We start from the raw sequence: 416,148 nt of genomic DNA, 5'->3' as shown, positions 1-416,148 counted from the left end.
TACCGGCAGTTTTCTGGATGTTCACCCGCCACTCATCCCGTATTGGTTGCCCTGCCGGTGTTCATGCCCAACCAATCCGCCAACCCCCCTCGGCCCCGGCCGCCAACGCCGGACCAGCCACCGGTCGGCCACGATGTAGTTGACGATGAGGAAGCCCACCCCGACCACGGGATAGAGGGTCGGATCAAAACCGGTGTCCGCGGGCAACAGGACCGGAATACCCGTCAGACCCATGATGACGACGAGATAGGGCGCCCACCACACGGTGAGCACGGGAAGGATGATGTCGATGGCGGCGATCAGGAACCCCACCGCGATCCACCGGCAGATCCCCGTGAGCAGATGGTCATCCGGGTTCGCGATCAACAGTGACGGCAAGGACGCGGCCGCGGCCACGACCGGATGGAGCAACGCCAGTCGTGTCCGTTCCCGCAGCCAGGTCCGGCGGCGACCGTTGAAGGCCATCCACCGGTCCGGCCGCTCGTCGGAGGTGAGCCCCGTCATGACCGTCACCAGGGGCAGGATCGTCCAGTTCACCCGGATGTCGGTGAGACCGATGATGACCGCGGCGACGGCCGTGAGTCCCCAGCCGATGAGGTTCCGCTGAACGACGTTTCCGGCGATGACCGCCCGGCACGCCCGGCGCGGGCCACCACCGCTGATCGCCGGATCTCCCGACCTCGGCGTCGCCGTCCGGGGCGCCACCGGCCAGGTCCGCGAGTTCAGGACCTGGATGACGACGGCCACCACCCAGAACACGATGCTCACCAGAACGACGCCCTCGCCGCGCATGAGCCAGTTGAGCAGGGCACAGGCGGAGAGGATGACCGCGTAGAGCCCCACCCGGAGAAGATGGTGGCGACGCCAGGTCGCGTGGTCGAGGTTGAAGGCCCGGTAGGTGTCCGCGTCACCGGTGGACGCCAGAAGCACCGCACCGAATGCCGCAGCGACCCACGCGGTCCACGCGTACGGCCGATATTCCGTGAAGAGGTACCCGTAGAGACCTGCGGCGGAGACCAGGGTCGCCAGGGCAGGCGGGACCCAGGGGTTCGCGTGGCAGAGGATCGCGGTCGATGAACCACCCGTTGTCTTCACGGTCAACGCACCCTTCCTCATCGTCGATTACCGGAGAACCGCTCATGGAACGTCGCTCCGTTCAGGTCGGTGGTTCCGGCGAGCCGCGGGGAGATCACGAACAGCAGGATGAGCGTCCAGATCGTGAGTCCCGCCAGAGCTCCGGATACGACCCGGACGTCCGTCGCGGCCGTCGCGAAGGCGACGGGGTACACGGCCACCAGGCTCGCGTACCACCAGGCGTTCCGGCCGACGGCCCACGGTGCGAGCACCATCCCGCCGACGGCGAGGAGTCCGACGGCGAGGAAGACGGGGATCCCCTCGTGGAAGGAGATAGTGCCCCGGAACGCCACGGCCCACGCGGCGGTCCAGACCAGGAGCGCCACCGGAAGGTTGAGCAGTGTCGTGACGTTCCAGTCGCGGACGAAGTCCCGTCGCGGCCAGCCGTACGCCCGCCATGCCCTCGCGGCCAGGGGAGCCAGGGACGCCATGCTCCCAGAGAAGGAGAGCACCATGATCGTGACGAAGACCAGGTCATCGGCCTCCCGGAAATCGCCCCACGGCAGGAGGCGGATCATCAGAAGGTAGACCAGTACCCCGACCCAGACGATCACCGTGAAGCGGAGGACCGGGTCGCGGATGACCTGGGCCGTGGGGGAGGAGCCGATCAGCGTTCCACGGCTCATCCCGAGGTCCGCCGTCAACCACCACGGTTTCCCGTCGTCGGCCCGGGACCGGGACTCCGGCATCGACCGCCCCCGCCAGACCTGCACGAGAAACGCCGCGGCGAGAATGACCCCGACGGGGACGAGAGCGCGCGGGGGAAGAAAGCCGGGTACGACGACCACGAGGGCCACGACGAGGGCGGTGATCAGGGTGAACACCGCCGAGCGCACGATGTGGTGTCTTCTCCAGGCCGCCCCGGTGAGATTCATTGCCCGGTAGCCGTCGGCCGGGGTGCGCAGCCACACGAGTGCACCGGAGAGAAGGACGAGTCCGATGTAGAGGACGTTCCACCGGTCGCCGTCCTCGACGAACATCATCAGCACACCGGTGAGCAGCACGTAGTCGGCGAGGATGAAGGCGAGGATGAGTCCTGCGCGGCGCCAGTCGCCGAGTGTCAGCATCAGTCGGCGGTCCACACCGCCGCCCGGGGTCACGCGGGAAGTCATCCGGCATCACCCGCCAGGGCGGTGACCGCGTCCTCGAGGTCTGCGGCCCGGACACGGACACCGAGTTCGCGTGCCCTCGCCCACAGGGAGTCGACGGCGTCTGCGGTGGCGCCCCGCAGGTCGAGAATCACCCGCTCCTGCCCGGTGAGTTTCTCGCGGGCGAGGACGGTCCCGGTGGATCCGAGCGCCTCGACGAGCGCGTCGATGCGGAACGCCGGCCCGGTCGCGGAGAGCACGCTCTCATTGAGGTCGGCGACCTCGGCGGTGAAGAGCAGAGAGCGTGAACCGATGACGATGACGGAGTCGATGACGGCCGCTGCGTCGTCGAGCTGGTGGGTGGAGAGGAGCACCGTTCGGGGATGTCGCTCCACATCGGCCCGGAGCTCGGTGTAGAGCACCCTGCGACGCTCGATGTCGAGCCCCAGATAGGGCTCGTCGAGGAGGGTGACGGGACAGCGGGCCGCAAGCCCTATGACGGCCTGGAGCATGGACTTCTGTCCGGTCGAGTACTCCGAATACTTCTTGTCCAGATCGAGGTCGAACAGTTCGGCGAGCTCGAGTGCGCGCGCCATGTCGAAGGTGGCCCAGCGTGCCTCCCCGATCTCCAGGAGCCTGCGCCCCCTCCAGTTCCCCGGCAGCGGCACGTCGGCTCCCATGAGCACGACCCGGTCCATCACCTCGGCGTTGTCGAAGGGCGGGGCGTTGAACACCGTGAGTCTGCCGCCGTTCGTCTCGTGCTGGCCGGCGATGGCACGCAGCAGCGTGGTCTTGCCCGATCCGTTGGGCCCGACGAGCGCGTGGATTCCGACGTCCGGGACGGCGACACTCAGGTCCGTGAGCACGGGCGTCTTCCCGTATCCGATGGTGACGTCGTCCGCGTTGATGACTGCGTTGTCGTTGTGGTTCATGAGTAGAGTCCTCGGCTTTCCGCGACCTGGTCGGTGAGGGTGTGCAGTTCTTCCCGGGTCATCCCGAGTTTGACGGCCTCGTCGATGAGCGGGGCCAGGAAACCGGCGGCGAACGCCTCCCGACGACGCCGGAGAATCGTCTCCCTGGCCGCGGCTGTGACGAACATGCCGATTCCGCGCTGTTTCTCGAGCACCCCGGTATCCACGAGCAGGGTGAGGCCTTTGCGGGCCGTGGCCGGGTTGATGTTGTGGAACGCCGCGAGTTCGTTGGTCGACGGCGCCCGCTCGCCGGCGACGAGGGAGCCGTCGACGATGGAGTCCTCGACCAGTGCGGCGATCTGCCGGAACAGCGGCAGGGTCGTTTCCTCCATGGCCCGCTCTCCGTTCTCGCTCCGTACAGATCAGTTAGTTGGTTGATTACTTGTGTAACTAACCATAGAGCCGGCTCCGACGTTCCGCAACGACGGGCCGAATCAGACGGATACGGGGGTGCAATCACCACCCGACCACCCCCCGAACGGGTGAGTGGCACCGCCCGGGGACATCCGGATGTCCATCGAACCCCGGCCTGCGCTGCCGAGACACGGAAACGCAGCTGAGAAGCCCCGGGTCCCTCATTCCGAACATCGACGCAACCACGCCGTTTCAGGCATGCTGGACACCAGTGACTAAACGGATTTAGCAAGACAATGAACGGAAATTAGGAGCCATGCTTGAACGCACACAGGTCTTCGTCGATACGTCCTACCTGCTCGCGAGCTTTTACAACTCGTGGGAAACCGGGGCACGCGCCCAGTTGGAGATAGATCTTCCCGAGGTCGTCGCCGTCCTCGGGACGATGATCCAGAACCAGCTGGGGCAACCGATCCAACGACAGATGTGGTACGACGGGATCCCCGATTCCGGCCCCCACCGGTACCAGCGGGCCCTCCGCACCTGCGACGGGGTACAACTCCGCGCCGGACAACTCATCGAGTGGGGTGAACGCCGTACCCAGAAGGCCGTCGACACCCGCCTGGTCGCCGACATGGTGCTCACCGGACTCCGGGGCCAGTGCTCCGACATCGTCCTCGTCTCCGGTGACGCCGACATGCTCCCCGGCGTCCAGGAGGCCACCGCAGCGGGTCTCCGGGTCCATCTCTACGGATTCGGCTGGGACTCCATGTCCTCGGCACTGCGCTACGCCTGCGATTCCACCACCATCCTCGACCCCCGCGAGGACTTCGCGGAATGCATGCAACTCCAGGTCCTCGAGGGGCCCCTCCCACCGGTCGTGAGGACGAAACCGATCGGGGACGCCGAACCCATCGAGGAAACAGGCCCCACCTGTGTCCCGAATCCGGGGGAGACACCGCAGTCGTCGCCCGAGCGCGCGGAGCAGGACGAACAGGCCGGTGGACCCCACCACCGGCCCACCCCCGGCACCATCGGCCACAGACCCACCAGGGGATCCGGGGACAACCAGGTCGATGTGCCCGACCCACCGACCGAGGACCGGGGCCCCGGCACAACCGCCGTACGACAGACGGCCTCACCGTCGACGCACGCGGGCACCGGCCACCCCGGGAGGCCCGGCACCGGAGCTCTCCGCGCACCGACCGCCACCACGGCCGCCACACCGCCACCGACGCCTCCCGTACCTCCGGGAAAGACACCGGACACCTCGGCCTCCGGTGGCACCGAAGACACCGATGACCCCGTGGTCCGGACGGAATCCCCGGACGCCACCGACGCCTCCGCCTCCGTCCCGGAAAAGGTGGCGAAACCGCGTCCCACCCCGAACCCGTCCATGATGGCGCCGCGCCGGAAACTCCGTTCCCGGTACGTGCCCCTACCGAGCGAGGTCTGGGCCTCCGACGGTTCCCAGACCCCTTTCGACGTCGGACAGCAGTACGCCAGCTGGTGGTTCGACAACGCGGCGACGGGGGAGCAGCGGACCAACGCCCATCAACTGTGCGGAGGTGGTCTCCCCCCGGAGATCGACCGTCCACTCCTCCAGTTCGCCTGCGAGACACTGCACGAGTACACCCTCACGGAATCCCAGCGGGTCAACCTGCGGGACGGGTTCCATTCCGGCATCCGGGGTGTGCTGCTCCACGTCTCCCGCCGCTGAGCGACCGCGACGCGGACGACGGTGCCCGCCCGTCCGGATCTGATCCGACCGGGCGGCCACCGCTTCTTCACCGGTCAGCCGGGTTACCGGGCCCCTCGGTGATCTCGGGCTTCTTCATCTCGGCCCGGATCTGCTCCAGCCGGGCCGCGGCCTTCATGTCGAGGCCGGTGTCCCGGATCTCCGTCATCCGCGCGGCGACGGAGTTCTCCAGCAGTTCCTGGGATCCCAGGGCGTCGGCGTAACGACGTTCGATCTTGGCCCGGACGGCATCCAGGGTGGGCACGGAGGAGTCCGGTTCCGCGACACCGTCCATCGATCCGGTGGACTCGTTGACGGTCTCCTGCATCGAAGTCTGGTCGACCTGGGTACGCAGTTTCTGGATCTGATCCAGCTGGTCCCGCAGCCGCGCCTCCGATTCACGGACCTGGACTTCAGCCTTTTCAGCCGCCTTCACCGCCTGCCCGTGCAGCGCCGTGGTCTCCTCGATCTGGGTCTCCACCGCCACCAACCGGGTCGAGAGAACCTCCGCGCCGGCCATCAGGTCCGCCGCCCGTGCGGACTCACCGGACGCCGAGGCCGCGTCCGCGGCCCGGAGGGAGGCACGCGCCTGATTCTCCAGATTCTCCTTGTCCGCGAGCAGACGGTTGAGCTTCATCTCCAGCTGGCTACGGGTCCCGATGACCGAGGCCGCCTGACTCCTGATGTTCTCGTGCTGTTCCCTGGCCGCCTCAGCGGCCTGCCGGATCTGCACCTTCGGGTCGGCGTTGTCTTCGATCTTCCTGTCCAGGGACGCCATGAGGTACTTCCATCCCTTCGCGAATGTGTTGGCCATGATCTGCTCTCGACTCTCTTCCCTGGGACCGTGGGGCGTCGCCGCGTCACAGCGGCTTTTGACACCCCCAGTCTAGCCGCGTCAACCACCCCCGCTCCCCGTGTCGCGCCAAGAAAGCACGAAAACCCCTCCCTCAGGATGCCTGGGCACCCCGGGAGGGGGTCGGAAAGGGGTGGCCGGTCCGTCACTCAGACTGCTGTTCCTTGGCCATCTCGCTCCGGACCTGCTCCATGTCGAGTTCACTGACCTGCGTGTAGAGGTCCTCCAGAGCGGCGGCCGACATCGCACCGGACTCCCGGAACACGAGGATTCCGTCACGGAAGATCATCAGCGTGGGAATCGACTGGATCTGCAGGGCGGCCGCCAGACCCTGATTCGCCTCACTGTCGAGTTTGGCGAACACGGCCTCGGGATGCGCCTCGGAGACCTTCTCGAAGGTCGGGGCGAACCGGACGCAGGGGCCACACCAGGATGCCCAGACGTCGACGAGAACTATTCCGCCCTTGGTGACGGTCTCTTCGAATGTGGCTTCAGTTACATCAATCGTGGCCATGGAATATTCACTCCGGATTCTCTGGTTAAGTACAGTGCACCCCGCTCAACACCGGAACCTCAGGCGGTATTCCCGCCACTGTTGCGGGCAACCGGACGAACTGGGGTAGTTTGTGCGGGTGGAACCACACCGCACCGTCACGGTACCCGAAGGGCACGTGGGCCGGAACAGGTCGACCAGTCCCGGGGGACGCCAACCGGCGGATGTGACGGCGACGCGAAAGGACAGGACTGACAATGACCAAGAACTACCGCGTAGAGGGAATGACCTGCGAGCACTGCAGCAATGCCGTGGTCGAGGAGGTGTCGACCGTCCCGGGCGCCCAGGGCGTCGACGTCGACCTCGACAAGGGCGTGGTCACGGTGAGCGGACACGGTTTCACCGATGACGCCGTCTCCACCGCGATCGAAGAGGCCGGTTACAAGGTCGTCGACTGACCGTCCTTCTCCCGGTTTTCCTCTGATGGTGACGCCGCCCCGCTGTTCCGACGGCCGGGCGGCGTCATCTTTCCCCGGATCTCACGGAACCGCCACAGCGGTTCCCCCTCGAACAGGAGCACCCATGAACAATCCGACCGGATCCACCGGTCCCACCGACCCCGTCGGCACCGTCCACACAGATCTCTCCGTCACCGGGATGACGTGCACCTCCTGTTCGGGACGGGTCGAGCGCAAACTCAACCGTCTCGACGGTGTCACCGCGACGGTGAACTTCGCGACGGAGACCGCCTCCGTGGATTTCGATCCGACGCTGCACTCCCCGGAGGATCTGGTCGCGGTCGTGGAGCGGACCGGGTACGGAGCGACCGTCGTGTCCTCCGCCGGATCGGACACGAACGGGGAGGAGGGCACGACCCCTTCACCGGATACGGCGGACGCGGCGAGAACGGAGGAGATCGCCGATCTGCGACGTCGACTGATCGTCTCCGCCGTGTGCGGCCTTCCGGTCATGCTGCTGTCGATGGTCCCCTCCGTCCAGTTCGACCACTGGCAGTGGGTCGCGCTCGCGCTGACGGTCCCCGTCTTCTTCTGGGGTGGATGGCCGTTCCACCGTGCCGCGGTCACGAACCTGCGGCACGGCGCATTCACGATGGACACCCTCGTCAGCATGGGGACCACAGCGGCACTGGTGTGGTCGATCGTGGCCCTCACCGTGGGCGACGCAGGTCGACCCGGGATGACGATGCACTTCCACTTCCTGGCCGACAGTGGTTCAGCTCTGAGTGAGATCTACCTGGACACCGCCGCGATGGTCATCGTGTTCCTCCTTCTGGGGCGCTGGTTCGAGGCCCGTGCGAAGGGACGCTCGTCACAGGCGTTGCGTGCGCTGCTCACTCTCGGGGCGAAGGAGGCCACCGTCCTCGTCGACGGCCGGGAACAGCGGATACCGGTGGACCGGCTGACCGTCGGCGACGAGTTCATCGTCCGCCCCGGGGAGACGGTCGCCACCGACGGGGTGATCGTCTCGGGAAGGAGTTCCGTCGATGAGTCGATGCTGACGGGGGAGTCGGTACCGGTGGACGTCACCCCGGGCGACACGGTGACGGGTGCGACCGTGAACAGTTCCGGTCGGTTGGTGGTGCGGGCGACGCGTGTCGGGGGAGAGACGACCCTCGCACGGATCGGGCGGATGGTCACCGACGCACAGTCGCGCAAGGCCCCCGTGCAGCGCCTCGTGGACCGCGTCTCCCAGGTGTTCGTGCCCGTCGTGATGGCCGTGTCCCTGGTGACACTGGGCGCGCATCTTCTCCTCGGTTCGACGACGGCTGAGGCCTTCACCGCTGCGGTGGCTGTTCTCATCATCGCCTGCCCCTGCGCCCTCGGACTCGCGACCCCCACGGCACTGCTCGTGGGTACCGGTCGGGGCGCCCAGATGGGGCTCCTCATCAAGGGACCGGAGGTACTCGAATCCACCCGACGGGTGGACACGATCGTCCTGGACAAGACCGGGACGGTCACCACCGGCCAGATGACGCTGTCGGGTGTCACGACCACGGGAGCCATCGACCGTGCGGAGGCACTGCGCCTGGCCGGCGCGGTGGAGCAGGGTAGTGAGCATCCGGTCGGACGGGCCATCGTGGCCGCCGCAGCGGACCAGGCCACCGGGAGTGGGGGAGCGCTGCCGGAGTTCACCGATTTCACCTCCCATGCGGGCAGTGGCGTCGGTGCGGTCGTCGACGGACGGTCGATCGCGGTACTCCGCCCCGACACCGGACTTCCCGGGATACTCGCGAAGACCGTGGAAGATGCACAGTCCGACGGCGCGACCCCGGTGGTTCTGCACATCGACGACTCACCGGTCGCGGTCCTCACCGTCCGCGACCGTGTCCGGGAAACCTCTGCCGAGGCGATCAGGTCACTGAAGAACCTCGGGCTGACCCCGGTGCTGCTCACCGGAGACAACCGGGGTGCCGCGACAGTGGTCGCCCGTGAGGTGGGGATCGACCCGGACAATGTCCTCGCCGGGGTCCTCCCGGAGGGCAAGGTCGCCGAGGTGCGGCGTCTCCAGGGCGAGGGCAGGAGTGTGGCGATGGCCGGTGACGGCGTCAATGACGCGGCGGCCCTCGCACAGGCCGATCTCGGGCTGTCCATGGGAACCGGTACGGATGTCGCCATCGAGGCCGGTGACATCACACTCATGCGGGACGGTCTCGAAGGGGTCTCCGACGCCATCCGACTGTCCCGGGCGACGCTGAGAACGATCCACGGCAACCTGTTCTGGGCGTTCGGCTACAACGTCATCCTGATCCCGGTGGCTGCTCTGGGGTGGCTCAACCCGATGCTCGCGGGGGCGGCGATGGCACTGTCCTCCGTGTTCGTCGTCACCAACTCCCTCCGTCTGCGTGGTTTCCGCTGACCGGCGGACACACACCACACACCGCCGCAACGACAGGTGGGGACGGTGACCACGGGTCACCGTCCCCACCTTCTTCATGCCGCCCGTACCCTCACCCCATACCGCGGGCCAGGTCCCGGAAGCGGGAGTAGTGCAGCTGGTGCGCCACGGCGACGGTACCGATCGGACCACCACGGTGCTTCGCCATGATGATGTCGGCCTCACCGGCGCGGGGATCCTCCTTGTCCTGCGAATCCGGCCGATAGAGCAGCATCACCATGTCCGCGTCCTGCTCCAGGGAACCGGATTCACGGAGGTCGGCCAACTGGGGTTTCTTGTCGGTCCGGGACTCCGGTCCACGGTTCAGCTGCGAGATCGCGACGAGGGGGACGTCGAGTTCCTTGGCCAGGAGCTTCAGCTGCCGGGAAAACTCACTGACCTCCTGCTGACGGGATTCGACCTTCTTGCCCGAACTCATGAGCTGGAGGTAGTCCACGACGATGAGTTGCAGATCGTGTTTCTGTTTCAGCTGGCGGGCCTTGGACCGGATCTCCATCATCGTCAGATTCGCGGAATCATCGATGAACAGGGGGGCGTCAGCGATCTTGCCGACCCGTTCCGCCATCCGCTGCCACTGTTCCGTGGTCATCTTCCCCGAACGCATGTCCGTCAGCTTGATCTCCGTCTCCGCCGACAGCATGCGCATCACGATCTCGGACTTCGACATCTCGAGTGAGAAGATCACCGACGCCTTTCCGTGCTTCACCGAACAAGAGCGCATGAAATCCAGGGCGAGGGTCGACTTTCCGACACCGGGTCGGGCGGCGACGATGATCATCTGTCCCCCGTGCAGACCGTTGGTCAGCTCATCGAGATCGACGAATCCTGTCGGGATGCCCGCGGCCAGGCCACCGTGGGTGGCCAGTGCCTCGAGCTCCTCCATCGTCGGCTCGAGGACATCCGCCAGCACCGCGTAGTCCGTGGTGGTCTTCCGCTGCGCGATGGCGAAGACCTCCTGCTGCGCCAGATCGAGCACCGTGTCCGCTTCGGCGGTCTCCGTCCCCTCGTAACCCAGCTGGACGACCTTGGTGCCCGCATCGACGAGACGGCGCAGCAGTGCCTTCTCCGCGACGATCTCCGCGTAGTAGCGGGCGTTGGCCGCCGTGGGGACGGAGGAGATCAGGGTGTGCAGATAAGGCGCCCCACCGACCCGATCCAGATCCCCCTGACGGTCCAGGCGACCGGAAACGATGATCGGGTCCACCTCCTTCTGTTCACTGAACAGATCCAGGATCACCGAATAGATGATCTGGTGGGCGGGACGGTAGAAGTCCTCCGGGGTGAGTTCCTCGACGATGTCCGTGACCGCCCCCGTCGACAGGAGCATGGCGCCGAGGACACTGCGCTCCGCCTCCAGATGGTGCGGTGGGACACGGCCGAACTTCTTCTCGGCCTCCTCCCCGGATTCGGACCGGAACCTGGACCGCCCCCGGGGGGCCCGGTCGAAGGGAACAAAGTCCGCGCCGCCCCCGTCGTCGACGGGTTCCTCCGGGGGGACGTAGTCGTCGTCGAAGCTGGTGTCACTGAAACCGGAGGTCACTGCGGTGCACCTTTCACTGTCTGGAGGATCTGTTGTTGCTGCGGTGCCGTACGTACCGACCGAACAGGGGGCCGGTCCCGACTGTGATTCGGCCCGCCACCGGTGAGCCGGTCCACGCCACCACGTGTCAGGCCCACAGTACCGGTTGCGGTAAAACGGTTATTTTCGTGTGTCCCGTAACGGGTTGGTTCAGTACCGTCCCGGCTGTCGCGGACACCGGCCGGCGGGGCGGTCCGGCGCCCGCACCCCGGCGTGGTTTCCGGCCCCGTCCCCGGCGCTCCGACAGGCACGTTGTCCACAGGGCCTGTGCACAAGTTCCGGGAGATCCCGGATCTGCGCTGGGGATTCCCCACACGGCCTGTGGACAACTTGTGGACAACGTTGCTAAATTTCGCTTAATTTCAGATGAAGACGCAGGTCAAGTGCCATAAATAGGCTGTTGACAACTCTTCCTTTTTCGTGGATAACCAGCTCTCACCAGCTGGTTTGACATGAGCCAGGTCCGGGGGTTAGCCCGATTCCGGCCGGTCAGCGAGGTGTGTTGCATCTCTGACGCACACGGCTATCCACAATGCGGTGCCGGTATCCGGACGACGGTGGCGGGCCGTGCAGGGAACCGTTGTCCCGCCAGGCGACGATCTCCCCGCATCTCCCACGGTCACGCGACACGGCGAGAAGACGGAAGCACCACCCGGCGGCGCGACCGTCACAGACAAAGACCACGGCCCCCGTCCTCTCTCCCGGACACAGATGGTGTGTCGGTGGGGGAGAAGGCGGAGGCCGTGGCTGCTGTTGTCGTTGGGCCGGCACTTCGTGCCGGCCGCCGTCCGGCCGCCTTTCTTAGGCGGAGACGACCTCAAAGTTGATCGGCGCGGTGACGTCACCGTGCAGCTTCACGTCGACCTGGTAGGAGCCGGTCGCCTTGACCGTGCCCTTCGCCAGCTTGACGTTGTGCTTGTCCAGGGTGGGGCCGCCGGCTTTCTTCACTGCATCGACGATGTCGTCTGCGGTGACGGAGCCGAAGAGCTTGCCCTTGTCGGAGGTGCGCACGGCGATGGAGACGCCGGTGAGCTGCTCGAGCTGAGCCTTGACCTCGCGAGCGTGGTCGGTATCGCGGATCTCGCGGGCCTTCTGGGCGCGCTGGATGTCCTGGATCTGCTTTTCCGCGTTGCGGGTCGCAACGATGGCGTAGCCACGCGGAAGCAGGAAGTTACGTCCGTAGCCGGCCTTGACCTCGACGATGTCCCCGGGGACACCGAGATTGTCAACGGCGGCGGTGAGGATCAGCTTCATGATCCCTGCCTTTCGTTCTGCTTCCCACCGAACCGGGCACCACCTGCGTGGAGCTCCGGGGAGCGGGAATTATGTGGATGATTGATGCTGGGACGCACCCCGTATTCGCTCTGTGACCGTGAGGCCAGGATCAGAACGGGGGCTCGTCATCGGTTGAACCACCGAAACCGCCGGATTGCGGCGCACTGTTCCACGGGTCATTGTCAGGGGCGCGGTTGGCGTTGCCGCCACCGAAACCACCGGTGTTCTGGCCGCCGCCGAAACCACCGCCGGCGTTGCCGCCGCCGTAGTTTCCGCCACCGGTGTTGCCACCGAAGTTTCCGCCACCGGCACTGCCGCCACCCCTGGGGGTGCGCGCGACCTGCGCCGTCGCATACTTCAGGGAAGGTCCGACATCGTCGACCTCCACCTCGAAGACACTGCGCTTCTCACCCTCACGGGTTTCGTAGGAGCGCTGACGGAGCCGACCGGTGACCATGACGCGCATTCCCTTGCTCAGGGACTCCGCGACATTCTCAGCTGCCTGACGCCAGACGTTGCAGGTCAGGAACAGGGCTTCACCATCGACCCACTGCTTCGACTCAGCATCGAAACGGCGGGGGGTCGAGGCGATACGGAAATTGGCCACGGCCGCCCCCGAAGGGGTGAACCGGAGCTCCGGGTCGGCGACGAGGTTGCCGACCACCGTAATGTTTGTGTCTCCCTGTGCCATGTCCTTGAACGACCTTCCTTTGTGACTCGTGTACTGGGGGTTCACCGCCCACCACTGGTGGTGGGACTGCGTGCGGGAAAAGAGTTTTCCCTACCAGTGTCCCTGCTTAACGGTCAGCCCGCAGCACCTTGGTGCGCAGGATGCTGTCATTCAGGTTCAGCAGACGGTCGAGTTCCTGCACGGTCGCCGGCTCACAGGTGAGCTCGATGACGGTGTAGATGCCCTCTTCCTTCTTGTTGATCGGGTACTGCAGGCGACGCTTGCCCCAGATGTCAACCTTCTCCACGGTGCCGTTTTCCTTGCGGACGACTTCGAGGAACTTGTCCAGGGACGGGGCGACAGTGCGCTCGTCCTGGGAGGGGTCGAGAATGATCATGAGTTCGTATTGACGCACGGACCTCATCACCTCCTGTGGTCTAGTGTTTTGGATCGGCCGCACCCTTGTGATGCGGCAGGAGGGTTCGTTGCGTCAGCAACCCCACCAGCCTACACCAGCAGCATGGGCACCGCGAAGCCGACGCAGAACGATCCTTTCCCGGGGTCAGCGTCCGCCGCCTGCTCCCGGCAGCATCTCAGCCCGCTCCCGACCCCGCGAACAGTGTCGCCCAGAACACCGCGATCACGGTCGGAATCACGGTGATGAAGAAGATCGCGACGGAAAACAGGGTCCAGGTCAGTTTCGGGCTGCGTCGGTAGCTGAAGCTCGCGTAGGAACCCCCGAATAACAGGAAACCGATGAAGACACTCGTCATGGTGACGATGACCGCGGTGTTATCCACGGTTGGATCTCCCCTTCGCGCTGACGCTGCCAGACACCGCCGCCGTCGCATCCGCCGGCTCCTCCGACACAGTGGTCGATCCGGTGACGGACCCGATGTCACCGTCCGGGATGAAGTCACCGGCCAACGGGTCCACACCATCGTGCGCGGTGAGCACCGGATCGACACTCCGCCCCCGCATCTGTCGGACCACGAGGACCACCAGCGCGATGACGAGGGCGCCACGGACGAGAACCACGACACCGTGAAGTCCCGCCGGCGCCCCGAGTGCATCCTCCCCGGCCATGAACCACATCCTGACCGGCCAGAGAAGCGCCTCGGAGAGCATCCAGGCGATGACGATCCGCCACTTCGGCAACGCCAGCACGATCAGTGGCACCAGCCACAGTGAATGCTGGGGACTCCAGACCTTGTTGACCAGCAGGAACACGGCGACAATCAGGAACACGATCTCCGCCACACGGGGGGTTCGGCGGGTGCGGACGGCGAAGACCCCGATGAGGATGCAGGCAACGACGAACAGCACACCGGACACGGTGTTCAGAACCGTCGGGGGGCCACCGTGGTCCCAGCCGGACCACCCTGTCGAACGCTGCACGACCGAGTAGACGGTGTCCCAGTCCGCGGCCCGGTTCACACCGACCCGGAGAAACTCCCGCCAACCGTCCGGGAAGATGAGAATGACCGGGAGATTCACCACGAGCCAGGTGACCACTGCGGTACCCGTCATGGTGAGGAACGGGCGGAACCGGTGATGACGGACGGCGAGCACCAGATATCCTCCGAGAAGGAACAGGGGCCAGAGTTTCACCGCCACACCGAGACCGATGAGGATTCCTGCGGCGACGGGTTTCCTCCGTGCCGCAGCGAGGAGCGCACCGACCGCTGCGGCGACGGCGAGTATGTCGTAGTCGGTGAAGGCGTGGACGGCGATCAGGGGTGACGCCGCGACCAGGAGGGTGTCCCAGACCCGGTTGCCGGTGAGCGACACCATCGACCGCACGACCAGGATCCAGAAAAGTGCCAGTACCGCTGCCGTGAGACTGAAGTAGACCGCCGCGGCGGGAACCGGCAGCCCCGTGGCGGCAACCAGTGGGGCGACAGACCTGGCCACCAGCGCGGTGACCCACTGGAGGAGGCTGGCCAGTACGGGGTACTGCGTGTACCGCCGGGACCCGTCGGAGTCCGTCCAGGAATGCGCGTAGGGCGCATGGCCTTCACTGAGTCCGGTGTTGCCGTAGAGGGGGACGATGTCGGTGTAGCAGGCGGAGAGGAACTGACGGCTTCCGGACCAGTCGATGGTGAAGACGCCGTCGTCACCTGCGGTTCCGCTGATGCAGTTCGCCTTGGAGAGCCAGCCGAGGGCCAGGAAGACCAGTCCGACACAGATCAGGACCCGGAGCGGGGTGAACAACCGTGCGGTGCCCGGCGCGGTGAAGCGCCCCATCGGACCGCCGAGGAACGCCGTGAAATCCCGGGCGAGTGGCTCATCGTGGGCGGGTTGGATCCGTGCCGTGTCACGCCGCGTGCCTGTCGACGATCTGGTGCTCCGGTGTTCACTCATGGTTCTGGTACCTGGTGTCCTGGTCGATGTTCGGGTTCGGGGTCTGCTTCATTCTCGCTCACCGGGGCATCACCGCCAACCGGAGACACCCGGTCCGCCACATGTGGCGGACCGGGTGTCCGGGTCAGTTGAAGATGTTCGGGATGCTGATGCCGGGGAGGATCTCGACCTGTTCCGGCGGGGGCGGCGGGGCTGGGACTCCCGGAACCTCCGGCACCCCTCCCTCGATTGCACCTTCCTCCTCACCCGGTTCGGCCTCAGGATTCTCCGTCTCCGGGCCCTCTTCAACGGGCCGGGAGGTGGAACCCGGTGCGGGTGGCACGTACTGCGGGGCAGGTGCGTTGTTGAATCCGAGGGGTTGGGGGGCCGGGAAAGACTCGAACGGTTTCCCCTCGAGGGCCTGGTCCATCGTGGACTTCCAGATCTGTGCGGGAAGTCCGGAGCCGTACATGTTGCCGCCCCAGTAGTTGAGCAGCGGCGTGTTGTCGACGGTGCCGACCCACACCGCGGTCGCGAGTTGGGGGGTGGAGCCGATCATCCAGGCATCCTTGTTGAAACCGGTGTCACCCAGCTGGGTGGTGCCCGTCTTGGATGCGGACTCGCGTCCTCCGGCGAGCTGGTTCTGGTTGGACCAGGCGGCGATGGGGGCCATGGCGCTCATCAGGTTGTTGGCGACGTTGGCGGAGACCCGGCGTTGACCTGTCGTGGGTGTGTGTTCGTAGAGGATCTCGTTGTCCGCCGTGGTGACCTTCTCCACGAAGTAGGGCTCATGCCAGACACCCTCGTTGGAGAGTGTCGCCAGCGCGATGGCCTGGTCGAAGGGGCGGGACTCGTACTGCCCGAGGATGATTCCCTCGTAGGGCTGTCCACCGTTTTCCGTGAGGGTGCTGGGGTAACCGGGCAGCGAGCGGGCCATACCCAGGGCGTGGGCCATGTCGGCGACGTCCTGGGATCCGTTCTCGAGGTCCTGTTCGAGGCGGATGAAGCTGGTGTTGTGGCTGCGCTTCAGGGCCTCCGCGATGGTGCAGTAGCCGCAACCGTTGCCGCCGACGTTGGTGACGGTGACGTTGCCGGTCGTGACCGGTGCGGAGGAGTACATGGTGGCGAGCGGGATGCCCTGCTGGAGGGCGGCCGCGAGTCCGTAGATCTTGAAGGTCGAACCGGTCTGGATCGGGGCGTTGGCGTAGTCCCAGCCGGCGGCGTCATCTCCGCCGTAGTATGCGCGGACGGCACCGTTGGAGGGTTCGATGGAGACGACCGCGGAACGCAGTTTCTCGTCCTCCCCCTGGAAGATCCGGGACACGCTGTCTACCGCGGCGTTCTGGTTCCGGATGTCGATGGTGGTGGTGATCCGGAGACCCCGCGTGTCGAGGTCCTCCTGAGTTATCCCGATCTGTTCGAGTTCGGCGACAACCTGGTTCTTGATCAGACCGTTGGCCCCGGTGGCCTCGACATAGGCCTGGTTGAGGGCGGGGTCGACGACCTCGGGGTAGACGGCGGCGTCCCGTTCCGCCTGGGACAGGTACCCGGTCGCCACCATTCCGTCCAGGACATAGTTCCAGCGCTGTTCGGCTTCCGTCCGGTTCGTCCAGGGATCGAGCTGGCTGGGCCGCTGGATGGAGGCGGCGAGGACGGCGGATTCGGCGGGGACGAGTTCGGCGAGGGGCTTGCCGAAGTAGGCCTCCGAGGCGGCCGCCACACCGTAGGAGTTGCGTCCGAAGTAGATGGTGTTCAGGTAGGCCTCGAGAACGTCGTTCTTGGACCATTCATTGGCCATCTTGGCGCTGATGACGAGTTCCTTGAGCTTGCGTTCATAGGAACGTTCATTGCCGACCACGGCGTTCTTCACGTACTGCTGTGTGATGGTCGATCCACCACCGGCGGAGTCATCACCGGTGATCTGCCCCTTGACGGCCCGGGCGAACCCGGTGACGGAGAATCCGGGGTTGGTGTAGAACTCACGGTCCTCTGCGGCGAGCACCGCTCCGCGAAGCGACTCGGGTATCTGGTCCAGATTGACCTGCTCGCGGTTGCCTTCCGGCGGAACGATCCGGGCGAGTTCGGTGGTGGAATCCGACGCGTAGATGTTGGAGACCTGTTTGTTCACCAGCTCCTCGGGCTCCGGCACATCGGCCGTGACGTAGGCGGCGACCGCCACGCCCACCGGAACGACGATGAAAAGGACGAACGCGACCGCCAGGGACCAGAGGATCCAACGGCGACGCCGGGGGGCGTGCAGTTTCTCCACCTCATCCCCGTCGTTGTTGTCGTACCGGTTGTTTCTTGTCACCTTTGTGTCCACTCCATCGGATTGTCTCTGTCGGTTTCACGTGCCACGGGCAACGGTCGGTTCACGGTCCGACCTCCCGGGCGCTGAGCAGGTGGTTCCAGTGGCAGTCGGGACAGACCTCGACGGTGTGCACCGTGAACTCCCGGCCTGCGTCAGCGAAACGCTCTATCTCCTCCACGCTACGGGCGCTAGAGGACATCTTCCCTAATGAGTCGCCAAATATCCACAGAACGACGCGGAGATCATCACCGTCACAAATGGGACAGTGCCGTTCGATCCGCCGCCCGTGGAACCGGGAGGCCGCCAACAGGCGGAAATCCCCGTCACACACCGTGTCCCGGGCCACCTTTCCGGCCCGCCAGTCCGCCAGGAGACGACGACGCGCCCACTGGTGACTGACCTCTCCGGAATACCTGACCACCAGGCCAGTCTATCCACGTCCGTCCGAGGTACGACGGGGAACCCGCCGCGCCACTGAACCGGCCCCGACTCCCCGGAAATCCGACGTCGGCGACGAAGGCTACTTTTGTTAATGAATTAACTTTTAGCGCACACTAAGGCCCGGGACCAGCACGGACAGGTCTTTTGCGGGGACACCGCAGCGTAGGGCGGTTAAATCCGGGTTGCACAGCCGTCACAACATGCAGTTAAGATTGAAATATGACTGCTGCAACCCCGATGGATATCGCCGCCCAGATCCGACCGGCAATGACCAAGCTCTACGTGACCTACTTCCGCATGGCAGAGCAGTCCGATCTGACTGGCCCGCAGCTGACGATTCTGACGCGACTCGCCGAACACGGGGCCTCACGGATCAGTGAGGTCGCACGCCAGGAGGGAATCAGAATGCCCACCGCCTCCAACGCCCTGCACCAGCTGGAGCACCGGGGCATGGTGGAACGTATCCGTGACACGAGCGACCGTCGTGGTGTCCGTGTCCAGCTCACCGAGCTCGGCCGGACCGAGCTCAAGCGCGTCGGGGATGAGCGCACCACCTACCTCGCGGAGATGCTGTCGTCCCTGAGCCCGGAGAAGCTCGAGATCGCCGAACAGATCATCCCCGTCATCACGGAGTTGGCGGAACGCTACTCAGCCAACCAGAAGAACGCCTGACCCTCCACGACCCCCGGCCCCCTCGACACGGTTGCCGCAGCTGTGACACCCCGCACCACCGTGTCATCATGGCACCGTCACCACAGCCCGCCGACAGGAACCGAGACAACGTATGCCGACGAACGCCGCACCGGGGGAGAACCCGCCGATCCGCGTTCTCGTCGCGTGGCGTCCCGATGACTCGGGAGCCGAAGCGGTGGAGTTCGCCGCGTGGCTGGCCCGGACCACGCCTGTCCGGGTCAGGGCCGTCACCGTTTTCACCCGCCCCTGGCCCTCATCCTCACTGAGCCGACTCGGCGGAAAATACAAGAAATGGCGCAAGAAGGAGGCCGCCGCCTGTGAATCCCGGGTCCGCAGGGCACTGACCTCCGCAGGCCTCCCCGACTCAATGTGGGACGAGACGGTGTCCGTCTTCGCGGACGGCCCCTCGGAGACGGCGCTACTGACGCAGGCAGCCGATGACTTCGACGCCGATGTCGTTCTCCTCGGATCCCACGGATCCGCCCCGAAACGGCGTTTCATGGCCGGTTCCACCGCCGACGCACTGCTGCACTCATCACCCCGTCCCCTGGGGCTCACACCCCGCGCACCGAAACTCTCCCGCCACGGGGTTACCCGAATCAACTGCGCGTTCATCGACTCCGAGAACGACCGCAGTTTCCTCAACGACGCCGCCGATCTCGCCTCCCGCTGGGCTGTACCGCTGCGCATCGTGTCCTTCGCACCGCAGGGGATCGCCGATTCCCCGGTGAAGAGCACGACCGACCTGGAGTCGGAGATCCTCGTCGAATGGCGTGAGCACACCCTCGCGGTACTGGACCAGGCGCGGGACGCCGCCCTCGACAGGCATCCGGAGATCAGCGTCGACACGGAGATCGGATCCGGCTGGGGATGGTCGGGAGCCGTCGAGTCGGTGAAGTGGAAGAAGGGGGACCTGCTCTATCTCGGATCCGCCCTCATGGGTTCACTCGAACGGGTGTTCATCGGATCGAGCACGAACGAGATCCTCCGCCACTCCCGGGTACCGGCGATCATCCAACCGGCACATGGGCAGTGACACCACCCGTGGCGCCACTGGAGGGACGAGCCACACCGACAGGGACTATCGTCGGAGGTGACCGAGCAGACGACCCGGAAAGATGGGTACACCAGTGAGCGACACCGCACCCGGAGACCGGGCCGAGGACAACGCCAGCCGACGCATCCACGTCGATCCGGTCCTGGACCAGGCCCCGCGACGGGGCTCCTCCGATCTGGACTACGAGGCTGATCCACTGCTTCGGCTCGAACGCAACAACACGTCGACCCGGCAGGCGATCATCTACGGTTTCACGGTCCCGGTACTGACCTTTCTCACGGCGTTCGTCGTGGCGACGATCTCACGCACGCAGGGGGGACCGCTGTGTGACGCGGGGACAGCGGACTGGATCTGCACACGCACCCACGAGATCCTCTTCCCGGTGATCCCGGGAATCGTCGCGACCGGCGGAACCCTCGGTGCCGCCTGGATCACCTACCGGCGTTGGGCACGCTACGAACGCTGGCGACCGTGGCTCGCGGCACTCTGGCCGCTGATGCTCTTCACCCTCGGGTGGATCACCAGTGTCGGCACCATGGCCGTCATCGGATCGTCCTGACGGACTACTCCGATTCGAGTGCGATCTCGAATTCGAGTAGCTCGGCCCCCGTCGCCACCGGCTGCTTCTTCTCGCCGGCGTGCGCCTTACGGGCGTCACCGTCACGCCAGGCGACGTAGGACTCCTCATCCGCCCACCGGGTGACCACGAAGTAGCGGTCCTCACCAGCGACCGGGCGCAACAGCTGGAACCCCTCGAATCCGGGGGAACTGTCGACCGTGTGTTTCCGCGTCTCGAAGCGCTTCTCCAGCTCGGGCCCCTGACCGTCGGGAACGGTGATTGCGTTGATCTTGACGATGCTCATGTTCCCCAACCTACTCCCGAACCGGACCACACCGCAGCGGGGGAAGTGGAGATGCAGCCCACTCGCCGATCAGACGTCGACGGACACCGTGGACCGACACCCCGTGCAGTACGACCCCGCCTCCGTGCCGGCGCAGCCGTCACAGATGAGGACCTGGCGCCGGCACTGACCTTTGGCGCAGTTGCGGTAGGTGTTCGTTCCCTCGGCGCAGTGGATGCACCGGCCGATCTGCACGAAGTTGTGGTCCGTCGCGTCCCCGAACTCCATGTGCATGCGCCGGTCGAAGACGTAGAGCGAACCTTCCCAGAGACCGTCATTCCCGTAGGTCTCCCCGTACCGGACGATACCTCCGTCGATCTGATAGACCTCCCGGAAACCCCTCTTCCTCAGCAACGCACTGAGCACCTCGCAGCGCACGCCACCGGTGCAGTAGGTCACCACCGGACGATCCTTGAGGTCGTCGTACTTGCCGGACTCTATCTCGTCGATGAAGTCGTGGGTCGTCTCGACATCCGGAACGACCGCGTCCCGGAACCGACCGATACCGGCCTCCATCGCATTACGTCCGTCGAAGAACACGACCTCGTCACCGCGGGTGTCGACGAGTTCGTTGACCTCCTCCGGTTTCAGGTGCACGCCCCCACCGACGACACCGTTGTCGTCGACGTCGATGTCCCCCGGCACGCCGAAGGCGACGAGTTCCTCACGGACCTTCACACTCAGTCTCGGGAAATCGGCGGCGGACCCCTCGGAGAACTTGAACTCCATGTCCCGGAAGCCCGGATAGGCGCGGGTCGCCCGGATATACCGTTTGACCGACGGGAGCTCACCGCCGACCGTACCGTTGATACCGTGCCGGGAGATCAGGATCCGACCGGTCAGTCCCAGCGACTCACAGAGGGTGCGCTGCCACAGCATCACCGCCGTAGGGTCGGTGATCGGGGTGAAACGGTAGTAGAGGAGAATCTTGCTGATGGCCACGGTGGGGAAGTCTAGTCGGGTGTCCGCGCCCCCACCCACGCACCCCGACCCGATCCCGCGGGAAGCGGGACCCGCACCCCTGCGCATTTTTCCGCCCATGGGTTAGCCTGTGCTTACCCCGGGTCATCCGGGTCAACACCTCCGCCGACGAGAAAGGCCCCGACCACCATGTCATGGAAGAACACCCTCTACCTGACGGGCATGAAGGTCATGTCGACGGTGATGCGCCGTACCATGGCGATGCCGCCCGACCCGAGGATCCGTGAGGAACTCATCCGGGCCACGGTCACATCCACCGCATCGCCGGCGGCGCGGCTCAGACGGATCACGCTCGCCGCACCGGAGTTCAGGGGACTCACCGGCGCCGGCCCCGACGAATACGTCGCACTCATCATGCCGCAGCCGGGGAAACATCTGGTCATGCCCGACCCCACGGTCCTCAACCCACGTGCGGCCCTCGCCGCCCTCGACGAGGACATCCGGCCCTCGATGCGCTACTACACAATCCGGGAACTGCGGCCCGACGCCGGCGAAATGGTCATCGACATCGTCACCCACGGGGATTCCGGGCCCGGTTCACTCTGGGCGTGCACCGTGACCGGAGGGGAGGAGGTCGGGGTCCGGTTCCTCTCCGCCGCCTACCGGTTACCGGAGGGACCCCAACTTCTCATCGCCGATGAGACCGCCGTTCCCGCACTGTCGGCGATCATCGAGTCACTCGACAGGGAGGCGCGGGCACGGACCCACGCGATCATCTTCGCGGAATCCGACGACCTCCTGGACCCCGGACTGGACGGTGTCGTGGCCGGAATCGCCTCGTGCACCCGACTCCGTGAACCTATCGAGGACGCCCCGCAGGCGGGAATCTCGGCCATCGACGCACTCCCCGTCGACGTTGACGCACTCAGTTACGCGTGGATTTGCGGAGAACAATCCATCGCCACGTCACTGCGCCGTCATCTGACGAAGAGCCGGGGGATGGACCGGAAGAAGATCTTCTTCTCCGGGTACTGGCGCCTGGGTAAGGAACGCGGGTGATTCGGTAGGGTCGGCGTATGGACTCTCTGCTGCCCCCCATGGTGGTCCTGATCGCCGGTGCGGTGCTCGCGGGGTACCGGTGCCTGCTCGAGTACCGGACCCCGTCCACGCATCCGATGCTGCCGACCGCGCCCCGTCTCCGGGCCGTCCTGTGGCTCAGCGCGACGGCCTTCTTCACACTCTTACTGTGGATGCTGGCCCGGAGGCTGATCGTCTTCGCCGTCATCGTGACGCTGTGCGCCCTGATCGTCTCTGCGTGTTCGCGGATCAGCGCACCCGAAGAAAAAATGGGTGACACAGACAATTTGATCCCGTCATCTTTAAACACCCCATGATGGGTAGATTCAATTTTTTGAAAAGGCACTTCTGACAGATGATCCCGTCCGGACGCCGCCACACCCGAACCGCCTGACGACCACCCGAACAGAGAAACAGGAACCGATGCCCGAAGGTCATGTGATCCACCGCCTCGCCGAGCGCCTCACCACCACGTTCGACGACCGGGAACTCGAATTCTCCTCACCCCAGGGCCGCTTCAGCACGGAGGCCTCACACCTCGACGGACACCGCATCACCCTCGCGGAAGCCTGGGGGAAACAACTGTTCATCGATGTGGAACACGATCATCCCGAACACATCATCCACATCCACCTCGGACTCATCGGTGGACTGGGTTTCACCCCGTACGCGGCTCCGACCGGCCAGGTGAGGCTCCGGATCACCGACCGGATCACCGCAGCGGATCTCCGGGGCCCCCAGTGGTGCCGCCTCATCACCGACGCCGAGCGTGACGCAGCCGTCGCGAAGCTTGGTGCTGACCCACTACGCCCCGACGCCGACCCCGACCCGATCTGGACCCGGGTGCACAGGTCCGGAAAATCCATCGGGGCCCTGATGATGGACCAGAAACTCTTCGCGGGTGTCGGCAACATCTACCGGGCCGAGGTGCTCTTCCGGCTCGGCCTCGACCCCCGGACACCGGGCCAGGCCCTGGACAGGAGCGACTTCGACGCCATCTGGGACGAGCTGGTCACACTCATGGCCGATGGTGTCCGGGCCGGCCGGATCGACACGGTGCGACCGGAACACACACCCGAGGCCATGCACCGCGAACCCCGCGAGGACGACCACGGGGGAGAGGTCTACGTCTACCGACGTGCGGCACAGCCCTGCCACATCTGCACGACCCCCGTGGAGACCACCGTCCTGGAGGGACGGAACCTCTTCTGGTGCCCCCGCTGCCAGGGCGGGAACTGAACGGGAACACCCCGATTCTGCCCCCGAACGAACCGTGGAGGGGTCCAGGTAACCCCGTCACATCACCCCCGAGCCGTGGTTTTTCCGGAGAGCCCTGTCCCCCGACGGATACATATGATCTAATGCACCCTACTCTCCGGGGGTATTCTCCCTCACAATCCGCCATACGGCCGTGCCCCGGGCACAACCGCACCGGAAAGAAAAGGCCTCCACCATGAACGCACTCGTCCTCGCACTCATCGGCGTCGCCATAATGCTCGGCGGATACTTCCTCTACTCCAAATACCTGGGGTCACGGATCTACAGACTGAACGCCTCCTTCCGCACCCCCGCACACACCCTGGAGGACGGCGTCGACTACGTCCCCACCAACCGGTACGTGCTCTGGGGACACCACTTCACCTCCGTGGCCGGAGCCGCCCCCATCGTCGGCCCCGCCATCGCCGTGATCTGGGGATGGGTACCCGCATTCCTGTGGGTCACCATCGGAACCGTCTTCATCGCCGGAATGCACGATTTCGGTGCGCTCTGGGCGTCCGCGCGACATCGCGGCCAGAGCATCGGAACCCTCTCGGGGACGTACATCGGAAGAAACGGACGCAATCTCTTCCTCGTCATCATCTTCCTCCTGCTGCTGATGGTCAACGCCGCCTTCGCCGTGGTCATCGCGAAACTCCTCGTCAGCACGCCGACCTCCGTCATCCCCACCTGGGGGGCGGTCATCGTCGCGCTCCTCATCGGCCAGGCCATCTACCGCCTGAAATGGAACCTGCCGCTGGTCTCCCTCGTCGGCGTCGTCACCCTCTACGCACTGATGCTCGTCGGCGACTCACTCCCCGTCACCCTTCCCGAGACCATCCTCGGCCTGAACCCGAACGGTTTCTGGATCGTCGTCCTCTTCCTCTACGCCGGCGTCGCCTCCCTGCTCCCGGTGTGGGTGCTCCTCCAGCCGCGTGACTACATCAACGGTCTCCAGCTGTTCGTCGGTCTCATCATCCTCTACGGATCCGTCGCACTCTCCCTTCCCACCCTCGTCGCCCCCACCTTCAACACACAACTGCCCGAAGGGACCCCCTCGATGGTCCCGCTCCTCTTCGTGACCATCGCCTGCGGCGCGATCTCGGGTTTCCACGGCCTGGTGTCCTCCGGTACCTCGTCCAAGCAGATCGACAAGGAGACCGACGAACGCTTCGTGGGGTACTTCGGTGCCGTCGGCGAGGGTCTCCTCGCGCTCGGAGCGATCATCGCGACCTGCGCCGGATACCAGACGGTTACCCAGTGGCGCGAGGTCTACTCCGCCTTCGGCAAGGGCGGTGTCGGCGCCTTCGTCGAGGGCGGCTCCGGCATCATCCACGCCGGACTCGGCCTACCCTCCTCCCTGTCCGCGACGATCCTCGCCACCATGGCGGTGCTCTTCGCGGCCACCACCATGGACACCGGTGTCCGGCTCCAGCGTCTCGTCGTCCAGGAGATCGGTGGACACCTCGGTGTGAAACTGTCGAACATCACGGCCACCGTCACCGTCCTGGTCGTGGCCCTCGCGCTGACCTTCTCCTCCGGCGGCGACGGCTCCGGGGGCCTGGTGATCTGGCCACTGTTCGGTACGACGAATCAACTCATGGCGGCCCTCACACTCTGCATCATCTGCATCATCCTGATCCGGCTGCGCCGCCCCTACAGGATGGTGCTCATACCCATGGTGTTCGTCATGGCGGTGTCCGTGTGGGCGCTGGTCATCCAGCTCGGGACGTTCTACGGCTCCGGGAACTGGATGCTGCTCACCCTCGACGTCATCATCCTCGTCGCCGCGGTCTGGATCATCGTCGCCTCCGTCAGCGCCATGCGCGACGCCATGGCTTCACCTGCGATCACCGACGCCGAGTTCGACAAAGCCACCGCGGTCACCGACGGCGTCGACACGCACGCACGGGTGCAGTGACGTGGTGTGGTTCGATGACCTGCGCGGCAGGCTCCGTGCGGTCTCCGACGGACTGGCGGAGTTCTACGCCGGCCCGTACCGGGCCTCACTTCGACGGGCCGCACGGGACGAGGACGACCTGTTCATGATGCTCGTCATGGGCGAGGCACTCGGCGTCCCCAATCCAGCGAGTCACCACACCCTCGAACTCCTGCCCGTCATGTACGACCGGTTCCACGACTGGCACCGCCGCATGGGTATGGAACGCTCGCCGGTCGAGGGCCTGTCGTGCTGCTAGAACTGATCACCTCCCGCCGCGTCGTGTTCTTCGGCGGGAAGGGTGGTGTGGGCAAGACCACCCTCGCGTCCACCACCGCAGCAGCACTCGCCCGGCGCGGACGCCGGGTACTGCTGGTGTCGACCGACCCGGCGCACAATCTAGGGCACCTGTGGGACACCTGCATCGGTGACCGCGTGACCGCCCTGGACCCGGGCCTGGAGGCGGTCGAGATCGACCCGGACGCCACCGTCACCGCACATCTCGTCGGGGTCGAGCAGACCATGCACGAGATGATGCCCCGGCACCTCCACACCGAGGTGTCCCGGCACCTGAGGCTCTCCGCCGGATCTCCCGGCACCCACGAGGCGGCGATCCTCGAGCGAATCGCCCGGATCGTGGATGGATCGGTGGGGGAGTACGACCACGTGATCGTCGACACCGCACCCTCCGGACACACGTCCCGCCTGATGGCACTACCCGAGGTGATGTCCGCGTGGACCGACGGTTTGCTGGGCCGACGGGCCAGGGCCGAGAAACTCGCCGACGCGGCGGAGGCGTTGGGTGCCCCCTCCCGTCGGGACCGGGATCTCCTCGGTGCACGTGGTGCGACCGGCACCTCCACGGACCCGGTGCGTCGCCGCAATGAACGCCTGCGGTCGATCCTGGAGGAACGGAGGGATCTGTTCCGGCGGTTCCGACGTATCCTGACCGATCCGGAGCTCTGCACGTTCATCATCGTGCTGACCGCCGAGCGCATGCCGGTGCTGGAGACGGTGGAACTCCACTCCGAACTGTCCGTGACGGGCGTGTCGGTGGCCGCGTGCGTGGTCAACCGACGTTCACCCCGGGACCAGGGTGATTTCCTCGCGGCCCGAGCCGAACTCGAGGAGGGCTTTGTGAGTTCCCTGCGTGACCGCCTGCCGGATGTCCCCGTGATCCAGCTCCCGCTGCTGCCCGGGGAAGCGACCTCGCGGGAGGTTCTGTACGAACTGGGCGAGAGGCTCCGTTAACCGGAGGGAGGAGGCCCGGAAGGAACACGCCCACCGTGGATACGGGGCGTCACCTGACAGTTTTCCGTGAATTCCCGCCGACCTCTTGGAAGTTAGGCAAGGGTCCGCTAATTTAGTCGAAGTTAGTGATTCCTCTCACTGTTATCTGGTGTCATCCCTTCACCGGACCGACCGGAGAACCCGGCCCGTTCGGTTCCCGGACAGTGAACCCGACCAGCCGCCCCTGATCCGTTCCCCTCCACAGGGCGGGTCTGACCCCAGAACGGACCCACCGTGATCATCGTCCCACGTGACATCGACTGGATGCTCGACTTCACCGCCGGCCCCACCTTCCATGGTGCGATGCAGTTGTTCGCCACCGGCCGGGATCCACTCGAGAACTGGCCGGTACTGGACCGGGATGAGCTCGCGGAGATGCCCGCCCGCCTGGAACGCGGCGACGCGGCGCTCACCCTGGCCACGACAGGTCACCATGTGCCGGTGACCTGCCTCGAGGAGGCACTGCTGCATCTGTGGGCCGTCGATGAGTTGCTCACCACGGATCCGGGTTCCGGGGTGCCCGCGCTGCACGCACCCCGGACGCACTGTGCACTGGAACAGCTCCGGGTCTTCTGTCTCACACTGTCCGGCGTCCTGTTCGAGCAGCGTCTCCTGTTCTGGTTGATCTTCAACGACGAGGGCAGCATGGACTACCGCATCAACGGCCGGACCTACATCATGGGGCGTGGGGAACTCGGCGTCCCGTGGGATGTCGCCGTCGATGATCAGCTTCCCCACCAGTTCGGCGAGCTGTTCGACTCCCTGGTCCCGTGCAGGGACGCCGTTCGGTGGGACCCGTGCCTGAGTTTCTATCCGGTGGGGAAACTGGATCTGTTCTTCACCGGCAGCCCGACGTCGCAGCCGTGGTTGACGGATACGGCGAGCACCTTCCTCACCAGATTGGCGGATCCCCGTGTGTGGCCGACCGTGACGGATCTGACCCGGTGCGACCCGTACTTCTTCTTCGCCGCCTACCGCAGCCATGCGCGGTGCGGGACGGTGGACGGTACGCCGCTGACCGTCGCCCTCGAGGTCATCGAACAGCGTGTACCCGACCACGGTCCGGAGGAACTGTACCTGCGGCGGCTGATGGAGTACCTGGTGCACGCGATCGACAACGAGTGGACGTTCGAGTCCCTCCTCGACGGCGGTGAGTGACACCGCCGCGTGACGGATCGGGCGGCCCCGGGGTGGGTGGGTTCCGCTCCGGGGCTCGTGTCATTCCCGACCCGGATCGTCTACTTCACCACGAGGTTGACCAGGCGGCCGGGAACGACGATCTCCTTCACCACGGTCTTACCGTCGATGTGGCCCGCGACGTTGGATTCGGCTTTCGCGGCGGCGATGGCGTCCTCCTCCGAGGCATCCACGGCGACGGTGACCCGGCCCCGGACCTTCCCGTTGACCTGGACGGGAAGCTCCACGGAGTCATCGGTGAGCCACTTCTCATCGAAGGTCGGGAAAGCCGTGTAGGTGATCGTCTCCGTGTACCCGAGTCGCCGCCAGAGCTCCTCTGCGATGTGCGGGGCGATGGGGGCCACCATCTGCGTCAACGGCTCCACTGCGGCACGCGGGGCACCCGCGGGGTACGCCTTGGTGAGATGGTTGACGTACTCGATGAGCTTGGCCACCACGGTGTTGTCCCGTAGTTCGGAGTAGTCCTCGCGCACCCCTGCGACGGTGCGGTGCAGGGCCCGGTTGTCGTCGTCGGTGAGTTCGGCATCGGTCACGACGACCTCACCGGTGTTCTCGTCGACGGCGAGACGCCACAGGCGCTGGAGGAACCGGTGTGCACCGATGACGTCCTTCGTGGCCCATGGCCGGGAGGCGTCGAGGGGACCCATGGCCATCTCATAGACACGCAACGTGTCCGCACCGTAGTTGTCGCAGATCTCGTCGGGGGAGACCGAGTTCTTCAGTGACTTACCCATCTTGCCGTACTCACGGTTCACCCGTCGGCCGTCGTGGAGGAACTCGCCGTCGACCTCCTCGACCTCGGCGGCGGGTACGTAAACGCCACGGTCATCGGTGAAGGCGTACGCCTGGATGTAACCCTGGTTGAACAGATGCCGGTAGGGCTCGACCGAGCTGACGTGACCGAGATCGAAGAGCACCTTGTGCCAGAACCGGGAGTACAGCAGGTGCAGCACGGCGTGCTCCACACCACCGACGTAGAGGTCGACGCCACCCGGATCGTCGGCGCCGTGCTCCGCGGGACGCGGCCCGGTCCAGTATGCCTCGTTCTCCGGGGCGCAGAACGCCCCGGAATTCGTCGGGTCGATGTACCGAAGCTGGTACCAGGACGATCCGGCCCACTGGGGCATGACATTGGTGTCACGGGTGTAGGTCTTCGGCCCGTCACCGAGATCGAGTTCGACCTCGACCCAGTCGCCGGCCTTCGCGAGCGGCGGCTGAGGTTCGCTGTCCGCGTCCTCCGGATCGAAAGAGACGGGACGGTAGTCGTCGACCTCGGGCAGCTCGACGGGCAGCATCGACTCGGGGAGTGCATGGGCGACACCGTCCGCGTCGTAGACCACGGGGAAGGGCTCACCCCAGTAGCGCTGCCGGGCGAAGAGCCAGTCGCGCAGTTTGTACTGGATGGTTCCCCGTCCAGTGCCCTTCTTCTCGAGCCAGGCGATGGTCGTCGCCTTCGCGTCGGCGAGTCCGAGACCGTTGATGTCCAGGCCGTCATCGTTCGCGGAGTTCACGGCGGTGCCTTCACCGGTGAAGGCGGCTTCGGTGATGTCACCACCGGAGACAACCTCGAGGACCGGGAGCCCGAAGACGGTCGCGAACTCGTGGTCGCGGTCATCGTGGCCCGGGACCGCCATGATCGCGCCGGTGCCGTATCCGGTGAGCACATAATCAGCGATGAACACCGGGACCTGTGAACCGTTGACCGGGTTCGTGGCGTAGGCACCGGTGAACACACCGGTCTTCTCCTTGTTCTCCTGACGCTCGAGGTCCGATTTCGCGGCGATGTCGGAACGGTACGTGGCGACAGCCTCGGCGGGGGAGGACTGACCGTACGTCCAGCGTGCGTCGATGCCCTCATAGGAACCGGTTCCCTCGGCGACGAGAACATCGACGAGTTCATGCTCAGGTGCGAGAACGACGTAGGTCGCACCGAACAGTGTGTCGGGGCGGGTGGTGAACACGTCGATGGCGTGACCGTCGGCGTCGAAGGTGACCTCGGCGCCACGGGAGCGTCCGATCCAGTTACGCTGCATGGACTTGACCTTCTCGGGCCAGTCCAGGAGGTCGAGGTCGTCGATGAGTCGATCTGAGTAGGCGGTGATCCGCATCATCCACTGGGAGAGGTTCTTGCGGAAGACGGGGAAGTTGCCGCGTTCGGATTTACCGTCGGCGGTGACCTCCTCATTCGCCAACACGGTACCGAGCCCGGGGCACCAGTTGACGGTGGAGTTCGAGCGGTAGACCAGACGGTAGGCGTCGACGACCTCCGCCCGCTGCACACGGTCGAGCGTGGTGAAGTCGGTGGTGCCGAACTTCTCCGACAGTTCAGCGGGCACGGGCAGCTCACCGGATTCGAGCAGGGGAGTGAGTTCGGCGATGGGGCGGGCCTTGCGCCGTGCGGGATCGAAGAAGGAGTTGAAGATCTGGAGGAAGATCCACTGCGTCCAGCGGTAGTAGTCCGTGTCGGTGGTCGCGATCACACGGCGACGGTCGTGGCCGAGGCCGAGGCGGCCGAGCTGACGTTCCATGTTGTCGATGGATTCCTGCGTCTTGATCCGGGGATGCGTTCCCGTCTGGATCGCGTACTGCTCGGCGGGCAGACCGAAGGCGTCGTATCCGAGCGTGTGCAGCACATTCTTACCGAGCATACGGTTGTAGCGACCGTAGACGTCCGTGGCGATGTACCCGAGGGGATGTCCGACGTGCAGCCCCGCCCCGGAGGGGAAGGGGAACATGTCCTGCACGAAGAGCTTGTCCTCCGGCAGCTCCGTACCGTCCGCCGGGGCGAGGTCGCCGACCGGGTTCGGCGCGTTGAAGGTGCCGTGTTCACGCCAGTGGTTCTGCCAGGTGCGCTCAATGCCGCCCGCCAGCTCCGCGGTGTAACGGTGTGCGGGAGTCTCGCTCGGTGTAGTCATAGGGCACAGTCTATAACCGCACCGCGCGTCGATCAGCACGGGCCGTCGTCCGGTCGCACGCCGGTGCCCGCGAGGCGGTCAGCAACGGGGGAGTGCTGAGGCCAGCATCGTGGGGATGAGCACCGTGTCAGGTATCCCGTGCCGGAGGTTGAGGGGATCCGCGCACCGTACCTGGTGTTTCAGCTGAGCCCCGGTGACGGCCCAGGAACCGGATCCGGGTGGCGGGCCCGCAGGGCCCGGTGCCTGTGGAGCGGGGGAGTCGACGACGGCGGTGTGGACGTCCCGGGTGAGCTGATCCGGGGGGCCGTACGTGCGGGCGGCGGCGGTCCATCCGTTCCCGTAGGTCGCGGTCGCGTTGATCGTGCCGTCATCGGACCAACCGAACTTCGTGGCCCGGGAACCGGGGAGCGTCGCGGTGCCGTAGTTCTGGTGGTAGCCGTCCGCGGCCACGGGAGCCGCGGTCGCCATGGCGTCGATGATCAGGGCGGCCGTCGGATCGTCACGCACCGCGGTGAGGAACCGGACGACGTCGTCCGTGGTCGTGACACCGGATCCCCAGTCGGGGCCGGCGTGGGTCCGGTGGAGACCGAAACGGTTGATGGTGTCAGCGATCGCGGTCGGATGTTTCGCGGACAGCCGTGAGGCGGTCAGATCGTCGGACGTCCGGATCATGTGGGTCACGGCGTCACGGTCCACGGGGTCTCCGGCCGCGAGAACGCCGTACGCCAGATAGAGCTTCGCCAGCGAGAGCGCGGGTCCGGGGCGGTCGCCCCGGACGCTGAACACCGTGCCGTCGATGTTCCGCACACTGATCTCGGTCCGGTCCGGCACCGTCCACGGATTGAGTGTGAGTGCACCGGCGGTCGGGGCCGCGAGGGCGGTACCCGCCACCGCGAGCAGCGAAGCTAATAGTGTTCGAGTCTTGATCACCGGCACATGATAGGTCGGTGGAGCGGTGATCCGGGAAACCGGTCGGGGGTGTTTCACGTGAAACACCCCCGGAACGCCGACGCCCGTCCTGGTGCCACAGGGGCTCCGGACGGGCGAAGAGGAACGCGGGCGTACGCCCGGTCGGCTAGATCCTGGAGTCGAGCTCCTCGTCCTCCTCGATGATGTCGACCTCGTAGCCGAGGGTCTCCTGCTGCTCGGAACGGGAGATCTGTCCCTTGGCGAGCTTGTTCACGACCATGGCGATCGCTCCGTCTCCGGTGACGTTGCAGGCGGTACCGAAGGAGTCGATGGCTATGTAGGCGGCGATCATCAGCGCGACCTGTTCATCGTTGAAACCGAGCATGGAGGCGAGCAGGCCGGTCGCCGCCATGATCGCTCCACCGGGGACACCCGGCGCGGCGACCATCGTGATGCCGAGCATCAGGATGAAGCCGATCGCCATCGGGAAGGTCAGCTGCATGTCGTTCATGTACATGATCGCGAAGGCGAACAGGGAGATCTTCAGCATGGAGCCCGACAGGTGCGTGGTGGCGCACAAGGGGACGGTGAAACCGGCGACCGTCGGTGCGACACCGTTGCGCTTCGTGCACGCGTAGGTGACCGGAATGGTCGCGGCGGATGAGGAGGTGCCGAGGGCGGTGCCGTATGCGGGCAGCATGTTGAGGAAGGCCCGGACCGGATTCCGGCCGGCCGCGGCGCCGGCGATGGCGAACTGGATGACCAGGAGGATGAACGTCATCAGGATCGCGATGATCAGCACGGTCCCGAAGGACGTCAGGGTGGAGGTCAGGTTGCCGTTCATGCCCATCGAGAGGAACAGGCCGAAGATGAAGATGGGCAGCAGCGGGATGATGAACCGGGAGATGACACGCATGATGACACGTTCGAGATCCCTCACCGTGTGGTACAACGTGTCACTTTTCACTGCGGTCATCGCCACACCGAGAGTGAAGGACAGCAGAAGAGCCGTCATCACACCGAACGGAGCCGGCATCTCGATGCTGAAGTAGCTGCTCAACGCCCCTTCCCCGACATCCACCGCATCAACCATCGGCTGGTGCCGGAGCAGGGACGGGTACAGGAGCGACGAAGCACCGAACGCGAGCAGCCCCGCGAAGACCGTGGACCCGTAGGCGATCCCGGTGGTCACAGCGAGCCATTTGCCCGCCCCTCGCCCCAGTCCCGCGATGGCGGGGGTGATCAGGGCGAAGATCAGCACCGGGATGAAGAAGCCGAGGAAGTTCCCGAACAGCTCGTTGAAGGTCACGAAGACGCGGGCGAGCGAATCCGGGAAGAAGAAGCTGCAGATGATGCCGAGAATGATCGCGACGATGATCTTGAACAGCAGTGAGGAAGACAGTCTTTTCAGGTCCATGTGTTCTACCTAGGTCGGTGGGTGTTCCGCCGCACCGTCCCCCCGGGGTATCACGGGGAGCCGGGACGGATCTGGGGGATCCGACGCCGGTCACCTCCCGGAACGGTGGAACCGGCCGGGGAGGTACAGGCGTGGGCTGAGTCGGAGGTGTGGGAAGTCATATCTGTTCCACAGTTTCTCGACATCTTTCACTCACGATACGGGATCAGCCCCGGCGCACACCAGCGATGTTCCCGTGGCGGGCCGCACACCCGACCGGCCGACGGCGAGCGGTGAGCTGCCGGAAGGGCGGGTACGACCGCACCGGTGGAACGGGTTTAGACTGAAACCATGATCGCGATCTCCGTCGTCCTGTTCCTTCTCGCCCTGATCCTGCTCATCACGGGTGTTCTCGGATGGGCCGGAAAACTCCCCGGGAATCCGGTCCTGGGTATCCACGTCGCCGAGGTCCGGAAGTCCGAGGACGTCTGGGTGCTCGCGCACCGGGCGGCCGGACCACTGTGGATCGCAGGTGGCGTACTCATGTTCGTGGGCGCCGTCATCGGTGTCAGTGCCTCGGGCTGGATGTGGCTCCTGCCCGTCGTGGCCGTCGTCGCGGCACTCGTCTTCACCGGTGCGGGTGCCGGTCTCGGAGCCAGGGTCGCCGCCGCCGCGGATGTCGCGGCCAACCGGAACGCGGAGGCCGGTGGCGGATGTTCCTCCGGCGGTGGATGCTGCGGCGGAGACGGCGCGGACACCCGGGAGGACACCCCGACGGTGGATCTGGATGCCGTCCGCCGGGCGGCCAGCCAGGCCGACGGGAACTAGTCCACCCGTGGCGACCCCCGGTTTCATCCTCGAACTACGCAGGAGAATCGGTCACGCCCCGCTCTGGTTGCCGGGTGTGACGGCGGTGGTCCTCCGTCCACACCCTGCCGACTCCGGAGCGGATGAGGTGCTGCTCGTGCGGCGCGTGGACACGGGTGCGTGGACGCCGGTCACCGGTATCGCCGACCCCGGGGAGCAGCCCGACGTCACCGCGGTCCGTGAGATCGCGGAGGAAACCGGCCTCGTGGCGGAGGTTGAGCGGGTGCTGTGGGTTCAGGCCGTCGGTCCCGTGACCTACCCCAACGGGGATGTCGCCTCCTACATGGACACCGCCGTTCTGTGTCGGCCCGTGGGTGCCACCGCACACGTCCACGCCGCCGATGACGAGAACAGTGAGGTCGCCTGGTTCCCGGTCGATCAGCTGCCGGAAATGCCGGAACGTTTCAGACGGACGATCGCCGTCGCCCTCACCGGCGGCCCCACCCGGATCGGCACCCCCTCCACATAGTTCAGTCCAGCGTGTACCATTCCGTGGATGAGCCATACTGAAGCCCACGAACAGGCACTCGTCCGCCTCGGCCGGGCCCTCGCCGACCCGACCCGCTGCCGACTGCTCCTCGCGATCCTGCACGGAAACCACTATCCCGCCCAGCTCGCCGAACAGCTCGGGCTGTCCCGGGCGAACGTCTCGAACCACCTCGCCTGCCTGCGGGACTGCGGACTCGTCCGCACCCACCCCGAGGGACGGAAGGTCCGCTACGCTCTCGCCGGGCCGGAACTCGCGGACACCCTCCGCAACATGACCCGCATCGTGCTCACCGTGTGTGACGATCCGGGAACCTGCCTCAACGAGACCCCGGCGGAGGCGAACCGATGAGCGACGCATGCTGCGGTGGTGGTGCCACCGCACCGGACCGACCGACCGAGGGGCTGCTCGCCGCCCGTGACGAACCGGGAACACCGTGGTGGCGGGACACCACCCTCCTGGTGCCGCTGCTGTCCGGAGTGTTCCTGCTGCTCGGACACCTCCTGCACCCGCTCCTCTTCTGGGTCGCGCTGATCCTGGGTGGCTCGACGTTCATCCCGCAGTCCGTGCGCAGATTCCTCACCGGCTCCGGTGGCGGACGACTGGGCATAGGCCTCCTCATGACCGTCAGCGCCGTCGGATCAGTGGCTCTCGGCTACGTCGGTGAGGCGGCAGCCCTGGCGTTCCTGTTCTCCATCGCCGAGGCACTGGAGGAGAAGGCCATGGCGAAGGCCAGGGCGGGGCTCCGCAGCCTCGTCAGCCTCATCCCCGAGACCGTGACCGTTCGCCGGGGCACCACCCCGGAGACGATCGGCATCACCGAACTCATCATCGGCGACACGGTGATCGTCCGCCCGGGGGAGCGGGTGCCCACCGACGGCACCGTGTCCCGGGGGGAGGGCGCCCTGGACACCTCCGCCGTCACCGGTGAATCCATCCCGGTGAACGTCGGGCCGGGGGACACGGCTCCCGCGGGATCCATCGCGATCGGCTCACCACTGGAGATCCACGCCGACGCACCCGGAACCGACAACTCCCTGACCACGATCGTCACCCTCGTCACCCGGGCGCAGGCGGAGAAGGGTGCCCGGGCACGAATGGCCGACCGGGTCGCACGGCCCCTGGTTCCCGGCGTCCTGATCGCCGCGACCGCCGTCGCGGCCATCGGTTCCCTGTTCGGCGACCCGTCCGTGTGGATCGAACGCGCGCTGATCGTCCTGGTCGCCGCATCACCCTGCGCACTGGCGATCGCCGTACCCGTCACCGTCATCTCCGCCATCGGGGCGGCCAGCCGTTTCGGCGTGATCATCAAGTCGGGTGCCGCCTTCGAACGATTCGGCGCCGTCGACCGCATCGCCTTCGACAAGACCGGCACGCTGACCCGCAACACCCCGACCGTCGTCTGCACGGAAGGTCCCGACGAAACACTCACTCTCGCCGCCGCGGTCGAACGGCACAGCACCCACCCGTTGGCCGGAGCGATCCTGCGGGCCACCGAGGACCGGGACATCCCGGAGGCCCTGGACGTCGAGGAGATGGCCGGGCACGGGATGCGGGCCAGGGTGTCGGGGCGTCGGGTCACCGTGGGCAGCCCCCGCTTCGTCGATCCGGGGGAGATGGCACCCCGTGTCGACGAACTCGAGTCCGGGGGCGCGACCGTCGTGGTCGTCCGTGCGGACGACACATCCGTGGGGATCATCGGAATCATCGATCCCCTCCGCCCCGAGGCCGCCGAGACGGTGGAGACCCTCCGGGACATGGGGCTCGCCGTCACGATGCTCACCGGCGACAACAGCCGGACCGCCGCGGCACTGGCGGATGACGCGGGCATCACGGATGTGCGGGCCGAACTCCTGCCACAGGACAAGGCACGGGCGGTCACGGGACGGGGCTGGGCGATGGTGGGCGACGGAATCAATGACGCCCCCGCCCTGGCGTCGGCCGACATCGGCGTCGCGATGGGGGCGACGGGAACGGATGCGGCCATCGAATCCGCGGACATCGCCTTCACCGGACACAGCCTGACACTGCTGCCGGACGCCATCCGCCACGCGCGTCGGGGTCACTCGATCATGAACCAGAACATCGCGCTGGCCCTCGCGGTCATCATCATCCTCCCGCCGCTCGCGCTCACCGGCGTCCTGGGACTGTCCGCGATCGTGTTCATCCACGAAGCCGCCGAGATCATCATCATCGCGAACGGCCTACGTGCCGCAGCCACCCGGCGCGCGGCCTGTGTGCCCGGGAAGATCCCCGCACCGCCCGACACCCCAGCACGACGAACCGGCGCCGCGACCGACGCGGATCCGCAGGACGACCGGGAGGTTTTCCGCCGCGGCACCTCCTCCTGAAGATTCCTCCGACCTGAACCACCCCACTTTTCCATGACGATGTGCTCCATCTCATAGACGAATCACAAAGCCTTCACTTGTGCTGATGCTGAGGTATGCCTAGCCTTGTTCTGACCCACCCGGGGCGGCAGGAGCACCGACGACCAGTTTCTGGGGTGCCCAGCTGCCATCCGGGCCCGTCTCAACCCGTACAAGGGAGCCACAGATTCCATGAACCACACCCTCAGTTCACGACGAGTCGGAAAGCGCGCCATCGCAGCAATGCTCTCCGCGTCGTTGCTCACCACCGGCGTCACCGCGATTGTCCCCGCCGCCACTGCGGCAGCAGCCGAGAACGAATCCGGACAGAAGTCCTCGGTCACCGGCGACAAACCGCGTCACAACGGAAAAACCTTCGGCGGCACCCTCACCGCCGACGCCACCGTCGAGGCGGGCGGCCTGCTCACCGTTCACGGTTCGGGCTTCGGACAACGTCCCGAGGACGGCTCCTTCGGAGTCAAGATCAATGACGGCGGAGTGAAGCTGCCCGAGGGGCAGACCGGTGCCGACGTCACCGATGTCGACTCCGCGGGAACCGGAACGCTCAAAACCCCGTTCCTCCCGGACGAAAAGGGTGAATTCACCTTCAAGGTCAGGGTCCCCGGGAATCTCGAGCCCGGTGCCTACTGGGTGCGTGTCCTCGGTAGCCCTGCGGACGGTGGGCCCGCCGTATCGACGTTCGCCTGGTTCGATGTCGTGGAGGCGACCGACGGTGGGAACGGCGACGGAACCGGGGATTCCGACGGGAACGGAGACGGTTCCGAGACACCGCGCACCTCGGTGACCGGCGACACCCCGCGTGGCGGTGGCAAGACCGTCGGCGACGGATACGTCAAGGTCCGAACGGACGTTGCCCCGGGGAACGTGATCACCGTCTACGGCTCAGGCTTCAAGCAGCGTCCGGACGGCGGACGTCTCGTCGTGAAGATCAACGATGGTGCCGTGCCGATCGGTGACCAGGGCGGTCGTGGTCTCAGCGAGGTCACGCGCGGCGCGGGTATTTTAACCGGCGACCAGCTGCCGAACGCCGAAGGCTTCTTCCAGTTCGATCTCGTCGTCCCGGAGGACCTCGTCCCCGGTGACTACTGGATCCGGATCCTCGGGAACGCCAACGACGGCGGCGAATCCGTCTCCAACCTCACGTGGTTCACCGTCACCGAGGCCGCGGAGCCCACCAGGAACGCGAAGGTCACCGCCGAGCGGGGCGAGACGTCCAGCCGCAGCGGATCCGTCTACATCCCGGTCACCGCCAGCGGTTTCGCCCCGGAGACCGAGGTGTCCGTCACCGTCGACGGTGCCGCAGCGAAGTGGTCCCTCGGCCACCACAGGACCGGCGACACCATCACCACGGACTCCGAGGGAACCGCCGAGGGCGAGATCGTGGTCGAGCCCGGTGCCGCCGCCGGGGTAAGCCACACCGTCGTTCTCAGTGCCGGCGATGTCCGCGCGGAGACCACCGTCAGCGTGGATCCCGCCGTCAAGCTCACCGTCGCCGGCAACGACAAGCTCTCGAACTCGGCCCTCGACTCGAAGGCGGACGTCATCGTCATCGGTCTGCCCGAGAATGCGACGGTCGACTTCGTCGGGGTCGGGGACCGAAACCTCCTCACCGACGGTCAGCAGGGCGTCTCCGGTGCGGACTCCCGCACCGTGATCCCGAATGTCGCCATTCCGGGGGACGCCGCACTGCTCGGCCAGAAGATCCGGATCGCCTACACCGTCGACGGTCACGAAGGCACCTTCGAGACCGATGTCACCATCACCCCGGACAACAAGCTGTACGGTACGGACAAGTACACCGTGCAGGAGGCGGAACTTCCCGCCGGCGTGTACCAGAGCCGCTACAGCGCCAAGGAGAACGCGCTCTTCGTCACCCGGACCGATTTCAGCGCGGACGGCAAGGTCTCGGGGCTGATGAAGGTCAATCCGGACACCCTCGAGGTCACCAAAGAGATTCAGCCCGCCACCGATGACATCGACGGCCGCGTATTCGGAGTGGGCGTCGATGACAAGCGCGGTCTGGTCTGGACGACCAACACCCTGGGCAACTCGGTGGCGGTTTACCGCGCATCGGATCTGAGCCTGGTGAAGCAGTTCCCCGCAGACATCATCAACCACGCCCGCGCCGTCGTCGTGGACCAGTCGACCGGCAAGGCGTACGCGTCCTCTCCGGTCTCGGAGACGGACTCCATCGCCATCTTCGACGGTGACACCCTGAAGCACGAAGGCTCCCTGTCCACCCCAGGCTTCGGAAACGCCATGGGTCTGCAGCTCAACCAGGAGACGGGTGACCTCTACTCGGTGTCGCTGCGCGCCCCGAAGGCTGTCAAGGTGAATGTCCGCACCGGTGCATCCACCGTCTACGAACTACCCGCTGACATGGTCTCCCGTGGATCGTCGGTCGCCGTCGATCCCGCGACCGACACCCTCTACGTCGCCAGCCAGGGCACGAACAACGTTCTCGCCTACGACATGAAGAACCAGAAGGTGCTGGCCGACATCAAGACCGGTGCCCAGGCACTCGCGGTCGTCTACGACCCCGCGACGAAGAAGGTCTACGCGGTGAACCGTACCGCCGGTACCCTCACGGTGATCGACCCGGCCACGAACAAGAAGATCGCCAACCTCGACGCCGGTTCGCTGCCGAACGACGTCACGTTCGACAACGAGGGACACATCTTCGTCATCGGGAAGGCGAGCCGTGGAGGCACCTCTGAGATGGACAGCATCCACCGTTACACTCCTGATGCTGGCGAGACCCCGGATCCCGGCACCACGAGCTCCGGTTCGGGTTCCGTCCTCGGACTCCTCGGACTCCTCGGTGGCATCGGTGGTCTGACCGCACTGTTCGGCTACCTCGTCAAGATCGGGGTCATCCCGGCACACGTTCTGCCGCAGCCCCTGCGGGATCTGCTCCACATCTGATCACCACCTGAATCATCCGGCCGAGTGCCGCCCCACTGACATCACTGTCCCGGGACGGTACCCGGCCGAGATCAGGTTCCAGTCCCGACCCCATACGCGGGGTCGTGGCCGGAGAGCTGGCGCCCTTCTTCGGGAAAAGGCCCCGGCATCCCCGGTCACCCGACACACACGGCGTACCCAAGGAGCCAAACACCATGCACCGACGACGTTTCCTGACCGGTTCCGCCCTCATCCTCGCCTCCGTCCTCGGGCTCGGCGCCTGTTCCGGTTCCCCCGACCCCGGCCCCACCGCCGAAACGGTCGAAACCCGGACAATCACGGACATCGAGGGAACCGATGTCGACGTTCCGGTGTCACCTCAACGCGTTGTCGCGCTGTCCGAGCCGACCCTCGACGGGCTGCTGGCACTCGGGATCACGCCCGTCGGAGCGGTCGCCGGGCGTGGCCAGAACGACATCGCGGGCTACCTGCGGGAACAGGCGGGAGACATTCCGCTCCTGGGAAACGTCGCGCAACCGAACTTCGAGGCCGTCGGAGCCGCAAACCCCGACCTGATCCTCGTCGACGGCACCAGCATCAACAACAATCCGCCCGTCATCGAAGCCCTCCGCGCCATCGCACCCGTCGTCTACACCGGATACGCGGGCGGCGACTGGCGCATCAACTTCCGGAACACCGCCAATGCACTGAACATGGTCGACCGGGGCGAGAAGGTCATCGCCGACTACGACGCCCATGTGGCGGACGTGTCCGCGCAACTCGACGCCTACCGTGACTCCACCTTCTCCATCGTCCGGTGGCAGGGAAACTCCGCGTCCCTGATCCTCAAGGAACTGCCCGCGGGAATCGCCCTGAACGATCTCGGGCTGAAGAGGCCACCGAACCAGGACCACCGTGGGCGCGGGCACTCGGAACCCGTGTCCCTGGAGAATCTGCGGGACATCGACGCCGACTACATCTTCTTCGGAACACTCGGCGGCTCCAGCGTCAACAATCCCGGCGCCGGAGGGAAAACAAACCTCGACGGGGCCCGGGACGCACTCGAACAGGCGGAGACCGTCCCGGGTTTCACCGACCTCGAGGCGTACCGGAACGGCACCATCATCCCCGTGGCGGGTGATCTGTGGACCTCCACCGGAGGGCCCCTCCTGATGAACCGCATCCTCGACGACGTCGCCGATCTCGCCCAGTAGAACCCCACCGCCCCCACCACCGGAGACCACACCGTGCACACAGCCAAGACCCACCGGATCCACGGCGCCACCGCCCTCATCCTGACCTCCTTCCTCACGGCACAGACCCTCAGTCTTCCGGCACCCGCCACCGCGGACACCCCGGCCGGTGTGCAGACGCAGGCCGATGGGACACAACTGTTCACCGGCGAATCGAATGACGGGGCCCGGGCCACCGTCCCCTACGTCGTCGAAGCGGGCCAGAACGTGGAGCTGAATGGTTCAGGATGGCACACGGTCGATGGTTCCGCCGGATCCACCGTCGTGGTCAAGCTCTACTACACCCTGGCGGACGGCGAATCGGGCATCTACCCACGCACCGGGGATGCGGTGGTCAACCATCCACGGAACGGGAATCCGGACCCCACGATCTGGGCCGTCTTCACCGCCGGCGACGACGGATCCTTCCACACGAACCTCGACCTGCCCACCGAACTGACCCCCGGACAGAAGTTCAACGTCGCGGTCACCAGCGGACTCGCCGGAGCGGACGACATCCAACGGTCCGTCGTTCTCGGGCCGCTCGCCGTCGGCGGGGAAGAGTGGGTGGAACCGGCGAATCCGGATGCGATCACCTGCGTGCCCTCGACACCGAAACCGACGGTGACGGTCGCCCCGAAACCCAACCCCGACGGCACGCTCACGATCAGCGGAACCGGCTTCTGCCACTCGACCGACGGAGGCTCACGACTGTCCATCAAGATCGACGACGGACGGTTCAAACACGTCCCGGGCCACCAGGTCCATGACAACGCGACGATCTGGGCGATGCACGACGCCGATCCGCGAACCGGTGACTTCGCCGTCGACATCGTCCTGCCGGACGGCACCGACCGGGGCCGGTACGGATCCGACCCCATCTTCGAACCGGGGTCACACCACATCCGGATCCTCACCGGAACCCTGAAGGACGGTGACCCGATCAGGTCGATTCCCCGCCGGGGCGACGACACCACCACCTTCACCGTCGGCGAATACCGGCCGAGTGGTGTCCCCGAGCCCCTCGACTACGAGGCGACCCTCACGACCGCCAATCAGAAGGGTGTGTCCTTCACCGAGACACCGTCCCTGGTCACCGTGACCCTCCCCGACTCGGAACCGGGGGACTGGGTGTTCGCGAGCACCTACATCGACGACAGCTCCGTCCGGCTGCCCTGGGATGACAACTGGTACACGGTCGGCGAGGACCACCGCATCAGCCTGCCGCTGGGTGAACCGGACGATCTCCCGGCCGGACCACTCAAGCTCGTCCTCCAGTCGGGCAACGCGGGGGAGTACAGCGATCTCGTCGGGTGGAACTGGATCACCCTCCGGAAATCGGACACCACGGAGCCCGGCGATCCCCCGGACCCGGTGAATCCAGAGGATGTGCCCCGGGACCTGATCTTCGCGGTCGCACCACTGATCGGGGCGGTCGGGGGACTCAACGGGAAGCTCGGCGAGATCTACCGGATCCTCAACAGGCTGCAGCCGGAGACCGCGACGACAAAAGACCCCGGCACCACCCCCGGCGCGCGCGGGAAAGCCACCGATTCGCCCGGGGACTCCGGTACCACGCGAGGCGGCGGCACCCCCGGTGCACAGGGCACCGAACAGGAGACCGTGGTCACCGTCATCAAGCGTCGACACGGTACCTCCGGAACGACCGGAACCGGATCCGGGAACCGTACCTCCCGGTCGGGACGGAACACGGTCGTCGAGCTGCCCCGGCCCGACGGCGAACCGGCTCCTCCGGTACTCAACGCGGCGAACCTCACGTCCCGCCGCATCGGACCGGTCACCTCCTCGCTCAACGGTGATCTCATGACGCTGGCCGCCGGTGGACATGAACCGGGGGAGTGGGTCTACCTGTTCAGCTACAGTCCCAAACCCACCGGCATCGGCTGGGCCCGGCTCGATGATCTCTCCCAGGTCGCACTCGACATCTCCGCTCTGGGTACCGGAGAGCACCGTATCGCGCTGACGGATTCCTCCGGCGAGCTCATCGGCTGGGCACCCGTCCCAGGTACCGGACACCGTTCCCCGGAGTCTGTGCCCGCACCCGTGGACGAGGAAACCGCCCCGACGGCGCAGGCGGGCGGGACCGGCACCACGGGGGTCGCGCAACCCCTGATGTCGGGAACGGACTGGGCCCTCATTCTCGGGGCGATCGCCCTCGTCCAACTTCTCGTGCTCGGAGCCGTCCTCCGACACCGACGCAGACAGCACTGACCGTCAGCCAATCCAGTACCGCCCGTAGGAGCCCAACCATGAAGAACCCCATTCACCGCATCACCGCCGCAGGTGGAACTGCGGCGCTCGCCGCCCTCACCAGCCTCCCCACGGCAGGTGCCGTCCCACCGGGCGGTCCCGGTCCCGACACCCCGGGAACCAGTTCATCGGTGTCCCCGGGCACGGTCGCACCCTGTGAGACGGTGACGTACTCGGTCGAGGGTTTCCCCGCCGGAGAGACACTCAACATCAAACTCGATGACGGATCGGGGTACTCCGACCAGTCCGTGCACGGAACAGGTGTGATCGCCACCCAGCGCATCAGTTCGGACGGAAGCGCCTACGGATCGGTGCTCCTGCCCTGCGACATCGACGACGGTGAACACTGGCTGCGCTTCCTCTCCAGCAGAGAACTCACCGATTCGGACGGCAACTATGTCGGGATCGAGGGATACACGAGCCACAGCACCTACTTCACCGTCGTCTCAGGTGGCGGTGATACCGGTGGCACCGGGGGCGGAGACACGGGTACCGGGGGCGGAGGCGGAAACTTCCTGGACACGTTCCTCAAGGAAGACTCCGGGACGAACAAGGCGAACGACGACAACGGTGGCGACGGCACGCAATCCGGCACCGGGGACCGGAGCGGCGGAGGATCTCCCGCCGCCGACCGGGGTGGAACGGCAGGGGGCGGCCCGCGGACCGTCACCACGGTGATCGACGAGCCCGCTCCCGGTGGAGGCTCCGGGCAGGGGGCCCGGCGGGAGGAAAACCACGCAAACGGACGCCCCGCGGATTCCGGGAAGGCCGGGAAGAGCATCGAACGCTCCACCCTCGCCGCCAGGGCGGGAGCCGCGCAGTCCGGGGGCACACGTCCATCATCAGCGGTCACCGACACCGACGGTGCAGCGGAATCCGGTTCCGATGACATTCAGCCGGCCTCCGTGGCCGCGGAGTCGAACCGTGCCCCGATGGTCGGGCTCCTCGTCGGCGGGGCGATTCTCATCGTGGGGCTGGCCGGTGTGGCCGCCTACCTCTACACCCACCGCACCCGTCCCGACGCCAACCGGTAGCGATGTACCGGACCCGGCGACGAACCGGATTCATCACCGCGATGATCCTCCTCGTCCTCCTCAGCACAGCCTCACTGCTCATCGGTTCCAACCCGATTCCCACGGGAGATGTCCTTCAGCTGCTCATCCATCCGGACGCCTCCTTCGAATCCACGGTGATCCACGCGCAGCGCGTACCCCGCACCCTGCTCGTCATCGTCGTCGCCACCGCGCTGGGTACAGCGGGGGCACTGATGCAGTCACTGACCCGGAACCCCCTGGCCGATCCGGGCATTCTCGGCGTCAACGCCGGTGCCTCCCTCGCGGTCGTCCTGGCCGTCGCCGTCGCGGGAATCACCAGCATCTGGTTCTACCTGTGGTTCGCCTTCATCGGTGCCGCGCTCGCGGCCGTCGTCGTCTACATCCTCGGCGGGGTCGGACGGACCGGACCCACCCCCGTCCGACTCGCGCTCGCCGGGGTGGCCGTGACGATGGCCGTGTCCTCCATCGTCCAGGTGGTCATCCTCTCCGACCGGAACGCCTTCAACGAGTTCCGCTTCTGGGCGACCGGATCAGTCGAGGGGAGGGGGTGGCCGGTTCTGATGTGTGTTGCGGGATTCATCGCCCTCGGGACCGTTCTCGCATTCGTCTCCGCACCGGCGCTCAACGCCCTCGCTCTCGGGGATGAGCAGGGTCGTTCACTCGGGGTCCGGGTGGCCCGGCTCCGTACCACGGTGATGATCGCGGTCACCCTCCTCGCCGGCGCGGCGACAGCGGCGGTCGGCCCGATCATGTTCATCGGCCTCGGGGTCCCGTACATCGGACGGTACATCTGCGGACCTGATCAACGATGGGCGTTGCCGTTCTCCGCGCTCGCCGCCCCGGTCGTCCTTCTCACCGCCGACATCCTCGCCCGTGTGGTCATCGCGCCGCAGGAGATCCAGACCGGGATCGTCACGACGATCATCGGCGGCCCGTTCTTCATCGCCATCGTCCGTCGACGACGAATCGAGGCCCTGTGAGTTTCCACCGCCGTTTCCTGCTGATCCGCACCGGTTCCTGGACCTTCCGGGTGGAACGCCGCACCCTGGCGGTCACCGGACTGCTCGGTGCCGTCATCACGGGCATGGTCATCTTCGCACTGATGCTCGGGGACTACCCACTGGGACCGGGCGACGTCATCGCCTCACTTCTCGGAACCGGAGATGATCCGCTCGCACAGTTCTTCGTCCGCGACCTGCGGGCCCCCAGGGTCGTCACCGCACTTCTCATCGGTGCCGCACTCGGCACATCCGGGGCGATCTTCCAGACACTCACCGGAAACCCCCTCGGCAGCCCCGACATCACCGGCTTCACCGTCGGCGCCGCGACGGGTGCCCTGCTCCAGATCATCGTGTTCGGCGGCGGCCCCCTGGCCATCGGCCTGGGAGCCCTGTTCGGCGGATTCGCCACCGGGACCCTCGTGTACCTGCTGTCCCGGAGCAACGGGATCACCGGAACCAGATTCGTCCTCATCGGCATCGGTGTCGCCGCGATCCTCCAGGGTGTCAACGGACTGCTCATCGTCCGCGCGTCACTGACCGCCGCGCAGACCGCCGCACAGTGGCTCGCCGGATCCTTCAACGCCACCACCTGGGGGGAGACCCTCACCCTCACCGTGATCCTGATGATCCTCATTCCGTGCGCTCTCGCACTGTCCAGACCACTCGGCGTGATGCTCACCGGCCCGGATCTCGCGGTCGGGCTCGGGGTCCCCGTGGACACCCGACGCATCCAGCTGATCGTCCTCGGCGTCGCACTGGTGGCCGTCACTGTCGCCGTCGCCGGGCCCATCGCGTTCATCGCACTCGCCGCACCCCAACTCGCCCGCAGACTGACCCGGACCAGCGGACCGGGCCTCGGCACCGCTGCACTGATGGGCGGATTCCTCGTGCTCACCTCGGATGTCATCTCCCAGCGACTGTTCGCCCCGACCCAACTACCCGTCGGTGTGGTCACCGGATCCCTCGGCGGCGTCTACCTGATCTGGCTGCTCGCCCATGAATGGCGGAAGGACCACCACGCATGACCACACCGGACACGACCGCCACCCGTCTCCGCGCCCACGACATCACCGTCGGGTACGGGAAGACGACCATCCTGGAGAACCTCTCCATCGACATTCCCACCGGAGAGTTCACCGTCATCGTCGGACCCAACGCATGCGGCAAATCGACGCTCCTGCGTGCACTGGCCAGAATGCTGCCCACCGGTACCGGATCGGTCACCCTCGATGAGGTGCCGCTCGCCTCCCTCGCGCCCAAGGATGTGGCGAAGCAGCTCAGCCTGCTGCCCCAGGCCCCGCACGCACCCGACGGGATCATCGTCGAGGATCTGATAGCCCGGGGCCGGTACCCGCACCAGGGGATCCTGCGGCAGTGGTCGGCCGCCGACCGGGAAGCCGTCGACCAAGCGATGAAACGAGCCAACGTCACCGACCTCAAGGACCGCTTCGTCTCCGAACTGTCCGGCGGACAACGCCAACGGGTCTGGATCGCCCTGGTCCTCGCCCAACAAACACCCATCGTCCTGCTCGACGAACCCACCACCTACCTCGACATCACACACCAGGTCGACGTCCTCAACCTCGCCCGCGACCTCCAACGCGACGGAGTCACCGTCGTCGCGGTCCTCCACGAACTCACCCTCGCCTTCCGCTACGCCACAAACCTCATCATGATGAAAGAGGGGCGCATCGTCGGGACAGGACCGGTCACCGAACTGGTCACCGCCGACCTCATCGCAGACGTCTACGGCCTCGACTGCGACCTGATCACCGACCCACACTCCGGACGCCCCATCGTCGTCCCCCTCGACAGAAACTGAAGCGGGTGGGATGTTTCACGTGAAACATCCCACCCGCTTGTGACTTCTGTACCATTCGGTACCATTCAGATTTTGTCTGATTCAGGCGCTATTCAGCGTCCTTCAGGTCGTTCTCCACACGACGGTGCGCCTCCCAGATGCGCTCCGGCAGGCCCTCGAAGCGGGACAGGTGCTCGGCACGGGAGTCCATCTCCTTCAGCCACAGTTCACGATCGATCGTGAGAACCGCCTCGAGATCGTCACGGTCGCCGGTGAAACCGGTGAGGTCCAGCTCGTCGATCTTCGGGATCAGTCCGACAGGGGTCTCGATTCCCTCGACCTTTCCGTCCTTGTAGTCGAGCAGCCAGAGCAGTGCTCGCAGGTTGTCGCGGTATCCGGGCCACATGTAGCGACCGTCCTCGCCCCGCTGGAACCAGTTGACGTGCGCGAACACCGGCAGTGCACTGTCGCCGCCGACCTCCTTGGCCTTGTCGAAGATGTCCAGCCAGTGCTGCGCGTAGCGGCCCTCCGGGTAGGCCATGAACGGGCGCATGGACATCGGGTCGTAACGCAGCTGTCCGGCCTTGCCCTCCGCTGCCGCGGTGGCCTCCGCCCCGAGGGTGAGTCCGTCGTAGACCCCTTCCGCGGGATCGCGGAAGGCGCGGATCAGCGGCTCACGGTCACGGACACGGCCGCCGAAGATCACGGCATCGACCGGCACACCACCGGGAACCTCGTAGTTGGGGGCGACGTTGGGGACGTTGGCGAGTGTGGTGGTGAAACGGGAGTTGGGGTGCGCCCACTCGTCACCCTTCGCGTCCGAACGCTGACGCTCGACGGGACGGTCGGCGATCGGCTCACCCCTCCAGTCCAACCATCCGTCCAGGTCCTCCGGGTGATCGGGGGTCATGCCCTCCCACCACACCTGGTGGGTCTTCGTGTTGTAGGCGACGTTGGTGAACAGCGTTCCGGTGCCTTCACCGATGGCGTCGATCGCGGTCGGGTTGGTGTTGCGGTTGGTGTTGGGGGCGACGCCGAAGGCACCGAACTCCGGGTTCATGCCGTAGAGCCGGCCGTCGACGCCCACGCGCAGCCACACGATGTCGTCGCCGTAGAAGAACACCTCGTAGCGGTCCCCGAGGCCGTCCGGGGGAAGCATCATGGCGAGGTTCGTCTTGCCGGAGGCGGACGGGAATCCGCCGCAGATGTAGCGGTGTTCGCCGGTCACCTTGTCGTGGATGCCGATGAGCATGAACTGCTCGGCGAGGAATTCCCCGGAGGCCCAGCCGTCGTAGCAGGCCTGACGCAGACCGTGCGCGATCTTTCCGAGGAGAGCGTTTCCGCCGTACGAGGAGCCGTAGTGGAGGATGGTGCGCTCGTCGGCGACCGTCGCGAAGCAGCGCTGGTCGTCTTCCGTACCCTGGCCGAGATTCTCCAGGTCACCGGTGACGTGAACGGCACGGACGAAGTGGTCCGGATCCTCGAGGTCACCGAGGTAGTCGATCCCGACCCGGGCCATCCGGATCATGTGCAGGCAGACGGTCCGGTTGTCGGTGAGCTCGACGCCGGCGGCCCACGGGGCGAAGGGAGAGTCCTTCGGACTCATCAGGTAGGGGAGGACGTACATCGTCCTGCCCCGGTAGGCACCGGCCATCTTCGTCTTCTGCTCGGCGGTGATCTCCGAGGCGTCACGCCAGTTGTTGTACTCTCCCCGGTCCGCGGGATCGTGGGTCGCCACCACGGTCTTCTCTTCCGTGCGGGCGGTGTCCTTGTGGTAGCTGCGGGAGTAGTAGCGGCCCTCGCCGGCCGGCTGGATCTCGTCATCCGCCAACGCGGAATCGATCAGTCTCTGGTCATCAGCGGCCGAGATGACCTCGACGGAATCGGGTTCCAGGATCACCGCCCATTCGTTGACGAAATCGATGATGTGCCGATTGTCGACGCCCGCTTCCTTCAGCACTGTCGTGTAGTCGGTTGTTGCCACAGCGGTCACCTTTCTCCTGGGATGGCGGGGGAGGTGCATCGGGGGCCCAGAACGGACACCCACGGGAGTTCGTACCTCCGTATTTCGTTTTTAGTCTATCAGTGTCATCTGAAACTGAACACCGTTTTTACGTCACCGACTTTATTCCGTCCCATGGTTGTACACGTCGGATACACGTACCACATCGAATGCCGACATCCTCCGTGCAGCCCCGCCCCGTCGGGGGAGAGGAGGCACACACCACACCTTTCAAGGGGTGATACACCGGCCAGGTATGTTTGCACCCCCATCGACGTCCGGTGCTAGACTGTGTCGCATGTCCCTCATCTCCACACCCTCCCGCACCCAGTGGTGGTGGCACGCTGACAACGCGAGCCACGGAATGTAGGCGACGGTATTTTCACCGTCAGAATCTGACACCCAGGGCTCGCCCGCTTGAACCACAAGCAGCGAGCCTTTCTTCATGCCGGTAGCCACCGGAAGCCCCCTGAAGAAGGAACCCCGGGGCAACGCGGACGACTCTCCCGCCCCCGACGACAAAGGAAGGCCATTCGAGGTGACCGACACCGACTCAACGACCGGCGACGCAACGACATCACCCCCCGCCATCGATGCCACGATCCACAGGATCTCCGTTCGCTACCACGAAAACGCCTCAAATCTGTTCGCTTTCCTCGGCGGCACCTCCGTCGACGATGCGGTCCTTCTCGAAAGCGCCGACATCAGCTCCAAGCAGGGACTCACCTCGGTCGCGATTCTCCGCGGATCTGTCCGCGTCACCTGCCACGGAGACGGGGTCTGCGCCGAACCCCTCACGGAATCCGGAATGTTTCACGTGAAACGTCTCCGGGAGACACTGGCCGACCGTCTGGTCGGGGAGTCGGCGTCCGACGGGGGAGAGGGGAAGGTTTCATTCCGGTTCCCCCCGGGAACGGAAGTCGATGAACGCCGCAGACTGACCCAGATCTCCACCGTCGAGCCGCTGCGACGGCTCCAGCGGGATCCCGGATACAGTGATCGGGCCGGATCACTGCCCTTCATCGCCGGGGGATTCGCCTTCGACTACATCGACACCTTCGAGGACCTGCCGGAGGTCGCACCCGGGGAGAACACCTACCCCGACTACCAGTTCCTCGTCGCGGAGATCCTCCTCACGATCGACCACCAGTCCCGAACAGCGGAACTCGTCGGTGTCAGTGTCGGAGAGGAAGAGACGGAACGGCTCGGAGAGGAACTCGCACGACTGGCCGAGGCCATCGAGGCGGCCGAGCCCGACCACGCGGACGCGTACATCCCCACCGCCCACCACACCGACACACTCACCATCACGACCGACACCGACGATGCCACGGTCCGGGAACAGGTGAAACAGCTCCAGAAGAACATCGAGGTGGGTGACATCTACCAGGTGGTCCCGGCGCGCAGTTTCCTCGCCCCCTGCCCGGACGCCTTCGCCGCCTACCGTGCGCTCCGCGCCACCAATCCGAGTCCCTACATGTTCTATGTCAGGGGACTGGCGGCGGGTGACTCCTACGAGCTCTTCGGTGCCTCACCGGAGTCCAATCTCAAGTTCACCGCCGGCACGCGCCAGGTCGAGCTGTACCCCATCGCCGGAACCCGCCCCCGCGGCCTCAACCCGGACGGCACCATCAACGACGAACTCGACATCCGGGCCGAACTGGAACTCCGCACGGACGCCAAGGAGATCTCGGAACACACCATGCTCGTCGATCTCGCCCGCAACGACCTCGCACGGGTCGCCGTACCCGCGACCCGCCGGGTCGCGGACCTTCTCCAGGTGGACAGGTACAGCCGGGTGATGCACCTCGTGAGTCGGGTGACCGCCGAACTGGACCCCGAACTCGATCCCCTCGACGCCTACCGTGCCTGCATGAACATGGGGACCCTGACGGGTGCCCCCAAACTCCGGGCCATGGAACTGCTCAGGAATGTGGAGGGTAAGCGACGTGGCTCCTACGGCGGTGCCGTCGGGTACCTCAAGGGGAACGGTGACATGGACACCTGCATCGTCATCCGCTCCGCCTTCGTCCGTGACGGCCGCGCCGTCGTCCAGGCCGGAGCCGGGGTGGTGCGCGACAGCAAACCCCAGGCCGAAGCCGATGAATCACTGCACAAGGCGTTCGCCGTACTCAACGCCATCGCTCTCGCCGCCGACGCGAATCTGGAGGTCATCCGGTGACTGGTCCACGCCCCCACATCGTCCTCATCGACAACCAGGACTCCTTCGTCTACAACCTCGTCGACGCCTTCGCCGTCGCGGGATTCAACTGCACCGTCTTCCGGAACACCGTCCCCGTCCAGACCGTCATCGACGCTGATCCCGACCTCATCTGCCTGTCACCCGGACCCGGCCACCCCCGTGACGCCGGAACCATGATGGAACTGATCGGCACCACCCTGGGCCGCATCCCGATACTGGGGATCTGCCTCGGTTTCCAGGCCCTCCTCGATCACCACGGCGGCAGAGTCGAACCCTGCGGACCGGTCCACGGCACATCGGATCTGATGACACTGACGGACGAGGGGACCGCGAGCCCGGTGTTCCGGGGACTGACGGTCGACGCCGGACCGGATCTCCCCGGAGTCACCGGTCGTAAGGTACCCATCGCCAGATACCACTCGCTCGGCTGCACCGCCATCCCGGAGGGCATGGTGTCTCTCGCCACCTGTGACTCGGAGATCGGACAGGTCACCATGGCCGCCCGTACCACCGACGGAACAGCCCTCGGACTGCAGTTCCACCCCGAGTCGGTGCTCAGCCCCTCCGGACCGCACATTCTCACCCGCAGCGTCGAAACGCTGCTCACCCACACCCGCGAAGGATCCACCGATGACGCACACTGATCCGCACACTCTCCTCACCGCCTACCTGGACAACGGGAACCCCACGGTCGAGGAAGCCCGTGCCGTCTTCAACCCCCTCACGACCGGCTCCTACTCGACCGTCCAGGTTGCCGCACTCCTCGCGACACTACGGACCCGGGGCGAAACGGCCTCCGACATCGCCGGCGCCGCACAGGCCTTCATCAACGCGGCCCGCCCCTTCCCCGTCGAGGGGGAGGGCGTGACGGATTCCTGTGGCACGGGTGGTGACGGCGCGAACACCATCAACATCTCCACCGCCGCAGCACTCGTCGCGGCAGCCGGGGGAGTGACGATGGTCAAGCACGGCAACCGTTCCGTCAGCTCCAGATCAGGGTCCGCCGATGTCCTCGAGGCCCTGAACATCCCCCTGGACCTGGATCCGACACGCGCGGAACGACAGGTTCGGGCGTCCAACTTCACGTTCCTCTTCGCACCGGCCTACCATCCGGCGATCGCCCACGTCATGCCGGTCCGCAAGGAACTGAAGGTTCCGACGATCTTCAACATTCTCGGCCCACTGCTCAATCCGGCGAAGCCGCACCTCCAGCTGATGGGGATCGCCCGACCTGAACTCGGCCCCGCGATCATCGAGGTCATGCGCGAACTGGGGCGCACCCGGGCACTCGTCGTGCACGGATCCGGCACCGATGAGATCGCCGTTCACGGCCCCACCACCGTCTGGGAGCTACGCGACGGTTCCGTCACCGACTACGAACTGACCCCGGAGGATCTCGGGGTCGGCACCCACTCCCTGGACGACCTCGCCGGCGGGAACGGGGCTGAGAACGCGGAACACATCCGGGCCACCTTCGCCGGAACCGGCCCCGACGCCCATCTCGACGCGATCGCCGTCAACGCAGGTGCCCTGTTCTACCTCAACGGTGACTGCGACACCATCGCCGCCGGAGCGACGAAAGCGAAGCAGCTGCTCGCGGACAAGACCGTGGAAACCTGGCTCGCGACCCACGAGGAGGCTGACTATGCCTGACGCCCATTCGATGCCGACGGTCCTCGAGGGGATCGTCACCGCCCGGAAGGGCCACCTCGACGACATCCGCCGCCGCATCAGCCACGTGGACCCGGAGGCACTGCCCCGCTCAACCCGAAGCCTCTTCGCCAGCCTCGGCGGGGATCTGCCCGACCGGGGCAGGGGAGCGAACCGCTTCATCATGGAGTGCAAGTCCGCCTCGCCCTCACTCGGGCTCATCCGTGAGCACTACCAGCCCGGTGACATCGCGCGGGTCTACTCCCGCTACGCCTCGGGCATCTCCGTCCTCTGTGAGCCCGACAGGTTCGGCGGCGACTACGACCACCTCGCCACCGTGGCGATGTCCACGCACCTGCCGGTCCTGTGCAAGGACTTCATCGTCGACGAGGTACAGGTCCATGCCGCCCGCTACTTCGGCGCCGACGCCGTCCTCCTCATGCTGTCGGTCCTCGACGACGAGACCTACACACGTCTCGCGCAGGAGGCGCACCGGCTGGCCCTCGACATCCTCACCGAGGTCGTCGACGAGGACGAGATGAACCGTGCGCGCTATCTCGGGGCGAGGATCATCGGTATCAACCACCGCAATCTCCATGACCTCAGCATCGATCTGGATCGCTCCGCCCACCTTGCGCCCCTCGCCCCGGACAACGCGGTCCTGGTGGCCGAATCAGGGATCCGGAACAACGCGACGATCCGTCGCATCGGGTCACCCGTGAACGGCTTCCTCGTCGGCTCGCAGCTCACCGGGGAACCCGACATCGACGCCGCAGCGCGGGAGCTCGTCTACGGGCCGAACAAGGTGTGCGGGTTGAGGACACCGGGTGCCGCACAGGCCGCCCGCGCCGCCGGTGCCGTCTACGGTGGACTCATCTTCGAGGCGGCGTCCCCGCGTGCGGTCGACATCCGTACAGCGGAGTCGATAATCGCCGCGGAACCCGGGCTGCGCTACGTCGCGGTCAGCCGGCGCTCCTCCGGTTACGGCGAGCTCTGCGTCGACGGAGTGGCGGCGGTTCAGGTCCACTGCCCCCTCGGCACCATCGACGAGGAGGGTGAACTGATCCGACGCATCCGGACCGAGATCCCGGACCACGTGGAACTCTGGCGGGCAGTCCCGATGACGAGTCCCGGAGCCGCCGAGACCGTCTCCGCACTCGCCGAGGGAGAACCACTCGTCGACAGGTTCGTCCTGGACTCCGGTTCGGGCGGCACGGGCACCGCGTTCGACTGGTCCACGATCCCGGAGAACGTGAAGCAGCGGTCGTTCCTCGCCGGGGGAATCGGGGTCGCTAACCTGCGTGACGCCCTCCGTGTGGACTGCGCGGGTCTGGACCTCAATTCCGGTCTCGAGTACGGACCGGACGCGGGCCCCTGGTCCGGACACAAGGACACCGGACACATCGCACGCACCTTCGCCACAATTCGCACCTTCAACAATGAACAGGCGGTAGAGAAATGACCCCACCCGAACATGATTCGACGACTCCGGACACGTCCGGCGGCGCGACCATTCTGCCCGCCTACTTCGGCCAGTTCGGTGGACAGTACGTACCCGAGCTGCTGATCCCCGCACTCGACCAGTTGGAGAAGGCGTTCGTCGACGCGATGGACGATCCCGGGTTCCGCACGGAACTCGCCGACTACCTCCGCGACTACCTCGGTCGCCCCACCCCGCTCACCGAATGCTCGAATCTGCCGTTGCCTGGCAGGGGACGTGGCCGGGCCCGCATCTTCCTCAAGCGCGAGGATCTCGTCCACGGCGGAGCCCACAAGACCAACCAGGTCATCGGCCAGGCACTCCTGGCGAAGCGGATGGGCAAGACCCGCATCATCGCGGAGACCGGCGCCGGCCAGCACGGCACCGCCACAGCGCTCGCGTGCGCGCTTCTCGATCTCGAGTGCGTCATCTACATGGGTGCCGAGGACGTCCAGCGCCAGCAACCCAACGTCTACCGGATGGAACTGATGGGCGCGAAGGTCGTCCCCGTGACCTCAGGGGCGGGCACACTCAAGGACGCCGTCAACGAGGCTCTGCGCGACTGGACGGCCACGTTCCACGAGTCGCACTACCTCCTCGGCACCGCCGCCGGACCGCACCCCTTCCCGACGATCGTCCGCGAATTCCACCGGATCATCTCGACCGAGGCCAAGGCGCAGATGCTCGAACGGACCGGCGGGCTGCCGGACGTGGTGACGGCCTGCGTCGGCGGAGGATCCAACGCCATCGGCATGTTCGCCGATTTCATCGACGAGGAGTCCGTTGAGCTCGTCGGAGTGGAGCCGGCGGGGGAGGGGCTGGATTCGGGACGTCACGGCGCACCCATCCACGCCGGGAAGATCGGCATCCTCCACGGTGCCCGCTCCTATCTGATGAGGACCGCGGACGGCCAGGTCGAGGAGAGCTACTCCATCTCCGCCGGACTGGACTATCCCGGCGTCGGTCCCCAGCACGCGTACCTGCACGAATCCGGCCGGGCAACGTACGTCGGCATCACCGATGCGGAGGCACTGGAGGCGTTCCAGCTGCTCAGCCGTTACGAGGGGATCATTCCCGCTCTCGAGTCCGCGCACGCGCTGGCCTACGCACTCAAGCGTGCCGCAGCGGCCGAGGAGGACGGCCGGGAGATCACCATCCTCGTCTCACTTTCCGGGCGAGGTGACAAGGACGTCGATCACGTCCGCCGCACCCTCGCCGATCACCCCGAACTCGTCATGGAGGACAACCGATGAGCCGCTATCCCGCACTGTTCGAGCGTCTCGACGCCGCCGGGGAGGGGGCGTTCGTTCCCTTCGTCATGCTCGGCGACCCCGACGCGGAGACCTCCTTCGAGATCGTCCGTGCCCTCGTCGAGGGTGGAGCGGACGCCCTCGAGCTGGGTGTGCCGTTCTCCGACCCGGTCGCGGACGGCCCCACGATCCAGGCCGCCCACATCCGGGCGCTGGACGCCGGTGTGGACGTGGACACCTCGTTCTCGATCATCCGCCGGATCCGCGACACCTGGCCGGAGCTTCCCATCGGTCTGCTCATCTACGGCAACGTCCCCTTCGCCCGGGGGAGTGGGGAGTTCTACGCCTCCGTGTCGGAGGCCGGTGCCGACTCGGTGCTCATCCCGGATGTTCCCGTCCGAGAGGGCGCGGCCTTCTCCGCGGCCGCTGAGGAAGCCGGTGTCGACCAGATCTTCATCGCCCCACCCCACGCCTCGGAGCGGACACTGGCCGGCGTCGCGGCCCACTCCCGCGGCTACATCTACGCGGTCTCCCGTGTCGGTGTCACCGGAGCGGAGAATGCCTCCAGCACCGACGGGCTCGCCGACGTGGTCGCGAACCTGCGGCGCTTCGGTGGGGCTCCCGCCCTGCTCGGGTTCGGGATCTCCACCCCCGATCACGTCCGGGCGGCCATTGACGCCGGTGCCGCCGGCGCGATCTGCGGTTCCGCGATCACGCGGATCATCGAACGACACTGTTCCGGCGCTTCCCCGGCGACCCGTACCGTCGACGATCTCCCGGCTCTCCTCGGGGAGCTGCGTGATTTCACGGCCGGCATGAAAGCCGCGACTCGGCGATAGCCCCGGGACCGAAGGCCCCATGTTTCACGTGAAACATGGGGCCTTCGCGTGTCCGCCACCGACACGGAACAGTATCTTGTGTGATATCAGCTTCATCACAGTTTCTGTGGGCGCTTGACCGTGACGTAGCGTCACGGTGTTCCATTGAGGCATGAGGGTGAAGGAGCTAGCCGAATACACCGACACAACAGTGCGGACAATCCGCTACTACCACCAGATAGGCCTGCTCCCCGTACCCGAAGGGGCTGGCATCCGGGACTACGGCCTCGAACATCTCATCAGGGTAGAGAGGATACGTCACCTGCGCAGATCGGGTCTGTCGCTCACGTCAATCCAGAGCCTCATCGCGGATGACGGTATCGATGTGGCACGGGAACTCCAGGCCACGGAAGATGCCATCAACCAGCAGATAGCGACTCTGGAGAACCAACGGGACCGCCTCCGGGATCTCCGCTCAGGACTGTCTGGCCGGTGCCTCGGGGAAACACCGGAATCCCAGTTCGACCTGATTCCTCCGCTGCCGAACCAGCTCGACGACATCTGCGACCGCCTGACGGAAGGAGTGGACGATGACCGTTTCATCGCACTCATCCGAAAAAAGAAGCAACTCACCCAGCTTTTCCTCCCTCGCAGTGTCATACCCAGCGAGCTGTTCGACTGGGCGGCACAAATTGATGAATCCTCGTTGGTTACGTTTCGCGCGGATATCGACCGGTTCACGCGGATCAACGAACTCGCTCCCGCGGAGATCACCGCAGCGGCCCACACCGCCGCTGATCACTTCATCGACCTCCTGCAAAAGACCGGCACCAGTCTGATCATCAACGCCATTTCTCGGTACCTCCGTGCACTTCGGAGCACGCCGATACGTCAGCTCATCTTCCTCGCCTTTCCAGACCCGGTCGAAGCACGGTACGTGGAGGCGCAGATCGATCGTCTGTGCACCCGGATCACAGACATCACCCCGTCCCACCCCGACTGCACTGACACCCCACACACACACCTCAGACCCGCTCGATAGACAAGGGAGTTTCACGTGAAACCACTGCTCTGTGACAGCCTCTCCAAAACGTTCGGCACCGTTCGTGCCCTCGACGGACTCACCCTGGAGGTGGGGGAGGGGAGCGTTCACGGTTTCCTCGGGCCCAATGGTGCGGGAAAGTCGACCACCATCAGGATTCTGCTCGGTCTCCTGCACCCTGACCGCGGAACAGTTCAGGTCCTCGGGAGCGATCCACGATCCAGTCCGGAGGTGCTGCGTCGCGTGGCCTACGTCCCCGCCGAGGTGACCCTGTGGCCGCAGCTCACCGGAGCGGAGACCATCCACTTCCTCGCCAAGCTACGGGGCGGGAACGTGAACGAGAAACGACGTGCGGAGTTGATCGAGGCTTTCCAGCTTGACGTCAACCGCCGGAACCGGGACTACTCCACGGGTAACCGGCGGAAGGTGCTCCTCATCGCCGCTCTATCAGCGGACGCCGATCTGCTGATCCTCGATGAACCCACATCCGGGCTTGATCCACTGATGGAGCAGGTTTTCGAGGAGCAGATCATCCGTGAGGCGAAGAGAGGGGCGACTGTACTGCTCAGTAGTCACATCATGAGCGAAGTGGAGAAGCTCTGCGATTCCGTCACAGTGATTAAATCGGGGAGGGTGGTACTGAGAGGACAAGTCGACGATCTGAAACAGATTTCGGCCCACCATGTCTCCGCTCACTTCGACGGGGGAGTACCCGAGCACTTCCGTTCCCTCTCAGCTGTGTCCGTGGACGGCTCCCGGCTGACGGCGACCATCGACCGGGAGGAGAGCACGGACCTTCTCCGCCGGATCATCGAGAGCGGCGGCCACGACATCACGAGCACGCCGGCGTCACTGGAGGACATCTTCCTCGACCACTACGCGGAGGAGCGATGATCACCGAGACACTGTCCCTGACAAGATTCAACCTCCGGCTCCGTCGCCGCTTTCTTCTGCTGTGGATCGTTCCACTCCTGGCACTGATCGGTGCCCTGCCTTCCGGATACGACACCCAGTACCCGGATCCCGCCTCCAGGAAGCTCGCCGCCGATGCTTTCCGGGGCAACGCCATCGTCGAGGCGATGTACGGTCAGGCACCCGGGGATGGCTCCCTCGGTCAACTGGTCACACTGGAGGGCGGAGCGCTTCTCACGTTGCTCGCCGGAGTGATGACGGTGCTCCTCGTGACCGGTCTCTTTCGCGGGCCGGAACAGGCCGGAACAGGTGAATTGATCCGGACCATGGGCTTCCGTCCGGGGTCAGTGCCCGCAGCCGCTCTGGCCACCGCGACGATCGCCGGGCTACTCCTCGGCACGGGGACCAGCGCCGTGATGATCGCCGCGAACTCCGCGGTCGGAGATCTTCCCCCGGAGGGCTCCCTGGTTCTCGGCGTAACCGTCCTCCTGACCGTCCTCGGAACAGCGTTTCTGACGGCAGCGTGCACCCTCTTCGTCCGGGACCCCGCAAACATCCGGCGGGCGGCCTTCGGCGTCCTCGCCGGACAGTTCATCATCCGCGCATTGGCGGACAGTCGGGATCTCCCACAGCTCAACTGGATCAGCCCGCTGGGTTGGCGCGCGATAGCATCGCCCTATGACTCGAACAACTGGCCGGCCCTCACGATTCTCGGAATTCTGTGCCTCGCCTGTTGCCTCGGTCTGGTGACGGTGGAGAAACACCGGGAGTTCGGGATGGCACTGGTCACCATCGGGAATCCCGGGCACGGATCCACACGCCATCTGAATGGACCGGGGGAACTTCGCCGGATACTCGACCGTGGTGCGAGGATCGGTTGGCTGATTCCCGTCGTGGTACTGGCCGTGGTCCTGAGTTCCCTCCTCCAGACCGTGATCGACGTGACCACCATCGACGGGCGGCAGACCCCACTGGCCGAGAGAATATTCGGGGACGGTGGGATCGTTCCGTCGTTCTTCGCCTACTGCGCCACCGAGATCGGGATTCTGACGGCGGCGGCCGGTGTCCAGACGGCGCTCCACCTCAGGGCAGAGGAGAACCAGCGCACAGTGGACCTGATCCGCTCGTGCGGTGTCGCCCGAAGTGCGCCGTACAGATCCGTCGCCCGGTCGAGCTGGACGACGGTGCTCCTCCTCGTGGTGGCGGGGACGGTCGCAGGTCTGCTCGGAGCCGTCCCGGAGGCCGCTGACGTGGGGGAGACCACCGCGGCCATCACCGTGAGTTTCCTCGCACAGATCGGTCCTGCGGCGGCCCTGACGGGAATCGCGCTTCTCCTGGTTGGCGCGAGTCCCAGATTCGGGATGCTCGCCTGGCTGCCCCTCATCTTCGGTGCACTGGTCTGGATCTTCGGTTCCCTGTACGACCCGCCGGGCTGGGTCATCGATCTCTCGGTGTTCAATCACACGCCGACCAGCACCGACATCTCCGAAACCGGCTGGAAAACGGGCGTGATGGTGATCATCGGCCTCGCGTGCACGATCGCGGGTACCGGAGCGGCGACCAGGCGGGAGGTCCACTGACCCGGGTGGTGTCAACCGGCCACGGCTGGTGGGTACGGACTCTGCGGGGGACACCCTCGACCCCACCGGGAAAGAGGCGAGCCTAACCGTCTGTGACACACCTCTTCCGATGGGAGATACTGGCACCATGAGCCACCACGGTGCATCTCCGGACACCCACCCTTCCTGCAGCCGTCGGATGTTCCTTCTCGGAACCGCGACAACATTCGCCGGTGCTGTTCTCGCCGCGTGTGGAGGGAAGGAGACGCCCGCATCCGTTGAGGCACAGGATGTGCCGGTGGGAAGTGCGGTCGTCGTGGGCAACTTCATCATCGCGCAGCCGACATCGGGGGTTTTCCACGCCTATTCAACGGTGTGCCCCCACCAGGGCGCGAAGGTCGACATCGTCGAGGGCGCGACGGTCCGCTGCCCCAAGCACAACTCGGTCTTCGACATCGAGGATGGGTCCGTCATCGAGGGGCCCGCACGGGATCCGCTCCACCCCGCGGACCTCTCCGCGGAAGGAACCACCCTCACCGCCTCCTAGGCGCGGCCGATGTTTCACGTGGAAATCGACGCCAGGATCACCCCGCACAACGCTGAGGGCCCCGGGTACCTGACCCGGGGCCCTCAGCGTTGTGTCACCTACTCCGCGATGTCCGCGACCGCAGCTTCCCCCGGCCGTGCCGGCCACCAGATCCGCTCGCCGATGAGCTCGAAGAGTGCGGGGACAACGAGAGTCCGGACCAGGAAGGTGTCGAGCAGGATCCCGAAGCCGACGATGATACCGACCTGGGTGAGGGTGATGAGGGGGAGTACCCCGAGTACCGCGAATACCGCAGCCAGAACGATCCCCGCCGAGGTGATCACCCCACCGGTGAGCCCCACCGCCCTCACCATTCCGCGCCGCACATTGCGCCCGACACTCTCCTCTCTGGCACGGAGCACGAGAAACACCGTGTAGTCGATCCCGAGCGCCACCAGGAACAGGATGGAGTAGAGGGGCGCCGCCACGTCCAGACCAGGGAAACCGAAGACGTGATCGGACATCCAGGCCCCCACACCGAGGGCGGAGGTGGTGGACAGTGCTGCCGCGGCGAGCAGCAGCAGGGGAGCGAGGAGCGCCCGCAGCACCACGACCAGCACGAGAAACACCACCAGCAGGATCAGTGGCACACAGACGCGGAGATCCCTCAGGGTCGCGTCCCGAGCGTCCAGATCACGCGCCGCGGCACCCCCCACCACAGCCCCGGGATCCGCTGCGCGGGCGATGTCACGGGTCTCGTGGATCAACCGGAAGGACCGGGGTGAGGAGGGTTCCGCGTCCGGTAGAACCGTGAGGCGGGCGAGCACCCCGTCGGTGCTCTTCACCGGAGGACCGAGAACGGTGAGGTCGGGGTGTGCGTTGATCTCACCACGGATCCCGGATACCGCGTCCGCGTCCGCGATGACGACGAGCGGTGCGGACGCACCCGCCGGAGCGTTGTCGGCGAGGGTGCGCTGCCCTGCGACAGCCTCCGAGTCCGTCCGGAACTGTTCGGTGGCGGACAATCCGATCCGGGTACCGGCGAGCCCCGTACCCATGCAGATGAGGAGCAGTACCATCACGGCGAGTACCGCTCCCGGTCGTCGGGCCACTGCGGCGGCGACCCGACCGAAGACTCCGTCGTCCGTCTCCGGTTGGCCGTCGGCCCGGGGGATCTTCGGCCAGAACAGCCCCCGACCACACACCGCCAACGCCGCGGGCAGAGGAACCAGGGCGAAGAGCAGGGCGAGCAGCAGACCGATCGCACTGGAGATTCCGAGGCTCCGAAACGCCGGTACCGTCGCCGCGGTCAGGGTCAGCAGGGCGAGCACGACCGTCAGGTTCGAGGACAGGATGGCCGGGGTCGCACCCCGCAGAGCACACCCCAGGGCCTGCCGGTGGCACGACTGTCTCCTCAACTCCTCCCGGTACCTGCTCACCAGCAGCAGCGCGTAGTTCGTCCCGGCACCGAACACCAGCACCGAGGTGATTCCGGCGGTGGAGCCGTCGTTGGCGAACCATCCCGTCGTCGAGGAGAGCCAGGCGGTGACGGAGGCGGCGGCCCGGTCCGCCAGCGCCACGATGACCAGGGGGACGAGCCAGAGAACGGGGGAGCGGTACGTGAGGATGAGCAGCACCGCGACCACCACGGCGGTGACCGCGAGAAGTGTGACGTTGGCCCCCGAAAACGCCGCTGCGGTGTCCGCCGCGAATCCCGCGGGTCCGGTCACCTCGACCCGGACACCCGGAGGGAGGCCCTCCCGGGCCGAAGCCCGCAGTTCGGTCACGACGCCGTTGAGCTCCAAACCGTCCAGGTCGGCGGGGAGGAGGACCGTCGCCTGCGCGGCCCGTTCCGACAGCGGCACCGTCGGTCCCGCACGTCGCGGCATCCACCCATCGGACAGCTCCGTGTCCGTCAGCCGTTCCACCGATCCGTCGATTGTGTTCAACTCGTCGGAGTCCAGCGTGCCACCGGTGGAATACACCAGCACGGCGGGCAGATTGTCACCTCCCGGGAAGCGGTCCTGGAGTTGTCCGGCGTGGGCGGACTCGGCCGTGTCCGGAAGACCCCGGGGCGCACCGCCGGGATCTCCGGCGCCGGCGGCCAGGAACTGCAGGCCCACGAAAAGCAGCAGGAAGGCCACGATGGTGGCCCATCCCACGGCTTTCCGTATGACGAAGGGTGGACCTCCCGGTCCAGGTTCCGCGCGGTGTCCCGCCTTTCGGTCCGGGGATACCGGGTGGACCGGATGAGTGGGGTTCATGCGTCCATGTTTCCACAGGAGAGCACCGGGGTGGGGAGAGGAACGTCCGCCCCGCCGCCGCGGCTCCGGCGCTCCGCCTAGACTGTCCCCATGCCCAGTCGTATCAGGCGCATGCGGATCGACCCGCTGATCGTCCTCATTCTCCTCGCCGTTCTCCTCGCTCTGGTTCTACCCGTCCGGGGTGAGGCGGCGGCGGTGTTCTCGGTGGCGACGAAGCTCGCGATCGCGCTTCTGTTCTTCGTCTACGGTGCGCGCCTTTCACCCGGCGAGGCTCTCGCCGGTCTCCGGCACTGGCGACTGCACGTCACCATCCTGGCCTTCACCTATGTCGCTTTCCCGCTGATCGGTGTGGCACTCACGCCTTTCGGGAACCTGTTTCCGACGGGCCTGTTCCTCGGGATCGTGTATCTGACGCTGGTTCCGTCCACCGTCCAGTCCTCGGTCGCGTTCACCTCGATAGCCCGGGGAAACGTCGCCGGGGCCATCATCAGTGCCTCGGCGTCGAATCTGCTCGGCGTGGTCCTCACACCGGTGCTGGTGATGCTCCTGATGAGCCGGGGCGGTCACGTCCACGTCAGTGGTCAGGTGTTCCTCGACATCGCGGTTCAACTGCTCCTGCCGTTCTTCCTGGGGCAGCTCGCACGGCCGTGGGTCACATCGATCGTGTCCCATTCCGCGGCGAAGATCATCGACCGCGGTTCCATCACCATGGTGGTCTATTCGGCGTTCTCCGCGGGCATGGTGGAGGGAATCTGGTCCCGGGTCACACCGCTGGATCTGCTGATCCTGGTGGTGTTCTCCGTCGGACTCGTCGCGTTCATGCTGTGGCTCACCCGGTTCGGCGCACAGCATCTGGGGTTCAACAGGGCCGACACGCTCGCCATTCAGTTCTGCGGGACGAAGAAGTCCCTCGCCACGGGATTGCCGATGGCGGCAGTCATCTTCGGGACCGGGGAACTCGGCCTGCTCATCCTGCCGTTGATGATCTTCCACCAGGTGCAGTTGATGATGTGTGCCGCCCTGGCGTCACACCACGCCGCGCAGAAACCGGACGCGGGGTCCTCCCCGGGGATGGTCGACGACGTCTGAACCACCTCCGGTGGTTTCACGTGAAACATCGACGGGTCGGGGCACTGTTCCGGCCCGTCAGTTGTCTCTCGGGTCAACGGGGAAGGTGGCGAAGGCGGGGAGAGGTGCCGCCTGACGACGCATGACGTCGCTCCAGAGATCCGCCGGACCCGGTGCCAGAATGTCGCCGGGGAGAGCGGGGGCGATGTACCAGTCTCCCCGTTCAATCTCCTCGTGGAGCTGGCCCGGTCCCCACTCCGCGTATCCGGCGAACAACCTGACGCCGTCAACCTGTGACGCGAGCTCCGCGGGGTCCGCTGCACCGTTGACGTAGACGATGCGGTTGGCGCAACGGGTCAACCGGGGGGTGTCGGCCGGGTCCACACCGTTCTTCATCACGCCGACACAGAGCACGGTGTCCCGGGCCAACGGCCCACCGACGTACAACGCCTTCGGTTTCGCCGTGATCCCGAGCCACTCGGGCATGACCTCGTCGACGGACAGTTCACTGCGGGCGACGAGATTGACGCCGAAGGTTCCGGCGTCACCGTGCTCGATGATGAGCACCACGCTCCGCGTGAACTCACCCGCCACGAGACCGGGAGCCGCGACGAGAAGCATGCCGGGCGCGGGATCGGTGCGCTCCAGAGCGTTGAAGAGCCGGTCCCCGAAAAGCTCACTCATTGTCTCGGTCCTCCGTCGTGTCCGGGGTTGCCGGAAGCCCCTTCTCCCTGTTCCACCAGGCGAGAAGTGCCTCCACCGCTTCATCGTGCTCGAGGGGGCCGCGTTCCAGGCGCAGCTCCTTCAGGAATGACCAGGCCTGACCGACCTCGGGGCCCGGAGAGATGTCGAGCAGCCGCATGATCTCGTTGCCGTCCAGGTCGGGCCGGACCCGGGCGAGGTCCTCCTTCTCCCCGATCTCCGCGATCCGTTCCTCGAGATGGTCGTAGGTGCGGGCGAGACGCTCCGCTTTGCGCCGGTTACGGGTGGTCACATCCGCCCGGACGAGTTTGTGCAGTCGCGGAAGCTGGTCACCGGCGTCGGTGACGTAACGGCGAACGGCGGAATCGGTCCAGCTGCTCTCCCCGTACCCGTGGAACCGCATGTGGAGAAAGACGAGCTGGTTAACCTCGTTGATGATGTGTTTCGGATATTTCAGGGTGCGGAGACGTCGGCGGGCGAGTTTCGCGCCCACCACCTCATGCTGGTGGAAGGTGACGGCGCCGTCCCCGTTGAAGGCCCGGGTGTCGGGCTTTCCGATGTCGTGCAGTAGAGCGGCCCACCGGAGAACGAGGTCCGGACCGTCTTCCTCCTTCTCCATCACCTGACGGAGCACCTGGAGGGAGTGGGCGTAGACGTCCTTGTGTTGACGGTGCTCATCCTGGGTGAGACGGAGTGCCGGGATCTCCGGGAAGATGACGTCGGCGATCCCGGTGTCGACCATCAGGTCGATGCCGAGCCACGGAACGGTGCCCAGCATCATCTTGTCGAGTTCCGCCCGGACCCGCTCCACGGTGATGCGGCCGATCTGCCCGGACATCGCCGACATCGCCGCGTGCACCCGCTCAGAGGGCCGGAAGTCCAGTTGGGCCACGAACCGGGCGGCACGCAGCATCCGCAGGGGATCATCATTGAAACTCTGTTCCGGGGTCGCCGGGGTGTCGAGGACCCCCTGTGCGAGGTCGGCGAGACCACCGACGGGGTCATGGAACCGGAAGGATCCGTCAGCAGACAGCTCGACGGCCATCGCATTGACCTTGAAGTCGCGTCGGATCAGATCCCCGTCGAGTGTGTCACCGTAGATGACCTCGGGGTTGCGGCTCTGCCCGTCATAGGTGTCGGACCGGAATGTGGTGATCTCGATCTGCTGCCCGTCCTTCTCGGCGGAGAGGGTCCCGAAATCGATGCCGGTGTCCCACACGATGTCGGCGTAACCGTCCAGGATCGCCCGGACCAGGTCCGGGCGGGCGGGGGTGGTGAAGTCGAGATCGGTGCCGAGTCGCCCGAGCAGTGCGTCACGGACGGAGCCCCCGACAAGGTAGAGGGGTGCGCCGTGTTCCGCGAAACGTTGCGCCAGAGGCAGCAGCACGGGGGCCAGGCCGGCGATGGCCTTCTCCGCCCGGGCGAGCGCGGACACCGCACCGGTACCGGTACCGGGATGCGGGCGGGAGTGTCCAGTTGCTTCCTCGTTTTTCACCCGGCCGAGTCTACCCGTCGGCGGGACACCCCCGACACCGTACCGCCGGAGGGTGACGGAGGGACCGGATCGAACCACCGGTGGACCGTGGGGATGCAGGTCGCGGTGGGTCGGAGTACCACGCCGGTGTCCGGCGGGTTACGATCATGGGATATGAGCGACAGCGAGCGGCAGCAGGCCGAGAAGCAGCCCGGACGTCGCCGGCGCGGCCGTCGGCGACGTCGCTCGCACGGCCGCACCGGCCAGAATGACACGACCGGCACGGCCGCCGGATCAGACAATTCCGGTGGCCGGGCCGGAGGCACCCCGAAAGCCGCACCGGGATCCGGTGGGGCCGGGTCGGCGGCGGCATCAGGCCCGTCCGACGCCTCAGGTGACACGGGCCCGACCGGTTCCGGCCGCCGACGCCCACGTCGGCGGCGACGTGGGCGGGGCAGGAAGGCGAACACCGTTCAGACGAAGGGGACGGAATCGGACTCCCGCGACCCCGGTTCCGGTGCGCAGAAATCCGGACAGAGGACGACGGCGTCCCCCGTGGAGAAGTCCACCACCAGGACCGGGGATACGGCGGACCGGGGGAGTGGACGGCGGCGTGACGGCGGTGCCCGTAACCGTAAGGGAGGTCGGCGTTCCCGTCCGGGTTCGCCGCAGCGTGCACACACCCAGCGCCCCCGGATGCAGACCAATGACGAGACCTCGGCGGGCGGACTCGTCGTGTCTGGTCTCGCCGAGGCCGTGCAGGATGACGGTTCCGTGGATCTGCGGAGGATCTATGTCGCGTTGATCGGTCGCCTGGACCGTCGCGGCAGACTTCTCTGGTCGATGCCCAAGGGGCACGTGGAACCGGGTGAGGGGCGTGCGGCGACGGCTGAACGTGAGGTGTGGGAGGAAACCGGCATCTCCGGTGAGGTGTTCGCCGAGCTCGGTGTCATCGACTACTGGTTCGTGTCCGACGGGGTGCGGATCCACAAGACGGTGCACCACCATCTCCTCCGCTACCTGGACGGGGATCTCAACGACGAGGATCCCGAGGTGACGGAGGTGACCTGGGTTCCCGCCAGCGAACTCATCGAACGTCTCGCCTACGCCGATGAGCGTAAGTTGGCGCGTTGCGCCCACGACATGCTCCCGGACCTCGCACGACGGGAAAAGTCGGAGGGGAGAGGGACCCCCCGGTGACGATTCTGTCCGAATTTCCCCGTTCCCCGGCGTCGGGTCCCGCCGTGGGACGCCCGGGACACAGGCGTGTCCGACGGGTGCGTGCCCTGACCGGGGCGGTCCTCGCCGCCGCACTCGTCACCGCAGCTCCCGTGGGACCTTCCGGTCCTCTTCCGGTAGCCGGTGCGCAGATTCACCGGGAGCACCCGTTGGTCGCCGGTCCCGCGGACGGGTGGAGGAATCCCTCCATCCGTGAGAACGATGCGACCAGTGGGGTGGAGGTGAGACTGACCGCTCCCGTCGGGGCCGTGGAACTGGGTTCACGGCAGCTGGTCGGTGTGACCGTCGTGAACCACTCCGAGGAAGTGGTGGATGAACTGTCACTCCGCATCCAGCGTGCCGCCGGTGTACCGGACACGGCGGCCGCGAGGGTCGCGCTGACGGATGACCAGTCCGCCTACGGGTACACCGGCCCCTTCACCGATGTACCCGGTCCGCTCCGGCCCGGTGAACAGGTCACGGTATCCCTGCCCGTGGACACGGACCCGACGTCGGCGGGAGGTCTGGACATCGCTGCACCCGGTGTGTATCCCGTGATGGTGAACCTGAACGGCCGGCCGGGTACCGGCATCGTCAGCTATCTGACGTCGGAGCGTTTCCTCCTGTCGGTCACCGGCCCCGAGACGGGACGACCGCACACCCCCGCCCCCGAGGGGGACCGGGTGGAGGTCCCCGGGGTGACGATGCTGTGGCCGCTCACCGCCCGTACCGGTCTCGTGGCGGGGGAGACTGGGGAGGCGCCGTTACGGGCCCCCCTCCTCCTCGAGGACGACGACCTCGCCGAACAACTGGAGGAGGGTGGCAGGCTCGACCAACTCCTCGACGCCTACGTCGACGCCACCTCCGGGGAGGCGGGTACCGCGCTCCGGGACGCGACATGTCTGGCGCTCGATCCCCAACTCATCGAGGTCGTCGACCGGATGCGGGACGGCTACACGGTGACCACGGAACGTCCGAGCCCGGTGGCCGGGACACCACGTCTCCGGGACAGTTGGCGTGCGGACTCGGATTCCCCGCGGCCGGAACAGGCGGGCTCCGGCACGGTCGCCGCCGCCAACTGGCTGGAACGGCTGCGGACGGCTGCGGAGCAGGGCTGTACCGTCGCCCTGCCGTGGGCCGGGGCGGACATCAACGCGGTCACCCGGACAGGCAACCAGTGGCTGATCCGCGAGGCTCTGACCCGGGGTACGTCCGTTGTCGCGGAGGTACTGGGCACGGAACCCGAACGGAATCTGGTGATTCCGTTGTCCGGGTACGTCACCGGATCGACGACCGACTGGCTGCCGCTCGCCGACACCACCACCGAAACCGGTGTCGACGATCCGGAATCGGCCTGGGAGGCGCTCCAACGGGAGGGTCTCCCCACCGTCCGGCGGCCCACGGACACCGCCGCGCTCGAGGATCCGACCATGCCCGATCCGTACCCCCGGGAACCTCTGCCGACGCCGGCGAACGGAGTCCGGGTTCTCGTGACTGACAACAGTGTGTGGGACGCTCCCGTCCGGGGTCGATTCGCGGGGCTCGGGCCCGGGGTGACCGGGGTGACGTATCAGGGTTCACTGGCGGCCACCCTCGCGGCGACGGGCCCGGAACCGTTGACCGTCGGCTACAGCAACCCGGAGACACGGCACGATCCGAACCTGGACTCCGGTCCGGCCAGGCTCACGACCGGGATCACGGCGATCCGCCTCGCCGTCGATGCCGCACGCACGACGGCACCCTCCGGGGAAGGTGCCCCCGGAGCTGAGGAGGGGCAGTCCGTCACACCACCGGAACCGGTCATCATCGTCCCACCCGTCGCCCCGGCCTCACCGTCGGACAGTGCGGCTCTGCTCGGTACCGTGGCGGATCTGCTCAGCTCCGGACGGGCCAGACCCCTGTCCCTGCATGAGGCGACGACACCGGACCCGGACACCCGGACGGTACTGGACCGGTCCGTGCCGCCCGGGACCGGGGACACGGGATCACGCCGGTTCGGGGCCCCCTTCCCGGATCCGTCGGTGCCGTCCGACCGGGAGATCCTCGCCGCGGCACAGCAGTCGAACTACATGAACGATCTCACCCAGCTGATGGTGAATGATCCGGGTATCGCACTCACCCGCTATGAGTTCATGCGTCCGCTCATGCTCGATCTGTTGCGCGGTCTCACCGTCATCGGGCGACGGAACGCGGAGGGGTACGCGGCGGCGACGGAGCGTGCCGACCATCTGTTCACGCTGAACCGGGAGATGCTGGAGAAACTCCAGTCCTCCGTCGCCCTTCTCCCCCCGGGGTACGTCTACACCAGGGTGTCCCAGTCCTCACCGCTGCTGATCGTCGCACGGAACGGTCTGCCGCTGCCCGTCGACGGCCGTATCAGCTACCAGGGGCCCCCCGGCAGTGTCGTGCATGTACCGGAACAGCTCTGGATTCCCGCCAAGGGTTCCATCATGACCCAGATGACCGCTGATCTCCCGACCCGACCCGACCAGGTGACCCTGGTGCTCCGTCTGTCCGGTTCACAGGGATCGGTGGTCAGTGATCCGGTCGAGATCACCGTGCAGACCCAGGGCCCGCTGATCGGCCTCCTCGGTCGCCTGCTCATCGGGCTGCTGGTCATCACACTCATCGTCCGCCTCATCCGGACCAGGATCGTGCGGCGCCTCAGGGGCACGGGGGACTGAGGGACGGCGGTCCCCGCACCGGTGGTTTCACGTGGAACCCGCGGTGCGCCGCGCCCTGCGACGACCGTTTACCTCGTTCCACACGATCCTGTTAGACAATGGGGATTGTGAATTCAGCTGATCCCGACCAATCCGACCGCGACGTACCCGGCGGAGGATCCGGTCACGGAGCCCCGAGAGGCCAACGTGAACGGATCATCCCGCCGTCCCCACCCGCCCCGGTACCCGTCAGTCGGCCGGTCACCTCCACCCGCCAACCCGTGGTGGATCTGTCCCGGCTGACCCTGGCACCCGCTGCCGTGAACAGTGGGATGGACATCGGACGGCCCCTCGTCGACACCCGGACCGTGACGGACCGCCACCCCGACGCCGACGCCGTATCCAGGCCGGAGCGCAGGGCAACCGACTCCGAGGTCGTGCGCTCCACCGGATCCATGGCGGTCGCCACACTCATCAGCCGTATCACGGGTTTCCTCCGGAACGCCGCGATCGGTGCGACGATGGGCACGGCGGTCGGGTCCGCGTTCAACACGGCCAACACCCTGCCGAACCTCATCACCGAGATCGTCCTCGGCGCGGTGCTGACCTCCCTCGTCGTTCCGGTCCTCGTCCGTGCGGAGAAGGAGGACCCGGACAACGGTGCCGCCTTCATCCGGAGACTGTTCACCCTCTCGGTGACCCTGCTGACGGTGGTGACGGTGATCTCCGTCGGCACAGCCGGACTGCTCGCGACACTGACACTGGGGAGGGACGGCGAGGTCAACCTGTCCCAGGCCTCCGCGTTCGCCTACCTGCTGCTGCCGCAGATCTTCTTCTACGGCATCTTCTCCCTGTTCATGGCGATCCTGAACACCAAGGGGGTGTTCAAACCCGGGGCATGGGCGCCGGTGGCCAACAACGTCGTCGTTCTGGTCGTGCTGGCACTGTACTGGATGCTTCCCGGTGGCCTGGCACCGGACGAACAGGTGTCCCTGACCGACCCGCACGTGCTGCTGCTCGGACTCGGGACCACCCTCGGCGTCGTCATTCAGGCGATGATCATGGTCAAACCGCTCCGAGACGCGGGCATCGATCTCCGTCCCCTGTGGGGCATCGACGACCGGTTGAAGCAGTTCGGTGGCATGGCGATGGCGATCATCGTGTACGTCGCGATCTCCCAGGCGGGCTACATCGTCGTCACCCGCATCGCGTCCGCCTCGAGCGACTCCGCCCCGTTGATCTACCAGCAGGCGTGGCTCCTGCTCCAGGTCCCCTACGGCATCATCGGTGTCACCCTGCTCACCGCGATCATGCCCCGGCTGAGCCGGAACGCCGCCGACGGTGACGACGCCGCCGTGGTCAATGACCTCACTCTCGCGACGAAGCTGACGTTCGTCGCGATGATCCCCGTGATCGTCTTCTTCACGGCGTTCGGCACACAGATCGCCAACGCCCTGTTCGCCTACGGGCTGTTCAGCCGCGACTCGGCGAACATCCTCGGCTGGACACTGAGCTTCTCCGCGTTCACGCTCCTCCCGTACGCACTGGTGCTCCTGCACCTGCGGGTCTTCTACGCGAGGGAACAGGCGTGGACGCCGACCTTCATCATCGCCGGCATCACCGGGACGAAGGTCCTGTTGAGTCTCCTGGCGCCCCTCGTGGCGACCTCCCCGTCCAGGGTGGTCATCCTCCTCGGCGCCGCCAACGGCTTCGGTTTCGCGGCGGGTGCGGTCATCGGCGCCTTCCTGCTGCGCCGCAAGCTGGGTTCCCTCAACGGCCTGTCGATCCTCCGGTCGAGCATGTGGGCGCTCGGTTCCTCCGCCGTCGGCGCCCTCGTCGCCCTCGCCCTCGACACCGCACTGGTCCACCTCGCGGCCGCGCTCTTCGACGCCCTGGGCAGCATCGGTTTCTTCCTCCGCTGCGGGGTGGCCGGTGTCATCTTCCTCATCACCACCGGTCTCGTCCTGTCTCGCTCCGGACTGCCCGAGGTCCGCTCGATGGGGGGTCTGCTGGGGCGGGTCCCGGTACTGCGACGCTTCATCACCGCCAGCGCACGGAACGGGGAGGGGGTCGACAAGGCGACCCCCGAGGAGATCTCCTCGCAGATCATCACCGTCGAACCCTTCAATGCCTCGCCGGTTCCGCCGCCGATGTCCGCAGGCGTGGTCCGGGGACCACGCCTGGTTCCCGGTGCACCCGTGTCCGACGGCCGTTTCCGGCTGCTGGCCGACCACGGAAGTGTGCCCGGGGCACGGTTCTGGCAGGCGCGTGAGATCGCGACCGGTCGAGAGGTCGCGCTCGTGTTCGTCGACACCACGGGACAGGTTCCCGCCGCACCCGTCAGCCCCGTCGAATCCGCCGCGACGGCCCGGGAGATCGCCCGCCGGACCCGCCTGCTCGGTCGTCTCGGGGCCACCGGCATCGCCCGGGGAATCTCCGTGTCGTCCTACCGGTCGGGGTGCCTCGTCGTCGCCGACTGGGTGCCCGGTTCCTCACTCGTCACCGTCGCGGAAGGAGAGGTCGAACCCCGGGCCGCGGCACTCGCGGTGAGCTACCTCGCCGATGCGGCGGCCGCCGCCCACGCCGAAAACCAGCCGCTGGGCCTGGAACACCGCTCCCGCATCCGCATCGACACCTCGGGGCGCGCGATACTCGCGTTCCCCGCGGTACTACCGGACGCGACCGTCGAGGAGGACCTGGACAGCATCGGTGCGGGACTCGCTCTCCTCGTCGGGGAAGACGGTCCCGGGGCCATCACCGAACTCTCCGGGGAGGCCCGGATCGCGGGTCGTTCGGGGGCCAGTGACGCCGGGCAACCCACCGCCGCGGATCTCGCCGTCCGTCTCCGGGAGGTCGGGCTGTCCGACGATGAGGAATCCACACCCCGCGTCATGGTGGAGGACGAACGGACACCGAAACCGGCCAGCACCCCGGGCTTCGGCAGCGCCGAGTACTCCGGTCGGATGATCGCAGCCATCGCGGCGCTCTCGGTCACGCTGGTCGTCGTCATAGCGGTGGCGGCCCTGTATCTGGCGAGTGTGTTCGGTGGTGGTCGGGCCGAGTCACCCGTCAACAGTGATTCCATAGCCTCCGCCCCCTCCGTCGCCCGGACCCCCGACAAACCCGGCGCCGTCACCGAGATCCCGCTGGCGTCAGCCGTCGAGTGGGAACCGGGGGAGGTGGCGCCGGGCACCGAGGACAATCCGGAACTCGCCCCCCTGGCGATTGACGGCGACCCCTCCACCGGTTGGCGGACGGACCGCTACCTCCAGCAGTTCGCCGCACCTCCGGCGGGGCTGAAGACCGGCGTCGGACTCCTCGTGGACCTCGCGGAACCCGCCAGGATCACGGAGGTCACGGTCACCGCCGAACGACCCGGCACGGGCATCCGGATCTACGGTGTCCCGGACGGCCCACTCGTCTCATTCGACCGGGCCGTGGAGCTGGGGGAGACCCACCTGTCCGGTGGCCGTGGCACCGTCACCACGGAGGTCCCCTCCACGGACGGTCCGGTCTTCACCCGCATTCTGGTCTGGGTCTGGGAACTCCCGATGCCGGACGCCGCCGACATCTCCGGGATTTCGGTGCAGGGTACTCCGGTCCAGTCCACCCGGATCAATGATCCGGGACAGGGACGGTAGCCGGTCACCACCCCCGTATCAGCACGATCGCTACCCCCGGGAGGAAATTTTCCACCCTGAACCTATCGCTTGTGAAGCTTTCGGTGGATACTGGTTTCCCACCGCCGGTACACGGGTCACCGGATCCATCGCACCACCTCTGACGTACCGCCCAGCGGTGTATCACCGATGATCAGGGGAGTGGAGCCATGGGAAGCAACGGCACCGGGGACGTCCCGGCCCCCCACCCGTCGTCCCCGTCCGCTCCGGACGGTGGACCGTCACCACGCCGGAGTGGGCCACCCGCACCCGGTTCCATCTCGGGTTCAACGCAACGCCCGCTTCCCCGTCGCCGGACCAGGCCCCGGGTCCGTTCACACCACAACGCCGATGACGCCCATCTCGTCGACGCCTACATCGACGGTGATGACACCGCGTTCGCGGAAATCGTCCGCCGACACCGTCTCCGTCTCTGGCGTGTCGCCCGCCGGTACGCCCGTTCCGATGACGAGGCGGACGACATCGTCCAGGACGCGCTTCTCCGGGCCAGCCGTCATCTCGCGAAGTTCCGCGGGGACGCCGCCCTGACGACGTGGCTGCACCGCCTGGTGGTCAATTCCGGGTACGACCATCTCGGCACCCGGTTCCGTCGCAATGAATCGACGACACTCGACGCCTCCGACATCGCCCAACGCCTGCTGGGCACCGAGGAACCCTTCGATCAGGTTGATCTGGAGATCACCCTCCGTGACGCCGTCGAACGACTCCCCGAGGATCAGCGGCAGGCCATCCTCCTCGTCGATCTGGCGGATCTGCCCCTGGAGGAGGTCGCGACCATCCTGGAGGTACGGCCGGGCACGGTGAAATCCCGGCGTGCCCGCGCCCGGGCGACACTGAAGGCACTGCTCACGGAAGTGGAACACTGAGTCCTGAGGGGAGGGGCGTGCGGACGGGAGGGGCACGCCTACAATCGACGCCGGTACTGCCCTTCAACTTCACGAGGATCCCCATGACGAACACCCCACCAGTCCATGACGTCATCATCGTCGGTTCCGGCCCCGCCGGCTACACCGCCGCGATCTACGCCGCCCGGGCGGAACTCAGGCCCCTCGTCTTCGAGGGCGTCGAGTACGGTGGCTCCCTGATGACGACGACTGAGGTGGAGAACTACCCCGGGTTCGCCGAGGGGATCATGGGACCGGAACTGATGGAGCAGATGCGGACCCAGGCGGAACGCTTCGGTGCGGATCTGCGCCAGGACCTCGTGGACCGGATGGAACTCGCCGGTGACGTCAAGAAGGTCTGGGTGGGTGACGAGGAGTTCTCCGCCCGGACGGTGATCCTCGCCATGGGGGCCGCACCCCGGTACCTCGGGGTACCCGGTGAACAGGATCTCCTGGGACGTGGTGTGAGCTCCTGTGCGACCTGCGACGGTTTCTTCTTCCGGGACCAGGACATCGCCGTCATCGGCGGCGGGGACTCCGCCATGGAGGAGGCGCTGTTCCTCACCCGCTTCGCCAGTTCCGTGACGATCGTCCACCGTCGGGAGGAGTTCCGCGCGTCGGCGATCATGGAGGAGCGGGCACGGGCCAACGACAAGATCCGTTTCCTCACCAACAAGGTGGTCACCCGGGTCGAGGGGGAGCAGAAGGTCACCGGCCTCGCGCTCGCCGACACCGTCAGCGGGGAGACGTCGCGGCTCGATGTGACCGCGATGTTCGTCGCCATCGGCCTCGACCCCCGTTCGGAGATGGTCACCGGACAGGTCGACCGCGATCCCGCCGGATACGTCACCGTGGAACAGCCCTCGAGCAGGACCAGCCTTCCCGGCGTGTTCGCCTGCGGTGATCTCGTCGACAGCCACTACCAGCAGGCGGTCACGGCGGCCGGTTCCGGTTGCCGGGCCGCGATCGACGCCGAACACTTCCTCACCACGATCACCACCGACTGAGTCCCTCACGCCGGACCGCCCGGAGCCCGGTTCGGCGTATTCTCGGGGTATCCATTGACCGGGGAACACGGTTCCGCACCTGTTCCAGACATCACCATCACACCGGAGAACAACACATGAGCAGTCCCGTCAACGTCACCGACAGCAACTTCGAGGAACTCGTCCTCGGCGCCGATAAACCGGTCCTGGTCGACTTCTGGGCGGAGTGGTGCGGGCCGTGCCGCAAACTTGCTCCGATCCTCGACCAGGTGGCTGAGGAGATGGGTGACAGGGCCATCGTCGCGAAGGTCGATGTCGAGGCCGAACGCGGCCTGGGTGCCAGGTATCAGATCATGTCAATCCCCACCCTGATGTTCTTCAGCGGGGGAAAGAAGGTGGCCGAGTTCAGCGGACCCCGGCCCAGGAACCAGATCGTGTCCCAGCTGGAGGGCATGATTTAACTGGTAATCTGACCTGAAGTACCGGCAGCATCATTAGTCGGATCTGTGGGAACGGTGCGTACGGGGACCTCCCTGACCGTTTCCACGGGAGATCTGAGAACGTAGGACGAAGGACGAAGATATCGTGGCAGAAAAACTGCGGGTGGGCGACAGGAGCCCCCGTGTCGCAGAGGTGCGTTCCACCCTGGCCCGACTCGGCCTGATCCAGGGCTACGCAGGAGATGTCGGCGGAAAGGACTCCGGACGTTTCGAGGAGAAGGACACCCTCTACGACGAGGATCTGGCCCGGGCCGTCCGGGAGTTCCAGCAGACCCGGGGAATCATCGCCTCCGGTGAGATCGGTGAGTCGACGCTCCGCGAGCTCCGCGAGGCGACGTACACGCTCGGTGCCCGGGTGCTGTCCTTCTACCCGAACAACGTCCTCGTCGGCGATGATGTGAACCAGCTCCAGCGGCAACTGCTCGAACTGGGCTTCTACACCGACCGGATCGACGGACATTACGGGCAGGCGACGTATGCCGCCGTCGCGAACTACCAGTTGAACTACGGTCTGGAGAGCGACGGCATCTGTGGCCCGAAGACCATCCGGGCGTTGAGCTACCTCGGTCGCCGGATCACCGGTGGGTCGCCCAACGCCATCCTCGAACGTGAGCAGGTCCGCCTCGCGGGGCCCCAGCTCACAGGTAAGCGCGTCGTCATTGACCCGGGTCTCGGCGGCGCGAACAGGGGTCGTACCGTCCGCGGACGGTACGGTGACATCACCGAAGAGGAGATCCTGTGGGATCTCGCGACGCGTCTCGAGGGGCGGATGGTCGCCACGGGCATGGAGACGATCATCTCCCGGCCCCGGATGGATGATCCGAGCCATGACCAGCGCGCCAACATCGCCAACGCCTTCGGTGCCGATCTGATGCTCTGTCTGCAACTCGATCACTACCCCAACGAGAAGGCCTCCGGCTGTGCGTCGTTCTACTTCGGATCACAGCACGGTTCCTCTTCACTGATGGGGGAGAAGCTCTCGGGCCTGATTCAACGTGAGGTCAGTGCCCGGACCGAGTTGATCAACTGCGGGAACCATGCCCGTACCTGGGATCTGCTGCGCCTCAGTGAAATGACGTGCGTGGAGTTCGTGGGAGGTTACCTCTCCAGTCCCCACGATGTCTCGATCCTCACCGACGCCTCCCAGCGGGACGCCATCGCCGAGTCCATCGTTGTCGCGGTCAAGCGGCTGTACCTGATGGACCGGGACGATCAGCCGACGGGCACCTACAAGTTCAGTGAGATCCTCGAGTCGGAGCTGCTGTAGTCGCGGGTGTTCCCCGGCTCACTGCCGGGACGTCACCCGTGCCACCGGTCATCCCGGTGTCGTCACCAGCGGGAGTTCCGCGGCCTCCTCGCTCCACACGAGATCCTGTCCGGGCAGCGACAGCCTGAGCCGTGGCAGAAGGTCATGGTCGGCGACCACCGCGAAACCGGCGGCCTCCAGTACACCGATGTCCGGGAGACCTATCTCGGATGCCCGGGCCGCGATGGCGACCGCGTCCATGTCCGCGTCCCCGGATGGATTCCGCGGGCCACGGTCCCGCCGGGCGGCCGTCGCTCCGGGGTTCCGCAGGGCGAAGGCCTCCACCGCGCGTGCACCCCGCCGGGTGAGATCCAGGATGACCGCATTGATGAGCACCGACTCGACACCCAGTTCACCGAAGCGCCGTTCGATGAACAGGGACGTGAGCAGTTGTGCATCGGGGGAGACCGGCGCCGTCGGCAACTGAACCACGCCCGAGGCATGCTCCGGGGCACAGAACAGCACGGTCGCGATCGCCTCCGCGTCCCCGGCCGTTCCGATGCTGTACCCGCACCCACCCTGTTCAAGGAGAACCCGGTTGATCCAGGCCTCCTTCTCCAGTGTCGCTGAACCTGCGTCGACGACCTCCGCGGCGGTCGCGGGGTCCAGTTCCCAGAAGACGCTCTCCCGGGCGGCCGGATGCATGCGGGAGACGGTGTCCGGTGTCACCGCGTACAGCGAGGGAATCATGCCGGGCCCCGATCTCTTCCGGAGTGGGTGTTACCTGTTACCGGCCCGGAGAAGTCCCATGATCCGTTCGAGATCCTCCCGGTCGCCGAACTCGACCATGATCTTCCCCTTACGTTTCCCGACGCTCACGGTCACCCGGGTGTCCAGGCGATCGGCGAGGCTGTCCGCGGCGAGGGTCGCGAACTCGGGTGGAGCGGCTTTTTCCCTCGTTTTCCGCTCGGGAACCGTGTCTCCACGGTTCAACAGGGTGACAGCCTCCTCCGTGGCCCGGACCGAGAGCCCCTCGGCGACGATCCGGTCGGCGAGGGATGCCTGCGCCTCGGCGCCGGTCCGCAGACCGAGGAGGGCACGGGCGTGTCCGGCTGAGAGAACACCCGCGGCGACCTTCCGCTGGACGGGAACCGGCAGAGCCAGCAACCGGATCATGTTGGTGATGACGGGACGGGAACGGCCGATCCGGTCAGCGAGCTGCGCCTGCGTCACCCCGAACTCCTCGAGGAGCTGCTGGTAGGCCGCCGCCTCCTCCAGCGGGTTGAGCTGTACGCGGTGGATGTTCTCGAGGAGGGCGTCACGGAGCATCGATCCGTCGTCGGTGTCCCGGACGATGGCCGGGATCTCGGTCAGTCCCGCCCGGGTGGCCGCACGCCACCGACGCTCACCCATGATGATCTCCCAGCCTCCGTCATCCGGTGCCCTCCGGACGACGATCGGCTGCATGAGCCCGAACTCACGGATCGAATGAACGAGTTCCCCGAGAGCCTCCTCGTCGAAGACGGTCCGCGGCTGGTGCGGGTTGGGCATGATCTGCGTGACGGGAAGCTCGCGGTAGACGGCACCGACGGAGGATCCGCTGTCCGGCGTCGCGGAGGCGGCGGTGGGTGCCTTGCCGCGCTTTCCCGTGGACGGTCCCCCGGGCCGCGCACCCTCTGCACCGGTCTTTCCGGTACCCGTACCCTGGCTACGCTGCTCACCCATGAGGATGCTCGCCGCACCGTCACCGAGCCGGGGACGGGCCGGCGAGGCCCCGTCCGGGATGAGAGCGGCCAGGCCGCGCCCCAGGCCGCCACGGCGACTGTCACCCTTGCGGGATTGTTGTGACATGGTGTGTTCGGACCCTTTCTTCTGGAGGAGGGGATTTCGTTCCGTGTGTCGCTCAGTCACCGTCCACCTCCGTCTCCGTCATCCGGACGCTGCGTGTCATGACCGGTTCCGGCCCCCGGGGCCACTCCGACGGCCCCGGATTCCGCGGTGACCGGGTAGTCGCCGCGTGTCGCTATCTCCTTCGCGGCATCAAGGTAGGCCATCGCACCACGGGAACCTGGATCGTAGGCGAGCACGGTCTGCCCGTAGCCCGGAGCCTCGGACACCTTCACGGACCTCGGTATCACCGATCTCAGCACGACATCACCGAAGTGCGAACGGACCTCCTCGGTCACCTGTTCGGCGAGCTTCGTCCTGGCGTCGTACATGGTGAGCATGATCGTCGAGATGTGCAGCTCCCGGTTGAGGTAGTCACGGATCATGGTGATGTTGTTGAGGAGCTGTCCCACCCCCTCGAGAGCGTAGTACTCGCACTGAATGGGGATGAGCACCTCACGCGCAGCGGTCATCGCGTTGATCGTGAGCAACCCGAGTGACGGGGGACAGTCGATGAAGACATAGTCGAACCCCTGCCCGACGATGAACTCCTCGTTCAGCGCATCCGCGAGACGGTACTCACGACGAACCATCGAGACCAGCTCGATCTCGGATCCGGCGAGATCGATCGTCGCCGGAATGCACTTGAGGTTCTCGTGCGCGGTCGACGTCTGCATCGCTTCGAGGGGACCGCACTCACCGAGCAGGACCTCGTAGCTCGACAACACACCCTCGCCACGGTGCTCGGCACCGAGAGCGGTGGACGCGTTCCCCTGGGGGTCCAGATCGACGACCAGCACGTTCAGGCCACAGAGGGCGAGACCGGCCGCGAGGTTCACGGAGGTGGTGGTTTTACCGACCCCACCCTTCTGGTTCGCGACGGTGAAGATCCTGGGGCGTTCAGGCCGGGGCAGTGAAAAGGCGTTCGGGGTCTTCACCCTGGCGGCACGTTTCGCTGCGGCCGCTATCGGTGTGTCGTCCCAGAAATTGTCGTCCATGGACGTGGTTTCCCCTTTTCATCGCCGGAATTGGCAGGTCATGAACACAGAAAGCCTGATCCGGTGCACCGGTTCAGGCGGTGTGTACCCGGGCCGTTGAATCCTCGACCCGTACCGCCGTCAGTTCAACACTAGTGTCTCACGGATGACTCATCCACCGGGACGTCCCCGCCCGCCCCGGTGGATCGCGGGCTACCGGCGGCGGGGAATCACGATGACGGTCGCCGGCTCGTCGACGAGGTCCTCACCGGCGGTGATGATCCGTGCCCGTCCACCTCCGGCTCGGTGGATCTCCCGGGAATCCCGGTCCAGTTCCTCACGCACGGACGTCCCCTTGAGTGCCATCATCTCGCCGCCCCGGGCGACCAACGGGAGTGACCATCCGGCCAACCTACCGAGGGGTGCGACGGCCCGGGAGGTGACCACCCGGAACCGGCCGACCTGTTCCCGGACCACCTTGTCCTCGGCGCGTCCCCGGACAACGGTGACATTGTCCAGCCCGAGTTCACCGACCACCTCGGAAAGATACGTCGACCGCTTCAGCAGCGGTTCGATGAGGGTGATGTCGAGATCCGGCCGGGCGAGTGCGAGCGGAATCCCGGGCAGTCCCGCACCGGAACCGATGTCCGCCACCCTGACACCGTCCTCCCGGGGGATGACCTCACCCAGGACCGCACAGTTCAGGATGTGCCGGTCCCAGAGCCGGGGAATCTCACGGGGACCGATGAAACCACGGACCGCGCCGTCCGTGGCCAATGAGCGGTGGTAGGCGACCGCCTTCTCCAGGTTCCCGCCGAAGATCGCCGCCGCAGCGGGGGACGGGGGAGCGGCCAGTTCTTCCGGATCAATCTCTGGTGGTTTCACGTGAAACATCTTTCCATGCGACGGACGGTCCGCACAGTCCGACGAAACCACGGAAGGAGACCGACACTCCCGGAGAGCCGAAAAGGGCCCACAGGGGAAGATCCTGTGGGCCCTCTCGGGTCGGGAAGTGGTCACCTACTTCCGCTTCCCGCCGTTCTTCTTCGGGGAACGGGTACCGGAGTCCCCGCCGTCGACGGGATTCCCAGTCTCTCCGGCCGCCGCGTCGGTTTTCCCGTCACCGCCGGCAACCTGGTCGATGCTCAGGTTGCCCTGCTTCGCGGCACGACGCTTCTTCTTCGGGGCCTTCTTGGGGTTCTCCGGGCGAACGCCGGGCTTCGGTGCGGTGGCCCGCTTCGCCTCCTTCTTCGCCTCTTCCTCGGCCTCTTCCTCGCGGTCGAGCTTCGCGAAGATCCAGCGCTGCTGGAAGAAGGTCCAGAGGTTGTTGGCCCCCATGTAGCACAGGAGACCGATGTGCCAGAAGATACCGGTGAACACGATGATGGCCGGGAAGAACCAGACCATCATCTTGTTCATCATCTCCATCTGGGACTGCATCTGAGCACTCGCCATGCTCTTCTGCTTTCCACTGGCGATACGTTCACGCTGCCGGGTGATGGACATCTTCGCGTTGAAGTGGGTGGCCACCGCGGTGAGGATGATCAACGGCACCGCGACGAGGACGATGTTCATCCGGGTGAAATCGACGGGCTGGAAAGCCTCGTACATGTCGCCGGGCATCTTGATGTAGGACGAGATCGGCACACCGAACAGGCGTGCGTCCAGGAAGGACTGTACGTCCGTGGGGGAGAAGATGTAGTTGGCGAGCTGCCTGTTCTCCTCGATCGACAGACCCAGCTGTCCGGGACCGGAACCCGTCCGGTTGAAGGAACGGAGAACATGGAACAGTCCGATGAACACCGGCATCTGGACGAGGACCGGAAGGCAACCTGCGATCGGGTTGACGCCGGCCTCCTTGTTGATGCGCCGGGTCTCCTCCATGATCTTGGTCTGGTCGCCCTTCCAGCGTTCCTTGACCTCGGCGAGCTGGGGTTGCAACGCCTGCATCTTCATCGAGGACCGCATCTGGTTGAGCATGGGCTTGACCAGGAGGACACGGATGGTGAAGGTCAGGAACACGATGGCCAGAACCCAGGAGATGCCGGATCCGGACCCGAAGGGGACACTGAAGACCTTGTGCCAGAACCAGAGGATGGCCGAAATGGGCCAGTAGACGAAATCAAGCACTTTTGAGTCAGGACTCCTTGGTGGTGGTGAGTGTGCAGTACGGACAGCCGGGATGATCCTCCGGTCGTCGGAGCTGAGGCGCAGGATCATAACCACCCGGATGCCAGGGTCCACACTTGGACAACCGCACAAGCGTGAGCACGATGCCGGTGACCGCACCCCGCGCTGAGATGACCCGGAGAGCATAGGCGCTGCAGGTCGGCTCGAAACGGCAGGTGGACCCCATCTTAAGGGGTGATATGTAGTTTTGGTAGAAACGCACGCCCGCCAGAAGCAGTCGGGCCGGCCGGCTTCCGTCCGGTCCGGAGCCGGTGGGCACCGACGGGGCTCCGCACCGGGGGCATGGTCCGGACCTCTCAGTCACGGGTCTTGTCCCGGATCTTTCCCAGGGCCCTGCTGATGTCCCGGTGAAGGTCACGTCCGCTGGCGTCCGCGGCACGCGGTAGGGCCCGGATGACGACATCGCAGTCGGTGCCGATCTCCTCGACCAGTGCGGCGCAGACATGCCGAAGCCGTCGGGAGACACGGTGACGGATCACCGCGTTCCCGACGGCCTTTGAAACGATGAGACCGAACCGGGGGCCACCACTACGGGCGACGCCGGGTTCGGCCTGCACGCGACGCAGGTGCAGGATGACCGTTTTCGAGCCCGTTCGACGTCCACCCCTGATCGCCCGACTGAAATCGGAGGGAGAGGAAAGTCGATGCTCTCTGGGTAACACCCGCGAACCTGCGAACTCCGACCGCTGATTAAGCGGTCAGGGAAGCACGGCCCTTGCGACGGCGAGCCGACACGATTGCGCGCCCTGCACGGGTACGCATACGGGTACGGAAGCCGTGCACGCGTGCGCGACGACGGTTGTTCGGCTGGAACGTCCGCTTGCCCTTTGCCACGGTGAACACTCCTCAAATTAACGGGTGATCCACAAACCCGGCCGTTCGACGTACCCGGATCCGGGGAACATGACCGTATCCACGCGTCGAGACACGCGGAACACGGGTGAACTTCCTCTTCGCCGGGCACCGAGAAACGCGGTGCCGGTTGTGCATCTCACCCTACGGTGGATGATTTTTCTGCTGCCCGGTTCGCAGTTGACGTCGTCGCGTGGTAGCGACGGCCGTTACGGCGAATCCCGGAACACAACGCAACGATGGTTCGGAGAGCGGATCAGCCGGAACGCGGCGACAGGGATCACGGACGGATCCCTGCTGTCAGTTCTGCGGCCGTCCGGCCGTCCGGCCGGTGCTGCGTGATACGCACCAGGCCAGATCGGACACACATGTCCACTCTGGGTGATGCGTTGAGACTAGGCCAGATTACGTGCAGGTTGATGGTTCGACAAATCGACACGCCGCGGAAGAAGACTGATCCTGAAATGACATTTCTGTCATTATCCCCCGGTACACCTGCTGCTCCCGACGCGTTTTCGCGGGCAGTCACCCCTGCGGCGACCACGGGTGCCCTGACCGGGGGGATGTCACCGGATGATCCGCCTAGACACCCGTCCGCGCGGACGGGTAACAATGGAGCAGCCGTGAAACCACAGTCTGTGGATGACTCCAGCTGTGAATAACTCTCAACCTGAACTTGAAGCTATTCGCTTTTTTGAGAAAAACAGCAGGTCAAAGAGTCGGGATAGTCGATTCAAATTATCCACAGGGTATCCGGTAACCTGTGGAGAACGAAAGTCATGCACTGTTGTCCACAGGTGTGGATAACTCTGTGGAACATGCTGGACACAGACCACATCAGGATGTGGACGAACCGGTGGAGAATGACATTTCCCCATCCACCGTCGACGTGGCCGGTCCGTCGGGAACGACGGAACCGACAACTGCGTTCCCCTGTTCCCGGTCCCTGTGTCCCATGTTTCATGTTTCGCCGGGCAGTGCACGATTCCGGGGTCAGGAACAGACCGCAGCCGACAGACAGAAGGATGACCGTGACGGATACTTCGCCCCAGCAGATCTGGGAACAGGTGGTGACCAAACTCACTGACCTGGCCGGAAAACCCGGAACCGGAATCCCCGTGCTCAGTCGGATGCAGTCCGCCAATCTCCAGCTCGTTCGGATCGTCGCACTCGTACCCGGTTTCGCCGTCCTCACGACCCCTCACCTGATAGCGAAGAACATGATCGAGAAGGATCTCGGTGAGCCGATCAAGTTGATCCTCTCCGACATCCTCGGCAGTCCACACGGAATCGCCGTCTCCGTCGCACCGGAGAATCCGGGGGAGCGGGAGACGGGTGGACCCCGCCCCCCGGAGACGACGACCTCCGCACCGGTTCATCCGGTCACCGGACACGGGGAGTCCGGGACGGATCCCGCCCCGGACACCGGACGGAACCGGTTCACCCCGGACGACCGCATCGGTGGACCCGGGCATCCGGACGATTTTCCGACCCTCTTCTCCACCGCACATTCGCGTGAGGGGGAGGACCCGCGCAACGAGCACCGCTCCGATGCACCCACCTCCCGGGAATCCGACCACTCCTCCGTGGACGGATGGCGTGCCACGGTGGCCCGGGCGACGGAACACTCCCGGAGTCAACCCCACCGTGACAGTGGCCAACGGATCGTCCGGGAGAAGGCGGCGAAGAACCCCAACAGGGCGGCCTCACTGAATGAGAGGTACACCTTCGACACCTTCGTCACGGGTTCGTCGAACCGTTTCGCCCAGGCCGCCGCCATCGCGGTCGCGGAATCTCCGGCACAGGCGTTCAATCCCCTGTTCATCTGGGGCGGATCCGGTCTGGGTAAGACCCACCTGCTTCACGCGGCGGGCCACTATTCCCAGGAACTTCAACCTGACCTCAGGGTTCTCTACGTGTCCAGCGAGGAATTCACCAACGACTACATCAACTCCGTGCGCGATGACAGGCAGGAGTCCTTCAAACGCCGATACCGGAATCTCGATGTACTCATGGTCGATGACATCCAGTTCCTCGAGGGCAAGGAAGGTACGCAGGAGGAGTTCTTCCACACCTTCAACGCACTCCACCAGGCCGACAAGCAGATCATCCTGTCCTCGGACCGACCCCCACGTCAGCTGACGACACTGACCGACAGGCTCCGGACACGGTTCGAGGGTGGACTGATCACCGATGTCCAACCTCCGGACCTCGAGACCCGCATAGCGATCCTGGAGAAGAAGGCCGGCCTGGAGGGCACCGTGGTCTCGCGGGACGTCCTCGAACTGATCGCCTCCCGATATGAATCATCGATCAGGGAGCTGGAGGGTGCACTGATCCGTGTCACCGCCTTCTCCTCCCTGAACGGAACGAGCATCGACATGGCGACGGCGATGTCGGCGTTGTCGGACATCATGCCCGAGGCCGCCGACATAGAGATCACCGCGACCACGATCATCGAGGTCACGGCCGAGTACTTCAACATCAGCGTCAAGGAACTCTGCGGTACGGGGAAGGCCCGACCGATCGCCCGCGCCCGACAGTTGGCCATGTACCTCTGCCGGGAACTCACCGACCTCTCACTCCCGAAGATCGGTGCGAGTTTCGGGGGCAAGGATCACACGACGGTGATGTACGCGGACCGGAAGATCCGCAAGGAGATGACCGAGAAGCACGACACCTACGATCAGATCCAGGAGCTGACACGGATCATCAAGACCCGGGGCCGCTCCTGACGCGTGCACCGCATTCCTCCGTGCGAAAAAAGGGAGACACCTTTCACCGGGTGTCTCCCTTTTTTCGGGCGTCTGTACCGGTCATCCCCCACCGGAAGTTGTCCACAGACGTTATCCACACCTGTGTAATTCCACTTTTGTAATTCGGTGATGCTGGACACATTCAAGGACAGACACGGACAGTGCGCCCTCCGGTGGACAACCGACGGAAAACTGTTGATGAACGGACACCGACGGGGGATGGAGTGTGGATGAATCGGGATGCCTGAAATTCATCCACAACCGGCGCAAGTTATCCACAGAATTCCCACAGTGACGCCCACATCCCGAATCGCCGCGCGGACCACAGTCGATGCGCCCGAATCCACAGTTTGCACAGGACTTACTGTTACTCCCGTCTTTTCCCTTGGTAGATCTAAAGAAGAAAGAGGGGGTGTGGGAAAACTCCGTGTCCGACGGTGCCCTCCGGTCGAACGACAACGGAGGAGACCGCCCGACACGGAGGGAAGCCTGTAATTTCAGGTTTCCCGTGACCCGCTCGCCGGGTACGTTGGTTTGTAATCACATGAAGCGGTGTCCCGGGCCGGTCGAACCCGGTCGGTGACAACGCTCCGGCATCCACTGGTGCCGTTCCGGTCATTCACCGGAGCATGTCCGTCTGTCGCGTCGCAGTGTTCGACCACGTCTTGAGGAGCTTCAACGAGCATGGAGTCACAATCGGTGTCATTCCGGGTGTCCAAGGATGACCTGGCCGGAGCTGTCGCCTGGGTGGCGCGCAGTCTCCCGAGCAAACCCACGCAACCGGTTCTCCGTGGCATGCTCATCACCGCCGACGATGAAGGCCTGGAGCTCGCCGGGTACGACTACGAGGTGTCCACCCAGGTCCGTGTCCCCGCGGAGGTCACCGAGACGGGACGCGTGGCCGTCGCCGGAAAACTCATCGCGGACATCACCGCGACCCTGCCGAACAAACCGGTGGAAATCGAGCTCAAGGGTTCAACCGTGCAGGTGAAGTGTGGTTCCTCCCGTTTCGAGCTACCGAGTATCCCGCTCGATGACTACCCCCAGCTCCCGGCGCTCCCGGAGACCACGGGAACGATCAACCCCAGGTTGTTCACCGAGGCCGTGACCCAGGTCGCGACCGCGGCGGGCAGGGATGACACCCTGCCGATGCTCACGGGTGTGCACATGGAGATCAACGGGCCGGAACTCCTCCTCGTCGCAACCGACCGTTTCCGCATGGCGGTCCGCACACTGGAATGGAATTCCGCCGACGCCACGGCAGAGGCGAAACTGCTCATTCCGGCGAAGACGCTCCTGGACAACGCCCGGACCCTCGACGGGGCGAACGACGACATCGAGATCGCCGTCGGTGCCGGTGCGGAGATCGGCAGTGAGGGTCTGTTCGGTGTCCACGCCGACGCCCGTCGTACGACGACCCGGTTGCTGGACGCCCAGTTCCCCAACTTCCGACCGCTTCTGCCGAAGAATCACAAGGCACTCGCGAGTGTCGAGATAGCACCGCTCATCGACGCGATTCGTCGTGTGGCTCTCGTCGCGGACCGGAACGCGCAGATCCGGATGGAGTTCTCCGAGGGACAGGTGATTCTCTCCGCCGGGGGCTCAGATGCCGGTCACGCGGAGGAGATTCTCCCGTGCGCCTTCACCGGAGCGCCGCTGCTGACCGCCTTCAACGCCGGTTACCTGAAGGACGGTCTCGCGGTCGTCCGTACCGAACGGGTCGTCTTCGGGTTCACGGATCCGTCGCGTCCGGCGATCCTGATTCCGGAGCCGGCCGAGCTGCCGGAAGCTGACGAGGACGGAACTTTCGTCACCCCGGAGACCGATTTCACGTATCTCCTGATGCCGGTGCGGCTTCCGGGTTAAACTCCACCGGAACAGTCGACGACCGTCGTGTGGATCGGGTGAAGGGGTGAAAGGCGAAGAGTGCACATCCGGACCCTCACGCTGCGTGATTTCCGCTCCTGGCCGAACCTTTCCCTTGACCTGCGACCCGGTGTCACGGTTCTCGTCGGGCGAAACGGACACGGTAAGACGAATATCGTCGAGGCCGTCGGTTATCTGGCTCATCTCGGATCCCACCGCGTGTCCACCGACGGCCCGCTCGTCCGGTCGGGAGCCGCTGACGCCAGGGTCTCTGCGGTCGCCGTCAACGGGGGCCGCGAACTCGCCGCACACCTGCTGATAAAACCGCGCGGCGGAAATCTCGCGCAGTTGAACCGGACCCGCCTGGAATCGCCGCGGGGACTTCTCGGGGTGGTGAAGACCGTGCTCTTCGCACCCGAGGACATCGCCCTGGTGAGGGGTGAACCCTCGGAACGGCGACGCTATCTCGATGAGGTGCTGGCGACACGGTATCCCCGTATCGCGGGTGTCAGGGCCGACTACGACAAGGTCCTGAAGCAACGCAATGCCCTGCTGCGTTCGGCGTCCGGTGCACTCCGCCGTGGTTACGAGAGCCAGGACGGGGCGGCGGCGCTGACGACTCTCGATGTGTGGGACGGTCAACTCGCTTCCCTCGGAGGTCAACTCACCGCCGCGAGGACCGCGTTGGTCGCTGAACTGTCGGAGCATGTCACGACCGCGTACGGGATCATCGCCCCGGAATCCAGGCCGCCTCACCTCAACTACCGCAGCAGTGTGACCACGGCACCGGTGGACTGCGGTGATCCCGAGGTTCTGGAGGCCGCCATGCTGACGGATCTCGCGCACAACCGGACCCGCGAAATTGAGCGGGGCATGTCACTCATCGGACCTCACCGGGATGATCTGGAACTGATGCTGGGGGACGAGCCCGCACGGGGGTTCGCCAGCCACGGGGAAACGTGGTCGTATGCCCTGGCACTCCGTCTCGGGGTGTTCTCGTTGTTCCGGGAGGACGGGACTGATCCGATACTGATACTCGACGATGTCTTCGCGGAACTGGACGCCGCCCGCCGGGAGGCGCTGACCCAGATCGCGATGACCGCCGAACAGGTGTTCATCACGGCAGCCGTCGACGGTGATCTGCCCGTGAATCTCGATACCTCCGACGCCCGGATCCACCGGGTGTCCATGGTCACCGATGATTCGGGGAGGTACTCGGTCCTGTCGGAGCAGGAGGACACCGGTCATGAGGGTGGGGTGGGGTCATGACATCTCCCGGGGAACGGGCGGATTCGGTCACCGCCGCGTATGAGCACATCCGTGCGGTCGCGAAAAGGAGGGGGACCCGGATCCCCGATGCGGGACGTGTGACACGGGGTGTCGTCCGGGGGAAACCGGAAACCGGTGCCCGGGTGGGACGGGTGGGGCGTCCCACGGGACCTGACGGTCGTGCCCTGCGACGTCCGGACACCACGGAATCGGTGGGTTCCGTGCTGGGCGATGAGATCAGGCGTCGGGGTTGGGGACGTCCCATGGCCGGTGGTTGGGTGAAGGCCAACTGGGAGATGCTGGTCGGGGAGCAGATCGCGCAGCACAGCCGGGTCCAGATGTTGAAGGACAAACAGCTGTTCATCTCGTGTGACTCGACTGCGTGGGCGACGAACCTGCGCCTCATGCAGCGTAAGATCCTGCAGGTCATCGCGGAGAAGGTCGGACCTGACGTGGTCGCGGAGCTGAAGATCTTCGGCCCGACCCAACCCAGTTGGCGGAAGGGGCCCCTCCACGTGAAGGGGAGAGGCCCGAGGGACACGTACGGGTGAGTGGAAGTGAGTTCCACCACATTCTGTTCCGACCTGGGCATTCGTGTTTTTTGCGGTGTGTGGGGCCGTCTGACGCGTGCAAAGCCGTGTTCGGTAGGTACCCCTGACCGTGTAGGATAAAAAGGTCCAGATTCAAACTCAGCGAGGAGCCCAGGACACCGTGGCAGACACCGTGGCAGCAACCGAACACCACTACGACGCTTCATCCATCACGATCCTCGAGGGTCTGGAAGCGGTTCGTAAGCGGCCCGGCATGTACATCGGTTCAACCGGTGAACGCGGCCTCCACCACCTGGTGTGGGAGGTCGTCGACAACTCGGTCGATGAGGCGATGGCCGGTTACGCGACCCGCGTCGATGTCACGCTCCTCGCCGACGGCGGTGTCCAGGTCGTCGACAACGGCCGCGGCATCCCCGTCGAGATGCATCCCACCGGTATGCCGACCGTCCAGGTCGTCATGACGCAGCTGCACGCCGGCGGTAAGTTCGACTCCGAGTCCTACGCGGTGTCCGGTGGTCTGCACGGTGTCGGTATCTCCGTCGTCAACGCCCTGTCCACACGGGTCGAGGCGGACATCAAACGTGAGGGACACCACTGGTTCCAGAACTTCAATCAGGCTGTTCCCGAGGAACTCCAGAAGGGCGGACGCGCCCGTGGCACCGGTACGACGGTCCGTTTCTGGCCTGATGCGGAGATCTTCGAGACCACCGAGTTCAAGTTCGAGACCATCGCCCGTCGTCTCCAGGAGATGGCGTTCCTGAACAAGGGACTCACCATCACCCTCACCGACCAACGGGTCACGGAGGAGCAGGCCGAGCTCGACGAGATCGCGGAGAAGGGCGTCGACGAGGCTGAACCGCTGACCGGCGATTCCTTCGACGAGGCCGAGATCGCCGCCGAGGAGGCGGAGGCCGCCGAAGCGGAGGCCACCGGCAGGAAGGCGAAGAAGAAGGTCAAGACCCGGACGTACCACTACCCGGAGGGCCTGAAGGACTACGTCAATGCACTGAACAAGACGAAGACCGCGATCCACCCGACGATCGTCGCTTTCGAGGCCAAAGCCGAGGAGCACGAGGTCGAGATCGCGATGCAGTGGAACAGCGGTTACCAGCAGAACGTCCACACCTTCGCCAACACCATCAACACCTTCGAGGGGGGTTCCCACGAGGAGGGGTTCCGGGCTGCACTGACGAGCCTGCTGAACCGCTACGCCCGTGAGCACAAGCTGCTGAAGGACAAGGAGCCGAATCTCGCCGGCGAGGACTGCCGCGAGGGGCTGGCGGCCGTGGTCTCCGTCCGTGTCGCTGATCCGCAGTTCGAGGGCCAGACGAAAACCAAGCTCGGTAACACCGAGGTCAAGGGCTTCGTGCAGCGTATGGTCAACGAGAACGTCACGCACTGGTTGGAGGCGAACCCCGCCGAAGCCAAGGCCATCGTCAACAAGGCGGTGTCCTCCGCCCACGCGCGTCTCGCGGCCCGCAAGGCCCGTGAACTGGTGCGCCGGAAGTCCAGTACGGACATGGGCGGACTTCCCGGAAAGCTCGCGGACTGCCGCTCCAAGGATCCCCGCAAGTCCGAGCTCTACATCGTGGAGGGTGACTCCGCCGGTGGTTCCGCGAAGAGCGGTCGGGAGTCGATGTTCCAGGCGATCCTGCCGCTGCGCGGCAAGATCCTCAACGTGGAGAAGGCCCGACTGGACAAGGTGCTGAAGAACAATGAGGTCCAGGCGATCATCACCGCGCTCGGTACCGGCATCCACGACGAATTCGACATCTCGAAGCTCCGCTACCACAAGATCGTGCTGATGGCCGACGCCGACGTCGACGGTCAGCACATCTCGACACTGCTGCTGACCCTGCTGTTCCGTTTCATGCCGGATCTGATCCGGGACGGTTACGTCTTCCTCGCTCAGCCCCCGCTGTACAAGCTGAAGTGGTCGAAGGGTGGCCCGACGTTCGCGTACACCGACGAACAGCGCGACCGCCAGCTCGAGGAGGGACTCGCCGCCGGCAAGAAGATCAACAAGGACGACGGCATCCAGCGCTACAAGGGTCTCGGTGAGATGGACGCCAAGGAGCTGTGGGAGACCACCATGGATCCCTCCGTCCGTACCCTGCGCAAGGTCACGATGGATGACGCCCAGGCCGCCGACGAACTGTTCTCCATCCTCATGGGTGACGACGTCGTCGCACGCCGGTCCTTCATCACCCGCAACGCCAAGGACGTCCGCTTCCTCGACGTCTAGGCACCTGTCCCTCGGATCCGAACCGGGTCCGTGGCGGGGGAGCAGCTGAAGAGCACCGCCCCGGAGAGATCCGGGGCGGTGCTCTTCTTCATGTCCGGTGGCCGGATCAGTTCATGATGACCTGTGGGACGCCGAGCCCCTTCAGGCCCTGGACACCGAATTCGATGCCGTAACCCGATTCCTTGATCCCACCGAAGGGAACCCGTGGATCGATGGCGCCGTGGTTGTTGATCCAGACCGTTCCGGCCTGAATCCGCCGGGCGACCTCGCGGGCCGCCTCCGGATCGGAGGACCACACCGAGCCACCGAGGCCGACGGGTGAGTCATTGGCCATGCGCACGGCCTCATCGACATCGGAGTAGCGGATGACCGGCAGAGCCGGACCGAACTGTTCGGTGGTGACCAGTTCGTTGTCCGGATCAATGTCGGCGACGATCGTGGTGGGGTAGAAGTTGCCGGGCTGATCCGGATCAGGATCACCACCGAGGACGATCCGTGCGCCGCTGGCCCGGGCGGCCTCGACGAGTCCGGCGACGATGTCGTACTGCGCCCTGTTCTGCAACGGGCCGAGCACGTTGTTCTCGTCCAGTCCGACACCCATCGGCATCTTCTGCGCCACGGCGGCCAGATTTTCCACGACAGCGTCGTAGATGTCCTCGTGGACGTAGAGCCGCTTCAACGCGGCACACGTCTGGCCGGTGTTGATGAAGGCACCCCAGAACAGTCCCTCGGCGATTGCGGCGGGATCGGCGTCCGGGAGAACGATACCGGCGTCATTGCCGCCGAGTTCGAGTGTCAGACGTGCGAGGTTGTCCGCGGCGGAACGCATGATCGCCTTGCCCGTGGGGGTGGAACCGGTGAACATGATCTTGTCGATGTCCGGATGGCCGCTGAGCGCTGCCCCGACCTCGCCGTCACCGGTGACGACACGGAAAACATCATCCGGGAGGACGGAGTTCACGACATGCGCCAGCGCCAGGACGGACAGGGGCGTGTTCTCGGAGGGCTTCATGACGACGGTGTTGCCCATCCGGAGAGCGGGGGCGAACTGCCAGACGGCGATCATCATGGGCCAGTTCCACGGGCCGATGGCACCCACGACGCCGATCGGCCGGTACTCCAGCACCGCGTGCTTCTCACCGTCATCGACGATCACCTCGGGCTCGAGCGGCAGCGCAGCGGTGGTCCGGAGCCACCCGACGCAGCCGCCGACCTCGAAACGGGCGTTGGGGCCGTTCAACGGTTTGCCCTGTTCCCGGGAGAGCAGTACCGCGAGTTCCTCGGCGTGCTTCTCCACCGCGTCGGCGGCGGCGTTGAGGAGTTCGCAGCGCTTTTCGTCGCCCAGGTCGGCCCACCCGGGCTGTGCCGCTCTGGCGGCGGACACCGCGCTCTCCAGGGCGTCGACGTCCCCCACAGGCGCGTGAGCTATGAGTTCCCCGGTGGCGGGGTCATGGACGGGGGTACCCGATTCGACGGAGATGGTGGACAACAGATCAGCTGCACTCATAGGCTCGCTCTCCTTATGGTTGGTATCATAACTTCACTACAGTGTGAGCCACAACACTACTATGGTGTTGTCCGAGAGTGCGGATGAATTGTCCGGGAGCGCCGGAATAGGTCCGGTCGGGCCGGTGGGTGGCTGTCCCGACGACCCCGCGTCCGGCCATCCGCCACCGTGTGGAATCCGCTGCACCGGATCCGCAGATCCACGCCACCTACGAGGGAGGACAGGGTAGTCACCGTGACACGCAGGCGAGAGTGGCGGGACAGGTCGGTACCCCAGGAGTACACGTACGCGGAGTGGTGCGAGATCGCCAGCAGCTCCTTCAGCCCGTTGCGTGTCACGACGTCAACCCCGGACACGTTCCGGGTGACGGTCCAGGCGGTGCAGGTCGGGGACGTGGGGATCATGGATCTGCGCTCACCCGCACACGGTGTCGATCTGGACGACAGCCACATCGACGTGCGCCAGGAACCGTGGTGCAAGCTCTGCCTCCAGATCTCGGGCCAACTCATCGTCCGGCAGGACGGGAGAGTCGCGGACACCCGGCCGGGTGATCTCGTTTTCTACGAGACGAGCAGACCCTTCACCCTGGAGTACACGTCCCATCAACGAAGTCTGATGTGGCATTTCCCGCAGAGTCTGCTGATGTCGAGCCGGGTGAACACCACGATCCGGACGGCCACCGTCCTCCGCGGAGACTCCGATCTGGGGCAGCTGGCCATTCCCGGCCTCCGCAGCTACGCCGACCGCCTCCCCGCCCTGGGATCCATGGACGACGCCTATGCGACCGAGATGGTGCACGCGAACCTCTCCGGCGTTCTGGCGGCGATGTCACTGCTCGGAAAGGAGGTGGACGGGACGGCGACGGCGTCGACGAACGCACTGTTCTCCGCCGCCACCGCCTACATCGAGGATCATCTGGGTGATCCCGCCCTGTCACCCGCGATGATCGCCGACAATCTCTTCGTGTCGGTCCGGCAGCTGCACGCCCGTTTCCGTGCCGAATCCACGACGGTGGGAACCTACATCCGGGGTCGCCGCCTGGAGGAGATCCGGCACGCGCTCCTGGAACCACGGAACGCAAACCTGAGCGTCGCGATGCTCGGTGCCCGCGTCGGATTCCATGACGCCTCGCACCTGAGCAAGGCCTTCAAGGCGAGGTACGGGGTGTCGCCGTCGACCTACCGGCGTAGTCGGGGACTGCCCCTCGGAAACAACCGTTGACGGTGGTGCGGTTCCGGATGTGTCGAGGGATCAGTCGGCGGTGCGGGTTCCCCTGAGTTCCCGGATCACCGCCCGGGCCTGTGAGATACCTGATTCGAGGGCGCCGTCGACGACGACACCGCGCCAGCCGTTCGCCCAGTCGGCACCGGCGAAATAGAGCCGGGAGTCCGGGGCGAGGAAGTGGCTCCAACCATCGATGAACTGGCCTTTTCTCAGTGTCGCCCATGCCTGGCCGCTGTACTTGTCGGCGACCCAGTCGTGTCCGGTGCAGCCGATGACCTCGAGATCGAGGTTCCAGACGTCCAGGATCCGGCGGGCGGAGTCGGGATCCTCGAGATCGATGGCCGTGTGATCGGGGCCGAAGCCGACGAGGATGGTCGCGTCGTCATCGGTGAAGTACTCACTGCGCATCACCGTCACCGGGCCGGGGGAGGGAGCGTAGCAGAGGATGCTGTGGTGACCCTTCACCTTGATCCAGATCTTCGCACCGGTGGAGTTCCATTTCCTGTCGATCACCCGGCACATGTCGGGACGGAGCACGGGCGAGAATTCGATGTTGCACAGCGCACCGACGGGAACGGTCACGATCACCGCGTCAGCGCTCTCCGACTCCCCGGATTCGAGGGTGATCCGGGCGCCGTCAGCGGTGTGCTCCACACGGGACACCGGGCTGTTGAGGTGGATCGGGCAGTCGAGGTCCCCGGCGATGCCGTTGTAGAGACGCTGCATGCCGTCGACGAGTTTGAAGCGGAGGGTCTGCTCATCGACCAGCGCGAGCCGGTTGTCGCACAGGGCGGCCCACTGCTTCGCCATCAGCGCGGAACCCTCGTAGGGGTTGCCGATGTACCCGGCGGACCAGTATCCGTCACAGAGGTCCCGTTCCTCCGGTGTGAACTCGTCGGTGCAGACGGCGTCCATGACGCTGGCGTCGTCAGCCTGACGGAACTTCTCCTTCAGTTCCTCGCTGGCCGGGAAATCATCCCCGAGGATGGCGAGTGGACGGTAGGGCTGCGGGAAGAAGTCGTGTGAGTTCTCGAAGATCTTCGCCATCGGGCGTGCGAGCAGCCCGTCGAGTTCATCCTCGGTGCCCTTCTTCACCGTGTCTCCGGTGCGCCAGTAGGCGGTGTCGCAGAAGGGGCTGGCAACGATCTCCGCACCGTAGCGCGTGATCTCCGACCAGACGTGCGGCTGATGCCAGTGCACCCACGTGGCACCCATCTCCAGCGGACGGCCGAGGCGCGTGTCCGTCCAGGCCCGGCCTCCGATCCGGTCACGGGCCTCGTGGATGACGACGTCGAAACCTGCGGTCTCCAGTTCGCGTGCCGCAGACAGGCCGGCGAAGCCGGCACCGATGATGACGACCTTGGGGCGCCTGTCGTCCGGATGTCCGGGGGTGTTCATGGGAGAGTCCTTTCAGTGGTGGTGGATCGTGGGGTGTGCACGGGGAACGGGTCAGGGGATCTCGACGTGATCCACACCGGTCCTCGCGATGAGCTGACGCTGGCGGATCACACCGGCCACGGCTGCGGCGACGATGAGTCCCGGGAGGACGAGGGTGAGGATCGCCGGCTGATCGTCGCCGATCATCAGGGAGAAGTTCATCAGGACGAGAAGACCGATCAGGGCGAGTCCGATTCCGCTGATCACCGGTGCGATGGACCTCGTCCAGAGGTTCAGTACCCCGTTCTCGCGGCCGAGGTAGCGGGCGATGGCGAAGGAGGTCAGCGCGAGCAGGATGACGAGACCGAGGGCGGCGGTGTTCGTGAGCCAGGTGAACAGCGTGATGACCGGGAAGAGGGGGGTCTCGCCGTTGACGGCGTCGGCACCCGCGAAGATGATGATGACGATGAGAGCGAGAACTGACTGACCGAGGGATCCGACGTGCGGGGTGCCGTCGTGGGAGACCTTCCCGAAGACCTTGGGCAGGACCCAGGCGCGGCCGAGGGCGAACGCGTACCGCGCGGAGGCGTTGTGGAACGCGATCAGGGCGGCGAACAGGCTGGTGATGAACAGGAAGCTGGACAGCAGCGAGAACGCCGGGGAGAAGGTCTCCAACCAGACGAACATCAGATCGGGACCGAACTCGCGGGACTCGTCGATGACCCCGCTCGGGCCGATACCCATGGAGAACGCCCACGCGGAGAAAGCGTAGAACAGTGCGATGACCCCGACGGCGATGAACGTCGCACGGGAGACGGTGCGGTCGGGATCGATGGTCTCCTCCGAATAGATGGCACCGGACTCGAACCCCATGAACGCGGCGATACCGAAGGCGAGGAGGACACCGACCCCACCGGTGAAGAAATCACCCGGGCGCAGGGTCACCGCACTGATCCCCTCCGGGGCGTGGGTCAGACCGAGGACGCAGACGACGGCGACGACGAGGAACTCGAGGGCGACCAGAACGGTGAGGATCCGTGCGGAGAGCTCGACGTGCCGGATGCCGAGGACACCCACGCAGAGCCACCCCAGGAGCGCGGTGGCCCACCAGGGGAGTACCAGCGGTGTGACCGACGACAGCACCCCGGACAGCGCGAAGCCGAACAGTCCGTAGAGACCGATCTGCATGAGGTTGTAGCAGAGGAGTGCGACGAGTGAGGAGGCGACACCGACGGTGTCCCCGAGTCCCTTCGAGATGTAGGCGTAGAAGGCACCGGCGTTCTGGACGCGGGTGCTCATGGCTCCGTATCCGAAGGCGAAGATCGCGATGAGGATACCGAGGACGAGATAGGCGACGGGGACACCCAGCAGCCCGGAGACCGCGAAGTTGGTGGGGACTCCTCCGGCGAGCACGGTCAGCGGCGCACTCGCCGCGATGATCATGAAGACGAGGTGAGGTGTGGTCAGGCGCCGGGTACCCGGCTCCAGTCCGTGCGCTTGCTGAGCCATGTGATCCTCCTGAATGGGAAATTACGTTTGGCTAAGCGTATGAGACGGATCACATGCCTGGGTTGTGTGTGAGCGCTACAGGTTTGTGATGTGATGCACGACTCGGTCCTTTCGCGGCCCCGGTCGCCCCCGATCCGGGAATCCGGGCCGTGATCCCCTTCCGTTTTTCCCGTTTTCTCCCGGGGCATGACTGAACCCCCGGCCCGGTGGCGGATCGGGGGTTGTGTCGGTCTCGTCCGTGGAAACGGTCAGGCGGCGTGCTTCTCGATCACGGCGCCGAGACCGTTCAGGTGGTCACTGATGATTCCGGTGAGCTTGCCCCGGATCGAGGAGTAGACCTTGGCGACGGTGGGTTGACCGATGTTGTCCGCGTTCCGGTCTGCGACGGCGAGGATCGAGTCGGTGACCTCGTCGCCGTGCTTCTCGAGATAGCCGCCGAAGTCTCCTCCGTCCGTCGCGGCACCATCGCCACGGTAGCTCCGCCAGTGCGGATCCAGCGCGTCGCAGAACTCGGGGAGGAGCCGGTTGACGCCCTTGGAGACCACATCGGGGTCGGCCTTGCGTGCGGCACCGAGGGCGCCCTTGACGGCCATGCCGGTGAAGCCGGACAGTCCGGAGACGGAAGAGTCGATGAAGGCGGCCATATCGGTGACGACGGCCTCCCGGTTGGCTCCGGTGAGTGCGGTCTTGAGGTCGGTCATCGGTGGTTCGTCGTCCTCTGGTTGTTTCGGGGATGTACCGGTTCCACTCTACCGTGCACCCGTCCCGCCGCGGGTGTCGCCGCGAATGGTGGGTGATGTGTCCGTCTCCGTCGGCCCCGAAAACGACACAGGCGCCCCCTGCCGCCGGTGGATGGACCGACATCGGAGAGCGCGTGTCATCGTTGTGATTCTTCCGCCACAGTCAACATCAGAAGTTAACTGCAATCACAACAGTCACAGATGTTACACATGTCGGGTGGATTCGCCTAGTCGCCGTGTGACTCGTGTGCCCACGGCGGGTGGTGTCCCGGCGACCGGTGGGGACGGCGAAGAGACGAGAGGGCCGGTTCAGTCAGCGACTGAACCGGCCCTCTCGTCATATCTTGTGGAGCATAGGAGAATCGAACTCCTGACCTCCTGCTTGCAAAGCAGGTGCTCTACCAATTGAGCTAATGCCCCAAGTTCTGTTGGTGGGCCTAACAGGAATCGAACCTGTGACCTCTTCGTTATCAGCGAAGCGCTCTAACCGACTGAGCTATAGGCCCTTGGAACGAGACTGAACTTTACCCAGCCCGCTCCTTCAAAAGCAAATCACCTGGTGACGGTGAGTTTTCACGGAGTCCCGCCGGAACCGGTGGATCACACATGATCGCTCCCGTTTCCGGCGGTCACCGGGTCAGTAGTCACCCTCCGTGAGGGTGACCACGACACCACCGAAGAGTTCGACCATGCCGTTGTAGATCACGGCCGTCAGCGGCGCGAGGATGGTCACCGCGATGGCGGAGATGGCACCCAGGAGACTCGCCACGGACAGAACCGTGCCGAAGGTGATGACGTCACTGCCACCGACGCCCGTCACGATGCTGTTCAGCTTCACCCAGAACCCGAACTGGTCGAGACCGTAGTACAGGAGAGTGACGCACAGGATCCACGCGGCGAGGGCCGCCAGGGACAGCGCCAGCGCGGTCCGGAACGCCGACAGGGGGGAGACCCGTGTGACGGTCACTTCCTGGATGTTCATCACTCGTCCCCGTTCTCGTCGTCGTCGGCACCGGCCTCGTCGAGGGGTACACCGTTGGCATCGAGGTTGGCGCCCCCACCACGGCGGACGCCGGGGATGTCGTCCGTGTCGGCTCCTTCGCCGAGGTCGAGGGCCGGACCCCTGGTGGCGCCGGTGGCGACTGCCTCAGCCGTCTCCTCACCCTCGTGCTCGACGTTGCGGTCGATGGCGAGCAGATCGACACCCTTCTCGAGGTTGACCAGCCGAACACCCATCGTCTGCCGCGAGGAGGGTCGGATCTGGCCGACCTCGGTGCGGATGACGCCACCGGCGGAGGTGATGGCGAAGATCTGGTCGTCGTCGTCGACCGACAGTGCACCGATGAGCTTGCCGCGCTTCGGGGTGTACTTGAACGTGGCGACACCGAGACCGCCGCGCCCCTTGGTGGGGTACTCGTCCATCGCGGTGCGCTTGCCGTAGCCGCCGGAGGTGGCGACGAGGAGGTACTCGCCGGTACCGACGACGCACATCGCGAGCAGCTTGTCCTCGCCCCGGAAACGCATGCCCTTCACGCCGGCGGTCGCGCGGCCCATCGGGCGCAGTGTCTCGTCGTCGGCGGTGAAACGCATGGCCTGGCCCTCCTCGGAGACGAGCAGCAGGTCGTCCTCGCCGGAGCACAGGGATGCGCCGATGAGCGAGTCGCCCTCGTTGAGGTTGATCGCGATCAGGCCGCCGGAACGGACGGAGTCGTAGTCCGCGAGACGGGACTTCTTGACCCGGCCGTGGGCGGTGGCGAGCACCAGGTACTCGGCGTCGTCGTAGCCCCGGATCTGGATGACCTGGGCGATCTGTTCGCCGGGCTGGAACTCCAGGAGGTTCGCGACGTGCTGGCCGCGGGCCGTCCGGGACGCCTCGGGCAGTTCGTAGGCCTTGAGCCGGTACACGCGGCCGTAGTTCGTGAAGAACAGGATCCAGTCGTGGGTGGAGCACACGAAGAAGTGCCGCACCACGTCGTCACTCTTCAGCTCCGCGCCACGGACACCCTTGCCGCCACGCTTCTGGTTGCGGTAGGCGTCGACCTTCGTGCGCTTGGCGTAGCCGGTGGACGTGATCGTGGCCACGACGTTCTCGCGGGCGATCAGATCCTCCTCGGTGACGTCGCCGGTGGCGCCGATGATCTGGGTGCGGCGCTCGTCGCCGTACTTCTCGACGATCTCGGCGAGCTCGTCGCGGACGATCTCGCGCTGGCGCTCGGGGCGGGCGAGGATGTCCTTGTAGTCGGCGATGATCTCCTCGATCTCGGCCAGACGGTCGACGATCTTCTGCCGCTCCAGGGCGGCGAGTCGACGCAGCTGCATCGCGAGGATGGCGTCCGCCTGGATCTCGTCGATGTCGAGGAGGTCGATGAGGCCGTTCCGGGCGATGTCGACTGTCGCCGACGAGCGGATCAGGGCGATGACCTCGTCGAGCATGTCGAGTGCCTTGACGAGGCCGCGGAGGATGTGGGCCTCCTTCTCCGCCTCGTCCAACAGGTACTGGGTCCGTCGGATGATGACGTCGACCTGGTGCGCGATGTAGTGGCGCAGCATCTGGTCCAGACGCAGGGTACGCGGCACCCCGTCGACGATGGACAGCATGTTCACGCCGAAGCTGGACTGCAGCTGAGAGTGCTTGAACAGGTTGTTGAGCACGACACGGGGCACCGCGTCCCGCTTCAGGGTGACCACGATGCGCAGGCCGACGCGGTCGGAGGACTCGTCGTCGATGCGGGAGATGCCGGCGATCTTGCCCTGGTTCGCCTGCTCGGCGATGCTGAGCACCAGGTTGTCCTTGTTGACCTGGTAGGGCAGTTCGGTGATGACGATGATCTGCCGGTTGCCGTCCTCCTCGATGCTGGTCACACCGCGCATGCGGATGGACCCGCGTCCGGTTGTGTAGGCGTCCCTGATGCCCTGGTCACCGACGATGAGACCGGCGGTGGGGAAATCGGGGCCCTTGACGTAGCGCATGCACGCCTCGAGGGTGGTCGCCTCGTCGGCCTCGTAGTTCTCCAGCATCCAGAAGATCGCGTCACCGAGCTCGGTGAGGTTGTGCGGCGGGATGTTGGTGGCCATGCCGACGGCGATACCGCCGGAACCGTTCATCAGGAGGTTCGGGACCCGGGAGGGCAGGATCACCGGTTCGAGGTTCTTGCCGTCGTAGTTCGGCTGGAAGTCCACCGTGTTGGAGCGGATGTCCCGCACCATCTGCATCGCCAGCGGCGTCAGGCGGCACTCGGTGTAACGCATCGCGGCCGCGCCGTCGTTGCCACGGGAACCGAAGTTGCCCTGCCCGTCGATGAGCGGGTAGCGCATCGACCAGGGCTGGGCCATGCGGACCAGGGTGTCGTAGATCGCGGAGTCGCCGTGCGGGTGGTAGTTACCCATGGTCTCAGCGACGGGCTTCGCGGACTTCACGTAGGAGCGGTCGGGGCGGAAGCCACTGTCGTACATGGCGTACAGCAGGCGTCGGTGCACGGGCTTCAGACCGTCGCGCACCTCGGGCAGGGCACGGCCGACGATGACCGACATCGCGTAGTCGATGTAGCTGCGCTGCATCTCCTCGCCGATGTCGATCGGATGGATCCTGTCGAACAGGAGCTCACCGCCGTCGTTGCCGCCGGAGTTGTCGTCGCTCACGGGTCACCTAATTTCCGTCTAGCAGGTTGATGTGGGTCTTGATCTCCACCATTCTAACCCGCCGAGGGCCGGAAACGGGCTCTCAACGTCACTGGGCGGGGATGAAAGCCGCCATGTGATACCGGAATGGTATCACATGGCGTAGTCTCGGGTCATGGCCATGACACTCCGTCTCACCGAAGCCCAGGACCGGGCGCTCACCCTCCTCGCCCAGGCTCAGGGCACGAGCAAACAGGAGGCCGCCACCCGCGCCATCGTCGCCACCGCCGCCCGCGTGCTCGCCGACGCGGAGGTCGCGGAGCTGGCCCGGACCGTCGTCAGCGGATACGCCGCGACCGAACGCAGACTGCGGCACGGTCGATGAACCCCGTGGGAGGCGTCCGCCCGCTCACCCCGGAACAGCTCCTCATCATCGCCGACGAGGTCGCCGCGGTGCACCGTGTCCGCGTGCGTGACCACGCCCTGCTCGCCGGAGCGGCCGCCGTCACCTCGGCCAGCTACCTGGGAATCCCCGTGCACGGGGATGTCCGCTCCGCTGCGGCGGGACTGTCCGAGGCGATCATCCGGCTCGCGCCTCTCGACGGTGCGAACGAGGTCCTTGCTGATGCGGCGGCCGAGGTCCTGCGGAGGATCAACGCCCGCTGAACGCGTGTTCCCCGTGGTCCGGGACAGGGCCCGGGACGCGAAAAGGTCCCGCGGACCCGAAAACCGGGATCCACGGGACCTGGTGGGGCGGCGCCTGTGGGTCAGTTGCCGCCCTTCTTCTCCTCGACCGTCTTCTTCACGTCGTCCGCGACGTCTTCGGCGGCCTCGGCCACATCGTCGGCGACGGTTTCGGTGACGGTTTCGGCGTCCTCGGTGAGGGTCTTGACCGCGTCGGCGGCATCGTCGACCCCGTCACGGGTCTTCTCCGCGATGTCCCCGGCCTTGTCGGCCACATCGTCGGCGATGTCGTCCGCGTTGTCGTGGACGTTCTCGGCGATGTCCCCCGCCTTGTCCGCGACCGTGTCGACGACTGACCCGTCACCGGCGTCGTTTCCGGCTTTGTCGAGAAGTTCATCGGCTTTGGCGCGGGCCTCCGCGAGCTTCTCTCCGGCGCGGGCGGTCGCGGCGGAGGCCGCGGCGGCCGCCCTGTCGGCGACACCGTCGGTCCCGGGAGTGCCGGATCCCGCGGCGTGATCCCGGACGTTCGGCGGTGTGGTTCCGGGCTTGTCCGCACGCCCGCGCAGCCAGAAGATCACGCCGGCGACCGTCGACACGAGGAGTGCGAGGAGGGTGAGGTTGGCCAGACGTCCCCGGCCGTTCCCGCCACCGCAGCGACTGGTCAGGCATTTCCGGCGGTCGAGTTTCTTCTCCGCCTTCTTCCGGGCCTTCGCCGCGGCCTTCCGGGCCTTCTTCAATCTCCGTCCACCCTTCTTCTCGACGTCACCGACCAGGTCCGTGCCCTTCTCCCCGGCTTGCTCGCGGAGCTTCTCCAGCCGGTGACGGGCCTCCCTGAGCAGCGCACCCGCCTGGGCCTGGGATTCCTCCGTCAGGGATCCGGCCTTCGCCCCGAGTTCATCACGGACCTGGCTGAGTGCCTTGCGTCGTTCCGCGTAGTCGTTCGCCTTCGCGACGAGATCGTCGTAGCTGTCCGCCTTGTGCCGGCTTCGGTAGTCGCGGGCGGTGCCGAAGGCCTGTCGACTGAGCTTGTACGCCATTCGGATGGTCGAGGGGTTCACGCGCTTCTCCTTGGTTGAGAGGTGTAGTGCCCCAGTCGAGCTGCCGCAGACGGACAGGGCGGGGGTGAACCACCACTGTACGACCGGAAAAACTCGTCGGGCTGTGATGCATACAGCGTAGCCCGGACCGGGCCGTCGTGGTGTCCGGGCCGTGCCCCGGTTCTGCTCCGGTGACACTCCGGGGACATGACCGCGCGGAGAAACCAGCATGGTTGACGCCGGTTGACTAGCATGGAGCGCATGACAAACAAGACCGCGACCGCGATCCTCCACACCAACCGTGGTGACATCACCATTGATCTCTTCGGAAATCACGCCCCGAAGACCGTCGAGAACTTCGTCGGTCTCGCGCAGGGTACGAGCGAGTACAAGACCAACAACGCCAGTGGATCCACGACCGGCCCGTTCTACGACGGCTCCGTGTTCCACCGCGTCATCGACCAGTTCATGATCCAGGGCGGTGACCCCACGGGCACCGGACGAGGTGGCCCGGGCTACCAGTTCGCCGACGAGTTCCACCCGGAACTCTCCTTCGACCGGCCCTACCTGCTGGCCATGGCCAACGCTGGCCCGGGTACCAATGGTTCCCAGTTCTTCATCACCGTCGCCCGGACACCGCACCTGAACAACCGCCACACGATCTTCGGTGAGGTCACCGACGAGGCGTCGAGGAAGGTCGTCGACGCCATCGCGACGACCGCCACCGACCGGATGGATCGCCCGACCGAGCCTGTGGTCATCGAGTCCGTCGAGATCACCTCGGACTAGTTCCACGGGATGTGCCGTACCGGGGATACCCCGGGTGGGCATCCTCCCGGACACAGAAGAAGTAGAGGTAGAGGCCCCGCACATCGTCGGAAGGCCGGAGCCGCACTCACGGCCCGGACACCGAGGTGCGGGGTCTCTCGTCATGTCCGGCCGTTCCACACCGGTCACCGGCGCAGCTGAACCCCGGATGTGGGACGAGTTCGGCGACCAACCAGCGGAAGGCGAACCTTGAACCCGTCACCACCGACCCCACCCTCACAGATGGCCCGCGACCTCTACCGGCAGGCACCGGTGTCCGCGGCGACCGTCGCCCTGATCGTGCTGATCTTCACCGTCACGGCCGTGCAGTCACGGTCACTCACGGACAATCTCAGTGGCAGTGGCCTCGGTGACGCGTGGATCCTCTACCTTCCCCTGATGGACGGTTCGCCTCTCGGCCCACTCCGTGCCCTCGGATCGAGCCTGCTGCATCTGGGGGTCGGTCACATGCTGGTCAACACCGTCCTGCTGTACCTCATCGGCAGAGAGACGGAGCGGACATTCGGGTCCCCCCTGACGGCCGGAGTTCTGGTCACGGGGGCGTTGGGCGCATCGGCGGCGGTGCTGTGGCTGGGTCCCGCGAATCCGACCGTGGGTGCCTCCGGCGCGGTGTACGCGCTCATGGCCGTCTTCGTCGCCGTCGCCCATGCCAGGAGGGACGCCCAGGTGGGCGGGGCACTCGCACTGATAGGCGTGAATCTCGCCTACACGCTGATGTCACCCGGCGTTTCCCTGTGGGGACACGTCGGTGGGTTGGGGGCGGGTGTGCTGATCTCCGTCGTGTTGTTCGGTGTCCGGGGGTCGGCCGCCAGATGGGTCGGTCTGGCCGCACTGTGTGCCGCGGCGGCGGCTGCCGTGCTGGTGCGTGTGTCGATGTACTCCACAGGGGGACACGGAACCGTGTTCCTCTGATCCACCGTCTGTTGACAACCCCCGACCGCTTGTCCACCGCGGTTGGGGGTTTTCTGTGTGTTGTCCACACACCGTGATCGATCCACAGGGTTTGTCCACACTGTGGATAATGACAGTTTTGTGATTTACCGTGTTCCCGTGTGGTCTCGGGTGTCATGTACTGGGGCGATGGCGGAAAAAGCGAAACTGTGTACGAACGGTGGATACAGTGCACAGGTTTATCCACAGGCTGTGGTATTTGTTGTGGACCCGAACCGGCCGCATTCCTCCACAATATTATCCACACCCTATGGATAACTCACTGCACACGGTGTGGAGCCGGTTATCCACAAATTACCTGTGTGTAACCCACCCTCCCTGTGGATAACTTGTCGGCCGTGGTGATTCTCCGGCTTCGGTGCCGTACCGGCCCCGGAGCCACCTGTGCCCGGTCGGGCCGGGGCGGGAAACACCCGTCCCGTGCCCACGGTGCTTCCTCTCCCAGACCTCTGGTGCGGCACGAAAAAACCGCATCCCGGTGCACCGGAGATGCCGGTGCGCCGGGATGCGGCGGGTGAAGTGGAGGGGCGGGGTCAGCGCCAGCCCATGGTCATGAGCAGACCCAGGATGAAGAGCGAGAAGCCGATGAGGTAGTTCCAGGGACCCAGCTCCAGCATGAGCGGAATCTGCGTGCCCGCGAGGTAGTTCACCACGAGCCAGGCGAGTCCGGCGAGCATGAGACCGAACATGATGACCTTGTACCACAGTGGAGTTCCGCTGGCGTTGATCTTCACCGGAACTCGGTTCGCACCACCGCTGGAGACGGGGGCGGTGGTCTTGTTGATCTTTGACTTCGGCATGGATACCTCTACAGATTGGCGTGATGTGTTTTCGAAGGACACCCTCGGGCTCGGGACCGTGTGCTCCGGTTCAACGGCGCCACAGGTTCGACCACACGCCACCGGCGGTCGACCGGTGCCGGTGAGGTGCCGGACATAGGTGACAATCTACCAGCACCGGGCGGCGACTCCACCCGGTCCCGGCCGGAGTCGCCGGGATCAGGGCTGGATGACCTTCAGCAGGTTGAACTGTTTCACCCGGATACTCACCAGAGCGTCCTTGCCCGTCAGTTCCCCGGGGAGCGGCGTCTGACCCTCGATCTGACCGGACTCGATCAGTGCACCCGTCTGGACCGGCTGCTGGAGAAGTGACGTGTCGGGAGAGGTCCATCCCGCGGCACGGAGTGCCGCGAGCGCCTGGTTGACGTCCATACCGGTGAGGTCCGGGATACGGAACATCGAACCGTCGGACACCTGCACGGTGACCGGGGTTCCCCGACGGACCTCGGTACCGCTCCTGCCGATGGAGGTCACCTGTCCGGCCGGAAGATCGGAGGCGACCGACTGCACGACGGGAACCAGATCCATGCCCTCGAGGCGCTGACGGACCTGTTCGACGGGCTGTCCACTGAAATCGGGTACCGCGATCAACTCCGGCCCGGTGGACACCGTGATCTTGATCTTCGACCCCTTGGGCACCTTCCTGTCGGCAGGCGGATCCTGCTCGGTGACGCGGCCCTCGGGGACCGTGTCCGAGCTCTCCTCACGGACGACGGGATCGAGGCCGAGTCCCGCTTCGACCAGTATCCGTTCCGCCTCCTCCGTGTTCAGGTCCGAGAGGTGCGGTACCGCTGTGAGTTCGGTTCCCGAGGAGACGAGCAGTGTCACGGTGGAACCCGGCTGAACCATCGAACCGGATCCCGGGTTCGTCGACAGGGCGACGCCGTCGGCGACGTCGGGGGACGGCTGCATGGTCACGTTGACCCGGAGATCGAGCTGTTCGAGACTCGTCCGTGCCGCAGCGAGCTTCTTCCCCTCCACGTCGGGAATCGTGACCGTTCCGTCGGCGTTGACACTGACAGGTGCCCCGGAGTTCTGCCCCGGGGCCCCGTCACCGGTGAAGACGTTGAACGCGACGACCGACGCTCCGGCGACGGCCACCAGACCCAACAGCGCACCGATCCACACACCACGGTTCCCGGAACGTCCGTCATCCGCGTACCGGGGTCCTTCGTCACTGCGCCTCCGGCGGGTAGCGGGCACGGGACGAGGTGTGTCCGTGTCGGCGGATGACGGCACCGCCCCCGGGGCCGCGGTGGTCCGACGGGTCACGGCCGTGCTGTCGGCGGCCCGGTTCACCCGGGTACGGTCCGGTTCCTCCGCGTCCATCGGGCGCATGTGGCTGCGTGCGGCATTGGACACCGCGTTCCGGCCCAGCCGGGTCAGGTCCTCGGCGAGTTCCGCGGCCGACTGGTACCGGTCGGCCGGGTGTTTCGCCATCGTCAGCAGGACCACGGCATCAACGTTCAGCGCGGCCGTCGGAGTCAGGTCGGGGATGAAGGAGGACGGCGGCTCCGGGTCCTCGTGGACATGGTTGAACGCCACGGCGAAGGGGGATTCACCTTCGAAGGGCGGACGTCCCGTCACGGTCTCGTAGAGGACACACCCCAGCGCGTACACGTCACTGCGGGCGTCAGCTGATTTTCCCCGGGCCTGTTCCGGGGAGAGGTACTGCGCCGTGCCGATCACCGCGGAGGTCTGGGTCATCGCCGAGGTGGCGTCGTCGACGGCACGGGCGATACCGAAATCCATCACCTTCACCGAGCCCGTGTTGGTGATCATGATGTTCGCGGGCTTGATGTCCCGGTGCACGATGCCGGCCTCGTGGGAGAACTGCAACGCCTCGCAGACCGGCAGCAGCGTCCGGGCCGCCTCCGCCGGGCGCATGGGTCCATCGTCCTGCACGATCTCACGCAGGGTCCTGCCGTGGACCCGTTCCATCACGATGTACGGAATCCTGATTCCGTTGAGTTCCGTTTCGCCGGTGTCGAGAACGGACACGATCGAGGGATGGTTCAGGCGGCCCGCGTTCTGGGCCTCACGCCGGAACCGTTCACGGAAGTTGACGTCCCGTGCGAGTTCGGCACGCATCATCTTCACCGCGACATCGCGGCCGAGCAGGGTGTCCTTCGCCGCGTACACGTCGGACATACCGCCGGTACCGATGACCTCACCGAGCTCGTAGCGCTCGCCGAGCACATGCTCGTTCACGGGGTCTCCTCTCCGGAGTCGTCACTGTCTGTCGCGGATCTGACGGGGGCCTCCACCCCGGTCACCGTACCCGCGTTCGTGGCGGGTGCGGGGGTCGTGCGTTCACCGACGTTGTCGGCGGAGGGAACGGCCGCGTCACCGGCGTCCGGAACCGGGGGCACCGTTTCCCGGTTGGTCTCCACGGCCGGTGGTGGTGTCGTCACGGATGAGGTGTCCGTTTCCCGTGACGCGGATCCGGGAGCGGGCTCCGGGGCGGGGACCGTCGTCGTCGTGATCTCGGTGACCACCGTCGGCTCCGGTTCCGGTGCCGGGGCGACCGGGGAACTGGACGGCGGTGTCCGGCCCGTGATTCCGTCGAGTGTCAGGGTCCCGGTGGAGAACAGCAGCCAGGCCACCGCGGTCAGTGCAGCCAGGAGCAGGAGGACGAGGAACGCGATGAGGCCACCGCCACCTCGGCGCCGTGGTGCCGGATACTGTGGCGGGGCACCGTGATGGACGACGGGACGGACGGGTACCGGTGGTGGCGCGACGCCCACGGCGGGTTGCACCGTCGTCGGATTGGTCACCTGGCCGAGTATGCGGGTCGACTCCGTCGGGGTCGGTGCGGGAGCCCGACGGTCCATGGCGGCGGACCGGGGCTGCGGGGGTCGTTCACCCATCCGTACGGTGTGCACGGCCAACGCCATCTCGTTGCCGTCGGCGAACCGTCGCTCCGGGTCCTTGCGGAGTGAGATGCCGATGAGTTCCCGGGTCCGCGCGGACACCGAGGTCCCCATCTGGGGAGGGGCCTGGTTGATGTGGGCTATGGCGACTGACACCGAGGAATCACCGGAGAAGGGGCGTCGACCGGACAACATCTCGTAGCCGACGACACCGAGGGAGTAGATGTCGGATGTGCTCGTCACGGTTTTTCCCTGCGCCTGCTCCGGGGAGACGTACTGCGCGGTACCGACGACCATTCCCGTCCTGGTCAGGGGGACGGCCGCCGCTGCCTTCGCGATGCCGAAGTCGGTGATCTTGACGCGTCCCTCCTCGGTGATGAGGATGTTGCCCGGTTTGATGTCCCGGTGGACGAGTCCCATCTGGTGGATCACGGAGAGCCCGTGTGCGGCCTGTTCCAGGACGTCGAGGGCGAGATCCTCGTCGAGGAATCCCCTCCGGGCGATGAGGTCCGCGAGGGATTCCCCGCGGACGTACTCCATGACGATGAAGCAGAACGTGTGTCCGGCGGGGTCAGGTACCTCCCGGTAGTCGAAGGTGCGGACGACGTTGACGGAGCTGATCCGTTCCGCCGCGGCGGCCTCATTGCGGAAGCGGTCCAGGAACTCGCGGTTGTCCGAGAATTCGGGGCGCAGGATCTTCACGGCGACATCACGGTCATGGCGGACATCGGTGGCCAGCCAGACGGTGGACATACCGCCGTGGCCGATGACCCACCGGAGCAGATAGTCCCCGCCGATCAGTCGTTGGATGCGTTCAGTTCCCTGGTTGTCCCCGGATGAATGCCGGGGGTCACTGGTGTTGGACATGGGGCTCACCGTTTCCTTTCCTAGCGTCCCGACCGGAGTACGGCGTCGATGACGGCTCTGCCGATCGGCGCGGCCACGGATCCACCGGTGGCCGCCTGCCCCCGGTCACCGCCGTTCTTGACGAGCACGGCGACGGCGACATCGGCGTTCTCGGACGGGCCGAAGGCGATGTACCAGGCGTGCGGGTTCGAGTTGCGGGAGTCCTCCCCGTGTTCAGCCGTCCCTGTCTTCGACGCGATGTCCGCACCGGTGTAGCCGGCGGTGTTGCGTTCACTGGCGCGCATCATCTCGGTGAGTTGGGCGGCGACCTCGGGGCTGACGGGCCGGTTGAGTTCGCGGGGGTCGGTGCTGCGCAGGGTCCGCAGATCCGAGCCGAGGATCCTGGAGACGAGGTACGGGTTCATCCGCTTCCCGCCGTTGGCGACGGTCGCGGCGACGACGGCGTTCTCGAGGACGGTCATGGCGACGTCACGCTGGCCGATCGAGGACTGGCCGACGGCTGCGGGGTCCGGCAGGTCACCGACCTTCCCGGGGATGGACGGCAGACCGAGGTCGTAGGAGTCGGTGACGCCGAATTTCTCCGCCTGATCGCGGAGTGCGTCCGCACCGACCTTCACACCGAGTTCCACGAACGCGGTGTTGCAGGAGAGGGCGAAGGCTGTGGTGAGGGAGGCCGTCTCGTCCTGTCCGCACGTCTGGCCGCCGTAGTTCTCCAGGGTGGTCTCGGTACCGGGAAGGGTCGTCCGGGAAGCGGCCGTGAGTCGGGTCTCGGGGGTCACGTCACCGGCTAGGCCCGCCGCTGTCGTGATCACCTTGAACGTCGATCCGGGTGGCAACGCGTCCTGTGTCGCGTGGTTGAGCAGCGGAGCACCGGGGTCGGAGGTGAGTTCCGACCACGTCGATTCCGCGGTCGCGGGATCCGTCAGTGACGCCGGGCTGAAGCTCGGCGTGGAGGCCATGGCGAGAATCTCACCGGTGCTCGGGCGGATCGCGACGACCGCGCCCTCGTAGCCGCGGTCGGCGAGTCCGGAGTAGGCGGCCTGCTGTGCCTCCGGGTTGAGGGTGAGCTCGAGGCTCGCCCCGGCCTGGGTCCGGCCCAGCAGGGTGTCCATCCACCGGGAGGCGAACAGGGATCCGTCCGTTCCGTTGAGGATGTCGTTGTACCCGAGTTCCAGGCCCGCGGCTCCGTAGACGTTCGAGAGGTAGCCCTCGACCGGACCGTAGACGACCGGGTCAGTGACGTACTCCCGACGGTAGTAGCCCTGCTCGTCCTTGACGGAGCGGGCGAGGACGAGACCCCCGGTGGCTATCTGGCCACGGGGGATCGACTGCATCTCGTGGTACTGACGCTTGTTCAGTGCGTTGTGGGCGTAGCGGTCCTCACTGAACACCTGGACCCGGGTGAGATTCGCTACCAGGATCAGGATGAGGAGCATCGTGAAGACCGCGGTTGCGCGGATTGAGCGGTTGATCATCTAGCGTCGCACCTCCTGGCGGAGATCAGGTACGGGTGTGGCCGTCGGGCCGGTGGCGCGGACCACGGGGCGACGTGCCGTGTCGGAGATACGGAGCAGCAGCGCCACGAGGATGTAGTTGGCCATCAGTGAGGATCCACCGTGGGAGATGAAGGGGGTCGTCAGTCCGGTCATCGGCATGAGGGCGGAGATACCCGCCGTGACGACGAAGACCTGGATGGCCAGGGTCAGGGACAGTCCCGCGGCGACCAGTTTGCCGTAGGAGTCCCGGACGAGGATCGCGGTCCGCATTCCACGGATGATCAGGATCGCGAACAGGATGAGGACGGCGGTGAGTCCCACGAGCCCGAGTTCCTCACCGATCGCGGCGAGGATGAAGTCGGTGTGGGCGACGGGAACCTCGTCGGGGTAACCCTGTCCGAGTCCGGTCCCCGTGATACCTCCCCAGCTCATACCGAACAGAGCCTGGGACAGCTGGTAGCCGGTGCCGTCGTAGTTCGCCAACGGATCGATGAAGTTGTGCACGCGGGACTGGATCTTCGCGGAGATGGTGTAGACCCCGTACCCGCCGACGGCGACGAGCATGCCGCCGATCAGCAGCCAGGAGGTCCGTCCGGTCGCGAGGTAGAGCATCCCGAGGACCGTGCTGAAGAGCAGGAGCGCGGGTCCGAAGTCATTCTCGCCGGCCATGATGACGAGTGCCACTGCCCAGACCAGGAGAATCGGTCCCAGGTCGCGGAGACGGGGAAAATCGAGTCCGAGGATCCGCGCGCCGGCCACATTCAGCCGGGCCCGTTTGTTCACGAGGAGCTGGGCGAAGAACAGCAGCAGGAGGATCTTCGAGAACTCACCCGGCTGCACGGAGAAGGGGCCGAGGGAGATCCAGATCTTCGCGTCACTGGACCCGGATCCCGGCCACACCATCGGAAGGGCCAGCAGGATCAGACCCAGGATGCCCAGCAGGTACGAGTAGCGGGTGAACACACGGTGATTCCGGATGACCAGGAGCACCGCGATCATCACCACGAGTGCGACCACCGTCCACTGGAGTTGCCCCGGCGCCAGGAACACCTCCGTGACGCTGCCGTCCCGCTGGGTTATCAGCAGTGGGTCGAGGCGGTGGATCATGAGGATCCCCAGGCCGTTGAGGAGCGCGACAACGGGCAGCATGACACAGTCGGCGTAGGGGAGCAGCCAGCAGAGCACCAGGTGCACGGCGAGGAACACCAGAGCGAACTGGGCGACCGGGATCAACGCGGCGGCGGGATCATCGCCGGAGGCCAGTGCGAGGGACGAGCGCGCGACGAGAAGAACCAGGGCCGCCAGGATGAGCAGCCACCGCTCCGTACGCCGCATCCGCAGTCTTTCGGTGACACCCATCTAGGAGTTCACCTCCCTGCAGTTGACCCCCGGGGTACTCAGGTCACCCGGGACATGCCGGGGCGCCGTCGTGGACGTCGACGCAGACTCCGTCGAGTCTCCGTCCCCTTCACCGGTACCGGCTGCATCTTCCCCGGGGGTGTCCTCCGCGTCGGTGTCCTGCCCGGATTCCCGCGTCACGCACACGGGGAGCGCGTCCTCCGCGAGCCGTCGGAGCTGCTGGAGGACCTCGTCATAGGAACCCGGGGGCAGGGAGCCCACGGAGTCACGCCGTGATTCGGGGAGGTCGTTGAGATTGAAGGCACCGCACCCGTCGGTCGTCGTACCGCCGACGACGGTGACCTTGCCGTCGTCGTCGAGGCACACGGTCTGGTAGGTGCTGTGCAGTGGTCGGCCGAGAACGGAGAGGTTGACCCCTCGCTCGATGACGATGTCCCCACCGCGACCGGTGTCTCCGGAGACGGTGGACACGTAGTAGGTGGAGTTCAACTGACCCCATCCCCACCAGCCTCCCCCCGCGAGTGCGGCGACGAGCACGAGAACCGGAATGATCCAACGCAGCCGACGTGTCGTCCCGCCACCGTCGGTGGGGCCATCCACCGCTCCCGCCGATGCCCCGACGGATTGCGGGGAGACGCGACCGGAGGAGGAGATCTCCTGTGGCTGGCGTGCGCTCATCAGGGCGGCCCGTCCGGCGGCGGTGTCCGGGCGGGGTGTCTCGGGGTCGACGGTGTTCAGGGCACCCGCTACCACGGGGGTGACCGGCAGTGCCTTCTCCTCCTCCGGTGAGGAGAGCTTCTCCGTGTCGACGATGTCCGCGACCACGACCGTGACGTTGTCCGGGCCACCGGAACGCAACGCCAGATCGACCAGTCGGCGGGCGGCTTCCGTCGGGGTACCGGTGTGCAGGGTCTCCTCGATGGTGGAGTGCGTGACCGGATCGGACAGGCCATCCGAGCACAGCAGGAAACGGTCCCCGGGGCGGACGTCGATGAAGCGGAGGTGGGGTTCGACCGGTCGGCCGGTGTAGGCCTTCAGGATCAGCGAGCGCTGTGGATGGGTGGAGATGTCCTCGGGATCGAGCTTGCCCTCCTCGACGAGAGACTGGACGAAGGTGTCGTCCGTGGTGATCTGCTCCAGGTTGCCGTCGCGGAGCCGGTATCCGCGTGAATCCCCGACATGGCAGAGGGCGATCCGCCGGCCGGCGAACAACAGCGCGGTGAGCGTCGTTCCCATGCCGTCGGTGTCGGGATTTCTCCTGACCTCGGTGGCGATGGAGCGGTTTCCGTCATCGGCAAGGGATCCGAGCAGCGCGAGTATGTCATTGTCACCGGGGTCCGCATCCAGCGGACGGAGATGATCGATCATCAGCTGAGAGGCGATCTCGCCGGCCGCGTGCCCCCCCATCCCGTCGGCGAGCGCCAGTAGATGAGGCCCGGCGTAGGCGGAATCCTCGTTGTTGCCGCGCACAAGACCACGGTCGGATGCGGTCGCGTAGTTCAGTCTCCAGGTCACGGTACGAGCCTCACGGTGGTGGTCCCCAGGTCAATGTTGGTGTCGGTGCCGACACGTTCGGGTTGTTCGATGGGTGTCCCGGCGACGAAGGTTCCGTTCCGGGACGCGAGATCCTCGATGAACCACTCATCGGAGTGCCGGAACAGGCGTGCGTGCTGTCGCGTCGTGGAATCGTCCCCGACGACGAACGTGCAGTGTGGATCCCGTCCGATGAGGATCTCGTTGAGGCCGGTGAGATCGATCCAGGTGCCCTCCGACGGTCCTCCGACGGCCATCAGTCGACGTGGCGGAGCGGAACGCGTGAGCGGCAGTCCACCTCCGGCACCACGCTCGGAGCGAGCGCCCGGCACACCGGCTGCGGAACGTACGTCGCTGCGGAGTGCCCGGAGCGCCATGAGCACGAAGAACCACAGGAGCACGAGCAGACCCATCCGCAAGGCTAGCAGCACGACAGATTCCATAATCTTCTTCTCCTGGCGGGATGTTGCGACGGTGGACGGTGGACGGTTGTCGAGGGGGAGCGGTGGAACGCGGGCCGGTCAGCCGCCGGTCACCCGGACCTCGATGTAGGAGTGCCCCACTTTAATCACGTCTCCGTCGGCGAGAAGCCAATTGTCGATGTCCGTGTCGTTCACCGTGGTTCCGTTGGTGGAATGCAGGTCAACGAGTACGGCGTCACGGCCGTCCCACATCACTTCGGCGTGGCGGCGGGAGACACCCATGTCGGGCAGGCGGAAATCGACGTCGGTGCCTCGCCCGATGATGTTCGACCCCTCCTGCACCAGGTAGGTCCGGGATGATCCGTCCTGCAGCAGGAGCGTCACCAGCGGAGCATGCTGCACGGGGCCACGTGGTGCGAGATGCTCGGTCGGTGCGGCTGCCCCGGGCACGGGAACGGATGACGGACCGACCGCGGGTGCCGGGGTGTGCCCGACATCGGAGGCCGGGGCATCGGGCTCCGGGTGCGCCGGTACGTCGGCGCGGTCCACGGACTCCGGGGCCCGGGGTTCCGGCTGTCCGGAATCCCCGGTGTCATCCACGTAGCCCGTTCTCTCCCCGGGACTGGGGTCGATCCGGCTCCGGCTGCCCAGCTGGCCCGTCCGCAGCCCGGTGTCCTGTCTCACCTGGACGATCACCGGACCCAGTGTCACGAACCCCTGGTTGCGGCACCACCGGCTCATCCGACCGGCCGCCTCCCGCGGCAGATCGGGATGGGTGGAACGGAGATTGTCGAAGTCCTTCCGGCTGACGGTGACGAGGTAGACGTTCGGGGCCTCGATCCAGTCCCCGTCGCCCCGGGCGAGATTGTCCTCGGCCTGTTGGGTGATGAGATCGTCGACCTCCCCGGGAACGACCTTCCCGCCGAAGACGAAAGCGAAGCCGTTGTCCAGACCGCGTTGGAGCGAACTGTCCAACTTAGCTATCCGGTCCATGACAGACATCGTGTTCCACCTTCCTCCATGTGACGGCCACTCCTGGATCACTGGTCAACCGATGACCGGGGCAGCGGGTGCTGTGCGACGGATCCTGCCGCGTGCCGCGCCGAGACCGGGATGACCGGACATGAGACGGACCTGTCTGCGCAGTGCTCTGGCCCAGTATAGGTGTCCGTCAGGTGTAGACAGTAGGCCGACCTGCTCCGGGATGATGGACCGGGGCCCGGAACCCCTACCGGAAAGTGGATCGTGAACAGGGGGTTTGCCAATGAGGATCAGGCGCGTGCTATATTTCTTGAAGTTGCTGAGCAACCATCACTCGGGCGAGTGGCGGAATGGCAGACGCGCTGGCTTCAGGTGCCAGTGTCCCTTTGGGACGTGGGGGTTCAAGTCCCCCTTCGCCCACTCTTGAGGAGAGGCCCCGGACCATCTGGTCCGGGGCCTCTCCTCATTTCTGTCGTCCGTGGCGGGTTCCGGATGGGATCGGTTCCGTGGTTCAGGCCGGTGTCGCCCATCTTTCGATGGGGGTATTTTCGGGGGTACATTCCGAGGTTCTGTCTTCTGGAGATCCGTAGGGGCCGCATGGAGTCTGTCCGCACATTTTCTTACCCCCGTATACAGCCATCAGGCCTTTTGCAGCTTCAGGGGGTGCGTAACCGGACACAAGGGCCTTTGTACTGGTCTTTTAGCTAACAATGTTCCCACTGTGGGAGCGGAGGTACGGCACACGCACTTTTGATTCCGCGTCGACTTTCCTGTGAGTCCGATGATCCCGCGATCACGTGCGGGCCGGCCTGAGGTGCACAGGTTCTTAGATATTTGGTGAAATTTCTCAGAACATTCCCCGGGAACATTTGAAAAGCCCACGGTGGCGGTTTACAGTGACCGTGTATCCAGTGTCCAAACGGGTCAAGCTTGGCCTTGGAGTTGGCACAGTAAGTCCTACAACCCCTGAAAGGCCCGCAACATGCGTACTTTCCGTCGTGCTGCTCTGGCGAGCGCCACCGCCATCGCCCTGACTCTCGGTGTTTCCACCGTCGCCGTCGCCAACGAGAACGCTGACGACACGCAGCCGAGCACCGCTGCCGTCAACGAGAACAACAACGAGGACGGCACCAAGGAGTCCTCCGACAACGAAACCTCCTCCGAGATCAAGGACAAGGTTGGCTCTTCCGAGGACGAGGAGGGCAACGAGACCTCCTCCAAGGCGAAGGACAAGCTGTCCGAACTCAAGGACAAGCTCGGTTCCTCCGAGGATGAGGCCAAGGACAAGAACTCCCTGGGCTCCTCCGACATCAGCGGCCTGAACTCCAGCGAGATCAGCAAGATGCTCGACGGTGAGAAGCCGGTCAACGGTCGTGACGTCTTCGGTTCCGAGACCGCCGAAGATATCCCGGCCTGGGCCCGCGTCCTCCGTCTGGTCACCGCGACCACCCTGATCGGCAGCTTCTTCGGTCTGGTCGTCTTCCCGGTCTACAACTTCCTGAAGTTCAACAACTGGGTCCGCTAGGACCAACCGAAGAAAACCCTGAAAGGACATAGAAATGCGCAACATCCGTAAGGCTGCCATCGCAGCAACCGCCGCCGTCGCCCTGACCCTCGGTGCCACCACCGCAGTCGCCGAAGAGAGCGACTCCACCACCGTGGTCACCAACCCGGCCGCCACCGACACCGAGAACCCCACCCCGAACGACGGTCCGAACGAAGAGGACATCGATCCGAACTTCGACCCGGCGAACCCGGACGGCACCAAGAACACCGACTCGTTCCTGAATGATCTGTCCTCCCAGGCCGGTGGCTCCTCTGAGTGGGGAGACCGCTTCGACGGCGACGATGTCGTCACCGGTAACGACCTCCTCGGCTCCACCAAGAACTGGGAGAATCAGCCGATGTGGTCCAAGATCTGGTACGGCGTCACCGTCGCCGGTGTCCTGGCTTCCGTTCTCGGGCTGTTCGTCTTCCCGGTGCTGAACCAGCACCTGAACAACAACAACACCTAGGATTCTCCCGGATGTTCGAAGTCTGATCCCGGTCAGATTTCACGAAAGCCCCGCCCAGGCGGGGCTTTCGTCGTACATCGGGGTGTCTCGGTGCACGCCATCCCGGACACGGAGGTGTCTGATGGTTCACCGGACTAGACTTGAACGTGGTGCGCCCGCCGACGCAGGCCACCGGGCGAGAGAGGACGATCATGACACCGGAAGCACCCCTCAGGTCAACGGGTCCGCGAACGTGCAGTGTGGTCGTGCCGGCCGGACATGACACCGGGTTACTCGACCGTTGCCTCGGTGGCCTCGCCCGCCAGACCGACCCCGCCGGTGAGGTCATCGTCGTCACGACCGTGCGGACCTCCGGGATGATGGCCGCGACCATCGCCGGACACGACGTCACCACGATCACCGCAGGAACCGGTGTCCTTCCCACCTGGGCGGGCTTCGATGCAGCGACACACCCCACGATCGTGCGCGTCAATCCGCGTAGCAACCCAGCACCGGATCACCTCTCCAGGGTTTCCCGGGTATGGGAACGGGCACGTCCCCGGACCCCCGGATTCACCGTCGTCGGGGTGAGCGGACCGACCCGATTCGAGATCCCCGGCAGGCGGGGTGACCTCCTGAGCGACAGTTACCGGCGCGCTCACGGTGCCTCGGTGGGGAGGATACTGGGACACCAGCCGTTCTACGGTACGAACTACAGTCTGAGCCGCGACTGGTGGTGGTCCGTACGCAGACTCGTGTGCGCGGCGGGACCCCGGGTGTCCGAGGACGTCCACCTGAGTTTCGCGGTCCGCCCCGGGGAGACCATCTGGTACGACCCCGAACTCCGGGTCGCCGCACGACCTGACCCCGCCCTCCCCGGAAAGGTCCGAGACGGTATCCGCACGCTCACTGTGAATCTGCTCGGTGAACCACCCCATGAACGCCGTTTCGGCCGGATGACCGCAGAGGGCGACGGGTGAAGGCCCCCGGATCGCCACGCCGTGCCGTCGTCATCGGTGCGGGTGTCGCCGGACTGGCGAGTGCCGCGCTCCTCGCACGAGAGGGGCTGGACGTCACCGTCTACGAGACGAATCCGACGACAGGGGGTCGTGCCGGTAGCCTCACCGTGGAGAGCGCCCCGGGATTCAGGTGGGACACGGGGCCCAGCTGGTACCTCATGCCCGACGCCTTCGACCATTTCTTCCGTCTGATGGGCACCACGACGGAAGCGGAACTCGATCTGGTCACCCTGGACCCCGCCTACCGCATCTATCCGGAAGGGTCCGCGCCACTCGATGTTCCGGCTGGTCGGGAGAACACCATCGAGATGTTCGAACGGATCGAACCGGGTGCCGGTGGCGCACTGCGCACCTACCTCGACTCCGCCGCCGACGCCTACCGGATCGCCGTCGACAGATTCCTCTACACGACGTTCTCCGGTCTCCGCGGCTTCACGGACCCGGACGTCCGGACCCGACTCGGCCTCCTCGGTACCCTGCTGACGACCCCGCTCGACGCTTTCGCGGCCCGCCACGTCCGGGATGTCCGACTGCGGCAGATCCTCACCTACCCGTCGGTGTTCCTCGCCTCCCGCCCCGGGAACACACCGGCGCTCTACCACCTGATGAGCCACACGGACCTCACCCAGGGGGTCCGTTACCCGCGCGGTGGTTTCGCCGCCGTCGTCGACGCCGTCGAGCGGGTGGCGCGACGGTCCGGTGTCGACATCGTCACGGGGACACGGGTCACGGGAATCAGCACCGGAACCGTCACGGGGCGGCCCGGCCCGGCGATCCTGGGTCGATTCCGCCGGCCGGTGAGCCGGGCCACCGGTGTGCGGGTACGCCGACCGGACGGCCACATTGAGCGGGTGGCCGCTGATCTCGTCGTCAGTTGCGCCGACCTCCACCACACGGAGAATGCACTGCTGCCCGCCGAACTGCGCAGCTACCCGGAGAAATGGTGGGGAAACCGCAACCCGGGGCCCGGCACGGTGCTTCTCATGCTCGGTGTCCGGGGTGAACTCCCGGAACTGGCGCACCACACGCTGTTGTTCTCCCGTGACTGGGACACGGACTTCGACACCGTCTTCGACGGGGCCCCCTCCGTTGACGGACTTCCCGCCTCCCGCTCGATCTACATATCGAAGCCCTCGGCGACGGACCCCGATGTCGCACCGGAGGGACACGAGAACCTGTTCGTCCTCGTGCCCGTCCCGGCCGACCCCCGGATCGGACACGGTGACGCGTACCGGTCCCACGCCACCGGCCTCGTCGACGACATCGCGGAGGCGACGATCAGACGGATCAGCGAACGGACGGGGATCCCGGATCTCGCCGAACGCGTCGTCGTCCGGAGAACCCTCGGCCCGGCGGACTTCTCCGAGCGGTACAACTCGTGGCGCGGGAACGCCCTCGGCCCCGCACACACCCTGCGCCAGTCCGCCTTCCTGCGTGGCAGCAACGCGAGTGCACTCGTCGGGGGACTCTATTACGCGGGTGCGACGACACTGCCCGGAGTGGGGGTCCCGATGTGTCTGATCTCCGCGGAGAACGTCATCAAACGTGTCCGGGGAGACCGGTCCCCGGGCCCGCTGCGCGAGTGACCCCGGGGCCTACACTGGCGGACATGGATCCCGCCGCGTTGTTCACCGACCTCGCCCACCGCCCCGCACAAGCAGCGGCGGCACTACCCACCCTGGACCTGGACGTGTTGAACGCTCACCCCGGCGGCCACCCGAACTCACCCGCGTGGCTGCTCTGGCACGCCGCCCGTCAGATGGATGTGCAGCTCGCACAGCTCACCGGCGACACCGAGGTGTGGGCCGACGGGTGGCGCGACCGGTTGAACCTCGGCCCGACCGGCGACGGCCTCGGATACGGCGACAGCCCCGAGCAGGCGGAACGGGTGAAATCCGATGATCAGGAGGGACTCACCGGATATCTCGCCGCCGTGTGTTCCGCTGCGGCGCGGTATGCCGGGACCCTGCGGGAGGGGCAGTGGGAGGAGATCATCGACGACTCCCATGATCCGCCCGTCACGCGGGCCACCCGTCTCGTCAGCATCGTCGATGACGCCGCCCAGCACGTCGGCCAGGTGGCCTACGTCGCCGGTATGTCGTCGCTCTGAATGAGGGGGAACACCACGTCGGTGACCCAGGCCTCCGGATCCGGGTCCTGCGCGGGTGAAACCCGGTAGATGTTCATCATCGGTCCGGCCTCCAGACCGTGTTCAACCAGATGTGCGCCGATCTGTGCCGTGACCGTGCCCATACGTTCGTACGGCCCGTGGAGCGTGGCGGTGACGACGTCACGTGCGGGGATCGCCCGGTGGGTCAGTGGCGGATATCCGGCTGAGACGACCCGGCCACCTGAACGAAGATCTCCACGTCGGTCCGCGACTCGCGGAACTCCGCGTCGTGGTACAGGGCCCCGGCGAGACCTCCCGGAACAACGGGTGTCGTACCGTCGGATGTCAGGTCACGAAGGCGTTCCCACAGGTGGTGCTCGTGGTTGTAGTCGGGGAGCACCTCGCGCAGGCTGACGACGTCCACGGCGGGAAACACGGTCCGGGTGACCGGAACCGGATCGGTGTCCAGCCGCAGGTCGAGGGCGGTGAGTGCACTCAACTGCGCTTCCGCGGCCACGATGTCCCGGTGGATCGCACGACGACGTTCCCGGCTCAGAGCGGCGAGCACACCGGTGTCCCGGCCGGACCCGAGGATCGTGCGGATGTCACGGACCGGGAAACCCGCGTCGCGCAGTCGGGCGACCAGCAGCGCCTCCGGGACCTGTCCGGAGGAGTAGAACCGGTACCCGGTGGCGGGATCGGGTGCCGCAGGGGTGAGCACACCGTGTGTCCCGTAGTGGCGGAGCATCCGCACACTGATGCCGGTGAGCTGGGAGAAGACACCTATTCTCAGACCGTGGCAGGGTCAACCCCGGAAAAGGAAAACCCGCCACCGGCGGGCGGTGGCGGGGAAGGGGCGCGGTACGGGGGTCAGCCGACGGCGCCGAGGATACGGCCGTGATTGTCCCGCATGACACGGACCCACGGGGCCCAGGTGTGGAGGCCGTCGCCCTGCTGATGCTCGACGTTGACGCCCTGTGCCCGGGCCTTCGTGACGAAGCTGATGCTGGACAGGTTGATGAGGAACTCACCCAGGATCGCCAGCGGTACATTCGCCGCCGGGGGGAGTCCATCCGCGGGGTGCTTCAGGCCGTTGCCCGAGTAGACGATGGTGTCGACGTTCCGTAGTCCCCCGACATTCGCCACCGGGTCGAGCTTGTTCATGTTGGAGCTGAACGCCGGTGAGGAACCGAACAGCTCCCACACCTGGCCGCCACCGAACGAGGAACCCGCGGAACCGACGGCCGCGATCATCGGGATGTGCGTCGCCGCAGCGGGATCGATGAAACCGGAGAGTGCTATGGCCTGCTTGAACTGGTCGGAGTGCCGGGACGCCAGGGTCAGCGTCGGCAGTGCCCCCATCGAGATACCCGCGATGGAGTTCCGGTGCGGACTCACCCCGAAATGCCGCTGCAACCAGCCGGGCAGTTCAGCGGTGAGGAACGTCTCCCACTGGGCCCACTGAAGCGGCGGTACCTGTCCGATCTCCGAACTGTAGCCCGAGGACAACGGCTGGCCCGCCTGTGCCCAGTCCGCGTAGAACTGGCCCCGGCCGCCGACAGGCATAACGATGGTGACATTGTCGCCGAGGAACTGGTTCATCACGTCGGTGCGCACCCAGTCATTGCTGTCCCGGGGTGCCTCCAGACCGTCAAGCAGATAGAGGCCACCATTTCCGCCGTACGCCGCGGGCTGCACCAGGACGGCCATGTCCCGGCCGTTCGACGGAGAAGGCACCCAGCACTTCTGGATCCAGTGCCCGTGACCGTCCCACTCACAACCGGGCCGCAGCCAGTCGCGGTTTCCCGCCGCGTGCGCCGGGGGCGCGGTGACCGTGAGAATGACCGCCAGAGCGGTGACAACCGCCGCCACCACCGGGAGGAAACGGGAAAAACCGGTGATGTTGCCGGCGGACCGGGTGTGAAGTGCACTCATGGCAACAAACCTAGGCCATCGGGCTCATCAGCGCACCTTTATCACAGGAGAAGCTTCATGGCTGTGGAACTTCCGTGTCTTCTCTCGTGCGACTTGACTTGCTGTCAGGTCCGTATGACTGTCGGGGTTGTCCGACTTCACAGGGAAACCGTCCTGATCGACGTAGCCGGGATGAACCGGGAAGACACACAAACTGAATATTCCCCTGTGGCGACGGGACAATCAATATTCGGGCGCGATGCATGGGACGTGCCGGATGCATGGATCCGGCGGAAGGGGAAAACGGGGTGGGACTACGGAAAGGTATCTGTCCCAGGGTACGTGACGTGAGAAGATCCGGCAGCGGAGGATCGGCAGTTCAGCCCCGGAAACCGGCGGCCGAGACCAGCCGGCACCATGGAATGCGGCAGCCCTCCAGGATCGGGACGGGAGTTGTATTCGGTTGCCCCGTGTGATTCTTAGAGGAAGAGCTGCATTGTGCCGTAGACTCGGCCGTCAGCTGCCGTCGCGAAACCGACACCCACGCGGGTGACATCCGGTAGCAGCATGTTTGCGTTGTGTCCGGGTGAGTTTCGCCACTGGCGGAACGGGGCAGATGCATCTGATGCCGAGTTGTAGTTGTAGAGGACGTTCTCCCAGACATTGTCACCTGAATGGTAGAGGCGGTTTACATCGCGCATGTGTTTCGACCATTCAACAGATCGCCTGGTGAGATTCGCATCAACAATCACCGGTCGGAGTCCGTGTGCGACACGGTGTTCGTTCAGAAGACGAATGGTTTCAGCGGATACACGTGCATTGAGTGCGGACTCGGGGTCATTCGTTGCGGGGCTCGGCGATGGTGCCGGGCCCGGCAGGACCGGAGATATGGCCGGTATGGTGAAATCGGAACTTCCGGACGACAGTGGTGCCGCGGAGGCCGCGGTACCTGCACTGATGCCAATGGCCAGGACGGTGGCCGTGGAAGTGAAAATTCGAAGAATTCGGGTATTCACAGACTCTCTCCTGTGTGTACCGACTTCGGTATGGGGCGGCACACATGGTTGACGGGATTTGGATGGGTGAGGCCAGCGAACATCACGTTACCTAAATGGGGATAAAATAGCCATAAGGGGTATTCTTAGGCTAATGGCTAACTGGCTCGGTCGCGGGGGTACTGTGCCGGAGATGTCAACAGGGGCGGGTAAGCGTTTCACTGTCGGTCATCTGTCTGGAACTGGGCTTGGTGTCAGATGGGTATTTCCACCCACCGTTTGTGTGGTGAGACCGCATGATCGGTGGCGCCCGCTTTCGTGTCCTTCCCGGGACGTTCGATGATCACGGTAGGGAATGCGGGATGATTCGGTCGTGGCCTACCCGGAAGCCCGTGCGGAGACGAGTGTTCCCGAAGTCAACAAAGTTTTCGGGCTTTGAACAGCCGGGAAAATTGAGATGATCAGTGTTTTCCGGCCGGATAAGTATCGGACGGTGGTGGACCGGAAAATCTATTGTTTCACCGTGTGTGGGGCTGGCGATGGAGGGGGCTGCTGCACGGTGGTGTTTCAGACTGTTTTCCGAAATCGATGGATTGGCTGAAGTGTGGTGAGACTTGACTGTCTGGTCCCGTGGAAGAGTTTAATTTTTGCTGGAAAGTGGTTGGGGTGTCGCACGTTTTGAATGTGTCCATTCCACTGGAGGTGCCCCATATTTTGTCCTGTAACTCTGTAGCGGAAAAGGAAACCGCGTTCTTCACCCTGTGCGTGCTTGTCAACTATTTTCCATATCTTCCGGTGCACGGGTGCGTCCTCAACAATTCCGTGAAAGATGGTGTTTTTCTCTCGCGGAATAGTGTGGGTGACACTGAACTGTTCGCTGACATAAAACTCGAAAACATTCGCCAGCCGCTATCTCAGGCAACGGAAAACTAACCTTTGCCGTGTCGATTTTCCAAAGTGAACCTGTGTCGTCCACTAGGGGATGTCGCCTCCGGTGTTTTCGACAACCGGGGACTGTCCTTATGGTGCACGCAGTGCCGAGATCTCCTCGTAACGTGCCAGCGCGTCACGGCGCTCCTCCGCGTGATCCACGATCGGCACCGGATACTCCGACGGAAGATTCCGTATCGCGTGGATGTCACCGGCCGGAACGCCCCGCAACTCCGGGACCCAGCGCGTGATGTAGCGGGCGTCGGGATCGAACTTCCTCCCCTGGGTCATCGGGTTGAACACCCGGAAGTAGGGGGAGGCGTCCGTACCCGTGCCGGCACACCACTGCCACGAGTGCTGGTTGCTGGCCACGTCGAAATCGACCAGATGTCGGCGGAAGTGCTCCGCACCCGCCTGCCACGGCAGGTGGAGATCCTTCGTGAGGAAACTCGCCACCAGCATCCGCACCCGGTTGTGCATCCAGCCCGTCGCCGCGAGCTGACGCATCCCGGCGTCCACGATCGGGAAACCCGTCCGGCCCCGGGCCCACAGGTCGAACTCCGAACCGGACTCGTTCCACCGGAAACCCGCGAACCGCGGATTCACGTCACTGTGCGCCGTCTCCGGGCGGTGGTGGAGGAAATCCGCGTAGAACTCACGGAACGCCAGCTCGCGGGCGAACGCCTCCTTGTCATCCTCCGGCGCATCCGCGACCGCCAGTGTGGCCAGCAGACTCCGCGGGTGCAGCGCACCCACGGCCAACCACCCCGAGATCCGGGACGTACCGTCGATCGCCGGAATGTCCCGGTTCTCCGCGTAGCCGTCCAGCCGGTCCCGCAGGAACCCGCACCAGTCCCGCCACGCCCGGGTCACCGGCAGCCCGTCCTCGCCCGGGAGACCACCCACGGGATCATCGGCACCGTAGTCGCACCACGCCCGGTAGAACGGCGTGAACACCTTGTAGTGCCCGCCCTGCCCCGTGCGCAGGATCCCCGGATCGACGGCGTACGCGGACCCCGCGGCCTCCATCACACCGGGGCCGAGGGCGTCCGAGACCGCCCGGTCACGGGCCAGGCCCGACGGCGTGAAGTCGGCGCTCACCCACACCTTCGCCGGGTTCAGCCCCGGAATCACCTCGCGCGGATCACCGTCGAAAACCTCCACCGTGCGGTGCGCACGGACCTCATCCAACGCGGCGTCGACGAGCGCCCGCTGGAAACCGTTCGCCGCAGGCTCCCGCACCACGACGACCCGCGCATCGGGACCGCCCGCCGCCAGAGCCGGATGATCGTGCAGGCGGAGATCCCGACGCAGCCAGACGATCCGGTCAGCGCAGGACACGCTTGCCCCAGCGCAGAGCCGTCGACATCACGTCCGAGAACAACTCCCGGTCGACACCGGGCGGACCCGACACCGGCATGAGGTGCTGCGTCGCGACGGTGCGGGTCTCCGTGTACTTCGTCAACCCCACCGTCCCGTGGCGTCGACCCAGCCCCGAGGCCCGCCAGCCACCCATCGGGGCGGCGACCGAACCCCACGCCGCGGCGAACCCCTCGTTCACGTTCACGGTGCCCGCGTGCAGCCGAGACGCGATCCGGCGGCCCGTCGACGGAGCCGCCCACACACTGGCATTCAGCCCGTAGGTGGTCCCGTTGGCCCGCTCCACCGCCTCGTCGACGCCGGCGACCGTCTCCAGGAACACCACCGGGCCGAACACCTCCCCGTCATACAGCTCCGCGTCCGGCGGCACATCCGTCAACACCGTCGGCGCGTAGAACGTCGGCCCCAGGTCCGGCAACGGATGGCCACCGGCCAGGACCCGGGCGCCCCTCGACACCGCATCATCGACCATCGACCGCACCCGCTCCAGGTGCCCCTCGGAGATCAGGCAACCCATGTCGACGTCCCAGCCCGGACCCGCCCCGACCGTCATCGACGACACCTCCGCCAGGAACCGGGCGGTGAAGTCACCCGCGACCTCCTCGTGCACGTAGATCCGCTCCACGGAGATGCACAACTGACCCGTGTTCGCGAAGCAGGCCTGGCGCGCTCCGCGCGCCGCGCGCGCCAGATCGGCGTCCGGGGCGACGATCAACGGATTCTTGCCACCCAACTCCGCCGAATAGCCGATCAACCGCTCCCCGGCCCTCGCACCCAGGATCCGGCCCGTCGCCGTGGACCCCGTGAACATCAGGTAGTCGCACTCGTCGGCGATCGCCCCACCGACCTCCTCACCGGGGCCGGGCAGCACCTGGAACAGTTCCGCCGGCAGACCCGCGGCGGACAGCAGCTCCGACGCCTTCAACGCCGTCAACGGCGTCGCCGAATCCGGCTTCAGCACCACCGCGTTGCCCGCCAGGAGAGCGGGCACCGCGTCGGAGACGGCCATCGACAGCGGATAGTTCCACGGGGAGATCACCCCGACCACGCCGACCGGTGCCCGCTCCACGACGGTGCGCGTCAACACCGGCAGCGCCCCCTTCACCCGCTCCGGCGCGAGCAGCCCGGCCGCCGCGAACGCGTAGTGCCGCGCCGTCACCGCCACATCGAGCACCTCATCGAACGCACTGGCCCGGTTCTTCCCCGTCTCCGCCTGAATCAGATCCAGCAGCTCGTCCCGGTGCGACAGCACCAGATCATGGAACCGCAGCATGATCGACTTCCGGTCCGACACCGGCGTCGCCGCCCACACGGGCTGAGCCCGCCTCGCCACGGCGAACGCGGAACGGACATCCGCGCGCGTGTGGCCCGTCACCCGCCCCACCGTCCGACCGTCCACCGGACAGGTGATCGTGATGGCAGCTGCAGTCGTGGAGGAATCAGTCATACACTCAAACCTATGGGAAACATCTTCATCTCGGGCGGCGCCCAGGGAATCGGGGCAGCCGTCGCCGGCCGCTTCCTCCGCGAGGGCTGGACCGTCGGCGTCTACGACATCTCCGTCGACGGCCCCGACATCAGCGAGGAACAGGGCGGCACGATGATCAGCGGCCGCCTCGACGTCACCGACCCGGACAGCTGGAACGCCGCACTCGCCGAATTCACCGCCCACACCGGCGGACGACTCGACGTCCTCGACAACAACGCCGGCATCATCGCCGACGGGAACCTCGCCGGGATGGAACCCGGACACATCGCCGCACAGATCAACGTCAACTGCCTCGGCGTCACCCTCGGCGCCCGCGCCGCGCACCCCTACCTCGCCGCGACCCCCGGCTCCCACCTCGTCAACATGGCCTCCGCGTCCGCGATCTACGGGCAACCCGACATCAGCGTCTACTCCGCCACCAAGTTCTACGTCGCCGGTCTCACCGAGGCGCTGAACCTCGAATGGCACGACGACGGAATCCGCGTCGTCGACCTGTGGCCACTCTGGGCCAAAACCAGCCTCGCCGACGTCGACGCCGGATCCGTCCGCCGCCTCGGCGTCAACATCACACCCGAATCCGTCGCCGACGTCCTCTGGGACGCCGTGCACCCCACCAACCGTCTCACCCGCGCGAAGGTGCACTACGACGTGTCCACCACCGACCGCATCATGCACACCGCCCGCGAACTCACCCCCCACTGGATGGGGAAGATCGTCACCAGGCTGGTCGCCGGTTGACCAGCTTCACCCCGGACATCGCCCGCATCCACGACTCCGCACTCCGCTCCATCTCCCGGGTCGTCCGGGAAACCGTACGACCCACCCCGCCCGACGAGGCACTGTCCGCCACCGCCCATGCACTACGCCGTGGCGGGGCCCTCGTGCTCACCGGCGCCGGGGTGTCCACCGACTCCGGGATCCCCGACTACCGCGGACCCGCCGGATCCCTCACCCGCGGCCGCCCGATGACCTACCAGGAGTTCCGCCACGACCCCGAGGCACTCCACCGCTACTGGGCCCGCAGCTTCATCGGCTGGCGGCACATGGCGGGTGCCCGCCCCAACCGCACCCACCACACCCTCGTCGAACTCGAACGCGCCGGGCTGATCACCGGCATCGTCACCCAGAATGTCGACGGCCTCCACACCGCCGCCGGATCCCGCACCGTCATCGGACTGCACGGTGATCTCTCCGTCGTCATCTGTCTCCGCTGCGGCACCCGCGAACCACGGCACGAACTCGACCGCCGCCTCGCCGCGGCGAACCCCGGCTACCTCGATTGGGCACTGACCGCGGGCACGGGGGACGTACGCCCCGACGGCGACATCGACCTCACCCCCGACGTCGTCGCCCGCTTCCGGCTCGTCGGCTGCACCTCCTGCGGCTCCACACTCCTCAAACCCGACGTCGTCTACTTCGGCGAACCCGTTCCCACCGGTCGGCGGGACGCCGTCGGCAGGCTCCTCCGTGACTCACGCGCCCTCATCGTCATGGGCAGTTCACTCGCCGTCATGAGCGGCTACCGCATCGCACTCGACGCCTGCCGCGCCGGGCTTCCCCTCATCGTCGTCAACGGTGGACCCGGTCGAGCCGACACCCGCGCCGACGTACTGTGGCGCACGAGCGTCGCCGACGCCTCCGACCGGATCCTCGACGCCCTGGACCTGTGATGCGAGCCCTGTCCCTCTGCGTCCTCATGGCGGCCCTGATCTGGGCATTTTTCCCCGGGAACACGGTCACAACATGGCCTCTCGTCGCACACCTCACCGCGTTTCCCGTACTGATCGGCGTCGTTCTCGGGCTCATCGGGCTCGTCGGTGTGTTCCTGCGGCGGTTCAGACCGCTGCTCGCCGCCGGGGCGGTCCTCGTCATCGCCGGCGCCGGTAGTTTTCTCCCCGTCCAGCAGCCCTCCGTCAGCGACGAGGACGATAGCGGGCTCATCGTCCTTGAGTGGAACACCGGCGACGCCGTCACCCCGGAGACCCTCGGCGCCCTCATCCGGGAGGTCGATCCCGACATCGCCGTCCTGCCCGAGTACACCGGTGCGGTCCCGGCCGGCTACCGGTCCTTCGTCAGCGGCGGGATGCCCGTCACCGTCCTCACCGCTGAAGAACTCGGCGACTACCGGGCCGTCGACGTCCCCGGATCATCCGAGGTCACGTTCGGTACCGTGCACGTCTCCACCGGGCACCCCGGGGAGCGGACACCGGACGTCATCGGCCTCCACACCGCACCACCACTGCCCGGCCTCATGAGCCGGTGGCGCGATGACCTGGGAACCGTCGCGGGCCTCGCCGAGACGCACCCCGATGCGCTGATCATCGGGGACCTCAACGCCGTGCCTCGTCATGGCGTGTTAGCACGTACCGACACGCACGCCGACGCGGTGGCGGCCGCACCACTTTTCGGCAGCGGAACCTGGCCCGCCGCCCTCCCCGGCTGGGCGAGATCGCCGATCGACCACATCCTCATCCCCCACGGATGGAGCGTCGTCGACGGAGGCGTACGTGTCCTCGACACCGGGGGATCCGATCACGCCCCCGTTGTCGCGCACATTCGCCGGGACTAGGCAGGGGGGTGTTTCGCGGGACGCTCATGGGTGGGTGTGGTTTTCGTGGCCGGCTGGTCCAGCCCGTCCTCTGCCGGTGCGCCGCCGACGATGTCGTCAATGCGTGCGAACATCCCGGTTGCCCGGAGTCGAACCGGTGAAACGTCCATGGCTGGTGCGTGTTGACACGTGGTGACGAGGACCATGGGCTGGCAGGTAGGGGATTGTCGCACGGGCGGGGCTATCACCAATTGGGTCGGGTGTGTTCGTTACCGCGCGCAAACACCGAACCGCCGAGCCGTCCACCTGGGAAATCTGTGTTCGTCACCACGTGTTGACACGCAGCAGCGACGCTGAACCAGCCTGATCCGGGCCGACCCACCGTGGTCCGACGCTTTCATGCCGGTTAATCCCGACCGACCTCGCCGATCCGACACGTGGCACCCGCACGCCCCGGAACCGTTCGCCCGGCCCCACGGTCTGACGGGGCATGACCACCCGAACGGAAACGACAACTCCCGGTGAAGCACTGCCGCCGGGGTCCGCCCCGCCGCTGATCGACACGCGTCCGCTCCGGGGCGCGGCCCGGGCAAGGGTCTACGCGTCGGCCCGGAAGCACGAGCTGACGTGTGCGACCCGCGGGATCTATCTCCGTTCGGACACTGTCGACGGGTCGGAGGGAACCAAGTGGAGGGCGTACGCGGTCGCTCTTCTGCACCGCTATCCGAAGGCGGTCGCGATGGGGGAGACCGCGGCGGCGCTCCACGGGTTTCCCCTGGCCGGCGTGGCACGGGAGCCGTGTCTGCAGTATCCGCGCAGGACCACGTTCCCGTCGTGCGGGCGGGTCCGGTTCCGGTCGGCACCGACGGTGGCGCGGGCGGATCGTGTCCGTGTGGATACGGCGTGGGGGCCGGTGTGGGCGACGTCGCCGCTGCAGACGGCGATCGATGTCGCCCGCTACGGGAGTGTGGAGGATGCGCTGGTGGTGTTCGATCATTGCCTGCGGAAGCGGATGTTCACGCTCGACGACGTCGTGTCCCGCATTCTGGCCCTGGGTCCGGTGCATCGTCTCGCCAGGGTGGTCCGGGTCCTGGTGGTGGTCAATGGGGCGTCGGAGAGTCCGCGGGAGACGTTGGTCCGGTACCGGTTGTGGGTCCTGGGTTTCCCGTTGCCGCTGGTGCAGGCGACGGTGCGGGATCGGGGTGGCGCGTTCGTCGCGCGCACCGATTTCTGTTTCCCCGACCACGGGGTGGTGGTGGAGTATGACGGGCGGCCGAAGTACGGGGTGGTTGATGAACCGGGGGAGTTCGACGGTCTGAGTGGCGATGATCTGGTCGGTGCCCGGGTCGCGAAGACGCTGCGGACGCGGGATGCGTTGATGGGGGAGCAACGCCGCCAGCGCCGCCTGGAGGCTCTGGGCTTCCGGGTGGTGCGGGTGAACTGGGAGACGTTCCGGGGCGGGGAGTGGACGGATCACCTGCGCCGGTTGCTGGAGCTTGAGGCGCCCGCAGTTCCGTGCCGTGGTGCGCCCGCGTGGCGGCATCCGAAGGTGGTGGTGGATGCCGCGCGGGGGTCGGTGGCGTCACTCATCGTGCGGCTGCTCGGCGCAACTCCCGGTGTGCCGATGCGGTGGACACGGTGAGCAGTAGGGCGCCCAGGACCAGTGCCACGGGGAGGCGGGCGCCGGTGGCCGTCAGCGGCCAGGCGGGCACCGCAGGCAGCCAGAGCGGGGTGTCGGCCAGCACTGATCCGCCGAGTGTGACGGACAGGACCGTGAGGAACACGGTCGCGGCGATCACCGCGCCTGCCCCGGTACGGACGCAGAGTGCCAGAGCCGCCGTGACCATGACGGCCCCGACCACGACCAGCAGCCCGGTCACGCGCAGGACCTCCGGGAGCGGCGTTCCGCGCAGTGCGAGGACGGCGCCGGTCCCGAATCCCACGGCGGCCACCAGTACGTCGAGCCAGACGATGACACCGGGGATCACCCGCCGTGTCCGGCAGATGGTGATCCACCATGCGGGCTGCAGTGCGGTCCAGGTGATCACGGCCGCGATTCCGCAGCCCAGGGGCAGGATCAGGTGCACCGCGAGGTCCGCGGTCCACGATCCGGCGACGGCGATCAGCGCCAGCGCCGCGAGAGTGAGGGGGGTGAGTGCGGTGCGGAGCAGCGTGTGGCTCAGTGCCGCGCCTGTCGACGCCCGTCCCTTCCGCAGGTCTGCGGCGGGTCCGACGGTCCAGGTTCCGGTGTGTGATGTGGCCGTTGCGGTTGATCTGTCAGGCCGGGTGCGGGGTGTCCCGATGAACACGTACGCGGTGGCGGTGAGGGCCGCGAACACCAGGCAGAGGACCGCGGCGGTGGCCGGAGATTCCGCGGTGAGTGGATCGCCCGGGTCGAGGGGGACGGCATTGGAGTGGACACCGAGGACCGGCAGCATGATTCGTACCGCCCACGTCGGTGGAAGGAGGAACCACAGCGGATGTTCCGCCGTCAGCGTGCCCGTCAACTGCCACACCACCGCGACCAGGAGGGCCGGTATCAGGCCGATCCACCGGCTGATCACACCGAACAGTGCGACGACCCCGGCGGCACCGATCCAGGCGCACACCCAGGCCACCGGCATCAGGAGAGTGCCGAAATCGCAGGCGAGCATGGCCGCCAGGATGATCAGCAGGACGATGAGGCGTCCGCCCCGGATCAGGCGCGGTGACACCTGCCGGATCCCCGTCCCGCCCTCCCGGCAGGTCTTCTCCCGTTTCTCCGGGAGTCCGGACAGCAGTGCCATGAGCGGTGCCGCCATGCCGGTGACGTAGAGCGCCTGCCAGGCGCCGCGGCCGGCATCCGAGTAGCTGGTGAGGATTCCCATCCCGGCGAGCGCGAAACCGAGGAGCGGAAAGTAGGCGACGGTCGTGTTCTTCGTGCGGACGAGTTCCGCCCGGATCACGCGGATCATCGGATCGCCGTGAGGTCGAGGAACCGGGACTCGAGTTCGCCGGCCGGCGCGAAGGCGTCGAGTGGGCCGGAGTAGGCGGCCCGCCCGTCGTGGAGCACGGTGATGTCGTCGGCGGTGCGGGCGATCTCACCGAGCTGGTGTGAGCTGATCAGTACGGTCCCACCGGCGTCGGCGTAGCCGCGCAGGAGTCCCCGCAGCGCGACGGTGCCCTCCGGGTCGAGGCCGTTCTGTGGTTCGTCGAGAAGCAGAATCTGCGGTCCACCCAGTAGGGCGACGGCCAACGCCAGGCGGGATCTCATGCCGGTGGAGAAACTGCGCACCTTCTTCCGACCCGTACCGGCCAGGCCCACGACCCCGAGAACCCGGTCGATCTCGGCGTCGTCGAGGCCGAGGAGCAGGGTGTGGACGCGGAGGTTGTCCCGCGCACCCAGGTGCGGGTACAGCGCCGGCCCGTTGACCGAGGCGCCCACCGATGCCCGATCGACCTCCACCGTGCCACCGGCCCGGTCCTCGAGTCCGAGGATGATCCGGAAGCACGTGGATTTGCCCGCACCGTTCCGGCCGACCAGGGCGTGGATCCGGCCCCGCTCGACGGTCATGCTGAATTCGTCCAGGACCCGCTGTCCCCGGTAGCTGATGGAGAGGTCGCGACACTCGATCGCCGGTTCGTGGTTGCTCATGACACCAGTGAAACGTCGGCCGGCCGACGGCACATCCGTCGCGCGGGGGAATCAGAGGTGCAGCTCGTGGTCCCTGGCCCACAGAGCGAGCCCCACCCGGTCCCGGGTCCCCGTCTTCGCCAGCAGACGGGAGATGTACGTCTTCACCGTGGCCTCCCCTATGTGCAGCTCGGTGGCGATCTCGGCGTTGGTGCGGGCCCGGGCGATTCCCGCCAGGACGTCCCGCTCGCGGTCCGTCAACGGCTCCGCGGGTGGGGTGGGTGTGTGTCCGCGGAACACCCGCAGCACATAGTCCGTGACCCCCGGGGACAGCACCGACGCCCCGGCGTCCACGCGTCGTACAGCGTCGATCAGCGCTTCCGGCCCACAGTCCTTCAGGAGGAAACCGTGCACACCCGTGGTCAGGGCGTCGCGGACCAGCTCGTGCGCGTCGAACGTCGTCAGCATCAGCACCCGGACGCCCGGGTGCCGCGCCAGGATCTCGCGCGCCACACCGATCCCGTCGACCCGCGGCATCTGGATGTCCAGCACCGCGACATCGACCCGGTGTGCGGCGACCGCCTCCAGGGCCTCCGAGCCGTCGGCGGCGGTGGCGACGACCTCGATGTCGGGCTGGGTCGACAGGGTCATCTCCAGCGCCTGAACCACGAGCGGCTGATCGTCCGCGAGCAGCACCCGGATCACGGTGCCACCACCGGGAAGCTGGCCACCAGGTGCGCGTGTGCCGGATCGGACACATCGACATTCAGGGTCCCGCCGAGGTGCTCCACCCGCTCGCGCACACCGGTCAGCCCGGCGCCGGAATGCCGTGTCCGCCGCGGAACCGGGCCACCGGCGCGACTGTCCACCACCACGCGAACCTCATCGGTGACCTCCACGGAGAGCGTCACGGTGCTGCCCGGGCCCTGGTGGCGCAGCACGTTAGTCAGCGCCTCCTGCACCACCCGGCGCAGCGTCAGGCGGACAACCTGTGAGTCCGAGACCTCACCCTCCGGCAACGACGCCTCGATCGTGAGCCCGGCGGACCTGAATTCCCCGACCATGTCCCGGATCCCGGCCATGCCCGTCACCGACGTCGGTGGGGAATCGTCACGCAACGTCCCCACGATCCCGCGCACCTCCTCGAGGGCCTCCGAGCTGACCTTCTGGATCGTCGACAGGATCTCCGCCCGCCGGTCCGTCACCCCACCGCCGAGCATCACACCCGCCCCGGCCTGCATGTTGATCAGCGTCAGGCTGTGCGCCAGCACATCATGGATCTCCCTCGCGACACCCGCACGCTCCCGCTCGCGCGCCGCCTCCTGCTCCGCCACCAGGTGCCGCTCCGCGGACCGCGCGCTGCGCGCCGAGACGAACACCAGTCCCAGAACCAGCCACTGCAGCGCGACCCAGCTCGCCGCCTGCACACCGGTGGCGCGCTCGAAATGATCGGGTGTCCACCACCACAGCAGCGGGGAGAAGAAGCACCAGACGGCCTGAATCGTGGTGAAAACACCCGGGACGAGCAGATCGGAGCGGTACCGGGCCGTCGAGTACACCACCATCGGCACCGCGACCAGGAACGGACTGATACCCAGGTTCGTCGGCAGTGCGGTGAACCAGTTCACCGTCCATGCCACGGTCAGGACCGTCAGCGCGATCGCCGCCGGGATGACTCGGCTGCGCCACACCGCGAACGCGGGGACGAAGAGAACCGCGAGCACAACCTCGATCAGAGCCGCCGGGCCTGGCATTGTTCCGGACAGTGCCACGAGCAGGTGAAACACCGCCAACATCGCCGCCAGTGCAGCGAACACCAGGTCAAGACGGTAGGTACGGACCGCATCGAGATCTGCGTGCTGAGTTCGACGGGTCAGTGGTGCAGGTGCGGTCCCCATGGCCGAAAGCCTAGGCGCCCCGGTGCGGTGCGGTGGCGGAGGATGATCGGTGCATGGGCCGCCGGAAATGTCGTCGGTGCGTGCGAACCCGGCGGAAAACGGAGAAAACCCAGGCCGGTGGCCATCACTGGTGGGTGTTAACACGCACCGGCGACATGAAGGTGGCCCCTGGGCCGGAGGGGGTACCGGCCCCCGTCGACCGTGGCTAGTCTGGGCGGCATGGAGACACGGTCAACGCAGATGCCCACCGGATGGATCACACACGACTCGGTCGAAGCGGCCGTCGATGACCTGATCAGACGCTACGATGCCGCGGTGGAACTCGCCTGCGAGGTTCTGAACTCCGGAGAGGCCACCGACGGGCCGACCGACTACCGCCGGTACAGCGACGTCGTCTACCCCAAGCTCGTCGTCGAGGTGGAGTCCTGGCGCCCCATCGACCGCACCGAACCCTTCGGCTACGTCGACCGGGCGGGGCGCTACGCCGCGACCGTCTCCCGCCCCCGGCTCATGCGTCGCTATCTGACGGAACAGTTGGAACGCCTGACCACGAACTATCCGTGCACGATCTCCACCGGCCCGTCGGAGGTGCGTATCCCGCCGGAGTACCTCTCCCTTCCCGCCGACTGCCCACCGCCGCCGCGTGTCCACGATGACGCGGGTGTCATCCCGCGACCGAGCCTCGACGACGTGCACGACGGGATCATCGACGGGTCCTGGGACGTGTTCCACGATTCCGAGATGCCGTTGTTCCACTTCTCGCCGCAGCGTTTCGACATCGCCTGTGAACGCATCGAGCACTACACCGGTATCGGGGTCGAGGGTGTGCAGAAGTACATCCTGTTCACGAACTACGCCATGCACACCACCGAGTTCGTCCGCTACGCACTGTCGGAGCTGGCGAACCCCGAATCCCGCTACACGGAACTCCGTCTCAACGACGGTCGCGTGCTCCGGCGCGGGGAGGTTGACGGTGTGGAACTTCAGACGCTGCTCGGTCCGTCGTCACGCCAGATGCCGCGCTACGATCTCGCCGCCGAGGACAACACGGGCGTGACGATCATCAACATCGGGGTGGGGCCGTCGAACGCCAAGACGATCACCGACTGCCTGGCGGTCCTCCGACCCGAATGCTGGATCATGATCGGCCACTGCGCTGGCCTCGACGGCCGCATGCGCATCGGCGACCTCATCCTCGGAAACGCCTACCAGCGCCGGGATCACATCCTCGACGACCGGATCGGCCTCGACATCCCGATCCCCGCGGTGCCCGAGGTTCAGCGTGCGCTGGAGAAGTCGGTGAACGCGGTCTACGGCGACAATCACTCGCTCATGCGCACCGGTACGGTCATGTCGACCGATGACCGGAACTGGGAATGGCACACGTCCCGGGATCTGTGGCGGATCCTCCGCGGCTCCACGGCGGTGGCCGTCGACATGGAGTCAGCGACCCTCGCCGCCAACGGATACCGCTACCGGATCCCCTACGGCACGCTGCTCAGCGTCTCCGACCTCCCGCTGCACAATGTGCCGAAGCTGCCCGCCGGCGCCCAGGCGTTCTACTCCTCATCGAAGGAGGCCCACCTCATCTGCGCGATGCGCGCCATGGAGAAACTCGCCGCCAAGCCCGAGAAACTACACACCAGGAAACTGCGGCGAACGATCGGGGAAGTTCCGATGCGGTAGGGCCGGAGAGATCCGTACCGAGAACAGGCAAACCGGGGATACGGCTCCAGTGGGGTCTGGCAGCGCTGATCGACGAACCAGCATGTTCGCCGATCAGTGCAGATTGACCCCGGAGGAACCGAACAAGCCCTGGGTGACCTCGTACAGGGCGCCGCTGGCGACCAGACCGAGCATGGAGGCCTGCGCCCAGGCGGGTGTGCGTCCGTCGGTGGGCGGGAAGAGGATGTCGCGGATGATCGCCTCGTAGTTCGACGAGGTGTACGAGCTCAGTTCCGAAGTGGCGGTGTCGAGGATTTCCCGGGAGTCCCGGTGTTCGGGGCTGCCGGGTTCCGGAGTGGGCCAGGGGTTGGCGCCTGCGGGGGCGGCGAGGCTGAGAGCGAGGGCCCCCGTGGTTATTACGGAAACGGTGATTCGACGAAGGCGCATCGGGGGCTCCTTAGACAGGGAATGGGTGTGATGTTGTTTCTACCGGAGAATCACTCCGGAGGAACCGAAGATACCCCCGGTGAGGAGGAAGAAGATCGATCCGAGAAGAGCACGGACCTGTGCTTCCGGGCTGCCCGGGGCGGGTGTCGCGCCGGAAGGGCTGCTGCTCTGGGCGGAGAGGGCCGCGATCGGGTTGGCGGTAGCCGGTGCTGCGACGGCGGTGCTGATCGCGCAGGCGGCGACGGTGGTGGCGATGATACGGCGAAGTTTCATGTTGTTCCTCGGGTGCGCTGGAATTATTCGTCGATAGTAACAGTTTGGTAAACCGTGGAGGCTACAATCCTGCTATGACTCCACCCTCCCCGGATCCGGCCCCCGGTGGCCGTGACACGACGACCAGTCCGGAGATCTCGACCGGCTATCGCGAGGACATGGTGGAGGTTCTCACTGACTCCTATGCCGTGTCGACGGCCAATCGTTACGCCACCGATGCCGCGGTCGGGGTGCTCGCGGATGGTGGGTCGGCTCTCGACGCCGCTGTCGCCGCGCAGTTCATGCTCGGCCTCACCGAACCGCAGTCCTCCGGGATTGGCGGCGGCTGCTATCTGCTGCACTTTGATGCCGCAAGTGGGGAAACCACCGCGTTCGACGGGCGGGAGACCGCACCCGCTGCGGCAACGGGAACCTATCTGACCCGGATCAGCGCCGACGATCCCCGGCCTCCGGTCCCTGACGCCCTGCGTTCAGGCCGCTCCATCGGGGTACCGGGGGCGGCCGCCGCCCTCGAGCTCGCGCACCGGAAGTTCGGGCGTACCGACTGGTCGGAGTTGATCGCCCCCGCGATCAGGCGCGCCGGGGAGGGGTTCCCGGTCAGTCACCGTCTCTGGGCGTCGATCGACGACGCGAAGACCGACCTCGCCCGTTGTGCCGAAGCGGCGCGCCACTTCCTCGATGATGCGGGCGAGGCTAAGGCGGAGGGCACCGTGCTCACCAACCCCGACTACGCGCGGACGTGTGCCCTCATCGCGGAACGCGGTGCCGACGCACTACGCACCGGGGAGCTCGCCGAGGCGATCGTGGAACGGGTCTGCCGTCCCTCGGCGACCGTGACGCCGGGCCTGATGACGCTCGCCGATCTCGCCGGGTACCGGGCCGTTGAATGTGCGCCGCTGTGGTCCACCTACCGGGGACTGCGACTCGCCGGGATGCCGTCGTCCTCGTCCGGTGGGGTCACGGTCGCGGCGACCCTCGGGATGCTCGAACACCACGATCTCGGCGGCCCGCCGCGGGACGGGGTGCCCGCACCCGAACTCGTTCACCTCGTCAGTGAGGCCGAGCGCCTGGCCTACGCGGACCGGGACACGTTCATCGCCGACGGGTATCCGGTGCCCGAGATGTTGGATCATGATTACCTGCGGAAACGTGTCGCACTCATCAACCCGGACCGGACCATGGGCACCGCTGAACCGGGGCTGCCCACGAACGGACTCGCCGCCGGACGTGACCTGCCCGAGTACGGCACCAGCCAGGTCAGTGTCATCGACGCCGAAGGCAACGCGGTCAGCCTGACCACGAGCATCGAGATCGGGTTCGGGTCCTTCCACATGGTGTGCGGGTTCCTCCTGAACAACACGCTGACCGACTTCTCCGCCGAGCCCGTCGACGTCCACGGACGTCCCGTGGCGAACCGCGTTGAGCCCGGCAAGCGGCCCCGCTCCTCGATGGCGCCGACCCTCGTGTTCGACGGCCCCGATCTGCGGGCCGTGGTCGGCGCACCGGGTGGGGCGGTGATCATCCAGTACGTCGTCAAGATCCTCATCGCACTCATCGACTGGGGTCTGGACGCGCAGCAGGCGGTGGGTTCCCCGAATTTCGGGGCGCGGAACACACGTGTGACCGCCGTCGGTGGTGAACATCCCCTGATCGGCGCCGCCGAGGACGGGCCCGCCCGAGTGTTGATCGACGGACTGGTTTCCCGTGGCCACCGGGTGCAGCTCGCCGATCAGCCGAGCGGTGCCGCCGTGCTCGTCGTGCGGCCCGACGGCCGGATCAGTGGCGGGGCGGATCCGCGTCGTGAGGGGACCGTGGGCGGGGTCTGATCCGGCCCGTTCGGGTGGGGGGCCGTTCTTCTCACTGGTGCGTGCTAACACGCAACAGTGAGGCGCCCCATCCGGGGATTTTCGGTCGCGCGGATCCTCTTCGCACGCGGCGGCGAGCGTCCAGGGGCACTGACCGGTGGCGGGGTGCCGGCACATCCGGTGGTGAACCGGTTGATCGTCAGTACGTGTTAACACGCACTGACCGGAGGAGCCACCTGGGCGTTTCGTGGTGTGCGCCGGTGTTTGCACGCAATGATGACGTATCGACGAGCCACTTCAGAGGCTCGGGAGAAGCCCCGTCCATCGACGGGGTGGTCGTGAAGCGTGCGTATCGACGCCCGGCGGACATGAAGAGAGCGGGTCCGGTGCAACGCACGCCGCCGTTCAGCGACCGAACAGCCTCCGCCAGAAGCCCTTCCTGGGGATGCCCTGCTCGTCGAGGGTGTCCCGGACGCTCCGGCTCGCCGCCCTCCTGTCCGCGCGGCTCGGTGCAGGTCCGGTACCGATGTCGATGCGCTGCCAGGTCAGCGGGGTGGGCAGGTTGCGGACCCGGGCACCCGCCCCGATCATGCGGACCCACAGGTCGCGGTCGGCCTCGTGTCCGCCGCCCCGGTATCCACCGGCGTCGCGCATGGTGGTGGTGCGTGCCATGGCGGTGCCGTCGATGACGGGGCTGCGGCGGCCGAGGTGGCGGGTGGCTTCGTTGTGTGAGCTGGGCATGGTGCGGACGGAGAGGTCCGCGCCGAGGAGGCTGACGGGGTCGGTGGCGTCGGTGGTGCGGTCGAGTTCCATGACGGCGGTGCCGAGGATGTCGACGCGTCGTTGGTGGAAGGTGTCCAGTTGGCGGCGCAGCCGGTCGGGGTGGGGGATGTCGCCGGGATTGATGCGGGCGGTGTACTCCGTGTCGACGTGGGCGAGGCCCGTGTCGAGCGCGGCGGCCGGCCCCGGTTCGTCGGCGACGGTGTAGATGATGCCCATGTCGTGGGCCTCGGGGGAGGTGAGCTGCTTCTCGAGGGTCGGGTGGAGGCGTGCGTCCGCCGCGACGATGATGCGGGTGGGGCGCAGGGACTGCTTGGCGAGGCTGGCGAGTGTGGTGCTGATCAGGTCGGCGGGCGTGGTGGTGGACACGCCCATGAGCACGGTGACGGCGTCGGGTTGCAGTTGCTCCATGCCCGGATCCTAACGTGGGTGGTGTGGTATTCGGTGCAGGTCAGTGCCGCGCGCGTCCGCGTGGGCTGGTGACGGTGGGGTCGCCGGGCAGATAGAAACGCAGGGGCGCGTCGGCGTTGCGGGTGATGCCGATCCGGGGGCCGGTGGTCCAGTGCGGTTCGTGGTCGCGGTCTCTCAGGATGAAGCCGTCGGTTCCGGAGTGAAGGACGGGGGAGTGGTTGTGGTCGATGTGGAGGGCGAGTGTCCGGCCGAGGTTGCCCGGTCCCTGTGCGAGGCGGGCGTCGGGGATCGTCGGGCCGCGCCGGGCGCGTGCGGTGTCGTGGCCGTCCACGACCTCGCCGGCGCGGAGGAGGATTCCGCCGCTGCCGCCGGGTGGGTGGCAGACGATGTTGCCGGCCCGGTGGATGCCGTAGGAGATGTAGACGTACATCCGGCCGGGTGGGCCGAACATGGCGGCGTTGCGTGGTGTCTTTCCGCGGCGGGCGTGGGAGGCGTCGTCCTGTTCGCCGAGGTAGGCCTCGACCTCGGTGAGTCGGACGGTGACGCCTGCGTGGCTGAGGGTGCAGCCGAGGAGCAGGGGTGCGACCCTGTCGGCGGGTTGTGCGAAGTCGATCATCCGGTGTGGGCCGCCAGTGCCTTGCGGAGCAGGTGTCCGAGTGTCTCCCGCTCGTCGTCGGTGAGTCCGGTGAGGGTGTCGCGGCAGGTGTCGAGGTGGGTGGGCAGGACCTCGTCGACGAGTTCGCGTCCGGCGTCGGTGAGTGTGATGCGGACGCAGCGGCGGTTGTCGGGGTCGGTGCAGCGGGTGAGCAGGCCGGCGGCGGCGAGCTTGTCGACGCGGTTGGTCATCGCCGAGCCGGAGATCATGGAGTTGGCGCAGAGTTCCCCGGCGGTCAGTGCCCGGTCCGTGCGGCGGAGGGTGGCGAGGACGTCGAACTGCCATCGTTCTAGGTTGAAGCGTGCCAGGTTGGCGGTGATGCGGTCGCCGGCGGCCCTGGCGAGGTACTGGAGTCGGGCGGGAAGTTCCATCGGTTCGGGGTCGATGTCGGGGTGGGTGGTGCGCCACTGGTCGATGATCCGGTCGATGTGGTCGGCCATGTTCATCCCCTTACTGTTTGACGTCAAAGTGTTTGACATGGATCTTACCTGAGATTAGTCTGGCGTCGAACACTTTGACATCGAACAATCGAGAATCTTCCAGGAGCCCGTCATGTCCCGCACCGTCGCCGACGCCATCGCCACCCGCCGCGCCGTCCGCAACTATCTTCCCGACGACGTCCCGGAGGAGGTCCTCGACCGCGTCGTCCACCAGGCCCTCGAGGCTCCGAGCGCCTTCAACGCCCAGGCGCGCGATCTCGTGGTCATCCGGGACCCGGAGATCCGGCGGGCGCTCGTCGATGCCTCCGGCCAGCGCCAGTTCATCGACGCCCCGGTGGTTCTCGTCGCGGTCGGGCGCGCCGAGGTCCTCCCTGAGGACGCCGGGGAGATCCTGCCCGACCCGGTGCGGACCATGGCGGAGAAGTTCAACAGCCTCAAGACCCCGCAGGAGTTGCGGGAGGCCGCCCTGCGGGACGCGATGCTCGTCGCCGGGTTCGCGCTCGTCGCTGCGGCGGGGGAGGGGCTGGCCACCAGTCCCACGACCGGCTGGAACGAGGAGAAGGTGAAGGAGGCCATCGGTCTCGGAGGTCGGGACGACCGGGTCATCGCGCTGGTCATCGCCATGGGCCACGGTGCCAACACCCCGGAGCATCCGGGTCGCCATGACTCGCGCCGGGTCAACGAAAGGTACTAGGTCGGGAACCGGTCATGAATCTGCTGCTGACCGCCATCACGCCGTTCACCTGGGGAACGACCTACATCGTCACCACGGAGATGCTCCCGGCCGACCGGCCGATCCTCGCCGGCGTGATGCGCGCACTGCCCGCCGGGCTGCTCCTGCTGGCCTGGTTCCGCGTGTTGCCGAAGGGGCTCTGGTGGGTCAGGGCTGTCGTGCTCGGCGTGGTGAACATCGGGGCGTTCTTCGCCCTGCTCTTCCTCACCGCCTACCTGCTTCCGGGTGGGATCGCCGCGGTGTTGACCAGTGCGGCGCCACTGGTGGTGATGTGTCTGAGTCCCGTGCTGCTGGGGACGAGGGTGTATCGGGCGCAGGTCGTTGCCGGTGTCGTCGCGGTTGGTGGTGTGGCGGCGCTGGTGGTGTCTCCGGGGACGGCACTGAACATGGAGGGGGTTCTCGCCGCAGGTGCGGCGACGGTGTGCACCGGTACGGGGCTTGTGCTGGCGAAACGGTGGGGCCGTCCGGAGGGGGTCCCGCAGTTGGCGGTGACGGGTTGGCAGCTCACCTTCGGTGGACTGGCCCTGACGCCGTTGCTGTTGTTCGAGGGGTTGCCGGATCATCTGACCGGAACGAACATCGCGGGCTACACCTACCTGACCGTCGTGGGTGCGCTCCTCGCCTACGGTCTCTGGTTCCGGGGCCTCGCGCTTCTCGACGCGGTGAGTGTGTCGCTGCTCAGTGTGATCAGTCCACTGACCGCGACGGCGTTGGGGGTGTTGTTCAACGGGGAGCGTTTCACGGTCGTTCAGGCCGTGGGATCGGTGGCGGTCGTGGGGGCGGTGATCGTCGCGCAGGTTGTCGGGGCGCGGGCCCGGAAACGGGAGGCGGCGCGTGCCTGACGGGCCGCGGTAGATTGGCGGGTGTGCAGACCTGTCTCTTCGATCTCTACGGCGTCCTGTTGACCACGCAGACCGATGCCCACCTGCGTGCCATCGAGGATGCGGTGGGCACGGATGAGCGGTTGTGGCCGGTGTACTGGGAGTTGCGGGGGCCGCTCGACGCGGGTGGGCTCACGCCGGAGGAGTACTGGGAGCGGATCCGGGTGGCGCTCGAGCTGCCGCCGTTCGACGTCGATGCGGTGGTTGAGGCCGACGTCGCGAGCTGGTTGGACGAGGACGCCGATGCGGTGGCGTACGTGGGGGAGTTGATCGACGCCGGGCACCGGGTCGGTCTGCTGAGCAACATCCCGGCGTTCCTCGCGGAGCGGGTCCGGGCGCGGCACACGTGGCTGGAGCGTTTCGACGCGGTGACGATGTCCTGCGACATCGGTGTCGCGAAGCCCGATCCGGGTGCCTACCGGGCGGCGTGTGCGGCGCTCGGTGTGGAGCCGGCGGAGGTTCTGTTCTTCGACGACAATCCGGTGAATGTGGCGGCCGCCTGGGAGTTCGGGATGCGGGCGGTGGAGGTCACGGGCAGACTGGTGGAATGGAACCACTGATTCTCCCGTTCAACGGCATCAACCCGCGCATCCACGCCTCGGCGTTCATCGCGCCGAACGCCACGATCATCGGTGACGTGGTCATCGGTCCCGATTCGTCGGTGTTCTACGGCTGTGTGCTGCGGGCGGATGTCAACGCGATCCGCATCGGGGCGCGGACGAACATCCAGGACAACTGTGTCATGCACGTCGACGCGGATGCGCCGTGCACGCTCGGGGATGATGTCACGGCGGGTCACATGGCGCTTCTTCACGGTACGACGGTGGGGGACGGGACGCTGGTGGGGATGAAGGCGGCGCTGCTGTCACGTTCGCGCGTCGGTGCGGGGTCGCTCGTTGCGGCCGGTGCGGTCGTGCTCGAGGGGCAGGAGATCCCGGACCGGTCCCTGGCGGCCGGTGTTCCGGCGAAGGTGCGCCGTGAGCTGTCGGCGGAGCAGTCCGGGTCCTTCATCCCGCACGCGGGGCGGTACGTCGACATCGCCCGCGGGCAGTCGGATCGGCGCCTGCGTCTCGACGAGGTGCGTTACAGCTGATTTCTGGCGGTGAGGTCGGCGTGCACGGCGGCGGGGTCCCGGAGGAGCCGGTCGAGGGCGACGGTGCGGGCTGCGGTGCGGTTGAGTGTGGCGGCGTCCGGGATGATGCGGATGGCCACCCGCTTGTCGACGTTGGGGTTCACCGTCCGTGCGAGGTGACGGTAGCCCCCTGGATCGACGGTGAATCCGGGTCCGGCGAGGACGACGGTTCCGGCGCCGGTGTCCCGGGTGTGGTGGACGACGGTGTCACCGAGTTCCCGGGCTCGGTCGTCGAGAAGTGAGCGGAGCGCCGGGGGTTGGGGTGAGTCCGCGGGGAGGAGTCCGCTGAATCCCCGTCGTCCGGTTCCGGGGGTGAGGCCGGCTGTTGTGAGCTGGTCCGCCAGGGTGTCGGGGCCGAGGTCGGAGTCCACCGGGTGTGTCGTGACGCCGTCGTCGTCGGCGACCGCGAGGGTGAGCCCGCGGTCGAGGTGGATGACCAGGATCGGGTCGGTGGTGGTGTCGGTGGTGAGGAGTTCGGCTGCGGCGAGTGACGCGGTGAGATCGCCGACGGTCACCGGTGTGCCGAACTCCTCGGCGATGCGGTCGCCGAGGTGGCCGTCGTCCGGTTCCGTGACGGTGACGCCGATGTCGGCGACCGGTGGGGCGGGTCTGGACAGGAGACGGTGGATGCCGGCGATGAGGTGTTCGGCGGTGTCACGACCGGGTGGGAAGGTGGTTTCCCGGAGGGTGCGGCCACGGGTGTCGAAGAATCCGAGGGTGCCGCCGTCCGGTCCGACCGTGGCCCCGATGTGGAGCCACGGTGTGGGGGTCATCTCCAGGGGGATGCGGGGGCGTCCGGGCCCGGTCGCCTGGACGAGGTCGGGGCGTTCGTGGATGAGTCCGGCTCCGACGAGTGCGGTGACGGCGCGGGTCACGGTGGGTTGGGAGAGTCCCGTCGCCGCGACGAGGTCTCCCCGGATCGCCAGTTGGCCGCGCATCATGTGGTGCAGGCACCGGGCCGTCGGCACGGTGGGGCGACGGAATGCGGGGGTGCGCGCGGACAGGGCCAGAGTGCTCATGTGGGTTGAGTCTATAAAAGACAGACTGAACTGTCTACTGATATTAGCCGGATGAGGTTTCCGGAGGGTTAACAGTAGACAGAATGGTCTATAACTTTCCGGCCCACCGCGCCGCGCGTCGTGCCGCGGCGAAACCGGACATCCCGTGCACCCCACCCCCCGGCGGCGTCGACGCTGAACCGAGGAACACACCGTTGACACCCGTGTCGTACGGCTGCCGCACCACCGGTCGCGCAACCAACTGACCCGGAGAGTTCGCACCACCGGCCACATCCCCGCCCACGTAGTTCGGGTTGTAGGCCTCCAGCTCCGCCACACTCCGTGCGGACACACCGACGATCCGGTCCCGGACACCCGGCGCATACTCCGCGATCCGTGAGATCACCTGCTCCGTCGCATCTCCCCGGTAGCCGGCCGGCACGTGCGCGTACGTCCACACGGGATGCAGCCATTCCCCGTCGACCCGCACGGAACGTGACGGATCAGCCAGATACTGCTGTCCGACCAGGACGAACGGTTTACCCGCCGCCCGGCCGGAGGAGGTCGCCCGTTCCGCTGCGGCGATCTCCCCGGCGGTTCCGCCCAGGTGCAGCGTGCCCGCGCGCCGGGCATCCGGATTCAGCCACGGAATCCCGCCCCGCACCGCGAGGTCCACCCGGAACGCGGCGGCACCGTGCCGGAACCGTCGGTACGCGCGCCTCCGGCGTACCGGCTGGTTCCCCGCCAACACCGCGGCAGCGTGCCCCGGCGTCGTGGTCAGCACCACGACGTCACCCGCCGACGCGCCCCGGTAACCGAAACCCACCAGATCACTCAGCCGACGAACCGTCACCCCGGTACGGATCGTCCCGTTGAACTCCCGCACGTAGTCCGCCAGAGCGGCGGTCAACCGCCCCGAACCGCCGGCGACCACCGGCCATCCCCACGTCTGTGCCGTGAACCCCATCATCAACCCGACCGCCGAGGTCAAGGGACGGTCCAGCCGGTCGAACGCGTGCGCGGACAACCCCGCGAACAGCGCCGCAGCGGGCGTCTCCCCACCGAGAAAACCGCCCACCACCGTCGCGGGTGGCAGGCCGCGCACACCGAACCTCGGCCCCAGCACGGTGTGCCGTGCCAGCGACCCCGGCACGGGGGTCAACGTCAGGTCCGCGATCCTGTCCGGGTACCTGACCAACGGAGCGAACAGGGCCCGCCACCGTCGGCCCGCCCGACCCAACCCGGCGGCCGTCGCATCGAGGCCCCGGTACAGAACCGCCGCATCCCCGCCCGGCAACGGATGCGCCAGGGGGATCTCCGGGTGCACCAGCTCCACATCCAGTTCGAGCGTCCGGAAGAAGGGCGACGCGGCGAACAACGGGTGCACCGCGGCACAGTCGTCGTGGATCATCCCCGGAACCAGCCGCCCGGAACTCCGGCAGCCGCCACCGATCCCGGCGGCGCCCTCCAGCACCGTCACCCTGAATCCCGCGCGCGCCAGCTCGATCGCGGCCGCCAGACCGTTCGGGCCGGAACCCACCACGAACGCCCGCGCACTCACGGGATCCCCCGGGTACGGACGGCGTCGACGAGTAACGGCAGGCCCAGCGCCGCGGTCGTGGACCAGCTCACGTCCGCGATCCGGGTCAGCTCCGTCGGTGCCGGGGTGATCTCCAGGACCGGGACACCCGCCTCCACCGCCAGCAACGGCAGCGACGCCGCCGGCTGCACCACACCCGACGTCCCCACGATCACCACCAGATCAGCCCCCACCAGCGCCTCCGCCGCGCGCTCCCACTCCGCCGCGGGCAACGCCTCCCCGAACCACACGACCCCCGGCCGCACAGCCCCACCGCACCGCACACAGCCGGGCGGCCGCATGCTCGACACCCGCACCTCGGGGAACTCACGCACCTCGAACGGGGCCGCGCACTCCGCGCACCGGAACTCGAAGAGACTGCCGTGGAGGTGCACCACGTCGTCACTGCCGGCACGCTCGTGCAGGTCATCGATGTTCTGCGTCACCACCGTCACCGAACGCAGTCGCCCCCAATCAGCGACCGCCCGGTGTCCGGCGTTCGGCTCCGCCGCCCGCGCCAGGTGCGCCCGCCACAGGTACCAGGACCACATCGGTTCCGGATCCCGACGCCACGCGTCGATGCTCGCCATCGCCTCCGGATCGACCCGGTCCCACAACCCCGATTCATCGTTGCGGTACGTGTCCAGACCGGACTCCGCGCTCATCCCCGCACCCGTGAACACCACGACACGCACGGCGTCGCGCACCAGCGCCGACGCATCCCCGGTATCACTCACAACCCCCAGCGTACGGCCAGGATCGAAACACGTACAAGGAGCCCCGGGCTCCACTGGCGCTAGTCTGAGACACATGACTGCACACGCCACCGACAACCCCGTGAACCTGCGGCCCATGACCGTCGCCGATCTCCCCCTCCGCGAGTGGGCGACGATCCACAACGTCGGGGCGGACGCGGACACCACCGACAACCACCTGGCCCCCTATCTGCAGTTCATTCCCCAGCGCGGCGACACGGGCATGGTCGCCGAGGTGCGGGACCCGGTGACCGGCGGGAACCGCACCGCGGGTGTCGTCTGGGCCTCCTTCATCCGGTCCCACGGGTACATCTCCCCGGAGATCCCCGAACTCTCCGTCAGCGTCGACGACGACTTCCAGGGGGCCGGTATCGGGACGACCCTCATCCGCGCCGTCGTCGATCACGGCCGCAACGTCGGCTGGCCCGGCATCTCCCTCTACGTCGAGGACGACAACCCCGCCCGCCGTCTCTACGCCCGTCTCGGGTTCGAGTCCCTCGCCTGCGACAGTTGCCCCGGGACGATGGTCATGCACCTCACCCCACCGATCAACCGGGTCGCCGTCTACTGCGGTTCCGCCCCCGGTGCCCGCACCGAGTACGCCCACGCGGCCCGCGACATCGGCCGTGCCCTCGCGGAACGCGACATCGACCTCGTCTACGGCGGCGGCGATGTCGGCCTCATGGGGGTCGTCGCCGACGCCGTCATCGAGGCCGGGGGTCAGACCATCGGCGTCATGCCCCGGTCCCTCGTCGAACTCGAGATCGCCCACGACGGCCTCTCCTCCCTCGAGGTCGTCGAGACCATGGCGGAACGTAAATCCCGCATGGAGGAACTCTCGGACGCCTTCATCGTGCTGCCCGGCGGCGCCGGAACCCTGGAGGAACTGTTCCAGGTGTTCACCCGACAGCAACTCGTCGCCGGGACGGGCCCCATCGTGCTGTTCAACGCCGACGACTACTGGAACCCCCTGTTCGACGCCCTGGAACGCATGTGTGACGAGGGCTTCATCGAGCGCCGCTACCTCGACGCACTCATCGTCACCGATGACACCGGGGAACTCTTCGCGAAACTCGCCGAATGGCGCGCCCCCGGCACCAAGTGGGAGAACCGGGAACTCTGCGGGTGACCATCCCGCCAGATCGCGCCGCTACACTTGGGCGGCATGAGCTCCGACACATTCCGCAACCCGTCCCGCCTCGATCTGGCCTGCGAAACCTTCGTCAACGATCTCGCGGCGCTGTCCCCGCTGTCCGCGACAGAGTGGGGATTCACCGACCACAACGGTGAGATGGAGGACTTCTCCCCAGAGTACCACGACGCCATGGCGGAACGTATCCGCCGCATGCTCCACGAGGTCGACGCACTCGAGGAAGCCGCCGCAGGTGACGGTGACGTCGACTTCGACGACATCGACCGGGTCACCGCCGCCGTCCTGAGGGACCGCCTCGGACTGCGTCTCGAACTCCACGAGGCGGGCGAGGACATCCGGCAGCTCGACAACATCGCGTCCCCCGTCCAGTGGATCCGCGACACCTTCGGAATCATGCCCACCGACACCCCCGAGGCGCAGGCCGACGTCATCTCCCGTCTCGGCCACGTTCCGCGTGCACTCGACGGACACCGTGCCTCCCTCACCCTCGCCGCCGAACGCGGACACGTCGCCGCCCGCCGCCAGGTCGAGCAGGTCATCGCCCAGTGTGAGGACCTCGCCGGCGACGGGTCCACACTCAACGGTCTCGGTGTCGACACCGACCGGGCCGAGCTCGTCCGGGCCCGCGAGGCCTTCGGGGGCATGGCCACCTGGCTGCGCGAGACCCTCCTGCCGCAGGCACCCGCGGAGGACGGCGTCGGACGCGAACGCTACGAACGTTTCTCCCGCGAGTTCGTCGGCGCCACCGTCGATCTCGACGAGGCCTACGAATGGGGACTGACCCGCCTCTCCGAGATCGTCGCCGAGCAGGAGGCCATCGCCGTCGAGTGCTTCGGCGAGGGCACCACCGTCGAGGAGGCGATGGACCGCTTCAACGCCGACGAGCGCTACCGGCTCGACGGCGTCGACGCACTGAAGGAATGGATGCAGGCCACCGCCGACCGGGCCATCGCCGATCTCGACGGAACCGCCTTCACCATCCCCGAACCGGTGCGCACCATCGAGTGCTGCATCGACCCCGCCGGGACGGGCGGCATCTTCTACACCCCGCCCAGCAGCGACTTCACCCGCCCGGGCCGCATGTGGTGGTCCGTGCCCAGGGGCGAGACCGTGTTCCACACCTGGCAGGAACTCACCACCGTGTTCCACGAGGGCGTTCCCGGCCACCACCTCCAGATCGGCCAGACCCTCTGCGAATCCGACAAACTCAACCTCTGGCGGCGTGTCGCGTGCTGGAACTCCGGGCAGGGCGAGGGCTGGGCGCTCTACGCCGAACAGCTCATGGCCGACCTCGGCCACCACACCGACCCCGCGACCCGCATGGGGCTTCTCGACGGTCAGCGCCTGCGTGCCGCCCGCGTCGTCCTCGACATCGGTGTCCACCTCGGGAAGACCACGCCGGACGGCGGGACGTGGGACGCCGACTACGCGGCGTCGTTCCTGCGCGCCAACTCCGCCATGGCCGGCGCCAACCTCGACTTCGAACTCAACCGCTACCTCGGCTGGCCGGGCCAGGCCCCGTCCTACGCCCTCGGCCAGCGCCTCTGGCAGGAACTGCGAGACGAGGCCCTCGACCGTGGCATGACCCTCCCGCGGTTCCACGCGGAGGCCCTCGCCCTCGGCTCGATCCCCATGGGCATCCTGCGCGACTGTGTCCTCGACGGTCTCGACGGGGACGATAACCGATGAGCCGACCCCCACTCGTCGAGGTACCCCGCACCATCGTCGTCACCGGCGCCAGCGACGGCATCGGGGCGGCCGCAGCCCGGAAACTGGCCGACCTCGGACACCGCGTCATCGTCGTCGGCCGGAACCCCGCCAAGACCCGATTCGTCGCCACCGCCATCGGTGCGCCCCACTTCACCGCCGATTTCTCGTCCCTGGACGAGGTCCGTGACCTCGCCGCCTCCCTCGCCGAAATCGCCCCGCGCATCGACGTCCTGGCGAACAACGCGGGCGGAGTATTCGGCCCGGAGCGCACGGTCACCGACGACGGCAACGAACTCACCCTCCAGGTGAACCACCTCGCGCCGTTCCTCCTCACCGAACTCCTCGCCGACAATCTCGCCGCCGGACTCGGGTACGTCGTCGGGACAGCGTCGATCGCCGCGAAACTCTACGGGGACCTCGACGTGAACGACCTCGACAACGCCGACGGGCCCTGGGATCCGATGAAGGCCTACGGTGACTCGAAGATGATGAACATCATCCACGCCCGTGAACTGTCCCGCCGACACGCCGACCGGGGCATCTACGGCGCCTCCTTCCACCCCGGCGTCATCGCCTCGAACTTCGGTGCCGGAGCCGGGCCGCTCCTCGAATTCCTCTACACAAACCCCGTGACCCGCATGGCGCTGGGCAGTACCGACAAGGGGGCCGCCCGCCTCGTCCGGCTGGCCACCGGAACCGTCGGCACCGACTTCGTCCCCGGCGGGTACTACCTCGGAAAGAAGAGGGGGCCGGACTATCCCGGCAGCCGCGATCCGGAGATCGCCCGGCGACTCTGGGAGGAATCCGCCCGCCGCGTCGGGCTGTGAGGGGGTGGGACTGGACACATCCCGGGTAAACGCCCGCCGGATGGATCCACAGGGTCTCCGTCGGGGCCCGTCGTGGCGGTGGCCGGACGGAATCCAGGAGGGGACCACGGACCACAACTGATGGAACATCGCGCCGACTCCGGGCGAACGGCGTTCCCGTGGTCAGGTTCGTGGCACCGGCTTCCGCTCCCATCTCATGCGTCACTGTGCCGTGACCAACTGTGCACCGGGACAGAGTGAACCGGAACGGGTATCTCAACACCGGCGTGGGGCACGGAACCGCCAACCGCCGTCAATGACGGTGCTAGGCTCACTCCCCATGACGAGGGATGAGATGCTCGAACTCTACGACAATCAACTTCGTACCGAAGCTGAAGTCGCGGACGCGCCGGAGGTCACCAGGATAGGCCCTCTGTGGGTGGCCACGTATGTGCATCGCCACGCTTTCATCACCTACCGCTCCATCCCGCCGGAGGTGGATTTACCCGCATTGATTGAGCTCGTCCGAGAGCATTTCACCGCCGACGGGCGCGTGGACAGTGTCGAGTGGAAAACACGGGAGCACGATGACCTGGAGGGGCTCGAGAATCTGCTGACATCAGGTGGATTTCAGAAAAAGGAGCCTGAAACGGTGATGGCGGGACCCGCTGATGCGGTGATTGAGGCCGCGGGCCCACTCCCGGATGGATACAGTCTGGTCCGGGCGGGTTCCCCCACCGATATCCAGGGGGCCGAGTCGTTGGTCCAGCGTGTCTTCGACGCGCCTGTCGAAGAGGCGCAACGCCTCACCGACCAACTGGTGTCGCGCTCTGCCAGTGATCCGGACAGCTTTGAACTGTGGGTGGTGCGTGAACCTGGGGGCGGAACCGTGTGTACCGGGCGAACCGAGTTTGTGGCCGGTACTGAATTTGCCGGCCTGTGGGGTGGTGCCTGCGATGAGGGACATCGGGGTCGGGGTCTGTACCGCGCGCTCACCGCAGCGCGGGCCTCCTCCGCGCAGCGCCGGGGTTACCGATATCTGCAGGCTGACTGCACGGAGGATTCACGTCCGATTCTGGAGAGGGCCGGGTTGATGAAGATCACGACAACCACTCCCTTCGTCTGGGAACGGAACAGGGACTGAAATACCCACTGTCCGGTCGGTGGTTTGGTGATGGGACCCGGCATAAGGACTTCCGTCACCGCCCCGCACCCGGAGAGGGGGAAAATCCCCGGGGAGGGTGAGCCGGTCGTCGAGAAGTGCGTGGACGGGGACGGTGAGCAGCATCGACCCGAGTATCGACGGCGCGGGTATGTGCAGCCGGCTCCCGACGGGTTGTCCCACGGCCAGCAGCCGGAGGTACTGGGTGAGGGTGACGTAGCGGTAGTCGGCGCCCGTGTCCCATCGCACTAGAGAAAACGGGTTATATGTGGCCGGTGGGGACTGATTTTAGCGTGGTGAGGGGAGCGTCTGGCGGGGTGGTGCGGTGGATAAGGCGCTGGGGGATTCATGCGAGCTCACCACCGAGGAACGGTGGCCAGAAATACCGTTCAAAAATACGCCGACCCGACAAGCGACCAACCACCTTAAGGAAAAAGCACCACCGCATATGTAGCGGTGGTGCTTTTGACGGCTAGTGTCTATTTTCTCTGTTAGAACGGCACTGTTGGGGAGTGGCACTACGTTTTATGGCTACATGGCAGTAAAACACCACTTGATGTGAAGCACGCCAAACGGATTGCATGCAGTTTTTGTATGAGCCTGTTTTCTCGGGTCGCGTTAGTTCCGGGAGTGAGTCTTTCCAGAGTTTGTGGGACCTCTCGGACGGGTAGAAGTGTGGGAAGTCCTGGATCGGTAGTTCTTTGTCGATGAAATCTCGCCGCTGTTCGTCCGTGCCCCTCGGAGATCCGGTCACGGTAGGCGCAGCGGTGTTCTACGTCTACTGTCCCATCAAAGGTGCGTACCTCTTCGTTTTTGCCAACTGACTGAATGGGGAAGGATGAAGATTCACCCGGAGGAGCCTTTCAGATCGTCGAGGTTATCGGCGCGAGATAAGGCTTGTGATCTGCAGTGAACACTCGTCCGTGGTCCCGTTTATAACGGCGGCGTAGTGGTTCATGAGTCAATGGTTCCTTGCGGAGATGTGGCTTTCTTTAAATCTACTTGTGGGTCCACATAGAAACACCGTGAGCGCACCTGCCGTTCTGAAACCATCAGAACGGCTCGGGACGGCAGAGTCGTTGGTGGAGACAGAAAGCTGACGTAGGACCGGACGGCACTTACAGTGCGCGTGCTTTCCGGGACACAAGATCCCCGGGGATCTGCCGCGGTATTTTTATTACGTTCATCACCCCGCCAACCCAGGCTGCAACCCCGGCACCAACAACAGCGCACCCGGGTACCCCGCCGGTAAATAGCCCGGCGGTTTGCAGCGCCAGCAACCCGGCGACAGCCACAAGCACACACCACTGCCACCGCACACCTCCCAGAAGCCACCAGCAGCCAAGCGATGCCGCAACCGTCAACGCAACCACGGTGGTCACCAACGCAAGATTCGGTGTGAACATCTGCCCGAGGATGAGGTCGGTCGGTTTGTCGGACGCCGTGAGCACCGGGTCAAAGACACCGGCCCTCAGCCAGGAGGAACTACCGGCGACAAGCACCGCCGCCAGACAGACGACAAAGGCCACCAGGCTTTTGCTCGGCGCATAGCTTTCCGTGTGCGCCGCGCTGCTACGGGAAACGACGCTTGCAGCCGCTGGGAGGATGACGACAAGCAGCCCCATGACAAGACTTGCAACGAGCGTCAGTTCAACCCTGAAATCGCTCTCCATGCCCTCAATCGTGGCATATCCGATGTATGCGCCACCGGCCACGGTCACACCGTAGGCGGCCATCAAGAAGTTCATGAGCTTGAGCTTTCGCATCATGACAGCAAGTCCGGTCAGTCCCCCCAGCACGCAGACAACCGTGATCGGATCCTGGGTGGCAGGATCAATGAAAAACCAGTCGCCGTTGTCGGACATGGGCGCGCCTACAGCGATTCCGCCAGCGATCGACTGATGCACGCCCATCGGAAACAGTGTGCCCGACCAGAACGGAACCCCGTCCGGTGTCGGCGCAACACCGATGAATTCGTTCTCCCGGACAAACAGCGTCCTCATCAGTATCGCCGGAACTGCGACAGTGACAGCGGCAAGGGCGATAACGGTCCACCAGTATGCGGCCAATCCTGTTGCCAGGCCCCGTTCTTTCGCGTGGTGAGATTCCGCTTCGCGGGGGTCGAGTCCGTTGGTCGGATCCCGGCGACTTGCATGAGGAGGTGGACTCAGCCAATCCAGCTCCGCCCTATCCAGCGGCACATGTGTGCCGTCTCCTACCTGTGGGGAAGATCCACGCGGCAACACCAGTTCGCGGCGGTACACCGCTTCACACACAATCGGCACAAAAGCCGCCGTCAGTACAGCCCGTACCGTGTATTCCGGTGCACCGGCCAGCACTGTTTCCGGCCACATCATCCACAAACCGACACATGCCACCGGGCCGACGAGCAACGGATAGCGTGCCGAGTGCCGAGCCCCCACGCCGAGCATCGCGCACAGGCCTGCGCCTATCGCGAACAAGCTGTTGGTACCGCTTGCCGCAAGTCCTGGGCTGCAGGCAAAAGCACATCCCGCAACTGGTGCGAACACAAGCGCCGATTCAGCCACGTTCAGCATTGTCAACCACCAGGAAAGCAGCCACCCAGAGGTAACTCCGAGCAGCACAAGCCACAATATTCCGGCAACCAGGCCATCAAAAGGACCCCCCAGTGACTCTCCTTTTTGCTGCCGGAGCATAAACGGCACAACAAACAGGCCAATCCAGAAACCCGCAACCACAGCAGGGGCGACGAACCGGTTTTTCACGATGGAAAACCCGGTGGCGGCAAGCCAGGTGACTAGACAGAAAACAGCGCAGAAAACAACCTGCGGTATACCGGCGGTGATGTGCACGTCGTCAACCGGGTACCGATACCAAGTGTCGTCGACGTTGATTGCCCGTCGCTTTTCTGGGGTTGATCCCGTAAACAGCAGCATCTGCCACGCACCCAACACCAGTACAACACCCAGTACACGCGCAGAGTGCTTGAAACCCGCGGACGATGAAACACCGTTACATGCCACAGTTGCCATTCCTTTCCTCCACAGTGAATCAACCCTCAATCACGCGGAAAATCATGCAACGGCACAACTGCCACCTACCGAGAGTGAGTTTTTACCGAGAAATTCCCGAAATGCCAATGATCGGGATCGCGATGCCAAAATGCGGGCTCAATTAATCCCGGTCTAATGAGCGACTTCCTGTCCAGATAATAGGCTTTATTGTGAGACAAAACAACTCCGGCGTGATACCGAGTGGCTGATTGGCGCGCAGTAATTTTTGTGTTGGATACGCAGAAGATTGACGGGAGCAATTTTCGATAATATTCTTCATGTTTGAATATAGTTCATCGTCACAATCGGCCCGTTTTTGCAACGGTCATATATCCGTATGAATTACGGTTGGAGGCTGCGTAGCATAGATCATGAATCGCACAAGCGTCTCGGTAATCTAGGGCATTGTATGCAACATAATTATAATTTCCGATATATGGCATATCGGGGCCCTTAGTGCAATAGTCATGGAGAGCATCGAGACTTCTATTGCCGCACCATTTATAATTTCCTGGAATACCTATTGATCTAGTGAAAATGTCCTTCGAGGTTCCCTTTGAAGGTTCGGGATGAGCCATTCTCACACTGCTTCCCGTAAAGGGTACCTCAGGAAACACTGTTGTCAACTTTTCTATATCGTTTTCATAGGTCAAAAAGCCTCGGTGCACTTTTTGCCGTCAGTGGCGATGCTGACGGTACCGCGTTCAAAACTTCTGAACCTCGCCGATTCCATCCGCGTATGGTTCATTGATCGGCAAACCGAATCTACCGCCCTCAAGGGTGACGGTAATCCACTCTGTCAGCGGAAAACCATCAATTACGTGGGCATCCGCGGTCGATGACCAGACGATCACTCCCCGGTCGAAGACGTTTATCCGTCCCCGATCGGACCTCCAATCGAACTCATTTGTAATCGGATTAACCCCACCCGCCTTGATCCAACGATGGTAGATGCGGCCGTACGCCGCCACGTTCAGTCCCACAGCTTTCTGCACGGTAGCGCCATGCTGGATCTTCTGCATACGCTCGATCGGGTTGGAAGAGAGTCCATCGTGGTCCGTAATCGGATACCCCATAGGTCCCGCCTCCCACCTGAGGTCCTTCCAGACCGGGAAAACTCGGACGGGAATAATATGTGCTCCGGTCTCCGGCGAGCAGTAAATAATGCCTTTGGTCAGAGTGAACCGGTAGCCCCGCCCATCCGAATTGAGCCGAATTGGCGCAACCGGCCATAAAGATGGTGATGCTGGGCCACCGACCTGCTCGTAGCGATCAAGAACGGCGCCACACACTTCAATATTGTGTGGGGTGAAACGACGACACCTGGGGGCTGCATCCGCTGCACGGAGCAGCCTGTCGAGCAGAAGACTGGCCCCACCGTCCACCGTCGTTGACCGGCTGCAGCTTCTTGCCGACCACTACCTCACGCCTGCGTGGATCGGTGTTAACCCGCTTTCGGGACGGTCCAGATGATTTGGTACATCGAGAAGATCTGCACCTCGACAGACCGCACCAGCACCGACAGCCGGTTCCGACGCCGCAAAATCACGTAATTCCCGTGACTCTGAGCGACACACACCTTCCCGTTACCCGGAACCCATGCGTTCTTGGCTCAGCCACGTGTTCAACGTGCCTACATGAATCCCGAAATCCGTGACCACCTGAACCAACGTCACACCCGGATCACGCGCCAAAGCAACACGCACCACGTCATCGCGGAACTCTTTCGGATATCACTTAGGCACAACAACCCCCTTCCAGCAAGCACCAAGACGAGCCAAACCAGTTGCCACCTATTCGCGCAGCAGACCCGGGGTTGGGCGTGGGCCGTTCGGTGGCGGACAGCGCAAACACACACAACTTCGTCTGTGACCTATTGGGATGGTGGGTTGGCTGTAGGCTTGGGACGTAACCTCATCGAAACTCATGGGTAAAGGACACTTAATGATTCAAAAGAATATGCCAACACTTATTTTTGGTAATGTTGTTTTGCAGTCTCACCTTATGGGCACTGATGTACTCATCTTTTCTGAGGATATGAGGTCTTACTGGACTCATGCTGATCCTCCGGTTTCTCTCAACGTCCCACTCCATGAGCTTCCTAATTCTTACCCGGAGGGAAAATTGGAGAAAATGGTTCAAGCACTCTTTGAGAAAGTGAAATCTCAGCTAGATGAGAGCTATTCCGGGGGATATGAAAGAGCGTGTGCTGACCTCTGTGAGTGGATCTTGAGTCCCACGCGGGGGTTGTAATTGCACTGCAAGTGAACTTCCCTTGAGTGTCCGTGACCGGTGTGATTGCCCGCATAAATGACGGCCTTGACCCTGTAGTCATGTCCTGAATTGTCACGGTTACAGTGGGCGTCACCTCTGACGAAGCCGTAGCCACCTCCTGTAAGGGGAACGATTCGTGGGGAATCAACATCTTCACACCAAGTGCCTAAATGCTCTTCTTGGAGTGTGATCTGTACACTTAGTGGAAGAAATCCGGTGCCAGAGCATGGCACACTGAGTCCATATCTGATGATCCCGTCGGCTTCCAGACGGGGGTCTGCAAAGGTTCCTGAACAGGAACCCGAATTGAAATATCTTTCGGAAAATCCGTTTTCATCCTTTACTGGTTCACCGAAAGTGAAGGTGAAGGTATTTCCGTCAAACTTGTCCTTGTTGGCACCCCTATTGTCATTCAATGAATTTAGTTGTCTGATTTTCGTGCACTGGAGCCGTAGAGGAGCTTGCCAGGGGAGCAGTCATTGTGGTTGCGCTGATGGCTTTTTCCCTTCCTTTGCGAGCCCGGATGATACGCATGTTGGTTCCAATGTTCGGCAACGGCTCGAACTAATCCATTTCCGCGCCACACTGGCCACTACGGTCTACGAACGGCGTTGTTTCCAGGCTACATTCGAAGCTGTCAGCACACTGGCCGCCAAACCAATCGAAAAGAATGTCACCATCCCCTTTGATTGGGTATCCAGCACAGCGATCACCACGCAACCAATCGCGAAGAGACCGGTGATCCCTGCGGTGACTGCCAGTACTCCCCAGGCATCACCGTCCGGGAGACACCGCCTCCAGAACTGGTAGGCGAGCACAGCACCCGCTGCCAACGTAGCCGAAGCCGAAAAGTACCAGTACTCGAACGGGTAGGCACCAGAGCCGCGAACAAAATAGGCGAGACCCAGGGACAACGAACCTATGGCGGCCAGTATTAAAGTGGTCACCGCAACAGACCCGGACCGCATCACTCCGGTTGCCTCACGATCACGCCTTTCCGGTCGAGAATACTTGTCGCCCCCGTAACCGAGAACCTATTATATACGGAAACCGGTCTCAATAGACGCACGCGAAATTATCCCCGCCAACCCCTGATCCGGGATGATTTGCTCCCAAAATAGACATCACAACGGGTCATTCTCCACACCTCGGCAATGGTCCACACTCGACTAGCTACACCGAGGGATCCCATTCCCCGACGAGAGCCTGGGACGGAAGACAGCTTGGCGCAAACAGGCACAGTGCGGGCATCCGATGTACAACGAGGTCCACGGCCATCGCGGCCGCAAAGGTGACGTGTTGCATCAAGCCCGCAGGCATTGTTGACGGGGGTGTCGTTGCTGGCGAGGTGGCAGCAGGAAAAGATCGAGGCGATCAACGGCGGGCTGGGTGGCGGACGCGTGCGATACGGTGCAGTACCTGCGGCATCCAGCCCGCGAGGATCAGTACGCCGATCAGTCGGATGATCTGGACCGCGGCGACGACGGGCCCGGAGTCGGCCTCGTCGGCGATGATGAGGACGGTCTCGAGTCCGCCGGGGCTGGTCGCGAGGTACGCGTCGAGATAGGGGACGCCGAGCCACCAGGTCAGCAGCAGAGCGGTGGCGGCGCAGCCGGCCATGAGGGCGGCGATGAACAGCAGTGTGGCGGGCAGGGTCCGGGCGAAGGATTTCAGCGCCGGGACGGACAGTGCCCCGCCGGCCATCCAGCCGATCGCCATGAACGCGACCGCGGTGACGGCCCCGGGGAGGGCGAGGGTGAGCCGGTCGTCGAGAAGTGTGTGGGCGAGGACGGTGAGCAGCATCGGCCCGAGTATCGACGGCGCGGGTACGTGCAGCCGGGTCCCGACGGGTTGTCCCACGGCCATGATGATGAGGAGGACGAGCAGGCCGATCCAGGAGAAGTCCGTGGCCGTGTCGGCCGTGGGGTGGGTGTCGAAGCCGATGAGCATCGCGGCGAGCGGCAGGGAGAGCATCACGGCCAGCAGTCGGAGGTACTGGGTGAGGGTGACGTAGCGGTAGTCGGCGCCCGTGTCCCGGGCGAGGAACGGCATGACGGAGGCACCGCCGGCGAGCATCGAGAGCACACCCGTTGAGCGGCTGATCTCCCGGTGCGCGTGGTGCAGGAGCAGACCGCCGGCGACACCGATCCCGATGGTCGCCGCGGACACGACGAGCCCGGGGATGAGGAAATTCACCAGTTGGGTCGCGGGCGTGGCAGTGAGCGGTGCCGCGGCGAGGATGGCGATCACCGCGCGGGCCGCCCGGGAGGCGGGGCCGGGGAGATTGATGCTGCGACCGGTGGCGACGGCTGCGGTGGCGGCGACGAGGATCGCGGCGATCACCCAGCCCGCGGGCAGCCCGATGCGGGTGAACACCCACCCGAGGATCAGGGTCGACGGTACGACGGCGAGCCACCGGCGGTCGATGCGCGGGGCGTGCACGGACTCTCCTCTCCACCGGTCATCGGGTTTCCACCGTCCATTGTGCCGGTCGGGTAACGGATGTGGGCGGATCGGTGCATAATTGACATCCAACCCCGGTGGGTGACCGCAGTCACCTTTCCGGATTCCTCGAGAAAGCTGGTGACCATGGATCTCGCCCTGCCCGCGTGGCTCATTCTGATCGCGGGCGCGGGTGTCGCCGGCTGGATCGACGCGGTGATCGGCGGTGGCGGGTTGATCCTGATCCCGCTGATCCTCGCCGTGGCCCCCGGGCTGGCCCCGGTGACGGCGTTGGCGTCGAACAAGTTGGCGGCGGTGTCCGGGACGGCGTCCGCGGCGTTCTCACTGTGCCGGAAGGTTGGTGTGGACCTGTCCCTGGTGATCCGGTTCGTGCCGGTGGCCGCCGTGTGCTCGGCGGGCGGTGCGCTCGCGGCGAGTGCGATCGACAAGTCCCTCATGAGGCCGATCGTGATCGTGCTGATGGTCGCGGCGGGTGTGTTCGTGGCGCTCCGCCCGAGTTTCGGCACCGGTATCGCACGTGAGGCGCCGAAAGGTGTACGGCGTCTGATCGCGGTAGGCGCGGTGGCGCTGATCGCCGGCTACGACGGCATCTTCGGGCCGGGCACCGGCATGTTCCTCATCATGGTGTTCACGAGTGTGCTGAGCCAGAACTTCCTCACGTCCGCCGCCCTGGCGAAGGTCGTCAACACGGCGACGAACGTCGGGGCGCTCGTCGTGTTCGGTGTGGGCGGTCACATCTGGTGGACCCTCGGACTGGTGCTCGCGGTGGCGAACATCGCGGGTGCGCAGATCGGTGCCCGCACGGTGGTGCGTGGTGGTACGGGATTCATCCGTGCGGCGCTGCTGTGCATGGTCATCGTGATGTCGAGTTATCTGACGTGCACCCAGATTCTCGGTGGCTGATGGTTCCCGACGTCGCGTTCGGGGAGTGGCTCGTCGCCCACCGCGCACCGTGGATGGTGGCGGTCAGCGAGGTTCTTGCGGAGGTGTTCCGGCCCTGGCATGTCCTGGTGTTCGCGACGGTCCTCGCGGTGCTGTTTCTCCGCCGGTTCGGGCGGGCCACCGCCGTGCGGTTCTGGTGCGCGGTCGTCCTCGCCCAGGTGGTGACCCATCTGCTCAAGCCCGTCGTGGGGAGGTCCCGGCCGCCGGTGGAGTGGCGGCTGGTGGTGGAGCCCACGGCTGCGTTCCCGTCGGGACACGTGACGGGGGCGGCGGCCCTCGCCGGAGCCATGGTGGTGGTCTTCTGGCCGGTGCTGCGCGGTGCGGGACGGTGGGCCGCTGTGTTCGTCGCGGCCGCCGTGACCGTGTCCGTGGCGGCGAGTCGCCTGATTCTGGGGGTTCACTGGTTGAGCGACACCGTCGCCGGTGTCGCCGTGGCGGTGGTGTCGCTCGGTGTCGTCGGGGGAGTGGGGACGATCAGGCTGCGGCGGGGTTCCCCGTCGGGAAGTTGATGACGACGTAGGCGCCGAGTGCGATGAGCACGATGATGTTCACCCACAGCAGGATGCGGAACTGTGTGCGGAGTTCCGGGACGCGCCGCATCTTCCGGTAGGCCACGATCGCCGCGACGAGCGGGATCGGGAAGAAGATGAAGGAGTGGAGGGCGAGGAGAACCGCGGCGACAACGGTGATGGCCCACAGGATGTAGAGCTGGGTGGTCGGCTTCTGCATGGGAGGTACCTCCGATCGTGCGGGCTGGTGGGTGCTCCTGCGGGATCGCGGTCTCTCACCAGCTCAGCGGTGATGTCGCACCTTCCGGTCTATCAGCCGAAGCCGGTTATTACCAGTATGCACCCCCGGATGGGATTCCGCCGCTCTGTACCATTCCCGCTGTCACAGTCGACGTTTCGTCCGCGCCGTCGCGGTCGCGCTCCACGGATCCTCCGGCCAGGGGTGCTTCGGGTAGCGGCCACGCATGTCCGCGCGCACCCCGTTGTAGGGGCCGGACCAGAAGCTCGCCAGATCATCGGTCACCGCCAGCGGCCGTCCCGCCGGGGACAGCAGGTGGAACAGCACCGGGACCCCGGTGATCCGGGGGGATTCCGCCAGGCCGAAACACTCCTGCAGCTTGCAGGCCACGACCGGTTTCTCCCCCGAGTAGTCGACGGCGTGGCTGTTCCCGCTCGGAACGGTGAGCCGCCGGGGAACCAGCTCATCCAGCTGCGCCGCCTCGGGCCAGGGGAGCAGCCGGCGCAGCGCGGCGTGCATGTCGATCTTCCCCGGAGGGGTGCCCCGGGCGATGTGTTCCAGGTCGGGGGCCAGCCAGGCGTCCAGATTCGCCAGCAGGTCCCCCTCCGCCACCGACGGCCACGGATCGCCGACGTGGGTGTGCAGCCAGGCGAGCCGGTCGCGCAGCTCTGTCGCGGCCGCCGAGAAGGTGAACACCCCCAGGCCATCGGTCCGCAGCCCCTCCGCGATCGCCTCCGAGGCGTGGTGCCTGTCGACGGAGGTCGGCGTGGAACTCAGCTCGATGGCTCCGGCCCGCCGCACCTTCCGGGCCCGGATCCGCCCACCCTCGAGGGTCGCGGTCACGGTCTCCGAGACGCCGACGACCGCCAGGGCGGTCTCCTCGTCCAGCCGGGCGGCGGCCCGGATCACCGCACCGGTCCGGCCCTCCCGCGCCGTGGTGCGGGTGACCTCGGCGACGGCCAGCCACTCCGCGTCGTCCAGGCCCGTACCGCCGGGGAGGGTCGCCCGGGTACCGCTGGCGAGCAGCCAGTCGCCGCCCGTTCTCCGGGCCACCTGCTCCGGGTGCGCCAGTGCGGTGACCAGGCCCTCGGGATGCGTGGTCGGATAGTCCGTCCCGGGTTCCGCGTCGCGGGCCAGCCGCATCAGGCGCGTGGTCTCCCGACCGAGCCGGCCCCGTTCCGCGCGGGCCTGCGCCGCGATGTCACCCCGGGGCTGATCCGCCAGCAGCGCGACCGTACGTGCCGCCCGCTCACCGAGCAGCGGAACGGTGAGCAGCAGGGCCCGGGCCAGCCGGGGACCCGCGGGAATACCCGCCAGCCTCCGTCCGAACGGGGTCGCCGAGCCATCGTCGTCAACAGCGCCCAGGCGCCTCAGCACGTCCTCTGCTCCCGTGATCGCGGCGGTGGGCGGGGCGTCGACGAGCGGCAGTCCCCCGCCCCGGGGCGTACCCCAGCAGGCCAGCTGGAGCGCGGCCTGCGTGAGGTCAGACGTCGCGATCTCCGGGGTGATGTGCGGCTGCATCGAGGAATACACGCGGGGCTCGTAGCAGCGCAGCACCGTTCCCGGACCCTCACGGCCGGCACGCCCGGCCCGCTGGTCCGCCGATGACGCGGCACACGTCGTGGTCACCAGGCCCGTCATGCCGCGTGACGCATCCCGTCGCGGTACCCGGGCGAGCCCCGAGTCGACGACGATGCGCACCCCGGGCACCGTGAGCGAGGACTCCGCGATCGACGTCGCCACGACGATCCGTGGCCGATCCGAGGGCGTCAGCGCAGCATCCTGCGCCGCCGGGCTCAACTGTCCGTGCAGCGGCAGCACGGGCACGCGGGGTGCGAGATCGCCGACCGCGGCGACGACCCGGTCGACCTCGCGCGCGCCGGGCACGAACACCAGCGCCGAATGCCCGAGCTTCGCGACGGCGTCCACGGACACCCGGGCCACGTGGTCGAGGAACGCCCACTCCACACCCCGCGCGCCGAGGCGTGTGCCGCCGGGAACGTACCGGACGTCGAGCGGGTGCGTCACCGCCTCCGTGGACACCACCGGGCCCCCGATCAGACCGGCGAACGTGTCGGCGTCGATGGTCGCCGACATCGCGGTCAGCACCAGATCGTCGCGCAGCTGGTGCAGCTCGGTGAGCATGCCCACCAGCAGATCGGTGTCCAGCTGCCGCTCGTGCACCTCATCGAGGGCCACCGCGTCCACACCGCGCAGCTCCGGATCCGCCAGCAGACGGCGCAGCAGAACGCCCGGGGTGACGAACTGGACCCGGGATCCGGCGTGGTGCTCACCGCGCACCGTGAACCCGACCCGGTCACCCACCTCCGAGCCGTCCAGCTGGGCGAGTCGCCTCGCCGCGGCGCGCACGGCCACCCGCCTGGGTGCGGTGACCACCACCTTTCCGCCGGTGATGTTGGCCAGGGCCGGCGGTACGAGCGTGGTCTTGCCCGTGCCGGGCGGGGCCTGCACGACGCAGGCACCGGTCCCGGCCAGGGCGTCGCCGAGCGTGCCGACGGCCGTCGCCGCCGCGAGCCCGGCACCGATGCGGGTCAGATCGAAGGGGGACACGGGGGAAGTGTATCCACCGGGCGCTGCTACGGTGACCCCATGGCACAACTGTTCGAATCCGGTGCGTTGCCCCGCGAGGCCGCCCGCATCATCCCCGGAGTCGTCCACCTGCCGGCCTGGCTCGCCCCCGAGACGCAGTCCCGGCTGGTCACGGGCGCCCGCGCCCACGCCCGAGGGCCGGCCGCGATGCGTCGACCCGTCCTGCGGAGCGGGCAGATGAGTGTCTGGATGACCACCCTCGGGCTCTGGTTCCACACCAACCCGTACCGCTACAGTTCCCGCACCCCGGACGGAACACCTGTGCCACCGGTCCCGGACCTCCTCTCCGATCTCGCCCGCGGTGCGCTCGCCGCGGCGGCCCGGCACGCCCCGGAGCTGGGACCCTGGGTGGGGAACTACCGGGCCGACACGGCGCTCATCAACTACTACCCGCCCGGTTCGAGGATGGGGATGCACCGGGACGACACCGAGCTGAGTGACGCACCCGTCGTGAGCTTCTCCATCGGGGATTCCGCGATCTTCCGCATCGCCACCGTCGCGGGACAGACCCGTCCCTGGCGGGACGTCCCCCTCGAGTCCGGTGACGCCCTCGTCTTCGGCGGGCCCGCGCGCCTGGCGTTCCACGGGGTGCCCCGCCTCATCGCGGACACCACCCCGGACGGCTGCGGCCTCGCCGAGGGGCGCATCAACATCACCGTCCGCCAGGTCACCGCCTGAGCCCGCTGTGGACACGACTGCCACAGGAACGGATGTCCACAGGGGCCGCGGAGCTGTGTCTTCCGGCGGTACCGTTGACCTAGGGTGGGGACATGAACGACGACGATCTCACCGCACGGGGCCTGGTTCACGGGGATGACGGCCGGATCCGTCCGGAATGGGCCTGTTCCTCGGAGCTCCTGCGCGACTACTACGACCATGAGTGGGGTCGTGCGGTCACCGATGAACGGGGCCTGTTCGAACGTATCTGTCTCGAGGGGTTCCAGGCGGGGCTGTCGTGGGAGACCATCCTGCGCAAGCGTCCCGCCTTCCGGGAGGCCTTCGCGGGATTCGACCCCGATGTGCTCGCGGACTGGGGCGACGCGGAGGTCGACAGGCTGCTGGAATGTGACGGCATCATCCGGAACCGGGCGAAGATCACGGCGGTTCTCACCAATGCGCGGGCCACGGTGGCGCTCCGTCGGGAAGGGGGTCTTCCGGGGCTGGTGCTGTCGTTCACCCCGGAGCGGTGGACGCGTCCCGACTCCGCCGCTGTGCAGGCCACCACCAGTCCGGAGTCGACCGCTCTCGCCAAGGCGCTGAAGAAGGCGGGATTCTCTTTCGTCGGGCCCACCACCTGCTTCGCCCTGATGGAGGCTGTCGGCATGGTGGACAACCGGATCTCCGGTGCGTCAGGCCTCGTCGGTGGATGACCGTTCCGGTTCGACCACCGGAGCGGAGGTGGGGGACCTGTGGGAGAATGAAACCATGAACGCAATGAAGAACTCAGGTCGGGTCGCGGTCGTCACCGGAGCGTCCGCAGGTATCGGGGAAGCGTGTGTCGAGGCGTTGGTCGGCGACGGCTGGACCGTCATCGCCGGTGCCCGGCGGACGGAGAAACTGGAGGCGCTCGCCGAGCGCACCGGCTGCATCGCCCGGCACCTCGACGTCACCGACGACGTGAGCGTGGAGGAGTTCACCGCGGACATCGAACGCTGCGATCTTCTGGTCAACAACGCCGGCGGAGCACTCGGGCTCGACCCCGTCGCCGAGACCGAGATCGAGGACTGGACCTGGATGTACGAGGTCAACGTACTCGGTACCCTGCGCGTGACCAAGGCCCTGCTCGAACGCCTCACCCGGTCTCACGGCCAGGTCATCAACATCGGCTCCGTCGCCGCCCGCGTCCCCTACGCCGGCGGCAGCGGGTACAACGCCGCGAAGCACGGCGTCGCCGCACTCACCCGCGTCCTGCGCATAGAGACCGCCGACACCCCGCTGCGCGTCAGCGAGATTGATCCGGGTCGCGTCGAGACGGACTTCTCCCTCAACCGCTTCAAGGGTGACGCCGAGCGTGCCGCCACCGTCTACGACGGGAAGATGAACCTCACCGCCGCCGACATCGCGGAGGCCGTCCGCTGGGTCGCGTCCATGCCGGCCCACGTCAACGTCGACACGATGCTCATCATGCCCACCGACCAGGTGTGACCCAGAGCAGCCCGTCCCGGGCCCGGGGGTAGTCTCGTCCGCATGACTTTCGCCGCCCTCACCACCCTGCTCGTCGTCTGGATGGCGGCGATCGCCAGCCCGGGTCCGGACACCCTCCAGATCATCCGGCTCGGTGCCCGAAGCCGGGCCGACGGCGTGTGGTGCGCACTCGGTATCTGCGCGGGCAACACCCTGTGGATCGTCGCCAGCCTCATCGGGCTGTCCACGCTGATGACCACCCACCCCGGGCTTCTGCACATCCTGCAGATCATCGGTGGCAGCTACCTCGCGTGGATCGCGTTCAGGTCGATCAGCGCCGGGATCCACGGCAGACGCGAACGCTCCCGGGCTCCCGTGGGATCGGCACCGACCGGCACCGGGGCGCCCGCCCGCCCCGTCGCCTCCTTTCGGACCGGGCTGGCCACGAATCTGTCGAACCCCAAGGCCGTCCTCTTCTTCGCCGCCATCTTCGCGCAGTTCGTCGACCCGGACGGCGGGTTCGTCGCGGGTGCGACGATACTGGCGTTGCTCACCGTGACCGGTGTCGCCTGGTTCGTCGGCTTCGCTCTGGCCGTGCGGACCCTCGCCGTCCGCATCGTCCGCAACGGTCCCCTGATCGATCTGGTCAGCGGTGTGATCTTCGCGCTGATCGCCGCCTGGATGATCCTCGAGGGCCTCCGCGGGGTCATCGGCCAGGGATAGACTCGCGCCCCGTACCCCGTCCCCCCGAGAAGCGAGCACCATCACCACCACCGATTCCGTCGCGGGACGCGAGATCCACGAATATCTCGACGTGGTCACCGGTACCGGCTTCGCCCACACGCTGCGCAACAGCGGGGACAAGAAGGCCGCCACCGCCCTGACAGCCCGGGGCCGGGCGCTCGACATGCTCCGGGAGGAGGCCGCCGGGCCGCGCGCCGATGCGGTCATAGGTCTCCGGGTCTCCCACCCCTACTCCGGTGCCATCGGCAACTTCACGATCATGCTCACCGGTACCGCCGTCCGGCCCGTCTGAGTCTGTCGGCGCCTGCGCTGTTCCACGGGTGCCCCTACACTCGGCCGTGAACCGCACAATCAACGAGGAGCACGCACCATGATCGTTTCCACCACCCCGACCGTCGAAGGCCGCGAGATCGGCGAGTACATCCGTGTCGTCGCGGGCGAGACCATCGTCGGCATCAACGCCCTGAAGGACTTCGCCGCCGGTTTCCGGAACATCGTCGGCGGCCGTAGCCAGGGCTACGAGCAGGAGGCGGCCACGGCCCGGGAACAGGCCCTCGGTGAGATGGTGCAGCGCGCCACGGCACTCGGCGCGGAAGGCGTCGTCGGCGTCAGCATCGAGTACGCCGTCCTCGGTCAGGGCAACATGCTGCTCGTCGCAGCCACCGGCACCGCCGTCCGCTTCCGCTGACCGGAGCCGTACGGGCTCCCGCCCCGGCGGTGTCGGGACACCACCGGGCCGCCCGTACACTGGACCGCATGGAAGCAGTCGACGTCGCGATCCGGGACGACACAATCAAACTCGGGCAGTTCATCAAGCTCGCCAACCTCGTGGACACCGGCGGTGCCGCCAAGGAGGCCATCGCAGCAGGTGAGGTTACGGTCAACGGTGAGGCCGACACCCGCCGCGGGCGCACCCTGCGCGTCGGCGACGTCGTCACCGTCGGTGGAGCGTCGGCACGGGTCGCAGCCCCCGGCAGCGACGATGACGACGATTTCTTCGACGAGGCCACCGCAAACGATGACTTCGACCCCGAAAAGTGGAGGAACATGTAATGCCCGCGTTCATGGCACAGGACGGTATGCCGTTCTGGATCGACCTCACGACCTCCGAGATGCGGAAAACCGCGCACTTCTACGCCGAGATCCTCGGCTGGGATGTCGAGGAGGCCGCCCCCGGCTACCGGCTCGCTCGGGCCCAGGGCCTGCCCGTCGCCGGTTTCATCGAGCAGCCGGAGGCCGCCACGCAGCCCGACACGTGGATCACCTACTTCCTCACCTCCGACATCGACGCCACCGTCGCCCGCACCCGGGAACTCGGCGGCACCGTCCTCACCGAACCGTTTGACGTCCACCTCGGGCAGGTCGCGATTCTCGTCGACTCCGCAGGTGCGATGTTCGGCGCGATCGAACCCTCAGGCGAGGAGCGTTTCGTGTCGGGCGGCGAGCCCGGTACCGCCGTCTGGCACGAACTCACCGCCACCGGCGACTACGACCGCGCCGTCGACTTCTACACCGAACTGTTCGGCTGGACCGTCCGCCGACTCGACGAGGACGGCGCCCGCTACACCCTCATCGACGTCGACGGTTCCCCGTTCGCCGGCATCTGGGACGCGGAGGGCAAGTTCCCGCCGCAGGTCCCCGGCTTCTGGCAGACGTACCTCGGTGTCAGGGATATCGCCGCGACGGCGGAGAAGGTGACAGAACTCGGCGGAGAGATCATCCGGGGCCCCTTCGAGGCCGAGTTCGGCACCATGCTGATCATCGCCGATTCCACCGGCGCGACGCTCACCCTGTGCGAGGCCGACGAGCCCGCGGAGGAGGGCAGTGAGGCGGACCCGCTGGAAGGCATCGACCTCAGCCAGTTCGGCGGCTGACCGACACTCCCGTTGACCCGGGTGGCCCATCGGGCCACCCGGGTCTTCCGCTGTCCGACGCTCTCGTCATCGCGTGCTAGCACGCACTGGCGAGACGTGTTTCCGCAGGACGTCGTTCGCGACCGGGTGTGTTGGCACGCGGTGACGACGGTCCTGAGACTGGCCGTGGAGAAGAGGTCGGGTCGAGGACAGAGCGTCCGGGAACCGGCGACCCGCCTTCGGCACCTGGTGCCCCGACGTACGGCGGCGTACGGCCGCCCGCACCGTGCATGTGTCCGCCGGGCCCCGGACGCTTGTCGTCCGCCCCGCCCTATCCCCGCAGGAAGTCCGCGGCGTCCTTCGCCATCTTGCGCGCGACGGTGGGCGTGACGATGGTGTGTTGTGCCGTATAGGTCAGTACCTCGGCTACGTGTTCCGCCCACCGGAAGCGCGGCACGGTGGTGTCCTGTTCACCGACCTGGATCAGGGTGCGCGGCCAGGTGGCGGGGTCGGGGATCCCGGCGTCGCCGCGCACGGCGTCGGGTAGTCCGCCGAGGTGCAGGCTGGGGCGGGTGAGCAGGAGTTTGTCGACGTCGCCCGCGACGAGCGCAGCCAGCGCGGCACCGGAGGATTCGCCCCAGGCTGCGACATGGCGTGCATCCTGCTGGCGGGCGTGGGCGATGGCGGCGCGGGTCACCGCGCGCATCGCGGTGACCGGGTGCTCGGGTGCGAGGGGGTAGTCGACGTCGATGATGGTCGTGCCGGACAGTTCCGCCACGGCGGCGACGCCGGGGCGCCAGGCGTTGTCGAGGCAGGTTCCGGCGCCGCGCCACCACCCGCCGCCGTGGAGGCTGATGGCCCATTCATCTGTGGGCTCGGAGGGGGTGAACACGACACCGATTCCGGGGAGATCGTCGGCGGTGACTCCGCCGAGGTAGTCGACGCCGGGCATGCGGTGTCCGGCGGCGGTGCCGAGCATGAGCATGGCGGCGTGGGTGAGTCGGTCGGGGAGTCGTGCGGCCCAGTCGTCGCAGGTGTCCCGGTCGCCGGTGCCGCCGGCCCAGGGTGGGGTGAGGTCCGGGGCCGGATGGTGCTGGTCGATGTACCAGGCGAGTTGTTCGAGCTGTCCCGCTTCGTCGAGGCCGCTTTCGGTGCCGCCGACGGTGAAGTCGCGTCCGGTGGCGTCGTCGTGGATGACCTGGGGTTCGTCGGGTGTCTCGCTCATGGCGTCCATGCTACCGGCGGGTAGTGTCGGTCCAATGGACATGTTCGCGTTCCGTTCGCTCGACACTCCGTTCGGCCCGTTGACGGTGGTGGCCGGGGACGCTGGTGTGCGCCGGGTGCTGTTCCGGGGTGCGCTTGCCGACGATCCGTCCGGTTCCGGTGCGGCGGCGCGTCACGCCGTACGGGCGGTCGGGGAGATCGGGGAGTATCTGGCCGGTGGGCGTCAGGTGTTCGGGGTGTCGCTGGATGTGCCGGAGCCGGTGACGTTCACGCAGCGGGCGCAGGCGGCGTTGCGGGGGATTCCGTTCGGGGAGACGGTGAGTTACGCCCGGTTGGCCGCGCTCGCCGGTAGCCCGGCGGCGTTCCGTGCGGCGGGTTCGGCGTGTGCCTCGAATCCGTTGCCGGTTCTGGTGCCGTGCCACAGGGTGCTCGCGTCGGGTGGTGGGATCGGTGGGTTCGCCGGTGGAGTGGAGTTCAAGCGGGGTCTGCTGGCTCTGGAGGGGGTTGATGTCCCGGGGGCACCGTGAGATCGGTGCGCCCGGGACATCGGGGTGGATCATTCCCGGCGGTCGCTCAGTGGGCGTCGGTGCCCGGCGATCCAGGCGCCGATCGCCAGACCGGTGGCCCAGGCGAGGAGCGGAACACCGACGAGGGTGGCCAGGAGGGAGGTCGACCGCTGGACTGTGTCGACCTGGTGGAAGACCTGCTGCAGGAAACCGTCCCTGTCTCCGCTGAGTAGCTCGGCCAGGAAGGGGACGAAGGCGGCCAGGGTTCCCGCGACCGCTCCGCCGAGGCCGATGATCAGGCCCTGCGCGCCGACGTACCGGGCCAGGAGCCGGGGGGATCCGCCGACCGCCGTGAGGACATCGGTGTCCCTGCGGGATTCTGCGGCGGTGAGCAGCATGAGCAGGACCACGATGCCGTAGCTGATCAGGCAGGCGATCAGTAGCGGGAGCATCCAGGTCAACAGTTCGTAGGGGGGCTTGTTGGCCGTGTCCACCCGGAGTGGCTGGTCCCTGTTCACCTTCGTGTCCATCCGGAAGGAGTCGAGGGTGCTGACCGGTTCGAGCGTGCGCACCAGGGTACCCATGTAGGTGGTCCCCATGCCGATCTCGGCGGCGGTCTCCGGGGTGAGGAGCCAGACACCGGGGCCGTCGAGGGGGATGACCGTCACCGGGTGGGTGAGTACCTCGTGGTCCCGCGGTTCCTCTGTAGCCGTGTCGCCACGGTGGGCCGGGGCGACGGCGAATCCGTCCGTGTCCACGGTCTGTGCCGCGTGTTCCGGGGAGGCGGGACTCCTCCGTCTCTCGCGGCCGAATCCGGCGTCTCCGTCGACGGCGAGGTCGGGATCGGTGACGACGATCTCGCCCTTGTCCAGTGCCGTGTGGATCGCGGCGCGTTGCCGGTCCGTGAGGCCCTCCAGTGCGGTGACCGCTGAGCCGTCGTTGATGAGGATCTTCTCGTGGACGTCGGGGAGTCCGTGGGCGTTCCAGCCCTGGAACAGGGGGGCGTCGAGGTAGAACTCTTCATCGGCTGTCGTGCTGCCGGTGGCGGCGAGCCCCTTCCAGTCGGTGCTGTTCCACCGTCCCGGTTCGGGGATGAAGATGTCACTCCGTCCGGTGCGGGGCCGCTCGAGGATCCCGTCGATGCGTTCGTGTGCGGTGTCCGGGGTGAGATGGATCGCGCCTGTCGTGGTGAACAGTGCCGCGTCGTCCGGCAGTCTGTTCTCCCCCTCGTACACGGTCGTCGGGAGCCACAGGATGCTGAGGAATGTGGTGGAGACGAAGGTGATGCCGGCGATCGCCCCGACTGCGGGTGCGGTCCTCGTCATGGAGCGTAGTGCGTCGCGGGAGGCGAGTCTGCCGGGGAGGGGGAAGCGGGCGGCGACGGCGGCGGTGCCCCACAGCAGGAGGGGTGCGGACAGGACCAGACCCAGTCCGAGCAGGGGTTGGGTGAGGGCGTGGGTGAACGGTGAATCGGTCGCGACGCTCCACCAGGTGGCGATGAGCATGATCACGGGTCCGATGATCATGGGGCGGGAGAAGCGGCGGATCCTGATGCTGCGTCCGCCACGGAGTGCGACGACCGGATCCTGCCGTCCCGTCTGTAGCGCGGGGAGGAGGGAGGATCCGACGCCCACGATCAGTGAGGTGACGATGACCAGGAGCGCCAGGTCCCAGGGCCAGTGGACCTCGACCCCGGGGTCGACGGCTCCGACGAGCACCCGTTCGACGGGGATGGAGAGCACGCTGCCGAGGACCGCGCCGACGGCACCGATCATGAGTCCCTGGATGAGCAGCACCCGGCGCAGGTGTGTCGGGGCGGCTCCGGTGGCCGACAGCAGACCGGTGAGCCTGGTCTGGCGTCGGGCCGCGACCGCGAAGATGGGCGTGACGACGGCGATGACGACCAGGAGTGCGAAGGTGAGGAGGGTCCAGTTCAGAAGGGCGCTGTCACTGGTCAGTCCCCGGAGGACGTCCCGGGCGATGGGTGCCGGTTGTCCGCTCTGTGTCGTCCGGTCGCTGATGTGGACGCCGTTTCTGTCGGCCCGTTCGGTGTCGAGTCCGTCAGTGATCGTGTCGGTGAGCTCCGGGGGGATCAGGTAGCTGACCTGCCACGGTGACGTCTCGGGGATGCCGGTGAAATCGGGATCGTCGATGATCCGTGATCCCGGGACATCGGCGAGGGACAGGAATGTCCCGCTGGGGCTCGGACCTGTGTAGGTGAGTTCGAGGGCGTGTTCGTCGCCGTCGCTGTCCAGCACCGTGACCGTTGCCGTGTCTCCGGGTTTCAGGCCGAGACCTCTCGCGGTGTTTTCCCGGGCCATGAAGGATCCGGGTTCCGGTGCCCCGGTGACGGTGTCGGGGAGCGCGGTCGCGGTACGGTCGAAACTCGTGCCCCCGGGCGTGGATATCCGGGCTTCGGTGTCCAGGGTGGCTATCGGGTCGTCGGGGTCTGTTCCGAGGTTCTCGGCCATCCGTTGACGGTCCGGTAGCGCGACGGTGGCGGCATCGGGTGCCTCACAGTGTTCGGCGGTGTCCGGGCACGGGGATTGGCCGATCCACACATCGGCGTACGGGGCGGTGGGGTCGGTTCCCTGGTTGGTTCTGTCGCTGAACACGGCTCCCGCGAACACGAGGACCGCCATGACGGGCAGGGCGAACAGGAGGACGGCGGCGAGGGAACGCCACCGGTGGCGGGTCAGGTCGCGCCGGGCGAGCCGGGCGGAGGTGAGCCAGGCGTTCATCGGGCATCACTCCCGGCGTGGGGCTGGACGAGCTGTCCGTCGCGGAGCCAGACGGTGCGGTCGGCGTAGGCGGCGAAGCGGGGTTCGTGGGTGACCAGCAGGCCGGCCGCGCCGGCGTCGATACGCGAGCGCAGGAGCGCCATCACCGATTCCGCGGTGGTGGTGTCGAGTGCGCCGGTGGGTTCGTCGGCGAGGAGCAGGGAACGCTCGCCGACGAGGGCGCGGGCGATGGCGACACGTTGCGCCTGGCCACCGGAGATCTCGGCGGGGAAGCGGTCCGCGAGGTCGGCCTGGTCGATGCCCTCCAGCGCCGCGAGTGCCGCGGCGCGTGCCTCGCGGCGGGGTACGTTGTCGAGCTCGAGCGGGAGGGCGACGTTCTCCGCGACGGTGAGCGTGGGGACGAGGTTGTAGTGCTGGAAGACGAAGCCGACGTCACGGCGGCGGATCGCGGCACGTTCCGTGCGGGAGAGTCCCGCGGTGTCCCGTCCGTTGATGATGATGTGGCCGTGGTTCGGGGTGTCCAGGGTTCCGGCGACGTTGAGGAGGGTCGATTTCCCGGAGCCCGACGGCCCCATGACGGCGACCAGTTCGCCGGGGGCGACGGAGAGGCTGACGTTGTCGAGGGCCGCGATGGTGCGGGGCCCGTCGGTGTGCAGACGGGTGACGTTCTCCATGGTGAGGATGGGGGAGGTGGTCATGATCGGGGGCCTTCCGGTTCGGCGAGGGTTTCTATGTGGTCGAGCCAGCGTGCCTCGGCCTCGAGGTCGAAGATGCGGCGTTCGAGCAGGAGCCGTTGCGCGGTACGGGCGGGTGGGATGGAGGTCTTGGCGAGGGTGATGTCGCGGAGCTCGCGCATCGTCGCCTCCCGCTGGCCCTGGATGAGTGCGCGGTTGTCCACGCCCCGGACGACGGCTGCGACGGCGATCTTGATGACCAGGTCGTCGCGGTCGTTGCGGGGGCGGAGTGTCGGCTCGTTCCACCACCGCTCCAGGGCCGCGCGTCCGGCGTCGGTGGTGGCGTAGATGTCGGCGGGGCGGTTGGTGCTGTTGTCTGTTCCGACCTTCTCGATGAGTCCGTCGCGGTCGAGCCGTTGGATCGTCTGGTAGACCTGTCCGATGTTCATCGGCCAGATTCCCTGTGTACGGTCCTCGAAACGCTGGCGGAGTTTACCTGCGCCGCAGGGTTCGTCATTGAGGAGTCCGAGTAGTGCGAACCTGATTGACATGGGCGTCCTTCGGGGAAACAGGGCGGGGAGCAGGTGTGCGACCCAGTTGATTACCCAGTAACTTACTTAGTAATCGAGTGCCCGTCCGCTGTCAATCACCCGTGTTCGTCGTGCACCCCCGCAGCGGCGGCGACGGGGGATCACCGCGACACCCCGTGGTTTTTTTCGCACACGGACAGAAACGGACCGGGGTGGTGAAACCGTTGACGGGTCCACCACCCCGGTCCGTTCGGGGCAGCTCAGGGCATCACCAGATGGTGACGCGCCGACCGGGCTCCAGGTACATCAGGCCCTCGGGGTGCACGTCGAAGGCGTCGTAGAATTCGTCGACGTTCGCGGCGATGATGTTGCACCGGAACTCCGCCGGGGAGTGGGGGTCGACGGCCAGGTACTGGGTCGCCAGTTCCGGCCGGATCGCGGTCCGCCACACGCGCGCCCAGGAGATGAACAGACGCTGGAGTCCGGTGAACTCGCGTCCCTCCATGTCCGGGTCCCCGCCCTCGTGGTCGACGGTCTCGGTAGGGGCCGTGTCGAAGTCGAGGCCCCGGTCCGCGAGGTAGCGGCCGTAGGCGATGACCGCGATCCCGAGGCCACCCAGGTCACCGATGTTCTCGCCGAGGGTGAACTCACCGTTGACACCGGAGGATCCGGTACCGTCCAGGACCCCGGGGACACGCCCGTTGAACTGGTCGACCAACCGTGCGGTCAATTCCTCGAACGCGGTGCGGTCCTCATCGGTCCACCAGGAGTTGAGGTTGCCGTCACCGTCGTACTGGCTCCCCTGGTCGTCGAAACCGTGCCCGATCTCGTGGCCGATGACCGCACCGATCCCGCCGAAGTTCGTCGCGGCGTCGGCGTCCGGGTCGAAGAAGGGGGGGCGGAGGATCGCGGCGGGGAAGGTGATGTCGTTGACGACGGGATTGTAGAAGGCGTTGACGGTCTGCGGGGTGGTGACCCATTCCCCACGGTCGGCGGGCTTGCCGATCTTGTTCAGCTCGTAGTCGTGGAGGAACGCGCTGCCCCGCCGGACGTTCGCCACCAGGTTGGCGCCGCCGGGCTCGAAGGTGAGGCCCTCGTAGCTGCGCCAGGTGTCGGGGTAGCCGATCTTCGCGTTGAACTTGTCGAGTTTGACCAGGGCCTTCCTCCTGGTCTCCTCCGTCATCCACACGAGGTTGGTGATGCGTTCGCGGTACGCACCGATGAGGTGGTCGACCAGGGTGAGCATCTGCTGCTTGTGCTCGGGCGGGAAATGCTCGGCGACGAAGAGTTCGCCGATCTCCTCCCCGACGAAGCGTTCCGCCAGGCCGATCCCGCGTTTCCAACGGTCCCGCTGTTCGGTGGCGCCCTGGAGGACGGTGCCGTAGAAGCGGAAACTCGTCCTGCCGATCTCGTCGGTGAGCAGTCCCGCACGGCCGTTGAGGATGTGCCAGGTGGCCCAGAGTTTCCAGTCCGTGAGATCCGCCTCACGGAGCAGTTCATCCAGGTGTCCCAGGTAGGACGGCATCATCACGATGAGGCGGTGCTCCGGGAGCCCGGAGGCCGTGCAGAGCACCCGGACGAGTTCCGGGAGATCGGTGAAGTCGGTGGGGTTGAATGTCTTCACCGCATCGCGGGATGCGACGACGTCCCAGTGGCCGGCCGCGATGCGCTTCTCCAGTTCGACGACACGGTCGGCGGCGTCTGCGGCGCTCAGTCCGCCCAGCCGCTCCGTCGGGAGGAAGTCGAGCATGGTCGCCACATGTGCGCGGTAGGTGGCCAGTGTCTCCGCGTGGGCGGCATCGCGGTAGTAGGCCTCGTCGGGCAGGCCGAGGCCCGACTGGACCAGGTAGGCGAGGGAGTCCTCGCCGGCGGAGTCCTTCTCCACCCAGAAACCGACGGGGGCGCCGATTCCCTCGCGGTCGAGGTGGCCGAGTGCCGCGGCGAACTCCTCGGGCGTGTCGACGTCGATCCGGTCGAGGTCCGCGCACAGTGGGTCGGTGCCGGCGGCTTCGATGGCCGTCGTGTCCATGAAGCAGTCGTAGAGCGTTCCGGCCCTGCCCTCATCGGCCTCGACGATGGCGCGGACGTCCTCCTCCGCCCGGTCGCGGAGTGTGTGGAAGTTGCCGTCTGCGCCACGGTCATCGGGGATGACGTGGGAATCGAGCCAGGGTCCGTTGACGTAGCGGTAGAGATCCTTCATGCAGTCAACTGTACGGGTATCCGGGTGAACATATTCGGGGCGAGGCGGCGTGACCGCTCATGAACATGTACCGGGACAGACCCCGCCACACCCGGTGGAACGGGATCCGCGTGGTGGCGGGGTCCTGGCGGCCTGACGTATCCGGGTGGGAGGGGAAGGACCTTTCCGGCCGGCTCGGAAGCCCGGGTTCGTGGGTGTGCCGTTGCCGGGCGCATCGCCCGGGATGCACTCCGCGAGCACCCCGCCACCGCCGCTGACGGGGTGGGGCAGGGATCGCGAAGGTGTCCCGGTGGGATCCCGCTGTGGCCCCACGCGGGCGTGGCGTACGTCCCGGCCCGCACTTCTCATGGAATGTCGGGTACCGGGACCCGGTGGCGGTGTTCGTCGCACCGGCCGTCACTGCGCTGGTGGTGTACACCGTCTTCGCGGTCGTGCTGGTGCGGTCGCGGCGTCGGGCGGCCCGCGACCGCCGGGGTTCGGCCGTCCCGGAGTGACCGGGCCCGGCTCTAACGGCCCGTGGGGGGACCGGGCGACTTGGTATCGTCGTCGGGCATGGGACAGTACCGTCTGAAACCTCACTTCCGGGCCGCACACGTCGTGCAGCTGATCGGTGTGCTGATGGTGGTGATATCGGTTCCCCTGTTCGTCATGGACCGACTGCCTGTGGCCGCCGGGTCCGTTGACGAGGTGATTCTCGGGGACTCCGTCGGTGGCGGATGGCAGATTCCGCTGCGGTACGCGGACGGGGAACCGGTGATGTGTGACCCGCTCCCGGACGTGGTGATGGAGGGCGGTTGGGATTGTGACGGGACCCGGATCAAGTCCCTGGTCGTCACCGAGGTCCCCGACCCGGAGCTCGCCGCGCTCCGGATGATGCGTGCCATGGGTGTGTCCCGTGGGATGGATCTGGAGGTGGCGTGGGACGGGGATCTCCTCGTGCTGCACCATCCCGAGCGTCCCGACGTACCTGAGCCGGGGTTCGACGCCGGTGTGCCGGAGGAACAGTTCACGGGCCTGGCGTTGTCCGGCACCGGAGATCATGAGGGGGAGTTGCTGGTGGTCTCGATCGATGGTGAACGGGGGGATGATTTCACGGATCTCATCCGGCCGCAGGTCCGTGACAACGGTGGGGGTGATGTCACCGAACTGGAACTGCCGTCCGTTCTGACGTCGGAGGTGCGGGTGTGAACAGGTTCCTGCGTGTCGTGTTGTGGACACTCAACTGCATCGGGTTGATCGGCGGTGTCCTGACCCTGGTGTTCTCCCTGTTCGCGGGGTGGGCCACGGATGGTGACCTGCCCTCCGCCGGGGTCATCGGTGTCAGTGCGTTGTTCGCCGTGGTGGAGCTCGTGGTGGTTCTCCTGGCGGTCCGGTTCACCCCGCTGTGGCCCCGCGCCGGGGCGGGGTACGTGGTCGCCTCGCTGTTGTGGGGTGCCACGGTGTCCCCGTTGCTGGTGTTCCCGTTGGCGGTGGCGTCGCTGGAGTTGCCCGCGCGTCTCGGGCTGGATCACTTCGAGGCGTCCTGGGGAGGTGCCTACCCGGAGGAGACGGTCAAGTCGCTGGGGGTGCTGATCATCCTGTTCAGTTTCCGACGTCTCGTCCGTCCCTGGCACGGTCTGACCACGGGCATTCTCGTCGGTGTCGGGTTCGAGGTCGTCGAGAACGCCGGTTACGCGGTGATGGGTGCGCTGTACGATCCGGCCAGCGACATGGACGGCATGTTGTCCATGTGGGGCCTGCGGGTGGCGGCCGGCCCGCTCCTCCACGTTCTGTTCACCGGAATGGTCGGGTGGGGGATCGGCGTGGCGGTGTTCACCGCCCGGCGCAGTCATCTGTGGCGCCTCGGGGTGGGGGCGATGTGGATGTGTGTGGCTTTCGCCGCGCACTTCTGCTGGAACATCATGCACGACGATCTGAGGGTCGCCGTCATGGCTCTGGTCGGTGTCGCGCTCGTCATCTATCCGTTGTTCATCTCCGTGGTGATCCGTGCCTGGCGGTCGGCGCGTGCGGACGCCGGGTACGTAATGACCGACCGTCCCCTGGTGTCGGTCAGGCAGTTGGAGCGGGCCACCGTCACCGGGGTGGAGCCCGGTGGGCATCGACGGTGAGGTGATGTGGGACACATGATGGACATGTTGTTGAAGTTAAAGATGTGACTGGTGTGAATTTGCTGTAGATTTACGTCCATGGACTTCCTCACGCACGATCGCGCCACCGTGCGCGCGACGCACAACCGCGCCGTTCTCATCCCCGTCACCGCTCTGATCACGGCACTCGCCCTGATCGCGACTCTGCTGGGCGCACCCAGGGCCGCCGCCTTCAGCATCACCTCGCCCCAGGGCGTCGACGTCGCAAGCTGGCAGCACCCCCAGGGTGCCGCCATCAACTGGCGCGAGGTGTCCGCCGCGGGCCACCGCTTCGCCTTCGTCAAGGCGACCGAGGGAATCGGCTACCTCAACCCCTTCTTCGTCGCCGATTCCAAGCAGGCCCGCAATGCGGGCATGCTGATCGGCAGCTACCACATGGCACGCCCGGACTCCTCCGCCACGGCGCAGGCCGCCGAGTACGCGGCCGCACTCGCCACCCAGCCGCAGCCCTCCCTCCCGCCGGTGCTCGACATCGAGTACGCCGAGGGGCTCGGCCCCGCCCAGCTCAGCTCCTGGGTCCGGGAATTCGTCACCGAGATCGAGCGTCTCACCGGCCGTAAGCCGATCATCTACACCTACCGGTACTTCTGGCGGGAGAACATGGCGAACACCGCTGAGTTCAGTGACTACCCGCTGTGGCTCGCCGCCTACGAGAACCAGCCCCCGAGCGACATTCCGGGCGGCTGGAACCACATGACCTTCTGGCAGCGAGCCGACAACGGGGTCGTCCCCGGCATCGTCACCGTCTCCGACGTGAATCTGTTCAACGGCGGTGAACAGCAGCTCAACGACTTCAGCGCCGGTATCGACGTCAATCTCGGCCAGGTCCTCACCGCAGGTATCGACCTCGACGCCATCGGTGGGCAGATCGCGGAACTCGAGGCGCTGGGCAGCAGCAACCGGGAGCTCGTCGGTGCGATCCTCGCCGTCGCCGCGGGAGCCCTCGCGATCGGTGCACTCGTCGCCGTCGCACAGAGTCAGGGCATCGACCTCGGTCCCGCGACCGAGATCGTCAACCGGGTCCGTGATCTCATCGCCAGCGGTGACCTGCCCGTCCCGGATCTCGAGGCCATGCTCCGGTCGGGTGACTACACCATCGGTGATCTCCTCATCCTGCTGAAGAACGCGCAGCACTTCGCCGAGCAGATCGGCTGACCCCCGGGCCGACGGCACGACACAGCGCAACTGACGGAGGCGGCACCCGGTGATCCAGACCGGGTGCCGCCTCCGTCTCTTCGCCGCACCGTGTCGGTGCCGGGGGACGCACGAGCCGTCCCCGTACCGCACCGGCTCCGCCGGTGCCCGATGGCGGTGACTCGCACACCGACCGAATGCGGGACGCCCCCGTGGGAATGTGTTCCCACGGGGGCGTCCGCTCCCCTCCGTCCGGGGAGGATCAGTCGTTGATCTTCATCTTGCCCGGATTCCAGAAACCGGAACGCTGCTGGGTGCGGTAGTCGATCACCGCGTCGACGGGGGCCTCACCACGGGAGTTCGTGCGCAGTTCGTAGGACTCCAGGGAACCCCAGTCACGGTGCCAGTCATCCTTCAGGTAGCTGGGGAGCTCGGTGGCCTTGTTGATGGCCTCCGCGACACCCATGACGCCGCCACCGTTGTAGTCCTGCCACGGGGAGAGGGTGACCTTGCCGCCGTGGTCCGGGGAGATCCGCCAGAGCGGGGTCTCCGCGACGCCCGCCCAATGGTCGAACGGACGCTGGCAGGGGAACTGGAGGGAGACCGACCAGTCGAGCAGCGCGGGATCCTCGGAACCGACGGTGTCATTCAGTGAGACCAGCGTGGGCACCCTGGGCGGGGTGACGGCGAGCCACTGGTCCGGATCCAGGCTCGTGTCCGTGGCGACGATCCGGACCACATTCGCCTCCGTCGGGATCCGGTCGAGCGGTACCCGCAGGTTCCGCCAGCCCGGCGCCGGTCCGATGTCGAGTGGTTCGATCTCGGTGACGCCCGTGACGGTGCCGTCCGCTCCACGGGTGCCGTACTCGATGACGAGCCGCTGACCGTCCTGGCGGACACCGTTGATGTCGTTGTGTTCGATGCGGCCGGCCGCTGACACCACGAGCAGCGGTGCGTCCTCACGTCGTCCGGGCAGCTCATACCAGGACGTGGTGACCTCGGCGGGGAACTGCGGACCGACGGTGTAGGACCCCAGAACCGGTACCTCACGGTAGTCGATGCCGAAGGGCAGCTGCGCGACGGAGCCGTTGACACCGACATCGCCACGGATTCCGCCACCGGATCCGGAATCCTGGCCGCCGGTGTCTCCGGAGGCCGTGTCCTCGTCCGTCGCGCCGGCGATGGATCCGGCACCGGTGGCGGCGGTGTCCACACCAGCTGAGTTGATCGAGGGGGGAACATTGTTCGCGTCGAATCCCCGGTTGTCCTCGCTCTCCAGGGACTCACCGAGGGGGGTGCCGTCGACGGGCGTGAGGAAACTGTCGTTGGTGTCGGATTCGATGAGGGCGTCGTTGGCCAGGCCGCAGCTGTCCCCCGTCAGGGAACGGAGATTGCCGAGTCCGATCGAGTACGCCGGATACTGGTCGACGAACCCTTTACCGAGGGAGAGCATCGAGAACACGACAACCAGGGCGGAGACCACGGCGATGGGGGACGCGGCCAGCCCGTCGAAGCGGCGCAGGCGGCGCTGCGTCTCCGCCGCGTACTCGTCAGCCCGTCCCTGTGCGGCGGCTCGCGCCGTGGCGACGTCGGAGACGAAGGACTGGAGTGCGCCGAGTGCGAGGACGGCGAGTGCGATGAACAGCATCACGGTGGACGCCTCGATGTGGCGGTACTGGATGGTCTTGTCGTACCACGGGATTCCGTAGCTGGAGATGTACCACCAGCCGTTGGTGCCCGACAGCGCGAACGCGAGAACGAAGAGGATCGCACCGATGAACAGGGTGCGGGACCGGGCGCTCTTCAACGCCATGTTCGATACCGCGATGGCGGCCAGGGCCGCCAGTGCGGCACCGATACCGGCGTACACGCCGAAGTGGTGGGTCCACTTCGTCGGCGTGAACATCATGAAGAACATCGTCCCGAAGAACACGAGCATCAGCCGCATCGACGGGCCCTTGGCGGAGCCGGGTACACGGCCGTTGCGCAGCACACTGGCGAGGACCAGCGCGAGGCAGACGAAGAGCATCAGCACGGCGAAACGGCGGGTGAAGGACCCGTCGACGGTCTGCTGCATCAGCGTCTCGTAGCGCACCCACTCGTCGTACCAGTTCAGTGACGGCCCCTTCGCGGAGCGGACCCGGATGGACTCCAGAACGGTCCCGAGGGTCTGGTCACCGAACACGGCGAGCAGGATCGCGGTCCCGGCCGCGAGGAAGGGCGACATCATCGCCGCGGCGGCACGCACCGACGCACCCCTGGATGACCCCGGTCCGGCTCCGAGGAGCGGCATACGGCGCAGGCCGATGCGGATCAGCCCGGACAGTCCGGCGAGGAGAGCCGCGACGGCCATGAGGCCGGTGGGACCCGCGCCGAGACAGACCGTCGCGATGATGACACCGGCGGCCGCGGGCAGCAGACGGGACGTGGCGATGGCACGCTCGATGGACACCCACGTCAGCAGTGCGCCGACGGCGATGACCGGCTCCGGGCGCAGACCGTTGTTGTAGACCATCCAGAAACCCAGGAAGGAGAACGCCGCGGTCCAGTGCGCCACCCGACGGTTGTTGATCTTCGTGCCCAGACGGGGCAGCACCTCGCGGGTGATGATCATCCACGTCAGCAGACCGGCGATGAGCTCGGGCAGGCGCATCCACGCCGAGGCGGTGGAGACCTGCGCCATCAGCCCGAGCAGATCGTAGTAGGGGGCACCGAACGGCGACTCCGGGACGCCGAACCAGCGGTAGTAGTTCGCCATGTAACCGGAGTGGTCGGACACCCGGGCCATGGTCAGGAGGTAACCGTCGTCGGAGGTGTTCGCACCGAAGATGTACCACCAGACGAGCACGCCACCGACGATCCCGTCGAGGAGCCTCGGACGGAACCAGCCGACCGGCAGGAACCGGCGCGCACGACGACCGTCGAGAATGTCCATCCGGTGCAGCGTCCACAGCGCGACCCCCAGCAGCACCAGGCCCGAGAACATCGTGATGTACTTCAGGATGCTCGGGGTGGAGGTGAACCGGGAGTTGATCTCGATGTGCGCCGACAGACCCGCATCGATCAGGTCGCGGGCGGTGGTGCCGTCACCCTCCAGCTCCGTGTAGATACCGGTCAACTGGGGGCGCTGGTCACCGCTGACGGTACCGCCGTACTCCGTACCGTCCGGAGCTGAGGCGCCACTGATCCGGGCCGTGGTCTCCTCCTCCGTGGAGGAGACGTGGAGAACGGCGTCCGGGGGGAGTGCCTCGAGTTGCTCCGTGTCCAGTTCGAAGGGGACCTGGTTGCGGACGATCACGTCCAGGCCCGTCGGCGTGAGCCGGACGAACAGTCCACGGGTGGTCGCGTCCTCACTGTCCGCGGGCAGGGTGGACAGGACCGTCGACTGGTTCTCCCGCAGATCCGAGAAGGCGGAGACCGGGATGTCGACGTCGAGTGACTGCGGCACATAACTGATCAGCGGTGCGTTGACGCTGTTCAGCGAGTCGTTCTGTGGCCAGTCGAAGGAGGACTGTGTCTGGGACACCGGCATGAACGGCGTGAGCACGAACATGAGGAAACCCAGGACGCCACTGACGATGGCGAGGTTGAGCAACCGTCTCGACGCGGTGGGCGGGGTATTAACGGCTGTGGTTGACACAGCAGACAAGTCTACGTCAGAGCGTCGTACGCGCTTCATCGGCTGCGGATCACCACCACGAAGGGGCCGACCTGCTCGACGTCCCAGGGGGAACCGTCACCGGTGAACGACGCCGGGTTGAACCAGACTCCACGGAAACGGACGTTCGGGTTGTTCGGGTAGATGTCCTCCGCGATGTCGTACTTCCACCCCTGTTCCGTGTCCCCGGCGTCACCCCGCAGGATCAGAACGTCCGGGGGTCTCACGTCGCCCCCGTCGAGCGCGGCCACGAACCTCGCCGGTTCGTCGAGAACATTCCACGATGATGTCGCCCAGTGCTCGATCTCCTTGTTGCGCAGATCGAACTCACCCAGCGGATTGGCGTAGTGGCTGGTGAAGGCCTGGAAACCCCGGTACGGGTGGTAGGACATGAAGTTGTGTTCATCGGTGAGCACGACCGTGTCCCGGGGAATGTGGCCCCTGCCCCGGATCAGTTCATCGATCTCCCCGTACCAGGCACCCGCGTCGGGCGGATAGAGATCGGCGCGGACCCCGTCGCCGTCGGTGTCGGTGTAGGCGAGGTCGATGGCGTTGTGGTTGCGCTGCGGAATCGTCTGCGCGTAGGCCACACCTGCGATGAGCAGCAACGTGACCATGACGAGCGTGACGGTGCGTCCCGTTCGTGCGGAAATCTGGTGGGGATAGAGTGCGTCCGGGCCCAGGAGCCGCATCTCCGCGATCGCGAACACACCCGCCGTCGCCAGCTGGAGGGTGACGACGGCGTCCATCCGGAACCCCAGCAGGGTGTTCCCGGCGAGCGTCGCGATCATCGAGGCGACGATCCACCCGTAGAACACGACCAGGGCGATGCCCATCGCGCGGACGTCCCGGTCGACGGCGCGGACGACGAGGAAGATCATGCCGAGGAGGCAGAGTATCCCGACGGCCGAGAAGGAGAACATCGGCATCGGGATCTGGGTGCCGGAATACGGCAGGTAGTGCATCGCCGTCGCACCGGAATGCGGCTCCCCGCTGGCGACGGCGAGAAGATACGGACCCCAGACCACCGAGGCGATCGCCATCGAGCACACCCCGACCAGCACCATCCGCAGCAGGGGCAGCCAGGACCGGTCGACGGCTGCCGCGAAGACCCCGGCCACGGTGACCACGGACAGGGCGATGACCCCCGTGTAGAGGGTGTAGATCGATGCGGAGGCACCGAGGTAGATGATCAGCCCCAGCATCGCGAGGCGACTGCCGTCGAGGGCGCGGCGTGTGAGCACGGTGGCGGCGGGGGCACCGAGGGCGACGATCGCGGCGTAGGGCTCCTCCGGGGAGATCACGAGAACGAGGCAGATGCTCGTCAGGCCGACCCCGGTGGCGACGGTCAGTGACCCGCTGAGCCGCTGCCAGGTGGGCACCACCATCGACGCGGCGGCGGCGAGGGAGACCAGGGCCCACGGCTGGAACGCCGCCCACCCGTCCAACCCGAGCAGATTGGCGAAGCGACCGCCGAACCAGAACCACCCTCCGGGGTAGTAGGAGGGCATGTCTATGTAGTTCATGTCACTCAGCGCCGGTGAGTCGGTCAGCCGGGTGAGGAACTGGGTGCGGAAACCCTGGTCGACGGTGATGCCGTCGAGGTACAGACGTGTCGCCGACAGGGGCAGCGCCAGTGTGGTGACGACGAGTGCCGCCGGTGAGAGGTAACAGACCACGTAGGTCAGCCACACCCGCCACCCGGGGCGGGAGGGGACCACCCTCTCACTGTCCGGGAACCCGGATGCCGGGGGAGCCGTGGACGGATCGGGCCCGTCCGCGTCCCCGTCGGTGACGGTGGTGTCCGTCCCCGCCCCGACCGCGGTACCGGGGCCACGGGCGAAGACCCTGACGGCGTCGGTCTCCGTGTCCCGTCGCCTGCGGTCGTGGTGTTCGTCGCGCAGCCACAGGAACGTGAGACTGATGACGAGGAGCAGCACCGCGACGGTACCTGCCGTGGACAGTGCCCTGGACACGAGGGATCCACCGAACGCGGGCAGGCTGGTCAGTTTCAGGATGAACCAGGCGACCAGGGTGAGTGCCCCGCCACCGACACCGGCCGCCGCGATCGCGAGGACGGTCCCCCGGCCGCCGAGGGCGTCCGAGGTGAAGTCCGCGCCGCCCGCGGGTGCGGTCGGTCCGAAGAAAACCCTGCTGCGTGTCGTTCGGGCGGGTGCGGCAGTGAAGCCATCCGTCGCGTGTGTCATGTGTTCAAGTCTCCCACACCCGGTCCGGACACGCAGGTCACGGACCCGGTGCGGGGCGTGTCACATCACTCAGAAGGGGAGCCTGCGGAAGATCGGCCGGGGGATGAGGTTGAACACCATCATCACGTACCGGAACAGCGGGTGGACCCAGACGGTGTCCCTGCCCTCTCCGACCGCGGAGACGACCGCCTCGGCGACCTGTGACCGGTCGACCGTCAGCGGGGCCTCCTCCACGTCCGCGCTCATCCTGGTCCGCACCTGGCCCGGGCGGACCACGAGGACGTTGGCCCCGGAGCCGCGCAGGGCCTCGCCGAGCTGGCTGTAGAAGCCGTCGAACCCGGCCTTGGTGGAACCGTAGACGAAGTTGGAGCGGCGCACCTTCATGCCCGCGACGGAGCTCAGTGCCACGATCGTGCCGTGGCCCTGAGCCTCGAAACGTCGGCCGAGCAGGACACCCACGGACACCGCCCCGGTGTAGTTGACCTGGGCGGCGGCGACGGCCTTGGCCTGATCGCGCCACAGTTCCTCGTTGTCACCGAGAGTGCCGAACGCGACAATCGCGACATCGACGTCACCTTCGGAGAACGCCTCCTCGATCACGGCCGGGTGGCTGTCGAAGTCTGTGGCGTCGAAGTCGATGACGCGGATGTCGCTGGCTCCGGCGCGCTCGAGCTGTGCCTTCGCCTCCTCGAGGTGCGGGGAGTTCTCCCGTGCGGCGAGGGTGACCGCGGCCGGGCCTGCGGCGAGGAACTCGGAGGCGATGGCGACGCCGATCTCCGAGGTGCCGCCGAGCAGCAGGATGTTCTGGGCCTTGCCCACAGCATTGAGCATGTCGTGTTCTACTTCCTGGTCGTTCTCGTGTGGCTGATCGGTCTAGTGCAGTTCGAGGCGGCGGGACAGGTCCGACGCGAAGACCCCGTTGGGGTCGATGGCGTTGCGGGTGTCCAGCCAGGACTGCATCTGCGGGTACATACTGTGGAAGTTCTCCGCCGAGGTCCGCGACTCCTTGGCCAGGTAGAGCCGGCCACCGAACTCCATCACGCGGCGGTCCAGTTCGTCGAGGAACTGGCCCAGACCCGGCTTGACGGGGAAGTCCACGCACACGTTCCAGCCCGGCATCGGGTAGGACAGCGGGGCCCGGTTGCCCTCACCGAACAGCTTGAACACGTTCAGTGCGGAGTAGTGTCCCGAGGCCTGGATGTCCCGGATGATGTCCTTGAACGGTTCGACGGCCTCACGCGGCACGACGAACTGGTACTGGAGGAAACCCTTGGGGCCGTAGCCGCGGTTCCACTCACCGATCAGGTCGAGCGGCTGGTAGAACTGCGTCAGGTTCTGCACCTGGTTGCGGTAGGTGCCCGACTTCAACCACCACAGCTCACCCACGGCGATCATGGACAGCTTGTTCATCGTGAACGACGGGAAGATGTCCGGCACCGTCACCAGCTGCGGGGCGTTGAACTTCAGCGGATCCTTCGCCAGCTTCGGGGCCAGCTCCTCGAGCTGCGCCAGCGTCGCCAGGGAACCCCGGGAGATCGCCGCGCGGCCGAGCTTCGGCGGGCCGGAGATCGCGTCGAACCAGGCGGAGGAGTAGGTGTAGTTCTTCTCCGAGCCGTCCGAGTGGAACTCGATCGTCTCGTCGAGACTGTGGGTCATGTCGCCGTCGGCGATGAAGTACGCGGTCTCGGTACGGGTCATCCTGATCCGGGCGCGGACGATGATGCCGGTCAGGCCCATGCCGCCGACCGTCGCCCAGAACAGGGAACCGTCCGGATCGTCGGCGGAGCCCTCGGGCTCCAGGTGGAGGATCCGGCCGTCGGCCACGAGCAGCTCCATCGAGACGACGTGGTCGCCGAAGGACCCGGCCGAGTGGTGGTTCTTGCCGTGGATGTCCGGGCCGATGGCACCGCCGATGGTGACCTGGCGGGTGCCCGGGAGAACGGGTACCCACAGGCCGTAGGGCAGCGCGGCCTTCATCAGCTGGTCGAGGGTGACGCCGCCGTCGACGTCCACGACGGCTGACGCCGAATCAATGGAGTGGATGCGGTTCAGCGGTGTCATGTCGATGACCAGACCGCCGGCGTTCTGCGCCGGGTCACCGTAGGACCGGCCCATGCCACGGGCGATCACGCCGCGCCGCAGGTGGGCGGGCTTGCTCTCGTTCTGTTCGGCGACCAGCTGCACTGCCTTGACGATCGTGTCGAGGTCTTCCGTGGAAAGAACCTCGGCGGTCGTGGGGGCCGTACGACCCCAGCCGGTCAGTTTCTTGGCTTCTGTGTTCAGGGCCCCGGAGGCACCGCTCGAAGCAACGGTGCTGGACTCGCCCTTATCGCTCGTCATCACTTGTCCACGCTACCCCCAGAACCGGCCCGATGGGGATCAATCGGACCCGATCGGGCGCTTTTACAGGAAGAAATCAGCGTGTGATTTCCCACAATCCCACATGCGGCGGGCGCCTCCGCGGGACACCACGGAGGGACGACGGGAACCGGCCACGGCCCGTGACGGGGTGAAAAGAACCGGCGTCGCGGGCGGAACCGGGAGTTACAGGTCCATCATCTGACGGATCTCCGTGGGCAGCTCCTCCTGGGAGGTGATCTCCGGGCCGTCGTACTCCCGCAGAATCTCGTAGACCCGCACCCTGTCGACACTGTCGAGCAGCGGGAGTTCCTGCGCCATGAGCATCGTCATGTGCTGATTCAACGGCAGCTGGGTACGCTCCGCGGCGATATGTCCGGGTTCTTCCCCGGAGTCGTGCTTCTGGCCCTTGAACAGTCCGAACATGCGCCCGAGTCTAGCCAACGCGGGCCCCCGCCCATACCGCGACCACCCCGGTAGGCTGCGGGGCATGGCAGCACCACGCACGGAACCGGGGTCCGGGATCCTCGGCGATCTGCCACTCGCCGTCGCGGGTGGCGTCCTCACCGCTATGCCCGACCACATCCCCCACCGACTGATCCGCTGGGGAGTCGATGTCGTGGTCCTCGTCGCGGCCGCGGCAACCACCGCAGCGCTCACCGACACCACGTCCGCCGCCCCGGATAAGGAACCCGACGGCGGTGGGGGCACACCCGTCGAAACGCGGGACGACACCCGCCGCCCGGTCAACCCGACGGTGCTCGTCATCGGACTCGCTCTCCTCTGCACGAGCTTCTACGCGGACGCCCGCATCAGACGCGGGCTCGTCGGATGGCTCCGCTCCCGGGGCGTCACCCGGCCCCACACGGTGCTCGGAGTGTGCACCGTGCCGGTCCTGCTCGGGGTCCGCGCACTGGAGAACACCACGGAATCACCGGATGGGACAATGAAGCGGTGACCGACACGCTGAACACCACGACCACCGGTGGCACCGCTGATCCCGCGCACCACCCCACGATCGCCGTCCTCGACGCCACGGACCCGACCCTCCGCACGGTCTGGCACGTGCAGACGGACCCGAACTCGGCCACCGGCCGCTACAGCGGGGCCTGGATCGTCGGGGAGGCCCCCGCCGACGGTGGCGCGCCCGATTCGGAACCGGATCCGGAGGAGGCGGACACGGGGACGCCGGAAACCGGATCCGCCGACCCCGTGACCGTCCTCGAGTCGCTCCTGCGCGGCACGGTGGTGCTGCCCGTCGGCGACACCGACCCGGACGCCGTGGACGGTGCCGACAGCCGTGCCGGAACGACGACACTCGCCGCGATCCACGGGGCGGTTGAACGGGCCGCCGACGAGATCCGGGCCGCCGCGAAGAAGGCGCATGAGGCACATCCGCACCTCACAGTCCCGCGTCTTCCCGCGGTCACCCTCCCCGACGCCGGCCCCGACACCGGTGCCGCGTTCCACGGTGAGGAGAGCGCCCGCGCCGCCTGGTGCACGGCACAGGCCGCGGGTGATCTCGTCGAACAGTGGTTCGCGGTCGAATCACAGCGCAGGAGTCGCGCCCACCTCAGGGAGGCGTTCGGCCCGGACGTCCGTCCGCTGCCGTTGAACTGACCGCTCCCGGGACCGGTCCACCGCCGGAGGGAGGCATCCGGTGGGGCGGCACGTCGTGCGACAGCTGGCTACGCTGGGGGCCATGTCCACCGATACCGCCCGCGGAAACGTCATTGAGCTCGCGCCCCGCCGCGACGCCCGTGACGCCCGTGACGCCGTGGGCGGCGCGACCCCCGACCGGCAGCCGCGCACGCTCATCATCCGTGTGACCCTCTGGTGCGCCGACCGGGAGATCCACCGGCAGGTCGGGATCAATGACGCGATGCCGCTCACGGAACTCCACCGTGTCCTGTCGACCTGCTTCGGATTCCACGGCCACGCGGCCGGTTCCCCCTGGTCGTTCACCGTCGGTGCACGGGTCTTCCGGGCTGACGGGTGCGTCCACGACGTCCTCGTCGGCCCCGGGGACACCGCCATCTACACGTGGGGGCTGTGGCGGATGTTCATCGAGGTCATAGAGTCCTACCCGCGGGACAGGGGAACACCACGGGCACTGTGCATCGGCGGCTCCGGGAGTCTGCCTCCGGACGGCTCCGGCCCCCAGTTCGACCCTGCCGACATCAACGCCGAACTCACCGGAACCGAGACGATCACCTCCACCCTGGCCCTCGTCGACGAGGCCGTATCCGACCTGATCAACCGTTCCCGCATCTTCGACTTCATCCCCCTGCTCCAGGCGCTGGACCTAGCCCGCCCGGTGCACCTGGACGACCGGACACGTACCGTCCTCGACACCCTGCCGCTGGAGGAGACCCCCGAAGCGCACGACGCATTCCTGGTCACGGTGCTCACCCTGTCCTCCCTCGTCGACGCCGACCTCGGGGACAACGTCATCGAGGCGACCATGGCGGAGATCGGGTGGGTCGATGACGAGGGGGGTGTCCTCACCGCCGACCGGGCCCGTGGGCTCTGCGCAGAGTCCCTCCGCGCACTCACCGGTGTCGGAGGGTACGGCACCGGGGCCCTCCCGCCCGTCGAGAGACTCGACCTGTACCGTTATCTGCTGCGCCGCTGACCCGGTGCGACTGAGCGGGTAGCATCACCTGGCGTGGCCGACTACGACGACAACACCGCACCCGACGCCCGCGATCCGCGGCACCCCGCCCCCTCCACCGCGCCCGGCGACGGGGACACCGATGACCGCATCTTCGTCTCCACCGAGGAGATGGAGGCGCAGGTCGCGGCCGGTGCCGACGAGTACACCGGTCCACTGCCCCCCGCCGAGACCGGCGACGGCCGTGACGTGAAGACACAGGGGATCAGGTTCATCATCTCCGGCGGCATCTCCGCCGTCGTGGACATCGGCCTGACGTGGCTGTTCCAGATGGTCCTCGGACTGAGCCCGTTCGCGTCCCGCAACATCGGCTTCATCTTCGGCACGATCACCGCCTACGCCATCAACCGGCGCTGGACGTTCCAGGCCGCGCCCTCCCGGACCCGGTTCGTCGCCGTGGCAGTGCTCTACGCGGTGACCTGGGTGCTGAACACCCAGCTGTACAAGTACCTGTTCGGGTTCCTCGTCGAGCGCGACATCCCCGACCTGTTCTCCCTGGTGGTCGCTTTCGTCATCGCGCAGGGCATCGCGACGGTGGTGAACTTCGTCGTCCAGCGGACCGTGATCTTCAGGGTCCGCTGACCGGCGAACGTCCCCCGGGGTTCAGGGACGCTCGAAGCGTTCCCGACGCCCCATCCGGTGCAGGCGCAGCCAGTCCCGGAACCCGGCGGGATCCCGTTGCTTGACCAGGAAGAACCAGCCGAAGCGGGCGTACTCCTGGGGGAGCAGGTGACGCATGCCGGGCTGGTTCATCAGGTAACCCCGGTTGCGGTACGTGAAGAAACGCTTGCCCTCGTTGTCCGGGTACTGGGTGTGCATCCGCCCGCCGAGGATCGGCTTGAACTCGTCGGAGCCGTCCGGGTGCAGGTACGCGCAGCGCAGACAGGTACCGAACTTCAACCCGGAGCGTGTCAGCCTGCGGTGGTACTCCACCTCGTCACCCCGGATGAACAACCGGAGGTCCGGCACGCCGATGCGTTCCATCGCCGCGGCGGAGATCAGCGCACCGTTGAACAGTGAGGCGATGCCGGGCAGCAGATCATCGTCCGGGTCGTCCGGGTCGATGAGTTCGCTGCGCCTGCGCCGCCACTCCAGTCCCCGCCGGAGCGGGAACGCGAGCCGTTCGGGTTCGTCGAGGTTGCACACCACCGGTGAGACCTCGTCCAGTCCGTGCCGCTGCGCGCACTCCCGCAGGGTGGCGAGCACATCGGGTCCCTCGGGCCGGCCGTCGTCGTCGGCGCACCACACGGCGTCCGCGCCCAGGGCGAGGGCGGTGAGGAAACCGTAGGCGAAACCACCCGCACCACCGAGATTCGTGTGCGAGGGCAGGTAGACGCCCCGTTCCCCGGCGATCTCCGACACGGCGTCCGACACGGCCCGTTCGCAGCCGTTGTCCACCACGATGATCCACTCGACGGGTGCCGACTGGGTGGCGACGACCTCCAGGGAGGCGCGCAGGAGATCGGCGCGGCGGTGGGTGACGATGACCGCTGCGACGCGGTCTGCGGTGGTGAGAGCCATGGGCCCATTGTCGCACAGGGACACGGACCGGAGAACGACGTCACCCACCGCCGGCGGGTGCACCGGTGGTGGGTGAGGGCGGCCCCGGTCAGGGACCGGGGGAGGGAATCAGTTCTCCGGAACGAACCAGCTGGTGATCGTCGTCGGATGCGTGATCGCGGTACCGACGCACGCGGCGAACGCTCCGCGCGCGAGGACACCGGCGACGTCCTCCGGTCGGTGCAGGCGGCCCTCCACGAGGACGGGCCGGTCCACCGCGGCGAGCACCTCGTCGATGAAGTCGTGGTCGGGCCCCGGGGTCTTCTCCCGGGCGTGCTCGTAGCCCGGTGTGTAACCGGCCAGCGTCGTACCGATGATGTCCGCCCCCGCCTCGGCGGCGGCCACCGCGTCCGGCACGGAGGCGCAGTCCGCCATGACGGCGACACCCGGGAATTCGGCGTGGATCGCGGCGACGGCGTCGGCGAAGGACTCCCCGTTGCCCCGCTCGCGGAGGGTGGCGTCGATGGCCACGACGTCCGCGCCCGCGAGCGCGCAGGCCCGCGCGTGCGCCACGGACGGGGTGATGTACACGCCGTCGTGTCCGTGTTTGATCAGCCCGATGACGGGAACCTCGACGGCCTGCCGGGTGGCGGCGATGTCCGCGACCCCCTGGACCCGTACCGCACGGGCACCTCCCTCGACGACGGCCTGCGCCATGGCCGCGGTGATCTCCGCGCGGCGCAGTGGTTCGCCGGGGTAGGCCTGGCAGGACACCACCAGTCCGCCACGGAGGCGGTCGAGGAGGGCGTCGATGCTCATGTCACTCATGGGATGAAGCTCCTTTGTCAGGGGTTGAGGTACGTGCGGGCGTGGTGCGCCGCACCGACGAGTGCCGCGTCGTCGCCGAGTTCGGCGGCGACGAGGGGGGTGTCCCGCAGTGGGGGCATCAGGGTCCGAGCGTAGGCCTCTTCGAGGGGGCCCCACCAGGTGTCACCCATCCGGGTGACACCACCGCCGAGGACGACGAGCCCGGGATCGAGGGCGTTGACGAGGGAGGCGATCGTGTGGCCGGTGGTGGAACCTGCGGCGGTGATGATGTCGGCGGCGAGGGGATCGGTCCTGGTTGCGGCGTGGAGCTGGTGTCCGTTGCCGACGCCTCTCCCACCGAGCCGGGTGTAGAAGGCGGTCATTCCGGGGCCGGAGGCCAGGTTCTCCAGGGTGTCGGTGTACCCGGCGCAGCTTTCGGGTGCGGTCGTGGTGACCCGGATCTGCCCGATGTGTCCGGCGACGCCGTGCACGCCGGGGACTAGACGGCCACCGACGATGACGGCTCCACCGATTCCGGTGCCGACCGCGACCATCAGCATCGAGTCGTGTCCGCGTCCTACGCCACCGGCGAGTTCACCGAGTGCGTGGGCGTGGACGTCGTTGATGACGGTGCAGGGGATGCCGAGCTCCGCCTCGACGTCCGTGGCGAGTTCGGTGCCCGCCCAGCCACGGATGGCGTCCGTCGCGGAGGTGATCCGGCGCCCGTCGGGACTGACGACACCCGCGCTACCGATCCCGACCCGGGTGGGGGCGGGACCGTCGTCTGCGTCGAGGACGCGGCGGGCGACCCGCAGCACCTGACGGACCACGGCGGCGCCGTCCTCGCGGCTGGGTGTCGAGGCGGTGGACAATCCCGTGACGGTGTTGTCCGCGTCCACGAGGGCGACGTTGATCTTCGTTCCGCCGATGTCGACCGCCAGCACGCGGCCGTTGTCACTGTCACTGTTCACGGGACCTGTCTCCTTGTCCTCTCGGTGCGTACGGTGCGTGTGGCGATGGTGATCCGGTGGGTCAGGAGGCGAAGGGGGCGATCCGGACGGAGTCCGGGTCGACCGTCGGTTCCAGGCCGCACGAGGACAGCACCCCGGCGATGGCGGTGAGGTTCTCACCGGTCAGGGCCGCGACGGGCTCCGGCATACGGTTCGTGGAGAACACGCCGAGGAGCATGAGCGCGGTCTTGAAGGCGCCGACACCCGCTCCGAAGCCGACGGCCCCGGTGGTGACGAGGACGATGCGCATGAGATCGGTGAGGTGGTCCTGCTCGGCGCGGACCGTCTCCCAGTCGCCCGCCCGGTAGGCGTCCCACTGGCGGACGTAGGCGGCCGGGTCGACGTTGCCGAGACCGGGGACGCACCCGTCCGCGCCGGACATGTAGGCGCCGTCGACGACGACCTCGTGGCCGGTGAGCAGTGTGAGGGGATGACCGGCGGCGGCGTTGTCGCGGGCGAGGAAACGGAAGGACACGTCGTCACCGGAGGAGTCCTTGACGCCCGCGAGGACACCGTCGAGTCCCAGCTTGACCAGCAGGTTGCCGGGCAGCTTGACGTGCACGCAGACGGGGATGTCGTAGGCGAACAGGGGCAGATCCACGGCGGCGTGGATCATGCGGAAGTGCCGTTCGATCTCGTTGATCCCGCCGAGGGCGTAGAAGGGGGCGGTGGCGACGATGGCGTCGGCGCCGAGTTCGGCGGCCGTGCGGGCGTGTTCGATGACCCGGTTGGTCTCCGTGTCGATGCAGCCGACGAGGACGGGTACGCGTCCGGCGACGGTCTCGACCGCCGCGGAGATGATCTCGCGGCGGCGTTCATCGGTGGAGAAGACGACCTCCCCGGATGAACCGAGGAAGAACAGGCCGTGGACACCGGCGTCGATCATGCGGTTGACCACGCGGTCGAAGCTGGCGCGGTCGAAGTTGCCGGCCTCGTCGAGCGGGGTGACTACCGGCGGGATGACACCGGTGAAGGGGGATTCCACTGTGGGCTCCTAGGTGATGGTTCAGATGATGGTGCGGCGGGACTGGCCGTCAGTGTGTGAAAGCGGACTCCGCGGGGTGCAGGAGCGACGGGGCCGCTCCGAGCAGGGTGCGGGTGTACTCGTCGGTCGGGTTCTCCAGGATCTGCTGGGCGGGACCTTCCTCGACGACGGTGCCACCGTTCATCACGGCGATCCGGTCGGACACGTAACGCACCGTCTGGATGTCGTGGGAGATGAACACCATGCCGAGGTTGAGATCGTCCTTCAGGTCCGACAGGAGGTTGAGGATCTGTGCGCGGACCGACACGTCGAGTGCGGAGGTCGGTTCGTCGGCGATGATCGCGTCCGGGTTCAGCGACAGGGCACGTGCGATGGCGACACGCTGCCGCTGGCCACCCGACAACTGTCCGGGGAGTGCCTGGAGCACACTCTCGGGTAGACCCACCAGGTGGATGAGCTCACGGATCCGTTCCTCGCGGTAGCTCTTGTTGTTGATCTTGTGCACGACCATCGGATCGAGCAGCTGCTCGGCGACGATCATGCGTGCGTTCAGGGCGGTCGCCGGGTCCTGGAAGACGACGGAGACCACGCGGCCGATCTGCTTGCGGTCCTTCGCGGAGCGCTTGGTCACCTTCCGGCCCTGGAAGTAGATCTCACCCTCGGTGGGGTCCTGGAGACCGCACATGACCCGTGCCGTCGTGGACTTGCCGCAGCCGGATTCGCCGACGAGACCGAGGGTCTCACCCGCGTTCAGCTTCATCGACACGCCACGCACGGCGTGGACGAGGTTCGGTTTGAAGATACCTCCCGACCGGGAGCGGAAGGTCACGGAGACGTCCCGCAACTCGATGATCGGGGTGGAACCGTCGTCGTTCGAGGCGGCGCGGCCGGTGGAGTCGATCTGCTGGGCGCGCACCGTCGTATCGGCGTGATCGGGGGCGGATTCGACGGCGTCCTGCTGGAAGGAATCCAGGGCGGACTCTGTCTCGGTGCGGGCGACCTCGTTGGTGTCCCGCTCGTTGTCGTTGGACATCGGATTGCTCACTTTCCGCTCTCGGCGAGTTCGGGTTGCACGGCGTAGAAGTGGTGCTCGCCTGCGGCGCGGGTGAGCACCGGGCGGGTGTCGAGACCGACGGTCGGGTGCGAGGAGCGGGGCGCGAAGCGGTCACCACGGGGGAAGTCCCGGGGGCTGGGGACGACACCGGGAACCTGGTGCAGTCGCCCGGAACCGGCCTCGATGGACAGCACCGAACCGAGGAGTCCGCGGGTGTACTCGTGCCGTGGGTCGGTCATCAGGTCGACCGTCGGGGCCTGCTCGACGACCTGACCGGCGTACATGACGGTGATCGAGTGCGCGACCTCGGCGACGAGTGCGAGATCGTGCGAGACGAAGATCATGGCGAAGCCGAGCTTCTCCTGGAGATCGTTGAGCAGTTCGATGACCTGCTTCTGCACCGTGACGTCGAGTGCGGTCGTCGGCTCATCGGCGATGATGAGTTTCGGGTCGCGGGTCAGTGCCATGGCGATGAGGACACGCTGCCGCTGGCCGCCGGACAGTTCGTGCGGGTAGGACTCGAGGGTGCGCTTCGGGTCGAGCCCCACGAGCTCGAGGAGTTCCTCGGCACTGCGGGTTCCGCCGCGCTTGGTCAGCTGCTTCAGCTGCGACTTGATGAGCATGGACGGGTTCAGGGAGGAGAGCGCGTCCTGGTAGATCATCGCGATCTCGTGACCCCGGAGCGCCGCGTGCTGCTTCGTCGAGAGCTTCAGCAGGTCGGTGCCGTCGTAGATGATCTCACCGTTGATGGTGGCCTTGCTGTCGAGCAGCCCCATGATGGTCAGGGAGGTGATCGACTTGCCGCAACCGGATTCACCGACCAGCGCCATCGTCTGTCCGGGACGGACCTCGAAGCTGACGTGGTCGACGACGTCGACGTCACCGTGGCGCGGGAAGCGGAGGCAGAGGTCCCTGACCTCGAGCAGAGGCTCGACGGAGAAGTCGGGGACGAAGCGGTCCGTGCGGCGCGACTCGATCTCGCGCAGGTCGGCCAGACGCCTGTTCAGGTCCTCCTCCTGGATCTTGTAGGCGGCGACCGGGTCGGAGGCCAGACGGTCGGCCTCGCGCTTCCCGGCGGTGTCCTCCGGGTTGATCTTGGTGGCGCCCGGTGCGGCGACGAGGGCGTCGGTGATGCCCTCGGCGAGCACGTTCAGTGAGAGAACCGTGATCATGATGGCGAGACCGGGGAACATCGCGGCCCACCAGAAACCGGTGAGCACACCCTGGCGGGCGGAGGCGATGATCGAACCCCAGGAGGGGTCGGGTTCCGGGACGCCCGCGTTGATGAAGGACAGGGACGCCTCGAAGACGATCGCGTCGGCGACGAGGACCGTGGCGAACACCAGGATCGGGGCGACGCAGTTACGGGCGACGTGCTTGATGAGGATCCAGGTGCGGGCGGCACCGGAGACCACGACCGCGTTGACGTAGTCCTCGCCCCACTGGTCGAGCACGTTGGCGCGCACGACGCGGGTCAGCTGGGGAATGTAGAGGAAGCCGATCGAGAAGATCAGGATCGGGATCGAGTTGCCGAACACGGCGATGAACACGGCGGCGAGCGCGATGCCCGGGAAGGACATGATGATGTCGAGGACACGCATCAGGGTCTCGGAGATCCAGCGTGAGCTGACTGCGGCGATGGAGCCGAGGACAGCCGCGCAGGCGAGTGCGAACAGGGTCGCGCAGATACCGATGGTGAGGGAGATCCGGGCGCCGTAGACCATGCGCGAGTAGACGTCGCGGCCGAGGTAGTCGGTGCCGAACCAGTACTCGGAGTTCGGGGCCACGTTCGGCCTGGTGATGAGCAGGGGATCGTGGGTGGCGAACACCGGGGCGAACACGGCGACGACGATGATGGCGAGGAGGACGATGACGCTGAGCCTGGAGGGCAGCGACATGGCCCGCCAGCGGCCGAACCTCAGTCCGGGCTTCGACAGCTTGTTGGTGAGTTCTCTGCGCATGTCACACCGTCCTGATACGCGGGTTGATGAGGATGTAGAGCATGTCGACGACGATGTTGACGACGACGAAGGCGAGCGCCACCGTCAGGGTCACGCCCTGGACGAGGTCCGCGTAGTTGGACTGGATGCCCTCGAGGATCGCCTGGCCCATTCCGGGCAGCGCGAAGATGACCTCGATGATCACGGCGCCACCCATGAGGTAGCCGATACGGAGACCGAGGACGGTCACCGGGGTGATCAGGGCGTTGCGGAGGACGTTGCGGGCCACGACGACGTGCTTGGGGATACCGGCACCGAGGGCGGTGCGCACGTAGTCCTTGTCGAGTTCCTCGACCATGGAGGTACGGACGACACGGATCAGTGAACCTGCGACGGGGATACCGAGCGCGAAGGCGGGCATGAGCATCCGCATCATGTAGGCCTTGGGATCGGATTCGAAGGCGATGAGCGGCCCGGACGCCGGAAGGATGTCGTTGTTGATGGTGAACGCCTGGATGAGGAGCACCGCGAGCCAGAAGGACGGCGTCGCGACGAAGATGATGGAGAACACGCGAATGATCTGGTCGATCCAGGAGTCGCGGTAGAGAGCGGCGAGGACACCGAAGATGAGGGCCATGATCACCGCGATGATCAGACCGTAGAAGGTCAGGGAGATGGTGACGGGGAACGCTTCGGCGATTCGTCCGGAAACGGGGAGGCGCTGCGAGGTGTAACTTCCCAGATCGCCGTGGAGGAGTCCTCCGAGGAAGGCGAAGTAGCGGACGAAGAGCGGGTCGTTCAGACCGTATTCCTCGTGGTACGCCTCGATCTGTGCGGCAGAAGCGCCCTCACCGAGGGCTCCGTACGCCGGGTCGACCGGGTTGAAGGACATCACGAAGAAGACGAGGAATGTGATGCCCAGGATCATGATGGGAAGTGCCAGGAGGCGGCGCCCGATGAGCCTGATCAGGTTGGACACGTGAGTACCTCAGGTTGTTGTCGAGTGGTGGTCCGGCGTGCGGTGCCGTGCGGAAACCGCCTGTGGCCCCCGCATCGGGAACGGGGCGGGGGCCACAGGGAGGGTCCGAAAAGGGGACGGTGTTACTTTGCCTCGACGTCGAGGAAGGAGATGCCGGTCAGGGCGATCGGCTGGAAGCCCTCGACCTCGTCGTTGTTCCACGCGGAGGTGACGCTGCGGTGGAACAGCGGGTAGATCGGAACCTCTTCGGCGATGACGTCGTAGGACTGGTTCCACAGGTCCTGCTGCTCGTCGCCGGTGGCGCGGACGGCCTTGTCCATCAGCTCATGGAGCTTGTTGTAGCCGTCGGAGCCCTTCCAGCCGGAGCGCTTCTGGGTCCAGGCGTTGTCGCCGTACCACCAGTTCATCAGCAGGTCGGGGTCGTTGCCGAAGACCGAGGGGTCGCCGGGGGCGAGGACCACGTCGAACTGCGGGTCGTCGACGTCGGTGACGTTGGAGTACATCGCGCCGGAGGCCTGCGTGTCGATGGTGTCGACGGTGATGCCGGCACCGGCCAGCTGCTGCTGGATCAGCGGGGCCATGTTGGCGATCCAGCCGTGGTCGGTGGTGTTGAGGACGAAGTGGAGGTCCTCGACGCCGGCCTCCTTCAGCAGTTCCTTCGACTTCTCGGGGTCGTAGGTGTAGACCTCGGACGCCTCGTGGTAGTTCGGGTGCGACTCCGGCAGGAACGAGGTCGCCGCCTCGGCGCTGCCGTCGAGGGTGTTCTCGATGAGCTCGTCGGCGTTGATGCCGTAGAGCACGGCCTGACGGACCTTCGGATCGTTGAAGGGGGCCTTCTGGGTGTTGAACATAACGAAGGGGAGGTTGAAGCCCTGCTTCGCCTCCATCTCGGCCTTGCCCTCGAGCAGGCTCTTGCTCACGGAGGGGACGTTCTCCATGGCGACGACGGAACCCTCGCTCATGGCGGTGACACGTGCGGTGTCATCGACGAGGATGTCCCAGCGCATCTCATCGGCACCGGCGGGACGGTCACCGTTGTAGTTCTCGTTCTTCGCGAACTTGACGTGCTTGGACTTGATGGCCTCGGTCATCTTGTACGGGCCGGTGCCGATCGGGGCGGACTTCAGCTCGTCGTCGGTCTGGCCCTCGGGGACGACCTTGACCAGGGAGATACGCTCGTTGACCAGGGAGAAGGGGTACTTCGTCTTGATGGTCACGCCGTTGTCGCCGTTGGCCTCGACGGAGTCGATGAAGGAGAGCATGGGGGCGTAGAAGCCGTCCATGGTGCGGTTGAACGCGGCGACGACGTCGGCCGGGGTCACGTCGGTGCCGTCGGAGAACTTCGCCCCGTCACGGAGGGTGACCTCGTAGGTGGTGTCGTCGACCTTGGTCGGCAGTTCCGCGGCGAGTGCCGGGTAGACCTCCCGGGTCGCGGGGTCGAGCTCGGTCAGGCCCTCCATGGTGTGCCAGTTCGCGGCGAGCGCGAGCGCGGAGGTGGTGGTGCCGGGATCGTAGTTGTCGGTGTCGTAACCGACGGCTGCGGTGATGATGCTGGCGCCGCTGCTGCTCTCGGAGGAGCTGTCGCCGGCGGCGGCGGGCTCATCCTTGGTGGTGGTGCCGCCGCCGCAGGCGGTCAGGCCGAGGGCGGCGATGGCGGCCAGGCCGGCCATCCGCGCGAGGGTGCGCTGTGAAGTGGGTGCTCGCATTGAGGGCTCCTCTTTGGTGTTCACGGGAAGTTGTCAGACATCTTACGAACCCGATGATACGGGGTGCATGAAATCCGCTCAATGAAACGGGAAACGGAAAGTAACGAAACGCAAACGGTGCATATCTGACATGTGCTTTTAATTCTAGCGCCCACCCCCGAAAGGGGGAGTGCTTCCCGTGCTTTTCAGAACCCCCACGATGTGAAATCGCCACAAAAATGTCCAAATTATCGTGTGGATCACAGTTTGTGGCGCTTCCGGCCCGGGCCACAGGGACGATCATTGCACGATCCCTGTCGGACAACCGTGATAGCTTTGGCGTCATGAGTATGAGGCGTGCCGATCAACCGGACGTGGATTCGGTGGAAGAGTTCCCGGTGGGGGGCGCTGCGTCCCGGGCACAGTCCGGTCGCAGCCGGAAGGACGCGACCAGCGAAGCCATCAAGCAGTTCATCCTGGACAACAGACTGCGGTCCGGTGACCCCCTCCCGGGGGAGACGAGTCTGGCTGAGGCGCTGGACGTCTCACGGTCCTCCGTGCGGGAGGCGCTGCGGCGCCTGGAGGCGCTCGATATCGTCGTTGTCCGCCGTGGATCGGGCTCCTTCGTGGGTTCGCTGTCGATGTCTCCGCTGGTTGAGGCGCTCATCTTCAAGACGACCCTGTCCGCCGGTGGGGATCTCGCCACGCTGCGTGAGGTCATCCAGGTGCGTCGCTTCCTGGATCTCGGCATGTCGGAGGCCCTCTGCGGACGGCTCCGGGGAACCCGGCAACCCGGACTGACGGCCCTGGTGCACTCGATGGTCGACAGTGCGGAGAAGGGCGAGACCTTCACCGACGCCGACCTCGCGTTCCACGACGGGCTGCTGGCCCTCGCGGGCAACGAGGTGGTCCGGCAACTCGTCAGTTCGTTCTGGCAGATCCATCAGGCGGTCGTCCCCACTCTCGGTCTCGCCGTGCACGAGGGACTCGTGCAGACCGCACACGCCCACGGTGACATGCTCGAGGCCGCGATCGCGGGGGACATGCGTGCCTATGAGCGGGCGGTCTGTGACCACTACCGGCCCCTGGAGACGATCCTCGACAACCGGTGAGGATGGTCGCCACCGGGCGTGTCGGATCACTCCACGGCGGCGTCCCCGCCGTGGACGCCCGTGTTCTCCTCCCGCATGCGCCGTATGAGGTTGCGCACGTGATCCGCGGCGCCCCTGCCCTCGTACGCCTCGACCACGTCGTCGACGCGTCCGGCCTGCCGGATCTGACCGTGGTCCACCCACAGGGCGGTGTCGCAGAGCTGGGCGAGGAAATCATTGGAGTGGGAGGCGAAAACGAGGATGCCTGATCGGGCGACCAGTTCCTCCAGACGTGCCCTCGCCTTCGCCATGAACGCCGCATCGACGGCCCCGATACCTTCGTCGAGGAGCAGGATCTCCGGCTCGATCGATGTGACCACCCCGAGTGCGAGGCGGATCCGCATGCCGGTGGAGTAGGTGCGCAGCGGCATCGCCAGATACTCACCGAGCTCGGAGAAGTCCGCGATCTCCTCCATCTTGTCCTTCATCTGTTTCCGGGTCTGCCCGAGGAACAGTCCACGGATGATGATGTTCTCGTAACCGGAGATCTCCGGATCCATGCCGACGCCCAGATCGAAGACCGGGGCGACACGGCCCCTGATGTGGGCACTTCCCCGGGTCGGCTCGTAGATACCGGACAACAGACGCAGCAACGTCGATTTTCCGGCGCCGTTGTGCCCGACGAGCCCCACGCGGTCACCCTCCCGCAGATGCAGGTTGATGTCCTTCAGTGCCTCGACGACGACGACATTGTCCGAGTTGCGGCCGATGGCACCGCCCGCGGCGCCGAGGAAGGCCTTCTTCATGGAACGGGATTTGGCGTCGAAGATCGGGAAATCGACGCAGGCGTTGTAGGTGTCGATGGAAACCATGTGGTGTGTTCTCCTTACACCCAGTAGCTGACGCGGAATCGCCACTGCTTCATCGCCAGCAGCGCCAGGCACAGTCCGGCGACCGTGCAGCCGATGACGATCCACCAGTGGTAGACGGGCAGATCCGCGCCGATGAGCGGGGCGCGGAGGACCTCCATGTAGTGGTACAGCGGATTGAGCTGGGCGAGTTTCGCCCGCTCCGAGATCTCCCCGCCCTGATCCTTGAGGGTGGCTGTGGTCCAGACGATGGGCGTGATGTAGAACAGCAGCTGGACGAGAGCCTCGAGGAGCGGGGAGACGTCACGGTAGCGGGTGGCGATGATGCCGAAGAACATCGACACCCACACGCCGTTGAGCACCAGCAGGAACAGTGCCGGGATCGCCAGGAAACCCTGCACGCCCAGTGGTCGGGGGAAGACCATCATCAGCACCACCCAGATCACCATGTTGTGCGCGAGGAACAGCAGCTGCCGCCACACCAGCCGGTACACGTGCACCGACAGGGCACTCGGCAGCTGCTTGATCAGCCCCTCGTTCTCGATGAAGATGTCGGACCCGTCCTTGATCGCACCCGAGATGAAGTTCCACATGATGAGCCCGACGGTGACGTGCGGCAGGAACTCGGCCACCGGGATGCGGAAGAGCACCGAGTACAACAGGCCGAGGGCGACAGCCATGACGCCGGTGGCGATGGTGATCCACAGGGGGCCGAGAACGGAACGGCGGTACCGTTGCTTGATGTCCTGCCAGCCCAGTTGAAGCCACAGCTCATGCTGGAAGAAACCGCGCACGAGATCGGACCAGGCTGCGGCGAAGGTCGTCGACCGGGAGCGGTACCCACCGGGGTCCTCGGCGCGGACCAGCCGCGCTATGTCCCCGGACAGGTCTTTGGTTGAATGGCTATCTGACACAATGAACACCCTAGCGGCCCGGGTGCGCCACACGCGGCAGGCGGGCATACTGGCGGGTGATCACCGGACAGGACGAGGAGGCGGACATGGCCCTTGATGTGGCCCGCGTGCGCGGACTCTACGTGTCGTTGAGTGACGGCTGGACCTACCTCAACGCCCATGAGCTCCCGCAGATTCCGGAGCGGGTCGCCTCCGGAGTGGCCACGGCCTTCCGGACCTCCGCATCAGCCACCCCGGGCCAGGTCGCCACCGGGAGCCACGGCCTGACGGCCCCCGGTGGGGGGCGTCGCGGCGAGGCGTTCACGGACTCGGCACGGCGCGCCGTCGCCGATCTCGTCGGTGCATCCGCGGACCGGGTCGTCCTGGGGCCCAACCGTGAGGTTCTGCTGCGTACCCTCGCGGATGCCGTCCGTCCCCGGTTGCGGCGGGGCGGATCGGTCATCCTGAGCAGGTGCGCCGACCCCTCACTGAACAATCCGTTCGTGCCGCTGGGCGACATCGACGGCACCTGCGTCCGGTGGGCGGAACCCGACCTCGGCACCGGGGAGTGGCCGGCGTGGCAGTACCGGGATCTCGTCGACGGTTCCACCCGGCTCGTCGTGGTCAACGCCGCCCACCGCCTCCTGGGTACCGTGGCACCCGTCGCCGAGATCGCCGAGACCGTCCATTCCCGGTCGCGTGCGTGGGTGCTCGTCGACGCCTCCACCGTCGCCGCGTACCGGGGCATCGACATGGACGACTGGGGGGCGGACATCGTCCTCGTTGATTGTTCCGTGTTCGGTGGCCCGCAGGTCTCCGCGCTCGTTTTCCGCGATACGACGATGTTCCCCAGGCTGGACGCCGCCTGGGAGGACGCACCCGCGGACAGTGCCGTGAAGCTGGAACTCGGTCCCCTCCCGGTGGGGCTCCTCGGTGGTGTGGCACCCGCCGTGGACCATCTGGCGGGCCTGAAGGAGACCGCCCGGGGCAGTCGCCGCAACAGGCTGGTTGAATCGACCGGAGAGTTGGAGGACTACATGCACTTCCTGTCGCTCCACCTCGTCGATTCCCTCCAGTGGCTCGGTGGACTCCACCTGCTCGGGATCACCGGTGAAACCGCCGGGGACGTCTACCGGCAGGACCGGATACCCCGGGTGAGTCTCGTCGTCCCCGGTGTCGATGCCCGGGCCGTTCAGCAGCGGTTGCTGGACAACCGGCTCATCACCACCGTGAGTCCACCGGACCCGCTTCTGGATCAGATGGGAGCGGGGGAGGCCGGCGGCTCCGTGACCGTGGCCCTCGGCCCGTTCAACACCACCGCCGACATCGACCAGCTGACCCGGGCCGTCGCCTCCTTCGGCTGACCCCGGCCGAGGTCCCGGGTGCCCGCGTTCAGTCGAGGGTGAGGACCAGTTTGCCGGTGACCTCACCCGAATCCAGCAGGCGGTGTGCCTCCGCCGCCTGTTCGATGGGCAGGGTCCGGTGGATGTTGACCCGCACCCGGCCGTCGTCAAGCATGGGCCACACCCGTTCGACGACCTCCGCCACGATGCCGGCCTTGTCCTCGAGGTCCCGGCCGCGCAGCCCCGTCGCGGAGATCGAGCCCCGCTTGGACAACAGGCGGGCGATGTTCAGCTCGCCCTTCACGCCACCCTGCATGCCGATGATGACGATGTGCCCGTCCATCGCCAACGCACGGAGGTTCGGATCGAGGTACTTCGCCCCCATGATGTCGAGGATCACGTCGGCGCGGTTCTTCAGCACCTCCGCGAAATCCTCCTCCCGGTAGTTCACCAGGATGTCCGCTCCCAGCTCACGGCAGGTCTCGAGCTTCTCCGCCGATCCGGCGGTCACCGCCACGGTGCAGCCCAGCTGCTTCGCCAGCTGGATGCCGAAGGTCCCGATACCGCCGGCACCACCGTGCAGGAGAACGGTCTGGCCCTCGCGCAGCCCCGCGACCGTGACGAGATTGGACCACAGTGTGCAGGCGACCTCGACGACGGAGGCGGCTTCCGCGAAGGAGTAACCCTCCGGTACCGGCAGTAGTTGGCCGACCGGGACCGCGACGTATTCGGCGTAGGCGCCTCCGGCCAGCAGGCACGCGACCTTCTCGCCCTTCTTCCGGTCGGTGTCACCCGGATCCGTGATGACACCGGCGCATTCGAGGCCGATGATCTCGGAGACACCGGGCGGCGGCGGGTAGTGGCCGGCGGCCTGGAGCAGGTCGGCACGGTTGACACCCACGGCCTTCACCTCGACCAGGACCTCGCCGGCCCTGATTTCGGGGGTGGGGACCTCCGTCCAGGTGAGTGAGGTCCTGTCGTCCGGATTTTCCAGTGTGATTGCCTTCATGTGGCCCAGGGTAGGGGAAAGCGGCTGTCGCGTCCGGTGTTTCACGCTCCCTGCGCGGTCGGGACCGTGTTGGTGCCGGGTCACGGTGATCCGCTAGGATTGTCCGGGTCGAGGAAGTATGGCAGAGCGGCCGAATGCACTCGCCTTGAAAGCGAGCGTCCCTTGAAACGGACCGGGGGTTCAAATCCCTCTACTTCCGCCGAGAAACCCCCTGCACAGCAGGGGGTTTCGTCTGTTTCCGGACACCACCCCACGATAATCCCACGACAGTGGAGGCCCGGGGCGACATCCGTGGGCCGCTGTGTCGCCCCGGTGTCGCTGTCGCGTATCGCTTCCGATGGTGGTGGGGTGCGGGGCCGGCGGCGTCCGTCCGCCTGTGGTCGCCGGTCGCCCGATCGTTGTCGCGTGTGGGGAGAGGTCCGGGCGGTCGGTGCGATCGCGGGGGTTCCCTGTCGTGGATCAGCTCGGTTCGACCGCCGTACGGAACACCTGAGGGTGTCGAGACAAACATCACAGGAGAGATTTTCAGGCGGGAAGATCACATCCGGAGGTGCGTATGGGCACCTAGTTTCGTTCATGAAAAGCATGTTCAATTTTGGGTGGCGGAGTAGTTTCCGGTGCCGTGCATTGTCACCCACCGGCTCATCGGTGGGGTTGTGTCGTGTTTCCGGGTGTCGCCTCTCCCGGATGTGGATGTGTGGTGTCCGCGGAATTTCTCCGCGGTATTCGCCGGTTGTCCGGGGGTCGATTCTCCGTTCATGTCTCTGCCGTACCGGTGTCGGGGGAGGGGTCGGCCCGTCCCGGGGGGCGGCGCGGCACCGCCGGGAGGTCTGTCCGGTTTTGGCGGGGAAGGGTGCGGTGACGTCCGGGGGCTTGTGTGTCAGACGTCGGGTGCCCGGCGGGGCCGGGGTGTCCGATGGCCCCTACCAGGGGAGAGCGGGGATGGGGTTGACCTGGCGTGTGTCCCGGCTTGGGTCGTGCGGGTGCTTCCGCGGCGGGATGTCCGCCGCGTGCGCGCCTTCATCGTGGTGCGGTTCCGGTCCGTTCCTGTCGTGGCGTCCGGGTGGCGTTCTCCCGCCGGTTTCCGGTGTCCGCGCTGCGGTGGGAGAGGCTGACTACGACGGCGGTCAAAGATGGTATCTAAATGCTCTACCGGATTGAATCCACAGGGTTTCCGCGTGTCCATTTCTCAGTTTTTTTGAGGGGATTGCGTAGGCTTCACCTCGCGGTCACAAAAGGGTGATTCGTGAATAAAACACTTGTTCACAGGATTTATTCCGGAAACTGACAGAGTCTTCCGTGACGTTTCCGGACCGCCCTCGGGAACGTCGCGATATTCCTTAAAAAGATATGACTTATTGATATGAAAGATATTTCCACCTACGGTTAGCTCGTTCGCTACAGCTATTGAGGTCGGGTGGCCGCAGCCCGGTGACGAGGACGTGCAGATGCACGGCCAACGTCGATCGAACGAAACCGGCACGCCCCCGTCCATGACTCCCGAAAGGTGGTAACCGTGTTTTCTTCAGCGCATCGGAGCAGGAGGGGGGTGGCTCTGTTCCTGGCACTCGTCCTGGCGGTCTTCGGTCTGTCCGCACCGTCCGGAACCGGAGTGGCATCCGCCGCAGACCGGAACGGGCAACCGACCCTGACCACACCGGTCAAGATAGATTCCCAACTCATCGACAAGGGATACCGGTTCGAGGTCGCGGAGACCGGCGACATCCGATCCGTCGCGCTGTTCATGGTCGAACTCCCCGACGGCCGGATCGCGCGGGCGTACTGCATCAACGCGGTCATCGGCAGTGCGGAAGGTGCACACAACCTGAGCAGTTTCGGTGAACAGGGAATCCCCGGAGGCCCGCACGTCCGCTGGGTCCTGAAGAACTCCTACCCGGAGATCGGTGCGCGTGAACTCGCCGCGAACGCCGGTGTCACCGGCGCCTTCCCCGAAGAGGCCGCGATCACCGCCACCCAGTTCGCACTCTGGCACTTCACCAACCCCGACGTGCAGCGTCCGCGAATCGTCGAGGTGAGTGAAGAAATCCGGATGAACGTCGACACCGTCGCCGACTACCTCATCGACCACGCCACCGCCGAGACCGCCCCGGAAGCCAACCTCGTACTGGCGCCCACACAGCAGAACGGACAGGCGGGATCCGACATCGACGGATTCACGGTGACCACCACCGCGGAGAGCGGCCGACTGACCCTCACCGGGGCTCCCGCCGGTGTCGAGCTCATTGACCCGGCCCGGAACGTCGCCGTCGGTACCACCGCAGAAGTCACCTCCGGCCAGCGATTCGCGGTTCGCGTCCCCGCAGGGACCGAAGCGGGCACCGCGACGCTGACCCTGGAGGCCGACGTACCGCTGCAGGCGGGATCCGTTCTCGTCTACACCGGAGGCGTGGCCCAGCAGCTCGGCCTGGTCTCGGACACCGCGCCCGTGCGCCAGGAGGTGAGGGCCGCCGTCAGCTGGACCGCGGAACCGGCACCGGAACCAGAACCCACCATCGGGACCCTGGCCCGGGACAAGGCCGACGGCGACAAGACCCTGGATCACACCGGTGGCACCGTGGTGGACACGGTCAGCTACAGCGGACTCACCCCGGGACAGACCTACACGATCACCGGTGAACTGATCGACGCCGACACGGAGCGGTCCACGGAGATCACGGCCCGCCACACGTTCACCCCGGATGCCGCCACCGGAACGGTCGATGTGGAGTTCACCGTCCCCGCGGCGCTCGCGGGGCGGACCCTCGTCGTCTTCGAGAAACTGTTCACCGGCTCCCGTGTCGAAACCGGTGCGGTGCCGGTGGCGGTGCACGAGGATCTCAAGGATCTGAACCAGACGGTCACCGTGGCGGAGAAGCCCGTCACCGACGTGCCGACGCCCACCGATGAACCGGGTGCCCCGGGTGACGGTGACGACTGTGGTGGGGACGGTCACGACGTGTCCTCGTCCGGCGGGGACTGTGGGGCGGGTTCCGCTCTGTCCGCCGCGGGCCTGCTCACGCCGTTGATTCCTGCGGTGGTCCTCGCGGTACTGGCGGGCGGCGCATCGAGTGCCGTCGGCTCCGTCGCACCGGTGACCGGTTCCGCCCATGTGCCGGCCACGGTTCCCACCCGGGCGCCGGTGAATGGCGGAAGTGTCACCCCGGTGGCGCCGGCCCCGTCATCCACGGTCGCCCCGACGCCCGCTGAAGAGGCTCAGGTGCCTGCCGCTGAACCCCGCAGACTGCTGGCTAACACGGGTGCGAGTGTCCTGCTGGTCGTCCTGGCGGGACTGATCCTCCTTCTCCTGGGGGCCTCCCTGGTGCAGGTGCGTCGCCGGCGTTCCTGACGAATGAACGGATGAATGAAGGGGTGGGGCCGGCGGCCCCACCCCTTCACCTGTCCCGTCCGGGGGTCACTGCACCTCATCCCAGGCGGTGAGGAACCGGTTGAGCTCCTCACCGGTGGTGACGGTGACCCGTACGCCCTCGTCGAAGGCGCGGATGAGAACGCCGCGCTCCGCGAGTTTCCCGGCGAGCTCCCGGGAGCGGGAGGTGGGGATCCACACGAAATTCGTCTGGGATGCCACGGCGCCCGGAATCCGGGCGACCAGTGCCTCACGTTGTTCGACAGCTTCGTCGGTGCGCTGGAGCAGCTCATCGGCGGCCGTGAGGGAGGCGAGTGCCCCGGCCTGCCCGACGGCGTTCACACTGAAGGGGAGGGCCATGCGGTTCACGGCGTCGATGATCCGTGGATCACCGAACGCGTAGCCCACGCGGACGCCGGCGAGACCATAGGCCTTGGAGAAGGTGCGCATACCCACGAGGTTCGGGTACCTCCCGAGGAGCTCGGTGGACACCGGGTTGTCCTCGTCGCGCACGTACTCGATGTAGGCCTCGTCGAGAACGACGACGACATCCTCCGGGACACGCTCCATGAACGCCGTGAACTCGTCCTCGGTGATGTTGGTCCCGGTGGGGTTGTTCGGGTTGCAGACGAAGATGAGCCGTGTGCGGTCCGTGATGGAGGCGGCCATCGCGTCGAGGTCGTGCCGGTGATTCCCGTCGAGGGGGACCATGACCGGTTTCGCACCGACGACGAGGCAGAAGATCGGGTAGGCCTCGAAGCTGCGCCAGGCGAAGATGACCTCGTCATTCGCGCGGCAGGTGGCCTGGACGAGCTGCTGGCAGAGAGCGGAGGAACCGCACCCCACGGCGATCTGATCCGGGGTGAGTCCCAGTGTGTCCGCGAGTTCCGCCTTCAACCTGACGACCCCCATGTCGGGATAGCGGTTCGCGTTGCGGGCTGCGTCGGTCATGGCCTCCACCGCACTGGGCAGGGGAGGGTGCGCGGCCTCGTTGCTGGAGAGTTTCAGTGCGTCGGGTGCGGCACGTCCCGGGACGTAGGCGGGGATTGCGGAGACATCATCACGGATCATGTGAACCACAGTACAACCTGATGAACCGGCGTGCGTGGCCTGTGGTTTTGCCGTAGCGGACGTGGTCGGGGTAATATCATCGCTGGTTTCACGTCATCTGCATCCGTGTTCTTCATGCGTGCGGTGTCGGTGAGGCTGATGGAGGCGTGCCAGAGCGGCCGAATGGGACTCACTGCTAATGAGTTGTCTTCCTAACAGAGGACCGGAGGTTCAAATCCTCTCGCCTCCGCACCCGCAAGGGTCAACTGAATAGGCGCCCGTAGCTCAACGGATAGAGCATCTGACTACGGATCAGAAGGTTGGGGGTTCGAATCCCTCCGGGCGCACTCTGTGTTGAGACAGAAAAGGAACGGCCCCACACCGGGTGAACTGGTGTGGGGCCGTTCCTTTTGTCTTGTGAGGGTATTGACCTGCGTATTTGTTGACTCTCTCGCCGTGGGTGTAATGTAGATCCTCGTTGCTGAGGGACGTCCGCGTTCCCCGATGGCATGCGCCCGTAGCTCAACGGATAGAGCATCTGACTACGGATCAGAAGGTTGGGGGTTCGAATCCCTCCGGGCGCACGAGAGAAAAGAAAGAGCCCGGCACCGTGACCTTGCGGTGCCGGGCTCTCTCGCGTTCCGGTCAGTACACCTCGATGCGTGCCCCCAGCATCTCCGCGTGGGCGAGCTGGTTGATCCACCCCGGTGCACCGGGCTGGAACCGGATCACGGGGCGGGGTGAGGCGAGAAGGCCACCGTTGCCGGTGTGCATGCCGGAGCGGGCCTCGTAGCGGATGCGTGAGCGGTAACCGGAGTCGACGAGTTCCTCGATGCTGGGCCGTTCGTCGGTGAGATGTGCGCGGGCGTCATTCAGCAGGGCGAGCGTTTCATCCAGGGCCTCGAGGAGGGCCTCGTCGTTGGTCTCGCACATGGCGCGCACGAGGGACGGGGCACTGCCGGCGACGCGGGTTCCGTCACGGAAACTGCCTGCCGCGAGGGACAGTGCCAGTGCCCCGCCGTTGTCACCGACGATCGCCAGTGACTCGGCGAGCAGGTGCGGCAGGTGGGAGATCCGCGCGACGGCCGCATCATGGTTCCCCACCTGTGCGGGAATGACCTCGGCGCCGACACGGGTGGCCATGTGCACGACATCGATCCACAGTGAGACCCACTGTGCGGGGGGCGGTGTGTCGTCGAGGGCGCGGTCGAAGGTGACCACCCAGGCGGCCCCCTTGAACAGGTCCCGCTGGCTCGCGGTCCAGCCACTGTCGGCGGTGCCCGCCATCGGGTGGCCTCCGACGTAGCGGTCGGCCATGCCGCGTTCCCGCACCAGCTCCAGGACCTTCGCCTTCACGCTCACGACATCGGTGAAACCGCAGTCGGGGGCGTGGGTGGCGATGGCGTCGAGAAGCGTGGGGATGGCGGGCATCGGGGTCGCGAGCACGATCAACGCGTCGCACCGCTGTGCCCTGGTGAGAACATCCGTGAGTGAATCGGTGACGTCATACCCTTCCCCGGCGGCCGAACGGGCGGCCGAGGGGGAGCGGTTGTAGCCGAAGACGGTGTGGTCGGAGGCGGTGAGATCGCGCAGCAGTGAGCCGCCGATCAGGCCGAGACCGAGGACACAGACGGGGCGGGAGATCGCGGTGGTGGTCATCTGACAATTCTCCCATATCCCGACTACGGTTACCGGTATGGATTCCAATGGCTATGACGGTTTCGACGGTGACACCGGCGAACATGACGATGATCTCTGCTTCGCCGTGACCGTCTCGCGGACGGGTGGGGAGTGGGACGTCCGGGAAATAGACGACTGCTTCGACTCGATCGACGACGCCGTCGCGGCGGTCGGGCGTCTGCGGAGTGAGAGTGCCGCGTTCGCGATGCTCTGCGTCGATGACGAGTACTTCCTCATCCTCCGCCCCGCGCCGGGTGGCGTTCGCCTGCTGCTGTCCGACGCGACGATGGCGATCGGTGACGACCTGGCCGCCGGCGCACTCGACGAGATCGGCGCCGACATCCCCGAGTTGGATTCCGACGAGCTGGACAAGGTCGATCCGTGGGCGGAGGGGGATGTCGCGATCCTCGCGGATCTGGGCGTCAGTGAACAGGTGATGACCGTCATCTGTGACGATTCCGAGCTCTGGGCCTCGGAACAGTTGCTGCGCATCGCCGCGGAACTCGGGTTCGAGTCCGAACTCGCGGACGCCGTCGACCTCGACATCGACTGACGGCCCGGTATGGCGGTACTGCCCGCCCCGGAGGGACTGGTCCGGGCCGAGACGCTCATGCGGCGCGCGATCGAGGTGGCGCGGACGACCCCACCCGGAGATGTCCCCGTCGGCGCGGTCATCCTGGACGGTTCCGGCCGGGAGCTGGCTGCGGCGACGAACCGGCGGGAGGCCGACGGTGATCCGACCGCGCACGCCGAGGTGCTCGCGCTCCGGGGGGCCGCACGGCTCCACGGGGACGGCTGGCGGCTGACCGGATGCACACTCGTCGTCACCCTGGAACCGTGCACCATGTGCGCCGGGGCGTTGCTCGACGCCCGGGTGGGGGAGGTCATCTTCGGGGCGTTCGAGCCCAGGACCGGTGCGTGCGGAAGTGTGCGGGATGTGCTCCGGCCTCCGGAGTCGATACGGTGGCCCCGCGTGCGCGGGGGTGTTCTGGGTGTGGAATGCTCCGAACTCATGACCGATTTTTTCGGTCAGCTCCGGTGACATCCGGGGGCTCCTCCGGGGACGGTTCCCTGGGACGTGTGGCCGTGTGTGCCCCGTGTCCGGGTTCCCGGTATCCGGGCCCGGGATAGCGGCGGGACACGGTGTCTGCCCACCTCAGGGCCCCTTTATGTGGATATCCTATGGGGGTGCTGAGTTGTCGATCAGGTGATACTTTCCGGCTGCTGAGGCTGCCGGCGGGAGATAACGTTCCGGATAAAGTTGACGCCCGAACGTGCCTGATCCGCGGAACACACCTAGTATGGGGCCATCCATTGACCGACCTACAAAGGAGTTTTTCATGGGTTTCGAGAGCAAGGCCAACGACCTCGGCGGCAAGATCAAGGAAGGCGTCGGTGAGGCCACCGACAACGAGAACCTCGCCAACGAGGGTCGTGCAGACCAGGTGAAGTCCGACATCAAGGAAGGCGTCGAGAAGGCCGAAGAGGTCGTCCGCGACGCCGCCGACAAGGTCAAGGGCATCTTCGACAAGTAATCGGCCTTCAACGGCGCAGCTGGCGTGGGAATTTGTTGCCTGATGCCCTGTGCGGTTAGGCTGGTCGGCGGTGGCGTGTCCGAGCGGCCGAAGGTGCTCGCCTCGAAAGCGAGTGTTGGGTAATCCCCAACCGGGGGTTCAAATCCCCCCGCCACCGCCAGTCGAAAAGACCCCCGGGATCCCCGGGGGTCTTTTTCTGCGCTCCGACCGTCGATCCCGGCCGGATCGACGACCCGTGCGTTCCGGGGCCGTCTCGTATTACAGTGTCACCGGTATCGTGCCACCGTGGCGCGACGGACCACGCGGGTTCCGTTCCCGGACATGTTCCGGCGGCCCCCGCCGCGATAGAGGAGACACCTGTGGCGAAGCTGCTGTACAAACTCGGACGCTGGTCCTTCCGGCGGGAATGGGTCGTCATCGTCGCCTGGGTGATCATCGTCGCGGGTGTCGGCGGCAGCGCGGGTGCGCTCCAGCGTGGCTTCAACGACATCTTCAACATCCCCGGCACCGCCTCCGAGGCGGCCGCGGACTCCCTGGTGCGGAACTTCCCCGACCAGCGCAACCCGCTGACCTCCACCGGTGTGACGATGGTGTTCGCCGCCCCGGAGGGGCAGCGCCTCGACGAACCCCGCTACGTGGAGGCCATCGACCGTGTCATCGCCGACATCGACGAGCACGTACCCGGGGTGATCGACCGGGACCGCTTCGGCAACCCCGTCACCCTCAACCCGCAGCTGCAGAAGGCGGTCATCGACCAGTCCGTGGGCGCCGGGCTCCCCGAGGAGACCGCGAAGGCCGATGCGGAGAACCTCGCGTTGCTCAGTCCGGACGGGCGGATCGGCTACACCAGCTTCAGCCTGGACGTGCCCCTCCCCGCCGACGTCACCGACGAACAGCGTGCCACGATCCGTGCCGCGATGGACGTCGGACGTGAGGCCGGACTCCAGGTGGAAACCGGTGGTCCCGCGTTCGGCGATCCACTGGTCATCAAGTCGACCAGTGAGATCATCGGTCTCGGCGTGGCGTTCCTCGTGCTGCTGTTCACCTTCGGTTCCCTCGTGGCGGCGGGTCTGCCGCTGATCACCGCCGTCGTCGGTATCTCGGTGGGCTCCTCGGCGATCCTCATCGCGACCCACTTCGCCCCCCTGAACAACGTCACGCCGGTTCTCGCGGTGATGCTCGGGCTCGCCGTGGGCGTGGACTACACCCTGTTCATCCTGTCCCGCTACCGCGCCGAGCGGAACCACGGGCACGGGCGGAACTCCCCCGAACACGCCGCGGGCATGGCCGTCGGCACCGCCGGTTCCGCCGTCGTTTTCGCGGGACTGACCGTCATCATCGCCCTGGTCGCCCTCACGATGGTCCGTATCCCGTTCCTCTCCTGGATGGGTGTGTCCGCCGCGTTCACCGTCGCCGTCGCCGTCGCCGTCGCCCTCACCCTCCTGCCGGCTCTCCTGGGGATGACCGGCCGGTTCGCGTTCGCGGGCCGCGTACCGGGGTTGGGGGGACGCCGGAAGAAACGGGGGGACGCCGGAGATTCCGGTGATGCTGCGGAGGACGCCACCACCGGAAGAAGGTCCGTGGGACGCACCTGGGTGACGTTCGTGCACCGGGTGCCCGCCCTCGTGCTCACCGTCGTCGTCCTCGGCCTGTCCGCCCTGTCTTACCCGGTGCTCGACCTGCAGATGGCGCTGCCGTCGGACAGCACCTTCAGCAAGAGTTCCACGCAACGGAAATCCGCGGATCTGCTGGCCGAGGGTTTCGGGGAGGGCATCAACTCCCCGTTCCTCATGATCATCGACGCCCATGACGTCAACCCCGACGCCCCGATCCTCCGTCCGCTCGTCGAAGCCCAGCGCGCGGGCGATCCCGAGGGGTTCAACCCGGAGAACGCGGCGGCCATGGCCTCCTACGCCTATGTCGCACAGCGGTACAACACCAACCCGGACATCAAACACGTCCAGATCATCGGGCTCTCCGAGGACACCCGGGCCGCCCAGCTCCTGATCACCCCACGGAGCGGCCCCGCCGACCCCGTGACCTCCCAACTCCTCGGATCACTGCGTGCGAGCGACCGGGAGATCGAGGACGCGACCGGCATCGACATCGGCGTCACCGGCCTCACCCCGATCCAGCGCGACGTGACGAAGAAACTCGCCGAGGCCATGCCCGTCTACCTCGCCGTCGTCGTCGGACTCGCCATCGTGCTCCTGCTCGTGGTTTTCCGCTCCATCATGGTGCCCGTCATCGCCGGTCTCGGCTTCCTGCTGTCGGTCGGCGCGGCCTTCGGCGTCACCGTCCTGTTCTGGCAGGAGGGACTGTGGGGCATCGTCGACACTCCGGCCCCGATCATCTCGTTCATGCCGATCTTCCTCATCGGCGTCACCTTCGGCCTCGCGATGGACTACCAGATGTTCCTGGTGACCCGCATGCGCGAGCACTGGATAGCCACCGGTGGGAAGCGCACCGGGGGGTCGCGCTACAACGCCGTCGAGGAATCCGTCATCGAGGGATTCAGCATGGGGGCCCGCGTGGTCACCTCCGCCGCGCTCATCATGATCGCCGTGTTCGCCGCGTTCATCGACCAGCCGCTGCCGTTCATCAAGATCTTCGGCTTCGCCCTCGGCGCCGGTGTCCTCTTCGACGCCTTCTTCATCCGCATGGGTCTCGTGCCCGCCGCGATGTTCCTGCTCGGCCGCGCGACCTGGTGGATGCCGAAATGGCTGGACCGCATCCTGCCGACCCTGGACATCGAGGGCGCCGTGCTGGAGGAACAGTTCGACGGACCCGACGCGACCCCAAACCAGCCGGTGGCGGTCGGTGCCGGTACACGCCGGTGACCGACACCGGAACACACCGGCACTACAGTGACAGTCATGACTGACACCACCTTCACCCTCGGCACCCGCCTGGAATCCAGCCCCCACGGGCGCACCGGGGTGATCCACACCCCGCACGGCGACATCGCCACCCCGGCGTTCATCCCGGTGGCGACCAAGGCCACGGTGAAGACGCTGACCCCGGAGCAGATCCGGCAGACCGGTGCGCAGGCGATCCTCTCCAACGCCTACCACCTCTACCTCCAACCGGGCCCCGACATCGTCGACACCGCCGGCGGGGTCGCCGCCTTCGAGAACTGGCACGGGCCCACCTACACCGACTCCGGTGGATTCCAGGTCATGAGCCTCGGCGTCGGCTTCAAGAAGGTCCTGGCCATGGACACCACGAACCTGACCGCCGCCGACGTGAAGGCCCGCAGCAAGGACCGCTTCGCGCACGTCGACGAGGACGGCGTGGACTTCCGCAGCGTCATCGACGGGTCGAAGCACCGCTTCACCCCGGAGGTGTCCATGCAGATCCAGCACCAGCTCGGGGCCGACATCATGTTCGCCTTCGACGAGCTGACCACCCTCATGGACACCCGCGAGTACCAGGACGCCTCCGTCGAACGGACCCACCGCTGGGCCCGCCGCTGTCTCGAGGAACACAACCGGCTGACGGAACAGCGCGTCGGCAAGCCGCTGCAGTCCCTGTGGGGGGTCGTGCAGGGAGCCCAGTACGAGGACCTCCGCAGGCAGGCCACCCGCGGCCTGGTGTCGCTCTCGGAGGAGTTCCGCGCGGAGGGGAAACGCGGTTTCGGCGGCTACGGCATCGGCGGTGCCCTGGAGAAGGAACGTCTCGGCACCATCGTCGGCTGGGTGTGCGATGAACTGCCGGTCGAGGCTCCCCGTCATCTGCTGGGCATCTCCGAGCCGGATGACCTGTTCACCGCCATCGAGGCCGGCGCCGACACCTTCGACTGTGTCGCGCCCACGCGCCTCGGCCGGCGCGGCGGCGTCTACACCCTCGACGGGCGCATGACGTTGACCGGGGCGCGCTTCAAGCGCGATTTCGCGGGCATCGACGAGGAGCTCGGCGGCTACGTCAGCGAGAACTACTCCCGCGCCTACATCCACCACCTGCTCAAGGCCAAGGAGTTCCTGGCGGGCACGCTGTGCACGATGCACAACCTCTACTTCATGATCCGCCTCGTCGACGGGATCCGGGATGCCATCGAGGCGGGGGACTACGAGGCGTACCGCGACGAGTTCATGGGCCGCTACTACGCGTCGAAACGGTAGAGCGACGGATGCGGGCGCAGACGGTCACCCGTTCCGCACCGCGCGCCCGTCGTCCCTAGAACAGCTCGCCGTGGACGTCCCAGCCCTGTTCCCGCATCGCCCTGAAGGCGAGCATCCGCTTCACACCGACGGGGTGTGAGGAACCGAGGTTGGCGATGCGGAGCCAGATGTCGTCCCGGATGCGCCCGGCGTCCGCGAGGTATTCATCGATGTCGATCCGGGCCCGGATGTTCTTGTCCGAGTAGAGGGCGACGACCCCCTCCGCGGCCTCGGGGACGTAACGGCCCACCGCCCGGTCGGCGGAGTACTCCTCCGCCGTCGCCAGCGGGCGGTTGAGCTGGGCGCCGAGCATGACCGCGTTGACGGTGGCGCGAACCGGGGTGGTGTGGCCTGCGAGAATGTGGCCGAGCTGGTGGGCCAGGAGGTAGCGCACGGTACGCAGGTCGTCGACGGTGTAGACCATCTCGGCGAAGTCGGCGTGGAGTGTCAGTGCACCGGTGGAGACGTGGCAGCGTCCGGCGGTCCCGTCCATGGATGTGCCCCTGCCGACGAGATAGAGCGGCGGCCGCGGGCGCTGGCCATCGCCGTCCCCGAATCCCATGTGCTCCGCGACGTCGACGTAGACGGCGTGGATCTCCGGGAGCTGGCGCTCGGTGACGAGGATTCCGTCGCCGATGGCCAGCCAGTGCCTGTGGTGGGTCCGCAACCACAGGGTGAGGGGGCCGGTGGCGGCCGTGGCGACGGCGATGATCTCGGCCGGTTTCGCGGTGTCGTTGAACAGGAGGAGAACCCCCGCCACGATCAGAACGATCGTGAGCAGGACGCCGACCGTGAGCAGCGGGAGCTCCGCTCGGTGCCGGAGGGAGGCGTCGGCGGAGGCGCGGGGCACGGTCAGTAGTTCTCGCGTTTCTTCACCCAGGCGATCGCCGCGTAGGTCAGCGGCATCATGATGACCTCGATCGCGGTCTTCCAGAGGAATCCGACGAGGGTGTAGTTGACGGTGTCTCCGACGGTGGTGATGCCGATGACGGGAGCGGCGATGAGACAGAACAGAAGGGTGTCGCCGAACTCGCCGACGACCGTGGAACCGAGCAGCCGGGCCCACAGTGATTTCTCACCGGTGCGTTTCTTGATGGCGACGAGGACGTAGGAGTTGAGCAGCTGCCCGGCCAGGTAGCCGACGAGTGAGGCGATGACGATGCGGGGCACCACGCCGAGGACGCTGGCGAAGGAGTCCTGACCGTCGTAGAAGTCGGCGGCCGGGAGCGCGATGGCGACGGTGAACGCGGCGACGGCGAGCAGCATGACGGCGAAGCCGGTCCAGATGGCGCGGCGGGTGGCGCGGAAGCCGTAGCACTCCGCCAGGACGTCGCCGATGATGTAGGCGAGGGGGAAGAGGAAGAAGGCGCCGTCGGTGATGATCGGTCCGAGCGTCACCCCCTTGGTGGCGGTGATGTTCGAGATCACGAACACGGAGACGAACAGTGCCAGCAGCACGGGGTAGTAGGAGCGCTGGACGGGGATGAAGCGGGCGTTCGCGGACGCTGCGGAGGTGTCGGCAGCGCCCCGCCCAGACGGGATGTCGGAGTGTGTGGTCATGGCGAACATCGTGCCACAGGAGCTACCGGTGTCGCCCACCGGTGCATGCCACCCGGCACAGTTAGCATGGTCCCATGCCCGTTACCCCTTCCGGCGCCGGCCGCTACGCGCCCTCACCCAGCGGCGATCTGCACTTCGGCAACCTGCGGACGGCGGTGCTCGCGTGGCTGTTCGCCCGGCGCTCGGGGAGGCGTTTCCTGCTGCGTGTGGAGGACATCGACACCCAGCGCTCGTCGACCGAGTCCGCCGAACGGCAGATCGAGGATCTGCTCACTCTGGGACTCGACTTCGACGGTGAGGTGTGGGCCCAGCGGGACCGGTACCCCGCCTATGAAGCCGCGGTGGAGGAACTGCGTTCCCGGGGACTCGTCTACGAGTGCTACTGCTCGCGCCGGGAGATCCGGGAGGCGTCCGGTGCCCCGCACATCCTCCCCGGCTGCTATCCGGGAACGTGCCGGGATCTCGACGACGTGACGCGGGAACGACGCCGGGCGGAGCTCTCCGCCGATGGGCGGGTCCCGGCGCTCCGGCTGCGTGCGGAGGTCACGGAATGGACGGTGCACGACCACTACGCCGGGGAGTACACCGGTGAGGTCGATGATCTGGTGCTGCGTCGTGGGGGCCAGTGTCCGGACTGGGCGTACAACCTCGCGGTCACGGTCGATGACGCGGCGCAGGGCGTCGATCAGGTCGTGCGCGGGCGCGACCTGCTGTCCTCCGCTCCCCGCCAGGCGTACCTCGCGCATCTGCTCGGGTACCCGGAGGTCGGGTACGTGCACGTTCCCCTGGTGCTCGGCCCGGAGGGGAAGCGCCTGGCGAAGCGGGACGGGGCGGTGACGCTGCGGCAGATGTTGGAGGGAGAGTCGGTGGGTGAGGTCCGGGCACGTATCGCCCGGTCGTTGGGGGTTACCGGGGTTTCCGGGATGGACGAGCTGGTGGAGCTCTTCGACCCGGCGCAACTTCCCGCCGGGGACGTCATGTGGGTGGCCCCACATGATGATCCGGGCGGATGCCGGTAGAAGAGATGCCGTGGGGGTATCTCGTCTTCAATGTCCGAGGAAGAGGTGCTGGGTGGTCGCCACTGTCGAAGGGTGGGTTACAGCATCTTCCCGTGGACGTCCCATCCTTCGGTGAGGGTCCGGCGCAGCGCGCCCATGCGGCGGAAACCGACCGCGTGGTCGGAGCGGAAGTCGGCGAAGCGCAGCCAGAGACCCTCGCCGTGGGCGTCACTGGTGCGGAAGTACTCGTCGACGTCGATACGGTGGCCGAGATTCTTGCCGGCGAACAGGTCGACCATGGTCAACACATCCCCGGGAGCGTAGTACGCGGCGACCCGGTCGGCGGTGTACTCCTGTGCACGCGTCGCCGATTCGCCCAGGAAAAGCAGTGTCATGGCCGGGACGTAGATCAGCCGCCAGAGGGAGATGTGCCGGCACTTCACGTGACCCAGTTCGTGAGCCATGATGAACCGGAGGGCACCGAAATCACCGTGCACGTAGGCGAGATCCACGATGTCGGAGTTCAGGACGATGTAGGCCGCGCGCTTCCGGCACTCGGTGGCGTAGGCGTTCATCACACCGTTGCCGTTGTGCAGGTGGAGCTTCGGCAGATCCGGGCCGCCCGGGGTGTCGAAACCCATCCGCTCGCCGGGTTCGGCGTAGATGGCGTAGAGCTCGGGGAGCTGCTTCTCCGTCAGTTCGATGCTGTTGGCCGCGGCCTTCCGGTACATCATGCGGATGAGCACCAGGGCGACGACCGGTGTCACGAGTCCCAACAGGACCCCATCGCCCATTCGTCGGGGGTGTCTCCGTTGGCGAGCATCGCGATCGCGAGGGCCGCCACGACGGCGGTGAGGACGAGGCCCAGTATCACCAGTGGCCATTCCGCGCGGTGACGCAGTTCCTTCACCGTGGGCGGACACCCTGAAGAGGCGACTGCGGGGGAGGGGGACACGACCATGACGGTCCCTTCGATGGTGGTTCCGCCGGCGCGGGGATGTCGGTCACTGACGGACGTCCGGCACGCGGACAGCGGCGGATGAGTGACCGGAACGGGGCACTTCCCCGACGATGGATGACGATGAATGCGGAAAACCCGTGTCCGGGAGAGTGTCCCGGACACGGGTTTTCCGTGCTGCGGAGGATAGGGGATTTGAACCCCTGAGGGATTGCTCCCAACACGCGTTCCAGGCGTGCGACATAGGCCGCTAGTCGAATCCTCCAGAAAGAGCACGACAGGTTTCCCCGTCATGTCTGCGGTGTACTATACCCAAACCTCCGCCCCGATCAAAACCCGGCCCCGGCTTGGGCCTCCGGTCACTTGTGGGTTACCCTGTGGGCAGGACCCCGTGCGGCGTACACCTCGTGAACTCCCCCAGGGCAGGAATGCAGCAAGGGTCAGCGAGCTCTGACGGGTGCGCGGGGTCCCCTTAAACTCAGACGTGGTGATGCACCGTCCCTTCCCCGGGGCGGTGCATCTTTGTGTCTTCCCGTCCCCTTCCCGAAGGGTGCTCCAACCGTGGTGCACACCGGCACCGGCGGCTACAGTGGACCCCGGAGACACCACCACGGGGGAAGATCCCGGGGTCGGTGTCATCAGGAACGTTTCACATCCATTCACCGCGGAAGGTGGCACCCATGACGTTGCAGGATCTCGATGCGAAGGCTCTCGCCGACTTCACCGAGGAGATCTCGGCGAAGTACGACGAACTCAAGGCCCGGAACCTGAAGCTGGACCTGACCCGGGGTAAGCCGTCGGCGGAGCAGCTCGACTTCTCCGAGGAGCTCCTCGGTCAGCCCGGTGCGGGGGAGCACACCACGGCCGACGGCATCGATGTCCGCAACTACGGTGGTCTGAACGGGATCACCGACATCCGCGCGATCTACTCCGAGCTCCTCGGCATTCCGGTGGAACAGATCTGGGCCGGTGACGCCTCCTCCCTCAACATCATGTTCGACCTGATCCTCGCGTCCTACGTGTGGGGAAACAACGATTCGGACACCCCGTGGAAGGATCTCGAGACCGTCCGCTGGATCTGCCCGGTCCCCGGCTACGACCGTCACTTCACCATCACCGAGCATCTCGGCTTCGAGATGGTCACCGTCCCCATGACCGACGAGGGCCCCGACATGGACGCCGTCCGGGAACTGGTCAGGGACCCGTCCGTCAAGGGCATGTGGACCGTTCCCGTGTTCGGTAACCCGACCGGCGTCACCTTCTCGGAGCGGGTCTGCCGTGAACTCGCCGAGATGGAGACCGCCGCGAAGGACTTCCGCATCGTGTGGGACAACGCCTACGCGATCCACACCCTCACCGATGAATTCCCCGTCATCCACAATGTGCTCGATCTCGCGGAGAAGGCCGGAAACCCGAACCGTTTCTGGTTCATGACGTCGACCTCCAAGATCACCTTCGCCGGTGCGGGCGTGGCGTTCTTCGCCTCCTCGAAGGAGAACCTCGACTGGTACGGTGCGCACGCCGGTGTGCGCGGCATCGGCCCGAACAAGGTCAACCAGCTCGCCCACGCCCGGTTCTTCGGCGACGCCGACGGCGTCCGTGCCCTCATGCGGAGGCACGCGGCCTCCCTGGCGCCGAAGTTCGAGAAGGTCCTCGGGATCCTGGAGTCCCGACTCGGCGGACACGGTGTCGCCACCTGGACGAAGCCCGAGGGCGGCTACTTCATCTCCCTCGACGTCGTCGACGGCACCGCCTCGCGTGTGGTCCAGCTCGCGAAGGAAGCCGGGATCGCGCTGACCGGTGCGGGTTCATCCTTCCCGCTGCACGAGGATCCCGACAACCGCAACATCCGGCTCGCCCCCTCGCTCCCGCCCGTCGAGGAACTCGAGGTCGCGATGGACGGCGTCGCCACCTGTGTGCTGCTCGCGGCGGCCGAGAAGTTCGCAGGCTGAACCGGCCCCCTATACTCGTCTCACCGACATGTGACGGTGAGACGAGAAGGGGAGGCACCGTGGACCTCAGGGAGACGACCTACTGGATCAACGATCTCATTCCGGGATCGCTCGAGGTGAAGCGGATCGGGGATTTCCATGTCGGGGCCGGACTCCTGGATTCCGGGGAGCGCCTCGCCACCACCCTCGATTTCGGCCGGGTGGACACCGGGTTGATCACCGACACGAACAGCGTCACCGAATCAGCCGATGAGGTGCCGACGGAACCCGCGGATCTGGACGCCCGCCCGGTTGACGTCCGCAGTGAGGTGTTCGCCGTCGCCGCCGGTACCCACGACTGCCTCGACCGCGTCGTCGCGGCGACCGCGGCCTTCCTCCGCGACTCGGCGGGCAGGGTGCCCGCATCGCCGGGGCAGCTGCTACCGGGGGTCGGGGTGCTCGGTGGCCTCGTCGCGGAACCGGACGTTACCGTCCGACACGGACTTCTCGTCGTTCCCTATGTCTGGGCGAAGGGCGTGCCCCGCATGATGGAGGAGGCCGGCGAGGTCGGCACCGATGACGTGTCGTCCGCGCAGCCCGCGAACGCCCGGCTCACCGTCCTGCTCCAGCTCGTCCTGCTCACCGACGATGAATTCTCCTACGCCCGGACCTATGGTGTCCCGGCCCTGCAACAGGCGATGGTGGAGCAGAACGTGGACCTCCTCGATCTGGGGCGCTGAGCTGTGCCACCCCTACCCCGGTAGGCTGGGGGAGTGGCTCTCTATCGCAAGTACCGTCCCGCAACGTTCTCCGAGGTCATCGGCCAGGAGCATGTCACCGACCCGCTGAGTGTGGCGCTGGATTCCGGAAGGATCAACCACGCCTACCTCTTCTCCGGCCCGCGGGGCTGCGGCAAGACGTCCTCCGCGCGGATCATGGCCCGGTCGCTGAACTGCGCCGAAGGTCCCACCTCCACGCCGTGCGGCACCTGCAACTCGTGTGTGTCCCTCGCGCCGGGAGGACCTGGCAACCTCGATGTCACCGAGCTCGACGCAGCCAGCCACAACGGCGTCGACGACATGCGGGAGCTGCGGGACCGTGCGCTCTACGCACCGGCGGAGTCCCGCTACCGGGTGTTCATCATCGACGAGGCGCACATGATCACGACCGCCGGCGCCAACGCCCTGCTGAAGATCGTCGAGGAACCTCCGGCACATCTCATCTTCATCTTCGCCACCACGGAACCGGAGAAGGTTCTCGGCACCATCCGGTCCCGGACCCACCACTACCCGTTCCGGCTCCTCACCCCGCCGGCCATGCGCAGCCTGCTCGAGCGCACCTGCACGGCGGAAGGGGTCGAGGTCGAGGACTCCGTCTACCCGCTCGTCATCCGCGCCGGTGGCGGTTCCCCGCGCGACTCCCTGTCGGTGATGGACCAGCTCCTCGCCGGTGCCGGGCCCAACGGCCTCACCTACGACATGGCCGTCCCGCTGCTCGGGGTCACCGACTCCTCACTCATCGACGCCGCCGTCAACGCCCTCGCCGAAGGTGACCGGGCGACGATGTTCCGCACCGTCGCCGACGTGATCGAGGCCGGACACGATCCCCGCCGCTTCACCTCCGACCTCCTCGACCGGCTCCGTGACCTCATGGTCCTGCAGGCCGTCCCGGATGCCGTCGACATGGGACTGGTCGACGTTCCCGCCGCACAGGTACCCGTCATCACGGAACAGGCCGCCGCCTTCGGCGGTTCGGCACTCGCCCGTCTCGCGTCCCTCGCCAACGACGGCCTCGACGAGATGCGCGGTGCCACCGCCCCCAGGCTTCTCCTGGAGATCCTCTGCGCCCGTATGCTCCTGCCCGCCGGGACGGACAGCGTGGCCGGTGTCAGCCAACGACTCGATCTCGTGGAACAGGGACTCAACCAGCTCCCCGACGCCCCTCCCGCGACCCGCGCGGCGGCGCTCGCCGCCACCAACCAGGAACAGAGCAGGCAGCAGACCGAGGCCCCGACCTCCGCGACGCCGTCCCCGGACGGCCCACGGCAACCGCAGGCGCCCGTCAGTGAGGGAGCCCGTCGCGCCCGGGAGGCCGCCGAACGGCTGGCCCGTCGCGGCTCCGGACGTGAGCAGGTGCCGACCCGGGGACAGGACGCCCCGGAGTCCCGTCCCCACACCCCAGCCACCCCGCCGCACCCGACCGACACGGCGGTGCACCGGTCCGAGGGGGCACCGGCAGCTCCGGACCGGGAACCGACGGCGCCGGAGTCCCGTCCCGCCACCCCGGACGCACACGACCGGGACCGGGGGCCGGAACCCCGGGCGACCGGCGACACCGGGACCCGGCAGGAGTCCCCAGGGGACACCCGCCCCGAGTCCCCGTCCGGCCCCGGGCAGGCACCGGAGCCGGACCGGCAGCCCGAACCCGACGGACCCGGACACGACGACGTCGACACGCACACCCCCACCGGGACCACCCCGGACACCCGGAACGGTGACCCCGCCGACCTCATCCGCCGGAACTGGGCGCAGCTCCGTTCGGCCATCGGGGCGAACAACAAGGTCGCGGAGATCATGCTGACCGAGGCCAGGGTTCTCGGTGTCCGTGGGTCGACACTCGTCATCGGACACAACACCGGTGCACTCGCCTCACGCCTCAACGCCCCGGGCAACAACGACGCCATCGTCGCGGCGCTCAGGAATGAACTCCAGCTCGACCTCACGGTCGAATGCGAGGTGGGGACCGACCCTTTTGATCCACCGTCCCCGGCTCCGCAGGACACCCCCCGCCCCGGGAAGGACCCGGCACCGGAGAACCGTCCGGCACCGGAGCCGGAGAAAACCCCCGTGCCGGACTCCACCACCGGCAGCCCCGCCGGAGAGCGATCCCCGGAACAGATCCGGGAACAACCGTCACGGAGGCCGTCCGACAGTCCACCCCCCGCAACCGGGTGGGGGACACCGGCACCACTCGGCGGCCCGACCCCGGGCACGGACGGCGGTGACGACGCAGGTACGGCCGACACCGGGGACGAGGACCGGAAACGCGCCGGGCAACAGGAACCGACGGCGCAACCGGCGTCGGAGAACACCACCGGACGCCCCTGGGAACAGGTCATCAACCGGGTCAGCCGACGACAGGACCGGCAACCGGGCCCCCCGACGGACACGCACAGCTTCACCGGTGGTGTCCCCCTTCCCCCGGAACCCTTCGACGACGACCCGCCGGTGCCCGACGACCCCTACGGTTACCCGCAGGACGAGGGCATCCCGGGTCCTGCGGCGGCGGTCGCGTCGCGGCCGGAGACACCGGTGCAGGACCGCGACCGGGGCACGGTGAACGGCGGGGTGCACGCCGGAACCGACCCGTCGGAATCCGGAACAGACCAGGAGGAGGAGGACATGCTCCGTGAGGCCGCGTCAGGCCCCGGAACCCCCGACCGGCGCACGGCCCGCGACGTCGCGATGGAACTGCTCTCGGAGGAACTCGGCGCACGTCGACTCTGACACCGGGCGTCGGCAGGTAGACTGCGCACCGACGGCCGCTGTTCCGCGGTGGCCCACGAAAGCGTGCGCACAGTGCCGCACACCATGAACACACCAGGAAGGTCACGCACATGACTCAGCCCGACATGAACCAGATTCTCCAGCAGGCACAGGAGATGCAGGCCAAGCTCGAGGCCGCCCAGCAGGAGATCCTCTCCTCCAGCGTCGTCGGTGAAGCCGGCAACGGCCTGGTCAAGGCCACCATGACCGGCAACGGACAGGTCACCTCCGTCACCATCGATCCGAAGGTCGTCGATCCGGAGGACATCGAGACCCTCCAGGACCTCATCGTCGGCGCCTACGACGACGCGCACCGCAAGGTCGCACAGATCGCCGAGGAGAAGATGGGCCCGCTGTCGCAGGGCCTCGGCGGCGGCGACTTCGGTGGCCTGATGGGCTGACCTGCCCTGTTCTCCCGGCACCCGCGCTCCCGGACGTGATCCGGCGCGCGGGTGCCGTCTTTTCCGGCGCCACCCCGGGGCAACGGGGCGGTGCACTTTGGCCGGTGCACGTGACCGCCGTAATCTGTTCGGGTGTTCGCCCCCAGGGGCGCTGCCCATGGTTTCCGAGTAGGAAAGAGAAACGCCGGTGTTTGAAGGACCGCTCCAGGACCTCATCGACGAGTTGTCCCGTCTTCCCGGCGTGGGGCCGAAATCGGCGCAGCGTATCGCCTTCCACCTGCTCACCGTCGATCCGGAGGATGTGACCCGCCTGCAGAGCGCCCTGGGTGCGGTGCGTGACGGGGTGGCCTTCTGCCGGATCTGCTGCAACATCTCGCGGGAGGCCGTCTGCCGGATCTGCGCCGATTCCGGACGCGACCGAGGACTGATCTGCGTGGTGGAGGAGCCGAAGGACATCCAGGTCATCGAACGCACCGGAGAATTCAACGGCCGCTACCACGTACTGGGGGGTGCGCTGGACCCGTTGGCGAACGTCGGACCGAAGAACCTCAACATCTCCCCGCTGCTCCAACGCATCGGGGGGGTGCTCCCGGACCGTGAGCTGGCGGATTCGACGCCGGAGGAACCCAGGTTCGACGATGCGCCGGAGATCACCGAGGTGATCCTCGCGACCGACCCGAACACCGAGGGGGAGGCGACCGCCTCCTATCTGGCACGTCTGTTGCGGGATTTCCCCGGTCTGACGATCTCCCGTCTGGCGTCCGGTATGCCGCTGGGCGGGGATCTGGAGTTCGTCGACGAACTGACGTTGTCCAGGGCCCTCAGTGGGCGGTTGACGCTCTAACTAACGCAGTCGCTCCGCGCGGAGCCTGTCGACGACGTCGAGGTCCAGCGGCGCGAGGCCCGCGAGCTCGACACCGAGCGCCCGGGCGAGGATGAGATCCGCGAGCTGCGGATTCCTGGCGAGCGCAGGTCCGTGCATGTAGGTGGCGATGACGTTTCCCTGCACCGCCCCCTCGGCGGCGGTCTGTGCACCGGGGTCGGCTGTACCGGCGGCACCTGCGGCGTCGCAGTTGCCCACGCCCCGGGTGACGGTTCCCAGGGGGCTGGCGTCGGGCCCGAGGATCGTGGCACCCATGTGGTTCTCGAAACCGGTGAGCGGTTGATCGAGTGCCGCGGTGATCCCGGCTCCGGTGGGGGTGGACGCTACCTCTCCGATGGTGCGCCTGGCCAGCGATGAGGTTGTGGCGTCGAGGAGGCCGACACCGTCGACCGTGCGCCCCGCCGCCCGGAAGGACGTGCCCAGCACCTGTAGTCCGGCGCAGATGGCGAGTATCGGGCGGCCGGCGTCCGCGGCCCGCCGTAGACCACCGTCGCTGATGAGATGTTCCGCCGCGAGGATCTGGGCGGTGTCCTCGCCGCCACCGAGGCAGTAGGCGTCGAGGGTCTCCGGCACGGGTGTGCCGAGGGAGACGGGGTGGATCTCGGCGTCGATGCCGCGCATGCGGGCCCGCTGGCGGAGCACCAGGGCGTTGCCGTCGTCACCGTAGGTGCCCAGAACCTCGGGGAGCACGAGACCGATGGTCAGCTGGGTCATTTCTGGTCCTCCGTGAATCTGGTCAGGGCGCGGCGCAGGTCGCGGAAAGCCGTGTAGTTCGCTAGTACCTCGACCCGCCCCTCGGGACAGGCGCGGATCGCGTCGACGGTGTTCCCGACCAGGGTGTGGTCGATGTCGGCGTAGGTGAGTCGGACCGCGAGATCGGTGCCCCGTTCGCCTGCGGCGACGACGGAGAGTTCGCCGAAGTCCTCGAAGCGGACGTCCCAGATCCAGGACAGGTCCTCCCCGTCCGCGACCTGGCCGTTGACCGCGATGACGAGGCCGTCGGCGGAACGGTCGACCATGCTCAGCGCCTCCTGCCAGCCGGCGGGGTTCTTCGCCAGCAGCATGTGCACGTCGCGGCCCTCGAACCGGATGGTGGAATAGCGGCCGGCGACATTGTCCACGGCCTCCACCGCGGGCAGGGCCTCGGCGACGGGCACACCGTAACGCTCCGCGGCGGCGGCGATGGCCTGGGCCGCATTGCCGCGGTTCGCGTTACCGGGCAGCGTGAGGTTCACCGGCAGGGTTCCACCGTCCGGCCCCGTGAGGCCGTCACCGGTGATCGTCCACGTCGGTGTGGGGCGGCGGAACTCGCGGCCGTCGGCCAGCGGCTTGACCGCGTACCAGTCCTCGCCGTCACGCACGATGTGTCCGCCGGTGCGGGGGCAGGAGACGGAGTCCCCGTGCCAGCCGTTTCCGGCGGCGACCCACACGACGTTCGCCGCGTCGTAGGCCACGGACGTCATCAGGACGTCGTCACAGTTGGCGATGACGGTCATGTCGGGATTGTCGGTGATGCACCGGCGCAGCGCACGTTCGATGGAGTTGATCTCCCCGACGCGGTCCAGCTGGTCACGGGTCAGGTTGAGCAGCACCAGGCAGTCGGTGCGGAGTCTGCGCGTGACGCCCGGCACGTGCAGTTCATCGCACTCGAGGACGATGTGGCTCGCGTCGCGGCCGGAGAGCAGCGCGGAGATGATGCCGGCGTCCATGTTGTCGCCGCCCTCATTGGTGACCACGTCGAATCTGGTACGGAGCGCGGCGACGAGCATGCGGGTGGTGGTCGATTTACCGTTGGTGCCGGTGATCAGGGTGACGGGGCGGCCTCTGCCGAGCCCCTCCATGATCGCGGGGTCGATGGCACCGGCGACGAGACCGCCGATCATGCCGCCTGCACCGCGCCCGGTGGCCCGTGACGCCGTCGTCGCGGCCGTCGCCGCGAGAGTGGCGACGGTGGTGCGCAACCGTTTCACGGGTGCTGGGAGGTTGAGTTTCATTCTGCCGAGTCTACCGCCCGGTGCCCCTCATTCCCGGGTTCCGGGGACGATGTCGCCGCTGACGACCTCGAGGAAAGTGGAGTCACTGATCAACGGGATGCCCTTTCGGGCCGCGTGCATCGCCTTTCCCGACAGATCGGTGGTCTGGTTGCACACGACGAGACTCGTGGCCCGGGTCAGTTTCTCCGAGTAGTTGAGGTTCGCGCCGACCGCTGCGGCGATGATCTCGTCGGGGTCGACCGCGATCTCGGGGGACACCACGATCTCCATGCCCTCGGTCAGCGGTTTGCCGCGCTGCCAGGGGCCCGGGTTGATGAAGCGGCGCTCCGCGTCGGCGGCGTCGACACGCAGGTGACTGCGTTGCAGCCCGAAACGGTCACCGTGGAGATCGGCGGGATCCAGACACGCGAAGGGGCGCTGTTCCTCGAGTGCCGCGGGGCCACCGTAGGCGTCGAAGAACAGCTGCGCGACGAGTCGGGTGTCGGTGCGTGTGTGCTCGGCCTCGTGGACGCCTGCGCGCTCCACGGAGGCACGGGGGGTCGGTGCGTCAATCCCCAGTGTCCGGGCGACTCCACGGATGCGGGTGTCATCGAGCTTGACGGAACGCCTGCGTGCCGTCGCGAGGGTGTCGATGATGGTCCCGGGCCTGGGAACATGCCCGGGACGACGTCTACGGCCACGGGAGCGCCGCCCACGGTTGGTGCGGTTCGTGCTGTTCCGGACCGCGCGCCGGGACTCGGAGACGATGAAGCCCCAGACCCGTGGGGCGTTGTGCACCAGGAGGGTACGGCCGTCGATGAGCCTGGTCACCGACCGCAGAACGGTGTCGAAACGTTGACCCGAACGGATCTCCGCAGGGCTCAGCCCGTGCAGGTGGTGGGGGCCGGGATCGGTCCCCGGGTCGAGGACCGCATGGTAGGTGTCCACCTCCTCGCCTGTGGCGGAGTAGGTGACGAGGTCTATGGAGACGAGACGGGCGGTACTCGGATGGATACCGGTCGACTGGATCGCGGCCGCGACGTAGGGGGCTGCGGCGATCTCCGCCGCCCGGTCGCGCTGCCGCCGTGCACGGTCCCGGTTGTCGCGGGAGCGTGCGGCCGGCGTGTCTGCGGTGCCTGCGGGATCTGGGGTGTCTGGCCTCGTCGTCGTCATCGACTCCATCCTAAGCTGATCGGTGGCTGGTTCGCGCGGGCGGCTGTGGTTCGTGGCTAATCTGGTTTCATGACCCCGACGAGCTCCTCCCACCGACCGGCCCGCCGGACCGGACGGAAAACCGGTCCGAAACCGAGTTTCACGGTTGACGATGTCGTTGATGCCGCACTGGAGATCGGTATCGCACGTTTCACCCTCGCCCAGGTGGCGCAGAGGATCGGGGTGTCGACGTCGGCGGTGTACCGGCTTTTCGCGGGCAGGGACGATCTCGTCCACGCCTGTCTGTCGCGGGGGGCGACCACCGTGAGGTGGCCGGACGGTGACGCCGGATCCTGGCAGGAACTGCTGCGTGATTGGGCTGAGGCATCGTGGGAGGTCTGTGAACGCTATCCGGGTCTGGACGAGGTGCTGTTCACGTTTCCCGGCGCCTTCCGGCACATTCAGGGGGCGGCCCGGTCACTCGTCGACAGTCTGTGTGGTTTCGGATTCACTGAACCGCAGGCACTGTTCGCCCTGGATTTCATCGGGGACACCGTCATCTCCACCCATCTCAGTGTCTCCACCCTGCGGAATCTCGGTGAGGACGGACGCACCGGTTTCGAGCAGATCGTCGCCGCCGCGCGGGAGGATGACGCCTTCAAACCGCACGAGTCCTGGATCGGGCGGGGGTTCCTCGACGCGAAGCTGGACTTCATCATCGCGGGACTGGAGGAACGTCGCCCGGAGGTGTGAACCGTCCGGGTCGGGAACGGAGGGCGCCCCACCCGGGTTCGTGGCCCGGGTGGGGCGTTTCGTGGCGTGGGGTGGTCGCCGAGCGTCCCGGACTGTCCGGGCGGGGACTACGCCCCGGTGAACGCGGGGTTCTTGGCGTTCGCGCGGTTGACGGCCGAGGTGATGGCCTTCAGGGACGCGTACGTGATGGAGCCGGCGATGCCGACGCCCCAGACGCGGGTGCCGTTGACGTCCGCGTAGACGTACGCGGCAGCCTCGGCGTCGTCGCCCGCGGTACGGGCGTGCTGGCTGTAGTCCTGCACCTCGACGTCGATGCCCAGTGACTCCAGGGCGTTGGCGTAGGCCGCGACGGGGCCGTTGCCGTGTCCGGTGACCGTCTTCTCCTCACCGCCGTGGATGACGTGCGCGGTGACGGTGGCCTGGTCGTTCTCGGTCTCGGCGGCGTCGACGCGAACGGAGATCTGTTCCAGTGGTGTGGTCCGGTCCAGGTACTCCCCGGCGAAGATGTCCCACATGTTCTTGGAGTTGACCTCACCACCCTCGGCGTCGGTGACGGCCTGCACGGTGGCGGAGAACTCCACCTGCATCGGCCGTGGCAGGGCGATGCCGTGGTCGGTCTTCATGATGTAGGCGACACCTCCCTTGCCGGACTGGCTGTTGACGCGGATGACGGCCTCGTAGGTGCGGCCCACGTCGCGCGGGTCGATGGGCAGGTAGGGGACCTCCCAGACGGAGCCGCGCAGATCCTCCGGCGAGACATCGGTGTGCGTGGCACCCTCGCGGACACCGGCCGCCATGGCGTCCAGGCCCTTGTTGATGGCGTCCTGGTGGGAACCGGAGAACGCGGTGAACACCAGATCGCCACCGTAGGGGTGACGTTCGGGTACGCGCAGCTGGTTGCAGTACTCCACCGTGCGGCGGATCCGGTCGATGTCGGAGAAGTCGATCTGCGGGTCGATGCCCTGGGTGAACATGTTCAGTCCCAGGGTGACCAGGCAGACGTTGCCGGTGCGCTCACCGTTGCCGAACAGACAGCCCTCGATGCGGTCCGCGCCGGCCAGGTATCCCAGTTCCGCCGCCGCCACGCCGGTACCACGGTCGTTGTGCGGGTGCAGGGAGATGATGACGGAGTCGCGCTTCGCCAGGTTGCGGTGCATCCACTCGATGGAGTCGGCGTAGACGTTCGGGGTGATCATCTCGACGGTGGACGGCAGGTTCAGGATCACCGGGTTCTCCGGGGTCCCCTCCAGGACATCGACGACGGCGTCACAGACTTCCTTGGCGTAGGCGACCTCGGTGCCGGAGAAGGACTCCGGGGAGTACTCCCAGCGCCAGTTGGTGCCCGGGTAGTCGGCGGCCAGGGACTTGACCAGCTCCGCGGCGTCGGTGGCCAGTTTCTTGATCTGTTCCCGGTCCTTGCGGAACACCACGCGGCGCTGCAGTTTGGAGGTGGAATTGTAGAAGTGCACGATGACGTTCTTCGCGCCCTCGCACGCCTCGAACGTGCGGCGGATCAGGTGCTCGCGGGCCTGCACCAGGACCTGGATGGTCACGTCATCGGGGATGCGGTCGTTCTCGATGATGTCCCGGACGAAGTCGAAGTCCGTCTGGGAGGCGGAGGGGAAACCGACCTCGATCTCCTTGAAGCCCATCTGAACCAGCAGCTCGAACATGCGGCGCTTGCGTTCGGGACTCATCGGATCGATCAGGGCCTGGTTACCGTCGCGCAGGTCAACCGCACACCACTGCGGGGCACGGGTGATCCGCTGGTCCGGCCAGGTACGGTCCGGCAGGCTGATCGGTTCCACTTCCTCGTGGAACGGCTGGTATCGGTGGATCGGCATGTCGGAGGCGCGCTGCATGTTCCACGGGGCCTGGCCTTCGGCGCGGGGGCCGGAGGGGGTGTTGATGTCAGCGGGCGCTGCGATGAATGCGTCGGAGGGGGCCATGAGAAGTTCATTCCTTTGCTGGGCCCTTGCACAGGGCCGGTCGGGTGTGGGGGGGGGAGAAGTCACGACCGGCGGCAGAGCTCTACTCCGCGACGGGGTGCCGGTCGTGTCAGACCTTGTTCCACCCGCCGCGGCTAAGGAGAAGTGCTCGCTGCATGGGAGACACGGTACATCAGAACCCGAAATTTGGGAGGGCATTCCCACCATGTGGGCACAACCGTATTCCTGGTGTCGGGCACTTATTCCGCCGGGCTGACTGTTTTTCCCCGTCATCCCCAGTTTTCCGGGACTCCCGAAAAACTGGGGCTCCGCCCGGGGCCGGGTGTGTGCGCGACCTGTGCCGTGGACACGGGTGTGGTTCGGGGGTGTTCCGGGGAGTGTGGATGGGGCGGATCGGCGGGAGCCGGATCGGCCCCACACGGTGCAGGTCCGGGGTCTCAGGCGGATCCGGTGGCGGTCCGGATCCAGTCGACGAACGCGACATAGGCGTCAACGGCTGCGGATCCGGTGTCACGCAGCCCCTCGACGACGACGGGTACGGGGACGGGAATGAAGATCATGGTTCTCCTGGGGATCGATGCATCGGCGCACCGGGCGGCCCGCTGATCGGACGATCAGCGGTACCCGGAACGTATTGACTGTCCACCTGATTCTATCGGCTTCGTGTGGTCCCGTGGGGGCGACCGCACATTTCTTACCCGACGCCCCGTCTGGACAGTGCGAACGTCGAGACGACCATCGCGACCAGCGCCAGGGCCATCCACGTCCAACTGAGCCCGGAGACCGCGAACTTCTCCCCGAGAACCGCGTAGCCGAGCACGAACGCGAAGATCGGCTCGGTGACGGTCATCGCGGGCAGTGACTGGCGGAGGGCCCCGGCGTTGAAGGATGACTGCTGGACGGCGGTCCCGAGTACCGCCCCCGCCAGGAGGGCGTAGGATTCCCAGCTGGTCAGAATGCCCACGAAACCCTGGTGGACGAAGATGTCGACGAAGGCCTTGGAGAGCACCGCCACGTACCCCATCACGCCCCCGGTGACCATGCCGAGGAGCAGTGCTTTCTGGCGCCGGACACGCGTGTACGCGAGCCGGTCGATGAGCAGGAGGAGCAGGCCCCCGACGGCGAGGGCGGGGAGCCAGCGATTGAGCGGCGGTTCCAGCAGCCCCGGGCTGGGTTTGCCGAGGATCACCAGGACTGCGACCGCGACGGTGAGAACGAGCGACCAGAATGTCTCGGCCTTGCTGATCCGCCGACCGTCGTACACGGCGGACATGGGGAACGTGAACATCAGGGAGAGCACGAGGACCGGTTGGACCACCAGCAGCGTGCCGAAGCCGAGGGCCGCGATCTGCAGTGCGTAGCCTGCGAGGGCGGCGAACGTCCCGGCCCACCACAGGGGGCGGGAGATGACCGCGATGATGGGCGCGCTGCGGATGGTGGTGCCGTCGCCCGGGGCCTCTTCAGCGATACGGTGCCGGATGACGGTTCCCCAGGCGATGGTCAGTGCGGAGGCGAGGGCGAACAACACTGCGATGACGTTGCTCTGCACCCGTTACACGCTAGCGGATCCGCTTGGTGCGGCAGGTATCCACGGGCCGCGTGGCACGGACGCCACCGCAGTAACAGTGTTCCCCGGTGTCGGGCGCGTGACTGTCGTGCTCCGGTGGCGTGCAGGTGTGGTGCTGCCTTGTACGATGGTGTTGACTATTTCGTAACAGACATGAAACCCGAGAGGTGACGCGGTGGCACTGGTCGTCCAGAAATATGGTGGTTCCTCGCTGGAGAGCGCTGAACGCATCCGGCGTGTGGCTGAGCGGATCGTCGCCACGAAGAAGCAGGGGAACGATGTCGTCGTGGTCTGTTCCGCCATGGGTGACACCACGGATGAGTTCCTCGACCTGGCTGCCCAGGTCAACCCCGTGCCGCCGGCCCGCGAGATGGACATGCTGCTCACCGCCGGTGAGCGTATCTCGAACGCGCTTGTCGCGATGGCCATCGAGTCCTTCGGTGCGAAGGCGCAGTCCTTCACCGGGTCGCAGGCCGGTGTGCTCACGACGGAGCGTCACGGAAACGCACGCATCGTCGACGTCACGCCCGGGCGGGTCCGGGAGGCGCTCGATGAGGGGTGGATCTGTCTCGTGGCGGGATTCCAGGGTGTCAACAAGGACACCCGGGACGTGACCACACTCGGCCGAGGTGGTTCGGACACCACCGCGGTGGCGCTCGCGGCCGCCCTCGACGCCGATGTCTGTGAGATCTATTCAGATGTCGACGGTGTCTACACGGCGGACCCCCGCATCGTGAAGAACGCCCGCAAACTCGACCAACTGTGCTTCGAGGAGATGCTCGAACTCGCCGCCGTGGGATCCAAGATCCTGGTGCTGCGCAGTGTCGAGTACGCCCGTGCATTCGGCGTCCCGATCCGGGTACGCTCGTCGTACAGCAACGATCCCGGCACGCTCGTGACCGGCTCAATGGAGGATATTCCCGTGGAAGAAGCAGTTCTCACCGGCGTCGCAACCGACCTCTCCGAGGCCAAGGTAACCGTGCTCGGAATCCCCGACTCCCCGGGTGAGGCCGCCCGTGTCTTCCGCGTGCTCGCGGACGCCGAGATCAACATCGACATGGTGCTGCAGAACATCTCCTCGCTCGAGGACAACCGCACCGACATCACCTTCACCTGCCCCCGCGCCGACGGGCCCCGGGCGGTGGAACTGCTGAAGAAGCTCGAAGCCGACGGAGCCTGCGAGAACGTCCTGTACGACGACCAGATCGGCAAGGTGTCCCTCGTCGGTGCCGGCATGAAGTCCCACCCCGGGGTCACCGCGGTGTTCTGCGAGGCCCTCCGGGACGCCGGCGTCAACCTGGAGCTCATCTCCACCTCGGAGATCCGCATCTCGGTGCTCATCCGTGAAACCGACGTCGAGGCCGCCGCGCGTGCCCTCCACGACGCGTTCGAGCTGGGCGGCGACACCGAGGCCACCGTCTATGCGGGTACCGGCCGCTAACCAATCCCTCATTCACCGGTCGCCGTGGCGGTACCGCACATGTTTCCGGTGGCCGGCCCGTGTGAACAACAAGGAGTTCTGATCCCATGACCACCGTCGCCGTCGTCGGCGCCACCGGACAGGTGGGCCGCGTGATGCGTGCCATCCTCGAAGAGCGCAACTTCCCGCTGGACACCATCCGTTTCTTCGCCTCATCACGGTCCGCCGGCACCACTCTGCCGTTCCGTGGGGAGGAGATCGAGGTCGAGGACCTCGCCGAGGCCACAGAAGAGTCACTCAAGGGAATCGATATCGCACTGTTCTCCGCAGGCGGATCGACCTCGAAGAAGTATGCGCCGATCTTCGCCGCGGCGGGTGCCACCGTCGTCGACAACTCCTCCGCGTGGCGAAAGGACGACGAGGTTCCGCTCATCGTCTCCGAGGTCAACCCCGGAGCCAAGGAGAATCTGGTCAAGGGCATCATCGCGAACCCGAACTGCACCACCATGGCCGCCATGCCGGTACTCAAGCCGCTGCACGACGCCGCGGGTCTGAAGCGTCTCCACGTCTCCTCGTACCAGGCCGTCTCCGGGTCCGGCCTCGCCGGGGTCGAGGCACTGGCGAACCAGGTCGCGGAGGTCGGTTCCCGTTCCACCTCCCTCGCCCTCGACCCTTCCGCCGTCGCCCCCGGGGATACCGCTCCCTATGTCGCACCCATCGCCTTCAACGTCGTCGCACTCGCCGGGAACTACGTCGATGACGGCAGCGGTGAGACGGATGAGGAGCAGAAGCTCCGCAACGAGTCGCGCAAGATCCTCGGTATCCCCGATCTCAAGGTCGCGGGTACCTGTGTCCGTGTCCCCGTCTTCACCGGGCACACGCTGACGATCCACGCCGAGTTCGATCAGGCGATCACCCCTGAACAGGCGAAACAGCTGCTGGCGGACGCGCCGGGCGTCACCGTCGTCGACGTGCCTTCACCGCTCGCGGCCACGGGCGGAGATGACTCCCTCGTGGGTCGTATCCGTCAGGATCAGTCGGTCGACGACGGCAGGGGACTCGTCCTCGTCGTCGCCGGTGACAATCTGCGAAAGGGCGCGGCCCTCAATACCGTGCAGATAGCTGAGTTGCTCATCCGGTAGAACATCTCGAGAAAGAAAATGCCGCCCCTCTTCGGAGGGGCGGCATTTTTGTGTCCTCCCGTGCTGAGAGGTTTCGGGTTGCTTCGCGACCAGTGCCAACTGGATGTGCCAGTAGCAGTTGCTCTGTAAATTAAATACTTAATAAAAAGCAAGAACGCGTTATTTTCCGAGGAATTGTTCCCTCAATTCTTCCGCACTCGCCCTCTTTGTGTAAATAATAGGGAATCTACCCTCCTTTACCTGCATGTATGCCACCGATCATGGACGAGCGTCTCCTTTTGGAGATTCCTTTCTCGGGGACCAGGTCGACAGTTCTTGTCGAAAAGTGGCAGGTGTGCTACGTTCAAACTAATAAAATAATGTTGTATTTCTTGGTTGGGGGACAGCTTTAACATATTGCATACATTCTCCAATCACATATTAAATCTACAAATGGGCAAAGGGTCTCATTCCTGACCGGAATGGGACCTTGACGCGAAAAGCAACCGTACCGCCAGGTCAGCATCGGTGGACACGTCGAAAGGCACCAGAACTTGAGTGAGCAACAGAACTGCAACATCTTTGCGGATGGGATCACCGTCACCATGAAACGAATCTTCGTCCTGGTCTCAGTGGTGGCTCTGCTGGTCGCTATCGTGGCGGTACAGAGTGCTTCCGCCGATGAGTCGCAGACTCCGTCGCACCAGGCCGATACCGGAACGGGGGGTGACGCCGCTTCAGCCTCGGCCTCCTCGGCCGGCGATCCCGAGGTGGGATCGACTACGGCGGATGTCCCCGAGGCTGCCGTCGAGCCCCCGCGCCCGAGGCAGAGCCGGAAGCCCCGACGGTCCTTGACCCGGAGACCGAACTCAATGAACCGGCACTCCAGAGCCCCGCCACTCCGGCTGGTCTGCCGCGGGAGTATGAGGACGCTCTGGCGAACTGGCCGGCGGACGAGGCCGAGGATTTCCGTCAGTACTACCTCGCACATCCGGACGAGCTCGAGTTCATCGAGGTCGAACGACTCATCCGGCCGGATCAGCCCGTGGCGCGGAATTTCAGTGTCCGCGCCGCGAACACCTTGGACGGTCCTGTCGAACCTCTGCAGTGCGGCGGCAAGGTCGCCCTGGTCATGGATGCCTCATCCTCGATCAATTCGGCGGAGATGGAGCAGATCAAGTCGGCCGCGAACACCGTCATCGATAACTTCGCTGGAACCGACACGAAGCTCGGCATATTCAACTTCGCCACGAACTCCCCCACAGACGGCAAGGAGCCGCTGGCCGACGCCGAACTGCAACCGACATCCATGCTCGAGGGGTCCGACGTCGCGGCGGCCAAAGCCGCGATCTCGAAACTCAAGGCCGGCTACGCCGCGGACCATCCGAATGCCACCGGTTACAGCGATAACGGGCGGAACACCAACTGGAAGGCCGGACTCGACCGGGTCAAGGACGGAAACTACGACGCCATTATCTTCGTCACCGACGGCCCGCCGAATGCGCCCGTCACCGTGGGAGATCCATTCGGTATCTTCCAACACGAGGCCATCAGGGAGGCCTACGAGGTCGCCGGGGAAATACAGGCCAACGGCTCGGAGATCATCGGAGTTTACGTAGGTGAAAGTAATCCGCAGCCACTCCCCGTGTACTCACAGTTCTGTCACATAGCTCCGAAAAACAGTTCCGCCTGCAGAAAAATCACCAACCCCAACGCTCGCACGGAAATCCTGCCCTACATCAAGAAAACTGATTACCTTGAGGGCCTCGAATACGAGAACATATATCTGTACGGCCGAAAGAGCTACTCAAACCAACTCGCGGACAAGGGGCAGCTGCCCGACAGTTATGTCCCCGCGTGCAACGGTGACACCTGGTCTTACCAGGGACATGAGTTCCGTTCCACCTTCGACTGCCCCATCGTCGGACGTAACAACACGTATGCGGCGACCCGGGTGAAGGCCCATCCGGAGGAAGTGCTCAAACACATCTCGACACAGTCGGTGAGGGTCGACAGCACCGCGGACCTGGAGAGCAAGCTCGACGAACTGACGAGCTCCTGCAAGGGCACCGTCCGGATCGAGAAATCCATCGTAGACAGTCAGGGGACACCCACCAACGGACCACTGAATGGCTGGAGCTTCGAGGCGTCGAAGAGTGTGGTCACGACCGGTGGTTCGGAAAATGTCGTCACGAACCAGACCTATGTCACCGATGATGAGGGCGTCACCGAAATCCGTATCGCCAGCGGCAACGCCGGCAACGCCGATTCCGGGACCGCCACCATCAGGGAGATTCAACAAACCGGCTACACGCTCCGCCCGCAGAACGGTAAAACCGCCGTGTGCACGATCATCGGTGCAAACGGACAGGCTTCCACCACCGCCAGCTACGACAACCTGGACGATGATCCCTACAGTTTCCGGCTGTCCGGCGTCAGCCAGGATGACAAGGTCACCTGCAAGGTCCAGAACACTCCTTTCGTGGCCCCGGAGGTAAGTCTCAAGAAGCGGGTGAGTACCGAAGGAAGCACATTCACGGACGCGGACGCCAAGACGGAAGAAGCGGCACTCAACCTCGGTTCGGAGAATGCCAGGTTCAGCCTCGAACTCGAGGTCGAGAACACCGGCGGAGTTCCCCTCAGCTATCTGGAGTTCACGGACCGCCAACTGGAGGTCCCGGAAAGTACCCCGATCACCCTCTCGGGTCTGACCTGCGGCGCATCCGACACCGTCACGTTCAGCGGTGAGAACGACACCGTCGCCAAAGTTCAGCTGCAGACGCCGTTGGCCCCCGGACAGAAGGTCAAGTGCCGTAAGGACGGGTCCGACGCGTACCGCGTCGAAGAACTGGACTTCCAGGATGATGGAGCTCCGACAAGCGAGGACAAGTACTTCGGAAACGAAGCCACGGTCACGGCGAAGGCGAACGCATCCGCCGATGAATCAGCGACCGCATCAGACCCGGCATGGCTCCGGGCGCAACCCGCGCTCGTCCTCTTCAAATCCTTCAACGGTGGACAGCCCAGGACGATCACGGGAGTCGTCGGTCAGAAGTTCACCGCCGACTACAACATCATCCTGACCAACGACGGATACGTCGAGGCCCAGTTCCCGAGCATCATCGACCGGCCGAAACCCGCAACCGGACTCGTCGCCAAGAGTGTCCGCGTCTACGACCGGGAACTCACCCAGAGCACCGGAAACCTCACGAAACAGGACAAGCTGATCGTGGGTGGATCCGCCGACCTCACGACCGATGACAACGGTGAGAGCTGGGTTCTCGACACCTCCAAGCTCCTCCCCATGAAGGCCCGGAGCAAGGGCAACTTCCGTCTCGAGGTCACCTACGAAGTCGAACAGGTACTTCCCGTCGCCGGACACGGTGAGGACGAGTACGTCTGTGACAAGGTCCGCAACAGTCAGAACCGCAACGAGAACCGGGGCCTATTCAACACCATCGGTGTCGACGAGACCGACGGACTCGTTCCGGTCCGTGGGAACACGCGCAACGTCTGCTACTCGGTACTACGGGCCAACACCGACGTGACCAAGAAGATCAACGGTCAGGGCGAACAGGTGTCGGACGCCGACAGCGCCGAAGAACAGAAGAACAAGAAGACGATCACGAATCCCGACGGTGCCGACGCCTTCGAGGTCTCCTACGTCATCGACAACACCAGTAAAACCGGTCCGAAGTACGCGAACCAGGGAACCGCGGAGTTCCAGTCATCGGACATCACCAGTGTCGTTCTCGAGGACTACGCTCTCGACGGCAACGGCCTCGCGACCGGCCAGAAGGTCCCCGTGCAGGGAATAACCTGTACCGGTGGCGACGCCGCCGCATCAGTGGTCACGGAGAACGACGGCTCGACCACGGTGGCATTCAACCCCGGTCTCGCATCGGGTAAGACGGCGACGTGCACCGGCACGGTCAAGGTCTCGGAACTCGAACCCGATCACGTCTACGACGATGTCCACGGTGACCAGGTGAAGGTCACACCCACCTACGCCCTGAACGTCAATGAACAGGCCGTTCCCGGCGACCCCACCTACCCGGAACCCGGGAAGGTCACCGGTCCGCCCGTCGAAGACAAAGCGTGGGTCGGCGTCGAACTCCCGACGAACTTCACCGTCACCAAGGACGGCGTGTCCGATGCCGTCGTGATAAAGGGAGAAGCCGAGGAGGCATTCGAGGCGACCTACCGGGTCACCGTCAGGAACGAATCCTCCGGCTCAGGTAAGCCCTCGACCCTCATCGAGTCGCCGTCCGCCGTCGACGGGGTGACCGTCACCGCCGTGAAGGCGGGAAACTCACAGGGCTCCAACAACAAGCTGCTGTCGTCGGATGAACTGGTCACGTTCAACGACGAAGGCGACGGAACCTTCACACTCGATCCGACCAACTTCCGTGACATCCCGGGAATCGCCAACGGTAACAACGACACCTCAGCCACCATCGAGGTCCACGTCTTCTACAAGGTCACCTCCGCGGAAGGAATACCCGTAACACCCGACGAGTCCACCGGAACCACGCAACCGGACTACAGTGCTCTCCGGTGTGAAGGATCAGACCGGTCCCGTGGACTGTTCAACTCCGTGGCCGTCGAGGGACAGGACGCGGAAGCCGCCCCCACATCCGGAAACAGCGATGATGCGTGCATCGACCTCGTCATCCCGCGAATCCATCTCGAGAAGCTGATCGAGGACGCCGACGCCGACACGAAGGACGCCGCCGCCGCGATCATGCCCGGTGCGCCGAAGGTGAAAATCACCTACACCGTCATCAACACGGGAACCGCGGAAATCACACGTTTCAGGCTCAATGACCGTCTCGGCGAAACCGCCAAATCGGGAAGCAGCATGGAGATCGCGGGCCTCGAATGCGACAAACCTGTGACCGTGGACGCCCAGGGTTCCTCCGGAGTGGAGGTGACTCCGGTCACCCCGCTACCGGTCTGGCTCGGCGACGGTGGTGCACCCGCCACCGGTGATGATGCATCAACCATCACCTGCTCCTGGTCGGCGGACAATCCGTCAGCCATGAACTACGACGACGACGGTTTCCACGTCAACACCGCGAGTGTCTCCGCGACATTCCAGAAGTCAAACATCCAGGGCTCGGTCTCCGACATCACCGACAGTGACTCCGCATGGGCCATCCAGCTGAAGTCCCTCGACGGCACCCTGCCGAAGTCCGGAGGAATAGGTATCGCGCCCTTCGGTCTCGGTGCCCTGATCCTCTTTGCCGGCGCGGTCCTGCTCTCCCGGCGTCAGCGAAAGGTCTAGAGCAATGAACACATCCAAATTCAGACAGCGTGCAGGCCCTGCCGATGTCGGAACCTCGTCCTAGTTCGAGTCGATTCAACGAAGTCGGTCACACCGGCCGACACAGTCAAAAAGCGCACAATCGCAAAAATCAGCCCGCCAGGGCAAACCCCGTGCGGGGAAGAAAGGTATTACCATGAAGAACAACACGCGCACCCTGCGCGCCGCGACCCAGGCCACCGTCGTTTCACTAGCCTTTACCGCCGCCGCCATCGGCGCACCGGCTGCATTCGCCGTAGGCGACACCGCAACGACCGCCGCCACGAACGCCTACAGCAGCGGAATCGACGCGAACCACGAGGTCAGCCTGACTATCAACAAGCGCCTCAACGCCAACACCACCAACAACCCCACGGGTAAAGAAGACCCCAACGTCGACGGTGAAAAGCTCGGTGGAGTGACCTTCTCCATCCAGAAGATCAACGCCGACATCACCACCAAGGCAGGCTTCCAGTCCGCGGCCAACATGACTCCGGCGGACGCCGAAGGCAATCTCACCGGTGACGTCTACACGGACACCACCACCTCCGAGGGTGTCGCCACCTTCTCCACCGACAAGAACTCCATCACACCCGGTGCCTACCTCGTCAAGGAAACCGACGCGCCCGAGGGCGTCGTCAAGGGCGACGACTTCATCGTTTTCCTGCCGATGACCGACCCGGAAGGTTCCGGATGGAACTACGACGTCGTCGCCTACCCCAAGAACACCAAGATGGACGTCACCAAGGAAATCACGGGTGGCGAGAACGCCAACGCCGGTGACATCCTCGAGTACACCCTGACGACGAAGCGCCCCCCGTTCGACCAGGCCCGCTCCTACCTGACCTTCTTCGCCTTCGAGGACTCCCTCCCCGATGAACTCCGCCTCAAGAATGAAGACCCCAACAAGGTCGTCGTCAAGATCGGCGACACGGAACTGGTCGAGGGCACCGACTACGTCGTCACCAAGCCGCAGTCCACCACCGCCGGTAAGGGTGAGGACGTCGCCGTGACCTTCACCAACGCCGGTCTCGTCAAACTCCGTGACGCGGACGACAATGCCGTGGTCAGCGCCGTTCTCCCCGTCGAGGTTCAGAAGGTCGCCGAAGGTGACAACCCCTCCGACGGTAAGGCCGTCAACACCGGTACCGCCAGCTACAAGCTGAAGGAGATCGCGGACCCGGGCAACACCGACAGCGACCCGGAGAACCCCGAGAACAAGGATCAGGACGAATCGCCGGAGAAGCCCACCGACACGACCTCCGGTGAAAGCCCCGAGGTCCCCAGCCGCTGGGCCAACATCAAGATCAACAAGACCGCCGAGGGCTCCAACGACAAGCTCACCGGTGCGGAATTCAGGATCTTCCGTTGCACCGACAAGGACAACTACCTGTCCGAGGCCCTGACCATCGGCGGCGAAAGCAGCTGGACCACCGATGCCGGCACGGCGACCATCAAGTCCGTCATCGTTCCCGCAGAGGGCCAGGACTTCAAGTACTGCCTCGAAGAGGTCAAGGCGCCCAAGGGTTACGAGCTTCTCGTCGAACCGATCGTCGTCGACATCACCACCATCGGTGATGACGCGGCCTCCGTCGACGCCGACATCACCAACATCAAGTCGACCTCGTCGAAGCTGCCCTCCACCGGTGGCGCCGGTGTCGGCCTACTGATGGCACTCGGCGCACTGATCGTCGGTGCCGGTGCATTCGCGGCCAAGCGATCCTCCCGCAAGTCCTAACCCCGACCTAGCGTCCCATCTCCCCGGTACCCGGCAGAACAGTACCGGGGGGCCCGGACGGGCGCCGGATCCCACGGGCGCATGACGCCAGCGGGGAGCGTGAATCCCCGCCCTTTTTCAGCAGTGCTTTTTCACCGACCTGGAGTTCAACGATGTCCCACAACCTCATGACGGACACACCGCCGCGAGACGACTCTCAAAGCGAGAAGAAACGCAGCCTGTCTGCCGTTCTTCTGCCTGTCCTGCTCATCATTGTGGGCGTCGCCGTGCTCATCTACCCCGTCGTCTCCACCCAGTGGAACAACTACCGTCAGGCAGACGTAGCGCGCCGCTACTCGGAAGTCGTGAAAGAACAGGACCCGATCAGACTGAGCGAACAGGTCGAACGGGCCAGACAGTACAACTCCGAGCACATGAACGGCCCCATCCTCGACCCGTGGCTCAGCCGGGTCAGCGAAGACAACCTCGCCTACCAGGACTACCTCGACCAACTGAGCTCGAACTACGCGATGGCGCAGATCGTCGTCCCGAAAGCCGAGGTCAACCTCCCCGTCTACCACGGAGCCGATGACAGAACCCTTGAAAAAGGCGTCGGACACCTCTTCGGATCGGCACTTCCGGTGGGCGGCGCGGGAACACACGCTGTTCTCACGGGACACACCGGACTGACGAATGCGACCCTCTTCGACAACCTCACCAGGCTGAAGGAAGGGGACGCCTTCTACGTCAACACCTTCGGCGAGAAAATGAAGTACCGGGTCGACCAGATCAAAGTGGTTCTTCCCGAAGAGACCGACGACCTCCGGGCCATACCGGACCGTGACCTCGTCACCCTCGTCACCTGCACCCCCTACGGAATCAACTCCCACCGTCTCCTCGTTCGAGGAACCAGGGTCGCGATAGACCCCGTCGAAGAGGAAGAAGCCTTCGAGGAGACAAACGGAATCGTGTGGCAGTGGTGGATGATCGCGGCGGTCGCCGTCTCACTCCTGGCGCTCATCCTCCTCTTCGTGTGGCTCTGGCGAGCATTGTTCGGCTCGAGAAAGACCCAACCCCGCGGTCGGCACGCCGCTTCAAACAATGATGAAAAGAACCGGTGAAACAGTGAAACCTACATCCACAATGAAGACACGCACGATTGCCGTCCTCCTGGCCGCGACACTGGCGACGGTCGCGCACCCGATCGCCGACGCCGCAGTGGTCACAGGTAACTACAGTGGACTTCCCGTAGAGAACATTGAAACCGGTCGCACCGTCCAGTTGACGATCTACAAGACGGCACCGAACCCGTTCAACGACGTACCCGCTGGCGAGCTCCCCCCGGGAGGCGTCGCCGGTGCGACCTTCACTGTTGAACGGCTCGGCGGCTACGACCTGACCGACGCCGCCGTCTGGGACACGTTCCCCGCACTCGACATCTCCGACACCGAAACCGCCGAGATCCTCGACGCATACACCGCCGTCACCGATGCCAGCGGAAACGCGGTGTTCCAGGCACTGCCGCAGGGTCTCTACCGGGTGAAGGAGACGGCGCCGGATGATCCGTCGAAGGACTACCGCGTATCCGCGCCGTTCCTCATCACCCTGCCCGTGGCAGACACCGAGGGCAGCTCATGGGCGTACGAGGTAACCATCACCCCCAAGAACAAACCGCACCAGCCACCCCCCGGATCATCAGGCTCATCGGGCGGCGTCATCCCGATCCCCATCCCCGTACCCGGTGACGGGCACTCCTCGTCCGGCAGCTCGACTGGCACGACCGCCCAAGCACCCCAAAAACCGGAAACCCCGGTCGAGAAGGCGAAGCAGCCGACCAAGGGCATCGCGAAATACCTTCCCAACACAGGTGCCGACGTGCTGATGCTCACCCTGGTCGGAGCAGTACTCATGCTCCTCGGTCTCGCACTGCTCCGTCGCCGGAGAAACAACGCCGGCTGAACCACCGGACCTGAGACAATCAGGAAGATAACCCACGAACACCCCGGGTAAGGACCAGTATCCCTCCCGGGTTTTCACGTCGAGGCAGGGGGGTCAAACCTCGTGACGGGTAGGGGCCTTCCTCCGCTTACCCCCCTCTCTCCGGAAGGCGGTTTGATTACCTCTGTCGCAGCCTCCACTATGTCGGCGCGCGCCCTCGCCACCCGGGACCGGATAGTACCCGTGCGGACGCCTGCGATCTTCGCGGCCTCGTCGTAGGTGTAGCCGAGCACCTGGGTGAGGATCAGCGCCTCACGGCGATCCTCTGGTAGCGCGTCGATGAGCATGCGGGCGTCGACCCATTCGGTCCACGAGTCCGTGGTGGCTGAACCGGCCGCGGCATCCTGGTACTCGACGACCGATTTCCGGGGGCGGGCCATGTCATGGCGGATGTTGTCGATCCAGACGCGACGGGCCAGTGACAGGATCCAGGTCCGTGCGGACGAGCGTGCGGCGAAGCGCGGGAGTGCACCCATCACGCGGAGATAGGTCTCCTGGGTCAGGTCATCGGCGATGTCTCGCCCGCCGAGGTGGGCGAGGAGCCTCCAGACATCGCCCTGTGTCGCGGTGACGAAGTCGGTGAGCGCCGCTCGGTCGCCTTGTCCGGCTTTGAGTGCCAGCTCGGTGACCTGCGCGTCTATGCGCGTGCGTTCGCTTTCGCCGGATGACTTCACATTGTGGAATATACCAGCGCGGCCCAGACTGTCCGCAGGTAGCGGATCCATGTAGGTGTCTGTGGCGGACCCCGTATCCGCCGAAAGTTGGTATTTGGTCATATCTCTGGCGTTGCGTGATTAAATGGCATAGACTTTGAGTCAGCGGCAACCGATAAGTAAACCTAAGGGTTGCTTCACCTACACCTCACACCAGCCCAGTCGAGGAGACACACCCGCATGACCAACCAGAATGAGAACCCCCGTACCCCTGACGTCGACGACATCGTGTCCGCGGGACAGTGCCCCGTCGCACACGGAGCGTCGACAAGTCTCGCCGGAGCCCCCGTTCCGAGCGAGAACCATTCAGTGACCCAGGGGCGGCAGGGGAGTGTCGACCTGCGTGACTTCCACCTCATCGAGAAACTCGCCCACTTCAACCGCGAGCGTGTCCCGGAGCGTGTCGTCCACGCGAAGGGGTCGGGTGCATTCGGTGAACTCACCGTCACCGAGGACGTCTCGCGGTACACCTGCGCGGCCCTGTTCCAACCGGGCACCGTCACCCCGATGCTCGCCCGGTTCTCCACCGTCGCAGGTGAGCAGGGCTCGGCCGACGCGCTGCGCGATGTCCGTGGTTTCTCGCTGAAGTTCTACACCACCGAGGGAAACTACGACCTGGTCGGCAACAACACGCCGATCTTCTTCATCCGTGACGGCATCAAGTTCCCGGACTTCATCCATTCCCAGAAGCGTATGCCCGGCAGCGGACTCCAGGACTGGAACATGCGCTGGGACTTCTGGACCCGGACCCCGGAATCCTCCCACCAGGTCACCTATCTCATGGGTGACCGTGGCATCCCGAAGGACTTCCGCCACATGGACGGTTTCGGTTCCCACACCTATCAGTGGATCAATGAGGCGGGGGAGCGCTTCTGGGTGAAGTACCACTTCAAGACCCGTCAGGGTTGGGAGACCCTCACCGACGCCGAGGCGGCCGAGGCTGCCGCCGCGAATCCCGATTCCGCCCGCGAAGATCTTTACAACGCGATCGAGAACGGGGACTACCCGACGTGGGACGTCAAGGTCCAGATCATGCCCGTCGACGAGGCGGAGGGGTACCGCTTCAACCCCTTCGACCTGACCAAGACCTGGTCGCAGAAGGACTACCCGCTGATTCACGTCGGACACTTCACGCTCAACCGGAACCCGCGCAACTTCTTCGCCCAGATCGAGCAGGCCACGTTCGCGCCGTCCAACCTCGTGCGTGGCATCGGTTTCTCGCCGGACAAGATGCTCATCGCCCGTGGTTTCGCCTACGCCGACGCCCATCGCTACCGTGTCGGTGCGAACAGCGAGCAGCTGCCGGTCAACCGTCCCGTCTGTCCGGTCAACAGCTACTCGCAGGATGGGGCGATGACCTACGAGTTCAACGCGCCGGACCAGCCGGTCTACAGCCCGAACCAGACGCAGCGTGAAGCCGGCTATCTCGATGACGGAGGGGAGACCTCCGGCTCGGGAGTGACCGTCGGAACTGCCGGTGACCTCGGATTGTGGGACAACACCCACGGTACGGACTTCACCCGTGGTGCGTATGTGCGGCACCCCGAGGACGACGATTTCGTCCAGGCGGGCACCCTCGTCCGCGAGGTCATGGATGACGCCGAACGTGAGCGTCTCGCCGGCAACATCGCCCGCACGATGGACGGCATCACCAGTGAGGTCGAGAAAAAGGTCTACGAGTACTGGACCAGTGTCGACGAATGGCTCGGCAATCGCGTCCGGGAACTGCGTTCCGACGCCACCGACTAATCATCTGGTGCCAGATGAACGGCCCCGTGACTTCAGGAACGGGGTCGTTTTCCGTGTGTGAGGGAGACTGGACCGTAGGTCGGGAATGTGGACACGTCATATTTGGTTGCAGTGGATATGCCCCCGAAAAATAGTGTCAACAGAAAACCCCTCTACATGGCGGTGATCGCCCTGATCATGGTGATCACGATCGCGGTCGCGCTGGCTCTGACTCAGCCGTGGCGTGCCTTCACCTCCTCCACGGTCGATGAGGCGTTCCCGTCCGTCGCCCATTCCCGGTCGGAGGAGGCCGGCGGTTCCCCCGCTTCTGCGGTGGTGCCATCCGCGGGAGCCACAGAGGCCGTTGAGCCCGGGGAACCGGTCGAGTTGAGGACGGGGGAGTTCATCTCACTCGATCACGAGACGTCCGGGAGTGCTCTCATCGCCGAGCTCCCGGACGGATCACGCGTACTCCGACTGGAGGATCTGGCGAGTCTGGACGGTCCCGATCTCAAGGTCGTGCTCACTCCGGCAGCCGGAGACTACGGGGACCTCGGAGCTACCGGGTACACGACTCTCGGTGCACTCAAGGCAACCCACGGAAACCAGAATTACACCATTCCCGCTGATCTCGATCTTGAGGAGATGAACAGCGTGGTCATCTGGTGTGAACGGTTCAGTTCAGCTTTCGGCGCAGCTCAGCTCAGCGGGAACTGAGTCCGTTTCCGCCGTTCCTCCATCTGGGACCGAAAAAGCGGGAGGCTCCCCACCGGGTGTCCGGTGGGGAGCCTCCCGCTTTTGTCTCAGTCGTCGGACGGGGTGTTGTCCGGGCTGGAAGTCGGGTGTGGTTCCCGTTTCCCGTAGTCACCGGTGCGTAGTTTCTCGACGGTGATGATCTCCGGCTCCTCGACCGCGAAGATGGAACGCCCGAGATAGAAGGTGGACACGCTCGCGATGACGAGCAGCCCGGTGATCGCCACACATGCCCTCAGGAGGTCTGCGGCGACGAAACCGGTCGTTGACCAGTCGTACAGGAGGTGGGCGACGATGATCAGCGGTAGGGCCACACCGATGGTGGGCCCGAGCAGGTTCGCCCTCGTCAGCGCATCCGGGGAACGCCACAGTGCGGCAGCGGTGGCCAGGGTCATGGATGCGGCGAAGAGGAGGGTCAGACTGATGATGATCTCTACGACGGTCATTAGCGGCGTCCCTTCGACAGGATGCGGGCGAGGGAAACGGTTGTCAGCAGGCCGAGCAGACCCGCGAGGAGCGGGATCTCATAGGAGATGGATGTCGGATTGATGATTGTCCAGGTCACGAAGATCGCGATCATGGTGTAGAAAACCTTGTCCGCGAGCACCGCTCTGGTGGTGTCCTCGTCGTTCTTCAGCAGCAGTGCGAGGCTCGACAGTAGGGCGAGCGTCATCATCACGACGGACACCGCCACGGCAACGGTCAGTGCACTCATCGGTTCTCCTCTCCGGTGCCCTGTCCGGGCGCACCGTGGTCGATGCCCCTGACGGAGGGCACCATCCTTTCCTCCATGTCCGCCAGGTCGGCGAACACCTCGGACGGATCCGTGCCGTACACGGCCTGCACGAGGAGAATCTCCGGTCCTTCACCGTCACTCCCGTCGCCGTCGGGGCGAAGCCCGACGGACAACGTGCCGGGGGTCATGGTGATACAGGTGGACAGGGCGGCGATCTGCCACCCCTTGGTGACGCGCAGCGGGTATGCCACGACGACAGGGTGCATCGTCGTGTGGCGGCGCACCACGTCCCGGGCCACGGTGAGCGCCCCGGTGAACACCTGGCCGATCAACCAGATGCCGAATCGGATCACGTGGAACATCAGTGGGCCTCCTCTACTGTGTCGGTCCCCGGTACGGGTGTGGAGTCGCCGTCGACGACACCGACGGCGGTCGTGAGGTCTCCGAGTACGGCCTGCTGGTAGCCGCTGACGTCGAGGAGTCCTTCTGCGGCGGTGGTGGTGGCGGAGGTCAGGATCCCGGCACCGAAGAACATGGCGACGCTCAGGACGGCGAGTGCCGCACCGGGGACGAGCTTCCTACCGGACACAAGCAGTGTCGCGGGGAAGTCCTTCTCCTTCATGTCCTTGCCCCAGAACACGGAGCGCCACAGTCGCAGCATGGACAGCAGTGCGCCGAAGCTCGCGGCGATGATCGCGGCGATGACCAGCCATGCCTGTGGGTCACCCGTCCGGGCGACCGCGAGCGTCACGTAGAGCTTGCCCCACACACCGGAGAACGGCGGGAAACCGATGACGGAGAACGCCCCCATGACGAAGATCGCGGACACGAGGGGTTCGCGCCGCATCAGGCCGGACAGACGGGTCAGCATGCCCGTGCCGTAGGTCTCCTCGACGGCGCCGACGGTGAGGACCAGTGAACCGACGGTGATCATGTGGTGGAGTGCGTAGAGGATGCCCGCGGCGAGTGCGCGGACCGGGTCGAGTGTGGTGAACGCCAGTACGACCAGGATGAACGGCATGCCGTTGACCATCTGGTAGGCGATGACGCGACGCATGGTGTGCTCCGCGAGGCCGGCGTACGCGCCGACCAGCATCGAGATGATGCACACGATCGCGATCAACCAGGACCAGCGTGGGTCCAGGTCGAAGACGACGGTGTAGATGCGGAACAGGGCGTACACCGCGACCTTCGTGTGCAGTCCGGAGAACAGGCCCATCACGGACGGGGACGTCCCCGGGTAGGTACGGGGCAGCCAGGTGTGTACGGGGAAGACGCCGGCTTTCACGCAGAGGGCGATGACGACGACGCCCATGGCGACGGTCAGGGGACCGTTGCCTGCGGCGGCACCGGCGAGCGCCGCCATGTTCACCGTTCCCGCGACACCGTAGACGAAGGCGACACCGATGAGCAGCACCGTGGAGGTGGTGAGGTTCACCAGCACGAACATCCGGCCACCCGCGAGGCGGGACCAGGTTCCGGTCATCGCGATCAGGCCGTAGGACGGCAGGAGCATGACCTCGATGAACACGAAGAGGTTGAACAGGTCGGCGGTGAGCAGAGCGCCGTTGACGCCTGCGGTGAGCATCAGTGCGAGTGCCGGATAGAACCGGGCGCGTGTCTCACCGGCCACGAGGGCGAAGAGATTGGAGGCCAGTGCCACGATGCAGGTGGTCAGGATCATCACGGCGGAGAACGGGTCGGCCGCGAAGGGGATCGCGATACCACCGTCGTAGAGGCCGACGGAGTGCGCCACCGTGCCGGTCTCGGCGGTGTGCGTGAACAGCCATGCACCCGCGACGATGCCGATACCGGGCACCAGCACCATGAGGACGTCACGGATGGCGCGCGAGGGGATGACCACCGCGACGGCGGTGGCGACCAGGGGGACGGCGACGAAGAGGGGGAGGACCCAGGAAAGATCGTTGTTCACTGTCTACTTCTCCTCCTTTGCCAGCCGGTCGGCGACGCGGGCGGCGCGGTGTGAACCGGGACGTACCGGCGCGGCGGTCCGTCCACGGGTCTCCAGTGGGGACTCCTCGTCGGGGTCCTCGGCGGAGCGGGTGTCGTCGGAGCGGCCCAGTGCCGCGAGTGCCAGCATGAACGCCGTGGTCGCCATGGTGATGACGATGGCGGTCAGAACGAACGCCTGCGGCAGTGGGTCGGCGGCCTCGTCGAGAGGTGTACGGCCTCCGAAGGGTTCTCCGCGCCAGGCACCGATGCCGGTGGCGAGGATGATGAGGTTCGCGGCGTGGCTCACCAGACCCATGCCGAAGACGATGCGCACCATGCCCCGCTGCATGATGAGATACACGCCGCCGCCGAGCAGGAACGCGATGGTCAGTGCGAGAATCACTGCTTCTCTCCCTTCTGTCCGCCGGTGGTGGCCGGGTCATGGTGGGGGGCGTGGTCTGTCGCGGATACGGTGGCCGCGGTTTCCGGCTGCCGTGGATCGTCGGTCCGTGGATCCGGCTGCACGTCGGGCGTGGTGGGCAGCGGATGCTCACCACCGCGGTGGAACGGCAGCAGTTTCTTGTCCGCACCGGGCCGCAGGTACCCGCCGAGTGCGTTGATCGCGAGGGTGAGCATGCCGAGCACCGCGAGGAACACCCCGACGTCGAAGATCATCGACGTGCTGACGTGCTCCGGGCCTATGTGTCCGTGCAGCGGGTAGAGGAAGGAGCCCCCGAAGAACCCGAGGAACCCGGACCCGACGGCGGTCAGCACACCGATACCGGTGAGCAGGAACGGGGTGTTCGGGCGGACGACGGGTTTGTCGGTGCCGAACGCGAGGTAGACGACCATGATCGCCCCGCCGGCGACCAGTGCGGCGATGAATCCGCCGCCGGGGGAGTTGTGCCCGCGCATGAAGATGAGGAAGGACAGGATCCCGAGGACCGGCAGAAGGTACCTCTGCAACTGCTCCAGGGGGAGTGCGTTGCGGATCGACGCGGGGAGGAACAGTGGGCGGGTGCCCCGTTGGAACGGATGCCTCGGTACGGACCCGACGACCGCGGCGATGACGACGCCGGCCATGCCGAGAACGGCGAGTTCGCCCAGGGTGTCGAAGGCACGGAACTCGACGAGGATCGTGTTGACGATGTTGTCGCCGCCGGTGATCTCGGGACCGTTGTTGAGGTAGTACAGGGCGATGTCCGAACGCTCGTGACGCCCCAGCAGGCCCATGACCGCGGCGAAAGCCGCGGCTCCCGTGGCGATGCCGAGGACGGCCGCCGAGGTGCGGCGTCGTCCCGAGGTCCCGTGGAACTCCTCCGGCTGCTGTCGGATGACCATCATGACGATGACGACGACGAGTGTCTCGACGAGGAACTGGGTCAGCGCGACATCCGGTGCCCCGAGCGCGAGAATCTGCAGGGTGACACCCACACCGGTGGTGCCGAGCAGGATCGCGCCCGAGAGTCGCGTGCGCGCCCGTGCGAGGCCGAGGACGGACACGACGATGATGAGCAGCGGGACCAGGTCGATCGGATTGTCGATGCCCTCGACGCGGGGAGCCGGGGTGACCCCGTCCACACCCGGCATGATCAGCACCGCAGCGGCGAAGGCGAGAAGCACCAGCAGCGGGTACAGCAGGTGGCGTGCGGGGGAGTAGGAGTCCGCCATCCGGCCGGCCGTCCGTCCCCAACGACCGCACAGCTCCACGAAACGGCGAAGCACGATGTTGCCGGTGAACGGAAGCAGGGAGCGACCGTCGAAAGCGGGCAGAAGCCGTTTCCGGGCGAGGACACCGAGGACACCGACGATCAGCACCGCAACCGAGATGCCCAGCGGAACGGTCACACCGTGCCAGAGTCCCAGGTGGACGTGCGGAGTGGTGGTCACCGAACCGACGACCGCGTCGAGCGGTTCATCGAGGGAGGCCGCGACGAACGCCAGGGGCAGTGACACCAGTCCCGGCAGCGCGGCGGGCAGCCACAGCTGGACCGGGGCCTCGTGGACATCGGACATGTCGCGTGGACCGTCGACGAAAGCGCCGAGCACCAGTCGGGCCGAGTAGGTGAACGTGAACACGGCGCCCACGCCTGCGGCACCGAGCAGCAGCCACACACCGGCGGTGTCCAGGGGTGCCTCGGTGAAGGCCTCCAGCATGCTCTCCTTGGAGATGAAGCCCATCAGCGGTGGAACGGCCGCCATGGACAGGGAACCGACGAGGACACCGGTGAAGGTGAACGGCATCCGGTTCCAGAGCGGGCCGAGACGTCGCACGTCACGGGAACCAGCCTCGTGGTCCACCACCCCGATGAGCATGAACAGAGAGGACTTGAACAGGGCGTGTGTCAGGGTGTGCAGCACCGCGGCTGCGAGTGCGAAGGGCGTGCCGATGCCGATGGTGGCCACGATCCAGCCCAGGTGGGACACCGTCGAGTACGCCGTGAGGCGCTTCAGATCGGTCTTCTGGATCGCGAACAGGGAGGCCATCACGGCGGTGAACATGCCGACGGTGATGAGCAGGAGGTTCCACACGTGGTTGTCGTGCATCACTGTGGAGAAGCGCAGCAGCAGGTAGATACCGGCCTTGACCACCGCCGCGGCGTGCAGGAACGCGGACACCGGCGTCGCGGCGGCCATCGCCTCGGGAAGCCAGAAGTGGAAGGGGAACTGCGCGGACTTCGTGAACGCCGAGACGGCGATCAGCACACCCACCGCAGTGCCGAGGCGTGGGTTCTCGGTCCAGAAACCGGACGCCAGGATCGCCGACAGATCCGTCGTCCCGGCCTGTGTCGCGGCGATCGTCAGTGCGGCGAGCAGCGTCAGGCCGCCGGTGAAGGTGAGGATCAGGGTACGGACGGAACCCGCCTCACCCGCTGATCCCGCGCGTGCGATGAGCAGGAAGGATCCGATGGAGACCAGCTCCCACGCGATGAACATCAGGACGACGTCATCGGAGAGAACCAGCAGCAGGACCGCGAGCATGAACGCCGACATGATGACGTAGAAACTGCCGTTGGACTGTTTGTCGTGCAGGTAGGACGCTGAATAGATGAAGACGATGGCGCCGATGACGAGGGCGAGGAGCGCGAAGAAGACGCTCAACGGGTCACCCCGTAGCGCGAAGTCCGCGTCATGTCCCGGGGCCAGGAAATCCCGGGCCCAGACGTGCCGGTACGTGATCACCTCCCCGTCCACCAGTCGGGGGATGTGGCGCGCCAGGAGCCCGGCGGCGATGAGGAAGATCGCGGCCAGCGGCCAGCCGGCGCGGCGGTCGAACATGCGGACCGCGAAGGGGGCGAGCCCGAGGGCGAGCGCCGCCAACGCGAGGACGATGAACAGCGTCACTTGGGCATCACACCTGCGTTCCTTGAGTTTTCTGAGGGGTACCGTGGGTAGATTCGAGTCGAGCTGGAGTCAGACATACCCTTGTAGACGATACCAGTCAGCCATTGTGTACAGCGTCGGATGGTGCGCCCGGGTGAATGATGTGAGCCTTCCGTTCCGGCCGCGCACACGGCCTGATCCGTTCACCTCTCCCACGGAACGTGTTCGGTGTGGCTCATCACCTTTCCCGGTATTACCGCTAGATTTCACGGTATGAGCCGAACCGGAGCAACCGTCACCCGTGTCCTGCTGGCCCTGCTGCTGTTCCTGCCCGTGGTCGCGGGCGCGGTCTACACGGTCGTCACGGACACCGATCTCACGGTCACGTTCACCGCGCGGAGCGCCGGGGAACCCGCGACCGGAACGGACGTCGCGCAGACCGTACCGAACGGAAACAACCTTGTCGCGGCACGGCGTGCCGCAGGGGAGGCTGACACGCAGGCGGGTTTCCTCGTCGCGGGCACCGGTGAGCTGAACGACGGCGTCGAGAAACTCGACGACGGGAGTCGGAGACTCTCCGAGGGGGTCACGGAAGCGGCCGATGGCTCGCAGCGGCTCACCGACGGACTGATCCGTCTCCAGGCGGGGACCGGGCAGCTCGGTGATGGGGCTACGCAGGTCGCCGATGGTGTGGCCCGTGCGGTGGAGCAGATCGAGGCCATGCCCGGTGCCCGTGATGATCTTCTCGGTGTCCTCGATGAGGTGGACGCCACCCTCGCGACGTCAGATCATCCGGACGCGGCGCAACTACGCATGGAACTGGTCAAACTGCGGGTCGAGGTGGTCAACTTCCGCCTCGACCCCGGGATGCTCGGCCAGCTCAATGAACTCCGCGACGGTTCCCGTCAGGTCGCCGACCAGCTGAGCAAACCCGGACAGCCGTTCCATGACGGTGTCTACAGTGCCGTCACGGGATCCCGGTCGCTGACCGGGGGACTCCGTGAACTGGATGAGGGGACCAGGACCCTCCGGGAGGGGGTCGGTGAACTGCGCGACGGTGCCGCACGCATCCACGCCATGGCGGAAGCCAACGAGAACAAGGTCGATGCGTTCCGGTCCGGTCTGCCCGCCAGGGAAACCCCCGGGGCCGCCGGGGCGGAGGAATCACGTTCGACGCCGGAGACGAACGTGGTTCCCGGTAGCGGCGGGATGAACGCCTTCTTCGCGGCACTCCTCGTCTGGTTGGCGGCCACATCCCTGTGGTTGATCGTGGTTGCTTCCCCGGCACGGTCCGACGGTGGGGGCCGCCGTCCCGGGCCTGCCCAGATTCTCCCGGTCATCGGGATCGCGGCCGTCGGTGCGGTTTTCGTCGCCACCGTCGCCCGGCCGACGGGGGCCGTCGCGCTCACCGGGTCCATCCTCGTGGTCACGTTGGCCGCTGTCGCCGCCGCGGTGTCGGGTCGCGCGGTGATCGGTCTGCTCGGCGGGACCGTCGGGCGTATCGCACTGGTGCTGGGCCTGATCGCCCAGGTGGGGATAGTCGGCCACGTCTTCTCCGCCATCGCATCCGGGGAAACGGTGACCGCATCCTGGCGGCTCGCCACCGCACTGACCCCCGTGGGTTACCCGGTCGCCGCACTGACCGAACTCGACTCCGGTGGGAGCGGCCCCGTCCTGTGGGTCGCGGTCGCCGTTCTCGGGGCGTTGGTTCTCCTGGGGGCGGTCACGGGCCGTTTCGCCCCGGCGGTGGAACGGTCGTCCGGTACGGTCGCGGGTGGTCCCGGGGATACGGTGACCGTGGGGCCGGACCCCGGTCAGACCTCCGCCCACGACCTTCCGTCACGCTCTCCGGAGGCTCCGTAACAAAGAAAAACCTGAGGGCGGCGAACTGATGAAAAGTTCGCCGCCCTCACGTGGTGGTCGGGATAACAGGATTTGAACCTGCGACCTCCTCGTCCCGAACGAGGCACGCTACCAAGCTGCGCCATATCCCGGTGTGCGGACTCTGTCCGCTACCCGGAATACTTTAGCCTACGGGATCGTACCGGGCAAAACCCCAGCTGGTGGCCCCTGTACCGGTGGCGAAATCAGGCGTGTTCGGTGATCCGCAGGAGTGTTGCGGCCGGGGGGCAGAACAGGCGTACTGGAGCGTAGCGTGACGTGCCCAGTCCCTCGGAGACGTGGAGGTGCATCGGGCCGAGGTGACTGAGGCCCTTCGCCCTCCGCGCGTTGATGCCGCAGTTCGTCACGATCGCGCGCCCGCCGGGAAGGCAGATCTGACCTCCGTGCGTGTGTCCGCACAGGGCCAGCTGATAACCGTCATCGGCGAATCGGCGCAGGACGGCCGGCTCCGGTGCGTGTGAGAGCGCCAGCGCGAGATCACAGTCCCGGTGCGGCGGGCCTGCGATGGTGTCGTAGTCGTCGAGATCGTGGTGCGGGTCATCGACCCCGGCCGCGGCGATACGGACATGCCCGGCCTTGAACTCGCACCGGGCGTGGGTGGCGTCCCGCCAGCCGTGTTCGACGAAAGCGGCCCGCATGTCCCGCCACGGCAACTCCACATCGCTGACCGGCCGTTTCCGTCGTGCCAGATAGCCGAGGGGGTTCACCGGACGGGGAGCCCAGTAGTCGTTGCTGCCGAAGACGAACAGGCCCGGGCGGCTCAGCAGGGGGCCGAGGGCACGGAGAACATCGGGGACCGTCTTCGCGTCCCCGAGATTGTCCCCGGTGTTGACGACGAGATCGGGGTCCGTGTCGATGAGGGAGCTGACCCACTCACGCTTCGTGTCCTGCCCCGGCAGCATGTGCAGATCGCTGATGTGCAGGATCCGGAAATCGGTGCTGTCGCCGCGGAGTGTCCCGGGGGGCAGCAGCGGGACGGTGACCTCGTGGAGCCGGAAGTTCTCCAGCTCACGGTTTCCCCATGCCGCGAGGGCGGCCCCGCCCAGTGCGGCGGCACCGGTTGCGGAGAGGGTGGATCGGAGGATGCGGTTCGTGTTCGGTTGCACCTGTCCAGCGTATCGTGGACCGTATGAGTACGTTGACTGACGCTGTCCGTGCGGATCTCACCGCAGCCATGAAGGCCCGTGACGAAGACACCAAGCGCACACTGCGCAGTCTTCTCGCCGCGATCCAGACCGAGGCGGTCTCCGGCGCCAAACACGAGGTCGGGGACGATGACGTTCTCCGGTTGATCGCGCGGGAGATCAAGAAACGCCGGGAGTCCGCCGGTATCTACCGGGACGCGGGTCGCACGGAACTCGCCGACGCCGAGGACACCGAGGCGGACATCCTGGCCCGCTACCAGCCGGCGCAGCTCGATGACGCGGATCTCGCCGCGGTCGTCGATTCAGCGGTCGCGGAGGTCGCGGAGGAGACCGGCGGAGCCGTGACGATGAAGCAGATGGGGCAGGTCATGAAGGCCGCCCAGGCTGCGGTGGCGGGGCGTGCCGACGGGAAACGGATCTCCACCGCCGTCAGGGAGCGCCTCCAGCGTCCCTGACGGCAGGTCGGATCAGAACCCGTTCTCCCGCAGAATGCCGTTGAGGGTGTTCTGCAGGTTCTCCAGGGTCTCCCCCGGATCGGGCGCGTCCCTCCGGGTGTGCTGTTCCCCGGCCGGGGGTTGTGCGGGGACCGGCGGGACCTGGACGGGACGGGAGCCGTCGGACAGCTGCAGGATGACCTCGCCGCCCTCCAGGAGCGGCTCCTGCACCGGAACCACATTGACGGCCCGGCCGAGCGGCATCCCGTTTCCCGGAACGTACTGGGTGCGCACGGTGTAACCCTCGGCGGTGATCTTCCTCCGTGCGTCGTCCTCGCTCATCCCGGACACCTTCGGCAGGTCCGCGACGGCCGTTCCCTGCCTGAAGCGGGCGTCGACGGGGCCGAGTCGGCCACCGGTGGCGGCGGGAATCCGGTTCGCGGCGTTGAACCAGGTACGGGCGGCCTCCATACCGCCGTAGAGGTTGCCTGCGGGGCACTGGCGAAGTGGCCCCGTGCACAGCGGGGACACCGTGGTGCCGTCATTGTAGATGTACGGGGCGGCGGCGAAGCCACTGTTGAATCCCATGAACGCCGCTGACTGGTGGGATTCCGTCGTTCCCGTCTTGGCGGCGGTCGGCGCGGACCAGCCTGCGGCGCGTGCCGCATCGGCGGCGGTACCGGACACCACGTCCTGTGACAGGCCGTCCTCGAGGGCGTGCGCGACCCCCGCATCGAGGACCCGTTCGCAGTCGGGGCGATCCGGGGTGACGTCCCGGCCGTGGCGGTCCGTGACCCGCACGATCGGGTTCGGTTCGCACCAGACACCACCGGAGGCGACCGTGGCGGCGACATTCGCGAGTTCCAGCGGGTTGACCGCCGTCGGTCCGAGTGTGAAGGATCCGAGATTGTTGTCCTTCATGTAGTCCGCGATGGAGGACTCACCGTCGAAGCTGCCCGGTTCCGCGTAGCCCCGCAGCCCCAGTTTCACGGCCATGTCCACGGTCGGGCTGACACCGACCGTCTCGATGAGTTTGACGAACGTCGTGTTGGGGGAGTGCGCGAGAGCATCCTTGAGCGTCATCTTCGGTTTGAAGACACCGGCATTCTCGACACAGTAGGTGTCGGGCGGGCAGTTCTCCGCGCCGCCGGTGCCGAGGTTCCGTGCCTCGTAGCGGGTGGGGACGTCGAGCATCGTGTCCACGCCCATGCCCTTCTCGAGGGCTGCCGCGGCAGTGAAGATCTTGAAGACGGATCCGGCGCCGTTGCCGACCCTCGTCGAGGTCTGCGGGAGCACGGTCTCGCCGGCCTCGAGGTTGAGTCCGTAGTTGCGGGAGGAGACCATGGCACGGATGGGGTGATCGTCCTCACCGGGTTCGACGACGTCCATGACCTCGGCGACTCCCGGCGCCATGGGGTCAACCTGGCTGGTCACCGCATCGTGTGTGACATCCTGGATGACGGGATCCAGGGTCGTCTCGACCGTGTAGGCGCCGGTCTCCAGCTCGTCCAGGCCGATGCCCTTGTCCTCCAGGTAGCGCAGGACATGGTCACAGAAGAAACCACGGTTGCCGGCGGCGATGCAGCCCCGGGGCAGTTCATTGGGGGCGGGCAGCACCCCGAGGGGCTGCTGCTTGATCGCCGCCCCCTCCTCGGGCGTGATCGATCCCGTGGCGACCATGGTGTCGATCACCGTGTTCCTGCGTTGGGTGACACCCGCCTCGTTGGTGTACGGATTGAGCACCGACGACGACTGGACGATACCGGCGAGCATCGCCGACTGCGCCACATCCAGTTCGACGGCGGGGACACCGAAATAGGTCTGCGCCGCAGCCTCGACACCGTAGGCCCCGTTACCGAAGGGGACGATGTTGAGGTACCTGGTGAGGATCTCGTCCTTGGTCAGCAGCTGCTCCAGATCGGAGGCCATCCTCATCTCGCGGAGTTTACGGGCGTAACTGGTCTCGGTGGCCGCGGCCTGTTCCGCCTCATCCTCGGCGTCGACGAGCAGGAGGTAGTTCTTCACGTACTGCTGGTCGAGCGTGGACGCACCCTGTTGAACGGACCCCGAGAAGATGTTGGTCGCCATCGCCCGGATGGTTCCCTGCCAGTCCACGCCGTCATGCTCGTAGAAACGGCGGTCCTCGACACTGACGATCGCCTGCTTCATCGCCGGGGAGATCTGATCCCCGCCGACCTCGAATCTGCGCTGCCTGTACAGCCAGGCCATCGGAGTGCCGTGGGAATCCAGGATCGTTGTCACCCCGGGCGCCTCACCATTGGTGAGGTCGGCGAGGTTCGAGGACATCGCCTCCTGCGTCCGGGCGACGGCCATCCCGGATATTCCGGCCACCGGTGCGACGACAGCCGCACCGAGAACTCCGACGGCGACGACGGCGCCTGCGGTCTTGGACAGGGATTTCACGAGAGACACCCCTTTACCCTACGTAACAATCCCGTACCCCGGAAACGCTCACCCCACCCACCGGTGTGACGCATTCGACATGTGATGTCCGGTGTGAATACACTTACATGCGTCAATGAAGGCATGCAGTAGGAGAGATCAGCGATGACCACATCACTCATCCAGGACCCACGCACGAACCCCTACTTCGCCCGCAGTTCACGCGCCTCCTCCGCCACCGCCACGCCCCCGGGGCGCGGTGAATGGGTCACCCGGGCGAAGTGCCGGGAAGGTGACCCCGACGCCCTGTTCGTCCGAGGCGCCGCACAGCGCAAGGCCGCCGCGATCTGCCGCCGCTGCCCCGTACTCACGGAATGTCGCGCCGACGCCCTCGACAACCGTGTCGAGTTCGGTGTCTGGGGAGGACTGACCGAGCGGCAGCGCAGGGCACTGCTCCGCAAGAACCCGCACATCAGAAACTGGGCGGAGTATCTCGCCGCAGGCGGTGAACTGGTCGGCATCTAGCTGGCGCCGCCCCCGGAGCCTGTCGGGAACAGGACCGTCCACGGCGCTCACGGCTGCCGGCCCGCCGAGACTCGCATAAGGTGTCAGGCATGACTAACACCGCCTGGGAATACGCAACCGTTCCACTGCTCACACACGCCACCAAGCAGATCCTCGACACCTGGGGCGAGGACGGCTGGGAGCTCGTCACCGTCGTGCCGGGCCCGAACCCCGAGAACGTCGTCGCCTACATGAAGCGCCCGAAGGCCTGACATGGGAATCACGCAACGTCTCAACGAACTCGGGATCACCCTGCCGACCGTCGCCGCGCCCGCAGGCTCCTACCAACCGGCCATCCGGGTCGGTGATCAGGTGTGGACCTCCGGTCAGCTCCCGATCGTCGATGGTGCCCTCGCCGCGACCGGCAAGGTCGGTGCGGACGTCACCGTCGACGACGCGGCCCACCTGGCGCGCACCTGCGCCCTCAACGCACTCGCCGCCGTCGACTCCCTCGTCGGCATCGACAACGTCTCCCGTGTCCTCAAGGTGACCGGATTCGTCGCCTCGGCGGAGGGATTCAACGCCCAGGCCGCCGTCCTCAACGGCGCCTCCGACACCCTCGCCGAGATCTTCGGGGACGCCGGACGACACGCCCGCTCCGCCGTCGGCGTCTATGAACTGCCCCTCGGCTCGCCCGTCGAGGTGGAGATTGTGGTGGAAATCAAGGAGTAACACCGTGCACGGACGCCGTTGGCGGTTAAGCTGGTGGGCATGGAGCACCCCGCCTACAGCCAGCTGCGTCCGGTAACGCCGTCAGCTGCAGTTGTCCTCAGTCCGAACCCGTCCTACGCCTCACTGGAGGGAACAAACTCCTGGGTCATCCGTGCGGAGGGCGATCCACGGAGCATCGTCATCGACCCGGGGCCGGAGGATGAGGGCCATCTCAACGTCCTCAACAGCAAGGCCAGTGAGGTCGCACTGATCCTGATCACCCACCGGCACCACGACCACGCCGACTCCACCGGCCGGTTCCGCCAGCTCACCGGCGCACCCGTCCGAGCCTTCGACAAAACCTACTGCCGCGAGGGGGAACCGCTGGAGGACCGGGAGGTCATCTCCCTCGAGGGGGTGACCCCGCAGATCGAGGTCCGACACACCCCGGGGCACACCTCGGATTCCGCCTGCTTCTTCATCTGGAGCGGCGTGCCCCATGAATCGACACTGGAGGGCATCTTCACCGGTGACACGATCGCCGGTCGGCACACCACCATGATCTCCGAGACCGACGGTGACCTGGGGCTCTACCTGGACACCCTCCACATGCTGGAGAAGGAGGGCGACGGCATCCACCTGCTGCCCGCCCACGGCCCCGACCTTCCCGACACCGCGCAGATGGCCCGCAAGTACATCGACCGCCGTGAGCAGCGCCTCGCGCAGGTCCGCGAGGTCCGCGCCCGCCTCGGCAAGGACATCCCCCTGAAGACCCTGGTCGACGAGATCTACACCGACGTCGACCCCGTGCTCCGCGGCGCGGCCGAGCAGTCTACCCGCGTCACCCTCCGCTACCTGGAGAACAACGGCGAGTAGGAGCGTCTCCGGGTCGTTCCCGCCGGTACACCGTCAGGGTAAACCCTGGTGGCAGTGAAAAGCCCCGCCCCCTTCCCGCGCGATGCGGAATGGGGGCGGGGCTTTCGGTCGTGTCGGCGGGGATGGAGCGAACTGGACTCCTACTAGCGGGAGAAGCTGAATCCCACGTCGTTGCCGTCTTCACCTGCCTTCAGGACAACCGGGTCATCCGGGCGGATTCCCGTCCCGTAGAGATAGATGTCGGCATGGGAGGTGAGAACGAATTCCGGGACCGTCGTGATCGGGTTTCGTTCCAGGTGGACGTTGGCCCGGTACCCGGTCGGGTGGAGTCTGTGTTTCAGGAACTCCGGCATCTGAGTGATGCCGTTGCCGGACAGATACAGATATTCGAGACTGGGCATCTCGCCGAAGGATTCCGGGATGTTGTCCCGCAGGAGATTGTCGGAGAGACTGAGACTGGACAGGGTCCCCATGTTCTCCCAGTTGTCGGGAAGGGACTCGAGGCGGTTCCCGCCCGCGTACAGCGTCGAGAGGGAATACAGTGTGGTCACCGATTCGGGTAGTGCGCTGAGCGTATTCCCGGAAACGTCCAGGGTACTCAAGGTGTGCAGGTTTCCGATGGAATCGGGGAGGGTTTTCAGGCGGTTGTCTGACACATTGAGTGAGTTGAGGAACTCCGCATTTCCCAGGTTGTCGGGGAGCGTCGACAGGCCTGTATTCCTGATTTCAACCGAGCGGAGGGGTACCACGTCAAACAGGCTCTCCGGGAGTGAGGTGAGCGCCGGGGACTGGGTGACTCTCAGACTGTTGAGTGAGGGTGAGTTGCCGATATCGTCCGGGAGAGAGCGGAGATTTGGGTTTTCGGAGAGACTCAGGTTCTGGAGTGATGTGATGTTCCCGATACTGTCCGGGAGGGTGGAGATCGCGGTCTCGGATATGGTGATGCTGTTCATCGTGGTCTGCTGCCCCAGGCTCTCCGGAAGGGCTGCGAGGTAGGGCAGATTGTAGATCTTGATGCTGCGCAGCGATGGGGTGTAGGTGGCCTCTGCCGGGTGCTCGAACATCGCCGAGGGGAGAGTCCTCCAGTTACCGCTCCACAGTTCCACGGATGCGAGTGCCGGGAAGGTTCCAGCAGCCTCGTCGAAATCGTGCTGGGACGCACCGTAGATCACGAGTTTGGAGAGGTGCGGGAGGACAGACAGATCGGGAATATGCGCGTTGAAGTCGAAACCATAATAGCCAATCTCGAGTTCCTCGAGACTCCTGATGTACTGGATCCCCTCGAGTGTCTCGTAGTATCTGTAGCTCCCGTCAGGCATATGTATCTCGTTGGTAATGTGCAGTGACCGGATCAGTGCCCCGTCCAGCTCGTCCTGGGTCACCGGAGAGGTCAGGTCCTCTTTGCCCAGTTCTCTGTTGATGAACACGCGCAGCGCTTCATCGGGGATGACGTTGTTCCTGTCGTAGCCGGGGGTGTCCCCGGTGCCGTCGCCTGGATCGGATCCCGGATCTGAACCGTCTCCCGGTCCGTCTCCGGTGCCGTCACCGGAACCGTCGCCCGGGTCGGTGGAGAAGCTGCACAGATTGCGGTCATTGGCCCAGAGCACCGCGCTGAAACCGGCGATCCGCCGCTCCCACTTCAGGTTCGTCAACGGGACCTGGGCGTGCAGGGAGAGACTCGGGCGGAAGTTGGCCACCAGGTCACACCGCAGGTCGGTGTTGTTCAGGGTGACGGTGAGAATGGCCTCGATGGTGGCGTCGCCGCTGGTGGAGACCGTCTGGTACAGGGAAATGTCCACGCCCGCGATGATGCCGGCGGTGATGGTCGCCTTGCCCCTGATGGAGATGTCGTCGACACCGGACGGGGTGAACCACCGGTGATCCACGGGGCCGAAGTTGTTGTTCTGGTAGCGGACGCCGGTCTGCATGCCGGTGGTGAAGCTCGGGTGGTAGTTGAAGTCACCCGTCGCATGGATGGAGGCCTGGAAGTTCGCCTTCGGGGTCACGGTTCCGTGGATCGGGATGGCCCCCACCGTGAAGGTGACGGGGTAGGCGCGGGGAACGATGAGGGGGAAGTCGAAGTCCTTGTCGTAGGCGACGTGCTTCTCCAGGTCGAGCCGTGCGTCCATGGACACCTCGGCGGTCATGGAGAACTCCCGGACACCCTTGAACGCCCCGGCGTCCAGGGTGAGGAAGGCACGTGACTTCAGGTTTCCGGACAGTTTCGCTTTGTCCATTCCGGGGGCGTAGGGCTTGAGGTCCGCTGTGAACGGCAGGGACGGGCCGTCGAAGGTCTTGTTGAAGGCCCGTTCCTCCACGGGCAGTGGGGTGACGCCTTCCGCGGGGATGAGGGCGGCCTCGGCGAAGGTGCCTTCGATGGTGACGGATCCCGGGGTCTCCTTGACGATGTCGCTCAACGTTCCCTCGCTCGTGACGACGATCTCAGCATCCGGGTTCGAGGGATCATCGGTGACTGACTCGATCTTCACGATGGCACCGGTCGGTGCGCCCGGTGACGGAGGGATGGAGAGGACCGTACCGGGGACGAGTTCTGATTCGGCGACGACGCTGTCCGGGATGACATGGGTTCCCTCGACGGTGACCTCACCGTCGTCGGTGGCGAGGATCGCCATGGCCTCGGCTTCATCGGCGCCGCGGGCCATCGGGTTGACCTCGACCTGTTCGATCGCCTCGTCCGGACTGGGTTGAACCTCCTCGGTCTGTGTCGGGAGGTTCCCGGGCTCCGGTGCCGGGGTCGTGGGTTCCGGGGAGGGATCCGACGTGGGCTCCGTGGTGGTGGAGGTTTCGCTGGTACTCGTCTCCGTCTCATCCGGGGACGTGGTGCTGGTCGGCTCGGTCGTTGTCGTCGTCGGCGTCGTCGAGGTCTCCGGGGGAGAGCTTGTCTCCGTCGGGTCGTTCTTCGTCTTTCCGGAGGAGCCTCCGCCGGAGAACAGCCCGAAGAGTACGGTGCCGAGAGCTGCGAGTATGGCGAGTGCCCCACCCAGGATGGCGAACTGCTGGGGTGAGAACCCCGGAGGGAGCGGTAGACCGGCGAGTGCCGGGGGCAGTGGGACATCGGCCACCGGGACCGCCTTCATCTCCGGGGCGGGTCCCTCGCCCCGGACCGTCTCGATGTTCTGCGTGACGGAGATGTGCGGTGTGGGGTCATCGACGGTGGGGATGGCGCCCGCAGGTTGCGCGAAGGTCACGAGAAGGCTGGCCGAGACAATGGCGGCTAGCAGCGTTCTCCCTGGTCTGTTCTGGAACACGTCAATTGTCCTCTTCCTGGAAAATGATGGATGCAGCCTGTTACCGGACCACCGGAAGCGGTACAGAGGTGCGGAGAACGGGCGACACCGCCTTTCACGGGAAGTAAAACAGCTAACCTAATAATTCAGGAAAGAAAATTACCCATCAATTACTATGGTCCCAGTAAAAGACCACGATATGGCCCGAGTTTTGCATAAAAATAAAGGAAAATAGCACCAAAGTGCGGGGTGTTCGGGGGTGGCTCCGGGACTGTTCGACCGGTTCCGGGCCCTCCATTCTGAGCGGGGTGTCCGGGCGCTGGTGTGTGGTTTTCCCGCACGGTCGAGGACATGAAAAAAACCGCCCACGGCTGGTGCGGGGCGGGTTTTTTTGGGGTGGGGGGCGTCAGCGTGCGCGCTTGGCGAGGTGTTCGGTGTCGCAGATCAGGACGCTCTTGCCTTCGAGGCGGATCCAGCCACGGTGGGCGAACGTCGCCAGGGCTTTGTTCACGGTTTCGCGGGAGGCGCCGACGAGTTGGGCGATCTCCTCCTGGGTGAGGTCGTGGTTGACGCGCAGTGCGCCGCCCTCCTGGGTGCCGAACCGGTTGGCGAGCTGCAGCAGAGTCTTGGCGACACGGCCGGGGACGTCGGTGAAGATGAGGTCGGCCAGGGAGGCGTTGGTGCGGCGCAGGCGGCGGGCGAGGACGCGGAGCAGCTGTTCGGAGATCTCGGGGTGGTTGCTGATCCACTTGTGGAGCATGTCGGAGTTCATCGTCGCCGCCTGGACCTCGGTGACGCACACCGCCGATGACGTGCGGGGGCCGGGGTCGAAGATGGAGAGTTCACCGAACATGTCCGATGGTCCCATGACGGTGAGGAGGTTCTCGCGTCCGTCCGCGGCGTGCCGGGCGAGTTTCACCTTGCCGGCGGTGATGATGTAGAGCCGGTCACCGGGCTCGCCCTCGTCGAAGATCGTGGTGCCGCGCGGGTAGCGCACGGTCTCGAGCTCCTGGATGAGGTTGTTGACGGCGACGGGATCGACGCCCTGAAAGATACCTGCGCGGGACAGAATCTCCTGTACGGCTTCCACTCGTTTCTCCTAATCAGATGAAGCAGGTCCGCATGTGGGGGACAGGCTGGTCCGCAGATTCTCCAGCTCACTTACTCCGCCCCGGTGGGGCATCTTGTGACGGAAAAACTTGTGCGGTCAAGAAATAACGTTGTTCCCCAACATTCTACTATGTTATGCGTCACGAACGCACTCTCATTGTGACCGTTCTGGGTTTTGCGGGGTCTCTTCGGGGGTGATTTATGTGTGTTCATGTGTTGATGACATTCATGTCACTGTGCAGCGGAGATGCGGAAAAGCGGTGTCACTTACCGTCAAGCGGGTGTCGACGGTGGTGTACGACACCATTTCCGGCACGGCACCGGAACTACGCCGCGGGGTCTGCGGCAGGGGCGTGAGTGGTGCATCGGGTGCAGTATGTCTCGAATCTCTCCATCTGCATGGCGAACACTGCGAGAATCACCGGTACGAAGAGGGCGGCAACGACGGTCATGGTTCTAAAGTCTAGCCCCCTTCGGTGTTTCGTGGCGCACAATCCGTGACTCCGGTGGAAACCCGACGGTGACGGGCGTTCCGGCATCCCGTCGGCGCCGACTAGAGTGGGGGCCATGTCTGCACCGTCCGTCACCCTCACCAGTCGAGCCCGTCCCAGGGTCGGCGCGCATCCGGCCGCGTCCGGACGGGAGACGGATCTCGCCCGGAAGCGGCGCGCCCGGAGAATCAACCGCACACTCGCCGTCGGCTACCCTGACGCCCGCTGTGACCTCGACTTCTCGTCCCCGCTTGAGCTCCTCGTCGCCACCGTGCTCAGTGCACAGACCACCGACGTCCGCGTCAACCAGGTCACCCCGGATCTGTTCGCCGCTTTCCCGACGGCCGCGGACTACGCCCACGCCGATCCGGAAAAGATCGAGGAGATCATCCGCCCCACCGGGTTCTTCCGCGCCAAGACCCGTAGTCTCATCGGCCTGGGGCAGGCTCTGGTCGACGAGTACGACGGTGACGTCCCCGACACACTCGAGGATCTCGTGAAGCTCCCCGGGGTGGGACGGAAGACCGCGAACGTGGTGCTCGGTGACGCCTTCGACGTTCCCGGAATCACCGTCGACACCCACCTCGGTCGTCTGGCCCGCAGAATGGGGATGACGACGAACGAGGACCCGGTCAAGGTGGAACGCGACCTCGCCGAACTCATCGAACGACGCGAATGGACGATGTTCTCGCACCGCATGATCTGGCACGGCCGTCGTGTCTGCCACTCCCGGAAACCCGCCTGCGGGGCGTGCTTCCTCGCCGCGGACTGCCCGTCCTTCGGTGCGGCCGGCCCGACGGAACCCGCATCCGCCGCCCGCCTGATCACCAGCGACGACCGGGAGCATCTGCTGGACCTCGCCGGGGTCGACGTATGAGCCGCCGTACGGGATGGGGGATCGTGGCCGCGATCGTCCTCACCGCCCTCGTCATCCTCGCGGTGCCGGCCATGCTCCGCACCGTCAACGGCCCCACCCCCACAGACACCCCGCGTGCCCCGGAGACGCAGGGGGCGCGGGGAACCCCGACGCAACGGCCCGTCGATCCGGGTGCGCTCGACGGGCGACCGTCCTGTCCCGGCCCCACCGTCGCAGGAGTCGAACTCGACTGCCTCGGTGACACCGCCCCCGCCCCGACGGAGGATCGTCCCACGATCGCCGTGGTGTGGGCCTGGTGGTGCGCACCCTGCCGGGAGGAGATGCCGCTGTTCGAGACCTTCGCCGGACAACACCCCGACTACACCGTCGTCGCCGTCCACGCGGACACCGCCGAAGCGGCGGGCATCGACAAACTGGAGGAATGGGGGATCGAACTACCCAGCTACACCGACCCCCACGGAACCTTCGCGGGCACCCTCGGGTTGCCCGGTGTCGTACCGGTGACCGTCGTCACTGACGCGGCGGGGGAGATGCGTGGCACATTCCCCCGGACGTTCACCAGTGTCGAGGAAATCGACGAGGCCGTGGAAGGGGCACTGTCATGAACGAACGGGATGACGCCGGACGACCGGACGAGGGGACCCCGCATCGTCGGACGCCCTGCGGGCCGGACCGGCCCGGGACGAACATCGAACTGATGCCGCACGCCGCTCCCGTCTGGATGCGTCGGCTCGTTGACGGCGTCACCTCCGGAGAACTGCACCGCCGACTTCCCGAATCCTCGCGTTCCGGAGGGGACCACAATCGTCGTGCCGCGGTCCTGATGCTCTTCTCCGGTGCCGAGACCTCGGCTGAACTCCCCAACGACGCCGCGATACTCCTGACCCACCGGTCTCCGACGATGCGTTCCCACTCCGGACAGATCGCTTTCCCCGGTGGCCGGGTCGACCCCGGTGACATCAACGCCGTCGACTGCGCCCTCCGCGAAGCCTGGGAGGAAACCGGGCTCGACCGGACGAGCACCACCCCGCTCGCCCAGCTCGAGGACGTCCACATCCGTGCCTCCGGATACCCGGTCCACCCCATCGTCGCCCACTGGCACACCCGCACCCCCGTCGGGGTCGTCAGTCCGGATGAGGCGGACGAGGTGTTCGACGTACCCCTCATGCAGCTCATCGAACCGGAGAACAGACTCACCGTCGGCTGGAAGAACTGGCGCGGTCCCGCCTTCACCGTCGACGGATACCTGGTCTGGGGATTCACGGCCGGACTGCTCAACGCGGCGCTCCACCAGGCCGGGTGGGAACGCGACTGGGACCGCGACACGGTCCACAACCTCCACGACACCCTCTCCCGCTCGCGCAATAATGAGAGGCTCCTGTAGTCGCCTCCCGCTGTTCCGGCGATCGACCGGACCCCACGGGCCACCCGTGGAATGCAAGTGGAAACCAATCAAGGAAGAGTCCGCGAAGTGACAGAGTCCCCTCAGCTTGTCGTTGACGGAATGCTCGTCACCGCTGTGCTCGTCGCCCTCTGGGGAGGGTGGCGTCAAGGTGCGTTCGCGTCGGTCCTGTCGACCGTCGGAGTGCTCGCCGGTCTCGTCTGCGGTGCGGCTCTCGCCCCCGTCGTGATGAGTTACACCGATTCCACGGCACTGCGTTACCTCTACGCCCTCGGCACTGTGCTCGCCCTCGTCGCCCTCGGAAACCTCGTCGGCGGAGTCACCGGATCCGCGCTGCGTGAATCAGCACGTTTCCGGCACACACTCATCATCGACTCGATCATCGGGGCGATCTTCCAGGTCATCGCGACGCTCATCGTGATGTGGCTCGTCGCCAGCACACTGGCGACAGGCATCACCGGCCCGATCGGCCGGGGCATCCGCAACTCCGAGGTCCTCGGTGTCGTGGACAGCGCCACCCCGGCAGCCCTCGACACCCTCCCGGACAAAATCTCCGCGATGCTCAACGACACCGGGCTGCCCCCGATGATCTCCCCGTTCGAGGGGCGCGTGAAACACGTCGACGCACCGGCCCCGGAGGTCGGTGATCCCGCCCTCGTCGAGGCACTGCAACCCAGCGTCATCCACGTCCTCGGAGACGCCCACCAGTGCCGCCGTCGACTCATGGGATCCGGGTTCGTCGCGGCACCCGATCTCGTCATCACCAATGCACACGTCGTCGCGGGCACCGACGCCGTGCTGCTCGACACGGCGCTCGGTGTGAAGGAGGCCCGCGTCGTGTTCTACGACCCTGCCGAGGACATCGCCGTGCTCCGTGCCGAACACCTCGACCTTCCCGCACTCGGCTGGGCCCCCGAACCGGCGGTCAGCGGGCAGGAGGCGATCGTCATGGGATTCCCCGAATCAGGTCCCTTCGAGGCCGCGCCCGCCCGGATCCGGGAACGACTCACCATCAACGGCCCCGACATCTATGCGACCGGCCGGGTCGAACGTGAGGCGTACACCGTCCGTGGCACGATCAGACAGGGCAACTCCGGGGGCCCCATGGTCAACGAGCGCGGAGAGGTCCTGGGCGTCGTGTTCGGTGCCGCCACCGAGACCACCGATGTCGGGTACGCCCTGACCGCCGAGGAAGTCCGTGGCAGGATCGGCGACATCACCCGGCTCACCGAGCCCGTGGACACCCGTGAGTGTGTGGTCCGCTGAGACGGATGAGGGGGCCCACCGGGGTGCGGTGCCCGACGGCACCCTACGTCAGGTCGCGGAGGAAATCCGTGACGATACGCGTGAACGCACCCGGATCCTCGATGTGCGGCAGGTTCTTCGTGCCGGGAACCGTGGCGCGCACCCAGGGGCCGTCCGTACGGCGGGAGTTCCTGGTGGCGAGTGCCCGCCACGTTCCGTTGTCCTCGCTGAGCCACAGGACGGGTGATCCGACTCTGGTGGAGACCCACTTCGGCGGGAGCTGAGCCATCTCCAGGCGGGCGTTGCGCATCATCGCGGGCCCCGTGTTGTCGATACGTGCGGCCTGGGTCCGCAGTTCCAGGTACTCGGAGAAACGGCTCGTCCGGTGGAAGGGGGTGGCGGTGTTCGCCGCCAGGTCCAGCCGGGCGAAATCCACGGGATCAGGGGTGAGTCTCGACGGCAGACGGACCGTGATCCCCCGCGTCAGGGGGACGGTGTGCTGCCAGAACCGGGCGGCGATGACCCGGTTCATCTCGGTCGGGTGTGACGCGGAGACGGAGACGAGCGCATTGACGCACTGCGGGTAGTTCGCCGCCAGCGTCCATGCGACGGCCCCACCGGTGCCGGAACCGATGACGATCGCGCCGGAGTCGCCGAGTGAATCGATGACATCCGAGATGTCCCCCACGGCGTAACGGAGTTCGTACTCCCTGGGGGGTTTGTCGGACATGCCGTAACCGCGCATGTCGACGGCCGCCACCCGGTACCCGGCGTCAGCGAGCGGTCGCATCACCTCCCGCCAGTCGAACCAGCCGCCGAAGGCCCCGTGCAGCAGGACGATCAGAGGGGCGGTGGGGTCACCGGTCGTGGCGACGTGGAACCGCATGCCACGCGCATAGACCCGCTCATGACTCCACGGCCCGTCGAGAGCCACAACGGACGGCGGATTCGGCTTTCCCTTCTTCCGGAGCAAGCGTTTCACGTCCTTTCCGTTGTCGACGTGCGGTGGGTGAGGGGAGGGTGGAAAAACGAGCCCGCCCCGGCGCGGTGCAGCGGGGCGGGAATGTGACGACCGTGGGAAACCCGCGGCCACCATGATCGGAACTGTCGCCTAGGTGAGCAGGCCCTTGCGTGAGGACGCCTCGAGCTTCTTCTCCGCCTGGCCCGGTACGAGCGTCTTGAGTTTCTGCACCGAGTCAATCGTCTGCTTCGGAGCACCGATCTTCTTCACCTTCCTGTACCCGATGAACGCGACCACAGCGGCGATGACGAGCATGAACAGGAACACGATCAGGTAGGCGGCCCAGCGATCCAACCAGATGTTGAGCAGCTCCGCGAGGAAGAAGAAAAAGAAGAAGGAACTGTAGAGCGCGACGACACCGGCCACCGCGAACATGCCGCCGCCGATCGCGCCCTTCTTCGCCTCCTGGGCGAGTTCGGTCTTGGCGAGTTCGATCTCACCACGGATCAGGGTGGACATCTGGGCGGTGGCATCAGAGACAAGGTCGCCGATGGAACCCTGGCCGGCTGCACGGGTGTCGACATCGGACAGAGGGATGCTGTTCACCCTGGGGGTGAATGAGTCGTTTCCGTCTGTGAAAAGGCCGTCAGAGTTGCTCACGGTAGGTAGTCCTCCACGTGGGTGAAATATGGGTTGTGTGACGGTACCGGACGCGACCGGCCACGAAGAGTGGTGGGGCGTCACCGGAACCGTCAGTTCAATTACTGTCAATCGTGCCACGAACACGGAGTTTGTGCGAACCACGGACCCGTGGCGGGTACCCGGGGCGACGCGGACGGGGAGTGACATCCCCGCTTCCCGCGCCTGCGCAGACGGGCCGGGGTTACCCTGGTTCCGTGACCGACAGACCCGATCCCCTGGCACCACTCCGGCTACTCCCCGGTGTCGCAGAGTCCGTGGCACACGCCGGGAAGGCACTGGCCGCAGTGCACAGAAAACCCGTCAACCTGCGTCGACCGGAGATCGCCGGAGCGGAGTCGGTGCTCCGTGGAGCCCGCTCCGGGGCGCTGATGGACGGTGCCGACCCCGCCCTCCGGGACGCGGGGGCCGGGTCACGGGTACTGAGGCGACACCTCGACGTCTACAGTCTGCTCGCCCCGGACACGGTCCAGGACACCGCCCGTGTCTTCCTCCGGGCCCCGCTCCAGGTGCTCGCACGGATGGACGTGCTCGCCGGTGGGACCGGTCGCCCGGAGCGGGCCGTCGGTGAACTGGCGGTACTGGCCTCGACGGTGACCTCCGGGGCGGACCCCGACCTGTTGCCGGGGGTCGTCCACGGCCAACTGCTCGCGACCGCTCCGTTCGGTGAACGCACCGGAGTCGTGGCGAGAGCCGCCTCACGGTTGGCTGCGGTCGCGGGAGGGTTCGATCCACGCGGTCTGGCGGTGCCCGAACCCTGGCTCAACCGGCACCGGACGGAATACCGGGACGCCGGAGCTGCCTTCCGCACCGGTCCGGAGGGGGTGGCGCGGTTCCTGGTCCTGCACATGCGTTCCTATGTCGCGGGAGCGGAGGAGGCCGAGGGCATAGCGGCACTGCTGTGACCCCGGGGCCCGGTCGGGAGGGGAACCTGGTGGATCAGGCGCGGGCGCGCCGGGCCAGCCAGAATCCCCCCACGGTGACGGCGGCGATGCCGGCGGCGATACCGGTGCCGATGCCGACGTCGCGACCGCTCGGCATCTGGAACAGCGGCTCCGGATTCTTGAAGGTGCGGATCTCCCAGCCACGCTGCAGGGCCGTCTTCTTCAACGGTCGGTCAGGGTTGACGGCGACCGCGTTGCCCACCGACTCCAGCATGGGGATGTCGGTGGCGGAATCGGAGTACGCGAAACTCCGGTCCAGATCGTAGGCGTACTCACGGGCGAGGTCCTTGAGGGCCCGGCGCTTCGCTGCTCCCTTGCAGTAGAACAGCACCTCGCCGGTGAACTTGCCGTCTCTCGTTCCCAGTCGTGTGGTGACGATCTTCCGGACACCGAGTTCGCGGGCTATGGGTTCGACCAGTTCCGCCGCTGACGCCGAGATGATGATGACGTCGTGCCCGAGGGCGCGGTGGTGCTCGATGAGTTCCCTGGCCTCGGCGTAGATCGCCGGGGTGACCACCGAGTGCAGGGTGTCTTCGACGATGGTGCGCACCTGCTCGACGTCCCATCCCGCGACCATCGCCGCGAGATGGTCGCGGGTGGAGTCCATCTGCTCGGAGGAATGTCCGGCGACCATGTACGTGGACTGCGCGAGGGTCATCCGGAGAGCCTCCGCCGGGGTGATCAGCCCGTTGTTCATGAATTCCCGGCCGTATGCGTAGGCGGAGGACGTGGCGATGACGGTCTTGTCCAGATCAAAGAAAGCCGCCACGGGGGACGTGGTGGCTTCCGGGGACGGGCTCTGCTCGGGCACGGGAACCAGTTTAGCTTCATTCTCCGGTAAAAAACCACAGTTGGAGAGTGGCTGGTGGGGCTGGTGTGAATTAAGGGGGTGAATGTGGTTCTCCTTTCGCGGCCCGGTCCTACGCGGTAGGACCCCGCGTTCTCCGATCTCCCTATCGCTCGACGTCCCGGTGCGGTTACATGTCTCCCCGACTCTGTCGGCCGGTACCCGTGACGTTGTTGAACCCACTGAATGTCTGTGACATACTTGCCAGTGCTGGGCCCCGATATACTGTGCGGCCCGCCCCGGTCACACCCCCCGAGACCGGGTTACGACGGCCCGCGTAACACCCCCCCCCGATACGCGGGCCGTCCCCATGTCCGCACCCGGTCGCGGAAGGACCTGAACGCCGGGACCACCCCGGAGACGGTGCGCCGATGGTCCGGGGTTGTTGAATTCCCGGGCCTCCGGGAGAGTTGTCCACAACCGGCGTATCCCCACTGGGACCGGTCTCTGCCGGATGAGCCAGGCTCACCCGTATGAGCGCAGCCGACAGCACCCTCCCCGTCCTCGTCGTCGTCACCGACCCGGTCCTCCATCCGGAGGCCATCCACGTCGCGACGGTCACGGGACGGACGGTGATCGACACGGTCGATCCGGATGAGATCACCAGATATGTGGCGCGTGCCAGCGCGGTACTCGTCGATGCCGGGGGATCGGTCCACCTCCGCGAGATGGCGCGCCATCCGCACCTCTACCTCGTCGCCCCTGATCCGGGTCCGGTCGATTGGCGTGCGGCGATGCACTGTCACGCCGAATCCGCGTTCCTCCTCCCGGCACAGGCACCTGAACTTCTCTCCGCCCTCGGGCGGGAACGGGCGACCGCATCCGGTGGTCGGGTGGTCGGTGTCCTCGGTGCGGTCGGTGGTTCCGGGGCCAGCACACTGGCTGCGGCCGTGGCCCGGGAACTGGCTGACGGGACCGTGGTTCTCATCGATGCGGTGGACAGGTCCGGTGGCCTGGACCTGCTGCTCTGTCTGGAGGACACCCCCGGAGCGAGATGGCCCGAGGTCGCCTTCGACCGTGGACGCATCGAACTCGCCGACCTCCGGAAGGCGCTCCCGGGCACCCCTGACGGGGTCGCGGTTCTCTCGACGGCCCGGAGCCGGATCGCGGACCCCTTCGTTCTCGAACCGGAGCGTCTGTCGGCTGTGCTCGACTGTGTCCGGGCGGGTGCGGGTACAGCTGTCGTCGATCTTCCCTCCGGTCAGATCGGGGCCCGGGTGGCGGGCATGCTCTGCGACCTCGTGGTGCTCGTCGTACCCGCCGAGGTCAGGGCGGTCGCCGCAGCGGCGGCACTCACGGCGGATATCACCACGCGGCGGACCCCCTGCCTCACCGTTCTCCGGCACCGGGGCTGGTCGGGAATAGATGCCGCAGAACTGGAGCGGCTGACCTCGACGGATTGCCTCGCTGAACTCGGTCAGATCACCGGGTTGCCGAAGTCATGTGAACTGCGCGGTCTCCCGGCGAGAACACCCAGGGTCCTCAGCACCGTCGCGCGTGCGGTCGCCGCGGAGATCAGGGAACTCCCATGACCGGGAGGAGCGCCCTCGTCGAGCGGGTCCGGCGTCGACTGGCGGAGGAACCTGAGAGCACGGCCGGTGGCGTACGGCAGTCGGACACCGCACAGATCATCAGGCAGGAGGCCGGGGTGATCAGTGACGTGGAGGTTCTCGAGGTGCTCCGGCAGTTGCGCCACGATTCCACCGGTGCCGGTCCGCTCGAACCGCTTCTCGCCGTCGAAGGAGTCAGTGATGTCGTGGTCAACGGACCGGACGACGTCTGGTTCGACTCCGGGGAAGGTTTGTGCAGGGCGGAGACCGTGTTCACCTCCGATGCCGAGGTCCGCAGGCTGGCCACCAGGCTCGCGGCCCTCTGCGGCAGACGGCTCGATGACGCCCACCCGTTCGTCGACGGGCGGATGCGCCGCGCCGACGGCACCGCGGTCCGGATACACGCACTGCTGTCGCCACCCGCGGAGAACGGCACCTGCATCAGTCTCAGGGTGCTGCGGCAGGCGAACCTGGGGCTCGATGCGCTCACCGCCGGAAACGCCATGCCGCCGATGATCGCCGATCTCCTCAGGGACATCGTCAGATCCCGTCGATCCCTGCTCATCGTCGGTGGGACCGGTACCGGTAAAACGACACTGCTGTCCGCACTTCTCGCCGAGGTGTCCCACCGTGAGCGAATCGTGTGCATCGAGGACACCGCTGAACTCCACCCGTCCCACCCGCACGTCGTCAACCTCGTCGCGCGGCAGGCCAACACGGAGGGCAGCGGAGAGATCACCATGTCCGGGTTGCTGCGTCAGGCACTCCGGATGCGGCCCGACCGGATCGTCGTCGGTGAGATCCGTGGTGCTGAGGTCGTCGATCTCCTGACCGCACTGAACACGGGACATGAGGGTGGTGCGGGTACCGTGCACGCGAACAGCCTGGCGGAGGTCCCGGCCCGTTTCGAGGCGCTCGGTGCACTCGGCGGCCTGCCCCCGGAAGCCCTGCACCCCCAGCTCGCCGCAGCTTTCCGGGTTGTGGTGTCCGTGCACCGTTCACCGGGTGGCGCGCGACGTGTCCGACAGATCGGTGTACTCGGAGGGAACCCCGTGACGGTACGTCCGGTCTGGGACACCGAACGCGGACAACTGGACGGCTTCAGGCGATTTCGGGCGGAGGTGTCGGCGTGATCCCGCTTCTCCTGTTCACCGTCGCCTGCCTGCTCGGTCCGACCGCGCCCGGTGCGCGGATCAGTTCCGGCGCGCCGGGACGCCCCATCCGCCCCGTCCACCGCATGATGTATCCGCTCGTCGGACTCCTTGCGGTGCTCTCGGCCTCGTTGGTCACCCCGCCGACGGTCGTGCTCTCCGTGACGGCCCTGGCCGGAACATGCGTCTGGTGGGGTCGGAGCGTCCGGCGGGACCGCAGAAATGCCCGTACCGCCGATGCCACAGCGGAGATTCTCGGCGGCATCGTGTCCGACCTGCGGGCGGGGACCACCATGCCGGACGCCGTACGGGCGGCTCTGGACAACCGGCCCGGGAACGGTGGAATTCCCGCCCGAATCACTGAGACACTGCAGACGGCCGCCCGTCGCGCCACCGACGGACCCGGTGCGGCTCTGATCCTCGCCGAAGCCCGTGACCTGCCCGATCTCGCGGCGGCGGGGCGCCTGTGGAACCTGTCCGAGCAACACGGCCTCCCCCTGGCGATGCTCCTCGAGCAGGCACAACGCCGTACCGACGCCCGGATCCGGCACAGGGAACGTACCCGGGCCGCTCTCCAGGGGCCGCAGGTGAGCGCCGTCATCCTGACCCTCCTCCCGGGCGTCGGGATGATGATGGGCACCCTCATCGGGGCTGACCCCCTCCCACTTCTCACCGGAGGTGGCACCGGAGGTGTGCTGCTGCTCGGGGGAGTGCTGTTCACCTGCGTGGGAATCATCGTCTCACGCATCATCATCCTGCGTGCGGCAGGAGACACGGCATGATCGATCCGCTCATCTGGGCCACGCCACCCACCCTGATCCCACTCGCCGCCGCCCTACTCTGTTCGGCCCCGGGCCCGGCCCGGCGGATCCACACCGACACCGGCCACACGCCGAAACAACCACGAGATCGCCCGGCCCCGGCATCCCCACTCGAGGTCGCCGCGGACATCGAACTGTTCGCGGCATGCACCACGGCAGGCCTCCCCGTCGAGACGGCCATCAGGGCGGTGGCGGACACGGCATGTCCCGCCACCGCAGAGAGCTGGCGGAGAGCCGGCGCACTGATCGCTGTCGGGGCGCCGGTCACCGATGCCTGGCGGATACTCGCACAGACCCGGGGGCTCGACGATCTCGCCCGTGCAGCGCTCCGCTCCGGAGACTCCGGCGCCGCCATCGTCGCAGGCTGCGAGCGTGCCGTACACAGACTGCGTGAGGAGAGCGCGGACCGGGCGACGGGAACGGCGGAGCGTGCCGGAGTGCTCATCGCGCTACCCCTGACCCTCTGTTTTCTGCCCGCGTTCATCCTCCTCGGACTCGTACCGATCATCCTCAGCCTCGGCGGTCAACTACTCGGATAGCCCGCCACACCCCATCACAGAAGAACACAGGAAGAGAGAACAAGCATGAACGACACCACACACGCCCGGACACCGGTCGCCCGGGCGGATACCGACACCCCCACCTCACCGCTGGACGGAATGCTCCCGGCATCCCTGAACAATGAAGACGGCATGAGCACCATCGAATACGCCATGGGAAGTATCGCCGCAGCCGCCCTCGCCGCCGTGCTGTACACCGTCATCACCGGCGGAGATGTCGTCGACGCGATCCGTGGAATCATCCTCGACGCGCTGAACAGCGGGCCCGGGGCGTGACGCTAACCGGGACACGGGCATCCGTCGGGAACGACCGGGGATCGGTGACGGTCGAAGCCGCCATCGCCATGAGCGCACTGATCGTGGTGTGCGCGGCCATCGCTGCAGGCGTCGGCACACTCGCCGCCCATGTCGCCGCCATCGACCTCGCCGGTGCGGTCGCCCGGGGACATGCCGTCGGACGGGTCGTCGAACCCGGACCCGGACGACAGGTGTCGATCACGGAGAACTCCGGAATGGTGACGGCCACGGTCACGGTTCCCGCGCCATTCGGAGCCGCCACCGCCCGTGCCTTCTACCCGGTGGAGTACCCCCGTGGAACACGGTGACAGGGGAGAGACCGGATCGACGACCCTCATCGCGGCCGCGGTGATCGCGGCGTTCACGGCACTCACCCTCGTCATGGTCCACATCACCGCCGGCGTACTCGACAGACACCGGGCACAGGTCGCCGCCGACCTGGCCTCCGTCGCCGCCGCGACCGCACTGTGGTTCGGGGACGACGCCTGTTCCGCGGCGGAGAAGACGGCGGTGCGGAACTCCGGGGGAGACGTCCTGGACTGTCTGATCGAGGGTACGGATGTCACCGTGCGTGTCGGGGTGCGTGACGCCACGGCACGGTCACGGGCCGGGCCCCTGTGAGATCAGGCGTCGGCGAGCATCGTCACCATCGCACCGAGCAGCGTGAGCGCACCGTGCTTGTCCAGTGGTGAGTTACCGTTCCCGCACTTCGGGGACTGCACGCAGGACGGGCACCCGTCCTCGCAGGAACAGGCACGGACCGCCTCGAACGTGGCGGTGATCCAGTCCCGGAAACGGAGGAAACCGCAGTCGGCGAACCCGGCCCCACCCGGATGCCCGTCATAGACGAACACCGTCGGGAGCCCGGTGTCCGGGTGCAGCGCGGTGGAGACGCCACCGATGTCCCACCGGTCACAGGTCGCGATCAACGGGAGCATCCCGATGGCGGCGTGTTCGGCGGCGTGCAGTGTGCCCGGGAGATCCGCGGCGGACAGTCCCATGGCGGTCAGTGCCGCCGGATCGACCGTGTACGCCACAGCGCGCGTCCGCAGCTGTTGCGGAGGGTAGTCCAGCGGAACCTGGTCGAGCACCGTTCCGTCGCCGAGACGCACGACATAGCCGGTGACCTGTTCGGTGACCTCGACGCCCACGTTCGCGACCCACAGTCCCGGGGACGGGTTCCACAGTTCCCCGTCACCCGGATCCTCGACGATCCGGATGGTCGTCGTGCTCCTGGCGAAGGTCGTGTAATCGGGGATCTCCGCGTGGGTGAGTGCGATGTGGTCGTCCAGCAGCAGATCATCGATGACGAAGGACTCACCCTGATGGAGGTACACCGCGCCGGGATGGACCTGGGAGACCGCCCTCACTGAGTCGATCGTGCCCAGCAGTCTGCCGTCCCCGGAATCCACGATGGTGATGTCGCCGCCCGTGCCACCCCGGAGAGACACCGATCCGTGGGCCGTGTGCGGTCGCGGCAGCTCCGGACGGTCATCGATGTCCCGGTCCACGGCGAACCACCCACGGGGTCGTCTTCGCAGCAACCCCCCGCCCGTCAGTTCCTCCACCGTGGCGCGGACATCGGTCGGCGGACCGAAGATCGTGAGATCGTCCTCCGAGAGCGGAGATTCCACCGCCGCACAATACAAGTGCCCCCGCAGGACGTACGGATTCGTCGGATCGAAGACGATACGTTCGACGGGGGACCCCAGGAGAACCTCCGGGTGGTGCACCAGGTAGGTGTCCATGGGATCGTCTCTGGCGACGAGAACCACGACGGACCCCTGCCCCCGCCTGCCCGCCCGTCCCGCCTGCTGCCAGAAGGAGGCCACCGTGCCGGGGAAACCGGCGGCGACCACAGCATCGAGCCCCCCGACGTCAATCCCCAGTTCCAGGGCGTTCGTCGCGGCGACCCCCACCAGGGTTCCGTCGTCCAGCTGTTTCTCCAGGCGCCGACGGTCCGCCGCGAGATAGCCGGCGCGGTACGCCGCGACACGCCCCGCCAGATCCCGACGGCCCATCCCCGACAACTCGTCGGCGCAACGCAACGCGACCGCCTCCGCGCCCCGGCGGGACCTGACGAAGGTCAGGGTCCGTGCCCCCTCGGCGACGATCCGGGCCATGATCGACGCCGCTTCCGTTGACGCGGCACGCCGGACCGGAGCTGTGTCCGTGCCCTCCCGGGGTTCGATGAACCCCGGCTCCCAGAGCACCGTCGTCCGTGCACCGGTCGGGGCTCCGTCATCGGTGACCGCCTCGACGGGGAGGCCGGTGAGGCGGCTCGCGTGGCCACCCGGGTCCGCGACGGTCGCGGACGCGAGGATGAACACCGGGGTACCGCCGTACAGGGCACAGATTCTGCGCAACCGACGGAGGACCAGTGCGACGTTCGCCCCGAAGATGCCCCTGTACGAGTGGCATTCGTCGATGACCACATGGGTCAGCCGTCGGAGGAACCGCGCCCACCGTGCGTGGTTGGCGAGAAGGGAGGAGTGGCACATGTCGGGATTGGTGAACACCATCCGGCTCGTGTCCCGGATGTGGTGGCGCACCTCTCCGGGGGTGTCACCGTCATACGGGGCGGGATGCACCGATTCCAGCCCCGCGACCAGGCGTGTCAGCTGACTGACGGTCGAGAGCTGGTCGTTGCCCAGGGCCTTCGTCGGGGTGATGTAGAGGGCGCACGCCCGGTCGTCCTCCGCGAGGGCGGAAAGGACGGGGAGGAGATACCCGAGGGATTTACCGGATGAGGTGCCGGTGGAGACGACGACGTGACGTCCCGCGCGTGCGGTGCGTGCGCACTGCTCCTGGTGGCTGAACAGGTGCCGTATGCCGCGCTCCTCCGTCAGGTGTCTGCGCAGGGGTGGATGGACCCATTCCGGCCATTCCCCGTACCGGGCCGCCCGGGGGGCGGAGGTGGTGACTGAGGTACAGGTTGATTCCGGGAGCCGGGCCGACAGAATCGCTGCGATTTCGTCGCCGAATGATGCGGCTGTCGACATTGGGCTCCTTTTTAAATGCTTGTGACCTGCGTTGATGGAGTTATTTGTGGTCCAGACTATCGCTGAGCGTTCAAACGTGACACACTGGTACACGGTCGCAGATTTTCATGCGGGGTACTTCGGTACACGCAGAGGATAGTGTCACGGTACCCAGGCTTCAGCATTGTTCCCCGGAACTCATCTTGAGCCTGTCAGGAGGTTTCCGTGACGGCCCGGTGTTCTTCGTCAGGTGAAGTTCAACCGCATCCTAAAGTTAAGAAAAAGGTTAAAAGTATGGCACAGGGAACTGTGAAGTGGTTCAACGCTGAAAAGGGCTTTGGTTTCATTGCCCCGGCCGATGGATCCGATGATGTCTTCGTTCACTACTCCGAGATCCAGGGCAACGGCTTCCGTACCCTCGAGGAGAACCAGCAGGTCGAGTTCGAGATCGGCGAAGGCGCTAAGGGCCCGCAGGCCCAGCAGGTCCACGCCATCTAGGTTTCATCACCTGATACGATCGCCCGGCTTTCCCCGCAGCAATGCGGTGGAGCCGGGTTTTCGCTGTGTCAGGGGTTTTCGTGCTGCGGGGCAGGTTCGTGTCACCGGCCTTCCCGAGCGGGGCTCCTGTGCGGGTGTGGTGCAGTCCCCGTTGAGGGCTGACGGGCGGTGGAGGGGGAGTGCCCCGTACCGGTTGACGGTGTTTGTGGCGGTGGTGTCGCATCGGGGAAAAGGTGTGTCCGTGGAGAGGGGGCTAACCCGGGTGGGGGTGGCTCCGTGTGTCGGGCGGGCACGGGGAAATCAGGTGTGTCCGGCATGAATATGCGGTTCCCGGTCCACCCGTGCCGGGAGGATTCCCGGCGGTGCTGTGCAATGGAGACATATACAACTGTGTACGGTAGTCGGAGATGAAGAACACCCACTGTGCGAGAGGGACGTAACCCAAGTGGCACCAGCTAAGCGGTCAGGAACGAAACGACTGGTCATTGTCGAGTCGCAGACGAAGGCGAAGAAGATCGCGCCTTATCTCGGCGACGACTACATCGTCGAGGCGTCCGTCGGTCACATCCGTGACCTTCCGCGTGGTGCCGCCGACGTGCCCGCGAAGTACAAGAAGGAGCCGTGGGCCCGTCTCGGCGTCGATGTCGAGCACGGTTTCGCACCGCTCTACGTCGTCAGCACGGACAAGAAGAAGAAGGTGGCCGACCTCCGGGCGAAGCTCAAGGAGGTCGACGAGCTCTACCTCGCGACAGACCCCGACCGTGAGGGGGAGGCCATCGCCTGGCATCTCCTCGAGGTGCTCAAACCCAAGGTTCCCGTCCGGCGCATGGTGTTCAACGAGATCACCAAACCCGCCATCCTCGCCGCCGCGGAGAACACCCGTGAGCTGGACGACAACCTGGTCGACGCCCAGGAGACCCGACGCATCCTGGACCGTCTCTACGGCTACGAGATCTCGCCCGTGCTGTGGAAGAAGGTCATGCCCCGGTTGTCGGCCGGGCGCGTGCAGTCCGTCGCCACCCGCGTGATCGTCGAACGTGAACGCGAGCGCATGGCGTTCATCTCCGCGAACTACTGGGACATCGCCGCTGAGTTCGACACCGGTAACCCGAAGGCCGATCACACCAACCCCCGGGTGTTCTCCGCCAGGCTGACCAGTGTCGACGGTTCCCGTGTGGCCTCCGGCCGTGACTTCGACGACCGGGGCGCACTGAAGAGCGATTCCGTCGTCGTCATCGATGAGGCCCGCGCCCGGCGGCTCGCCGACGGTCTGGCCGAGTCCACCATGGCCGTCGCCGGTGTCGAGGAGAAGCCCTACACACGTCGTCCGTACCCGCCGTTCATGACGTCGACCCTCCAGCAGGAGGCAGGACGTAAACTGCACTACACCTCGGACCGCACCATGCGTATCGCGCAGCGCCTGTACGAGAACGGCCACATCACCTACATGCGTACCGACTCGACCACGCTGTCCGCCTCGGGCATCGAGGCGGCCCGGACGCAGGCCGTCGAGCTCTACGGCCGGGACTACGTCTCCGATTCGCCGCGCCAGTACACCCGCAAGGCCAAGAACTCACAGGAGGCCCACGAGGCCATCCGCCCCGCCGGTGAGACGTTCGCCACCCCGGGGCAGCTGCACGGTCAGCTCGACGCCGAAGAGTTCAAGCTCTATGAGCTGATCTGGCAGCGTACCGTCGCCTCCCAGATGGCCGACGCGAGGGGGACCTCGATGAAGGTCACCATCGCCGGAACCGCCGACGACGGCTCGGCGTGCGAGTTCGCCGCCACCGGCCGCACGATCACGTTCCCCGGTTTCCTCAGGGCCTACGTCGAGGTGTCCCGCCAGGCGGACGGACGTGACATGGCGGACAACGCGGAGAAGCAGCTCCCGCGCCTGCACGAGGGCGATGATCTGACGATCGCGGACGTGACCGCCGAGGGGCACTCCACCAACCCCCCCGCCAGGTACACCGAGGCGTCGCTGGTGAAGAAGATGGAGGATCTCGGCATCGGCCGTCCGTCGACGTACGCGTCGATCATCAAGACGATCCAGGACCGGGGCTACGTCTATCCGCGTGGCAGTGCCCTGGTGCCCAGCTGGGTCGCCTTCGCCGTCGTCGGGCTCCTCGAGGCCTCGTTCTCCTCACTCGTCGACTACGACTTCACCTCATCCATGGAGGATGAGCTGGACGAGATCGCCGCGGGCAACGAGGACCGGACGCACTGGCTCGGCGGTTTCTACTTCGGCAACTCCGAGGCCTCCGACGCGATGGCGGAGACCGTGGCCAGGCTCGGTGGCCTGAAGGCGCTGGTCGGGGACAACCTCGAGCAGATCGACGCCCGCAGCGTGAATTCCCTGCACCTGTTCGATGACGAGGAGGGGCGGGCCATCTTCGTCCGCGTCGGCCGCTACGGCCCCTATCTGGAGCGTCAGGTGGGCGTCGCCGCGGACGGAACCCCGGAGCACCAGCGGGCGAACCTCCCGGATGCGATGACCCCTGATGAACTCAACCTCGAGACGGCGGAGAAACTCTTCGCCACCCCGCAGGGGGGCCGGGAACTGGGTGTGAACCCGACGAACGGTCGTACCGTCGTCGCCAAGGAGGGCCGCTACGGGCCGTACGTCACGGAACTGGTCACCGATTCCGAGCGCGAAGGGGCTCTCGAGGTCGCGGAGAAGGTCGTCGCGGAGGAACGCGCCGCCGAGGACGCCCAGCGGGCGGCGGAAGGTAAGCGGGCGAAGAACTGGGAGACCAAGACCGCCGCGAACCAGAAGGAGAAGCGGCTCAACCAGATCATCGAGGAGACCCTCAAACCGGGGACCGCGTCCCTGTTCTCCTCCATGGAACCGGCGACGGTGACCCTGGAGGATGCCCTCCGTCTGCTGTCGCTGCCGCGTGAGGTCGGCACGGATCCGTCCGACGGTGAGCTGATCACCGCACAGAACGGCCGCTACGGCCCCTATCTGAAGAAGGGCAACGATTCCCGTTCCCTGGCGAACGAGGAGCAGATCTTCACCGTCACCCTCGATGAGGCGCGCAGGATCTACGCCGAGCCGAAGCGACGTGGTCGAGCGCAGGCCGCCCCGCCGCTGAAGACACTGGGGGACAATGACGTGTCGGGTAAACCGATGGTGGTGAAGGACGGCCGTTTCGGTCCCTACGTCACCGACGGTGAGACCAACGCCTCCCTCAAGAAGGGGGACACCCCCGAGACGATGACCGACATCCGGGCGTGTGAACTGCTGTCCGAGCGTCGCGCCAAGGAGGCCGCGAACCCCTCCCCGGCGAAGAAGACCCGGAAGAAGGCCACGAAGAAAACGGTGAAGAAGACCACGAAGAAAACGGTGAAGAAGACCACGAAGAAAACGGTGAAGAAGACCACGAAACGCGTGGTGAAGGCGGGTTCCCGGAAGAAGTAGACGGGTGTCGCCGGTTTGTTTCCGGCTGAAGGGTGCCGGTGCCGTGGGAGTGGCACCGGTGCGTTTTCGCCTCCCGGCGGATGTCCGCCGGTTGTCCGTGCTGGACAACCGTGATCTCACGCGTACCATGAGTAACACGTGTAACCATCGGAAAGAAGACCCAACGTGAATATTCGTCGTTTCACGGCCGCGTCGGCCGCCTCCCTCATCGCCGTCACCGGCCTCGCGACCCCGGCGTTCGCCGCTGACGCCGAAACCGAGGTGAACAACGCGATCAACAAGGTCAACAGCATCACCGGTCTCGTCCAGTTCGCCCCGTGCAGCAGGGTCCGCAGCGAGTTCGATTCCCGCGGCGGCTCCGGCTACCGCACCACCGGTGACCTCCGCGACCGCGCCGCAGGCGAGGTCGCGGGCCAGATCGCCCGCGTCGAACGTCGTGCCGGCGGAATCAACGCCGCCCAGCGGCAGCGCCTCAACGACGCCTTCTGGGCCGGTGCCAACGCGGGTATCGCCAAGGCACGCTCCTGCGGCATCGTGACCGAGGGGCCGGCCTCGGGCGCCGCGACAGGTGGCAACGGTGGTGGTGCGCAGGCAGGCCACGGTCGTCAGCCGGCCCCCGCAGCACCCGCCCCGGCACCTGCCCCGGCGGCCGGCAATGCGCCCACCGGACCGGCGCCCGTGCTGCCTTTCCCCGTGCCGGAGCCGGTCCGGGACGCGCTGCGCGGTACCGTGATCCGCGTGCCCAACCCCCTCGACCCGGCGCACCCCTTCGAGATCGTCGTCCCGGCTTTCCTCGCGCCCCTGTTCGGCCTGTCGAGCTGATCACCGCTTCACCGGCAGAGGAATGCACGGAAGACCGGGCCCACCACCCCAAGGGTGGTGGGCCCGGTCTTCCGTTCCTGCGTCCGGAGTTCCGGACGCAGGAGACCGCAGGAGATCTACGCCCGTTCCGCGAGAGTGGGCCGGATGGGCCGGGCCAGCTGCGTCAGCTCGCGGCGGCCACGCAGCTCCACCGACTTGAGTAGTGTCCACCGGGCGCGTTCCGCCTCATTCGCGTCACGCAGTGTCGCGGCTGAGGTGAGTACCTGCCCGGGGGTGTCCTTCGCGAGTTCCGTCAGCCTGGCCGCCTGATTCACCGCGTCACCGATGACGGTGTACTCGAAGCGGTCGTGCCCCCCGATGTGCCCCGCGACGACATGACCCGCGGAAACACCGATTCCGCAGGACAGTTCCATGCCCTTGAGCTCCTGTCGTAGTTCACGGGCGGCGGCCAGTGCATGTCCCGTCGCGTCCGCGAGTTGCAGGGGTGCGCCGAAGACGGCGAGCGCGGCATCACCCTGGAACTTGTTGATGATGCCCTTGTGCCGGTGCACCACGTCGACCACGTGCTCGAAGAACTGGTTGAGTGCGGCCACCACCTCCTCCGGGGTGTGGTTCACCGCGAACCCGGTCGAACCGATCACATCGACGAACAGCACGGCGACCTTGCGGTCCTCACCCCCCAGCGTCGGACGTTCCTCCATCGCCCTGTGCGCGACCTCGATGCCGACATACCGGCCGAAGAGCTCCCGGACCCGTTGGCGCTCACGGAGACCACGCATCATCTCGTTGAACCCGGCCTGGAGAACGCCGATCTCGGAGCCGTCGTAGATGTCCACCTGTGTCGATGTCTCACCGCGCCGCACCCTGTTGATCGCGTCCTGGAGCTCACGGATCGGATCCACCACACTCATGATGACCAGGGCGGTGGCCGCGAACCCGGTCACGAGCGCCGCGAGGGCGAGGGCCAGGACCGCCGGGAGAATGTCCGCCGGATCGGCTGAGAGGTACCCCGTCTTCTGCCCGGCTATCAGCAGCAGGATGCCGACGACGGGAACGCCCGTCGTCGACAACCACGTGAGCTGGAGCCTCCGCTGGACGGGAGGTTCCAGGGTGGAGTCCTCGAAGCGGCGCGCGAGCGCGACGACAGCCACCGGGCGGACCAGCCGCTCGGCCTCGAGGTACGTCATCAGCACGACGACGGAACCCCCCAGGACGCTGGTCAGTCCGACGACCAGGGCGTGCCGGGGTGTCTCCTCGATCCCCGCGACCGCCGTGATGATCCCGATCCCGATCAGCCACACGGTCCCGGCCAACGCCGACTGATACACCGGTATCCGCATGACCAGGTTGCGCACCATGTTCGGGTCGTGGGTCTCCGGGTGCCGCTGCCACCGGAGCACCGGCAGGAACAGCACGGCGGTGGCGATGACACCGACGATGATGGCGAAGACGAGATAGCCGACGGCGAGGATCGGCAGGTACCCCGCCTCATGGCGGCCGTCGGGTGCGGCGGGCAGCGGGACCAGGAACTTCAGGAAAAGCATGACGCCCACGGCCCCGAGGACGTTCGAGCCGAGCACCGTCGCGGAGTACAGCGGCCACGAGGTCCCCCACAGCCACCGGACGATCTGTGCGACACGACTCATGTCCATCACCTTAACCGGAGCACCGGACATGTGCGCGAGCTCGCCTATAGGCTGGGGGAGTGAGTACGTCGAACACCCCCCAGAATCCGTCCGACGCCCCGGTGCCCGGTACGGATGTCTTCGACCGGATCGCCGGATCCGGAGCTGTCCGTCGCACCCTGACCGGTGCCGCAGCGTCAGCCCGTGCGCTGGCCGCCGGACGCGCCGTCGACGGCTCCGCACCCGCCGGAGTGGAGGGCGCCGGAATGACGCACTCGTGGTTGTTCACGGGGCCCCCCGGTTCCGGGCGCTCGGTCGCCGCCCTCGCCTTCGCCGCGGCGCTCGTGTGCGGTGACCCCGGGGTCGCCGGTTGCGGCCGGTGCACCGCATGCCGGACCGTCCTCGCCGGGACCCACGCCGACGTCATTCACGTGGTTCCCCACGAGCTGAGCATCAGCGTCAAGCTGATGCGCGATGTGATCCGGGACGCATCGAAGCGTCCCACCACGGCCGACTGGCGGGTCGTGGTCATCGAGGACGCCGACAGATTGAGCGACGCCGCGGCCAATGCCCTGCTCAAGACCGTCGAGGAGCCGCCGGAACGAACGGTGATCATCCTGTGCTCCCCGTCGACGGACCCGCGGGACATCGCGATCACGCTGCGTTCCCGGTGTCGCCACGTCTACGTCCCGACACCGGCGATCCCCGATGTCGCCCGTATCCTCGTCCGGGAACTGGGGGTCACGGACGGTGACGCGAAGCTCGCCGCGGCGGCGTCCGCGGGGCACATCGGCCGGGCGCGGAACCTGGTGCGCAGTACCGCCGCCCAGCAACGGCGTGCGCAGGTCCTGGGGCTCGCACGTCTCGTCTACGAGGGTGACCTTGCGTTCCGGGAGGTCACCAACCTGATCCGCACCATCGAGACGGAGGCCGGGGAAACCCTCGACGCCCTCGACGAACGGGAGACCGAGAAACTCACCGTCGCCCTGGGACTGGGCGCGAAGGGGAAGGGCACCGTCAAGGCGCTTCGTGGGACCCGCACCGAGATCAGGGAACTGGAGGAGAGGCAGAAACGGCGGCGTACCCGGTACCTGCGGGACGCCCTCGACCTCTCTCTCGTGGACCTGGCGGGCCTCTACCGGGACGCGCTGCTCGAGTCCTCCGGCGCGCAGGAGGTGCAGCGCATCCACCCGGACATGGTGGAGATCGTCGACACACTCGCCGAGCGCAACACCGCCGAAGCTCTGGTGGAGTGCCTCGACGCCGTGACGCTCTGCCGGGAGTCACTCGGCCAGAGCGTACGCCCCATCGTGGCAATGGACGCGCTCGTCGGACGACTGCGTAAGGCCTGCGGAGTGTCCTGACAAAGGCTCTGTGCTGGTCTTTCGTGTCAGCGACGTTCATGCGCTAGAGTGGATACCCGGTACCAGTACCGTGCCGCCTTAGCTCAGTCGGTAGAGCATTTCACTCGTAATGAAAAGGTCGCGAGTTCGATTCTCGCAGGCGGCTCCACATCGCACAGTCCCTCCCCGGTCGTCCGGGGAGGGACTTTTTCGTCCGGGACTCCGTCGGACGGGGGGAGAGGAAGGGCTCAGGTGCGCCCCCTCCCCGGGGTGAACCGGATCACGGTCTAGCATGTGTCCATGGTGGAGGAGAGCTCTGAATCACATGTGCCCGGCTACGTCCGTCCGGGGCACGCGCTCAGACGCGTCGCCGGGGAACGCCGGGCCTGGCTGCCGGTGGCACTCAGCATGTTCACGGTCGCCTGGGGCGGGAACGAGTTCACCCCACTGCTCGTGCTGTACCGGCAGGCGGGGGAGTTCTCCCCCGTGTTCGTCGATCTCATGCTCGTCGCCTACGCCATCGGGGTCGCGGTGGGGCTGCTGGTCACCGGTCCGCTGACCGACCGGTACGGCCGACGTCCGGTCATGCTGCCCGCCCCGGTCCTCGCGGTGCTCGCATCGGTGATCATCGCCCTCGCGGAGCACACCGCGGGGTGGATGACCGTCGGTCGTCTCCTCTCCGGGCTCGCGGTCGGTATGGCGATGACCGGTGGCGGTTCGTGGGTGAAGGAACTCTCCGCGCCGTTGTTCGACCCGGGGGCCCGGCCCTCGTCGGGCGCGAAGCGTGCCTCGATGGCGTTGACCGCCGGGTTCGCGGTCGGCCCGGCTGTGGCCGGTGTTCTCGCCCAGTGGCTGCCCTGGCCGGGTCAGTTGTCCTTCGGTGTCCATGTGGTGCTGTCCCTGGTTCTGGTTCCGCTGCTCCTGACGATCCCGGAGACCCGGCAGCCCGCCATCCACGCGAAGCGCCGCTCCGTGCTGGACAGCCTGCGGGTGCCCTCGTTGCGGAATCCCCGCTTCTACGCGGTCGTGCTGCCCATCGCGCCGTGGGTGTTCGGTTCCGGGTTCACCGCCTACGCGACACTGTCGGCACGCATGCAGGACCACGTCGCGCACCCGCTGGCGTTCTCCGGTGCGATCACCCTGCTGACCCTGGGGGTCGGTTTCGCCATCCAGCAGGCGGCACCCGCGATCGCCGGAAACGGGGGCGCACGTGGCCCGGTCGTCGCGATGATGGCGACCATCGCCGGATTCGTCGGGGCCGTCGCCGTGGTGCTCAATCCGGGGGTGCCGGTGATGCTCGTCGCGTGCGTTTTCCTGGGGCTCTCCTACGGACTGTGCGTCTACACGGGTCTGTCCGAGGTGCAGCGGATGGCCGCCCCGAACGAACTCGGCGCCCTGACCGGTATCTTCTACTGCTTCACGTACACCGGGATGGCTTTCCCGGCGCTGCTGACCAGGCTCAGCGACTGGTTCAGCTATCCCCTGATGCTCGGATTCGGGGCGGTCGTCGCGACGGTCGTACTGGGCGTGGTGAGCGTGACGGGCCGGAGGTTCTGACGCAGGTGTGCTCCCCGATGGCGTCGCCGGGGAGCATACCTGGGGGCTGATCACGGTCGAACGCAGTCAGTCGCACAGGTTCGAGGTGGAGAAGCATTTCTTCGGGAAACTGGTGTCTCCGTGCGAGTGGGCGGGATATCCGACCGTGACCTTCCACTCGGATCGGTCGACGAGGTCACTGATGGTGGATTCAGCGGTACTCTCCCCGGACTCGAATCTGTTCGGGTGAACAGCGCTGATATCCGGACCGCCCTCGGTCCCCAGCTCCGCGGTGAACGGAACGGTGGCGCCCGCAGGGAGAGGATCTGTCAGGACCATCAGCTCACCGGACAAGAAGCAGCCTTCATCGGAGTTGACCGCGCGCCACGATCCGCAGATCGGGTGCGATTCATCGAGGTACTGTCGGATCGTCGGGTACGGGGGCACGGGGGCGTTTCTGCCCGGCGTCAGGTTCTCGATGTGTCCGGTGATCCTGGTCTTGTAGGAGACGAGCGCCTTTCCGGGTTTCGCATCCGCCACGTTGATGTCGTAGCTCAGTTCGGGCGGAGAATCGACGACGATCCGGTACCGGTAGCCGTCTTCGTCGGAGAATTCCCCGTCGAGGAGGACACCGTCACCGGTGGGGTAGTAGTGCTCCACCGGATTCCGTTGGCGGACCGAGTGGTCGGCACCGCATTTCTCGATGGTATAGGCGTCAATCTCCGCGAGCTCGGGAGAGACGAAGAACTCCCGGACATCCCCGTCCTTCAGTTCCTCCTCGAAGGATTTTGTATGGATGTCGTTGATCCTCTTCATGGCCTGGGCCGCCGAGCCACTGATCTCTTCTGGCGCCACCCGGGAGAACTCACTCCAGACCTCCGCCGCCCCGGTGATGAAATCGTCGAGGTAGCTGAACTCGACGGGTCTGAAGTACTCGATGGGGTACTGCCAGACCTCCGGAACACTGAACAGTGAGTAGTTGATGATCGCCACCTGCTCCACATCGGTGCAGTACCCTCCCGCCGGTTCAGTTTCCTCGCGGTCGCCGTCCCCCTCGGGAGTCCGGGTATCGGCCTGAGACTGAGCTTCCCCGGAAGGGGGCGCTCCGTGTCCGGTTGAATCTCCACAGGAACTCAGAAGTACGGTACCGGGGAGTGCTGCGGCGGTCAGGACGGACAGAACTGTTTTCTTCACGGGTTCTCTTTTCTCTTGGGATGATCTGCCGCTCGGAGGTGTTCTCCGGATTGACTGACCTCGGGAGAGGCGTGACTGAGAATCCTACAGAGAAATGCAGTGTATCTGCTACATGTCGCTGTCGCCTGGTTACCGCCGCAGGAGCCGAACGCCGACCCCTGCGGCGATGACGCAGAGAATGATGATCAGGGCAATGACGTTGTCGATGCCCGCCGCGAACCGGGCGACCTGACTCTGCAACCGGAACTGGGTCTCCGTGTCCAGCAGGGCGGGCAGCGCCGAGGTTCCGTGGCTCGTGATGAAGGTCAGTCCGATGAGGATGAACAGGGCACCTGCCGCGATGCTGAGTGTGTTCGTGCGGACCGGGCCGACGTGGATGTCGTGGCCCCGGAGCCAGCTCGCGTGACCGAGATCGAAGCGTTCCCACAGGAGTGCCAGGAGGAACAGGGGGACGGTCATGCCGAGGGCGTAGCAGGCCATGACGACCGCGCCGTAGCCGGCGGAGCCACCGAGAGCGGAGGCTGCGAGCACCGCCCCGAGGAGGGGACCTGCGCAGAAGCCGGCGAAACCGTAGACCGCGCCGAGCGCGAACACGGGCAGCCACCCGGTGCCCCGGATGCGGTTGTTCATGGTGGAGAGCCCGGGAACACGGAATCCGAGGCCGAGCAGGGACCAGACACCGAAGGCCACCATCGTCCAGCCCGCCACGGAGATCACCGTGTCGCGGTGCTGGGTGAACAGGGAACTGAATCCCCCGACACCTGCGCCGACGGGGACGAGGACGGCGGCGAGTCCGGCGAAGAACACGGCGGTACGTCCGAGCAGCTGGCGTTTCGACGTGAACGCGTAGGCGAAGAACGCGGGCAGAAGGAGTGCCGAGCAGGGACTCAGAATGGAGAGAATCCCGCCGAGGAATGCTCCCGCGACACCGATGGAGAGCACTGTGTTACTGCGCTCCGGCGTCGGTGAGTTCAGCGGCGGAGCGGGTGTCGGGCTCGGTGACCGTGACCTCCCCGTCGGCGACGCGCTTCAGTTCGGTGTTGATGACCTCCTCGAACACGTCCAGGGGTTGGGCGCCACCGACGAAGGTCTCCCCGATGACGAATCCGGGGGTTCCGCTGATCCCGATGCCGCTGGCGTAGGCGCGGGCGTTGGCGATCACCTCGTCGTACCTGTCACTGGTCGCGTCGGCGCGGAACTTGTCCAGGTCCGGGACCCCGGCTTCCTCGGCGAACCTCATGAAGTCCTCGATCCCGTGGTTCGGGTGTCCGGACACATCCTTCGAGGCGTTGTAGAGGGCGTGCTTGAACTCTATGAACCGGCCCTGTTCGGCGGCGGCCCGCCCGGCCCGTGCGGCGGCTTCCGCGTTCGGGCCGTTGATCGGGAGGTCGTTCCACTCCATACGGACCAGACCGGTGTCGACGTACCTGCTCAGGAGGGTCGGCTCGGTTTCGTTCGCGAACAGGGAGCAGAAGGGGCACTCGAAGTCGGAGAACTCGGAGATGACGACGGGGGCGTCGATCGCACCGACGGCGAAGGGATCATGGACGTTGCGACGGTGGATGTTGAGCATGTCCTCCTGCGTCTGCAACGGCCCCCGCGGGCCCCAGTACATCGCGTCATAGGTGCCGTCGTCCATCTTCTCCGGGCCGTCGCCGCGGGTGCCGTCGGCGCCCGGCGTGACGGAGTCGAGGACGTCCTCGTAGGAGGGCACGGAGCCGCCCGTCTCCGCCGTCGTCTCCCCGGTGGCGGTGGTGCTCGGTGCGGCCGGTCGATCTGAGGTGCGGTCCCCGATGACGTACCCGACGAGGCTGGCGATGATGACGAGGAGGACGGTGAAGACCCACATCGTCGGCGGGATCCGGGTGGTGGTGGGGGTCTCTTCCGCCGCCGGAGTGGAGGATTCGGTTGACGCGGTGTTCTCCGCGGTCTCGTCGGACACGGGAAAGCTCCTTCTGAGGGGCGTGGTGGGTGAATCGGTCAGTTTCCCATTGTCCACGAAGAACGGGGAAAGCCAACCGTCGGTTCCGCTATGCGGACGGGTAGTCGTCCCCGGGACGGACCGCGTTGCGCAGGGCTATGGCTCGGGCGAGCCGCGCGTAACGCAGATCCTGCTCCCGGAACCGGACCCAGGAGCTCAGTGTGGTGAACATGAAGGCGACGGTCAGGGCGTAGAGCAGCAGATCCGTTCCCCGGTCCACACCGACCCAGTTCGCGACGACCGTCAGATCATCGGGGCGCAGCACCGCCCAGATGGCCGCGAGGATGAACAGGATGAAACCGATCTTCACCCCGGCCTTGGCCCGGGCCTTTCTCCGGTTCGACAGGAAGTACACGACCAGTGCGGTCGTGCAGACCAGCAGAAGTATCTGGATGAGCAGTTGTCCGGTGATCACGGGAGCCTCCTGGCGAGCAGTCCGTCGGCCAGAATGTTCACACCGTTGATCAGAGACTGGCCCTTACTCATCGAGTACTCGGTGTAGAGGATGTCGACCGGCTGTTCTGCGACACGCCAGCCGCGTTCGTCGATCTGCGTGACGAACTCGCTCGCATGACTCATGCCGTTCATCCTGATGTTCAGTTCCTCCGCGACACGACGGTTGAACGCCCGCAGCCCGTTGTGGGCGTCGGTGAGACCCATCCGCTTCGCCCTGGGGGAGAGCATCACCACGGTGCGCAGCACGAGGCGTTTCAGCAGCGGAACCTGATCGCCTTCGGCGCGTGGACGACCGAAGCGCGTACCGACGACGATGTCCAGGGGTTCCGTGCGCAGCCGTTCGAGCATGGCGAGGACATCCTTGACCTGGTGTTGGCCGTCAGCGTCGAAGGTGACGAAGAACCGGGCACCGGGTTGCGTGCGGGCGTACTCCACGCCCGTCTGGATGGCGGCACCCTGACCGAGGTTCACGGGATGGTTGACCAGGTGTGCGCCGGCGGCGTGGATGGCCACGTCGGAATTGTCGGTGGAGCCGTCGTTGACCGCGACGATGTTGGGGAACGTCTCACGGGCGGCGCGGATGACGTCGCCGATGACGGTTCCCTCGTTGTAACAGGGCACGACGAGCCAGGTGTCCCCGTGGTCCGGGGACACGGCACCGTCGGTGCCTGCTGTATCCGGTGAAACTGTGTCGGGAGATTCCATGATGGTGCTCATGCTAGTCGACACCGGGGGACGTTCAGACCTGCACCGGTGCCCGGGGGAGAGGAGACATAGGAGAATGCCCCCATTCACAGCGTGGCCTCAGCCTCCTCTGTGGAACAGTCTCCGGTAGGTGGCTCTCAGGAGTCGTGGGGGGAGCGCCCGGTAGAGCGTCCGGATCCCGAGGTTGAGCACCGCCCGCACAGGCCCCACCAGACCGTAGTCGACGAGGTTACGCTGCATCCGCCGTTCCGCGGTGAACATGCCACGACCCGTACGACGTGCGAACATGTCGTCACCCGTACGGAATCTGGTCAGAGGCTCCGGGAGGTTGTGGAACCTGGCCCCGTTCGTGAGCATCCGGGCCCACAGATCGTAGTCCTCCATGAAATGGACGTCCCGGTAACCGCCCGCCCGACGCACGGCGCTCGTCCGCAGCATCACGCTCGGATGATTCACGGGAGTGTTGATACGGGCGTACCGTGCGATCGCGGCGTGGTCCTCCGGCAGGGTACGAACGCCGGTGACCGTGGTCGGGTCGTCGTCGGTGAACTCCGACATCGCGGTACCCAGGACATCGATCTCCGGGTGCGCGGCGAGGAACTCCAGCTGCACGGCGAAACGTTCCGGTTCGGCGAGGTCATCGGCGTCGAGGCGGGCGAAGTAGTCGGTGTCGATCTCATCCAGTGCGGACTGGGACGCGGGTCCGAGTCCCCGGTTCACCGGCAGCTCGAGCTGCCGTGCCGTCGGGGTGCTCTCCAGGAAGCCGGACACGACTTCGGCGATCCCGTCCGGGACGGGCCCGTCCCGGACGATGAGGATCTCCTCCGCGGGACGGGTCTGCGCGGCGACCGATTTGAGGGCCTGCCGCAGGTGATCGGGGTTGTTCCCGTGGTAGACGGTAACGAGGGCGGTGAGCGTCGGCATGGGCTCAGCGTACCAGCGGGCCCACCGGCTCACGCAGGCCCGTGACGTGCACCAGAGCCCCGGCGACGGGGCCGATGACCAGTGCGAGACACACATCCACCGTCAACGGGAAGGGGGCGAGGAACATCCCGAAGGCGACCACGCTGCCGGTCACCCACCCCGACACGTACCTGTTGTGCCGGTTGACCGCGAGCGTCGCCGTTCCGGTGATCATCAGGACACCGGTGCAGGCGGCGCCGAACGTGAGCGCGGCGAGGACCGGACCGGGAACGACGAACCCCGCACTGAAGAAGACCCCCATGATCCACGGCCCGATCAGCCAGGCCGCCGCCGCGCCGAACACCCCCACACCCAGTACCGCACCGAGAGGCCGACGCAGGGCTTTGAGCAGATCGGTGGCGTTCTCCACGAAGTGGACGATCAGCGCGGACTGGAACCTCTGCAGCGGCACGAGAATGGGGGCACGGGTGAGCATCACCGCGAGCATGATCCCGTCGACCGTGGTACCCGCACCCGCATCCACGGCACCCCCCGCGACGGCCTTGACGAAGGTGGGGAATCCCACGATGAGCAGTGCCGTCGCCCCGGTGGCGACCATCGCGGAAACCGCGTTGCGGACGAACCGCCCGGCCCTCACATCCGTTCCCGAGCGCATCGCGCCCCGGGCCTCCGAGGAGGTCCCGAGGATGAGCAGCCATGTCGCCGCGCCGATTACGGTGACCAGCAGGAAAACGGGAAGGCCCCAGCCCAGTGGCCATGCCACCAGAACAAGCACCAACCGGATCCCGGAGTCCACCGCCATCAGCCACGCGTACTGTGCCCAGAGACCGCAGCCGGACAACACGCCGGACAACACGGCCTGGTACGTGTAGCTGACCAACCCGACGGCCAGCAGTGTCACCGCGAGGCCGTGGTCGTGTTCCAGGAGCCGCGGGGCCCACAACGGCCCTGTGATGACGAGGAGCACCGCGACGGTGACACCCACCATCCCCGCGATCCGGAACGGTCGGGCACCCCGTGACGTCACCACAGTGCCGGCCCGATCTGCGGTACGGGCACCGGCGACCGCGCGGGTCGTCTCCTGCATGAGACCGTCAATCACCCCGGCGAGGGCGAAGAACAGACTCCAGAACGCCATGAACTGACCGAACCGCTGCACCCCCAGCGCCCAGGATGCGATGGTCAGGATGATGAAGCCGCCGGCCGCGGCGAACACCGTCGCCAGGCTCAATGCGCGCATCAGACCGTACCCCGGACACCGGTCCGCGGCTCCGGGAACGCCGGAAGCGGCAGCTCGTGCAACCACGAGTTCCACAGTGCGGTCAACTCGACGACGGGAACCCCGACCTCGGCGCAGGCCGCGGTCATCACCGTCCGCAGGTCGATCGGCTCCACGACGGCATGCCGGTTCGCGGCCGTGTAACGGCGGATCGCGGCGAAGAACACGGCGTCGTCGTCGATCAGGCACCGCAGGGCGTGCACGACCAGCGCACCACGCTTGTACACCCGGTCGTCGAACATCAGTTTCGGCCCCGGATCCGCGAGCAGAACATCCTTCGGCAGCCGGGACAGCACCCGGTGGTGCCGGCGTGCCGGATCAGCGGCGGGGGTCCCGGTCGAATGCTCGAACCACAGCCACTCCGCGTAACACGCGAATCCCTCGTTCAGCCAGATGTCGTTCCACTGCGCCAGGCCCAGGGAGTTGCCGAACCACTGGTGCGACAGTTCATGGGCGATGAGCCGCTCCTGCTCCTTCCCGCCGTCGACGTGATTCGAGCCGAAGATGCTCAGACCCTGGGCCTCCAGCGGGATCTCCAGGTCATCCTCCGTCACCACCACCCGGTACCTGGCGAACGGGTACGGGCCGAACAGCCGCGTGAACAGACGCAGCATCTCCACCTGGTCCGCGAACTCCACCCGGGCCGCCGGAGCTTTCCCGGCCGGGAGGAAAACCGACACCGGGACGGGCGCGGGCGGTGCTGTCGGGGTGGGTCCCGCCAGACGCGGATCGAAGTCGGAGGCGTCGAATTCGGTGTACTGGCCGACCTGGACGGTGGCCAGATACGTCGCCATCGCGTGTTCCGTTCGGTAGTGCCACGACGTCCGCGATCCGGACCGGCGGCGCTCCACGAGCTCCCCGTTGCAGATCACCGCGTACGGGTTGTCCGCGGCCACGATGATGTCGTAGCGGGCCTTCTCGTCCGGGGTGTCGTCGCACGGGAACCAGCTCGGCGCGCCACAGGGCTGGGACGCCACCAGGGAACCGTTCTCCAGTTCCTCCCAGCCGAGGGTTCCCCAGGGGCTGCGCACGGGACGCGGTGACCCGGAGTACGTGATCGACAGGGCGAACTCACTGTCGACGGGGATCTCCCCGTCGAAGGTCAACAGCAGTTTGCCGCGTGCGTGGCGCCACCGGGTCAACCCCACGTGGACCCCTCCCGAACCGGAGACCGTGATCCTTCCGACCTTCAGCGACGGACCCAGATCGAGGGTCAGTTGCTTCAGCGGCAGGTAGTTCACCATGTCCAGGGTCGCGGTGCCCGCGAGACGGTTCGGCTCGACCCGGTAATCCAGGTCGAGCCGGTAGTGCCGGACGTGGAACCCCAGATTGAAATCGACCCCCGTGTAGGAGTCACGGGTTCCCGGGACGGGGGAATTGCGCAGGCGTTGGCTAGTCATCGTGAGCGGATAATACCGCGCCGGTGGGCCCGTGACCGACCTGCCGGTCCAGCCAGGCGAAGATAACGGACGTCAGGCGCGCCCGCTGGGCGTTGTCCGCCGCACCGCCGTGCCCGCCCTCGGTGTTCTCGTGGTAGTCGACCGGCTGGCCCGCGTCCGCCAGCGCCGCCGCGAACAGCCGCGCGTGGGCCGGATGCACCCGGTCATCGCGTGTCGACGTCGTGACCAGTGCCGGCGGATACGGTCGCTGGCTCCGGGGCACGACGTTGTGCAGGGGCGAGTACTCCTCGAGGACCCCGCGGAACTCCGGATCATCCGGATCCCCGTACTCGGCGGTCCAGCTCGCCCCGGCGGACATGCGGTGGTAGCGCAGCATGTCGGTCAACGGCACCTGCACCACCGCCGCCCCGAACCGCTCCGGATACCGGGTCAGGGCCACCGCCGCCACCAACCCGCCGTTGGAGCCGCCCCACACCGCGAGCCGCTCCGGGGTCGTGTAACCGCGTTCCACCAGATCGATCAGGATCGCCTCGTGGTCCTCGTGGACGCGCAGGCGGTTCGGGCCCGTCGCCGAGCTGTGCCAGGCGGGGCCGAATTCCCCACCGCCACGCAGATTCGCCTGCACGAACAACCGGTCCTCCTCCAGCCACCCTATCCCGGTGGACCCCAGGTAGTTCGGCAGCAGGGACACCTCGAAACCCCCGTAGGCGTGGACCAGGCACGGTCTGGGTGAGACGGCTCCGTCGGCGGAGTCGCCGAAACGTCCGGTGATGAAATACGGGACCGTCGTGCCGTCCGCCGACCGGGCGTGGTGCTGCCGCGTACTCAGCCCGGAGGCGTCGAACATCTCCGGTGCGCGACCCACCGTGTGCAGCTCCAGCGCCCCGGGGCCGTCAGCGAGATCCCCCCACAACAGCTCAACGGGTTCCGTGAACGTCCTCGACGCCAACCAGATCTGGTCGTCGTCCAGCGGTGCGGTGTCGATCACACTCACCGTCGCCAGACCGGGGACGTCCAGCCGCGTGAGTTCCCCGGCCGGATCATCCAGGGGCGCGGTGAGAAGCACCGTCGACACCGCCTCCGTCACCGTCAGGATCAGATGGTGCCGCGTCACCGTCAGGCCCTCCAGGGCGGTCGACGGTGACGGGGCGAACACGCATTCCAGGGTGTGGTCCCCGGCCAGGTACGTGTCGAGGTCGGCGACGCCCATCCCACCGTCCGGCACGCCGCCGAAACCGGTGCGCGGGAACACGAACAACCTCCCCCGGTGCACCGACACCTCGCAGTCCTCGGGGACCTCGATGATCTGCAGTCCCGCGTCGGTCTCCACGAAGGTCCGCTGCCGGTAGAAGTCGAGTGCACGTCGCACGAAGAGGCGCTCATGTCCCGGAGTCGTGTCCGCCCACCCTGATGTGGTGATGTCCGACTCCGGACCGGCGAAGTACAGCTCCGCGTCCGTCAGGGGCTCACCGCGTCGCCACCGCAGAACCCGCGCCGGGTAACCGGACCCGGTCAGGGACCCGTCGCCCGTGTCCGTGCCGATGAGGATGGTGTCCCGGTCGATCCAGCTCACCGTCGTCTTCGCTTCCGGGACGGTGAACGGACGGTCCGTGACGAACGTCCCCGACACCAGATCGAACTCCCGGATCACCACGGCGTCGGCCCCTCCCCGGGACAGTCGGATCAGCGCCCGGTCACGGTCGGGGGAACGGACATGTGCACCGTGCCACACCCAGTTCTCGGACTCGGCGGTGGCGAGGGCGTCGAGATCGAGCAGGATCTCCCAGTCCGGTGACCCGGCACGGTAGTCCTCCGGGGACGTCCGACGCCACAGACCCCGGGGGTGTCCGGCGTCGCGCCAGAAGTTGTAGACGTGCCCGCCACGCCGGTTCGGGAACGCGATCCGGTCATCGGTGTCCAGGGCCCGGTGGATCCGTGACTCCATGGCTATCCGGTCGACGTCGGTGCCCGGGGAATCGAGGAGGGCCATCGTGGAGCGCGTCCGTTCCTCCGCCCAGGTGAGGGCCGGAGGGGAGAGGACCGGTTCCAGCTCGGGGTGTCCGGAAACCGGTTCCCCGAAATCCTCCGGATCAGCGGGGAGGTCGGGCGTGGTGGGTGTCATGGGGCCATCGTACCGGCCCGGGGCAGCGTGAAACCCGCCGTCCGGTGGTGCGGAACGGCGGGTTTCACGTTGAGAGGTGGGTCAGCCGGCCGCCGGGCTGGCGCCGGGGAGATCCGTGATGTTGAGGGGAGCCGGGTTACGGAGTTCCTCGATGATCCTGTCGACGTCGATGTTGCCCGCGTCGACGGCCTTCTCGACCTCTTCCGGGGTCATGACCTCGGCGTTCGCGGCGCGCTCGTCTTCCCTGGTGACCTCGTCGTTGAGGCCGAAGGCCCTGGAGAACGTGACCCAGGACCCCCGGAGATCCTGCTGCCAGTACGGCCAGGAGTGCGTGCCGGTGGGGCGGAAGTTGAAGTCGGCGGGGATGCCTTCGGCGTCCAGCTTGGCCTTCAGGTCGTGGGTGCACTTGTTCGTGGCCGCCTCGATGATGCCGCCCTCGATCACGAGGGTCGCGACGGCGTCGGATCCCCGGCCGGCGCTCCACAGGTCCTTCTGCCCGGCGAAACCGGAGGCGTTGGACACGTAGATCGCGGTGCCCTCCAGATCGGCGGCGTTGATGAGCGCGTCATTGTAGGTCCACAGCTCACTGCCGAGGGGGCCCCACATCTGCTCCTTCGTGGCTCCGCCGCGGGCCAGGGTCACGTCGATGAACGCCGGTCCGAAACCGTTGGAGGTCTCGGCGCAGCCGGAGAAGGATCCGACGGCGTCGTAGAACCCCTTGTTGTGCTCGGCGAGAAGCAGGGACGACGTGGCTGTCATCGACATGCCGACGACAGCACGCTGGTTCGTGGTCTTGAGGGCGCTCTCCAGCGGGCCGGGAAGTTCCTTCGTCAGGAAGGTCTCCCAGGTCTGTCGCCCGCCGAGACCGGCGACATCCTCGACCCAGTCGGTGTAGTAGGAGAACTTGCCCTGCATCGGGATGACCACGTTGACGTTCTTCTTCAGGTAGAAGTCGATCACGTCGGTCTGCATGACCCAGTTCGCGCGTCCCTCCCCACCGTCACCACCGTTGAGCAGGTAGATGATCGGTCGGGGACCGGCGGGTTCATCGGCCTTGATGACGACGAGGGGAACCTGGCGGTCCATCGAAGGGGAGTAGGCCCACCATTCGGCGACGCGGCCCTTCGACGCCTTGGTGTATTCACCGACGAGCTTGCGCCACGCGAGCGCCTCGTTGCCGTCGTAGGCGTCACCCGGGTTCTCGATGTCCAGCGGACCCTGGGTGATGACGGCCGGCGGAAGCCCGTCGTTGACGTCCTCCGGGGTCAGTTCCGCGGCGGAGGTCACGGGAACGGCGAGGAGCGTCGCCGCGGGCACGACGAGCAGGGAGGCGGCGAGCGCGGCGGCGGTGATCGGGGAGGCGATGCGTCGGTTCAGATTCACGGTGGGACCAATCGGACGTCGGGACGGGGGGATCAGGCGGAGAAAAGTCAGTGTGCGACAGGTGCGAATGCCGCAACCGGCCACCGGGCGGATGCGCCGCCGCGGTGGCCGGAGGAGGTGCTAGCCGTCGATGCCGAAGGCCCGGGCGAAGACCGGCCACGAATCACGGAGATCCTGCTGCCAGTAGCCCCATGAGTGGGTTCCGGTCGGGCGGAAGTTGAAGTTCCCGGGGACACCCTGGGAATCCATCTTCACCTTCAGGTCGTGGGTGCACGCGTTGGTCGCGCCCTCGATGATGCCGCCGTTGACCACGTGCACGAACACGTTCATCGGGTCACCGCCGGTCCACGGTGAGGTCCACAGGTCCTCGGTGCCCGCGTAACCGGAGGCGTTGGAGACGTAGACCTCGGTCCCACGGAGCTTGTCGGCGTTGATCAGGGCATCGTTGTAGTGCCAGTTCGGGGTGCCGAGAGGTCCCCACATCTGCTCCGGGGTGGCGCCACCACGGGCCAGCGTCAGGCGGATGTACTCGGGGGCCAGACCCCGGGAGGTCTCGGCGCAGCCGGAGAAGGAGCCGACGGCGTCGTAGAGACCCGGATTGTGCTCGGCTAGGAGCAGGGAGGTGGTCGCGGACATGGACATGCCCGCGACCGCCCGCTCATTGCTGGCGCCCAGGGTCGCCTCCAACGGTTCCGGGAGTTCCTTCGTCAGGAAGGTCTCCCACATCTGCTTGCCGCCGAGAGCGGGAACATCCTGGACCCAGTCGGTGTAGTAGGAGAACTTGCCCTGCATCGGGATGACCACGTTGACGTTCTTCGACAGGTAGTAGTCGATCACGTCGGTCTGCATGATCCAGTTCGCGCGGCCCTCACCTCCGTCACCGCCGTTGAGCAGGTAGATGGTCGGGCGCGGACCGGCGGCCTGGTCGGCCTTGATGACGACGAGCGGAACATCGCGGTTCATGGAGGGGGAGTGCGCCCACATCTCGACGACCCGGTCATTGTGGTAACTCTCGATCTTGTCTCGCCAGATCAGGGAGTTGCTTCCGTCGTAGGCGGTGCCGCCGTCGACGTCACGGGGGCCCACGGTGACGGTGGCACGCGGCGTGTCACCGGCGACCTGCGCCGGGGTCAGCTCGGAGGCCAGTGCGGCGGGCGCGGTGAGTGCCGTGCCAGTGACGGCGGCGGCGGACAGGGCCAGAGCTGCGACAGGGGCCGCGATGCGTCGGAGGTTCCTCATGAATGTTCCTTGGTGTAGTTGTTCGCGTCGACGGGGAAGATCTTCCCCGTCACCGTGTCAGGACCGTCAGTTCCGTTCAGTCGCCCGGTGGGGACAGTCCGGTCGGGGCACGGCGGGTGCCGTGCTGCTGCACCGTGCCCCCGCCGTGCCGGCGTCGGCTGATCGGATCTGACAGGTATGTCGTGGGGTGTCACCCAAACGTTAGCACTCCGTGTCTGAATGGTGTTCCCCCATTTTCCGGGGTCCCCGCATCTCCCGGCGGGGTGCCGGCGTCGGGGATTTCCGGAGGGGGTCCGGGTGGGTGACGTGGTGGTCGGTGGTCCTGTCGGGCATGTGCCGGGGGACACACGGAACCATTGCCCAAGTTACCTGTGTGACTGAAGTGAAACAAGGGGTGGAAGGTTGCGGGTCGGTGGGCGCGGGCTTGTCCCGCGCTGGGCGGAAAACCGTGTCCCCGTCATCTTCCGGGGTGGCACGCCGGTGCCTACGATGAGTCCGGGGCTGCGGCGCGTAACGTCGTGGACACCCCGTCCATATACACCGGACAGTGGTGCTTCCACCGGTGCAGCCGGAGCGGAACCACCGTGGAGGGACCCCTCCGCCGTTTCGCGGCCCCGGGCCCGGACACGGACATCGACACAGACATCCCCGATCGAAAAGGTAGACATCCCATGCAGGCACTCGAACCCCTCATCCTCATGATCAACAACGCACTCGGATTCCTCGCCCACGCCGGTTCCTCCGTCACCAGCGCACTCTCCCACGGAGTCGGTCGCTTCTGAGGCGCACGGATACTGCCCGGACCGGCGTGTCCCGCTGACCGGGGCCCGGGAACCCCACCGCACAGGCTCCACGTGCGGTGGGGTTCCTTCGTCGCTTCCCGTCCCGTCGTGTCGTCATGCCCGGGGCACGGGTCCGTCCGGTGTGTCGCCGCACCGTCGCGGGTGCGGACCGGTGGGGTGAATTGATGGACCGTTTGCACGACATCCAGAGCGTTGGCACGTATCCTTGTGCGTGTGACTGAACATTATGACGTTGTTGTACTCGGCGCGGGTCCCGGTGGCTACGTGGCCGCCATCCGTGCTTCCCAGCTCGGCAAGAAGGTTGCCGTCATCGAGAAGCAGTACTGGGGTGGTGTCTGTCTGAACGTGGGCTGCATCCCCTCCAAGGCGCTGCTGAAGAATGCGGAGGTGGCCCACACCTTCAATCATGAGGCGAAGCTCTTCGGCATCTCCGGTGACGTGTCCTTCGATTTCGGGGTGGCCCACGACCGCTCGCGGAAGGTGTCCGCGGGCATCGTCAAGGGTGTCCACTACCTGATGAAGAAGAACAAGATCACCGAGATCAACGGTCTCGGTTCCTTCGTCGACGAGCACACGATCGAGATCACCGACGGTGATGATGCGGGTCAGAAGGTCACCTTCGACAACTGCATCATCGCCACGGGTTCCGTCGTGCGTTCGCTGCCCGGAATCGAGATCGGCGGAAACATCGTCTCCTACGAGGAGCAGATCCTCGACGGTGATCTCCCGGAGTCCATGGTCATCGTCGGTGCGGGTGCCATCGGCATGGAGTTCGCCTACGTTCTCTCCAACTACGGCGTGGACGTCACCATCGTCGAATTCATGGACCGTGTCCTGCCGAACGAGGACGCGGACGTCTCCAAGGCCATCGCCAAGGAGTACAAGAAACTCGGTGTGAAGATCCTCACCGGCCACAAGACCACGGCTGTCCGGGACAACGGTGACAGTGTGGAGGTCGACGTCGAGTCCAAGGACGGCAAGAAGACCGACACCCTCACCGTCGACCGTGTCATGGTGTCCATCGGTTTCGCCCCCCGTGTCGAGGGGTTCGGGCTGGACAAGGCCGGCGTGAAGCTCACCGAGCGCGGCGCGATCGACATCGACGAGCGCATGCGCACCAACGTCGGGCACATCTACGCCATCGGTGACGTCACCGCGAAGCTCCAGCTGGCGCATGTCGCCGAGGCGCAGGGTGTCGTCGCCGCGGAGACCATCGCAGACGCCGAGACGATGGAACTGGGCGACTACATGATGATGCCCCGGGCCACCTTCTGCAATCCGCAGGTCGCGTCCTTCGGGTACACCGAGGAGCGCGCCCGCGAAATCGCGGATGAGCGTGGCTGGGAGATCAAGACCGCCACGTTCCCCTTCTCCGCGAACGGTAAGGCGCAGGGACTCGGTGAGCCCGCCGGTTTCGTCAAGGTCATCGCCGACGCCGAGTTCGGTGAGTTGATCGGCGCGCACATGGTCGGATCCAACGTCTCCGAACTCCTGCCCGAGCTGACCCTGGCGCAGCGCTTCGACCTCACCGCGGAGGAGGTGGGGCGTAACGTGCACACCCACCCGACGCTCTCCGAGGCGATGAAGGAAGCGGTCGAGGGTATCTCCGGACACATGATCAACCTCTGATCCACTTCACCGACGGAAGGGGCCGTACCGGACATGTCCGGTACGGCCCCTTCCGTCGGTGAAGGTCTAGTACGGGGCGACCGTCGAGGTGTGTGCGTCGATCTTCAGGGGACGGTGGACCGGCGGGAAGGCCCGCTGTGCACAGTTCGATCTCGAACATACCCGGCATCCCGCACCGATGGGTGTCGCGGCATCGGGGTTCGTCAGATCTAGACCTTCGGCGTACACGGTGCGCTCCGCGTGTCTGGCCTCACAGCCCAGGCCGATGGCGAACAGTTTCCCGGGGTCCGCGAAACGGCTCCGGTGGTGGCGGACCGTGCGCGAGATCCACAGGTAGTTCCGGCCGTCGGGCATCTGGGCGAGCTGTCTCATGATGGTGCCCGGACTGGTGAATGTCTCGTAGACGTTCCACAGTGGGCAGGTGCCACCGGAATGCGTGAAGTGGAAACCGGTCGCGGACTGTCGTTTGCTCATGTTCCCCGCCCGGTCCACACGTACGAACGTGAACGGGATGCCGCGCAGATGCGGTCGCTGGAGAGTGGACAGCCGGTGGCACACCGTCTCGTAACCCGCGCCGAACAACTGGCTGAGATACTCGATGTCGTAGCGTGAACGCTCCGCTTCGGCATGGAAACGGCGGTAGGGCATGAGGAGGGCCGCGCCGTAGTAACTGCCGACACCACGGGTCGCGAGCACCCGGGACTCGGCTGAGGTGAAGTGTCCGGCATCGACCGCGTCACCGATGATGTCTGTCGCCTCCAGATGGGCGAGTTCGGCGGCCATCCTGAATGACCGTTGGCCGCTGTTCAGCCGGGGGGAGAGCAGCAGTGTCCCGCTTTCGCGGTCGAGGTGGTGCAGGGTGTCCTCCGTCGCGGTGCCCTTCTCCACGGTGATGCCGTGGAGAGCGAGGCGGCGCGCGATCAGATCCTCCGTCCTGGACGGGTCCGTGGGGTCGAGATCGAGTTCCCCGGAGAGGGCCTCCGCCGAGGTGTCGAGTTCGTCGAGATAGTTCTGCCGGGCGTAGAAGAAGTCGCGGACCTCCTCATGGGGCATTCCCAGGGGATTGTCGACGGCCCGTGCACCGGATTCCACCGGTGCCGGGAAATGCCGCACATCGGTGGCGAGGGAGAGTTTGTCCCGGACATTCCGGTAACGGCGGTGCATGTCCACCATCGCCTTCGCGAGGGTCGGATGGTTGTAGACCATCTCAGACAGTTCCTGGAGCTCGACAGGATCCGGGCAGATCTCCCGGTCGAGGACGACATCCTGCACCTCCGCGAGCAGACGTGAGTCATCGTCCCGCGAAAAGAAGGTTGCATCGACCCCGAAGGTCTCGGTGATCCGGAGCAGCACGGGAACCGTGAGGGGGCGGACATCGTGTTCGATCTGGTTGACGTAGGACGCGGAGAGCCCGAGTGTCGCGGCCAGTGCGGCCTGGCTCAGGTCCCGTTCCCGCCTGAGTTGCCGGAGCCGGGATCCCACATACGTCTTACCCATGGATCGGAGTCTAAGCGACGTCGGGTGCACTTTGCAGGACTTTGCCGGTGGACGACGCAAATTTGCAACACCCCACGAATCGGGGGAGCTCAGCGGGGTGGAGGATGTCGGCGTCCGTGGCCGTACGGGTACGTGTTCCGCGGGGGATGCCCCCGCCCGGACGTAGTGGGGAAGGTGCCGGTCCCGGGACGGGGCGGACCATCGGCGGGGCCGCGGTCCGTCCGTCCCCGGTTTCGGGGACGGAAAGACGAGGTGAAAACGTTTTTCCGGATCTGTCGCCGGTTCGGCGGACGGTCCCGTGGGTGGGTGTCGGTCGGATACGGTGGTTCAGGGACGCGGTACCGCCCCGCGAATGGTGGGGTTGTGTTCCCTTGAAGGGGGTGTCGAGGTTTTCCGTGTGCGGCATTTCAGGGGATCCGGGGGTAGATTCAACTAAAGATTGATCCCGAATGGGGTAGGCGTGAGATGACATGACAGCACAAGGTGTCGTAGATCACACACTAAGATATTCCTCTAAATAAGTCACCGTTTCGGCTGGTGAGGGTCATATGGCTGCCGCACTTCAAGGGTGGAACCAGGTAACGCTACCCTAAAGTTGTTCGGAGTGGCAGGGGTGGCACATGTGAGCTGTATCACCACGATTGTTAACGGCTGGTTTGGGGGGCTTAGCGCGCCGTAAGGTTAGGTCAACACTGGAGGTGCCATGACTGTCAAAGATATGGACCGTGACGCAATCCGTCACGGCAAAATTACTGAGAAGCCGCTGCGTGAGCGGCCGAAGGTTCCGAGCTGGGCCCTGAAGCTGACGATGGCCGTCACCGGCCTCATCTTCGGAGGCTTCGTTCTCGTCCACATGATCGGAAACCTGAAGATCTTCCTGCCGGCACATGACGGCGAGCCGGCCATCGACGTGTACGGGGAGTTCCTCCGTACCATCGGCGAGCCGCTCGTTCCCCGTGAGGGTGTGCTCTGGATCTTCCGGATCGTCCTGTTGACCGCTCTGATTCTGCACGTCTACGGCGCATTCGCCCTGACCGCACGTGCATACCAGTCGCGGGGCAAGTTCCGTCGGAGCAATCTGATGGGTGGATTGAGTTCGTTCGCCACCCGCACGATGCTCGTCTCGGGTCTGGTGCTCCTGCTGTTCATCGCCTTCCACATCTTCGATCTGACCCTCGGCGTCCAGCCCGCCGCCTCCGCGGTCTTCGAGCATGGGGCGGTCTACGCGAACATGGTCGCCAGCTTCAGCCGTTGGCCGGTCGCGATCTTCTACATCGCCGCGATGATGGTGCTGTTCGTGCACCTGTCCCACGGACTGTTCACCGCAGTCAGTGACCTGGGGATCACCGGTCACCGCACCCGTGCCGTCCTGCTGTTCATCTCCTACCTGGTGCCTGCTGCCGTCATGGTGGGCAACATCTCCATCCCGCTGGCCATCGCCCTCGGCTGGATCCACTAGGTCCCGGAAGGTAATCACACTATGAGCACTCACTCTGAAACCGACACCAAGCCCGACTTCACCCAGCCGGCCTCCTGCGTCGAAGGTGTCACCCCGGGCCGGATCCTCGAGGACCACGCACCCAAGGGTGTTCCGATGAAGGACGCCTGGGAATGGCAGAAGGACCACTACAACCTGGTCTCTCCCCTGAACCGTCGTAAGTTCCGCATCCTCGTCATCGGCACCGGCCTGTCCGGCGGCGGTGCCGCAGCCGCTCTCGGTGAGCTCGGTTACGACGTCAAGGCGTTCACCTATCATGACGCCCCGCGTCGTGCGCACTCGATCGCCGCCCAGGGTGGCGTCAACTCCGCCCGTGGCAAGAAGGTAGACAACGACGGTGCGTACCGCCACGTGAAGGACACGGTCAAGGGCGGCGACTACCGCTGCCGCGAGACCGACTGCTGGCGTCTCGCCTACGAGTCGGTGCGTGTCATCGACCACATGAACGCCATCGGCGCACCCTTCGCCCGTGAGTACGGCGGGACCCTCGCCACCCGTTCCTTCGGTGGTGTCCAGGTCTCCCGCACCTACTACACCCGTGGCCAGACGGGACAGCAGCTGCAGCTCTCCGCCGCGGCGGCCCTCCAGCGCCAGATCCACCTCGGCTCGGTGGAGATCTTCACCCACAACGAGATGGTCGATCTGATCGTCAAGGAGGACGAGGACGGGACCAGGCGCTGTCACGGCGCGGTCATGCGTAACCTCATCACCGGTGAACTCACCGCCCACACCGGTCACGCGGTGCTCCTGTGCACCGGCGGCTACGGCAACGTCTACTACATGTCGACGCTGGCGAAGAACTCCAACGCCTCCGCCATCATGCGCGCCTACGACCGTGGTGCCTACATGGCCAGTCCCTCCTTCATCCAGTTCCACCCGACCGGTCTCCCGGTCAACTCGGAGTGGCAGTCCAAGACCATCCTCATGTCCGAGTCACTGCGGAACGACGGACGTATCTGGTCGCCGAAGGAACCGAAGGACGACCGCGACCCGAACTCGATCCCCGAGGACGAGCGCGACTACTTCCTCGAACGCCGCTACCCGGCATTCGGTAACCTCGTCCCCCGTGACGTCGCCTCCCGTGCGATCTCGCAGCAGATCAACGCCGGGCTCGGTTGCGGCCCGATGCACAACTCCGCCTACCTCGACTTCCGCGACTCCATCGAGCGGCTCGGCAAGGACACCATCCGGGAGCGTTACTCCAACCTCTTCCAGATGTACGAGGAGACCATCGGCGAGGACCCCTACGTCACGCCGATGCGTATCGCACCGACGTGCCACTTCACCATGGGCGGTCTGTGGACCGACTTCAACATGATGACCTCCATCGAGGGCCTGTTCGCCGGTGGCGAAGCAGGGTGGACCTATCACGGTGCCAACCGTCTGGGGGCCAACTCCCTGCTCTCGGCGTCCGTCGACGGGTGGTTCACCCTCCCGTTCTCCGTGCCGAACTACCTCGGCCCGCTGCTCGGCTCGGAGCGCATGGATGAAGAGGATCCGGCGGCGGTGGAAGCGGTCGACCGTGCACGCGCCCGGCTCGACAAGCTCATGAGCATCAAGGGCAACCACGGCCCGGAGTTCTTCCACCGGAAGCTCGGTGACATCCTCTACTTCTCCTGTGGTGTCGCCCGCAACATCAAGGATCTCTCGGACGGCATCGAGAAGATCCGGCAACTCCGCAAGGAGTTCTGGAGTGACCTCAACATCACCGGCGACGCCGATGAGATGAACCAGGTACTCGAGTACGCCAACCGTGTCGCCGACTACATCGACCTCGGTGAACTGATGTGCGTCGACGCCCTGGACCGCGACGAGTCCTGTGGTGCCCACTTCCGTGACGACCACCTCTCCGACGAGGGCGAGGCAGAGCGCGACGACCTGAACTGGTGCTTCGTCTCCGCCTGGGAGCCCGATGGCGAGAACAAGTTCATCCGCCACGCGGAGCCGCTGTACTTCGAAGCGATCCCTCTGCAGACAAGGAACTACAAGTAATGAAACTGCATCTCGAGATCTGGCGCCAGGCCGGACCCACGACCGAGGGTCACTACGAGTCCATCGACGTCCCCGACGCCGTGGAGCAGATGTCCATCCTGGAGCTTCTTGACCACGTCAACGAAACTCTGATCGAGTCCGGCAGGGAACCCTTCGCCTTCGCCTCCGACTGCCGCGAGGGCATCTGCGGTACCTGTGGTCTGACCGTCAACGGTCGCCCGCACGGCCCCGAGCAGAACAAGCCGTCCTGCCAGCAGCGTCTCTTCAACTTCTCCGACGGGGACACGATCAGGCTGGAGCCCCTTCGTTCCGCCGCGTACCCCGTGATCAAGGACATGATCGTCGACCGTTCCGCGCTCGACCGGGTCATGCAGCAGGGTGGATACGTCTCGGTCAACGCCGGTACAGCCCCCGACGCCGACACCCTGCACATGAACCACCAGACCGCGGAGCTCGCGCTCGATCACGCGGCCTGCATCGGTTGCGGTGCCTGCGTCGCGGCCTGTCCCAACGGTGCCGCCCACCTGTTCACCGGTGCGAAGCTGGTGCACCTGTCGCTCATGCCCCTGGGTAAGAACGAGCGGGGACGCCGGGCGCGTAATATGGTCGATGAGGTAGAGACCAACTTCGGCCCGTGCTCACTCTTCGGAGAATGCGCGGACGTTTGTCCGGCCGGTATCCCGCTCACGGCGGTTGCGGCCATCAACAAAGAGAGGGCCCGCGCGGCCTTCACCGCCAAGGACGCCTAGGCTCGTCGCGACGACGACCCCGGGCCGACGGTACGACGACGAAAGGCAGCATCCGCTATGTCAGCCAGCCACTCCTCCGCTCCGGCGAACACCGAGCGGTCATTCCCGCTCTTCGAGGGTGAGCCGCACTACGTCGAGGGCTACCACCCCTCCAGCCTCGACGCACAGCACTCCTCACTCCTGCGTTCATCCACCTGGATCGGAATGGGGTTCATCCTCAGTTCCCTCGCCGGTTTCGGGGCTCTTCTCTACGGGCTCGGATCGTGGACGGTCGCGAGTCAGCCGCACTGGGCCGAGATGACGATCATCGGTGCGGTCCTCGCCGTCGGTTTCCTCGTCGGCGGGTTCTGGATGGTGCACTACGGTCGCCGTTACTACCGCGAGTACGCGGCGCGGACCGGCAGGCACTGACACCAACGGATCACACACCTCGACGCCCCACGGATGTCCACACAAGGACACCGTGGGGCGTTCGGCGTTTCCCGACGGTCGGTCCCGTGGCGGTAGAATCCGGGGAATGCGACAAAAGATCCTCTGGATTCTGATCTCCGTGATGACCTTCCTCGTCGTGCTGGGACTGATTCCCCGCGCGATCGAACTGTGGGACACGGAGCCCCCGTGGCGGGCTGCGGCGGACACTGCAGGTACCACGGCCGGTACCGGGCGTCCCTGACACGACGAACGCGATTACCCGGAAGCCCGCCCCCACCCGTCATAATGGTGCGATGGGCACACACGAACTCACCCCACACCGGGATGTCGAACCCCTCGCCGTCCCGGGACCGTCCCCCGAGGTCGAAGCTGAGCGGCGTCGGCAACTGCGCCGGTACAAGGCGATCGCCACCGGCCTCCTCATCGTCGCAGCCGCCGTCTACCTGGTCTGCCGATGGTTGGAAACCCGCCCGGGTGAGGTCGACGCCTGGGTCGGATTCGTCCGTGCCGCCAGCGAGGCGGGTATGATCGGTGGTCTCGCGGACTGGTTCGCCGTCACCGCCCTCTTCCGGCGTCCGATGGGACTGCCGATCCCGCACACCGCAATCGTCCGCAACAAGAAGGACCAGATCGGCGAGTCTCTCGGCGGCTTCGTCGGGGAGAACTTCCTCAACGCTGAACTGATCACCGCCAAGGTCCGGGCCGCGGGGATCCCCAACCGGCTCGGTGGCTGGCTCTCGGACGCGGACAACGCCCGTACCGTTTCCCGGGAGGTCGGTCGACTCACCGGCAGGATCGTCACGGCGCTCGATCCCGCCGACGCTGAGGCGGTGATCAACTCGACACTGATCGACAGGCTCGCGGAACCGGAGTGGGGGCCACCAACCGGACGACTGATGGCCCAGTTGATCGAAGAGGGCAGGACGGAACCGGTCGTCGATGAACTCGTCCACTGGCTCAACGCGAAAGCCGAGGACGCCGGCCCGTTCATCACCCGTATGCTCGACGAAAGACGCCCTACCTGGGCACCCCAGATCCTCAATGACGTCATCGGGGAAAAGGTCCACCGCGAACTCGTCCAGTGGACCGCCGCCGTCGCCGCCGATCCGGAACACGAGGCCCGCCGGGCGGTACGGCGTTTCATCCGGCAACTCTCCGAGGATCTCCAGAGTGATCCGGAGATGATCGGGCGGGTTGAGAAGATCAAGCGGGACATCATGGGCTCGACACCGGTGAGAGGAGCTGCCGCGACCATCTGGAAGAGTGCATCGACCTCACTGCTCACCGCCGCCGCCGACCCGGACTCCCTCCTGCGGACCAAAATCACCGAACTCTCGATCACCTGGGGAAACAATCTTCTCGATGACGCGGATCTGCGGGAATCCCTCGATCGGAGGGTGACGGGTGCTGCGGCGTTCCTCGCGGACAACTACGCTGAGGAGATCACCTCGATCATCAGTGAGACGGTGCAGCGCTGGGACGCCGATGAAGCGGGCGAGAAGATCGAACTGATGGTGGGCAAGGATCTCCAGTACATTCGACTCAACGGCACCATCGTCGGTGCTCTCGCCGGGCTCGGCATCTACACCGCCTCACACATCATCTTCGGTTCCTGACGGAGAACCCTCCGGCAGGAACCGATCTGACCGCCCCCTGACTGAAGGAGTACCACACCATGACATCCACCACTCCCAACGAGAACGACCCCGGTAACCCCACGGAGGACACCACCACCGGCTCCACAGCGGGAACGGGTGGCCGGGACAGCGGCAGCGGGCTCCTCGCCGACGCACTCGACAAGCTCCGCGAGCCCTTCAACGCCTGGGTGAGCGCCGGTGCGGCACTCGGCCCCCTGGTCGGGGAACTGGGTGACAAGCTCCGCGACGACCTCCGGGGTGTCGGTGACCGCGACGGCCGAGGGGCGAACACCGCTCAGGTGGAAGACACCGCAGCCGAGGCGAAGAAGGCCGCCGAGGACCTCGGTGACGCGGATTCCGTGGATGAGGCGAAGTCCGTCGTCTCAGGGTTCGCCGCCACCGCTGAAAGCACCATCCGGGATCTGTCCGGTTCGGTGCGTAACGCCGCCGGTGAAACCCGTGACACCGAAGCCGCGGAAAAGGCCCGTTCCGCGTTCCAGGAGGCCGTCGATTCAACCCGCCGTGCCTTCGACGAGGCCGTGGAGTCACTGCGGGAGCGCAGCGGACGGAGCGACGGCGAGGGGGATTCCACGGAGGACGATGAATCGACCCTCGACGGTGTACGCAACGCCGTCGACAATCTCGTCGCCCGCGCCGGCGAGGTCGTCCGGGACCTGAAGAGCTCCGGTGGGGAGCGCCTCGACGACCTCCGTACCCGGGTTCAGGACTCCGGTTCGGACAAGTCGGACACGGCCGATATCATTGACGGTGAAGTCGTCAACGAGGACGACGGCGCCGAAACAGGTAAGTAGCTCTCCCGGGCCGGCCCACGTCGTCCCGTCCGTCCCCGCCCCGATCCGAAAGGCCCCGTCCCGACAATGGATATGTTCATCTATGAGGCCATGCACATCCTCCGGTACGTCGTGCTCGTGGTGATGGCGCTCGTCGGTCTCGCGGGAATCGTCGGCGCGGCACTGTGCGCGACGACCCGTGAGGATGCGTTCACAGCCGGTGACCGTCAGCAGAAATGGGTGTGGTTCGGGATTCTTCTCGGCGCGTCACTCGGCATGTTCCTCAACATCCAGATCCTGCACTGGGTGGGGATGGTGGTCATCGGGATCTACTGGTTCGATGTCCGTCCCCAGCTGAAGGACATCGTCAACGGCGGCTCAACCTGGTAGATTTCCGGGAAGAGACGGGTAATGCCCCGGGGACGCTCCGTGAGAGTCTCCCCGGGGCATTTTCACTGCCCCGACGGGTCCGTCGTCAGTCGAAGACGACGGTACGGTTGCCGTAGACCTGCACCCGGTCCTCGAGGTGGAATCGCAGTCCCCGGGCCAGAACGATCTTCTCGGCGTCGCGTCCGAGGCGCTGCATGTCGGCGGGGGTGTCCTTGTGCGTGATCCGGATGACGTCCTGCTCGATGATGGGACCGTCGTCCAGAGCCGAGGTCGCGTAGTGGCAGGTTGCTCCGATGAGCTTCACGCCGCGCTTGTACGCCTGGTGGTACGGTCGGGCGCCCATGAATGACGGCAGGAAGCTGTGGTGGATGTTGATGGCACGGCCCTCCCACATCTCGCAGAGATCCGGCGGCAGGATCTGCATGAAGCGGGCGAGGACGACGGCGTCCGGCTCATGCTCGTTGACCAGTTCCGCGACCCGGTCGAAGGAGGCACGCTTGCCGACGGCGTCCCTGGGGAAGGGAACGTGGTGGAAGGGGACACCGTGGTTCTCCGCGATGCCGCGTAGATCCTCGTGGTTGCCGATGACCGCGGCGACCTCCATCGGGTAGTCGTTCTGTTCCACCCGTCCCAGGAGATCGTGGAGGCAGTGGCCCTCTCTGCTGACCAGGATCACCGCGCGCTTCGGGCGTGCGGTGTCCCAGATCCGCCAGCGGGCACCGGGACCGAACTCCGCGGCGATCTCGTCGAACCCGGCCCTGAACTGTTCGACCGGGGTGTCCAGGGACTCCGCCCGGACTGCCTGACGGGTGAAGAACCATCCCGAGTCCGGGTCGGTGAAGTAGTCCGCCTCGGTGATCCATCCGCCGTGCTGTGCGATGAAGGTGGAGAGTCGGGCGACGATGCCGGTGGTGTCGGGACAGCCGAGGGTGAGAACCAGCTGACGTTCCGTGACAGGCGCGGTGTGGGCGTTCTGGGCGTTGCTCATTCCAGGGATTCTACTCTGCGGGTCAAACACCGGTCGTCGCCGGTCCGGACGGAACGGGCTAGGCTCGTGAGCTATGAACGACTCCATCACCCGTGACCGCCTGGCCGCCATGATCGACTACACCCTCGACACACCGTGGGCGAGTGTCACGGAGGTCCGGCATCATGTCGCAACGGCTCTGGAACTGGGTGTCGGCCAGGTGTGTGTCACGCCGTCGATGCTGCACGCGACGAACGCCGCCGACGGATTCGGCCTCCGGGTCGTCTCGGTGTGCGGGTTTCCCTCGGGTGGACACCATCAGCTGATCAAGGCGGCGGAGGCACGGCTGGCCGTTGAATCCGGCGCGGACGAGGTCGATGTGGTCCTGGATCTCGCCGCTGTCCGCGCCGGCGACACCAACAGGATGATCGGGGAGATCGTCGCTGTCCGTGAGGCGGTCCCCTCTCCCGTGACCCTCAAGGTCATCATCGAGACCGGTCTCCTGGGGGAGACGGAGATCCGCACCGCGGCGCGGGCGGCACGGACCGCCGGGGCCAACTACGTGCGGACATCGACGGGATGGTTCGACTGCCCGGGTGCGACACCTGAAGCCGTCCGGATCATCGCGGAGGAGACCGGCGGTGGACTCGGGATCGCGGCCGCCGGTGGGATCACCTCCATCGACCGGGCCCGTGAACTCGTTGCGGCGGGGGCGACCCGTCTCTCCGTGGGGGCGGAGGCCACGGCACTTCTCGACGCCTCCGGGGAATGATCCGTGCGGATCAGCCCATGTCCCTGAGGTTGACGTTCTCCCCGCTCATCTCCAGGTGCATGCCGCCCCGACGTACGGTGACCACGTCGACGCTCATGCCCCCGCCCAGGTCCGCGGCACTGGACCGCAGTGCCCTGCTGATCGCACCGGAGATCTCGTCGGGAAGAGCGAAACCGAAGAGTCGCGCCTCCGTCGCCTCCATCTGCAGCTGACCGTCGACCGCAGTCGGCCTGATGACGATGTGTGCGGCGCCGTCCGTGAACTCGATGTCCAGCGTGTCCGTCTCGGGGTCAGGGGTGATGTCGGTCACCTTCACCAGATTCTGCAGGAGTGATCCCGCGAGTCCGTCACCGGCTGTTCTCGTCTGGGAGTGCATCGCCGCCTGGACCTGCGCGAGCATCATGTCGTCGGAGATGTCCGTCTGTACGGTGAGCCGACCGGCGACCGGCCCCTCCGGTCCGCGCAACGCGAGGTCCGTGATGTGGATGTCGGAGGCCGGGGTGCCCTTGATGTCCGGATCGGAGTTGATGCCCTCCGGATGCGTGATCTGCAGGGTCGAGGGAGTGGAGACGTCGACACTCGGGACCGTCCCGCTCGCGACCGAGAGCAGCAGCGGCACGGGGCCGAAACCTATCTCCGGCCTCCGATCGGTGACGACACCCGTCATCGCGGTCTGCTCAGCGAAATCATCCTCCAACTGCTTCGAGATGAACATTCTGAGGGCTATCTCGGCGACCAGGAGAATGATGAACACGGAGATGACGATGCCCAGCAGGATCTTCCACCAGACGGAACCACGTTTCTTGCTCACGGAGCTACTCATTTTTCCCAGTGTCCCCGATCTTGATCCCCTGCGCCACATCCACGGGTGGGTCGGACGACGAAAGTCCGTCGGCGCAGGTGACCGGAACCCACCCCATCGGAGAGGAAGACGGCGGGGGATGAACCGGACGACTGATCCGTCCGTCACGCGGTCTCACCAGTCGACCGTGTGGTCGGCGGGTGCGACCACCGACCAGGGCACGGTGAGCAGGCAGTCCCGGACGGGGCGCCGGATGGCGGTGAGTGGGACCCCCGATTCAGTCAGGATCCGGCGGGCCTCCCGCCAGCGTGCGCGTGGGCCGTGCGGTGCCCAGCCCGCCGCACACTCCCAGGCACGGTCAGCTGCGGTGAGCAGGTCGTGGACGGGCTCACCGGGTACGTTCCTGTGGATCAGCACCTTGGGGAGCCGGGCCGCGACATCGGAGGGGCGTTCCACGTCGAACGGATCCCAGGCGAGAGTGAGGGAGACGGGCCCCCCGGCGTCGATGAGCAGCCAGCTCCCCCGACGGCCGAGTTCATCGCAGGTTCCCTCGACGAAGACCCCACCGGGTGCGAGCCGTGAGGTCACGGTCCTCCACGCCGGGAGCACCTGCTCGACGTCGTACTGGCGGAGCACGTTGAACGCACGGACGAGATGGGGCCTGTGCCCGGCGAGTTCGAAGCCGCCGAGTTCGAAGGTGACACCGTCCCGGGGAGGGAGGACACGCTCCGGGGTGATCTCCAGACCCGTGACGCTGATGTCCGGGCGGAGCGTCCGCAGACGTTGAGCCCATTCGACGGTCGTGGTGTCCGAGGCACCGTATCCGACGTCGAGGGCCAGTGGGCGGTCGGCCCGGCGCAGCACCTGAAGGACACGTGGTTCGTGGGACATCCACCGGTCGCACCGGCGGAGCCGGTTCCGGTTGGTGGTTCCACGGGTGGAGACACCGATGGGCCGACCACGGCTGACGGAGAAATCAGCCGCCAGATTGTGCGCGTGATCGGCCATGGGGTGACGAAGGGACGGATCAGTTGTTCTCGGAGATCCACTTCTCGGTCAGCTCGGCCTCGGTCACCGTGAGGTCGGCGACGGCGTCCGCGACCTTCGGCTCGATGGCCGGGCCCATGAACGGGACGGTGACGTTGATCTCATGGGTGTAGTGCATCGTCGCGGTGGAGTCGTCACCGGTGAGCTTCAGGTCGCCGGCGAAGTCGACGGGTGCACCCTTGACATCCGCGGTGTAGCGGCCCTCCGCGTCGGTACCGTTCAGCGGACCGATCTTCACGGTGCGCTTGATCTTCAGTGCCTGACTGATCATCGCCCTGACCGCCTCGGGCAGCAGGTCCGTGGGCATGACCTCGTAGAGCACGATTTCCGCGCCACCGTCGACGGCCTCGAAGGAGTGCACCTCGCCGGCCTCGGAGGAGAGGTTCGCGACGTTGTACGCCCAGTAGTCGGGGTTGGTCAGCGCAGCGTGCACGGCTGCGGGCGGGAAATTGACGGTTGCAGTGTTCTCTTTACGCGTGGTCATGGGTTAAGACTACCGTTAAGAGGGTGTCCCTTTCATCGCTGACCCACAGATTCAACGAACTCCACGATGCTCTCCGGGGTGTCGACGGCATCCGCTTCGCCGACGACTTCCGGTTCTCCGAGGCGACCACCCTGCACCTGGGGGGCCGTCCCGTCGGTGCGGTGCACTGTGCGACAACCCCGGCGCTCGCCGCCGCGGTCACACGTGCCGACGCCCTCGATCTGCCGTTGCTGGTGGTCGGAGGCGGTTCGAACCTCGTCGTCGCCGACGGTGACCTGCCCCTCGTCGCCGTCATCGCGGACTGCGCGGACGTCAGCATCGACTCCGCCCGCGGTGTCCTGCGGGCGGAGGCCGGGGCCGTGTGGGACGACGTCGTCGCCTCGTCCGTCGACGCGGGACTCGGAGGTGTCGAATGTCTCTCCGGGATACCCGGAAGCGCCGGGGCCACGCCCGTGCAGAACGTCGGGGCGTACGGGGCGGAGATCGCCGACGTCCTCACCCGCGTCCTCCTGCTCGACCGGACGACCGGGAACGTGGACTGGGTGCCGGCCTCCGCGCTCGACCTGGGCTACCGCACCTCGAACCTGAAGCACACAGACAGGGGGGTGATCCTCGCCATCGAACTGCGGCTCCGCACCGACGGATTGAGTGCACCCCTGCGCTTCGGGGAACTCGCGCGCAGACTGGGCGTGAACGCGGCCGACGCCGGGAACACGCGGGGGGCCCTCCGACGCCCTGCGGCGGCGGTCCGTGACGCCGTCCTCGAGCTGCGTCGGGGCAAGGGCATGGTTCACGATCCGGCGGACCACGACACCTGGTCCGCGGGTTCCTTCTTCACGAATCCCGTCATCACCGACACGGACGTCACCTCTGTCCGGGCCGCCGTCGCCCGCCTGCACGATGACACCGTCGCCGAGGCGATGCCCTGCTACCCGGCGGGTGAGGGGCGTTCGAAACTCTCCGCCGCGTGGCTGATCGAGCGCGCCGGGTTCGTCAGGGGGTATCCCGGTCCGGAGGCACCGGCGCGACTGTCCACCCGGCACACCCTCGCGTTGACGAACCGTGGCGCGGCGACGACCGGTGATCTCGTGGAACTCGCCCGTGAGGTACGTGCCGGTGTCCGGCAGGCCTTCGGGGTGACGCTCCACCCGGAGCCCGTCTGGGTCGGGGTGGACATCGACGGGTGACGGGTTCCCGGAACGGAACCGTGACGGCCGCACGAGAAAGGTCCGCCCCGACGGGCACCCGTCAGGGCGGACCTCTCCGCTGTGTGACCCGTCCGGGTCGCGTGTCGAACGCTACTTCTTCCGGCTCTCCTCGACCTCGCGCAGCGCCTTCTTCTCGTCGTCGCTGCCGTATCGCTCGACGAGCTGGTCCCGCACCTCGCGGCGCCGGATCTTGCCGATCTGGTCCCTCGGCATCTCCTCGAAGTGGTAGAACTTGCGCGGCACCTTGTACCGGGTCAGCATCTCGCGGCAGTGCTCCTTCAGCCCCTCGGGGTCGAGGGCCGAACCCTCCGCGAGGGTGATCGCGGCGACGACGGACTCGGACCCGTCCGACCGGGGCATGCCCACCACGGTGGCGTCGGCGACGTCGGGGTGCGCCATCAGCGCCTCCTCGACCTCACCCGGGTAGACGTTGAATCCGCCCGTGATGATGACCTCCTTGATGCGTGCGACCAACCGGATGAAGCCGTCGGGTTCCATCACGCCGACATCTCCGGTGCAGTACCAGCCCTTGTGGAAGGACTTCTCCGTTGCCTCCGGCTGATTCAGGTAGCCCTGGAACACCTGGGGACCACGGACGAGGACCTCGCCCTCCTGGCCGTCGGGCATCGTGACATCGAGATCGTCCGGATCGGCGATCCGGACCTCTGTGTCGGGGAAGGGAACCCCGACATAGCCGGGGCGACGGGTCGGGGTCATCGGGTTGCCGACGATGATCGGTGACGTCTCCGTCAGGCCGTACCCCTCGACGAGGAGGCCGCCCGTGTAGCGCTCCCACCTCTCGACCGTGCGTGTGGGCAGGGTGGAGGCCCCGCAGAAGCTGTTCCGCACTCCCGAGATGTCGATCCCGGCGGATTCCGCCGCCTCGACGATGCGTTCGTAGAGCGCCGGGACGCCCGGCAGCCAGGTCGGGGTGTTCTTCTTCATCACCTTCATGATGAGCTTCAGATCCGGTGCGGGCAGCAGGATGATCTCACCGCCGATGAAGAAACCGAGGGTCACGTTCATGGTCAGGCCGTAGGCGTGGAACATCGGCAGTGCCGCGAGGAGCACCTCGTCCTTCTCGCCGAGACCCGGGACCCAGTGCTTGCCCTGGATGATGTTCGCCACGAGGTTGCCGTGGCTGAGCTGGGCGCCCTTCGGGGCGCCGGTGGTGCCGGAGGTGTAGAGGATGAGAGCGATGTCGTCCTTCGTCGTCCCCGGTTCCTCCAGATCCCGGCCGTCTCCACCGATCGCCTGTCCGATCAGGGCCTCCCACGGAACCGTGTTCGGGGCATCCGCGGTGAGTCGGTCACGCATCTTGTGGATCATCGGCAGCGGGAGCCTGAGCAGGAGCTGCTGGCTGCGGGGCATGGCTTCGGTCATGTTGACACTGATGATCGTCTCCAGCTGGGTCCGGCCCCGCAACTTCTCCAGGGTCCGTGCCGTCTTGTCCCAGCAGATCGCGACCCGTGCACCGTGGTCGTTGAACGGGTGCTCGAGCTCGTGGGCCGTGTAGAGCGGATTGTGCTCGACGACGGTCGCACCCAACTTCAGTACCGCGTAGAAGGCGATGATGTGCTGCGGACAGTTCGGCATGAGGAGCGCGACGCGGTCGCCCGGGCGGACGCCGAAGGCACGGAGCCCGGCCGCCGCGCGCCGCACCTGGCGGTCGATGTCGCTGTAGGACTGGGTCCGGCCGAAGAACCTGGTGGCGGTCTTGTCGCCGTTCACCGCCAGATTGTTGTTGTAGTGGTCGATCAGCGTCGTGTCACCGTACTCGAGACTGTGCGGTGTCCAGTCCGCGTAGTGGTCGAGCCAGGCTTTCGATTCGAGTGCCGACATGGTGTCCCTTCGTAGGATATGTGCTCACCGGCCGGGGTCGTGTGTGCCGCCGTTGAAGACACCGGGAGCGGTGCGGAGGACGTGCCCGGCTGTTCCGGGCCCCTCCGGGCCGGTCGGGAGAGCGTCAGTGCCCCTCGAGTATAGCGTCGAAAGATGAGTGTTCACTCGGGTTCCCGGTCGCCGGGGTGTGAATCGGTGACGGGCGATTAGGATGGCCGACATGCGCGTAGCGATGATCTCCATGCACACGTCCCCGCTGCAACAGCCCGGTAGCGGTGATGCGGGCGGGATGAACGTCTACATCGCCTCCACCGCGAGGCAGCTCGCCAGAAAAGGGATCTCCGTGGACGTCTACACCCGCGCCACCCGGCCCAGTCAGGGTGAGGTCGTCGAGGTCGAGCCGAATCTCAGGGTCGTCAACATCGTCGCCGGTCCCTACGAGGGGCTGGACAAGGAGGCGCTGCCCACGCAGCTCGCCGCTTTCGCCGGCGGTGTCCTGCTGTTCGCCCGCTGCGCCGCCCTCAGCTACGACGTGATCCACTCCCACTACTGGCTGTCCGGACAGGTCGGGTGGCTGCTCCGGGACGTGTGGCGGATTCCGCTGGTGCACACCGCCCACACCCTGGCTGCGGTGAAGAACGAACACATCAGTGCGGAGGACTCCCCGGAGTCCGAGGCCCGCCGGATCTGTGAGCAGCAGATAGTCGACAACGCCGACCGGTTGGTCGTCAACACCAGGGAGGAGGCGGACAATCTCCAGCGGCACTACGACGCGGCACCGGACTCGATCACCGTCATCCCGCCCGGCGCCGACACCGAACTGTTCACCCCGGGCACGGAACGCGCCACCGAACGCTGCCGTCGTGAACTGGGGATCCCGTTGCACGCGAAGGTCGTCGCCTTCGTCGGCCGGTTGCAGGAGTTCAAGGGGCCGCAGGTGCTGATCCGGGCGGTCGCGGAACTGGTGCGCCGTGACCCCCAGCGCAACCTCAGGGTCATCGTCTGCGGCGGGCCCTCCGGTCGTTCCGCCACCCCGGAACAGTACCGGGAACTCGCGGAGGAGCTCGGTGTCGCCCGCCGGATCCGGTTCCTCGATCCACGCCCGCCGGAGGAACTGGTCACCGTCTACCGGGCTGCGGACATCGTCGCGGTGCCCAGTTACAACGAGTCCTTCGGTCTCGTGGCGATCGAGGCACAGGCGGCCGGCACCCCGGTCGTCGCCTCACGTGTCGGGGGACTCCCGATCGCCGTCGCCGACGGGAAGAGCGGGCGACTGGTGGGGTCGCACGAACCGGGGGACTGGGCTGATGTCCTCTCCGAACTGCTCGACGACGATGACACGAGGATCGCGATGGGGGAGGCCGCGGTCGGACACGCCGCGGAGTTCAGCTGGCCGAGGACCGCGACGCACCTGGAGGATCTGTACCGTGCTGTCACCGCGCACGCCCCGGGGCGGTGCTATTCACGCAGGGCCGCGGGGTGACGGATGCCGGCCGTGACCGGTGACGTCCGTGTGAACATCCGGTGAATCCTGCCGGCCTTTCCGGTCGACGTGGGCACGATGGCCCGACGCGTGGAACAATGGTCCCCATGAGTACCGGAAAGCTAATTCTGCTCCGCCACGGCCAGAGCCAGTGGAACGCCTCGAACCAGTTCACCGGGTGGGTGGACGTGGACCTGACCGATCAGGGTCGCGCCGAAGCCCGTCGCGGTGGTGAACTGCTGCGCGAGAACGACATCCTCCCGGACGTGGTCTACACCTCCCTGCAGCGCCGCGCCATCAACACGGCGAACATCGCCCTCGACGCCGCGGACCGGCACTGGATCCCCGTCGTCCGCGACTGGCGTCTCAACGAGCGGCACTACGGTGCCCTCCAGGGCCTGAACAAGGCCGAGACGAAGGACAAGTACGGCGAGGAACAGTTCATGGCCTGGCGTCGTTCCTACGATACCCCGCCGCCGGCGCTCGATGCGGACGCCGAGTTCTCCCAGGCGCACGACCCGCGCTACGCCGATCTCGACACGGTGCCGGACACCGAGTGCCTGAAGGACGTCGTCGAGCGTTTCGTCCCCTACTTCACGGAGGAGATCCTCCCCCGTGCCCTCGCCGGTGAGACGGTCCTGCTGGCCGCCCACGGCAATTCCCTGCGTGCACTGGTCAAGCACCTCGACGGTATCTCCGACGAGGACATCGCGGGCCTGAACATCCCCACCGGGATCCCGCTGGTCTTCGAGCTCGATGAGAAGGGCAACGTCCTCAACCCGGGTGGAACCTACCTCGATCCCGAGGCGGCGGCCGCCGGTGCCGCTGCCGTCGCCGCGCAGGGCGGCAAGTAGACGGACCGGGCACAGAAAAGCTGACGATCCGGAGGTTGACGGCAGGTGTCTCTGTCTGTGTGGGCGGGGTTCGCCGGCGGTGTGATCCTCACGCTGTGGGCGGCACCGGCCGTGGAGTTCCTCCGGCAACGGCTCCGGAACAAGCGCTCCGCGGCGACGCTCGCTGAGCACCAGGTGACCACGGTCTCCCAGGTCCTGCATCTCGCGGTGCAGGGCGCACCCACGGCGGTCGCCGTCGTGGGGCGCGCGGGGGACGTGGTCCTCTCCAATTCCCGGGCCCATGAGATGGGGATCGTCCACGAGCGTTCCCTGAACGAGAAGGTCTGGGCGAACGCCGTGGAGGTCTTCGGGGACAGGGAGGCGCGTTCCATCGATCTGGCGGGCCCGGCGAAGCGGTCGGGCAGCCGGGTGATGGCCGTCCAGGCCGTCATCAAGCCGTTGACCCGTGCCGATTCCCGGTTCGTCATCGTCTACGGAACCGACGAATCGGAGAATCTCCGGATGGAATCCGCCCGGCGGGATTTCGTGGCCAATGTCTCGCATGAGCTGAAGACACCGGTCGGCGGCATGGCGCTCCTCGCGGAGGCGTTGATCGAATCCGCCGACGACCCTGAATCGGTCAGCTATTTCGGGGGTCGTCTCACGAAGGAGGCGCACCGTCTGGCGGACATGATCAACGAGCTGATCTCACTGTCCAAACTCCAGGGCGCCGAGAAGCTCCCGGGGATGGAGCCCGTGTCCGTCGATGACGTCATCGGGGAGGCTCTCTCCCGGAACGAACTCGCGGCGGAGAACGCCGGAATCACCCTGATCCGGGGTGCGGACACGGGGGTCCAGGTTGACGGTGACGTGAGTCTTCTCACCACCGCCGTGTCGAATCTGGTCGGCAACGCCATCAACTATTCACCCTCCGAGACGACGGTGTCGGTGTCGCAGAAAGTCTCCGACGACGGCTCGGAGGTGCACATCCGTGTGACCGACCGGGGTATAGGCATCGCCCCGGAGGATCAGAAGCGGGTGTTCGAGAGGTTCTTCCGTGTCGACAAGGCGCGGTCCCGGTCAACCGGTGGGACGGGGCTCGGACTGGCCATCGTCAAACATGTCGCCGCGAACCACGGGGGCTCCATCACCCTCTGGTCCAGGCCGGGGACCGGGTCCACCTTCACCCTCATCCTTCCCGTGCACCGGGACCGGGAAGAGGACCCTCCCGATGGCATGCATCTCGACCACGCTATTGACATGAAGAAGAAACCGGCGCCCCTGCGCGCCCGCAGAAAGGACCGTGCAACATGACCCGCATCCTGCTCGTCGAGGACGAGGAGTCGCTGTCCGACCCGTTGGCCTTTCTCCTGAAGAAGGAGGGCTTCGACGTCATCGTCGCACCGGACGGGCCCACCGCCCTGGTTGAATTCGACCGCAACGAGATCGACATCGTCCTCCTCGACCTCATGTTGCCCGGCATGTCCGGTACGGACGTGTGCAGGAGGCTGCGTTCGGCGTCCTCGGTTCCGGTCATCATGGTCACGGCCCGTGACTCGGAGATCGACAAGGTCGTCGGCCTCGAGCTCGGGGCCGACGACTACGTGACGAAACCGTACTCGTCCCGGGAACTCATCGCCCGTATCCGTGCGGTTCTGCGTCGTGGTGGCGACGTCGAGGACGACACGGCCGGGGACAGTCAGGTGCTGGCCGCCGGACGCGTCCGGATGGACGTCGAACGCCACACCGTCTCCGTCGACGGCGAAGAGGTCGCGATGCCGCTGAAGGAGTTCGACCTCCTCGAGTACCTCCTGCGCAACACCGGACGTGTCCTGACACGCAGCCAGCTCATCGACCGGGTCTGGGGTGCCGACTACGTCGGTGACACCAAGACCCTCGACGTCCACGTCAAGCGACTGCGCGCGAAGATCGAGGAAGAACCCTCCCGCCCCCGGTACCTCGTCACCGTCCGGGGTCTGGGCTACAAGTTCGAGGACTGACCGTGCCCCGCCCGGTTTCCCCGCGGGCGGCCCGCCGGGCGGCGACCGTCGCCGGGTGGGGGGCACCGCCCGCGCTCCCGGTGGCGAATCCCGAGTCGCGGAGGAAATCGGAGGCCGCCCGACGTTCCGCACAGTGCCCGGCGAGAATCGTGTAGGCCTCGACCCCCATCAGTGCGATCAGCTCCCGCTCGTGGCTCAACCACACGGGTTGCCGGGACGTGTGGCAGGCGGGGGAGGTGGTGCAGTACCAGTCGAAGTCCTCCCCGCCCCCGCCCCAGCCCCGGCGCGTGTATTCCGTGATCGTGGTGCGCAGGATCTCGGTGCCGTCACCCCGGTCCTCCCAGTCCTCCAGACGTCTGAGCGGTAGCTGCCAGCACACCTCCGGTTTCACCACGGTCAGGTCTTCGCCCGTCGCTGCGCCCCACTGGTGCAGTGCACAACCGGAACCGGTCGCCCAGCCCGCCCGGTTCGCGAAGATGCAGGCGCCGTCGGTGATGACGGTCTTCAGGGCGGGTTCGGGTTCCCCGTCCTCCCCGTCGAGTTCATCCCACTCCAGCCAGGGTTCGAGGAGGTCGGGTTCGCGCCCCTCCGCACGCTCCGTGAGCCAGCCGTCGGTTCCCTCCGGACGTAGCTGCCAGAACTCGGCGGGCATCCTGGAGACCGCGTCGACGAGTTGTTCCCGGTCCTCCTCATCGCAGAGGAAGGCGCCGTGCACACAGCACCCGACATCGGGCATGTCCGCGTCGATGCCCCGGCAGGTCCCGGTACCGAACTGGCAGCTGTAGTGGGATTCAAGCCAGGTCAGGTCGATGGAGAAGACATGGTCCGGATCGTTCGGATCCGTGAACTCGAACCATTCGCGGGGGAAGTCCGGCGGTAGTTCCGCCCCCGCGCGGATCGACGCGGCGGCCGGCGAGCTGGCCGGGAAACCCAACCGCACCGGCCGCGACACGTGTTCTGTCTGTGGGCAATTCACACCTGCCTACGCTAGACCGTCTACCCTGAGGGTGTGAGATTAGGTGTATTGGACGTGGGAAGTAACACGGTCCATCTTGTGGTGGTCGATGCCCGTGCGGGCGGTCGGCCCACCGCAATGAGCGACTGGAAGACCACCATGCGGCTCGTCGAGTTCCTCGACGCCGATGGTGCCATCAACGACAAAGGAATAAAACGCCTGGTCAAAGGGGTCACTGAGGCCTCTGAGCTGACCCGGCAGCTCAACTGTGAGGATATTCTCCCGTTCGCCACCTCCGCGATCCGGTCCGCGACGAACGGCCAGGACGTGATCGACACCGTCGAGCGGGAGACCGGTGTCCGGCTGGAGGTCCTCTCCGGCGAGGACGAGGCCCGGTTGACGTTCCTCGCGGTGCGTCGCTGGTACGGCTGGTCCACGGGAAGGATCGTCAATCTCGACATCGGGGGTGGTTCACTGGAGCTGTCCACCGGTACGGACGAGGTCCCGGACGCCGCGTTCTCCCTCGATCTCGGTGCGGGGCGTCTGACCCATCAGTGGTTCGACACGGATCCGCCGCAGCGTAAGACCATCAACGTGCTGCGTGACTACATCGACGCGGAGCTCGTGGAGCCCGCGAAGATGATGAAGCGGTGCGGTCGTGCGGAACTCGCGGTCGGTACGTCCAAGACGTTCCGTACACTGGCCCGGCTCACCGGTGCGGCCCCGTCGTCGGCCGGCCCGCGGGTGAAGCGTACTCTTACTGCTCCGGGCCTCCGTCAGCTCATCGCCTTCATCTCCCGGATGACGGCCGCCGACCGTGCGGAACTGGAGGGGGTGAGCTCCGACCGTTCCCACCAGATCGTGGCGGGTGCCCTGGTCGCGGAGGCCGCCATGCGCGGGCTCGGTCTCGAACAGCTGGAGATCTGCCCCTGGGCCCTCCGTGAGGGAGTGATCCTGCGCCGGACGGAACAGGGTATGGACTATGAAAGGACGCGCACATGAGCGAGAAGAAACTCACCGTCGCGGAGCTGATGGCGCGCGCCGCCGAAGAAGGACAGGGGGGGACCCCGAGGCCCCGGCGTCGTCGCCGCCGCAGTCTGGATGAGGGCGGTGTCTCCGTCGCCGAGCTGACGGGATCCATCCCCGCCGTTGAAACGAAACCCGCGGAGAGTCGCCACTCCAGTGTCCCGTTGGACACGTCCGAGGGGGAGAGTGCGGAGGCCCGGGGTGCGGAGCGTTCCGGGTCCCACGCCGTCACCGAGACGGACACCTCCGCTCCGGGGGACGCCGTCCCGACCACCGGCGGGAAACCCGTTCCGGAGGAGTCCGGGGAGGTGCGGAAGGTTGCCTCCGGCGTTGACGTGGAGGATGCGCCGGCGACCGCCGAGACCGCCCCCACCGAGGTTCCCGGGAAGGACGTGGACCCCACCCCGCCGGGTGAGACCCCGCGTCCCAGTGCGGATGAGACCGTTGTCCTGTCGATCGTCACGGATGAGGATCCGGTCCGGCTGACCACGGGTGAGTTCCCGAAGGTCACGCCCCGCCAGGTCCAGGAGGAACGGGCCGGGGTGGCCTCCGTCCCGTCATCCCCGCCGTCCGATGCCGTCGACGCTGCACGTACCCCGTCGGTCGCGGTCGACGGGGACGGTGGGCCGCACACGACCGAGATAGCGGCCGTTCCCGCCGGTGCCGCGGCTGATGCGACGGGCACCGATGACGCGACGACCGTCACCGCGGACACCGGCTCCGATTCCGGTCGGTCGCCCGACGAGGGGGAGTCGGGGCAGGGGAAGGTCTCCGTCGCCGCCGTACTGGGCATGATCCTGGTGGGTCTGGTCGTCGGCGTCGCCCTCTTCTTCGGTTTCGAGAAGCTCTGGGGTCACTTCAACACCGCCCTCACCGCTGTTCTGGCCATCGCGGTCACCGGTGGAATCGTCGGGGTGGTGCACGCACTGCGGACGGAACGTGACGGGTTGTCGATGTTCCTCGCGGGGCTGGCGGGACTGGCCGTCACCTTCGGCCCGTTGCTCACCGCCTGAGTGGCCCGCGGAGATCGCTCCGGTGGGGTGACTTCTGCGGTCGGGGGAGGTTCATGGCAGTGTGGAGGCCATGACGAAGATTGCTGTAATCGGTGGAGGAAAGATCGGCGAGGCACTGATCGCCGGTCTCGTGAGCGGTGGGGTGTCCGCGAAGGACGTCCACGTCTCGAATCGGCGTGCGGAGCGGGGCGGGGAACTGACCGAGGAGTACGGGATCGTCGACTTCACGGACAACCGTCAGGCCATCGACGGTGTCGACGTGGTGTTCCTGTGCGTGAAACCGAAGGACACTACCGCGGTGCTCGCGGAGCTCTCGGACACGATCGACAACAATGCCGAGGACACCACCGTGATCTCCATGGCGGCGGGTGTCCCGCTGAAGAGTCTGGAGGACGTCGTCTCCGCGGGGACACCGGTGGTGCGGGTCATGCCGAACACCCCGATGCTCGTCGGTAGGGGGATGTGCGCCGTGTCCGGTGGCCGTTTCGTCAGTGACGCCCAGCTCGAGCAGGTCTGTGATCTCCTCGACACCGTCGGTGACGTCGTCGTCGTCGAGGAGAACCAGATGGACGCGGTGACCGCGATGTCGGGATCCTCACCGGCGTATCTGTTCCTCGTCGCGGAGGCGATGATCGACGGTGGCGTGAATCTGGGTCTTCCCAGGGATCTCGCTTCGCGGCTCGCGGTGTCCACGCTGACCGGTGCGGCGCACATGATGCTCGAGGGGGATCTGGGGCCGTCCGAGTTGCGGGCCAACGTCTGTTCCCCCGGTGGTACCACGATCGCCGCCGTGCGGGCCCTGGAGGAGAGCGGGATCCGGGCGGCCTTCTACCGTGCGACCCAGGTGTGTGCGCAGCGGTCGGCTGAGATCGGACGTATGAGCACCGGTTCCGCCGGTGCCGGCGATGATGACGAGGACTAGTCCACGGGTCGGATCATTCCGTGACGGGTGTGCCCGCTGGGGTGGGGGACCGGGCTGTTCCGGAGTTCCGTTACCCCTGTGACCAGTGGGGACGCCGGGAACGTCGTTCCGTGTCCCGTCCGGGGTGAAATAGTCGGCAACTTATGTCGCAACAGTCACAGGGTTCACGGTAGGCTTATCAGAGCACGTGCGTGACCGATCTGCGGGAGGGGAAGCCCGCAGCGCGCCACGGGCTGAAGGGTTGAATGAATATGGCACATGAAGAAAACGGAACCTTTTTGACCGTCGCCGAGGTCGCGGAGATCATGCGCGTTTCCAAGATGACGGTTTATCGCCTGGTCCATTCCGGTGAACTGCCGGCGGTTCGGGTGGGACGTTCGTTCCGCGTCCACGAGAAGGCGGTCAATGACTACCTCGACTCCTCCTACTACAACGTGGGCTGACGGTTCACCGTCGGTCCTCCGTGTCCGGAGGCTCCGGCCCCGACCACCCGGTATCCCGGGCGTTCGGGGCCGGATTTTTTTGTGCTGGCCGGCCCCGCCGGTATGATGGGTCTATTCGTGCCTGCGAACGTTTTCGGCGACCGTCGTTCCGACGTCGGTTGGCCGTGATCCGGAACCGTCTCTCCATCCTCCCGGTGGTGATGGTCCGGTTGATACGGTCACCTCGGGTGTGACGGCGGTGTCCGGTGGACTGAAAGTGCACTCGGCCCCGCGACCGCACGCCGGAGACAGTGGGCAGGGTATGTACATACACCTACGAGCAGAAGCGAGGAAACCCCATGGGTTCAGTCATCAAGAAGCGCCGCAAGCGCATGTCGAAGAAGAAGCACCGCAAGATGCTCCGCCGTACCCGCGTCCAGCGCAGGAAACTCGGCAAGTAGGCCGACGCAGGTCCGCGGAGAACCGGCCTCATACCCGTACCGGTACGGGTATGAGGCCGGTTCTCCGTCTCCGACCCTCGTGATCGGGCGCGGTGTCGAGGGCGGTCGGCCCTGACGCGCCGATGTGTTTGAGGGTAAGGTTGCACTCGCATTTGACAAGGCTCTCCTTATCGGAGGGTAACCGAGTGAATGGGAGATTCAACCACATGACATCGACATCCACGCGCGACCCCCGACATCTCCGGCGGATCCTCCAGGTCGGTGCCACCACGGTGGCGCTCGCACTGGGCCTCGCCGCGTGCAACTCCTCCGTGGAGGAGACCGGCAGCGACGGGGACGGCACCTCGTCGTCGACGACCTCTGCGGAGACCTCCGCCACCGGCGAAGCCACCACGGAGTCCTCCTGGCCGCGGACGATCGACGCCGTGAACGGTGAAGTCGAGATCCCGGCCCGACCCGAGCGCATCGTCTCCACCTCCGTCACCCTCACCGGTAGTCTCCTGGCCATCGATGCTCCCGTCGTGGCCTCCGGCGCGGGCCAGCCCGACACCCCCTTCTCGGACAGTCAGGGCTTCTTCAGGCAGTGGGCCGGGGTCGCCGATGAACGCGGAGTCAGCGCACTCTACAACAAGGAGCCCGATCTCGAGGCGATCCTCGCCGAGAAGCCGGATCTCGTGCTCGTCGCCGCAACCGGCCGTGACTCCGCCGTCGATCTCGTCGATCAGCTCTCCCCGGTCGTTCCGACCGTCGTCATCGACTACGGCGACAAGACCTGGGAGGACGTCACCCGTCAGCTCGGCGAGATCACCGGTCACGAGAAGGAGGCGGAGAAGGCACTGGACGATTTCGACGCCCTCGTCTCGGAGGTCGCCGACGCCATCACCCTGCCCGAGCAGCCCGTGAACACGATGGTCTACCTGCCGGACGGCAAGGGAGCGAACGTGTTCACCGACGAGGCCGCGCAGAGCCGCCTTCTCGCCTCGCTCGGCTTCGAGATCGCCCCGATCCCCGACTCGGTCAAGGGCAACGAGTCCAAGGGCAAGCGCAGTGACATCGTGAAGGTCTCCGGAGAGAACCTCCCGGTCGCCATGAACGGTGAGACCGTTCTGCTGGCCGCGGCCCCGGACAAGCGCGTGTCCGAGGTGCTCGCGGATCCGGCACTCGCCGGAACCGCGGCAGTCCAGAATGAGCGTGTCTTCGCCCTCGGCGCGGACACCTTCCGGTTGGACTACTTCTCGGCCACCGACATGGTCGAGAAGATCCGGGAGCTCTTCGCCTCCTGATCCCCGGAATGACCTCCTCCACCACGACACACGTTCCGCCCGCAGGTCCGGCCCGGTCCGGCAGCGGGCGGTTCGTGCTGGCACTGGTCCTGCTCGGTGCGTTGTTGGCGGGTAGCGCCCTGATGAGCCTCACCGTGGGGTCACGGGTGAACTCCATCGACGAGGCGCTCCACCGGGTTCCCGGGGCGCTCGACTATCTCCTCGACCCGGCGACCACCCCGGGAGACGTCGATGAACTCACGGTCCTGATCGGAACCTACCGGCTGCCCCGCACGATTCTCGCCGTCCTGTGCGGCGCCGGGCTGGGAGCTGCCGGGGCGGTCATCCAGGGACACACCCGTAATCCGCTCGCGGATCCCGGGATCCTCGGGATCAACGCGGGGGCCGCCGCAGCCGTGGTGACGGTGATCGGTGCCGGTGTCGCGACGGGTGCCTCCGGCTACGTCTACCCGGCGATGGTGGGGTGTGCGGTGGTCACTCTCCTCATCTTCCTGCTCTCGTCCGGCGGGCCGACGGCGGCGAACCCCGTCACGGTCATTCTCGCCGGCGTCGCGGTCAGTGCCCTCCTCATGGCCTACGTGCACCTGATGGTCCTGTCCAGTGACACGGTCCTCGACCAGATGCGGCTCTGGGCGACGGGCTCCCTGGCCGGTCGCCGGATGGACGTCGTGACCGCCATCGCGCCGGTCATCTGCGTGGGCCTCGTGCTCGCACTGAGCCAGGCACCCGGACTCAACCTCATCGCCCTCGGTACGACGACGGCCGCCAGCCTCGGTCTTCCCGTGGCGGGGGTCCGGGCCCTGGGGCTGGTGACCGTGGCTGCGCTCGGTGGTGCGGCGACCGCAGCGGCAGGTCCACTGTCCTTCGTCGGTCTCGCCGCACCCCACATCATGCGCACCCTCGCCGGTCCCGACTACCGCCGGATCATTCCCGGTGCGGCGGTAGTCGGTGCAATCCTGACGCTCTGGGCCGACATGGCCGGACGCGTGATGGCCAGGCCCGATGAAATGGCCATGGGTATCGTTCTCGCACTCGTCGGGGTGCCGGTCTTCATTCTTCTCGTGCGCCGCCGGACGGTGGTGGGACTGTGACCGGGGTCAGGGCGCTCCGTGCCGGTGTGTTCTCCGTCGTGTGGCGACCGCGTCCCCTGCTCGTCGGGATGTTCCTCGTCATTCTCGGGACGGTGGTTTTCACCGTCGGGCTCGGACTGGGAAGCTATCCACTGTCACCGACGGACGTGTGGCGCATCCTCCTCGGCCGTGGAACGGAGATCGAGCGCACCGTCGTCTGGGATCTTCGGCTCGGAAGAGCCGTCGTGGCGCTCCTCGTCGGGGCATGCCTCGGTTTCTCGGGTGCGCTGACGCAGACGGTCGCGCGGAATCCACTGGCGAGTCCGGACATCCTCGGGGTGACCCACGGGGCCAGCTTCGCGGCGGTCGGTGTCATCGCGTTCGCCGGGACCGGTGGGGTCCTCGGCGACTCCGCCGGGCTGCTTCTCGGATCGATCGGACTGACCTTCACCGCGGTGGCCGGTGCCCTCGGAACGGCGGTCCTGGTCTGGTTCCTGGTCGGCCGGGAACGCAGCAACATGCTGAGCCTCGTGCTGATCGGCGTCGCCGTCTCCATGTTCCTGGGGGCGCTGAACACCTGGATCATCGCCCGCACCACCCTGGAACGGGCGGCCGCCGCGCAGCTCTGGCTCACCGGCTCGCTGAACGGCCGCGATTTCGCGCACGCCTGGGCCCCGGGGGTCGTGCTCTTGGGGGCGGTGTCCGTCGCCGGGTGGCTGGCCTTCGTTCTCGGGGCCCTGGCGCTGGGCCCCGCGACAGCCCACACCCTCGGCCACAACGTCACCGTCGCGCAGGCCGTGCAGCTGCTCACGGCGGTCGTTCTCGCCGCCGTGGCCGTCAGCGCCGCAGGTCCCATCGGATTCGTGGCCTTCGTCACGCCCCAGATCGCCCGGCTCGCCGCCGGATCGGCCACACCGCCACTCGTGCTGTCCGCGTTGACCGGCGCCGTCACGGTCGCCACCGCAGACCTCGCCGCACGGGCCCTGCTCCCGTGGGAGGTGCCCGTCGGTATCGTGACCGCCCTCGCCGGCGCACCGGTACTGCTCTGGATGATCGTCTCACTCAACCGGAAAGGACACTGATGTCCCCGAACAGCGGATACCGGCTCCGTGCCCGTGGACTGACCGCGGGCTACGGAGAGACGGAGATACTCCACGGCATCGACACCGATGTCCCCGAGGGGCGGATCACCGCCCTGATCGGGCCGAACGGTTGCGGGAAGTCGACTCTGCTGTCCTGCTTCTCTACTCTGCTGCCCTACAGGGGCAGCGTGACACTCGATGGCCGGGATCTCGGTGACGTTCCCAGGCGGGAGCGGGCGAAACTGCTCGCCCTGCTGCCGCAGCAACCCACCGCACCGGACGGACTCACCGTCGCCCAGCTCGTCGCACGGGGGAGGCATCCGCACCAGTCGTGGTGGAGCCAGTGGTCCACCGGGGATGAGGCCGAGGTCGGCCGCGCGCTGGAGACCACCGGGGTCCTCGATCTCGCGGACCGGACCATCGACCAGCTGTCCGGTGGGCAACGGCAACGGGTGTGGATCGCGATGACGCTCGCGCAGGACACCCCCACGCTCCTGCTCGACGAACCGACGACCTATCTCGATCTCGCGCACAGCATCGACGTGCTCTCCCTGGTGCGCAGGCTCTGCGACCGGGAGGGTAAGACGGTCGTCATGGTCCTGCACGACCTGAACCTGGCGGTCCGGTACGCCGATCACCTGCTCGTGATGGGGGAGGGGCGGATGGCGGCGGCGGGTGCACCGGGTGAGGTGATGGACGCCGACCTCCTGCGTGAGGTGTTCGGCCTCGACGCCCGCGTCGTCCCGGACCCGGTGACCGGTGGTCCGATGATCGTCCCGGAACTGGTCTAGAGCACTGTTCCGGAGCCGGTCCGGCGGGGTTCTCAGCGTCGACGGGCGAGCTTCCAGCCCTTCCATCCGAGGAGACTGAATCCGGCGCCGACGAGGGCCGGGACCCCGAAGGCCCGTACGGCCTTACGCAGACTGCGGTAGTCACGGATCTCCCAACCCCGTTTCTCCGCTTCCTTCCGGAGCTCGGAATCGGGGTTGATGGCGACGGCGGTGCCGACCATCGACAGCATCGGGACGTCATTGATGCTGTCCGAGTAGGCGGCGCAGCGGTCCAGCTCGAGTCCCTCCACGGCCGCGAGAGCCGCGACGGCGTGACGTTTACCGGGACCGTGCAGGATGTCACCGACGAGGCGCCCGGTGAACTTCCCGTCCTTCACCTCCGCGACGGTCCCCAGGGCCCCGGTGAACCCGTACCTGCGGGCGAGGATCTGCGCCAGTTGCACCGGGGTGGCGGAGACCAGCCACACCTGGTGTCCCGCGGCGAGGTGCATCTCCGCGAGTTCCCGGGTGCCCGGCCAGATCTTCTCGGACATGTGGGTGTCGACGATCTCCTCGCACAGTTCCACGAGTTCAGAGACGTCCCTCCCCTTGATGAACTCGAGGGCCTGCTGCCGACCTTCCGCGACATCCTCGGCGTTCTCGGAGCCGGTCACCCGGAACTTGAGCTGTTTCCAGACCACGGGCAGGACCTCCCCCAGCCTGAAATAGCGTTTCCGGGCCAGACCCAGTGCGAACACGAGGATCGACGCGCCCTGGATCAGGGTGTTGTCGACGTCGAAGAACGCCGCGGTCCCGGCGTCCTGCTGGATGGCGGGGTCCGGGGTGTTCACACGGTTGGAACCGGCGGCCTCGAAAGCGCCGGACACAGAGGTGATCCCCGAGGTGAAGTCCTCGAGTCCCAGGTCGAAGGCCTGGGCGATGGCTGCTGCGGCGGCGGCTTCGCCGGCGGCGCGCTGGGTCGACTCGTCGACCGGGGGGAGTGCGGTGTCCTCCAGGAAACGGCGCAGATTACCCCGGGAAGCGGACCAGGTGGCGAGGAAATCCTCGGGGCTGCCGGGGATTGCGTCATCGGGAATGGAGGTGCTCACGCGTGTCGGGTGCCTTCTCGTCGGTGGAGCGTGCAGTAACGTCTCCAATCGTAGGTCACCCGACGACCGGAGAGGGCGTGGGGCGACACGGCCAGTGGAAAACGCACCCGGACGGAGGAGCTGTGGGTCGTCACACCGTGGAACTGATGGTGCGGGAGGGCTGTGGGTCATGTGTGCGCGTGGCGACACAGATACGGCCCGTCGTGGGGGCGGCGGGAGGGGTGCTTCAGCTTCGGGACGTCGATGCGGACCCTGAGCTGGCGATGGAGTACGGTGACCGGGTTCCCGTCGTGGTCATCGACGGTGAGGAGTTCGCCTGCTGGGAGGTCGACGACGAGGACTTAGCGCAGGCTTTGTTGTAGTAACCCGGTGTGCGGGCTACTTTTGAGCGAAGACGACGCGGGGTGTACCGCGGGGTCAACCTTTCGATTGATACCTAAACAATTGTGATCGATCGTCAGTGTTCCACCAGTGACAGGCAGAGCAGTGAAAGCGGTGAGGTGTACAGCATGAGCGTCCTCGTGGTCGGCATGTCGCACCGGTCGGCCCCCGTGGCTGTCCTCGAACAGGTCAGCATGAACGACGACGTCGCCCGTGAACGGGCGTCGAGGGCACTGATCCGTCGCCCGTCGCTCTCCGAGGCGATGATCGTCTCCACCTGCAACCGTGTCGAGATCTACTGCGTCACCAACAGCTTCCACACCGGTGTCAACGATGTCGTCGAGGTCCTCCACGACATCTCCGGTGTCGAGACGGACATCCTGCGCCGGTCCCTCTACGTCCGTTACGCCGACGCCGCCGCCGAGCACATGCTCGTCGTCACCTCCGGACTGGACTCCATGGTCGTCGGTGAACAGCAGATCATCGGACAGGTGCGCACCGCCTACTCCCGGGCCCGGGAGCTCGGAACCGCCGGCCCCACCCTCCACGCTCTCGCCCAGTGCGCACTGCACACCGGCAAGCGGGTCCACACCGAGACCGACATCGACGACGCCGGGGCCTCCATGGTCTCCTTCGCCTGCTCCGAGGCGGTCCGCCAGCTCGGGTGCGAGGGGAGTGAGAAACCTTTCACCGGGGTCACCGCCATGGTGCTCGGCGCCGGCGTCATGGCATCACTCGCCGCCACCCACCTCGGGCGCATGGGCGTCGACGGACTCGTCCTGGCGAACCGCACCCGCAGCCGTGCCGAGATTCTCGCCGAACACTCCCGTGAAGCGGGGGTCCCCGCACGTGTCGTGGACTTCGATGACCGTACGGCGGCGCTTTCCGGGGTGGACATCGTCGTCTCCGCCACCGGTGCCGACAACCACACCGTCACCGCCGTCGACGTCCCCCCGGGGAGGGAGATCACCTTCGTCGATCTCTCCCTGCCCAGGGACATCGATGATGCCGTCGCCGACCTCGCCGGAGTCCGGCTCGTCAACATCGAGCGTCTGCACGAGGCACGCCGCGACACCGACGACGACAGTCAGGCACACGCGATGCGGATCGTCTCCGAGGAGCTCGAGGCGTACTCCTCCGCACAGCGGATCCGTGACGTCGTCCCCGCCGTGGCGGCACTGCGTCGCCACGCGTCCGATCTCGTGGCGGCGGAGATGGAACGACTCGTGCAACGGACCCCGACGATGTCGGACTCCGACCGTGAGGAGGTCTCACGCACCGTCCGCCGGGTCGTGGACAAACTTCTGCACCAGCCCACGGTCCGGGTGAAGGAACTCGCCGCGCACTCCGGGACCGTCTCCTACGAGTCCGCACTCCAGGAACTGTTCGGTCTCACCCCTCCCCAGTCCGGTCGTCCCGTCTCGGTGGCCGCCGTCGACCTGCCCGTCGGAGACACCGGTACGATCACCTCGATCCGCGCCACCGTCGCGGACACCGTCGCGGGCGCCTGATCTCCCCGGCGTGGGGTCCGGAAACGGGGGACGCTAGAGTTCGAGGGGACGGTGCCGTGTTCCGCAGGTGCCGCGTGGACGACAGTGCGGTGTCACGAGACGCCGCAGAAAGGCAGCGCAGTCATGACCTTCCGCATCGGTACCCGTGGATCCCAGCTGGCGACGACCCAGGCCGGAACCATCCGTGACGCGCTCATCGCCGCCGGCTTCGACGCTGAGCTCACCATCATCTCCACACCCGGTGACCGTTCCCAGGCCCCCGTCGAACGTATCGGGGTCGGCGTGTTCACCCAGGCACTGCGGGACGCCATGGCCGCCGGAGACTGTGACATGGCGGTGCACTCCTTCAAGGACCTGCCCACCGCGCCCGATCCCCGGTTCCGGCTCGTCGTGCCCCCTCGGGCGGACGCCCGGGAGGCACTCATCGCCCGGGACGGTCTGACCCTGGAGAACCTTCCGGAGGGCGCCCGGGTCGGCACCTCCGCACCGCGACGGGTCAGCCAACTCCGCGGTCTGCGCCCCGATCTCGACATCCGTCCCCTGCGCGGCAACATCGACACCCGCATGGGACATGTCACCGAGGGTCGGCTCGATGCGGTTGTCCTCGCGTACGCGGGTCTCGACCGCACCGGAATGGGGGAGCGGGCCACCGAGGTCTTCGCCCCGGACGTTCTCGTCCCGGCCCCGGCGCAGGGTGCCCTCGCCGTGGAGTGCAGGCACTCCGATTCCGGTGCGGTCACCGCCATCGAGACCCTCATCGATTCCGCCGCCACCGCGTGTGCCGCAGCGGAACGCCGTGTGCTCGCGTGTCTGGAAGCCGGCTGCACCGCACCTGTCGCCGCTCACGCGACCATCGACGGGGATCGGATCACTCTCACCGCGGGGGTCTTCGCGCTGGACGGATCCCGTCGCCTCGTCGTGTCCGGGAACGCCGATCTCGACCGTCACCTCGAGCTCGGTGAGGATTTCGCCCGACAGCTCCTCGAGCAGGGTGCGGCCGACATCATGACGGCTGCCGGGGACAACTGACATGGTCCGCCTGGAGTTGACCGACACAGCGCTCACCGTGCAGTTGAACTGGTGGGAGAAGGCCGCGGCCAGACGCAGCCACCTCACCGTTCCGAGACGGTCGATTCTCTCGGCACGGCCACTGGACAATGCCGCCGCCGCCGTGGAGAGGTACGCGGGGTCGAAACTCTCGGGTACCGCCATCGCCGGTGTGACCCGTTCCGGTACGCTCACCGGTCCGGTGGCACCCGGGAGTTCCGGGACGACCTCGACGTTCACGGTCTGCCACGGCACCGAGCCGGGGTTGGAGATCCTGCTCGACCACCCCACGGTGCAGCGCATCGTCGTCGCCACCCCGGACGCGGGGAAGATCCTCGACCGGCTCGATGTCGGGAGGACGCCGGTGCCTGACCTGTACGGCACGCCCTCCCCCTGACTACCTCGCTGGTTTTCAACCCTGCCGCCGATGCTTTATCGTTGTCCTGGTATGCGCTAACGCCCACGGACAACATGACCGGGGGATCGTCCGTCCCGCCCGGTCACCGTCCGGTCCGGGCGTCGCGGTCGTACCGGGTCCCCGGCACTGATCCCGCACCGATCCCGGATCAGGAGCTCCCGTCCGTCACGTGCGACGTCCAGCCGGGTCGTCACCGAGAACCGCCCGGGAAACCGCCCGAGAACCCAAGCCTTGAAGAAAAGACACACATGAGCATGGCCCATCCGGCCCCCGAGGCCCAGGAACCCGCGACGGGGAACGTCATCTTCGTCGGTGCGGGTCCGGGGAACCCTGACCTCCTGACCGTCCGCGCCCGTGAGGTACTCAGTCACACGGCGATCGCGTTGACAGACCCAGGTGTTCTCGGAGGCGTCCGTGAGATCGTGGCCAGTGAACTCGCGGTTCCGCAGGCCAAGCTCGACGCCGCGGAGGAGGACTACGCCAGGCAGTGTGCCGAGGCGAAGGCGGCCGGGGCGCGACGTAAACCACCGCGCCCGCCCACACCGACCGCCGCGGAGATCACGGAGATCTCCGACGCGGGCCCGGAGGACGTCGCCAAACTCCTCGCGGAGGGTGTCGCCGACGGTTCCGACGTCATCCGCCTCGTCGCCGGCAACCCCCTGAACAGCGATTCAGTTCTCGCCGAGATCAACGCCGTCGCGGCCGCGGGCCTCGAATTCCAGGTCGTACCCGGTATGTCCGTGCCCTCCACCGTGCCCGCTTTCGCGGGTATCGCACTGGGCTCGACCTACACGGAAACCGACATCACCACCGGTGAGGTCGACTGGAGCCAGCTCGCCACCGCACCGCAGCCCCTGGTCCTGCAGGCGACGCGGGAACAGCTCTCCACCATCGCCGAGGAACTCCTCGAACGGGGCATGTCCGCCCGGACCCCCGTTTCCGTGACGGTGCACGGAACCACCCGGCTCCAGCGCACGCACGACACCACCCTGTCGACCCTCGGGAAACTCGACGCCGAACTCCCCGGCCGGCTCGTCGTCTCCCTCGGCACCTCGGTGGACGACCGCTCGAAGTACTCCTGGTGGGAGAACCGGCCGCTGTACGGGTGGCGTGTACTCGTGCCCCGCGCGAAGGAGCAGGCCGCCCCGATGTCGACGAGGCTCGCCACGCACGGTGCGATCCCCCAGGAGGTGCCCACGATCTCGGTGGAGCCGCCCCGTAATCCGGCGCAGATGGAACGCGCCGTCAAGGGCATCGTCGAGGGGCGTTACCAGTGGATCGTACTGACCTCGGTCAACGCGGTGAAGGCGCTGTGGGCGAAGATGGCGGACTTCGGCCTCGACGCCCGGTCCTTCGCCGGTGTGCGGATCGCCGCCGTCGGACACAAGACGGCGGCCGCGATCCGGGACCTCGGCATCACCCCGGAACTCACACCCCGGTCCAACAACCAGAACGCGGCCGGCCTGGTTGAGGTGTTCCCCGAGTACGACTCGGATCTCGACCCGGTGGGACGGGTTCTGCTTCCCCGTGCCGACATCGCGACCGACACCCTCGTCGACGGGCTCGTGGAGCTCGGCTGGGAGGTCGACGACATCGTCGCCTACCGGACCGTCCGTGCTGCGCCACCCAGCGCCGAGATCCGCGAGATGATCAAGTCCGGCGGGTTCGACGCCGTCTGCTTCACCTCCTCGTCGACCGTGCGCAATCTCGTCGGTATCGCGGGCAAGCCGCACCAGCGGACGATCATCGCCTGTATCGGGCCGATGGCGGCCGCCACCGCCGTCGAGATGGGGTTGCGGGTCGACGTCCAGCCGGAGGTCTCCGGAGTCGCCGAGCTCGTCGACGCCCTGGCCGCACACGTCGCCGCCCTGCGGGCCGCCGGACAACTCCCCCCGCCACGCAAGAAACGCCGGGCACGACGAACGAACCCCTGATTTCGCCCACGGGCCCGTGCACGCCCGGCGGTCGGGGAGTAGGACGGTAGGTGAGTTCTTCCCGGCACCCGTCAATCCCTTCCGAGAGGTCTATTTCCTGTGAACGCTTTCCCCCGTCGTCCGGTCCGTCGTCCGCGTCGTCTGCGAACCAGCCCGGCGATGCGTGAGCTGGTTTCCGAGAGCACGCTCCGACCGGCCGATCTCATTCTCCCCATGTTCGTCGCCGACGGTATCGACGGACCCAACCCCATCGGCTCCATGCCGGGTGTCGTGCAGCACACCGTCAGCTCACTGCTCGACGCAGTGGAGGAGGCCCGTGGCGCGGGGATCCGGTGCATCGACCTGTTCGGCGTGCCCCTCCCCGGGGACAAGGACGCCACCGGCTCCGTGGCCTGGCGGACCGACGGCATCCTGAATCGTGGTGTCGCCGCCGTCCGGGAGCGGTTCGGCGACGAGATCCTGGTCATGGCCGACACCTGTCTCGACGAGTTCACCGACCACGGGCACTGCGGTGTCCTGACCGAGGACCGGTCGGGACACACGATCGTCGACAATGACGCCACCGTCGAGCTCTACCGGAAGATGGCGGTGTCCCAGGCGGAGGCGGGCGCCCACATCGTCAGTCCGTCGGGCATGATGGACGGCCAGGTCGCCGCTATCCGTGAGGCCCTCGATGACGCGGGACACGGTGATGTGGCGATCATGGCGTATTCCGCGAAGTACGCCTCCGCGTTCTTCGGACCGTTCCGGGAGGCCGTCGGGTCCTCCCTCGACGGTGACCGACGCGCCTACCAGCAGGACCCCGCGAACTTCAGGGAGTCTCTGCTGGAGGTGGAACTCGACATCGAGGAGGGTGCGGATTTCGTCATGGTCAAACCCGCGCTGCCGTACCTCGACGTTCTGCGTGCGGTGGCGGACACCTCCCCGGTTCCCGTCGCGGCCTACCAGGTGTCCGGTGAGTACGCGATGATCGCGGCAGCCGGTGCGAACGGCTGGGTCGACGCCGACGCCGTCATGATGGAGTCGCTGACCTCCATCAAGCGTGCGGGGGCGGACCAGATCCTCACCTACTTCGCGGTCGACGCGGCCCGGCGGTTGCACGACACCCGGAGCTGATCCGGGGAGACCACCGCCCCACCGTTCCGCTCCCACCCACCGGCAACTACCGTGGGGAGGGGCTCTTTCCAGGCCGGCACCGGGTCGTTCCCGGGCAGCCGAAACCATCGACCGCACATCCCCGAGGACAGGACACCCGCATGACGCAGCAACCCGGGCGGCCCCAGGAGAAGCCGGCCCCCACCATCCCGGAATCCGCACGGTTCGCGGTTCAACTCTGGTGGGCGATGGTTCTCCTCGAGATCATCCACCAGGTCTTCAACGTGGTCATCAGTCTCATCGACCCCTCCGGAATCAGGGAGAACGCCGATTTCGGGGACACCGGTGGGGTGCCCGTCGACCTCGTCATCACGGTCGCCGTCATCATGGCCGGTGTACTCGGCATCGGGGTCATGGTCCTCCTCGGGTTCGCGGTGTACGGTTACGCCCGCAACAGTGGCTGGAAGTGGCTGCGTACACTGCTGATGTTCTTCAGCGTCTACTTCGCGATCCGCGCGGTCGTCGTCTTCACCGCCACCCCCACGGGCACGGCGGTACCGACGGCCCTGTACCTCATCGACGGGAGTCTCCAGATCCTCGCCGCCGTCGCCGGGGTTCTCGCCCTGATCTTCAGCCGGAGACCTGATGCCGTTGAATGGCGGGAGAAGAACGACGGTGGCGGGAAAGACCCGGGGAATCCGGGGAAGCAACCGTGAATGCACCGTGATCCGGGTAGATTCGAACACCGAGGACAACCGTTCCACCCGGCGTACCGGGTGTGTCCGTACACCGACCGACACCAGGGAAAACCGTGACGCCGAAAAAGGATGAACCCACGAACGCCGACAACCCGATTCCCGAGGTCTTCGTCCAGGACAGCACCCCGGAGGAACTCAAGGAATCGGAACGTCAGGTCGCCGAGGCGATCGCCGACGCGAAGGAGGCCGCCCGTAAGGCGGGCCTGGGTACCCGCAGCGGTGACGAATCACTCCACCTGCGGCTCGCGCGTCGTTCCGGCGGAGGGTGGACATCCTTCGCCCTCGAACTCGAGGGAGTGAGATCGGCGGTGCACGTCACCGAGATCCAGCGTGCCCTCAACGGTATCGACGGGGTTCGGGCGAGCGTCATCTACCCGACGTCGACCGCGTGGGTGACCGTGCCCGACGACGTCAACCCGGAGGACCTCATCACCCGGCTCTCGGAGGTGGGGGTCAAGGCCTACCTGACCCGGTCCTCACTCCGGCGCCGCGCGGAACGCCTCGAGATAGCGAACCGGAGGAAACGTCTCGCGCAGCACCGGCACTCCCGGTCGGGCCTGTCCATCCGCGGCCTCAGCCCCCGTTCCGGGCCGAGAACCCCCCGGGAGGTCGACCAGGAGTCCCGTGACAAGGGGCGCCTGCGGTCGGACGTACGGACCCTCCCCAGGGAATCGGAACCCACCGACGTGCTCTTCACCGCCCGGGCGCTCATCACCCCCCTGAGGCTCCTCGTCAGCCTCGCACTGACGATCCCGGTTCTGGTGATGAACTACGCACGGGACCTGCAGTTCGACTACTGGCAGTGGGTGTGTCTCGGGCTCGCGACCCCGGTGGTGCTCTGGGGTGCGTGGCCGTTCCACCGGGCGATGGTCGCGGGCCTGCGCCGGGGCATGTCGGCCCTGGACGCCGCGAGTTCGGTGGCGATCATCTCCGCCTACCTGTGGTCGATCATGATGCTCACGTTCACGAAGGCCGGTGACGTCGGCTGGACCTCCTCCCCGGAATGGCTCGCCGTCAACCACTCGATCTTCTCCTCCGGTGAGCTCTTCCTCGACGTCGCCTGCGGATCGACCGTCCTGCTTCTGGCGGGGCGGCTCGGTACCCGGTCCGGAAGAAACTCCCTCCTCGACGAGGAGGGACAGAACATCGAGTCCACGGTGTCCGAGGTGACCGTCGTGCGGAAGAACACGCGCAGCGGCAAGCCCGTGAAGAAGACGATCCCGTTGCAGGAGATCCGCGTCGGGGACGACATCATCGTCCCCACCGGTGAGGTCATACCCTCGGACGGCCGGGTCATCGGTGGTGCCTCCACCATCGTCCCCGGGCTGATCGGCGGTGGCAGGTCCACCCTCGACGTGAAGGTCAACAGTGACGTCTACGCCGGTGGCGTGAACCTCGGAGGGCCCCTCAAGATCCGTGTACAGCGCACCGGTTCGCGGACCCGGTTGGCGAGCATGCACCGCTGGATCGCCGAGGCCTCCCAGTACCAGAACCGTTCCGCGCAGCTCGCGACCCGCTCCGCGTCGCTGCTCGTGCCGTGGGCGCTGAGTCTCGCGACCCTCGACTTCTTCCTCTGGTGGCTGATCAGCGGCAATCTCAACGCCGCCTTCGCCACCGGTCTCGCCGTGCTCGCCTGCGTCGGCCCCGTCGCCCTGGCACTCTCGACACCGATCGCCATGCGTCTCGGCATCGAGACCTCCGCCCGGCGCGGTGTCCTCATGCGCAACGCGGAGACCATGCGGGAACTCGACGAGGTCACCACGGTCATCTTCAACCGGGTGGGTACCCTCGCGAAGGGCGAGATGGCACTGGAGACCATCACCACCGAGATGGGGGAGAACCCCGAACTGGTTCTCCGCGTCGCCGGTGCACTCGCCATGGAGAGTGACCACCCCGTGTCCAAGGCACTCGTCCGCGCTGCCCGTGAGGCCCGTGACTCGGGGGCGGGCGGCGAGGAGGTCCCCCACTGGATCGAGGTCAACCACGTCCGGATCACGGAGGGCGGCAACTTCTCCGGCCAGGTCGAGATCCCGGTACCCGACTCCGACGGGAACCTCGAACTACGGACGGTGGACGCCATGCTGTGGCGTCCACGTGACCTCTCGGAACTCGACGGCCGTCTCGCCACCGCCTCCGTCGCCGGCGGCACCCCGCTGGTCGTCAGCTGGAAGGGCCGGGCGCGCGGTGTCATCACCCTCTACGACAAGGTCAAGGAGGACGCGATCGACGCCGTCGCGGAGCTGGAGAATCTCGGACTCGAGACGATGATGCTGACCCGCGACACCTATCCCGTCGCCCGCCGTTTCGCCGACAATCTCGGGATCTCGAAGGTGCTGGCGGGCATCTCGCCCGGCAAGAAGGACATCGCGGTGCGCAGCGTCCACGCCCGGGGGGAGACCGTCGCCATGGTCGGTGACACCTCGGTGCTCGGCTGCCTCCGGGTCGCGGACATCGGTGTGCTCATGGGGTCCGCCGACGACCTCGACCATGATGAGGCCGACGTGGTTCTGCTGCGTGACGACGTCGAGACCGTCCCCGAGATGATCGTGCTGTCGCGCCGGGTGTCCGCCCTCGCGGACCGCAACATCATCCTCGCCTGGACCTACAACGGTGTCGCGATGGCCGCCGCGGCCGCCGGGGTCCTGCACCCGATGGCCGCGACCGTCCTCATGGTCGCCTCCTCACTCATCATCGAGTACCGCTCGCAACGGGTGCGGAAGTTCTGAGCACGGTACACGTGGGGAGACGGTCAGCCCTCCGCCAGCGCGGCCGCCCGTACCGCTGTGCTCACCGCAGGGCACACCCGCGCATCGAGCGGTGAGGGGACGATGTACTCCGCGTCGAGACCCTGTGCGGCGATGTCCGCGATCGCCCGGGACGCCGCCAGTTTCATCGCAGGGGTGATCGCCGTCGCCCGGGCCGCCAGCGCACCCTGGAAGATCCCCGGGAACGCGAGCACGTTGTTGATCTGGTTCGGCAGATCACTGCGCCCCGTCGCGACCACGGCACCGTAGCGGTACGCGAGATCCGGGGTGATCTCCGGATCGGGGTTCGCCAGGGAGAACAGGATGGGGTCCGGGGCCATGAGCCTGAGTGCTTCTTCGCCGACGTGGCCACGGGACAGACCGATGAACGTGTCCGCCCCCGTCAGCGCCTCGCGTACACCGCCCGAGACGTGACGCGGGTTGGTGATGCGCGCGAGTTCCCGCTTCACGGAGTTCAGGGGGGTGCGCTCCGGGTGGATGATCCCCCGGGAATCCAGCATGACCACATCGCGGACCCCGGCGTGGATGAGCATCTTCGCGCACGCGACCCCGGCGGCACCGGCCCCCGAGACCACGACCCGGAGATCCCGGAGCCTCCGGTCCAGGAGTGTGCACGCGTTCCGCAGGGCCGCCGTGATGACGATGGCCGTTCCGTGCTGGTCGTCGTGCATCACCGGGATGTCCAGGGCCTCGATCAGCCGTCGCTCCAGTTCGAAACAGCGGGGAGCGGAGATGTCCTCCAGGTTGATCGCCCCGAAGGACGGGGCGATCGCCACGATCGAGGCGAACAGTTCGTCCACGTCCCTGGTGTCCAGCACGACGGGCACCGCGTTGAGCCCGGCGAACCTGCCGAACAGCTGCGCCTTGCCCTCCATCACGGGTAGCGCGGCCCGCGGTCCGATGTCCCCCAGTCCCAGGACGGCACTGCCGTCGGAGACCACGGCCACATTCCGCCCCGCCCAGGTGTAGTCGTGGGCGAGCGCCGGGTCCTCCCGGATGGCCTCACACACCCGTGCGACACCCGGCGTGTAGGCGATGGAGAGGTCGCGGACACTGTCCACGGGTCTGCGGGACACGGTCCCGATCTTGCCGCCCTCGTGTGCCGCGAAAATCTCGGCGTCGGTCAGTGTCGCTGGATGGTGGTCGTTCATGTCCGGGTCCTCTCCGATGTTCCGTCCGGGAAATAAACGGTGACCTCCCCATTTAAACCCGCCCGCAGGAGGGGCGGAGTGTTTCGGGGGTTGACTGTGAGCGCATTCATACCGGCTCCCCATCCACCCGGTGCCCGTCTGGCCCCGGAGCGACGGTGTCAGGCAGGATGGGACCCATGACAGCATCCTCCCCGGCGGCCCGCCGCACGCTCGACAACGCCCCTCTCCTCGACGCCGCAGCAGGCCGGACCCCCTCCCGCCCACCGGTGTGGTTCATGCGCCAGGCCGGACGTTCCCTGCCGGAGTACCGGAAGGTCCGCGAGGGCATCGCGATGCTCGACTCCTGCTTCATGCCGGATCTTCTCGCGGAGATCACCATGCAGCCCGTCCGCAGACACGACGTCGATGCGGCGATCCTCTTCTCCGACATCGTCGTTCCCCTCAGGGCCGCCGGCGTCGACGTCGAGATCGTCCCCGGCCGTGGGCCCGTCGTCGCGAGCCCGATCCGCAGCCGGGCGGACGTCGACGCCCTCCCGATCCTCGACCATGAGGTCGAACCCGTCGCCGCCGGCATCGACCTCATCCTCGACGAGCTCACCGACACCCAGGCGCTCATCGGATTCGTCGGTGCGCCCTTCACCCTCGCCAGCTATCTCGTCGAAGGCGGGCCCAGCAAGAACCACCAGGTCACCAAATCGATGATGCACGCCGACCCGGACACCTGGCATGCACTGATGCGCCGCATCGTACCCACGGTCACCGCATTCCTCCGGACCCAGGTCACCGCCGGGATCGACGCCATGCAGCTGTTCGACTCGTGGGCCGGATTCCTCACCGAACGTGACTACCGTGACCACGTTCTGCCGTACTCCACCGAGATTCTGGCGAGCATCGACGGTGAGATCCCGCGCATCCACTTCGGTGTGACCACCGGCGAACTCCTCGGCTCCATGGCGGAGGCCGGCAGCGAGGTCATGGGCGTCGACTGGCGTGTACCCCTCGATGAGGCGGCCCGGCGCGTCAGCGCGACCGCGGGCCCGAAGGTCCTCCAGGGCAACCTCGACCCGGCGCTCCTGTTCGCCGGGGAAAAGGTCGTCGAGCGGGAGGTCGCCCGTATCCGCGCCGAAGCCGCCGCCGCGATCACCGCCGGGGACGCCACCGGTCACATCTTCAACCTCGGACACGGGGTGCTCCCCGACACCGACCCCGGCGCCATCACCGCCGCCGTCGCCGCGATCCACGCGGGGTAGGGGACATCCCCGCCCGCGGCGGACCGTACGCGCCGGGATACTAGGCTTGGACGGGGCATCCGCCCCGTACCCCGAGCAACCCTCCCCAGGAGCACTGTCTAAACCGTGAGCACCTCGTACGCCATCATCGGAGCCGGTCTCGCCGGACTCACCGCAGCCCGGGAGATCCACACCCTGGACCCGGACGCGCACATCGACGTCTTCGAGGCCACCGACCGCATCGGCGGCAAACTGCACACCGTCGCCTTCGACGCCGGGCCGACCGACATGGGCGCCGAGGCGTACCTGGCGTTCCGCGCCGACGCCACGGAGTTCTTCACCGAACTCGGACTCGCCGACCGTATCGTGCACCCCGGGGAGCACACCTCGATGATCTACTCCGGCGGGCGGCTCCACCCCCTGCCGCACGACACCGTGATGGGCATACCCTCCGCGTCGGCCTCACTGGGCGACCTCGTCGGGGAGGAGACCCGCGCCCGGATCGACGCCGAAGGTGACGCACCCGGCATCGACTGGACCGTCGGTGCGGACACCAGTGTCGGCAGGCTGGTGCGCGACCGCTTCGGCGACGATGTCGTCGACCACGTCGTCTCAGCGCTCCTCGGTGGCGTCTACTCCTGCCCCGCAGATGAACTCGGCCTGCGTGCCACCGTGCCGCAGCTCGCCGCGGAACTCGACGCCCTCGCCGAAGCGGGGGAAGAGGTCACCCTGAGTCGGGCGCTGAAGAACCTGGACGAGAGGAAGCAGGCCCGCAAGACCCTCACCCCGAAGGAGAAGCTCACCCCGGAGAAGACCCCCGTCTTCGGTGCGTTCCGTGGTGGATACGCGGAACTCTACGAGGAACTCGCCGAACAGTCCGGGGCGGACATCCACCTGGACGCCTTCGTGTCCGGTATCACGCGCAAAGCCGGGAGCTACCGGGTAGCCGGCGCCGGCGACACCGCCTACGACCGTGTCCTGGTCACCGTTCCCGCCCCCACCGCCGCCGTCCTCCTGCGCGACGTCGCCCCCGATGCCGCGACCGCCGCACGGGACGTGAAGCTGTCCTCCTCCGTCGTCGTCGGCATGCGCTTCGACTCCGGTGACGGCCTGCCCGACCACTCCGGGATCCTCATCGCCGCCGACGAACCCGACATGCACGCCAAGGCGTTCACCTTCTCCTCGAAGAAGTGGCCCCACATCGGTGAACGGGGCGGGGCCTTCGTCCGCGCCTCCTTCGGCACCTTCGGCGACGACTCCATGCTGAAGATCGAGGAGGACGAACTCGTCGACCACGCCCTCGACGACCTGCAGGCCATCACCGGGTTCGACGGGCGCGCCGCCGGGCTCGCCGAGATCTACACCCAGTACTGGTGGGGCGGGCTACCCAGGTTCTCCGACACACACCTCGACACCGTCGCAGCCGTGCGAGCGGCACTCGGCGAGACCCCGACCGTCGACGTCGCCGGGGCCTGGGTCGACGGTGTGGGTGTCCCGGCGGTCATCGCCGGAGCCAGGGCGGCGGCACGGAGACTCGTGGAAGGCGGCTAGACCGGGATCCGCCACAGGCAGATCGTTACCGTGATCGGTGAAAAACGGGGACCGGCCCCGGGCTCCCTGAGACGGACGGTCCCGGTTCCGGCGTCCGGGCCCGCGCGGCGTGGAAGCCACGTCGGCACCGCCTACAATGGTCCCATGACTTCACGCTTTCCGACGTCCCAGAACACCGACGGCTCCGCGCGCTGGTTCGAGCGCGCCCGTGCGCTCACCCCGGGCGGGGTGAACTCGCCCGTCCGGGCCTTCGGTTCCGTCGGTGGGCAGAGCCGCTTCATCGCCTCCGCCGAGGGCAGCCGACTCACCGACGTCGACGGCAACGACTACGTCGATCTGTTCTGCTCCTGGGGTCCAATGCTCATGGGCAACGCCCATCCCGGGATCGTCGCCGCCGTGCAGGACGCCGCCGCACGTGGTCTGAGCTACGGTGCCCCCACCACCACCGAGGTCGAACTGGCTGAACTCGTCGTCGAGCGCACCAGCGTCGAGGAGGTGCGCCTGGTCAATTCCGGCACCGAGGCCACCATGTCGGCGGTCCGCCTGGCCCGCGGATACACCGGGCGGCCGAAGGTCCTGAAGTTCGCGGGCTGCTACCACGGGCACGTCGACTCGCTGCTGGTCTCCGCCGGCTCCGGCGTGGCGACGTACTCTCTCCCTGACTCACCCGGGGTCACGGGGGCGACCGCGCAGGACACGATCGTCGTGCCCTACAACGACCTCGACGCCGTGCGCGCCGCCTTCGCCGGGAACGCCGGTGAGATCGCCTGCATCATCACCGAGGCCGCGGCCGGAAACATGGGTACCGTCGCCCCCGCCCCCGGCTTCAACGCCGCGTTGAAGGAGATCGCCCACGAAGACGGCGCACTCCTGATCATCGACGAGGTCATGACCGGCTTCCGCACGTCCTATTCCGGCTGGTACGGCGTCGACGGGGTCGCCGGAGACCTCACGACCTTCGGCAAGGTCATCTCCGGTGGACTGCCCGCTGCGGCGTTCGGCGGCCGGCGTGACATCATGGAGCGTCTCGCCCCCGGTGGGCCCGTCTACCAGGCGGGAACCCTCTCCGGGAACCCCGTCGCCGTGGCCGCGGGCATGGCGTCACTGCGTCTCGCCACCCCGGAGATCTACGACACGGTGAACGCGAACGCCGACCACCTCCACGCCCTCGTGTCCGGTGCGCTGACCCGTGAGGGGGTTGCCCACCACATCCAGCGCGCCTCCAACATGCTCTCCGTCCGCTTCGCCGACGGCGAGGGCCGGAACTTCGCGGACATGCAGGCCGCCGACACCTTCCGCTTCCCGCCGTTCTTCCACGCACTCCTGGACAACGGCGTGTTCGTCTCACCGTCGGTGTTCGAGACCTGGTTCGTCTCCTCCGCCCTCACCGACGAGGACTTCGACCGCATCGAGGCCGCCCTCGTTCCCGCGGCGAAGGCCGCGGCCGCGGCAACCGCCTGACCAGACACCCACCACGACCGAAAGACACCATGAGCACCACGATCGTCCACCTCGTCCGGCACGGAGAAGTATTCAACCCCGAGCGCATCCTCTACGGACGGATACCCGGATACCGGCTCTCCAGCAGGGGACGTAGTCAGGCCGCGTGCACCGCAGCCAGCTTCACCGACCACGACATCACGGTTCTCCGTGCCTCGCCCCTGCAACGTGCACAGGAAACCGCGGAACCCATCGCCCGGATCTCCGGCTGCGGCATCGACACCGACGAGAACCTGCTCGAGGCGGGGAACCGGTTCGAGGGACTGCGGACCAAGGGATGGCGGTCCCAGTTGTGGAACCCCTCCCGCTGGCCGTTGCTGACCCGCCCGTGGGTACCCAGCTGGGGCGAGCCCTACACCGCGATCGCCGAACGGATGATGGCGGCGGTGGAGAGTACCCGCCGCGACGCGGAGGGGCACGAAGCCGTTCTCGTCAGTCATCAGCTGCCCATCGTCTGTGTGCAGCGCACCGTCCAGGAACTTCCGCTGGCGCACCTGTCCCGTCAGTGCAACCTCGCCTCCGTCACCTCCCTGGTTTTCCAGGGTGAGGAGATCAGCGACATCTACTACACGGAACCCGCACAGGAGATCTGACGATGCTGCACCGCGTGAGCCACGCACTCACCGCCGTCCTGGTTGCCACGGTGACACTGGTCACCGGCTGTTCCACGGGTGGTGACGGGGACGCCCCCGCCGCGACGGTGGAGACCTTCCAGTTCGCCTCCCCGGGCGGGGCCCTCGAGATCCTCTATCCCGAGGATGAACGCCGCCCCGTCACCCCGTTCTCCGGGGAATCACTGAAGGAACCGGGGGAGACGATCAGCCTGTCCGACTACGACGGCCAGGTGGTCGTCCTCAACGCCTGGGGGCAGTGGTGCGGCCCCTGCCGGACGGAATCGGACGACCTCCAGCTCGTGCACGAAACCATCCGGGAACACGGGGGGACCGTCCTCGGGATCAACGTCCGTGACTACACCCCGGAGATCTCCCGCGACTTCATGGAGGACAACGGACTCACCTATCCGTCCCTCTACGACCCACCGTTCAAGACCGCGGCAGCCCTCGGTGGTGTACCCGCCTCGGTGATCCCCACGACCATCGTCCTCGACAAACAGCACCGGCCCGCGGCTGTATTCCTCCGCGAGATCACCGCCGATGACATTCTCGCCGTCACCGGGCCGCTCCTGGAGGAATGACAGTGACCGACAGTCTCATCATCCTCGCCGACGCCGGATTCGGGTCCCGGGTCGCCGACACCGCCGTGTCCGGACCCCTGCTGCTCGGCCTGCTCGCGGCGGCACTCGCCGGGCTGGTGTCCTTCGCCAGCCCCTGCGTCGTCCCCCTCGTCCCCGGGTACATGTCCTACCTCGCCGGTGTCGTCGGCGGGGAGATGGAGTACACACCCGACGGCGGGCCCCGCGTCGCCAGACGCGGTCGGTGGCGCGTCGCGGGTGCAGCGCTCCTGTTCGTCCTCGGGTTCACCGTCATCTTCGTTCTCGCCACCGCCACCGTCTTCGGTGCGATCAGCGCACTGACCCTCAACGCCGAACTGCTGCAACGCATCGGCGGGGTTGTCACCGTCATCATGGGTGTCGCGTTCCTCGGATTCATCCGGCCCCTCCAGACCGAGCGGCGGATCCACCCCCGCCAATGGTCCACCTGGGTGGGTGCGCCCCTTCTCGGCGGTGTGTTCGCGCTCGGATGGACACCGTGCCTGGGTCCGACCCTCGCGGCGATCATCTCCGTCTCCGCAGGCACCGAGGGGATGACGGCCGCCCGGGGCGTCGTTCTCATCGTCGCCTACTGCCTCGGACTCGGGCTCCCGTTCATCATCGTCGCCCTCGGATCAGCCTCCGCCATGCGTGGTGTCGGCTGGCTGCGGAGACATTCCCGCACCATCCAGGTCATCGGCGGCATCACTCTCATTCTCGTCGGTCTGGCGCTCGTCAGCGGCCAGTGGGCGCACTTCATCAACTGGGTCCGCCAGTGGACCGTCGAATACGGGGGAACCCTGATCTAGACGACATGCCGCCGCCCGCCGGTGGCAGTCCGCACCCTGTTGTGCCGTCATTCCCCGTGGTCCTTCAGATTCGCGAAGCGGGGACAGTGGGGCACGGCTGGTAGATTGACACGTCGATGACCCGTCCGGGGTCCACCGGACCCCGGCTCCGTTTCCTGTTGGAGGATGAAGACCCCGACGATGCTGACCTCCCTCTCCAGGTATCCGTTGAAGGCATGGCGCTGGCTCACCAGCATGCGCACCGCTCTCGCGCTACTGTTCCTCCTCGCCTTCGGTGCGATCCCCGGTGCCCTGCTTCCTCAACGCCAACTCAATGAACAGACGGTCACTGACTACATCGAGGCCAACGGCAGGGTCGCGGAGATCTACGACCGGCTCGAGCTCTTCGACGTGTTCAGTTCCAGCTGGTACACCGCGATCTACGTCCTGCTGTTCATCTCCCTGATCGGCTGTATCCTCCCCCGTTCCCTCGAGCACTACCGCTCCATGCGCGGGCGCCCGGTTCGGACACCGCGCAACCTCTCACGGCTGCCGCACCACGGATCCGGAAGAGCGGAGAAGACACCGGACGAGGTCCTCGACGAAGCCCGTGGTCTGCTCAAGGGCTGGCGTGTCGAGGGGTACTCCGCGGACGAGGACCGCGCCGGGGCGAGTTCCCTGTCCGCCGAGCGGGGCTACTCCAGGGAATTCGGCAACCTCGTGTTCCACCTCGGTCTGGTCGGTATCCTCTTCACGATCGGGCTCGGCCGGCTGGTGTACTACGAGGGGCAGGTGATCGTCGTCGCCGGCGCCGACAACTCCCAGTTCTGCAACACCGCCCTGGCGAACTACGACTCCTACAGGTGGGGAACCCTCGTCGACGGAACCGATCTCTCACCCTTCTGCGTGGAGGTCGAGGACTTCACCGCGGACTATCTCGCCAACGGTCAGGCGGAGATGTTCACCTCGAATGTCCGGTGGGCTGCGGGTGAGGATATTTTCACTGACTCGTCCGGCTGGGAACCGTACACGTTGAAGGTGAACCATCCGCTGCGCATCGACGGCGACAGGGTCTATCTCCAGGGGCACGGTTTCGCTCCGCGGATCACCGTGACCTGGCCCAACGGCGAATCCCGCACCCAGATGGTCCAGTTCCGGCCCGATGACCTGACCTACTTCCTCTCCTCCGGGGCGATGCGTTTCGACCCGCCGGCGGGGATGTTCCCCGACCTGTTCGAACGCCGGCAGAATCAGCTCGGGATCCAGGGGCTGTTCGCGCCCACCGCCCAGTTCACGGGTGAAAACGGTGAACTGCTCAGCTCCGCGTTCCCCGCGATGCGTGACCCGGCACTCGCCATCGACATCTACCGCGGGGATACGGGCCTCGACGCGGGCAGGGGACAGAGCATCTTCAGCCTGGACTCCGGGCAGATCCACAACGGTGCCATGCAGAAGATCGAACGCGTGAACCTTCTCCGTGGCGAATCCGTCACACTGGACGACGGAACACGCGTGACGTTCGACGGTGCGAATGAGTTCGTCAATCTCCAGATCAGCCACGACCCGACCCAACGCTGGGTCCTGGTCAGCGCCGTCGCGATGCTCGGTGGGCTCGTGCTGTCCCTCGCGGTGAAACGACGCCGCGTCTGGGTGCGTGTCCGTGCCGGGGAAGACGGGATGACGATCGTCGAGACGGCGGGGCTGTCCCGCACGGACAGCGCCGGATGGGGTGAGGAACACGGCCGATTCCACCGCAGACTCCTCGGTCTCCCGGATGACGAAGAGGACGACGATGAGTGACTTCCCGGGTGGAATCGCCTCATCGGAGTAACGTAAGCTGGCCTTTTGAACAACCGTGGATCCCCATGCACGGTCAGGAACATGTGACACCGAGAGTTGGATCTGATGCCCGTCAACAGCAACCTGGCGTATTTCTCCGATCTGTCGTACCGGACAGCTTTCGTGATCTACGTGATCGGACTCGTCATCGCGCTCGTCTACTACATCCGCCGTTCAAGCCAGGTCGCCGCAGAGACCACCGGTGTCCGTGAGCGGGAACTCGTGGGTGTCTCCGGAAGCGGGGCCGTCCCCGGGGATCCCGCTGAAACCGTCGGAGACAGGAAGACGTCGGCACGCGCCGTGGACAAACTGGGGGGCATGCTCCAGTCGATGCTCTGGCTCGGGCTCATTCTCCAGGGGGCGTCCATCGTGCTGCGGGGTATGTCCGCGGGAAGGTTCCCCTGGGGAAACCTCTACGAGTACATATCGCTGGTGACCTTCCTCACCATGGCTATCGCCGCGCTCGTGATCCAGCGGAAGGACCTGCGGGCCATGTGGCCCTGGCTGCTGGTTCCGGTGCTCATCCTCATGTTCTACGGAGGGACGAAGCTGCACGTGGCCTCCGCTCCGGTGGTTCCCGCGCTCCGCTCGTTCTGGCTGCCGATCCACGTGTCGATCGTGTCCTTCGGAGCCGGAATCTGCATGCTCTCCGGGGTCGCGTCCATGCTCTACCTGTTCCGTCGGGCACAGCCCAGGGGAGAGGAGCGCGGAAAGATCGGCGAGATCCTGCGGCCGCTTCCCGGTGCCGACACCCTCGACCGGATCGCCTACCGGTCAGCGGCCTGGGCGGTTCCTGTGTTCGGCCTCGGGGTGATCCTCGGTGCGCTCTGGGCTGAATCGGCGTGGGGGCGTTTCTGGGGTTGGGACCCGAAGGAGACGATGTCGTTCGTCACCTGGATTCTCTACGCCGCCTATCTGCACGCCCGATCCACGCCGAGCTGGCGTAAGGCGGCCCCCTGGATCAACATCGCGGGCCTCGCGGCGATGGTGTTCAACCTCTTCTTCATCAACCTGGTGACCGCCGGCCTGCACTCGTACGCGGGACTGCCGAACTGACACTCTGATCCGGTACGGAAAAACCCTCCCCGTCGCGGGAGGGTTTTTCCGTGTACCGGGGAAGATGTGGCCTGCACCCGGCCTTACCTGAACGGGGGTACACGCTGTGAGCGGCTGAATGGGGGCCTGCGTAAAGGGACGATTTATGCGCCGATCCATAACTGTAATTTCACCATCAAATCTAATGGGTCGGGATTTTCCCGGCAGGTCCCCAAACAGAGCTATGCAATGGCATGAGGGGCGCCGACAGGTGCCGTACGGGAATCTTGTTGTTGCACGAATGACACCTTCGGTAGAGCGGACGCGGTTGCCGAAGCCGGAACCCCGCAATCTGTGCTGATGAGGGTCGAACCCCCCTCTCGCCCCGAACGAACGTGCGTCGGAGCCGACCACGGTGCCCACGGAAACGCCGGATGAAGACCCGGATTCAAGCATCTCGGGGGGAGCCTTCATCCAGGTGACCCGAATCCTGTCGATTCTGTTCCTGGTCGCTGTTCCACTGATCGGGTGGCTGACGACATCCGGTCAACTGACCGCGCTCTTCCGTGTACTGGGTAACGGGAGATGATGTAGCTCCCGTCTAGCGTCCCCTGAACCCCCGTGATGTTGCCCCGCATTCAGCGTGGCGGCATCCCGGGGGTTCTGGTGTCTTCCGGGTACCGCGGGCACCGTCGCCGTAGGCGGATGGGAGGGGGCTGCACCTGTGCCGTAGGGTGTTCCACAGAACCAGACAATCACCTGAATCCGGAGTGTCTCACCGTGCTTTCCGCTGTCCTCGCGCTGACCGTCGTGTCGGCTGTCCTCATCGCCGTACCTGGCCCGAGCATCGTCTTCCTCGTTGGTCAGGCTCTCGCGGTGGGTCGTCGTCCCGCTATGGCTGGTGTCGTGGGGAATACTCTAGGTATTGCGCTGACGGGTGTTCTCATACTCACTGCCGTGGGAACCATCGCGGCGAGGACGTCCAGTTTCCTCATCGTCCTCCGTTGGATCGGGGTGGTGGTGCTGGTGGGTCTCGGCGTCGTCTATCTCCGTGCCGCATGGACGTTGCACCGGCGTCCCGGGGGACTGGAGATTCCTGAGGTGGAGGCGGCGGACAGTGGTGTGAAATCAGCGTTCGTGTCCGGTGTCCTCGTCGGTGCGTCGAATCCGAAGGTGATCGTCATGTTCGGGACGATCATCCCCGGGTATCTTCCCGCGGGCGAAGCCCCGCTGCCCGGGCTGGTGATCCTGAGTCTGGTGCCCATTGTCACGGGGTTGGTCATCGACGCGGCCTGGGTGGAGGCGGCGTCGAGGATCCGGGGTTGGCTGACGGGGTCGAACGGTGGAATGGCGTGGATACAGGCGACGGGTGGTCTCCTGCTGCTCATCATGGCGGGGTTGGTGGCCGCCGGTCACTGAACTGCCGGTGGTGTCGGTGGGGCGACGTAGAATCGGCGGCATGAGAATGCTCGTCACCGGTGGTGCCGGTTTCATCGGTTCGAACTTCGTCCGCCGTACCCTGTCCACCCGCCCCGAGGTCAGTGTCACCGTACTGGACGCGATGACCTACGCAGCCAATCCCGCGAATCTCGCGGGGTTGGAGCCTTCACGGTTCGCCCTGTTGAAGGAGGACATCCGAGCGGGGGATCTCGTCGATGAACTTGTCGCTGAATCGGATCTTGTCGTGCATTTCGCGGCGGAGAGCCACAACGACAACTCACTGCGGGATCCGTTCGCCTTCGTCCGGAGCAACGTGGAGGGCACGGTCACACTCGTGGAGGCGGCGGCGCGGCACGGTGTCCGGTTCCACCACATCTCCACCGATGAGGTGTTCGGGGACCTGGCGCTCGATGATCCGGCACGTTTCACTCCGGAGACGCCCTACAACCCGTCGAGCCCGTACTCGGCGTCGAAGGCCGCGAGTGACCATTTCGTCCGTGCCTACGTCCGCTCCGCGGGGCTGAAGGCGACGATCAGCAACTGCTCGAACAATTACGGTCCCAGGCAGCATCCGGAGAAATTCATTCCCCGGCAGATCACGACGCTGCTGGAGGGAGGGACACCCCGCCTCTACGGCGCCGGCGACAACGTCCGGGACTGGATCCACGTCGATGACCACAATGACGCCGTCTGGGCGATCATCGAGAACGGTGAGATCGGCCGGACCTATCTCATCGGGGCCGACGGGGAACGGTCGAACCGTGCGGTGGTGGGTGACCTGCTCGAGATCTTCGGGCGTGACCGGGATGATTTCGTGCACGTCACCGATCGGCCGGGGCATGATCGTCGCTACGCCATCGACCCGTCGTCGACCAGGGGACTGGGCTGGGAACCCCGCTACACCGATTTCCGTGAGGGGCTCGAGAAGACCGTCGACTGGTACCGGCGAAATCCGGGTTGGTGGAGGGATGCGCACGACGCCGCAGAGGCGAACTACGCCACCACCGAAGACGTCATCGGCTAGCTGCGCACCGCCCGGATAGACTGGGGTCATGCCTGAACCACATCCCGAACTCCCAGAGATCCTCGTCGACGATCCCCGTGTCTTTCCCGATTCCCGGGGGAGTTTCCACGAGTGGTTCTCCGCCGCCCGGTTCGAGGAATCCACCGGTTACCCCCTCGATCTGCAGCAGGCGAATCTGAGTGTCTCCCGCCCCGGTGTCGTGCGCGGGCTGCATTTCGCCGATGTGCCGCCCGGTCAGGCGAAGTGGGTGACCTGCGTGCACGGGAGGGTGATCGATGTGGTCGTGGACGTCCGGACCGGATCGGACACCTTCGGCAGGCACGTGGCGGTGGACCTGAACGACGGGAACCGACGCTGTCTCTACATTCCGGTGGGTTTCGCCCACGGATTCGCTGCGGTCACCGATGCGACCGTCGTCTACCTGACCTCCGCCGGATACAACCCGGGTGCCGAACACGCTATCGACCCCTTCGACCCGGACCTGGGTATCGACTGGCCGGTGTCGGCGGGGGACCGGATCGTGTCCGAGAAGGACTCGGCGGCGCCCTCTCTCGTGACCGCCCGTGACACCGGGATTCTCCCGGACATCGGGGACTGCCTGGCCCATGAGTCGGACCTGAAGAACGGGTGGGCGCTGGCCAATGAGGACGCCGGACTGTGAAGGGCATCATCCTCGCCGGCGGTACGGGCTCACGTCTGCATCCGATCACCCTGGGGGTGAGCAAGCAGCTTGTGCCGGTCTACGACAAGCCGATGATCTACTATCCGCTGTCGACGCTCATGCTTGCGGGTATCGATGACATCCTCATCATCACGACCCCCGCTGACCGGCCGCAGTTCGAGCGACTGCTCGGGGACGGGAGCCAGTTCGGTGTCCGGTTGAGTTTCGCCACGCAGTCGGAGCCCAATGGTCTGGCGGAGGCGTTCATCCTCGGGGCGGAGCACATCGGTGACGACTCCGTGGCACTCATTCTCGGGGACAACATCTTCTACGGTGCCGGGCTGGGGACCCAGCTGCGGGACTTCACCGATCCCGAGGGGGGAGCGATTTTTGCGTACTGGGTGGCGGACCCGTGCGCGTACGGTGTGGTCGAGTTTGACGGGGAAGGTCGGGCGCTGGCCCTGGAGGAGAAGCCCGCGGAACCGAAATCACACTACGCGGTACCGGGACTCTACTTCTACGACAATGACGTCGTCGAGATCGCGCGCGGTCTGCGTCCGAGTGCCCGGGGGGAACTGGAGATCACCGACGTCAACTCCGCGTACCTGGAACAGGGCCGGCTCCGGGTGCAGGTACTGCCCCGGGGTACCGCCTGGCTCGACACCGGAACCGTTGATCTGCTGATGGCGGCGGGAGACTTCGTGCGGACCATCGAGCAGCGTCAGGGACTGAAGATCGGGTGCCCGGAGGAGGTCGCGTGGCGGATGGGTTACCTCAGCGACACCGAACTCGCCCGAAGGGCACAGGCCCTGCGTAAATCCGGGTACGGCGATTACCTGCTGCAGACACTGCAACGGGGTAGATGACACGCACCCGCCGACCTTTCCGGAAGAACGGTGGGCGGGTGAGATCTCAGAGTTCGTGGATCAGTGCGTGGATGCGGTCGAACTCATCGGGGTTGACGGTGTAGTACGCCCACTTTCCGCGCTGTTCCCGGTTGACCAGACGGGCCGCCGCCAGTTTCTTCATGTGGTGCGTGATCGTCGGTGCGGAGACCTCCAGGGCGACCGACAGTTCATGTGAACAGATCTCGGAGGTGTCGCTCCCGGCGATGAGATAGAGAAGCCTGAGCCTCGTCGGATCACCCAGTGCCTTGAACAGTTCACTCGCGCGCTCACTGAGTTCCGGGGGAAGCGCCCTGACGGCGGGTTTCCCGGTCGGACGCGGGCGTTCATCAACGGCGACACCGCCCGGAGTGGAGGTGGCGCGGTTCCCTCCCGGTTCTCCGCCCGCAGGATCGGCCATCTGGTTCATGAAGGGCATGCAAACCAATATAGCGCAACTGTGGGTAGCCTAATAAATGCTGGTCTGCGCCTTTTTGTTCACGGAGTCCTCCGTGCGGGGGTGTGATCGCCCCCGGTCGGTGCGGCCTTCCGCGGAGTGCTCGGGCGGCCGTGGTCGATGTTCTCTCCATCGAAACCGGGGGTGTGCTGGGTGTATCCGACGATGTTCGGCATTTCCCCGGTGGGGCGGAATTGTCGGGGGAGGCTTCCGGTGGTCGGGAAGTCAGCGAAAGGGCGTGAGAAAGGTCACTTTTCCGGAGTGTCGGTTTTCCCGGTGTCCCCGTTGTCCGTCGGGTCGTCCGGGTGTCCTGTGTACCTGTCGCGTGCCCGACGCATGCGTTCCTCTTCTTCGCGGGCGGCCTGTTCGGCGGCGCGTCGTTCCTTGAAACGCTGTTTCTTGATGGTCCAGAGGAACTCGTCGTCATCGTCCGGACCCTTGATCTGGGGTTGCGGCATGGCGCGGTACCGCGCACGGCTGCCGGGGCCGAAGGCCTTCCACAGCAGAACGATGACGACGATGATGAGGAGCAGCAGTATGAGGCGTCCCACGGGGATTCCTTCCGACGGGGTGGTCCCCGTCAACAATACGGGCCTTCCGGGTCGGTTTAGTAATGTCGGTGGGTGTGAGTGAAAACGCCGTCAATGACGCCGCCCCGGAACTGGATCAGGAACTACGTGGACGTGTCCGCCGTGACATGGTGCTCTACGGTCTCGCCCGGTTGGGACTGTTCCTTCTGCTGACCGTGGTGATCCAGGGGCTGGCCATCCTCATCGGTGCGCCGGTTCCCCTGGTGATCTCGTCGCTCCTGGCGCTCTTGGTCGCCTTTCCGTTGTCCATGTTCGTGTTCCGCTCACTGCGGATCAGGGTGACCCGGAATCTCGCGGAGTGGAATGAACAGCGACGTGCCCACAGGGAGTGGGTCAAGTCTCAACTGGCGGAACGCTGACACGTCCCGTCCCCGGTGTGGGTTAGCCCAGTGTGAGCGCGATCGCGGTGACCGCGGCCCACAGCAGCATCGCCTTTCCCGTGGCCCCGAGCACGGGGATGAGGTCCCGGCCGGTCCGCCCACGGAGCACCGGCTCCGCCGCCGCGACCGACACCGGGAGTGCGATGAGTGCTGCGAGGGCGGGAAGGTGCGGTGCGGCGATCGCCAGACTCAACAGGTAGGGGACGCCGGCGAGGACCGCCCACAGCAGGCGGGTTCCCCGGTCGCCGAGGCGGACCGCGAGGGTGATCTTTCCGCTCTTCGCGTCCGTGGGGATGTCCCGGAGATTGTTGGCCAGGTTCACCGCCGCGGAGAAGGACCCCACCGCCACCGCCACCGCCAGACCCGTCCACGTGATTCGGCCGGCCTGGGTGAACTGGGTTCCCAGAACCGCCACGAGGCCGAAGAACACGAATACCGCGACTTCACCGAGCCCCCGGTAACCGTAGGGGTTTCTTCCACCGGTGTAGAACCACGCCCCCGCGATGCAGAGGGCACCGACGAGGATCAGCCACCACGCGCTCGTCGCGGCGAGGATGAGCCCGAACACACCCGCGACGCCGAAAGCCGTGAAGGCGGCGGTGCGGACGTGCTCCGGGCGGGCGAGTCCGGAACCTGTCAGGCGCAGGGGGCCGGAACGGTCGTCATCGGTGCCGCGGATGCCGTCGGAGTAGTCGTTGGCGTAGTTGACCCCGACGATGAGTGCGAGAGCCACGACCCCCGCGAAGAGTGCCTTCCAGGCGACGAATCCGTCGATGGCCGCCGCCGCACCGGATCCCGCCATGACGGGGGCGAAGGCGTTGGGCCAGGTGTGGGGGCGGGCGCCCTCCAGCCAGTCGGCGGGACGGGGGGACCGGGTGATGGTTGAATCAGCCATGTCACCATCTTCGTCGACCGGGGTGTCGGGTGTGCAATCGACTCCCCGGATCAGCGGCGGGGTGCCGTGAACAGTCTCCGCACCGCGTCACGGTCAGGTTTGCCGGGGCCTGTGACCGGCATGGTGGACAGGCGGCGCACATCCTTCGGCAGTTGCCATCTGGGCAGCTCGTCGAGACCCTCGATCACCTGACAGGGGTCGATCGATCCGGTGTAGGCCGCGACGACGGCCTGGCCGAGTCGCGGATGCGGGACACCGACGACGCAGGCCCCGTCGACACCGGTGATGTCCAGCATCGCCTTCTCGACGACTCCGGGGTGCAGTTTCAGACCGCCGGAATCGATGATGTCGTCGAGTCTTCCGGTGACGGTGAGAAGACCGTCGGTGATCTCTCCCCGATCCCGGGTCGCGAACCAGCCGGGTTCGGCGAAGGAGTCGTCGCCCGGGGGTGGATTGCGGTAGCCGGCGGCGATCATCGGCCCGCCGAGGAGTATGCGGCCGTCCCGGATCCGTACCCGGGCTCCGGGAACCGGGTGTCCGTCGTACACGCAGCCACCGGTCGTCTCGGAGGAGCCGTACGTGCTGACGATCCTGATGCCGAGTCTGTCGCAGGACTGTCTGAGGTGGCGCGGCAGGTGGCCACCGCCGATGAGGACCGCATCGAATTTCCGCAGTGCCTCGATGCCGGCGAGGGTGTCCAGGGCCTTGGCCAGTTGCAGTGGGACGAGTGCCGTGTATGCGGGGGTGTCGTCGCGGGCTGCGGCGGCGACCAGCTCGGAGGTGGTGGCGGCGAAGGCGGCGACGTGGAACCCGTCGGAGACGTCGAGGTGCAGTGGTGCGGTTCCTGCGACGAGTGCGCGGACGAGGACCTGGAGGCCCGCGATGTGGTGGCCGGGCATCGCCAGAAGCCAGTGTCCCTCACCGCCGAGGGCGGTGTGTGTGGCGTCCGCCGCGGAGACGAGGTTTCCCGGGGTCAGGAGTGCACCTTTCGGTGTGCCCGTCGAGCCGGAGGTGGCGACGACGACGGCGATGTCCGGGTCCACGGGGGCCCCGCAGCGCTGGGATCGGATCAGCAGTTCCGCACGGTCCCGGTCCGCCCGGCCACGGCCGGCGGGTACCGGGAGCCAGGTGACATTCCCGGCGATGGCGTCAGCCAGGTCGGGGAGTATCGACGCCGGGTCTCCCGGGGGCACCGGGAGCGGACGCAGTGTTCGGGTGTCCATGGGGGAAGTCTACGTCCCCTCCGGATGACGTTTAACCGGCGTTGAGTCCGAGTGGTTCGAGGACGGACTCCCGGAGATAGGACACGGTCTCCTCGCTGGGACGCAGTCCGTGGTGGATGACCCAGGCCAGTTCGATGTCCTCTCTGGTCGCGGGGGTCATGCCGGCGTCGATGAGATACCAGACGAAGATGTCCTCGTCCCCGTGGAGAAGCTCCCGGACCCGGAGGGGCTCCGCGAGGACGGTCAGTGGTGCGGGCACCGGGGCGGGGGCCGGACGGAGCCAGTTGAGCACCCGGCCGACGGTGCTGCGGAATGGGCCGGTGGCGGACACGTGGAGCAGTGACATGGTGTCGGCCTCCTTTCTTTCATGGTGCGGGGGCGCATCGGCTGTGCCGTCGGATCAGGTGGTGGACGGCCAACGATGATGGGGCACAGAATTAGTTGGTGATCATCAATGATTGATGAGACTAGCGATACTGTCCCGCGGATGCAAGCCCGGCGCACCGGCGGCCCGGTGAAAAGGTCCGGCCCCGTGGTACACGGTGACGGTGTACCACGGGGCCGGGGTTCTTCCGGTGGTGCGACGGGTCAGTGGGCCTCTGTACCGAATATGTCGAGGCCGAAGGAGTCGTGGAGGACCCCCTTGGTGATCCACATGATCCCGAGGATGATCGAGCCGACGATCACGGCGAAGCACAGTCCCGCGAGACCTTTCCGCCAGGTGGGGACGGTCTGTGTCGCACTGTGTGCGGCCGGTGACGCCAGGCGGACGCCGACGGCGAACAGTGCGGGGAGTCCGGCGCCGAGGACGAGTCCGGCGAGGATCACCTGGAGGAGATCGGAGATCAGGGTTGCGACGCTCATCGAAGGTTCCTTCCGGACGAGTCACTGGTGCTGGTCCCGACGGTGTCGGTGGGGCTCAACGGCTCCTCGGGGTCGGCGGTGATGCGGGTGGCGGGTGCGACCCGGTTCGTGCTGGTGTCCCAGTCCGCGTTGACGTTGCCGGAGTTGACCGGTGCGCGGCGGGAGCGGGTCCAGATGAGTCCGGCGAGGGTGACCAGGATCGTGAAGGCGAGGACGACGCCCACCAGATCGTCGGTGGCGAGCCCCACCGCGTGGGCGAGCAGCCAGGTCAGTCCGCCGACGAGGGCGGCGGCGGGGAGGGTGATCATCCAGGCCACGGCCATCCGTCCCGCGACGGCCCAGCGTACCTCCGCGCCTTTCCTGCCGAGTCCGGATCCCATGATGGAACCGGTGGCGACGTGCGTGGTCGACAGGGCCATGCCGAAATGGGAGGAGGTGAGGATGATCGCGGCGGAGGAGGTCTCGGCGGCCATCCCCTGCGGGGAGTCGATCTCCACCAGTCCCTTGCCGAGGGTGCGGATCACCCGCCACCCGCCCATGTAGGTGCCGAGCGCGATGGCGACGGCGCAGGAGAACTTGACCCAGAACGGGATGTTCGCGTCCGCTCCCAGGCTCCCGGTCGCGACGAGCGCGAGGAAGATGACCCCCATGGTCTTCTGGGCGTCATTCGTGCCGTGGGCGAGCGAGACGAGTGACGCGGAGCCGATCTGACCCCAGCGGAAGTAACGGTTCTTGTCCCTCTCGGCCACGGGGCGGGTGAAACGGTAGACGAGGGACGTGCCCACGGTGGCGACGAGGCCGGCGACCACCGGCGCGCAGAGTGCCGGCACGACGACCTTCGCCAGAACACCGCCCCAGGCGACGCCCTGCATGCCCAGTGACGCGACCGCCGCGCCGATCAGGCCACCGACGAGGGCGTGGGACGAGGATGACGGGATGCCGAGCAGCCAGGTCAGCAGATTCCAGACGATCCCGCCTATCAGCCCGGCGAAGACGACGAGGAGCAGCTGGTGCGCCTGTCCGGGGTCGGCGAGGTTGAACTGGTCGAGGTCGACGACACCTTTCGCCACGGTTGTGGCGACCTCCACGGACAGGAAGGCGCCGACCAGGTTCAGGACCGCCGAGAGCGTCACCGCCGCCTTCGGGCGCAGTGCCCCGGTGGCGATGGACGTGGCCATGGCGTTGCCGGTGTCATGGAAGCCGTTGGTGAAGTCGAAGGCGAGGGCCGTGACAACCACGATGAGCAGGATGATCAATTCGGTCACACTTCAGGAGTATGCCGCAGGTCATGTCCCGTCAGAAAAGGAAAAAACAGATGATCGGAAGCCATCTCGCCCGCTGGGTCGGAAAATTGTCACGAATGGGGGTATTTAACTGTAGTTTTCTTACCCGATGTATGCCGTTCTCCCACTGTTTCACCTGCGTTTACCGATTTATGGGGTGTGACAGGTGCGGGCGAAGGGCCCGTGCCCGGTCATCGTGGACCCCCGGAAACGGAAAGATGAACTTTAGGTGAATTTTGCCGATTTCCGGGAATCTTCCGGTCGGACCGGGCATCACCCCGGTGAACCGTACGCGCTTACCCTATCCGGACGTCAGTAGTAGTAGGGGAACCCCGACCAGTCCGGATCGCGCTTCTGGAGGAAACTGTCCCGTCCCTCCACCGCCTCGTCGGTCATGTACGCCAGTCGCGTGGCCTCACCGGCGAACACCTGCTGCCCCATCAGCCCGTCATCCGTGAGATTGAAGGCGAACTTCAGCATCCGCTGGGCGGTGGGGGACTTCCCGTTGATCGCCCGGGCCCACTCCACGGCGGTGTCCTCCAGCGCCCCGTGGTCCGCGACCTCGTTCACCGCGCCCATCTGCCGCATCCGCTCCGCGTCGTACGTCCGGCCGAGGAAGAAGATCTCGCGGGCGTACTTCTGGCCCACCTGCTTCGCCAGGTACGCCGAACCGTAACCGGCGTCGAAGGAACCGACGTCCGCGTCGGTCTGCTTGAACCGCGCCTCCTGTCGGGAGGCGATCGTCAGGTCGCAGACGACGTGCAGGGAGTGTCCTCCGCCTGCGGCCCACCCGTTGACCACCGCGATGACCACCTTGGGCATCGTCCGGATCAGCCGCTGGACCTCCAGGATGTGCAGGCGCCCCCCCTCGACCTTCTCCCGCCCCCCCTCGACCTTCTCCCGCTCCGCGTCCACCGTGTCCGCGGTTTCGCCGTCGGCGTACCGGTAACCGGACCTCCCGCGGATGCGCTGGTCCCCGCCGGAGCAGAACGCCCAGCCGCCGTCCCTCTCACTGGGGCCGTTGCCCGTCAGCAGGATGCAACCCACGTCGGGGGAGCGGCGGGCGTGGTCGAGCGCCCGGTAGAGCTCGTCGACGGTGTGCGGGCGGAACGCGTTGCGTACCTCGGGCCGGTCGAAGGCGATGCGCACGATGCCGTTCACCCGTCCCTCGCCCACGTGCCGGTGGTAGGTGATGTCGGTGAAGTCGAAGCCGGGGACCCCGCGCCACTGCGTCGGGTCGAAGGGATTGTCGGTGCTGTAGTCCGGTGTGTCCATGGGGACAACGGTAGCGTCTCGTATCCTGGGGCCATGCCGTTCACCCACGCCCCCCTGGATTCCCGCCTCGTCGAACTCATCGCGACCCTGGACGCCGACGAGCTCATCGGCCGCTCACACACCGTCGCCCTGCCCATGCGGGTGAGGTTCCGCGGGGTCACGCGCCGGGAGGCTCTGCTTCTCGACGGTCCCGTCGGGTGGGGGGAATTCGCGCCGTTCCGTGACTACGGCCCCGTTGAAGCGGCGGCGTGGCTCGCCGCGGCACTCGAGATGGCGTACCTCGGGGCCCCGACCCCGGAACGCGACCGTATCGAGATCAACGCGACGGTCCCCGCCGTGGAACCGGGGGAGGTGCCGGAGATCCTCGCCCGGTTCCCGGGCTGCCGCACGGTCAAGGTGAAGGTCGCCGAAGCCGGGCAGACCCTCGACGACGATGTCGCCCGGGTCGCCGCCGTTCGGGAGGCGGTCCCGAACGCGCTCGTCCGGGTCGACGCGAACCGTGGATTCACCGTGGACCGTGCGCTCGACGCCGCGCGTGCGCTCGGGCCCCTCGACTACTTCGAACAACCCTGTGCCACGACCGCTGAACTGGCGGAACTGCGCCAGCGACTGGTCCGTTCGGGCATTTTCTGCCGGGTCGCGGCCGATGAGTCGATCCGACGTGCCGGTGACCCGTTCGCGGTGCTGGATGCCCGCGCCCTCGACGTCGCGGTGGTCAAGGTCGCTCCGCTCGGTGGTGTGCGACGGCTGCTCGACATAGTGGAGAAGATCGCGGCGCACGGGGTGTCTGTCACCGTCGCCAGTGCGCTGGACACCGCCGTCGGGCTCAACGCCGGTCTCGCCGCGGTGGCCGCCCTGCCCGGGCACACCGATGACGACGAGATCGACGTCCCACCCGCACCCGCCGGGCTGGGGACCGGAGGATTCTTCGTCGAGGACGTCGTCGATGCGGAGGCCGCCGGACGGACCATCGTCGACGGTCATCTCTCCTGTGCACCGGTGGAACCGGACACGGACAGGCTCGCGGATCTCGCCGCGGACACCGGCACCGTCGATTTCTGGCACGCCCACCTGCGGGAGGCGCTCCGGCACCTGAAACATCAGGTCGGTGTGTGAGGGGGCGGGTCGGTGAACCCGGTTAGACTCTGAAGACCATGACCGTCCCCGCCACCACAACCGCTGCCGTGATCGCCGCGGAACTCGCCGCCGCCGGGATCCGGAACGTCATCGTCTGCCCGGGATCCCGTAGCGCCCCACTGGCGCTCGCCGTCGCGGCCCGCACCGATCTCACCCTCCACGTCCGGCTCGACGAACGCTCCGCCGCGTTCCTCGCACTCGGGATGGCGCGTGTCGACCACCGTCCCGCAGCGGTGATCGTGACCTCGGGAACAGCCGTCGCGAACTGCCTGCCCGCCATGCTGGAGGCCCACCACAGCGATCTTCCGCTCGTCGTCCTCGCCGCGGACCGTCCCTCCCGCCTCGTCGGCACCGGTGCCTCCCAGACCATCGATCAGCACGGGATCTTCGGGACGTCCGCCGTGTGCGTCACCGTCGACGCCGGTGCTGAACCTGCCCACGCGGCCGCGGTCACCCGCCGCGCACTGTCGCACGACCGTGTCCACCTCAACGTCGCCTTCGATGTGCCGCTCGTCGATCCGCAACCTCCGACGTCCGCTGAGCTTCCGTCGGGGTGTCCCCCACGCCGCCGTCCCCACCGCGACTGGGGGACCGCGCACCTCGATCTGACCCGGCGCACCCTCGTGATCGCCGGTGACGGAGCCTGGCCCGTCGAGGAACTCGCCGGTGTCCCCACCATCGCCGAACCCACCGCCCCCGCCCCGGACCGTCCCGTACATCCCGCGGCCGCCGGACTCTTCACCCGGGAGCAGGTGTCGGCGGAGGGACACGTCCTGGAGACCCGCCCGGAGCAGCTCGTCGTCATCGGACACCCCACCCTGCACCGTGACGTCCTTGCCCTGATGTCCGACCCCGGTATCGAGGTCACGGTACTGACCCGTTCCGACGGCTACACCGACCCGTCGGGGAACGCCCATCGTGTGGCCAGTCGGGTGCGTGTCGACGGGCAACCCACGAAGCAGTGGCTGAAGCTCTGTGAGACCGCGGGCCAGCAGGCCGCCGACGCGGTCCGTGAGGTCCTCGGGGAAGAGGAGCTCGGATTCACCGGGTTGCACGTGGCCGCCGCCGTGGCCGACGGCCTCGCGGTCGGGGACACCCTCTTCGTCGGGGCGTCGAATCCCGTCCGCGACATGGCCCTCGTGGGGCTGCCCTTCGACGGCGTATCCACCCACGCCCCACGGGGCACGGCGGGAATTGACGGCAGTGTCTCGCAGGCGGTCGGGGTCGCTCTCGCCACACAGTCCCGCGACCGGACCGCACCCCGCGCCCCGCGTACCGTCGCACTGCTCGGTGACGTCACCTTCCTGCACGACTCCGGCGGACTTCTCATCAGCGACGGTGACCCGCTGCCGAACAACCTCACGATCGTCGTCGCCAACGATGACGGAGGGGGGATCTTCGAGACCCTGGAGGCCGGGGCTCCCGGCCTGCGCGGCACCTTCGAGCGTGTCTTCGGTACCCCGCACGGCGTCGACATCGCGGGACTGGCCGCCGCTCACGGTTGGGAGCACCGCTCGGTGGGGAACACCGCCGACCTCATCCGGGAACTGGAGGAGTCCATCGAACTCCCGCACCCACCGCTCATCATCGAGGCCAGAACCACCCGGAGCACCCGACGGGACCTGCACTCCGCCCTGTCGGGCAGGGTGGTCGGCAGGTGATTCCGGGTCCGCTCCGGGCGGCACTGGACCGGGTACCCCGCGACCGGATGCGCCGCCGCCAGCACCAGCTGGTGATCCTGTTCTGGGTGTCCGCCATGCTGATGGTCCTCGCCATGGTCATCGGCCCCTGGCTCAACGACCGCACGATCGCGGCCGACCGGGGCCAGGCCTACGCGACCGTCACCGACGCCGGATGGTGGCGGACCACCGTGGAGTACCGGGATGAGAGCGGGCGCCTCCGCGCCCCCAGAGGTGGTGTCCTCTACCCGGGGAACCTCGCCACCGGCAGTGGGGTCTGGGTCGACTACCAGCGGGGGAACCCCGACCTCGTGAAGGTCTCCGGGAGGAACTTCAGTCACGCCCTGCCCCCGGCGCTGGCCACCGCGACCGTGGCCAGCGCACTCGCCGCCGCAGCCTGGTGGCTCATCGGGATTCCGGATCGTCGACGCACACGTCGGGAGGGGGGAACCCAGGGTGGTTGAGCGGAGGCTCCGCATCGCCGTCGTCGCCGAGTCCTTCCTCCCCAACGTCAACGGTGTCACCAACTCCGTGCTCCGGGTGCTCGAGCACCTGTCCGCGCACGGCCACGAGGCGATCGTCATCGCGCCGGGTGCGCGGGACTTCGAGGAGGAGGTGGTCTCCTACGCGGGTTTCCCGGTGGTGCGTGTCCCCACCGTGATGGTTCCGCTCATCAACTCACTGCCCGTCGGTGTCCCCGTCCCGATGATGTACAGGACACTCCGGAACTTCCGCCCGGATGTCATCCACCTCGCCAGCCCGTACGTCCTCGGCACCGCCGGTGCGTCGGCAGCCCGCAGACTCCGGGTCCCGGCGGTCGCGGTCTACCAGACCGATGTCGCGGGCTTCGCCCTCCGCTACCATCTCCGGTTGCTGATCTCCGCCTCCTGGCGGGTCACCCGGATGATCCACAACTCCTGCGCCCGTACCCTCGCCCCGTCCACCGCGGCGATCGCCGAGCTCACCGACCACGGGGTCCGGAACGTCCACCGCTGGGCCCGGGGCGTGGACACAGAGCGCTTCAACCCGGCTCACCGGAGCACGGGGTTGCGCCGTTCCTGGGACCCGACCGGGGAGCGGCGCATCGTCGGTTACGTCGGTCGGCTGGCTGCGGAGAAGGGCGTGGACCGGCTCGCCTGTCTGTCCGGTCGGGATGATCTCCAGCTCGTGATCGTCGGCGACGGGCCCGAGCTTGGGGCCCTGCGTGACGCGCTGCCGGGAGCCGTGTTCACCGGGGCCCTCGGGGGAGAGGAACTGGGGCGGGCCTACGCGAGCTTCGACGTGTTCGTCCATCCCGGGGAGTTCGAGACGTTCTGTCAGACGATCCAGGAGGCGCAGGCCTCCGGTGTGCCGACGATCGGGCCGCGTGCCGGTGGGCCGGTGGATCTCATCACCCCGGGGGAGAACGGTGATCTTCTCGAGGTGGACACGTTCAGTGAGGATCTGCCTGCGGCGGTGGACCGTGTCCTGGCTGAGCGGGAGGGGATGTCCGCCGCGGCGCTCGACCGGGTCGCGGGCCGGACCTGGGGGCGCGTCTGCGCGGAACTCGTGGACCACTACCGTCAGGTCCTCCGGCACCGATAGTTCCGGACATCGTCATTCTCCCGTCACCCGCACGTGACCTCACCGTCCACCGGAGCACCCATCATCGGGGACATGCGTGTAGCCATCGTCGCCGAGTCCTTCCTCCCCAACGTCAACGGTGTCACCAACTCCGTGCTCCGGGTGCTCGAACACCTTCGCCGCCACGGGGACGACGCCCTCGTCATCGCCCCGGGCGCGCGTGACTTCGAGGAGGAGGTGGTCTCCTACGCGGGTTTCCCGGTGGTGCGTGTCCCCACCGTGATGGTCCCGCTCATCAACTCACTGCCCGTCGGTGTCCCCGTCCCGGCGGTCAACCACGCCCTGCGTTCCTTCCGCCCCGACGTGGTGCACCTCGCCAGCCCGTTCGTCCTCGGTGCCGCGGGCGCGTTCGTCGCCCGACAGCTCAGGGTCCCGGCGGTCGCGGTCTACCAGACGGACGTGGTCGGGTTCGCCGAGAAGTACCACCTGTCCGCACTGTCGGTCGCCGCGTGGGAATGGACCCGACTGATCCACAACTCCTGCGCCCGTACCCTCGCTCCCGCGACGCCCGCGATCGAGGCGTTGAGGTCCCACGGTGTCACCGACGTCCACCGCTGGGCCCGGGGCGTGGACACAGAGCGCTTCAACCCGGCTCACCGGAGCACGGGGTTGCGCCGTTCCTGGGACCCGACCGGGGAGCGGCGCATCGTCGGTTACGTCGGTCGGCTGGCTGCGGAGAAGGGCGTGGACCGGCTCGCCTGTCTGTCCGGTCGGGATGATCTCCAGCTCGTGATCGTCGGCGACGGGCCCGAGCTTGGGGCCCTGCGTGACGCGCTGCCGGGAGCCGTGTTCACCGGGGCCCTCGGGGGAGAGGAACTGGGGCGGGCCTACGCGAGCTTCGACGTGTTCGTCCATCCCGGGGAGTTCGAGACGTTCTGTCAGACGATCCAGGAGGCGCAGGCCTCCGGTGTGCCGACGATCGGGCCGCGTGCCGGTGGGCCGGTGGATCTCATCACCCCGGGGGAGAACGGTGATCTTCTCGAGGTGGACACGTTCAGTGAGGATCTGCCTGCGGCGGTGGACCGTGTCCTGGCTGAGCGGGAGGGGATGTCCGCCGCGGCGCTCGACCGGGTCGCGGGCCGGACCTGGGGGCGCGTCTGCGGTGAACTGCGGGGACACTATTCGGTGGTCATCGCCGGGCAGCGCCGGACGGAACGCTCCGGTGGGGTACGACCAGGGGCGTGGGCACGGTGGCGCTAGCCGTCGCGTAGCCTTGACCACGTGGTTAAGGCATCCCTGGACAAGAATCCCGACGAGGTCGCGCGGATGTTCGACGCGGTCGGCGCCAAATACGACATCACGAACACGGTGCTCTCCCTCGGTCGTGACCGCTACTGGCGCCGCCGGACCCGCCAACGCCTGGACCTGCGCCCCGGGGAACGGGTACTGGACCTCGCGGCCGGAACCGCCGTGTCCACGGTCGAACTGGCCCGCTCCGGGGCCTGGTGCGTGGCCTGTGACTTCTCCACGGGAATGCTCGCAGCCGGCGCGCACCGTGCCGTGTCCAAGGTCACCGGCGACGGTCTCGCCCTCCCCTTCGCGGACGGGTCCTTCGACGCCGTCACCATCAGCTTCGGCCTCCGGAACTTCGCCGACATCCGTGCGGGTCTCCGGGAGATGGCGCGGGTGACCAGACCCGGTGGACGGCTGACGATCGCCGAATTCTCCACTCCCGTCGTCCCCGTCTTCGCTCAGGTCTACAAGGAGTACCTGATGCGCGCACTGCCCGCTCTGGCCAGGGTCGTCTCCTCCGACCCCTCCGCCTACGAGTACCTCGCCGAGTCGATCCGTGCCTGGCCCGACCAGGAGCAGCTCGCCCGGGAGATCGCCGCCTCAGGCTGGACCGGTGTCGGCTGGCAGAACCTCACCGGGGGCGTCACCGCCCTCCACTCCGCCGTGAAGCCCGTCTAGGGGCTCACGCCCAGAGGACCGCGCCGGAACCACGCAACCGGTAGAGTCCCCCGGCGGCCGCACGCCACGCCCGGGCCACCACATCCCGGTCACCGTCCGTGACGAGGTTTCCCATCAACCGTGCCGTCGTCCGCATCAGGGGAGCCGCCTGTGGGCCCCGGAAACCGAACGGCCCCACCGCCGGAAGCAGCCGTGGGTGGGTCAACAGTCGGGCAGCCGTCCTGGCCAGCAGAAACGCCTCCCCGTAATTCTCGCGCAGTACCCGGGGCCACACCACGGTCAGATCACGCCGCGGGTCGATCAGCTCCGCCGCCAGACGCGCGGTTTCCAGCCCGTAGTCGATCCCCTCCCCGTTGAGCGGGTTCACGCACGCCGCGGCATCCCCGATCAGCATCCAGTTCGGGCCCGCGACCCCACTCACGGCACCTCCCATGGGCAGGAGGGCGCTCGCCACGTCGGTCTCCGGTCCGAGACTCCACTCCGCCCTCCGGAGCCCCGCGTAGTGGGAGAGCAGTTTCTTCGTGTTCACCTTCGCCGGGCGTGCCGTCGTCGACAGTGCTCCGCAACCGATGTTCACGTGACCGTCTCCGAGCGGGAAGATCCATCCGTAACCCGGCTGCGCCCGCCCTTCCCGGTCACGGAGTTCCAGGTGGGAATGGATCCATTCCTCCCCGGAGAACGGGGTGGCGCAGTAGGCGCGGGCGGCGATTCCGTACACCTCGGTCCGGTGCCACACCCGCCCCAGCAGTTTCCCGAAGGGGGAGCGGACACCGTCGGCCACGATCACCGTCCCGCACCGCACCGTCCGGTCACCGTCCGGGGTCGACACCGTCACAGACTCCACGCGTCCATGCCGGAGCGAGACATCCACCGCCGGAGAGCCCTCCCGGACGGTCACACCGTCAGTCGCCCGGGCGGTTTCGAACAGCAGTGCATCGAGACGGGTCCGACGCATCGCGGACCCCTCGGATCCGAAGGCCGACTTCGGCCACGGAGCCGTCACGTCCCCGCCGAACCCGTGCAGCTTCAGACCCCGTGAACGGTAGCCGGCGGCTATCTCCGGGCCGAACCCCAGAAGCTGCAACTGGTGCATGGCACGCGGAGTGAGGCCGTCACCACACGTCTTGTCCCGGGGGAACCGTGCGGCGTCGACGAGGAGGACGCTCAATCCACGTCGGGCCGCGTGGAGGGCGGCTGCGGCTCCCGCCGGTCCACCGCCCACCACGAGGACATCGGTTGAATCGACCCGGGGCGCAGAGATACTCACCGTCCCATTGTCGCACCTCCGTGCGCCACCGGGTTTTCACCCCGGAGTGTCCGGCAACCGTTCGCGTCGACTACGGTTGATTCAGGGTCTGCTCTGGTCCTGTGATGGTCGTCAGGTGGCCACCGCGCCGGAACCAGGGAATCTCCTGACATCATCTGCGGTAGCGGCGTCGGACGGCGCCGGAACCGCGGATGCCCGGAAACCGCAGGCAGCCCCAGCACACCACTCCAATCCGGCGGTCGGTCCAGCCCGCCGAGAGAAGACAACGAGGGCAACGACGCATGAGTAACGGCCGTACCGTGTCACACGGTCCAGGCGACCACGACAAGAGGTTCTCCCCGGGAACGTCGTTCAACCTGGGAGATGAGCAACTCAACGAGGCGATCTCCTCGGGTATGCGCGAGGTCGAGGAACTCCTCGTCGCCGAACTCGCCGTCGGTGAGGAGTTCGTCACGGACAAGGTCCGCTACCTCGCTGCGGCGGGTGGCAAGCGCTTCCGCCCCATGTTCGCGCTGCTGGCCTCCCGCTACGGCGCCCGCGCGGGAAGCGGTGAGGTCGTCAAGGCCGCCGCCGTGGTCGAGATGACCCACCTGGCCACCCTCTACCACGATGACGTGATGGATGAGGCGGACAAACGTCGTGGTGTGGACTCCGCGAACTCCCGGTGGGGAAACTCCATGGCGATCCTCGCGGGGGATTATCTCCTCGCCCGCGCCTCACGGATCATGGCGCAGCTCGGGGCCGACACCGTCGCGCACTTCGCCGAGACCTTCGGGGAACTGGTCACCGGCCAGATGCGGGAGACGGTCGGACCCCGTGACGGGGACCCGATCGAACACTACCGGGACGTCGTCCGGGAGAAGACGGGCGTCCTCATAGCCTCCGCGGGATACCTCGGTGGTCTGCACGGTGGAGCGGAACCGGAACAGGTCGACGCTCTCCGACGTTTCGGCTACGCGATCGGCACCGTCTTCCAGATCGTCGACGACATCATCGACATCTACTCCGACACCGACCAGTCCGGGAAGACGCCGGGAACGGACCTCAAGGAGGGGGTCTTCACCCTACCCGTCCTCTACGCCCTCGAAGAGGAGGGGGCGGTCGGCGACGAGTTGCGCGCCCGACTCACGGGTCCGGTCGCGGGGGATGATGAGGTCGCGGAGGTTCTGGAGCTCCTGCACCGGTCGTGCGGGCGGGAGAAGGCACTCGCCGATGTCCGCCACTACGTGGATCTCGCGGAGGCCGAACTGGAGAAACTGCCGCAGAATGACACGACCGCAGCTCTGCGTCATCTGACCCGCTTCACGGTCAGTCGTGTCGGCTGAACCTCTCCAACCTCTGAAAAAGAGCTTTGACGTGCAGACTTGCGTGTCTACGGAGGTGACGTAGTAGAGTGTTCAGTGCACCGCGTGAGCGGCGCACGCCAGGTTGCCCGAGCGGCCAAAGGGAGCGGACTGTAAATCCGTCGGCTTAGCCTACGTTGGTTCGAATCCATCACCTGGCACCGCAGAAAGGTCCGTACGGTTCCTTCCCTCATGGGGGGGGTGTCCGTACGGACCTTTCGTGTGTCCGGGGTCGAGGTTGGTGAGGTCTGCGGGTTGCGGGGAGGGGTGTGCGTCCCCGGTAATGTCCGGTGTGGTCCCGATGTGGCGCCGGTATGGTGAAAAATGGGTTTTGAACTGGTGATTTGTGTAGTTCGGTGGGATCGGGTTAATCTTTGTGAGGCTTCAACGGAGAGGGCGCGCGCCGCACGATCCTGAAGAGGCTGTGCCCCCTTAGCTCAGTCGGCAGAGCGTTTCCATGGTAAGGAAAAGGTCGACAGTTCGATTCTGTCAGGGGGCTCTGTTGTTTTTCCCGCCGGGGTCTTCTACGGTCGCGGTCGTGGAGAAACGATCATATGGCGGTGTAGCTCAGTGGTAGAGCAAACGACTCATAATCGTTGTGTCGCGAGTTCAATTCTCGCCATCGCTACCGGGATACCAGAAGATCCACCGTCCACACCTCTCGGGGTGTCGGGCGGTGTTTTCCTGATATCTCTGCGGATGCCCCGGGTGTCGGAGGTGCTTTCATCAGGCCCGTGAACATCTGGTAGGGTAGTCGCGTACTGCAGAATGCAGTGCATGAAGGGGCGTAGCTCAACTGGCAGAGCAGCGGTCTCCAAAACCGCAGGTTGCAGGTTCAAGTCCTGTCGCCCCTGCAACATACTTTATGCACACGCAGAACCGAGGAGCACCGCACCGTGACCGACGAAAACAAGCCGCAGCCGACAGGTTCGGCACGTCCGGCCGGTAAGCGGCAGGTGGCCGGTGTCTCGACCACCAGCAGCGATTCCTACGCCGCGAAGAAGGCGCGCGACTCGGTGGCGGTCTCGGGGGACGACAAGAAGGATTCGGGTTTCGTCTCCCGTGCCGGTAGCTTCCTCCCCGAGGTCGTCCAGGAGATGCGGAAGGTCATCTGGCCGACCGCGAAGCAGATGGTGGTCTACACGGTCATCGTGCTGATCTTCCTCATTCTGCTGACCGCTCTGGTTTCCGGGGTCGATTTCCTCGCCGGACTCGGAGTTGAGAAGGCGCTCACCGCCAACTAGAATCGCGGACACAAACATTCATCACGCAGTATCCCGCCCGACCCAGAGAGGTCCGGCGGGATATTTCATGAGGTGGTGGGCGTAGAATGTGGCGAAGAGACCCTGTCGGGACCGGCGCACAGCACCCCGTCCCCACCCCGATCGAAAACCTAATGGAGTACACCCAGATGAGCGACGACAACACCAACCCCGAGAATCTCGGGTCCACCACCGACGAGGCGGCGACCACTCCGGAACAACCGGTCCAGGACGCTGACATCCAGATGGTGGAGGGCACCGACGAGCCGAACCTGGGTGATGTCACCGCCGAGGACGCCAGCGGCTCATCCTCCGTGGGCGAGGGGAGCACCGACATCGCCGCCGCCGCTGCGGCGGCTCTCGGAGACGAAGGCGGAGACGCAGCCAACGGTGCTCAGAGCGAGGAGGAGGCGGCCCTCGCCGACTACAAGGCCCGTCTGCGGAAGTTCCTCCGGGAACTGAAGAAGCTCCCGGGCCAGTGGTACATCATCCAGTGCTACTCCGGCTACGAGAACAAGGTGAAGACCAACCTCGACATGCGTGCCCAGACCCTCGAGGTCGAGGACTCCATCTACGATGTCGTCGTTCCGATCGAGGAGGTCATCGAGATCCGCGACGGCAAGCGGAAGCCGGTGAAGCGGAAGCTGCTCCCCGGTTACGTTCTCGTCCGCATGGACATCAACGACCGTTCCTGGTCCGTCGTCCGCGATACACCCGGTGTCACGAGCTTCGTGGGCAACGAGGGCAACGCCACCCCGGTCAAGCACCGCGACGTCGCCAAGTTCCTCATGCCGCAGGAGACCACTCCGGTCGAGGGTGAGGAGAGCACCGCGGACGCGTCCGGTGAGAAGCTCGTCGCGCAGCCCGGTTCCTCGGCCGCGCAGCAGATCGAGGTGGACTTCCAGGTCGGTGAAGCCGTCACCATCCTGACCGGAGCGCTCGCCTCCGTCTCGGCGACGATCTCCGAGATTGACGCGGAGGGTGGAAAGCTCAAGGCCCTCGTCTCCATCTTCGGTCGTGAGACCCCGGTGGACCTGACGTTCGACCAGGTTGAGAAGCTCACCTAGCTCACCGGACCCGATCCGCACCACAACCCGTCCGACCCGCCGGTCCGCACCCGGCCGGAACCGGACGGGTTTTGTGCGTCCCCGATCGGTGAGGTAGTCTGACTCGTTGCGTGTGTCCGGGTTTCAGCAGCGGACAGCCGTCAGTGGACATACCGGGAAACGTCCCGCGTGATCGCGGTGACTCCGGTAGATCAGGTCGTTGACGGGTGAAACGGTGCCGAGGAAGGACCACACGCATCTCTGACGGGTCACGTCATCACTGACGGTGAAGACGTCAGGAACCAACACACATCAATCCCCGGTGGCCGGGTTACGCCTTCAACGCAGTCGGAACTGCGGGTGGGGCCCGGCATCCGGACGATGACGGCGGTTGTGCACGGTCGGAGCGGGAGTTCCGGCCGGCCCACACACGGACATCGGCCACCGTCGTCGGTAACAAGGAAGAGGTATTACGATGCCCCCGAAGAAGAAGAAAAAGGTCACCGGACTGATCAAGCTGCAGATTCAGGCGGGACAGGCCAACCCGGCTCCGCCGGTCGGCCCCGCCCTCGGTGCACATGGTGTCAACATCATGGAATTCTGCAAGGCCTACAACGCCGCCACCGAGCAGCAGCGCGGAAACGTCATCCCGGTCGAGATCACCGTCTTCGAGGACCGCTCCTTCGAGTTCAAGCTGAAGACCCCCCCGGCCGCGAAGCTGCTGCTGAAGGCCGCCGGTCTCCAGAAGGGTTCCGGCGTTCCGCACACCCAGAAGGTCGGCAAGGTCACCATGGCCCAGATCAAGGAGATCGCGGAGACCAAGAAGGAAGACCTCAACGCCAACGACATCGACGCCGCCGCGAAGATCATCGCCGGTACCGCCCGTTCCATGGGCATCGAGGTCGAGGGCTAGTAGCCCGCGGCACCCCGGTCCCGCCCGTCGGGACCGGATCGAGTGGGAGGGCCCGCTTCGGCCCGTACCACGAATTCCACCCCGTTTTCCGACACCTGAAAATTAAGGAATCACAATGAGCAAGCAGTCCAAGGCCTACCGCGCCAAGGCGGAGAAGATCGACGAGGGGCGCATCTACGCCCCGATCGAGGCCACCCGTCTCGTCAAGGAGACCTCCTCCGACAACTTCGACGCCACCGTCGACGTCGCCGTCCGTCTCGGCGTCGATCCCCGCAAGGCCGACCAGCTGGTCCGCGGTACCGTCTCCCTGCCGAACGGCACCGGTAAGACCGTCCGCGTCATCGTCTTCGCCGCAGGCGAGAAGGCGACCCAGGCTGAAGAGGCCGGTGCCGACATGGTCGGTACCGACGAGCTGATCGAGAAGATCCAGGGCGGCTGGACCGATTTCGACGCCGCCATCGCCACCCCGGACCAGATGGCCAAGGTCGGACGTGTCGCCCGCGTCCTCGGCCCCCGTGGTCTCATGCCGAACCCGAAGACCGGCACCGTCACCATGGATGTCGCCAAGGCCGTCACCGAGATCAAGGGCGGAAAGATCTCCTTCCGCGTCGACAAGGCCGCCAACCTGCACGCCGTGCTGGGCAAGGCCTCCTTCGACGCCGAGAAGCTGGCCGAGAACTACGGTGCTCTCATCGACGAGCTGCTGCGCCTCAAGCCGGCCTCCTCGAAGGGCACCTACCTGAAGAAGGTCACCATCTCCTCCACCAACGGCCCCGGCATCCCCGTGGACAACACCGTGGTGAAGAACTACCTCGACGAGCCCCAGGTCTGATCATCCCGCCGATGATCTGACCCGGGTCACCGGGTGGGACCCCGTCCACGGTCATTCCGACCGGACGGGGTTTCTTCATGTCTCGTACCCGCCCGGGGGCGTCCGGGAAGATCCAACCGGTGATGATTTGACCTGCGCGTGGAGTGCGCATACACTGACCCATCGAAGTTTGAACGGTGCGCCTTTCAGCGTGCCGAGCTCAAGTTTCACCGAAGACCGTCGGTCATCCCGGGAACGGGATCGAAGGTGTCCGCCCAGTGCGGAACGGCCCACGCAGGAGACACTTGGAGCCTCCCTCTTTCCGAGGTGTGCGCCCCGTGCTCTTGCACGGGGCTCCGTCATTTCCACATCGTTCATCCGGTGCGGTGTCGGGGTCCCGGCGGATCAGACGACCCACACACATGAGGAAGGAGGCGAAGTAATGGCTAACGCAAAGAACGTCGCCGCAGTGGCTGAACTCAAGCAGCGCTTTGAGTCCACCAACGCCGTCGTGCTCACCGAGTACCGCGGTCTCTCCGTGGCTCAGACCACTGAACTGCGTCGGGCTCTCGGCTCGGATGTCACCTACTCCGTCGCCAAGAACACCATGATCAAGCTGGCTGCGAAAGAAGCCGGCGTCGAAGGTCTTGATGACGTCCTGACCGGTCCCACCGCAATCGCCTTCATCGAGGGCGAGGCTGTTGACGCAGCCAAGGCGATGAAGGACTTCGGCAAGGACAACAAGGCGTTCGTGGTCAAGGGTGGCTACATGGACGGCGAATTCCTGAGCGCGGCTCAGGTTGAAGCCATCGCCGAGCTGGACAACCGCGAGACCACTCTCGCGAAACTGGCGGGCGCCATGCAGGGCAGCTTGGCAAAGGCCGCAGGCCTGTTCAACGCACCGGCTTCCCAGATCGCACGCCTCAGCGCTGCGCTCCAGGAAAAGAAGCAGGGCGAAGAGTAAATCGTTTCCCGCCCCACGGCGCGAGACGTACAGAGTTAGACCACAGCACAAACTTTTCGGCCCGGTGCATCCGGGCCACCAACTGAAAGGACTGCCACCATGGCTAAGTTCACCAATGACGAGCTCATCGAGGCCTTCAAGGAAATGACCCTCATCGAGCTCTCCGAGTTCGTGAAGCTCTTCGAGGACACCTTCGACGTCACCGCCGCCGCTCCGGTCGCCGCCGTGGCCGCCGGCGCCCCCGGTGCCGCTGCCGCAGCCGAGGAAGAGAAGGACGAGTTCGACGTCGTTCTCGAGGATGCCGGCGCCAAGAAGATCGGCGTGATCAAGGCTGTCCGCGAGATCGTCTCCGGCCTGGGCCTGAAGGAAGCCAAGGAGCTCGTCGAGTCCGCTCCGAAGGCGATCATCGAGGGCGCTTCCAAGGATGACGCCGAGGCCGCCAAGACCAAGCTCGAAGAGGCCGGCGCCAAGGTCTCCCTGAAGTAATCCCACGGGATTCACTTCCGCCACCGCGTGACGGTGGCACCCCGAACGGCCCGCGGATTTCCGTCGACACGGAAAACCGCGGGCCGTTTTCAGTGTCCCGAGGCACGGTCGATGACTGATAGGACGGCAAAACCGATCTTCATCACCGACCGGTGCGCGGGGTAGCATCGGGGCATGCTTGCGAAGTCGCGTATTTTCTCGGTGCTGATCCTCGGGCTCGGGGCCGCCCTGGTGACGTGGGGGCTGGTGTCACCGCACTTCTTCCACGAAGACGGCAGATTGCCCCTGTCGCTGGACGACACGACCCTGACGGTGCGGGACGGTGAGGCGCGCACGACGCTGAACCCGGGGCCGGGTGAGGTCGTCACCGCGCCGGTGATCCGTCAGCACCATGTCGAGCTCCTCGATCCGGCTGACGCGGAGACCGTGACGGTGCGGATCGGTAGCACGATGATGCGGGAGGCGCGGGAAGACGACCTCGAACGTCTCGTGGAGGCCTCCGTCTGGAGTTTCGTCATGGACCGCGTCACCGGTGAGGCACGTGGTCCGGCGACGATGACCTCGCAGCTGGGAATCCCGCCGAACGAGGTTCCGATGTCGGGACTGTGGGCGAAATTCCCGGCGGACCCGGAGAAGACCACCTATGAGGTCTTCGACGGCACGCTGCGGGGGAGTGCTCCGGCGGTGTACACGGAGACGGTGGAAAGAGGGGGCAGGGAACTCAACGTCTACCGTCAGACGATTGAACCGACGAACCTCGCCACCCGCTACGCGGACATGTTCAACACCACGACCCTCGACACCGACGACGGTGGCACGGAGGCCGGTTACCTGTTCTATTCCGCTGAGCGGGACTGGTACGTGGACACCGGGACGGGCCTGGTGGTCGACATCCACGAGAAGGTCGAGGAGTACTACGGCACGCGGAACGGAGAGCCCCGGCAACAGGTTCTCGCCTTCGACGGGGCGGGTACCGGGGAGTCCGTCGACCGCCTCATCGAACAGGCCGGACATGTCCCGGATGGTTCGGGGCAGCGGACCCTCGTCACCGTCCTCCTCGTTCTCGGGGTGGTGCTCATGCTCGCCGGTCTCGTCGGAGCGGTGTCCGGTGGTCGACTCCGGCGGAGGGAACGACGGGAGGAGGCCCACGCCGGACGGTGACGCCACGCCGTCCGGGTGTCCCGTGGGACCGGGTGGTGGCCGATCTGTTAGGGTGGCGCCATCGGTACTACCCGCCGTCCCGTGCCGGTGGGGAAGGCCCGGGCCCCGTCCGGGCCGTCATTCCGGTGGGGTGCCGGTGGGCGCCGGGTGGCACCTGTTCCCGGGGTTCGGGGCCGTGCACGGGTGCTTTACAGGCGGCGGAAAATGGTATAGGCTGGCTCGTTGCGCTGGAATCTCTTTCCGGTTATCCTGTCCGACCTTGACCGAACCGGTCCAAAAACCCGGTTTGACAAGGTCATTCAGTGCTATCCGGAGATGAACGGTTCCACAGCAGACCACATGCTAAAAATTCTAGCGGAACGGGCTCACCATCGTCGTGGGTGCGCCCACCGCGTGAGGTGCTGGAAGGACGCATCTTGGCAGTCTCCCGCCAGACCAAGTCAGTGACCGAAATCCCCGGAGCTCCGCAGCGTTACTCGTTCGCGAAGATCACCGAGCCCATCGAGGTGCCCGGTCTCCTCGACCTGCAGCTCGAGTCGTTCGCGTGGCTCGTCGGCACGCCCGAGTGGCGTGAACGCACCCAGGCCGAAGCGCCTGAGGGTGCCCGAGTGAGCAGTGGACTGGAGGACATCCTCGAGGAACTGTCCCCGATCCAGGACTACTCCGGAAACATGTCCCTGTCTCTGTCTACGCCACGCTTCGAAGAGGTCAAGAACTCTATCGACGAGTGCAAGGACAAGGACATCAACTACTCCGCTCCGCTGTACGTGACAGCGGAGTTCGTCAACAACGAAACCGGAGAGATCAAGTCCCAGACCGTCTTCATCGGTGATTTCCCGATGATGACCGACAAGGGCACCTTCATCGTCAACGGCACCGAGCGTGTCGTCGTCAGCCAGCTGGTGCGCTCTCCCGGTGTCTACTTCGACCAGACCATCGACAAGTCCACCGAGCGGCCGCTGCACGCCGTGAAGGTGATTCCCTCCCGTGGCGCCTGGCTCGAGTTCGACGTCGACAAGCGGGACACCGTCGGTGTCCGCATCGACCGGAAACGTCGTCAGCCCGTCACCGTGCTGCTGAAGGCACTCGGTTGGACCAGCGAGCAGATCGTGGAGCGTTTCGGCTTCTCCGAGATCATGATGTCGACCCTGGAGGCCGACGGTGTGTCCAACACCGACGAGGCGCTCCTGGAGATCTACCGCAAGCAGCGCCCCGGTGAGCAGCCGACGCGTGACCTCGCGCAGTCGCTGCTGGAGAACTCCTTCTTCAACGCCAAGCGCTACGACCTGGCCAAGGTCGGCCGTTACAAGGTCAACCGCAAGCTGGGACTGGGCGGCGACAACGAGGGCAACCTCACGCTGACCGAGGACGACATCGCGACGACCATCGAGTACCTCGTCCGACTGCATGCGGGTGAAACCTCCATGGAGGCCGCGAACGGCAGGACCATCCCGGTCGAGACCGATGACATCGACCACTTCGGCAACCGTCGTCTGCGTACCGTCGGTGAGCTGATCCAGAACCAGGTCCGCGTCGGTCTGTCCCGCATGGAGCGTGTCGTCCGTGAGCGTATGACCACCCAGGACGCCGAGTCGATCACCCCGACCTCGCTGATCAACGTGCGTCCGGTCTCCGCCGCGATCCGTGAGTTCTTCGGAACCTCGCAGCTGTCGCAGTTCATGGACCAGAACAACTCCCTGTCCGGTCTGACGCACAAGCGTCGCCTCTCCGCGCTCGGCCCCGGTGGCCTGTCGCGTGAGCGCGCCGGCATCGAGGTCCGCGACGTGCACCCGTCGCACTACGGCCGCATGTGCCCGATCGAGACCCCCGAGGGTCCGAACATCGGTCTGATCGGTTCACTGTCCTCCTACGCGCGGGTCAATCCCTTCGGTTTCATCGAGACCCCGTACCGCAAGGTCGTCGAGGGTCGTCTCACCGATGAGATCGACTACCTCACCGCGGACGAGGAAGACCGGCACGTCGTGGCCCAGGCAAACACCCCCTACGACGCTGACGGTCTGATCACCGACGAGCAGGTCGTCGTACGCATGAAGGGCGGCGACAACGAGGTCGTCGACCGTGAACGCATCGACTACATGGACGTTTCGCCCCGGCAGATGGTCTCCGTCGGTACCGCGATGATCCCGTTCCTCGAGCACGACGACGCCAACCGCGCCCTGATGGGTGCGAACATGCAGAAGCAGGCCGTCCCGCTGGTCCGTGCGGAGTCGCCGTACGTCGGTACGGGCATGGAGCTGCGTGCCGCCTACGACGCCGGCGACCTCATCATCTCCCGGAAGTCGGGTGTCGTCGAGAACATCGCCGCCGACTTCATCACCGTGATGGGTGACGACGGCATCCGCGACACCTACATGCTGCGGAAGTTCCAGCGGACGAACCAGGGCACCTGCTACAACCAGAAGCCCCTCGTCAACATGGGCGACCGGATCGAGGAGGGGCAGGTCCTCGCCGACGGTCCCGGAACCCACAAGGGCGAGATGGCGCTCGGCCGGAACCTGCTCGTCGCGTTCATGCCGTGGGAGGGCCACAACTACGAGGACGCGATCATCCTCAACCAGCGCCTGGTGGAGGAGGACGTCCTCACCTCGATCCACATCGAGGAGCACGAGATCGACGCCCGCGACACCAAGCTCGGTGCCGAGGAGATCACCCGCGAGATCCCGAACGTCTCCGAGGAGGTCCTCAAGGACCTCGACGACCGCGGTATCGTGCGCATCGGCGCCGACGTCCGCGACGGTGACATCCTCGTCGGCAAGGTCACGCCGAAGGGCGAGACCGAGCTGACCCCCGAGGAACGCCTGCTGCGCGCCATCTTCGGTGAGAAGGCCCGCGAGGTCCGCGACACCTCCATGAAGGTCCCGCACGGTGAGACCGGCAAGGTCATCGGTGTCCGCCGCTTCTCCCGCGAGGACGATGACGACCTCGCGGCCGGCGTCAACGAGATGATCCGCGTCTACGTCGCGCAGAAGCGCAAGATCCAGGACGGCGACAAGCTCGCCGGTCGCCACGGCAACAAGGGCGTCGTCGGCAAGATCCTCCCCGCCGAGGACATGCCCTTCCTGCCCGACGGCACGCCGGTCGACATCATCCTGAACACCCACGGTGTCCCGCGCCGTATGAACATCGGCCAGGTCCTCGAGGTCCACCTCGGCTGGCTCGCCGCCGCCGGTTGGCACGTGGACCCGGAGGACGTCAAGAACGCCGAGCTGATCAAGACCCTGCCCGAGTCCCTCTACGACGTCCCGCCGGAGTCCCTCACCGCCACCCCGGTGTTCGACGGTGCCTCCAACGAGGAGCTCGCGGGTCTGCTCGCGAACTCCCGCCCGAACCGTGACGGCCAGACCCTGGTCAACGGTGACGGCAAGGCGCAGCTGTTCGACGGGCGCTCCGGTGAACCCTTCCCGTACCCGGTGTCGGTCGGCTACATGTACATGCTGAAGCTGCACCACCTGGTCGACGAGAAGATCCACGCCCGTTCCACCGGCCCGTACTCCATGATCACCCAGCAGCCGCTCGGTGGTAAGGCCCAGTTCGGTGGACAGCGCTTCGGTGAGATGGAGGTGTGGGCGATGCAGGCGTACGGCGCGGCCTACACCCTGCAGGAACTCCTGACCATCAAATCCGATGACGTCGTCGGCCGCGTCAAGGTCTACGAGGCGATCGTCAAGGGGGAGAACATCCCTGATCCGGGTATCCCGGAGTCGTTCAAGGTCCTCCTCAAGGAGCTCCAGTCGCTGTGCCTGAACGTCGAGGTCCTCTCGGCCGACGGGACCCCGATGGAACTCGGGACCACCGACGACGATGAATTCGATCAGGCCGGTGCCTCACTGGGCATCAACCTGTCCCGCGACGAGCGAACCGACGACGTGGCCTGACGGCCACCGGCACCGCACGACGGTCTGATCCGCGGGCCACCGCCCCCCCAGGGGAAGGTGGCCCGCGGGACGGGCAGCTAATCACCGATATTCTTTTTCTCCACACAACACCCCCGGAAAGACGGGGGGAAAGGGAGTTACGTGCTCGACGTCAACTTCTTCGACGAACTCCGCATCGGCCTTGCTACGGCCGACGACATTCGCCGCTGGTCCAAGGGCGAGGTCAAGAAGCCGGAGACCATCAACTACCGAACCCTCAAGCCCGAGAAGGACGGCCTGTTCTGCGAGCGGATCTTCGGACCCACCCGCGACTGGGAGTGCGCCTGCGGCAAGTACAAGCGTGTCCGGTACAAGGGCATCATCTGTGAACGCTGCGGCGTCGAGGTGACCAAGTCCAAGGTGCGCCGTGAGCGCATGGGGCACATCGAACTCGCCGCCCCGGTGACCCACATCTGGTACTTCAAGGGTGTTCCCTCACGTCTCGGCTACCTGCTGGACCTCGCGCCCAAGAATCTTGAGCGCATCATCTACTTCGCCGCGAACATCATCACCTCCGTCGACGACGAGGCTCGGCACAACGACCTGTCCACTCTGGAAGCCGAGATGCTCCTGGAGAAGAAGGACGTCGAGGCCGACGCCGAGTCCGACATCGCCGACCGCGCGCAGAAGCTCGAGGAGGACCTCGCCGAGCTCGAGGCCGCCGGAGCCAAGGCCGACGCACGTCGCAAGGTGCAGAACGCCGCCGACAAGGAGATGCAGCACATCCGCGAGCGCGCGGAACGTGAGATCGCCCGACTCGACGAGATCTGGAACACCTTCGTCAAGCTCACCCCGAAGCAGATGATCGTCGACGAGACCATCTACTCGGAACTCGTCGACCGCTACGAGGACTACTTCACCGGCGGTATGGGTGCGGAAGCCATCCAGACCCTCATCCGCAACTTCGACCTCGACGCCGAGGCCGAGGAACTGCGCACCATCATCAACGAGGGCAAGGGCCAGAAGAAGGCCCGTGCGCTCAAGCGCCTCAAGGTCGTCGCCGCGTTCCAGCGTTCCGGCAACGACCCCGCGGGCATGGTCCTCGACAGCATCCCGGTCATCCCGCCGGAGCTGCGCCCGATGGTCCAGCTCGACGGTGGCCGTTTCGCCACCTCCGACCTGAACGACCTCTACCGTCGCGTGATCAACCGCAACAACCGCCTCAAGCGGATGATCGATCTCGGGGCCCCCGAGATCATCGTCAACAACGAGAAGCGGATGCTCCAGGAATCCGTCGACGCCCTGTTCGACAACGGCCGTCGCGGACGTCCGGTCACCGGACCGGGCAACCGACCGCTGAAGTCCCTGTCCGACCTCCTCAAGGGCAAGCAGGGTCGTTTCCGTCAGAACCTGCTCGGTAAGCGCGTCGACTACTCCGGTCGTTCCGTGATCATCGTCGGTCCGCAGCTCCGCCTCCACGAGTGCGGTCTCCCGAAGCTGATGGCCCTGGAACTCTTCAAGCCCTTCGTCATGAAGCGGCTCGTCGAACGTGACTACGCACAGAACATCAAGTCCGCGAAGCGGATGGTCGAGCGCCAGCGTCCCGAGGTCTGGGACGTGCTCGAGGAGGCCATCTCCGAGCACCCCGTCATGCTGAACCGTGCGCCCACCCTGCACCGCCTGGGTATCCAGGCCTTCGAGCCCGTGCTCGTCGAGGGTAAGGCCATCCAGCTGCACCCGCTCGCCTGTGAGGCCTTCAACGCCGACTTCGACGGTGACCAGATGGCGGTCCACCTGCCCCTGTCCGCCGAGGCGCAGGCCGAGGCCCGCATCCTGATGCTGGCATCGAACAACATCCTCTCCCCGGCGTCCGGTAAGCCGCTGGCCATGCCCCGTCTGGACATGGTCACCGGCCTGTACTTCCTGACCCTGGACAAGAACACCGACGAGTTCGGTGGTCAGGGTGCCTACGAGCCCGCGTCGGAGAACGGACCCGAACGTGGTGTCTACAGCTCCTTCGCCGAGGCGATCATGGCCTACGACCGTGGGATCCTCGGGCTCCAGGCGCCGATCAAGGTCCGTATCTCGCACCTGCGGCCGCCGGCCGACATCGAGGCGGAGCAGTTCCCCGACGGTTGGAACCGGGGCGACGTGTGGATGGCTCACACCACCCTCGGCCGCATCATGTTCAACGACCTGCTGCCGTGGAACTACCCCTACCTCGAGGGCGTCATGGTCCGTAAGGGCGGCGGCAGCGACAAGATCATGCTCGGCGACGTCATCAACGACCTCGCCTCCCGCTACCCGATGATCACCGTCGCGCAGACGATGGACAAGATGAAGGACGCCGGTTTCTACTGGGCCACCCGGTCCGGTGTCACCATCACCATGTCCGACGTGCTGGTTCTCCCGAACAAGGCCGAGGTCCTCGATCGCTACGAGGCCGAGGCCCGCGAGATCGAGCGCAAGTACTGGGTCCAGGGCGCACTCACCGAGCGTGAGCGCTACGACCGTCTGGTCGAGCTCTGGAAGGACGCCACCGACACCGTCGGTAAGGCCGTCGAGGACATGTACCCCGACGACAACCCGATCCCGATGATCGTGAAGTCCGGTGCCGCCGGCAACATGCGCCAGATCTGGACCCTCGCCGGTATGAAGGGCATGGTCGTGAACTCGAAGGGTGACTACATCACCCGGCCGATCAAGACCTCCTTCCGTGAGGGACTGTCCGTCCTCGAGTACTTCAACAACTCCCACGGCTCCCGTAAGGGCCTGGCCGACACCGCGCTGCGTACCGCCGACTCGGGTTACCTCACCCGTCGTCTCGTCGACGTCGCGCAGGACGTCATCGTCCGCGAGGAAGACTGCGCCACCCGACAGGGCATCAAGGCGCCGGTGGCCGTCGAGGTCACCGACGCCCTCGGCAACGTCAGCGGACACCGCCGTCACCAGCTCGTCGAGACCTCCGTCACCGGGCGGGTTCTCGCGGCCGACGCCACGGACACCTCCGGTGAGGTCATCCTCGCCGCCGGTTCCGACCTCGGTGAGCTCGAGATCGACGCACTCGTCGAGGCGGGTGTCGCGGAGGTCAAGCTCCGCAGCGTCCTCACCTGCCAGACCCCCACCGGAGTCTGCGCCAAGTGCTACGGGCGCTCCATGGCGTCCGGCAAGCAGGTCGACATCGGAGAGGCCGTCGGCATCGTCGCCGCCCAGTCCATCGGTGAGCCCGGTACCCAGCTCACCATGCGTACGTTCCACCAGGGTGGTGTCGGTGGCGACATCACCGGTGGTCTGCCCCGTGTCCAGGAGCTCTTCGAGGCCCGCGTCCCGAAGAACAAGGCCCCGATCGCATCGGTCGCCGGAACGGTGCACCTCGAGGACGAGGGCAACTTCTGGACCCTGACGATCACCCCGGACGACGGCTCGGACGAGGTCGTCTACGAGAAGCTGTCCAAGCGACAGGGGCTCGCGATGATCAACGCACCGATGGAGTACTCCCCGGGCTCCCACATCGACAGGACCCTCCAGGAGGGCGATCACGTCGACGTGGGCGACCGTCTGCTCCGCGGCCCCGCGGACCCGCACGACGTCCTCGAGGTCCTCGGCCGCCGTGGTGTCGAGCAGCACCTCATCGACGAGGTCCAGGCCGTCTACCGGGCACAGGGTGTGGCGATCCACGACAAGCACATCGAGATCATCATCCGCCAGATGCTGCGTCGCGGTACCGTCATCGAATCCGGCTCCACCGAGTTCCTCCCCGGAACGCTCGTGGACCTCGCCGAGGCGAAGCTCGCCAACGCCGAGGCCCGTGCGGCCGGCGGCGAGGTGGCCGCCCTGCGCAGTGAGATCATGGGTATCACCAAGGCCTCGCTCGCGACCGAGTCCTGGCTGTCGGCGGCCTCCTTCCAGGAGACCACCCGGGTGCTCACCGACGCCGCGATCAACAAGCGTTCCGACAAGCTCATCGGGCTCAAGGAGAACGTGATCATCGGTAAGCTCATCCCGGCCGGTACCGGCATCTCCCGTTACCGCAACATCTCGGTCAAACCGACCGAGGCGGCGCGGAACGCGGCGTACGCCATCCCGACCTACGGAGACTCGATCTACGGTGACGACGGCTACGGTGAGTTCACCGGTGCCTCCGTCCCGCTGGACGACTACAGCTAGTCGAGTGTGCGGTGGCGGGAGCGATTCCCGCCACCAGACGAAAAGCCCCCGCTGGGTGTGCCCCGTGCACCCGGCGGGGGCTTTTCGGATGCTGAAGCCCGGTCCGGTGGGTGGCACGGGCACCGTCAACCGGGTGCGGGTGGTCGGGACGTCATCATCTGCTCCGACGGACTCCGGAGGGGCAGGAGACGAGCGGCACGGGGGTTGGGCGACGGTGCTGTCCCGGAGGTGCGCGGGACCTGCGGCTGTGGAGCCTGCCCCCGGTGATCCGTCACCGCCCGTCCCCCTTCCGTGATGGTGTTCCCGGGGAGGGGGCATCGGAGTGTGCGGAACAGTGCCCCGGAAAGGACGGGACGCACTGCGCCCGTGACCGCCCCGATCGCCACGGTTGCTCGGCCGTTTCCTCGAATCCGGCCGGTCGGCCGAATGGTGGACCATTGCTGTGGTGGACGTTGTTAACTACAGTCGGACATGGCCAGGGCAGCCTAAGCTAATGGTGAGGTTGGGGTGTTTTGTGGCCGGTTGTCATGTAGGCGCACTGTCAGTGAGGATTAGGTGGAGTGACATCAACTACCGGATTGGTCGTGGTGGGGGCTGGGCCGAAGGCGATCTCCGTGATCGCGAAAGCGGAGGCCGTCAGGCGGTGCGGGGGTTCGGTACCCGAGATCACCGTGGTCGAGTCCGGGCGGATAGGTGGAAACTGGCGCGAGGGATCAGGGTGGACGGACGGGCATCTGTCGCTCGGGACGTCGCCGCTGAAGGACATCGGTTTTCCCTACAGCTCCCGTTTCTCCCTGTCTGCCGAGCATGACGTCGATACGGTGTTGGCGGAGTTGTCCTGGCCGAACCACCTCCGCCTCACAGGAGGCTACAGCGATTGGGTGGACAGAGGGTGCCCCGCTCCGCAGCATCGCGAATGGGGCCAATACCTGGCCTGGGTCGCTGAATCCGTGGGATGCCGTCCACTCAGGGGAAAGGTCGTGTCGGCGGACATCGAGGATGGTTGGTGGGTGGTCGGGATCGACGAGGGGAACGGAAACCCACGGATCATCCGTTCACGCTCGTTGATGCCCACGGGACCGGGTTCCGCTGTCACCAGGTTCGGTGACGTTCCGGGACTGTTCTCCCAGGAAGATTTCTGGTCGTCGCGGGGGGATCTGTCGCGTTTTGTGGGATCGTCGGTGGTCGTGATCGGTTCCGGTGAGTCGGCGGCGGGCGTCATCTCGAGACTGGCGGAGGTGGGGCCGGCGCGTGTCACCATCGTTGCGCCGGGGGCGGCGGTGTATTCCAGGGGCGAGGGATTCTTCGAGAATCGACTGTACTCCGAGCCGGACGGCTGGGCTCTGCTCAGCGTCCCGCAGCGACGTGAGTTCATCCGCCGGACCGACCGCGGTGTCTTCTCCGGCGACTTGGTGTCCCGTTTCTCGGGGGTCGGTCAGCTGACCCACGTGTCCGCGAGGGTCTCCGGTGTGAGGGGATCCGGGGAAGGGCCGGTGGTCGATGTGGTCAAGAGTGACGGTACGGCGGAGAGCCTGACAGCCGATTCGGTGGTCGACGCGTCAGGGGGTGACCCCCTGTGGTTCACCTCTCTCTTCGGTCCGGAGACGCACCGGCTCGTCATGGGCGGGAGGGGCGATTCAGCAGCTGTTCTGGAAGCGCGGATGGGTCATGATCTCTCCGTGGAGGGGTTGGATCCGAAACTCTTCCTGCCGACGCTGTCCATGCTCAACCAGGGGCCGGGGTTCGGGAACCTCAGTTGTCTGGGGGAGCTGTCCGACAGAGTGCTTTCGGGGTTGGGTGTGGAACCCGGTGAATCCTCTCGGGTGGAAACGGCATGAAAACCACACGTGTCCGGAAGATCCGGCCCGGGGAAAGCCGTGAACCGCGTTTCCGGGACGGATTGGTGGTCCGTGTCTGCGGCGCGGTCACGGTCCTGTTGCTCGCCGTGACGCTCAGTTTGTCGGTCGGTGCACAAAGTGTTCCGCCCGGGGAGGTTCTCGGTTCGCTGGTCGACTACGATCCGGTGAACGTCAGCCACATCATCGTGCGTGAGACACGGTTGCCGAGAACCGTCACGGCGATCCTGGCCGGAGTGGCTCTCGGGGTGGCGGGGTGCACGATTCAGGCGATGGTGCGCAATCCCCTCGCGGATCCCGGTCTGCTCGGTGTGAACTCCGGAGCCGCGTTTGCTGTCGCGGTCGCCGCCGCCACTCTGGGGGTGTCGTCGCAGTCGTCACTGATCTGGTTTGCTCTGGTCGGTGCTCTTGCGGCATCGGGGTTGGTGTATTCCCTCGGAACCCTGAGTCCTGTCAGGATGCTGCTCATCGGGACAGCGTTGACTGCGGTGCTCACCGGCCTGACCGCGGCGGCCACGCTGTTGGATCCGCGGGCGTTTGACCGCATGCGGTACTGGGCGGTCGGGAGTGTCGATGGTCAGGGATGGGCGGCCATTGCCTCAGTCGTTCCCTTCGTCATCGGTGGTCTGCTGTTGGCGTGTGTTGTGGCTGTCGCGTTGAATGCGGTGATGCTGGGTGATGACGTCGCCTCTTCTCTGGGGGTCAACGTTGTGGGCGTTCGTCTGGCGGGATCGATCGCCGTGGCTGTTCTCGCTGGCGCGGCCACCGCCGTCGCCGGCCCGATCTCCTTTGTCGGTCTCCTTGTCCCCCATGTCGCGCGACTGCTCGTCGGTGTGGATCAGCGGCGGGTCCTGTTGTTCGCCGTCTTCTTCTCGCCTGTGGTGCTCATTCTCGCCGACGTCGTCGGTCGGATCATCGTCCGCCCCGCTGAAATGCCCGCCGGCGTCACGGTCGCATTCTTCGGTGCGCCGCTCCTTGTGTTCCTGATCCGTAGAAGTGGGGTGAAGCTGTGATGACCGGGACACGACATCCCGGGCCGCCACGTGATGTCCGGTTACGGCTCGGTACGTTCGGGATTCGGGTGGGGCGGCGACCATTGACGGTGTCGCTCATTCTGATGGCGGTGACGGTGCTGGTGGGGGGTTGGGGAATGACAGCCGGTCCGTCTCCGATCACCGTCACGGAACTGGTGTCGGTGCTTCTTTCCGGCAGGGATTCGACGACGCAGAACGCGGAGATCGTCTGGACCTGGCGTCTACCACGAACCGTCACCGCTCTGGCTGCGGGAGCCGCCCTGGGGGTCAGTGGGGCTATCTTCCAGTCGGTGACGCGGAATCCACTGGGAAGTCCGGACATCATCGGTTTCAACACCGGTGCGTACACCGGTGCGCTCATCGCGACAATCGTCGCACCCCCGACAGCGGCATCCGTGCTGTCGATCTTCGGGGTCCCGGTCAACCCGGGTTTCTACGTCATCGCATTCGGAGCCCTGATCGGTGGTCTGACCACCGCCGCGCTCGTACTCGGTCTGTCGAGGGTGAAGGGGTTGACGTCCGGGTACCGGCTCATTGTCGTCGGTATCGCGGTGTCCGCCGTACTGCATTCCCTGAACATGTGGATCATCATGAAGTCGCACATCAAATATGCGATATCGATGACCGTGTGGGGTTTCGGTTCGCTCAACGGTGTCAGCTGGCCGGAGGCGAAGGTGGTCGTTGCCGGGTGTGTGTCCGGTCTGATCGTTCTTCCGGTGGTCAGGCGGACGTTGACTATTCTGGAGATGAACGACTCGTCTGCTCGTGGACTCGGGGTCAACCCGGACGCACAGCGGATTTTTCTGGTCGTGGTGGGTGTTCTTCTGACGGCTGCGGTCACGTCCATGGTCGGTCCGATCATCTTCGTGGCCCTGGCGGCGCCGCAGATCGCCCGTCGACTGACCGCTTCCCCCGGTCCGGCACCCTTTTCCGCTGCCCTGACCGGAGCCGTCGTCCTCGGTTTCTCTGATTGCCTGGCTCAGGTTCTTCCCACTGAGTTGCCTGCCGGTGTCATCACCATCAGCATCGGTGGTGTCTATCTCCTGTGGTTGCTCACCGTCGGTTCGGTAGATGCCCGGATGCGCCGGTGACCGGTCACGGCTGCCGGTTGTCCAGATCGTCGAGGGTTGCTGTGCCGAGCAGTTCCTCCACGGACACATCCATACCGAAATCCCGGCTGAGGTTGGTACGTACGGAAATCGCCTGGACCGAGTCGAGACCGAGCTGGACGAGAGGGATGTTTCTCTGTGCTTCATCGACGTCGCTCACTCCGAGAGCGGTGAGTACCGCGGAAGCCGGTGATGTCGAGGTGGCCCTGTCTCCGGAATCCGGGGTCCGTCCGTGTTCCACCACCGGCTCCGGGTGCCCGGAATCCAGGTCGTCGAACTCCGCACCCAGTAGACGATCACGACCGTTCAGTGCCAGGGCCTCACGGAACTGTCCCCAGTCCGCGGCCGCCACGATCCGGTTGCCCGGAGCCCCGGGGAGGACCGTGGGGAGTGCGTCCGACGGTTCGAAGGAAATCAGACCGGTACCGTGCGCCGCCGCCGCAACGTTCCTGTAGCCGTCGTCGCTCCTTTCGGCGGGAGGGGTGAAAAGGCCCCACTGCACCGAACGGACATCGGTCGGGAGGGCTGCGGTCGCCTGTGTGTCCGTGATCCGGTTGACGGCGCAGTACGCGGCGAAACCGGCCCCGTTGAACTGCGCTGAAACTGATGAACACAGCAGCACCGTGGTGTCGGGGGCGGAGCCCAGTGCCTGGAGCAGTGCCGCGGTGATGCGGGCCTTTCCTCCCGCCGCACCACGTAGGGCGTCAGCCGTGGCGGTCGCCCCGGATGCGAGTTCATAGTTCACTGCGGCATGCACGACGCAGTACGGGGCGGAACCGGGGAATCGTGCGAAGAGTCTGCGGAGTTGTTCCGGGTCCTCGGCGTCGAGGGTGACGTGTTCCAACGTGCATTCCGGTCTGCTGTCGCGCAGTGCCGCCAGTGCTCCGGCCGTGTGTCGGGAACGGGTGCGACTGGCGAGAACGATGTGACGGGTGCCGGACTCGGCGAGGTGTCGAACCGTCGCCCAGCCGAGATGTCCCGTACCACCGAGCACGACGGCAGTGTCGGGGGGAGGGCCGGCGTCGGGAACCGCGACAGGGAGAAGTCTGCGTCTGAAGTGCAGTCCGCCGCGCACCGCATTCTCCTCGTCGGTGGTGTGGACGGCACGGGCGATGTCGGCCGCCCACTGCTCCGCGGGGTCCGTCGGATCGAGGTCCACGCTGCGGAAAGGCAGTGAGTGCTCGGCGGCGAGACACCGTAGTGCCGCCACCGCGCCGGCGGATCCCGGGTGGGGGATGGAACCGCAGACGGCTTCGGCTCCCCATGTGACGGCGATGATGCGTGAAGACGGTTTGAGGAGCACCTGTGCGGCCTCGTCCACCACCCTGGCGGCAGCTTCGACGGGGCAACCGTCCCGGGGTACCACGGGGATGACACGTACCGGTGACGATGAGTGTTCCACGCGGTGCGAACCGTACCGGGCGAGCTCCGCCCGGAGAATATCCGGTGCCAGTCCGGGGTGGTCGTCTTCCATGACGACCGTCGTCGCGGGACCGAGGGGGGAGTGCCACACCCGTTCCCACGTCTCAACGACGTGATCGGGACGGGGGCCACGGGGTGCGTCACCTCCGCCGGTACGTCCGTGACGCGGCGGCAGCCAGAACCGGTTACGCCGGAGAACCGTGGGTGGGAGCGGAGCGGGGAGACCACCCGGGGGAGTCAGATCCCCGGACGGTGAGGTGACCTCCAGCAGGCAGGCTGTTTCGAGTATCGCGGACTGCACAGCTTCGACCGGATCGCTGTTCCTGGCGGGAGCCACGACTGTGCCGCTGTGCCCGGCGAGGCACTGACGCAGCGCCCCCGCGAGTACCGGAACGGAGCCCATCTCTATGAAGAGATCGGCACCTCCGGCGGATGCCTCGCACACGGCGGGGTGGAAGGCCACTTCGTTGCGGAGATTCTCGGCGACGAATGTGGTGAGGGGCAGTCCCTCCGGCAGGGGGCGACCGCCGTAGGTGGGACTGAGAAGAAGCGTCGATGGTGGATCGATGGTCGGGTTCCCGGAGATCTCCGGTGACCTGACCACCTGGTCTGTAATGTTATCTATGATACAGGTGTGGGCCGGGTAGTCGACGGAGATGACTTTGGTGAATATCCCTCTGCCCTTCAGGTTCTCCGCCAGTTCGGTGATCGCGTGGTGGTCGCCGGAGACGCAGCACGCTTCCGGTGAGTTCACCACCGACACCTCGGCGAACCCGTTCACGGCGTGTGCGCTCTCGGAGACGGTCGTCGCGTTCGCCGCGGCGAAGAGCATCGCGTATGCGCTGCTGTCGGAGAGTCCGGCGACGGCGCGGGACCGTGCTCTGACGGCCGAGAGCGCATCCCCGGATGACAGCGCACCGATCTCGTGCATCGCCCCCAGTTCACCCTGTGAGTGTCCGATCACCGCCCACGGACGTATGCCCGCCCGGCGCCAGAGTGCGGCCACTCCGGCAGTGTGCATGAACAGGGCCGGTTGAATGACTGTGACCGGTGGCGTCGCGTCGCCGTGGCCCCTCAGATACGCTTTGACGGCGGCACTGATCTTCGGTGACCGCTCCAGTCGGTCGAGTTCGGAGCACAGGGCGTCGACTGTTTCGGCGTAGGTTGTGCACCGGTCGTACAGGTGCCCGCCCATGCCGTGGCGCTGGCTTCCCTGGCCGGGGAAGACGAAGACCGGTTTGTGGAGTGTCGCACGGTCGACGTGGATCCCGGGTGACGGAGACGGTGGCCCGGAGTCCAGGAGCCGGGCCAGGTGTGCGCTGTCCCCGGCGGCGACCGCGACGATCCAGTTGCCGGGTGTGCGCCTCCTCGCCAGTGCCGCAGTGAGTGCGTCCACATCGGTCCGGGGATTCTCTCTGAGCCATTCCGACAGTACGGCGGCCGTCTGGTCGGTGACGTCACGGCAGTGGCACGGGATCGAGATGAGTGTCGAGCCGTCGGGGAGCCGGGGTGTCATGGCCATTACTGGTCCTTTCCTCGTGGAGCCGGGTACGCGACGATGAGGTGCGTGTTGGTTCCCCCGATGCCGAATGAACTCACTGCCCCGATGCGGTGGCCGTCGCTGATTCTCCACGGCTGGCCGTCGGCGGGAACCAGTCCGAGTTCCGGCACCGGTACAGCCGGTGCGGAACCGATGATGGTGGGGGGCGCTGTCCCCTGCCTGGCACCGAGCATCAGCTTGATCAGTCCGATGGCGCCCGCGGCGGCCTGGGGGTGGCCCATGTTGGACTTGACCGACCCGAACGGTACGGGATGTTCGTGGTTCCCGTAGACCCGGGACAGGGCCGCCATCTCGATGGGGTCCCCCGCACGTGTACCCGTGCCGTGGCCCTCGATGCAGCCGACCTGCCGGGGAGTTATCCCGGCTGATCTCAGTGCCCGCAGCATCACATCGACCTGCCCCTCCTCGGACGGGGCGTGGATCGGTCCTCCCCGGCCATTGTGGTTGACGGCGCTGCCGAGAATCCGGCCGTGGACGGTGAGATTGTGGGCCCGGGCGAAACTGCTGCTGCACAAGACGAGTACCGCGGCCCCTTCCCCCCAGACCGTACCGTTGGCTTCCGCCGAAAAGGGACGGCACAGGCCGTTCGTCGACAGGGCCTGGTTACGGGAGAATTCGACGAACATCATTTCCGAGCCCATGACGGTGACCCCGCCCGCCAGCGCGACCGTGCATTCCCCTGCCCGAATCGCGGCGGCCGCATTGTGGATCGCGGTCAGTGACGCCCCGCAGCCGGTGTCCACCGTGACACTTGGACCGTGCAGGTCGAGGTGATGGGAGATCCTTCCCGAGATCGCACTCAGGGAGCTTCCGACGAGCTTGTGTCCGTTGTAGTCGTCGGGTACGGCCATGTCGGGTCCGTACCCGGACATCAGTGCACCCATGAAACAACCGGTGTCCGTACCCGCGAGATCCGCGGGCGTCCAGCCGACGTGCTCGACGGCTCTGTACGCGACCCTCAACCCGACACGTTGCTGAGGATCCATGATCCGGGCTTCATGGGGGGTGATGCCGAAGTACTCCGGGTCGAATTCCGCTGCGCCGGTGAGGAAACCGCCGCGGTCCGGTACGGGTGCCCATCCGGGCCTCTCGTGGAGGGAGAACAACAGGTCAAGGTCGTACCCCCGGTCGCGAGGTAGAGGACCACACACGTCTGAGCGGGAATTGACCATGTCCAGAAATGTCTCGCAGGAATCGGAGTTTCCCGGAGTCTCCAGACCTATCCCGACGATCACGATACCGGGTTCGTCGGTCATGACGGCCCCAGATCCCCGTAGGCCTGCAGGGTCGCCGCAACGACCGCCTCCCGGTTGTCGTTGATGTAGAAGTGGCTTCCGTCAAAGAGCCGGGGAGACACCGCGGAGGCACCGTGGGCCGCCCATCGTCGTAGCTGCGCGGGGGAGACCACCGGGTCACGGTCCCCTCCGAGCACGACTATCGGGCAGGAGACGCGGGTGTCGGGGGAGCAACTGTAGCTGTCGATCATCGCGTAGTCCGATTTGAGGACGGGCAGCGTCAGCGCCATCATCTCCGGGTTCTGGTGGACACTCCGGTCGGTGCCCCCGAGTTCGATGAGGCGTGTGATGATGTCGTCGTCGTCCGTGGGATGCCGTGGTTGGGCGGTCACCTCACCCGGCGGAACCACGGCGGAGACCGCCAGCAGGTGCACCGTGAGGCCGAGTTTCTCCAGTGCGCGAGCCGTCTCGAAGGCGACGATTCCCCCCATGCTGTGTCCGAACAGGATCAACGGCCGGTGTTCATCGCGTGAGACCAGTTCCAGTGCGGTCCCGGCCGCCAGTTCCCGGACGTCCTGTGCCGGTGTCTCCGTGCGCCGGTCCTGCCGGCCGGGATACTGCACCACGACCGGGGCGGTGGATCGGCTGAAGTGTCCGCTGAGTTCTCGGTAGGAGGACGCCCCCGTGCCCGCGTGGGGACAGATCACCACCATCGGGGCCGACTCATCGTCAGGTGTCCCGTGAAATTCGCGTAGCCAGACCGGACGTGCGGTGGGGGCCGGGCTCGTGCCTGCCGGTGGGTTCATGGTGCCACCGCCCGATCGGAGGTGCAGGTGCGCCTTTTCCCTATCGGGATGATGAGGGGGCGGTCGCTGACGGGGTCCTGTGTGATCGCCGCCTCCAGGCCGAAAACCTCACGGAGCATGTCCGTGGAGATGATGTCCCGCGGGTGTCCGGTCGCCGCTATCCGTCCCTCCTTCATGATGATGAGATGATCCGAGTAGCGGCAGGCCAGGGCGAGATCGTGAAGCACCATCACCACCGTTCTCCCGTGGTCGGCGCACAGTGTGTCGATGAGGTCGAGGACCTCGATGCAGTGTCTGAGGTCGAGATAGGTGGTCGGTTCATCGAAGAGGACCAGATCGGTCTCCTGCGCCAGGGTCATCGCGATCCAGGCGCGTTGCCGTTGTCCCCCGGAGAGGGAATCGACGGGGTGGTCCGCCAGTTCCGAGGTGTGCGTGAGCTCCATCGCACGATCGACGGCGGCATCATCTGACGGGGTCCAGCTGTTCAGCCACGAGTGGTGGGGGTGCCGGCCGAGGGCCACCAGATCACGCAGGCGCAGCCCCTCGGGTGCGGTGGGGGACTGCGGCAGCAGACCCATGCGTCGAGCGAGTTCTCTGGTGGAGAATCTGGTGATATCAGTTCCGTCCAGCAGTATGTGGCCGGTCGTGGGGCGGAGTAGCCGCAGGAACGTCTTCAGGAGGGTCGACTTGCCGCAGCCGTTCGGTCCGATGATGGTCGTGACGGCGGAGCCGGGGATCTCGACGTCGATACCGTCGAGGACGGGACGGTCGCGGTATCCGACGGATACTCCGGCGGAACATAGTCCGTCCACCTGGTTCTTTAATTCCATAGCTCCCCTTTCGTCGTCGTGTCCGCTGTACGGTTCTGCGTCTGGTTCCGGTCGGTCGCAACCGTGGGGCCATGGTCGGTGACGGGGTGCGGTGCATGGCTGTCGATATCGCCGGAAGCATGGTCACGGAGGCCTGTCCGGCGAAAAACTAATGTTGTGACGATTGCGACCAAAACAGTCGTTAGCATATGCTATCCTACATTGTAGTTGCAGGTTCTGGAAGGCTGTCAAAGGCGGGCGGAACCCGGTTGACGGCTCCGGATACCTGTGGGGAACAATGAGCTGAAGGGGTGAACGATGGATCTTTCTCGTCCGTTCCTCTGTCCGCCGGTTCGGGGCGGTCAACCGTGACCGCCGCAGACTCCCGGAGCAGACGTCTCGGAAAACTGCGGTCGGTGGTCCGTAAGTCCAGGGAGCGGAGCGGTACCGCTGCGGTCGGGGGGCGGGTCACCTCCCATGTGGAACGGATACTGCTCTTCCACCGTTCCGATCCGACCGGGATCGCCCTGAACATCGGCGTCGCGGTTGAGTTTCCGAATCCTCTGGACCGGGACCGGCTGACCGGGGCGCTCCACCGTGTGGTGGAGCGGCATTCTGCGCTGAGGAGTCGCTACCCGCTCTCGGACGCGGGGGCGGAGATGGTCACCGACCTGCCCGGTAGATGTCCCGTCACCGTCATCCGGGGCACGGATCCGCTCGATGCGGCGAATCATGACGTGCAGATTCCTTTTCGCCTCACCGCGGAGCATCCGATTCGGGTCACTCTGGTTGAAGGGAACGGAGAGGGGACGGTCACCGGAATGGCGGTCACCGTCCACCACGTGGCTTTCGATGACAGCTGCTGGGGGCCGTTCTTCACCGATCTGTCCGCGTTCTACCGCTCGGGGGAACCGTTGCCGGTTCTCGAGGGTCCACCGTCCGTCCCGTCTGTCCGGGTGGACACCGAATTCTGGCGAGAGATCGGGAGGACCAGCCGTTTCGCCGGATGGGCGGATCCCGGAGACGCGGTACCGTCACTCGCGGACAGTGTGGAAATCCCTGTCCCGCCCGAGGAACTCAGTTCCCTGCGTGACTGCGCGGCCCGCCGCCGGGTGAGTGTGTTCACGTTGATTCTGGCTTCGGTGCGGCTGGCGATGCGTCGTGGTCCCGGTCGTTGTGCGGTGGCCGTCCCCATATTGCTGAGGGACCACGATGACGGGGAGGGGGTGTGGATCGGATATCACGGTAACACCGTCATGGTTCCGTTGGAGGTGGTTCCCGGAGAGTCGGCGTCCGAGTACACCACCGGCTGCGGGGCGGCGCTCCTCGACTCTCTCGGTCACGGGCACACCGATTTCGCGGAGCAGGTGCGCCTGATGGGGTTGACGGGGGCGACGCGCGGTATCGATGTCGCGGTGGCCAGTGAAAAGGTGGGAATGACCGTGACGATCGGGAACGGTGAGTGCCGTGTTCTTCCCGCCCGTCTGCCGGTGTGTCAGATGCCGATCAACGTCATGTTCCGTGACCACGGGGACAGTGCCGCCATTGCGGTCAACTACCAGACCGCCCGTATCGGTGCCGGGTACGCACGCTCCTTCCTCGCGGCCGTCGCCGAGTCGATGCGTGAACTCGTCCGGGACGATGAGGCGGTACCGGTACCGGCGGCCCTCTCGGAAACAGGTGGGCAACCGGCACCGTCACGGACGGGAATTCTCGATGAACTGGTGCGGTCGGTGGAGGAGCATCCTGCACGGATCGCGGTATCCGGTCGTGATGCGGTGTTGAGTTACGCCGAGCTGTGGGCCGCTGTGGAGCAGAAGGCCGCACTTCTCCGGGCGAACGGTGTCAGGGCGGGTGACACCGTCGCGGTAGTTTCCGGACGTTCAGTTCAGTCCACGGTGTCGCTCCTGGCAATACTGAGGTCCGGTGCGGTCGTCACCGAGATTGATCCCCTGACACCATCGGACAGGATCCGGATGCTGTTGGATTCAGCACAGGTCAAGGTGGTCGTCACCGACAACGGTGATGTCCGCTCCCTCGCCCGTGACAAAAAACTGGTGGTCATGGATCCAGGTGCCCGGACCGGCGGTGGGGTGGGGGGTGAGGAGATTCCGCTCCCTTCACCGGGGCAGATCGCCTGTGTGATTCACACCTCGGGTTCAACGGGAAAACCGAAACCCGTCATGATCACCCATGCGGCACTGGGGGCTCATGTCCGCTGGTTCCTGCCCACGTTCTACCGGCACGTGGAACCGCCACGTTGGCTGCACACCGCGTCAAAGGGATTCGACATATCCATCGGGGAGATACTGTGCACCCTGGCGGTCGGGGGTGAGGTGATTGTCGCGCCGGACGGGGTGGAACGGGACCCGGCCCTGATGGTGGCTGCGGTGGCTGAATCACGGTGCAACATCGTCCACGCCGTGCCCACCCTGCTCCGCCACTTTCTCAGCGCAGCCCACAGAAGCGGTACGGAACTGCCGTACCTGCGTTTCATCCCCGTGGGAGGGGAGGCGTTTCCCACGGACCTCGCTGAGGAGGTCCGGACCATGCTCCCGCAGGTGACCATCGGTAATTTCTACGGCCCGACCGAAACCACCGTTTCCGTCACGGGACATCTCGTATCCGGTGACGAACCGCCGGGTGTCGTGGCTGTCGGTCACCCCAAAACAGATACGTCATGCGAGATTCTCGACGAATGGTTGGACCCGGTGGCGGAAGGTGTGACCGGGGAACTCTACATCGGTGGTGAAGCCGTCGCCACGGGGTACCGTTCGATGCCCTCCGAGACCGCGGCCCGTTTCGTTCCTGCTCCCGGTGGACGTCGTCGGTACCGAACCGGAGATCTGGTCAGATCGGGCAACGGTGAGTTTCACTTCATGGGCAGAAGCGATGACCAGGTGAAGATCGGCGGCGTCCGTACCGAGCCCGGGGAGATTTCCGCGGTGGTCCGCAGATGTCCGGGAATCGCGGATGCCGTGGTGACCATCAGCGGCACCGCAGTCACCGCGTACATCACCGCCACTGACCCGGCAGTGCAACCTGACGAATCCTCGGTCCGTGCATCGGTCGCCGAACAGTTGCCCCCCGCGTTGGTGCCTTCCCGGGTGATCACGTTGGAGCAGTTCCCCCGCACCGCCCACGGGAAGATAGACAAATCCGCTCTACCTGCACCGCCTGCGGGAGCACCGGAGCATGGTGGTGATCCGGAGATCGTCGCTGAGGTGGTACGGATCTTCTCCGGTGTCCTGGGCGGTACACCGGTCGGTCCCGGGGACTCGTTCTTCGCTGTCGGGGGGCACTCCCTGCTGATGGTGGAGGTTGCGGCCGAGTTGACCAGGTCCTTCGACGTCGAGGTTCCGTTGTCGGCCATCTTCGCCGATCCAACTCCCGGGGGACTCGCAGTGACGATCGGGGAGATGCTTTCCACAGGTGACGATGTCGTGTCAACGTCACCGTCAGTCTCGCCGTGCCCCGGTGAACGGGGCCCGAGACCGGACCGCCCGCCACTGACCGAGGCACAGCGCCGGTTGTGGATCGTCGACCAGTTGCAGGGTCCGTCGGATCTGTACACTGTTCCCGCGGCCGTGGAAATCAGTGGTGATGTCGATGTCGAACAGGTCATATCCGCCATCCGTCTGATGGTTGAACGGCATGAGGTTCTCCGCACCAGTTACCCGGAACACGAGGGCCTTCCCTGGCAGAACATCACCGACTACGTTCCCGATGTCACCGTGATAGACACCGGTGACGAGACCGACGACGCCCTGCGACTGCTCGCCACCACGGTGTTCGACATCACGGACGAGGTTCCCGTTCGCTTCGCCCTGCTACGTCGTGGGGCGGGGGACCTCGTTCTCTCCGCCGTCTTCCATCACATCGCCTGTGATGACGCGGCGGTGAGGGCACTGCCCGGGGAACTGGCCGAATGCCACCGTGCCGTCGTCGGCGGAGGAGAAACCGGTGCGGTGGCCGTTCGACGACAGCCTGCGGACCGGGCCGTGGACGAACGTCACCGGGATGACACCGCGGCGAAAGAGTACTGGAGCAGGGCTCTCGCCGGAGCGGTTCCCGGTGACGTCTGCGGGGACGGAAACACGGGGGACGGTGAGCTGCTGAGCTTCGACCTGGACAGCGACACCACCGCGCTATTGACCGAGGCTGCGGCGGCTATGTCCGTCACCAGGTTCATCGTCGTCTTCGCTGCACTGACCGCACAACGGGCCATCGTCTCGAAAAACGGCGACCAGATCATCGGTGTGCCGTTCTCGACCCGTGAAGCGGGGGACGACCAGTTCGGTAGCAGTGTCAATATGCTGCCCCTCCGGGTGCGGGTGGATGCCGGGAGCTCTTTCAGGGATCACATCGCGGCCTGTGCACGTGCCGCCGCGGGGGCATTCGATCATGCGGCACTGTCCTACGAGACGATCACGCAGTTGGGGGATGCCGCGCCGACAGCCTCCAGGTCGTCCCTTTTCAGGGAGATTCTGCAGTTCCGTGAACATGATGCGGACGTCACCGCAGACGCCGACGGTGTGACATTCCGGATGATTCCCCAGACGGCCCCCACGGCCAAATACGACTTTGCGTGGGATTTCTTCGATCGGGGTGACGGTACCACCGGAGGTGAGTTCGTCTACCGGGGCAGTCTGCTCACCCGACAGGCGGCGCAGTCAATGGTCGACCTGTTGCGCGACACTCTCGTCCGACTCTGTCGTGACACCACCGCCCCCATAACCCCTGAACATCAACAGACACCTACCAGACAGAGAGGCCAGCAATGATGACGCAACCCGACGATCACACAGCTTCACGTGCAGTTCTGACGGATGTCGACCGTATTGAAGACGCTATCGTCGCGGCCGTTCCGACCGATCGTGGCTGCGACGCACTCATCGCCTGGGTCACCGGTGACCGGACCCTGCCTCCGGAGGCCAACCCGGAATGGAGCCCCGGAACCGCGTTGCAGCAGGAATTGCTCGGTGCAGGTGTCGACAGGGCCCTCATTCCCGGGAGCATCGAGTTCGTGGACGAGATCCCGACCTCGGTCGGGGAAGCTCCGCCCTATGCCACCACAGGACAATTCGATCCACCGGAACCGGGCGTGGAAACAGAACTCGCGGACATCATCGAGTCCGTGTGTGTGGTGGTCAACCTGGGTAGGCACGACGATTTCTTCGCCCTCGGGTGCAACAGCATTCAGGCGATCAGCATCGCCAGTCGATCCCGGGCGACGTCTCATCCGGTCACGGCCCGGATGATTTTCGAGAATCCGACGATAGCCGATCTCTGTGCCACCGAAGCCGGAGAGGCGCATGTGACAGCGGATGAGGGGGACGGTACCCCGGGGGAGAACCCGCCCCCCATGAGTGCATCGGGCCTCGACCACGAGAGTCTGGTCGCTCTCCTGAAGAACGGGCAACAGTGATGACGGCGGCGAAACACTTCCCCGGTGGATGCGACGCCGACACGGCCGATGAGCTCTGTGGTGGCCTCATCACGGAGTTACGGGACCGGGGGATCGCGGCGAACGAAGAAGCCGATGGTTCCGCACTCAGCCTCTTCTCCGGATCCCGGGCCCCCGGACTCGTCGTGCCCCGGCACGCCGGGGGCATCGGGGTTGACGGGTCCACCGCGGTGGCCGTTCAATCGGCACTCGCCGGAGTGGCACCTTCCGTGGCGGTCGCCACCCTCATGCACCATCTTTCCGTGGTCACCCTCTCCGACTACATCGGGTGCTATCACGGACATGATGCGGAACAGTGGGAACTTCTGCGGGCGGTGGCCGAACGGGGGATGCTGATGGCCTCCGCCATCTCGGAGGGGCGCTCGGGGGCTGAAGCCCTCGCCCCGGCGACAACCGCACGTCGCAGTGGTGACGGCTGGATCATCAACGGAAGCAAGAAACCGTGCAGCCTGTCGCGGTCCATGGATCTGCTCACCTGCACCGTTTCCACCTACAACGAACAGGGTGTTTCTCTGGGAGTGAGTCTGGCGGTCTTACCGGCACAGATACCGGGAATCACCACCGCGGACCTCTGGACGAGCCCGGTGCTGCTCGCGGCAGAAAGTCACGAAGTGCGACTGGATGATGTGCGGGCTTCCACAGGTATGGTCCTACCCCCCGGTCCGGGTGGGAACCTCGATGAACTCGGTCTGTCCGCATGGGCGTGGTTCAACGTCCTGGCGGCGGCAACCTATCTGGGTGTCGCCGTGGAACTGACCTCACGCGCGGCGGAGTCTCCACGGAACAACGCGGCACAACTCGGAGCTTTGGCCGCGAAGATCTACGCGTGCCGGAACGCTGTCGATGCCGCGGCAGAACACCTCGTGCCCGGTGGAGACGCGGACGCGGCGTTCACCCACTCCGTAGCGGCACGCGCAGTGACAGAGATCCTCGCGCCGGACATCGCCGTCGGTGCGTTCGATCTTCTCGGGGGACATGGCCTGGCCTGTGATCCGGTTGCCCCGGCGCTGTTGGCGGCCAGCCGGGCGTTGCGGTTCCACCCGCTCTCCTCGGACAGGTCACTACCTGTTCTGGGGGAGTGGATATCGGGGAACGCACCGCCCACGGAACTGTTCCGGTCCGGAAACCACGAAGAGGACGGAGGCCGCGCATGACGGTGGCTCAGGTATCCCGCTACGAGGCACGGATGTGCGGGGCGGATCCCACGGAGATCATCTCCCGCGCCGAGACGCGGGGTCTGCGGACGGTGGACGCCGCGTGCAGTGCGGAGACCGTCGCACTGTGCGAGGAGATCACCGTCGTGCAGTGCGACGGAGATACTCTGCGCATCGTGACCCCCGGCGCCGGGGGAGCGTCTGCCGCCCGGGAGGTTGCCTGGGCCCTCACCGGACAATCGGCCCCCGAGCCAGATCGGTACGGTGACAGTTCTCCCGTGCGTTTCCCGGACAAGCTGAGTGTGCCGGTCGGATGCCATGAACTGCCGGAATCTCTAGCGGACATACTCGGCCTTTTCACACCGGGCCCGCTCGCGGACTACCGGTGCCGGGACGTTCAACCTGTGGGGGGACCGGCGATAGCGCCGAGTCGGTTCATCATGCCCGCCCCGGACGGACTGCGGACGGTCACGGACACCGGTGACCCCGCGAACGATCATCCACTTCTGCTGTGGCCCGACGATGACGGGTGGCACCTTGATTTCACTGTCGATGTGTTCGACCGGTGCGACATGGACACGCTCGTCGCGGCGCTCGGAGCCGGTGATCCCGCCGATGTCGTCGAGCGGACACCCGGGGGAACGGTCAACACACTCATCGTCGGGGCCCTGGAATCCGGTGGAGGGCGCCCGGCGGTACGGTGCGGAAACGAGGAGCTCAGCTGTGGGGAGCTCAACCTCGAAGTCGGCAGGTTGGCGGGGCAGCTCGAGCATGCCGGGGTGAAGCGTGGTTCCGTCGTCGGCGTGCACCTGCCACGGTCGATTCAATCTGTCGCGGTGATTCTCGCGGTTCTACGGCGGGGCGCCGCATACTGTCCCCTCGACCCGTCACTGCCGACCGCCAGGCTGCGGACCTACGCTCAGAAGGCGGGGATCGATGCGGTTGTCACGGAAGATCCACACCGGTGGGACCTACCTTGTGTGGTTCCGGACAACGCGTGGGAGGATTTCAGCCCCGGGCAGGTGGAAGTGTGCGGTGGCGATCTGTTCGCCGTGTTGTTCACCTCCGGTTCCACCGGTTCCCCGAAAGCTGTCGGTCAGACCGTGTCATCGATGACCCGTCTGGCTGAGTGGCATGTCTCGAGGTCCCTGAGACACCGTGGGGGCGTCGTCGCCCAATACACGACCCTCAATTTCGATGTGTCCATCCAGGAGATGATCGCCGCCCTGGTCACCGGTAGTGTGCTGGACATCGTGCCGGACACGCTGCGGGCTGACGGCGAGGGGCTCGTCGCGTGGCTGCGGGAGCGTCACATCACGGAGTTCTTCTGCCCCCAGGTCATGCTCCAGGAGATCTGCCGCGTGGCGACGGCGTCCGACCGCCCACTGACCGGGTTGCGTCACATGTACCAGGCCGGTGAACCACTGGTCATGAACACCTGGATCCGGGACTTTCTCGTCGCGCATCCCGCGACCACACTCCACAACCACTACGGACCAACCGAAACCCATGTGGTCTGCGAGTTCTCCCTGTGCTGTGGTGACTACGGGGACGGGCCGGTACCACTCGGCCGTCCGACGACACCGGGGGCGGTTCTGGTTCTGGGGCCTGACCTCAGTGTCCTCCCCCCGGGAAACACCGGTGAACTCTATGTCCGCGCCCCCCACACAGCCCGGGGATACACAGGACAACCATCTGCGACGGCCACCACGTTCCTTCCTGATCCGGTTCGTCCGGGGGAACGGATCTATCGCACCGGGGACATCGTCGAGCTCGATGAGAAGGGCTGTCTGCATTTCGTCGGACGCGTCGATGACCAGGTGAAGATCCGTGGACACCGGGTCGAACCCGGTGAGATAACCGCCTGTGCCCTGGCGGTTCCGGGAGTGGGGAACGCGGCGGTGCTCGTCGTCGAAACGCCCGCCCACGAGAAACAGCTCCAACTCGTGGTCTCCGGGAACCCGGAGAACCTGCAGGATGCTGTGTGCCGCAGGTTGTCCACGGATCTACCCGACTACATGATTCCGGCGACGGTAACCGTTGTCGACGATATTCCGCGCACATCAACCGGCAAAGTGGATCGCAGGGCACTCCTCGAGAACGCTGGCGACGGGACAGACAGGCGACCGGAGCAGCGAGAGACGGACGCCATCTCGCTGGCCTGGGAAAGCGTGCTCGGAGTTCATCCGGGTCAGGACGATGATTTTTTCGCGCTGGGTGGAAGTTCCCTTTCCGCCGTCTTCCTGTCCCGGGAACTGTCGACCGCATTGTGCACGCCGGTCGGTGTCAGGGACATCCACGACCACCCCGTTTTCAGCGATCTTTCCGCACTGCTCCGGCTCCGTCGTGAAGAGAAGGGCGGGACACAGACTCTCTTCGGTGCCCTGACCCGTGATCCCGGGGGCCGGTATGAGCCCTTCCCGCTCCTGGACCAGCAGCAGGCCTACATAATCGGGCGAGACCCGGAGTTCGATGGTGGTAACGTCGCGTGTCATCTGTATCTCGAATACACCGGAGCGTCGGGCTCCCTCGACCACCGACGTCTGGAGGACTCACTCAACAGGGTCGTCGGATCCCATCCGGCGTTACGGACGGTGTTCGATACGGCCGACATGACGCAGCGCGTGCTCCGGGACCCGGGGAGAGTGACCATACCGATCACCCGTGGCCGGGAAGCCGACGGTCGGGAGGTACGGCGAAAACTGTCCCACAGTCAACATGACTTCGCCCGTTTCCCGCTCTTCGAGGTCGAGGCCTGCGATGACGGCGACACCTACACGCTGTGTGTCAGCATCGACGCGCTCATAGCCGACGCCCACAGCGTTCGCCGCATCATGACGGACTGGGAGAAAGCCTATCGGGGTGAACCGTTGACCGCCGGTGAAGGTCAGGGCGCGACTTTCAGGGACTACGTGCGGAACTACCTGGAGTGGAGGGAAGGGGCAGGAGCGGAAGCCGTGGCCGCCGCCGCACGCTACTGGAACCGGCGCCTGGCGTCGCTGCCTGCGGCGCCCGCACTACCGCTGGCGGCGACCGGCCCCGGGGACCCGCACTTTGAGAACCTGCGGTACACCGTCGACACCGATGCATGGGGAAGCGTCAAGGACGCCGCAGCGCTTCACGGTGTCACCCCCAATGCCGCACTGCTGGCGATCTATTCCGCGGCGCTCGCGGAATACTCCGATTCGGGTCACTTCATGATCAACGTCCCCACCATGGGGAGGGACTGCACCGACACCGCGGTACAGGACATCGTCGGTGAATTCGCGTCATTCATTCTTCTCGACGTCGACGTCCGGGACGTCAGCTGCATCGCCGAGCTCGCCGTCCGGATACAGAAGAGATTGTCCGCCGACCTCGCCAACACCGCAGTGTCCGGGGTGGAGGTCCTACGGAAACTGCAGCACCACCGCGGCAGTTTCTCCGCACCCGTGGCGCCGGTGGTCTTCACCAGTGAACTCGGGGTCGCGGACGATATGGGGAGTTTGTTCGACGGGGCACTGACCCAGAGTTTCGCGGTGTCCCAGACCCCGCAGGTCTGGTTCGATCTCCTCGTTTCCGAAGAGAACGGCTCGTTGTTGCTTCGGGCGGATGTGCTGCAGGGACAGTTCGAGGAGGGGGTTTCCGACAACGTCTTCGCCGGGGTGGTGAGAGGCGTCCGTTCATTGACGGAGCGTGCGGCATGGCTGGCTCCGCTGTACCGGACGGTGGGTACCGCAGCGGCTCTGGCAAGGGGCTATGGTGGCAGACCCGGTGCGGTCGAAGACCTCGTGGAGCCCATCTTCACACATCCGGGTGACGGTGTGGCGGTCATTGCCCCGGACCGGCGGGTCAGCCGAAACGAGTTGGCCGGTCGCTCCGCCCGCATCTCTGATCTGGTGGGCGGTCACGCCGCTGACGACGGGCCGGTGGCGGTGGCCGTCGGTGATGCCGCGGATACGGTGGCCGCGATCTACGGTGTGCTGGCGTCCGGGCGTCCCTATCTCCCCGTCGACCCCGATTGCCCCGTCTCCCGGGCCGCGAAGATGTTCACGGCCGCCGGAATCAGTGCCCTGATCACCGACCGCCGTGACCTCATGGATCTCTGTCCGGCTCCGGTCATCGACGCATCCGGGACGTCTGCATCACGTAGTGCGGTCCCCACCGTCGTCGAATCGGGGAACCGGTGCGGAGCGGTACTGTTCACATCGGGCTCCACCGGTACGCCGAAAGCGGTTCCGGTTCCGGTGTCCGGGATGCGGTTGTGCGTCTCCGAAACTCTCCGTCTCATCGGTATCGGCCCGGAGGACCGCAGTCTGGCCCTGTCCCGTAACCATCACGACCTCTCTTTCTTCGATCTCTTCGTCGTCCAGGCCGCCGGGGGATCAGTGGTGGTTCCACCTCGCCGGCCCGATCCCGAGGAGTGGGCGCGACTCGCCGTCGAGCACAGGGTGACGTGCATCTGCGCGGTACCGGCAGCGGTGGACATGCTGCTTGACGGGGCTGCCGCGACCGGAGCTGATCTCAGTGGTCTGCGAATCGTCATGACCGGTGGGGACCGGGTTCTGGAACAACTGGTCGAGCGACTCCGTGAGGCAGCTCCGGAGGTCCGGGTATTCAGCATCGGTGGTCCCTGTGAGACAACCGGGTGGAACATCGTCTATGAGGTACCGGCGGAGGGGCCGCCCCCGGGGTGGGACGGCGTTCCCTATGGTCGACCTCTACCGGGCACCTATTACCGTATCGTCGACAGCTCCGGACGCGACCGTCCTGACGGAGCCGTCGGAGAAATGGTAGTTGCGGGACCCGGTGTGATGGAGGACTATCTCGGTGACTGTCCCGGTGCGAGATTCACGACGGACCCCCGTACCGGAATGCGGTGGTACCACACCGGTGATCTGGGATCCTGGAAAGATGGTCTGATCCGCTTCGTCGGTCGTGCTGACCGGCAGTTGGAGATCCGGGGAAACCGCGTTGAACCCGCCGAAATTGAAGCGGTGTGTAAAGACGTCGATGGAGTGCT

351 protein-coding genes, 15 tRNA genes, 1 other RNA gene and 5 pseudogenes (1 of these 372 cut by a window edge) are annotated in these 416,148 nt (G+C 66.3%); 216 read left to right on the top strand and 156 right to left on the bottom strand.

From position 1 onward, the window contains the following. Positions 1 to 21: 21 nt before the first annotated feature. Genes JIM94_RS03310 through JIM94_RS03295 form a run of 4 tightly spaced genes read right to left on the bottom strand, consistent with a single transcriptional unit; the run spans position 22 to position 3,525 of the window. Complete coding sequence (locus tag JIM94_RS03310) at positions 22 to 1,101, bottom strand: hypothetical protein (RefSeq protein ID WP_200252913.1); 1,080 nt, start codon at positions 1,099 to 1,101, stop codon at positions 22 to 24. Positions 1,102 to 1,112: 11 nt separating this feature from the next. Continuing rightward, positions 1,113 to 2,246 carry a hypothetical protein gene (locus tag JIM94_RS03305; protein ID WP_200252911.1) on the bottom strand — a complete coding sequence of 378 codons (1,134 nt, stop codon included), beginning with the start codon at positions 2,244 to 2,246 and terminating at the stop codon, positions 1,113 to 1,115. Further along, on the bottom strand, positions 2,243 to 3,154 hold the full coding sequence (locus tag JIM94_RS03300; RefSeq protein ID WP_200252909.1) for an ATP-binding cassette domain-containing protein: 912 nt from the start codon (positions 3,152 to 3,154) through the stop codon (positions 2,243 to 2,245). Before JIM94_RS03300 ends, JIM94_RS03305 begins: the two co-directional genes overlap by 4 nt. Further along, on the bottom strand, positions 3,151 to 3,525 hold the full coding sequence (locus JIM94_RS03295) for a GntR family transcriptional regulator (protein ID WP_200252906.1): 375 nt from the start codon (positions 3,523 to 3,525) through the stop codon (positions 3,151 to 3,153). Before JIM94_RS03295 ends, JIM94_RS03300 begins: the two co-directional genes overlap by 4 nt. Positions 3,526 to 3,863: 338 nt before the next feature. Between JIM94_RS03295 and JIM94_RS11460 the strand changes: the two are divergent. Continuing rightward, positions 3,864 to 4,433, top strand: a pseudogene (locus tag JIM94_RS11460) (NYN domain-containing protein); the annotation flags it as partial. A gap of 480 nt (positions 4,434 to 4,913) precedes the next feature. Further along, a pseudogene (locus JIM94_RS11455) lies at positions 4,914 to 5,267 on the top strand (NYN domain-containing protein); the annotation flags it as partial. 67 nt (positions 5,268 to 5,334) lie between these two features. Here JIM94_RS11455 and JIM94_RS03285 read toward each other — a convergent pair. Together JIM94_RS03285 and JIM94_RS03280 are read right to left on the bottom strand one after the other, a co-directional pair. Then, a complete protein-coding gene (locus JIM94_RS03285; protein WP_200252901.1) occupies positions 5,335 to 6,099 on the bottom strand; it encodes a PspA/IM30 family protein in 765 nt (254 codons plus the stop codon). A gap of 184 nt (positions 6,100 to 6,283) precedes the next feature. After that, positions 6,284 to 6,652 (bottom strand): thioredoxin family protein, encoded by a 369-nt coding sequence (locus tag JIM94_RS03280; protein ID WP_200252898.1) that lies wholly within the window; start codon positions 6,650 to 6,652, stop codon positions 6,284 to 6,286. A 236-nt stretch (positions 6,653 to 6,888) separates the two neighbouring features. Here JIM94_RS03280 and JIM94_RS03275 point away from each other — a divergent pair, with 236 nt between their 5' ends. Then, complete coding sequence (locus tag JIM94_RS03275) at positions 6,889 to 7,089, top strand: heavy-metal-associated domain-containing protein (protein ID WP_200252895.1); 201 nt, start codon at positions 6,889 to 6,891, stop codon at positions 7,087 to 7,089. 124 nt (positions 7,090 to 7,213) lie between these two features. Continuing rightward, positions 7,214 to 9,508: a heavy metal translocating P-type ATPase gene (locus JIM94_RS03270; protein WP_200252892.1), complete on the top strand. Its 2,295-nt coding sequence runs from the start codon at positions 7,214 to 7,216 to the stop codon at positions 9,506 to 9,508. 91 nt (positions 9,509 to 9,599) lie between these two features. Here JIM94_RS03270 and dnaB read toward each other — a convergent pair whose 3' ends face one another. The 8 genes from dnaB to JIM94_RS03230 all read right to left on the bottom strand — a co-directional run bounded on the left by dnaB (position 9,600) and on the right by JIM94_RS03230 (position 18,146). After that, on the bottom strand, positions 9,600 to 11,087 hold the full coding sequence (dnaB, locus tag JIM94_RS03265; protein ID WP_200252889.1) for a replicative DNA helicase: 1,488 nt from the start codon (positions 11,085 to 11,087) through the stop codon (positions 9,600 to 9,602). A gap of 840 nt (positions 11,088 to 11,927) precedes the next feature. Beyond that, entirely contained in the window at positions 11,928 to 12,380 is a 453-nt protein-coding gene (rplI, locus tag JIM94_RS03260) for a 50S ribosomal protein L9 (protein ID WP_200252888.1), read from the bottom strand. Positions 12,381 to 12,510: 130 nt separating this feature from the next. Continuing rightward, entirely contained in the window at positions 12,511 to 13,092 is a 582-nt protein-coding gene (locus JIM94_RS03255) for a single-stranded DNA-binding protein (RefSeq protein WP_200252886.1), read from the bottom strand. A gap of 106 nt (positions 13,093 to 13,198) precedes the next feature. Beyond that, entirely contained in the window at positions 13,199 to 13,486 is a 288-nt protein-coding gene (gene rpsF, locus JIM94_RS03250; protein WP_200252884.1) for a 30S ribosomal protein S6, read from the bottom strand. A gap of 178 nt (positions 13,487 to 13,664) precedes the next feature. Then, a complete protein-coding gene (locus JIM94_RS03245; RefSeq protein ID WP_234039456.1) occupies positions 13,665 to 13,844 on the bottom strand; it encodes a hypothetical protein in 180 nt (59 codons plus the stop codon). A 19-nt stretch (positions 13,845 to 13,863) separates the two neighbouring features. Continuing rightward, positions 13,864 to 15,435 carry a glycosyltransferase family 87 protein gene (locus tag JIM94_RS03240; protein ID WP_200252880.1) on the bottom strand — a complete coding sequence of 524 codons (1,572 nt, stop codon included), beginning with the start codon at positions 15,433 to 15,435 and terminating at the stop codon, positions 13,864 to 13,866. 124 nt (positions 15,436 to 15,559) lie between these two features. After that, a complete protein-coding gene (locus tag JIM94_RS03235) occupies positions 15,560 to 17,683 on the bottom strand; it encodes a transglycosylase domain-containing protein (RefSeq protein WP_418904439.1) in 2,124 nt (707 codons plus the stop codon). A 103-nt stretch (positions 17,684 to 17,786) separates the two neighbouring features. Further along, complete coding sequence (locus JIM94_RS03230) at positions 17,787 to 18,146, bottom strand: DUF5318 family protein (protein ID WP_200252875.1); 360 nt, start codon at positions 18,144 to 18,146, stop codon at positions 17,787 to 17,789. A 239-nt stretch (positions 18,147 to 18,385) separates the two neighbouring features. Here JIM94_RS03230 and JIM94_RS03225 point away from each other — a divergent pair, with 239 nt between their 5' ends. The 3 genes from JIM94_RS03225 to JIM94_RS03215 all read left to right on the top strand — a co-directional run bounded on the left by JIM94_RS03225 (position 18,386) and on the right by JIM94_RS03215 (position 20,475). Beyond that, positions 18,386 to 18,838, top strand: coding sequence for a MarR family winged helix-turn-helix transcriptional regulator (locus JIM94_RS03225; protein ID WP_200252873.1), 453 nt, complete (start codon positions 18,386 to 18,388; stop codon positions 18,836 to 18,838). A gap of 112 nt (positions 18,839 to 18,950) precedes the next feature. Further along, a complete protein-coding gene (locus JIM94_RS03220) occupies positions 18,951 to 19,895 on the top strand; it encodes a universal stress protein (protein ID WP_200252871.1) in 945 nt (314 codons plus the stop codon). 94 nt (positions 19,896 to 19,989) lie between these two features. Continuing rightward, positions 19,990 to 20,475: a hypothetical protein gene (locus JIM94_RS03215; RefSeq protein WP_248702986.1), complete on the top strand. Its 486-nt coding sequence runs from the start codon at positions 19,990 to 19,992 to the stop codon at positions 20,473 to 20,475. Positions 20,476 to 20,479: 4 nt separating this feature from the next. Here JIM94_RS03215 and JIM94_RS03210 read toward each other — a convergent pair whose 3' ends face one another. Both JIM94_RS03210 and trhO read right to left on the bottom strand, forming a co-directional pair. Continuing rightward, the gene (locus tag JIM94_RS03210; RefSeq protein WP_200252869.1) at positions 20,480 to 20,779 is read right to left on the bottom strand and encodes an antibiotic biosynthesis monooxygenase family protein; all 300 of its coding nucleotides are present in this window, start codon (positions 20,777 to 20,779) and stop codon (positions 20,480 to 20,482) included. A gap of 69 nt (positions 20,780 to 20,848) precedes the next feature. Continuing rightward, positions 20,849 to 21,760, bottom strand: a complete 912-nt coding sequence (trhO, locus tag JIM94_RS03205) for an oxygen-dependent tRNA uridine(34) hydroxylase TrhO (protein WP_200252867.1) — start codon at positions 21,758 to 21,760, stop codon at positions 20,849 to 20,851. Positions 21,761 to 21,928: 168 nt separating this feature from the next. Here trhO and JIM94_RS03200 point away from each other — a divergent pair, with 168 nt between their 5' ends. The 7 genes from JIM94_RS03200 to JIM94_RS03170 all read left to right on the top strand — a co-directional run bounded on the left by JIM94_RS03200 (position 21,929) and on the right by JIM94_RS03170 (position 28,460). Continuing rightward, the gene (locus tag JIM94_RS03200) at positions 21,929 to 22,798 is read left to right on the top strand and encodes a siderophore-interacting protein (protein ID WP_200252865.1); all 870 of its coding nucleotides are present in this window, start codon (positions 21,929 to 21,931) and stop codon (positions 22,796 to 22,798) included. Between the two features lie 17 nt (positions 22,799 to 22,815). Continuing rightward, positions 22,816 to 23,133 carry a hypothetical protein gene (locus JIM94_RS03195; protein WP_200252862.1) on the top strand — a complete coding sequence of 106 codons (318 nt, stop codon included), beginning with the start codon at positions 22,816 to 22,818 and terminating at the stop codon, positions 23,131 to 23,133. 106 nt (positions 23,134 to 23,239) lie between these two features. Next, positions 23,240 to 24,055, top strand: a complete 816-nt coding sequence (locus JIM94_RS03190) for an Fpg/Nei family DNA glycosylase (protein WP_200252860.1) — start codon at positions 23,240 to 23,242, stop codon at positions 24,053 to 24,055. 214 nt (positions 24,056 to 24,269) lie between these two features. Beyond that, positions 24,270 to 25,994, top strand: coding sequence for a carbon starvation CstA family protein (locus JIM94_RS03185; RefSeq protein WP_200252857.1), 1,725 nt, complete (start codon positions 24,270 to 24,272; stop codon positions 25,992 to 25,994). Position 25,995: 1 nt separating this feature from the next. Then, positions 25,996 to 26,271 carry a cory-CC-star protein gene (locus JIM94_RS03180; RefSeq protein ID WP_248167443.1) on the top strand — a complete coding sequence of 92 codons (276 nt, stop codon included), beginning with the start codon at positions 25,996 to 25,998 and terminating at the stop codon, positions 26,269 to 26,271. Beyond that, positions 26,262 to 27,263: an ArsA family ATPase gene (locus JIM94_RS03175; RefSeq protein WP_200252855.1), complete on the top strand. Its 1,002-nt coding sequence runs from the start codon at positions 26,262 to 26,264 to the stop codon at positions 27,261 to 27,263. Before JIM94_RS03180 ends, JIM94_RS03175 begins: the two co-directional genes overlap by 10 nt. A gap of 273 nt (positions 27,264 to 27,536) precedes the next feature. Further along, positions 27,537 to 28,460: a hypothetical protein gene (locus tag JIM94_RS03170; RefSeq protein WP_200252852.1), complete on the top strand. Its 924-nt coding sequence runs from the start codon at positions 27,537 to 27,539 to the stop codon at positions 28,458 to 28,460. A gap of 80 nt (positions 28,461 to 28,540) precedes the next feature. Here the strand turns inward: JIM94_RS03170 and leuS are convergent, their stop codons facing one another. The 3 genes from leuS to JIM94_RS03155 form a co-directional block, all read right to left on the bottom strand. Next, complete coding sequence (gene leuS / locus JIM94_RS03165) at positions 28,541 to 31,414, bottom strand: leucine--tRNA ligase (RefSeq protein ID WP_200252850.1); 2,874 nt, start codon at positions 31,412 to 31,414, stop codon at positions 28,541 to 28,543. Positions 31,415 to 31,492: 78 nt separating this feature from the next. Continuing rightward, complete coding sequence (locus tag JIM94_RS03160) at positions 31,493 to 32,344, bottom strand: class A beta-lactamase-related serine hydrolase (protein ID WP_248702985.1); 852 nt, start codon at positions 32,342 to 32,344, stop codon at positions 31,493 to 31,495. Positions 32,345 to 32,489: 145 nt separating this feature from the next. Beyond that, complete coding sequence (locus tag JIM94_RS03155) at positions 32,490 to 33,740, bottom strand: dicarboxylate/amino acid:cation symporter (protein WP_200252848.1); 1,251 nt, start codon at positions 33,738 to 33,740, stop codon at positions 32,490 to 32,492. 330 nt (positions 33,741 to 34,070) lie between these two features. Here JIM94_RS03155 and JIM94_RS03150 point away from each other — a divergent pair, with 330 nt between their 5' ends. The 11 genes from JIM94_RS03150 to JIM94_RS03100 all read left to right on the top strand — a co-directional run bounded on the left by JIM94_RS03150 (position 34,071) and on the right by JIM94_RS03100 (position 47,748). Next, positions 34,071 to 34,547 carry an SdpI family protein gene (locus tag JIM94_RS03150; RefSeq protein ID WP_234039233.1) on the top strand — a complete coding sequence of 159 codons (477 nt, stop codon included), beginning with the start codon at positions 34,071 to 34,073 and terminating at the stop codon, positions 34,545 to 34,547. A gap of 7 nt (positions 34,548 to 34,554) precedes the next feature. Beyond that, complete coding sequence (locus tag JIM94_RS03145) at positions 34,555 to 35,055, top strand: NUDIX domain-containing protein (protein ID WP_200252845.1); 501 nt, start codon at positions 34,555 to 34,557, stop codon at positions 35,053 to 35,055. Between the two features lie 27 nt (positions 35,056 to 35,082). Next, entirely contained in the window at positions 35,083 to 35,424 is a 342-nt protein-coding gene (locus JIM94_RS03140; RefSeq protein ID WP_200252843.1) for an ArsR/SmtB family transcription factor, read from the top strand. Beyond that, positions 35,421 to 37,424, top strand: coding sequence for a heavy metal translocating P-type ATPase (locus JIM94_RS03135; RefSeq protein WP_200252841.1), 2,004 nt, complete (start codon positions 35,421 to 35,423; stop codon positions 37,422 to 37,424). The genes JIM94_RS03140 and JIM94_RS03135 overlap by 4 nt, the downstream gene beginning before the upstream one ends. Positions 37,425 to 37,634: 210 nt before the next feature. Next, positions 37,635 to 40,388: a YncE family protein gene (locus tag JIM94_RS03130; protein WP_200252839.1), complete on the top strand. Its 2,754-nt coding sequence runs from the start codon at positions 37,635 to 37,637 to the stop codon at positions 40,386 to 40,388. Between the two features lie 194 nt (positions 40,389 to 40,582). Further along, positions 40,583 to 41,581, top strand: a complete 999-nt coding sequence (locus JIM94_RS03125) for an ABC transporter substrate-binding protein (protein ID WP_200252837.1) — start codon at positions 40,583 to 40,585, stop codon at positions 41,579 to 41,581. Between the two features lie 33 nt (positions 41,582 to 41,614). After that, entirely contained in the window at positions 41,615 to 43,831 is a 2,217-nt protein-coding gene (locus JIM94_RS03120; protein WP_200252835.1) for a hypothetical protein, read from the top strand. A gap of 38 nt (positions 43,832 to 43,869) precedes the next feature. Further along, on the top strand, positions 43,870 to 44,904 hold the full coding sequence (locus tag JIM94_RS03115) for a hypothetical protein (RefSeq protein ID WP_200252832.1): 1,035 nt from the start codon (positions 43,870 to 43,872) through the stop codon (positions 44,902 to 44,904). A gap of 41 nt (positions 44,905 to 44,945) precedes the next feature. Further along, a complete protein-coding gene (locus JIM94_RS03110; RefSeq protein WP_234039231.1) occupies positions 44,946 to 45,905 on the top strand; it encodes a FecCD family ABC transporter permease in 960 nt (319 codons plus the stop codon). Further along, entirely contained in the window at positions 45,902 to 46,951 is a 1,050-nt protein-coding gene (locus JIM94_RS03105) for a FecCD family ABC transporter permease (RefSeq protein WP_248702984.1), read from the top strand. The genes JIM94_RS03110 and JIM94_RS03105 overlap by 4 nt, the downstream gene beginning before the upstream one ends. Continuing rightward, positions 46,948 to 47,748: an ABC transporter ATP-binding protein gene (locus JIM94_RS03100; RefSeq protein WP_200252825.1), complete on the top strand. Its 801-nt coding sequence runs from the start codon at positions 46,948 to 46,950 to the stop codon at positions 47,746 to 47,748. The genes JIM94_RS03105 and JIM94_RS03100 overlap by 4 nt, the downstream gene beginning before the upstream one ends. Before the next feature lie 88 nt (positions 47,749 to 47,836). On the opposite strand, the gene JIM94_RS03095 is transcribed toward JIM94_RS03100, so the two are convergent. Further along, positions 47,837 to 49,711, bottom strand: coding sequence for a phosphoenolpyruvate carboxykinase (GTP) (locus JIM94_RS03095; RefSeq protein WP_248702983.1), 1,875 nt, complete (start codon positions 49,709 to 49,711; stop codon positions 47,837 to 47,839). Positions 49,712 to 50,174: 463 nt separating this feature from the next. Between JIM94_RS03095 and JIM94_RS03090 the strand changes: the two genes are divergently transcribed. The 10 genes from JIM94_RS03090 (at position 50,175) to JIM94_RS03045 (ending at position 61,190) form a co-directional block, all read left to right on the top strand. Next, the gene (locus JIM94_RS03090; RefSeq protein WP_200252822.1) at positions 50,175 to 51,911 is read left to right on the top strand and encodes an anthranilate synthase component 1; all 1,737 of its coding nucleotides are present in this window, start codon (positions 50,175 to 50,177) and stop codon (positions 51,909 to 51,911) included. Further along, positions 51,908 to 52,576 (top strand): anthranilate synthase component II, encoded by a 669-nt coding sequence (locus tag JIM94_RS03085; RefSeq protein ID WP_200252818.1) that lies wholly within the window; start codon positions 51,908 to 51,910, stop codon positions 52,574 to 52,576. The genes JIM94_RS03090 and JIM94_RS03085 overlap by 4 nt, the downstream gene beginning before the upstream one ends. Then, entirely contained in the window at positions 52,563 to 53,585 is a 1,023-nt protein-coding gene (trpD, locus tag JIM94_RS03080; protein ID WP_200252815.1) for an anthranilate phosphoribosyltransferase, read from the top strand. Before JIM94_RS03085 ends, trpD begins: the two co-directional genes overlap by 14 nt. Then, positions 53,578 to 55,044: a bifunctional indole-3-glycerol-phosphate synthase TrpC/phosphoribosylanthranilate isomerase TrpF gene (gene trpCF / locus JIM94_RS03075; RefSeq protein ID WP_234039229.1), complete on the top strand. Its 1,467-nt coding sequence runs from the start codon at positions 53,578 to 53,580 to the stop codon at positions 55,042 to 55,044. Before trpD ends, trpCF begins: the two co-directional genes overlap by 8 nt. Further along, positions 55,041 to 56,315 (top strand): tryptophan synthase subunit beta, encoded by a 1,275-nt coding sequence (gene trpB / locus JIM94_RS03070; protein WP_200252811.1) that lies wholly within the window; start codon positions 55,041 to 55,043, stop codon positions 56,313 to 56,315. Before trpCF ends, trpB begins: the two co-directional genes overlap by 4 nt. After that, the gene (gene trpA, locus JIM94_RS03065) at positions 56,312 to 57,151 is read left to right on the top strand and encodes a tryptophan synthase subunit alpha (RefSeq protein WP_200252808.1); all 840 of its coding nucleotides are present in this window, start codon (positions 56,312 to 56,314) and stop codon (positions 57,149 to 57,151) included. The genes trpB and trpA overlap by 4 nt, the downstream gene beginning before the upstream one ends. A gap of 151 nt (positions 57,152 to 57,302) precedes the next feature. Next, positions 57,303 to 58,172: a helix-turn-helix domain-containing protein gene (locus JIM94_RS03060; protein WP_200252806.1), complete on the top strand. Its 870-nt coding sequence runs from the start codon at positions 57,303 to 57,305 to the stop codon at positions 58,170 to 58,172. Between the two features lie 15 nt (positions 58,173 to 58,187). Beyond that, the gene (locus JIM94_RS03055; RefSeq protein ID WP_248702982.1) at positions 58,188 to 59,066 is read left to right on the top strand and encodes an ABC transporter ATP-binding protein; all 879 of its coding nucleotides are present in this window, start codon (positions 58,188 to 58,190) and stop codon (positions 59,064 to 59,066) included. Beyond that, positions 59,063 to 60,664 (top strand): hypothetical protein, encoded by a 1,602-nt coding sequence (locus JIM94_RS03050; protein ID WP_200252804.1) that lies wholly within the window; start codon positions 59,063 to 59,065, stop codon positions 60,662 to 60,664. The genes JIM94_RS03055 and JIM94_RS03050 overlap by 4 nt, the downstream gene beginning before the upstream one ends. A 178-nt stretch (positions 60,665 to 60,842) precedes the next feature. Beyond that, on the top strand, positions 60,843 to 61,190 hold the full coding sequence (locus JIM94_RS03045) for a Rieske (2Fe-2S) protein (RefSeq protein WP_200252964.1): 348 nt from the start codon (positions 60,843 to 60,845) through the stop codon (positions 61,188 to 61,190). A 98-nt stretch (positions 61,191 to 61,288) separates the two neighbouring features. Here the strand turns inward: JIM94_RS03045 and JIM94_RS03040 are convergent, their stop codons facing one another. Then, positions 61,289 to 63,331: an MMPL family transporter gene (locus tag JIM94_RS03040; RefSeq protein ID WP_200252802.1), complete on the bottom strand. Its 2,043-nt coding sequence runs from the start codon at positions 63,329 to 63,331 to the stop codon at positions 61,289 to 61,291. Positions 63,332 to 63,523: 192 nt separating this feature from the next. On the opposite strand from JIM94_RS03040, the gene JIM94_RS03035 reads away from it, so the two are divergent. After that, positions 63,524 to 64,522, top strand: a complete 999-nt coding sequence (locus JIM94_RS03035) for a bile acid:sodium symporter family protein (RefSeq protein WP_200252800.1) — start codon at positions 63,524 to 63,526, stop codon at positions 64,520 to 64,522. 57 nt (positions 64,523 to 64,579) lie between these two features. Here JIM94_RS03035 and JIM94_RS03030 read toward each other — a convergent pair whose 3' ends face one another. Continuing rightward, complete coding sequence (locus JIM94_RS03030) at positions 64,580 to 65,185, bottom strand: YqgE/AlgH family protein (RefSeq protein WP_200252798.1); 606 nt, start codon at positions 65,183 to 65,185, stop codon at positions 64,580 to 64,582. Beyond that, the gene (locus JIM94_RS03025; RefSeq protein WP_248167903.1) at positions 65,178 to 66,638 is read right to left on the bottom strand and encodes a CCA tRNA nucleotidyltransferase; all 1,461 of its coding nucleotides are present in this window, start codon (positions 66,636 to 66,638) and stop codon (positions 65,178 to 65,180) included. Before JIM94_RS03025 ends, JIM94_RS03030 begins: the two co-directional genes overlap by 8 nt. A 213-nt stretch (positions 66,639 to 66,851) precedes the next feature. Here JIM94_RS03025 and JIM94_RS03020 point away from each other — a divergent pair, with 213 nt between their 5' ends. The 7 genes from JIM94_RS03020 (at position 66,852) to JIM94_RS02990 (ending at position 77,875) form a co-directional block, all read left to right on the top strand. Then, positions 66,852 to 67,877, top strand: a complete 1,026-nt coding sequence (locus JIM94_RS03020; protein WP_200252794.1) for an NUDIX hydrolase — start codon at positions 66,852 to 66,854, stop codon at positions 67,875 to 67,877. Beyond that, the gene (locus tag JIM94_RS03015; protein WP_200252792.1) at positions 67,874 to 70,579 is read left to right on the top strand and encodes a hypothetical protein; all 2,706 of its coding nucleotides are present in this window, start codon (positions 67,874 to 67,876) and stop codon (positions 70,577 to 70,579) included. The genes JIM94_RS03020 and JIM94_RS03015 overlap by 4 nt, the downstream gene beginning before the upstream one ends. A gap of 194 nt (positions 70,580 to 70,773) precedes the next feature. Continuing rightward, the gene (locus tag JIM94_RS03010) at positions 70,774 to 74,199 is read left to right on the top strand and encodes a murein biosynthesis integral membrane protein MurJ (protein ID WP_410170975.1); all 3,426 of its coding nucleotides are present in this window, start codon (positions 70,774 to 70,776) and stop codon (positions 74,197 to 74,199) included. A gap of 188 nt (positions 74,200 to 74,387) precedes the next feature. Beyond that, positions 74,388 to 75,104 carry an RNA polymerase sigma factor gene (locus JIM94_RS03005; protein ID WP_200252787.1) on the top strand — a complete coding sequence of 239 codons (717 nt, stop codon included), beginning with the start codon at positions 74,388 to 74,390 and terminating at the stop codon, positions 75,102 to 75,104. 83 nt (positions 75,105 to 75,187) lie between these two features. Further along, entirely contained in the window at positions 75,188 to 76,129 is a 942-nt protein-coding gene (gene trxB, locus JIM94_RS03000; RefSeq protein WP_200252785.1) for a thioredoxin-disulfide reductase, read from the top strand. 116 nt (positions 76,130 to 76,245) lie between these two features. Then, positions 76,246 to 76,569, top strand: a complete 324-nt coding sequence (gene trxA, locus JIM94_RS02995) for a thioredoxin (protein WP_200252783.1) — start codon at positions 76,246 to 76,248, stop codon at positions 76,567 to 76,569. Positions 76,570 to 76,693: 124 nt separating this feature from the next. Further along, a complete protein-coding gene (locus tag JIM94_RS02990) occupies positions 76,694 to 77,875 on the top strand; it encodes an N-acetylmuramoyl-L-alanine amidase (protein WP_200252781.1) in 1,182 nt (393 codons plus the stop codon). 48 nt (positions 77,876 to 77,923) lie between these two features. Here JIM94_RS02990 and JIM94_RS02985 read toward each other — a convergent pair whose 3' ends face one another. The 8 genes from JIM94_RS02985 to rpmH form a co-directional block, all read right to left on the bottom strand. Then, on the bottom strand, positions 77,924 to 78,604 hold the full coding sequence (locus tag JIM94_RS02985; RefSeq protein ID WP_200252779.1) for a hypothetical protein: 681 nt from the start codon (positions 78,602 to 78,604) through the stop codon (positions 77,924 to 77,926). A gap of 30 nt (positions 78,605 to 78,634) precedes the next feature. Then, positions 78,635 to 79,705, bottom strand: coding sequence for a ParB/RepB/Spo0J family partition protein (locus tag JIM94_RS02980; RefSeq protein ID WP_200252776.1), 1,071 nt, complete (start codon positions 79,703 to 79,705; stop codon positions 78,635 to 78,637). Positions 79,706 to 79,761: 56 nt separating this feature from the next. Next, complete coding sequence (locus JIM94_RS02975; RefSeq protein WP_200252774.1) at positions 79,762 to 80,739, bottom strand: ParA family protein; 978 nt, start codon at positions 80,737 to 80,739, stop codon at positions 79,762 to 79,764. 192 nt (positions 80,740 to 80,931) lie between these two features. Beyond that, the gene (rsmG, locus tag JIM94_RS02970; RefSeq protein WP_200252772.1) at positions 80,932 to 81,612 is read right to left on the bottom strand and encodes a 16S rRNA (guanine(527)-N(7))-methyltransferase RsmG; all 681 of its coding nucleotides are present in this window, start codon (positions 81,610 to 81,612) and stop codon (positions 80,932 to 80,934) included. 126 nt (positions 81,613 to 81,738) lie between these two features. Continuing rightward, entirely contained in the window at positions 81,739 to 82,848 is a 1,110-nt protein-coding gene (gene yidC / locus JIM94_RS02965; RefSeq protein ID WP_200252770.1) for a membrane protein insertase YidC, read from the bottom strand. Positions 82,849 to 82,855: 7 nt separating this feature from the next. Next, positions 82,856 to 83,167 carry a membrane protein insertion efficiency factor YidD gene (gene yidD, locus JIM94_RS02960; protein WP_248086367.1) on the bottom strand — a complete coding sequence of 104 codons (312 nt, stop codon included), beginning with the start codon at positions 83,165 to 83,167 and terminating at the stop codon, positions 82,856 to 82,858. 37 nt (positions 83,168 to 83,204) lie between these two features. Then, positions 83,205 to 83,570: a ribonuclease P protein component gene (gene rnpA / locus JIM94_RS02955; RefSeq protein WP_200252766.1), complete on the bottom strand. Its 366-nt coding sequence runs from the start codon at positions 83,568 to 83,570 to the stop codon at positions 83,205 to 83,207. Between the two features lie 28 nt (positions 83,571 to 83,598). After that, on the bottom strand, positions 83,599 to 83,742 hold the full coding sequence (rpmH, locus tag JIM94_RS02950) for a 50S ribosomal protein L34 (protein WP_081761677.1): 144 nt from the start codon (positions 83,740 to 83,742) through the stop codon (positions 83,599 to 83,601). Positions 83,743 to 85,019: 1,277 nt separating this feature from the next. Between rpmH and dnaA the strand changes: the two are divergent. From dnaA to gyrB, 5 genes and pseudogenes are all read left to right on the top strand, one after another. Then, a pseudogene (gene dnaA / locus JIM94_RS02945) lies at positions 85,020 to 86,495 on the top strand (chromosomal replication initiator protein DnaA); the annotation flags it as partial. A gap of 705 nt (positions 86,496 to 87,200) precedes the next feature. After that, a complete protein-coding gene (gene dnaN, locus JIM94_RS02940) occupies positions 87,201 to 88,382 on the top strand; it encodes a DNA polymerase III subunit beta (protein ID WP_200252761.1) in 1,182 nt (393 codons plus the stop codon). 60 nt (positions 88,383 to 88,442) lie between these two features. Continuing rightward, positions 88,443 to 89,651 (top strand): DNA replication/repair protein RecF, encoded by a 1,209-nt coding sequence (recF, locus tag JIM94_RS02935; RefSeq protein WP_200252758.1) that lies wholly within the window; start codon positions 88,443 to 88,445, stop codon positions 89,649 to 89,651. Next, complete coding sequence (locus JIM94_RS02930; RefSeq protein ID WP_200252755.1) at positions 89,648 to 90,202, top strand: DciA family protein; 555 nt, start codon at positions 89,648 to 89,650, stop codon at positions 90,200 to 90,202. The genes recF and JIM94_RS02930 overlap by 4 nt, the downstream gene beginning before the upstream one ends. A gap of 172 nt (positions 90,203 to 90,374) precedes the next feature. Then, entirely contained in the window at positions 90,375 to 92,447 is a 2,073-nt protein-coding gene (gene gyrB, locus JIM94_RS02925) for a DNA topoisomerase (ATP-hydrolyzing) subunit B (protein ID WP_200252963.1), read from the top strand. A 106-nt stretch (positions 92,448 to 92,553) separates the two neighbouring features. Here the strand turns inward: gyrB and JIM94_RS02920 are convergent, their stop codons facing one another. Then, complete coding sequence (locus JIM94_RS02920; protein WP_200252752.1) at positions 92,554 to 93,954, bottom strand: aldehyde dehydrogenase family protein; 1,401 nt, start codon at positions 93,952 to 93,954, stop codon at positions 92,554 to 92,556. Between the two features lie 234 nt (positions 93,955 to 94,188). Between JIM94_RS02920 and JIM94_RS02915 the strand changes: the two genes are divergently transcribed. Next, on the top strand, positions 94,189 to 95,175 hold the full coding sequence (locus JIM94_RS02915) for an AraC-like ligand-binding domain-containing protein (RefSeq protein WP_200252749.1): 987 nt from the start codon (positions 94,189 to 94,191) through the stop codon (positions 95,173 to 95,175). A 30-nt stretch (positions 95,176 to 95,205) separates the two neighbouring features. Here JIM94_RS02915 and JIM94_RS02910 read toward each other — a convergent pair whose 3' ends face one another. From JIM94_RS02910 to gyrA, 7 genes are all read right to left on the bottom strand, one after another. After that, a complete protein-coding gene (locus tag JIM94_RS02910) occupies positions 95,206 to 96,576 on the bottom strand; it encodes a flavin monoamine oxidase family protein (protein ID WP_200252746.1) in 1,371 nt (456 codons plus the stop codon). A gap of 51 nt (positions 96,577 to 96,627) precedes the next feature. Next, positions 96,628 to 98,064, bottom strand: a complete 1,437-nt coding sequence (locus JIM94_RS02905) for an APC family permease (RefSeq protein ID WP_200252743.1) — start codon at positions 98,062 to 98,064, stop codon at positions 96,628 to 96,630. A 248-nt stretch (positions 98,065 to 98,312) separates the two neighbouring features. Beyond that, positions 98,313 to 98,765, bottom strand: coding sequence for a DUF6918 family protein (locus tag JIM94_RS02900; protein ID WP_200252740.1), 453 nt, complete (start codon positions 98,763 to 98,765; stop codon positions 98,313 to 98,315). A 386-nt stretch (positions 98,766 to 99,151) separates the two neighbouring features. Further along, a tRNA-Ala gene (locus tag JIM94_RS02895) sits at positions 99,152 to 99,224 on the bottom strand. Between the two features lie 9 nt (positions 99,225 to 99,233). Continuing rightward, a tRNA-Ile gene (locus tag JIM94_RS02890) sits at positions 99,234 to 99,310 on the bottom strand. Positions 99,311 to 99,441: 131 nt separating this feature from the next. Next, positions 99,442 to 99,786 (bottom strand): DUF3566 domain-containing protein, encoded by a 345-nt coding sequence (locus tag JIM94_RS02885; RefSeq protein WP_200252737.1) that lies wholly within the window; start codon positions 99,784 to 99,786, stop codon positions 99,442 to 99,444. Next, positions 99,786 to 102,443 carry a DNA gyrase subunit A gene (gyrA, locus tag JIM94_RS02880; RefSeq protein ID WP_200252734.1) on the bottom strand — a complete coding sequence of 886 codons (2,658 nt, stop codon included), beginning with the start codon at positions 102,441 to 102,443 and terminating at the stop codon, positions 99,786 to 99,788. Before gyrA ends, JIM94_RS02885 begins: the two co-directional genes overlap by 1 nt. Positions 102,444 to 102,597: 154 nt before the next feature. On the opposite strand from gyrA, the gene JIM94_RS02875 reads away from it, so the two are divergent. Continuing rightward, positions 102,598 to 102,807 (top strand): CopG family transcriptional regulator, encoded by a 210-nt coding sequence (locus JIM94_RS02875; RefSeq protein ID WP_200252732.1) that lies wholly within the window; start codon positions 102,598 to 102,600, stop codon positions 102,805 to 102,807. Continuing rightward, a complete protein-coding gene (locus JIM94_RS02870) occupies positions 102,804 to 103,088 on the top strand; it encodes a TetR family transcriptional regulator (protein ID WP_200252729.1) in 285 nt (94 codons plus the stop codon). The genes JIM94_RS02875 and JIM94_RS02870 overlap by 4 nt, the downstream gene beginning before the upstream one ends. 101 nt (positions 103,089 to 103,189) lie before the next feature. Here JIM94_RS02870 and JIM94_RS02865 read toward each other — a convergent pair whose 3' ends face one another. Then, positions 103,190 to 104,164: a hypothetical protein gene (locus tag JIM94_RS02865; RefSeq protein ID WP_200252726.1), complete on the bottom strand. Its 975-nt coding sequence runs from the start codon at positions 104,162 to 104,164 to the stop codon at positions 103,190 to 103,192. Between the two features lie 240 nt (positions 104,165 to 104,404). Between JIM94_RS02865 and JIM94_RS02860 the strand changes: the two genes are divergently transcribed. Together JIM94_RS02860 and JIM94_RS02855 are read left to right on the top strand one after the other, a co-directional pair. After that, positions 104,405 to 104,932, top strand: a complete 528-nt coding sequence (locus JIM94_RS02860) for a peptidylprolyl isomerase (protein WP_200252724.1) — start codon at positions 104,405 to 104,407, stop codon at positions 104,930 to 104,932. Positions 104,933 to 105,160: 228 nt separating this feature from the next. Beyond that, positions 105,161 to 105,883, top strand: coding sequence for a rhomboid family intramembrane serine protease (locus JIM94_RS02855; protein ID WP_248702980.1), 723 nt, complete (start codon positions 105,161 to 105,163; stop codon positions 105,881 to 105,883). A gap of 572 nt (positions 105,884 to 106,455) precedes the next feature. On the opposite strand, the gene crgA is transcribed toward JIM94_RS02855, so the two are convergent. From crgA to JIM94_RS02815, 8 genes are all read right to left on the bottom strand, one after another. Next, complete coding sequence (crgA, locus tag JIM94_RS02850) at positions 106,456 to 106,722, bottom strand: cell division protein CrgA (protein ID WP_200252720.1); 267 nt, start codon at positions 106,720 to 106,722, stop codon at positions 106,456 to 106,458. 198 nt (positions 106,723 to 106,920) lie between these two features. After that, on the bottom strand, positions 106,921 to 108,972 hold the full coding sequence (gene pknB, locus JIM94_RS02845) for a Stk1 family PASTA domain-containing Ser/Thr kinase (protein WP_200252718.1): 2,052 nt from the start codon (positions 108,970 to 108,972) through the stop codon (positions 106,921 to 106,923). Next, positions 108,969 to 110,501, bottom strand: a complete 1,533-nt coding sequence (locus JIM94_RS02840) for a serine/threonine-protein kinase (RefSeq protein WP_200252716.1) — start codon at positions 110,499 to 110,501, stop codon at positions 108,969 to 108,971. Before JIM94_RS02840 ends, pknB begins: the two co-directional genes overlap by 4 nt. A 20-nt stretch (positions 110,502 to 110,521) precedes the next feature. Next, positions 110,522 to 111,973, bottom strand: coding sequence for a peptidoglycan D,D-transpeptidase FtsI family protein (locus tag JIM94_RS02835; protein WP_200252961.1), 1,452 nt, complete (start codon positions 111,971 to 111,973; stop codon positions 110,522 to 110,524). Between the two features lie 3 nt (positions 111,974 to 111,976). Further along, positions 111,977 to 113,356: an FtsW/RodA/SpoVE family cell cycle protein gene (locus tag JIM94_RS02830; RefSeq protein ID WP_200252714.1), complete on the bottom strand. Its 1,380-nt coding sequence runs from the start codon at positions 113,354 to 113,356 to the stop codon at positions 111,977 to 111,979. Further along, entirely contained in the window at positions 113,357 to 114,871 is a 1,515-nt protein-coding gene (locus tag JIM94_RS02825; RefSeq protein WP_200252712.1) for a protein phosphatase 2C domain-containing protein, read from the bottom strand. Beyond that, the gene (locus JIM94_RS02820) at positions 114,868 to 115,320 is read right to left on the bottom strand and encodes an FHA domain-containing protein FhaB/FipA (protein WP_336296533.1); all 453 of its coding nucleotides are present in this window, start codon (positions 115,318 to 115,320) and stop codon (positions 114,868 to 114,870) included. Before JIM94_RS02820 ends, JIM94_RS02825 begins: the two co-directional genes overlap by 4 nt. Before the next feature lie 90 nt (positions 115,321 to 115,410). Beyond that, a complete protein-coding gene (locus tag JIM94_RS02815) occupies positions 115,411 to 116,313 on the bottom strand; it encodes a DUF3662 and FHA domain-containing protein (protein WP_200252706.1) in 903 nt (300 codons plus the stop codon). Positions 116,314 to 116,628: 315 nt separating this feature from the next. On the opposite strand from JIM94_RS02815, the gene JIM94_RS02810 reads away from it, so the two are divergent. From JIM94_RS02810 to JIM94_RS02785, 6 genes are all read left to right on the top strand, one after another. Continuing rightward, positions 116,629 to 116,712, top strand: a tRNA-Leu gene (locus JIM94_RS02810). A gap of 562 nt (positions 116,713 to 117,274) precedes the next feature. Continuing rightward, positions 117,275 to 117,817, top strand: a complete 543-nt coding sequence (locus tag JIM94_RS02805) for a hypothetical protein (RefSeq protein WP_200252704.1) — start codon at positions 117,275 to 117,277, stop codon at positions 117,815 to 117,817. Positions 117,818 to 117,851: 34 nt separating this feature from the next. Further along, positions 117,852 to 118,307, top strand: coding sequence for a hypothetical protein (locus JIM94_RS02800; RefSeq protein ID WP_200252702.1), 456 nt, complete (start codon positions 117,852 to 117,854; stop codon positions 118,305 to 118,307). A 245-nt stretch (positions 118,308 to 118,552) separates the two neighbouring features. Further along, entirely contained in the window at positions 118,553 to 119,266 is a 714-nt protein-coding gene (locus JIM94_RS02795) for a glycosyl transferase family A (protein ID WP_200252700.1), read from the top strand. Then, positions 119,263 to 120,891: a phytoene desaturase family protein gene (crtI, locus tag JIM94_RS02790; RefSeq protein WP_200252698.1), complete on the top strand. Its 1,629-nt coding sequence runs from the start codon at positions 119,263 to 119,265 to the stop codon at positions 120,889 to 120,891. The genes JIM94_RS02795 and crtI overlap by 4 nt, the downstream gene beginning before the upstream one ends. 23 nt (positions 120,892 to 120,914) lie before the next feature. Further along, a complete protein-coding gene (locus JIM94_RS02785) occupies positions 120,915 to 121,415 on the top strand; it encodes a DinB family protein (RefSeq protein WP_200252695.1) in 501 nt (166 codons plus the stop codon). On the opposite strand, the gene JIM94_RS02780 is transcribed toward JIM94_RS02785, so the two are convergent. The 6 genes from JIM94_RS02780 to JIM94_RS02760 all read right to left on the bottom strand — a co-directional run bounded on the left by JIM94_RS02780 (position 121,388) and on the right by JIM94_RS02760 (position 128,081). Continuing rightward, positions 121,388 to 121,558 (bottom strand): GyrI-like domain-containing protein, encoded by a 171-nt coding sequence (locus tag JIM94_RS02780; RefSeq protein ID WP_200252693.1) that lies wholly within the window; start codon positions 121,556 to 121,558, stop codon positions 121,388 to 121,390. The genes JIM94_RS02785 and JIM94_RS02780 overlap by 28 nt on opposite strands. 62 nt (positions 121,559 to 121,620) lie before the next feature. Beyond that, positions 121,621 to 122,202: a MerR family transcriptional regulator gene (locus tag JIM94_RS02775; RefSeq protein ID WP_336296535.1), complete on the bottom strand. Its 582-nt coding sequence runs from the start codon at positions 122,200 to 122,202 to the stop codon at positions 121,621 to 121,623. An 83-nt stretch (positions 122,203 to 122,285) separates the two neighbouring features. Next, positions 122,286 to 123,350 carry an alpha/beta hydrolase gene (locus JIM94_RS02770; protein ID WP_200252689.1) on the bottom strand — a complete coding sequence of 355 codons (1,065 nt, stop codon included), beginning with the start codon at positions 123,348 to 123,350 and terminating at the stop codon, positions 122,286 to 122,288. A gap of 458 nt (positions 123,351 to 123,808) precedes the next feature. Next, entirely contained in the window at positions 123,809 to 124,345 is a 537-nt protein-coding gene (locus JIM94_RS11450) for a CAP domain-containing protein (RefSeq protein ID WP_200252687.1), read from the bottom strand. A 999-nt stretch (positions 124,346 to 125,344) separates the two neighbouring features. Beyond that, the gene (locus JIM94_RS02765; protein ID WP_200252685.1) at positions 125,345 to 126,595 is read right to left on the bottom strand and encodes an FAD-binding domain-containing protein; all 1,251 of its coding nucleotides are present in this window, start codon (positions 126,593 to 126,595) and stop codon (positions 125,345 to 125,347) included. After that, positions 126,582 to 128,081: a succinic semialdehyde dehydrogenase gene (locus tag JIM94_RS02760; protein ID WP_200252683.1), complete on the bottom strand. Its 1,500-nt coding sequence runs from the start codon at positions 128,079 to 128,081 to the stop codon at positions 126,582 to 126,584. Before JIM94_RS02760 ends, JIM94_RS02765 begins: the two co-directional genes overlap by 14 nt. A 12-nt stretch (positions 128,082 to 128,093) precedes the next feature. Between JIM94_RS02760 and JIM94_RS02755 the strand changes: the two genes are divergently transcribed. From JIM94_RS02755 to JIM94_RS02740, 4 genes are all read left to right on the top strand, one after another. Further along, positions 128,094 to 128,861 carry an SDR family oxidoreductase gene (locus JIM94_RS02755; RefSeq protein WP_200252681.1) on the top strand — a complete coding sequence of 256 codons (768 nt, stop codon included), beginning with the start codon at positions 128,094 to 128,096 and terminating at the stop codon, positions 128,859 to 128,861. Beyond that, positions 128,858 to 129,793 carry a Sir2 family NAD-dependent protein deacetylase gene (locus JIM94_RS02750; RefSeq protein WP_234039201.1) on the top strand — a complete coding sequence of 312 codons (936 nt, stop codon included), beginning with the start codon at positions 128,858 to 128,860 and terminating at the stop codon, positions 129,791 to 129,793. The genes JIM94_RS02755 and JIM94_RS02750 overlap by 4 nt, the downstream gene beginning before the upstream one ends. Then, positions 129,793 to 130,692 (top strand): endonuclease/exonuclease/phosphatase family protein, encoded by a 900-nt coding sequence (locus JIM94_RS02745; protein WP_200252679.1) that lies wholly within the window; start codon positions 129,793 to 129,795, stop codon positions 130,690 to 130,692. Before JIM94_RS02750 ends, JIM94_RS02745 begins: the two co-directional genes overlap by 1 nt. A 469-nt stretch (positions 130,693 to 131,161) precedes the next feature. Continuing rightward, a complete protein-coding gene (locus JIM94_RS02740; RefSeq protein WP_200252676.1) occupies positions 131,162 to 132,313 on the top strand; it encodes a hypothetical protein in 1,152 nt (383 codons plus the stop codon). On the opposite strand, the gene JIM94_RS02735 is transcribed toward JIM94_RS02740, so the two are convergent. The 4 genes from JIM94_RS02735 to JIM94_RS02720 are packed head-to-tail and all read right to left on the bottom strand — an operon-like array spanning position 132,258 to position 136,182. Beyond that, positions 132,258 to 133,625: an ABC-2 family transporter permease gene (locus JIM94_RS02735; RefSeq protein WP_234039199.1), complete on the bottom strand. Its 1,368-nt coding sequence runs from the start codon at positions 133,623 to 133,625 to the stop codon at positions 132,258 to 132,260. The two genes, JIM94_RS02740 and JIM94_RS02735, sit on opposite strands and share 56 nt — an antisense overlap. Then, positions 133,622 to 134,305, bottom strand: a complete 684-nt coding sequence (locus tag JIM94_RS02730) for an ATP-binding cassette domain-containing protein (protein ID WP_200252673.1) — start codon at positions 134,303 to 134,305, stop codon at positions 133,622 to 133,624. Before JIM94_RS02730 ends, JIM94_RS02735 begins: the two co-directional genes overlap by 4 nt. Positions 134,306 to 134,356: 51 nt before the next feature. Continuing rightward, positions 134,357 to 134,989 (bottom strand): response regulator, encoded by a 633-nt coding sequence (locus JIM94_RS02725; RefSeq protein WP_200252670.1) that lies wholly within the window; start codon positions 134,987 to 134,989, stop codon positions 134,357 to 134,359. Next, positions 134,986 to 136,182 (bottom strand): sensor histidine kinase, encoded by a 1,197-nt coding sequence (locus JIM94_RS02720; RefSeq protein ID WP_200252668.1) that lies wholly within the window; start codon positions 136,180 to 136,182, stop codon positions 134,986 to 134,988. Before JIM94_RS02720 ends, JIM94_RS02725 begins: the two co-directional genes overlap by 4 nt. A gap of 240 nt (positions 136,183 to 136,422) precedes the next feature. Here JIM94_RS02720 and amn point away from each other — a divergent pair, with 240 nt between their 5' ends. Next, positions 136,423 to 137,868 (top strand): AMP nucleosidase, encoded by a 1,446-nt coding sequence (gene amn, locus JIM94_RS02715; RefSeq protein ID WP_200252954.1) that lies wholly within the window; start codon positions 136,423 to 136,425, stop codon positions 137,866 to 137,868. A gap of 93 nt (positions 137,869 to 137,961) precedes the next feature. On the opposite strand, the gene JIM94_RS02710 is transcribed toward amn, so the two are convergent. Next, complete coding sequence (locus JIM94_RS02710; protein WP_200252666.1) at positions 137,962 to 138,294, bottom strand: hypothetical protein; 333 nt, start codon at positions 138,292 to 138,294, stop codon at positions 137,962 to 137,964. 39 nt (positions 138,295 to 138,333) lie between these two features. Beyond that, positions 138,334 to 138,567 carry a hypothetical protein gene (locus JIM94_RS02705; protein WP_200252664.1) on the bottom strand — a complete coding sequence of 78 codons (234 nt, stop codon included), beginning with the start codon at positions 138,565 to 138,567 and terminating at the stop codon, positions 138,334 to 138,336. A gap of 74 nt (positions 138,568 to 138,641) precedes the next feature. Between JIM94_RS02705 and JIM94_RS02700 the strand changes: the two genes are divergently transcribed. Next, complete coding sequence (locus tag JIM94_RS02700) at positions 138,642 to 140,393, top strand: gamma-glutamyltransferase family protein (RefSeq protein ID WP_200252662.1); 1,752 nt, start codon at positions 138,642 to 138,644, stop codon at positions 140,391 to 140,393. Between the two features lie 384 nt (positions 140,394 to 140,777). Here the strand turns inward: JIM94_RS02700 and JIM94_RS02695 are convergent, their stop codons facing one another. Genes JIM94_RS02695 through JIM94_RS02685 form a run of 3 tightly spaced genes read right to left on the bottom strand, consistent with a single transcriptional unit; the run spans position 140,778 to position 142,664 of the window. Continuing rightward, complete coding sequence (locus JIM94_RS02695; protein WP_200252660.1) at positions 140,778 to 141,563, bottom strand: glycosyltransferase; 786 nt, start codon at positions 141,561 to 141,563, stop codon at positions 140,778 to 140,780. Between the two features lie 40 nt (positions 141,564 to 141,603). Further along, a complete protein-coding gene (locus JIM94_RS02690; RefSeq protein ID WP_200252657.1) occupies positions 141,604 to 142,179 on the bottom strand; it encodes a DNA-3-methyladenine glycosylase in 576 nt (191 codons plus the stop codon). Next, on the bottom strand, positions 142,176 to 142,664 hold the full coding sequence (locus tag JIM94_RS02685) for a MarR family winged helix-turn-helix transcriptional regulator (RefSeq protein WP_248086252.1): 489 nt from the start codon (positions 142,662 to 142,664) through the stop codon (positions 142,176 to 142,178). Before JIM94_RS02685 ends, JIM94_RS02690 begins: the two co-directional genes overlap by 4 nt. 106 nt (positions 142,665 to 142,770) lie before the next feature. Here JIM94_RS02685 and JIM94_RS02680 point away from each other — a divergent pair, with 106 nt between their 5' ends. Genes JIM94_RS02680 through JIM94_RS02665 form a run of 4 tightly spaced genes read left to right on the top strand, consistent with a single transcriptional unit; the run spans position 142,771 to position 145,365 of the window. Then, entirely contained in the window at positions 142,771 to 143,352 is a 582-nt protein-coding gene (locus tag JIM94_RS02680; RefSeq protein ID WP_200252653.1) for a nitroreductase family protein, read from the top strand. Positions 143,353 to 143,366: 14 nt separating this feature from the next. Continuing rightward, on the top strand, positions 143,367 to 144,233 hold the full coding sequence (locus JIM94_RS02675; protein WP_200252650.1) for an EamA family transporter: 867 nt from the start codon (positions 143,367 to 143,369) through the stop codon (positions 144,231 to 144,233). Positions 144,234 to 144,256: 23 nt separating this feature from the next. Further along, positions 144,257 to 144,832 (top strand): HAD family hydrolase, encoded by a 576-nt coding sequence (locus tag JIM94_RS02670; protein WP_200252648.1) that lies wholly within the window; start codon positions 144,257 to 144,259, stop codon positions 144,830 to 144,832. Further along, positions 144,820 to 145,365, top strand: a complete 546-nt coding sequence (locus tag JIM94_RS02665; RefSeq protein WP_200252645.1) for a gamma carbonic anhydrase family protein — start codon at positions 144,820 to 144,822, stop codon at positions 145,363 to 145,365. Before JIM94_RS02670 ends, JIM94_RS02665 begins: the two co-directional genes overlap by 13 nt. Here the strand turns inward: JIM94_RS02665 and JIM94_RS02660 are convergent. The 3 genes from JIM94_RS02660 to JIM94_RS02650 form a co-directional block, all read right to left on the bottom strand. Further along, positions 145,356 to 146,423, bottom strand: coding sequence for a MarR family transcriptional regulator (locus JIM94_RS02660; RefSeq protein WP_200252642.1), 1,068 nt, complete (start codon positions 146,421 to 146,423; stop codon positions 145,356 to 145,358). The genes JIM94_RS02665 and JIM94_RS02660 overlap by 10 nt on opposite strands. Positions 146,424 to 146,511: 88 nt before the next feature. Further along, positions 146,512 to 147,963 (bottom strand): FAD-dependent oxidoreductase, encoded by a 1,452-nt coding sequence (locus tag JIM94_RS02655; protein ID WP_200252639.1) that lies wholly within the window; start codon positions 147,961 to 147,963, stop codon positions 146,512 to 146,514. Then, the gene (locus JIM94_RS02650; RefSeq protein WP_336296532.1) at positions 147,960 to 148,718 is read right to left on the bottom strand and encodes an SIR2 family NAD-dependent protein deacylase; all 759 of its coding nucleotides are present in this window, start codon (positions 148,716 to 148,718) and stop codon (positions 147,960 to 147,962) included. Before JIM94_RS02650 ends, JIM94_RS02655 begins: the two co-directional genes overlap by 4 nt. A 73-nt stretch (positions 148,719 to 148,791) precedes the next feature. Between JIM94_RS02650 and JIM94_RS02645 the strand changes: the two genes are divergently transcribed. From JIM94_RS02645 to JIM94_RS02630, 4 genes are all read left to right on the top strand, one after another. After that, positions 148,792 to 149,865 (top strand): TIGR00730 family Rossman fold protein, encoded by a 1,074-nt coding sequence (locus tag JIM94_RS02645; protein ID WP_200252634.1) that lies wholly within the window; start codon positions 148,792 to 148,794, stop codon positions 149,863 to 149,865. 36 nt (positions 149,866 to 149,901) lie between these two features. Beyond that, entirely contained in the window at positions 149,902 to 151,578 is a 1,677-nt protein-coding gene (locus JIM94_RS02640; protein ID WP_234039194.1) for a DUF885 domain-containing protein, read from the top strand. After that, positions 151,575 to 152,426: an SDR family NAD(P)-dependent oxidoreductase gene (locus JIM94_RS02635; protein ID WP_200252628.1), complete on the top strand. Its 852-nt coding sequence runs from the start codon at positions 151,575 to 151,577 to the stop codon at positions 152,424 to 152,426. The genes JIM94_RS02640 and JIM94_RS02635 overlap by 4 nt, the downstream gene beginning before the upstream one ends. 319 nt (positions 152,427 to 152,745) lie before the next feature. Beyond that, the gene (locus JIM94_RS02630) at positions 152,746 to 153,549 is read left to right on the top strand and encodes a GNAT family N-acetyltransferase (protein ID WP_200252624.1); all 804 of its coding nucleotides are present in this window, start codon (positions 152,746 to 152,748) and stop codon (positions 153,547 to 153,549) included. A 1,136-nt stretch (positions 153,550 to 154,685) separates the two neighbouring features. Here the strand turns inward: JIM94_RS02630 and JIM94_RS02625 are convergent. The 4 genes and pseudogenes from JIM94_RS02625 to JIM94_RS02615 all read right to left on the bottom strand — a co-directional run bounded on the left by JIM94_RS02625 (position 154,686) and on the right by JIM94_RS02615 (position 161,318). After that, entirely contained in the window at positions 154,686 to 156,572 is a 1,887-nt protein-coding gene (locus tag JIM94_RS02625; protein WP_200252621.1) for a hypothetical protein, read from the bottom strand. A gap of 734 nt (positions 156,573 to 157,306) precedes the next feature. Continuing rightward, positions 157,307 to 157,624: an LGFP repeat-containing protein gene (locus JIM94_RS02620; protein WP_248702979.1), complete on the bottom strand. Its 318-nt coding sequence runs from the start codon at positions 157,622 to 157,624 to the stop codon at positions 157,307 to 157,309. A 69-nt stretch (positions 157,625 to 157,693) separates the two neighbouring features. Further along, positions 157,694 to 157,894, bottom strand: a pseudogene (locus tag JIM94_RS11445) (LGFP repeat-containing protein); the annotation flags it as partial. 2,356 nt (positions 157,895 to 160,250) lie between these two features. Then, positions 160,251 to 161,318, bottom strand: coding sequence for an AbrB family transcriptional regulator (locus JIM94_RS02615; protein ID WP_200252617.1), 1,068 nt, complete (start codon positions 161,316 to 161,318; stop codon positions 160,251 to 160,253). Positions 161,319 to 161,465: 147 nt separating this feature from the next. Between JIM94_RS02615 and JIM94_RS02610 the strand changes: the two genes are divergently transcribed. Both JIM94_RS02610 and JIM94_RS02605 read left to right on the top strand, forming a co-directional pair. Then, a complete protein-coding gene (locus JIM94_RS02610; protein ID WP_200252615.1) occupies positions 161,466 to 162,242 on the top strand; it encodes a TSUP family transporter in 777 nt (258 codons plus the stop codon). Beyond that, entirely contained in the window at positions 162,218 to 162,790 is a 573-nt protein-coding gene (locus tag JIM94_RS02605; RefSeq protein ID WP_200252613.1) for a phosphatase PAP2 family protein, read from the top strand. The genes JIM94_RS02610 and JIM94_RS02605 overlap by 25 nt, the downstream gene beginning before the upstream one ends. Here the strand turns inward: JIM94_RS02605 and JIM94_RS02600 are convergent. Both JIM94_RS02600 and hrpB read right to left on the bottom strand, forming a co-directional pair. After that, the gene (locus JIM94_RS02600; RefSeq protein ID WP_200252610.1) at positions 162,756 to 163,010 is read right to left on the bottom strand and encodes a hypothetical protein; all 255 of its coding nucleotides are present in this window, start codon (positions 163,008 to 163,010) and stop codon (positions 162,756 to 162,758) included. The two genes, JIM94_RS02605 and JIM94_RS02600, sit on opposite strands and share 35 nt — an antisense overlap. 162 nt (positions 163,011 to 163,172) lie before the next feature. Continuing rightward, positions 163,173 to 165,599, bottom strand: coding sequence for an ATP-dependent helicase HrpB (hrpB, locus tag JIM94_RS02595; protein ID WP_200252608.1), 2,427 nt, complete (start codon positions 165,597 to 165,599; stop codon positions 163,173 to 163,175). A 39-nt stretch (positions 165,600 to 165,638) separates the two neighbouring features. On the opposite strand from hrpB, the gene JIM94_RS02590 reads away from it, so the two are divergent. The 8 genes from JIM94_RS02590 to JIM94_RS02555 all read left to right on the top strand — a co-directional run bounded on the left by JIM94_RS02590 (position 165,639) and on the right by JIM94_RS02555 (position 170,380). Beyond that, a complete protein-coding gene (locus tag JIM94_RS02590) occupies positions 165,639 to 166,316 on the top strand; it encodes an alpha-ketoglutarate-dependent dioxygenase AlkB (protein WP_200252606.1) in 678 nt (225 codons plus the stop codon). A 92-nt stretch (positions 166,317 to 166,408) separates the two neighbouring features. Beyond that, positions 166,409 to 167,008: a DNA-3-methyladenine glycosylase I gene (locus JIM94_RS02585; protein WP_200252604.1), complete on the top strand. Its 600-nt coding sequence runs from the start codon at positions 166,409 to 166,411 to the stop codon at positions 167,006 to 167,008. 55 nt (positions 167,009 to 167,063) lie between these two features. Next, positions 167,064 to 167,783 (top strand): SDR family oxidoreductase, encoded by a 720-nt coding sequence (locus JIM94_RS02580; RefSeq protein ID WP_234039192.1) that lies wholly within the window; start codon positions 167,064 to 167,066, stop codon positions 167,781 to 167,783. Positions 167,784 to 167,825: 42 nt separating this feature from the next. Then, a complete protein-coding gene (locus JIM94_RS02575; protein WP_200252600.1) occupies positions 167,826 to 168,485 on the top strand; it encodes a LysE family translocator in 660 nt (219 codons plus the stop codon). Between the two features lie 91 nt (positions 168,486 to 168,576). Beyond that, positions 168,577 to 168,798, top strand: a complete 222-nt coding sequence (locus JIM94_RS02570; RefSeq protein ID WP_200252597.1) for a heavy metal-binding domain-containing protein — start codon at positions 168,577 to 168,579, stop codon at positions 168,796 to 168,798. A gap of 78 nt (positions 168,799 to 168,876) precedes the next feature. Then, entirely contained in the window at positions 168,877 to 169,194 is a 318-nt protein-coding gene (locus JIM94_RS02565; protein ID WP_200252595.1) for a YbjQ family protein, read from the top strand. Positions 169,195 to 169,262: 68 nt separating this feature from the next. Further along, positions 169,263 to 169,559, top strand: a complete 297-nt coding sequence (locus tag JIM94_RS02560) for an RNA-binding S4 domain-containing protein (RefSeq protein WP_200252593.1) — start codon at positions 169,263 to 169,265, stop codon at positions 169,557 to 169,559. Next, positions 169,559 to 170,380, top strand: a complete 822-nt coding sequence (locus JIM94_RS02555; protein WP_200252591.1) for a VOC family protein — start codon at positions 169,559 to 169,561, stop codon at positions 170,378 to 170,380. Before JIM94_RS02560 ends, JIM94_RS02555 begins: the two co-directional genes overlap by 1 nt. 310 nt (positions 170,381 to 170,690) lie before the next feature. Here the strand turns inward: JIM94_RS02555 and JIM94_RS02550 are convergent, their stop codons facing one another. Then, complete coding sequence (locus JIM94_RS02550; protein WP_200252589.1) at positions 170,691 to 171,584, bottom strand: alpha/beta hydrolase; 894 nt, start codon at positions 171,582 to 171,584, stop codon at positions 170,691 to 170,693. 34 nt (positions 171,585 to 171,618) lie between these two features. Here JIM94_RS02550 and JIM94_RS02545 point away from each other — a divergent pair, with 34 nt between their 5' ends. Further along, positions 171,619 to 172,110, top strand: coding sequence for a methylated-DNA--[protein]-cysteine S-methyltransferase (locus JIM94_RS02545; RefSeq protein WP_234039191.1), 492 nt, complete (start codon positions 171,619 to 171,621; stop codon positions 172,108 to 172,110). A gap of 29 nt (positions 172,111 to 172,139) precedes the next feature. On the opposite strand, the gene JIM94_RS02540 is transcribed toward JIM94_RS02545, so the two are convergent. The 4 genes from JIM94_RS02540 to JIM94_RS02525 all read right to left on the bottom strand — a co-directional run bounded on the left by JIM94_RS02540 (position 172,140) and on the right by JIM94_RS02525 (position 178,234). Continuing rightward, complete coding sequence (locus JIM94_RS02540) at positions 172,140 to 174,830, bottom strand: ABC transporter permease (RefSeq protein WP_200252587.1); 2,691 nt, start codon at positions 174,828 to 174,830, stop codon at positions 172,140 to 172,142. Next, positions 174,827 to 175,528 (bottom strand): ABC transporter ATP-binding protein, encoded by a 702-nt coding sequence (locus JIM94_RS02535; protein ID WP_200252585.1) that lies wholly within the window; start codon positions 175,526 to 175,528, stop codon positions 174,827 to 174,829. The genes JIM94_RS02540 and JIM94_RS02535 overlap by 4 nt, the downstream gene beginning before the upstream one ends. Beyond that, positions 175,525 to 176,055: a PadR family transcriptional regulator gene (locus JIM94_RS02530; RefSeq protein ID WP_200252583.1), complete on the bottom strand. Its 531-nt coding sequence runs from the start codon at positions 176,053 to 176,055 to the stop codon at positions 175,525 to 175,527. Before JIM94_RS02530 ends, JIM94_RS02535 begins: the two co-directional genes overlap by 4 nt. A 247-nt stretch (positions 176,056 to 176,302) precedes the next feature. Beyond that, positions 176,303 to 178,234, bottom strand: coding sequence for a M13 family metallopeptidase (locus JIM94_RS02525; RefSeq protein ID WP_200252580.1), 1,932 nt, complete (start codon positions 178,232 to 178,234; stop codon positions 176,303 to 176,305). Between the two features lie 552 nt (positions 178,235 to 178,786). Between JIM94_RS02525 and JIM94_RS02520 the strand changes: the two genes are divergently transcribed. From JIM94_RS02520 to JIM94_RS02510, 3 genes are all read left to right on the top strand, one after another. After that, positions 178,787 to 179,422, top strand: coding sequence for a hypothetical protein (locus JIM94_RS02520; protein WP_200252577.1), 636 nt, complete (start codon positions 178,787 to 178,789; stop codon positions 179,420 to 179,422). After that, on the top strand, positions 179,419 to 180,342 hold the full coding sequence (locus JIM94_RS02515) for a PrsW family intramembrane metalloprotease (protein WP_200252574.1): 924 nt from the start codon (positions 179,419 to 179,421) through the stop codon (positions 180,340 to 180,342). Before JIM94_RS02520 ends, JIM94_RS02515 begins: the two co-directional genes overlap by 4 nt. Positions 180,343 to 180,420: 78 nt before the next feature. Further along, positions 180,421 to 181,536 carry a GH25 family lysozyme gene (locus tag JIM94_RS02510; protein WP_200252570.1) on the top strand — a complete coding sequence of 372 codons (1,116 nt, stop codon included), beginning with the start codon at positions 180,421 to 180,423 and terminating at the stop codon, positions 181,534 to 181,536. Between the two features lie 241 nt (positions 181,537 to 181,777). On the opposite strand, the gene JIM94_RS02505 is transcribed toward JIM94_RS02510, so the two are convergent. From JIM94_RS02505 to JIM94_RS02485, 5 genes are all read right to left on the bottom strand, one after another. Next, positions 181,778 to 185,194, bottom strand: coding sequence for an arabinosyltransferase domain-containing protein (locus tag JIM94_RS02505; protein WP_200252567.1), 3,417 nt, complete (start codon positions 185,192 to 185,194; stop codon positions 181,778 to 181,780). After that, the gene (locus JIM94_RS02500) at positions 185,191 to 187,380 is read right to left on the bottom strand and encodes a galactan 5-O-arabinofuranosyltransferase (RefSeq protein ID WP_200252564.1); all 2,190 of its coding nucleotides are present in this window, start codon (positions 187,378 to 187,380) and stop codon (positions 185,191 to 185,193) included. The genes JIM94_RS02505 and JIM94_RS02500 overlap by 4 nt, the downstream gene beginning before the upstream one ends. A gap of 69 nt (positions 187,381 to 187,449) precedes the next feature. After that, positions 187,450 to 188,211 carry a decaprenylphospho-beta-D-erythro-pentofuranosid-2-ulose 2-reductase gene (locus tag JIM94_RS02495; RefSeq protein ID WP_200252561.1) on the bottom strand — a complete coding sequence of 254 codons (762 nt, stop codon included), beginning with the start codon at positions 188,209 to 188,211 and terminating at the stop codon, positions 187,450 to 187,452. A 42-nt stretch (positions 188,212 to 188,253) separates the two neighbouring features. Continuing rightward, on the bottom strand, positions 188,254 to 189,720 hold the full coding sequence (locus tag JIM94_RS02490; protein WP_200252949.1) for a decaprenylphosphoryl-beta-D-ribose oxidase: 1,467 nt from the start codon (positions 189,718 to 189,720) through the stop codon (positions 188,254 to 188,256). Positions 189,721 to 189,924: 204 nt separating this feature from the next. Next, a complete protein-coding gene (locus tag JIM94_RS02485; RefSeq protein ID WP_200252559.1) occupies positions 189,925 to 190,164 on the bottom strand; it encodes a hypothetical protein in 240 nt (79 codons plus the stop codon). A gap of 64 nt (positions 190,165 to 190,228) precedes the next feature. On the opposite strand from JIM94_RS02485, the gene JIM94_RS02480 reads away from it, so the two are divergent. The 4 genes from JIM94_RS02480 (at position 190,229) to JIM94_RS02465 (ending at position 192,994) form a co-directional block, all read left to right on the top strand. Continuing rightward, complete coding sequence (locus JIM94_RS02480) at positions 190,229 to 190,696, top strand: hypothetical protein (RefSeq protein WP_200252557.1); 468 nt, start codon at positions 190,229 to 190,231, stop codon at positions 190,694 to 190,696. Continuing rightward, the gene (locus JIM94_RS02475) at positions 190,693 to 191,358 is read left to right on the top strand and encodes a hypothetical protein (RefSeq protein WP_200252554.1); all 666 of its coding nucleotides are present in this window, start codon (positions 190,693 to 190,695) and stop codon (positions 191,356 to 191,358) included. The genes JIM94_RS02480 and JIM94_RS02475 overlap by 4 nt, the downstream gene beginning before the upstream one ends. Positions 191,359 to 191,440: 82 nt before the next feature. Further along, entirely contained in the window at positions 191,441 to 192,373 is a 933-nt protein-coding gene (locus tag JIM94_RS02470; protein ID WP_200252551.1) for a plasmid pRiA4b ORF-3 family protein, read from the top strand. A gap of 150 nt (positions 192,374 to 192,523) precedes the next feature. Next, positions 192,524 to 192,994: a GtrA family protein gene (locus tag JIM94_RS02465; protein WP_234039362.1), complete on the top strand. Its 471-nt coding sequence runs from the start codon at positions 192,524 to 192,526 to the stop codon at positions 192,992 to 192,994. A 21-nt stretch (positions 192,995 to 193,015) separates the two neighbouring features. Here JIM94_RS02465 and glfT1 read toward each other — a convergent pair whose 3' ends face one another. The 8 genes from glfT1 to JIM94_RS02425 all read right to left on the bottom strand — a co-directional run bounded on the left by glfT1 (position 193,016) and on the right by JIM94_RS02425 (position 202,393). Then, positions 193,016 to 193,933: a galactofuranosyltransferase GlfT1 gene (glfT1, locus tag JIM94_RS02460; RefSeq protein WP_200252547.1), complete on the bottom strand. Its 918-nt coding sequence runs from the start codon at positions 193,931 to 193,933 to the stop codon at positions 193,016 to 193,018. A 108-nt stretch (positions 193,934 to 194,041) separates the two neighbouring features. Beyond that, positions 194,042 to 194,731: an N-acetylmannosamine-6-phosphate 2-epimerase gene (locus JIM94_RS02455; protein WP_234039360.1), complete on the bottom strand. Its 690-nt coding sequence runs from the start codon at positions 194,729 to 194,731 to the stop codon at positions 194,042 to 194,044. Between the two features lie 26 nt (positions 194,732 to 194,757). Next, a complete protein-coding gene (locus tag JIM94_RS02450; protein ID WP_200252544.1) occupies positions 194,758 to 195,690 on the bottom strand; it encodes an ROK family protein in 933 nt (310 codons plus the stop codon). A 61-nt stretch (positions 195,691 to 195,751) separates the two neighbouring features. Next, positions 195,752 to 196,714: a dihydrodipicolinate synthase family protein gene (locus tag JIM94_RS02445; protein WP_200252542.1), complete on the bottom strand. Its 963-nt coding sequence runs from the start codon at positions 196,712 to 196,714 to the stop codon at positions 195,752 to 195,754. Positions 196,715 to 196,763: 49 nt separating this feature from the next. Then, positions 196,764 to 197,747, bottom strand: coding sequence for an ABC transporter ATP-binding protein (locus tag JIM94_RS02440; RefSeq protein WP_200252540.1), 984 nt, complete (start codon positions 197,745 to 197,747; stop codon positions 196,764 to 196,766). A gap of 8 nt (positions 197,748 to 197,755) precedes the next feature. Continuing rightward, positions 197,756 to 199,729, bottom strand: a complete 1,974-nt coding sequence (locus JIM94_RS02435) for a dipeptide/oligopeptide/nickel ABC transporter permease/ATP-binding protein (protein ID WP_200252538.1) — start codon at positions 199,727 to 199,729, stop codon at positions 197,756 to 197,758. Position 199,730: 1 nt separating this feature from the next. Continuing rightward, positions 199,731 to 200,687, bottom strand: a complete 957-nt coding sequence (locus JIM94_RS02430) for an ABC transporter permease (protein ID WP_200252536.1) — start codon at positions 200,685 to 200,687, stop codon at positions 199,731 to 199,733. A 122-nt stretch (positions 200,688 to 200,809) separates the two neighbouring features. Beyond that, positions 200,810 to 202,393: an ABC transporter substrate-binding protein gene (locus tag JIM94_RS02425; RefSeq protein ID WP_234039189.1), complete on the bottom strand. Its 1,584-nt coding sequence runs from the start codon at positions 202,391 to 202,393 to the stop codon at positions 200,810 to 200,812. Between the two features lie 323 nt (positions 202,394 to 202,716). On the opposite strand from JIM94_RS02425, the gene JIM94_RS02420 reads away from it, so the two are divergent. Continuing rightward, entirely contained in the window at positions 202,717 to 203,484 is a 768-nt protein-coding gene (locus JIM94_RS02420; RefSeq protein WP_200252534.1) for a FadR/GntR family transcriptional regulator, read from the top strand. A 26-nt stretch (positions 203,485 to 203,510) separates the two neighbouring features. Here JIM94_RS02420 and wzt read toward each other — a convergent pair whose 3' ends face one another. Then, positions 203,511 to 204,335 (bottom strand): galactan export ABC transporter ATP-binding subunit Wzt/RfbE, encoded by an 825-nt coding sequence (gene wzt, locus JIM94_RS02415; protein ID WP_200252532.1) that lies wholly within the window; start codon positions 204,333 to 204,335, stop codon positions 203,511 to 203,513. A 14-nt stretch (positions 204,336 to 204,349) separates the two neighbouring features. Then, a complete protein-coding gene (gene wzm, locus JIM94_RS02410) occupies positions 204,350 to 205,246 on the bottom strand; it encodes a galactan export ABC transporter permease subunit Wzm/RfbD (protein WP_410170839.1) in 897 nt (298 codons plus the stop codon). Positions 205,247 to 205,332: 86 nt separating this feature from the next. On the opposite strand from wzm, the gene JIM94_RS02405 reads away from it, so the two are divergent. Further along, positions 205,333 to 206,589: an aminotransferase class V-fold PLP-dependent enzyme gene (locus JIM94_RS02405; RefSeq protein WP_200252528.1), complete on the top strand. Its 1,257-nt coding sequence runs from the start codon at positions 205,333 to 205,335 to the stop codon at positions 206,587 to 206,589. 28 nt (positions 206,590 to 206,617) lie between these two features. On the opposite strand, the gene JIM94_RS02400 is transcribed toward JIM94_RS02405, so the two are convergent. Further along, positions 206,618 to 207,577, bottom strand: a complete 960-nt coding sequence (locus JIM94_RS02400; RefSeq protein ID WP_200252525.1) for an NAD(P)H-quinone oxidoreductase — start codon at positions 207,575 to 207,577, stop codon at positions 206,618 to 206,620. Between the two features lie 112 nt (positions 207,578 to 207,689). Between JIM94_RS02400 and JIM94_RS02395 the strand changes: the two genes are divergently transcribed. Together JIM94_RS02395 and JIM94_RS02390 are read left to right on the top strand one after the other, a co-directional pair. Further along, positions 207,690 to 207,776: transfer RNA gene (locus JIM94_RS02395), tRNA-Ser, on the top strand. Positions 207,777 to 209,126: 1,350 nt separating this feature from the next. After that, entirely contained in the window at positions 209,127 to 210,923 is a 1,797-nt protein-coding gene (locus tag JIM94_RS02390; RefSeq protein WP_200252522.1) for a VaFE repeat-containing surface-anchored protein, read from the top strand. A gap of 66 nt (positions 210,924 to 210,989) precedes the next feature. Here the strand turns inward: JIM94_RS02390 and hisC are convergent, their stop codons facing one another. Continuing rightward, entirely contained in the window at positions 210,990 to 212,012 is a 1,023-nt protein-coding gene (gene hisC, locus JIM94_RS02385; RefSeq protein WP_200252519.1) for a histidinol-phosphate transaminase, read from the bottom strand. Positions 212,013 to 212,152: 140 nt separating this feature from the next. Here hisC and JIM94_RS02380 point away from each other — a divergent pair. The 3 genes from JIM94_RS02380 (at position 212,153) to JIM94_RS02370 (ending at position 212,575) form a co-directional block, all read left to right on the top strand. Beyond that, positions 212,153 to 212,241 (top strand) — tRNA-Ser (locus JIM94_RS02380). Between the two features lie 24 nt (positions 212,242 to 212,265). Beyond that, positions 212,266 to 212,338 (top strand) — tRNA-Arg (locus JIM94_RS02375). A 164-nt stretch (positions 212,339 to 212,502) separates the two neighbouring features. Next, positions 212,503 to 212,575: transfer RNA gene (locus tag JIM94_RS02370), tRNA-Arg, on the top strand. Positions 212,576 to 212,636: 61 nt separating this feature from the next. On the opposite strand, the gene JIM94_RS02365 is transcribed toward JIM94_RS02370, so the two are convergent. After that, positions 212,637 to 213,650 (bottom strand): prephenate dehydrogenase, encoded by a 1,014-nt coding sequence (locus JIM94_RS02365; RefSeq protein ID WP_200252516.1) that lies wholly within the window; start codon positions 213,648 to 213,650, stop codon positions 212,637 to 212,639. Positions 213,651 to 213,687: 37 nt separating this feature from the next. Here JIM94_RS02365 and JIM94_RS02360 point away from each other — a divergent pair, with 37 nt between their 5' ends. The 6 genes from JIM94_RS02360 to tgt all read left to right on the top strand — a co-directional run bounded on the left by JIM94_RS02360 (position 213,688) and on the right by tgt (position 219,327). Further along, complete coding sequence (locus JIM94_RS02360) at positions 213,688 to 214,224, top strand: tRNA adenosine deaminase-associated protein (protein ID WP_200252515.1); 537 nt, start codon at positions 213,688 to 213,690, stop codon at positions 214,222 to 214,224. Positions 214,225 to 214,233: 9 nt separating this feature from the next. Further along, on the top strand, positions 214,234 to 214,713 hold the full coding sequence (locus JIM94_RS02355) for a nucleoside deaminase (RefSeq protein ID WP_200252512.1): 480 nt from the start codon (positions 214,234 to 214,236) through the stop codon (positions 214,711 to 214,713). 298 nt (positions 214,714 to 215,011) lie between these two features. After that, positions 215,012 to 215,206 (top strand): CsbD family protein, encoded by a 195-nt coding sequence (locus JIM94_RS02350; protein WP_200252509.1) that lies wholly within the window; start codon positions 215,012 to 215,014, stop codon positions 215,204 to 215,206. A 69-nt stretch (positions 215,207 to 215,275) separates the two neighbouring features. Further along, positions 215,276 to 215,366, top strand: a tRNA-Ser gene (locus JIM94_RS02345). A 199-nt stretch (positions 215,367 to 215,565) separates the two neighbouring features. Next, positions 215,566 to 218,046, top strand: coding sequence for an MMPL family transporter (locus JIM94_RS02340; RefSeq protein WP_200252506.1), 2,481 nt, complete (start codon positions 215,566 to 215,568; stop codon positions 218,044 to 218,046). Positions 218,047 to 218,082: 36 nt separating this feature from the next. Continuing rightward, positions 218,083 to 219,327 carry a tRNA guanosine(34) transglycosylase Tgt gene (gene tgt / locus JIM94_RS02335; protein ID WP_200252503.1) on the top strand — a complete coding sequence of 415 codons (1,245 nt, stop codon included), beginning with the start codon at positions 218,083 to 218,085 and terminating at the stop codon, positions 219,325 to 219,327. A gap of 55 nt (positions 219,328 to 219,382) precedes the next feature. Here tgt and JIM94_RS02330 read toward each other — a convergent pair whose 3' ends face one another. Both JIM94_RS02330 and JIM94_RS02325 read right to left on the bottom strand, forming a co-directional pair. Next, a complete protein-coding gene (locus tag JIM94_RS02330) occupies positions 219,383 to 220,216 on the bottom strand; it encodes a M48 family metalloprotease (RefSeq protein ID WP_200252500.1) in 834 nt (277 codons plus the stop codon). A 2-nt stretch (positions 220,217 to 220,218) separates the two neighbouring features. Beyond that, entirely contained in the window at positions 220,219 to 220,926 is a 708-nt protein-coding gene (locus JIM94_RS02325; protein WP_200252497.1) for a queuosine precursor transporter, read from the bottom strand. A gap of 74 nt (positions 220,927 to 221,000) precedes the next feature. Here JIM94_RS02325 and gluQRS point away from each other — a divergent pair, with 74 nt between their 5' ends. Beyond that, a complete protein-coding gene (gene gluQRS / locus JIM94_RS02320) occupies positions 221,001 to 221,945 on the top strand; it encodes a tRNA glutamyl-Q(34) synthetase GluQRS (RefSeq protein WP_200252494.1) in 945 nt (314 codons plus the stop codon). A gap of 77 nt (positions 221,946 to 222,022) precedes the next feature. On the opposite strand, the gene JIM94_RS02315 is transcribed toward gluQRS, so the two are convergent. From JIM94_RS02315 to JIM94_RS02305, 3 genes are all read right to left on the bottom strand, one after another. Further along, positions 222,023 to 222,718 carry a M48 family metallopeptidase gene (locus JIM94_RS02315; protein ID WP_248702978.1) on the bottom strand — a complete coding sequence of 232 codons (696 nt, stop codon included), beginning with the start codon at positions 222,716 to 222,718 and terminating at the stop codon, positions 222,023 to 222,025. Further along, positions 222,688 to 222,834 (bottom strand): hypothetical protein, encoded by a 147-nt coding sequence (locus JIM94_RS02310; RefSeq protein WP_200252490.1) that lies wholly within the window; start codon positions 222,832 to 222,834, stop codon positions 222,688 to 222,690. Before JIM94_RS02310 ends, JIM94_RS02315 begins: the two co-directional genes overlap by 31 nt. A 228-nt stretch (positions 222,835 to 223,062) precedes the next feature. Then, positions 223,063 to 223,147 (bottom strand) — tRNA-Ser (locus JIM94_RS02305). Between the two features lie 115 nt (positions 223,148 to 223,262). Between JIM94_RS02305 and ffs the strand changes: the two genes are divergently transcribed. From ffs to recR, 6 genes are all read left to right on the top strand, one after another. Next, an RNA gene (gene ffs / locus JIM94_RS02300) (signal recognition particle sRNA small type) lies at positions 223,263 to 223,359 on the top strand. Positions 223,360 to 223,562: 203 nt separating this feature from the next. Next, positions 223,563 to 224,834, top strand: coding sequence for an aspartate aminotransferase type Ic (locus tag JIM94_RS02295; protein ID WP_200252489.1), 1,272 nt, complete (start codon positions 223,563 to 223,565; stop codon positions 224,832 to 224,834). Between the two features lie 59 nt (positions 224,835 to 224,893). Then, the gene (locus JIM94_RS02290) at positions 224,894 to 225,553 is read left to right on the top strand and encodes a suppressor of fused domain protein (RefSeq protein ID WP_200252487.1); all 660 of its coding nucleotides are present in this window, start codon (positions 224,894 to 224,896) and stop codon (positions 225,551 to 225,553) included. Between the two features lie 33 nt (positions 225,554 to 225,586). Next, positions 225,587 to 228,319, top strand: coding sequence for a DNA polymerase III subunit gamma and tau (locus JIM94_RS02285; RefSeq protein WP_200252484.1), 2,733 nt, complete (start codon positions 225,587 to 225,589; stop codon positions 228,317 to 228,319). Positions 228,320 to 228,429: 110 nt separating this feature from the next. Beyond that, on the top strand, positions 228,430 to 228,759 hold the full coding sequence (locus JIM94_RS02280) for a YbaB/EbfC family nucleoid-associated protein (RefSeq protein WP_200252482.1): 330 nt from the start codon (positions 228,430 to 228,432) through the stop codon (positions 228,757 to 228,759). A gap of 187 nt (positions 228,760 to 228,946) precedes the next feature. Further along, the gene (recR, locus tag JIM94_RS02275; protein ID WP_200252480.1) at positions 228,947 to 229,603 is read left to right on the top strand and encodes a recombination mediator RecR; all 657 of its coding nucleotides are present in this window, start codon (positions 228,947 to 228,949) and stop codon (positions 229,601 to 229,603) included. On the opposite strand, the gene JIM94_RS02270 is transcribed toward recR, so the two are convergent. From JIM94_RS02270 to JIM94_RS02260, 3 genes are read right to left on the bottom strand one after another with little or no spacing between them, the layout of a single operon-like run. Further along, positions 229,604 to 230,356: a type 1 glutamine amidotransferase gene (locus JIM94_RS02270; protein WP_200252478.1), complete on the bottom strand. Its 753-nt coding sequence runs from the start codon at positions 230,354 to 230,356 to the stop codon at positions 229,604 to 229,606. Next, positions 230,353 to 231,636, bottom strand: coding sequence for a MurT ligase domain-containing protein (locus tag JIM94_RS02265; protein WP_200252475.1), 1,284 nt, complete (start codon positions 231,634 to 231,636; stop codon positions 230,353 to 230,355). The genes JIM94_RS02270 and JIM94_RS02265 overlap by 4 nt, the downstream gene beginning before the upstream one ends. A gap of 27 nt (positions 231,637 to 231,663) precedes the next feature. Further along, a complete protein-coding gene (locus tag JIM94_RS02260) occupies positions 231,664 to 232,788 on the bottom strand; it encodes a DNA polymerase III subunit epsilon (protein WP_200252473.1) in 1,125 nt (374 codons plus the stop codon). Positions 232,789 to 232,857: 69 nt separating this feature from the next. On the opposite strand from JIM94_RS02260, the gene JIM94_RS02255 reads away from it, so the two are divergent. Then, complete coding sequence (locus JIM94_RS02255) at positions 232,858 to 233,520, top strand: TetR/AcrR family transcriptional regulator (protein WP_200252470.1); 663 nt, start codon at positions 232,858 to 232,860, stop codon at positions 233,518 to 233,520. 107 nt (positions 233,521 to 233,627) lie between these two features. Here JIM94_RS02255 and leuA read toward each other — a convergent pair whose 3' ends face one another. The 3 genes from leuA to JIM94_RS02245 all read right to left on the bottom strand — a co-directional run bounded on the left by leuA (position 233,628) and on the right by JIM94_RS02245 (position 237,018). Beyond that, positions 233,628 to 235,469 carry a 2-isopropylmalate synthase gene (gene leuA / locus JIM94_RS02250; RefSeq protein WP_200252468.1) on the bottom strand — a complete coding sequence of 614 codons (1,842 nt, stop codon included), beginning with the start codon at positions 235,467 to 235,469 and terminating at the stop codon, positions 233,628 to 233,630. A gap of 437 nt (positions 235,470 to 235,906) precedes the next feature. After that, a complete protein-coding gene (locus tag JIM94_RS11265; RefSeq protein WP_267173043.1) occupies positions 235,907 to 236,029 on the bottom strand; it encodes a hypothetical protein in 123 nt (40 codons plus the stop codon). Positions 236,030 to 236,163: 134 nt separating this feature from the next. After that, entirely contained in the window at positions 236,164 to 237,018 is an 855-nt protein-coding gene (locus tag JIM94_RS02245) for a DMT family transporter (RefSeq protein WP_200252466.1), read from the bottom strand. Positions 237,019 to 237,211: 193 nt separating this feature from the next. Here JIM94_RS02245 and JIM94_RS02240 point away from each other — a divergent pair, with 193 nt between their 5' ends. The 6 genes from JIM94_RS02240 to JIM94_RS02215 all read left to right on the top strand — a co-directional run bounded on the left by JIM94_RS02240 (position 237,212) and on the right by JIM94_RS02215 (position 248,558). Continuing rightward, the gene (locus JIM94_RS02240) at positions 237,212 to 238,477 is read left to right on the top strand and encodes an aspartate kinase (RefSeq protein ID WP_200252464.1); all 1,266 of its coding nucleotides are present in this window, start codon (positions 237,212 to 237,214) and stop codon (positions 238,475 to 238,477) included. 86 nt (positions 238,478 to 238,563) lie between these two features. Beyond that, positions 238,564 to 239,598 (top strand): aspartate-semialdehyde dehydrogenase, encoded by a 1,035-nt coding sequence (locus tag JIM94_RS02235; RefSeq protein WP_200252462.1) that lies wholly within the window; start codon positions 238,564 to 238,566, stop codon positions 239,596 to 239,598. Positions 239,599 to 240,622: 1,024 nt separating this feature from the next. Next, on the top strand, positions 240,623 to 244,864 hold the full coding sequence (locus tag JIM94_RS02230; protein ID WP_200252460.1) for a vWA domain-containing protein: 4,242 nt from the start codon (positions 240,623 to 240,625) through the stop codon (positions 244,862 to 244,864). 175 nt (positions 244,865 to 245,039) lie between these two features. Continuing rightward, positions 245,040 to 246,620, top strand: coding sequence for a SpaH/EbpB family LPXTG-anchored major pilin (locus tag JIM94_RS02225; RefSeq protein ID WP_200252458.1), 1,581 nt, complete (start codon positions 245,040 to 245,042; stop codon positions 246,618 to 246,620). Positions 246,621 to 246,772: 152 nt separating this feature from the next. Beyond that, positions 246,773 to 247,720: a class C sortase gene (locus tag JIM94_RS02220; protein WP_200252455.1), complete on the top strand. Its 948-nt coding sequence runs from the start codon at positions 246,773 to 246,775 to the stop codon at positions 247,718 to 247,720. Positions 247,721 to 247,742: 22 nt separating this feature from the next. Next, positions 247,743 to 248,558: a SpaH/EbpB family LPXTG-anchored major pilin gene (locus tag JIM94_RS02215; protein WP_200252453.1), complete on the top strand. Its 816-nt coding sequence runs from the start codon at positions 247,743 to 247,745 to the stop codon at positions 248,556 to 248,558. A gap of 74 nt (positions 248,559 to 248,632) precedes the next feature. Here the strand turns inward: JIM94_RS02215 and JIM94_RS02210 are convergent, their stop codons facing one another. Continuing rightward, on the bottom strand, positions 248,633 to 249,271 hold the full coding sequence (locus JIM94_RS02210) for an RNA polymerase sigma factor (protein WP_248086279.1): 639 nt from the start codon (positions 249,269 to 249,271) through the stop codon (positions 248,633 to 248,635). A gap of 219 nt (positions 249,272 to 249,490) precedes the next feature. On the opposite strand from JIM94_RS02210, the gene JIM94_RS02205 reads away from it, so the two are divergent. Together JIM94_RS02205 and JIM94_RS02200 are read left to right on the top strand one after the other, a co-directional pair. Next, the gene (locus JIM94_RS02205; protein ID WP_200252449.1) at positions 249,491 to 251,059 is read left to right on the top strand and encodes a catalase; all 1,569 of its coding nucleotides are present in this window, start codon (positions 249,491 to 249,493) and stop codon (positions 251,057 to 251,059) included. A 156-nt stretch (positions 251,060 to 251,215) separates the two neighbouring features. Further along, entirely contained in the window at positions 251,216 to 251,755 is a 540-nt protein-coding gene (locus tag JIM94_RS02200) for a DM13 domain-containing protein (RefSeq protein ID WP_200252940.1), read from the top strand. A gap of 86 nt (positions 251,756 to 251,841) precedes the next feature. Here the strand turns inward: JIM94_RS02200 and JIM94_RS02195 are convergent, their stop codons facing one another. The 6 genes from JIM94_RS02195 to JIM94_RS02170 are packed head-to-tail and all read right to left on the bottom strand — an operon-like array spanning position 251,842 to position 257,825. Continuing rightward, entirely contained in the window at positions 251,842 to 252,237 is a 396-nt protein-coding gene (locus tag JIM94_RS02195) for a Na+/H+ antiporter subunit G (RefSeq protein WP_200252447.1), read from the bottom strand. Beyond that, entirely contained in the window at positions 252,237 to 252,506 is a 270-nt protein-coding gene (locus JIM94_RS02190; protein ID WP_200252445.1) for a cation:proton antiporter, read from the bottom strand. Before JIM94_RS02190 ends, JIM94_RS02195 begins: the two co-directional genes overlap by 1 nt. Further along, positions 252,503 to 252,889, bottom strand: coding sequence for a monovalent cation/H+ antiporter subunit E (locus JIM94_RS02185; protein ID WP_200252443.1), 387 nt, complete (start codon positions 252,887 to 252,889; stop codon positions 252,503 to 252,505). The genes JIM94_RS02190 and JIM94_RS02185 overlap by 4 nt, the downstream gene beginning before the upstream one ends. Next, the gene (locus tag JIM94_RS02180) at positions 252,889 to 254,460 is read right to left on the bottom strand and encodes a proton-conducting transporter transmembrane domain-containing protein (protein WP_200252441.1); all 1,572 of its coding nucleotides are present in this window, start codon (positions 254,458 to 254,460) and stop codon (positions 252,889 to 252,891) included. Before JIM94_RS02180 ends, JIM94_RS02185 begins: the two co-directional genes overlap by 1 nt. Before the next feature lie 3 nt (positions 254,461 to 254,463). After that, complete coding sequence (locus JIM94_RS02175) at positions 254,464 to 254,883, bottom strand: cation:proton antiporter subunit C (protein WP_198738915.1); 420 nt, start codon at positions 254,881 to 254,883, stop codon at positions 254,464 to 254,466. Then, complete coding sequence (locus tag JIM94_RS02170; RefSeq protein WP_200252438.1) at positions 254,880 to 257,825, bottom strand: DUF4040 family protein; 2,946 nt, start codon at positions 257,823 to 257,825, stop codon at positions 254,880 to 254,882. The genes JIM94_RS02175 and JIM94_RS02170 overlap by 4 nt, the downstream gene beginning before the upstream one ends. Before the next feature lie 252 nt (positions 257,826 to 258,077). Between JIM94_RS02170 and JIM94_RS02165 the strand changes: the two genes are divergently transcribed. Beyond that, positions 258,078 to 259,667, top strand: a complete 1,590-nt coding sequence (locus JIM94_RS02165; protein WP_200252436.1) for a YhgE/Pip domain-containing protein — start codon at positions 258,078 to 258,080, stop codon at positions 259,665 to 259,667. Positions 259,668 to 259,721: 54 nt separating this feature from the next. Here the strand turns inward: JIM94_RS02165 and JIM94_RS02160 are convergent. Both JIM94_RS02160 and JIM94_RS02155 read right to left on the bottom strand, forming a co-directional pair. Beyond that, positions 259,722 to 259,798: transfer RNA gene (locus JIM94_RS02160), tRNA-Pro, on the bottom strand. A gap of 93 nt (positions 259,799 to 259,891) precedes the next feature. Further along, positions 259,892 to 260,812, bottom strand: a complete 921-nt coding sequence (locus tag JIM94_RS02155; protein WP_418904436.1) for a metallophosphoesterase — start codon at positions 260,810 to 260,812, stop codon at positions 259,892 to 259,894. 23 nt (positions 260,813 to 260,835) lie between these two features. Here JIM94_RS02155 and JIM94_RS02150 point away from each other — a divergent pair, with 23 nt between their 5' ends. Beyond that, a complete protein-coding gene (locus tag JIM94_RS02150; protein ID WP_200252434.1) occupies positions 260,836 to 261,306 on the top strand; it encodes a GatB/YqeY domain-containing protein in 471 nt (156 codons plus the stop codon). Between the two features lie 12 nt (positions 261,307 to 261,318). Here the strand turns inward: JIM94_RS02150 and JIM94_RS02145 are convergent, their stop codons facing one another. Continuing rightward, positions 261,319 to 263,718, bottom strand: a complete 2,400-nt coding sequence (locus JIM94_RS02145; RefSeq protein WP_200252432.1) for a transglycosylase domain-containing protein — start codon at positions 263,716 to 263,718, stop codon at positions 261,319 to 261,321. A 135-nt stretch (positions 263,719 to 263,853) separates the two neighbouring features. Here JIM94_RS02145 and JIM94_RS02140 point away from each other — a divergent pair, with 135 nt between their 5' ends. The 4 genes from JIM94_RS02140 to JIM94_RS02125 all read left to right on the top strand — a co-directional run bounded on the left by JIM94_RS02140 (position 263,854) and on the right by JIM94_RS02125 (position 265,779). Next, positions 263,854 to 264,213 carry a WhiB family transcriptional regulator gene (locus tag JIM94_RS02140; RefSeq protein WP_200252430.1) on the top strand — a complete coding sequence of 120 codons (360 nt, stop codon included), beginning with the start codon at positions 263,854 to 263,856 and terminating at the stop codon, positions 264,211 to 264,213. 89 nt (positions 264,214 to 264,302) lie between these two features. Then, positions 264,303 to 264,464, top strand: a complete 162-nt coding sequence (locus JIM94_RS02135) for a Sp36 family protein (RefSeq protein WP_200252428.1) — start codon at positions 264,303 to 264,305, stop codon at positions 264,462 to 264,464. Between the two features lies 1 nt (position 264,465). Beyond that, a complete protein-coding gene (locus JIM94_RS02130; protein ID WP_200252426.1) occupies positions 264,466 to 264,924 on the top strand; it encodes a RidA family protein in 459 nt (152 codons plus the stop codon). A 39-nt stretch (positions 264,925 to 264,963) separates the two neighbouring features. Continuing rightward, complete coding sequence (locus tag JIM94_RS02125) at positions 264,964 to 265,779, top strand: MBL fold metallo-hydrolase (RefSeq protein ID WP_200252424.1); 816 nt, start codon at positions 264,964 to 264,966, stop codon at positions 265,777 to 265,779. Between the two features lie 143 nt (positions 265,780 to 265,922). On the opposite strand, the gene JIM94_RS11380 is transcribed toward JIM94_RS02125, so the two are convergent. Beyond that, complete coding sequence (locus JIM94_RS11380) at positions 265,923 to 269,048, bottom strand: leucine-rich repeat domain-containing protein (protein WP_248702977.1); 3,126 nt, start codon at positions 269,046 to 269,048, stop codon at positions 265,923 to 265,925. A gap of 385 nt (positions 269,049 to 269,433) precedes the next feature. Continuing rightward, entirely contained in the window at positions 269,434 to 270,117 is a 684-nt protein-coding gene (glxR, locus tag JIM94_RS02115) for a CRP-like cAMP-activated global transcriptional regulator GlxR (RefSeq protein WP_200252420.1), read from the bottom strand. A gap of 587 nt (positions 270,118 to 270,704) precedes the next feature. On the opposite strand from glxR, the gene nth reads away from it, so the two are divergent. The 4 genes from nth (at position 270,705) to JIM94_RS02095 (ending at position 274,173) form a co-directional block, all read left to right on the top strand. Continuing rightward, on the top strand, positions 270,705 to 271,505 hold the full coding sequence (gene nth / locus JIM94_RS02110) for an endonuclease III (RefSeq protein ID WP_200252418.1): 801 nt from the start codon (positions 270,705 to 270,707) through the stop codon (positions 271,503 to 271,505). Continuing rightward, on the top strand, positions 271,502 to 272,110 hold the full coding sequence (locus JIM94_RS02105) for a TlpA family protein disulfide reductase (RefSeq protein WP_200252416.1): 609 nt from the start codon (positions 271,502 to 271,504) through the stop codon (positions 272,108 to 272,110). Before nth ends, JIM94_RS02105 begins: the two co-directional genes overlap by 4 nt. A 92-nt stretch (positions 272,111 to 272,202) precedes the next feature. After that, the gene (locus JIM94_RS02100) at positions 272,203 to 272,889 is read left to right on the top strand and encodes an NUDIX hydrolase (RefSeq protein WP_234039301.1); all 687 of its coding nucleotides are present in this window, start codon (positions 272,203 to 272,205) and stop codon (positions 272,887 to 272,889) included. Between the two features lie 120 nt (positions 272,890 to 273,009). Beyond that, a complete protein-coding gene (locus tag JIM94_RS02095; protein ID WP_418904438.1) occupies positions 273,010 to 274,173 on the top strand; it encodes a MarP family serine protease in 1,164 nt (387 codons plus the stop codon). 43 nt (positions 274,174 to 274,216) lie between these two features. On the opposite strand, the gene JIM94_RS02090 is transcribed toward JIM94_RS02095, so the two are convergent. Next, positions 274,217 to 275,134: an alpha/beta fold hydrolase gene (locus tag JIM94_RS02090; RefSeq protein ID WP_248702976.1), complete on the bottom strand. Its 918-nt coding sequence runs from the start codon at positions 275,132 to 275,134 to the stop codon at positions 274,217 to 274,219. 129 nt (positions 275,135 to 275,263) lie between these two features. Continuing rightward, positions 275,264 to 275,773 (bottom strand): phage holin family protein, encoded by a 510-nt coding sequence (locus tag JIM94_RS02085; protein ID WP_200252408.1) that lies wholly within the window; start codon positions 275,771 to 275,773, stop codon positions 275,264 to 275,266. A 236-nt stretch (positions 275,774 to 276,009) separates the two neighbouring features. On the opposite strand from JIM94_RS02085, the gene JIM94_RS02080 reads away from it, so the two are divergent. Then, complete coding sequence (locus tag JIM94_RS02080) at positions 276,010 to 276,717, top strand: hypothetical protein (protein WP_248702975.1); 708 nt, start codon at positions 276,010 to 276,012, stop codon at positions 276,715 to 276,717. Positions 276,718 to 276,751: 34 nt separating this feature from the next. Here the strand turns inward: JIM94_RS02080 and JIM94_RS02075 are convergent, their stop codons facing one another. Then, on the bottom strand, positions 276,752 to 277,576 hold the full coding sequence (locus JIM94_RS02075) for an HAD family hydrolase (RefSeq protein ID WP_234039295.1): 825 nt from the start codon (positions 277,574 to 277,576) through the stop codon (positions 276,752 to 276,754). A gap of 500 nt (positions 277,577 to 278,076) precedes the next feature. On the opposite strand from JIM94_RS02075, the gene ssd reads away from it, so the two are divergent. The 7 genes from ssd to JIM94_RS02040 all read left to right on the top strand — a co-directional run bounded on the left by ssd (position 278,077) and on the right by JIM94_RS02040 (position 282,603). Next, a complete protein-coding gene (gene ssd, locus JIM94_RS02070; RefSeq protein WP_200252405.1) occupies positions 278,077 to 279,135 on the top strand; it encodes a septum site-determining protein Ssd in 1,059 nt (352 codons plus the stop codon). Beyond that, positions 279,132 to 280,286: a TadA family conjugal transfer-associated ATPase gene (locus JIM94_RS02065; RefSeq protein ID WP_200252401.1), complete on the top strand. Its 1,155-nt coding sequence runs from the start codon at positions 279,132 to 279,134 to the stop codon at positions 280,284 to 280,286. Before ssd ends, JIM94_RS02065 begins: the two co-directional genes overlap by 4 nt. Further along, complete coding sequence (locus JIM94_RS02060; RefSeq protein ID WP_200252398.1) at positions 280,283 to 281,086, top strand: type II secretion system F family protein; 804 nt, start codon at positions 280,283 to 280,285, stop codon at positions 281,084 to 281,086. The genes JIM94_RS02065 and JIM94_RS02060 overlap by 4 nt, the downstream gene beginning before the upstream one ends. Beyond that, positions 281,083 to 281,664 carry a type II secretion system F family protein gene (locus JIM94_RS02055; RefSeq protein ID WP_200252388.1) on the top strand — a complete coding sequence of 194 codons (582 nt, stop codon included), beginning with the start codon at positions 281,083 to 281,085 and terminating at the stop codon, positions 281,662 to 281,664. Before JIM94_RS02060 ends, JIM94_RS02055 begins: the two co-directional genes overlap by 4 nt. A gap of 120 nt (positions 281,665 to 281,784) precedes the next feature. Beyond that, positions 281,785 to 281,961: a DUF4244 domain-containing protein gene (locus JIM94_RS02050; RefSeq protein ID WP_234039291.1), complete on the top strand. Its 177-nt coding sequence runs from the start codon at positions 281,785 to 281,787 to the stop codon at positions 281,959 to 281,961. A gap of 44 nt (positions 281,962 to 282,005) precedes the next feature. After that, entirely contained in the window at positions 282,006 to 282,290 is a 285-nt protein-coding gene (locus JIM94_RS02045) for a hypothetical protein (protein ID WP_323374318.1), read from the top strand. Next, on the top strand, positions 282,277 to 282,603 hold the full coding sequence (locus tag JIM94_RS02040; protein ID WP_248702974.1) for an Rv3654c family TadE-like protein: 327 nt from the start codon (positions 282,277 to 282,279) through the stop codon (positions 282,601 to 282,603). Before JIM94_RS02045 ends, JIM94_RS02040 begins: the two co-directional genes overlap by 14 nt. 2 nt (positions 282,604 to 282,605) lie before the next feature. Here the strand turns inward: JIM94_RS02040 and JIM94_RS02035 are convergent, their stop codons facing one another. Continuing rightward, complete coding sequence (locus tag JIM94_RS02035) at positions 282,606 to 284,984, bottom strand: DEAD/DEAH box helicase (protein ID WP_200252377.1); 2,379 nt, start codon at positions 284,982 to 284,984, stop codon at positions 282,606 to 282,608. Positions 284,985 to 285,257: 273 nt separating this feature from the next. Between JIM94_RS02035 and JIM94_RS02030 the strand changes: the two genes are divergently transcribed. From JIM94_RS02030 to JIM94_RS02020, 3 genes are all read left to right on the top strand, one after another. Next, positions 285,258 to 285,461: a cold-shock protein gene (locus JIM94_RS02030; protein WP_198735052.1), complete on the top strand. Its 204-nt coding sequence runs from the start codon at positions 285,258 to 285,260 to the stop codon at positions 285,459 to 285,461. Positions 285,462 to 285,906: 445 nt separating this feature from the next. After that, entirely contained in the window at positions 285,907 to 288,882 is a 2,976-nt protein-coding gene (topA, locus tag JIM94_RS02025; protein WP_200252372.1) for a type I DNA topoisomerase, read from the top strand. Between the two features lie 165 nt (positions 288,883 to 289,047). After that, the gene (locus tag JIM94_RS02020) at positions 289,048 to 289,704 is read left to right on the top strand and encodes a hypothetical protein (protein ID WP_200252369.1); all 657 of its coding nucleotides are present in this window, start codon (positions 289,048 to 289,050) and stop codon (positions 289,702 to 289,704) included. A 116-nt stretch (positions 289,705 to 289,820) separates the two neighbouring features. Here JIM94_RS02020 and JIM94_RS02015 read toward each other — a convergent pair whose 3' ends face one another. Further along, positions 289,821 to 291,350, bottom strand: coding sequence for an adenylate/guanylate cyclase domain-containing protein (locus JIM94_RS02015; RefSeq protein WP_200252366.1), 1,530 nt, complete (start codon positions 291,348 to 291,350; stop codon positions 289,821 to 289,823). Between the two features lie 101 nt (positions 291,351 to 291,451). Between JIM94_RS02015 and JIM94_RS02010 the strand changes: the two genes are divergently transcribed. The 3 genes from JIM94_RS02010 (at position 291,452) to JIM94_RS02000 (ending at position 294,229) form a co-directional block, all read left to right on the top strand. Then, the gene (locus JIM94_RS02010; protein ID WP_200252932.1) at positions 291,452 to 292,693 is read left to right on the top strand and encodes a DNA polymerase III subunit delta'; all 1,242 of its coding nucleotides are present in this window, start codon (positions 291,452 to 291,454) and stop codon (positions 292,691 to 292,693) included. Positions 292,694 to 292,765: 72 nt separating this feature from the next. After that, positions 292,766 to 292,841 (top strand) — tRNA-Thr (locus JIM94_RS02005). A 131-nt stretch (positions 292,842 to 292,972) separates the two neighbouring features. After that, positions 292,973 to 294,229, top strand: coding sequence for an MFS transporter (locus JIM94_RS02000; protein ID WP_200252364.1), 1,257 nt, complete (start codon positions 292,973 to 292,975; stop codon positions 294,227 to 294,229). A 66-nt stretch (positions 294,230 to 294,295) separates the two neighbouring features. On the opposite strand, the gene JIM94_RS01995 is transcribed toward JIM94_RS02000, so the two are convergent. The 11 genes and pseudogenes from JIM94_RS01995 to JIM94_RS01945 all read right to left on the bottom strand — a co-directional run bounded on the left by JIM94_RS01995 (position 294,296) and on the right by JIM94_RS01945 (position 306,891). Then, on the bottom strand, positions 294,296 to 295,402 hold the full coding sequence (locus JIM94_RS01995; protein ID WP_200252361.1) for a hypothetical protein: 1,107 nt from the start codon (positions 295,400 to 295,402) through the stop codon (positions 294,296 to 294,298). Between the two features lie 129 nt (positions 295,403 to 295,531). Then, complete coding sequence (locus JIM94_RS01990; RefSeq protein ID WP_200252359.1) at positions 295,532 to 296,344, bottom strand: cytochrome c biogenesis CcdA family protein; 813 nt, start codon at positions 296,342 to 296,344, stop codon at positions 295,532 to 295,534. A 4-nt stretch (positions 296,345 to 296,348) separates the two neighbouring features. Further along, positions 296,349 to 297,251, bottom strand: coding sequence for a DsbA family protein (locus JIM94_RS01985; protein WP_200252930.1), 903 nt, complete (start codon positions 297,249 to 297,251; stop codon positions 296,349 to 296,351). A 181-nt stretch (positions 297,252 to 297,432) separates the two neighbouring features. Next, entirely contained in the window at positions 297,433 to 297,795 is a 363-nt protein-coding gene (locus tag JIM94_RS01980; RefSeq protein WP_200252927.1) for a DUF2304 domain-containing protein, read from the bottom strand. Continuing rightward, a complete protein-coding gene (locus JIM94_RS01975) occupies positions 297,795 to 298,544 on the bottom strand; it encodes a glycosyltransferase family 2 protein (RefSeq protein ID WP_200252357.1) in 750 nt (249 codons plus the stop codon). Before JIM94_RS01975 ends, JIM94_RS01980 begins: the two co-directional genes overlap by 1 nt. Before the next feature lie 99 nt (positions 298,545 to 298,643). Continuing rightward, positions 298,644 to 299,468: a glycosyltransferase gene (locus tag JIM94_RS01970; protein WP_200252355.1), complete on the bottom strand. Its 825-nt coding sequence runs from the start codon at positions 299,466 to 299,468 to the stop codon at positions 298,644 to 298,646. Between the two features lie 4 nt (positions 299,469 to 299,472). Further along, positions 299,473 to 300,708 (bottom strand): lipopolysaccharide biosynthesis protein, encoded by a 1,236-nt coding sequence (locus JIM94_RS01965; RefSeq protein WP_200252353.1) that lies wholly within the window; start codon positions 300,706 to 300,708, stop codon positions 299,473 to 299,475. Then, positions 300,708 to 302,147, bottom strand: coding sequence for a M1 family metallopeptidase (locus tag JIM94_RS01960; RefSeq protein WP_200252351.1), 1,440 nt, complete (start codon positions 302,145 to 302,147; stop codon positions 300,708 to 300,710). Before JIM94_RS01960 ends, JIM94_RS01965 begins: the two co-directional genes overlap by 1 nt. After that, entirely contained in the window at positions 302,140 to 304,269 is a 2,130-nt protein-coding gene (locus JIM94_RS01955) for a prolyl oligopeptidase family serine peptidase (protein WP_200252348.1), read from the bottom strand. Before JIM94_RS01955 ends, JIM94_RS01960 begins: the two co-directional genes overlap by 8 nt. 261 nt (positions 304,270 to 304,530) lie before the next feature. After that, positions 304,531 to 305,652: pseudogene (locus JIM94_RS01950) on the bottom strand (alpha/beta hydrolase); the annotation flags it as partial. Positions 305,653 to 305,772: 120 nt separating this feature from the next. Beyond that, complete coding sequence (locus JIM94_RS01945; RefSeq protein WP_200252342.1) at positions 305,773 to 306,891, bottom strand: alpha/beta hydrolase; 1,119 nt, start codon at positions 306,889 to 306,891, stop codon at positions 305,773 to 305,775. A 1,016-nt stretch (positions 306,892 to 307,907) separates the two neighbouring features. Here JIM94_RS01945 and lpdA point away from each other — a divergent pair. Continuing rightward, positions 307,908 to 309,323, top strand: a complete 1,416-nt coding sequence (lpdA, locus tag JIM94_RS01940; RefSeq protein WP_200252339.1) for a dihydrolipoyl dehydrogenase — start codon at positions 307,908 to 307,910, stop codon at positions 309,321 to 309,323. Positions 309,324 to 309,389: 66 nt separating this feature from the next. Here lpdA and ramB read toward each other — a convergent pair whose 3' ends face one another. Then, the gene (gene ramB, locus JIM94_RS01935) at positions 309,390 to 310,820 is read right to left on the bottom strand and encodes an acetate metabolism transcriptional regulator RamB (RefSeq protein WP_200252337.1); all 1,431 of its coding nucleotides are present in this window, start codon (positions 310,818 to 310,820) and stop codon (positions 309,390 to 309,392) included. 703 nt (positions 310,821 to 311,523) lie between these two features. Between ramB and JIM94_RS01930 the strand changes: the two genes are divergently transcribed. From JIM94_RS01930 to JIM94_RS01895, 8 genes are all read left to right on the top strand, one after another. Continuing rightward, positions 311,524 to 312,279: a succinate dehydrogenase cytochrome b subunit gene (locus JIM94_RS01930; protein ID WP_200252335.1), complete on the top strand. Its 756-nt coding sequence runs from the start codon at positions 311,524 to 311,526 to the stop codon at positions 312,277 to 312,279. A gap of 21 nt (positions 312,280 to 312,300) precedes the next feature. Continuing rightward, positions 312,301 to 314,310, top strand: a complete 2,010-nt coding sequence (locus JIM94_RS01925; protein ID WP_200252333.1) for a fumarate reductase/succinate dehydrogenase flavoprotein subunit — start codon at positions 312,301 to 312,303, stop codon at positions 314,308 to 314,310. Next, entirely contained in the window at positions 314,310 to 315,059 is a 750-nt protein-coding gene (locus JIM94_RS01920) for a succinate dehydrogenase/fumarate reductase iron-sulfur subunit (RefSeq protein WP_200252331.1), read from the top strand. Before JIM94_RS01925 ends, JIM94_RS01920 begins: the two co-directional genes overlap by 1 nt. A 57-nt stretch (positions 315,060 to 315,116) precedes the next feature. Continuing rightward, positions 315,117 to 315,470 carry a hypothetical protein gene (locus JIM94_RS01915; RefSeq protein WP_200252329.1) on the top strand — a complete coding sequence of 118 codons (354 nt, stop codon included), beginning with the start codon at positions 315,117 to 315,119 and terminating at the stop codon, positions 315,468 to 315,470. A 106-nt stretch (positions 315,471 to 315,576) separates the two neighbouring features. Beyond that, a complete protein-coding gene (locus tag JIM94_RS01910) occupies positions 315,577 to 315,732 on the top strand; it encodes a hypothetical protein (protein WP_200252327.1) in 156 nt (51 codons plus the stop codon). A gap of 52 nt (positions 315,733 to 315,784) precedes the next feature. Next, the gene (locus JIM94_RS01905) at positions 315,785 to 317,107 is read left to right on the top strand and encodes a DUF445 domain-containing protein (protein ID WP_200252324.1); all 1,323 of its coding nucleotides are present in this window, start codon (positions 315,785 to 315,787) and stop codon (positions 317,105 to 317,107) included. Between the two features lie 59 nt (positions 317,108 to 317,166). Beyond that, positions 317,167 to 317,940, top strand: a complete 774-nt coding sequence (locus JIM94_RS01900) for a CGLAU_01105 family protein (protein ID WP_200252321.1) — start codon at positions 317,167 to 317,169, stop codon at positions 317,938 to 317,940. Between the two features lie 72 nt (positions 317,941 to 318,012). Next, positions 318,013 to 318,309, top strand: coding sequence for a DUF2516 family protein (locus JIM94_RS01895; RefSeq protein WP_234039279.1), 297 nt, complete (start codon positions 318,013 to 318,015; stop codon positions 318,307 to 318,309). Between the two features lie 85 nt (positions 318,310 to 318,394). Here the strand turns inward: JIM94_RS01895 and purU are convergent, their stop codons facing one another. Then, complete coding sequence (gene purU, locus JIM94_RS01890) at positions 318,395 to 319,297, bottom strand: formyltetrahydrofolate deformylase (RefSeq protein ID WP_200252318.1); 903 nt, start codon at positions 319,295 to 319,297, stop codon at positions 318,395 to 318,397. 73 nt (positions 319,298 to 319,370) lie between these two features. Between purU and deoC the strand changes: the two genes are divergently transcribed. Further along, entirely contained in the window at positions 319,371 to 320,048 is a 678-nt protein-coding gene (gene deoC, locus JIM94_RS01885; protein ID WP_200252315.1) for a deoxyribose-phosphate aldolase, read from the top strand. Between the two features lie 10 nt (positions 320,049 to 320,058). On the opposite strand, the gene JIM94_RS01880 is transcribed toward deoC, so the two are convergent. The 3 genes from JIM94_RS01880 to JIM94_RS01870 all read right to left on the bottom strand — a co-directional run bounded on the left by JIM94_RS01880 (position 320,059) and on the right by JIM94_RS01870 (position 322,381). After that, positions 320,059 to 320,871 (bottom strand): LmeA family phospholipid-binding protein, encoded by an 813-nt coding sequence (locus JIM94_RS01880; RefSeq protein WP_200252312.1) that lies wholly within the window; start codon positions 320,869 to 320,871, stop codon positions 320,059 to 320,061. A 153-nt stretch (positions 320,872 to 321,024) separates the two neighbouring features. Then, positions 321,025 to 321,858 (bottom strand): class I SAM-dependent methyltransferase, encoded by an 834-nt coding sequence (locus tag JIM94_RS01875; protein WP_200252309.1) that lies wholly within the window; start codon positions 321,856 to 321,858, stop codon positions 321,025 to 321,027. A 19-nt stretch (positions 321,859 to 321,877) separates the two neighbouring features. Next, positions 321,878 to 322,381 carry a DUF2505 domain-containing protein gene (locus JIM94_RS01870; protein ID WP_200252307.1) on the bottom strand — a complete coding sequence of 168 codons (504 nt, stop codon included), beginning with the start codon at positions 322,379 to 322,381 and terminating at the stop codon, positions 321,878 to 321,880. 23 nt (positions 322,382 to 322,404) lie between these two features. Here JIM94_RS01870 and JIM94_RS01865 point away from each other — a divergent pair, with 23 nt between their 5' ends. After that, positions 322,405 to 323,568: a UDP-N-acetylmuramate dehydrogenase gene (locus JIM94_RS01865; protein WP_410170837.1), complete on the top strand. Its 1,164-nt coding sequence runs from the start codon at positions 322,405 to 322,407 to the stop codon at positions 323,566 to 323,568. A gap of 111 nt (positions 323,569 to 323,679) precedes the next feature. Here the strand turns inward: JIM94_RS01865 and JIM94_RS01860 are convergent, their stop codons facing one another. After that, positions 323,680 to 325,431 (bottom strand): long-chain-fatty-acid--CoA ligase, encoded by a 1,752-nt coding sequence (locus JIM94_RS01860; RefSeq protein ID WP_200252304.1) that lies wholly within the window; start codon positions 325,429 to 325,431, stop codon positions 323,680 to 323,682. A 220-nt stretch (positions 325,432 to 325,651) separates the two neighbouring features. Between JIM94_RS01860 and mshA the strand changes: the two genes are divergently transcribed. The 4 genes from mshA to JIM94_RS01840 all read left to right on the top strand — a co-directional run bounded on the left by mshA (position 325,652) and on the right by JIM94_RS01840 (position 329,747). Further along, on the top strand, positions 325,652 to 326,914 hold the full coding sequence (gene mshA / locus JIM94_RS01855; protein WP_200252301.1) for a D-inositol-3-phosphate glycosyltransferase: 1,263 nt from the start codon (positions 325,652 to 325,654) through the stop codon (positions 326,912 to 326,914). Positions 326,915 to 327,021: 107 nt separating this feature from the next. After that, positions 327,022 to 327,768 carry a phosphoglyceromutase gene (locus JIM94_RS01850; protein WP_200252299.1) on the top strand — a complete coding sequence of 249 codons (747 nt, stop codon included), beginning with the start codon at positions 327,022 to 327,024 and terminating at the stop codon, positions 327,766 to 327,768. Positions 327,769 to 327,819: 51 nt separating this feature from the next. Continuing rightward, positions 327,820 to 329,061: a sensor histidine kinase gene (locus JIM94_RS01845; protein WP_200252922.1), complete on the top strand. Its 1,242-nt coding sequence runs from the start codon at positions 327,820 to 327,822 to the stop codon at positions 329,059 to 329,061. After that, positions 329,058 to 329,747 carry a response regulator transcription factor gene (locus JIM94_RS01840; protein WP_200252297.1) on the top strand — a complete coding sequence of 230 codons (690 nt, stop codon included), beginning with the start codon at positions 329,058 to 329,060 and terminating at the stop codon, positions 329,745 to 329,747. The genes JIM94_RS01845 and JIM94_RS01840 overlap by 4 nt, the downstream gene beginning before the upstream one ends. Here JIM94_RS01840 and JIM94_RS01835 read toward each other — a convergent pair. Continuing rightward, on the bottom strand, positions 329,710 to 330,723 hold the full coding sequence (locus tag JIM94_RS01835; protein ID WP_200252295.1) for a DUF3109 family protein: 1,014 nt from the start codon (positions 330,721 to 330,723) through the stop codon (positions 329,710 to 329,712). The genes JIM94_RS01840 and JIM94_RS01835 overlap by 38 nt on opposite strands. Before the next feature lie 33 nt (positions 330,724 to 330,756). Between JIM94_RS01835 and JIM94_RS01830 the strand changes: the two genes are divergently transcribed. The 9 genes from JIM94_RS01830 (at position 330,757) to JIM94_RS01790 (ending at position 338,772) form a co-directional block, all read left to right on the top strand. Then, entirely contained in the window at positions 330,757 to 331,704 is a 948-nt protein-coding gene (locus tag JIM94_RS01830) for a Ppx/GppA family phosphatase (protein ID WP_200252293.1), read from the top strand. Beyond that, positions 331,701 to 332,741, top strand: coding sequence for a hypothetical protein (locus tag JIM94_RS01825; RefSeq protein ID WP_200252291.1), 1,041 nt, complete (start codon positions 331,701 to 331,703; stop codon positions 332,739 to 332,741). The genes JIM94_RS01830 and JIM94_RS01825 overlap by 4 nt, the downstream gene beginning before the upstream one ends. Before the next feature lie 70 nt (positions 332,742 to 332,811). Continuing rightward, positions 332,812 to 333,663: a pyrroline-5-carboxylate reductase gene (gene proC, locus JIM94_RS01820; RefSeq protein WP_200252289.1), complete on the top strand. Its 852-nt coding sequence runs from the start codon at positions 332,812 to 332,814 to the stop codon at positions 333,661 to 333,663. A 251-nt stretch (positions 333,664 to 333,914) separates the two neighbouring features. Next, a complete protein-coding gene (locus JIM94_RS01815; protein WP_198735018.1) occupies positions 333,915 to 334,106 on the top strand; it encodes a helix-turn-helix domain-containing protein in 192 nt (63 codons plus the stop codon). A 338-nt stretch (positions 334,107 to 334,444) separates the two neighbouring features. Further along, positions 334,445 to 334,546: a 30S ribosomal protein bS22 gene (locus JIM94_RS01810; RefSeq protein ID WP_003855542.1), complete on the top strand. Its 102-nt coding sequence runs from the start codon at positions 334,445 to 334,447 to the stop codon at positions 334,544 to 334,546. Between the two features lie 206 nt (positions 334,547 to 334,752). Beyond that, the gene (fepB, locus tag JIM94_RS01805; RefSeq protein ID WP_200252287.1) at positions 334,753 to 335,829 is read left to right on the top strand and encodes a Fe2+-enterobactin ABC transporter substrate-binding protein; all 1,077 of its coding nucleotides are present in this window, start codon (positions 334,753 to 334,755) and stop codon (positions 335,827 to 335,829) included. Positions 335,830 to 335,837: 8 nt separating this feature from the next. Then, a complete protein-coding gene (locus tag JIM94_RS01800; protein ID WP_234039186.1) occupies positions 335,838 to 336,920 on the top strand; it encodes a FecCD family ABC transporter permease in 1,083 nt (360 codons plus the stop codon). After that, on the top strand, positions 336,917 to 337,981 hold the full coding sequence (locus JIM94_RS01795; protein WP_248167732.1) for a FecCD family ABC transporter permease: 1,065 nt from the start codon (positions 336,917 to 336,919) through the stop codon (positions 337,979 to 337,981). Before JIM94_RS01800 ends, JIM94_RS01795 begins: the two co-directional genes overlap by 4 nt. Then, a complete protein-coding gene (locus JIM94_RS01790; RefSeq protein ID WP_200252285.1) occupies positions 337,981 to 338,772 on the top strand; it encodes an ABC transporter ATP-binding protein in 792 nt (263 codons plus the stop codon). Before JIM94_RS01795 ends, JIM94_RS01790 begins: the two co-directional genes overlap by 1 nt. Positions 338,773 to 338,804: 32 nt before the next feature. Here JIM94_RS01790 and JIM94_RS01785 read toward each other — a convergent pair whose 3' ends face one another. Then, positions 338,805 to 339,860 (bottom strand): HAD-IB family hydrolase, encoded by a 1,056-nt coding sequence (locus JIM94_RS01785; RefSeq protein ID WP_200252283.1) that lies wholly within the window; start codon positions 339,858 to 339,860, stop codon positions 338,805 to 338,807. Between the two features lie 146 nt (positions 339,861 to 340,006). Between JIM94_RS01785 and JIM94_RS01780 the strand changes: the two genes are divergently transcribed. The 8 genes from JIM94_RS01780 (at position 340,007) to JIM94_RS01745 (ending at position 349,730) form a co-directional block, all read left to right on the top strand. Continuing rightward, positions 340,007 to 340,222: a glutaredoxin family protein gene (locus tag JIM94_RS01780; RefSeq protein WP_200252919.1), complete on the top strand. Its 216-nt coding sequence runs from the start codon at positions 340,007 to 340,009 to the stop codon at positions 340,220 to 340,222. Between the two features lie 147 nt (positions 340,223 to 340,369). Continuing rightward, positions 340,370 to 341,752: a glutamyl-tRNA reductase gene (locus JIM94_RS01775; RefSeq protein ID WP_200252280.1), complete on the top strand. Its 1,383-nt coding sequence runs from the start codon at positions 340,370 to 340,372 to the stop codon at positions 341,750 to 341,752. Between the two features lie 123 nt (positions 341,753 to 341,875). Next, the gene (hemC, locus tag JIM94_RS01770) at positions 341,876 to 342,781 is read left to right on the top strand and encodes a hydroxymethylbilane synthase (protein WP_200252278.1); all 906 of its coding nucleotides are present in this window, start codon (positions 341,876 to 341,878) and stop codon (positions 342,779 to 342,781) included. Position 342,782: 1 nt separating this feature from the next. Then, entirely contained in the window at positions 342,783 to 343,196 is a 414-nt protein-coding gene (locus tag JIM94_RS01765) for a hypothetical protein (RefSeq protein ID WP_200252277.1), read from the top strand. A 269-nt stretch (positions 343,197 to 343,465) separates the two neighbouring features. After that, positions 343,466 to 345,151 (top strand): bifunctional uroporphyrinogen-III C-methyltransferase/uroporphyrinogen-III synthase, encoded by a 1,686-nt coding sequence (locus JIM94_RS01760; RefSeq protein ID WP_200252275.1) that lies wholly within the window; start codon positions 343,466 to 343,468, stop codon positions 345,149 to 345,151. 99 nt (positions 345,152 to 345,250) lie between these two features. Continuing rightward, a complete protein-coding gene (hemB, locus tag JIM94_RS01755) occupies positions 345,251 to 346,267 on the top strand; it encodes a porphobilinogen synthase (RefSeq protein WP_200252273.1) in 1,017 nt (338 codons plus the stop codon). A 140-nt stretch (positions 346,268 to 346,407) separates the two neighbouring features. Next, positions 346,408 to 346,962 carry a hypothetical protein gene (locus JIM94_RS01750; protein ID WP_200252271.1) on the top strand — a complete coding sequence of 185 codons (555 nt, stop codon included), beginning with the start codon at positions 346,408 to 346,410 and terminating at the stop codon, positions 346,960 to 346,962. A gap of 137 nt (positions 346,963 to 347,099) precedes the next feature. Beyond that, the gene (locus tag JIM94_RS01745) at positions 347,100 to 349,730 is read left to right on the top strand and encodes a heavy metal translocating P-type ATPase (protein ID WP_200252917.1); all 2,631 of its coding nucleotides are present in this window, start codon (positions 347,100 to 347,102) and stop codon (positions 349,728 to 349,730) included. A gap of 23 nt (positions 349,731 to 349,753) precedes the next feature. Here the strand turns inward: JIM94_RS01745 and JIM94_RS01740 are convergent, their stop codons facing one another. After that, on the bottom strand, positions 349,754 to 350,920 hold the full coding sequence (locus JIM94_RS01740) for an NAD(P)-dependent malic enzyme (RefSeq protein WP_200252269.1): 1,167 nt from the start codon (positions 350,918 to 350,920) through the stop codon (positions 349,754 to 349,756). 176 nt (positions 350,921 to 351,096) lie between these two features. Between JIM94_RS01740 and hemE the strand changes: the two genes are divergently transcribed. From hemE to rfbA, 12 genes are all read left to right on the top strand, one after another. Further along, positions 351,097 to 352,170: a uroporphyrinogen decarboxylase gene (gene hemE, locus JIM94_RS01735; RefSeq protein ID WP_200252267.1), complete on the top strand. Its 1,074-nt coding sequence runs from the start codon at positions 351,097 to 351,099 to the stop codon at positions 352,168 to 352,170. A 105-nt stretch (positions 352,171 to 352,275) separates the two neighbouring features. After that, complete coding sequence (locus JIM94_RS01730; RefSeq protein ID WP_200252264.1) at positions 352,276 to 353,700, top strand: protoporphyrinogen oxidase; 1,425 nt, start codon at positions 352,276 to 352,278, stop codon at positions 353,698 to 353,700. A 144-nt stretch (positions 353,701 to 353,844) separates the two neighbouring features. Continuing rightward, a complete protein-coding gene (hemL, locus tag JIM94_RS01725; protein ID WP_200252261.1) occupies positions 353,845 to 355,161 on the top strand; it encodes a glutamate-1-semialdehyde 2,1-aminomutase in 1,317 nt (438 codons plus the stop codon). 29 nt (positions 355,162 to 355,190) lie between these two features. After that, the gene (locus JIM94_RS01720) at positions 355,191 to 355,793 is read left to right on the top strand and encodes a histidine phosphatase family protein (protein ID WP_200252258.1); all 603 of its coding nucleotides are present in this window, start codon (positions 355,191 to 355,193) and stop codon (positions 355,791 to 355,793) included. A 2-nt stretch (positions 355,794 to 355,795) separates the two neighbouring features. Next, positions 355,796 to 356,395, top strand: a complete 600-nt coding sequence (locus JIM94_RS01715; protein ID WP_200252255.1) for a TlpA disulfide reductase family protein — start codon at positions 355,796 to 355,798, stop codon at positions 356,393 to 356,395. A 2-nt stretch (positions 356,396 to 356,397) separates the two neighbouring features. Further along, a complete protein-coding gene (locus tag JIM94_RS01710) occupies positions 356,398 to 357,219 on the top strand; it encodes a cytochrome c biogenesis CcdA family protein (RefSeq protein ID WP_410170836.1) in 822 nt (273 codons plus the stop codon). Between the two features lie 180 nt (positions 357,220 to 357,399). Further along, positions 357,400 to 358,998, top strand: coding sequence for a cytochrome c biogenesis protein ResB (locus JIM94_RS01705; RefSeq protein ID WP_200252249.1), 1,599 nt, complete (start codon positions 357,400 to 357,402; stop codon positions 358,996 to 358,998). A 105-nt stretch (positions 358,999 to 359,103) separates the two neighbouring features. After that, the gene (gene ccsB / locus JIM94_RS01700; protein WP_200252246.1) at positions 359,104 to 360,093 is read left to right on the top strand and encodes a c-type cytochrome biogenesis protein CcsB; all 990 of its coding nucleotides are present in this window, start codon (positions 359,104 to 359,106) and stop codon (positions 360,091 to 360,093) included. A gap of 759 nt (positions 360,094 to 360,852) precedes the next feature. After that, entirely contained in the window at positions 360,853 to 361,491 is a 639-nt protein-coding gene (locus JIM94_RS01695) for a LysE family translocator (RefSeq protein ID WP_200252244.1), read from the top strand. A 40-nt stretch (positions 361,492 to 361,531) separates the two neighbouring features. After that, positions 361,532 to 362,536 (top strand): dTDP-glucose 4,6-dehydratase, encoded by a 1,005-nt coding sequence (gene rfbB, locus JIM94_RS01690; RefSeq protein ID WP_200252242.1) that lies wholly within the window; start codon positions 361,532 to 361,534, stop codon positions 362,534 to 362,536. 28 nt (positions 362,537 to 362,564) lie between these two features. After that, positions 362,565 to 363,197, top strand: coding sequence for a dTDP-4-dehydrorhamnose 3,5-epimerase (gene rfbC, locus JIM94_RS01685; protein ID WP_200252240.1), 633 nt, complete (start codon positions 362,565 to 362,567; stop codon positions 363,195 to 363,197). After that, positions 363,194 to 364,063, top strand: a complete 870-nt coding sequence (gene rfbA / locus JIM94_RS01680; RefSeq protein WP_200252238.1) for a glucose-1-phosphate thymidylyltransferase RfbA — start codon at positions 363,194 to 363,196, stop codon at positions 364,061 to 364,063. Before rfbC ends, rfbA begins: the two co-directional genes overlap by 4 nt. Before the next feature lie 46 nt (positions 364,064 to 364,109). Here the strand turns inward: rfbA and JIM94_RS01675 are convergent, their stop codons facing one another. Next, positions 364,110 to 364,520, bottom strand: coding sequence for an ArsR/SmtB family transcription factor (locus tag JIM94_RS01675; RefSeq protein ID WP_248085832.1), 411 nt, complete (start codon positions 364,518 to 364,520; stop codon positions 364,110 to 364,112). A 266-nt stretch (positions 364,521 to 364,786) separates the two neighbouring features. Continuing rightward, positions 364,787 to 365,089 (bottom strand): hypothetical protein, encoded by a 303-nt coding sequence (locus tag JIM94_RS01670; protein WP_200252236.1) that lies wholly within the window; start codon positions 365,087 to 365,089, stop codon positions 364,787 to 364,789. 74 nt (positions 365,090 to 365,163) lie between these two features. Between JIM94_RS01670 and JIM94_RS01665 the strand changes: the two genes are divergently transcribed. Further along, a complete protein-coding gene (locus JIM94_RS01665; protein ID WP_248085833.1) occupies positions 365,164 to 365,487 on the top strand; it encodes a DUF4229 domain-containing protein in 324 nt (107 codons plus the stop codon). A gap of 22 nt (positions 365,488 to 365,509) precedes the next feature. Here the strand turns inward: JIM94_RS01665 and JIM94_RS01660 are convergent, their stop codons facing one another. The 6 genes from JIM94_RS01660 to JIM94_RS01635 all read right to left on the bottom strand — a co-directional run bounded on the left by JIM94_RS01660 (position 365,510) and on the right by JIM94_RS01635 (position 371,048). After that, the gene (locus tag JIM94_RS01660) at positions 365,510 to 366,403 is read right to left on the bottom strand and encodes a 1,4-dihydroxy-2-naphthoate polyprenyltransferase (protein WP_200252231.1); all 894 of its coding nucleotides are present in this window, start codon (positions 366,401 to 366,403) and stop codon (positions 365,510 to 365,512) included. Between the two features lie 50 nt (positions 366,404 to 366,453). Further along, positions 366,454 to 367,626, bottom strand: coding sequence for an o-succinylbenzoate--CoA ligase (gene menE / locus JIM94_RS01655; RefSeq protein WP_200252228.1), 1,173 nt, complete (start codon positions 367,624 to 367,626; stop codon positions 366,454 to 366,456). A gap of 31 nt (positions 367,627 to 367,657) precedes the next feature. Next, positions 367,658 to 367,972, bottom strand: coding sequence for a hypothetical protein (locus JIM94_RS01650; RefSeq protein WP_200252225.1), 315 nt, complete (start codon positions 367,970 to 367,972; stop codon positions 367,658 to 367,660). A gap of 242 nt (positions 367,973 to 368,214) precedes the next feature. Continuing rightward, positions 368,215 to 368,490: a hypothetical protein gene (locus tag JIM94_RS01645; protein WP_200252222.1), complete on the bottom strand. Its 276-nt coding sequence runs from the start codon at positions 368,488 to 368,490 to the stop codon at positions 368,215 to 368,217. Next, positions 368,487 to 369,755: an inorganic phosphate transporter gene (locus tag JIM94_RS01640; RefSeq protein ID WP_200252219.1), complete on the bottom strand. Its 1,269-nt coding sequence runs from the start codon at positions 369,753 to 369,755 to the stop codon at positions 368,487 to 368,489. The genes JIM94_RS01645 and JIM94_RS01640 overlap by 4 nt, the downstream gene beginning before the upstream one ends. Positions 369,756 to 370,085: 330 nt before the next feature. Next, the gene (locus JIM94_RS01635) at positions 370,086 to 371,048 is read right to left on the bottom strand and encodes a 1,4-dihydroxy-2-naphthoyl-CoA synthase (RefSeq protein ID WP_200252216.1); all 963 of its coding nucleotides are present in this window, start codon (positions 371,046 to 371,048) and stop codon (positions 370,086 to 370,088) included. 78 nt (positions 371,049 to 371,126) lie between these two features. Here JIM94_RS01635 and JIM94_RS01630 point away from each other — a divergent pair, with 78 nt between their 5' ends. The 6 genes from JIM94_RS01630 (at position 371,127) to JIM94_RS01605 (ending at position 377,398) form a co-directional block, all read left to right on the top strand. Beyond that, a complete protein-coding gene (locus tag JIM94_RS01630; RefSeq protein ID WP_418904437.1) occupies positions 371,127 to 372,164 on the top strand; it encodes an o-succinylbenzoate synthase in 1,038 nt (345 codons plus the stop codon). Between the two features lie 38 nt (positions 372,165 to 372,202). After that, complete coding sequence (menD, locus tag JIM94_RS01625) at positions 372,203 to 373,846, top strand: 2-succinyl-5-enolpyruvyl-6-hydroxy-3-cyclohexene-1-carboxylic-acid synthase (protein ID WP_200252210.1); 1,644 nt, start codon at positions 372,203 to 372,205, stop codon at positions 373,844 to 373,846. Further along, positions 373,843 to 374,328, top strand: a complete 486-nt coding sequence (locus JIM94_RS01620; protein WP_200252208.1) for a DUF3592 domain-containing protein — start codon at positions 373,843 to 373,845, stop codon at positions 374,326 to 374,328. Before menD ends, JIM94_RS01620 begins: the two co-directional genes overlap by 4 nt. Then, complete coding sequence (locus JIM94_RS01615; protein ID WP_248702971.1) at positions 374,321 to 375,448, top strand: glycosyltransferase family 4 protein; 1,128 nt, start codon at positions 374,321 to 374,323, stop codon at positions 375,446 to 375,448. The genes JIM94_RS01620 and JIM94_RS01615 overlap by 8 nt, the downstream gene beginning before the upstream one ends. 72 nt (positions 375,449 to 375,520) lie before the next feature. Next, the gene (locus tag JIM94_RS01610; protein WP_248702970.1) at positions 375,521 to 376,687 is read left to right on the top strand and encodes a glycosyltransferase family 4 protein; all 1,167 of its coding nucleotides are present in this window, start codon (positions 375,521 to 375,523) and stop codon (positions 376,685 to 376,687) included. Positions 376,688 to 376,708: 21 nt separating this feature from the next. Continuing rightward, the gene (locus JIM94_RS01605; protein WP_200253966.1) at positions 376,709 to 377,398 is read left to right on the top strand and encodes a demethylmenaquinone methyltransferase; all 690 of its coding nucleotides are present in this window, start codon (positions 376,709 to 376,711) and stop codon (positions 377,396 to 377,398) included. 4 nt (positions 377,399 to 377,402) lie between these two features. Here the strand turns inward: JIM94_RS01605 and JIM94_RS01600 are convergent, their stop codons facing one another. After that, positions 377,403 to 378,659 (bottom strand): geranylgeranyl reductase family protein, encoded by a 1,257-nt coding sequence (locus tag JIM94_RS01600; RefSeq protein ID WP_200253992.1) that lies wholly within the window; start codon positions 378,657 to 378,659, stop codon positions 377,403 to 377,405. Positions 378,660 to 378,946: 287 nt separating this feature from the next. Here JIM94_RS01600 and JIM94_RS01595 point away from each other — a divergent pair, with 287 nt between their 5' ends. The 17 genes from JIM94_RS01595 (at position 378,947) to JIM94_RS01515 (ending at position 398,674) form a co-directional block, all read left to right on the top strand. Beyond that, entirely contained in the window at positions 378,947 to 379,990 is a 1,044-nt protein-coding gene (locus tag JIM94_RS01595; protein ID WP_200253964.1) for a polyprenyl synthetase family protein, read from the top strand. A gap of 97 nt (positions 379,991 to 380,087) precedes the next feature. Then, positions 380,088 to 380,169, top strand: a tRNA-Tyr gene (locus JIM94_RS01590). Between the two features lie 265 nt (positions 380,170 to 380,434). Further along, positions 380,435 to 380,507: transfer RNA gene (locus JIM94_RS01585), tRNA-Thr, on the top strand. 57 nt (positions 380,508 to 380,564) lie between these two features. After that, positions 380,565 to 380,636: transfer RNA gene (locus JIM94_RS01580), tRNA-Met, on the top strand. Positions 380,637 to 380,789: 153 nt separating this feature from the next. Then, positions 380,790 to 380,862, top strand: a tRNA-Trp gene (locus JIM94_RS01575). Positions 380,863 to 380,904: 42 nt separating this feature from the next. Then, the gene (gene secE, locus JIM94_RS01570; RefSeq protein ID WP_200253962.1) at positions 380,905 to 381,252 is read left to right on the top strand and encodes a preprotein translocase subunit SecE; all 348 of its coding nucleotides are present in this window, start codon (positions 380,905 to 380,907) and stop codon (positions 381,250 to 381,252) included. A 167-nt stretch (positions 381,253 to 381,419) separates the two neighbouring features. Then, complete coding sequence (gene nusG / locus JIM94_RS01565) at positions 381,420 to 382,337, top strand: transcription termination/antitermination protein NusG (RefSeq protein WP_234039717.1); 918 nt, start codon at positions 381,420 to 381,422, stop codon at positions 382,335 to 382,337. Positions 382,338 to 382,791: 454 nt separating this feature from the next. Beyond that, positions 382,792 to 383,229, top strand: coding sequence for a 50S ribosomal protein L11 (gene rplK / locus JIM94_RS01560; RefSeq protein WP_200253960.1), 438 nt, complete (start codon positions 382,792 to 382,794; stop codon positions 383,227 to 383,229). A gap of 115 nt (positions 383,230 to 383,344) precedes the next feature. Then, positions 383,345 to 384,061 carry a 50S ribosomal protein L1 gene (rplA, locus tag JIM94_RS01555; RefSeq protein WP_200253958.1) on the top strand — a complete coding sequence of 239 codons (717 nt, stop codon included), beginning with the start codon at positions 383,345 to 383,347 and terminating at the stop codon, positions 384,059 to 384,061. A gap of 421 nt (positions 384,062 to 384,482) precedes the next feature. After that, positions 384,483 to 385,004, top strand: coding sequence for a 50S ribosomal protein L10 (rplJ, locus tag JIM94_RS01550; RefSeq protein ID WP_200253956.1), 522 nt, complete (start codon positions 384,483 to 384,485; stop codon positions 385,002 to 385,004). Positions 385,005 to 385,103: 99 nt separating this feature from the next. Continuing rightward, positions 385,104 to 385,490, top strand: a complete 387-nt coding sequence (gene rplL, locus JIM94_RS01545) for a 50S ribosomal protein L7/L12 (protein ID WP_200253954.1) — start codon at positions 385,104 to 385,106, stop codon at positions 385,488 to 385,490. A 174-nt stretch (positions 385,491 to 385,664) separates the two neighbouring features. Next, a complete protein-coding gene (gene pgfA, locus JIM94_RS01540; RefSeq protein ID WP_200253952.1) occupies positions 385,665 to 386,651 on the top strand; it encodes a cell envelope lipid trafficking protein PgfA in 987 nt (328 codons plus the stop codon). A gap of 398 nt (positions 386,652 to 387,049) precedes the next feature. Continuing rightward, entirely contained in the window at positions 387,050 to 390,547 is a 3,498-nt protein-coding gene (gene rpoB, locus JIM94_RS01535; RefSeq protein ID WP_200253988.1) for a DNA-directed RNA polymerase subunit beta, read from the top strand. A 141-nt stretch (positions 390,548 to 390,688) separates the two neighbouring features. Continuing rightward, positions 390,689 to 394,693, top strand: a complete 4,005-nt coding sequence (locus JIM94_RS01530; RefSeq protein WP_200253950.1) for a DNA-directed RNA polymerase subunit beta' — start codon at positions 390,689 to 390,691, stop codon at positions 394,691 to 394,693. Positions 394,694 to 395,253: 560 nt separating this feature from the next. Then, positions 395,254 to 396,531: an NAD(P)/FAD-dependent oxidoreductase gene (locus tag JIM94_RS01525; protein WP_200253948.1), complete on the top strand. Its 1,278-nt coding sequence runs from the start codon at positions 395,254 to 395,256 to the stop codon at positions 396,529 to 396,531. Beyond that, positions 396,528 to 397,562: a FecCD family ABC transporter permease gene (locus tag JIM94_RS01520; RefSeq protein ID WP_200253946.1), complete on the top strand. Its 1,035-nt coding sequence runs from the start codon at positions 396,528 to 396,530 to the stop codon at positions 397,560 to 397,562. The genes JIM94_RS01525 and JIM94_RS01520 overlap by 4 nt, the downstream gene beginning before the upstream one ends. 137 nt (positions 397,563 to 397,699) lie before the next feature. Further along, entirely contained in the window at positions 397,700 to 398,674 is a 975-nt protein-coding gene (locus tag JIM94_RS01515; RefSeq protein ID WP_200253944.1) for a FecCD family ABC transporter permease, read from the top strand. Between the two features lie 4 nt (positions 398,675 to 398,678). Here JIM94_RS01515 and JIM94_RS01510 read toward each other — a convergent pair whose 3' ends face one another. From JIM94_RS01510 to JIM94_RS01495, 4 genes are read right to left on the bottom strand one after another with little or no spacing between them, the layout of a single operon-like run. After that, positions 398,679 to 401,636 (bottom strand): acyltransferase domain-containing protein, encoded by a 2,958-nt coding sequence (locus tag JIM94_RS01510; RefSeq protein WP_200253942.1) that lies wholly within the window; start codon positions 401,634 to 401,636, stop codon positions 398,679 to 398,681. Continuing rightward, positions 401,636 to 402,931 carry a beta-ketoacyl [acyl carrier protein] synthase domain-containing protein gene (locus tag JIM94_RS01505; RefSeq protein ID WP_200253940.1) on the bottom strand — a complete coding sequence of 432 codons (1,296 nt, stop codon included), beginning with the start codon at positions 402,929 to 402,931 and terminating at the stop codon, positions 401,636 to 401,638. Before JIM94_RS01505 ends, JIM94_RS01510 begins: the two co-directional genes overlap by 1 nt. Then, positions 402,928 to 403,716, bottom strand: coding sequence for a thioesterase II family protein (locus JIM94_RS01500; protein ID WP_200253938.1), 789 nt, complete (start codon positions 403,714 to 403,716; stop codon positions 402,928 to 402,930). The genes JIM94_RS01505 and JIM94_RS01500 overlap by 4 nt, the downstream gene beginning before the upstream one ends. Continuing rightward, the gene (locus tag JIM94_RS01495) at positions 403,713 to 404,546 is read right to left on the bottom strand and encodes an ABC transporter ATP-binding protein (protein ID WP_200253936.1); all 834 of its coding nucleotides are present in this window, start codon (positions 404,544 to 404,546) and stop codon (positions 403,713 to 403,715) included. Before JIM94_RS01495 ends, JIM94_RS01500 begins: the two co-directional genes overlap by 4 nt. Positions 404,547 to 404,893: 347 nt before the next feature. On the opposite strand from JIM94_RS01495, the gene JIM94_RS01490 reads away from it, so the two are divergent. The 4 genes in view from JIM94_RS01490 to JIM94_RS01475 are tightly spaced (each overlapping or abutting the next) and all read left to right on the top strand, a layout consistent with a single transcriptional unit that may run on beyond the window. Then, on the top strand, positions 404,894 to 409,309 hold the full coding sequence (locus JIM94_RS01490) for a non-ribosomal peptide synthetase (protein ID WP_200253934.1): 4,416 nt from the start codon (positions 404,894 to 404,896) through the stop codon (positions 409,307 to 409,309). Beyond that, complete coding sequence (locus JIM94_RS01485) at positions 409,306 to 409,953, top strand: phosphopantetheine-binding protein (protein ID WP_200253932.1); 648 nt, start codon at positions 409,306 to 409,308, stop codon at positions 409,951 to 409,953. The genes JIM94_RS01490 and JIM94_RS01485 overlap by 4 nt, the downstream gene beginning before the upstream one ends. Next, a complete protein-coding gene (locus tag JIM94_RS01480; RefSeq protein WP_200253930.1) occupies positions 409,953 to 411,146 on the top strand; it encodes an acyl-CoA dehydrogenase family protein in 1,194 nt (397 codons plus the stop codon). Before JIM94_RS01485 ends, JIM94_RS01480 begins: the two co-directional genes overlap by 1 nt. Beyond that, positions 411,143 to 416,148: the 5' portion of a non-ribosomal peptide synthetase gene (locus tag JIM94_RS01475; RefSeq protein ID WP_200253928.1), read on the top strand. The gene runs 517 nt beyond the window's last position; the window shows 5,006 of its 5,523 coding nt (coding positions 1-5,006); it begins with the start codon at positions 411,143 to 411,145; its stop codon lies off the right edge, out of view. Before JIM94_RS01480 ends, JIM94_RS01475 begins: the two co-directional genes overlap by 4 nt.

The sequence above is a fragment of the Corynebacterium pygosceleis genome (genome assembly GCF_016595275.2).
Classification (GTDB): Bacteria; Actinomycetota; Actinomycetes; order Mycobacteriales; family Mycobacteriaceae; genus Corynebacterium; species Corynebacterium pygosceleis.
The sequence above is the reverse complement of the archived record's forward strand: the minus strand, read 5'-3'. Positions and strand labels throughout refer to the sequence as shown.

Bases quoted from the DNA above. Each gene is read 5' to 3' on its own strand.
- JIM94_RS02485 (WP_200252559.1), bottom strand. From the start codon at position 190,164: ATGTTCGGACTGTTCAAGGGCCAGAAGCACGACTCCGGGGAAGAACCC.
- JIM94_RS01840 (WP_200252297.1), top strand. From the start codon at position 329,058: ATGACCCGCATCCTGCTCGTCGAGGACGAGGAGTCGCTGTCCGACCCG.
- JIM94_RS03150 (WP_234039233.1), top strand. From the start codon at position 34,071: ATGATCGCGATCTCCGTCGTCCTGTTCCTTCTCGCCCTGATCCTGCTC.
- JIM94_RS01910 (WP_200252327.1), top strand. From the start codon at position 315,577: ATGCGACAAAAGATCCTCTGGATTCTGATCTCCGTGATGACCTTCCTC.
- JIM94_RS02770 (WP_200252689.1), bottom strand. From the start codon at position 123,350: ATGAGTGCACTTCACACCCGGTCCGCCGGCAACATCACCGGTTTTTCC.
- JIM94_RS02720 (WP_200252668.1), bottom strand. From the start codon at position 136,182: ATGGGGACCGCACCTGCACCACTGACCCGTCGAACTCAGCACGCAGAT.
- JIM94_RS02985 (WP_200252779.1), bottom strand. From the start codon at position 78,604: ATGATTCCCTCGCTGTACGCGGTGACACCGGACACCGTCTCCCGCATG.
- JIM94_RS01790 (WP_200252285.1), top strand. From the start codon at position 337,981: ATGTCCCCGAACAGCGGATACCGGCTCCGTGCCCGTGGACTGACCGCG.
- JIM94_RS01740 (WP_200252269.1), bottom strand. From the start codon at position 350,920: ATGAACGACCACCATCCAGCGACACTGACCGACGCCGAGATTTTCGCG.
- JIM94_RS01930 (WP_200252335.1), top strand. From the start codon at position 311,524: ATGACTGTCAAAGATATGGACCGTGACGCAATCCGTCACGGCAAAATT.
- JIM94_RS02355 (WP_200252512.1), top strand. From the start codon at position 214,234: ATGGCGGTACTGCCCGCCCCGGAGGGACTGGTCCGGGCCGAGACGCTC.
- JIM94_RS01645 (WP_200252222.1), bottom strand. From the start codon at position 368,490: ATGAGCGTCGCAACCCTGATCTCCGATCTCCTCCAGGTGATCCTCGCC.
- menD (WP_200252210.1), top strand. From the start codon at position 372,203: ATGACCGTCCCCGCCACCACAACCGCTGCCGTGATCGCCGCGGAACTC.
- JIM94_RS02705 (WP_200252664.1), bottom strand. From the start codon at position 138,567: ATGAAACTTCGCCGTATCATCGCCACCACCGTCGCCGCCTGCGCGATC.
- JIM94_RS02420 (WP_200252534.1), top strand. From the start codon at position 202,717: ATGAGTATGAGGCGTGCCGATCAACCGGACGTGGATTCGGTGGAAGAG.
- JIM94_RS02065 (WP_200252401.1), top strand. From the start codon at position 279,132: ATGACCGGGAGGAGCGCCCTCGTCGAGCGGGTCCGGCGTCGACTGGCG.
- JIM94_RS02500 (WP_200252564.1), bottom strand. From the start codon at position 187,380: ATGACACACGCGACGGATGGCTTCACTGCCGCACCCGCCCGAACGACA.
- hemE (WP_200252267.1), top strand. From the start codon at position 351,097: ATGACAGCATCCTCCCCGGCGGCCCGCCGCACGCTCGACAACGCCCCT.
- JIM94_RS03300 (WP_200252909.1), bottom strand. From the start codon at position 3,154: ATGAACCACAACGACAACGCAGTCATCAACGCGGACGACGTCACCATC.
- JIM94_RS03210 (WP_200252869.1), bottom strand. From the start codon at position 20,779: ATGAGCATCGTCAAGATCAACGCAATCACCGTTCCCGACGGTCAGGGG.
- JIM94_RS01635 (WP_200252216.1), bottom strand. From the start codon at position 371,048: ATGGACACACCGGACTACAGCACCGACAATCCCTTCGACCCGACGCAG.
- JIM94_RS02185 (WP_200252443.1), bottom strand. From the start codon at position 252,889: ATGTTCCACGTGATCCGATTCGGCATCTGGTTGATCGGCCAGGTGTTC.
- rsmG (WP_200252772.1), bottom strand. From the start codon at position 81,612: ATGTTTCACGTGAAACCACCAGAGATTGATCCGGAAGAACTGGCCGCT.
- JIM94_RS03045 (WP_200252964.1), top strand. From the start codon at position 60,843: ATGTTCCTTCTCGGAACCGCGACAACATTCGCCGGTGCTGTTCTCGCC.
- gluQRS (WP_200252494.1), top strand. From the start codon at position 221,001: ATGCCCGTTACCCCTTCCGGCGCCGGCCGCTACGCGCCCTCACCCAGC.
- JIM94_RS02975 (WP_200252774.1), bottom strand. From the start codon at position 80,739: ATGGACGACAATTTCTGGGACGACACACCGATAGCGGCCGCAGCGAAA.
- JIM94_RS01765 (WP_200252277.1), top strand. From the start codon at position 342,783: ATGGTCCGCCTGGAGTTGACCGACACAGCGCTCACCGTGCAGTTGAAC.
- rfbB (WP_200252242.1), top strand. From the start codon at position 361,532: ATGAGAATGCTCGTCACCGGTGGTGCCGGTTTCATCGGTTCGAACTTC.
- JIM94_RS03125 (WP_200252837.1), top strand. From the start codon at position 40,583: ATGCACCGACGACGTTTCCTGACCGGTTCCGCCCTCATCCTCGCCTCC.
- JIM94_RS02830 (WP_200252714.1), bottom strand. From the start codon at position 113,356: ATGGGTGTCACCGAAAGACTGCGGATGCGGCGTACGGAGCGGTGGCTG.
- menE (WP_200252228.1), bottom strand. From the start codon at position 367,626: ATGGACACCCGAACACTGCGTCCGCTCCCGGTGCCCCCGGGAGACCCG.
- JIM94_RS02465 (WP_234039362.1), top strand. From the start codon at position 192,524: ATGGAGGCGCAGGTCGCGGCCGGTGCCGACGAGTACACCGGTCCACTG.
- nusG (WP_234039717.1), top strand. From the start codon at position 381,420: ATGAGCGACGACAACACCAACCCCGAGAATCTCGGGTCCACCACCGAC.
- JIM94_RS01750 (WP_200252271.1), top strand. From the start codon at position 346,408: ATGACGCAGCAACCCGGGCGGCCCCAGGAGAAGCCGGCCCCCACCATC.
- JIM94_RS01945 (WP_200252342.1), bottom strand. From the start codon at position 306,891: ATGAGGAACCTCCGACGCATCGCGGCCCCTGTCGCAGCTCTGGCCCTG.
- JIM94_RS02105 (WP_200252416.1), top strand. From the start codon at position 271,502: ATGAGCCGCCGTACGGGATGGGGGATCGTGGCCGCGATCGTCCTCACC.
- JIM94_RS02135 (WP_200252428.1), top strand. From the start codon at position 264,303: ATGACTAACACCGCCTGGGAATACGCAACCGTTCCACTGCTCACACAC.
- JIM94_RS03115 (WP_200252832.1), top strand. From the start codon at position 43,870: ATGAAGAACCCCATTCACCGCATCACCGCCGCAGGTGGAACTGCGGCG.
- JIM94_RS02930 (WP_200252755.1), top strand. From the start codon at position 89,648: ATGACATCTCCCGGGGAACGGGCGGATTCGGTCACCGCCGCGTATGAG.
- wzt (WP_200252532.1), bottom strand. From the start codon at position 204,335: ATGGTTTCCATCGACACCTACAACGCCTGCGTCGATTTCCCGATCTTC.
- JIM94_RS01985 (WP_200252930.1), bottom strand. From the start codon at position 297,251: ATGTGGGTCTTCACCGTCCTCCTCGTCATCATCGCCAGCCTCGTCGGG.
- JIM94_RS03185 (WP_200252857.1), top strand. From the start codon at position 24,270: ATGAACGCACTCGTCCTCGCACTCATCGGCGTCGCCATAATGCTCGGC.
- JIM94_RS02490 (WP_200252949.1), bottom strand. From the start codon at position 189,720: ATGACGAGCGATAAGGGCGAGTCCAGCACCGTTGCTTCGAGCGGTGCC.
- rfbC (WP_200252240.1), top strand. From the start codon at position 362,565: ATGCCTGAACCACATCCCGAACTCCCAGAGATCCTCGTCGACGATCCC.
- JIM94_RS02525 (WP_200252580.1), bottom strand. From the start codon at position 178,234: ATGAAGGATCTCTACCGCTACGTCAACGGACCCTGGCTCGATTCCCAC.
- JIM94_RS01650 (WP_200252225.1), bottom strand. From the start codon at position 367,972: ATGTCACTGCTCCACGTGTCCGCCACCGGCCCATTCCGCAGCACCGTC.
- JIM94_RS02630 (WP_200252624.1), top strand. From the start codon at position 152,746: ATGACGAGGGATGAGATGCTCGAACTCTACGACAATCAACTTCGTACC.
- JIM94_RS01965 (WP_200252353.1), bottom strand. From the start codon at position 300,708: ATGCGCGCATTGAGCCTGGCGACGGTGTTCGCCGCGGCCGGCGGCTTC.
- JIM94_RS02575 (WP_200252600.1), top strand. From the start codon at position 167,826: ATGACTTTCGCCGCCCTCACCACCCTGCTCGTCGTCTGGATGGCGGCG.
- JIM94_RS02665 (WP_200252645.1), top strand. From the start codon at position 144,820: ATGGAACCACTGATTCTCCCGTTCAACGGCATCAACCCGCGCATCCAC.
- JIM94_RS01500 (WP_200253938.1), bottom strand. From the start codon at position 403,716: ATGAACCCACCGGCAGGCACGAGCCCGGCCCCCACCGCACGTCCGGTC.
- JIM94_RS02600 (WP_200252610.1), bottom strand. From the start codon at position 163,010: ATGCAGAAGCCGACCACCCAGCTCTACATCCTGTGGGCCATCACCGTT.
- JIM94_RS02235 (WP_200252462.1), top strand. From the start codon at position 238,564: ATGACCACCGTCGCCGTCGTCGGCGCCACCGGACAGGTGGGCCGCGTG.
- JIM94_RS02520 (WP_200252577.1), top strand. From the start codon at position 178,787: ATGGGACAGTACCGTCTGAAACCTCACTTCCGGGCCGCACACGTCGTG.
- JIM94_RS01920 (WP_200252331.1), top strand. From the start codon at position 314,310: ATGAAACTGCATCTCGAGATCTGGCGCCAGGCCGGACCCACGACCGAG.
- JIM94_RS02295 (WP_200252489.1), top strand. From the start codon at position 223,563: ATGACGTTGCAGGATCTCGATGCGAAGGCTCTCGCCGACTTCACCGAG.
- JIM94_RS03110 (WP_234039231.1), top strand. From the start codon at position 44,946: ATGATCCTCCTCGTCCTCCTCAGCACAGCCTCACTGCTCATCGGTTCC.
- JIM94_RS03285 (WP_200252901.1), bottom strand. From the start codon at position 6,099: ATGGCCAACACATTCGCGAAGGGATGGAAGTACCTCATGGCGTCCCTG.
- JIM94_RS02700 (WP_200252662.1), top strand. From the start codon at position 138,642: ATGACTCCACCCTCCCCGGATCCGGCCCCCGGTGGCCGTGACACGACG.
- JIM94_RS03060 (WP_200252806.1), top strand. From the start codon at position 57,303: ATGAGGGTGAAGGAGCTAGCCGAATACACCGACACAACAGTGCGGACA.
- ssd (WP_200252405.1), top strand. From the start codon at position 278,077: ATGAGCGCAGCCGACAGCACCCTCCCCGTCCTCGTCGTCGTCACCGAC.
- JIM94_RS03195 (WP_200252862.1), top strand. From the start codon at position 22,816: ATGGACTCTCTGCTGCCCCCCATGGTGGTCCTGATCGCCGGTGCGGTG.
- leuA (WP_200252468.1), bottom strand. From the start codon at position 235,469: ATGGCCCCCTCCGACGCATTCATCGCAGCGCCCGCTGACATCAACACC.
- JIM94_RS02740 (WP_200252676.1), top strand. From the start codon at position 131,162: ATGACCACCCGAACGGAAACGACAACTCCCGGTGAAGCACTGCCGCCG.
- JIM94_RS01870 (WP_200252307.1), bottom strand. From the start codon at position 322,381: ATGACCACGCGTAAAGAGAACACTGCAACCGTCAATTTCCCGCCCGCA.
- JIM94_RS02760 (WP_200252683.1), bottom strand. From the start codon at position 128,081: ATGACTGATTCCTCCACGACTGCAGCTGCCATCACGATCACCTGTCCG.
- JIM94_RS02660 (WP_200252642.1), bottom strand. From the start codon at position 146,423: ATGAGCACTCTGGCCCTGTCCGCGCGCACCCCCGCATTCCGTCGCCCC.
- JIM94_RS02920 (WP_200252752.1), bottom strand. From the start codon at position 93,954: ATGAGTGCAGCTGATCTGTTGTCCACCATCTCCGTCGAATCGGGTACC.
- JIM94_RS11265 (WP_267173043.1), bottom strand. From the start codon at position 236,029: ATGATCTTCATTCCCGTCCCCGTACCCGTCGTCGTCGAGGGGCTGCGT.
- JIM94_RS02690 (WP_200252657.1), bottom strand. From the start codon at position 142,179: ATGATCGACTTCGCACAACCCGCCGACAGGGTCGCACCCCTGCTCCTC.
- trpCF (WP_234039229.1), top strand. From the start codon at position 53,578: ATGCCTGACGCCCATTCGATGCCGACGGTCCTCGAGGGGATCGTCACC.
- JIM94_RS01610 (WP_248702970.1), top strand. From the start codon at position 375,521: ATGCGTGTAGCCATCGTCGCCGAGTCCTTCCTCCCCAACGTCAACGGT.
- JIM94_RS01900 (WP_200252321.1), top strand. From the start codon at position 317,167: ATGACATCCACCACTCCCAACGAGAACGACCCCGGTAACCCCACGGAG.
- JIM94_RS02130 (WP_200252426.1), top strand. From the start codon at position 264,466: ATGGGAATCACGCAACGTCTCAACGAACTCGGGATCACCCTGCCGACC.
- JIM94_RS02205 (WP_200252449.1), top strand. From the start codon at position 249,491: ATGACCAACCAGAATGAGAACCCCCGTACCCCTGACGTCGACGACATC.
- JIM94_RS03005 (WP_200252787.1), top strand. From the start codon at position 74,388: ATGGGAAGCAACGGCACCGGGGACGTCCCGGCCCCCCACCCGTCGTCC.
- JIM94_RS03155 (WP_200252848.1), bottom strand. From the start codon at position 33,740: ATGGACCTGAAAAGACTGTCTTCCTCACTGCTGTTCAAGATCATCGTC.
- JIM94_RS02095 (WP_418904438.1), top strand. From the start codon at position 273,010: ATGCTCGTCACCGCTGTGCTCGTCGCCCTCTGGGGAGGGTGGCGTCAA.
- JIM94_RS02480 (WP_200252557.1), top strand. From the start codon at position 190,229: ATGGCAGCACCACGCACGGAACCGGGGTCCGGGATCCTCGGCGATCTG.
- glfT1 (WP_200252547.1), bottom strand. From the start codon at position 193,933: ATGGCTCTCACCACCGCAGACCGCGTCGCAGCGGTCATCGTCACCCAC.
- JIM94_RS02565 (WP_200252595.1), top strand. From the start codon at position 168,877: ATGATCGTTTCCACCACCCCGACCGTCGAAGGCCGCGAGATCGGCGAG.
- JIM94_RS03240 (WP_200252880.1), bottom strand. From the start codon at position 15,435: ATGAGTGAACACCGGAGCACCAGATCGTCGACAGGCACGCGGCGTGAC.
- JIM94_RS01760 (WP_200252275.1), top strand. From the start codon at position 343,466: ATGAGCATGGCCCATCCGGCCCCCGAGGCCCAGGAACCCGCGACGGGG.
- proC (WP_200252289.1), top strand. From the start codon at position 332,812: ATGACGAAGATTGCTGTAATCGGTGGAGGAAAGATCGGCGAGGCACTG.
- JIM94_RS02055 (WP_200252388.1), top strand. From the start codon at position 281,083: ATGATCGATCCGCTCATCTGGGCCACGCCACCCACCCTGATCCCACTC.
- JIM94_RS01875 (WP_200252309.1), bottom strand. From the start codon at position 321,858: ATGGCCGATCACGCGCACAATCTGGCGGCTGATTTCTCCGTCAGCCGT.
- JIM94_RS02735 (WP_234039199.1), bottom strand. From the start codon at position 133,625: ATGATCCGCGTGATCCGGGCGGAACTCGTCCGCACGAAGAACACGACC.
- JIM94_RS03035 (WP_200252800.1), top strand. From the start codon at position 63,524: ATGCCCAGTCGTATCAGGCGCATGCGGATCGACCCGCTGATCGTCCTC.
- JIM94_RS01485 (WP_200253932.1), top strand. From the start codon at position 409,306: ATGATGACGCAACCCGACGATCACACAGCTTCACGTGCAGTTCTGACG.
- JIM94_RS02215 (WP_200252453.1), top strand. From the start codon at position 247,743: ATGAAGACACGCACGATTGCCGTCCTCCTGGCCGCGACACTGGCGACG.
- JIM94_RS02815 (WP_200252706.1), bottom strand. From the start codon at position 116,313: ATGTCTGTCATGGACCGGATAGCTAAGTTGGACAGTTCGCTCCAACGC.
- JIM94_RS01660 (WP_200252231.1), bottom strand. From the start codon at position 366,403: ATGGCTGATTCAACCATCACCCGGTCCCCCCGTCCCGCCGACTGGCTG.
- JIM94_RS03295 (WP_200252906.1), bottom strand. From the start codon at position 3,525: ATGGAGGAAACGACCCTGCCGCTGTTCCGGCAGATCGCCGCACTGGTC.
- JIM94_RS01850 (WP_200252299.1), top strand. From the start codon at position 327,022: ATGAGTACCGGAAAGCTAATTCTGCTCCGCCACGGCCAGAGCCAGTGG.
- dnaN (WP_200252761.1), top strand. From the start codon at position 87,201: ATGGAGTCACAATCGGTGTCATTCCGGGTGTCCAAGGATGACCTGGCC.
- trxA (WP_200252783.1), top strand. From the start codon at position 76,246: ATGAGCAGTCCCGTCAACGTCACCGACAGCAACTTCGAGGAACTCGTC.
- JIM94_RS01955 (WP_200252348.1), bottom strand. From the start codon at position 304,269: ATGACACCCACCACGCCCGACCTCCCCGCTGATCCGGAGGATTTCGGG.
- JIM94_RS03200 (WP_200252865.1), top strand. From the start codon at position 21,929: ATGTCATGGAAGAACACCCTCTACCTGACGGGCATGAAGGTCATGTCG.
- JIM94_RS03030 (WP_200252798.1), bottom strand. From the start codon at position 65,185: ATGAGTGAGCTTTTCGGGGACCGGCTCTTCAACGCTCTGGAGCGCACC.
- JIM94_RS02360 (WP_200252515.1), top strand. From the start codon at position 213,688: ATGGATTCCAATGGCTATGACGGTTTCGACGGTGACACCGGCGAACAT.
- JIM94_RS02365 (WP_200252516.1), bottom strand. From the start codon at position 213,650: ATGACCACCACCGCGATCTCCCGCCCCGTCTGTGTCCTCGGTCTCGGC.
- JIM94_RS02580 (WP_234039192.1), top strand. From the start codon at position 167,064: ATGAACGCAATGAAGAACTCAGGTCGGGTCGCGGTCGTCACCGGAGCG.
- JIM94_RS02840 (WP_200252716.1), bottom strand. From the start codon at position 110,501: ATGTCCAACACCAGTGACCCCCGGCATTCATCCGGGGACAACCAGGGA.
- JIM94_RS02265 (WP_200252475.1), bottom strand. From the start codon at position 231,636: ATGAAACTCAACCTCCCAGCACCCGTGAAACGGTTGCGCACCACCGTC.
- JIM94_RS02875 (WP_200252732.1), top strand. From the start codon at position 102,598: ATGGCCATGACACTCCGTCTCACCGAAGCCCAGGACCGGGCGCTCACC.
- JIM94_RS02905 (WP_200252743.1), bottom strand. From the start codon at position 98,064: ATGGCTCAGCAAGCGCACGGACTGGAGCCGGGTACCCGGCGCCTGACC.
- hemL (WP_200252261.1), top strand. From the start codon at position 353,845: ATGACTTCACGCTTTCCGACGTCCCAGAACACCGACGGCTCCGCGCGC.
- JIM94_RS02425 (WP_234039189.1), bottom strand. From the start codon at position 202,393: ATGCGAGCACCCACTTCACAGCGCACCCTCGCGCGGATGGCCGGCCTG.
- JIM94_RS02225 (WP_200252458.1), top strand. From the start codon at position 245,040: ATGAAGAACAACACGCGCACCCTGCGCGCCGCGACCCAGGCCACCGTC.
- JIM94_RS01915 (WP_200252329.1), top strand. From the start codon at position 315,117: ATGTCAGCCAGCCACTCCTCCGCTCCGGCGAACACCGAGCGGTCATTC.
- amn (WP_200252954.1), top strand. From the start codon at position 136,423: ATGCCCACCGGATGGATCACACACGACTCGGTCGAAGCGGCCGTCGAT.
- JIM94_RS02780 (WP_200252693.1), bottom strand. From the start codon at position 121,558: ATGGGCACGGTCACGGCACAGATCGGCGCACATCTGGTTGAACACGGT.
- JIM94_RS02440 (WP_200252540.1), bottom strand. From the start codon at position 197,747: ATGTCCAACGACAACGAGCGGGACACCAACGAGGTCGCCCGCACCGAG.
- JIM94_RS03270 (WP_200252892.1), top strand. From the start codon at position 7,214: ATGAACAATCCGACCGGATCCACCGGTCCCACCGACCCCGTCGGCACC.
- JIM94_RS03100 (WP_200252825.1), top strand. From the start codon at position 46,948: ATGACCACACCGGACACGACCGCCACCCGTCTCCGCGCCCACGACATC.
- JIM94_RS02645 (WP_200252634.1), top strand. From the start codon at position 148,792: ATGACTGCACACGCCACCGACAACCCCGTGAACCTGCGGCCCATGACC.
- JIM94_RS01720 (WP_200252258.1), top strand. From the start codon at position 355,191: ATGAGCACCACGATCGTCCACCTCGTCCGGCACGGAGAAGTATTCAAC.
- JIM94_RS02165 (WP_200252436.1), top strand. From the start codon at position 258,078: ATGAGCCGAACCGGAGCAACCGTCACCCGTGTCCTGCTGGCCCTGCTG.
- purU (WP_200252318.1), bottom strand. From the start codon at position 319,297: ATGAGCAACGCCCAGAACGCCCACACCGCGCCTGTCACGGAACGTCAG.
- JIM94_RS02195 (WP_200252447.1), bottom strand. From the start codon at position 252,237: ATGACCGTCGTAGAGATCATCATCAGTCTGACCCTCCTCTTCGCCGCA.
- JIM94_RS02470 (WP_200252551.1), top strand. From the start codon at position 191,441: ATGTCCACCGATACCGCCCGCGGAAACGTCATTGAGCTCGCGCCCCGC.
- JIM94_RS02610 (WP_200252615.1), top strand. From the start codon at position 161,466: ATGGATCTCGCCCTGCCCGCGTGGCTCATTCTGATCGCGGGCGCGGGT.
- JIM94_RS01780 (WP_200252919.1), top strand. From the start codon at position 340,007: ATGGTGCGGGAGGGCTGTGGGTCATGTGTGCGCGTGGCGACACAGATA.
- JIM94_RS02220 (WP_200252455.1), top strand. From the start codon at position 246,773: ATGTCCCACAACCTCATGACGGACACACCGCCGCGAGACGACTCTCAA.
- fepB (WP_200252287.1), top strand. From the start codon at position 334,753: ATGACATCGACATCCACGCGCGACCCCCGACATCTCCGGCGGATCCTC.
- JIM94_RS02640 (WP_234039194.1), top strand. From the start codon at position 149,902: ATGAGCTCCGACACATTCCGCAACCCGTCCCGCCTCGATCTGGCCTGC.
- JIM94_RS01715 (WP_200252255.1), top strand. From the start codon at position 355,796: ATGCTGCACCGCGTGAGCCACGCACTCACCGCCGTCCTGGTTGCCACG.
- JIM94_RS01810 (WP_003855542.1), top strand. From the start codon at position 334,445: ATGGGTTCAGTCATCAAGAAGCGCCGCAAGCGCATGTCGAAGAAGAAG.
- JIM94_RS01675 (WP_248085832.1), bottom strand. From the start codon at position 364,520: ATGCCCTTCATGAACCAGATGGCCGATCCTGCGGGCGGAGAACCGGGA.
- JIM94_RS02910 (WP_200252746.1), bottom strand. From the start codon at position 96,576: ATGAACACCCCCGGACATCCGGACGACAGGCGCCCCAAGGTCGTCATC.
- JIM94_RS02280 (WP_200252482.1), top strand. From the start codon at position 228,430: ATGACTCAGCCCGACATGAACCAGATTCTCCAGCAGGCACAGGAGATG.
- ccsB (WP_200252246.1), top strand. From the start codon at position 359,104: ATGCCCGTCAACAGCAACCTGGCGTATTTCTCCGATCTGTCGTACCGG.
- JIM94_RS01880 (WP_200252312.1), bottom strand. From the start codon at position 320,871: ATGAGTAGCTCCGTGAGCAAGAAACGTGGTTCCGTCTGGTGGAAGATC.
- JIM94_RS02510 (WP_200252570.1), top strand. From the start codon at position 180,421: ATGGACTTCCTCACGCACGATCGCGCCACCGTGCGCGCGACGCACAAC.
- JIM94_RS01595 (WP_200253964.1), top strand. From the start codon at position 378,947: ATGAGTAACGGCCGTACCGTGTCACACGGTCCAGGCGACCACGACAAG.
- JIM94_RS02350 (WP_200252509.1), top strand. From the start codon at position 215,012: ATGGGTTTCGAGAGCAAGGCCAACGACCTCGGCGGCAAGATCAAGGAA.
- JIM94_RS02900 (WP_200252740.1), bottom strand. From the start codon at position 98,765: ATGACCGACCTCAAGACCGCACTCACCGGAGCCAACCGGGAGGCCGTC.
- JIM94_RS02200 (WP_200252940.1), top strand. From the start codon at position 251,216: ATGGCGGTGATCGCCCTGATCATGGTGATCACGATCGCGGTCGCGCTG.
- JIM94_RS02400 (WP_200252525.1), bottom strand. From the start codon at position 207,577: ATGAAGGCAATCACACTGGAAAATCCGGACGACAGGACCTCACTCACC.
- JIM94_RS02870 (WP_200252729.1), top strand. From the start codon at position 102,804: ATGAACCCCGTGGGAGGCGTCCGCCCGCTCACCCCGGAACAGCTCCTC.
- trpD (WP_200252815.1), top strand. From the start codon at position 52,563: ATGACGCACACTGATCCGCACACTCTCCTCACCGCCTACCTGGACAAC.
- JIM94_RS02980 (WP_200252776.1), bottom strand. From the start codon at position 79,705: ATGTCACAACAATCCCGCAAGGGTGACAGTCGCCGTGGCGGCCTGGGG.
- mshA (WP_200252301.1), top strand. From the start codon at position 325,652: ATGCGCGTAGCGATGATCTCCATGCACACGTCCCCGCTGCAACAGCCC.
- JIM94_RS01825 (WP_200252291.1), top strand. From the start codon at position 331,701: ATGAGCGAGAAGAAACTCACCGTCGCGGAGCTGATGGCGCGCGCCGCC.
- JIM94_RS03245 (WP_234039456.1), bottom strand. From the start codon at position 13,844: ATGACGAGTGTCTTCATCGGTTTCCTGTTATTCGGGGGTTCCTACGCG.
- JIM94_RS02505 (WP_200252567.1), bottom strand. From the start codon at position 185,194: ATGAAGCGCGTACGACGCTCTGACGTAGACTTGTCTGCTGTGTCAACC.
- JIM94_RS03090 (WP_200252822.1), top strand. From the start codon at position 50,175: ATGCCGGTAGCCACCGGAAGCCCCCTGAAGAAGGAACCCCGGGGCAAC.
- JIM94_RS02730 (WP_200252673.1), bottom strand. From the start codon at position 134,305: ATGAGCAACCACGAACCGGCGATCGAGTGTCGCGACCTCTCCATCAGC.
- trpA (WP_200252808.1), top strand. From the start codon at position 56,312: ATGAGCCGCTATCCCGCACTGTTCGAGCGTCTCGACGCCGCCGGGGAG.
- JIM94_RS01775 (WP_200252280.1), top strand. From the start codon at position 340,370: ATGAGCGTCCTCGTGGTCGGCATGTCGCACCGGTCGGCCCCCGTGGCT.
- JIM94_RS02125 (WP_200252424.1), top strand. From the start codon at position 264,964: ATGGAGCACCCCGCCTACAGCCAGCTGCGTCCGGTAACGCCGTCAGCT.
- JIM94_RS01925 (WP_200252333.1), top strand. From the start codon at position 312,301: ATGAGCACTCACTCTGAAACCGACACCAAGCCCGACTTCACCCAGCCG.
- JIM94_RS01960 (WP_200252351.1), bottom strand. From the start codon at position 302,147: ATGACTAGCCAACGCCTGCGCAATTCCCCCGTCCCGGGAACCCGTGAC.
- JIM94_RS02695 (WP_200252660.1), bottom strand. From the start codon at position 141,563: ATGGAGCAACTGCAACCCGACGCCGTCACCGTGCTCATGGGCGTGTCC.
- rplK (WP_200253960.1), top strand. From the start codon at position 382,792: ATGCCCCCGAAGAAGAAGAAAAAGGTCACCGGACTGATCAAGCTGCAG.
- JIM94_RS03225 (WP_200252873.1), top strand. From the start codon at position 18,386: ATGACTGCTGCAACCCCGATGGATATCGCCGCCCAGATCCGACCGGCA.
- JIM94_RS02585 (WP_200252604.1), top strand. From the start codon at position 166,409: ATGAACGACGACGATCTCACCGCACGGGGCCTGGTTCACGGGGATGAC.
- JIM94_RS03280 (WP_200252898.1), bottom strand. From the start codon at position 6,652: ATGGCCACGATTGATGTAACTGAAGCCACATTCGAAGAGACCGTCACC.
- JIM94_RS03140 (WP_200252843.1), top strand. From the start codon at position 35,083: ATGAGCCATACTGAAGCCCACGAACAGGCACTCGTCCGCCTCGGCCGG.
- JIM94_RS02405 (WP_200252528.1), top strand. From the start codon at position 205,333: ATGGCCCTTGATGTGGCCCGCGTGCGCGGACTCTACGTGTCGTTGAGT.
- JIM94_RS03050 (WP_200252804.1), top strand. From the start codon at position 59,063: ATGATCACCGAGACACTGTCCCTGACAAGATTCAACCTCCGGCTCCGT.
- JIM94_RS02100 (WP_234039301.1), top strand. From the start codon at position 272,203: ATGCCGCACGCCGCTCCCGTCTGGATGCGTCGGCTCGTTGACGGCGTC.
- JIM94_RS02680 (WP_200252653.1), top strand. From the start codon at position 142,771: ATGTCCCGCACCGTCGCCGACGCCATCGCCACCCGCCGCGCCGTCCGC.
- JIM94_RS02620 (WP_248702979.1), bottom strand. From the start codon at position 157,624: ATGCAGAAGATCCAGCATGGCGCTACCGTGCAGAAAGCTGTGGGACTG.
- JIM94_RS03130 (WP_200252839.1), top strand. From the start codon at position 37,635: ATGAACCACACCCTCAGTTCACGACGAGTCGGAAAGCGCGCCATCGCA.
- JIM94_RS02755 (WP_200252681.1), top strand. From the start codon at position 128,094: ATGGGAAACATCTTCATCTCGGGCGGCGCCCAGGGAATCGGGGCAGCC.
- JIM94_RS03305 (WP_200252911.1), bottom strand. From the start codon at position 2,246: ATGACTTCCCGCGTGACCCCGGGCGGCGGTGTGGACCGCCGACTGATG.
- JIM94_RS02805 (WP_200252704.1), top strand. From the start codon at position 117,275: ATGCGTACTTTCCGTCGTGCTGCTCTGGCGAGCGCCACCGCCATCGCC.
- JIM94_RS02885 (WP_200252737.1), bottom strand. From the start codon at position 99,786: ATGAACATCCAGGAAGTGACCGTCACACGGGTCTCCCCCCTGTCGGCG.
- JIM94_RS03220 (WP_200252871.1), top strand. From the start codon at position 18,951: ATGCCGACGAACGCCGCACCGGGGGAGAACCCGCCGATCCGCGTTCTC.
- JIM94_RS02710 (WP_200252666.1), bottom strand. From the start codon at position 138,294: ATGCGCCTTCGTCGAATCACCGTTTCCGTAATAACCACGGGGGCCCTC.
- JIM94_RS02315 (WP_248702978.1), bottom strand. From the start codon at position 222,718: ATGGGCGATGGGGTCCTGTTGGGACTCGTGACACCGGTCGTCGCCCTG.
- JIM94_RS02495 (WP_200252561.1), bottom strand. From the start codon at position 188,211: ATGCTCAATGCTGTGGGCAAGGCCCAGAACATCCTGCTGCTCGGCGGC.
- hemC (WP_200252278.1), top strand. From the start codon at position 341,876: ATGACCTTCCGCATCGGTACCCGTGGATCCCAGCTGGCGACGACCCAG.
- JIM94_RS02530 (WP_200252583.1), bottom strand. From the start codon at position 176,055: ATGTCAATCAGGTTCGCACTACTCGGACTCCTCAATGACGAACCCTGC.
- ramB (WP_200252337.1), bottom strand. From the start codon at position 310,820: ATGGGTAAGACGTATGTGGGATCCCGGCTCCGGCAACTCAGGCGGGAA.
- hisC (WP_200252519.1), bottom strand. From the start codon at position 212,012: ATGATCCGTGATGATGTCTCCGCAATCCCCGCCTACGTCCCGGGACGT.
- JIM94_RS03190 (WP_200252860.1), top strand. From the start codon at position 23,240: ATGCCCGAAGGTCATGTGATCCACCGCCTCGCCGAGCGCCTCACCACC.
- deoC (WP_200252315.1), top strand. From the start codon at position 319,371: ATGAACGACTCCATCACCCGTGACCGCCTGGCCGCCATGATCGACTAC.
- JIM94_RS02150 (WP_200252434.1), top strand. From the start codon at position 260,836: ATGAGTACGTTGACTGACGCTGTCCGTGCGGATCTCACCGCAGCCATG.
- JIM94_RS02050 (WP_234039291.1), top strand. From the start codon at position 281,785: ATGCTCCCGGCATCCCTGAACAATGAAGACGGCATGAGCACCATCGAA.
- JIM94_RS02745 (WP_200252679.1), top strand. From the start codon at position 129,793: ATGCGAGCCCTGTCCCTCTGCGTCCTCATGGCGGCCCTGATCTGGGCA.
- JIM94_RS02535 (WP_200252585.1), bottom strand. From the start codon at position 175,528: ATGACCACCTCCCCCATCCTCACCATGGAGAACGTCACCCGTCTGCAC.
- leuS (WP_200252850.1), bottom strand. From the start codon at position 31,414: ATGACTACACCGAGCGAGACTCCCGCACACCGTTACACCGCGGAGCTG.
- JIM94_RS01970 (WP_200252355.1), bottom strand. From the start codon at position 299,468: ATGCCGACGCTCACCGCCCTCGTTACCGTCTACCACGGGAACAACCCC.
- rplJ (WP_200253956.1), top strand. From the start codon at position 384,483: ATGGCTAACGCAAAGAACGTCGCCGCAGTGGCTGAACTCAAGCAGCGC.
- JIM94_RS02540 (WP_200252587.1), bottom strand. From the start codon at position 174,830: ATGAACGCCTGGCTCACCTCCGCCCGGCTCGCCCGGCGCGACCTGACC.
- JIM94_RS01705 (WP_200252249.1), top strand. From the start codon at position 357,400: ATGCTGACCTCCCTCTCCAGGTATCCGTTGAAGGCATGGCGCTGGCTC.
- JIM94_RS01815 (WP_198735018.1), top strand. From the start codon at position 333,915: ATGGCACATGAAGAAAACGGAACCTTTTTGACCGTCGCCGAGGTCGCG.
- JIM94_RS02560 (WP_200252593.1), top strand. From the start codon at position 169,263: ATGGAAGCAGTCGACGTCGCGATCCGGGACGACACAATCAAACTCGGG.
- JIM94_RS02270 (WP_200252478.1), bottom strand. From the start codon at position 230,356: ATGACCCAGCTGACCATCGGTCTCGTGCTCCCCGAGGTTCTGGGCACC.
- JIM94_RS02035 (WP_200252377.1), bottom strand. From the start codon at position 284,984: ATGTCGACAGCCGCATCATTCGGCGACGAAATCGCAGCGATTCTGTCG.
- trxB (WP_200252785.1), top strand. From the start codon at position 75,188: ATGACGAACACCCCACCAGTCCATGACGTCATCATCGTCGGTTCCGGC.
- JIM94_RS02555 (WP_200252591.1), top strand. From the start codon at position 169,559: ATGCCCGCGTTCATGGCACAGGACGGTATGCCGTTCTGGATCGACCTC.
- JIM94_RS02190 (WP_200252445.1), bottom strand. From the start codon at position 252,506: ATGAGTGCACTGACCGTTGCCGTGGCGGTGTCCGTCGTGATGATGACG.
- rplA (WP_200253958.1), top strand. From the start codon at position 383,345: ATGAGCAAGCAGTCCAAGGCCTACCGCGCCAAGGCGGAGAAGATCGAC.
- JIM94_RS01895 (WP_234039279.1), top strand. From the start codon at position 318,013: ATGTTCATCTATGAGGCCATGCACATCCTCCGGTACGTCGTGCTCGTG.
- JIM94_RS02590 (WP_200252606.1), top strand. From the start codon at position 165,639: ATGGCACAACTGTTCGAATCCGGTGCGTTGCCCCGCGAGGCCGCCCGC.
- pgfA (WP_200253952.1), top strand. From the start codon at position 385,665: ATGCTTGCGAAGTCGCGTATTTTCTCGGTGCTGATCCTCGGGCTCGGG.
- JIM94_RS02325 (WP_200252497.1), bottom strand. From the start codon at position 220,926: ATGACCACACACTCCGACATCCCGTCTGGGCGGGGCGCTGCCGACACC.
- JIM94_RS01975 (WP_200252357.1), bottom strand. From the start codon at position 298,544: ATGGAATCTCCCGACACAGTTTCACCGGATACAGCAGGCACCGACGGT.
- JIM94_RS02260 (WP_200252473.1), bottom strand. From the start codon at position 232,788: ATGACGACGACGAGGCCAGACACCCCAGATCCCGCAGGCACCGCAGAC.
- JIM94_RS02435 (WP_200252538.1), bottom strand. From the start codon at position 199,729: ATGCGCAGAGAACTCACCAACAAGCTGTCGAAGCCCGGACTGAGGTTC.
- JIM94_RS01510 (WP_200253942.1), bottom strand. From the start codon at position 401,636: ATGGCCATGACACCCCGGCTCCCCGACGGCTCGACACTCATCTCGATC.
- nth (WP_200252418.1), top strand. From the start codon at position 270,705: ATGTCTGCACCGTCCGTCACCCTCACCAGTCGAGCCCGTCCCAGGGTC.
- JIM94_RS01860 (WP_200252304.1), bottom strand. From the start codon at position 325,431: ATGTCGGCACTCGAATCGAAAGCCTGGCTCGACCACTACGCGGACTGG.
- JIM94_RS01800 (WP_234039186.1), top strand. From the start codon at position 335,838: ATGACCTCCTCCACCACGACACACGTTCCGCCCGCAGGTCCGGCCCGG.
- JIM94_RS02000 (WP_200252364.1), top strand. From the start codon at position 292,973: ATGGTGGAGGAGAGCTCTGAATCACATGTGCCCGGCTACGTCCGTCCG.
- JIM94_RS02140 (WP_200252430.1), top strand. From the start codon at position 263,854: ATGACCACATCACTCATCCAGGACCCACGCACGAACCCCTACTTCGCC.
- tgt (WP_200252503.1), top strand. From the start codon at position 218,083: ATGACTGACACCACCTTCACCCTCGGCACCCGCCTGGAATCCAGCCCC.
- JIM94_RS01905 (WP_200252324.1), top strand. From the start codon at position 315,785: ATGGGCACACACGAACTCACCCCACACCGGGATGTCGAACCCCTCGCC.
- crgA (WP_200252720.1), bottom strand. From the start codon at position 106,722: ATGCCGAAGTCAAAGATCAACAAGACCACCGCCCCCGTCTCCAGCGGT.
- rplI (WP_200252888.1), bottom strand. From the start codon at position 12,380: ATGAAGCTGATCCTCACCGCCGCCGTTGACAATCTCGGTGTCCCCGGG.
- JIM94_RS02550 (WP_200252589.1), bottom strand. From the start codon at position 171,584: ATGAGCGAGACACCCGACGAACCCCAGGTCATCCACGACGACGCCACC.
- JIM94_RS03275 (WP_200252895.1), top strand. From the start codon at position 6,889: ATGACCAAGAACTACCGCGTAGAGGGAATGACCTGCGAGCACTGCAGC.
- JIM94_RS02255 (WP_200252470.1), top strand. From the start codon at position 232,858: ATGACCCCGACGAGCTCCTCCCACCGACCGGCCCGCCGGACCGGACGG.
- JIM94_RS02635 (WP_200252628.1), top strand. From the start codon at position 151,575: ATGAGCCGACCCCCACTCGTCGAGGTACCCCGCACCATCGTCGTCACC.
- JIM94_RS02545 (WP_234039191.1), top strand. From the start codon at position 171,619: ATGGACATGTTCGCGTTCCGTTCGCTCGACACTCCGTTCGGCCCGTTG.
- JIM94_RS02860 (WP_200252724.1), top strand. From the start codon at position 104,405: ATGACAAACAAGACCGCGACCGCGATCCTCCACACCAACCGTGGTGAC.
- JIM94_RS02015 (WP_200252366.1), bottom strand. From the start codon at position 291,350: ATGAGTCGTGTCGCACAGATCGTCCGGTGGCTGTGGGGGACCTCGTGG.
- JIM94_RS01515 (WP_200253944.1), top strand. From the start codon at position 397,700: ATGACAGCCGGTCCGTCTCCGATCACCGTCACGGAACTGGTGTCGGTG.
- JIM94_RS02675 (WP_200252650.1), top strand. From the start codon at position 143,367: ATGAATCTGCTGCTGACCGCCATCACGCCGTTCACCTGGGGAACGACC.
- JIM94_RS03135 (WP_200252841.1), top strand. From the start codon at position 35,421: ATGAGCGACGCATGCTGCGGTGGTGGTGCCACCGCACCGGACCGACCG.
- JIM94_RS01495 (WP_200253936.1), bottom strand. From the start codon at position 404,546: ATGGAATTAAAGAACCAGGTGGACGGACTATGTTCCGCCGGAGTATCC.
- JIM94_RS02800 (WP_200252702.1), top strand. From the start codon at position 117,852: ATGCGCAACATCCGTAAGGCTGCCATCGCAGCAACCGCCGCCGTCGCC.
- JIM94_RS03255 (WP_200252886.1), bottom strand. From the start codon at position 13,092: ATGGCACAGGGAGACACAAACATTACGGTGGTCGGCAACCTCGTCGCC.
- JIM94_RS01505 (WP_200253940.1), bottom strand. From the start codon at position 402,931: ATGACCGACGAACCCGGTATCGTGATCGTCGGGATAGGTCTGGAGACT.
- JIM94_RS01520 (WP_200253946.1), top strand. From the start codon at position 396,528: ATGAAAACCACACGTGTCCGGAAGATCCGGCCCGGGGAAAGCCGTGAA.
- JIM94_RS01480 (WP_200253930.1), top strand. From the start codon at position 409,953: ATGACGGCGGCGAAACACTTCCCCGGTGGATGCGACGCCGACACGGCC.
- rplL (WP_200253954.1), top strand. From the start codon at position 385,104: ATGGCTAAGTTCACCAATGACGAGCTCATCGAGGCCTTCAAGGAAATG.
- JIM94_RS02030 (WP_198735052.1), top strand. From the start codon at position 285,258: ATGGCACAGGGAACTGTGAAGTGGTTCAACGCTGAAAAGGGCTTTGGT.
- JIM94_RS03020 (WP_200252794.1), top strand. From the start codon at position 66,852: ATGAGCGACAGCGAGCGGCAGCAGGCCGAGAAGCAGCCCGGACGTCGC.
- JIM94_RS02785 (WP_200252695.1), top strand. From the start codon at position 120,915: ATGGATCCCGCCGCGTTGTTCACCGACCTCGCCCACCGCCCCGCACAA.
- JIM94_RS02455 (WP_234039360.1), bottom strand. From the start codon at position 194,731: ATGAGCATCGACGCCCTCCTCGACCGCCTCCGTGGCGGACTGGTGGTG.
- trpB (WP_200252811.1), top strand. From the start codon at position 55,041: ATGACCCCACCCGAACATGATTCGACGACTCCGGACACGTCCGGCGGC.
- JIM94_RS02685 (WP_248086252.1), bottom strand. From the start codon at position 142,664: ATGAACATGGCCGACCACATCGACCGGATCATCGACCAGTGGCGCACC.